Raw genomic sequence first — 372,567 nt, forward strand, 5'->3', positions numbered from 1 at the left:
CGCGGAGACCAAGGGCCGGCCGACGCTCATCTACTTCGGCTACACGCACTGCCCCGACGTCTGCCCGCTGACCATGAACAACCTCGCGGTCGCCAAGAAGTCGCTGTCCAAGGCCGACCAGGCGAAACTGCGGGTCGTGTTCGTCACCACCGACCCGGCCCGCGACACCCCGTCCGAGCTCGGCAAGTGGCTCAAGGGCATCGACCCCGCCTTCGTCGGGCTGACCGGCGACTTCGCCACCATCCAGGCCGGCGCCCGGACCCTCGGCATCTCCATCGAGCCGACCCACAAGGACAAGAAGACCGGCAAGGTCGTCTCCGTGCACGGCACCCAGGTCATCGCGTTCTCGCCGAAGACCGACGGCGGGTACGTCCTCTACGACGAGGACGCCACCGTCGACGACTACACCAAGGACCTCCCCAAGCTGATCAAGGGAGAGAACCCGTGAAGCCGGGAAAGTGCCTCGCCCTGACGGGGATAGCGATCACGGGGGCGCTGACCCTCGCGGGCTGCGGCTCCTCGGGCTCCGGCGGTTCCTCGGGCTCCGCGGGCTCCTCGCGAGCCGAGTTGTCCGTCGGCGCCTCCTACATGCCCCGGCCGGTCTCGGCCGACATGGCCGCCGGATTCCTGACGATCACCAACAGGGGCGGCACGAAGGACGAGCTGACCTCCGTCACCAGCGACTCCGCCGGTGACATCACCATGCACAGGACCGACGGCGGGGCGATGGAGGAGGTCAGCTCCTTCGAGGTGCCCGCACACGGTCAACTCGTGTTCAAAAGCGGTGGCAACCATCTGATGTTCGAGAAGCTGAAGCGCCGCCCGGATCAGGGCGACACGATCACCTTGAAACTCAAGTTCGCCGAATCCGGTCCGCTCACCGTCGAGATGCCGGTGAAGTCCGCCACGTACAACCCGTCGACCGGACACTGAGGGAGGGACCGACCTTGACGCGGACCATCACCCCCCGCCTGCGCACCCTGGTGCTGCTGTTCCTCGCCGTCACCGGCGCGCTGCTGACCGGCGCCGGGCCGGCCTCCGCGCATGCCGCGCTGACCGGCAGCGACCCCTCCCAGGGGGTGGTGGTCCCCAAGGCGCCCGACCAGGTCTCGCTCACGTTCTCCGAGAACGTGTCGATGAACGACGACTCCCTGCGGGTCCTCGACCCCAAGGGCAAGCGCGTCGACCTGCGCAAGCCGACCAACCTGAGCGGCACGACCTACGCCGTGCAGCTCAAGAGCGGGCTCGGCAAGGGCACGTACACCGTCGCCTACCAGGTCGTCTCGGCCGACAGCCACCCCGTCGGCGGCGCCTTCACCTTCTCCGTGGGCACGCCCTCCAAGACCGTCGCCTCCGTCCCGGACCAGGACGTCGGCGGCGGGGTCGTCGGCTGGCTCTACGGCTTCGGGCGGTACATGTCGTACGCCGGGTACATCGTGCTCGTCGGCGGTGCCGCCTTCGTCCTCGGCTGCTGGCAGCGCGGCTCGGGCGTGCGGGCCATGCAGCGCCTGGTCGTGGGCGGCTGGCTGACGCTCACCGCCGCCACCCTCTTTCTGCTGCTCCTGCGCGGCTCCTACACGACCTCCGGCAGTGTCGGTGACATCTTCGACCTGAACCTGCTCGGCCAGGTCCTCCAGACCAAGCCCGGCGCGGCCCTGGTCTCCAGGCTGCTGCTGCTCGCCGCGGGCGCCCTCTTCATCGCCGTCCTGTTCGGGGCGTACGACAAGAGGGAGGACCCCGACGAGAAGCGCGACCTCACCTTCGGGCTGGCCGTCGGCGGGATCGTGGTGGCCGCCGGGCTCGCGGCGAGCTGGGCCATGGCCGAACACGCCTCCACCGGACTCCAGCCCGGCATCGCGATGCCGGTCGACATCATCCACCTGCTCGCCGTCGCCGCCTGGCTCGGCGGCCTGACCGCCCTGCTGGTCGCGCTGTACCGGGCGCCCGCCGGCATCCCGGTCGACGCCACCGCCGTGCACCGCTTCTCCCGGGTCGCCTTCGGGTCGGTGCTCGCCCTGGTCGGCACCGGCATCTACCAGTCCTGGCGCCAGCTCGGCTCCTGGTCGGCGTTCACCGAGACGACGTACGGCGAGCTGCTGCTGGTCAAGATCGCGCTCGTGGCACTGCTCGTCGGCATCGCGTCCATCTCGCGACGGTGGACGGGGCGGCTCACGGCCGCGGCGGTGACGGAGGCGGAGCCGGAAGCAGAGGTCGAGGCGGCGGAGGAGAAGGAGACGGTCAAGGCGTCCGCCGGCACGAAGGAGGCGTCTGCCAAGGCAGCCACGGCAGCCAGGTCCGGCGAGTCCGGCACCGGCGTCTCCGGCACCTCCGGCACCTCCGGCGACATCGCCCCCGACGACACCCCCGAGCGCGCCGCCCAACTCGCCCGGCAGCAGACCGCCATGGACACCGCCCGGCAGAAGCGCCTCCGGGACGCCGACCCGCACCGCTTCGGCCTGCGCCGCTCGGTGCTCGCCGAGACCGGGGTCGCCGTCGTCCTGCTCGCGGTCACGACCGTGCTGACGCAGACCGAGCCCGGCCGTACCGAACAGGACGCGAAGGCCGCCACCTCGTCTTCCTCCTCCTCGTCCTCCTCGACGTCGAACTCGTCCTCGGGCGCGCTGACCCTCGACATGTCCTTCGACACCGGCGGCAAGGACGGCAAGGGCGTCGTCCGCGTCGACCTCGACCCCGCGACCGTGGGCAGCAACGAGATGCACGTCTACGTCCAGCGTCCCAACGGCCGGGCCTTCGACATCCCCGAGGTGAAGGTCGCCTTCACCCTCGCCGCCAAGAAGATCGGACCGCTTCCGGTGGCCCCCGACCACGTCACCACCGGGCACTGGGCCGCGAACGGCGTACAGATCCCCATGGCCGGCGACTGGCAGGTCTCCGTCACCGTGCGGACCTCCGACATCGACCAGGTGACCGTCTCCAAGAACGCGCAGATCGGCTGAACCGCACCATGCCCGAACAGTCCCAGTCCGTCACCGAGGCCCGCGCCGCAGCCGCCGAGGCTCCCCCGGCCGGAAGCGTGAGCCGCCGCACGCTGCTCGGCACCGCCGGGGCCACCGGGCTCGTGCTCGGCGCGGCGGGCGCGGGCGTCGGCTACGCGGCCGCCCCCGCCCAGGCCACCGCGCTCAGCTCGGTGGGCTCCGACCGCGCGATGTTTCACGGGAAACATCAACCAGGCATCACCGAGGGCCTCCAGGCGCGCGGCCATCTCGTCGCCTTCGACCTGGCGGCGGGCGCGGGCCGTACCGAGGCCGCCGCGCTGCTGCGCCGCTGGTCGACGACGGCGGCGCGGCTGATGGCGGGCGAGCCGATGACGCAGGACGACACGGACGTGGCCCGGGACGCGGGTCCTGCCTCGCTGACGGTCACCTTCGGCTTCGGCAACAGCTTCTTCGGCCGTACCGGCCTGGAGAAGCAGCGGCCGTCCGCCCTGGACCCGCTCCCCGACTTCTCCTCCGACCACCTCGACAGGACCCGCAGCAACGGCGACCTGTGGGTGCAGATCGGCGCCGACGACGCCCTGGTCGCCTTCCACGCCCTGCGCGCGATCCAGAAGGACGCGGGCGGCGCGGCGAAGGTCCGCTGGCAGATGAACGGCTTCAATCGCACCCCGGGCGCCACCGCCCACCCCATGACGGCCCGCAACCTCATGGGCCAGCTGGACGGCACCCGCAATCCCAAGCCGACGGAGTCCGACTTCGACCAGCGGATCTTCGTGCCGGCGAACGGTTCGAGCAACCCGGCGTGGATGGCGAACGGCTCCTACGCTGTCGTACGCCGGATCCGCATGCTCCTCGACGACTGGGAGAAGCTGTCGCTCACGGCCCAGGAGAACGTGATCGGGCGGAAGAAGTCGAACGGGGCGCCGCTCTCCGGGGGCACCGAGACGACCGCGATGGACCTGGAGAAGGCCAGGGCGGACGGGGAGTACGTCGTCCCGGTCAACGCCCATGCCCGGATCACCCGGCCCGACCAGAACGGGGGCGCGGCCATTCTGCGGCGCCCGTTCTCGTACCACGACGGCATCGACGCGGACGGGACGCCGGACGCGGGGCTGCTCTTCGTCTGCTGGCAGGCGGATCCACTGCGCGGGTTCGTGCCGCTGCAGCGGAAGCTGGACCGCGGGGACGCGCTGTCGCAGTACATCCGGCACGAGGCGAGCGGCCTGTTCGCGGTGCCGGGCGGCGCGGCCACCGGGGAGTACGTGGGGCAGCGGCTCCTGGAGGGCTGATTCCCGGGTGTACGCGGTCGGTGTCCGACCGGTGCTCGGTCGGTGTCCGGTTACCACAGTGGTTTCTGATCACTATTGGTGCGTTTCCGGTTTTCAAACCACCCGGTCGAGTGGATCCGACGAGACAGGCGAGCCGTGTCCCCCTGCGCCCATTAGGGTGAGGGACATGCCAGCGAGCTATGCGTATCTCGGTCCCGAAGGCACCTTCACCGAAGTCGCCCTGCGCACCCTTCCGGAGACCGCCACCCGGGAGCTGATCCCGTACGTCTCCGTGCAGTCCGCGCTGGACGCCGTACGCAACGGCGAGGCCGAGGCCGCGTTCGTGCCGATCGAGAACTCCGTCGAGGGCGGGGTCACCACGACCCTCGACGAGCTGGTCGCGGGCGAGCCGCTGATGATCTACCGCGAGGTACTGCTGTCGATCACCTTCGCGCTGCTGGTCCGCCCCGGCACCAAGCTCTCCGAGATCAAGACGGTGACCGCCCATCCGGTCGCCCAGCCGCAGGTCCGCAACTGGCTGCGGGCCCACCTCCCGGACGCCCTCTGGGAGTCCGCCGCCTCGAACGCGGACGGCGCCCGCCTGGTCCAGGAGGGCCGCTACGACGCCGCGTTCGCCGGTGAGTTCGCGGCCGAGCGGTACGGCCTGGAAGCGCTGGAGACCGGGATCCACGACGCGGAGAACGCGCAGACCCGGTTCGTCCTGGTCGGCCGCCCGGCCCGGCCCGCCGCCCGCACCGGAGCGGACAAGACCTCGGTGGTGCTCTGGCAGAACGACGACCACCCCGGCGGGCTGCGCGACCTGCTCGGCGAGTTCGCCACCCGGGGCATCAACCTCATGCTGCTCCAGTCCCGGCCGACCGGCGCCGGCATCGGCAACTACTGCTTCTGCATCGACGCCGAGGGCCACATCTCCGACCGGCGGGTGGCGGAGGCTCTGATGGGCCTGAAGCGGATCTGCCGCCAGGTGCGGTTCCTGGGCTCCTACCCGCGGGCGGACGTCAGGCAGGGCGAAGCCGTGGGGCCCACCCGGCCGGGGACGTCGGACGAGGAGTTCGTGGCCGCCTCGGACTGGGTGGCGCGCTGCCAGGACGGCCGCTTCTAGCCAGTCACACCCTCATATCTTCGTTATCCACAGAGGTTATCCACAGGCCAGCATCTCGACCTGGGGACAAGTCGACAGCGACACCTGACTCTGTCGACAAATCGCCCTACGGCCCATCGGTGCGGTCCTGCGCGCCCACATCACCCTTCGTCCACTCGTTTCCCATGGTTCATCTTTTGGGGCGATGCCTTTCCACTCGAAAGGGGGTGTTGTCCCGGTTTGAAACGGGAATTCCTCTCTTCACGCGCCGCTTGCGGAGTGATCAATTCCGGAGTCCACACCCCATCCACACAGCCTGTGGATAACTCTGGCGTGGGTGCGGATTCCTGTGGACAACCGCACCGCCAAGTCCCGTTCTCCACAAGGAAATCCGGTCAACCGCAGGCCGCGCACGTGCCCCGTCTCGGGGAGTGAGACACTTTTTATTGACAAGCTCGACAATTCCCCCATAACGGAACGTAAGCCACGATTCGGAACACATGTCCATAGTGATTCGTGGGGGGCAACCCCGCACCGGTAGCCTTGGCCCCGTGATTGACCTTCGCCTGCTCCGTGAGGACCCCGACCGTGTGCGCGCGTCCCAGCGCGCCCGTGGAGAGGACGTCGCGCTCGTCGACTCCCTCCTCGCTGCCGACGAGCGGCGCAGGTCCTCCGGCGTCCGCTTCGACGAGCTGCGCAACGAACAGAAGCAGCTCGGCAAGCTCATCCCCAAGGCGTCCGCCGACGAGAAGGCCGAGCTGCTCAAGAAGGCCGAGCAGCTGAAGGCCGACGTCAAGAGCGCCGACGCCGAGCGCGACGCCGCCGACGCCGAGGCCCACGAGCTGCTGCTCAGGCTGGGCAACCTCGTCCACCCCGACGTGCCCGTCGGCGGCGAGGAGGACTTCGTCACCCTTGAGGAGCACGGCACGATCCGTGACTTCGGCGCCGAGGGCTTCGAGCCCAAGGACCACCTGGAGCTCGGCCAGCTGCTCGGCGCGATCGACGTCGAGCGCGGCGCCAAGGTCTCCGGCTCCCGCTTCTACTTCCTGACCGGCGTCGGCGCCCTTCTTGAACTGGCGCTCGTCAACGCGGCGATCGCGCAGGCCACCGAGGCCGGCTTCACGCCGATGCTGACCCCGGCGCTGGTCCGCCCCCAGTCCATGGCCGGCACCGGCTTCCTCGGCCAGGCGGCCCAGGACGTCTACCACCTCGACAAGGACGACCTCTACCTGGTCGGCACATCGGAGGTGCCCCTCGCCGCGTACCACATGGACGAGATCATCGACGCGGAGCGCCTCCCGCTCCGTTACGCCGGTTTCTCGCCCTGCTTCCGCCGCGAGGCCGGCTCGCACGGCAAGGACACCAAGGGCATCTTCCGGGTCCACCAGTTCGACAAGGTGGAGATGTTCTCCTATGTCGCCCCCGAGGACTCGGAGGCGGAGCACCAGCGTCTGCTGGCCTGGGAGAAGCAGTGGCTGACCTCGCTGGAGCTGCCGTTCCGGGTGATCGACGTCGCCACCGGTGACCTCGGCGCCTCGGCCGCCCGCAAGTTCGACTGCGAGGCGTGGATCCCGACGCAGGGCAAGTACCGCGAGCTGACGTCGACGTCGGACTGCACCGAGTTCCAGTCCCGCCGGCTCTCGATCCGGGTCCGCGACGGCAAGCAGGTCAAGCCGCTGGCCACGCTCAACGGCACGCTGTGCGCCGTACCGCGCACGATCGTGGCGATCCTGGAGAACCACCAGCAGGCCGACGGTTCGGTGTACGTGCCCGAGGTGCTGCGCCCGTACCTGGGCGGCCGGGAGGTCCTGGAGCCGGTGTCCCGGTGACCTTCTCCTACGGGCTGATCGCCACCGACCTCGACGGGACGCTGCTGCGCTCCGACGAGTCGATCTCCCAGCGCACCCGTGAAGCGCTCGCCGCGGCCACCGCGGCGGGCGCGGCGCACATCGTCGTCACCGGCCGTGCGGCGCCCTGGACCCGGCACATCCTCGACGACCTCGGCTACGACGGCCTCGCCGTCTGCGCCCAGGGGGCGCAGGTGTACGACGCCGGGGCGCACCGCCTGCTGACGTCCGTGACGCTGGACCGGCAGCTGGCCGGGGTCGCCCTCGCGAAGATCGAGGCCGAGGTCGGCCCGCTGCACCTCGCGGCGAGCCGGGACGGCCTCGACGGCGAGGTACTGGTGGGGCCGGGGTACGCGGTGACGGGCCATCTCCCGTCGACCCCCTTCACGGACGCGTCCGACCTCTGGGCGGCACCGCTGAACAAGATCTACATACAGCACCCGGAGCTGTCCGACGACGAGCTGGCGGAAGCGGCGCGGCAGGCGGCCGGGGGCTTCGTGACGGTCGCCATGGCGGGCGCGGGGATCGTGGAGCTGCTCCCGCTCGGTCTCTCGAAGGCGACGGGTCTGTCGCTGGCCGCGCGCCGACTGGGGCTGAAGGCGGCCGACACGATCGCCTTCGGCGACATGCCGAACGATGTGCCGATGTTCGGGTGGGCCTCGTACGGGGTGGCCATGGCCAACGCGCATGAGGAGCTTCGCGCGGTGGCGGACGAGGTGACGTCTTCGAATGAGGAGGACGGCATCGCGGTGGTGCTGGAGCGCCTGCTCGGCTGAGGTCGTCAGTCGCCTGCGGGTGCGTGGGGGCTGGTCGCGCAGTTCCCCGCGCCCCTTGGGTGGGACGACTCATGCACGCTTACAAGTTCTGCGGAGGATGCACGGATCGAACGTGCGCGGGCTTTCCAGACCCGATCTCGGCTTAGCAAGCCGGTGCCTTACCACTCGGCCAATCCTCCGGGTGGGCGGCCCACGCGAGAGCGACCATCGCGTGCTCGAAGCGGCCGCCCCGGGCAGCTACCCGGCGATCCGCCGCAGGCTGCCCTGACGGGAGCGGGACGTACTGTCGTACTTGGACATCGTCCGGCTCCTCTCCCAGCTGGTGGGCTGACACAACAACTGTGCCTTCGAGCCGAGTTGGACGCCAGCGATTATTTGAGCGGCGCCCGCTGCACGCGCCCCGTCAGGGGCGCGTGGAACTGCGCGACCGGCCCCCACCGGCCCGCAGCCGAAGAACCGCCTACCGGCGCCACCACTTACGCCGGCCCTTGCTGAAGAACCACCCGGCCGGCGGCTCGTCCGACCGCCACGGCTGCGGCTCGGGTTTCTCGGCCTTCCAACGAGCTGCCAGCATCCGCGCTCGCGCGGAAGGCTCCGCCGCCCCCGCGGACCGTATGAACTCCTCGTCCAGCACCACGCCGTCCCAGTCTGCGCCGGCGTCCCGGAAACCCTCGGCCATCCCCGTTCCTCTCCACGGAACATCCCCTTTGCCCAGTGTGCCCGGACCCAGGTGAAGCCTTCGTCAGTAAAGCCGGTGTCTACTCCTCGCCCGCCAGCGTCAGCGAGCGCAGCTTCTGGCCGGCGTACCAGGTGGCCAGGACGGTCACCGCGACCAGCAGCACCGTGCCCGTCGTCAGGGACACGTCGGAGGTGACCAGGTCGCCTCCGGTCACCTTGTGGGCGACCGCCAGGGACCACTGCTGGACGCTCAGCGTCCGCGCCCCCGGCACCAGGGAGCCGAACAGGGCCTCCCAGACCAGGGCGTAGACGAGGCCGAAGACCACCGCGTGCCGGGACACCGTCCCGAGCAGCAGGAAGAGCGCGGCGTAGGCGATGGAGGCGACCAGCGCGGCGACCGTGTAGGCGACGGCGATCTGCTGGCCGTTGCCGTTCAGGATGAGGCCCGCGATCATGGTCGGCAGGGCCGAGAAGACCATCGTCACGGCGATCGCCACGATCAGCTTGGTGAGGATGATCGTCGGCCGCTTGATCGGCTTGGACAGCAGGTACACCACCGAACCGTCGTCGATCTCCGGGCCGATCGCGCCAGTGCCGGCGATGACGCCGATGATCGGCACCATGGTCGCGAGGGCGAGGCCGCCGAGCAGGTCGGAGGCGGTCTGGTCGTCGGCGCCGGCGAGGCCGCGGACGACGACGGAGATCACGATCAGCAGCAGGGGCAGCGCGCCCAGGATGAGGGCCCGGCGACGGCCGAGCAGGGCCCGGTAGGTGAGCCGGGCGACTGTGGGGTCGTACATCTTCGGCCTCCTACGCCGCGACCAGATACGAGAACACGGATTCGAGGGACTCGTCGGACGGCGAGACCGTGAGCAGCCGGATGCCGTGGTCGCGGGCGACCTTGGGCAGCAGGGTGGTGAAGCGGCCGAAGTCGACGGCCTGGATGCGCAGCGCGCCCTCGGCGAGGTCGACCTCGATGCCCGAGGTGGAGGGGTCGGCGATCAGGGCGGCCGCGAGGGCGCGGTCGTCGCTGGAGCGGACCAGGTAGCGGTGCGGGCGGTCGGTCATCAGGCGGCGGATCTTGCGGAAGTCGCCGCTGGCCGCGTGCCGGCCGGCCACCACGACCTCGATGTGCCAGGCGAGTTGCTCGACCTCTTCGAGGATGTGGGAGGAGAAGAGGACCGTGCGGCCCTCGTCGCCCATGCGCCGCAGCAGTTCCATGAGCTGCATCCGCTGGCGCGGGTCCATGCCGTTGAAGGGCTCGTCGAGCAGGAGCAGGGACGGCTCGTGGACCAGGGCGGACGCCATCTTCACGCGCTGGCGCATGCCCTTGGAGTACGTCGAGATCTTGCGGTCCTGCGCGTACTCCATCTCGACCGTGGCGAGCGCCTTCTGGGCGGCCTTGGCGCCGAGGCCGTGCAGTTCGGCGTTGGCGACGACGAACTCGCGGCCGGTGAGGAAGTCGTACATCGCCTCGCGCTCGGGGACGATGCCGATGTGCTTGTAGATGGCCTCGTTGCGCCAGGTCGGCTGTCCGTCGAGGGTGACCGTGCCGGTGGAGGGGGCGAGGAAGCCGCCCATCATGTTGATGAGGGTGGACTTTCCGGCGCCGTTGGGGCCGAGGAGGCCGGTGACGCCGGGGCCGATGGTCATGGTGACGTCGTTGACGGCGACCACGTTGCCGAACCAGCGGGAGACGTGGTCGATGGAGAGCGTGGTCACAGTCCCACCTTCTTGTAGCGGCGCAGCAGCAGGCCGTAGCAGGCGGCGACGAGGCCGACGATGACGAGCAGGTACACCGCGCCCTGGGTGTGGGAGGGCCCGTCGCCCGGGAAGGTGTTGGTGCCGCCGAGGAGACCGGAGCTCAGGCCGCCGATCAGGGTGACCGGCGAGAACAGCCCGATCCACGGGACGGCGCCGGAGCTGCCCTGGGAGTCGGCGATGGCCTGGAGGGTGGAGACCGCGCCGTAGGAGACGATCAGTACGGCGATCACGGCGGCGATGCCGAAGCCGCGGCGCGGTGTGACGGACGCGATGACCAGGCCGATGCCGGCGAAGAGGAGGGACAGCAGGGCCGCCGAGAGCAGTCCCTGGCCGAACCCCTTGGTCTGGTGGCCGAAGTCCATCTTGGCGAGCAGCGCACCCAGGTACAGCACGACCAGCGGGGCGCCGGTGAGGACGAACAACGCCGAGGCCAGGGCGGCGAACTTGGCCTGGACGTAGTCGGCGGTCTCGATGGGCCGCGAGAAGTACAGCGGGATGGTCTTGAAGCGCAGGTCGCGGGAGACGGCCTGGGGTGCCTGCGAGGCGACGTACAGGCTGATGACGGCCTGCATGATGATCGCGTAGCGCGTGTAGGGCACCGGCAGGTCGTGCGCCTTGGTGGCGACGGCGACGGCGACCATGATGGCCGCCGGCACGCAGATCACGGCGAACAGCAGCATCGGCAGCACCTTGGACTTCACCGAGCGGCCGAGGCCGTAGGAGCCGCGCAGGGTCTGCGAGTAGAGGGAGCGGCGGGCGTAGGCGCGGCCGAGGCGCGGGCCGTCGTAGCCGCGGTAGCCGATGTCGTGGATCCGGGACTGGTCACCCGCGGGGGTGGCCGGGGGATGCTCAACCGCCATGGACGGTCGCCTCCTTCCGCTGCTCGTCGCTGCTGGTGAAGACCTCGGAGATGTGGTGCCGGCGCTGCTCCATGCGCACCAGGCCGAGGCCGAGGTCGGCGACGACGTCACGGACGAGGTCGTACGTCTCCTCGCCCTGGGCGGTGAGCAGCAGGATGTGTCCGGCGCCCGGCAGGCCGCCGCCCTCGTTGTCCGTCTCCACCCCGCGCGCGTGGAGCGCGTCGCGCACCGCGCGGGTGCCGTCGGGGTGCTCGTCGCTGTCGGTGACCTCGATCGCGAGGGTGGTCGTGGTCTGGGTGAAGTCCGTGGTGGAGCTGGAGCGCAGCAGCTTGCCGCCGTCGACGACGACCACGTGGTCGCAGGTGCGTTCCAGTTCGCCGAGCAGGTGCGAGGTGACCAGGACCGAGATGCCGAAGTCGGTGTGGATGCGGCGGATCAGGCCGAGCATCTCGTCGCGGCCGACCGGGTCGAGGCCGTTGGTCGGCTCGTCGAGGAAGACCAGCTGCGGGTCGTGCACCAGGGCCTGGGCGAGCTTCACGCGCTGCTTCATGCCGGTCGAGTAGCCGCCGATGGGGCGGTACCGCTCCTCGTAGAGACCGACGTGGCGCAGGGTGTCGGCGGTGCGCTCGCGGGCGGCGGTGGGCGGCAGGCCGGACATCCGGGCCATGTGCACGACGAACTCGGTGGCCGAGACGTCGGGCGGCAGGCAGTCGTGTTCCGGCATGTAGCCCACGCGCTCGCGGATGGCGGCGCCCTTGGTCGCGACGTCGAGGCCGAGCACCTCGGCACGGCCCTCGGTCGCGGGGGACAGACCCAGCAGGATCTTGATCAGGGTGGACTTGCCGGCGCCGTTGGCCCCGACGAGTCCGGTCACACCGGGTCCGATGTCCACGGACAGCCGGTCGAGCGCGGTCACCCGGGGGAACCGCTTGCTCAGGCTTTCGGTCGCGATCACAGTCACGTCATAGAAGGTAGTGACGCGGACCACTGCGGGTCGTCAGACCCGAGAGCAGTCTTCGCGTCACTCTGGAGTATTACTGGGCCCTAGGGGATCCCCTGCTTGAGAGCTACGCAGAGTTATCCACAGGCCCCATCTCGCCTATTGACGTTCACTCTAACAACTGCCACATTCACCAGTGTCAAGTTACGGGCACGTACCGCAGTCGACGGAGACGGGGCGGATCGGGTGACGACGGCAGTGCAGGGAGAACGCGCGGCGGAGCTCCAGGGTTTCCGACGGGTGCAGCGACTCGCGTACGAGTGCGCGGAGGCGGTCGCGGCCCGGCTGGAGCCGGGGATCACCGAGCGCGAGGCGGCCCGGATGCAGCGCGAGTGGCTGCGTGCGCGAGGCGTGCGGGACTGGTTCCACCTCCCCTTCGCCTGGTTCGGCGACCGCACCGCGTTCACGGACTTCCGCATACCGCTGCAGTTCTTCCCGACCGACCGCAGGCCGGCCCCCGGCATGCCGTTCATCCTCGACCTGGCCCCGGTGTACGAGGGCTGCACGGCCTACATCGGCTACTCGGGCTCCCTCGGGCCCAACCCCGTGCAGGAGCGGCCGGCGGCCGACCTGGAGGCGCACCGGGAGCTGATCCTGCGCGAGGTGCGCGAGCGGCGCCCACTGCGCGAGATCTACCAGGACGTGGACCGCCTCATGGTCCGCCAGGGCTACGCCAACCGGCATCGCGCGTACCCCTTCGGGGTGATCGCCCACAAGGTGGACCGGGTGAAGCGGCATCGCTGGTCACCACACCTGTTCGGGTTCGGCGTCCAGTCCCTGAAGGGGCTCGCGGCCGACGCCCTGCACGGTCACCGCGAGGGCTGGTCGCCCCTGTGGTCGCCGTACCGCTTCTGCGACCACCCGCCCCGGCCGGGCCTGTGGGCGGTCGGACCGCACCTCGGGTTCCGGGGTACCGGCGCCGAGATCGAGGAGATCCTCGTGGTCACCTACTCCCGGGACCCCGAGCAGAGCGCCTTCTGGCTGGACGACGATCTGCCATGGGGGTCCCCCCGCGCGAGGTCGTTCGAGCGTGGGGGAGTGCGACGTTGGGCGGAGGACAAGTGACGGACATCGAAGGCGCGCGCGAGCGGCGGGTGCGGACGGGCGGTGTCGACCTGTGCGTGGCGGAGCTGGGCGACCCGGCCGCCCCGACGGTCGTCCTCGTCCACGGCTACCCGGACAGCAAGGAGGTCTGGTCCGCGGTCGCGGCCCGCCTGGCCGACCGCTTCCACGTCGTCCTGTACGACGTCCGCGGCCACGGCCGCTCCACCGCCCCGAAGCCCCTGCGCGGCGGCTTCACCCTCGCGAAACTCACCGACGACTTCCTGGCGGTGATCGACGAGGTGAGCCCGGACCGCCCGGTGCACCTCGTGGGCCACGACTGGGGCTCGGTGCAGTCCTGGGAGTTCGTCACGGTGGGGCGCACCGAGGGCCGGATCGCCTCCTTCACGTCGATGTCCGGGCCGTCCCTGGACCACTTCGGACACTGGATCAACACGCGCGTACGGCGCCCGACGCCCCGCCGGGTGGGCCAGCTCCTCGGCCAGGGCGCCAAGTCCTGGTACGTGTACCTGCTGCACACCCCGGCCCTGCCCGAACTGGCCTGGCGCGGCCCCCTCGGCAAGGCCTGGCCGGGAATCCTGCGACGGGCCGAGAAGCTCCCCGCGGGGGACTACCCGACCGCCTCCCTGCCCTCCGACGCGGCACACGGCGCCTGGCTGTACCGCGACAACGTACGAGCCCGGCTGCGCCACCCGCGCGAGGACGCGTACGCGCACGCGCCCGTGCAGCTCATCACGCCCCTGGGCGACGCGTTCCTCTCCGAGCGGCTCTACGACGACCTGGAGCGCTGGGTGCCCCGGCTCACCCGCCGCACCCTGCCCGACAAGCACTGGATCCCGCGCACCCGGCCGGACCAGGTGGCGTCCTGGATCGAGGAGTTCGTGCGGTCCGTCGAGGCCGGCCAGGACCCGCGGCCGACGCGCACGGACCGCCACGCCCAGCGGTTCGGGGGCCAGTTGGTCCTGGTCACCGGCGCGGGCAGCGGCATCGGGCGGGCGACGGCGTTCGCGTTCGCGGAGGCGGGCGCACGGGTGGTGGCGGTGGACCGGGACGCGGAGGCCGCCGCGCGCACGGCCGAGCTGTCCCGGCTGGCCGGCGCGGCGGACGCGTGGGCGGAGACCGCCGACGTCTCCGACGAGCAGGCCATGGAGAAGCTCGCGGAGAAGGTCCACCGCGAGTACGGGGTGCTGGACGTCCTGGTCAACAACGCCGGCATCGGCCTGTCGGGCTCCTTCTTCACGACGACGACGCAGGACTGGCGGCGGGTCCTGGACGTCAACCTCTGGGGCGTGATCCACGGGTGCCGCCTCTTCGGGGCCCGCATGGCGGAACGCGACCAGGGCGGCCACATCGTCAACGTCGCCTCGGCCGCCGCGTACCAGCCCTCCCGGGCGCTGCCGGCCTACAGCACCTCCAAGGCGGCGGTCCTGATGCTCTCCGAGTGCCTGCGCGCCGAACTCGCCTCCCGGCGCATCGGGGTGACGGCGATCTGCCCCGGCCTCATCAACACCAACATCACGTCGACGGCCCGCTTCACGGGGGTCGACGAGGCGGAGGAACGGCGCCGCAGGGAGCGCTCGGCGCGGCTGTACGGCATGCGCAACTACCCGCCGGAGAAGGTGGCTTCGGCGATCCTGGAGGCGGTGGCACACAACCGCGCGGTGGTCCCGGTGACGCCGGAGGCGAGGGGGGCGCGGTGGCTTTCGCGGCTGGCGCCCGCGGCGTTGCGGCGAATCGCGCGGGTGGAGCCGAAGCTGTAGGGGGCGCGGCTCCAACTACGGGTGTGCGAAGGCCGATCGCGCGACTCCATGGACCGAGGAGGAACCGGCGCGTCTGTCCCGCGCCGAGCCGGAAGCCGCGCAACTCGGCGTACCGGCACCGGTGGACGACGTCCCTGACCCCTTCCACGCCCCGAGTCTCCAAGAACCGTCCGTGGCAGCCGAGTTGCAGGCGTCCGACGTTCCGCGCTCCGGATCTCCTGGCACCTGGGGAAGTTGCGGGTCCGGAGCGAGCATGTCCGGGCCTGGTCAGCCGAGTTCACTGCCCCTAGGTCCGATCCGGGGGAGTGGGCGAAATCCCCGGACCGAACGCGCGCCGAGCCCCTTCCCACGGACGAGATCGGTGCTGCACGGCGCCCCGTTGGTCCCGGCCACACCGCGGAGCGCAATCGTGATCCCCTCCGAACACCAGCTCCAGGTACGGCACTTGGAGGTCCTCGCCGCACATCACAGGCCTGTTAACGATCTTGACGAAACACCGTGAAATGCCCAGTACTTGTCCACAACTCGGCCAATTTCCTTGTGGATAACCGCACTTGGTTGTGGATCAAACCTGCGGCGAAAAATATCTGCGTGATCCGCGTCTCGCCCGGCACTCTGATGGCATGAACGCAAGACACAGCGAAGGAGCACAGGACGAGCGGCGCACCGTGAAGGTGTCGAAGTACCTCTCGAAACACCTGCGCCACCAGCCCGAACGCATCGGGCTCAGCCTGGACGAGGCGGGCTGGGTGGAGATCGACACGCTGCTCGCGGCGCTGGCGGCGCACGGTTTCCTGGTCACCCGCGAGGAACTGGACCACGTCGTCGCCGCCAACGACAAGCAGCGGTTCGCCGTCGAAGGCACCCGGATCCGCGCCAGCCAGGGCCACAGCATCGACGTCGACCTCGGACTGCCCCCGGCGACCCCGCCGCCGTACCTCTACCACGGCACCGTCGCGCGGAACCTGGACGCGATCCGGAACGACGGCCTCAGGCCGATGAACAGGCACGACGTGCACCTGTCGGCCGACCGCGAGACCGCGGCACGGGTCGGCGCCCGGCGCGGGCGCCCCGTCGTGCTGTCGGTCGACGCCGGCGCGATGCACCGGGACGGCCACGTCTTCCACATCAGCGCGAACGGCGTGTGGCTGACCCAGGCCGTGCCCCCGCGCTACCTGCGCCTCCCCGATCCGCACTGACCCCGGCAACCGTCCGTACCAGGAGCGCCTCACCATGAACCCGCGCACGCCGTGGCCGGGCGGCCGCGTACGGTGACCGTTTCCTGCGTCGCCGGTGGGTCCCCTTAGTCTCGGATCCATGAGTCTGCGTCTGAGCACCGTGATCCTCCCCCACCGCCGCTGGCACGAGGGCGGCCGTTCCGCCTGGACGCGCGCGGAGGAACTGGGCTTCCACACCGCGTACACGTACGACCACCTGTCCTGGCGCACCTTCCGGGACGGCCCGTGGTTCGGGGCGGTACCGACGCTGACCGCCGCCGCCTCCGTCACCGACCGGATCCGGCTGGGCACGCTGGTCACCTCGCCGAACTTCCGGCATCCGGTGACACTCGCCAAGGAGCTGATCTCCCTCGACGACGTCTCCGGCGGCCGGGTGACGCTCGGAATCGGCGCCGGCGGCACCGGATTCGACGCCACCGCGCTGGGCCAGGAGCCGTGGACCCCACGGGAGCGGGCCGACCGGTTCGCGGAGTTCGTGGCGCTGCTCGACCGGCTGCTCACCGAGGACTCCGTGACGTCCGAGGGCGAGTTCTACTCGGCCGGCGAGGCGCGCAACATCCCGGGCTGTGTGCAGCGGCCCCGGCTGCCCTTCGCGGTGGCAGCGACCGGCCCGCGCGGGCTGAAGCTGGCCGCGCGGCACGGCCAGGCATGGGTGACCACCGGCGACCCGAAGCTCTACGAGACGGGCACGCCCGAGCAGTCGTTCGAGGCGCTGCGCGGACAGCTGGGCAAGCTCGCCGACACCTGCGCGGCGACCGGCCGGGACGCCTCGGAACTGGGCAAGGTGCTGCTCACGGGGTTCACCCCGGACCGCTCCCGGCCGCTGGAGTCCCTGGACGCGTTCGTCGACTTCGCCGGCCGGTACCAGGAGCTGGGCTTCACCGAGCTGGTGATCCACTGGCCCGTCCCCGACTCGGTGTTCGCGACCGAGGAGAAGGTCTTCGAGCGCATCGCCATGGAGGCCCCGGCCCAGCTGGGCTGAACCGCTCAGCCGCACGGGACGGCCGAACAGGACGGCGGTGGCGGCGCTCCGGAGTCGTCTGTGTCTCATCTGTGCGCCCGCTCGCACGGCCGTGCGGGCATATGCGCGAGAATGACCCGGTGACCTCAGCGACCCGACAGCCCGAGACCCCTGCCTTCGCGACCCCGCCCCGGCTGATCGCCACCGATCTCGACGGCACCCTGCTGCGCGACGACAAGTCCGTCTCCCCGAGGACCGTCGCCGCGCTGGCCGCCGCCGAGGAGGCAGGGGTCGAGGTCTTCTTCGTCACCGGCCGCCCGGCCCGCTGGATGGACGTCGTCAGCGACCACGTCCACGGCCACGGTCTGGCGATCTGCGGCAACGGCGCCGCCGTGGTCGACCTGCACGGCGGCCCCGGCGCCCACCGCTTCGTGAAGGTCCGCGACCTGGCCCGGGAGAACGCGCTGGACGCCGTGCACCTGCTGCGCGAGGCCGCACCCGGCACGGTGTACGCCATCGAGCAGACGTACGGCTTCCACCAGGAGCCGGCCTACCCCAAGCTGCACATGGAGATACCGGACCGCCTGCTGCCCGCCGAGGAGATCCTCGCGGCCGACGGTCCGAGCGCCGGCGAGCCCGTGCTCAAGATCCTCGCCTACCACCCCGACCTCGACCCCGACGCCTTCCTCACCGTCGCCCGCCTGGCCGTCGGCGACCGCGCCACCGTCACCCGGTCCAGCCCCAGCGCGCTGCTGGAGATCAGCGGTCCGGGCGTCTCCAAGGCCAGCACGCTCGCCCTGGAGTGCGCCGAACGCGGTATCTCGCCGGACGAGGTCGTGGCCTTCGGCGACATGCCCAACGACGTCGAGATGCTGACCTGGGCCGGCCGGTCCTACGCCATGGGCAACGCCCACCCCGCCGCCGTCGCCGCCGCCTCCGGCCGCACGGTCGCCAACAACGAGGACGGGGTGGCCGTCGTGATCGAGCAGCTGCTGGCCGCCCGCGCCTGAGGCCGCCCGCCGTACCGGACTACCGGACTACCGGACTACCGGACTCCCACCAGCGACTCGGCCGCCGCCTCCCGCGCCGCCATCGCGCGCAGCGGTCCGGCCACGGCGGCCAGCTCCGCGTAGGTGCCGCGCTGCGCCACCCGGCCCTCGTCGAGGACGATCACCTCGTCCACGGCCTCCAGGCCCGCCAGCCGGTGCGTGATGAGCAGCGTCGTACGGCCCTCGGTGGCGGCCAGCAGATCCGCGGTGAGCGCGTCGGCCGTGGGCAGATCGAGATGCTCGGCGGGCTCGTCCAGCACGAGCACCGGGAAGTCGGCGAGCAGCGCCCGGGCGAGCGCCAGCCGCTGCCGCTGCCCACCGGACAGCCGCGCCCCGTGCTCGCCGACCAGGGTGTCCAGCCCGTCGGGGAGCCCGTCCACCCAGTCGAGCAGCCGGGCCCGCCCCAGCACGTGCCGCAGCTGCTCCTCGGTGGCCTCCTTCCGGGCGAGCAGCAGGTTCTCCCGTACGGAACTGTCGAAGAGATGCGCGTCCTGGGCGCACAGCCCGACCAGCCGTCGTACGTCGTCGCTGTCCATGCCGAACGCGTCCACCCCGGCGAGCGTGTAGGCGCCCGCGTCCGGGTCGAGGAACCGCAGCAGGACCTGGGCGAGGGTCGACTTGCCGGCGCCGGAGGCACCGACCACGGCGATCCTGCGGCCCTCGCGCAGGGTGAGGTCGACCCCGGTGAGCGCGTCCCGGCCCTGCCCCGGGTGCCGGGCCGTCAGGCCCTTCAGTACGACGGGGAAAGGCACGGCAGGCGCCTGGCGGGGCCGCTCCGGCTCGCGCACGGGCTCAGGGGCGTCCAGCACCTCGTAGATGCGCTCGGCGCTCCTGCGCACCCGCTGGCGGTGCTGCACGGCCGTCGGCAGGCCCAGTACGGCCTCGAAGGCGGCCAGCGGTGTGAGTACGACCACCGCCATCGCCACGCCGCTCAGCCGGCCCTCGGCGACCCCCTGGGCGCCCAGCAGCGCGGCGGCCGCGACGGTCAGGCCGGTCAGCAGCGCGGTCAGCCCGTCACCGAGCGCGGTGGCCGTGGCTCCCCGCGAGGCGATCCGGGTGAGCGTGCCGTCGGCCCGCCGGGCCTCGTCGGTACGGGCGGGCAGCGCACCGGCGACGGTCAGTTCGGCGGTGCCGGTGAGCAGGTCGGTGACCCGCGTCGCCAGCAACCCGCGGGCGGGCGCCAGCCGGTGCTCGGCGCGCCGCGCCACCGCCGACGTCACCAGCGGGACCCCGGCCCCGGCCGCCAGCAGCCCCACCGCGAGGGCGACCCCGGCCCCGGGCAGCAGCCAGGCAGTGAACCCCACGGCCCCTGCGGACACGGCCACCGCGATCCCGGCGGGCAGCAGCCACCGCAGCCAGTAGTCCTGCAAGGCGTCCACATCGGCGACCAGGCGGCTGAGCAGATCGCCCCGCCTGGTCGCGCGCAGCCCGGCGGGCGCGAGCCGCTCCAGCCGCCGGTACACGGCGACCCGCGTATCGGCCAGCATCCGCAGCACGGCGTCGTGCGACACCAGCCGCTCGCCGTACCGGAACACGGCCCGCCCGATCCCGAAGGCCCGCGTGGCCGTCACGGCGACCATCAGATACAGCACCGGCGGCTGCTGAGAGGCCCGCGAGATCAACCACCCGGAGGTGGCCATCAGCCCGACAGCACTGCCCACCGCGAGAGCCCCGAGCAACAACGCGAGCAACAACCGCCCCCGCCGAGCCCGAGAAGCAGCACGAACCCGCCCGAGGACACCCCGGTGACGCCCGGACGCGGTCTCCACAGGGCCGCCTGCAAGCTGCCCGAGCACTTCCGACTGCCCACTCGCCGGCCGCCCGCCTCGCCCCGCGTCCTCACCCCTACCAAGCCGCCCTACAGCCTCACTCCCCGATCGCCCGAGCCGCTCCCCAGCTTCACTCCCCGATCGCCCGAGCCGCTCCCCAGCCTCACTCCCCGATCGCCCGAGCCGCTCCCCAGCCTCGCCTCCCAGCGCGCCGAGCCGCTCCGCGACCTCGCTCTCCGACTGACCGAGTCGGGTGGTGGGTGGGCGAAGGCTCTGGGGGTCCAGGGGGCGGAGCCTCCTGGGGACCTCGGGGCGGAGCCCCCTGGGGACCTCGCTGCCGGAGAGCCGCACGACACGGTCCGCCGCCGACAGCAGCGCCGGCCGATGCACCACCAGCAACACGGTCCGCCCCTCGGAGAGCCTCCGTACCGCCGCCACGACCTCCCCCTCGGTCGCCCCGTCCAGCGCAGCCGTCGGCTCATCCAGCAACAGCATCGGCCGGTCGGCCAGAAACGCCCGCGCCAACGCCAGCCGCTGCCGCTGTCCGGCGGAGAGACCGGCCCCGTCCTCCCCGAGCACCGTCTCCACCCCCTCCGGCAGCGCATCCACGAACTCCAGCGCCCCGGCGTCCCGCAACGCCCCCCGGACGGCGTCGTCGTCCGCGTCGGGACGCGCGAGCCGTACGTTCTCGGCGATCGTCCCGGCGTACAGATGCGGCCGCTGCGGCACCCACGCGATCCGCGACCGCCACTCCTCCGGATCGAGGCCGGCGAGGTCGGCTCCCCCGACCCGCACCCGCCCCGCCTCCGGGCGTACGAACCCCAGCAGCACGCTCAGCAGCGTCGACTTGCCCACCCCGCTGGGACCGACCAGTGCGACGGTCTCCCCGGGTTCGACGGTGAACGAGACGTCGGTGATCGCGTCCGCCGACCGCCCCGGGTACCGGACCGTCACCCCTTCGAAAGCCAGAGGCACAGCCCCCACGGGAACCGCACCCACCCCGGAGACCGGCATCGGCGTCTCCAGCACCGCGAAGATCTCCTCCGCCGCCGCCAGCCCCTCCGCCGCCGCGTGGAACTGGGCCCCCACCTGCCGCAACGGCAGATACGCCTCGGGCGCCAGCACCAGGATGACCAGTCCGGTGTACAGGTCCATGTCGCCGTGCACGAGCCGCATGCCGATGGTCACGGCGACCAGCGCCACCGACAGCGTGGCCAGCAGCTCCAGCGCGAAGGAGGAGAGAAAGGCGATCCGCAGCGTCCGCATGGTCGCCTGCCGGTACTCACCGGTGATCCGGCGGATGGACTCGGCCTGCGCCTTGGCCCGGCCGAACACCTTCAGCGTGGGCAGCCCGGCGACCACGTCCAGGAAGTGCCCGGAGAGCCGGGACAGCAGCCGCCACTGCCGGTCCGTCCGGGACTGGGTGGCCCAGCCGATCAGCACCATGAAGAGCGGTATCAACGGCAGGGTCCCGACGATGATCGCCGCGGAGACCCAGTCCTCGGTGACGATCCGCGCCAGCACCGCGACCGGCACGACCACCGCCAGCCCCAACTGCGGTAGATAACGCGAGAAGTAGTCGTCGAGGGCATCGACCCCGCGCGTGGCGAGCGTGACCAGCGACCCGGTCCGCTGGCCACCCAGCCAGCCGGGACCGAGCGCCACCGCCCGGTCGAGAAGCCGGCCCCGCAGCTCGGACTTGACCGCCGCGCTCGCCCGGTGTGCGGCCAGCTCGGTGAGCCAGGAGACCAGCGCCCGGCCGACCGCTACGGCCGCCAACAGCAGCAGGGGGGTGCGGAGTTCGGAGGCCGGGTGACTGTGCTGGAAGGCACCGACCACGACCTCGGCGATGAGCATGGCCTGAGCGATGACCAGCCCGGCACCGACGGCACCGAGGCCCACGACAGCCACCAGGAAGAGGCGGGTGGCACGGGCGTAACGCAGCAGGCGGGGATCGATTGGTTTCACGTGAAACATGCCCTTCGGCCCGGAGAGGGTGTTTCACGTGAAACGTCACAGGCCACCGCGACCATCACCATGAGACACCCTCCCCTCGGACTCAGTGCGCGGCTTCGGTCGCTATGTGCTGCGTACCGATCCGCTTGCGGAACACCCAGTAGGTCCAGCCCTGGTAGAGCAGGACCAGCGGCGTGGCGATCGCCGCCAGCCACGTCATGATCTTCAGGGTGTACGGGCTCGACGAGGCGTTGGTGACGGTGAGGCTCCAGTCCCCGTTGAGCGACGACGGCATGACGTTCGGGAAGAGCGACAGGAAGAGCATCGCCACCGCGGCCACGATGGTCACGCCGGACAGCGCGAACGCCCATCCCTCACGGCCTCGCAGGTTGGCCCCGAGGGCGGCGACCAGCGCGGCGACCGCCACGATCACGGCCACCAGACTCTTGCCGTCCCCGCTGTCGACCTGGGTCCACAGCAGGAAGGCCAGCGCCAGCACGGCGGTGAGCAGACCGACCTTGGTCGCCAGCTTCCGTGCCCGTACCCGGATGTCGCCGACGGTCTTGAGCGCGGTGAACACCGACCCGTGGAAGGTGAACAGCGTCAGCGTCACCAGTCCGCCGAGCAGGGCGTACGGGTTGAACAGGTCCCAGAGCGTGCCGACGTACTCGAAGTTCCGGTCGATCTTCACGCCGTGCACGATGTTCCCGAAGGCCACGCCCCACAGGAACGCCGGGATCAGCGAGGTCCAGAAGATCGCGGTCTCCCAGTTGCGCTGCCAGTTCTCCTCGGGCCGCTTCGCCCGGTACTCGAAGGCGACACCCCGGACGATCAGGCAGACCAGGATGACCAGCAGGGGCAGATAGAAGCCGGAGAAGAGCGTGGCGTACCACTCGGGGAAGGCGGCGAAGGTCGCGCCGCCCGCGGTGAGCAGCCACACCTCGTTGCCGTCCCAGACCGGGCCGATCGTGTTGATCAGCACCCGCTTCTCCAGGCGGTCCCGGGCGAGCAGCTTGGTGAGGATGCCGACCCCGAAGTCGAACCCCTCCAGGAAGAAGTAGCCGGTCCACAGGACGGCGATCAGGACGAACCAGACGTCGTGAAGTTCCATGACTGCGTCTCCCTCGGCCTAGTACGAGAAGGCCATCGGCTTGTCGGCGTCACGGGTCTCGCCGCCGATCTTCGTGGGCGGGTTGAGATCGTCCTCGGTGAGCTCGGGCGGGCCCGCCTTCACGTACTTCACGAGCAGCTTGACCTCGATGACGGCGAGGACGGCGTAGAGCGCGGTGAAGGTGATCATCGAGATGAGGATCTCGGTCTGGGAGACACCGGGGGAGACCGCGTCGCGGGTCTGGAGGACGCCGTAGACGACCCAGGGCTGACGGCCCATCTCGGTGAAGATCCAGCCCCAGGAGTTGGCGATCAGCGGGAAACCGAGCGTCCAGATCGCCACCAGCCAGTACAGCCGGCCGAGCTTGGGGCTGAGTGCCTTGCTCTTGAACAGGACCAGATGCGGCACCTCGTCCTCGCCGACCCTCAGGTGCTGCGGCAGCATGAACTTCTTGCGGGTCAGCCAGAGCCCGGCCAGGCCGATGGCGAAGGACGCCATGCCGAAGCCGATCATCCAGCGGAACGCCCAGAAGGTGACCGGGATGATGGGCCGGTAGTCGCCCGCGCCGTACTTCTGCTGCTCGGCCTTGTTGGTGTCGTTGATGCCGGGGACGTACGAGTTGAAGTTGTCGTCGGCCAGGAACGACAGCAGACCGGGGACGGACAGTTCGACGGTGTTGTGGCCCTTGCTGACGTCGCCGTAGGCGAAGATCGAGAAGGGTGCCGGCTTCTGGCCGTCCCACAGTGCCTCGGCGGCGGCCATCTTCATCGGCTGCTGCTTGAACATCACCTTGCCGAGGGTGTCGCCGCTGATCGCGGTGAGCATGCCTGCGATGACGACGGTGACCAGACCGAGCCGCAGTGAAGTCTTCATCACGGTGATGTGCTTCTTGCGGAACAGGTGGAAGGCGGCGATGCCGACCATGAACGCGCCGCCGGTCAGGAAGGACGCGGACAGCGTGTGGAAGGCCTGGGCCAGCGCGGTGTTCTGGGTGAGAACGGCCCAGAAGTCGGTGAGCTCGGCCCGCCCCTTCGCCTTGTCGATCTTGTAACCGACAGGGTGCTGCATCCACGAGTTGGCCGCGAGGATGAAGTACGCGGACAGGATCGTGCCGATGGAGACCATCCAGATGCAGGCCAGGTGGATCCGCTTGGGAAGCTTGTCCCAGCCGAAGATCCACAGCCCGATGAAGGTGGACTCGAAGAAGAAGGCGATCAGTGCCTCGAAGGCGAGCGGCGCGCCGAAGATGTCGCCGACGAAGCGCGAGTAGTCGGACCAGTTCATGCCGAACTGGAACTCCTGCACGATGCCGGTGACCACGCCCATCGCGATGTTGATCAGGAAGAGCTTGCCCCAGAACTTGGTCGCCCTGAGGTACTTCTCCTTCTCCGTACGCACCCAGGCGGTCTGCAGGCCGGCCGTGAGAGCGGCCAGCGAGATCGTCAGCGGGACGAACAGGAAGTGGTAGACGGTGGTGATGCCGAACTGCCAGCGCGCCAGTGTCTCCGGCGCCAGAGCCAGGTACACGTCGTCATTCTCCTTACGTCGCCGTGATACAGCGGCACATGACCTTTTTGTCGCGTACATAACGGATCAAAAGGGCCAAGCTTGTGAATGCATTCACATTCACAAGCCATTATGACGCACTGATGGTCGACCATCGAAGGGGGGTCGCACTTGAGCCGTTCGGCACCTTCCGGGAACGAGTACGGGGCCGTCCGGCCCTCATGTCGGCCGTACGACCCCGCACCCTCGGCATCCCGGGAGCCCGCGGGAAGTCCCCCACCGGCCCCGCGGGCTCTACAGCTCCTTACGGAACGCCTCCGCCACCTTCACGAAGATGTCGTTCGCCTCGGTCTCGCCGACCGTCACCCGCACCCCCTCGCCCGGGAACGGCCGGACGACCACGCCGTGCTCCTCGCAGAGCTGCGCGAAGGCGGTCGTACGCTCCCCCAGCCGCAGCCACACGAAGTTGGCCTGGGTCTCGGGCACCGTCCAGCCCTGGCCGCGCAGCGCCTCGACCACCCGCTGCCGCTCGCACACCAGCGAACCCACCCGCCCGAGCAGCTCGTCCTCGGCCCGCAGCGAGGCGATCGCCGCCTCCTGGGCGAGCTGGCTCACCCCGAAGGGAACCGCCGTCTTGCGCAGCGCCGCCGCCACCGGCTCATGCGCGATCGCGAAGCCGACGCGCAGCCCGGCGAGGCCGTACGCCTTGGAGAAGGTCCGCAGCACGCAGACGTTCGGCCGCTTCCGGTAGATCTCGACACCGTCGGGCACCTCGGGATCGCGGATGAACTCCCGGTAGGCCTCGTCCAGGACCACCAGCACGTCACCCGGCACCCGGTCCAGGAACCGCTCCAGCTCGGCCCGCCGCACGACCGTGCCCGTCGGGTTGTTCGGGTTGCAGACGAAGATCAGGCGGGTGCGGTCGGTGATCGCGTCCGCCATCGCGTCCAGGTCGTGCACGTCACCGGGCGTGAGCGGCACCTGGACCGACCGGGCGCCGCTGATCTGCGTGATGATCGGGTACGCCTCGAAGGACCGCCACGCGTAGATCACCTCGTCGCCGGGACCGCTGGTGGCCTGGATCAGCTGCTGGGCGACACCGACCGATCCGGTCCCCGTGGCCAGATGGCCGAGCGGGACGCCGAAGCGGTCCGACAGCTCGGTCATCAGCCCGGAGCACGCCATGTCCGGGTAACGGTTGAAGGCGGTGGCGGCCGCGGTGACGGACTCCATCACGCCGGGCAGCGGGGGATAAGGGTTCTCGTTGGAGGAGAGCTTGTAGGCGACCGGGCCGTCGGCCGCCGCCGGCCTGCCCGGCTTGTAGGTGGGGATACCCTCCAGCTCGGCGCGCAGCTTGGGGCTCGTCTCGCTCACCGCAGTCCTCCTCGCGACCACCGGCGGACCGTCCGCACCGCCGGCTTCCCATACTCCTCACTTTATGAGGATTCGGCGCCGCCGCGTACAGCGGAAGAACGGGAGCGGAGCCGGACCCCATCCGTCCCACCGGCATCACGGGCATCACCGTACGAAGGCGCATTTATCGGGGGCGCGCCCTACATATATCTACGCGCCGGTGGCTCACGCCGTGGCGCGCATCACCCGTGCAGGTGAGTTGAGACCTCTTCGAAACATCGGGCACTTGGCAGGCCCATCCGTGCCGACGAGTCACGTCTCACTATTGGATCGTTCAACTGACTTTCTTTCTAAGGCAGTTGACCCCGATTGACCTTGCAGAAACGTGCCTGTCAACGCGTGCATATGCGTCCGCACTACCCCACCGCATGAGCCCTACTATCGGCTCGCCATGACAGCAGCAGGGAAGCACCAGGTGAGCCGCGCGGAAACCTCTCGGCGAGGCAGCCGGCCAGGCCGGGCGGGCATCAGAGACGTGGCCGCCGCCGCCGGAGTCTCCATCACGACCGTCTCCGACGCCCTGAACGGCAAGGGGCGGCTCCCGGATGCCACCCGCCGCCACGTCAGAGAGGTCGCCGACCGGCTGGGGTACCGCCCCTCGGCCGCCGCCCGCACCCTCCGTACCGGCAAGTCGGGACTCATCGGCCTGACCGTGACGACGTACGGGGATGAACCTTTCACCTTCACCGAGTTCGCGTACTTCGCCGAGATGGCGCGGGCCGCCACCTCGGCCGCGCTCGCCCGTGGCTACGCCCTGGTGATCCTGCCGGCGACCTCACGGCACGACGTGTGGTCGAACGTCGCCCTGGACGGCACGGTCGTCATCGACCCCTCCGACCAGGACCCGGTGGTCAGCGAACTGGTCCGGCAGGGCCTGCCGGTGGTCTCCGACGGCCGCCCGGCCGGTTCGCTCCCGGTCACCGCCTGGGTGGACAACGACCACGAGGCGGCCGTCCTCGGCATCCTCGACCATCTCGCCGACGCGGGCGCCCGCCGGATCGGCCTGCTCACCGGCACCACGACGGACACGTACACGCATCTGTCGACCACCGCCTACCTGCGCTGGTGCGAGCGCGTCGGCCAGGACCCGGTCTACGAGGCCTACCCCGCGCACGACCCGTGCGCGGGCGCCGTCGCCGCCGACCGGCTGCTCGCCCGCCCGGACCGCCCCGACGCCGTCTACGGCCTCTTCGACCCCAACGGCACGGACCTGCTCGCCGCCGCCCGCCGCTACGGGCTGCGCGTTCCCGACGACCTGCTGCTGGTGTGCTGCAGCGAGTCGACCGTGTACGCCAACACCGAGCCGCCCATCACCACGCTCTCCCTGAAGCCGCGCCGGATCGGTACGGCGGTGGTGCAACTGCTCATCGACGCGATCGAGGGGGTCGAGTCGGACCAACCGGTCGAGCAGGTGATACCGACCGAACTGATCGTGCGTACCTCCTCCCAGCGACGCCAGCAGCGCACCACGGTCAGCCCGCCGCGGGCACCGGAGGAGGAGTAGCACGGACGCGCACAGAGGGGGGCGGCGCGGCTGCCGGGCGCCGTCGGACGGCGGCCGGCAGCCGAACGGTGAGGGGTCGAACCCCTGCCCAACCGGGGCGAAAGCCCCGCTGAACCGGAGTCCTGCCCGGATTCACCACCCCTGGGTCATCACACGGCGCGACGGGCATTCCTATGATGGGCCCACGACACCGCGGGCCGCTGCGACCAGGCAGGCCGAAGCGGTGCAGATGCGGCGCGATGGTGGAGGGGTCTGATGACTCAGGGGGCCGGTCAGGGACCCGAGGCGGAGCGGACGGCGACGTTGCGCGACTTCCGGGTGCCCGGGTACGTCAACGAGACCGGCCCGTACGCCCGCAGCGCACACCCTGGGGACGTCGCCCCGCCGCTCGACGGGCCGTACCCGGAGGCATACCCCGAGGGGTATCCGGACGGTTACTCGGACGAGTACCCGGAGGGGTACACACCCACCCAGCGCGACCTGCCCGTCATCCACCGCGGCGACACGCTCCAGATGCCGGTCGAACCGGCCGCCGCCCCGGCCTCGCAGCTCGCGGCCGGTCCGGGCCCGCTGTACGTCGTCGGCGACGTGCACGGCTACTTCGACGAGCTGGTCGCCGCGCTGCGGGAGCAGAGCCTGATCGACGCGGACGGGCACTGGTGCGCGGGCACCGCCCGGCTGTGGTTCCTCGGCGACTTCACCGACCGGGGTCCGGACGGCATCGGCGTCATCGACCTGGTGATGCGGCTGTCCGCCGAGGCGGCCGCGGCCGGCGGCTACTGCAAGGCCCTGATGGGCAACCACGAGCTGCTGCTGCTCGGCGCCAAGCGGTTCGGCGACACCCCCGTCAACTCCGGCGCGGGCACCGCCACCTTCCAGGCGGGCTGGCTGCTCAACGGCGGCCAGAAGACCGACATGGACCGGCTCCAGGACCACCACCTCCAGTGGATGGCACGCCTGGACGCCGTCGAGGAGGTCGACGGCTATCTGCTGGTCCACTCCGACACCACCGCCTACCTCGACTACGGCGACTCGATCGAGGCGGTCAACGACACGGTCCGCGAGACCATCACGCGTAACGACGCGGACGAGGTCTGGGACCTGTTCCGCAAGTTCACCAAGCGCTTCTCCTTCCGCGACGAGGGGGGTGCAGACGCCGTCCGTTCCCTTCTCGATACGTACGGCGGTACCCGCATCGTTCACGGACACAGCCCGATTCCCTATCTGCTGGGGGAAGTCGGCTCCGAAGAGGGCGAAGAAGGCAGCGGTCCGGTTGTGGAAGGACCGCACATCTATGCCGAAGGACTCGCCATCGCCATGGACGGCGGCGTGACCATGGCCGGAAAGCTGCTGGTGAGGCAACTTCCGCTGGATTCCTGAGCATTCGCCGGGCTCTTTGGTCCTCCCGATGTCACACGCGGTCAACCCCCAATTTCCGGCAACCCCCTGTCACCGCGTGCCGTAACGGCTCTACCATCGGTTTATCCGTAGCAGGCTCCCCTCCGTTTCTGCCCGACGGCTCGCCGGCGTGCGAGCCACCAGCCCTACGGAGCATCGGGGGATGCACATGAACAGCGTTCCGCAGCACCTGCACAGCGAGGACCGCCAGGAATACGAGCGGATCCTCGATGAGGCGCTGCGCTCCGCCCAGTACCGTCCCGAACTGGCCGGTATAGGCCAGCGTTTGAACATCGAACAGCTGCGCACCATGGCGCTCAACGCCACCGCACTCATCACGGCGGCCGCGGCGACCGAGTACCAGCACTATGTGAAGGTCCGCGAGGAACTGCGCAATCCCGCGCGGTCCACCCCGGCCGCCGTCCAGGACTCCGGCTCCGCAGAGCCGGGCCCGGGCGGCGCGATGGGGCTCGCCACCACCCTCGGCGAGGCCGCCGAGACCACCGGCGCCGGAGGCTTCGCCCTCGCCCTGGTCCTGGCGCCCGTGCTCGCCGGTACCTCAGCCGCCATCTTCCTGCTCGTCGGCTATGTCCTGAAGATGCTGGACCCGGCCCCGGCGTTCGCCCAGACCATGCTCACCGCGGGCTGGGTGTTCGGCGTCGTGACCGCGGCCACCATCCTCATGGCCGGCGCGGGGCTGCTGCTCACCGCACTGCGCAACAGCCCCTCGCTGGAGGCCGGGGCCTACGGCGAACCGGACGGGGAGGTGGCCAAGGCCCGGGAGGCCTGGCGGGACGCCCTGCTGGAGCGCGGCATCCTGCCCTTCCTGCGGGAAGCACTGGCCACCGACACCGGCACGTCCGGACTGCGCCGTACCGCTCCGTCGAGCCCGGTGGGCCGGATGCCGCGGCTCGGTTACGGCCGTCCCGGATTCAGCACCGACGACGGCGCCGCCCCCGCGCCCCGGCCGAGCTTCACCAGCCCGGATTACACCAGTCCGGACTTCGGAGGCCCGGAACACCAGCCGGAATAGCCCGGCTTGCGCCCCCGCCCAGGGGGCGCAGGCCGGACACCCGGCCCAGGCGGCCGCGCCGGGGCACCGGACGCGATGCCGAGCCCGGCGCCGACCGCCGGTGCCGTGGCTCGTCCCGTCCCCTGGGACGCACGCGCCGTGTCAGTCGGCGATCGGCAGGTACACCCGGTTCCCGCCGGCCGCGAACTCCTTCGACTTCTGGAGCATCCCCTCCACGACCTCCTCGGCTGACGCGCCTTCGGCCGCCGCGCCGCCGAACCGCTCGGTGATGCTCTGACTGATCTTCATCGAGCAGAACTTGGGCCCGCACATCGAGCAGAAGTGGGCCGTCTTCGCCGGCTCCGCCGGGAGTGTCTCGTCGTGGAACTCGCGGGCCGTGTCCGGGTCCAGGGCGAGGTTGAACTGGTCCTCCCACCGGAACTCGAAGCGGGCGTCGGACAGTGCATCGTCCCACTCCTGCGCGCCCGGGTGGCCCTTGGCGAGGTCGGCCGCGTGGGCAGCGATCTTGTAGGTGATGACGCCGGTCTTGACGTCGTCCCGGTCGGGCAGGCCCAGGTGCTCCTTGGGCGTGACGTAACAGAGCATCGCCGTACCCCACCAGGCGATCATCGCGGCACCGATGCCGGAGGTGATGTGGTCGTACGCCGGTGCGACGTCCGTGGTCAGCGGGCCGAGCGTATAGAACGGAGCTTCATCGCAGATCTCCTGCTGAAGGTCGATGTTCTCCTTGATCTTGTGCATCGGGACATGGCCCGGGCCCTCGATCATCGTCTGTACATGGAAACGCCTGGCGATCCGGTTGAGTTCCCCGAGCGTGCGCAACTCCGCGAACTGCGCCACGTCGTTGGCGTCCGCGATGGAGCCGGGGCGCAGCCCGTCGCCCAGCGAGTACGTGACGTCGTAGGCGGCGAGGATCTCGCAGAGCTCCTCGAAGTTCTCGTACAGGAACGACTCCTTGTGGTGCGCGAGGCACCAGGCCGCCATGATCGAGCCCCCGCGCGAGACGATGCCGGTCTTGCGGTTGGCGGTGAGCGGCACGTACGACAGGCGCACGCCCGCGTGGACGGTCATGTAGTCCACGCCCTGCTCGGCCTGTTCGATGACCGTGTCCTTGTAGATGTCCCAGGTCAGTTCCTCGGCCCGGCCGTCGACCTTCTCCAGGGCCTGGTAGAGCGGCACCGTGCCGATGGGGACCGGGGAGTTGCGCAGCACCCACTCGCGGGTGGTGTGGATGTTGCGGCCGGTGGAGAGGTCCATGACCGTGTCGGCGCCCCAACGGGTCGCCCAGGTCATCTTCTCGACCTCCTCCTCGATGGAGGAGGTGACCGCGGAGTTGCCGATGTTGGCGTTGACCTTCACCAGGAACCGCTTGCCGATGATCATCGGCTCGATCTCCGGGTGGTTGACGTTGGCGGGCAGCACCGCCCTGCCCGCCGCGATCTCCTCACGGACCACGTCGGGAGAAACGTTCTCGCGGATGGCCACGTACTCCATCTCGGGGGTGATCTCGCCCCGGCGGGCGTACGCGAGTTGCGTCACCGCCTCGCCGTCGCGGCCGCGGCGCGGCTGGCGCGGGCGGCCCGGGAAGACCGCGTCGAGGTTGCGGAGGCCGCCGCGCGGCGCGGTGTGCTTGATCCCGTCGTCCTCGGGACGGACAGGCCGGCCCGCGTACTCGGCGGTGTCACCGCGGGCGATGATCCAGTTCTCCCGCAGCGCCGGCAGGCCCCTGCGGACGTCGGTCCCGACGAGCGGATCGGTGTACGGGCCCGAGGTGTCGTAGAGCGTCACCGACTGCCCGTTGGTGAGGTGCACCTGTCGGACCGGCACCCGCAGATCGGGGCGGGAGCCCTCGACGTACCCCTTGTGCCAGCCGATGGACTTCCCGGCCTCCCCGGACGTTTCACCCGTGATGGGCTGTTCGTCCTGGCTGAAGGCAGGCGTGCGTACGTCCTTGTTGGTCATGAGACCTACTCCCTACGCCGGCATTACCCGGTAACAGGTTCGGCGGTCGACGCAGCGGTTTCCGTGGGGCGGCGTTTCCTGTGAAACATCACTCGTTCCACGTGAAACATCGCGAATACGGAGGTCAGCGCCCTCTCAGCCCGGTGCTCCGAGCTCCCGCGTGTGCAAAGGTGCCTCCACGCTAGCGTCAATTCGGGCGCGGTGAACAGAGGGCCCCTGCCGTTCTTGCGATGATCGGCCGGTGACCTCGACACAGCAGCACCCCTACCCGCCCCCCGACCCACGGCGCGACAACGGCGCCGTGCAGGGCGGCGGATCCGGCCACGGGGGCCGTGGTGCCGGTGACGGACACATCCACGGACAGGGCGAGCAGTACGACCACGGGCACGGCCCCGACCACGCCCACCATCACGACGACGGCCACACCCAAGGCCACCCGACCGGTCCGAGCGCCGGCCCCGGCGGCCGCTCCAGCGCCGGTCACAACGACTCCGGGCCGGGCGGCGGTCACGGCCACTCGCACGGGCACAGCCACAACCACGGCCCCGCCGCGCCCGTCTCCAAGCATCTGCGCAAGGTCATCGCGGCGATCCTCATCCCCTTCACCGCCGCGGTCGTGGTCGGCCTGGTGGTGCTGTGGCCCGGTGGCGCCCCGCCTCACGAGCGCACCGGCGTCGGCTTCGACCGCCAGACGCAGGCGGCGACGGTCACCAAGGTCGTCTCGGTCAGCTGCAAGTCGGTCAACGCCTCCGGCGGCGGCTCGACCGGAGACACCTCCACCGCCGACGGCACCTCCTCGAAGCAGGAGGAGGGCGACACCTGCAAGAAGGCCACGGTCCGGGTCGACGCCGGCAAGAACAAGGGCCGTACCTTCACCGAGATCGTGCAGCCCGACCAGTCACGGCAGTTGCACGAGGGCGAGAAGGTCGTGGCCGCGTACGAACCCTCCGCGCCGAAGGACCTCCAGTACTCCGTCACCGACGTGAACCGGAAGTTCCCGATGGCGCTGCTGGCCGGGATCTTCGCACTCGCCGTCGTGGTGGTGGGCCGGCTGCGCGGTGTGATGGCACTGGTCGCACTGGCCGTCAGTTTCCTGGTGCTGACCATGTTCATCCTGCCGGGAATCCTGCAAGGCTCGAACCCGCTGCTGATGGCGGTGGTCGGGTCGAGCGCCATCATGCTGATCGCCCTCTACATCTGCCACGGGCTGTCGGCCCGGACCTCGGTGGCCGTGCTCGGCACGCTGGTCTCGCTGTGCCTGATCGGCCTGCTCGGCTCGGAGTTCATCGACTGGGCCGCGCTCACCGGCAACACCGACGACAACACCGGTCTGATCCACGGCCTGTATCCGTCGATCGACATGAGCGGTCTGCTGCTGGCCGGTGTCATCATCGGTTCGCTGGGTGTCCTGGACGACGTGACGGTCACCCAGACCTCGGCCGTCTGGGAACTGCACGAAGCCAACCCGACGATGGGCTGGCGCGGGCTGTACCGGGCGGGCATCCGCATCGGCCGCGACCACATCGCCTCCGTCGTCAACACCCTGGTGCTGGCCTATGCGGGCGCCGCGCTGCCGCTGCTGCTGCTCTTCTCGATCGCGCAGAGCAGTGTGGGCACGGTCGCCAACAGCGAGCTGGTGGCCGAGGAGATCGTGCGCACCCTGGTCGGCTCGATCGGCCTGGTCGCCTCGGTACCGGTCACCACACTGCTCGCGGCCCTGGTGGTGTCGGCAGACCGGCCGGGCACGGAGACAGCCGTGTCCATCGAGGCTGCGCCGGCCGCGGCCCGCGGCGGGCGGGGGCGTCGCCGGAAACGGTGAGGCACGGCGGCGCGCTCGGTGAGCCGTGAGTGGTGAGCCGTGAGTGGTGAGTGCTGAGCCGTGAGCGGCCTGGAGGAAAGCCGCCCACGGGGACCTTGCGGCAGGGGCCGGGCAGAGAACCGGTCACAGACCCGCCACGGACACGCAGAAGCGTTCCTGCCCGTCCTGACACGACTCGGCGGCGCGGGGAGCAGCGCGCTGTGCCGTAACGCTTCAGCCGGCGCTCTGTTCCTCGGCGAGGATGCGGTCCAGGGCCTCGTCGAGGTGGGCGTCGAAGTCGGCGAGCGAGCCCTCCTGGCCGAGCGGCACCAGTTTGTCCGTGCGGTCGAGGAATGCCACCAACGGGGGCGCGGAGGACCGGAACACCGCCTGGTCGCCGCCGACCTGAAGCCGGATCAGCACCTCGCCCAGCACCTCGGAATCGGCGGGCGCGATGTGCACATCGCCCTCGCCGCACGGCCGCCCCACCCCGTCGATCAGCAGCTCCCGCCCGAAGGCCCAGGTCACCGGCGCGTCCCCGGGCAGATGGAAGGTGAGCCGTACGGCATAGGGATCACAGGTCTCGTAGCGCAACTCCACGGGGATGCGGAAGGAGAGCTCCTCCGAGACGAGAAAGCTCATCATGACTTCTGCTTGTACGGACTCGCGCATTGCCTACCCCGTCATATGACGCCGACTGGCCGGGATTTATCCCTTTGATGGTGGTCAAATCTTGCTGAACGTACACAGCAGATCACAAGGAGTGAGTTTTCAGATACTGATAGCGATCGCCAGGGATCCCAGATGACGGCCCACTTCGGCCTGCAACTGCCGTACGGCGGGCAGCAGCCGGTCGGCCTGGTGAAGGGGGAGGGAGACCGCGATCGTGGCGGCCGTGGTGCCGACGGTCAGCGGGATCGCCGCGCACACCGTCCCCAGCGCGTACTCCTGGCGCTCCACCACCGGCTCCATCCGCCGCGTCCGTTCCAGCCGTCGCAGCAGGGTCCGGTCGTCACGGACCGTGTACGGGGTGAGGGGGCGCACGGGATAACGGGCGAGATGGTCGCGGCGGACGTCCTCGTCCAGCTGGGAGAGGAGGCACTGGCCGATGGCGTGCGCGTGTCCGGTCTCGCGGAATCCGGCCCACTCCTCGACCGCCGGGGTACCCGGGGAGTCGGCGACGCACATGACCTCGATCTCGCCGTCCCGGTACATGGAGTAGTACACCGGGACACCGATCGCGTCCCGCCAGTGGGCGAGGGTGTCGACGACCGCGCTGCGACGTTTCTGCTGTGCTCCGCTGCTGCTCAGCCGCTCCGCCGCCTCCCCCAGGAAGAACAGCCCCTTGTCGCGGCGCAGATAGCCCTCGTGGACCAGGGTGCGCAGCAGGTGATAGGCGGTGGGCAGGGCCAGGCCGGTCTCACGGGCCAGCTGTTTGGCGGGGGCGCCGTGTGCGTGTCCGGCGACACACTCCAGCAGGCGCATCGCGCGCTGCACGGAGCCGATGAGGGTGGCCGAGTGCGGCTGTGCGGGGTCGGCCGGCCGCTGCACGGGGGGTGTGCCGGAGCGGCGTTGGGCGGGGGGTGCCGGATGTTTTGTGGGTGCGGGGGCGGCGTCAAGCGTGGCCAAGGGTCACTCCCGGAGCGCGAGGGGGTCAGCGACTCTAACCGTCAGCCACCGCTCCCGATCCGCCCGCGCGGCAAACTTCCCTCCCCCGAGGGAACCGGCGATTCCCGCTTACCGACCGCCGATTCCCACGGTGCTCACCAGTCGCTCTTCGACGAGGAGCTCGACATGAACTTCCGCACGATGTAGATCAGTCCGCCGACCAGCGCCACGAAGATCAGCAGCTTGAAGAGCAGGAAGACCACCCAGCTGATCACGGCGGTGATCAGGCCGCCGAACACCACCAGCGCGATGACCGGCACCGCGATCCACTTCACCCACCACGGCAGACCTGTGAAGATCTCTCGCATTGCCCTGTCCTCCGCCTTCTCGTGCGCTCCGGCACGTACGGTCTCGTGCGTCCCGCACGATGCGATGTCCTGCACCCGATGCTAGAGCCGCGAGGGGACCATACGGGGGCCCCGGATCCCTTGTCCTCCCCTGACCCTTCCCCTAGGGAACCCCGAGAGCCGGGGTCAGGCCTCGGGGGGAGAGAAGACCACCAGAACCCTCAGATCCTCGCTGATGTGATGGAACTTGTGGGCCACCCCGGCGGGCACGTACACCACGCTGCCCCGCGCCACCTGCGTGGTCTCCAGGCCGACGGTGATCGCGGCACGGCCGCTGGCCACGAAGTAGACCTCGTCCTGGTTGTGCGGCCGCTGCGGGTCCTGCGCGCCCGCGTCGAGGGCATAGAGACCGACCGACATGTTCCGCTCCCGCAGGAACTGCAGGTAGGCCCCGTCATTGGCGGCGCGCTCCGCCTCCAGTTCGTCCAGCCGGAATGCCTTCATCTCAGTTGCCGCCCTCGCCTCACTATTTGCATCCGATCTCTTCTGTCACGATCAGACACATGAAGAATTTCGTAGTCAAGACGATCGCCAACGCGGGCGCTCTGGCAGTCGCCGTGTGGCTGCTCGACAAGATCACCCTGACCGGCGACAGCACCCCCAAGAAGGTCTGGACGCTGATCCTGGTGGCCCTGGTCTTCGGCCTGGTGAACTTCCTGGTCAAGCCGATCGTGAAGGTCCTCACCTTTCCGCTGTTCATCCTCACCCTCGGCCTGATCACCCTGGTGGTCAACGCGCTGATGCTGCTGTTGACGTCCTGGGTGTGCGACAAGCTGGACCTGAGCTTCCATGTGGACGGGTTCTGGACCGCCGTCCTGGGCGGCCTGATCATCTCGATCGTGTCCTGGGCGCTCAACATGATCCTTCCCGACACGGACTGAGCACCCGATGACCTACCGCGTCTGCTTCGTCTGCACCGGCAACATCTGCCGTTCCCCGATGGCGGAGTCCGTCTTCCGGGCCCGCACGGCCGAGGCCGGACTCGACGACCGTGTCGAGGCCGACAGCGCCGGCACCGGGGGCTGGCACGAGGGAGACGGCGCCGACCCGCGCGCCGTCCGCGTCCTCGCGGAGCACGGCTACGACAGCGACCACACCGCACGCCAGTTCCAGGCCTCCTGGTTCGCCCGCCTCGACCTCGTGATCGCCCTCGACTCCGGCCACCTCAAGGCCCTGCGCCGGCTCGCCCCCACCGAGCAGGACGCCCGCAAGGTACGGCTGCTGCGCGCGTACGACCCGGCCGCCGGCGACGACCTCGACGTACCGGATCCGTACTACGGCGCTCTGGACGGCTTCGAGGAGTGTCTTGAGATGGTGGAGGCGGCGAGCGAGGGGCTGCTCGCCGCGGTACGGGCAGAGGTGGAGGGAACGGCGGGATGAGCGAGGCGGCCATGGGCGAGGGCACGCGCGCGGTGCGGGCGGGGCTGCCCGAGCCGGTCAAGAACGAGCCGACCCTGCCGGGGCCGGTCTTCGCCGCGCACTTCCATCTGCCGGGCGAGGTGAGCGGGCCGTACGCCTACGGCCGCGACGAGAACCCGACCTGGACCCATCTGGAGCGGGCCATCGGTGAGCTGGAGGCGCCCGGCGATCCGGACGTCGAGACGCTGGTGTTCGCCTCCGGTGTGGCGGCCGTCTCGGCGGTGCTCTTCTCCCAGCTGAGCGCCGGGGACGCGGTCGTCCTGCCGTCCGACGGCTACCAGGTGCTGCCGCTGGTCCGCGCCCAGCTGGAGGCGTACGGCATCGAGGTGCGCACCGCACCGACCGCCGGCGACGCCCAGCTCGACGTCCTCGACGGGGCGAGGCTGCTGCTGATCGAGACGCCGTGCAACCCGGGACTCGACGTCTGTGACATCCGGCGTCTCGCCGAGGCGGCACACGCGCGTGGCGCCCTGGTAGCCGTCGACAACACCCTCGCCACCCCGCTCGGCCAGCGCCCGCTGGCCCTGGGCGCCGACTTCTCCATGGCCAGCGGCACCAAACAGCTCACCGGCCATGGAGACGTGCTGTTGGGGTACGTCACCGGGCGGGACGCGGCGGCCATGGCCTCGGTACGCCGCTGGCGCAAGATCATCGGGGCGATCTCCGGGCCCATGGAGGCCTGGCTGGCCCATCGCTCCCTCGCCACCCTCCAGTTGCGGGTGGACCGGCAGAACGCGACCGCCCTGCTGCTCGCGGAGGCGCTGCGCGAGCGGTCCGAGGTGAGCGGCCTGCGCTACCCGGGGCTGTCCGGCGATCCCGCGCACAAGATCGCCTCGCAGCAGATGCGCCGCTACGGCTCGGTGATCTCCTTCACACTGCCCACGCGCGCGCGTGCCGAACGCTTCCTCCAGGCGCTGCGGCTGGTCGACGATGCGACGAGCTTCGGCGGGGTGCGTTCCACGGCCGAGCGACGGCGGCGCTGGGGTGGGGACGACGTACCGGAGGGCTTCATCCGGCTGTCGGTCGGGGCCGAGGATCCCGAAGATCTTGTGGCCGATGTGCTGCGCGCACTCGACGAGTCGGATGAGTGACCGAATTTCGGACGCTTCCACAGGTCTGGCTACGCATAACGGACGGTCCGAACCTCCCCCCTCGCGGCTCGGACCGTCCCGGTTCTCGCGCGCCAAGAACCGCGCGACCAAGGCTAGTTGACTCTGCGTCAGTGTCCAATCACTGTAGCGACAGGAACCTATCGACTTATTTATAGTTGGGGACCTGCCCGGGGGCCGGAAAAGGGGCAGGCGGAACGGGAGGGCGTGCGATGGATCTGGCCTTGCTGCGCACCTTCGTGACCGTGCACCGGGCCGGCTCCTTCACCCGCGCCGCCGCCCTGCTCGGACTCTCGCAGCCGGCGGTGACCTCCCAGATCCGGACGCTGGAACAGCAACTCGGTCGTCCGCTCTTCCTGCGCCAGGCCCGTGGGGTGACTCCCACGACCATCGGCGACGAACTCGCCCACAAGGCCGCCCCACATCTCGACGCCCTCGTGGAAATAGCGGAACGCGGCCTCGACGACGACTCCTCGGTGCGCACCCTGCACCTCGCCGGGCCACCCGAGTTCACCGCGGAACGCGCTCTTCCCGCTCTCACGGAGCTCGCCGGCGACGACGGCCAGGGCTTCGCACTGCGCGCCTCGTTCGGGAACGCCGAGGAGACCCTGGAGGGGCTGTCCGCCGGTCACCACGACCTGGCCATCAGTACCGTCCGGCCGCGCGGCGCCCTGCTCACCGCCACCGCGCTCTGCGACGAGGAGCATGTCCTGGTCGCCGCTCCACGCTGGGCCGAGGAGATCGGCACCGGTGCCGTGCGCGGCAAGGGCGCGGCCGTCCTGGAGAATCTGCCGGTCGTCGAGGTCCATGAGTCGCTGCCGTTCGTCTCGCGCTACTGGGGTTCCGTCTTCGACACGCGGCCGGCCGCCTCGGGCACGGTCGTGGTCCCTGATCTGCGCGCGGTGCTCGCCTGTGCGGTCGCGGGTGCCGGCCTCGCGGTGCTGCCCCGGTACCTGTGCACGGCCGCCCTGGAGCGCGGCGAGGTCGCGGCGCTGCACGATCCTCCGGTCCCCCCGCTGCGGACGTACTTCCTTGTGGTGCGCACCGGCACGCTCGCCATGCCGCATGTGGCACGGGCGCACGAGTGGCTCCAGCACGCGGCCGCGGACTGGAGCTGAGCGCGCGTTCTGCGGAGTTGACGCAATGCCGCCGTACGGTGGCGCTTCGCGATGTTTCACGTGGAACCAGCTGGGCCACATTTCTCCCATGACCGTCCGACCCGTGGTCAAGCGCACCGCCCGTGCCGTCCTTCTGGACGGCGATGACCTGATCCTGATCAAGCGCACCAAGCCAGGTGTCGATCCCTACTGGGTCACTCCCGGTGGCGGGGTCGAGCCCGAGGACACCACCGTCGTCGACGCCCTGCACCGTGAGGTGGACGAGGAGCTCGGCGCCAAGATCACCGACGTGGTGCCCTGCTTCGTGGACACCGTGGAGCACATCGGTGACAGCGGCAGCACGACCGGTGTGAAGGTGCAGCACTTCTTCGTCTGCCGGCTGGAGTCCATGGACCCGGCTCTGCGGCACGGCCCTGAAATCGACGAACCCGCCGGCGAGTACGAGATCGTGCGTGTCCCCTTCACTCGGGTGGGGATCGCCTCCGTGCATCTCGTGCCGCTGTCGCTGCGGCACTACCTGGACGGCAACATCGAGGGTGTGCGGGCCATGCACGCCCCGGATCTCGGATGACGGGTCAGTCGCCGACGACGACCAGTTCCTCGACCGAGTCGTGCCGGATGCGGTGTGCGGGGAAGCCGACGTCCCGCAGCGCGGTGATCCCGTTGCGGATCATGCCGGGCGGGCCGGACAGACAGGCGTCGTAATCGATCCACGGGCCGTACCCGCGGATGGCGTCGGGGAGCTGGAGGTGTGCCTGCCGGTCGACGACCGCACGGACCGCGAGCCAGGGATGGCTCTGCTGGAGCCGGAGCAGGGTGTCGATGTCGTACAGGTCGTGTTCGGTGCGGGCGCCGTAGAACACCTCGACCGGGCGGCGCGATCCGCGTTCGGCGATGTCCTCGACCATCGCCTTGATGGGTGCGATGCCGGTGCCGCCGCCCAGGCAGAGCAGTCCGTTGTCCCTGGTGTGGTCGACGGTCATCGAACCGCCGGGCGGGCCGAGGCGGATGACGTCGCCGGGGCGGGCGCGGTGCACCAGCGAGTTGGAGACCCAGCCTGCCGGGACGGCCTTCACATGGAACGTGAACAGGCCGTCCGAGCGGGGCGCCGAGGCGAAGGAGTAGTGCCGCCACACCCGCGGCCACCAGGCCGTCTCCACACTCGTGTACTGCCCGGCAAGGAAGGGGTACGGCTGGTCCGGACGGAGTGTGAGCACCGCGACGTCCGCGGTCCTGAGGTCATGGGCGACGATCTCCGCGTGCCACCACGCCGGGGCGCGCAGTTCGTCGGTGGCCGCCGCGTCGATCATCACCTGGGACATCGTCGTGTACGCGCGTACCCAGGCCGCCTCCGTCTCGGGATCCCAGATGCCCGAGGCATACCTGCTCAGCGCGCCGATGAGGCATTCGCCGACGGCCGGGTAGTGCTCGGGCCGGGTGCCGTACTTGCGGTGGCCGCGGCCCAGGTTCTGGAGGTACTCGACCAGGACGGGCGTGTTGTCGATGTGCTCGGCCGCGGTGAGCAGCGCCTTCAGCAGCCGGTCCCGCTGGGTGTCCATGGCGGCCGGGAACAGGGAACGCAGTTCGGGGTGGCGGACGAAGAGCAGTGCGTAGAAGTACGAGGTGACCTTGTCGGCGATCGGACCGACCTCGGCCATGGTGCCGCGGATACGGATCGCGTCCGGTGAGGCGTTCTGCGTCTGCTGGGCACTGCGCCGGGGCGGGACGTCCTCGAAGGCGCCCGGTGGGGGGTGCGGGGTCGTGCGCGCGTAGGGGCCGGGCGCCGCGTACTGCCCGCCGGGCGGGGCCTCAGCGGCTCCCTGAAAGCGTGCGGGCTCCGTCGGTGGCCATATTCGCTCCTGGGGCGCCGCGGCCGCGGGAGGGCGGCCCTGGGGCGTTTCCCGACCGCTCCCCGGCGCCACGACCGGAGGCTCGGTGGCAGTGTCGAACGCGGGCCTGCTGTGGGGCGCGAACCAATGGCCTCCGCCGGCCCCGTCGTTGCCCGCCGACGTGGTGGTCGGAGCGTCCATGGTGTGCCCTCGCCTCGAACATCTTGCGGTCGGTCTGCGCACTTCCCTCGGAAGGTGCTTGCTTTCCCCCGTTGACGGCTAGCTCTCCCCGGTCGGGCCCTGTGGCCGACACGACCACATTGAACCCGCGATTCTCCCGTGTACGGACAAGTAAGGCGAGAGTGTGACATGGGCCGCAATCGCTCCCGCAGAAGCGCCCCGCCCCGGACATGAACCGGAGTCGACCCTACCGGCCGTCGCCGCGCGCACAAGTCCCCCCTGTCTCCCTCGTGATTCTGGCAACGGGCGAACCATCGGTTCCCTCAATTACCGGGCGCCACGCGTCAATTCATAGGCTTCCCATAGATCCCGGCCCGTGTAGGAGTACGTCGCGAGACCGGCGAGATGTCCGTCCGCATTGACCGCCACGGATACCGGAACCGCACCGAACAAGTCCCTGTCCGACATCGAGTCGCCGTAGGCGACACAGTCCGCCCGTCCGATCCCGAACTGCTCGCACAGCCGGTCCGCGATCGTCACCTTGGCGGCTGCGGTGAGCGCTCCAGCCGGATCCATCGGTTCGACGAACGGAACCGCCGGGAATTGCGATCCGAAGGCCGCATGGGCTCCCCAGTCCAGGAGACGTTCCACGAAGAAGGAAGGCGACAGCGAGACCACCGCGCAGTAGTCCCCCGATCCCCTGATCTCGGCCCAGACATCCCGGATCCGGGCCAGCCACGGCGCACCGTCGAATGCCGCCGTCACATGCGCCTCGGTCAGCTCGGCCCAGAGCGTGTACACCCGTGTCGCGTACTCCGACGGGTCTATCCGTCCCGCCGAAATGGCCCGATCAAGCTCTACGGTCTCTTCTTCCAGACCAAGTTGTCGGGATATCTCGACGGGCGCGGAGGTGCCGTGCAGCAAAGTGCCGTCAAGATCGAATAGATGAAGTCTCGCCATGGCCCGAGGCTAACGGGAAGGCTCACAACTCCTCGGTACGGCCACGAACCGCTGCCCTGCGACGGTGTTTCACGTGAAACGTCCTGGATCTGTACAAGGGCTGTGCTGAGGGCTACGACATGGCCAAAAGCGCGTGCGTCTCCCTGGAAACAGGTGGACGCCGGGGGCGCCGGTCGGAAAGCCTGACCTGCGTGTCAACTCCTTCCGACGCCGCTCTGCCCATTCGCCGACTGACGCCACGCGATCTCAGCGCCTGCGCCGACTTGTCCGAGGATCGGGGGTGGCCCCGTGAGGAACACAAGTGGCGCCTGCTCCTCACGGCCGGGAAGGGATATGGCGTCGACGACCCCGGCGGAGGCCTGGTGGCCGCCTGTGTCGTCACGGAGTACGGCACAGGGGAACGCCCACGTCTCGGCGCGGTCGGCATGGTCCTGGTCGCCGAACGACACGCCCGCCAGGGCATCGGCCGCCGGCTGATGCGGCACATCGTCTCGGCGATGGGGACGACTCCCCTGACCCTGTACGCGACGCCGTACGGGCGTCCGCTCTACGAGGAGCTGGGGTTCAAGGCCACGGGGCGTTCGGAGATGCTGTCCGGGCCCTTCACGCCGGGCGGGTCCCAGCCTCGGGTGGCGACGCGGACGGCCACCGCTGAGGACCTCGGTTCCATCCTGCGGCTCGACGAGGAGGTGTTCGGCGTCGACCGCACCCTTCTCATCACCCGGCTGCCCGCGTTCTCGGACCTGCTGCACGTCGCTGTGGACGACGGGCGAATCGTGGGATACGCGGCCGCGTGGCCCAACATGGACACGCATGTCGTCGGGCCGCTGATCGCGCGTGACACCGAGACGGCGAAGTCCCTGATCGCCTCGCTCGCCGCCCACACCGATCGCCCGCTCCGTACGGACATCGACGTCAGACACGAGGAGCTGCTGAGCTGGGCGAAGGCGCGTGGACTGACTTCCGTCGCCATGAACTCCGTCATGACCTACGGCATCGCGGAGTCACCGGGGGACTGGACACGACGGTTCGCGCCGCTGACGGTGGCGGCGGGCTGAGAAGCCTTCGACGCGGTGAACGCCGGCTCCCGGACGGAGTCGGCGTTCACGTTGAGCGGGAGTGCCGGTCAGGCGAGTGCCTGGACGGCGGCGGTGGCGAAGCCGTGGTCCTGGCCGGGCGCACCGCCGCCGACGCCGATCGCTCCGACGAGACGGCCGTCCCGCCGTACGGGGACACCGCCCGCGATGAACAGCAGCGGCTGGTCGAGCGCCGTGGGCAGGGTGTGGAAGAGGCCACCGGGCTGCACGGCGTCGATCAGGTCGGCGGTGGCGGTGTTCAGCTGGAGCGCCGTGTAGGCCTTGCGAGTGCTGGTCTCGCCGGAGATGAGCACGGCACGGTCATCCCGGCGGAAGGCCAGCAGATGGCCTCCGGCGTCCAGGACGGTGATGGTGACGGTGACCCCCGCGGCCTCGGCGGCGCGGCCGGCCTCGGTGATCAGGAGCTCGGCGTCCTGGATGGTGAGCGGGGTGACGGTGGTGGTGCTCATGGTTCTCCTTGGATGGTGCTGACGTGCGGTGAGAAGGGCGGACGGTCAGTGGTGGACCGACGCCTGCTGTCCGGCGGTCGTGCCGCCGGTGACCACCGCACTCGGGGCGCTGTCGCGGCGTTCCAGCGCGGCCGACAGGAAGGCGAGGACGAGGGCGGCCGCGGCGAGGGCGGCGCCCACCCAGTTGGGGGAGGTGTAGCCGAAGCCGGCGGCGATCACGATGCCGCCGAGCCAGGCGGACAGGGCGTTGCCGAGGTTGAAGGCGCCGATGTTCACGGCCGAGGCCAGGGTGGGAGCACCGTGGGCCTGGTCGAGGACGCGCTTCTGGAGCGGCGGAACCGTGGCGAAGCCCAGGGCGCCGATCAGGGCGACGGTCACCGCGGCCGCGATCTTGCTGTGTGCGGTGAGCGTGAAGAGGGCGAGCACCACGGCAAGGGCGCCCAGGGACACGTAGAGCATGGGCATCAGGGCACGGTCGGCGAACCTGCCGCCGACGAGGTTGCCTGCCACCATGCCGAGGCCGAAGAGGACCAGCAGCCAGGTGACGGAGCCGTCGGCGAAGCCGGTGACCTGGGTCATCATCGGCGCGATGTAGGTGATGGCCGCGAAGACCCCGCCGAAGCCGAGGACGGTCATCGCCATAGCGAGCAGGACCTGGGTGTTCTTGAACGCGGCCAGCTCGTGCCGCAGATGCACGCCCTGCGGCTTGGGCAGTTCGGGGACCAGCTTCGCGATACCGGCCAGGCCGACGACGCCAAGGGCGGCGACGATGCCGAAGGTGACGCGCCAGCCGACGTGCTGCCCCACGAGGGTGCCGAGCGGGACGCCGATGACGTTGGCGACGGTGAGGCCGGTGAACATCAGCGCGATGGCCCCCGCCTTCTTGCTGGGGGCGACGAGTTCGGCCGCCACGACCGAGCCGATGCCGAAGAAGGCGCCGTGGGCAAGGGAGGCGACCACCCGGCCGATCAACATGACGGCGAAGACGGGAGCCACGGCGGTCAGCAGGTTGCCGGCGATGAAGAAGCCCATGAGCAGCATCAGCATCCGCTTGCGGGGAACCTTCGTGCCCAGCACGGTCATCAGCGGGGCGCCGATCACGACGCCGAGCGCGTAGCCCGTGACGAGCAGACCGGCGGTCGGGATGGAGACCCCGAAGTCACCCGCGACCTCGGGCAGCAAGCCCATGATCCCGAACTCGGTCGTGCCGATTCCGAAGGCCCCGATCGCGAGGGCCAGAAGCGCGAGAGGCATGGAGGTACGACCTTCCCAGACGATTGCAGATGCGCTTTGCGTGCGTCCACAATAGTTGCAGACGCGGGCTATACGCAAGCAAGGGATATTGCGGTCCTGCTCTATCCTGGGTTCAACGGCTCCTGGACGGAGGAATACGCCGATGACAGCGACGGACCCCGCGCTCACCGCCCTCGCCCAGGGCTGGTGCGCCCTCTCCCTGCTGCACGGGAGGATCGAGGCACACATCGAGCGCGCCCTTCAGACCAAGCACGACCTGAGCGTGCGCGAGTACTCGCTGCTCGACGTCCTCAGCCGACAGCACGACGACGAGGGGGGGCATCTCCAGATGAAGCAGGTCGCCGACGCGGTCGTCCTCAGCCAGAGCGCCACCACCCGGCTGGTCACGCGGCTGGAGGACCGCGGCCTTCTGGAGCGCTACCTCTGCCCCACCGACCGCCGGGGCATCTACACGAACGTCACCGAGGCGGGCCTGCGACTGCTGGAAGAGGCTCGCCCCACCAACGACACGGCGCTGCGCGAGGCCCTCGACGAGGCGGCCAGGAAGCCGGAACTCGCCCCCCTGGTCCAGGCCGTGGAGTCGCTGCACGTACCCGCATAGGCTGCGGGCATGGGAGACCTTGACATTCGCACCGCGGTCGCCGAGGACATCCCGGCCATCGTCGGGATGCTCGCCGACGACCCGCTCGGGGCCCAGCGGGAAGCGCCGGACGACCTTGCGCCCTACCTGGGCGCCCTGGAACGAATCAGCGCCGACCCCAACCAGCACCTGGTCGTCGCCGTCCGCGGGGGCCGCCTCGTCGGCACACTTCAGCTCACGGTCATTCCCGGACTGTCGAGACGCGGTGCCACCCGGTCGATCATCGAAGGCGTGCGTATCCACGCCGACGAACGCGGCAGCGGACTGGGCACCCTGTTCATCGAGTGGGCGATCGACGAGTCCCGCCGCCAGGGCTGCCAGTTGGTCCAGCTGACCTCGGACGCGTCCCGGATCGACGCCCATCGCTTCTACGAGCGACTCGGCTTCACCGCCTCGCACGTGGGCTTCAAGCTCGAGATCTGACCGGCAGCGACTCACAGCCGGGCGAAGCTTCCTCACGGGGGTGCTGTTTCACGTGAAACAGCACCCCCGCCCTCCCGTCCGCTAGCCGATCCCCCGCCATCCCTCGGGGTCCACCCCACCGGGCACGGGAGCCGTCTCGTCGTACGGCTGACGGGTGAACACGAACGATCCGAGGTCCAGGTGACTCACGGTGCCGTCCGGGCGCTGTACGGGCCGCAGCAGCTCTCCGGCGTAGTAGCCCTCCAGGCCGGTCCAGGTGCCGTCTCCGTTGGAACGGAAACGGGCTCGGCGGCCGGCGCCCGTCAACGGCCCCAGGGAGACGAACCCGTCGGCCGTCACCCGCAGCACGAAGGCATGTGTACCCCAGTACCACGGACCGGCCAACTCCAACACAGACGGCTCGACTTGGGCCAGTGGACGCCATGGCTCGGGAATCCGTGGCTCGGCCTCAGCGACGATACGGACGAGGTCGGCCCCGGTGGCGGACAGCAGGGGGCCGGAGGTGCAGTTGGCCAGCACCACGGCCGCCACGTCGTCGGCCACGCTGAAGGTGAGGTTGGCCAGGAAGCCGGGCAGCGAGCCGGAGTGCCCGGCGAGCAGCCTGCCGTCACGGCGCTGGACCTGCAGTCCGAGGCCGTAGGTGGCGCCGTCCAGTACGTCGGCGGGCTCGGCCGGGGCGGCCGGGGTGCGCATCTCCCGCACCGACTCCGCACTCAGCACCCGGTCGTCCCCGGCCGCCAGGAACACGGCGAAGCGGGCCAGGTCGCCGGTGGTCGACCAGAGCTGTCCGGCCGGAGCCATCCGGCCGAGATCCTCCAGCGGCTCGGGGAGCATGGCGTCGGCCCAGGGGTGCACCGCCCAGCCACAGGCGTGCGGTGCCTGCGGCTGGGCGCTCGTGCGGCCGAGGCCCAGCGGTTCGAGCACCTCTCGCCGCAGCACCTCCTCCCAGGGGGCATCGCGGAGTTCCTCGACCAGCGCGCCGAGCAGCGTGTAGCCGGGGTTGGAGTAGTGGTGACGGCGGCCGACGGGGTGCAGCAGGGGCTGCGCACCGAGGACATCGCTCAACTCCGGCCGCAGCGAGCCCGGGGTGCGTTCCCACCAGGGAGCCGGCGACTCGGCCGCCAGCCCGCCCGTGTGCGCGAGGAGTTCGGCGATGGTCGCCTCCCCCGCACCGGTGCCCGGCAGGTGCTTCTCCAGTGGATCACCGAGGTCGAGCAGCCCTTCGTCACGGAGCCTGAGCACCAGAATGGCCGTGAACGTCTTGGTGATCGAACCGATCCGGTACTGCACGTTCTCGTCCGGTCCATGCCCGTCCACCGAGGTCCGCGCCCCGTGCCAGACGGCCCGCCCGCCTCGCACGACCGCCGCCACCAGCGACGGCGCCCGGCCTTCGGCCTGGGCCACGGCGATCCGATGCAGCAGCGCCCGCCGGGTGGCGGGGAGCAACTCTTCCTGGAATGTCGTCATGCGCCCAGTCCACCCGTTGGGCGGACCGGCGTCGAGTTCATTTCGGTGGCGCCTGCCAGGGCCGCACCGTTCCCTGGCAGGGCTCAGGTCTGAGCCATGTCCACGAAGCGGGAGTAGTGGCCCTGGAAAGCCACGGTGATCGTCGCCGTAGGGCCGTTTCGGTGCTTGCCGACGATGATGTCCGCCTCGCCCGCGCGCGGCGACTCCTTCTCGTAGGCGTCCTCGCGGTGGAGCAGGATCACCATGTCGGCGTCCTGCTCGATGGAGCCGGACTCACGCAGGTCGGACACCATGGGCTTCTTGTCCGTGCGCTGCTCGGGACCACGGTTCAGCTGGGAGAGCGCGATCACCGGGACCTCCAGCTCCTTCGCCAGCAGCTTGAGGTTTCGCGACATGTCCGACACCTCCTGCTGACGGCTCTCGGACCGCTTGCCGCCGGACTGCATCAGCTGCAGGTAGTCGATGATCACGAGCTTGATGTCGTTGCGCTGCTTGAGCCGACGGCACTTGGCGCGGATCTCCATCATCGACAGGTTCGGGGAGTCGTCGATGTAGAGCGGCGCTGCCGAGACGTCCGGCATCCGGCGGGCCAGCCGGGTCCAGTCGTCGTCGGTCATCGTGCCGGAGCGCATGTGATGCAGGGCGACCCGGGCCTCGGCGGACAGCAGACGCATCGCGATCTCGTTGCGGCCCATTTCGAGGGAGAAGATGACACTGGGCAGGTTGTTCTTGATGGACGCGGCACGGGCGAAGTCCAGGGCGAGGGTCGACTTGCCCATGGCGGGACGGGCGGCGATGACGATCATCTGGCCCGGGTGCAGGCCGTTGGTGAGCGAATCCAGGTCGGTGAAGCCGGTGGGCACACCGGTCATCTCGCCGGTACGGGAGCCGATCGCTTCGATCTCGTCGAGGGCACCCTCCATGATGTCGCCGAGCGGCAGGTAGTCCTCGCTGGTCCGCTGCTCGGTGACGGCATAGATCTCGGCCTGGGCACTGTTGACGATCTCGTCGATGTCCCCGTCGGCCGCGTATCCCATCTGCGTGATGCGCGTGCCCGCCTCGACCAGCCGGCGCAGCACCGCCCGCTCGTGGACGATCTCCGCGTAGTACTCGGCGTTCGCCGCCGTCGGCACCGTCTGGACGAGGGTGTGCAGATAGGAGGCACCGCCCACCTTGTTGATCTCGCCGCGTTTGGTGAGCTCCGCGGCGATGGTGATGGGGTCGGCCGGCTCGCCCTTCGCGTAGACGTCGAGGATCGCCTGATAGATCGTCTCGTGCGCGGGCTTGTAGAAGTCGTGGCCCTTGAGGATCTCGACGACGTCGGCGATGGCGTCCTTGGAGAGCAGCATGCCGCCGAGCACGGACTGCTCGGCGTCCAGGTCCTGCGGGGGAACCCGCTCGAAAGTGGCGCCTCCGCCGTCCCAGTCCCCACTGTCCCGGCCCCGGTCGTGCCGGTCGTCCCGGCCACGGCCACCCTCGCCCCGTCGGCGTGAGGCGGGCAGACGATCACTGGGACCGGCGTCGGCCCACGGATCGTCCAAGGGCTCGGAAATGCTCACCGAGCCACCTCCTCCCCGTCCGCACCGCGGACCTCGCCACGCCCTCTTTTGTACGGCACGGCACTGACAACCAGGACGCCCCATTCCGGTTCTGGACGCGTCGGTTTTGTGAGGTTTCCGAGGCGGTGACAAGGAGCGGGTGCCGGACCACGGTAGGCCCGCGGGCACCGTCAGCCAATCTGGTTATCCACAGGCCATGTGGACGACGGCCCGTATGCTGTGGAGAACCCCCCAAAACCTGTGCACGACGCGGTGGACAGTGCTGTGAACAAGACCTCGATCTACGCCGGCAAACGCGCTTGACCTGCAATTTTCCCATCCACTGGCTGTGCAGAAGAAAAACTTCCCCAGTCGGATCAAGATCACTTCGAACAGTGCGCGACAGCGTGCGGTACACAACCATCGGTAAGGGTCACTAGGAGATTGCATCTCTTACCTGTGGACGATTAGATTAGCGCCCATGTCACAGGCTCCCGCGCTCCCCAAGGCCACCCGGCGGCGCCACGACCGAGAGATCGTCGCACTGGCCGTCCCGGCCTTCGGTGCACTCGTCGCCGAGCCGCTCTTCGTCATGGCCGACAGCGCGATCGTCGGCCATCTCGGTACCGCACAACTGGCCGGTCTCGGGGTCGCCTCGGCTCTCCTCACCACCGCCGTGAGCGTCTTCGTCTTCCTCGCCTACGCCACCACGGCCGCCGTCGCCCGCCGGGTCGGCGCCGGCGATCTCCAGGCGGCCGTCCGCCAAGGCATGGACGGCATCTGGCTGGCACTGCTGATCGGCGCCTTGGTCATCGCCATCGCTCTGCCTTTCGCCCCAGGGATCGTGGACATCTTCGGCGCCTCGGCCACCGCGGCTCCCTACGCGACCACCTATCTGAGGATCTCCTCCCTGGGCATCCCCGCCATGCTGGTCGTACTCGCCGCCACCGGCGTCCTGCGCGGCCTCCAGGACACCCGGACGCCGCTGTACGTCGCCATCGCGGGGTTCATCGCCAACGCCGGGCTCAACGTGACTCTTGTCTACGGTGCCGGACTGGGCATCGCCGGCTCCGCCTGGGGCACGGTCATCGCCCAGTGCGGGATGGCGGCGGCCTATCTGATCGTCGTTGTGCGTGGCGCCCGCAGGCATGGGGCATCGCTGCGCCCCGACGCCGCCGGGATACGAGCCTCGGCGCAGGCCGGCGCACCGCTGCTCGTCAGGACACTCTCGCTGCGGGCCATCCTCATGATCGCCACCGCCGTGGCGGCCCGGCTGGGCGATGCCGACATCGCCGCCCATCAGATCGTGCTGTCCCTCTGGAGTCTGCTGGCCTTCGCCCTGGACGCGATCGCCATCGCAGGGCAAGCCGTCATCGGTCGCTATCTCGGGGCGGATGACGCTGTAGGCGCCCGCGAGGCCTGTCGACGCATGGTCCAGTGGGGCATCGCCACCGGAGTGGTCCTGGGCGTGCTGGTGATCGCCGCCCGGCCGCTCTTCCTTCCGCTGTTCACCGGCGACCCCGCCGTGAAGAACATCGCCCTGCCTGCACTTCTCGTCGTGGCGTTCTCCCAGCCGATCTCCGGCGTGGTCTTCGTCCTGGACGGCGTACTGATGGGTGCCGGAGACGGGCCGTATCTGGCCGGAGCCATGGTCCTCACCCTCACGGTCTTCGCGCCGGTGGCGCTCCTCGTCCCCGTCCTCGGCGGTGGGCTCACGGCACTCTGGGGAGCCATGACGCTGATGATGGCCGTGCGGATGCTCACCCTCTGGCTGCGTGCCCGCTCCGGCCGGTGGGTCGTGACCGGCGCAACGCGCTGACCGATGCGGCCTGTCGGGGGTTTCACGTGAAACATCGTGAGCTGTCACGTTTCACGTGAAACACGCATGGCGCGTCACCATGGCCGGACAAGCCAAAGGGGGGCCGCACCCTTCACGGGTGCGACCCCCCTTTCCGCTACTGCTCAAACCGAGCGCAGCGTCAGGCCGCGACGACCTCGATGTTGACCGTGGCGGCAACCTCGGGGTGCAGACGCACGGACGTCGCGTGGGCGCCCAGGGTCTTGATCGCCGAAGCGACCTCGATGCGGCGCTTGTCGACCTCGGGACCACCGGCAGCCTTGATCGCCGAAGCGATGTCGGCCTGGGTGACGGAACCGAAGAGACGACCGGCGTCGCCGGCACGGACGGCCAGGCGGACCTTGACACCCTCGAGCTGGGCCTTCACCTGGTTGGCCTGCTCGATGGTCTGGATCTCGTGGATCTTGCGAGCACGACGGATCTGCTCGACGTCCTTCTCGCCACCCTTGGTCCAGCGGATCGCGAACTTCCGCGGGATCAGGTAGTTGCGGGCGTAGCCGTCCTTGACGTCGACGACGTCGCCGGCGGCACCGAGGCCAGAAACCTCGTGGGTGAGGATGATCTTCATGTTTCGGTCACCCTTCCCTTAGCGCGCAGTGGAGGTGTAGGGCAGCAGCGCCATCTCACGGCTGTTCTTGACGGCCGTGGCGACGTCACGCTGGTGCTGGGTGCAGTTGCCGGTCACGCGACGGGCACGGATCTTGCCGCGGTCGGAAATGAACTTCCGCAGCATGTTCGTGTCCTTGTAGTCCACGTACGTGACCTTGTCCTTGCAGAAAGCGCAGACCTTCTTCTTAGGCTTGCGCACAGGCGGCTTCGCCATGGTGTTTCTCCTGTGTGATCAAGAAGTGGGGATACGAGCCCTTGGCCCTTAGAAGGGGGGCTCGTCCGAGTAGCCGCCGCCACCGCTGCCGCCGGAGCCGCCGCCCCAACCGCCGCCGCCCTGGTTGCCGCCACCGGCGGGAGCGCCGGAAGCCCAGGGGTCGTCGTTGGGAGCGCCGCCCTGGTTGCCGCCGCCGGAGCCACCGCCCCAGCTGCCGCCGCCCTGGCCGCCACCGCCGCCGTAACCGCCCTGGCCTCCGCGACCGCCACCACCGGCGGTCTTGGTGACCTTGGCCGTGGCACTGCGCAGGCTGGCGCCGACTTCCTCGACGTCCAGTTCGTAGACCGTGCGCTTGACACCCTCACGGTCCTCGTAGGACCGCTGCTTCAGCCGGCCCTGCACGATGACGCGCATGCCTCGCTGGAGCGACTCGGCGACGTTCTCCGCCGCCTGACGCCAGACCGAGCAGGTGAGGAAGAGGCTTTCGCCGTCCTTCCACTCGTTCGTCTGGCGGTCGAAGGTGCGGGGAGTGGACGCGACGCGGAACTTCGCGACCGCCGCACCGGACGGGGTGAAGCGCAGCTCGGGGTCGTCGACAAGATTGCCGACGACCGTGATGACGGTCTCGCCTGCCATGGGGGAACCTCTCGGCGGGTTTGCTGCTGGCTGCTTGCTGCTACTCGATGCCCGAGATCAGCTGAGCGGGAAGCTCAGTGGGTCTCGGGGCGGAGGACCTTGGTCCGGAGGACCGACTCGTTCAGGTTCATCTGGCGGTCGAGCTCCTTCACGACCGCAGGCTCGGCCTGCAGGTCGATGACCGAGTAGATGCCCTCAGGCTTCTTCTTGATCTCGTACGAGAGACGACGACGGCCCCAGGTGTCGACCTTCTCCACCTTGCCGTTGCCCTCACGGACGACGGAGAGGAAGTTCTCGATCAGGGGGGAGACAGCGCGCTCCTCCAGATCGGGGTCGAGGATGACCATCACCTCGTAGTGACGCATGTGGAACCCACCTCCTTTGGACTCAGCGGCCACGGTCGTTCCGTGGCAGGAGGGTTGTGATGCGTACGCAACGGTATCGGCCGCCACTGACAATCGGGGCTCCCGCCGGGAGTCCCTGCCGCGGCCTGGGCAGACACCGGTGCAGAGGCTACAGACTACCCGTACACCCGCTTCCGGTTGAAATCCGGCCGCCCGGACCGTCAATCTGTACACATCGGGTGTGTACGGCGCTACGATGCGCCGCCTTCCGCAGGAGGTGCCCTATGGCACAGGCATTGCGACCCAACACCGCCGGATCCCTGTTCGCCACCGACGGCAAGACCCATCCGCTCCAGGACTCGCTGATGGCAGCGACGCTGGTGCTCGGGCTGATCGCCTTCATCACCTCGTTCTTCCACGGCCTGCATCTGCTCAGCTCCTGGACCGGACTGATCGGCCTCTTCGCCGGTCTGTACGGGCAATGGATCTCGATCACCACGCGCGAGCGCTTCGGTCTGATCCTGGGTCTCGGTGCCTCGGGCGTCGGCTTCTTCATCGGCATGGCGAACGGCGGCTTGTTCGGCTGAGTCCGGCCCTCGCACCATCCCGGAACGCCCCGGCCGGACAGGAGCCGGGGCGTAGGTGCCGTACGCCCAGTCAGGCCGTGGGCAAGGCGCAGTAGGCTTCGGCGCGAGAGCCGGAGCCCCTGTACCCATGGGGACACACCAGCCCGAGGAGCGCCCCGACATGAGCCTGACCCTGCGGACCATCAGCCGCGAACAGCATCTGGCGTACATCCAGAGCCTGCCGGCGGCCAGCCACATGCAGGTCCCGGCCTGGGCCGATGTCAAGGCGGAATGGCGTTCGGAGAACCTCGGCTGGTTCGACGACCGCACCGGCGAGATGGTCGGCGCGGGCCTGGTGCTGTACCGCCAGCTGCCCAAGATCAAGCGCTACCTGGCCTACCTTCCCGAGGGTCCGGTCATCAACTGGTTCGCGCCGAATCTGGACGAGTGGATCCAGCCGATGCTGGCGCACCTCAAGCAGCAGGGCGCGTTCTCGGTGAAGATGGGCCCGCCGGTGATCATCCGGCGCTGGGAGGCCAACTCCATCAAGCAGGGCATCCAGAACCCGGACGTGAAGCGGCTGCGCGACATCGAGCCCGACTTCATCGAGCCGCGTGCCTTCGAGGTGGCCGACAAGCTGCGCCGGATGGGCTGGCAGCAGGGCGAGGACGGCGGCGCCGGCTTCGGCGACGTGCAGCCCCGCTACGTCTTCCAGGTGCCGCTGGCCAACCGCTCCCTGGAAGAGGTCCACAAGAACTTCAACCAGCTGTGGCGGCGCAACATCAAGAAGGCCGAGAAGGCCGGCGTCGAGGTCGTCCAGGGCGGCTACCAGGACCTGGCGGAGTGGCAGCGGCTGTACGAGATCACGGCCGTGCGCGACCACTTCCGGCCGCGCCCGCTGTCGTACTTCCAGCGCATGTGGACGGCCCTCAACACCGAGGACCCCAACCGGATGCGGCTGTACTTCGCCCGGCACAACGGGGTCAACCTCTCGGCGGCGACCATGCTGATCGTCGGCGGGCACGTCTGGTACTCCTACGGCGCGTCAGACAACATCGGCCGCGAGGTGCGGCCCTCGAACGCCATGCAGTGGCGGATGCTGCGCGACGCCTACGCGCTCGGCGCCACCGCCTACGACCTGCGCGGCATCTCCGACTCGCTGGACGAGACGGATCACCTCTTCGGCCTGATCCAGTTCAAGGTGGGCACCGGCGGTGAGGCCGCCGAGTACCTCGGCGAGTGGGACTTCCCGCTGAACAAGCTGCTCCACAAGGCGCTCGACATCTACATGTCGCGCCGCTGACGTCACGCTCCGTGCTTCTATTGCCCTGACACACCGCACTCGTCTGGCACACCCCAGCCATCCAGAAAGGTTCCAGGTCCGGCCATGGCGCTCACGCTCTACGTCGACACCGCGCGCTGGCGTGCGCACCACAAGCGCGTGCAGGAGCAGTTCCCGGGCCTCGTCCCGGTCTGCAAGGGCAACGGCTACGGTTTCGGGCACGAGCGGCTGGCGGAGGAGGCCACGCGGCTCGGCTCGGACATCCTGGCCGTCGGCACGACGTACGAGGCCGCGCGCATCAAGGACTGGTTCGGCGGCGATCTGCTGGTGCTGACACCGTACCGGCGCGGCGAGGAACCGGTTCCGCTGCCCGACCGGGTCATCCGCTCGGTGTCGTCCATCGACGGCGTGTACGGCCTGGTGGGCGCCCGTGTGGTCATCGAGGTGATGTCCACGATGAAGCGGCACGGCATCAGCGAGCAGGACCTGCCCCAGCTGCACTCCGCCATCGAGAACGTCCGGCTGGAGGGCTTCGCCATCCATCTGCCGCTGGACCGCACCGACGGCTCGGACGCCGTCGAGGAGGTCATCGGCTGGATGGACCGGCTGCGGGCGGCCCGGCTGCCGCTGCACACCATGTTCGTCAGCCACCTCAAGGCCGACGAACTCGCCCGGCTGCAGCAGCAGTTCCCGCAGACCCGGTTCCGGGCGCGGATCGGCACCCGGCTGTGGCTGGGGGACCATGACGCGACCGAGTACCGCGGCGCGGTCCTGGACGTCACCCGCGTGGCCAAGGGCGACCGGTTCGGCTACCGGCAGCAGAAGGCGGCCTCAGACGGCTTCCTGGTGGTCGTGGCGGGCGGTACGTCGCACGGGGTGGGCCTGGAGGCCCCGAAGGCCCTGCACGGCGTCATGCCGCGTGCCAAGGGCGTCGCACGGGCCGGCCTGGCCACCGTGAACCGGAACCTGGCTCCGTTCGTCTGGGGCGGCAAGCAGCGCTGGTTCGCGGAGCCGCCGCACATGCAGGTGTCGATCCTCTTCGTGCCCTCGGACGCCCCGGAACCGAAGGTCGGCGAGGAGTTGGTGGCCCATCTGCGGCACACCACGACCCAGTTCGACCGTCTCGTGGACCGCTGACCGTTCCACAGGACGGAGCATCGGGCCGCTCAACCGCTCGCAGGGCATGAAAAGGGCCGCACACGAACTCCGTGTGCGGCCCTTTTCACGTCCAGGACCTGGGCTGTTCGCTCAGAGCGAACCACCCTCGGAGGATCGGCTTCCCCATTCCACCTGCGGCCCGTCGAAGTGGTCGGCGTGACGCGGGGGACGGGTCGCCGCGCCGAGCACGAAAACGTCCTCCGCGCCGTCCAGCACCCCGCCCGAGGGATCGTCCTCCCCGGTGCGGCGCACCACGTCCCGCTCAGGCATCAGGGTGTCGCGCACGACCATGCCGCACAGATAGAGCGTGCCCAGCAGGTGCACGGCGATGGCCCAGTGGTAGCCGTCGGTCGGCAGACCCTTGTGGGCGTCTCCGCTGGTCGTGTACGCGAGGTACATCCAGATCCCCAGGAAGTACGCCACCTCGCACGCCTGCCAGATCAGGAAGTCCCGCCACTTGGGCCGGGCGAGGACCGCCAGCGGCACCAGCCACAGCACGTACTGCGGGGAGTAGACCTTGTTGGTCAGGATGAAAGCCGCCACCACCAGGAAGGCCAGCTGGGCGAAGCGCGGCCGGCGCGGGGCGGTGAGGGCCAGGGCGGCGATGCCCAGGAAGCAGAGCAGTACCAGGACCGTGGCCGCGGTGTTCACGAAGTCGGTGCTGGGCGGGGTGGTCGTGTTCTGTGCCCAGATCAGCCAGAAGGACCCGAAGTCGACGCCTCGCGACTGGCTGAACGTGTAGAACTTCGACCAGCCGTCGAAGGCGAAGATCATCACCGGCAGGTTCACGACGAGCCATGCGGCCACCGCACCGCCCGTGGCGATGAAGAACTCCCGCCACTTGCCCGCGCGCCAGCACAGCAGGAAGAGCGGCCCCAGCAGGAACACCGGATACAGCTTGGCGGCCGTGGCAAGCCCCAGGAGGACGCCGAAAGCGAGGGGCCGGCTCCGGGACCACATCAGCATCGCCGCGGCCGTCAGAGCGACCGCCAGGAGGTCCCAGTTGATGGTGGCGGTCAGGGCGAAGGCGGGCGCCAGGGCGACCAGCAGACCGTCCCAGGGGCGCCGACGGTGCGTACGGACCACGCACACCGCGATGACGGCGGCGCACAGCATCAGCATGCCTGCGTTGACGAACCAGTACACCTGCTCCTGGAGCATGATGCTGCCGCTGCCCGGCGTGAGCCACGCGGCCACCTCCATGAACACGCCGGTCAGCACCGGGTATTCGAGGTAGTCCATGTCGCCGGGGAGCTTGTCGAAGTACGGCACCAGGCCGTCGGCGAAACCGCGCCCCTGGTAGAGGTGCGGAATATCCGAGTAGCAGGCGTGGGTGTACTGGGTACTGGCGCCGAAGAACCAGCCGCTGTCGTAGCAGGGCAGCTTCTGCACCATGCCGAGGGCGAACATCCCGACCGCCACGATGACGACCACCCGTAGCGGTGTCCACCAGGACGTCCCGAGCAGGGCACGCCGCCCGATGGGGCCACCGATCAGCTCACTCCCGGCTGCGGCGACCTCGTCATCCCTGGTCGGCCGCACCGGCTCCGGCTCGCGCACGCCCGCGGGCGTCGTCTCTGCACTGGGCATGGGGGCCATCCTGCCGTACCTCTCTAGGAATACGCCGAGGGCCGCCGCACCTCGCCGGGTGCGGCGGCCCATGTTTCACGTGAAACAGACTTCGGCGGGCGAAATGGTCACCAACCGGTCAGATCACGGCTAGCCGGTTGACCCACCGAAGAGGTTTCCACCGTTCTGGTTGCCTCTGGTGTTCCCCTCGCCCGTACTCTCCGTGGCTGTCGGCGAGGACGTAGTACCAGACGTGCTGCCGGTGTCACCGCCGTCGGTGGAGCAGTTGAAGGCGAACTGGCAGGTCTCCGTCGCCGTGGGGGACGGGGAGGTGAACGTCTCGCTGGGCGTGACGGTCGGCGTCTCGGTCGGCGTCTCGCTCGGCGTGATGCTGATGGTCGGCGTCGGGGAGGGAGCCCCCGACTCGTCGGCGATCTCACCGACCTTGGCGGCGTCCGGGAAGCCCGGGTCGTTCTTGCCCTTCAGCGCGGACTTCATGTACTCGGTCCACACCGAGGTCGGGATGTCACCACCGTGGATGGACGCCACGCCGGCGGTGCCGTTCATCGAGAGCAGTTCGGCGTCCTTCGGGTTCTCGCGGAACATCGCCACCGACGTCGCCAGCTGCTGGGTGTAGCCGACGAACCAGGCCGACTTGTTGCTGTCGGTGGTACCGGTCTTGCCCGCCGCCGTACGGCCCAGGGCCTTGGCGTTGGTACCCGTACCGTTCTGGATGACGTTCTCCAGGGTGTCCGTGACGTTGTTCGCGATGTCCTCGGGCATCGCCGTGCTCACCTTCGGCTTGCCGAAGCCCTGAAGATCCTGCCCGTCCTGCTTGACCTCGGTCACCGAGTACGGGTCCGCGTGCTTGCCGGACGCGGCGAACGTCGCATAGGCGTCGGCCATGCGGATCGCGCTCGGGGTCGAGGTGCCGAGGGCGAAGGACGGGTTCAGACCCTGCAGCATGCTCTCCCGCAGGATTCCGGACGCCTGGGCGACATCCCTCACCTTCGACATGCCGACATCCCAGCCGAGCTGCACGAACGGCGTGTTGATCGACTGCTCCATCGCCTTGCGCAGGGTGATGTAGCCCCAGGGGTAGCCGCTCTCGTTCCTCTGGTGGAAGACCGAGTTGTCCTTGTTGAGGACGAAGGTGCCGTCCTCGTTGCGGACCTTGAGGTTGTCGTCGCCGTTGTACTTGCTCAGCGGCGAGACCCCTTCGGGAGAGGTCTTGTACGTGCCGTACTCCATGGCGGCGGCCAGGACGAAGGGCTTCCACGTCGAACCGACGGGGACACCGGAGGTGTCGGCGTTGTTGGTGAAGTGGTTGTTCTCGTAGCCGGCACCGCCGTAGAGGGCGACGATCGCACCGTCGTTGGGCACCACCGAGGCGGCACCGAACTGGACGTACTTGTCCTTCTCACGGTTCTTCGGGTCCAGACGGGCCTTCTGGACCTTCTCCACGGCCGTGGTCAGTGCGTTGACCTTGTCCTTCTGGAAGGTCGTGTAGATCTGGAAGCCGCCCTGGTCGAACTGCGTCTCCGTGATGTTGGAGTGCGCGAGGACGTACTTCTTGGCCGTGTCGGCGAGATAGCTGATCTGGCCGGTCATGCCCTTGATCGCCTTGCGGCCCTGGGGCATCGGGTACCTCTTGATGGCCGTCTGGTACTCGGCGTCGGTGAGGTGCTGATCCTTGTGCATCTCCTCGAGGATCCAGGCCCAGCGGTCGTGCGAACGCTGGTAGTTGGCCTTCTGGGAGGCTGCGGGGTCGATGTCCGGGTTACCCGCGGGGTCGTAGTACGTCGCGCCCTTGAGCAGGGCCGCCAGGACGGCACACTGGCTCGGGGTGAGGTCCTTCGCGTCCACGCCGTAGTAGGTCTGGGCGGCGGCCTGGATGCCGTACGCACCACGACCGAAGTACGACGTGTTCAGGTAGCCCTGGAGGATCAGCGGCTTGCTGACCTTGGTGCCCACCTTGATGGAGATGAACATCTCCTTGAACTTGCGGGTGAGCGTCTGGTCCTGGCTGAGGTAGGTGTTCTTGACGAACTGCTGGGTGATCGTCGAACCACCCTGCGTCTCACCGCCCTGGGCCATGTTGACGAGCGCGCGGGCGATGCCCTTGAAGTCGACGCCCGGGTCCGAGTAGAAGCTCTTGTTCTCCGCCGAGATCACCGCGTTCTGCATGGCCTCGGGGATCTGGGCGATACCGACGTTCTGCCGGTTGACGCCGGTGCCCGTCGCGACCATCTGCTTGCCGTCGGCCCAGTAGTAGACGTTGTTCTGGGACTGCGCCGCCGTGTTCTCGTTCGGAACGCCCACCATGGCGTAGCTGACGCCTACGAGCGCCACCAGGCTGCCGAAGAAGGTGAGGCACAGCCCGGAGACGAGCTTCCAGGAGGGCACCCAGCGTCGCCAGCCGAATCTGTTCGCCCTGGGGTAGTCGATGAGGCGCTTCTTGCCGGGCGCCGTCGACGCCCGGCCTCTGCCACGTCCGGGCCCGGCAGGACCACCCGGACCGCGGCTCTCGTTGTCGGACGGTCTGCGACGACCGTTTCCCGTGCTTCTCTGCGTCGCCCGGCGTGCCTCGGCACGGCTGCCGTACGGACGCTCCTCACCTCCCGAGCCCGAATCCGACCCATAGGAACTGGACCCATAGGAGTCGGAAAGAGACCCGGTGGCGCCTCGCGGTGCCGCACGGCGGCCGGAGGACGGGCCGGACTGGCCGCGTCGGGCCGCGGCACGTCCGCCTCCCTGCGGCGGCGGCGGTTTGCGACGGTGCTCGCTCATCGAACGATTACTCCTCGGGCAGGCGCACCCGTGCGCGCCTGGAACGGCGGCTGATTTCCGGTCCCCCCAAAGTACGGATGTGGTCGGTCCTGCATTCACCCGTACTGCACCGGGAACGTGGACGCCCCCCAGGCGTCACTTGGTTCCCGGCGGTCTGCATGCCGCACAGACTACGCACCGCCAAAACCCATCCAGCCCCGAAGTTCACCCCAAATCAGGCAACTTGCCTCCTACGAATCGGTGATGTGATCCCGTTCACCGCCGCTCCTCTTGTCGCACGGGGAAGGCCGATCTATCGTCGTGATGTATCGAGTCGATACATCAGAGCGAGATAAGCGAGCCACGGACGAGAGGAGGCGACCATGAGCCGGCGCTCCGGCATCCTTGAGTTCGCCGTCCTCGGCCTGCTCCGCGAGTCCCCGATGCACGGCTATGAACTGCGGAAACGACTCAACACATCACTGGGCGTCTTCCGTGCCTTCAGCTACGGGACGCTCTACCCCTGCCTCAAGACGCTGGTCGCCAACGGCTGGTTGATCGAGGAGCCGGGGAACACTGCCGAGGACGCCCTCGCCGCACCGCTCGCCGGTCGCCGCGCCAAGATCGTCTACCGGTTGACGGCCGAAGGTAAGGAGCACTTCGAGGAGCTCCTGTCCCAGACCGGCCCCGACGCGTACGAGGACGAACACTTCGCGGCACGTTTCGCCTTCTTCGGGCAGACCTCGCGCGATGTGCGGATGCGCGTGCTGGAGGGCCGTCGCAGCCGGCTGGAGGAGCGCCTGGAGAAAATGCGCGCCTCGCTGGCACGCACCCGGGAGCGCCTCGACGACTACACGCTTGAGCTGCAGCGCCACGGAATGGAGTCCGTGGAGCGCGAAGTGCGCTGGCTGAACGAGCTCATCGAGAGCGAGCGGGCCGGACGGGACCTGCAAGGTCCCGTCTCAGGGGGGTCCGCTCAGCAGAACACCACCAATGGAGCGCCGGGCGTCCTGCCCCGGTCCGGGGACACCCTCCGGCCGGATTCGCCCGACGACACCGCCACGTGAGACCCGCTCAGGGCCTCACTCGTACACACAGGGAGCAACCGGAATGGGTTCGGTTCGCGTAGCCGTCGTCGGCGTGGGCAACTGCGCCGCTTCGCTGGTTCAGGGAGTCGAGTACTACAAGGACGCCGACCCGGCGTCCAAGGTCCCCGGACTGATGCACGTGCAGTTCGGTGAGTACCACGTCAAGGACATCGAGTTCGTCGCCGCGTTCGACGTGGACGCCAAGAAGGTCGGTCTCGACCTGGCGGACGCCATCGGCGCCTCCGAGAACAACACCATCAAGATCTGCGACGTACCCAACACCGGTGTGAAGGTGCGGCGCGGCCACACCCTCGACGGTCTCGGCAAGTACTACCGCCAGACCATCGAGGAGTCCGAGGCCGAGCCGGTCGACGTCGTCAAGATCCTCAAGAAGAAGCAGGTCGACGTCCTCGTCTGCTACCTGCCCGTCGGCTCCGAGGAAGCGGCGAAGTTCTACGCCCAGTGCGCCATCGACGCCAAGGTCGCCTTCGTCAACGCCCTCCCGGTCTTCATCGCCGGCACCAAGGAGTGGGCGGACAAGTTCACCGAGGCCGGTGTCCCGATCGTCGGTGACGACATCAAGTCGCAGGTCGGCGCCACCATCACGCACCGCGTCATGGCGAAGCTGTTCGAGGACCGGGGCGTCATCCTGGACCGCACGATGCAGCTGAACGTCGGCGGCAACATGGACTTCAAGAACATGCTCGAGCGTGAGCGCCTGGAGTCCAAGAAGATCTCCAAGACCCAGGCCGTCACCTCCCAGATCCCCGACCGGGACCTCGGCGAGAAGAACGTCCACATCGGCCCGTCCGACTACGTGGCCTGGCTCGACGACCGCAAGTGGGCGTACGTGCGCCTGGAGGGTCGCGCCTTCGGTGACGTCCCGCTGAACCTGGAGTACAAGCTGGAGGTCTGGGACTCCCCGAACTCCGCGGGTGTCATCATTGACGCCGTGCGCGCCGCGAAGATCGCCAAGGACCGCGGTATCGGCGGCCCGATCCTCTCCGCGTCCAGCTACTTCATGAAGTCCCCGCCGGTCCAGTACTTCGACGACGAGGCCCGCGAGAACGTGGAGAAGTTCATCCGCGGCGACGTCGAGCGCTGACCCGGCACACTGCCGGGCGCTGAAGCTCCACCGATCAAGCTCGTCAAAAATCGCTCCTGCCAGGGCTCAGAGGGTCCCCGGGTCATCCGATCCGGGGACCCTTCTCCTGTACACGGCCCCATATGTGAGGCTGTGTCCCATGCCCGTCGTCCGCGACCTGCGTGTCCTGCTGCGCCTGCGGAACTTCCGCCGTCTCCTCGTCATACGCCTGCTCTCCCAGGGGGCCGACGGCGTCTATCAGGTAGCCCTCGCCGCCTACGTCGTCTTCTCCCCCGAGAAGCAGACCTCGCCGGCCGCGATCGCCTCGGCCATGGCCGTCCTTCTCCTGCCGTACTCCCTCGTGGGCCCCTTCGCCGGAGTCCTGCTGGACCGCTGGCGCCGTCGCCAGATCTTCCTCTACGGCAATCTGGTGCGCGCCCTGCTGGCCGCGGCCACCGCCGTCCTCATGGTCAGCCAGGTTCCCGACTGGCTCTTCTACGCCTCCGCGCTGTGTGTCACGGCCGTCAACCGCTTCGTCCTTTCGGGCCTGTCCGCCGCACTGCCACGGGTGGTCGACAACGACCGGCTGGTGCTGGCCAACTCGCTGTCCCCGACCGCCGGCACCCTTGCCGCAACCGCCGGCGGTGGCCTCGCCTTCGCCGTACGGCTGGTGACCGCGCATTCCGATGCCGCGGTGGTGCTGCTGGGTGCCACGCTGTATCTCTGCGCGGCGCTGGCATCCCTGACCATGGCCCCCGACCTGCTCGGTCCGGACCGCCATACGGCCCCGCCGAGCCTGGGAACGGCCGTGACCACCACCGCCCGCGACCTGCTGGAGGCGATACGGCATCTCGCCGCACCGCGGCGCCGTGAGGCCGCCTGGGCGCTGCTCAGCATGACGGCGATGCGCTTCTGCTACGGCGCGCTGCTCGTCCTGGTGCTGATGCTCTGCCGGTACGCCCTCTCCTCCGATCCCGACGACGGACTCGGGCTGCTGGGGCTGGCCCTGGGGATCTCCGGGGCGGGCTTCTTCGCCGCTGCCGTGGTGACGCCGTGGGCAGTGGGGCGACTCGGCCCCGGCCCCTGGATCATCGTGTGCGCCGCATCCGCCGCCGTACTGGAGCCTGCTCTGGGTCTGGCGTTCACGACCGTCCCCATGCTCGTCGCCGCCTTCGTCCTGGGACTCATCACCCAGGGCGCGAAGATCGCCACGGACACCATCGTGCAGTCCTCCGTCGACGACGGTTTCCGCGGCCGGATCTTCTCCGTGTACGACGTGCTCTTCAACGTCGCCTTCGTCGGGGCCGCCGCCGTGGCCGCGCTGATGCTCCCACCCGACGGCCGTTCCACAGCCCTCGTCATCACGGTTGCCCTCGTCTACGCAGCGGTCGCCGCGGCCATGGCCCGCTTCGAACGCGGCCGGCGACCAGGACAGAATCACGCAACGCCGCAGTGACTCATGACGAGGGGGCGATGTTTCACGTGAAACATCGCCCCCTCACCACTCCCGGTGAGGTCATGTTTCACGTGAAACATGACCTCACCGCACCTCCTCAGCCCTGCTCGGCCCACCACTCCTTGAGTGCGGCCACCGCCGCGTCGTACTCCATGGGCCCGTTCTCCAGCCTCAGCTCCAGCAGGTGCTTGTAGGCCTGACCGACCTCCGGACCCGGGCGGATACCCAGAATCTCCATGATCTGGTTGCCGTCGAGGTCCGGGCGGATCGCGTCGAGCTCCTCCCTCTCCTGGAGTTCGGCGATGCGCCCCTCCAGGCCGTCGTAGGCACGGGAGAGCGCCAAGGCCTTCCGCTTGTTGCGGGTGGTGCAGTCGGACCGGGTGAGCTTGTGCAGTCGGTCCAGCAGCGGGCCCGCGTCACGGACGTAGCGGCGGACCGCAGAGTCCGTCCACTCCCCGGCGCCGTAGCCGTGGAAGCGCAGATGGAGTTCGACCAGCTGCGAGACGTCCTTGACCAGATCGTTGGAGTACTTCAGTGCCGTCATGCGCTTCTTGGTCATCTTCGCTCCGACCACCTCGTGGTGATGGAACGAGACCCGGCCGTCCTTCTCAAAGCGACGGGTGCGCGGCTTGCCGATGTCATGGAGCAGCGCGGCAAGGCGGAGGGTGAGGTCGGGACCGTTCTCCTCCAGTGCCATCGCCTGTTCCACGACGATCAGCGTGTGGTCGTAGACATCCTTGTGCCGGTGGTGCTCATCGCTCTCCAGGCGCAGGGCAGGGAGCTCAGGCAGGACATGGTCGGCGAGCCCCGTGTCGACGAGCAGGGTCAGCCCCTTGCGCGGGTGGGCGGAGAGGACCAGCTTGTTCAGCTCGTCCCGGACCCGCTCGGCCGACACGATCTCCAGACGGCCGGCCATGTCCTTCATCGCCGCGACGACCTCGGGGGCTACCTCGAAGTCGAGCTGCGCGGCGAAGCGGGCGGCGCGCATCATCCGCAGCGGGTCGTCCGAGAAGGAGTCCTCGGGCGTTCCCGGGGTCCGCAGCACGCCGAGCGCCAGGTCTTCGAGACCGCCGTGCGGATCGATGAACTGCTTCTCCGGCAGCGCCACCGCCATCGCGTTGACCGTGAAGTCGCGGCGGACGAGGTCCTCCTCGATGGAGTCCCCGTACGACACCTCGGGTTTGCGCGAGGTCCGGTCGTAGGCCTCGGACCGGTAGGTCGTCACCTCGATCTGGAAGGGCCTGACAGCGTCTCCGACGCGGGCTTCCTTCTGTACGCCGACCGTGCCGAACGCGATCCCGACCTCCCAGACGGCGTCCGCCCACGGCCGGACGATCTTGAGTACGTCCTCGGGGCGGGCATCCGTGGTGAAGTCCAGGTCGTTGCCGAGCCGGCCCAACAGCGCGTCCCGGACCGAGCCGCCGACCAGGGCAAGCGAGAACCCGGCCTCCTGGAATCGGCGGGCGAGGTCGTCGGCGACGGGCGCCACGCGCAGCAGTTCGCTCACCGCGCGCTGCTGCGCCTGGCTCAGGGCGGAGGAAGTGTCTTCATTGGCGTTCGGCACAACAGAACAGAGTACGTGTCCCGGACGGTACGAAGCGCCTCCATATTCCGGCAGCGCCCCCTGCAGAGCCTCCCCGTACGGAGGGTGGGACATATCACTATCTACTCAGGCAAGCGGATCCATAGCCACTTAACAGAGTGTCCTCGCGATACTGGTTATAGGGGACAGGACGATAGCCTCTTCCGATCTTGTGAAGCGGACCGTGGCACTTCCGTTCAGCGCACCTCGTTACCATGCGTGGACGCACATTCCGACGACCACTGACGACGACGAGGGACGGACGAGCGCGTGGCCGAGGCGGCAGACTTCCAGGGGACGCCCTCACCTGCCCGCCGCTGGCTGCGGCGCACCGGGGCACTGCTCGCGGGTGCGCCCCTGCTGGCCGGACTGATGCAGCTGCCCATGGCGGCGCAGGCGCAGGCAGCGGGCTCGGACACCGTGTCCGTCGCCCTGGACTCGCTGAGCCCCAGCGCCCCCGTCGACGGCGACACGCTGACGGTCTCCGGCACGGTGACCAACAACGGCAAGCAGGCCGTCACGGCCGCCCATGTGGACCTGCGGGTGGGCTCCCCGCTCAGCGCACGCTCCGAGATCGACACCGCCGCCCGGCACTCCGACGACCTCCAGTCGAGCCTGGGCACCGAGGTCGGCGGCAAGTACACCGAGGACTTCGACTCGCTGGACCCGGGGGTCGCCGAGCACTTCAGCATCTCCGTGCCGGTCGACAAGCTCGACCTCGGCCAGGACGGCGTGTACCAGTTCGGCGTCTCCCTCTCCGGCAAGACGTCCGCACAGCCCTGGGACCAGGTCCTCGGCATCCAGCGGACGTTCCTGCCGTGGCAGTCCTCCGAGGCCGACACGAAGACCAGGACGACGTTTCTGTGGCCGCTGATCTCCACCGTCCATGTGACGGCGAAGACCGGCGCCGGCGAGTTGCAGACGCCGGTCTTCCAGAACGACGACCTGGCCAAGGAGATCTCGCCCGGCGGCCGGCTGGCCCAGATGCTGGCGCTCGGCAAGGACCTGGACGTCACCTGGGTGATCGACCCGGACCTGCTGGCCTCCGTGGACGCGATGACCCGCAACTACCGGATCCAGGGCACCGGCGCCACCACCACGGCCGGCACCCATCAGGCGGTGGCCAAGCAGTTCCTGGACGACCTCCAGGACGCGGTGACGGACAGGGAAGTGGTGGCTCTTCCGTTCGCGGACCCGGACCTGGCCTCCCTCGCCCACAACGGCACCAGCGTGACCGGCTCGCTGAGCCACCTCAAGGACGCCACCGACGTCGCCGCCACCACGGTGAAGACTGTGCTCCATGTCACACCGAGCACGGACTTCGCGTGGCCCGTGGACGGCGCGGTCGACCCCTCGATCATCAAGGTCGCCACGTCGGCGGGTGCGGACAAGGTGATCGCCCGCAGCGACAGCCTCCAGGAGACCGGCGGGCTGACCTACACGCCCTCCGCGGCGCGTCCGATCGGCAGCGGCACGACGGCGGTGGTCGCCGACGCGCGGCTGTCCACGGTGTTCGAGGGCGATCTGACGAAGGCCGACTCGGCCACTCTCGCCGTGCAGCAGTTCCTCGCCCAGAGCCTGGCGCTGAACACCCAGACCGACAAGCAGCGCAGCATCGTCGTCGCTCCGCAGCGGATGCCCTCGCCGAGCCAGGCCCAGGCGATGGCGACGGCGATCACCGCGCTGCAGGACAGCGGCTGGTCGCAGTCCCAGGACCTGGAGGCGGCCGCCAAGGCCAAGCCCGACCCCGGCGCGACCACGAGGATCCCCTCGTCGTCCGCGTACCCGTCCTCGCTGCGCAAGCAGGAGCTGCCCCGGACCGCCTTCGAACAGATCGCGCGGACCCAGGACAAACTCGACAACTTCCAGGTGATCCTCACCGACGAGTCCCGGGTGGTGACCCCCTTCGGGCGGGCCATAAACCGCGAGATGTCCACGTCGTGGCGGGGCCGCGGCAGCGAGGCGGACAGCTTCCGCACGAGCGTGGAGTCCTGGCTCGACGATCTCACCGGTCAGGTCAAACTGATCGACAAGTCCGAGACCAAGCTCTCCGGACGCAGCGCCACCATCCCGGTGACTGTCCAGAACAACCTGGTCCAGGGTGTCGACCACCTTGTCCTGCGGCTCACCTCGACCATGCCGACCCGGCTGGAGATCGGCGGCAAGCCCTACTACGAGCAGCCCGTCGAGGTCTCCGGCGGCCACACCCAGTCCGTGAAGTTCTCCACCTCGGCCAATGCCAACGGCCGGGTGGAGGTCACCGCCCAGCTCTACACCGAGGACGGGCAGGAGTACGGCGCGCCCGTCCGGTTCGACGTGAAGGTCACCGAGGTCACACCGACGGTCATGCTGGTCATCGGCGGCGGCGTGCTGCTGCTGGTGCTCGCCGGCTTCCGGATGTACACCCAGCGCAAGCGGGCGGCCGCCCGGCGGGCCGAGGAGGACGACGGCCCCGAGGAAGCGAGCGAGGACACTCCGGACGCTCCCGACGCCCCGGAGCCCACCACCGCCCCGCAGACTTCCGACGCCTCGGAGACCACGCGACCAGAGGACACCGACAGGCCGGGGAACCCCGCTGCCCGTGGGGATCGTCTCCAGGAGGAGTCCGCCGCCGGGTCCCGGGCAGACGACCCGGAGCAGCCGAGTGACCTGACACCGGACACCGCACCGGAAAGCGCCGACCCGTCCGAGACGGGTGAGAGAGTGGACCGTTGAGCGATGTCGTGGCCGGTGGGCCAGGGACGATGAGGTGGGGTAACCATGAACGCGCCGTACGACGGTGAAAGCGGCCAGGGCGCGGCCGGTTCGGGCTACCCCGAGCCGCCGCCGGAGCCCGGCCAGGTCCCGCCGCAGCACGCGGCTGACATGTACCTCCAGGACGCCTACGACCAGGACCCCTACCGGGCCCGGGATCTCTCCGCCCAGGACCCGGTCGCCGAGGCGCTCTACGACCGTGCCGCGCACCCCCCGCCGGCTCCGGGCGGCTACCCGCAGCAGCCGCTGTACGGGCAGCCCGCCCAGTCGCCGTACGCCCCCGACCCGCATGTGTGGGCCCAGACCCCGGCACCCGAGCCGGACGGCCCGAGCCAGTACCTGCCGTACGGCGACAACCCGCGGACGACCCAGTTCGTGGGCGTCGACGACCTGGTCTCGCACTCCGGTGAGGAGCGCCACGAGCCGGACGCCTTCGCGCATCTCTTCCGCGACCAGCAGCAGAGCGGCTACCGGGACCCACAGCAGGGCGGCGGTCAGCTGCCGGCCGAGCCCGCGTCGGTGCCGGGTCCGGCATCCGCACCGGGCGGACCGGCGCGGATGCCGCAGTACCAGGCACCGTCGGCCCCCACTGCTCCCCCCGCCGGGGCCGACCAGACGATGAACCTCGGAGCCGTACCCGCCTCGGCCCCCGCCCCCGCCAAGAAGGGCGGGAAGGCCACGGGCCTGCTCAAGTCGAGCGCCGTGATGGCGGCGGGCACGATGGTCTCCCGCCTCACCGGCTTCGTCCGCTCCGCGCTGATCGTCTCCGCGCTCGGCGTCGGACTGCTCGGTGACACCTTCCAGGTCGCCTACCAGCTGCCGACGATGATCTACATCCTGACCGTCGGCGGCGGCCTCAACTCGGTCTTCGTACCGCAGCTGGTGCGTGCCATGAAGGAGGACGACGACGGCGGCGAGGCCTTCGCGAACCGCCTGCTGACCCTCGTCATGGTGGCGCTGGGCCTGCTCACCGCCGCCACCGTCGCAGCCGCGCCCTTCCTCATCCGCCTGCTGTCCGACTCGGTCGCCAGCGACCCGGCGGCCAACGAGGTCGGCATCACCTTCGTCCGCTACTTCCTGCCCTCGATCTTCTTCATGGGCATCCACGTGGTGATGGGTCAGATCCTCAACGCGCGGGGCAAGTTCGGCGCGATGATGTGGACCCCGGTCCTCAACAACATCGTCATCATCGTCACCCTCGGCCTGTTCATCTGGGTGTACGGCACGGCCGCGCACTCCGGTATGAAGGTCACCAGCATCCCGCCGGAGGGCCAGCGGCTCCTCGGCCTCGGCGTGCTGCTCGGCCTCATGGTCCAGTCCCTGGCGATGATCCCCTACCTGCGCGAGACCGGGTTCCGGCTGCGGCTGCGCTTCGACTGGCGGGGCCACGGCCTCGGCAAGGCCGCCACGCTCGCCAAGTGGACCGTGCTGTTCGTCCTCGCCAACCAGGCGGGTGCGCTCGTCGTCTCCCAGCTGTCGACCTCGGCGGGCAAGAGCTCCCCGGTCGACGGCACCGGCTTCGCGGCGTACGCCAACGCCCAGCTGATCTGGGGCCTGCCGCAGGCCATCATCACGGTCTCCCTGATGGCCGCCCTGCTGCCGCGGATCTCCCGCTCGGCCGCCGAGAACGACGCGGGTGCCGTCCGCGACGACATCTCCCAGGGGCTCCGGACGACCGCCGTCGCGATCGTCCCCATCGCCTTCGGATTCCTGGCCCTCGGGATTCCGATGTGCACCCTGATCTTCGGATCCTCGGGCACCAGCTCGGCTACCAACATGGGCTTCATGCTGATGGCCTTCGCCCTCGGCCTGATCCCCTACTCGGTGCAGTACGTCGTCCTGCGTGCCTTCTACGCCTACGAAGACACCCGCACGCCGTTCTACAACACGGTCATCGTCGCCGCGGTCAACGCGGGTGCCTCGATCGCCTGTTACCTGCTGCTCCCGGCCCGCTGGGCGGTGGCCGGCATGGCCGCCTCCTACGGCCTCGCCTACGCGATCGGCGTGGGTGTCGCCTGGCGGCGGCTGCGTCAGCGGCTCGGCGGCGACCTGGACGGCTCCCGGGTCACCCGCACCTACGCGAGGCTCTGCATCGCCTCCGTACCGGCCGCGCTGCTCAGTGGTGCAACCTGCTACGGCATCGGCCACACTCTGGGGCAGGGTGTGATCGGTTCCTTCGCCGCGCTGATGGCCGGCGGAGCCGTCCTGCTCGGCGTCTTCTACGTCGCCGCGCGCCGCATGCGCATCGAGGAGCTCAACTCCCTCGTGGGTATGGTGCGGGGGCGTCTGGGGCGCTGAGGCGAGGGTAAGCGCACAACCATCGTTCGCCGCCGCGTGTCGTGCATAGCGGGGGACTGTGGGCACAATTGGTTTCGGCGTCGGACAGCGTGCAACGGATGGGGAGGCAGGGAACGACGGTGGCGGAACGGAGCACGGCTGCCGTCGACGTGGCAGACAACAGCGGTGACAAGCCGCTGACCGCCAAGGCGGAGCAGTCCACGGCCGACGGGGTGGCCCAGAACCCGGAGCGGGACACGGACAGCGACCAGGCACAGGGAAGCGGCACAGCCGCGGGTGCTGAGAAGCAGACCGCACCCCCGGAACTGCACAGCGGACACAAACTGGCCAGACGCTACCGACTTGAGGAGTGCGTCACCCGTCTGGACGGATTCAGCAGTTGGCGTGCGGTGGACGAGAAACTCCGGCGTGCCGTCGGCGTCCACATCCTGCCCGCCGACCACACGCGCACCCGGGCGGTCCTGGCAGCCGCCCGTTCCGCCGCGCTGCTCGGCGATCCCAGGTTCGTACAGGTCCTGGACGCCGTCGAGGAGAACGACCTCGCCTACGTCGTGCACGAGTGGCTCCCGGACGCCACCGAACTGAGCGCACTGCTGGCGGCCGGACCGCTGGAACCGCACGACGCCTACCAGATGGTCAGTCAGATCGCCTCGGCCATGGCGGCCGCGCACCGCGAGGGGCTGGCCCATCTGCGCCTGAACCCGAACGCCGTGCTGCGTACCTCCACCGGTCAGTGGCGCATCCGCGGCCTCGCGGTGAACGCGGCGCTGCGCGGCATCAGTTCCGACACCCCGCAGCGCGCCGACACCGAGGCGATCGGCGCCCTGCTGTACGCGGCGCTGACCCAGCGCTGGCCGTACGAGAGCGACGCCTACGGTCTGGCCGGTCTGCCCAAGGACGTCGGTCTGATCGCACCCGACCAGGTCCGTGCCGGGGTCCACCGAGGTCTGTCCGAGCTCGCCATGCGGGCTCTGGTCAACGACGGCGCGACCGCCTCCCGGCACGAGTCCGCGTGCACCACTCCCGAGGAGCTGGTGAAGGCGATCGGCGAGATGCCCCGCATCCGCCCGCCGGAGCCGGCGTTCACGGCACCGCCCGAGTACCAGCGCACCACCTATCAGCAGGGCACCTACGGCCGTCCCACGCCGCCCGGCGTGACGCAGCCGATCCAGGCGCCGCCGCCCCCGCTCCAGAGCCGCACCGGCAAGGCGCTGAAGTGGGCCGTCTCGGCCCTGCTCATCGCCGCTCTGGGCCTGGGCAGCTGGCAGCTCGCGGACGCCCTGATGGAACAGGGCGACAAGTCCGGCGACACCAACAACAACCAGACGACGGACGACGGGGACAAGAGCAGCGCAAGCCCCGCGCCCGCCGCCGCGATAAAGATCCAGAACGCCCAGGAGTACGTCGCGGACGGCGGTGCCCAGCATCCGAACGACGTGAAGCTGACCTACGACGGCAGCACCTCGACGTACTGGAAGACCAAGAGCTTCACGGACGGTCCCGAGCTGGCCCCCTACAAGGCCGGTGTAGGCATCGTCTACGACCTCGGCTCCGCCAAGGAACTCGCCACGGGGACCATCTCCCTTCGCTACGCTGGCGATCACACAACGGTTGACCTGTACGCGGCCGACTCGCTGTCCCCGGGGTCGATCAGCTCGATGACGAAGATCGGCTCCATCACCACCACCGGAAACACCGCCACGGTGAAGGTCAGCAAGAAGGTGAAGAGCCAGTACGTCCTCGTGTGGCTCACCGCCGTGCCGTACTCGGGCAACGACTCCACCGCGTATGCCGGAGCCGGCTACAAGCAGGCCATCACCGAAGTGAAGTTCACAGGCTGACGTCTCACCGGCGGCACCGAAGGCGGAGGGGGCAGATGGCGGAGGGCGCCGGATACGGCGGAGTGAGCGATCAGGACCTGCTCGCCCGCCATGTGGAAGGCGACCCCGATGCCTTCGGTGAGATCGTGCGACGGCACCGGGACCGGCTCTGGGCGGTCGCCCTGCGGACCCTGGGGGACCGCGAGGAGGCCGCTGACGCCGTCCAGGACGCCCTCGTCTCCGCCTACCGGGCCGCCCACACCTTCCGGGGCCAGTCGGCCGTCACAACGTGGCTGCACCGGATCACGGTGAACGCCTGCCTCGACCGCGCCCGCAAGGCGGCCTCCCGCAAGACCGCACCCGTCGATGACACGGAGCGGCTGGAGCAGCTGTTGGAGCCGCATGAATCGGCCTCCGCTCCGGCCGAGCGGAACGATCTGCACCGCCAGCTCCTGGAAGCCCTCGGCACCCTGCCCCACGACCAGCGGGCCGCCCTCGTCCTGGTCGACATGCAGGGCTACCCGGTCGCCGAGGCGGCCCAAATCCTCGATGTCCCCACGGGGACGGTGAAGAGTCGCTGTGCTCGCGGCAGAGCCAGACTCCTGCCGCTGCTCACCCATCTACGGCCGGAAAGCACCGGTGACGAAAACTACCCGGACCGGGTACGGAACCGGGCGGAGGGGACATCCGTCCCACCCGCAACGGGGTCTCAGGACGGGGGCCCGCAGAACACCGGGCCGAGTGATTCAGCCCCAGTGAAGGGCGGAGGTGGGCGAGCGTGACTTCGACGGCAGACACGACGGGGCACCCGGACGTCACGGAGATCTCCGACCTCACCGAGGATCTGCTGCCGCCTGTCCGGACCGCGGAAGTACGACGGCACCTGGACGAGTGCGAGCTCTGCGCCGACGTCCACGCCTCGCTGGCGGAGATCCGGGGCCTGCTGGGCGCGCTGCCCGGTCCACCGCGCATGCCGGCCGATGTCGCGGGCCGGATCGACGCCGCACTCGCCGCCGAGGCACTGCTGAACGCCACGGCACCCGAGGCACATGTTTCACGTGAAACATCGCCCCACGAGACCTCGTCCCCAGGAGACCGACCCGCCGGACGGCCGAGTGCCTCCGTCGGTCCCGGCCGCAAGAAGAACGGACGCGCCCGCGGCCCACGCCGCCGGACAGTCGTTCTCGGCGCTGTCCTCACTGCCGCCGTCCTGGGTGCCGGCTCCTTCTTCCTCCAGTCACTCGGCGGGAACGGACCGACGACAGCTCAGGGCAAGCCGACGAACTCCGCCGGGACCTTCTCCAAGAGCACCCTCCAGGGCCAGGTGAAGGATCTCCTCGGCACCAAGGTGAACACGCAGCGCGGCTCTCAGAAGCCCTTCAACGTGGAGTCCCAGGACACCGGCCGACCAAGCTCGTCACAGAGCCCGAAGGTCCTGATCCAGCCCTCGGAGCAGGTGCCCTCATGCGTCCGCCAGGGCATCAGCCAGACCGGCGATGTCCTCGGTGTGAAGAAGGGGACCTACGAGGGGAAGGACGCCTACCTCGTCGTGCTCCCCGACTCCTCCGATACGTCCCGCGTGACGGCGTACGTGGTCGACGCGTCCTGTGTCGGCAAGGCATCCGCCTCCCCCGGCAAGCTTCTCCTGACGGAGTCCCTGACTCACCCCTGAGGGTTGCCCGGGAACGGCTTCGCAGAGCGAACGCGCATCGTCTCGTCCCAGCGTGGAAATCCGTACGGTGTGGGATGCCCGTGTGCCCGGACACAGCGGGAATGCGCGCCCCTTAGGATCCGTTGGGTGGGGTGTGAGCTTCTGACAGGAGCTCCCACCGGTCGAATGACGTAGACCAGAGACGAGGAATCAAGCCGTGAGCGACGTCCGTAACGTGATCATCATCGGCTCCGGGCCCGCCGGCTACACGGCGGCGCTCTACACCGCGCGCGCGTCGCTGAAGCCCCTGGTGTTCGAGGGGGCTGTCACTGCGGGCGGCGCCCTGATGAACACCACCGAGGTGGAGAACTTCCCGGGCTTCCGCGACGGCATCATGGGCCCCGACCTCATGGACAACATGCGCGCCCAGGCCGAGCGCTTCGGCGCCGAGCTGGTTCCGGACGACATCGTCTCCGTCGACCTGAGCGGTGAGATCAAGACCGTCACCGACACCGCCGGCACGGTTCACAAGGCGAAAGCCGTCATCGTCACCACCGGCTCCCAGCACCGCAAGCTCGGCCTGCCGAACGAGGACGCCCTCTCTGGACGCGGTGTCTCCTGGTGTGCCACCTGTGACGGGTTCTTCTTCAAGGACCAGGACATCGCCGTGATCGGCGGCGGCGACACCGCGATGGAGGAGGCTACCTTCCTCTCCCGGTTCGCCAAGTCCGTGACGATCGTCCACCGCCGGAACAGCCTGCGTGCCTCCAAGGCGATGCAGGAGCGTGCCTTCGCCGACCCGAAGATCAAGTTCGCCTGGGACAGCGAGATCGCCGAGGTCCAGGGCGAGCAGAAGCTGGCCGGCTTGAAGCTGCGCAACGTCAAGACCGGCGAGCTCACCGACCTCCCGGTCACCGGCCTGTTCATCGCGATCGGCCACGACCCGCGCACCGAGCTCTTCAAGGGCCAGCTGGACCTCGACGAGGAGGGCTACCTGAAGGTCGCCTCGCCCTCGACGCGCACCAACGTGACGGGTGTGTTCGCCGCCGGTGACGTGGTGGACCACACCTACCGCCAGGCGATCACCGCGGCCGGCACCGGCTGCTCCGCTGCTCTCGACGCCGAGCGTTTCCTCTCCGCCCTCGCGGACGAGGAGAAGGCGGAGCACGAGACGACCTCTGTCTGACCTTTCCCCCTTCCGCCCCACCGCACGATCAAGTAAAGGAGCCAGCCGTGGCCGGCACTCTGAAGCATGTGACCGACGCCGACTTCGAAGAGGTCGTCCTCAAGAGCGACAAGCCCGTCCTGGTGGACTTCTGGGCCGAGTGGTGCGGCCCGTGCCGCCAGATCGCCCCGTCGCTTGAGGCGATCGCCGCTGAGCACGGCGAGAAGATCGAGATCGTCAAGCTGAACATCGACGAGAACCCGAACACGGCGGCCAAGTATGGCGTCATGTCGATCCCGACCCTGAACGTCTACCAGGGTGGCGAGGTCGCCAAGACCATCGTCGGTGCCAAGCCGAAGGCCGCGCTTGTCCGCGACCTTGAGGACTTCATCGCCGAGTGATGTTTCACGTGAAACACGAATGGGCCAACCCCTCGGGGTTGGCCCATTCGCTTTGAGGCGCTCACAGCGGCCGCAGCGCCGGTTCCTTCTGTACGGCCCCCAGAAGCCGGTCGAGCGCCATCTCCACGTCTTCCTTCCAGGAGAGCGTCGTCCGCAGCTCCAGCCGCAGCCGAGGGTGTGAGGGGTGCTGCCGGACCGTCTTGAAGCCGACGGCCAGCAGATGGTCGGCGGGAAGCAGACAGGCGGGTTCCTTGTAGCGGGCGTCTCCGAACGCCTCGATCGCCTTGAAGCCCCGCCGCAGCAGATCCTTGGCGACCGTCTGCACCATCACCCGTCCGAGCCCCTGCCCCTGATAGCCGGGCATGATGAAGCTGGTCATGAGCTGCACCGCGTCCGGCGACACCGGGCTGGTGGGGAACGCCGTGGACCGCGGGACATAGGCCGGGGGAGCGTAGAGCACAAAACCCACCGGCAGGTCATCGACATAGACCACTCGGCCGCACGAGCCCCAGTCGAGCAGGACAGAGGAGATCCAGGACTCCTTCTCCAGCGCGGATCTCCCCGCTCTCACCGCTGCTTCGCCGCTGACGGGATCCAGTTCCCAGAAGACACACGAGCGACAGCGCTGGGGAAGGTCCTGAAGGTTGTCCAGCGTGAGCGGTACGAGCCGACGCCCCATGAAGGCTGTTCCTCGCTTCCTTCGCCCGCAGCATCGCGAGCGGCTGCCAGAGCGCTGCGTTCCCTGAGCAGACTGCCGAAGAATCCGACGGTCGCGCCCAGTCCCAGACCCGCGCTCACCAGTCCGGTGCGGCTCATCGATCGCATGGCCCTCGCCTCTCTCAGAGGTGCTGCCAGCTGCCAGGTGGATGCGCCATACCTTTCGCATCGTATCCACACAGCGATTCCATCGATACCGCCTGAAAGCAAAGAGCGGACCGTGTACCGATACACACCGGACACGATCCGCTCTCCAAGCGACAGGTCACCGGCCGGGCGGGAAAGACCCGGTCTCGGGACGGTCAGTCCACGAACTCCTCGGATTCTTCGGAGGCCGAGGAGTCACCGTCGTGGATCCCCTGGTGCAGAACCGGCCCCTCACCCGGGGCGAGCGTGCCGAGGATTCGCTCAAGGTCTTCCATGGAGGCGAACTCTACGGTGATCTTGCCCTTCTTCTGGCCCAGGTCGACCTTCACCCGTGTCTCGAAACGGTCCGAGAGCCGGGTCGCGAGGTCGCTCAGCGCCGGGGAGACCCGGCCGCCGGCCCGCGGTCCCTTCGCGCGCGTCGCCGTCTGGGGGCGCGAACCCATGAGGGTCACGATCTCCTCGACGGCCCGCACCGACAGTCCCTCGGCGACGATCCGGTGGGCCAGCCGGTCCTGCTCGTCCGAGTCGTCGACGGAGAGCAGCGCCCGAGCGTGCCCGGCCGACAGGACTCCGGCGGCCACCCGGCGCTGGACCGCCGGGGAGAGCTTCAGCAGCCGCAGCGTGTTGGAGACCTGTGGGCGGGACCGCCCGATACGGTCGGCCAGCTGGTCATGCGTGCAGTTGAAGTCCTTCAGCAGCTGGTCGTAGGCGGCAGCCTCTTCCAGCGGGTTCAGCTGAGCGCGGTGCAGGTTCTCCAGCAACGCGTCCAGGAGGAGCTTCTCGTCGTCCGTCGCCCGGACGATCGCCGGGATCGCGTCCAGGCCCGCCTCACGGCAGGCCCGCCAGCGCCGCTCGCCCATGATGAGCTCGTAGCGGGAAGGGCCCAACTGCCGCACGACGACAGGCTGGAGGAGGCCGACCTCCTGGATGGAGGTGACGAGTTCCTGGAGAGCGTCCTCGTCGAAGACCTCACGCGGCTGACGCGGGTTCGGCGCGATGTCGTCGAGGGGGATCTCCGCGAAGTGGGCGCCCATCGGAGGAGCGGGCGTCTCCGCACCACCTCCGACTCCGAACACCGACGGTTCCTCGGTTTCATAGGAGACAGCGGGCAACGTCGTCACCTTGGCTGCGGCGACCCCACGGTCGGTCGTCAGCACCGGAACCGTGGCAGGGGACGGCGCTGCCGGTCCCCCTACGGCCGCCTGGGCCGGGTTCTTCTCGGTCGGGGCAGCTGGGATCAGTGCACCGAGCCCACGGCCCAGTCCCCTCCGTCGCTCGCTCACTGGATCCCCTCCACCATGCTCGGGTTGGTCTGAGCGCCGATATGGGCCTGTGTCGGGTCGTAGCTGACTCCAACGCCCTTCAGCGCGATTTCTCGGGCCGCCTCAAGGTAGGAGAGGGCACCGCTCGATCCAGGATCGTAGGTCAGTACCGTCTGCCCGTAGCTCGGCGCCTCGGAGATGCGGACGGAGCGGGGAATGCTCGTCCGCAGCACCTCGTCGCCGAAGTGGCTGCGCACCTCGTCCGCGACCTGGGACGCAAGACGCGTCCGGCCGTCGTACATGGTGAGCAGGATGGTCGACACGTGCAGGTCGGGGTTGAGGTGCCCCCGTACCAGGTCGACGTTGCGAAGCAACTGACCGAGGCCCTCCAGCGCGTAGTACTCACACTGGATCGGGATGAGCACCTCGGCGCCCGCGACGAGAGCGTTGACCGTCAGCAGGCCGAGTGAGGGCGGGCAGTCGATGAGGATGTAGTCCAGCGGCTGCTCGTACGCCTGGATCGCCCGTTGCAGCCGGCTCTCCCGTGCCACCAGGGACACCAGCTCGATCTCCGCACCGGCGAGATCGATCGTGGCGGGGGCGCAGAAGAGGCCTTCGACATCCACCACCGGCTGGACGACCTCGGCCAGTGGCCTGCTGTCAACCAACACGTCATAGATGGAAGGAACTTCGGCGTGATGGTCGATACCCAGCGCAGTGGACGCATTGCCCTGTGGGTCGAGATCGATCACCAGGACGCGACCGCCGTGCAGGGCCAGGGAAGCGGCAAGGTTGACCGTCGTGGTCGTCTTGCCGACACCGCCCTTCTGGTTGGCGACCACCATGACTCTGGTCTGCTCCGGACGTGGCAGACCTTCGCCGGCGCGACCCAGAGCCTCCACAGCGAGTTGGGCAGCACGGCCGATGGGAGTGTCGTCCATCGGAGGCGGTGTTTCACGTGAAACATCCGCCCCCATCGACTCGGTACGGGGACCGGGGACCGGATCGGTCATCGGTCCCGCGATGTTGGCGTCGGACCGCAAGGATTCACTCTCCTCGACTTCAGGCTCGCAATGAACAGAGCCTCCCATGTCTTCGGGGTCGCGAACCAGTGAGGCCTGGTGTTCTGTGGAGAAATCCACCTCTGTGGACAACTCCATGCCCCGCAGGGAGGACGGAGTGTCACCAGAGGCTCCCTCTCTGAGGGAACCGAGGGGCTTTCGGTCGCGTGGTTCGGCCGCGGCTCGGCCCCGACCGATGATGCCGTGTAGCAGTGAGCGACGTTTCACGTGAAACACGATGCACAGCCAGCAGTACCGAAAAGCCGCGACACTCCGTCATGCGTAGGTTTGGCAGCTTGTGTGGAGTACGTCTGGCCGTCGGGACGGATCAGCGGCGCCTACGTGCCCTCCCCGTACGGGCCGCCTTCGCACGCTTGGCCGCGAATCGCACACCGCCGGGGCTCTCCCCGACCTCCACACGGACAACGGTCGACAGCGGATCCACCACGCCCTCACCCACATGCAGGATGGACGTGGACACCGCACCGAGCTTGGTCAGCGCGGTAGCCGCGGCCTTCAGTTCCTCCTCCGCCGTGTCCCCCTTGAGGGCGAGCATCTCGCCGTAGGGACGCAGCAGCGGGATACCCCAGGTGGCCAGCCGGTCCAGTGGAGCCACGGCACGGGCCGTCACCACATGCACCGGAGGCAGCTTGCCCATGACCTCCTCGGCGCGGCCACGGACCACGGTCACATGGTCCAGGCCGAGCAGCTCGACGACCTCGGTCAGGAAGTTGGTGCGCCGCAGCAGGGGCTCCAGCAGGGTGATGTTGAGGTCCTCCCGGACCAGCGCCAGCGGAATGCCTGGCAGGCCGGCTCCGGAACCCACGTCGCACACCGTCACCCCCTCGGGGACGGCCTCCGACAGCACCGCACAGTTCAGCAGGTGCCGCTCCCACAGGCGGGGCACTTCCCGTGGGCCGATCAGACCACGCTGCACGCCTGCCTCGGCGAGCAGCTCCGCGTAGCGGACCGCATCGGCGTAGCGCTCGCCGAACACTTCCCGCGCCTGTTCAGGCGCCGGGGGGAGCTCCGCAGCCTCCGTCACGGGGACCGTCCTTCCGTACAGCGCCGGCGCTGTACGCACCGGCCACCAGAACTACCAGGCTGACAAAGTTCGGCCCCGCCTGCTCAACAGACGGGGCCGGTAAGGCATGGGGACCACTCAGGCGGGCAGCACGACGACGAACCGCTGCGGCTCCTCGCCCTCCGACTCGCTGCGCAGTCCGGCCGACTTGACCGCGTCGTGCACGACCTTGCGCTCGAACGGGGTCATCGGCTTGAGCTTCACGGGCTCGCCGGTGTTCTTCACCTCGGCAGCGGCCTTGGCACCCAGCTCGGAGAGCTCGGCACGCTTCTTGGCCCGGTAGCCCGCGATGTCGAGCATCAGCCGACTGCGGTCACCGGTCTCCCGGTGCACGGCCAGGCGGGTCAGCTCCTGGAGCGCCTCCAGCACCTCCCCGTCGCGGCCGACCAGCTTCTGGAGGTCGCGGGTGCCCGAGTCGCTGATGATCGACACGGAGGCGCGATCGGCCTCGACATCCATGTCGATGTCGCCGTCGAGGTCGGCGATGTCCAGCAGACCTTCGAGGTAGTCCGCCGCGATCTCGCCCTCCTGCTCCAGGCGGGTCAGGGTGTCTGCACCCTCGGCAGCGGCGGAGGTGGTGCCTTCCGTCACGGGATGGGCTCCTTCTTACTTCTTGGACGGGGACTTGGGGCGCTGCGGACCGCCCTTGCGCTGACCGGACTGGGCCCTGCTACGGCCGTTGGAACCGCTCTTCGGGGCCTGCTGGGCAGCCGGCTTGGCGTCCTGCGGCTCGTCGGACTTCTCCAGCGAGGTCGGCTCCGCCGAAGCCGACGAATCCGAAACCGACGAATCCGAAGAGGCCGAGTCCGAAGAAGCCGACGTGGAGTCGCCGGCCGCCTTCGGTCCGCCGGACTGCCGCTGGGCCTTGGACTGGCGCTTCGGCTGCTGGCGCTTGGCGGCACCGGCGGCCGTGATGCCGTCCTCGGTCTGCGCGACGGCCTGGGCCTCGCCCTTCACCACGGTGCCGTCGGCCTGGGCCGTGAGGCCGGCCTTGGTCAGCGCGTTGATGAACGTGCGCTCGAACTCGTTGCGGTCCCGGCCCTTGGCGACGATCGCCTTGACGATGGTCTTCTCGCTGCGCCGACGGGTCTTGCCGTGGTGCGTGACGTGGCTGGTGAGGCGCTCCAGGTACGCGGCCTGGGCCTTGGAACCCGGGGTCGGGTTGTTGCGGATGACGTACATCTGCTGGCCCATGGTCCACACGTTGGTGGTCAGCCAGTAGACGAGGACACCGACCGGGAAGTTGATACCGAAGACGGCGAACATGACGGGGAAGACGTACATCAGCATCTTCTGCTGCTGCATGAACGGCGTCTTCACGGTGGTGTCGACGTTCTTCGTCATCAGCTGGCGCTGCGTGTAGAACTGCGACGCCGACATCAGGACGATCATGACCGCGGTCACGACCCGGACGTCCGTGAGGGAGGCACCGAGGGCCTCCACCTTCGCGGAGCCGTCCGTGAACTTGGCGGCGAGCGGGGCCCCGAAGATGTGGGCTTTACGGGCACTGTTGAGCAGCGACTCGTTGATGACACCGATCGTGGTGCCCGTCGCGATGCCGTTGAGCACGTGGTACAGGGCGAAGAAGAACGGGGACTGCGCCAGGATGGGAAGGCACGAGGAGAGCGGGTTGGTACCCGACTCCTTGTACAGCTTCATCATCTCTTCGGACTGGCGCTGCTTGTCGTTCTTGTAGCGCTCCTGGATCTTCTTCATCTCGGGCTGCAGCGTCTGCATGGCCCGGGTCGCCTTGATCTGCTTCACGAAGAGCGGGATCAGGCAGATGCGGATCAGGATCACCAGGGACACGATGGACAAGCCCCAGGCCCAGCCCGTGTCGGGACCGAAGATCTTCCCGTACACCGAGTGGAACTGGACGATGACCCATGAGACGGGTGTCGTGATGAAGCTGAACAGGCTGGCAATCGTGTCCACTAATCATGCTCCTTGGGCATGGGACGAAGTCTCTGCGGCCGGGCTCGAAGGAAGCTCGGAAGGAGGCTTCTCCTCGGTGGCCGGTTCGGCGGCGGAGGGCCCGCCCCTGCGTGCACGCCAGGCGTCACGCAGCATTTCGTGCCACCGCGGGCGCTTGCGCGGCGGGACATGGTCCACACCGCCCAGCGACCACGGATTGCACCGCAGGATGCGCCAGGCCGTGAGTGCCGTGCCCTTGATCGCACCGTGCCGGTCGATGGCCGTGTAGCCGTAGTGGGAACACGACGGGTAGTACTTGCACACCGGCCCCAGCAGTGGACTGATCGTCCACTGGTACAGCTTGATCAGAGCCAGCAGTGGGTACTTCATCGCGCGCCCCCTCCCAGCAGCCGCTCGATGGCGGCGTCCAGGTCTCGGGCCAGCTGTGCATGGTCGGCGTCGCCCGCTCCGGGCAGCGCTCGTACGACTACCAGGCTACCGGGGGGAAACAGGGTGACTCGCTCACGCATCAGATGACGCAGTCTGCGCTTCACTGTGTTGCGCACGACGGCACCACCCACGGCCTTGCTCACGACGAAACCCGCACGCGTCGGGGGAGCGCTCTCCCCAGGCGCGTGCGGGTCCGTGGCACCGCTACGAAGGTGGACGACGAGGGACGGGCGGCCGGCCCGGCGACCCCGTCGTACCGCGGTCGCGAAGTCCTCGCGCCGCCTCAGCCGATGCTCGGTAGGCAGCACGACGTCATGACCTGATCGGGATCAGGCGGACAGGCTGGCGCGACCCTTGGCACGACGGTTCGCGAGAATCGCGCGACCGGCACGGGTACGCATCCGCAGGCGGAAGCCGTGGGTCTTCGCGCGACGACGGTTGTTCGGCTGGAAGGTGCGCTTGCTCACTCGGGGGCTCCAGAAATCAAATCGGGTGTGGCGGGTGCCGTCCTGGCTGTCACCGTGCGCCCACGAGTAGCTCGCATCACGCCCGAGTGCACCGCTTCCCGATCACCTTCAGCGATCTGTGCCCATCGGAGGCAGGCGGCAGCAGCCATCGACAACTCGACCTGGTTACGGTACGCGGGGCTACGCCATTCGGTCAAACCAGCGGTGACGGAGAGACACTATCCACAGGCTGGGGACAACAACTTGAACCGCAGCCGCCACGCTGACTACCGTGGCTGAACTCCGATTCGTTCCTTTATCCCCGCCCGACCTGATTTTCATCCCGACCCGTCCTCGAACCACACGTTCGTGGGACCTGTGAGAGAGCGTGCCCTGTGGCTGACGTACCTGCCGATCTTGCCGCAGTGTGGCCACGAGTACTGGAGCAGCTCCTCGGTGAGGGCCGCGGTCAGGGTGTGGAGGCGAAGGACGAGCACTGGATCCGCCGCTGCCAGCCGCTCGCGCTGGTCGCGGACACCGCGCTGCTCGCCGTACCGAACGAATTCGCGAAGAACGTGCTGGAGGGCCGTCTCGCACCGATCGTCAGCGAGACCCTGAGCCGCGAGTGCGGGCGGCCGATCCGGATCGCGATCACCGTGGACGAGTCCGCGGGCGAGCCCCCGGCCCCGCCGGCACCGCCCGTGCAGACGCCGCGTTACGAGGAGCCCGAGCTCCCGTCGTCGCAGTACGACGGAGGGTACGGCCGGCACCGCGCCGACCAGCTGCCGGACCAGGGCGGCCATGACCAGCTCCCCACCGCCCGCCCCGCCTACCCCTCCGAGTACCAGCGCCCCGAGCCCGGCGCCTGGCCGCGCCCCGGGCAGGACGAGTACGGCTGGCAGCAGCCACGGCTCGGCTTCCCCGAGCGCGACCCCTACGCCTCGCCGTCCCAGGCCCCGTACCGCTCGGACGGCTACGGCGGCCAGGACTCGTACGCCCAGGAGTACCGCCCGCAGCAGCCGCCGGCCCGGCCGCCGTACGAGCAGCAGCGCCCGGGGTACGAACCGCAGCGCCCGGACTACGACCGTTCGGACTACGAGCGGCCCGAGTACGACCGGTCCGACTACGACCGGGACTCCGGGCGCCGGGAACTGCCCGAGCCCCCGGGCGGGCCGGGCCAGGGGCACCGGGGCGGTCCCGGACGGCCGGACCTGCAGAGCGCCGGTGGATCCGGGCCGCACGGCGGGAAGCCCACCCCGGCCGGCGGCCCCGGCGAGCCGACCGCCCGGCTGAACCCGAAGTACCTCTTCGACACGTTCGTCATCGGCGCGTCCAACCGCTTCGCGCACGCGGCCGCGGTCGCCGTCGCCGAGGCGCCCGCGAAGGCGTACAACCCCCTCTTCATCTACGGGGAGTCGGGGCTCGGCAAGACGCACCTGCTGCACGCGATCGGGCACTACGCGCGGAGCCTCTACCCGGGCACCCGCGTGCGGTACGTGAGCTCGGAGGAGTTCACCAACGAGTTCATCAACTCGATCCGCGACGGCAAGGGCGACAGCTTCCGCAAGCGCTACCGCGAGATGGACATCCTGCTCGTCGACGACATCCAGTTCCTCGCGGACAAGGAGTCGACGCAGGAGGAGTTCTTCCACACCTTCAACACGCTCCACAACGCGAACAAGCAGATCGTGCTCTCCAGCGACCGGCCGCCCAAGCAGCTGGTCACGCTGGAGGACCGGCTGCGGAACCGGTTCGAGTGGGGTCTGATCACCGACGTCCAGCCCCCGGAACTGGAGACGCGGATCGCGATCCTCCGCAAGAAGGCGGTGCAGGAGCAGCTGAACGCGCCGCCGGAGGTCCTGGAGTTCATCGCCTCCCGCATCTCGCGCAACATCCGTGAGCTGGAGGGCGCGCTGATCCGGGTGACGGCGTTCGCGTCGCTCAACCGGCAGCCGGTCGACCTGGGCCTCACCGAGATCGTGCTCAAGGACCTGATCCCCGGGGGGCAGGACTCCACACCGGAGATCAGCGCCACGGCGATCATGGCGGCGACCGCGGACTACTTCGGGCTCACGGTCGAGGACCTGTGCGGCAGCTCGCGCGGCCGGCAGCTGGTCACGGCGCGGCAGATCGCGATGTACCTGTGCCGGGAGCTGACGGACCTGTCGCTGCCGAAGATCGGGGCGCAGTTCGGGAACCGGGACCACACGACCGTCATGCACGCCGACCGGAAGATCCGGGCCCTGATGGCGGAGCGGCGGTCGATCTACAACCAGGTGACGGAGCTGACGAACCGGATCAAGAACGGGTAGCGGTCGGCGGTCCGGCCGACCGGTTCTACGCCGTTCAGGGCGCCCTCGGGAGAGATCCCGGGGCGCCCTTTTGGCGTCCTGGGGTGCTTCGGCAGTGGGTCGCCGCGGGCCGGTGGGGGCTGGTCGCGCAGTTCCCCGCGCCCTTGGAGGGGCGCTGCAGCGAGGTCCGCTGTTCGATTACCTGCCTGGTTACGGGCGTCCTCCACAGATTTGCCGACTTTCTTGCGTCCACACCCTGGGGACTGTGAAGTTGTCCCGAACGTCGTCCACAGGCTGGGGGTTGAAAGAGCATCAGGGCAGCTCAGGTGGCTGTGGAATCGTGGACAACGGATCTCCACAGCCTGTGGACCAAAAAATGATCCACAGGCTGTGTACGAAGTTGTCCACCGGTAGCCCACAGGCTGAGGGGCAGTTGTCCCCAGCGATCCCCGGCTTCTCCACACCGTTGTCCACTGTTCGGCAACGCGACGCGCCTGCTCACCGAGTCGAGTGAAAGGCGTCACATCAAGGTGCCGGGTTGGGCTGTGGGAAAGGTGGGTAAAGCTGGGGACGGTGTTGGGGAGAACTCCCCTCGGGCTGTGCACGGCGTGTGCAGAACTTTCTGTTCTCCACAGCGACACCTAGTTGTCCACCGGCTCCACCCACAGGGGCAGTGGACAAAATCTCGCCCCTGAGCTGGGCAAACGAGGTTATCCACGGTATCCACAGCCCCTACTACTACTGACAACTAGAGAGAGCTCGGAATCCGTTTCGAAGAGGGCCCTGTGCACAACTCGCTCTTCGGCCTCTGACCGCGCCTCGTCACGACTTGACCCCGAGGGGCACCAGCTGTCAGTGCGGTGCGTCAGACTGGTCCCCGGTGTTCTTCCCCTCCTCGGGGCCGACGACACCGGGACAGACGACGAAGACGCAGCAGGGCGAGAAGCCCCGGCAACAGCAGGAGGCGGGCTTACGGTGAAGATCCGGGTGGAACGCGACGTACTCGCGGAGGCAGTGGCCTGGGCGGCACGCAGCCTCCCGGCCCGTCCGCCGGCGCCGGTCCTCGCCGGCCTGCTGCTGAAGGCGGAGGACGGGCAGCTGAGCCTGTCCAGCTTCGACTACGAGGTCTCCGCGCGGGTCAGCGTCGAGACCGAGGTCGAGGAGGAGGGCACGGTCCTCGTCTCCGGCCGGCTGCTCGCCGACATCTGCCGTGCGCTCCCCAACCGGCCGGTGGAGATTTCCACAGACGGTGTACGGGCGACGGTGGTCTGTGGATCGTCCCGGTTCACGCTGCACACCCTGCCGGTGGAGGAGTACCCGTCCCTGCCGCAGATGCCGAACGCGACCGGCACGGTCCCCGGCGAGGTCTTCGCCTCCGCCGTGTCCCAGGTGGCCATCGCCGCCGGGCGGGACGACACGCTGCCGGTGCTCACCGGTGTGCGGATCGAGATCGAGGGCGACACGGTCACCCTGGCCTCCACCGACCGCTACCGCTTCGCGGTCCGCGAGTTCCTGTGGAAGCCGGAGAACCCGGAGGCCTCCGCGGTCGCCCTGGTGCCCGCCAAGACGCTCCTGGACACCGCCAAGGCCCTCACGAGCGGCGACAGCGTCATCCTGGCCCTGTCCGGCTCCGGCGCGGGCGAGGGGCTCATCGGTTTCGAGGGCGCCGGTCGGCGTACCACCACGCGGCTGCTCGAAGGCGACCTGCCCAAGTACCGCACGCTGTTCCCGACCGAGTTCAACTCCGTCGCCGTGATCGAGACCGCCCCCTTCGTGGAGGCCGTCAAGCGCGTCGCCCTGGTCGCCGAGCGGAACACCCCGGTGCGGCTCAGCTTCGAGCAGGGCGTGCTGATCCTGGAGGCCGGTTCCAGCGACGACGCACAGGCTGTGGAAAGGGTCGACGCGCAGCTGGAGGGCGACGACATCTCGATCGCCTTCAACCCGACCTTCCTGCTCGACGGCCTCAGCGCCATCGACTCGCCGGTCGCGCAGCTGTCGTTCACGACGTCCACGAAGCCGGCGCTGCTGAGCGGCAAGCCGGCCGTGGACGCCGAGGCGGACGAGGCGTACAAGTACCTGATCATGCCGGTGCGGCTCAGCGGCTGACCGTCTGTTCACAGCTGTCCACAGCTGTGCACGGTGCCGGGTACCTCCTGTGGGTGCCCGGCATGGTGACCGGCCTTGTGGTCGGCACGGTGGCCGGGTGGGTTTCCCCAGGTGAGCGGCTATGCCCACAACTGTGCACAAAGGGTCGCGATTAGGCTCGGACACGGGTACGAACGTGCCTCTCCTGCCACACCGCAACCTAAGGAACCAACTGATGGAGCTCGGTCTCGTCGGCCTCGGCAAGATGGGCGGCAACATGCGCGAGCGGATCCGCCGCGCCGGCCACACCGTCGTCGGATACGACCGCAACCCGGACCTCGCCGATGTCCACAGCCTGGAAGAGCTTGTGGGCAAGCTCAGCGGGCCGCGCGTGGTGTGGGTGATGGTCCCGGCCGGGGCGCCGACGCAGGCCACCATCGACGAGCTGGCCGAGCTCCTGGAGCCCGGTGACGTGGTCGTCGACGGCGGTAACTCGCGCTGGACGGACGACGAGAGGCACGCCGAGGAGCTGGCCGCCAAGGGGATCGGCTTCGTCGACTGCGGGGTCTCCGGCGGCGTCTGGGGCCTGGCGAACGGCTACGCGCTGATGTACGGCGGCGACGCCGAGCACGTCGAGCGGGTCCGGCCGGTCTTCGACGCACTCAGGCCCGAGGGCGACTTCGGTTCGGTGCACGCCGGCAAGGTCGGCGCGGGCCACTTCGCGAAGATGGTCCACAACGGCATCGAGTACGCGATGATGCAGGCCTACGCTGAGGGCTGGGAGCTCCTGGAGAAGGTCGACTCCGTCACGGACGTGCGCGAGGTCTTCCGCTCCTGGCAGGAAGGGACGGTCATCCGCTCCTGGCTGCTCGACCTCGCGGTGAACGCCCTCCACGAGGACGAGCACCTGGACCGGCTGAAGGGTTATGCACAGGACTCCGGCGAGGGCCGGTGGACTGTGGAGGCGGCCATAGACAACGCGGTGCCGCTGCCCGCGATCACCGCCTCGCTGTTCGCGCGGTTCACCTCCCGCCAGGAGGACTCGCCGCAGATGAAGATGATCGCCGCGCTGCGCAACCAGTTCGGCGGCCACGCCGTCGAGGCGAAGTAGCCGGGCAAGAGCAAAAAGAGCGACGAAACAGCAGGTCACGGGGAGGTCGGCGAAACACCCATGCACGTCACGCATCTGTCGCTGGCCGACTTCCGCTCCTACGCCCGGGTCGAGGTCCCGCTCGATCCGGGCGTCACCGCCTTCGTCGGCCCCAACGGCCAGGGCAAGACCAACCTCGTCGAGGCCGTCGGCTATCTGGCCACCCTCGGCAGCCACCGGGTCGCCTCCGACGCTCCGCTGGTCCGCATGGGCGCCGACCGGGCGATCGTCCGGGCCCAGGTCCGGCAGGGCGACCGGCAGCAACTGGTCGAGCTGGAGCTCAACCCCGGCAAGGCCAACCGCGCCCGCATCAACAGGTCCTCGCAGGTCAGACCGCGTGACGTGCTGGGGATCGTAAGGACCGTGCTGTTCGCGCCCGAGGATCTCGCGCTGGTGAAGGGCGATCCCGGTGAGCGGCGGCGTTTCCTGGACGAGCTGATCACCGCGCGCTCGCCCCGGATGGCCGGCGTGCGGTCCGACTACGAGCGGGTGCTGAAGCAGCGGAACACCCTGCTGAAGACCGCGGCCCTCGCCCGGCGGCACGGCGGCCGCTCCATGGACCTGTCCACGCTCGACGTGTGGGACCAGCACCTCGCACGGGTCGGTGCCGAGCTGCTCGCCCAGCGGCTCGACCTGGTCGCCGCGATCCAGCCCCTCGCGGACAAGGCGTACGAGCAGCTGGCGCCGGGCGGCGGACCGCTCGCCCTGGAGTACAAGCCGTCCGCACCAGGCGAGGCCCACACCCGCGAGGACCTGTACGCCCAGCTGACGGCGGCCCTGGCGGACGCCCGCAAGCAGGAGATCGAGCGGGGCGTGACCCTGGTCGGTCCGCACCGGGACGACCTGGTGCTCAAGCTCGGGCAGCTGCCCGCCAAGGGGTACGCCTCGCACGGCGAGTCCTGGTCGTACGCGCTGGCGCTGCGGCTCGCGTCGTACGACCTGCTGCGGGCCGAGGGGAACGAGCCGGTGCTGGTGCTCGACGACGTGTTCGCCGAGCTGGACTCCCGGCGCCGGGAGCGGCTGGCGGAGCTGGTCGCGCCCGGGGAGCAGGTGCTGGTCACCGCCGCCGTGGACGACGACGTACCGCACATCCTCACGGGTACGCGCTACACGGTGGCCGACGGGACGGTGGAGCGGGCATGAGCGGCGACGGACCCGGACCCGCGGCCAAGGGCGAACCCTCCGGGGTCGACCTCGCGCGCGTGGCGTTGCGTGCGGCGAAGGAGGCGGCACGCGCGCGTGGGGACGCGGCGCAGCAGAAGAAGCAGGCGCGGCGCGGCGGCCTGCGCTCCGGCGCGCGTGCCGACGGCCGTGACCCCATGGCGCTGGGTTCCGCGATCAACCGGCTGATCACCGAGCGCGGCTGGGAGACGCCGGCCGCGGTGGGCGGGGTGATGGGCCGCTGGCCGGAGATCGTCGGCGAGGATCTCGCCAAGCACTGTGTGCCGCAGCGGTACGACGAGGACGAGCGGGTGCTGGTCGTGCAGTGCGACTCGACGGCCTGGGCGACGCAGCTGCGTCACCTCGCCCCCGCGCTGGTCGCACGTCTGAACGAGGATCTGGGGCATGGCACCGTTCGCCTGATCAAGGTGCTCAACCCGGGGGGTCCGGCCCGGCGCTACGGCCCGTTGCGGGCTCCCGGGAGCACCGGGCCCGGCGATACCTACGGGTGACTTACGTCACGCCGTGAGGCATGCCATGAGCCGGGTGCGGAGCCGTCGTACGGGGCCCTCGGCCGGTCTTCGTGTGCCCGCACGCGGTTGCGAATCGCGACCTGACCCCTGAGTAGCCAAGGGTTGACAGCTGGAAGCGCTGAGTGCCTCCGTGAGCCTCTTGGAGCCCCCATCTACATATCGGGAGTCGGCAGAGGCAGGTTCAGGGCGGCACATGCGGACTCAGGTACCGGCAAACCCCCATCACTGTCGGCGCTACCGGTAGACTGGAAGACAATCCCGCCCCGACCGTGGGGACCGCCCGGGAAAAGCTGAGCAACGCTGATCAAGGCTTACCAACGCAACATGCCGCAGCCGCTCCGGCAACCCGCCGACGAGCCTGGCTCGTGCTGTGCCAGAAAGGGCGCTTCGTGGCCGATTCCGGCAACCCCAACGAGAACATCCCGTCCACCGACGCCGGCGCGAACGGTGAGGTCACCGCCTCTTACGACGCCAGCGCCATCACCGTCCTCGAAGGGCTGGACGCGGTCCGCAAGCGACCCGGTATGTACATCGGCTCGACCGGTGAGCGCGGTCTGCACCACCTTGTGTACGAGGTCGTGGACAACTCCGTCGACGAGGCTCTGGCGGGCCACGCGGACACCATCGACGTGACGATCCTGGCCGACGGCGGGGTGCGCGTCGTCGACAACGGCCGTGGCATCCCGGTCGGCATCGTGGCGTCCGAGGGCAAGCCGGCCGTCGAGGTCGTGCTGACCGTGCTGCACGCGGGCGGCAAGTTCGGCGGCGGCGGTTACGCGGTCTCCGGTGGTCTGCACGGCGTCGGCGTCTCCGTCGTGAACGCCCTTTCCTCCCGGGTCTCGGTCGAGATCAGGACCGACGGCCACCGCTGGACGCAGGACTACAAGCTGGGCGTTCCGACGGCTCCGCTGGCCAAGCACGAGGAGACCGACGAGACCGGTACCTCGGTCACGTTCTGGGCCGACCCGGACATCTTCGAGACCACCGAGTACTCCTTCGAGACGCTGTCGCGGCGCTTCCAGGAGATGGCGTTCCTCAACAAGGGCCTGACGATCAAGCTCACCGACGAGCGTGAGTCGGCGAAGGCGGTGGCCGGCGCGGACGAGGCCGGTGCCGACGAGAAGGCCGAGGTCAAGACCGTCACGTACCACTACGAGGGCGGCATCGTCGACTTCGTGAAGTACCTCAACTCCCGCAAGGGCGACGTGGTGCACCCGACGGTGATCGACCTGGAGGCCGAGGACAAGGACAAGAGCCTGTCCCTCGAGGTCGCCATGCAGTGGAACAGCGGCTACAGCGAGGGTGTGTACTCGTTCGCCAACATCATCCACACGCATGAGGGCGGCACCCACGAGGAGGGCTTCCGCGCGGCGCTCACCTCGCTGATCAACAAGTACGCGCGCGACAAGAAGCTGCTCCGCGAGAAGGACGACAACCTCACCGGTGACGACATCCGCGAGGGTCTGACCGCGATCATCTCGGTCAAGCTGAGCGAGCCGCAGTTCGAGGGCCAGACGAAGACCAAGCTGGGCAACACGGAGGCCAAGACCTTCGTCCAGAAGGCGGTCTACGAGCACCTGAACGACTGGCTGGACCGCAACCCGGTCGAGGCCGCGGACATCATCCGCAAGGGCATCCAGGCGGCCACCGCGCGCGTGGCGGCCCGCAAGGCGCGTGACCTGACCCGCCGCAAGGGTCTGCTGGAGTCGGCGTCCCTGCCGGGCAAGCTCTCCGACTGCCAGTCGAACGATCCCACCAAGTGCGAGATCTTCATCGTCGAGGGCGACTCCGCCGGCGGCTCGGCCAAGTCCGGCCGCAACCCGCAGTACCAGGCGATCCTCCCGATCCGCGGCAAGATCCTCAACGTGGAGAAGGCGCGGATCGACAAGATCCTGCAGAACCAGGAGATCCAGGCGCTGATCTCCGCCTTCGGTACCGGTGTGCACGAGGACTTCGACATCGAGAAGCTCCGCTATCACAAGATCATCCTGATGGCGGACGCCGACGTCGACGGCCAGCACATCTCCACCCTGCTGCTGACCTTCCTGTTCCGCTTCATGCGGCCGCTGGTCGAGGCCGGGCACGTGTACCTCTCCCGTCCGCCGCTCTACAAGATCAAGTGGGGTCGGGACGACGTCGAGTACGCGTACTCGGACCGTGAGCGCGACGCGCTCATCGAGATGGGCCGCCAGCGCGGCAAGCGGGTCCGCGAGGACTCGATCCAGCGCTTCAAGGGTCTTGGCGAGATGAACGCCGAGGAGCTGCGTGTGACCACCATGGACCAGGAGCACCGGGTCCTCGGCCAGGTCACCCTCGACGACGCCGCCCAGGCCGACGACCTGTTCTCGGTCCTGATGGGCGAGGACGTCGAGGCCCGTCGCGCGTTCATCCAGCGCAACGCCAAGGACGTCCGCTTCCTCGACATCTGAGTCGGTCTCAGCTGACCGCACCAGGAAGGATCTTGACCAGCCATGACCGACGAGAACACTCCCGCCACCCCTGAAGAGGGCGGCGAACTCGCGATGCGCGTCGAGCCCGTCGGGCTCGAGACGGAGATGCAGCGCTCGTACCTGGACTACGCGATGTCCGTCATCGTGTCCCGTGCGCTGCCCGACGTCCGCGACGGCCTCAAGCCCGTGCACCGCCGCGTCCTGTACGCGATGTACGACGGCGGCTACCGCCCCGAGCGCGGCTTCTACAAGTGCGCCCGTGTCGTCGGCGACGTCATGGGCAACTACCACCCGCACGGCGACTCCTCCATCTACGACGCCCTGGTGCGCCTCGCCCAGCCGTGGTCGATGCGGATGCCGCTGGTGGACTCCAACGGCAACTTCGGCTCCCCGGGCAACGACCCGGCGGCCGCCATGCGGTACACCGAGTGCAAGCTCGCGCCGCTGTCGATGGAGATGGTCCGCGACATCGACGAGGAGACCGTCGACTTCACGGACAACTACGACGGCCGCTCCCAGGAGCCGACCGTCCTGCCGGCCCGCTTCCCGAACCTGCTGATCAACGGCTCCGCCGGTATCGCGGTCGGCATGGCGACCAACATCCCGCCGCACAACCTGCGCGAGGTCGCCTCCGGTGCCCAGTGGTACCTGGAGAACCCGGAGGCCTCGCACGAGGAGCTCCTGGACGCGCTGATCGAGCGCATCAAGGGCCCCGACTTCCCGACCGGCGCGCTGGTCGTCGGCCGCAAGGGCATCGAGGAGGCGTACCGCACGGGCCGCGGCTCGATCACCATGCGGGCGGTCGTCGAGGTCGAGGAGATCCAGAACCGCCAGTGCCTGGTGGTCACGGAGCTGCCGTACCAGACCAACCCCGACAACCTCGCGCAGAAGATCGCCGACCTGGTGAAGGACGGCAAGGTCGGCGGTATCGCCGACGTCCGCGACGAGACCTCCTCGCGCACCGGCCAGCGGCTGGTCATCGTGCTGAAGCGGGACGCGGTCGCCAAGGTCGTCCTGAACAACCTGTACAAGCACACCGACCTCCAGTCCAACTTCGGCGCCAACATGCTGGCGCTGGTCGACGGGGTGCCGCGCACGCTGTCCCTGGACGCGTTCATCCGGCACTGGGTGACGCACCAGATCGAGGTCATCGTCCGGCGGACGAAGTTCCGGCTGCGCAAGGCCGAGGAGCGGGCGCACATCCTGCGCGGTCTGCTCAAGGCGCTGGACGCGATCGACGAGGTCATCGCGCTGATCCGGGCCAGCGACACGGTCGAGATCGCGCGCACGGGCCTGATGGACCTCCTGGAGATCGACGAGATCCAGGCCAACGCCATCCTGGAGATGCAGCTGCGGCGGCTGGCCGCCCTGGAGCGTCAGAAGATCATCCAGGAGCACGACGAACTCCAGGCGAAGATCACCGAGTACAACGAGATCCTCGCCTCGCCGGTCCGGCAGCGCGGCATCGTCAGCGCCGAGCTCGCCGCGATCGTGGAGAAGTTCGGCGACGACCGCAAGACCATGCTGGTGCCCTACGACGGTGACATGTCCATCGAGGACCTGATCGCCGAGGAGGACATCGTCGTCACGGTCTCGCGCGGCGGCTACGTCAAGCGGACCAAGACCGTCGACTACCGGGCGCAGAAGCGCGGCGGCAAGGGCGTGCGCGGTACGAAGCTCAAGGAAGACGACATCGTCGACCACTTCTTCGTCTCCACCACGCACCACTGGCTGCTGTTCTTCACCAACAAGGGCCGGGTGTACCGGGCGAAGGCGTACGAGCTGCCGGACGCCGGCCGGGACGCGCGCGGACAGCACGTGGCGAACCTGCTGGCCTTCCAGCCGGACGAGGCGATCGCCGAGATCCTCGCGATCCGGGACTACGACGCGGCGGACTACCTGGTGCTGGCCACCAAGGCCGGTCTGGTCAAGAAGACGCCTCTGAAGGATTACGATTCGCCCCGTTCCGGCGGTGTCATCGCGATCAACCTGCGGGAGCGGGAGGACGGTTCCGATGACGAACTGATCGGTGCCGAGCTGGTTTCGGCGGACGACGATCTGCTTCTGATCAGCAAGAAGGCACAGTCGATCCGGTTCACCGCCTCCGACGACACCCTGCGTCCCATGGGCCGGGCCACCTCCGGTGTCAAGGGCATGAGTTTCCGTGCGGACGATGAACTTCTGTCGATGAATGTTGTTCGACCCGGTACGTTCGTGTTCACTGCCACCGACGGGGGGTACGCGAAGCGGACCCGTGTCGACGAGTACCGCGTCCAGGGGCGCGGCGGCCTCGGTATCAAGGCCGCCAAGATCGTGGAGGACCGCGGTTCGCTGGTCGGCGCGCTGATCGTCGAGGAGAACGACGAGATCCTCGCCATCACCCTGTCCGGCGGTGTGATTCGTACGCGAGTCAGCGGGGTCAGGGAGACGGGCCGTGACACCATGGGCGTCCAACTGATCAACCTGGGCAAGCGCGATGCCGTCGTCGGTATCGCACGTAACGCCGAGGCCGGCAGCGAGGCGGAGGAAGTCGACGGCGAGGACGCCGTGGACGAGACCGCCGAGGGTGTCGCGACCAGCGGCACGGACGAGGGTGAGGCGCCCTCGGCCGAGTAGGCACGAGGAGAGAGTCATCGTGAGCGGAGCCACGGGCGCCGGATCGGCCGGTACCTCGACGGGTACGGAGGCGGACGGCGGCGGCCGTGGCTCCGCCGCGTCCGACGGGGGCGGTGCGGCGCCGCAGCAGGCGGACACGCACACGACCCAGCTGAAGGCGATCAAGGCGCCCGTGAAGGCGCCTGTGCCGGACGCACAGGGATCGCAGGGGGGATCTGTGACCGACACCCGACGACCGGCCGGGGCGGGCGACCGGCCGGCGCCCGCGCAGCCGCCGCAGCAGGGGGCTTCCCCGCTGCCCGGGGAACGGCGGGCCGAGCAGCCCACCGAGCCCTACCACCCGCCGCAGGCCTACCCGGCGGCACCGGCCGCACCGGCCGCCCAGGCGCCCTCGGGAGCCGTACGACGGCCGCGCGGCGGTGCCCCCGCGCGCACCGCCCCGCGCACCCGTAAGGCCCGGCTGCGGGTCGCCAAGGCCGACCCCTGGTCGGTGATGAAGGTCAGCTTCCTGCTCTCCATCGCGCTGGGCATCTGCTCGGTCGTGGCGGCGGCGGTGCTGTGGATGGTCCTGGACGCGATGGGCGTGTTCTCGACGGTCGGCGGCACCATCTCGGAGGCGACCGGTTCCAACGAGTCGAACGGCTTCGATCTCCAGTCGTTCCTCTCCCTGCCGCACGTCCTGACGTTCACTGCGGTCATCGCGGTCATCGACGTCGTCCTCGCGACGGCGCTGGCAACCCTCGGCGCGTTCATCTACAACCTCTCCGCGGGCTTCGTCGGCGGCATCGAGCTGACCTTGGCCGAGGACGAGTAACCGGAGTTCAAACCTCTCCTGACGCTCCCCCGACAACCGATTTTGGGACTGCCCCGGTCGTGCGCTAATCTTCAGGAGTCAGCGCGCGGGACACACACCGCAGAGCGCGGCGGGGCTATAGCTCAGTTGGTTAGAGCGCATCCCTGATAAGGATGAGGCCACAGGTTCAAATCCTGTTAGCCCCACCAGCATGAAGACCCCCGGTCCGGATGGATCGGGGGTCTTCGGCGTTCATGGGGTGTGGTTCCCGTTCGAGGGCATGAAAAGGCCCGATCGCTGGCGACGGGGGATGCACCAGCGACCGGGCTGCGGCCAGCCTAACAAGGTGGCCTGTGCGGTGGGAGTCAACTTCTCAGCCGTCGTGAGCAGTTGTGATCGGGATCACTCAGATGCGGTCATCGGTGGGGGTGGATCAGGTGTCGCAGGGCGGGTCGTAGGTGAGGCGGGGGAGGTACTCGCGCCACCTGGCGGGCGTCAGGACGTTGCGGGTGACCGAGCAGATGCGGGTGACCGCGCGGTCGACGTCCAGGCTCCAGAGCCGGACCGTGTCGGCGCCGCTGGAGACGCCCAGCATGTTGCTCCGCGGGCTGAAGGAGAGGAAGTTGCCCGTCTTGGCGTTGGGGCTCATGGACTGGCCGATGGGGTGGGCCGAGGCCGGGGACGACACGTTCCAGAGGCGGACCGTGTTGTCGTTGCCGCCGCTGGCCAGGGTTCCGCCGTTCCGGCTGAAGGTCAGGGAGACGACGGCCTCGGTGTGACCGGTGAGGACCCCGCCGAGCAGGGTCGCGTGCGCGGGATCGGAGACGTTCCACAGCCGGACCGTGTCGTCGTCGCTGCCGCTGGCCAGGGTATGTCCGTCGGGACTGTAGGCGAGGGTGTTGATGGGGCCCAGATGGCCCTTGAGAGGCTCGCCCAGGGCCCTGGCGCGGGTCCGGTCGGAGACGTTCCACAGGCGGACCGTGCCGTCCGCGCTGCCGCTGGCCAGGGTTCTGCCGTCCGGGCTGAAGACGAGCGCGTTGACGTAACCGGTGTGGCCCCTGAGGGGCTCGCCGAGGCGCTCGGGGTGGGCCGGGTCGCTGATGTCCAGGAGCTGGACCGTGCGGTCGTCGTAGTCGGCGGCCACGGTGCGTCCGTCGGGGCTCAGCGCCAGCGCCTCGGCGCCCGCGTACCGGGTGTTCAGCCGGACCGGCGCGCCGTACTGGGCGGGGTGCGCGGGGTCGGAGACGTTCCACAACTGCACCCAGTTGACGTTGTTCTCGCCGGTCAGGACGACCAGCGTGCGGCCGTCGCGGGTGAACACCATCGAGCGCAGGTCCCGCCACCCCGTCCGGAACGGTGTGCCGAGCGCGGTGGGCCGGGCCGGGTCCGTGATGTTCCACAGCCGCATCCTGCTGTCGCCGCCCCCGGTGGCCAGGACGCGGCCGTCCGGGCTGAACGCCCCCGCGGCGCCGATCATGTCCGAACCCGGGATCGACCACAGCCGTACCTTGCCGTCCCCGCTGCCGGTGGCGAGGGTGTGTCCGTCGGGACTCCAGCCGACGGCGTACATCTCGCCGCTGCTGCCCGCGAGCGGCTCGCCCACCTGGGAGGGGAAGGCCGGGTTGTCGACGTTCCACAGGCTGGCCGTGGAGTCCGCGCTGCCCGCGGCGAGCATGGAACCGTCGGGGCTGAAGGCCACCGACCAGACGGGCCCGGTATGGCCGGTGAGCGGCCCGCCGAGGGCCTTGGCGTGTGCCCGGTCCGCGACGTCCCACAGCCGTACGGTGTCGTCCGAGCTGCCGCTCGCGAGGGTACGGCCGTCCGGGCTGAAGGCCACCGAGTGCACGGTCCCGGTGTGGCCGGTCAGCTGAGCACCGATACGCTCGGGGCGCCGGGGGTCGGAGACGTCGTACAGGAGGATCGAGCTGTCGTCGCTGCCGGCCGCGAGGGTGCGGCCGTCGGGGCTGAACGCGATGGAGCGCACGGCCCCGGAGTGGCCGTTGAGGGTGCCCAGCGAAGCGGGGTGGCGCGGGTCGTGCACGTCCCACAGCCGGACGGTGCGGTCCTCGTCGGCGGTGGCCAGGGTACGGCCGTCCGGGCTGAAGGCGACCAGGTAGACGGTGCCGTCGTGGCCGGTCAGCGGGGAGCCCAGGGAGGTGGGGTGCCGCGGGTCGGAGACGTCCCACAGGCGTACGGTGCCGTCGTCGCCGGCGCTGGCCAGCGTCCTGCCGTCCGGGCTGAAGACCGCGCTGGAGACCCAGCTCGTGTGGCCGGGCAGGGGCTTGCCCAGGGCCTTCGGCCGGGTCGGGTCGCTGACGTCCCACAGCCGGACCGTGCGGTCGTAGGAGGCGGTGGCCAGGACCTTGCCGTCGGGGCTGAAGGTGGTGAGGTAGACGGCGCCGGTGTGACCGAGCAGCGGGGTGGCCAGCGGGGCGTTGACGATCGATATCAGACGGTTGTTGGAGCCCTCGTCGTCCGGACGCAGACCGTGGGCCACCAGGTCGAGCTGGGCGGACAGCGACGGGTCCGAGTACTGGAAACGGTCCGCCTCCGCGACCACCTGCTCGAACACCGCGTCGTCCCGCTGCTGCCGGGCGATCACGGCGGAGCCGGCGGCCAGTACCGCGAGCACGACCAGCGCCGACACGGCGGCCCGGCTGAGCCACACCGTGCGCCGGCGCAGCCGTACCGAGGCCGCCAGGAACTCCACCGCGCTACGGGTCAGGAAGGTGTCACCGGCCGACTTCGTCCAGGTGTGGGCCTGTTCGAGCCGTGAACCGCGGTAGAGCAGCGCGGAGTCGTGGCCCGACTCGTCCCAGGCCCGGCCGTCCTCTTCCAGGCGCTGGCGCAGCAGATTGCCGTTGCGGTCCTCGTCGAGCCACTCGCGCAGCCGGGGCCAGGCATGCAGCAGCGCCTCGTGGGTGATCTCCACGGTGTCGGCGTCCAGGGTCACCAGGCGGGCCCGGACCAGGGCTTCGAGGGACTCCTCCGTCTTGTTCGGGTCGCTGGACTCCGCGGCCAACTGGCGCCGGGTACCGCGTCTGCGGGTCGCCTGGGTGTCCTCGCCGAGCCGTACCAGGCGGAGCAGCAGCAGCCGCGCGGCGGTGCGGGCGGCCGGGTCCAGGCTGGACCAGGCGCGCTCGGCGGTCGCGGCGACCGCGCCCTGGATGCCGCCGGCGGCCCGGTATCCGGCCAGGGTCAGCCGGCCCCCCTTGCGGCGCTGCCAAGTGGCGAGCAGGGCATGGGAGAGGAGCGGGAGGACACCGGCGTCATGGGCGCCCCGAGGGCCGTCCGCGCTCACCTCCCGGACGATCAGCTCGGCGAGGCCGGGTTCCAGCTCCAGCCCCACCGCCTTCGCCGGGGAGGTCACGGCCTCACGCAGCTCTGCGGTGGTCAGCGGGCCGAGCACCATGTGCCGGTGCTGGAGCGCGTCGGCCAGCTCGGGGTAGCCGAGGCACTGTTCGTAGAAGTCGGCGCGGATACCGAGGACGACCAGGGCGGGGGCCGGTTCGCCGGTGGCGGAGGGGGTGCTGGCCGCGTGCAGGAGCTGGACGAAGGTGTGCCGGTCCGCCTCGTCGGTGCAGAGGGTGAAGGTCTCCTCGAACTGGTCGACGATCACGACAGGGCGGACCGGACCGGGGTCTGAAGGCTGCCATGTTTCACGTGAAACACCGACTGCCGTCCTGGCCACGGTCGGCACAGGCTCGGCTTCGCGTCGGGTCCAGGTCCTGATCGCCTTGCGTACGGCGTCCGGGGCGTCCGTCAGTCGGGGCAGGTCGGCCAGCTCCGGTATTCGACGGGTGAGCTCCTTCACCGGGTCGGCACCCGGGACGAGTTGGAGGATGTGATGCGGGTGGCCCTCCTCGTCGGCCAGGGCGCCGTTCTGCAATGCGGTGACCAGGCCGGCGTTCAGCAGTGAGGACTTTCCCGCCCCCGAGGCGCCGACCAGCATCACCAGACCGCCCCCCGTCTCCGCGGAACGGAGCTGGGCGACGAGCGCATCGGTGCTGCGTTCCCGGCCGAAGAACCAGCGGGCGTCTTCAAGGCGGTAGGAGGCCAGCCCCCGGTAGGGGCAGACGCTGTCGACCGGTGGTGGCTGTTCCGTCTCCTCGGCAGCCTCCGGCGCGGGCAGCTCGCCGACCGGGTCGGCCACGGCCCGCTCCCACAGCTTCTGCCACTGGGTCATGTCGTAGAGCCCGCCGGACACCGGCACCGGCTGGGCGCGGCGCGCCTGCGGGATCAGGACCTGGAGGACGGCGGAGAGGGCGACGAACTGGGCGGGTACGTTCTTGGCCCGGCGCCAGTCGCTGATCCGCTGGGCGGAGACCCGTACGGGGCGGCCTCGCTCGTCGACGCGATGCAGGCGGTCGACCGCTTCGGCGACCCGTTTGAGCGGAGGATTACCGGCCTCCCTGTACAGCAGCGCGAGGCGTTCCGCGAAGGCTGTGCGTGCCCCTGCATCGGGACCCAAGGCTCTCCACCCCTTACTTCCTCCGCTGCCGGACATCCGGACCGGAAAACTCACTTTATACGGCTGACCTGCGACGAAGCCCTGGACCGGGCGTCCCGCCCTCCTCATACGGGCTCCTTGACTGGCAGGATTTCGTCGCAGCAACGCGGTGATCGGGTGTCGCCCCGACCGGCCGACCAGCTCAGCAATCGCAGAGACAGCTCACGGCACCGCACGTTCTCGGTCACCTTCGACCGGCGTCCCTTTGCCGGAGTGGCCGTACGACATGAGCTGCTTCCGCGCACTGGGCAGGCCTCCGGCCTCGGTGCGCGGTCCGATACCACCCGCGCCGTTCGGCACCGGTCCCCACGTGGGGAGGGACCAGTGCCGAACGGCACGGGTTCACGTCCAGCCCGCGGTGCGCGCCGCCTCGACCGCGCGTTCTTCCGTGTCGTCGGCCTTCGCGTTCAGCGCCGTGTCCTGTCCCGCCGCCGTGCCGCCGGCCGCCCTCGCGGCCGCCTGGGACGCTGCGAGGGCGGCGCGCAGGGCCGCCGTTGTCCTGGCACGGTCGTCCGGGAAGTCGGCCGCCTGCGCGACTATCTGGGTGGCCACCTGGGCGGCCAGCGCCGCGGTGGCGGCGGCGTTACGGGCGCAGCGGGCGTCCGCCGCCGGGTCGGGTGCGGTGTCGGCCAGGGCGGCAAGTGACTGGGCCGACAGCCGAAGCGCGTTCGCGGCCCGGCCCATCGGGCTCGTCGGCACGGTCTGCGCTGCTTCGGGGGCGATCCCCGCGTGACGGCAGGCGGCGACCGCGCGCTCGTAGGCGCTGTGGGCGCGGGCCGCGTGCAGCTTTCTCAGGGTGCCCGCGGAGGGGGAAGCGTCGGGGGACTTCGAAAGGTCGGTCATGTGGCTTTGCCTCCTCGGTGGGAGTGCCGTGCTGCGGTGGTGGGTCGCTGCGGGTGCGTGGGGGCTGGTCGCACAGTTCCCCGCGCCCCCAGAGCGGCGCCTGCGCCCCCGGAGCGGCGGCTGCGCCGCCGATCAGAGGGCACCTCGGCTAGCCGAACAGGCCCAGTGCCGCGTCCACCGACCAGCTCTGCCAGCTCATCGCGAACAGGCCGACCGCCGAGATCAGGGCCATCATCAGGTTCTGCCCCTGTTCCGCCCAGTCGTGGATCATGAGGACCAGGTAGACCAGGTTGAGCAGGAACCCGGCCACCAGCGCGATCGGGGTGAGGAAGCCGGAGACCAGGCCGAGGCCCAGGGCGAGCTCCGCGTACGCCACGACGTAGGCCATCAGCCGGGGGCGGGGTGCCACCACGGTGTCGAAGCCCCGCCGGACCACCGGCCAGCGATGCTTCTCCGCGACACCGGCCGCCCACCGGATGCCCCCGCCGCCGAACCACTGCTTCTTGTCCTTGTGCCGCCAGCTCTCCAGCCACCACAGACCGAGTCCGATGCGGAGCACCGCGAACCATTCGGCACCGCTCAGCAAGGCTGATCGCATCCCGCACCCTCCCCGGATTCCCGAACACACCTGACGGACCGTCAGTTCAGCGGAAGGCGGCACGCGTCGCAAGAGGGTGGGGGGAGTGAACTCCGAGCGGCCCAGGGGAATCCCTGGAGCTCCGGGGAGCGCCGGGGAGCGCCGGGCGGCTCCGGGCGGCTCTGAGGGAGCGCGGAGGTTCTCGGTGGGGGCGCGTGCGGGGAGGTGGGGCGGGGTCGCGCATCGAGGGAGGGGCGGGTGGTGCGGGTGGTGTGCGCGGTGCGGTGGGCCTTGCTGGTGCAGGCTCCTGGGCCTAGCCTGAATGCCGACGGCTTATCTGATGGACCGTCAGATAAATTCGGAACTCCGCAGGCAGCAGGGGGTAGGCATGGCAGAGAACGCGACCGGTACCCAGGATCTGCCGAGGGTGATCAGCGTGGACGACCACGTGATCGAGCCCGCGCACCTCTTCGAGCGGTGGCTGCCGGCCAAGTACCGCGACAAGGGGCCCAAGCCCTTCACGGCCGGCATCGGTGAACTCGCCTACGTCGGCGGCAAGTACCGCTTCACCACCGACCCCGAGGGCCAGACCACCGACTGGTGGGAGTACGAGGGCCTGCTCTTCCCGTACAAGCGCATCATCGCGGCCGTCGGCTTCTCCCGGGACGAGATGACCCTCGACGGCATCACCCGGGAACAGATGCGGCGCGGCTGCTGGGACCCCAAGGCCCGCCTGGAGGACATGGACATGAACCATGTCGAGGCCTCCCTCTGCTTCCCCACCTTCCCGCGCTTCTGCGGGCAGACCTTCGCCGAGGCCGAGGACAAGGAGGTCGCGCTGGCCTGCGTCCGCGCCTACAACGACTGGATGGTCGAGGAGTGGTGCGGGGACAGCGGCGGCCGGCTGATCCCGCTGTGCCTGATCCCGCTCTGGGACATCGACCTGGCCGTCGCCGAGATCCGGCGCAACGCCGAGCGGGGCGTCCGGGCGGTCACCTTCAGCGAGATCCCCACCTACCTGGGCCTGCCGTCCATCCACTCCGGCTACTGGGACCCGTTCTTCGCGGCCTGCGAGGAGACCGGGACGGTCGTCAACATGCACATCGGCAGCAGTTCGCAGATGCCGGCCGCCTCCCCGGACGCCCCGCCCGCCGTCCAGGCCTCGCTCAGCTTCAACAACGCCATGGCCTCGATGATGGACTTCCTCTTCTCCGGGGTCCTGGTGAAGTTCCCCCGGCTGAAACTCGCGTACAGCGAGGGCCAGATGGGCTGGATCCCGTACGCCCTGGAGCGCGCCGACGACGTCTGGGAGGAGCACCGCGCCTGGGGCGGGGTGAAGGACCTGATCCCGGAGCCGCCCTCGACGTACTACTACCGGCAGATCTTCTGCTGCTTCTTCCGCGACCGGCACGGCATCGAGGCGATCGAGACCATCGGAGTGGACAACGCGACGTTCGAGACGGACTACCCGCACGTCGACTCGACCTGGCCGGAGACCAAGCGGGTGGCCCAGGAGCACGTGGGCGGCCTGGCCCCGGAGATCGCCTACAAGCTGCTGCGCGGCAACGCGATCCGGATGCTGGAGCTGCCCTTCAAGTAGCCGGTTCAGCGGGCCGCCCGGTGGGCAGGGGACCTTCCATGGAGGTCTCCGTCGATGCCGATGTCTGTTACGGGTCGGGTGAGTGTGCCTTCCGGGCACCCGCTGTGTTCGGCTTCGAGGACGGGTACGGTTTCGTCCTGCCCGGACGGGAGGCGTCCGGGGACGACGACGAACTGGTCCGGGACATCGCCGAGCGCTGCCCGTCGCAGGCGATCCGGATCGACGGCCGAAGGGTCACCGACTAGCGGATGAGCACCGCCCGCACCGAACCCAGAGAACTCATCGAACTCACCGAACTGACCGAACTCCTGGCCACCCTCGGCCGCCGCTACGTCCGCGACTTCCCGGGCCCCTGGGGCAAGACCTTCGTGGCCCGCGCGCTCAACGCCTACCTGCGCGACCACCCCCGGCGGCGTGTCGTCGAGACGCTCTCCGGCGCCCGGTTCGCGGTCGACACCCAGGACCTCATCCAGCGCTACCTCTACCTCTTCGGGGTGTGGGAACCGCACATGACCCGCTGGCTGTGCGGCCGGCTGGCGCCGGGGGACTGCTTCGTCGACGTCGGCGCCAACATCGGCGTCTTCAGCGTCCTCGCCTCCCGGCTCGTCGGGGAGCGGGGCCGGGTCGTGGCCGTCGAGGCCTCCCCCGCCTTCCACCGTCGCCTCGAACAGCAGAGCGATCTCAACGGCTGCCGGAACATCCGCGCGGTCAACGCCGCCGTCTCGGACGCCCACCGCACCCTGACCTTCGTGCTCGCCAGCTCCCGCAACATGGGCGCCAACAGCATCGTTCCGTGGGACGGCCCGGCCGAGTCGAGCTTCGACATCGAGGCCGTGCCGCTGCCCGAACTGCTCCGGCCGGAGGAGATCGAGACCGCGCGCGTCATCAAGATCGACGTGGAGGGTGCCGAGGGCGCCGTGGTGCGCGGGCTCGCCCCCCTGCTGGAGAAGCTGCGCCCGGACGCCGAGATCACCGTCGAGGTCACCCCCGACCGGATGGCCCAGCTGGGCGACTCCGCGGACGACCTGCTGCGCACCATGACCGACGCCGGCTACCACGTCTACCGGCTCGCCAACAGCTACGCGGCCGACAGCTACCCCCGTGCCCTGTACGGCGAGCCGGTGGTGCCGGTCCGCTGGGACCGCCCGGTGACCGAGGAGAGCGACCTGGTGTTCTCACGACTGGACGCGGCGACGCTGGGCCCTGCCGGGTAGGTAGCGGGGGCCGCCGGGTGGATGCCGGGCCCTGCCGGGTTGGTGGCGGGGCCCCCGGACAAGTGCCGGGCCCTGCCGCGTGGGGCCCGGCGTCGCCGGGTGGGTGCCGGGCTTCGCCGGGCAGGTCAGCCGTACCGCCAGCCGAGCTCTGCCAGTGCGCGTGCCCGGGCCGCGACGACCGCCATCCGGGCCTCCCGTTCCACCGGGTCGGTGTGTGCCGGGCGCCCGGTGACCTGGCCCTCCCACTTGCGGTAGAGCAGCCCGGCCCGCGCCGAGAACCAGCCCCGGCTCACGGCGTCGAGGGCCAGCAGCAGCCCGGTGTCCTCGGAGGCGGGCAGCGCCATCCAGCCGCCCAGGGCGAGCAGCAGCTCGCGGCGGACGAAGAGGGTGGCCGGGTGGACCTGGGCGCGGAAGCCGTTCGCCGCCCAGTGGCCGAGCACCGTCCCGCGCTCGACCGGGCCCTCCGCCGGGTCGCCCGGGAAACCCGCCGTGGAGCCGTCCGGCAGCAGGTCCAGGGCCCGTGAGGTGGCCCAGCCAAGGTCCGGGCGGCCCTCCAGCGCGGCCAGGTCACGGGCCAGCGCACCCGGCGTGAGCTGGTCGTCGGCGTCGAGGACCTTGACGTACGGGCCCTCCGCGCGGGCCAGCGCGAGGGTGCGCGCGACCCCGGGACCACCGGCGCGGCCCCGCCGGAACGACACCCGCGCGTCCTCCGGTACCCAGGCGCGGACCTCGCCGCCGGCCGCGCCCTCGCCGCCAGCTACGCCCCCGTCGCCCCCGCCGTCTCCGCCGTCTCCGTCCTCCTGGATCAGCCACCGCCACTCCCAGCCGTCCGGCAGCCGCTGTTCGCACAGCGACCTATAGGCCTCGGGCAGGAAGCGGGCCGACGGCGCGTGGACCGCGGTGACGACGGTGATGCGCCGGATCACGGCAGCGCTCACCACCTTTCCAGGCGTGTGGTGAAGAGCAGCTCGGTGCGGTCACCGGGGAGCGTGACGGTGGTGATGTCCACGATGCGGTCGTGGATGTCGTACGACGTCTTGCGCAGCAGGATCACCGAGGTGCCGGCCGGCAGGTCCAGCTCCCGGGCCTCCTCGGGCGTCGGCGGGCGGGCGGTGAAGCGCTCCTGGACGCGGTCGACCTCGATGCCGACGGTGTGGAGCTGGTTCTGGGTGCCGCCCGGCCAGGGTTCGTTGGTCTCGTCCAGGAGTTCCGGGTTGGCCGCGATCAGGCCGCGGACCAGGTAGGACGTCACCAGACTGAAGGGGGCGCGCTCGGCGGTGTGCCGGGTCCGGTAGGTGCGCTCGAGCAGCACGGTGCCCTCCGGCACCCCGAACGCGTCGGCGAGGTCGCTGGGCGCGGTCAGCTCGCGGTAGCGGGCGAAGAAGACCAGGTCGTCGATGACCAGACCGGTCTCACGCTCGGTCGCGCCGGTCTGGGCCCGGGTGGCCTCCGGCATCCGGGCACGGTCCTTCTCCCACTGGTGCCGTTCGTTGTCGCGGGTCGCGCGGGTGCGCGGGCGGCGCACGAAGGTGCCGCTGCCGTGCCGCTTGTCGATCAGACCCTCGGCGCTCAGCAGGCGCAGCGCGTTCTGGACGGTGGGGACGCTCCGGCCGTGGTACCGGGCCAGCTCCGCCTCGGAGGGCAGCCGGGCGCCGGGCTTGAGCTCGCCGCTCCGGATGGCGCGGCGGAGGTCGTCGGCGATCTCCTCGTAGGCCTTGGGCACATGATCAGCCTACGACTCCTTAAGAGGAGTTGATGAGTCGAGGGGCCGAGAGGCCGCCGAGTCATGGATGCGCCGAGTCATGGATGCGCCGGGCATGGATGCGCCGGGTCATGGATGTGCCGGTCATGGATGTGCGGAGGCCCGCGGCCGGTTCCCGGTCGCGGGTCTGTGTCGCAGTAGGCGCTGGTACGTACGCAAGTCGCCCTTGCGCCGTTGCGTCCGAGCCGTCTGTACCGGTGGGGTCAGCAGTCGAGCGGTGCCGCCGGGGGCTCGGCCGGGGTCTCCGACTCGGTGGTGTCCAGGGGGTGCTGCCGGCAGCTGGGGGTCTTGCCGTGGGCCTCGGCCCGGATCCGCTGCTTCATCGTGGGTGGCAGGGACCTGGCGTGGGACCAGAGCCAGTGGCTCTGTGCCGGAATCGTCACCCGGTCCGTGCTGTGGTCGTCGCCGGTGCTGTTGCGCGGGGTCTCGGTCTGCGGTACCGCGGCGGCGGTGGCGGCGGAGACGAATCCGAGCGCCGTGCACAGCGCGAGGAAGGCGGTGACGATGGCGGTCCACAGCTTCATGACCTTGGCGTTCCGGGCCATGGCCCCTCACTTTCGGGTTGGGCGATTTGCGTACTTTCCTCATGATGTGTATGGGGGTCGCGAAGTGGGGGACGTCAACCCGCGGCGCGTCGATGTTCTGATGAACACCACTCGGACGGGTGCATGGGGCGGGAAAAATCGCAAGAAAGGTCCATGAAGGGAGCCGAGAGGGAGCAAAGTAACCGTCCGTGGGGGTGTGATCACCCTCCGATCGGAGCGGTCCGACCCAGTGCAACGCCTTGTGGCGGACCGGAGTTGGGGTCGGATGCCAGGTCACCGATCGATATCGGTCGGTGTGTATAGTCGGGCGCCAGAGGTCCCCTACGTCAAGGAAGAGACGAGGTCGCGCGGTGAAGAAGCTTCTCCTGGTCGCACTGGCCGCCATCGGCGGGCTCCTCGTGTACCGCCAGATCCAGGCGGATCGCGCCGAGCAGGATCTGTGGACGGAGGCGACTGACTCCGTGCCCACGGGTTCGTGAGTACCGACCACAGACGACACTGAGACCCCGGCCGCCCGAGCGGTCGGGGTTTTGCGTTTCCGCGGTTTTGCGTTTCCGCGCGCGGGGCCGTGGTGCCGGTGCGATGCGGGCGTTTCGGACGGTCGTGCGGATCGCCGGGTGGCGCGGGGGCGCGCGGGGCAGTATGGGGGCCGGCCGGTCCCGGACTCCGGGTGCCCGGCGAACGACGGCTGGTGGACGACGGCGGGGGAACGACGGCTGGGGGCGCGCGTGATACGGCGGTGGTGCACGGCGGCACGACGGGGCATCGGCGTGACGGCCGCGCTCGCACTGACGGCGCTGCTGCCGGCCTCCACGGCTTCCGCGCTCTCCGCGGGTTCCGCGGGTTCCGCGGGTTCCGCGGCCGCCGCGGACGGTGGCAGCGGATACGCCTTCGCCGCCGGCGCCCGCACGGTCACCGGAGCGAAGGGCACCACGGACGCCGTACCGCTGGAGCCCGGCACGACCTACCGCAGCACCCTGCCGGAGAAAGGCAAGATCTACTTCCGCCTCGAACTCGCCGCCGACACCACGGCCTACGTCCCCGTCACGGCCGTTCCCCCCTCCGACGCCACGGTCTCCGCCAGCGACGGCATCGAGGTCTCGGTCGAGGACGACAACGGCACCGCCTGCGACTACAGCAGCGCCCGCTTCGGCGCCGGGCTCAGCCCCCTGCCGGTCACGGCGCTGGGACACCGGGACGCGGGCAAGGCGCTGTGCCAGGACGCCGGCACCTACTACGTGGTCGTCGAGCGTGTCGTGTCCGGCTCGCAGACCACCTCCCCGGGCAGCTGGGACCTGGAGATCGCCCCGGTCACCGAACCGGCCCTGGCCGGGGCCGGGGCCGACGCCACCAACGCCCCCGGGGCCTGGGACTCCGCGTCACCCGAGCCGCTCACCGGAACCGCCCGCCGCCGTACCGCGGGCGCCGGTTTCAGCACGGCCCGCACCCTGGACCAGGGCGTCTGGCAGACCGACATCACGCCCGGCCAGACCCTCTACTACGCCGTCCCGGTCGACTGGGGCCAGCGGCTCCACGCCACCGTCGACCTCGGCAGCACCAGCGGTGACGCCCATGGCTATGTCGGCGCCGCCCTCAACCTCTCGCTCTACAACCCGGTCCGCGGCTACGTCGACGACGTCTCCCTCGGCTACGACGGCACCCAGAAGTCGTCCTCCCTCACCGTCCTGCCACCGGTGACGTACGCCAACCGGTACGCCGTGCCCGGCGCGGAGAACTCCGTCCGCTTCGCCGGCGCCTACTACCTCGTCGTCCACCTCACCGGGCAGACCGCGGACACCTTCGGGCCAGGACCGTACGGCGTCACACTCCGGGTCCGCGTCGACGGCACCCCGAACTCCGGCCCCACGTACGCAGGTTCGCCGGTCCCCAAGGGTGTCTTCGACGTGTCCGCGGACCGGGGGAGCCTCGGTGCCGCGGTCGGCGGCGACGGCACGGCGATGCGGGCCCTCGCGGTCGGCGGCATCGGTACGGGCACGGCCCTGCTGCTCGTCCTGGGCGTGTGGACCCTGACCGCCCGGCGCGCTCAGATCCGGGCCAACGCCCAGAAGCCGACGGCGTAACAGGCCAGCGCGAGGAGAAGGATGGGCACGGCCGCCCTGGCGGGAGGACCGGGCCGCCGCGCCCGTCGCCGACGCCGCCCGTGGGTGCGGACCGACGGCGACGGCGGTGTCTGCGGGTCACGCGCGGTGTAGGTGGCGGTGGTACCGGTGTCCGGCTGGGCCGGGGGGAGTGGCTGGGCGGGCGGCCACGGGGTGTGGGGCTGGGGGACCTGCGCGGCGGCCCGCCGCGGCACCTGCTGCTCGGCGTGCGACGGGTACGGCGGGTACGGCGGTGTCGGCTCGGGCCGCACCGCGGCGGGGACCGGGGTGACCGGCCCCTGGGGCGGGGGGAGCCGGAAGCTGCCGGTGTCGGACATGGCGGCGGGAGCCGAGGGGGTTCCGGCACCACCGGCAGCACCGGCAGCACCGGCACCACCGGTGCTGCCGGTGCTGCCGGTGCTGCCGACAGGGAACCCGTCGATGCTCCCCGCCCCGGTTGCCGCCTCAGGACCCGTATCCGCGCTCGCGCCCGCCTCTGCCGCCGCCCCCGTCCCTGCCGCGGTACTCGGCGTCGCCGTACCGCCTTCCCGCGCCTCTGCTCCTGCCCCCGCTCCCGCTCCCGCTCCCGTTCCCGTCGCGGTCGTCGCGGCCGTACCGGCCGTACCGGCCGTTTCCGTCCCGGGCACCTTCCGTACCGGGCCTTCCGGCCCGAACCCCGCGGGCAGCGGGCCAAGTTGATCGAAGATCTCGATCAACTCGTCGTCGGCGTCCGTCTCCGGGAGGAGTTCCCTGGCCTCGGCCAGGGCTCTGCGGGCCCCGGTGGCCGTGTGGAAACGGGCCCGGGGATCGGGCTGGAGAAGGCTGGCGACGACCTGCCAGAGCGGATCCGGGATGCCCTTGGGCGCTCCCGGGGTGCCGTGCTCGGCGAAGTGCTGGACGAGCGCCTTGGCGTCGGGTTTTGCGCCCTCCAGGAGATACAGGGCGACCAGGCCGACGGCGAACAGGTCGGCCGTGAAGTCGGGCTCGGCGCCGAGGAGTTGCTCGGGAGCGATGTAACCCGGCGTACCGACAACGAGGTTGGTCTCGGTGAGCCGGGCCTCGCCCAGCCGCATGGCGATGCCGAAGTCGGACAGACGCAGCCGTGGACGGCCGGTGCCGGTCGCCTCCAGCAGGATGTTCGCGGGCTTGACGTCCCGGTGGACCACGTCCTCGGCGTGCACCGCGGCGAGCCCGGCGAGCAGTTGGTCGAGGAGGGTGCAGACGAACGCGGGGGGCAGCGGGCCGTAGTCCCCGACCAGGTGCACCAGCGAGCCGCCGGCGACCAGGTCCATCGTGAACAGGACCTTGTCGTCGTCGGCGGCCCAGCTGGCCGGAGCCAGGACATGGGGATGGTCGATGCGCAGGGCCTGTTCCCGCACGAAGCGCAGGAGCGCGTGGGCGTCGCTCTGCTGGAGCACCTTGGCCGCCACATAGCGCTTGCGCCGGTGGTCCCAGGCGCGCCAGACGGCGCCCACTCCGCCATGACCGATCGGGTCGGCCAGTTCGTACCGGCCCGCGAAGACCTCACCCATGACTGCCCGTAGCCCTCCCCCTCTGTCCCCCTGCCCACCCCCTGCCTGTTACCCCCCTTGCTTCCCCCTGATGAGCGATACGACCCCTCTCGCGTGTCCCCTGCTGCCAGGACCAGGCCCCGCCCGGTTCACCGGACCCCCTCCGGTGTGCCGGGCGGTGGCTCAGCTCTGGTGCGACTGGTAGTGCGTGACCGCGTCCGAGGTGCGGCCGGCACCGTAGACCCGGAGGAACTCCGCCAGCTCAGGGTGGCTCGGAGCGAGCGTGTCGGCCGCGTCGATGATGTCACCGGCGGCCGCGACCGAGCGCAGCAGCGACTGGATCTCGCGCACCACCCGCTTGACCGTCGGCGCCCCCGAACCGCTCGTCGTCTGTGTGGTGTTGCTGAGCACCGAGCCCCCCTGGGACTTCTTGATCTCGTCCATGCGCTCGGTCGCCTCGGCCGCGCTGACGCTGCCGTCCGCGACCTGTGCCGCCAGGTCCTGGAGCAGCTGTACCCGCTGGACCACGGCCGGGTTTCCGATCTTCGCCCGCTGGCCGCTCATCAGCTGCGACAGCATGGGCGCGGACAGTCCGAGAACCGCCGCGAGACGTGCCTGGTTGAGCCCCAGGTCGTCGATGAGCTTACGGAAGAGCGCCCCCAACGGCTCTCCGTACCAGTTCCGCTGCAGCTCCCGCGCTCTGGCGGTGGCTTCCTGCTGTGCGGCGTCCATTGCGTCTCCCCATCGCTTCCCCAAAAAAACCACGGTTCGCTACAGCGAACCCCGTCGAGCATCTTACGGAGAGTGGTCATCTGCGGGGACCCCCAATCTTTTTGCGAGGTACGGGGGGTGACCCGGTACTCTGGTGTGCGGCACCGACCCTGCGGATCTATCGCTTGGCCGGTCGCTTCCCGTACGGGGCCTTAGCTCAGTTGGTAGAGCGCCGTCTTTGCATGGCGGATGTCAGGGGTTCGACTCCCCTAGGCTCCACAAAAACCCCTCTGACCTGTGTAAACGTGGTCAGAGGGGTTCTTTTTTCGCTCTTGCGGTCAGTGCTTGAGGTCAGACGCGCGGTTTCACGTGAAACGGCGTAGGACCCGCCGGGCTCAGCGGTTCTTGTCGTCCCGGGAACGGGATCCGTGCTCCTCCGCCTCCTTGGCCTGGACCTCGGGGTCGAGGGAGGAGCTGCCGTCCACCGAGCTGAGCCGGGCCGTATCCGAGACCTCGGTGGCGGCCGGCGGCTCGACCAGCCAGTCGGGGTTGGCCTGCTTGTCCCACCACTTCCAGGCGGCGAAGGCCGCACCGGCCAGTACGCCGACCACGGCGAACGCCTTGAACGCACGGCCGCACGTCGAACGCCGCTGGTTCCGGCGAGCCAGCCTCTCGATGTCCTCGGCCGAGACATTGCCGCGCAGCGCGGCCAGCGCGGCGGCACCCCGCGCGGTGGCCTCCTCGCGGACCGGACCGGCCGCCGCCACCGCCTGCTCGATCCTCGGACGCGAGTAGTCGGCGGCCTGCCGGGCCGCCTTGCGCGTCAGGTCGGCGGCGTCGTGCGCGGCCTGGTCCACCTTCGGTGGTACATGGGTGCGGGCCAGCTCCAGGCGCGGCACGAGTCGGGCGTCGTACTGGACGCGGGCCTGCTCGGCGGCCTGCGACACCACGGGCGCGAGCCGTACGCGTGCCTCCTGCGCGTAGTACGCGGCACGCTCCTTGGCCGTGTCGGCGTAGGGCGCCACCGCTTCCGCGGCGTGCCGCACGCTGTCCTTCGCCGAACTGGTCGCGGCGCGCACGCTGTCTTTGCGGGTCACGGGTTTCCTCCTCCTCGGTGGCGTACGGTATTTCGACTTTCCACCCTTTTACGGATCATGCCTGTTCGCGGGCCGGGCGGCGCGCGAGGACGGGCATACGGGTGCAACCAGAGCTAAGAGGGGCTTGTCGACGACAATGCCACGGATCGCCGTCGCGCGCCCCCGCATCGCAGAAGGGGTTCCGCAAGTGATTGGTGAGGATCCGGGTCCGGAAACTCCGGGCGGGCGTCGGACCTGCCGTACCGTGCGAGGATCGGGGGTACTGAATCCGAGCACAAACGGAAGGCGGACCGTGGCCGAGCACCTCTACGCCACCCTGAAGACCAGCCTCGGCGACATCGAGGTCCGGCTCTTCCCGAACCACGCGCCCAAGACGGTCAGCAACTTCGTCGAACTGGCGCAGGGTGAGCGTGAGTGGACCCACCCGGACACCGGCACGGTCTCCACGGACCCGCTCTACGACGGCACGGTCTTCCACCGGGTGATCAGCGGTTTCATGATCCAGGGCGGTGACCCGGTCGGCACCGGCATCGGTGGTCCGGGCTACAAGTTCGAGGACGAGTTCCACCCCGACCTGCGCTTCGACCGCCCCTACCTGCTCGCCATGGCCAACGCCGGCCCCCGTACCAACGGCTCCCAGTTCTTCATCACGGTCAACCCCGCTCCCCACCTCAACCGGAAGCACACCATCTTCGGCGAGGTCGTCGATCCGGCCGGCCAGAAGGTCGTGGACAGCATCGCCGCGGTCCCCGTCAGCGGCCCCAACAAGCGACCGGTGAACAACGTCGTCATCGAGACCGTCGTGGTCGCCAGGCGCGCCGACTGAACGGGTTCGAAAGGGAAGCACCCGAAGGGAACCAAACGCCCCGCTCGTCCGTAAGGATGGGCGGGGCGGAACACTGCCCAGGACGAGCGAGGGGACCCCATGGAGGACCAGGCGACAGGCAACGCGCGCGACGCCCACAGCCTGCCCAAGTGCTACCGGCACCCGGACCGGGAGACCGGCGTGCGCTGCACCCGCTGCGAGCGTCCGATCTGCCCCGAGTGCATGGTCAGCGCCTCCGTGGGCTTCCAGTGCCCCGAGTGTGTCCGCGGCACCACGCCGGGCCAGAGCGGCCCGCCCCTGGCCGCCTCCCGGCCCCGCACCCTCGCCGGCGGCACGGTCACCGCCGACCCGCGGCTGCTCACCAAGATCCTGATCGGCGTCAACATCGCGGTCTTCCTGGCCCAACTGTCGGTCGGGAACAGCTTCACCAACCACTTCGAGATGATCGGCCAAGCGCAGTACTCCCAGTTCAGCCCTCTTGAGGGAGTGGCGCAGGGCCAGTACTACCGCATGCTGACCGCGATGTTCCTGCACGATCCCTCGAACTACATGCACATCGTGTTCAACATGCTGAGCCTGTGGTGGATCGGCGGCCCCCTGGAAGCCGCCCTCGGCCGTGCCCGCTACCTGACGCTCTACTTCGTCTCCGGGCTGGCCGGCAGCGCCCTCACCTATCTGCTCGCCGCCCAGAACCAGCCCTCGCTGGGCGCCTCCGGCGCGATCTTCGGGCTCTTCGGTGCGACCGCGGTGCTCATCCGCCGGCTCAACTACGACATGCGGCCGATCATCGCCCTGCTGGTGATCAACCTCATCTTCACCTTCAGCGGCGGCATCGCCTGGCAGGCCCACATCGGCGGTCTGGTCGCCGGTGTCGTCACCGGCTACGCGATGGTGCACGCCCCCCGCGAGCGGCGGAACCTGGTCCAGTACGGCACGTGTGCGCTGGTGCTGGTCCTGGCCGTGGTAATCACGGTCGTCCGCACCGCCCAGCTCACCTGAGCCCGATCACGGCGGCTCACCGCACTGATACCGAACCGTTGTCCACAGTCGGTGGCCGATCTTGTGCACAACGTGCCCGCACACCTGCGCCCCCTCCGACTCACCTGCTTATCCGCAGGTCAGGGAGGGGGCGAGTGGTTTTGTGGCAGGTGTTGTGCTAGTCGTACCGGCGTCAACACCCAACGGGTTATCCACAGATCGTCGTCTTTTCCCCAGGAGGGTGTGGACAGCAGGTCAGGCCTGTGGATAACTCAGCGAACAGCCCTGGGCAGAGCTGTCGGCCGGGTTACTTCCACTGTGTGGAGACGCCGAATCCGGCCGCGATGAAGCCGAAGCCCACGACGATGTTCCAGTTGTCGAGGCTGTCGATCGGCAGCGAACCGTCGGTCACATAGAAGACGACGATCCAGGCCAGCCCGATGAGGAACATGGCCAGCATCACCGGCGCGACCCAGCCGCGACTGTTCAGCTTGATGGCGGTCGCCTGCTTCGCCGGGGGCGGCGTGTAGTCGGCCTTCTTGCGGATACGTGACTTCGGCACGAGGGTCTCTCCTGTCGATGCGCTGCGTGGCCGCGCAGGTAACTGGGTCGGGCTCGGGGCAGCGTACAAGGGGACAGTAAGGGCACACTGAGCGCTCCCCCGGGCGTCCGTTAGCGTAGTGCTTCCGCGGCGCCGAAGGAGATAAGGGTACGTTGAGCAATTCTGCCGACTCCCAGGGGACCGGATCAACGGGTGCCGGGCCAACCCGTAAGAACGGGTTCCGTCCGGTGCGGATTCTCACCGTGGGCGTCTTCGCCCTCGCCGGTCTGCTCTTCTTCACCAGCTTCAACACGGCCAAGGGCACCGACATCCGCTCGGACGACAACCTGCTGAAGCTCTCCGACCTGATCCAGGAGCACAGCCGCAAGAACAAGGAGCTGGACGAGTCCAACGCGAGCAGCCGCGACCAGAACGAGAAGCTCGCCAAGCGCGACGACGGCTCCACCAAGGCCCAGGACGACCAGCTCAGCGGCCTGGAGAAGGACGCGGGCACCCAGAAGCTCACCGGCAGGGCGATCACCGTCACGCTCAACGACGCGCCGCCGAACGCCACCGCCAAGCTTCCCGGCTACCCCGAGCCGCAGCCCGACTACCTGGTCATCCACCAGCAGGACCTCCAGGCCGTGGTGAACGCCCTCTGGCAGGGCGGCGCCACCGGCATCAAGGTCATGGACCAGCGGCTGATCTCCACCAGCGCCGTGCGCTGCGTCGGCAACACCCTGATCCTCCAGGGCCGGGTCTACTCACCGCCGTACAAGATCCAGGCGGTCGGGGATCCGGCGAAGATGCAGAAGGCGCTCGCGGACTCCGAGGCGATCCAGAACTACATGGTGTACGTCAACGTGTACGGCCTCGGGTGGAAAGTCACCGAGGACGGCACGGTGACTCTTCCGGGCTACTCGGGCACAGTGGATCTGCACTACGCGAAGCCCGTGGGGTAAGCAGCTCGTCACTTTCTGGAGCCGCCGGTGCGCGTGATCGTCAGAACCGTCAGCGAGCTCTGCATCACCGTCGGCACGCTCATCGTGCTCTTCGTCGTGTACGTGCTGTTCTGGACCGGAGTGAAGGCCGACAGCGTGATGCACGACCAGATCGACCAGTTACAGCGGCAGTGGTCGGCCGGTGCCACGGTGCATCCGACGGCCGGGGCGTCCGCGGCCGCCGCCGCACCCGCCAAGCCCGCCGCGTACCACTACGGCAAGCCCTTCGCGATCATGTACATCCCCCGGCTCGGTTTCACGTGGAACAAGCCGGTCCTGGAGGGCACCGGCACCGATGTGCTGAAGAAGGGCCTCGCCCACTACGCCCGGACCGCCGGGCTGGGCCAGGTGGGCAACTTCGCGGTCGCCGGCCACCGGCGCACCTACGGCGACCCGTTCCTCGACTTCCCGAAGCTGCGCAAGGGCGACGCGATCGTGCTGACGGACGGGACCACCTGGTTCACGTATCGGATCGACAAAGGCCCATACAAAACAGTTCCGACGGACGTTGAAGTGATCGACCCTGTGCCACGTAAGTCGGGGTACACGCGTCCGGGGCGCTATCTCACGCTGACCACGTGCGATCCGGAATGGGGGCACAGCCATCGGCTGATCGTCTGGGCCCACTTGGACTCCACACAGCCTGTGGAGGCAGGCAGACCAAAGGCGCTGCGCCGTTAGTCTGGTGCAGTACGGCGGGATTCTGGTGCCGTGGTGGAACGGAAGGGACGGCATGTACGGCTGGATCTGGCGGCATCTGCCGGGGAACGCATGGGTGAGGGCGCTGATCTCGCTCGTGCTCGTCCTGGCCGTGGTCTACATCCTCTTCCAGTACGTCTTCCCCTGGGCCGAACCACTGCTGCCCTTCAACGATGTGACGGTGGACAACCAGTGAGCGCGCGGATTCTCGTCGTCGACAACTACGACAGCTTCGTCTTCAACCTGGTCCAGTACCTGTACCAGCTGGGTGCCGAGTGCGAGGTGCTGCGCAACGACGAGGTGTCGACGGCGCATGCCCAGGACGGCTTCGACGGCGTGCTGCTGTCGCCGGGCCCGGGTACGCCGGAAGAGGCCGGCGTCTGTGTGGACATGGTCCGGCACTGCGCCGCGACCGGTGTCCCGGTCTTCGGCGTCTGCCTCGGCATGCAGTCGATGCAGGTGGCGTACGGCGGTGTGGTGGACCGGGCGCCGGAGCTGCTGCACGGCAAGACCTCGCTGGTGGAGCACGAGGGCAAGGGGGTCTTCGCGGGCCTGCCGACGCCCTTCACCGCGACCCGCTACCACTCGCTCGCCGCCGAGCCGGCGACGGTCCCGGCCGAGCTGGAGGTGACCGCCCGCACCCACGACGGGATCATCATGGGCCTCAGGCACCGTGAACTGCTGGTCGAGGGCGTGCAGTTCCACCCCGAGTCGGTGCTGACCGAGCACGGGCACCGGATGCTGGCGAACTGGCTGGTGGAGTGCGGTGACCAGGGGGCCGTGGCGAGGTCGGTGGGGCTCGCCCCGGTGGTGGGCAGGGCCACGGCGTGACCGCGCTGCGCCCCGAGCGCGAGACCGGTGCCTCGTACGGGGAACAGCCGTACGGGGCGTCGGGTGCGCTCGGGGAGACGGCGTACCTCCAGCCGCTCCCGCCGATCGACGAGGAGACCGTCGCGCTGCGGATCCCCGATCCGCCGCCCATATCGGCCTCTGCGGGCACAGCAGCCCCATTCGGCACCGGAACCTCATCAGGCGGCCGAGCGGCCCGCAGAAAGGCCGCCAAGCGGCGTGGCGGGCGGCACGGCGGCCCGGCGGAGTCGGCATCTCAGGAGACGGCGCAGGAGTCGGACGGGACGGCGCGGCAGCAGAGCGCCGCGCAGGGCCGGCCGCTCTCCCGGGTCGAGGCCCGGCGGCGGGAGCGGCTGCGCAAGCCCAGCCCGGCCGTCATGGCGAGCCGGGCCATAGGCGAGGTGTTCATCACCACCGGCGTGCTGATGCTGCTGTTCGTCACCTACCAGCTCTGGTGGACGAACGTCCGCGCCCACGCGCAGGCCGGCCAGGAGGCCAGCAGCCTCCAGCAGGACTGGGCGAGCGGCAAGCGCGCGCCCGGTGTCTTCGCGCCGGGCCAGGGCTTCGCCATCCTGCACATCCCCAAGCTGGACGTGGTGGCGCCGATCGCCGAGGGCGTCAGCAACAAGAAGGTCCTCGACAAGGGCATGGTCGGGCACTACGGCGAGGGCGCGCTGAAGACCGCGATGCCGCAGGACAAGACCGGCAACTTCGGTCTGGCCGCGCACCGCAACACGCACGGCGAGCCGTTCCGGTACATCAACAAGCTGGTGGCCGGCGACTCGGTGGTGGTCGAGACGCAGGACGAGTACTTCGTGTACAAGGTGACCTCGATGCTGCCGGTGACGGCGCCGAGCAACGTGAGCGTGCTGGATCCGATCCCGAAGGGTTCGGGTTTCACCAAGCCGGGCCGGTACATCACACTCACCACCTGCACACCGGAGTTCACCAGCAAGTACCGGTTGATCGTGTGGGGCAAGATGGTCGAGGAACGCCCGCGCAGCAAGGGCAAGCCGGACGCGCTCGTCGAGTAAGGGCAGAGGCAGAGGAACAGTGGCAGCGACCGCCGACGACACCGAAGAGCAGACCGACGCGCCGGGTTCGGCGCCCGTGCCGGGGCGGCGGCCGATGGGCCGGATCGCGACGGCGGTCAGTGTCTTCGGGGAACTTCTCATCACGGCGGGCCTGGTACTCGGCCTGTTCGTCGTCTACTCCCTGTGGTGGACGAACGTCATAGCGGACCGCAAGGCGGACCGGGAGGGCGACAAGGTCCGGGACACCTGGGCCCAGCCGGACACCGGTCCGGGCGCCCTGGACACGAAGAACGGCATCGGCTTCCTGCACGTGCCGTCGATGAAGAACGGCGAGGTCCTGGTCGAGAAGGGCACCTCGACGGACGTCCTGAACAACGGAGTGGCCGGCTACTACACGGACCCGGTCAAGGCGACGCTCCCCACCACCGGAAAGACCGGCAACTTCGCGGTCGCCGCCCACCGCGACGGCCACGGCGCGAAGTTCCACAACATCGACAAGGTGAAGGTCGGCGACCCGGTCGTCTTCGAGACCCGTGACGACTGGTACGTCTACAAGGTCTACGACATCCTCCCGGAGACCTCGAAGTACAACGTCAAGGTCCTCTCCCAGATCCCCAAGGAGTCCGGCAGGAACAAGCCGGGCCACTACGTCACCCTGACGACCTGCACCCCGGTGTACACGAGCCGTTACCGCTACGTGGTCTGGGGCGAACTGGTCCGCGTACAGAAGGTCGACAGCAGGCGGACCCTGCCGAAGGAACTGCGCGACTGAGCGCCGAAACGGATGGGCCCCTGCCGGTGATCCCGGCAGGGGCCCATCCGTCGTCACAGGGGAATCAGCCGTCGGTGCCACCGAAGAAGTTGGTGCCGCCGTTGTTCCCGCCGTTGTTGTTGCTGTTGCCCACGCTCACCGTGGTGAGGGTGATCTGCGTGTTGCCCGGGTCGTCCACGCCGGTGTTCGCCTGCGGGTCCTGGTTGGTGACCAGGGCGTTGTCGCTGGAGTCGCCGTTGAACTGGATGTTCGTGAAGCCGGCCGCCTGCAGGGTCTGCTTGGCCTGGCTCACGGTCTGGCCCAGCACGCTCGGCACGGCCGTCTGCTGCTTGGCCTTGCCGATCTGGATGGTCACCGTGGAGCCCTTGCTGACCTGGGAACCGGCCTGCGGGTCGGTCGAGACGACCTTGCCGACCAGGCTGGAGTCGTCGGTCTCCACCTCGGTGCAGTTGCCGGTCAGGTTGTTGGCCGTCATCTGCGCCTTGGCCTCGTCGCAGCTCTTGCCGCTGACGTCGGGGACCGTGGACTTCTCCTCGGCCTTGGCGACCGTGAGGGTGATGGTGGAGCCCTTCTGGACCTCCGCGCCGAGGGCCGGGTCCTGGTCCAGGACGGTGCCCGGGTCCTCACCGGAAGTCTGCTGCTTCGTCTTGACGACGAACTTGTACTTGTCGCCCTCAAGCGTGGTCTTGGCGTCGTCGATGTTCTTGCCGACGACGCTCGGCACGACCACCTTCGGCGCCCCCGTGGAGACCACCAGGTTGATCGTGTCGCCCTTTTTGACGTCCGTGTTCGGCTTCGGGTCCTGGGAGCAGACACTGCCCTTGGGCTGGGCCTCGCAGGCCTTCTTGGTGGGTGTCCCCAGCTTGAGGCCGGAGTTCACCGCCATCTTCTGCGCGTCCGCGTAGGTGGAGCCGACGAAGTTCGGGGCGGCGAAGGACTTGTCCCCGCCCCCGCTGACCACCCACTTCCCGATCAGGACCGAGCCCACCAGCACCAGGATGCCCGCGATCACGAGCAGGATCGTGGACGTGTTCCGCTTCTTCTGCTGGCGGCGGCGGTCCGGGCGTTCGTCGTAGCCGTAGCCGCCGTCGTCCGGGTTCATCGGGGGGAGCATGGTGGTGGCGCCGGCGTCGGAGCGCAGGGCCGTGGTCGGCATGTCGTCCGGGTAGCCGCCGTAGCCGACGGAGCCCATCGCCGCGGTGGCCGCGACCGGCTGGCCGTCCAGGCAGGCCTCGATGTCGGCGCGCATCTCGTCGGCCGACTGGTATCGGTAGTTCGGGTCCTTGACCAGCGCCTTCAGGACGATGGCGTCCATCTCGGGGGTGATCTCGGGGTCGAAGACCGACGGGGGCTGCGGCTCCTCGCGGACGTGCTGGTAGGCGACCGCGACCGGGCTGTCGCCCACGAACGGCGGCCGTACCGTCAGCAGCTCGTAGAGCAGGCAGCCCGTCGAGTAGAGGTCCGAGCGGGCGTCGACCTGCTCGCCCTTCGCCTGCTCCGGCGAGAGGTACTGGGCGGTGCCGATGACGGCCGCCGTCTGCGTCATGGTCATGCCGGAGTCGCCCATGGCGCGGGCGATGCCGAAGTCCATGACCTTGACCTGGCCGTTGCGCGTCAGCATGACGTTCGCCGGCTTGATGTCCCGGTGCACGATGCCGCTGCGGTGGGCGTACTCCAGGCCCTGGAGGATGCCGATGGTCATCTCCATCGCGCGCTCGGGCAGGAGCTTGCGACCGGAGTGGAGCAGCTCGCGCAGTGTCGAGCCTTCCACGTACTCCATGACGATGTACGGGATCGAGACCCCGTCGATGTAGTCCTCGCCCGTGTCGTAGACCGCGACGATCGCGGGGTGGTTGAGCGAGGCGGCAGACTGGGCCTCCCGGCGGAACCGGGCCTGGAAGGACGGATCACGCGCGAGATCGACACGCAGCGTCTTCACCGCCACTGCGCGGCCGAGCCGGGTGTCATGCGCGAGGTATACCTCCGCCATGCCACCACGGCCGAGCACGTGGCCCAGCTCGTACCGGCCGCCGAGGCGACGCGGCTCTTCCATAGCTACCTACCAGCCCTCTCCGTCGGTCCCGGCCGGCACGGGGGTGTGCGGTCGGAGGCTGCCGTCCGGGCCTACCGTACCCGGCTGTGTTTGTGTGACCTGGCCAAGCCCGTAACCCGATACAGGACCGGTATGTCAACGTGCACCGATGTGAAGGGGACGTGAGCGGGCTCACTTCTTGGAGTTGATGACCGCCTCCATCACGCTCTTCGCGATCGGGGCCGCGAGGCCGCCGCCGGAGATGTCGTCACGGTTGGCCTGGTCGTCCTCGATCACCACGGCGACGGCGACGGGCTTGCTGCCGTCGGGGAGCTTGGCGTACGAGATGAACCAGGCGTACGGGTTCTCGCTGTTCTCCACACCGTGCTGGGCCGTACCGGTCTTGCCGCCCACGGTGACGCCGTTGATCTGGGCGTTCTTGCCGGTGCCGTCCTTGACGACCGTCTCCATCATGGACTGGAGGATCTGGGCGTTGGCGGAGGACAGCGGCTGGCTCATCTCCTCGGGCTCGGTCTGGGAGATCGTGTCGAGGTTCGACGACTGGAGCTTGTCGATCATGTACGGCTTCATCAGCTTGCCGTCGTTGGCGACCGCGGAGGCGACCATGGCCATCTGGAGCGGGGTCGCGGCGGTGTTGTACTGGCCGATCGAGGACAGCGCGGTCTGCGACTGGTTCATGTTGTCGGAGAAGACCGAGGCGCTGGAGCGGACCGGGGTGAACTGCTCGGAGTCGAAGCCGAACTTCTTCGCCTCGGCGAGCATCTTGTCGTTGCCGAGGTCGGCGCCGATCTTGCCGAAGACGGTGTTGCAGGACACCCGCAGGGCGACGCGCATGGTCGCGTTCTTGCAGGGGATGTTGCCCTCGTTCTTCAGCTCGGTCGTGGTGCCCGGCATGACGTACGGCAGCGGCGAGTTCGTGGCCTCGTCGGCCGACTTGTACAGCCCGTTCTCCAGCGCCGCCGAGGCGGTGACGACCTTGAAGGTGGAGCCCGGCGGGTAGGTCTCGCGCAGCGCCCGGTTCAGCATCGGGTCGTTCGGGTCGTATTTCTTCTGGAGCTTCTTCCAGGCGGCGGCGTCGTCGTTCGAGTTGCCCGCGAAGACCGAGGGGTCGTACGACGGGTAGGAGGCGAGGGCCAGGATCTTGCCCGTGGAGGGGTCCAGGGCGACGACCGCGCCCTTGCCGCCCTGCTTCTTCAGCCCGTTGTACGCGGCGCTCTGCGCGGCCGAGTTCAGCGTGGTGACGACGTTGCCGCCCGACTTCTGCTTGCCCGTGATCATGTCGAGGGTGTTGCGGAAGAAGAGCCGGTCGTCGTTGCCGGTGAGGATGCCGTCCTCGAGGCTCTCCAGCTGGTTGGCGCCGAAGGCCTGGGAGGCGTACCCGGTGACCGGCGCCCACATGGCGCCGTTCTTGTAGGTGCGCTTGTACTTCAGGTCGTTCAGGCCGGCCGAGCCGGATGCCGTGGAGCCGGTGACCGGGTCGCCGTCGACGATGATGTCGCCGCGCGGGGTGGAGTAGCGGGCGATCGTGACCCGGCGGTTCAGAGTGTCCTCGCGGAGGCTGTCGGCCTTGACGTACTGGAGCCAGTTGTCGCGCAGCAGCAGGGTGAGGACCAGGAGGCCGCAGAAGATCGCGATCCGGCGCAGGGGCTTGTTCATGAGGGTCGGACCACCTGGGTCATCTCGGCGTCGGGGTTGCCGGCGGGGGCCGGGGCCGGGCGGCGGGCGGTGTCGCTGATGCGGATCAGGATGCCGATGAGAGCCCAGTTGGCGAGCACGGAGGAACCACCGTAGGCCAGGAACGGCATGGTCATACCGGTCAGCGGGATGAGCCCCATGACACCGCCGGCCACCACGAAGACCTGAAGGGCGAAGGCACCGGAGAGGCCGACGGCGAGGAGCTTGCCGAAGGGGTCGCGGGCCGCGAGGGCGGTGCGCACACCGCGCTCCACGATCAGACCGTAGATCAGCAGGATCGCCATGATGCCGGCCAGGCCCATCTCCTCGCCGAAGGTGGCGAGGATGAAGTCCGAGTTGGCGGCGAACCGGATGAGGTCGGAGTGGCCCTGGCCGAGGCCGGTGCCGAGGGTGCCGCCGGAGCCGAAGGCCCACAGTGCCTGCATGGACTGCTCGGAGTGGCCGGCCACGCCCGCCTGGCTGAGCTTGTACTCCTTCAACGGGTTGAGCCAGGCCTGGACTCGCTGCTGGACGTGTGGTTCGAAGCTCGCCACACCGACGGCGCCGCCCGCGGACATCAGCAGACCGAAGACGATCCAGCTGGTCCGCTCGGTGGCCACGTACAGCATGATGACGAACATTCCGAAGAACAGCAGCGAGGTACCGAGGTCGGTCTCGAAGACCAGGATGAGGATCGACATCAGCCAGACGACCAGGATCGGGCCGAGGTCGCGGCCGCGGGGCAGGTACAGGCCCAGGAAGCGGCGGCTGGCGAGCGCCAAGGCGTCGCGCTTGACCATCAGGTAGCCGGCGAAGAAGACGGCGAGGGCGATCTTCGCGAACTCGCCGGGCTGCACGGAGCCGAGGCCCGGGACGCTGATCCAGATCTTGGCGCCGTAGATGTTGGCGCCGAGGCCGGGCACCAGCGGCAGCATGAGCAGCACCAGGGCGCCGAACATCGAGATGTACGTGTAGCGCTGCAGGACACGGTGGTCCTTGAGGAAGATCAGCACGACGACGAACATCGCGATGCCGAGCGCGGTGTACAGCAGCTGGCGGGGCGCGGCGGTGAAGTAGGTGGGCAGCGACTGCAGCAGCTTGGACTGGTCGAGTCGCCAGATGACGACGAGCCCGAGCCCGTTGAGCAGGGTGGCCAGCGGCAGCAGCAGCGGGTCCGCGTACGGGGCGAACCTGCGGACGGCGAGGTGGGCGACGCCGGCCAGCAGGCCGAGGCCCAGGCCGTAGCTCAGCAGTCCGGCCGGGACCTTGTCGTTGATGGCCAGGCCCACGTTGGCGTAGGCGAACACCGGGATGGCGACGGCGAACACCAGGAGCGCGAGCTCGGTGTTGCGCCGGCTCGGTGTGCCGATGGAGCCGATCGTGGACGTGTGGTTCGTCGACGTGTTGGTAGTACTGCTCATCGTGTGACAGGGCCTCTCACGGCTTGCCTATTGCTTACCGCACAGCGAGACGACCTTCTGCTCATCCTCCGAGAGGGTGGGGCCGGGGCTGGGGGTCGCTGAGGGGGACGGGGACGATGACGCCGAAGGAGACGCCGAGTTCGTAGGGCTTGGCGAGGCCTTGGACGTGAGAGAGGTCTTGGTGGTTCCCGTGGTGCCTCCGGCCTCGCCCTGACCGGTCTTGGAGCTGGTGCTGGACTCGGCGGCGGTGCGCTCCGACTCCTTCTTGCAGGCGGAGGCCTGTACGGCCAGCTCCTGGACCTTCGACCGGGCGTCGGTGAGACCGCCCTCGGCGATCGTGGCCTTGACCTGCTTCTGCTGGTAGGGCGGCAGGTACTTGAGTTCGATCTCGGGGTGGTCCGTCTCCACCTTCGACAGCGACACCCAGGCCAGGTCCTGGCTGATGCCCTGGTAGAGCGCGACGTGCTCGCCGTTGGCGCCGACGTAGTACTGGGTCTGCGTCCAGCGGTAGCCGCCGTACAGCCCGCCGCCGATCACGGCGAGGGCGAGGACGCCGAAGAAGGATCTCTTCAGCCACCTGCGCCCCCTGCGGGGCTTCACGAAGTCGTCGTCGGTGTAGTCGCCGAAGCCGCCGTCCGGGGCGTAGCCGGTGGTGTCGCCGGAGCCGGGCGGGCCGAACTCGCCGCCGCCACCGTGCCGGGGACCCTGGCGGCCGAGGCTGGCGGCGCGGCCCGCCGGGGTCTGCATGAAGCCGTTGTCGTGCAGGTGCTGCTGATTCTCGGCGACGGCGCCGACCACGACCGGGGTGTCGGAGAGCTGCCCGGCGAGGGTGTCGCCGGTGTCCAGGTCGAGGACGTCCGCGATGATGACCGTGATGTTGTCGGGGCCGCCGCCGCGCAGTGCGAGCTGGATCAGCTCCTGCACGGTCTCCTGCGGTCCCTGGTAGCTGGCGAGGGTCTCCTCCAGGGTCTGGTGGGAGACGACCCCGGAGAGCCCGTCGGAGCAGATGAGGTACCGGTCCCCGGCGCGCACCTCGCGGATCGACAGGTCGGGCTCGACGTGGTCGCCGCTGCCGAGCGCGCGCATGAGCAGCGAGCGCTGCGGGTGGGTGGTGGCCTCTTCCTCGGTGATCCGGCCCTCGTCGACGAGCCGCTGCACCCAGGTGTGGTCCTGGGTGATCTGCGTGAGCACCCCGTCGCGCAGGAGGTACGCGCGGGAGTCGCCGACGTGCACGAGGCCGAGCCGCTGCCCGGTCCACAGCAGGGCGGTGAGGGTGGTCCCCATGCCCTCCAGCTGCGGGTCCTCCTCCACCATGGCGCGCAGCTGGTCGTTGGCGCGCTGCACGGCGAGGCCGAGGGAGGTGAGGATGTCGGAGCCGGGCACGTCGTCGTCGAGCGTGACCAGGGTGGAGATCACCTCGGAGGAGGCGACCTCGCCGGCGGCCTGGCCGCCCATGCCGTCGGCGATGGCGAGCAGGCGGGGACCGGCGTAACCGGAGTCCTCGTTGCCCTCCCGGATCATGCCTTTGTGCGATCCGGCGGCGAAGCGCAGTGACAGACTCATGCGCACCTCGCCCGTCGGCTCCGGGTACATCCGCACGGTGCCCACCCTCCGGTCGGGAGCGCGCGAAGGACCGGCGTCCGGTCCGCCGCCGCGTGCTCGCTCCGCTCGCGCCTACTCATGATGTAGCACTACTTCCGCAGCTCGATGACGGTTTTCCCGATGCGGATCGGCGCGCCCAGCGGGATCGGCGTGGGGGTCGTCAGCCGGGACCGGTCCAGGTAGGTGCCGTTGGTCGAGCCGAGGTCCTCGACGATCCACTGGCCGTCGCGGTCCGGGTAGATCCTGGCATGACGGCTGGAGGCGTAGTCGTCGTCCAGCACGATCGTGGAGTCGTGGGCGCGGCCGAGGGTGATGGTCTGGCCCTGGAGCGCGACCGTCGTGCCGGTGAGAGTGCCCTCGGAGACGACCAGCTTGCTGGGGGCGTTGCGGCGGCGGCCACCACCGCCGGCGGCGGCGGGCTGCTGGCCACGCTGCTGCGGTGGCGCGGCCTGCTGCCGGGCGGCGGGCTGCTGCCGGCGCCCTTCTTCCCTACGCGATCCGCGCTGGGTGACGCGCGTACCGAACAGGTCGCTGCGGATGACCTGCACGGCCACGATCACGAACAGCCACAGAACGGCCAGGAAACCCAGCCGCATGACCGTGAGGGTCAGCTCTGACATTGCCCCCGCTTCACCCTTCGGCTTGCCGGTAAATGATGGTGGTGCTGCCCACGACGATCCGCGAGCCGTCGCGGAGCGTAGCGCGGGTGGTGTGCTGCCCGTCCACCACGATGCCGTTGGTGGACCCGAGATCCTGGATCGTCGAGGGCGTTCCGGTCCGGATCTCGCAGTGCCGGCGGGAGACGCCGGGGTCGTCGATCCGCACGTCGGCCTCGGTGCTGCGGCCCAGCACGAGCGTCGCGCGGGAGATCTGGTGGCGGGTGCCGTTGATCTCGATCCAGTAGCGGGTACGGGAGCCGGGTGCCGAGGCGCCGACGGGACCCGAGGGCGGGCGCTGGGCGGCCGGCTGGGTCGGCTGCGGATAGCCGTAGCCGCCGGGGCGGCCGCCGGGCGGCGGTGCGCTCGGCATCGGCGGGGCGGCGCCCTGCGGGCCGCCGTAGCCGCCCGGACGCTGCGGGGCACCGCCCGCGGGGGCGCGCTCGGGGGCCTGCTGGTTGCTGGACGAGGCGAGCGTTCGGCTGCGCACCCGGTACAGGCCGGTGTCGAGGTCGTCGGCCTTCTCCAGGGTGACCTTGATCGGCCCCATGAAGGTGTAGCGCTGCTGCTTGGCGTAGTCGCGGACCATGCCGGCGAGCTCGTCGCCGAGCTGCCCGGAGTAGGGGCTGAGCCGCTCGAAGTCGGGCGCGCTCAGTTCCACGATGAAGTCGTTGGGCACGACGGTCCGGTCGCGGTTCCAGATGGTCGCGTTGTTGTCGCACTCGCGCTGCAGCGCGCCGGCGATCTCCACGGGCTGGACCTCGGACTTGAACACCTTGGCGAAGGTGCCGTTGACCAGACCTTCGAGACGCTGCTCGAACTTCTTCAGGACTCCCACAGGGCACCTCCTCTGTCGCCTTGCCCGTACTGCCTGCCGTTGCCGTTACCGCTCACTGATCGTATCTACGCGCCCGGCAATCAGCCGGTTCCCCCAGCGGCCCCTCTTCGAACTCCTCGGCGTGCTTCTCCTGTCAGGGATCGGCGCTTCTTCTGCCATGGATCGTAGAGGTGGCCCACAACCAGTGTCCCGCACCTGACTGTGGACCCGATCCGTCTCCTGGACAGATGGCCTCGACCGGTACGAGGTTGATACGTGATGGCCGACTGCTCGGTACGTGCTCCTCAGGTGGGCGCTGCCCCCGGATAAGGGATGTGAACCCACCCTGTCCCACGTGCTAGTGTTCTCGATGTCGGAAGGCGCTGCACCGAAGGAAACAACGGGGCGGAGGCCGGAGGACACACCCAATGCGCGGGTGGCGGAATAGGCAGACGCGCTGGATTCAGGTTCCAGTGCCCGCAAGGGCGTGGGGGTTCAACTCCCCCCTCGCGCACAGAGACCGATGAGACGGGTCTCCACCGGTGACGGAAGTCACGGTGGGGGCCCGTTTCTCGTTGTCCGGCGCCTGCCCGCGATCACCCGGGGCGGTCCGTCGGTTGTGAGGCATCGCACAGCCTGTCAAGGCTGCCAAAGACCCCTGCTCGTGAGCTATCTCACGGGTGGGGCCGGCCGCCGTCGCGGGGCGGTGTCCGGGGCGGGATCGATCTGTGCCACGCGTGCCAGGTGCCGCGGCGAGGACGGCCGCGAACCCGCGCCAGGTCTCGCGCGGTCGGGCAGTGGCGGCGAGCGGCGGAGCGTGAGCGCGCCACGCGGGCTCGTGACGCCCTTTGTACCGGAGCGGTGCGAGCCGCCGACCGGGTGCGGCCCGGCAGCCGTCGAGGGCGTCGGCGACATCACGGGCCCGCGTCGGTTCCCCGGCCACGGCCTCGGCGCCCGTCGCGTGCAGCGCCTGGCCACGGTCCTGCCGACGGCCACAGCCCTCCCGACGGCCACAGCCCTGCCGACGGCCACAGCTCTGCCGACGGCCCGACGCCGCCCGCGGCACGGGTCGCCAGAATGGGCCGCACACCGGCTTCCGGGCCGTTGCCCATGAGGGCGGCCCCCACGGCCGAGGCACGACCGGGATGGCATCCATCCCCCGGACCAGCCATGGGAACCCTGCTCGGGGGCCGGATCGGCATCCAGCGTCCACCGTCGCCGCCGGACCACGGAGCGGAGGACCTGGACCGAACTCTCCGCGATCTCGCCCGGCATCGTGCTGTGTGCTGTGTGCTGTGTGCTGCGTGCTGATCAACCTGCCCGGACACATCCGCGGCCACGCGGTGACTGTCGGGTGCCGCACGCCGGTGATGCCGTTGCTCACGATCGAACGGGGCATCGCCCGTTCCGTCGTGTTGTCGGCCGGGGCGCGAACAACACCTACCGGGACGGCGGACATACGACGACGGATCCCCATCCTCCGCAAACCGCCCCGAAGTTATCCACAGGGTCTGACGTGTTTCGGCCCCCGCCTGTACCGTCTCCACGAGTTGATGTTCGTGAGCGTGCGTGCGCGGAGTACGGGGGAGGCGGTCGACGTGACCGGACGGGAAGAGTTGACGACGGCCGGCGGGCGGAAGCTGCCTGCGCCCAAGGGCTTTGCGCCGTGGCCCCCGCACGGTTCCCCCAAGGAGGAGGGCAGGGCCCTGCGTTCGGCGGTCCCGCGCCGCGGCCATGACGCCCTGGACCTGGACGCCTCCCGTCCTGACGCGGTGAGCGCGGTCGAGGAGTCCAACCGGGACCGCATCCCGGCGCTGGTCCCGATAAGGGTCGGCAGAATGGCGGCCGGCCCCTTCGCCTTCCTGCGCGGCTCGGCCGGCCTGATGGCGCACGACCTGGCCCGCACCCCGATGACCAGGATCGCCACCCAGATCTGCGGCGACGCCCACGCGGCCAACTTCGGCCTGTACGGCGACCCGCGCGGCGACCTCGTCATCGACCTGAACGACTTCGACGAGACCGTGCTCGGCCCCTGGGAGTGGGACCTCAAGCGGCTCGCCACCTCCCTGGTGCTGGCCGGCAGGGAAGCGGGCGCCGACGAGGACACCTGCCGCAAGGCCGCGGGCGACGCGGCGGGCGCCTACCGCCGCACCATGCGCCTGCTGGCCAAGCTCCCGGTGCTGGACGCGTGGAACGCGATCGCGGACGAGGAACTGGTCTCCCACTCCGACGCCCACGACATGCTCGGCACCCTGCGCCGGGTCTCGGAGAAGGCCCGCGCCAACACCAGCGGCCGGTTCGCGGCCCGCTCCACCGAGCCCACCGCGGACGGCGGCCGACGCTTCGTCGACGCCCTGCCGGTGCTGCGCCGGGTCCCGGACGCGGAGGCGGAGGCGGTCACCGCGGCCCTGGAGCACTACCTGACCACGCTCTCCGAGGACCGCCACCCGCTGCTGTCCCGGCACACCCCGCACGACGTCGCGTTCCGGATCGTCGGCACCGGCAGCGTCGGCACCCGCTCCTACGTCGTCCTCCTCCTGGACCACCGCGGCGAGCCGCTGATCCTCCAGGTCAAGGAGGCCCGCCCGTCCGCACTCGTCCCGCACCTGGCCACGGCGGGCTTCGAGACGCCGGCCGTCGGCCACGAGGGCCGCCGGGTGGTCCTCGGCCAGAAGCGGATGCAGGTGGTCAGCGACATCCTGCTCGGCTGGACCACGGTGGACGGCCGTCCCTTCCAGGTCCGCCAGTTCCGCAACCGCAAGGGCAGCGTCGACCCGGCCGCCCTGTCTCCCGACCAGATCGACGACTACGGCAGGATGACCGGCGCCCTGCTGGCCCGCGCCCACTCGCACAGCGCCGACCCGCGCCTGATCGCCGGCTACTGCGGCAAGAACGAGGAGCTGGACGAGGCGATCGCCGCGTTCGCCGTGACCTACGCCGACCGCACGGAGGCGGACCACGAGGAACTGGTGGCCGCGGTGCGGACGGGACGGATAGCGGCCGAGCTCGGGGTGTGATCCCGTGATGCCGTCGTCCCCGGCCGCCGCTCTCCGGTCTCCGGCCGGCGCTCTCCGGTCCCCGGTCCTCGGTTCTTCTCCCGCGGCCTCCGGCCCTGGGTCGGGGTGCTGAGATGAGGTACGTCGAGATCGGCACGGGCGAGGACCGGGGCGAGGCCGAGGCCGCCGTCTTCGTCGACCCCGGCCCCTACCTGGCACGGCTGCCGGAACTCGCCGACGGCCTGCCGCCCGGCGCCCGCGCCTTCGCCACCGACCCGCGCCACTACGAGCTCGGCGGCCGCCGCTGCGTACGGGACCTGCGCCCGCTGGACATGCGCCGCACGGCCCCCGCCGACATGGAGATCCGCTTCCGCCACAACAGCCTCAGCCACAACGAGGACCTGATCGTCCGCTACACGGGCGTCTCCCGTTTCCAGACGGACATCCTGGGCGCCTGCGACATCGCCTCGCTCGGAGAGGTGATCCTCGACGAGATCCTCCCGCACCCGGACGGCTGCACCCACGAGCTGGCCTGCCGCCCCGGAACCCTCGTCATGGCCTGCGCCGATCTGGTCGCCGAGTGGGTACCGGCCACCGCCGACGGCGACAGGGCCTAGGCTGGTCGGGTGACGACCCCGGAAGCTGAGCAGTCCAAGGCACCGCGGCCCGAGGAACGGCTGGAGCGCGCCGTGCGGGCCGCCGAGCAGGCGTTGATCGAGTACGAGATCGCGGTGGAGACCTTCCGCGTCGAGGTCGAGAACTTCTCTCGCCTGCACGAACAGAAACTCGGTCCGCTCTACCTCCGTATCGAGGAGCTGGACGCGCGGATCGCGGAGGCCAAGGCCGCCCGCACCGGCGACCCCGAGGACATCCGCGCCGCCGAGGAGGCCAGGGCCCGGGTCCTGCCCATCCCCGGCGTCGAGGAACTGCTGAACGGCTGGATGGACAGCGACGGCCTGTTCCCCGAGAGCGTGGCGATGCTCACCGAGCAGGAGGTCCGGCCCCCGCAGCGGGTCCGCCCCAGCGAGGAGGCCCGCCGGCTCTACCGCGAGCTGGCCCGCAAGGCCCACCCCGACCTGGTGCAGGACGAGGCCGAGCAGGAGCGGCGCGAGGAGTTCCTCAGCCGGGTCAACGCGGCCTACGCCCGCGGCGACGAGGTCCTGCTGCGCGAGCTGGCCGAGGAGTGGGCGGCCGGCCCGGTCCCGCCGGAGCGCAGGCCGAGCCGGGCCGAGGAGCTGTACGCCCGCCTGGAGTGGCTCTCCGAGCGCAAGGAACTGCTCGCCCTGGTCGCCAAGGAGCTGGAGAACGGCCCCATCGCGGGTCTGCTCCGGCTGGCCCCGGACGACCCCGACAGCCTCCTCGACGAGATCTCCGAGCGGCTCCAGAAGGACGTGACCGAACGCGAGGCGGAACTGGCGGCCCTGCTGACCCAGGAGTGACGCCCGGCTCCGGTCGGGTAGCGTCGGGGACATGAACTTCGCAGCGCGTGTGCCCACGGTCGGGGTCGCGGACCTAAAGGACGGCGACTTCCTGCTGGACGTCCGGGAGGACGACGAGTGGCAGGCGGGCCATGCGGCCGCCGCCCTGCACATCCCGATCAGCGAGTTCGTGGCCCGCTACGGCGAGCTCACCGAGGCGGCCCCCCAGGACGCCCGCGTCCACGTCATCTGCCGCTCCGGCGGCCGTTCGGCCCAGGTCACGATGTACCTGGTCCAGCAGGGCATCGACGCGGTGAACGTGGACGGCGGCATGCAGGTGTGGCAGGCGGCCGGCCGGGAGGTCGTCACGGACGAGGGCGATCCGGGCTTCGTCATCTGAGGCACCCCCGCGACGGAGGCGCCGAAGCGCCCCGAAAGGGGCGCGGGGAACTGCGCTGCCAGCCCCCCACTCGCCCGCGGTTCGCACCCGACCGAGCGCCCCCTCCTCCTCTCTCCACTACCCCAGTGGATGCGCGGCGAGCAGATCCCCCAACGCCTCCTCGTGGGCTCCGGCCCCTCCGAGCGACAGCTCGATCTGCTTCGCCCACGCGTGATACCGGTGCAGCACGTACTCGGTGTCGGCCCCGAACCCCCCGTGCAGATGCTGCGCGGTCTGCACCACCCGCCGCACCCCCTCCGCCGCCCAGATCTTCGCCACCGCCACATCCCCGGCCGCCGGCAGCGCCCCGGCCGCCCCCGACGCGATCCGCCACGCCGCCTGCCACAGCGTCGCCTCCATCGCCCGCAGGTCGATGTACCGGTCGGCGGCCTGCACGGCCACCGCCTGGAACGTGGCGATCGGATGTCCGAACTGCTCCCGCTTGCCCGCGTAGTCGGCGGTCAGCCGCAGCACCCGCTCACCCATCCCGAGCGCCAGCGCACACGTCCCGGTCGCGAGCAGCTCCCGCAGCCACTCCCAGGCCCCCTCCGCCGTCACCACGTCCCGCTCCGCGACCCGTGCCGACTCCAGCCGCAGCTCCCCGAGCCGTTCCCCGCTGGTCGACACCTGCTCAGCGACCGTGACCCCGGCCGCGGCCCCCTCGCCTCCCGGCGCCACCAGCGCCAGCACGCTCCGGTCCGCCTCCGTGTGCGCCGGTACGACGACGAGGCCGGCGTCGTACACCCACGGCACCGCCGTCTGCACCCCGTCCAGGACCCATCCCTCGCCGTCCCGTCGCGCGGTCACCGCGAGCTCCGCCGGGTCGTGCCCGGTACGCCCGCTCGCCGCGACGGTCAGCACCGGCTCGCCCCGCCCCGCCCGCGCCGCCAGCCGGTCCCGCACCTCCGCCGTCCCGTATGTCTGTACGGTCGCCAGGGCCGCGCTGTGCTCCAGCAACGGCACCCTGGCCAGCACCTTCGCCGACTCCCGCAGCACCAGGCAGAGCGCGATGGCGTCCAGACCGGCCCCGCCGTACTCCTCGCCCAGCAGCAGACTCAGCAGATCCGCGCCCGCCAGCCTGTCCCACAGTTCCCGGTCGAAGCCCTCGGCCACGGCACCGGAGGTCGACGCCGGGCTCGGCACCGCGTCCGGCGCCACCCCGGCGAACACCCCGCGCGCCGCCTCGGCCGCCGCCAACTGCTCCTCGGTGAAGGTGAAGTCCACGGTCCTGTCCTCCCGGCGGGTCTCCGCTGATCTGACGGTCCGTCAAGATAGAACAGGTTCTAGAAGAAGGGAACCGAAAACCCCTGCGATCACCAGCTCCTCTCGTCGTAGGCTGACGGCCGCTGTCCGCCGACGGGGGACGGACACACGAGGAGGACACATGGGGATCCGGAGCCTGACCCGCACCGAGGCGGAACGCCGGGCGGCACTGATCACGGTCGACCGGTACGACGTCGACATCGACCTCACCGCCCTGCCCGAGGGGCCGGAGGTCCGGTGCGTCTCCACCGTGGCCTTCACCTGTTCCGAGCCGGGCGCGGAGAGCTTCGTCGACTGCGCGGCCGAGGTCCTCGCCGCCACTCTGAACGGCACCCCCCTCACCCCCTCCGGCGACGGCCGGATCCCGCTGCCCGCTCTGGCCGCGCACAACGTGCTGCGCGTCGAGAGCGTCCAGGCCGACACCGCCACCGGCGAGGGTGTGCACAAGGCCACCGACCCCGCCGACGGCGAGGTGTACGTGTGGACGAGCTTCGAACCCGACGAGGCCCGTTTCGTGTGGGCCTGCTTCGACCAGCCCGACCTCAAGGCCCCGCACGCCTTCACCGTCACGGCCCCGGCCGCCTGGACCGTGCTCAGCAACTCCGGTGACCCGCGGATCGAGGAGCAGGGCGCGGCCCGTCGCTGGAGCTTCCCGGACACCCCGTCGCTGTCCGTGTACAACACCGTCGTCAACGCCGGCCCCTTCCACGGGATCCGCCGCGAGGCCGACGGCCACGACCTCGGCATCTACGCGCGCCGCTCGCTCGCCGAGGTCCTGGAACGCGACGCCGACGAGATCTTCACCCTCACCCGCCAGGGCCTCGCCTTCTACGCCGAGGCCTTCGCGATGCCGTTCCCGCAGCGCAGGTACGACCAGGTGTTCATGCCGGAGTTCGGCGGCGCGATGGAGAACTACGGCTGTGTGACCTGGTCGGACGTCTTCCTGCGGCGGGCCACGCCGACGCCCGCCGAGCGCGAGCTGCTCGCCGTGGTGCTGCTGCACGAGATGGCGCACATGTGGTTCGGCAACATCGTCACCATGCGCTGGTGGGACGACCTCTGGCTGAACGAGGCCTTCGCCGAGTTCGCCTGCCACTGGGCCGCCGAGGGCGCCACCCGCTACACCGACGCCTGGGCGGGCCACCTCCTCGGCGGCAAGGTCAAGGCGTACCTGTCCGACCAGGGCCCGGTCTCGCACCCGATCCACCAGCCCATCCACGATGTCGCCCAGGCCGCGTCGATCTTCGACAACATCACCTATCCCAAGGGCGCCTCCGTCCTCCTCCAGCTGATGACCTATGTCGGCGAGGACCGCTTCCGCACCGGCATGGCCGCCTACTTCGCCCGTCACGCCTGGGGCACCACCACCCTCCAGGACCTGATCGACGCCCTCGCCGAGGCCGGCGGCCGTGACCTGACCGCCTGGCGCAAGGCCTGGCTGGAGACCGCCGGCACCGACCGCTTCACCGTGGAGCACACCGGCGACACCGTCACCCTGGTCGCCGACGGCACCCCGCGCCCCCAGGTGCTGGCGGTCGGGGCGTACGACCGCGCCGGCGACGCCCTGGAACGCACCGCGCTGGTCCGCGTCGAGGTGACCGGGGCCCGTACCCCCGTCACCGGTCTTCCTGTCACGTCCGACCTCCTTCTGATCAACGACGACGACCTCACCTTCGCGACCACCCGCCCGGACCCCGCCACCCGGGACACCTTCCTCCGTGCCGCGGCCCAGCTGCCCACGGCCATCTCCCGGGGCGCGGCCGCCGCCACCGTCTGGGACATGCTCACGGCCGGCGACGCCACGGCGGCCGAGGCCGGACGCTGCCTCACCGCGGTACTCGCGGCCGAGACCTCCGACGCCGTGATCGAGCCCTACCTCACGCTCGTCACCAACATCGCCGAACTCTGGGCCCCGGCCGCGGAACGCCCGGCGCTGACGGAGGCCGTGGCCGAGACCTGCCGACGGCTCGCCGCCGACCCGGGCCGCCGTCAGGTCGCCCTGCGCGGCCTCGCCCGCACCGCGACCGGCGCCGAGGACCTGGCCTGGCTCCGCGAGCAGGCCGGCGACGACATCGACCTGCGCTGGCGTGCCCTGGCCCGCGAGGCCGAACTCGGCGGCGACGTCACCGCCGAGTCCGCCGCCCTGCTGGAACGCGACCCCGACCCCGACGCCTGGGTCCGCGCCCTCACCGTCCGGGCCGCCCTGCCCGACCCGGCCGCGAAGGCGGAGGTCTGGCGACGGCTGGCCGTGGACCGCGAGGTGCCCGTCGCGGCGGTCTCCTCGGTGGCGGCCGCCTTCTGGCGCCCCGGCCAGGACACCCTGCTCGCCCCCTACGCCGAGCGCTACCTGGCCGCGGTCCCCGAGCTGCACCAGGGCGGCATGATCCCGGCGATGACCTACGCCTCCCACCTCTTCCCGCCGTACGCCATCGATCCCGTGTACATCGAGAAGGCCCGGCAGGTGGCCGAGGAAGCGGCCCCCGTGGTCCGCACCACCCTCCTGGAACGCTCGGACGCGGTCCGCCGCATGCTCCACGCCCGGGTCGCGAGCGCCTGACCCCGGGCGGGGAGGTCCGAACGGTGTCCCACCTCCCTCGGGTTCCGTCGTGGACGCCGAACCGCCCGATCGTCCCGTCCGATCGTTCGGTTTCGGTCATTCCCATGGTCGCCGGGCCCCGACGAGCGATCAACCCCTGTGGAAAACCTCGGCCGCGGTCTGTGGAGAACTCGCGGAAGCATGGCCGTTGGGCGGGCCCGGACGCCGTATGACCTGCGGTGACATCCGGTCCGGGGCCTCTGTGCCCTGGGCCGGAGGGCGGATGGCCCCGCCCGGAGTGGCGATGGCCACGCCGCCGGGCTCGTCCTCGGGGCTGCGCCCGGCGGCCGGTGCTGAGTACCGTTCCGTGCGAGTGCCGGGCAGCGGCACTCCGGGCGGTCCCGGATCCGCCGCCCGGACGGCGTGGCGGGATCGGGGAACGGGGCGGCATGGACGACGCGTACGACGAGGGCGCGGACGCCCGGCACGGGCCGGACAGCCCGAGCGGGACGCTTCCCGAGCCGGCGGCGGAGTCCCCCGGCCCACCGGAGGCGCCCGCGGAGTCCCCCGGCCCACCGGACGTGCCCGCCGAGGGCCCCGGCCCACGGGAAGCGCCCGCGGAGTCCCCCGCCCTGCCCCGTACCGGTGTCGCCGCGCTCTCCCCCCGTTACCAGGTCGGCGCGGCCCTCGCCCTCGCCCTGGTGGCGGTCGCCGCCTGCGTGCACCTGGGGATGGTCTTCCTGAGCGTGGCGCCGGCGAACACGGTGACCAAGCAGCACGGCAAGGCCATCGAGGAGTGGGTGTACCCGGAGTTCGAACAGAACTGGAAGCTCTTCGCACCGAACCCGCTCCAGCAGAACATCGCCGTACAGGTGCGCGCCGACGTGCTGATGCCGGACGGCACCACGACCACCACCGGCTGGAACGACCTGTCCGCACAGGACGGCCGGGCCATCGACGGCAGTCTGCTGCCCAGCCACACCGTGCAGAACGAGCTGCGCCGGGCCTGGGACTTCTTCACGACCACGCACGGCACCGACAACCGCGCGATCGGCCTGCGCGGCTCGCTGTCCCAGCAGTACCTGCGCCGGATCGTCGTGATGCGGATGTACGCGGGGGACGCCACCAGTGGCAAGGGCACCATCGAGCGTGTCCAGGTGCGCTCCAGCACCACCAACGTGGCGCCGCCGGACTGGAGCGGCGAGAAGGTCTCCGACACGCCCGTCTACCGGGTGCTGCCCTGGTGGACGGTTCCGGCGGACGAAGCGAACGGCGGTGTGGCGTGAACCGGCTCACCCTGTGCCTGTCCCGTGCCATCGCCCGGGTCACCGAGGCGGCGCTCGGCCCGTACCAGGCAGCCGTCGTCCGCATCGGCTTCGCCGCCACCTGGCTGCTGTTCCTGCTGCGCGAGTACCCGCACCGTCTGGAGCTCTACGGCCCCGACAGCCCCTGGAGCTTCGACCTCGCCCAGCAGCTGACGGCCGACAACCACGCCTTCACCGCGCTGCTGGCCTCGGACAGCCGGGCCTTCTTCGAGGTCTGCTACTTCCTCGCCGTCCTTTCCGCCGCCCTGCTGCTGGTGGGCTGGCGCACCCGTGCCACGTCCCTGCTGTTCATGGTCGGCGTGCTGTCCCTGCAGAACCGCAGTGTCTTCGTGGGCGACGGCGGCGACAACGTGCTGCACCTGATGTCCTTCTACCTGGTGTTCACGCGCTGCGGTCAGGTGTGGTCCCTGGACGCGCGCAGGGCGGCCCGCGCGAGCACGGCCCGCGCGCGTGGCGAGCGGGCGGCCCCCGACCGGGCGGGCCCGGCGCTGTGGGCGGTGTCGGGTGTGGTCCTGCTCGTGGCGGCCCTCACCGGCCGCACCGGCGGCGGCTGGCTGGTCCCGGCCGTGCTGTGGGCGACCTGGGCGGGCGCCGGCCTGTGGTGGGCGGCCGGCCGCCGGGCGCGCACCCCCGAGCCCCGGATCCTGCTCGACGTCATCGCCAACATCCTGCACAACGGTGCCCTGTTCGTGATCATGGCCGAGGCCTGCCTGATCTACGCCACCGCCGGCTGGTACAAGATCCAGGGCTCCCGCTGGCAGGACGGCACCGCCGTCTACTACCCGCTCCACCTGGACTACTTCTCGCCCTGGCCGGCTCTCGCCGACCTGCTGTCCGCCAACGGCACGCTGGTGATGCTGGTGACCTACGGGACGGTCATCGTGCAGGTCGCCTTCCCGTTCACGCTGTTCAACCGGCGGGTCAAGAACGTGCTGCTGGCCGCGATGATGACCGAGCACGCGGTGATCGCGGTCGTCCTCGGCCTGCCCTTCTTCTCACTGGCCATGATCGCGGCGGACTCCGTCTTCCTGCCGACGTCCTTCCTGCGGCGGCTCGGCGGCTGGGCGGCACGCGCGCGTGACCGGGTGGTGCGCAGGCCCGGTCCCCGGCTGCCCGGACAGCGCTTGCCGGGGGCCGACGAACAGCCCCGCGTAGGCTTCGGGGCATGACCGACCCCCTGGACCACTGGGCGCGGCCGGCCGGCTCCGCCGTCCTCCTCGACGGCTTCCACGCCCTCAAGCACGCGCTGCGCTTCGGCGCGGAGGTGCCGGTGGCGGTCACCACGGACCGGACGGCGACGCTGGCGCTGGCGGCAGAGCTGGCGCCGGACGTGCGAGAGGCGCTGGCCGCGCTGCTGACGGAGGTGGCGTCACAGACATACGCGTCCCTCGTCCCGCGCCCGCACCCCACCGGGGTGGCCGCCCTGGCCGTACGGCCGTCCCGCGAGGCCAACCTCCGTGAGCTGGCCCGCGTCCCGCGCACGGCCCCGGTCGTGGTTCTCGACGAGCCGCGCAACCTGGGCAACGCGGGCGCCGTGATCCGGCTGGCGGCGGGCTTCGGAGCGACCGGAGTCATCACGACCGGAACCCTCGACCCCTGGCACCCGACGGTCGTCCGGGGCGGTGCGGGCCTCCACTTCGCCACGGCGGTGGAACGGCTGACGGTGCCCGAACTGCCGGAGGGCCCGCTGTACGCGCTCGACCCGGAGGGCGAGGACATCAGGGGGGCGAAACTCCCGGACGACGCGATCCTCGCCTTCGGCTCGGAGCGGATGGGACTCTCGGCCGAACTGCGCGCCCGAGCCGACAACCTGCTCCGCCTGCCGATGCACCCTCAGGTGAGCAGCTACAACCTGGCGACCAGTGTCGCCATGACGCTGTTCCACTGGAGCGCTCCGTAAGGGGCGCGGGGAACTGCGCGACCAGCCCCGACGGCGCCGCACCCGCCCGACGGTCGTCGGCCACAACGGCGGTACCGCCGGCTCGGCACCGCCGGTCAACGCCATCGTGGCCGAGCACCGTTGCGGCGGCCAGAAAAGTTGCCGAGCCGGCGACAGCCAGGCACGGGTGGCTGTCGTCGGCGTCGGCCGATTGCGCGCCCCGCGCGCCTACCCCTCCCGGCGGACCTCGATCACCCGGAACCGGTTCGCCACGAACGCGCCGTCGCACAGCGCCGCGTTCGCCGCGGGGTTGCCGCCCGAGCCGTGGAAGTCGGAGAAGGCGGCCGTCTGGTTGACGTACACCCCGCCCACCAGGTTCAGCGACAGCTGGGCCGCCTCCTCCAGGCAGACCTCCTCCACCGCGCGCTCCACGTCGGCGTCGACCGTGTACGCGCCGACCGTCATCGCGCCCTTCTCGCGGACCGTCCGCCGCAGCAGCTCCACCGCGTCGGCGGCCGAGTCGACGGCGACGGCGAAGGACACCGGGCCGAAGCACTCGCTCATGTAGGCAGCCTCGTCGTCCGGCTTGGCCCCGTCCAGCTTCACGATCACCGGCGTGCGGACGACCGCGTCCGGGAACTCCGGGTTGGCGATCTCCCGGGAGGCGAGGGCGACCTCGCCCAGCCCGGCGGCGGCCTCCAAGCGGGCCTTGACGTCCGGGTTGACGATGGCACCGAGCAGCGCGTTGGCCCGGGCGTCGTCGCCGAGCAGGCCGTCCACCGCGCGGGCGATGTCGGCGACCACCTCGTCGTACGTCTTCGGGCCCTCGTCGGTGCGGATGCCGTCGCGGGGGATCAGCAGGTTCTGCGGGGTCGTGCACATCTGGCCGCTGTAGAGGGAGAGCGAGAAGGCCAGGTTGGAGAGCATCCCCTTGTACTGGTCGGTCGACTCGACCAGGACCGTGTTGACGCCGGCCTTCTCCGTGTACACCTGCGCCTGCCGGGCGTTGGCCTCCAGCCAGTCACCGAAGGCGGTCGAGCCGGTGTAGTCGATGATCTTGATTTCCGGGCGGGTGGCGAGCGTCCTGGCGATGCCCTCGCCGGGGTGTTCCGTGGTCAGCGCCACCAGGTTCGGGTCGAAGCCGGCCTCGGCGAGCACCTGGCGGGCGACCTGGACGGTGAGGGCCAGCGGGAGCACCGCGCGCGGGTGCGGCTTCACGAGGACCGCGTTGCCGGTGGCGAGGGAGGCGAACAGGCCCGGGTAGCCGTTCCAGGTCGGGAACGTGTTGCAGCCGATGACCAGCGCGATGCCGCGCGGGACCGGCGTGAACGTCTTCGTCAGCGCGAGCGGGTCGCGCTTGCCCTGCGGCTTGGACCACTCGGCCGTGCCGGGGGTGCGGACCTGCTCCGCGTAGGCGTAGGCCACCGCCTCCAGGCCGCGGTCCTGGGCGTGCGGGCCGCCCGCCTGGAACGCCATCATGAAGGCCTGGCCGCTGGTGTGCATGACCGCGTGCGCGAACTCGTGCGTCCGGTCGCTGATCCGCTTGAGGATCTCCAGGCACACCACCGCACGCGCCTGAGCGCCGGCGTCGCGCCACGCGCGCTGCCCGGACCGCATCGCCGGCAGCAGTGTGTCGACGTCGGCATGCGGGTAGGTCACGCCCAGCTCGATGCCGTACGGGGAGACCTCGCCGCCGGTCCAGTCGTCGGTGCCGGGCTGGCCGAGGTCGATGCGGTGGCCGAGGAGGGCGTCGAAGGCGGCCTTGCCCGCCGCCGCGTCCAGGCTGGAGTGCTCGCCGTAGGCCTTGGGGTGCTCGGGGTGGGGGGACCAGTACGCGCGCGTGCGGATCGCCTCCAGCGCCTGGTCAAGCGTGGGCCGGTGCTTGGCGATCAGCTCGTGCGCGGTGAGTTCGGCGGTCATGCGGGACCAACTCCTCGTCTGATGAGCTCCCCTCGAAGCTCATGACCTGGGCGGAAACGGCCGGACAGAGTTAGAGTAACCGAACGATCGGTCGGGACAAGGGGGCCTGCCGCATCTGTGGAAAACCCCGTGCGGGAGGATCGCGCACATGACAGCACTCGACCTCAGCAGCACCGTGGGAGTCGTCGGCACCGGCACCATGGGCCAGGGCATCGCCCAGGTCGCACTCGTCGCTGGCCATCCCGTGCGGCTGTACGACACCGTCCCCGGGCGGGCCGCCGAGGCGGCCGCGGCGATCGGCGCCCGCCTCGACCGGCTCGTCGAGAAGGACCGGATGACGGCCGCCGCCCGGGACGCCGCCCGCGCCCGCCTGCTGCCCGCCGACGAGCTCGCCGGGTTCGCCGACTGCACGCTGGTCGTGGAGGCCGTCCTGGAGCGGCTGGAGGCCAAGCAGGAGCTGTTCAGGGCCCTGGAGGACATCGTCGGCGAGGACTGTCTGCTCGCCACCAACACCTCCTCCCTGTCGGTGACCGCCATCGGCGGCGCCCTGCGCAGCGCCTCCCGCCTGGTCGGCCTGCACTTCTTCAACCCGGCCCCGCTGCTGCCGCTGGTGGAGGTCGTCTCCGGGTTCGCCACCGACGTCACCTCGGCCACGCGCGCGTACGAGACCGCCCGCTCCTGGGGCAAGACGCCGGTCGCCTGCGCGGACACCCCCGGCTTCATCGTCAACCGCATCGCCCGGCCCTTCTACGCCGAGGCGTTCGCGGTCCACGAGGCACAGGCCGCCGACCCGGCCACCATCGACGCGGTGCTGCGCGAGTGCGGCGGTTTCCGGATGGGCGCCTTCGAGCTGACCGACCTGATCGGCCAGGACGTCAACGAGTCCGTCACGCACTCCGTGTGGCAGGCCTTCTTCCAGGACGTCCGCTTCACGCCCTCGCTGTCCCAGGGCCGGCTGGTCGAGTCCGGCCGGCTGGGCCGCAAGAGCGGACACGGCTGGTACGACTACGCGGACGACGCCGAGCGCGCCGAGCCGCACACCGCCGAGCCCGCCGACCGGCCCGCCTACGTCGTCGCCGAGGGCGGCCTGGGCCCCGCGGCCGAGCTGCTCGCGATGATCCGCGAGGCCGGCATCCAGGTCCGCGACGAGGACGAGGACCACGGCACCCGCCTGGTGCTGCCCAGCGGCGGCCAGCTGGTCCTCACCGACGGCCAGACCTCGGTGGAGTTCCGGGACGTCGTCTACTTCGACCTCGCCCTGGACTACCGCCGCGCCACCCGGATCGCCCTGTCCGCCGGGCACGACACCCTGCCGCAGACCCTCAGCGAGGCCATCGGCCTCTTCCAGGCGCTCGGCAAGGAGGTCAGCGTCATCGGCGACGTCCCCGGCATGATCGTCGCCCGTACGGTGGCCCGGGTCATCGACCTCGCGCACGACGCCGTCGCCAAGGGCGTCGCCACCGAGGAGGACATCGACACCGCGATGCGCCTGGGCGTCAACTACCCGCTCGGCCCCTTCGAATGGAGCCGCCGCCTCGGCCGCGACTTCGCCTACGACCTCCTCGACGACCTGCACCTGCGCGATCCGAGCGGCCGCTACGCGCCCTCCCTCGCGCTCTACCGCCACGCCTACGCCACCGAGAAGCGGGAGGGCGCCTCGTGACCACCGCCAAGCGCGACACCTACACCCCCGAGACCCTGCTCTCGGTGGCCGTCCAGGTCTTCAACGAGCGCGGTTACGACGGCACCTCCATGGAGCACCTGTCCAAGGCCGCCGGCATCTCCAAGTCGTCGATCTACCACCACGTCTCCGGCAAGGAGGAACTGCTGCGCCGCGCGGTCAGCCGGGCCCTGGACGGACTGTTCGGGATCCTCGACGAGGAGCACGCGCGCGTGGGCTCCGCCGCCGACCGCCTGGAGTACGTCGTCCGGCGCATGGTCGAGGTGCTGATCACCGAACTGCCGTACGTGACGCTGCTGCTGCGGGTGCGCGGCAACACCGACACCGAGCGGTGGGCGCTGGAGCGGCGCCGGGACTTCGACCACCGGGTGGCCGACCTGCTGAAGGCGGCCGCCGCCGAGGGGGACATACGCGGTGACGTCGAGGTACGCCTCGCGACCCGGCTGGTCTTCGGCATGGTCAACTCGATCGTGGAGTGGTACCGCCCGGACGGGCGCGGCGCGAGCGAGCGCGAGGTCGCCGACGCGGTCGTCCGGCTGGCCTTCTCGGGCCTGCGCGCCGCCTGACCTCAGGCCTCCGGCTCCAGGTCCTCCTCCTCGAACACCAGCAGGGTGCGGGTGCTGAGCACCTCGGGGATGGCCTGGAGCCTGGTCAGCACCAGCTCGCGCAGCGCCCGGTTGTCGGGCGTGTGCACCAGGAGCAGGACGTCGAAGTCCCCGCCCACCAGGGCGATGTGGGAGGCGCCGGGCAGCTGCCGCAGCTGCTCGCGGACCGTGCGCCAGCTGTTCTGGACGATCTTCAGCGTGATGTAGGCCGAGGTGCCCTGGCCGGCCCGCTCATGGTCCACGCGGGCGCGGAAGCCGCGGATCACCCCGTCCTCGATGAGCCGGTTGATCCGTGCGTAGGCGTTGGCGCGCGAGACGTGGACGCGTTCGGCGACCGACCGTATCGACGCCCGGCCGTCCGCCTGGAGGATCTGGAGGATGTCCTGATCGATGGCGTCCAGCGGGCGCGCGGGCGGCAGCGCGGCGCGGTCCTGCGGGCCCTCGGCCATTTGTTCAGGTGCCATGTCCCTCCACCTCCCTACCATGGACGTACTGCGTTCATTCCAGGTTGTGGAGAACCGTTTGTCCACAGCCTCAAGCCGCCTGTAGCCAAAATGTGCCGACGACCGAACAATCGGTAGGTGGGGCGGGTCACAGTCGACCCGTCTCCCGTAGCCACCCCCATGAGGAGGTGCCGTCATGACGGTCATGGAGCAGCGCGGCGCATACCGCCCGTCGCCGCCGCCCGCCTGGCAGCCCCGGACGGACCCCACGCCGCTGCTGCCCGACGAGCGCCCGTACCGCGTCCTCGGAACGGAGACGGCCGCCGAGGCCGACCCGGAGCTGCTGCGCCGGCTGTACACCCAGCTCGTGCGCGGCCGCAGGTACAACGCCCAGGCGACCGCCCTCACCAAACAGGGCCGTCTCGCCGTCTACCCCTCCAGCACCGGCCAGGAGGCCTGCGAGGTCGCCGCCGCGCTCGCCCTCGAAGAGCGCGACTGGCTCTTCCCCAGCTACCGGGACACCCTCGCGGTGATCGCCCGGGGCGTCGACCCCGTCGAGGCGCTGACCCTGCTGCGCGGCGACTGGCACACCGGTTACGACCCGTACGCCCACCGCGTGGCCCCCCTCTCCACCCCTCTCGCCACCCAGCTCCCGCACGCCGTCGGCCTCGCCCACGCGGCCCGCCTCAAGGGCGACGACGTGGTCGCGCTCGCCATGGTCGGCGACGGCGGCACCAGCGAGGGCGACTTCCACGAGGCCCTGAACTTCGCCGCCGTCTGGCAGGCCCCGGTCGTCTTCCTGGTCCAGAACAACGGCTTCGCCATCTCCGTCCCGCTCGCCAAGCAGACCGCGGCGCCCTCCCTGGCCCACAAGGCCGTCGGATACGGCATGCCGGGCCGCCTGGTCGACGGCAACGACGCGGCCGCCGTGCACGAGGTCCTCGCCGCCGCCGTACGGCGCGCCCGCGAGGGCGGCGGCCCGACCCTGGTCGAGGCGGTGACCTACCGGATCGACGCCCACACCAACGCCGACGACGCCACCCGCTACCGCGGTGACACCGAGGTCGACACCTGGCGCGAGCACGACCCGATCGTGCTGCTGGAGCGCGAGCTGACGCACCGTGGACTGCTCGACGAGGACTTCGCCGGGCGGGTCCGCGAGGACGCCGAGGCCATGGCCGCCGACCTGCGCGCCCGCATGAACCGCGACCCCGAGCTCGACCCCATGCACCTCTTCGACCAGGTGTACGCCGAGACCACCGGCCAGCTGCGCGAACAGCGTGCCCTGCTCCGCGCCGAGCTGGAGGCCGAGCAGCAGGACCAGGAAGGCGGACCGCGATGACGACCGTGGCCGTCAAGCCCGCCACCATGGCGCAGGCGCTCACACGCGCGCTGCGGGACGCCATGACCGCCGACCCGTCCGTGCACGTCATGGGCGAGGACGTCGGCACCCTCGGCGGGGTCTTCCGGGTCACCGACGGCCTCGCCAAGGAGTTCGGCGAGACCCGCTGCACCGACACCCCCCTCGCCGAGGCCGGCATCCTCGGCACCGCCGTCGGCATGGCCATGTACGGACTGCGCCCGGTCGTGGAGATGCAGTTCGACGCCTTCGCCTACCCCGCCTTCGAGCAGCTCATCAGCCACGTCTCCCGGATGCGCAACCGAACCCGCGGCCGGATGCCCCTCCCGATCACCGTCCGCGTCCCCTACGGCGGCGGCATCGGCGGCGTCGAGCACCACAGCGACTCCTCCGAGGCCTACTACATGGCCACCCCCGGCCTGCACGTGGTCACCCCCGCCACCGTCGCCGACGCCTACGGCCTGCTGCGCCGGGCCATCGCCTCCGACGACCCGGTGGTCTTCCTCGAACCCAAGCGCCTGTACTGGTCCAAGGACACCTGGAACCCCGAGCACCCGACGGACGTTGAACCCATCGGCCGCGCGGTGGTGCGCCGCACGGGACGCAGCGCCACACTCATCACCTACGGCCCGTCCGTACCGGTCTGCCTCGAAGCCGCCGAGGCCGCCCACGCGGAGGGCTGGGACCTGGAAGTCGTCGACCTGCGCTCCCTGGTGCCGTTCGACGACGAGACGGTCTGCGCGTCGGTACGGCGTACCGGGCGCGCGGTCGTCGTACACGAGTCGGGCGGGTTCGGCGGACCGGGAGGGGAGATCGCGGCACGCGTGACCGAGCGCTGCTTCCACCACCTGGAGGCGCCGGTGCTGCGCGTGGCCGGGTTCGACATCCCCTACCCGCCGCCGATGCTGGAGCGCCATCACCTGCCCGGCGTCGACCGCATCCTGGACGCGGTGGCGCGTCTGCAATGGGAGGCCGAGGGCTGATGGCACAGGTGCTGGAGTTCAAACTGCCCGACCTCGGGGAGGGGCTCACCGAGGCGGTGATCGTCACCTGGCTGGTCCAGGTCGGCGAGGTCGTCGCGATCGACCAGCCGGTCGTCGAGGTGGAGACGGCCAAGGCGATGGTCGAGGTCCCCTGCCCCTACGGCGGTGTGGTCACCGCACGCTTCGGCGAGGAGGGCACCGAACTGCCCGTCGGCGCCCCGCTGCTGACGGTCGCCGTCGGCGAACCGACCACCGTCCCCGAGCCGGAGGGCTCCGGCAACGTCCTGGTGGGATACGGCACGGGGACGCCGCCCGCGCGCCGCCGACGGATCCGGAACACCGCCCCCGCCCCCGAGCGGACCAACGGCACGGCCGAACGGGGCAGCTCCCCGGAACCGGCGCCGCGCGCCACCGCCGTGGAAACGGCCCCCCACACGCAGGTGCCCGCACCGCCCTTCCCGCTCGCCGAGGGCCCCGCCCCGGTGATCTCCCCGCTCGTCCGCCGCCTCGCCCGGGACAACGACCTGGACCTGCGCCGGCTGTCCGGCTCGGGCCCCGACGGCCTGATCATGCGCGCCGACGTCGAGGACGCCCTGCGGGTCAGCGCGGCCCGCGCCGCCGCCCCCAGGACCCCGGCCGCCCCGTCGAACGCCCCCGCCGGCACCCGCACCCCCCTCAAGGGCATCCGGGGCGCGGTCGCCGACAAGCTCTCCCGCAGCCGCCGGGAGATCCCCGACGCGACCTGCTGGGTGGACGCCGACGCGACCGAACTGATGCGTGCCCGGACCGCGATGAACGCGGCGGCGGGCCCGAGGATCTCCCTCCTCGCGCTCCTCGCCCGGATCTGCACCGCCGCCCTGGCCCGCCACCCCGAGCTGAACTCCTACGTCGACGTCGAGGCCCGCGAGATCGTCCAACTCGACCACGTCCACCTGGGCTTCGCCGCCCAGACCGACCGTGGTCTGGTCGTCCCGGTCGTCAGGGAGGCCCACACCCGCGACGCCGAGGCACTGACGGCGGAGTTCGCCCGCCTGACCGAGGCGGCCCACACCGGCCGCCTCACCCCCGCGGAACTCACCGGCGGCACCTTCACGTTGAACAACTACGGCGTCTTCGGCGTCGACGGCTCCACCCCGATCATCAACCACCCCGAGGCTGCGATGCTGGGCGTGGGCCGCATCGTCCCGAAGCCCTGGGTCCACGAGGGCGAACTGGCGGTCCGCCAGGTGGTCCAGCTGTCCCTCACCTTCGACCACCGGGTCTGCGACGGAGGCACGGCGGGAGGGTTCCTGCGGTACGTGGCCGACTGCGTGGAACAGCCGACGGTACTTCTCAGGACACTCTGAGCGCCCCTGCCCAAAGGGGCGCGGGGCTGTACCAATATGCGGCTCCGCCGCGTGGGCGCGAGAAACCCCCACCGGGTCCGCACGCGCACACGGCCGCCGCATCCCCGCCCCTCAGGCGCACGCAACCACACTCTGCACATCTCACGCCTCCCACCGATTCCCCGTGATCAGAACGCCCCCCATACTCGAAAGGTGACCGCCACCGACCCCCCGCCCTACGACGCGATCGTGCTGGCCGGCGGCGCCGCCCGGCGCCTCGGCGGGACCGACAAGCCCTCCGTCCGGGTAGGCGGCCGTCCCCTGCTCGACCGTGTCCTCGCGGCCTGCGCCGGCGCACGGCGGACCGTCGTCGTGGCGGTCCCCCGCCCCACCTCCCGTCCGGTCCACTGGACCCGCGAGGACCCCCCGGGCGGTGGCCCGGTCGCCGCCCTCGACGCCGGCCTGCGCCACACCACCGCCGACCACGCGGTCGTGCTCTCCGCGGACCTCCCCTTCCTCGAAGAGGCCACCGTGGGGCGCCTGTTGTCGGCCCTCCGCGCCTCCGGCGCGGACGCCGCGCTGCTCACCGACGCCGACGGCCGGGACCAGCCCCTCGTCGCGGCCTACCGGACGGCGGCGCTGCACCGGGCGCTGGCAGCCCTCGCCGAAGGCGGCAACGGCCTCACCGGCCTCCCTCTGCGGCGCCTGACCGCCACACTGAACCTCACCCGAGTCCCGGACCCCCTCGCGTCCTTCGACTGCGACACCTGGGACGACATCGCCGACGCCAGGGCACGCATCAGGGAGCATGGGCACGTGTTGGATGAATGGATCTCCGCAGTCAAGGACGAGCTGGGCATCGACCTGGACGTCGACACGGGCGTACTGCTCGACCTGGCCCGGGACGCCGCGCACGGCGTGGCCCGCCCCGCCGCGCCGCTGACCACCTTCCTCGTCGGCTACGCGGCCGCACAGGGCAAGGGCGGCGCCGAGGAAGTCGCCGCGGCGGCGCACAAGGCCGCCGCACTGGCCCTGCGCTGGGCGGAAGAGGCGAACACCGCCGGGAAACCCACCGCGGAGAACCCCGCCACCGACGGGCCGGGCTCCGACGAGCCGGGTCCCGGCAACCCCGCCCCCGGGCCCGGCCGGTGACGGCCCCTCACATCCGGGCCGGTACGCCCACCGCCGCGGACACCGACGACGATTTCGACGTCGAGGAGGCGCTCGCCCTAGTGAGAGAGCCCAGGGAGCCCCGACAGGACGCGACCCCCGCGCCCACCCCCCGCGGCGACCACGCCCACGGCGCACCGCCGGCGCACCGCCATCGCGCCACCCCCTGGCCCCAGGCCCGCGAGACGGCCGCCCGCGCCGCCCGGACCGGCGCCCGCCCTGCCCCCGTCTCCGTATCGCTGGCCGACGCCCTCGGCCTGACCCTCGCCACCCCGCTGGACGCACTCACCGACCTGCCCTCCTTCGACACCTCCGCCATGGACGGCTGGGCGGTCGCCGGCCCCGGCCCCTGGGAGGTACGCGAGGAAGGCGTGCTGGCCGGGCACGCGCAGCCCGAGCGGCTCACCGACGGCGAGGCGGTCCGTATCGCCACCGGCGCCCGGATCCCGGCGGACACCACCGCCGTACTGCGCAGCGAGCACGGCCGTCTCGACGCCCAGGGCCGGCTGCACCCCACCCGTGAGCTGGTCCACGGCCAGGACATCCGCCCGCGCGGCCAGGAATGCCGCAGAGGCGACCAGTTGCTGCCCGTCGGCACCCTGGCCACCCCGGCCGTCCTCGGCCTCGCCGCGGCCGCCGGATACGACACCGTCACCGCCGTTCCCCGCCCCCGCGCCGACGTCCTGATCCTCGGCGACGAACTGCTCACCGAAGGTCTCCCGCACGACGGGCTCATCCGGGACGCGCTCGGCCCGATGCTGCCGCCCTGGCTGCGCGCGCTCGGCGCCGAGGTCACCGCCGTCCGCCGGCTCGGCGACGACGCCAAGGCGCTGTACAAGGCGATCACCTCCTCGACCGCCGACCTCGTCGTCACCACGGGCGGCACCGCCTCCGGCCCGGTCGACCACATCCACCCCACCCTGGAACGCATCGGCGCCGAACTCCTCGTCGACGGCGTCAAGGTGCGGCCCGGCCACCCCATGCTGCTGGCCCGGACCAAGCAGAACCAGCACCTCGTAGGCCTCCCCGGCAACCCGCTCGCCGCCGTCTCCGGCCTGCTCACCCTCGCCGAACCCCTGCTGCGCACCCTCGCGGCCCGCCCGGCCCCCGAGCTGTATGCGCTGCCCCTGGCGGAAGCGGCGCACGGACATCCGTACGACACCCGGCTCGTCCCGGTCGTCCTGCGCGGGGACACCGCGATCCCGCTGCACTACAACGGCCCGGCCATGCTCCGGGGCATCGCCGCGGCCGACGCGCTCGCGGTCGTACCGCCGGGCGGGGCGCAGCGGGGTGAGGAGATGGAAATCCTTGACCTGCCGTGGGCGGCCGCCGGTATCGGGGTGTGTTTCACGTGAAACTTCCGGGCCATGACGCCATCGCCCGCCAGGCGGACGAACACCTGGTGACCCATCGGGTGAAACTCCCGACGAGAGTGGTGCAGCGCCCGATCCTCCAGGTCGCCAAACGGCTGTCGCTGGCCCTGTTGGTGCTGGTCGCCACCGCGTTGATCGTCTACGTCGACCGTGACGGCTACAACGACAACTCGGACACCTCCGTCGACCTCCTGGACGCCTTCTACTACGCGACCGTCACCCTCTCCACCACCGGCTACGGGGACATCACCCCCGTCAGCGACAGTGCCCGGCTCACCAACATCTTCGTCATCACGCCCCTGCGCGTGCTGTTCCTGATCATCCTGGTCGGCACCACGCTCGAAGTCCTCACCGAACGCACCCGGGAGGAATGGCGCCTGAACCGCTGGAGGTCCGCCTTGCGGGATCACACCGTCGTCGTCGGCTTCGGGACGAAGGGGCGGTCGGCGATCCAGACCGTCTGTGCGACCGGGCTGAAGAAGGAGCAGGTGGTCGTGGTCGACCCGAGCTCCCAGGTGATCGACGCGGCCACCGCCGACGGATACGCGGGGGTCATGGGCGATGCGACCCGCAGCGATGTGCTGAAGCGGGCCGAGGTCCAGCGGGCGCGGCAGATCATCATCGCGACCCAGCGTGACGACACGGCGGTGCTGGTGACCCTGACGGCCCGGCAGCTCAACAGGACCGCGAAGATCGTGGCCGCGGTCCGCGAGGAGGAGAACGCGCCGCTGCTCAAGCAGTCCGGTGCCGACGCCGTCATCACCAGCGCCAGCGCGGCCGGGCGGCTGCTCGGGCTGTCCGTGCTCAGCCCGGCCGCCGGCATGGTCATAGAGGACCTCATCCAGCAGGGCAGCGGCCTGGACCTCGTGGAACGCCCGGCGGTCAAGTCCGAGGTCGGCAAGACCCCGCGCGAGACGACCGACCTGGTGGTGAGCGTCCTGCGCGGACACCGGGTTCTCGGGTACGACGATCCGGCCCTCGGCACGATCGAGCCGACGGACCGGCTGATCACGATCGTGCGGGCCTCGCCGGGCAGCCAGGTCGCCCCGGACGTACGACCGATGCCCCGCGCCTGACCGGGCGAGCCGGCGGTGACGTCACCAGCGGGGTCCGGACAGCCGGGGAGTAGCGTCGGCCGTATGTATGCGATCACGATTCCCGAACCCGGTGGGCCCGAGACGCTGGTGTGGGACGAGGTTCCCGATCCGGTGCCCGGTACGGGCGAAGTACTGGTCGAGGTGGTGGCCAGCGCGGTCAACCGTGCGGACATCATGCAACGGCAGGGCTACTACGACCCGCCGCCGGGAGCCTCCCCGTACCCCGGTCTGGAGTGCTCCGGGCGGATCTCCGCCCTTGGTCCCGGTGTCTCCGGCTGGTCGGTCGGCGACGAGGTGTGCGCACTGCTCGCGGGCGGCGGCTATGCCGAGAAGGTCGCCGTGCCGGCCGGACAGCTGTTGCCGGTGCCCGAGGGCGTGGACCTGAAGCAGGCTGCCGCGCTGCCCGAGGTGGTCTGCACGGTCTGGTCGAACGTCTTCATGATCGCCCACCTGCGTCCTGGCGAGACCCTTCTCGTGCACGGCGGCTCCAGCGGCATCGGCACCATGGCGATCCAGCTCGGCAAGGCGATCGGCACCAAGGTCGCGGTCACCGCGGGCACGAAGGAGAAGCTGGACTTCTGCGCGGAGCTGGGCGCGGACATCCTCGTCAACTACCGCGAGCAGGACTTCGTCGCCGAGCTGAAGCAGGCCACCGACGGCGCGGGTGCCGACGTCATCCTCGACAACATGGGCGCCAAGTACCTGGAGCGGAACGTGCAGGCACTGGCGGCCAACGGGCGCCTCGCGATCATCGGTATGCAGGGCGGTGTCAAGGGCGAACTGAACATCGGCGCACTGCTCAGCAAGCGGGCCGCGATCAGCGCGACCTCCTTGCGGGCCCGGCCGCTCTCCGAGAAGGCGGCCATCGTCGCGGCGGCGCGGGAGCACGTCTGGCCGTTGATCGCCCAGGGCCGTGTCCGCCCGGTCGTCGACCGGGAGCTGCCGATGGCGGACGCGGCACAGGCCCATCGGGTGGTCGAGGCCAGCGAGCACATCGGCAAGGTCCTGCTGGTCACCGGCTAACACCCTGCCCCGGCCCGGCCCGGCCCGGCCCGGCCCGGCCCGGCCCAGCCCAGCCCAGCCCTGCGCCAGCGGCCTGCCGCCCTCCGCCCGCGCCCTGCCGTCCTCCGCCCGCGCCCGCCTATCCCCGCCGTACCCGCAGGCCGACGAAGGCGAGGCCGAGTCCGAGGCCGATCAGGACCAGGCCGCTGCCGAGCGGGAGGATGTGCAGCATGGGCTCGTCGTCGTCGCCGTGGTCCTGGCCGGAGCCGATGGCCTGGCCGGCGGGCTGGGGCTGGGGTGCGGTGGGGGCCAGGACGGCCTCCCGGGGCGGCTGCGAGGAGCCGACCGCCGGGCTCCCGGCCTCGTTGTCGCCGAGGTCGCTGTCCTCGACGTCACCGCCCCCGGCCATGCTGCTCCCGGTGCCGTTCCCCGCGGGCTCCGTCGCCGTCCCGTCACCGTCTGGTCCATCGGGTCCATCGGGTCCATCGGGTCCATCGGGTTCATGGGCTTCGTCTGGATCGTCCGGATCCTGGCCCTCGGTCTTCGTCGCCGGTCCCTGGGGCCGGCCCGGACGCATCCGGCCCTCGCCGGCCACCGTGCCGGCCAGCGACGGCTCGGGGGTGGCCGAGGCGCTGGCGGAGTCCGAGGGCAGCGGTTCGGGGTCGTACGCGACGGCCGTGCCGCACGGCATCAGGACCGCCGCGAGGACGAGCAGCACCCGGCCGAGCGCGAGCCGCACCCGGCCGTGCGACCGCTCACGTGGAGCGGGTGACCGGGGGGCGGCGAGCGGGAGGGGGAGTCGCAGCCTTGGAGTCACGTCGGTGACCTCCTGGAACACAGTCGTCGTCAGGGCCGACGGACACCAGACTCACATTCAGTGGTGAACCCGGCATTTCTGGTTGGGCCGATGGGTCTACGGCCGGTCCGGGGCGGGTCCGAAAGGTGGATCAGCTCCGATGGGGGGCACCACGGTGGTGAGGTGTACGGGTGCGAGAGAATGGCGGCATGGAGATGCCGAGGAACGAACGGTCGCCCGAGAATCCGCAGATCCTGGTCGTGGGCCAGGACGGGATGGCACTCGGCGGCGGCAACGGGGACGAGGACTCCCGCGAGATCCCGGTGACGGAGATGGTGGAGCAGCCGGCCAAGGTCATGCGGATCGGCAGCATGATCAAGCAGCTCCTGGAGGAGGTGCGCGCGGCTCCCCTCGACGAGGCCAGCCGGGTCCGGCTCAAGGAGATCCACGCCAGCTCCGTGAAGGAGCTGGAGGACGGTCTGGCGCCGGAGCTGGTGGAGGAACTGGAGCGTCTCTCCCTGCCGTTCAACGAGAACTCGACCCCTTCCGACGCGGAACTGCGCATTGCGCAGGCCCAGTTGGTGGGCTGGCTGGAGGGGCTGTTCCACGGGATCCAGACCACCCTGTTCGCCCAGCAGATGGCCGCTCGCGCCCAGCTGGAGTCGATGCGGCGCGCGCTGCCGCCGGGCGTCGGCCACGAGGGCGAGGAGCACGGACCGGCCGGCCGGGCGGGCGGACCGTACCTCTAGTACGCGTAGACCCTCCTGAGACGGCGAAGGGCCCGGCGGACGACCGCCGGGCCCTTCGCGTAGTGCCCCGCGTCAGCCGGTCGCCGGATTGCCGGTCGACACCTTGAGCTCGATGGTCGGCATGTCCTTCGGGTCGACGTCCGTGCCGGAGGACGGGAACTGCTCCATGACCGTGCCTTCGCCGTACGTGTTCTCGTCCACGGAGACGATCTTCATCTGCCATCCGGCGGCCTGGAAGCACTCCTTGACCGACTTGATGTACTTGAACTTGAAGTTCGGCACCTGGACCTTGGCCGGGTCGTCGTAGGACTCCTGCGGTTCGGTGCACTCGGTCGTCTCGACGGTCTTCGAGGTGTCGGGGCCGCGGTAGCCCGAGGCGTGCGAGGCCGAGGCGCTCGCCGTGCTGCCACCGCCGCTGCCGCCGGTGTCGTCACCGCTGCCGCCGTTGTTCAGCGCCAGGGCGACGACCAGGCCGATCACCGCGACCAGGGACACCGCGATCGACCCGATGACCACCGGCCGGTTGCTCTTCCCGCCGCCGCCACCGCCGCCGCCACCGCCGCTGGAAGGCGCCTGCGGCGAGATGTTGTACGTGGCCGGTGTCTGATACCCCGCCTGCTGCGGATAGCCGTACGCCGGTGCGGGCGCCGGGCCGGTGTTCCCGTACGGATGCGGGGTCGGAGCCGGGGCCGGTATCGGCTGGTACGGCGTCTGCACCGGCCCGGGAGGCGCCGGCGTCGCCTGGCCGACCGGCGGGAACACCGCGGAGCCGACCCCGGCGCCGCTCTGCGTCGGCGGGATGCCCGGGACGATGCTCGGCGCGGCCGGCTGGAGCGAGGCGGCGACCCGCAGGCACTCGTCGCGCATGGACTCGGCGGTCGGGAAGCGCTCGTTCGGGTTCTTCCGCAGCGCGCGGGCTACCAGTGCGTCCACGGCCGGGGGAAGGGCACGGTTGATCGAGGAGGGAGCGACCGGCTCCTCCTGGACGTGTGCGTAGGCGATGGCCAGCGGCGAGTCCGCGTCGAACGGCAGCCGTCCGGTGACCAGCTGGAACAGCATGATGCCGACCGAGTAGAGGTCGGAGCGGGCGTCCACGCCCCGGCCGAGGGCCTGCTCCGGCGAAAGATACTGCGGGGTGCCGACGACCATGCCCGTCTGGGTCATCGAGGTGACCCCGGACTGCATGGCGCGGGCGATGCCGAAGTCCATCACCTTGACGACCCCGCGCTTGGTCGTCATCACGTTGCCGGGCTTGATGTCGCGGTGGACCAGCCCCATCTCGTGGCTGATCTCCAGCGCGGCCAGCACGTCGGCGGTGATCTTCAGCGCCTTGTCGGCGGGCATCGCGCCGTGCTGCCGTACGTCTTCGTCCAGTACCGAACCGAGCGGGCGGCCCTCGACGTACTCCATGACGATGTACGGCATCGTGGCGCCGTCCAGCTCGTCCTCGCCGGTGTCGAAGACGGAGACGATGTTGGTGTGCGTGAGCTTGGCCACTGCCTGGGCCTCGCGCCGGAAGCGCTCCCGGAACGCCTGTTCCCGGCCGAGCTCGGTGTGCAGGGTCTTGATCGCGACATGGCGGTCCAGGACCGTGTCGTACGCCAGGTGCACGGAGGCCATGCCGCCCTCGCCGAGCAGGTCGCGCAGCTGGTAGCGGCCACCGGCCAGAGCCCGCCCCGTGTAACGGCCGCGTGTGCCGTCCTGGCTCATCTTCCCCGTCCCCCGCCCGGCACTCGGGCACCCTTGTTGATCGAATGTCTCATTCCCGGCCAAGTCTGCCCGAGGGCACCGGGACGTCAAGCGCGGTGCCCGTTCCGTGACCGTACGAGAGGGAAGAGTCGCGGAAGCGTTACAGCGGCCGTACGCCCGGTACACAGAATTTGCACGACAGCGCGTGGTACGGGTTGGATGGCCGGTCCGTCCACGGGCCGGATCCCGGACCTGCGGGTTGCTCCGAGGCTGTAGCGTGGCCGACGGAGACCGTGACAACACCGCGCGCACCGCGGGCAGAAACGACGGCGAGGACCGATGGCACAGACGCACAGCGCCCAGGGCCCGTCCGACCCCGAGGCGACTGGCGGCGGTATGTCGGACGCGCCTGAGCTGTGGGGCAACGGAGGTCTGGTCGGCGACGGCCGATACCGGCTGACCCACCGCCTCGGGCGGGGCGGCATGGCCGAGGTGTTCGCGGCCGAGGACGTACGGCTGGGCCGCACCGTGGCGGTGAAGCTGCTCCGCGCCGACCTGGCCGAGGACCCGGTCTCCAAGGCCCGCTTCACCCGTGAGGCACAGTCGGTCGCCGGGCTCAACCACCACGCGATCGTGGCGGTGTACGACTCCGGCGAGGACATGGTCGGCGGCCAGTCCGTGCCGTACATCGTGATGGAGCTGGTCGAGGGCCGCACCATCCGCGACCTGCTGATCAACGCCGAGGCGCCGGGCCCCGAGCAGGCCCTGATCATCACCTCCGGGGTGCTGGAGGCGCTGGCCTACTCGCACCAGCACGGCATCGTGCACCGCGACATCAAGCCCGCCAACGTGATCATCACGAACAACGGCGCCGTCAAGGTGATGGACTTCGGCATCGCCCGCGCCCTGCACGGTGCGTCCACGACGATGACGCAGACCGGCATGGTCATGGGCACGCCCCAGTACCTCTCCCCGGAGCAGGCGCTCGGCAAGGCCGTCGACCACCGCTCCGACCTGTACGCCACCGGCTGCCTGCTCTACGAACTCCTCGCCCTGCGGCCCCCGTTCATCGGCGAGACCCCGCTGTCGGTGGTCTACCAGCACGTTCAGGACATCCCGATGCCACCGTCCCAGACCTCCGAGGGCGCCGCCCCGCCGGAGCTGGACGGCCTGGTCATGCGCTCGCTCGCCAAGGAGCCCGACGACCGCTTCCAGACCGCCGAGGAGATGCGCGGCCTGGTCTAGTACGGCCTGCAGATGCTGTACGACCAGGGCAGCCATACCGGCACCTGGAACACCGGCCCGGTCACCGTGCACGACGGCCGGCATGCCGCGGCGGGCGGTTTCGCCGGTACGACGGTGATGCCGCACCCGGCGGCCGCCGGGACCACGCAGATCCCGCAGCCGATCCTGCCGGGCGGCTACGGCAACGGTGACGACGGCGGTTTCGAGGGGCACGGCAACCGGGGCAGCGGCCGCGGCAAGCTGTGGATCCTGGCCGTCCTCGCGGTGATCGCCATCGCGGCGGGCGTCGCGCTGGCGGTGAACAAGGGCGGTGGCGGCGGCGACGGCGGCACGGGTACCACGCAGTCGCCGACCACTTCGCAGACCACCAAGGACGCGACCGCCAGCGCCAGCCCGTCCGACGAGGCCAGCGACACGGCCACGGACACCGAGACCGACACGAGCGGCTCGGACACCGGCAACAACAACGGGTACACGCCGTCGTCGACCCCGTCGTACACCCAGTCGCAGACGCAGAGCAGCGAGCCGAGCGACGAGCCGAGCGACACGGCGAGCGCCTCGCAGCCGACGGACACCGCGAGCTCGCCGGAGGGGCAGCCCTCCGACACGACGGGCACAGGCGACAACGGCGGCGACGACGGCGGCAACACGATCTCCGGCGCCGGCCTGGGCGGCGGTTGAAGGACACCGACGCCCTTCGGCGGCTGACCGGCCCCTGGCTGACCGGCCCCTGGCCGTGGCCGGCCTCTAGCTGTGGCCGGCCCCTGGCTGTGGCCCGGCCCCTACTGGACGAACGCGTCGCACACCGCGTCGTACTTCCTGGTCCACCACACGGCGAGTGCCGAGGCGGCCGGGAACTGGGGGTCGGCCCGGGTGTCGCCGCGCTCGTAGTGCCAGCGCAGCATCCAGAAGTCGTTGAGCCGCTCCCACCACACGCGGTGCACGGCCGCCGCGAGCTCCGAGGGCGTGGCCCCGGCCGCGCGCCGGTACGCGCGCGCGTACGCGCGCACCTTCCGCAGGTCGAGCGCGCCCGCCGGGCGGACGAAGAAGATCACGGCGGCACGTACCGCCTCCTCCGCGCGGGGCTGCACGCCGAGCCGGTCCCAGTCGACGATCGCGGCGGGCGCGTCGTCCTTGTAGAGCAGGTTGAACGGGTGGAAGTCGCCGTGCACCCAGCCCACCGAGGCGCCGCGCGGCGGGCGCCGGCCGGCGTGCTGCTCCAGGAGCGCACGGCGTTCGAGCAGCCGGTGGCGGGCGAGTTCGTCGAAGGCGTCGGCGGGCCGGTGCCGGCTGACCTGGGCGAGCAGGTCGTCGATGAGCGCGTAGGTGTCGGCGGGGTCGGCGCTCTCGACGGGATGGGGGCTGGTGGCCGGGCGGGTGCGCCCCTTGGGGGGCATCACGCGCTCCAGGCAGGCGTGCACGGCGCCGAGCAGCGCGCCGAGCCTCGTGCACTCCCCGCGCGTGAGCTGGCCGCCGTGCCGGTGCCTGCCGTCGATCCAGGGGTGCAGTGCGTAGGCGTGGCCGCCGACGACGGCGACCGTACGGCCGTCGCGGTGGGCGAGGGGCGGCGCGACCGGGACGCCGAGGGCGGCCAGCCGCAGGGTGGCCAGATGACGTCGCTCGATGGCGGCCGGGTCGGCGGTGTCGGGGTCGAAGTGGTGCTTCAGGAAGTAGCGGCCGCGGGTGGTGCGGAGGCGGTAACCACGGTTGAGCAGGCCTTGTTCGACGGGCTCGCAGGTGAGCGCGGAACCGGCGGCGTACAGCCGGAGCAGGGCGCCCAGAGGGGGCGCGTGGGGCACGAGGGGGGGTAAGCATGAGCGCGGCACGCGCCAGATGCTAGGGCAAGCTTCAGCCCTGTGAGCTGGGCGTTGTCACAGACAGTCGCTGATGATCGCTTTCGGTCACGTGGTGAGCCATGGCGAATACAAGTGCGAAAGTTGAGCCCTGGAGACACGCCGTGAGGCGTAGGGTCGCGGCGCCGCGCTCGGCGCCCGGCGAGCAGACCGGACACCTCGATGTCTTCCCGTGGCCCCGGGTGGCGGGATAACGTGCCGTTGCTCCGGCCTCCTGCAAGGCTCTGACCAGCGACCTTCCGGCCCGCGTCGATTTACTAGGAAACCCAAGCAAAAAGTACTTGGATTTCCAAGCAAAAACGCAGGTCAGGAGGGGTTTCACAGAAATGTGAGGCACTGGGTAACGTGCTAGTTGCAGGGCGCTCGCCGGGGCACCTGTCACGCCTGTTCCCGGCCGAGTGGCACCCACCCCGTGCCACGGGTGTCGGAAGCAGGTGAGCCGCACTGGTTCACCCGGCAACCCCGGGGGCCGGACCGACGGAGGAGCACACGTGACCGTGGACAGCAGTGCCGCGAGCGAACCGCGACGCAGCGCCGCAGGCGAAGCCGGTACCACCGGCAGCAAGACCGGCACCAAGCGCACCACTCGCACCACCAGCCGCACCACCACGCGTACCACCACGCGCAGCACCACGAAGAAGAGCGCCGATCCCGAGCTCGTCCAGTTGCTGACCCCCGAGGGCAAGCGGGTCAAGAACGCCGAGTACGACGCGTACGTCGCCGGGATCACCCCCGAGGAGCTGCGCGGCCTGTACCGCGACATGGTGCTCACCCGCCGCTTCGACGCCGAGGCCACCGCCCTCCAGCGCCAGGGCGAGCTGGGCCTGTGGGCGTCCCTGCTCGGCCAGGAGGCCGCCCAGATCGGCTCCGGACGGGCCACCCGCGAGGACGACTACGTCTTCCCGACCTACCGCGAGCACGGCGTCGCCTGGTGCCGCGGGGTCGACCCGACCAACCTGCTGGGCATGTTCCGCGGCGTCAACCACGGCGGCTGGGACCCCAACACCAACAACTTCCACCTCTACACGATCGTCATCGGCTCCCAGACGCTGCACGCCACCGGCTACGCGATGGGCGTCGCCAAGGACGGCGCGGACAGCGCGGTGATCGCCTACTTCGGCGACGGCGCCTCCAGCCAGGGCGACGTCGCCGAGTCGTTCACCTTCTCCGCGGTCTACAACGCCCCGGTCGTGTTCTTCTGCCAGAACAACCAGTGGGCGATCTCCGAGCCCACCGAGAAGCAGACCCGCGTGCCGCTCTACCAGCGCGCCCGGGGCTTCGGCTTCCCCGGCGTCCGGGTCGACGGCAACGACGTGCTGGCCTGCCTCGCGGTCACCAAGTGGGCGCTGGAGCGCGCCCGCAGCGGCGAGGGCCCGACGCTGGTCGAGGCGTACACCTACCGGATGGGCGCCCACACCACCTCCGACGACCCGACCAAGTACCGGGCCGACGAGGAGCGCGAGGCCTGGGAGGCGAAGGACCCGATCCTGCGCCTGCGCCGGTACCTGGAGGCCGCAAACCACGCGGACGAGGGATTTTTCGCGGAACTCGAAGCCGAGTCCGAGGCGTTGGGCAGGCGAGTGCGCGAAGCGGTACGGGCCATGCCGGACCCGGACAACTTCGCCGTCTTCGAGAACGTGTACGCGGACGGGCACGCGCTCGTCGACGAGGAGCGAGCCCAGTTCGCCGCCTACCAGGCGTCGTTCGCGGACGTGGAGGGGGTCTGACCATGGCAGCGGAGAAGATGGCTCTGGCCAAGGCGATCAACGAGTCGCTGCGCCGCGCCCTGGAGTCGGACCCCAAGGTCCTCGTCATGGGCGAGGACGTCGGCAAGCTCGGCGGTGTCTTCCGGGTCACCGACGGCCTCCAGAAGGACTTCGGCGACAGCCGCGTCATCGACACCCCCCTCGCCGAGTCCGGCATCGTCGGCACCGCGATCGGCCTGGCGCTGCGCGGCTACCGCCCGGTGGTGGAGATCCAGTTCGACGGCTTCGTCTTCCCGGCGTACGACCAGATCGTCACCCAGCTCGCGAAGATGCACGCCCGCTCGCTGGGCAAGGTCAAGATGCCGGTCGTCGTCCGCATCCCCTACGGCGGCGGCATCGGCGCGGTCGAGCACCACTCCGAGTCCCCCGAAGCGCTCTTCGCGCACGTGGCGGGCCTGAAGATCGTCTCCCCGTCCAACCCCTCGGACGCCTACTGGATGATGCAGCAGGCCATCCAGAGCGACGACCCGGTGATCTTCTTCGAGCCCAAGCGGCGCTACTGGGACAAGGGCGAGGTCAACACCGAGGCCATCCCCGGCCCGCTGCACAAGGCCCGCGTGGTCCGCGAGGGCACCGACCTCACCCTCGCCGCCTACGGCCCGATGGTGAAGCTCTGCCAGGAGGCCGCCGACGCGGCCGCCGAGGAGGGCAAGTCGCTGGAGATCCTGGACCTGCGCTCGGTCTCCCCGATGGACTTCGACTCGATCCAGGCCTCGGTCGAGAAGACCCGCCGGCTGGTCGTGGTCCACGAGGCGCCGGTGTTCTTCGGTTCGGGCGCGGAGATCGCCGCCCGCATCACCGAGCGCTGCTTCTACCACCTGGAGGCCCCGGTCCTCAGGGTCGGCGGCTACCACGCCCCCTACCCGCCGGCCCGCCTGGAGGAGGAGTACCTACCGGGCCTTGACCGGGTGCTCGACGCCGTCGACCGTGCCCTGGCGTACTGAGGAGAGGGTCGTGACGACGATGACGGAAGCGTCCGTACGCGAGTTCAGGATGCCGGACGTGGGCGAGGGGCTCACCGAGGCCGAGATCCTCAAGTGGTACGTCCAGCCCGGCGACACGGTGACCGACGGCCAGGTGGTGTGCGAGGTCGAGACGGCGAAGGCGGCCGTCGAACTCCCCATCCCCTACGACGGCGTGGTCCGCGAGCTGCGCTTCGCCGAGGGCACCACGGTGGACGTGGGCACGGCGATCATCGCGGTGGACGTGGCGGGCGGGACGGCGGCCGACGAGCCCGCGGCGACCCCGGCTCCGGCCCCCGCTCCGGAGCCCGAGAAGAAGCCGGAGGGCCGCCAGCCGGTTCTCGTCGGCTACGGCGTGGCGGCCTCCTCCACCAAGCGCCGCCCGCGCAAGGGCCCGGAGGTCACGGTCGCCGAGGTGGCGGTGCGGTCCGTGGTCCAGCAGGAGCTGAACGGCCACGGCCCTGCTCCGGTTCCGACTTCGGTTCCCGCTCCGGCCCCGGTCCCGGCCGCGGAGGACCGCTCCCGCCCGCTGGCCAAGCCGCCGGTGCGCAAGCTGGCGAAGGATCTGGGCGTCGACCTGGCCACGGTGACCCCGTCCGGCCCGGACGGCGTCATCACCCGCGAGGACGTGCACGCGGCGGTGACGGCGGCGACCGCCGTTGCGACGACGGAGGTGCCGCAGCCGGCGGCCCCCGAGACCGCCGTGACCCCCGCCGTCGTCCCGCACGACACCGCCCGCGAGACGCGCGTCCCCGTCAAGGGCGTCCGCAAGGCGACGGCGGCGGCGATGGTCGGCTCGGCCTTCACGGCACCCCACGTCACGGAGTTCGTGACGGTGGACGTGACGCGCACGATGAAGCTGGTGGAGGAGCTGAAGCAGGACAAGGACCTGCAAGGCCTCCGGGTGAACCCGCTGCTCCTCATCGCCAAGGCGCTGCTGGTCGCCATCAGACGCAACCCGGACATCAACGCGTCCTGGGACGAGGCGAACCAGGAGATCGTGCTCAAGCACTACGTCAACCTGGGCATCGCCGCGGCCACCCCGCGCGGCCTGATCGTGCCGAACATCAAGGACGCCCACGCGAAGACGCTCCCGCAGCTGGCGGAGGCGCTCGGCGAACTGGTCGGCACGGCCAGGGACGGCAGGACGTCACCGACTGCGATGCAGGGCGGCACGGTGACCATCACCAACGTCGGCGTCTTCGGCATCGACACGGGCACGCCGATCCTCAACCCGGGCGAGGCGGCGATCCTCGCCGTCGGCGCGATCAAGCTCCAGCCCTGGGTCCACAAGGGCAAGGTGAAGCCCCGCCAGGTCACCACGCTGGCGCTCTCCTTCGACCACCGGTTGGTGGACGGCGAGCTGGGCTCGAAGGTGCTGGCGGACATCGCGGCGGTTCTGGAGCAGCCGAAGAGGTTGATCACCTGGGGGTGAGACCCCGGAGAATTGAGAGAAGGGCGAGAGAGCGACCTCCAGTCACTCTCTTGCCCTTCTCTGACCTGCGGTAATGCTGAGAGTGTAACTTCTGCTTACGGTCTCACGGACACTCTCGGCTTGAGGGGATAGCCTGAGACCGGGCGGCCGCAACTTCGTCTTGCGACCGCCCACTCACTGTCAGAGCTGGTTCAGCACGTAGACCGGCGCCCCTTCCTCCGTCCCACCCCGCGGGTGGATGCAGGCGTGCTTGCGCAGCAGCCGGAGACACTCGTTCACGCGGTGCACCGTCAGGCCGGTACGGGCGGCGATCGCTTCGAGCGGCTCGCGCAGCTCACCCTGCTCGACGAGGACCGGGGCGATGACGACGGCCACCGTCCATACGTCCTCGGTCACCGACAACCGCCGTCGCCAGTCGGCGAGTACGGACTCGGTGGTCGGCAGGGCCAGGGGCGGGCCGTACGGCCTACGCCGTTCGAGGACGAGTTCGTCGAGCCGATCGGCGATCCGTTCCATGGCCCGGACCATGGCCTGCTGCACGGCGAGCGTGCTCCTCTGCAACTCGATCAGTTCGCGCTGCCCGTTCGCCAGCTGCTCGTCCACCTGAAGGTTGTGCGCCTCAAGCCGGACGATGGCCTCGGCCACTTGCTCGGGCATGGCGTACGCGACGGGCGCGCCCGGTTCGGTCGGCTGCACCTCGGCCTCTTCGAGAGAGTAAGAACCCTCTCGCTGGACTGTCGCGATGACCTCCGCGACCCACTCTTTGAACGGCGCGCACGCGGGCTTCGTGCAGCCGTTGACGAGGATGATCAGGCCTTGGAGATCGATGAGATTCATGTCTCGACGCCAGTCCCGACCTGCGGGAACGCTGAGAGCGTAACCTCCAGTTACGCTCTCAATACACTCTCGGTGTTCTTCTGGAACGTGGTCGGCGAGAGCCTTCCGAGAGTTGGCGTACCCCAGTTCCTTGCACACATCCACAGCCGGAAACCAGTGCGTCCCGTCCGGCATGGTGAGCCGTCGTACCCGGGCCCCGGTCGCCGCGTACACGAAGTCGCTGATGTCGATGGCCTCGTGGCTGCCGGCGGGTTTCGCCTTCTTGCTGGGTTCGTTCATGTGAACCACCTCCGCTGCGGAAGCTAGGGCGGAGAAAATCGAATATGCCAGTCAAATGCCTTGATGTTCACGAATGCGAGGGAAGAACGGGAGTTCTGCTGCGTGCGGTCGCCGGGGTATGGCAAAAGGCCCGCCGCATGGGGTGCGGCGGGCCTTCTCGGTGCGAGGTGTGTCAGCTCGTCGCGAAGCCGTAGTTGAGGAGCTTCGTGGCGTCCGTCGCGCGCTGGGTGATGGAGGTGGAGGCGAGGACGGTGCCGATGACCGTCTTGCCGTTGCGGGTCGCGGCGAAGACCAGGCAGTACTTGGCCTCGGGGCCGGAACCGGTCTTGATGCCGATGGCACCGCTGTAGCTGGAGAGCAGCGTGTTGGTGTTGGTCCAGGCCGCCATGGTGCGGGTGGAGCCGGTCTTGGTGACCGTCTTCGCCGTGTAGCTCTTGGTCTTGACGACCGTGCGGAACGTGGCGTTCTTCATCGCGCTGCTGGCGATTTTCGTCAGGTCGCGCGGCGTCGAGTAGTTGTTGCCGTTGCCGATGCCGTCGAAGGAGTCGAAGTGCGTGTGGGTCAGGCCCAGGCTCTTCGCGGCGGTGTTCATCTTGGCGATGAAGTTGGCGACCCGCTTGGCGCGGGTGGTGCCGGTGCCGTACGTGTCGGCGAGCGCGTAGGCGGCATCGCAGCCGGAGGGCAGCATCAGCCCGTACATCAGCTGGCGGACGGTGACCTTGTCGCCGACGATCAGGTGCGCCTGGGAGGCGTTGTTGGCGACCACGTAGTCGCTGTACGCCTTCTGGATCGTCACCTTCTTGTCGAGGTTCAGGTTGGACTGCGCGAGCACGACCTTGGCGGTCATGATCTTCGTCGTGGAGCCGGTGGACAGCTCGGTGTCCGCCTTCTTCGTGTACAGCGTCTTGGCGGTCGCGTTGTTCATCACGTAGCCGCCCTTGGCCACGATCGTGGGCGCGGTGACGGCCTGCGCGGGAGCCGCGGTGAGGGCGCCGGTGGCGAGCATCGCGCCGGACGTGACGGCGACGGCGACGGCCCTGCGGAGGTTGGTGCCCTTAATACCGGTAATCAACTGAAATACCCCGAGTCGAGTCGAGTCGTAATGCCCCTGGCATGCGGCCGAGTTGGGGTTGCCAAAGCGGGTGGGGCCGCACGTGTGTGACACGTAAGTAGCACAGATGGTTGTGCGGTTGCTGAGAGCGATTTACATCACGTCCGGATGGTGGACGAACCGGCTCCTTGCGTACGTGTTGTATCTAAGCTGTAGGCATGAGCCTGGCCGTCAAACAGCCCCCCGCCGCCGACCGTGTCTACTCCCATGTCAAGCAGGGCGTCCTGGACCGCCACTACGAAGGCGGCACGCTTCTCACCGAGGGCGAACTGGCCGAGGCCGTCGGGGTGTCCCGCACCCCCGTCCGCGAGGCGCTGCTGCGCCTGGAGGTCGAGGGCCTGATCAGGCTCTACCCGAAGAAGGGCGCCATGGTGCTGCCGGTCTCCGCGCAGGAGATCGCGGACGTGGTGGAGACCCGGATGCTGGTGGAGGAGCACGCGGTGCGCAAGGCAGTGCCGGCCTCGGCGGGACTGGTGGCCCGGCTCCAGGAACTGCTCGACCGGCAGAAGGCCGAGGCCGCCGCCGGTGACCTGGCCGCGGCCGCCGTCACGGACCGCTGCTTCCACGCCGCGATCGTCCGCGACGGCGGCAACGAGATCCTCGCCCGCCTCTACGACCAGCTGCGCGACCGCCAGTTGCGGATGGGCGTCGCCATCATGCACGCGCACCCCGACCGCATCGCCAAGTCGCTGACCGAGCACGAGGAGATCCTGGACGCGCTGCGCGCCGGGGACGCCGACCGCGCGGTCGAGCTGGTGCACCGGCACGTCGACTGGTTCGCGCACCTGGCGCGGGGTGAGGTCCGATGAGCCGGGGCAGCGCGTCGTTGCCCGGTGATCCGCCGGGCGGCCGCCGGGCCGTCGCGGTCTGGGGCATCGGCGTCTCGGTCTACTTCGTCGCCGTCATCTTCCGTACGTCCCTCGGGGTCGCCGGCCTCGACGCCGCCGACCGCTTCCACGTGGGCGCCTCGGCGCTGTCCACGTTCTCGATCCTCCAGCTGCTGGTCTACGCCGGCATGCAGATACCTGTCGGCCTGCTGGTCGACCGACTCGGCACGAAGAAGATGCTGACCATCGGCGCGGTGCTGTTCACCGTCGGACAGGTGGGTTTCGCCTTCTCCCCGTCGTACGGCACCGCGCTCGCCTCGCGCGCGCTGCTCGGCTGCGGTGACGCGATGACGTTCATCAGCGTGCTGCGGCTCGGCACCCGCTGGTTCCCGGCCCGGCGCGGACCGCTCGTCGCCCAACTCGCCGGTCTGGTCGGCATGGCGGGCAACCTCGTCTCCACGCTGGTCCTGGCGCGGCTGCTGCACGGCATCGGCTGGACCCCGGCGTTCGCGGGCAGCGCGCTGGCCGGTGCGGTCGTCCTGGTCCTGGTGTCCCTGTTCCTGAAGGACCACCCCGAGGGGTACGAGCCGGCGCCCTTCCCGCACCAGGGGGCGGCGTACGTACGGAAGCAGATCGCCGCGTCCTGGCGGGAGCCGGGGACCCGGCTGGGCCTGTGGGTGCACTTCACCACCCAGTTCCCGGCGATGGTGTTCCTGCTGCTGTGGGGGCTGCCGTTCCTGGTCCGGGCGCAGGGGCTGTCCCGTGCCACGGCCGGGGAACTGCTGACCCTGGTCGTCCTCTCCAACATGGTGATCGGGCTCGTCTACGGCCAGATCGTCGCCCGGCACCACACGGCGCGGCTGCCGCTGGCGCTGGGCACGGTCGGGGCGACGGCCGTGGTGTGGGCGGCGACGCTGGCGTATCCGGCGGACCATGCGCCGATGTGGCTGCTGGTGGTGTTGTGCGCGGTGCTGGGGGCGTGCGGGCCGGCGTCGATGATCGGCTTCGACTTCGCGCGTCCCGCCAATCCGCCGGAGCGGCAGGGGACCGCGTCCGGGATCACCAACATGGGTGGTTTCGTGGCCTCGATGACGACGTTGTTCGTGGTGGGTGTGCTGCTGGATGCCACCGGCGACGACTACTCGGTGGCCTTCTCGTGCGTGTTCGTGCTCCAGGCGCTGGGGGTCAGTCAGATTCTGCGGTTGCGGGGGCGGGCGGTGCGGCGGGAGCGGGAGCGGTTGGTGGCGAGCCGGGTGGAGACGGTGCACGTGCCCGCGTGACTTCTTCGCCCACCCACGCACCACCCGTTCACCGTCGGCAGAGAAGCCGGGCGACCTGCGGGGGCGATCCCCGTCGGCGGCTTTCCGAGCGTACGAAGCACCCCGCCGGCCGACCGGGGCAGCGCCCTGCCGACCGACCGGGGCAGCGGTCCGCCCGGGTAGCGGTCCGCGAGCGAGCTGTCGAGACAGTGGCTGGCAGCGAGTCGTCGGGGCAGCGGACCGTCGGCGAGTTGGCGGGGCAGCGGACCGTCGGCGAGCCATTGGGGCAGCGAACCGTCGGCGAGCCGTCCGGGCAGTGGGTCGTCGAGACAGTGACTGGCAGCGAGGCCTCGGGGCAGCCGAGCGTCAGTGGGACGTCGGGGCCAGGGTCAGGTAGGTCAGGCCCAGGGTGCCTCGGTAGGTCAGCCAGGATGCGCGGTGGGTGTCGAGGCTTTCGCGGGTCTCCGGGGCCAGGGGGTGTCCGGGGTTGGCGGCCAGCCACAGCTCCCTGTCGGCCTGGTATGCCGACTCGAACTCCTCCCACTCGTCCGGGTTCGCCGTCTCGATCCACTCCGGGCGGAAGCCGGCGGCCACCGTCAGGTCGACCAGAGCGGCCAGGTCGTGGTGGTCGGTGACCGAGGCGCCCGGCCACATCCCGGCCAACTCCGCCTCCGTCGGGGTGCGCTGCCAGAAGCCCTCGCCGAGCAGGACGCGCCCGCCGTCGGCCACCAGCCGCCGCAGCTCCCGCAGGGCCGTCACCAGGTCGTCGCCCAGCGCCTGGCTCGCGCCGAGACACAGCACCACGTCGGCCGGGCCCCGCCCGGTGCCCACCGCGGACTCCTCCGCGAACTCCACCCGGTCGGCCAGTCCCCGCGCCCCGGCGGCACACCGTCCCCGTTCCAGGTCCACCGCGTTCACGTCCACCCCGACGCCACGTGCCTGCGGTACCGCCGCCAGCAGCCGGAGCATCAGCTCACCCCAGCCGCAGCCGATGTCCAGCACGCTGCCGGGACGCGTGGCCGCCAGCCGCCGTACCATCGCGGCCGCGCGGGCCTCGGAGAGCGGGCCGTGGAAGGTGAGCCGGCTGAGCCGGGGCGGCGTGGTCATGATGGGCAAGGTAGGCCGCGGCCACAGCCGTGGTACACCGAATGTGCGGCGCACCCTTTTCTTTCCCGATTTTTACTGCGTGACCGCGAAGTTCCGCAGGATCGCCGCCGTCAGTTCCTGGTCGCCCTCCGCCTTCACCCGGTCCGCGACCGCGTCCGGGGTGGTGCGGCCGCAGGCCAGGCGGACGTAGGTCTCCCAGTCGAGGGTGAAGATGGCGGCGGGGCCGAGCGCGGGGGTCGCCTCCAGGGTGCCGCGGCCCTGGATGTCGATGCGGATCGTGCGCAGGAACTCGACCGGACCGTGCACGTCGAAGATGACGGCCGAACTGCGCGGCGCGTTCGAGTCCTCCGCGACCACCCGGGGCAGTTCGCCGAGCAGTACGTCCCGGACGACCTGCGAGCCCGGCGAGTCGAGGTTGCCCGGCCGCCCGAGCGCCGCCCGCAGGTCCTGCTCGTGCACCCACACGTCGAACGCGCGGTTGCGCATGGCCGTTTCGAGGGTGATCTCCTTGCCCATCGGCCCCCGCACCAGGTGCCCCGGCTCCCGCGACTCGTTGCGCAGCTGGCGGTTGCGGCGGATGACCGTGTACTCCAGCTCCGAGGTCATCTCGGGCGCCGTGTGGTGGCGGCGGGCGTCGACCTGCATCTCCATGTAGCGCTGGTGCTCGTTGGTGATGTGGAAGAGGTCGCGCGGCAGGGAGTGGATGGGGCGCGGGTCGCCGAGCATCTCGGTGTCCAGGCCGATGACATGGGAGACCACGTCCCGCACCGACCAGCCCGGGCACGGTGTCCGCCGGTTCCACTCGCCCTCGACAAGCGGCGTCACCAGCTCGGATATCGCTTCGATGGAGTGGGTCCAAGCGTCGGCGTAGGGCTGGAGGGTGGGATGCAGACTCACGGAACGGGACCCCTCGGCGGTCGGTACTCGGGCAGGTGATGGCGGCGCTGCCAGTGGGCGATGGCTGCTGTCGGCGGGTGTCTTGAGACGCTAAGTTACGCTGCTGTGAGGCACCCCGGCAGTGCTTTCGTGTGACGATCGTAGGCCCGTGTGGACGGCTCGAATGCCAGGACGGTGGTAGTGTGCGCGCCTCGCTCATCCAGATCGATGTAAATGACGACGAATCGGTCGAATCTCGTCGGCAACGCGTGACCGCTCTGGTGCGCGAGCAGACGGATGCCGATCTCGTCGTACTGCCCGAACTGTGGACGACGGGCGCGTTCGCCTACGAGCGGTTCGCGACGGAGGCCGAGCCGCTCGAAGGCTCGACGTACGAGGCGATGGCGAAGGCGGCGAGCGACGCGGGCGTCTGGCTGCACGCCGGCTCGATCCCCGAGCGCGACCCGGAGGGTTCCCTCTACAACACGGCTCTCGTCTTCTCCCCCTCCGGTGAGCTGGCCGCGGCCTACCGCAAGATCCACCGCTTCGGCTTCGACCAGGGCGAGGCGGTACTGATGGGCGCGGGACGGGAACTGGTGACGGTCCGGCTGCCCGAGACCACGCTCGGCGTGGCCACCTGCTACGACCTCCGGTTCCCCGAGCTCTTCCGCGGACTCGTCGACGCCGGCGCCGAGACGCTGGTGCTCTCGGCGGGCTGGCCCGAGCGGCGACGCGCGCACTGGACGCTGCTGGCCCAGGCGCGGGCGGTCGAGAACCAGGCGTTCGTGCTCGCGTGTGGAACGGCCGGGACGCATGCCGGAGTTCCGCAGGCGGGTCACTCGATCGTGGTCGATCCGTGGGGCGAGGTGCTGGCCGAGGCGGGCGCCGACGAGGAGATCCTCACCGTCGACCTCGACCCGGCCAAGGTCGCCGCGACCCGCGAACAGTTCCCGGCTCTCAAGGACCGCCTCCTGGGCCTGGACCCCCCGCCGCACCGCTGACGCTCGTCCCCTGCTCGCTTCTCGCCCTCACCGCTCGCCACTACTCGTCCTCCTCCCGCTCCTTGTCGGCGAGGTGGATCACGCACACGGCCACCGCGATCAGCAGCGCCGGGTCCGCGTCGTCGCGGAGGACGTCGACGCCGTAGGTCTCCCGCACGTGCAGCCAGCGCCGGGAGATCACGGCCAGCAGTTCGCCGTCGTACTCGACGGCGAACTCCCGGTCGAGGATCTTGCCGCTGACGTCGAGTTCGGTGCCGTCGACCAGGCGGACCCGGTAGTGGTTGCGCAGGAGTGACAGCCGCTTGCGCCTGATGGTCGCCAGGGGTTCGCCCTCGCGTTCGAGCACCATCGTGTCGCGCAGGGCGAACATCTTCTGGTGGATGTCGACGAGCACCCGCCCGTGCCGGTCCTTCAGCTCGAACGTGTCGCGCACCCGCATGGCCTTGCCGTCGACGAGGAACACCTTGTCGCCGTGCTCGTCCTCGATCCAGTAGTCCTCGCCGAAGCCGAGGAGCCGGTCGCGTACCAGGAATCTCATGGGCTTAACGTTCCCCGGCGCGGCGGGATCATCACTGGACCGCGCAGGTGGCCGCGCGCACGAACCGCGTCCCCGGTCGGCCGGGCACTGGAATGCGGCGGACCGAAAGGCGTCCCGCAGGTGAACTCCCCATGTCTTCGGACAAGTTGCCCAACCCTTCGGGTGGGTGACGAGTCGGACGTTGGGCAAGGCGCACTGCTGTGAACGTCCCTTTCGGAGGTTTCGTCATGCTCTCTCGCCCTGACCGCCACCGGGTGATCCGAGCCGCCTCGGCGGCGGCGCTGGCCCTCGGCACGGCCCTGGCCCTGCCGCTCACCCTGGCCGGTACCGCCGGCGCCGCCACGGCGCCGGCCACCGCCTCGGTCAACCGGTACGACTGGCAGCTCACGTACCAGGCAGCCGCCGGGCAGACCAACAAGGCCACCATCACCGCGTCGCTCACCGCGGACCGCACGGGCATCACCTATGTGATCGAGGACGCCGTGTCCATCACCGCGGGCCATGACTGCGTCTACCCCGACACTTCGGACCACACGACGGTCTCCTGCACGGTCACCTTCGTCGACAGCCAGGACCCGTACGCCGCGCTCGTCGTGAACCTCGGCGACGGCAACGACATGATCGCCTACAGGAACTCCACCGACCAGATCTACTCCTACGCCCAGATCTCCCTGGGCCCCGGCAACGACCGGTCGGCCGACTACGGACGCCTCGACGGCGCCTACGTCTCCGGCGGCACGGGCAACGACACCATCACCGTGGGCAAGGAGGGTCTGGCCTGGGGCGACGACGGCAACGACACGATCAACGCGAGCGGCGGCGACAACATCGTCCAGGGCGGCAGGGGCAACGACGTGCTGCGCGGCGGAGCCGCGGGCCAGTACCTGTCCGGCGACGACGGCAACGACACCATCTACGGCGGAACCGGCAACGACTCGCTGTACGGCGGCAAGGGCAACGACGTCCTGTACGGCAACAGCGGGAACGACCACCTCTACGGCAACAGCGGCAACGACAGGCTGTACGGCGGCCCCGGCCGGGACACGCTCTCCGGCGGCCCCGGGACCGATGTGATCCACCAGGACTGACGGTCGGCCGCCCCTGGACGACCGGCGCGGGAGCGCCGCGGGGCTTGTCGGTCGGGGATGGCACTCTTGATTCATGAGCGAGTCATCCCCGGCCCCCACCCCGCGCCGTGCCCGTGTCCGTGCCCCCGAGCTGATCGGCAAGGGCGGCTGGCTGAACACGGGTGACAAGCAGTACACCCTCGCGGACCTGCGCGGACGCATCGTCATCCTGGACTTCTGGACGTTCTGCTGCATCAACTGCCTGCACGTCCTGGACGAGCTGCGTGAGCTGGAGGAGCGGCACCGGGACACGGTGGTGATCATCGGGGTGCACTCGCCGAAGTTCGTGCACGAGGCGGAGCATCAGGCGGTCGTCGACGCCGTGGAGCGGTACGGCGTCGGACACCCGGTGCTGGACGACCCGGAGCTCGCCACCTGGAAGCAGTACGCGGTCCGGGCCTGGCCGACGCTGGTCGTCGTCGACCCCGAGGGGTACGTCGTCGCCCAGCACGCCGGCGAGGGCCACGCGCACGCCATCGCGCGGCTGGTCGAGGAGCTGGAGGCGGAGCACGAGGCGAAGGGCACCCTGCGCCGCGGCGACGGCCCGTACGTGCCGCCGGAGCCGGAGCCGACCGCGCTGCGCTTCCCCGGCAAGGCCCTGCTGCTGCCCTCGGGGCACTTCCTGGTCAGCGACACCACCCGGCACCAGCTGGTGGAGCTGGCCGAGGACGCGGAGACGGTCGTACGGCGGATCGGCTCGGGCGCGCGCGGCTTCACCGACGGCACGGCGGACACCGCCTCCTTCAGCGAACCGCAGGGCCTCACGCTCCTCGGCGACGGCTCGGTGGCCGTCGCCGACACCGTCAACCACGCCCTGCGCCGCCTCGACCTCGCCACCGGTGAGGTCGGCACCCTCGCCGGCACCGGCCGCCAGTGGTGGCAGGGTTCCCCGACCTCAGGTCCGGCCCGCGAGATCGATCTCTCCTCGCCCTGGGACGTGGCCGTCTTCGGCGGCAAGGTGTGGATCGCCATGGCCGGCGTGCACCAGCTGTGGACGTACGACCCGGAGACCGCGAGGGTCGCCGTCGCCGCCGGCACCACCAACGAGGGACTGGTCGACGGGCCGGCGGCCGAGGCCTGGTTCGCGCAGCCGTCCGGCCTCGCGGCCACCGCCGACCGGCTCTGGCTCGCGGACTCCGAGACGAGCGCCCTGCGCTGGGTCGACCCGGACGGAGAGGTCCACACGGCCGTCGGCACCGGCCTCTTCGACTTCGGCCACCGGGACGGCGCGGCCGGCCAGGCCCTGTTCCAGCACCCGCTGGGCGTGACGGCCCTGCCCGACGGCTCGGTCGCGGTGTCCGACACCTACAACCACGCGCTGCGCCGCTACGACCCGGCGACCGGCGAGGTCACCACGCTGGCGACGGACCTGCGGGAGCCGAGCGACGCGGTGCTGGTCGGCGACGACATCGTGGTGGTCGAGTCGGCCCGCCACCGGCTGACCCGGCTGCGGCTGCCCGAGGAGGCGGTCCGGGTGGAGTCGGTCGCCCACCGCACCCGGCGCGCGGCGACCGAGGTGGCTCCGGGCAGACTCCGGCTGGACGTGGTCTTCCAGGCCCCGGCCGGCCAGAAGCTGGACACCCGCTACGGCCCGTCCACCCGCCTGCTGGTCTCGTCGACCCCGCCGGAGCTGCTGCTCAAGGGCGACGGCGCCGACACCGACCTGTCCAGGGAACTGGACCTGAACCCGGCGGTCCAGGAGGGCGTCCTGCACGTCTCGGCGATGGCCGCGTCCTGCGACGACGACGAGGCCAACGAGTACCCGGCCTGCCATGTGCACCAGCAGGACTGGGGAGTTCCGGTGCGACTTGTGGGGGGTGGGGCGAACCGACTTCCCCTGGTCCTGGCCGGGATGGATCAGGACGCCTAGCAACGGCGTCCCGTGAGGGGCGCGGGGCTACCGCCGTCGCGGAGCCAGCTTGAACACCGCCACCCCGGCCGCCACCAGCGTCGTGGCCGCCACCACCATCGCCATGCTGTTGATCCAGAGTCCGGTGGCGGCCAGGGTCGCCCCGCCCGCGCCGGTCGTGCCCACGCCGATCACTCTGCCGTACATCGTTCTTCTCCTATGAGGGTTGAGGGAAACTCACGTCGCCACCCACTTCTCCTCGCTGCGGCGCACCAGCCCCCACAGCGAGGTGAAGTAGACGGCGTGCTGGAAGAGGTCGTAGAGCATCTCCGGGATCATCACCGCGGCGACCAGGACGGCCTTGGGCCCGGCCCGCCGTACCGAGACGGTCTTCTCGACGACGAAGATCAGGCCGATCGCCGTCCAGAACGGCGACAGGCCCGGCCAGCCGTACAGCGAGGTGTACGTGGTCATGAAGGTCAGGTAGATCAGGAAGGAGAGCGCGCCGAAGCCCATCAGGAACTGCTGGAGGAAGTAGCGGGCGGTGACCCGGGTCCAGCCGTAGTCGCGGAGGTTCTCCAGCGCGCCGCGCTGCCACCGCAGCCGTTGGTGCCACAGCTTGGGCAGGGTGGGCATGACCTCGGTGGTGACCGCGCAGCCCGCCGGGGACATGGCCCGGTAGCCGAGGGTCTTGACCGCCTTGGTCATCTCGTCGTCCTCGGTGAGCGAGGCGAGGCTGTAGTAGCCGGTGCCGCCGCCGAGTTCGCCGGCGCGGCGGGCGGCACGCACCTCGCGCAGCACACGGGCGCGGAACATGGTGCCGGTGCCGGTGAGGACCTGGGCCCGGCCGCCGGTGCGCTCCAGCTCCCAGGCGTAGCGGTGGAACTCCATGCGCTGGAGCAGGCCGAGCAGGCCGCCGCCGTCCTCGCCGTAGAAGACCCCGCCGACCGCGCCGACCTTGCGGTTGAAGGTGGCGAGCGCGGTCTCCACGAACCAGGGGTTGAGGACGGTGTCGGCGTCCTGGACGAGCAGCAGGTCCCGGTCGTCCAGATGCGGCAGCACCCAGGCGATGGCCTGGTTGAGGGCACCGGCCTTCTTGTGGGTGTTGTCCTGGGTGGGGAAGACCTGGGCACCGTGGGCGACGGCGACGCCGGCCGTGTCGTCGGTGCAGTTGTCGGTGACGACGACGATCAGGTCGGGGCGCCGGGTCTGTTCCCAGAGGCCGTCGATCGCGTCGGCGATACGTTCCTGCTCGTTGTGGGCAGGGATCAGCACGGCCAGTCTGGGTCTGTCGCCCGGCTCCTCGCGGGCGGCGTGGGCACGGCGCGTGGCGTGACGGCGCACGGCTCGGTACCCCCTGTCGTGAAGACCGCGATGGATCCGGAAGTCGATATTCCGGACCTGCTGGCGATCCACAGTCTTCACGAAATCCGTACAACTCCGGTAGTTGAACGCTGTAACGGATTGCTCACGGTTGCCTGTGATGACCCTGTGGGTACCGCTCTGGCCCCTCTGGCCGCTCTGTCCGTTACATGCCGTACCCGTCGCCGTATCCGTCACGGCCGTGACGGTGCCGTTCCTCCTCGACCACGGCCGTCGGCGGCATGACGACCCGGCGGCGCCGGGCGATGCTGCTGAACGTGGCGACTCCGATGATGCCGACGGCCATCAGGATCAGGCCGACGACGTCGAGGTTGACGCCCTGCATGTGCCAGTCGGTCGCGAACGTGAGGATGGCCCCCACGGCGATGAGGATGATGCACCCGCCGAGCCCCATGAGCGTTGCCTCCCCTTCAGGTCCGGTGGTGTTACCGGTCCGGACCGGGTACCCAGGGGCGGGCGGGCCATGTCGACTCCCCCTGCCGCTATCCCTCCAGGAACCCCACCAGTGCGTTGGCCAGCAGGAACGGGTCGTCGGCGCCGCACAGTTCGCGGGCGCTGTGCATGGAGAGGATGGCCGCGCCGATGTCGACGGTCCGGATGCCGTGCCGGGCCGCGGTGATCGGGCCGATCGTGGTGCCGCAGGGCATGGAGTTGTTCGAGACGAAGGTCTGGAAGGGAACCCCGGCCCGCTCGCAGGCGGCGGCGAAGACCGCGCGGCCCGAACCGTCGGTCGCGTAGCGGTTGTTGACGTTGACCTTGAGGATCGGGCCGCCGTTGAGGCGGGGGTGGTGCGTCGGGTCGTGCCGCTCCGCGTAGTTGGGGTGCACGGCGTGACCGGTGTCGGAGGAGAGACAGACGGTGCCCGCGAAGGCTCTCGCCCGGTCCTCGTACGACCCGCCGCGCGCCAGCACCGAGCGCTCCAGCACGCTGCCGAGCAGGGGTCCGTCCGCGCCGGTGTCGGACTGCGAGCCGGTCTCCTCGTGGTCGAAGGCGGCGAGGACGGGGATGCCGGGCAGCTCCGGACCGGTGTTCGTCGCGACGGCCGCCAGGGCCGCCGTACCGGCGTGCACGGACAGCAGGTTGTCCATCCGGGGGCCGGCCAGCAGCTCCTGGTCGCGGCCCAGGTAGGCGGGCGCCTCGACGGCGTAGGTCATCAGGTCCCAGCCGGTCACCGAGCCGGCCGGCAGGCCCGACTCCTGCTCCAGGAAGGCGATCAGGTCGCCGTCGCGGACATCGTCGCCCAGGCCCCAGACCGGCTGGAGGTGGCGCTGCTTGTCGAGCTTGAGGCCCTCGCTGCTGACCGAACGGTCCAGGTGGATGGCGAGCTGGGGGACCCGCAGCAGCGGCCGGTTCACGTCGACGAGCCGGGTGGAGCCGTCACGCAGGCTGAGCCGGCCGGCCAGGCCCAGGTCCCGGTCGAGCCAGGAGTTCATGAGCGGTCCGCCGTAGATCTCCACGGCGACCTGGCGGAAGCCGTGCGCCCCGCTGTCCGGGCGGGGCTTGACCCGCAGGTTCGGGGAGTCGGTGTGGGCGCCGACGATCCGGAACGGCGTGTGGGGCGCGGCGCCCTCCGGGACGTACCAGGCGATGATCGCGCCGCCGCGCAGCACGTACTTGCCACCGGACGTGCCGTCCCAGGTGTCCGTCTCGGCGACCTGCCGGAAACCGGCCTTCTCCAGCCGCTCGCCGGCGTTCGCCACGGCGTGGTACGGCGTGGGGCTCGCCGCGAGGAAGGACGTCAGGTCGTCGGTGTGGCCGCGATCGAAGCGGACGGGTTCGCTCATGTTGTTCACCTTAACGACGTACGGTGGCCCGCCCCCCGAAGAGGGAGCGGGCCACCGTGGGCGACCGGAAGGGCCGGAACGGTCAGAAAGCGGCCTCGTCCAGCTCCATCAGGTCGAGGTCGACGTCGGCCGCGATCCTGCGGGCCAGGGTGACGCCCGGCAGCACGTTGGCCGCGAAGAACTTCGCAGCCGCGATCTTGCCGGTGTAGAAGGGCACGTCCTTGGAAGACGCAGCCTTGCCGGACGCCGTCTCCAGCTTCTCGGCGGCGATCGCGGCGCCCTTGAGCAGCAGGTAGCCGACGATCACGTCACCGGAGGCGAGCAGCAGGCGGGAGGTGTTGAGGCCCACCTTGTAGATGTTCTTGACGTCCTGCTCGGTGGCCGCGAGGTCGGTCAGCATCAGGCCGACGATCGCCTCCAGCTCGACGGCCGCCTTCGCGAGGTGCTCGCGGGCGCCCGCCAGGTCCTCGCCGCCGGTGCCCAGCGCCAGGAACTTCTTGATGTCCTCGGCGAGGGAGTTCAGCGCCGCGCCCTGGTTGCGGACGATCTTCCGGAAGAAGAAGTCCTGGCCCTGGATCGCCGTGGTGCCCTCGTACAGGGTGTCGATCTTGGCGTCCCGGATGTACTGCTCGATCGGGTACTCCTGGAGGAAGCCCGAGCCGCCGAAGGTCTGCAGCGACTGGGCGAGCTGCTCGTAGCCCTTCTCGGAGCCGTAGCCCTTGACGATCGGCAGGAGCAGGTCGTTCAGCGCGTGCTCGGCCTTCGGGTCCTCGCCGTTCGCCTCCTTGACGGCGATCGCGTCCTGGACGGAGGCGGTGTAGAGGACCAGGGCGCGCATGCCCTCGGCGTACGCCTTCTGCGTGATCAGCGAGCGGCGGACGTCCGGGTGGTGGGTGATGGTGACCTTGGGCGCGGTCTTGTCCAGGAAGTTCGCGAGGTCCGGACCCTGGACGCGCTCCTTGGCGTACTCCAGGGCGTTCAGGTAGCCGGTCGAGAGCGTCGAGATGGCCTTCGTGCCGACCATCATCCGGGCGAACTCGATGATCCGGAACATCTGGCGGATGCCCTCGTGCTTGTCGCCGATCAGCCAGCCCTTGGCCGGGTGACGGTCGCCGAAGGTCATCTCGCAGGTGTTGGAGGCCTTCAGGCCCATCTTGTGCTCGACGTTGGTGGCGTAGACGCCGTTGCGCTGGCCCAGCTCGCCGGACTCCCCGTCGAACAGGTACTTGGGCACGAGGAAGAGGGAGAGGCCCTTGGTGCCGGGGCCGGCACCCTCCGGCCGCGCCAGCACGTAGTGGAGGATGTTCTCCTCCATGTCGTGCTCACCGGAGGTGATGAAGCGCTTCACGCCCTCGATGTGCCAGGAACCGTCCTCCTGCCGGACCGCCCTGGTACGGCCGGCGCCGACGTCCGAACCCGCGTCGGGCTCGGTGAGCACCATGGTCGAACCCCAGGTCCGGTCCACCGCGAGCTGCGCCCACTTCTTCTGCTCCTCGGTGCCCTCCTCGAAGAGGATGCGGGCGAACGCCGGGCCGGAGGAGTACATCCACACGGCCGGGTTGGCGCCGAGCACCAGCTCCGCGTACGCCCAGATCAGCGACGGCGGGGCGGTGGTGCCGCCGATCTCCTCGGGCAGGCCGAGACGCCAGTACTCGGAGTCCATGAAGGCCTTGTAGCTCTTCTTGAAGGACGCCGGGACCGGGGCGGTGTTGGTCTCCGGGTCGAAGACCGGCGGGTTGCGGTCGGCGTCGGCGAAGGACTCCGCCAGCTCGTTCTCGGCGAGGCGGGTCAGCTCGGCCAGGACGCTCTTCGCGGTGTCGGTGTCCATCTCGGCGAACGGGCCGGTGCCGTAGAGCTTGTCGCGCCCGAGCACTTCGAACAGGTTGAATTCGATGTCGCGGAGGTTGGACTTGTAGTGCCCCATGGTGACGACTCCGTATCCGGATCGGCGAGGCACTGGATCCTCGCGCAAGCTTTCACATACCAACGAGTGGTTCCGATGATGCTACCCGTCGGTAATAAGACGCAACCCCCCCTGGGCGAAGTGTGAGAAGGGTCTACCTTCTCGCGGACGCCGCGTGTCTCGGTAGGCTTGCGCGCATGTATGGATACGGCCAGCCCATGGACGGGAGCGCCGCTCAGCAGCAGTACGCCTCGCCGCAGCAGCAGATGGCCGGCGGACTCGGCGGATACGGCCAGCAGGCGCCGCTCTACCCCGAGCCGTCCCCGCCCTCGCTCGCCGACGCGGTGCGTGCCTTCACCACCGGTCAGGTGACCGCCGAGGACTTCCAGCAGGTCTTCGCCACGTCCAAGGTGTACTGCCCGCGCGGCGACAACCCCGGGTTCCTGGCGCTGCACAACACACAGCAGCCGGTGATCCCGATGTTCACCTCGCTGAAGGAGCTGCGCCGGTACGCGGGCAAGGAGTCCAAGTACTTCGTCATCACGGGCTCGGAGGTGATCGACCTGCTCCCGACCGGCTACGGCTTCGTCCTGGACATGGAGGGCGAGCACCGGATGGTCTTCGACGCGAAGGCGGTCGAGCAGATGGTCGAGTTCGCGATGCGCCGGATGTACGGCTAGACGCCACAGTGCGGGGCACGATCCGACGACATGCCCGTCCCGCCCCGTCTCCCCGGGACGCGTGTCCCGTACGGCTGGAAGTGTGCAGGTCCGTCAGACAGCGGACGCGGCACACCGACGGGGGCCCGGCATGGCGGCGACACGGAACGTCCTGATCACGGGCGGCTCGGCGGGGATCGGGCGGGCCTGCGTGCAGCGGTTCGCCCGTGCCGGGGACCATGTCTGGTTCACCTACCACTCGGGGCGGGACCGCGCGGCCGGCCTGGTCGCGGAGCTCGCGGACACCTGCCGCCACCCGGCGCGGGCCTTCGAGTTCCGCCAGGGCGAGTGGCCCGACCACGAGCGGCTGGTCGCGGAACTGCCCGGACCGGTCGACGTCCTCGTCAACAACGCCGCGGTCGGCTCCAAGACCGTCGAGCACTACGTCCCCGGCGCCGGCCACACCCAGGACGCGGCGTTCCTCCAGATCAACGCCGTCGGACCGCTCTGGCTCAGCGAGCAGCTGGTGCCGGGCATGCGGGCGCGCGGCGGCGGCACGATCGTCAACGTGGCCAGTGTCGGCGGGGGCGTCGCGCAGTTCCCCGGCTTCCGGATCGCGGACGGCATGAGCAAGGCCGCGCTCGCCTATCTCACCCGGCACATGGCCGCCGAACTGGTCCACGACCGCGTCGACGTGGTCGCCGTCTGCCCCGGCGCCGTCGAGACCCCCATGTTCGAGGCGAGCACCCTGGCCGGTCTCACCCCCGCCCGCCGCTCCGACCTGGAGTCCGCGCTGCCGCGCGGCCGGCTGATCCAGCCGGAGGAGATCGCGGAACTGGTGTGGTGGCTGGCCGGCCCCGGCGCGGGGCTGCTGCACGGCGCGGTGATCGACGCGTCGATGGGCCTCGGGGTACGCCCCGGACTGCTGGGCGGCCTGGCGGAGACCGCCGGAGCCGACCGGTGACCCCGGCGCCCCGCACCCCGCGGATCTCCCGTCAGGCGGCCCGGCTGGTCGCCGGTTCGCCGGCCATCGCCGAGGCGCACTTCCGGGCGGAGGCGCTGCCGTACCACCCGCGGCTGCGTCCCGACGGCTGGCTCAACCTCGGCACCGCGGAGAACCGGCTCGTCCAGGATCTGCACACCGGGCCGCCGCCCCGCCCCCTGACGGCGCGCGACACCCGTTACGCGCCCCTGTACGGCACCCCGGAGCTGCGCGGCCACCTCGCACGGCACCTCGCCGGCCTGGCCGGCGGGCCGGTCGACCCCGAGGACCTGGTCGTGGTGGCCGGGGCGACCGCGGCGCTCGACGTGGCGGCCACGGCGCTGTGCGACCCGGGCGAGGCGATCGTGGTGCCCACCCCCTGCTACGGCGCCTTCGACACGGACCTCGGGGGCCGCTCCGGCGCCCGGCTGCTGCCCGCCCCGCCGGACCCGGAGGACGGCCACGCCCTCTGCGTACGGTCCGTGGACCGGACGCTGGCCGAGGCGCGGCGCGACGGGGTGGCGGTACGGGCCGTGGCGCTGGCGTCCCCGGGCAACCCGACCGGGCAGGTCCACTCGGCCGCGGAACTGCGGGAGCTGGCCGAGGTGGCGGCCCGGCACGGCGTGGACGTCGTGGCGGACGAGATCTACGCGGGCTCGGTGTTCGGTCCGCGGCCCTTCACCAGTCTGCGGACCGTCGCCGCCGAACCCGCCCGCGTCCACACCGTGTGGGGCTTCGCCAAGGACTTCGGGCTGCCCGGGTTCAAGGCGGGCGTCCTGCACACCACGGACCCCCGGATCCGGGCCGCCGCCCGCGCGCTCGCCTACTTCGCGCCCGTCTCCACCCACACCCAGACCCACCTGACCGGCCTGCTCGCCGACCCCGCCCGGGTACGCGCCTTCCTGGCCGAGAACCGCCGCCGCCTCGGCGCCTCCCACGCCCGCGCCGCCGCCCTGCTCGACGCCTTCGGCATCCCCTACGTCCCCGCACGGGCGGGCTGCTCGGTCTGGGCGGACCTCGCGGCCTGGCTGCCCCGTCCCGGCTTCGCCGGTGAACGCGCGCTGTGGCGGGAGATCCTCGACCGCACCCACGTCAGCATCCTGCCCGGCGAGGCCTTCCACGCGCCCCGCCCCGGCTGGTTCCGCGTCTGCCACTCGCTCGACGCGGCCCTCGTGGAGGAGGCCCTGACCCGGCTCGGCCGGCTGCTCACCCCGAAGGGAGCACCCCATGTCGACGCACGACACCGCCCGGCCGCACCCGCCGGGCCCGCTCGACCGCTGGTATGAGCAGGCGGGCGTACGCACCGGGGTGCGCCGGATGTTCCACGAGGAGACCGAACGCGGCAGGGTCTTCTTCCCGGCCGCGCTCGTGCCCTGCGCCGGTCACGAGGCGGTGCGGCAGCTGGAGCCCGAGCGGGTGCGCGAGCTGACCGTGCGCCACCTCTACCAGTTCCTGCTGTCGACGACCCATCTGGAGACCCGGGTCGTCAACACCGCCGCCGAGGCGGTGGCGAACGGCAGGACCGGGCTCGACCTGCCCGCCGCCCTGCGCCCGGACGCCTTCAAGGTCTACTGCGACGAGGGCTACCACGCCCTGTACAGCCTCGACCTGGCCGAGCAGATCGCCGCCGTGACCGGTATCGCGGTACCGGACGAGGACTACGGCGGGTTCGTCGACCGTCTGCGGGCGGCGGCGCACCGCGCGCTTCCCGGCGCGCCCGTCCTCGCCGGCCTTCTGCAGGCGGTGGTCTTCGAGACGCTGATCACGGCCGTCCTGAACGAGGTGCCGGGCGACCCGTCCGTCGTCCGTGTGGTGCGCGACCTGCTGCGCGACCATGCCCGGGACGAGGGCCGGCACCACCGTTTCTTCTCGGCGCTCTTCCGGGAGCTGTGGACCCAGCTGTCCGCCGCCGACCGGAGCAGGGCCGCCCATGCCCTGCCCGAGCTGATCCGCACCGCTCTGACCTGGGATCTCGCCCCCGTCCGTGCCTCGCTACGGCTGGCGGGCCTGGACCCGGACACCGCCCGCCGGGTCGCCGGCGAGTGCTGCGCGGCCGGCCCCGACCCGCACCGCCTGAACGCCACCGCCCGCTCGACCCTCCGACTCTGCGCGGCCGTCGGCGTCTTCGAACTGCCGGGCGCACGCGAGCACTTCGCCGCCCACGGCCTCGGCGACGGCAGCGAGGAGACGGCATGAGGGCGGACGGTGCGGGGCGAGGCACCGCGCATCAGGCCACCACCCCGACCGCGGCCCTCACCTACGGCGCCTACCTGCGGCTGCCGCAGCTGCTCGGCCAGCAGGTGCCGCGGACCGCGGCCTACGACGAGCAGCTGTTCATCACCGTCCACCAGGTGCACGAACTGTGGTTCAAGCAGCTGCTGGTCGAGCTGACGGACGCCCGGGACCGGATGCTGGCCGGTGACAGCGCGACGGCGGTACGGCGGCTGCGCCGCTGCCGTGAGATCGAGCGGGCCCTGCTCTCGGCGCTGGAGCTGCTGGACACCATGGCGCCGCACGACTTCCAGGCGTTCCGCGGCGCGCTGGGGTCGGCCAGCGGTGCCCAGTCCGCGCAGTTCCACGAGGTCGAGGCGGTCTCGGCCGGCCGGGGCCGGACCCGTGCGATGGGCTGGCTGACCGACGCCGAGCGGGCCCGGCTGGACCGGAGGCTGCTGGAGCCGACGCTGTGGGACGGGTTCCTCGCGGTGCTGACGGGCATCCCGCGGGCCGGTCGGGCCGCCGCCCTTCGAGGGGAGGGGCCCTACGGCGAACTGGCGCACGCGCTGCTCGGCCACGACGAGGGGTGGGCGCTCTGGCGGGACCGGCACGTCCTCGTCGTGGAGCGGCAGATCGGCGGCGGCCGGGGCACGGCGGGCAGCTCGGGTGCCGCCTATCTGCGGGTGCGGAGCGCCGAACGGTTCTTTCCGGAGCTGTGGGAGGCTCGGGGCGCCGTGCTGTGATCCCCTGATGCGCCTGCTGTGAGCGGGGCGATGCCCGGAGGGAATGTCCTCCGGGCTTTCTCCGTTAGGGGTGGCAGAAAGTTCAACGCTCAACTAAAGTGGGCGCACAAGGAGGAGCCAACATGCCTGCAGTGACCGTCGAGAACCCGTTGACCCTGCCCCGGGTGGCCGCGTCGGCCGACGCCGTGTCCATCGACGGCATCTTCGACCACCAGGACAGCCAGGGCGGCGGCGGCACCATCACCAACGGCGACACCCAGTGGATGACGGCGGGCTCCGGCCTCCTCCACATCGAGGCCCCGCCGGAGTCCCTGGTCGTGTCCGGCGGTCTCTTCCACGGCCTCCAGCTGTGGGTGAACCTCCCGGCCAAGGACAAGATGATGGCTCCGAGGTACCAGGACATCCGCGGCGGGCAGGTGCAGCTGCTGGCCTCCCCCGACGGCGGTGCGCTGCTGCGCGTCATCGCGGGCGAGCTGGACGGCCACGCCGGCCCCGGCATCACCCACACCCCGATCACGATGATCCACGCGACGCTCGCTCCGGGCGCCGAGGTCACGCTGCCCTGGCGCGAGGACTTCAACGGCCTGGCGTACGTCCTGGCGGGCAAGGGCTCCGTCGGCACCGAGCGCCGCCCGATCCACCTCGGCCAGACGGCGGTCTTCGGCAGCGGCTCCTCCCTCACCGTCCGCGCGGACGAGAAGCAGGACTCGCACACGCCGGACCTGGAGGTCGTGCTGCTCGGCGGACAGCCGATCCGTGAGCCGATGGCCCACTACGGCCCGTTCGTCATGAACACCCAGGCCGAACTCCAGCAGGCCTTCGAGGACTTCCAGAAGGGCCGCCTGGGCACGATCCCGGCCGTCCACGGCATGACGGAAGCCGGCCCGCAGGAGTGACCGACGGCCTCTGGCCCTCGACCTCGCCTGCTCACCGACCGATTCGGGCGGTGGGTGGGCAGGGGTTTCGGGGGGGCCAGGGGGCGGAGCCCCGTGGTACGGCGCGCGGGGTGCCGGTTCACCCGGCAGGGGGTGTACGGCAGGGCATGCGTCGGCCTCGCGTGGTCCGCTGGACGCGTGCAGCTGCTGCCCGAGACCGTGCGCCGTTTCGCCGCGTGGTGTGCGGTGCTGCTGCTGGCCGCGGGGGTGGGGTACGTCGGTGTCCGGCTCTGTTCGGAGTTCCGCACCGCGGTGACCCCGGTGCTGCTCGCCCTGCTCGGCACCGCCCTGCTCGGGCCGCTGTACCGGCGCCTTGTACAGGTCGGCGTACACCGGTCCGTCGCCGCCGGACTCACCTGCGTCGCCGTCGTCGGCGTCGTCGGCGGCGCCGTCTACATCGTCGTCGCCGCGCTCGTGGACACCGGCGACGAGATCGTCTCCTCGCTCAGGGACGCGGCGAAGTCGCTGGCCCGGCACTTCGGGGCCGCCGGGACCTCCCTCGACGACCTGGCCGGCAACGCCAAGGACCTGCTCGCCAAGTTCGGCGGGACCGCCGCCTCCAACGTCATCAGCGGCGTGAGCGTCGTCGGCGAGGGCATCGCCATGGCCGTGCTCGCGCTGCTGCTCGTCTTCTTCTTCCTGCGCGACTCCCACCTGGTCGTCGACGCCCTGCGGGCCGTCGCGCCCGGCTCCAGCGCCGACATGGTCGAGGCCATGGCCCGCCGCGCCTTCGAGGGCATCGAGGGGTTCATGCGCGGCACCACCCTCATCGCGTTCATCGACGCCGTCTGCATCACCGTCGGCCTGCTGATCCTGCGGGTACCGGGAGCCGTCGGACTGGGCGCCCTCGTCCTCGTCGGCGCCTACATCCCCTACCTCGGCGCCTTCCTCTCCGGCGCCGTCGCCGTCCTGGTCGCGCTCGCCGACCGCGGCTTCGTCATCGCGCTGTGGACACTGGGCGTCGTCCTCGCCGTACAGGTGCTGGAGGGGCATGTGCTGCAGCCCATGATCCAGAGCCGCACCATGCAGATGCACCCGGCGGTGGTGATGCTGGCGATCACCGCCGGAGCCTCCGTCGCCGGCATCCTGGGCATGCTGCTGGCCGTACCGCTCACCGCCGCCGCCTTCGGCGTCGTCCACGAGCTGCGCGCCCGGTACGCCACCGACTAGGGCTTGTCAGCCTCGTACAGCTCGAACCAGATGCTCTTGCCCTGCCCGCGCGGGTCGACGCCCCAGGCGTCCGCCAGGATCTCGATCAGGACCAGGCCACGCCCGGAGGAGGCCAGTTCACCGGGGCGGCGCTTGTGCGGGAGGTCGTCGCCGCCGTCCGTGACCTCGACCCGCAGACAGCGTTCCGGGGCCTGGCCGGAGACCTCGGCGAGCAGCAGCGCGTCCGCGTCGGTGTGGACGAGGACGTTCGTGAGCATCTCGGAGACCAGCAGCACCGCCGAGTCGACCTGGTCGGGCGAACCCCAGTCGTGCAGCAGCTCGCGCACGTGCTGGCGGGCCTCGGCGACCCGCTCGGGCTCGGCCTGGGCCACCGACAGCAGCGTGCGGCGGATCCACGGTCGTACGGCCAGGGGCTCCTCGCCGCGGCCGGTGCCCGGCCGGGACAGCAGCAGGACCGCTATGTCGTCCTCGCGGCGGTCGGCCAGCGGCCCGGTGGTGTGGTGGGAGGAGGGGCCGTGCACGGCCTGGACCAGGCCGTCGGCCAGTTTCTCCAGGTCGCCGTCGTGCTCCTCCATGATCGCGCGGATCCGCTGCCAGCCGCTCTCGATGTCGTGGCCGCCGGTCTCGATCAGACCGTCGGTGCAGATCATCATGGTCTCGCCGGGTTCCAGGGCGAACCGCGTCGTCGGATAGTCGGCGTCCGGGTCGATGCCGAGCGGCAGCCCGCCCGCCGTCGGCCGCCGCAGCACCGTGCCGTCGGTCATCCGGATCGTCGGGTCGAGATGGCCCGCACGGGCGATCTCCAGTACCCCGGTCGCCGGATCCGCCTCGACGTACAGGCAGGTCGCGAAGCGCAGGTCGGTCTCGGCCGCGTCATAGGTGATCCCGTGCAGGAAGCGGGAGGCCCGGGTGAGCACCGCGTCCGGGCGGTGGCCCTCGGAGGCGTACGCGCGCAGCGCGATCCGCAGCTGGCCCATCAGGCCCGCGGCCCGTACGTCATGGCCCTGGACGTCGCCGATGACCAGGGCGTGCCGCCCGGAGGGCAGCGGGATGATGTCGTACCAGTCGCCGCCCACCTGGAGCCCGCCGCCGGTCGGTATGTACCGGGCGGCCACGTCCATGCCGGGTATCTCGGGGCCCAGCGCCGGCAGCATGGAGCGCTGGAGCCCGTCCGTCAGCTCCCGCTCCGAGTCGGCGATCCCGGCCCGGGACAGGGCCTGCGCCAGCATCCGGGCCACCGTGGTGAGCACGGACCGTTCGTCGGGGGTGAACGACACCGGGTAGGCGAAGCCCGCCATCCAGGCGCCCATGGTCCGTCCGGCCACCGTCAGCGGCAGGAAGGCCCAGGACCGCCGCCCGAAGCGCTCGGCGAGCGGCCAGGTCACCGGGTAGCGGGACTGGTACTGCTCGGCGGAGGAGAGGTAGACGGCCCGGCCGGTCCGCACCACCTCGGCCGCCGGGTAGTCGGTGTCCAGCGGCATGCTGGTGAAGGGGCTGTCCTCGTCGATCTGCTGGCCGTGGTGGCCGATCATCATCAGCCGGTCGCCCTTGACCCCGAAGACGGCCAGTCCGTCCGGGGAGAACCCGGGCATCGACAGCCCCCCGGCGACCCGCAGCACCTCCTCGGTGGACCGCGCCTCGGCCAGCGCCCGGCCCGCGTCCAGCAGGAACGCCTCCCGGGAGCGCCGCCAGTCACCGGTGACCGGGTGCTGGGCGGCGGTGCCGGGGGACGGCTCGGTGACCTCCTGGAGGGTGCCGGTCACCCGGTACACGCGCTCCTCGGAGTCGTACACCGGCCGGAAGCGGCTGCGTACGGTACGGATCAGCCGGCCCCGTTCGTCCATGACCCGCAGCCGCACCTCCGCGAGGGTGCCCTCGACCGCGGCCAGCCGGGTGATGCTGGTGTTCTCGTTCCAGTCCACGGGGTGGAAACGGGACCGGACCAGGGCCTCCGAAAGGACGGACGCCTCGGGCGGCAGCCCGAGCAGCCGGGCCGCCTCCGCGTCCGCGGTGACCAGCCCGGTGGCGGTGTCCCAGTGCCACAGCCCGGTCGCGAGGGCGACGAGCACGTCCTCCACGGCGGGCAGGGGCTCGCCAGTTCGCATTGCCCCACTTTAAGAAGATGAGATCGCAGAGTGCCACTGTTTCAGGGCCGCATTAATGGTGGGGAGCCGATCTTTGGGTGCCCGGTACCCTTGATGGGTCCGGGCACCATGACCCGGTGCCGGTCGAGGAGAGCACCTCGGCAGACCACGAAGAAGAGGAACACCCGACGATGCATCGGTACAGGTCCCACACCTGCGGCCAGCTCCGCGCCTCTGACGTCGGCACCGACGTCCGGCTGAGCGGCTGGCTGCACAATCGGCGCGACCTGGGCGGCATCCTCTTCATCGATCTGCGCGACCACTACGGCATCACGCAGCTCGTCGCCCGCCCCGGCACCGCGGCGTACGAGGCCCTGGACAAGCTCTCCAAGGAGTCCACGGTCCGTGTCGACGGCCGCGTTGTTTCACGTGGAACCGAGAACATCAACGCCGACCTGCCCACCGGCGAGGTCGAGGTCGAGGTGAGCGAGGTCGAGCTGCTCGGCGCGGCCGCCCCGCTGCCGTTCACGATCAACACCGAGGACGGGGTCAACGAGGAGCGGCGCCTGGAGTACCGCTTCCTGGACCTGCGCCGCGAGCGCATGCACCGCAACATCCTGCTGCGTACCGCCGTGGTCTCGGCCATCCGCCACAAGATGGTCGCCCTCGGCTTCAACGAGATGGCCACCCCGATCCTCACCGCGACCTCCCCCGAGGGCGCCCGTGACTTCGTGGTGCCGTCCCGCCTGAACCCGGGCAAGTTCTACGCGCTGCCGCAGGCTCCGCAGCAGTTCAAGCAGCTGCTGATGATCTCCGGCTTCGACCGCTACTTCCAGATCGCGCCCTGCTTCCGCGACGAGGACGCCCGCGCCGACCGCTCGCCCGGCGAGTTCTACCAGCTCGACGTCGAGATGAGCTTCGTCGAGCAGGAGGACGTCTTCCGGCCCATCGAGCAGCTGATGACCGAGCTCTTCGAGGAGTTCGGGGGCGGCCGTCATGTGACGTCCCCCTTCCCGCGGATCCCGTTCCGCGAGGCGATGCTGAAGTACGGCTCCGACAAGCCGGACCTCCGCGCCCAGCTGGAGCTCGTCGACATCACCGACATCTTCGAGGGCTCGGAGTTCAAGGCCTTCGCCGGCAAGCACGTGCGCGCGCTCCCGGTGCCGGACGTCTCCGCGCAGCCCCGCAAGTTCTTCGACCAGCTCGGCGACTTCGCCGTCTCGCAGGGCGCCAAGGGCCTGGCCTGGGTCCGCGTCGCCGAGGACGGTTCGCTCTCCGGCCCGATCGCCAAGTTCCTCACCGAGGAGAACGTCGCCGAGCTCACCAAGCGGCTCCAGCTGGCCGCCGGGCACGCCGTGTTCTTCGGCGCCGGTGAGTTCGACGAGGTCTCCAAGATCATGGGCGCGGTCCGGGTCGAGGCCGCCAAGCGCGCCGGGCACTTCGAGGAGAACGTCTTCCGGTTCTGCTGGATCGTCGACTTCCCGATGTTCGAGAAGGACGAGGACACCGGGAAGATCGACTTCTCGCACAACCCGTTCTCCATGCCCCAGGGCGGCATGGAGGCCCTGGAGACCCAGGACCCGCTGGACATCCTCGCCTGGCAGTACGACATCGTCTGCAACGGCGTCGAGCTGTCCTCCGGCGCCATCCGGAACCACGAGCCCGACATCATGCTCAAGGCGTTCGGCATCGCGGGCTACGACGCGGAGACCGTCGAGCGCGAGTTCGCCGGCATGCTCCGCGCGTTCCGCTTCGGCGCCCCGCCGCACGGCGGTATCGCCCCCGGCGTGGACCGCATCGTGATGCTGCTCGCCGACGAGCCCAACATCCGCGAGACCATCGCCTTCCCGCTCAACGGCAACGCCCAGGACCTGATGATGGGCGCCCCGACCGAGCTGGAGGAGACCCGCCTGCGCGAGCTGAACATCTCCATCCGCAAGCCGCAGCCGAAGTAAGGCATACAGAAGCAGCACAGTCGAAGGAAAGGCTCGAAACCGGCGTCGGTTTCGAGCCTTTCGCTTGTGCACCGCGCATTCACAGCTCGCTCCGATGTTCCCACCGGTATCGCCTTGTCTACGGTCCCTGACCATGACAGACACCCACACCCCCACCTCCGAAGACGCTCAATCGCCCGAAGAGAGAAGGAAGTTGGCCCGCCGCACGGTCCTGGCGGCGAGCAGCGTGGCCGTGACCGCGGTGGGCGTCGGCAGCGCCTTCGCCGCGACCGACGGCACCACCGTCAGCAACGAGGACACCGCGGCGGCCTCGGCGTCGGCCTCGGAGGGCGCCTGCTACACGCTCACCTCCGAACTGGTCGAGGGCCCGTACTACATCGACGCCGACAAGCTCCGCCAGGACGTCACCGAGGACCAGGAGGGCATCCCCCTGCTGCTCACCCTCAAGGTGATCGACGCGGAGACCTGCAAGCCGCTCCGGAACGCGGCCGTGGACATCTGGCACTGCAACGCGTCGGGCATCTACTCGGGGTACGAGGAGATGGGCAGCGGCGGCGGTGGCACCCCGCCGACCGGCGAACCACCCACCGACGCGCCGACCGGCACCCCCACCGGCCCTCCGCCCGGCGGTGGCGGCGGCCACCAGGAGCCGACCGACGACACCCGCTACCTGCGCGGCACCTGGCACACGGACCGGCACGGGCACGTCACCTTCAGGACCGTCTTCCCCGGCTGGTACCAGGGCCGGTGCGTCCACATCCACGTCAAGGTGCACGTGGACGGCGAGTGGACGGACGCCGGGTACGAGGGCGGCCACACCTGCCACACGGGCCAGCTGTTCTTCGACGAGAAGTCGGTCCTGCTGTCGGCCGAGGTGGAGCCGTACGCGAGCAACACCACCACCCGCACCACGCTCGACGAGGACACCATCTACCCGGACAACGGGCACGCGGGCGGCCTGCTCTACCTGAAGTACGACCGCCACCACATCGCCCGCGGCGTCCGCGGCCGTCTGACGCTGGGCGTCGAGCCGGACGAGACCAACAACGGCTGACACCGCCAACCATGACAAGGCCGCCCGGGGCTCGGCAGGGAAGGCCCCGGGCGCCCTTGGCACAGCCGGCTGTCAGGTGTCGTACCGGCCGTCCCAGGGCTCGCCGAAGCCGAGGTGGTCCGGGTAGAGCTCGGCCCACCCCCCGTCCTCGTCGTCCTTCGCCACCAGCCCGAAGAACACGCCGTCGACGGTGAGCTGGAACGGGCGTATCGCGATGTCCGTGTAGGTCCGCCGCGGCAGGCTGCGCAGCATGCCCGCCAGGTGCGCGCGGGCTCGCGCCAGCACCGACTCGGCGCCGTCCGGATCGAGTTGCTGCTCGGCCCAGCTGCCCGCGCACCAGATCTGCGAGTCGCGGTAGTGTCCCTCGGCGTCGAAGAGATGCAGCACCGCGTAGAGCCGCTTCTGCTCCTCCCAGCCCTCGTCGAGCCGGAACCCCTCGGGGAACGCGTAGGTGACCGACGCCAGGAACTGTCCGCCGGTGTAGTGACCGATGGCCTCGGTACGGCCGTGGGGCTCGTAGGCGATCGGGATGAGCTCAGGTGCCATGGCGAAACCATACGGAGGTGTTGTGGACATGCGACAACGCGGGTACTGACCCGCCGATATGTTCACCTGATTCTGGCGAAAATGCCACGGCGTCCGCCACCGCGGCGACGGCAACCTTTCCGGTCTCCGTGACCACAGAGGAGTGAGGCCCGCGAGAGCGGGCCCGTCGCCCGTACTTCGGAAGTATGTAAGGACTCCTCCGTGGCCTCTGCCTCTCATCGCCGGTCCCTGCGCAAGCGCCGTACCCTCGTCGTCTCCGCCGCTGTCGTGGCCGCCGGCGTCGGTGCCGGTGCGCTCGTGCTGAGCGCCAACGCCACGTCGGCCCCCGACCTCTACCACCAGACGCTCGCCGCCAAGGACGGCTGGGCGTCGTCCGGTTCCGGTACGACCGGTGGCACCAAGGCCGACGCCGCGCACACCTTCACCGTCGCCACCCGCGCCCAGCTGGTGAAGGCGCTGGGCTCGGCGAGCGACACCACACCGCGCATCATCAAGGTCAAGGGCACCATCGACGCCAACACCGACGACAGCGGCAAGAAGCTGGCCTGCGCCGACTACGCGGCCGGCACGGGCTACTCGCTCAGCGCCTACCTGAAGGCGTTCGACCCGTCGACGTACGGCCGGTCCAAGCTGCCCTCCGGCACCCAGGAGAGGGCACGGGCCGCCGCGCAGAAGAAGCAGGCCGCGAACATCGTCTTCAAGGTGCCCGCCAACACCACGATCGTCGGCGTCCCCGGCACCAAGGCCGGCATCACCGGCGGCATGCTCCAGATCCAGAAGGTCGACAACGTCATCGTCCGCAACCTGACGTTCTCCGACACCGAGGACTGCTTCCCGCAGTGGGACCCGACCGACGGCGACAGCGGCAACTGGAACTCCGAGTACGACGCGGTCACCCTGCGCGGCGCCACCCACGTCTGGGCCGACCACAACACGTTCACCGACGCCGGGCACTTCGACAGCACCAACCCGAAGTACTACGGCCGTGAGTACCAGGTCCACGACGGCGAACTCGACATCACCAAGAGCTCGGACCTGGTGACCGCCGAGCACAACCAGTTCACCAGCCACGACAAGACGATGCTGATCGGCAGCAGCGACAGCGAGCCGAGCGGCAAGCTCCGCGTCACCCTCCACCACAACATCTGGAAGGGCATCGTCCAGCGCGCCCCGCTCACCCGCGTCGGCCAGGTGCACATCTACAACAACGTCTACGACGTCACGCCCCTCAACGGCTACGCGCTCCAGTACAGCATCAACTCGCGCGCCAAGGCCCAGGTCGTGGCCCAGAACAACTACTGGACCGTGCCCAGCTCCATCAAGACCTCCAAGCTCCTCAGCGGCGACGGCACCGGCTCGGTCGCGGGCAGCGGCAACCTCGTCAACGGCACCACCACCGACCTCGTCGCCGCCTACAACGCCGCGAACTCCAAGAAGATCAAGACGACGGTGAACTGGACCCCGACCCTGACGGCGGGCCTGGAGACCAACGCCAGGAACCTTCCGGCCGAGCTGGCGAAGACGGCGGGCGCGGGAGTGCTCACCGCGAGCTGAGATGCCGGGTGCCGGGGGAAGCGGCGCGCGTCATGGGTGAGGACGACGCTCGGGGTGCCGGCCGGCAGGGCGGCGACAGTGCCGTGGATACGGGTGCCGTACGCGAAGTCGAAGCCGCGCAGTTCGTCGATCCAGCTGGCCGGGTCCAGCGGCATGCGGACCTTGTTCTCCTGGAGCAGGGCATGGCTGGGCTGGAGCGGGAAGGGGTCCGTGCGGCCGGCCTCGGGCGAGGTGTCGCCCCACGGCGAAGGCCCGGCAGGAGCGTCCTCCTGCCGGGCCTTCGCCGTCGATGCCGCCGGTGCTACGCGGCGCTGCTCTCGCCGCCGAAGCGCTCCTTGTACGTCTCCAGGTCCTCGTCCGTGAGCTTGGCGAACAGGACCGGGGGCACGGTGAAGGGGGTGCCGGCCGGGACGGAGACCAGCGACCTCGCCTCGTCGGCGGTGACCCAGGCAGCGGTGTCGCCGGCCAGGGCGAACGCCTCGCGCATGGTCTTCGCCGTCGCCGGGATGAAGGGCTCCGAGACCACCGAGTAGAGGTGGATCAGGTTCATCGCGGTGCGGAGGGTGAGCGCCGCGCCGTCCTTGTTCGTCTTGATCTCCAGCCAGGGGGCCTTCTCCTCCAGGTAGGAGTTGCCGGCCGACCACAGGGCGCGCAGTGCGGCCGCGGCCTTGCGGAACTGCAGGGCCTCCATCTGCGCCTCGTACTCGGCGAGGAGCTCCGCGATCTGCTCGCCCAGCCTCGCCTCCGCCGCGCCGGGCTCGCCGCCGGCCGGGACGTCGTCGCCGAAGCGCTTCTTCGAGAACGACAGGACGCGGTTGACGAAGTTGCCCAGGGTGTCGGCCAGGTCCTTGTTCACCGTCGCCGTGAAGTGCTCCCAGGTGAAGGACGAGTCGTCCGACTCGGGGGCGTTGGCGATGAGGAAGTAGCGCCAGTAGTCGGCGGGGAGGATGTCGAGGGCCTGGTCGGTGAAGACGCCGCGCTTCTGCGAGGTGGAGAACTTGCCGCCGTAGTACGTCAGCCAGTTGAAGGCCTTGACGAAGTCGACCTTCTTCCACGGTTCGCGGACGCCGAGTTCGGTGGCGGGGAACATCACCGTGTGGAAGGGGACGTTGTCCTTCGCCATGAACTCCGTGTAGCGGACGCTGTCGTCCACGTCGTACCACCAGGACTTCCAGTCCCGGTTCTCCGGGTCCTGGTCCGACCACTCCTTCGTCGCGCCGATGTACTCGATCGGGGCGTCGAACCAGACGTAGAAGACCTTGCCCTCGGCCGCCAGCTCCGGCCAGGTGTCGGCCGGGACGGGTACGCCCCAGTCCAGGTCACGGGTGATCGCACGGTCGTGCAGGCCCTCGGTCAGCCACTTGCGGGCGATGGAGGAGGCCAGCTGCGGCCAGTCCGCCTCGTGGCGGGAGACCCACGCCTCGACCTCGTTCTGGAGCTTGGACTGGAGGAGGAAGAGGTGCTTGGTCTCGCGGATCTCCAGGTCCGTGGAGCCGGAGATCGCCGAACGCGGGTTGATCAGGTCGGTCGGGTCCAGGACGCGCGTGCAGTTCTCGCACTGGTCGCCGCGGGCCTTGTCGTAGCCGCAGTGCGGGCAGGTGCCCTCGACGTACCGGTCCGGGAGGAAACGGCCGTCGACCGGGGAGTACACCTGGCGGATCGCCCGCTCCTCGATGAAGCCGTTCTCGTTGAGGCGGCGGGCGAAGTGCTGGGTGATCTCGCGGTTCTCGGGGCTGGAGCTGCGGCCGAAGTAGTCGAACGCGAGCGCGAAGCCGTCGTAGACCGCCTTCTGGGCGTCGTGCGCCTGCGCGCAGAACGCGTCGACCGGGATGCCCTGCTCCTTCGCGGCGAGCTCGGCGGGGGTGCCGTGCTCGTCGGTCGCGCAGATGTAGAGGACGTCGTGGCCGCGCTGGCGGAGGTACCGGGAGTACACGTCCGCCGGGAGCATGGACCCCACCATGTTGCCCAGGTGCTTGATCCCGTTGATGTACGGAAGGGCGCTGGTGATGAGGTGTCGAGCCATCGGGGGCTGCTCCCAGGTCGGTCTGTTGCTGCTATTGCGAACCTTGAAATCGTAGCCGACATGTGTATGCCGCCCGCTTCCCGTTTTACGGGCTGAGAAGCGGGCGGCACGAGGGGGCTGGTGCGGGCCGGGGCGAGGGGTGCCCAGGGTGCCTACGGGCGCCAGTCGATCAGGAGGCCGTCGTAGAGCTCCGCGTCGGTGAGTTCCAGGGGGGTCGGGCCCGCGTGGAAGAAGGCCGTGTTGTCGGTCTTCAGCTTGCGGAGGTAGTCGAAGGCCTTGTTCTCGTGTTCGCCGAACGCGACGAAGGAGAAGAAGACCGAGGGGTGGGACTTCGCGGCGTCCGTGAGGGACTGGGTGGCGGGGGTCTTCGCGTCCGGGGCGCCGTCGGTCTGGAAGACGACGAGGGCGGGGGCGGCGCCGGTGCCGGCGCTGTGGTGCTTGTCGTAGTGGGCGAGTACGGCTTCCACGGCGGCGTGGTAGCTGGTGCGGCCCATGCGACCGAGGCCGGCGTGTGCGTCGTCGATCGCGTTCTCGGGGGAGGCCGGGGTGAGGTCGGTGGTGCCGTCGACCTCGGTGGAGAAGAAGACGACGTGGACGGAGGGGGTGCCGCCGTCCGGGGTGAGGCGGGTGGCGAGGGCGAGGGTCTGGTCGGCGAGGGCCGCGGCGGAGCCGTCCTTGTAGTACGGGCGCATGCTCGCGGAGCGGTCGAGGACGAGGTAGGTGACGGCGTGGGTGCCGGTGAGGCCGGCCTTGGCGAGCGCGGCCTCGGCTTCGCCGTCGGCCGGGGTGTTCCCACCCGCACCACCCGTGACGGTTTCGTGGTCGGGTGCGGGTGGCCCCTGTGGGGCGGACTCGCCGTCGGCGGCCGCGGCGACGAGCACCGGGGCAACGTCCTCGGCTACCACCTCGACCGCTTCGGGAGCGGCTTCGGCGGTGGTCACGGGGGTGGCTTCGGGAGTGGTCTCGGGGGTGGCTTCGGGAGTGGTCTCGGCAGTGTTCTCGGGGGTGGCCTCGGCAGTGGGTTCCGCGACGGCTTCGGCTGTCGGCTCCGGGGCGGTCTCGACCGTGACACCCGCTTCGGCCTCCGGCTCGACAGCCGGCTCGACAGCCGGCTCGACAGCCGGCTCGACAGCCGGCTCGGCGACCGGCTCGGTGACCGGCTCCGGCTCGGCTTCGGGTTCCGGCACCAGCTTGATCACCATCTCCGGCTCGGCCTCGGCGGCCGGTTCCGTCGTGGGCTCGGCCTCGACCTCGGCGGCGGGCTCGGCCACCGGCTCCGGGGTCACTTCAGCCACCGGCTCGACCTCGGCCACCGGCTCCGAAGCCGCCTCCTCGGTCACCTGTGCTGTCGGCTCCGCCTCGGCCGCCGTCACTTCAGCCTCGGCCGCCGGCTCGGCCTCGGCCTCGGGCGCAGCCGTCGTCGCCTCGATCTCGGCCTCGGCTTCCGCCACCGGCTCCGCCGTCACCTCGGCTTCGGGCGCAACCTCAGTGTCGGCCTCGGCCTCGGCCGCAGCCGTCGTCGCCTCGGCTTCCGCCACCGGCTCCGCCGTCTCGGCTTCGGGCGCCACCTCGGTGTCGGCCTCGGCCTCAGTCGTCGCCTCAGCCGTCGACTCGGCCTCAGCTTCAGCCTCGGCGTCGGCCTCGGCCGTGACCTCGGCTGTCGGCTCGGCCTCAGCTGCCACCTCGGTCTCGGCCTCGGGCTCAGCCGTCACCTCGGCCTTGGTCCCGGTCTCGGTCGTCGGCTCAGGTGCGGCCTCTGGAGTTGGCTCCGGGGTGATGGTCACCTCAGGTTCGATCAGGCGGGTTGCCTGCTTCGGGACCGTTACGTTGTCGAAAGCGGCTGAGACCAGATCGTGTTCGTCGGTCCCCGCCGGGCGGGGCTCCGGGACCGCGGCCGGGGATTCCGGTGCCGGGGTTTCCTGGGAGCCCGCCGCGGTCGGCGTGGACTGCGAGGGGAGCTGGTCCGCACCCTCTGCCTCGGCCGGGCGCGGCTTTCGCGACCTGCCGAATGCGTTCCGCAGGAGAGTGAGAATGCCCATGTGCGCAACCCTTCGCGTGAGTTGATACCCGTCAATCGCTGGCCAGGACGGACACGTAAGGTTAGCGGCCCCAGGTTGCGATCTTGGGGAGGGTCGATGACTCCTGTCGGGCGTACGGCGGTCGAGTCCCAGTCGGTCCCCAAGTGCCTCTCGGGTGCCTGTAGTTCATCTCCCGTTCGGTCGGCGGCTCATTGCGCGCACCGCCACCCCTTGTTGCCATGATCACGTCAAGGGTTGGCAAGGAGTGGGTAAAGTGCGCAAGCTGCTGCCGATCGTCCGGACGTCGGCCCACTCGCCGAGACCGACCTCTCCTCCAGGACGTGTTCCGGGTGCCGCGCGGTGGAGGCCAAGCTGCCGCTGCACGTCCGGACGTACGCATGCGACGCCTGCCACCTGGTCGTCGACCGGGACGACAACGCCACCCGCCCCCGCCGCAGGGCGGAGGCGGGGCGGGCGGGTGGCGCAACCCTGCCGCACCAGCGGCAGACGGAAACGAGCGACCGTACTCAAGCCGAAGCCCTCACGCTCCGGGCCGAACAGCCGGCCCGACGGGCCGGGGAAGATCGTGCGGCCGGCCGTCGTCAGCGTGTGGCGGAAGGACGGCCGCGACATCGGGGTGTGAGCGGGACAGCCGGTCAGTGGGGGGAGGCGATCGCCCTGGCCGCCGCCACCTCCTGGCGCAGCGGTTCCAGGACGCTGTCCGGTGGGCCCGTGAGGTCCGTGCGGACCGCGATCAGGGTCTCCGACCGGCGGACGCCCTCCGCCAGCTCGCGCAGTTGCAGGGCCACCTGACCGACCTCGGACCGGGCCGGGGGTGCCGCTCCGTGCCGTACCCGGACCCGGGCCGCCGTCGTCGCGTCGACGATGCGTTCCACGGCGACGACGAGGGGCCACCAGGCCGCCGCCCGGCGGCCGGTGGGCGGGGGTTCGGTCAGGGCGCGCTGGAACTCGGTGCGGATCACGGACAGGTCTCGGTAGAGGCGGCGGCGCATCCGGGCCCGGGCGGCGACGTCGGCGCCCTCCCGGAAGGCCAGCTCGACATAGGCCGCGGTGTCCGCCACCGCGTCGGCCAGCCGGTCGCCGACCCGGGTGCGCCAGCTCTCCGGCCAGAGCAGGTAGCCGGCGATCAGCGCGATCGCGCAGCCCATCAGGGAGTCGAGGAGGCGGGGGAGCAGAAGCGCCGTGCCCTGGTGGTTCAGGACGTCTGAGAGGAGCAGGATGACCGGGGTGATGGCGGCGGTCTGGAAGCCGTAGCCGCGGGGGGTCAGGGCCGGGACCAGCGGGGCCAGGACCATCATCACCGGTACGTCCCACCAGCCGCGCGGTACGACGGTGAGGACCGTTGCCGCTACGACCAGCCCGGCCACCGTGCCCACCGCGCGCAGCAGCGCCCGGGAGAAGACCGAGCCGAAGTCGGGCTTGAGGACGAAGGTGATGGTGAGGGCGACCCAGTAGGAGCGCGGGACCGGGACCAGCGAGACCAGGGCCTGGGCGATGCCGATGCACAGGGCGAGGCGGATGCCGTAGCGCCAGGAGTTGGCGGAGAGGACCACGTTGCGGGCGGCCCGCGCGGTGCGGATGCCGAGGGCGGCGGGGCGGCCCAGGCGGTCGTCGATGCCGCGCGGGTCGACGTCGGGGCTGGTGGCGACCTCGGCCAGGTGCCGCAGGGCGTGGTCGACGGCGCGGCCGGTCTCGTTGACCGGCGCGGGCAGGTCCAGCCCTGTCGGGCCGGTGCGGCCGGACTCGACGGCGTCGGCGATGCGCAGGACCGCCGCCGGGACCTCGGGCGGCAGCGGCTTTCCGGCGAGGCGGGCGAGCCGGACGGCGGGGGCGGCCTCCACCACCGGGGTGATCGCGTTCAACTGGGCGATCATGCGGGTGAGTTCGCGGCTGCGGCCGTGGTACCGGGCGCGCCGGGCCAGGACCAGGTCGTACGACTGGTTCAGCGACTCGGTGACGGTGCGCCGGGCGCGGTCGTACGTCTCGTCGTCGTCGGAGTCGCTGACGGACAGCAGGTCGGCGACGGTGCGGTAGGCGGCGGCGACCGCCGAGCGTTCCGGTACGCCCGAGCGCAGCGGCCAGGCCACCAGGGCGAGGAGCAGGACCAGCAGGCCGCCGCCCGTCATCAGCACGGGGGTGAGCCACCAGGCCCCGGGCAGCGGCAGGCCCGCGCCGATCACGGAGTTGAGCAGGAGGAGGAGGCCGGAGACGGAGGACACCGCGCCGATCGTCGAGATCATCCCGGAGAGCAGCGCGATGCCGGTGATGACGGCGACGGTCAGCCAGCCCTGGCCGTAGACGAGGGAGCCGGCGGTGACGCCGACGGCACCGAACAGCTGCGGGACCGCGATGTTGAGGATCCGCATCCGGTAGGCGTCGGCGGTGTCGCCGATGACCCCGGACAGCGCGCCCATGGAGGCCAGCGCCCCGTACGCGGGCTGTCCGACCGCCAGCCCGACGGCGAGCGGGAGGGCCATGCCGAGGGCGGCGCGGGCGAGGGCGGCCCAGTTGAGGGGGGCCGCCTGCTGCGGCCGGAGGTTCCTGACCAGCCAGTCGGGAGGAGTGAGGCCGATGGGGAACTCGCGGGACATGCGTCCATTATCGGGGGACGGTGTCCGGCGGAGCGCGATGCCCACGGCGAGGTCGTGGGCCGCTTCGGGGGCTGCCGCCCCCGGACCCCCGCATCGGCCTGAACGGCCTCGTCCTCAAACGCCGGACGGGCTGGGAGAGGGGGCGCTGACCGGCTTTCGTCCTCAGGCACAACCAGGCACACCAGGCACCACGTACCAGGCACCAGGCGTCAGGGGGGCAGGCACCACGCACCAGGCGTCAGGCGTCAGGCGTCAGGGGGGGGCAGGCACCACGCACCAGGCGTCAGGCGTCAGGGGGCAGGCACCAGCCACCACGCACCAGGCGTCAGGCGTCAGGGGGCAGGCACCAGCCACCACGCACCAGGCGTCAGGCGGGCTGGAGGAGGTGTTGATCGGCGTTCGGTCTCAGGCGGTGGGTGGGTTCAGTCGTGTCAGGAACTCCGCCAGCGCCTCGTTGAACTCCTCCGGTCGTTCCAGGTTCGGGAGGTGGGCTGCTCGGTCGATGACGCGGAGGGTGGCGTCGGGGAGGAGGGCGTGCATGGCCTCGGCGGTGGAGACGGGGGTGTACGTGTCGTCGCTGCCGACCACCACCAGGGACGGGACCGTGACCTTCGTCAGCAGCGGGCGGTAGTCGGGGCGTTCGGCCCGGCCGCGCAGGGCCGCTGCCGCGCCCTTCGGGTCCGTGGCCGCCATCATGCGGTGGACGTGCGCCTTCACGTCGGGGTGGGCGTACGGGGCGACCATCTTCTCCAGGACCTCGTCGGCGTAGCCGCGCATGCCCTCGCGGAGCAGTCGGCGGGCCATGGCGTTCCGGTCCCGTCTGCCCTCCGCGGTCTCGGGGTCGGGGAAGGTGTCCGCCAGGACCAGGCCGCGGACGCGCTCGGGGCCGAGGCGGTCGTAGCACTCCATCACGATCTGGCCGCCCATGGAGAGACCGGCGAGGACGCAGGCCGGTACGTCCAGTGCGTCGAGGAGTTCCTCGATGTCCGCCGCGAAGCGGGAGAGCGGGGTGATTCCGGGGGTGACCGGGGAGGCGCCGTAGCCGCGCAGGTCGGGGGCGATGACCCGGCGGGTGCGGGCGAAGACGGTCGCCTGGGGGTGCCACATGGTGCGGTCGAAGGGGTGGCCGTGGATGAGGAGGAGAGGGAGAGGGGTGGGGAATTTTTGATGGCAAATGTCGTTGTGGTCATCGTATGTGAGGAAGGGGGGCATGTGGTCGACCCTAGAGATCCGCCGCTCCTCGGTGCAATAGAATCTTTGCCCTCGGTGCAATGAGGGCGAGGGGGACCGTGGACGACTTCCGGGGGATCGCCGACCGGATCGCGTTGGACATCGCGCGCGGGCGGCTGCGGGCCGGGCAACGGCTGCCGCCGCAGCGGGCGTTCGCGCGGCGGCACGGGATCGCCGCCTCCACCGCCGGGCGGGTCTACGCCGAACTCGTGCGGCGCGGGCTCGTGGTGGGCGAGGTCGGCCGCGGGACGTTCGTGCGGGCCGCGCCGGTCGCGCCGCAGGGGCGGGCGCTGGTGGAGGACGGTGCCGCGGCCCGGGTCAACCTGGAGCTCAACTACCCCTCCGCACCGGGGCAGTCGCAGTTGCTGGCCCCGGCCCTCGCGGCCCTGCTCCGGCCCGAGGCGCTCACCGACGCCCTGCGGCCGGCCGCCGCCGACGGCACCCCGCAGGCCCGCGAGGCCGCCGCCGAACTGCTGGCCACCGGAGACTGGCGGCCCGATCCCGGCCGGGTCCTCTTCACCGGCAACGCCCGGCAGGCCGTCGCCGCCACCCTGGGGTCCCTGGTCCGGCCGGGCGACCGGATCGGGGTGGAGCCGCTGACGTATCCGCTGGTCAAGGAGATCGCCGGGCGGCTCGGCGGCATGCTCGTCCCGGTGCGGACGGACGAACACGGGCCCGTCGTCGAGTCGCTCCTCGCCGCGCACCGGTCCGCGCCGCTCTCCGCGCTCTACCTCCAGCCGACCCTGCACAACCCGACGTCGCTGACTGTCCCGACCGAGCGTCGGCTGCAACTCGCGCGTGCGGTCAGTGACTTGGGGCTGCCGGTCGTGGAGGACCAGATCTGGTCGTTCCTGCACCGGGGCCCCGAGCCGCCGCTCGCCGCCCTCGCGCCCCGGCTGGTGCATCTCGTCGACGGGCTCTCCAAGCGGGTCGCACCCGGTCTCACCGCCGGGTTCGCCGTCGTACCGGAGGGCCGGGTGGACGCGGTGGCGGCCGCCGTGCGGTCCGGGGGGTGGAGTGCGGGGGCGTTCGCGCTGGAGGCGGCCGTGCGGTGGATCGGGGACGGGACGGTGGGCCGGCTGGTGTCGGCCAAGCGGGAGCAGGCCGCGCGGCGGCAGGGGCTGGTGCGCGAGGTGCTCGACGGATTCGCCGTACGGGGTGATCCGTCGGGGTATTTCGCCTGGTGGGAGCTGCCGGAGCGGTGGCGGGCCGACAGCTTCACGGCGGCCGCGGCGGCCCGCGGGATCGCGGTCACGCCCGGTACCGCGTTCCGCGTCGACCCGAAGCGGACGCCGGACGCGGTACGGATCGGGCTCGCGTCGGCGGCGGAGCCGGAGCTGGCGGGGGCGCTGCGGACGCTGGCGGGCCTCGCGGCACAGCACCCCTGAGGGGACGGCGGCCTCGCCGGGTCAGTCCAGCAGGCCGTCGTAGTCCGGCAGCTTGTAGGTGGTGTCGGCGTAACCGCCGCTCAGGTCCGTCGTGTTGTTGCCGATGTTGGCGACGATGTCGTAGCCGTTCGCCTCGATCGCCTTGCGCGAGGAGGTCTTGAAGTCGGCGACGGACTCGGTCAGCAGCTGGGCGACCGTGCGCGCGTACAGGCCGTCGACCGTGTAACCGACCGACGTCAGGTTGGACTTGGTCACCAGGTTGAACAGGTTGCTGCGGGCGCTGACGAAGAACACGCTGACGCCCTTGGCGTGCGCGTCCTGGGCGAGGGCGAGCACCGGCGGGGTGGCCGGGGTGCTGAAGCCGGCGCCCTCGAAGTAGGTCTCCAGCGAGGTGTTGTCGATGTCGAGGACGATCGCCAGCTTGGCGCCGGAGGTGTTGGCGGCGGCGCGGCCGTCGATGTAGGTCTGTGCGGGGCCGGTGACGGCGGCGACGTCGGACAGCCACTGGGCCTCGGTGACGGTCGAGTCGGCGGCCTGCGCGGGCAGGGCGGCGGCGAACGACAGGGCGAGTCCGGCCGTGAGGGCGACGGCGGCACGGCGCACGGTGAGACGGTTCATCGGGTGGGGGCTCCTCAGCTCACGTCGACGTCGGCCACCGGTGTTCCGTACCGGTGGCCGTCGTTCCGCCACGGTGGTCGGCCCGGACGCCCGCCGTGTGACCGCCGGAGAAGCGGCAGGTTACGTGACTGTCATGTTCTGGTCAGAAGACTGTGAATCCGCCGTGAGGGAAGCGGAACCCGGCGTGTCGGCGACCGGTTCGTGCTCCGCGGGCCGGCGCCGCCGGAGCCGGCCGCCCAGCCACGTCAGCGCGGCCACCGCCAGGCCGAGGACGAGCAGCAGCCAGGAGACCGTGCGCAGGGTGGACGTCAGGGCGTCGTAGACGGCGCCCGCGGCCGGGTGCGAGACGTCCGGCGGCAGGTCGGCCAGGGTGAGCCGGCGGCCGACCGAGAGGGCGAGGCCGAGCAGGCCGCCGCCCAGGGCCGTGCCCAGCGCGGTCGCCGTGACGGCCCGGCGGCGTCGGACGGCGAGGGCGATGCCGCCGGCCGCGAAGACGACGGCCGCGACGGGAAGCCAGAAGCCGGCGACTTCGAGCACGTGGAACCCCTTCCGGAGCTGGTCCAGTTCGGCGGCCGGGAGGACGGCGACGGCCGTGTGCTGGACCGGGATACGGGCCGCGAGCGGCACATGGTCCTGGGTGAGCTGGTCCTTGACCTGGGCGGTGACCGGGGCGAGGTCGACGGTCACCGGCTCCTCGCGCTCGTCCTGGAGCGCGCGCAGCACGGCGTCGTGGGTGGCCCGGTTGCCGGCGTCCCAGGCCAGCCGGAAGGCCCGGGTCTGGGTGAAGGAACGGACCGCCTCACGCACGAACGGCGCCACCGTGCCGCGCATCGGCAGGCCGACGTCCACCTCGCGCATGATGCCCTCGCCGACGGTGTCCGCCACCGCGTCCCGGACGTCCGGGTCGTCGGCGAGCGGTGCCATCGTGCTGACGTACTGCCCGGTGTCCGCCAGCCCGTACGCCGCCCAGGCCGCGAGCGCGCCGAACGGCAGCAGCAGGCAGGCCAGCACGATCAGCAGGGCCGACAGGGCGCCCCGGAGACGTGCGGGCGGTGCCGGCCTGGGGGGCACGGGGGGCACGTCTCCAGGCAAGCCCCTGGCGGCCGGTCAGGCGAGCGGGACGACTGCATTCGGGGGTGTCGCGGGGCGCAGGTCGAGCCGAACGGGTGGGCCCCGGCCGTGGCGGCCGGGGCCCGTCCGTCGAGGTGGGGTGCCGCTACCGGATGCGGTGTCCGGCCGCGTCCTCGTGCGTGTAAAACCGGTAGAACATCACGATGAACGTCACCGCCGCGACCGCGAGCGACATCGCGACGGACCGGAGGATCGAGTCGCCGCTCTGGCTGTACAGGAAGCCGAAGGCGACGCCCATGAACGCCGTCCACACCACCGCGTGCAGTTCCCGACTCAGGCGTGGGGCGAAGGTCAGCACGCCGAACAGCACCACCGCGAAGACGAGTGCGGTCAGGAAGCCGAACAGCAGGTTCCAGCCGGTGATGGGCCCGCCCATGCGCCGGTTGGCCGCGGCCCAGTAGCCGTAGATCAGCCCGGTCACGACCGGGATGGCCACCCGGGCCCTGGCGTGCATCTGTGCGCTGAACACGTCGGGCGTACGGCCGCTCCGGGGCATACCGCCGGACGTGGGTGCCGCTTGAGCCATGAGCGTGCTCCTCTCTCCTCGCCCCCACCCTCCAGAGCACACCTACGGGTATGGCCTGGCAAGTCGGTCGGCACGCAATTCCGCATCCCGTACGACATGCGGTGCCCGCCGGCCCGTGTTTCCCTGGCTGTCGTGACCGATCGCCTGGGCGGCGCCGCTGCCGTTGCTCGCCGGGATCACGGCGGGCGACCTCGCCACCACGGAGCGGTTCCGGATCGTCTCCTGGATCGTCCTGGTCCCCGGTATCGGCGAGTTCGGTGCCGCCGCGTGGCGGGTGTGGAGGGAAAGGCCGGCTGTGGTGTTCGCTTTGCAGGCGCAGCGGTTACCGTGCTGGCGTAAGTGGAAACGGGGAACAAAGGGGGAGGGCACGATGCCCGGAACCGTGCTGCTGCTCGCGGCCTCGCCGACCGGCAAAGCGCGTCTGGTGGACGCGGCCTCCGTGCTCCCCGTGCTCGCGGCCGTGCCCCCGGCGGTCCTCTCCGGCACCGAGACCGCCAACGTCGTCGAACTCGCCGACCCCCTGGAGCCGCAGGCCGTGCTGACCCGGCTGCGGGCCGCCGCGGCCGCCCCCGGTCCGCTGACCGTGTTCGTCACGGGCCAGCTGCACCTGGACCGCAGGCAGCGGCTGCCGCACCTGGCGCTCGCCCGGACCACCCCCGCCACCGTCCGCTACACCGCCCTGCCCTGGCACTGGGTCCGGGAGGAGCTGCGGTTGCGGCCGGCCGGGGCGACGACGCTGGTGCTCGATCTGCACGCGGATCCGGAGACCTGGGAGCTGTTGCGCACCGCGCCCCTCGACTCCGGGCGGAACAACGCCGTGCACGGGCGGATCGCGCCGCCGCCCGCCCGGCGGGAGGTCCGCCCGCCGTCGTACATGAAGGCCGTGGCGACGGTGCTGCGAAGCGGGCACCGGCCGGCGATGGCGGAGCTGCACCGGCAGGCGCTCGCCCGGCTCGGCCCGGAGCTCGCCTCCGACCTGCTGCTCAGCACGCACACCCCGGAGAGCGGCGATCCCCATGACGCCATCAGCGGGGCCGTGCGGAGCGGGCGCCACGCCGAGGCGGACGAACTCGCCGGCCGCTGGGAGGAGGCCGCCGCGCGGGCGCACGGGCCGGCCTCCGAGGACGCCCTGCACTGGTCCGAGGTACGGGCCGACCTCGCCATGTTCGCGGGGGACGCGGCACGCAGCTGCCGTACCTGGCTGACCGTGGCGCGCGCCCGGCTGGCCGCGGGGCAGCCCGCCGACGCACCGGCCGTCGAGGCGGCCGTGGACCGCGCCCACCACCAGTGGGGGGCCATCAAGGACCCGGCGCGGGCCCGTGAACTCGGACCCGCGCTGGCGGAGTTGAGACTGCGGGTGCCGGGCCGCCGGGAGGGCGCGCTGGAGAACGTCCAGCAGCACCTCCGGCAGCTGCAGACCAGCTGAGGCCCGGCACGCGGCTAGCTCGTGAAGGTGAAGTACTTCCAGGCGCCGTACGTCGTGGAGTTGACGGTGTCGCCGGACGAGCCGTTGATGTAGTCGGAGCGGACCCGGAAGCGCCAGCCCACGTCCTCCTTGTGGTTGCCGGTGAACTCGACCTGGGAGACGCCGCTGGTGGCCAGCGCGAAGTACTGCGAGGTGTCCGAGTACCACGTGCCCTGGTAGTAGACCTGGAAGTCGAACCGCTGGGCCCGGCCGCCGTAGTACGGCATCTTGGTCGTGAACAGCGGGTTCTTGGTCTTGTGGAAGTAGTAGTAGGTCTGGCCCCAGGCCTTCTTCGTCTTGTACTGGCGGCTGACCGCCATGGAGACGCTGACCTTCGCGCCCACCGTGCTGGACACCGACCGCGACTGCCAGCGGGCGTCGCCCGCGAACTTCGCGGTGACCTTGGTGTCCCGCTTGAGGTCGAGGACCACGGACAGGTTGCCGTGCGAGTCGACCTTCCCGGACTTCGCCAGCTTGTTCGGCTTGTCCGAGCCGAACGGGTCGGCCCAGATCTCCACCGTGCGGTTCTTGTACGTCGTCCCGAGATGGGCCGTGAACTTCACGTCCTTCCCGTACGAGTACACCTTGCCGTTGTTGTTCAGCGTCAGCGTCGGCTTGGCGCGCGAGACGTCCACGGTGTCCTTGGCGGAGGCGCCCGTGTGGTCGGCGTCGCCCGCGTAGGAGACCTTGTACGTCACCTTGCCGCCGGCCGGCGGGGTGTCGGCGAAGGAGTAGCTGCCGTCGGCCGCGACGGTGGCCGAGGGCAGCGCCTTGCCGTTCGGGGAGTCCAGGTCGGTACGGGTGACCGTGACCTTGGTGCCCGCGGGCAGTGCGACGGCCGAGGAGAGCTTGCCGGTGACGGTGAGCTTCTTGGCGCGCGTCGCCGACGCCGGGGCGTTCACCGTGAGGGTGGTGGCGGCCTTGGCCGGGCCGTCGTACTCGCGCAGGGAGTACACGCCCGCGTCGTTGGACGTCACCGCGAACAGCCGGGTGCCGTCCGGTGCCCAGGCCAGGCCGGCCGGGGCGAGGGTGTCCGCGCCGCTGGAGTTGCCGGTGTTCGGGAAGTCGTACGTGTGGACGGCCTCGCTGCTGCCCGGGTGGAAGATGTAGACGTCCGGGTCGTACCAGGCGAAGCTGCCGGCCGCGACCGTGCCGTCGGGCGCGATGGCGACGGAGTTCGGGTAGGCGGTGGTGGTGTACTTGCCGTCCTCGGCGAGGTCGGACGTCCGGTACACCTGGTGGTAGTACGGCGCTCCGCTCGCCACCACGACGTCCTTGCCGTCGGGGGTGACCTGGAGGTCGCTGACGTTGCTGCCGTCGGTGCGGATGTGGGCCTGCTGGGTCGCGGTGCCCGACGACACGTCGTAGCTGGTCAGCGCGGCGGGGCTGGTGTCCTCGTCGCCCGCGACCAGGACGTCGGAGCCCGGCGCGGCGTCCAGGATCGGAGCCGAGTACCAGCTGTTGTCCTGGTTGAGCGTGACCTCGTGCTGGTCGCCGGTCAGGTCGACCGAGCCGATGTTGCCCTCGGCGGCACCGCCGTAGCCGAACCAGAGCTTGCCGCCCGCGAGCGCGACGCTGCGCGGCTTGTCGCCCACCTGGTAGCGGGTGGTCTCGGTGTCCGTGCCGGTGTCGATGACGGCGATCGCGTCCAGGTCCCGCACGGCCGCGTACAGCGTGCCCGAGTCGGCGGACAGTTCGAGGCCGGTGACCCCTGAGAAGTCGGTGCTGAGCTGCTTGAGCACCTGGCCCGAGTAGTCGGTGACGACGATCTTGCCGTTGCTCGGGTCGCTGATGAAGACCTGCTGGTGGACACCGTCGACGACGATGTCACCGGTCGACCTGACCGGCAGGATCGCGGTGGTGTCCGCGAAGGCGGGCGTGGCGGCCAGGGCCGCGGAACTGAAGAGAACCGCCAGGCTGGTGGCGGCCGTGACGGTGCGCATACGCACGGTGATTCGAACCCCCCGGATCGAATGAAGTGGCACCACGGAACGCGGCCCACGCATATGAGTGTGCTGTGGGCCGCGTGTGGCGGATCTGATGAAGACTAGGTCATGCCACTGACAATCGGCATCCGGGATTCCCGGGGCGGCTCAGGCGGGCTCAGGCGTACGGGTCGAAGGTGATCGCGCTCGGCTTGGCCTTGTTGAGGTGGTCGTCGAACTTGGCGTCCTGGAGCGGGAGGTTCGCGTCGCCCCAGTCGGAGGCGTTCAGGATGTCGCGCAGGTTGGACGCCATGTTGTCCCAGGTGAGGAGGTTCTCCTGGTGCCAGGCGGCGTCGTCGTTCTCCGGGGTCTCGCCCCACTTGGCGAACCGGAAGTCATGGGTGCTCAGGCCGTCCTTGTGGTAGACGACCTGGACGCGCTGGCCGCTCATCGGCACGTCGGCGACCGCCTCGGTCTCGAAGTCGCCGTGCTGGGAGGCGGACAGGTACGACGGGTAGTCGGCGCCCTGCTTGACCCAGACGACGATGCACTCCCAGTCGTGGCGGTGCCCGATGCCCGGGGAGGCCTCGTCCTTCTCGAAGTAGCTGGCGTAGATGATCCCGCACCAGCCGTTGTTGCACTTGGCCCGCGAGTAGGTGTTGGCGTGGTCGAGATGGCCGGTGCGGCAGCTGCCGGTGATGGAACCGGTCGGCTTCAGGCCGCCGTTGAGGTTGCCGTCGGGGTCGATGGCGGCGGCGGGGTAGCAGCTGTCCGTGTCGTAGTCGTACAGCGGCTCGAAGAACTTCTGGAAGGTGGTCGCGTTCTCCGGGAGGTTCTGCAGCACGCCGGCGGAGGCGCTGAAGGGGAGGGCGAGGGTGAGCGCGGCGGCGCTGCCCGCGACGGCGGCGGCACGGCCGAGGCGGCGGGTCCTGGTTCGGGACATCGGGGGGCTCCAGTCGACGGTCCGGGGGGTGTGCGGGTGTGGTGACGCGGTCCGTTGGTACGGTCCTTTCGTCCCGGACATGACATCCGGGTGCGGGAACCAAGATTGGCAAGTTGAGCGTTCAATGGAAGGGCTTTCCGTCAAACAGGGAGCGGCAATTCGCGGAACTGATCAACGAGCGCGCACAGCGTGAAGCCCCCGGCGGGACAGGGGGAGGGTCCCGCCGGGGGCGATCAGGGGGTGAGGGCGGTGCGGGCGGTGCGAGTGACGGGGCGGCGGCCCGGTGGCGCGGGCGGGCTCCTAGCGGCCGGTGGTGTGCCGGGCGGTCGCCGCGGCGGGCGAACCGGGGGAGCCGTCCGTCGCTCTGGCCGGGCCGGCGTTGGCCGCGGTGATGAGCGCGGCCACGGCGATCACGGCTGCCGCGACACCACGGGCGACGGGGGTCCCCCCGATCGAGCGGATTCGAGACGGGGGGAGTGCGGCGGGGCTTGCGGTGGGGCGTGCGGATGTGCGTCCGGGCACGGCGACCTCGCAACGACAGGGGCGGGTTAAGCACGTTTAATTCGCGGTTTAACCTAGGGGTAGGCAGAGCTCAACGGCAAGAGGCACAGGGGGAGTTGGGGGGCATGACAAGATGCAGGAACGGGACGATCCGGAGACCATAGGCCGACGGGTGCAGCAACTGCGCACCGAACGCGGTCTGACCCAGCGGCAGTTGGCCGAACCGGCCTACACACCCGCCTACATCTCCACGCTGGAGGCCGGGCGGGTACGGGCCTCCGACGAGGCGTTGCGGCATATCGCGGGCCGGCTCGGCGTCGGCTTCGAGGAGCTGGCCAGCGGGCGACCCGCCCACCTCGCCACCGATCTGCGGCTACGGCTCACCGAGGCGCAGCGCACCCTGGCCAACGGCGAGGCCGAGGCGGCCGCCGCCCAGTACGCCGCCCTCTTCGAGGAGGCGGAGGCGCACGGGTTCGCGGTCGAGCAGGCCACCGCGCTGCTCGGGATGGGCGAGTGCGCCCTGGACACCGGAGAGCTCGGGCGGGCCAGGGAGTTCTTCGAGCGGGCCGAGCTGTGGACGGCCGGAGAACCGCTGCCGGTGCGGGTGCCCGCCATCCGCGGCCGGGCGGTCAGCCACTACCTCGCGGGTGAACTCCGGTACGCCGTCTACCTCCTGGAGACCACGCTCGACGAACTGAACCGCGGCGGCCTGCACGACCCGGACGCGCTGCTGCTCCTGTACGCCTCCGCCATCGGCCCGTACATGGACATGGGCGCCCACGCCCGCGCCGCCCAGGCCGCCGAACTCGCCCTCGCCCTCGCCCCGCAGGCCGGCGACCCCGCGCTGATCGCCCGGATGCACCGCTCCGTCGCCCGCACCCTGCTCGCCGAGGGCCGGGTCGCCGAGGCCGACGCGTCCCTGGCCAAGGCCGCCGAGCTGTACCGCCAGCTCCAGCTCCGCACCGAACTCGCCAACTGCCACTGGATGCGTGGCTACGTCTATGCCCAGAACGGCGAACTGGAGCGTGCGGAGAGGGAGTTGCGGGAGGCCCTCGCGATGCTGTCGGAGACCCGGGCCGCCCTGTACCGCAGCCAGGCGGCGGTCGAACTGGCCGACGTCCTGCACCGCCGGGGCAAGTCGGACGAGGCCGCCGAACTCCTCAACGACGTGCTCGGTGACTTCAACTCCGAGCGCGGCGCGGTCCATTCGGCCGCCGCGCACCGCCTCCTCGGCATCATCGCCGAGGACGCCCGGGACACCGAGGCGGCTGAGGAGCACTACGTACGGGCGCTGAGCCTGCTGGAGCGGGCGGGCGCGGCGGGCGACCTGGCCGACCTGTGCCGCCTGCTGGGCGACCTGCTGCGCCGTACCGGCCGGGTGGAGGCCGCACTGGACGCCTACCGCACCGGACTCGGCCACCGTACGGCCCCGGGCACGACCACCCTGGGACCGGCACCGGCACAGCCACCGCTCTAGGGCCGAGCGGGCCCGGCAGCCGTCCCGCGATCTGCCTGCCGGCCCGCACCCGGCACACAGCCTCCTCCGTGCCGACCGACAGCCCCCGTCACTACCGTCCCCGAAGTGCACAACCAACGGACGGTCGGCGACGGCCTGCGTCTCCTGACGCGGGCCGTCGTCCACGTGGTCCTCGGCGGCACCGCCCTGCTCGCGACCGCGACCGTCGTCTCCTTCCTGGGCCCGACGCTGGCCCTCGACCTCTCCACCCCGCCGGTCGCCGCCTGGTGGACCGTGTTCACCGCGGTCGCCGTCCAGGGCGTCCCCTTCCTCCTCCTGGGCACCGTCGTCTCCGCGGCGATCGGCGCCTTCGTCCCGCAGCGGGTCCTCACCCGCCTCCTCCCCCGCAACCAGGCCCTCGCCGTTCCCGCGGCGGCGGCCGCCGGCGTCGTACTGCCGGGCTGCGAGTGCGCGTCCGTCCCGGTGGCGAGCAGCCTGATGCGCCGCGGGGTCGCTCCGGCCGCGGCCCTCGCGTTCCTCCTCTCGGCCCCGGCGATCAACCCGGTCGTGCTGGTGGCGACCTCGATCGCGTTCCCCGGCCAGCCCAGGATGGTGCTGGCCCGGCTGCTCGCCTCCCTCGGCACGGCGGTGGTGATGGGCTGGCTGTGGGCCCGGTTCGGCCGCGACGACCGGCTGCGCCCGCCGCGCCCCACCGGCGACTCCCGGGCCACCGGCCCCCGCGCCTTCGTCACCGGCCTCCAGCACGACTTCCTGCACGCCGGCGGCTTCCTGGTGCTGGGCGCGGCGGCCGCGGCGACGTTCAACATCGCCGTGCCCCGATCCGTCCTCGACGTCTTCACCGGTTCGGCCTGGACCGCCGTCCCCCTGCTCGCGCTGCTCGCCGTCGTGCTGTGCGTGTGCAGTGAGGCCGACGCCTTCGTGGCCGCCTCGCTGAGCGCCTTCCCGGCCACGGCCCGGCTGGCGTTCATGGTGGTGGGCCCGATGGTCGACCTGAAGCTGATCGCCCTCCAGGCGGGCACCTTCGGCAAGAGCTTCGCGCTCCGCTTCTCCTCGGCGACCTGGCTGGTGGCCCTGTCCTCGTCCGTCCTGGTGGGCTGGTGGCTGCTGTGAGGCGCCACGGCGGCCCGGTCCTGCTCTGCCTCGTCGGCGCGGCGGCCCTGCGGATCACGCTCTTCGGCGACCTGTACCTCCGTTACGTCCAGGCCGCCCTGCGCCCGTACCTGATCGCGTCCGGCATCGCCCTGATCCTGCTGGGCGTCACGACGGCGGTGCTGCGGAGCCGTACGACGGACCCGGACGACGAGCAGGGCGAGGACGACGAGGAGGGCGAGGGCGGGCACGGGGACGAGGGCGGGCACGGCCACCACCACAACCACGGCCCCGCCGGTCCCCGGATCGCCTGGCTGCTCACCCTCCCGGCCCTCGCGCTGCTCCTCTTCCCTCCCCCGGCCCTCGGTTCCTACAGCGCGGGGCGCGAGGCGGCGCAGCGGGCCGCGCAGGGGGTCGGGGCGTTCCCGGCGCTGCCCGCCGGGAACCCGGTGGAGCTGACGCTCGCCGCGTTCAGCTCGCGGGCGATCTACGACAGCGGACGCTCGCTGACGGGCCGTACGGTCCGGATGACCGGCTTCGCGACGCACGGCTCCGGCGGCACCTGGTACCTGACCCGGCTGATGGTCACGTGCTGCGCCGCCGACGCGACCACCAGCAAGGTCGAGATCCGGGGCGAGGACGCGCCGCCCACCGGCACCTGGGTGACCGTGACCGGCACCTGGCACCCCAAGGGCGGGCTGGGCTCGGACGCGGCGTGGCCGCCGGTGCTGGACGCGGGGTCGGCGAAGACGGTGCGGCAGCCGTCGGACCCGTACGAGACCCGTTGACCCGTTGGCCCCTTGCCCCCTTGGTCCTTCAGGCCTGTGCCCGTCCCTGTTCCCTGACCTGGGCGAGCCGTTGGACGCCGATGTCGAGGGCCTGCTCGGTGGTGTCGTCGGGGAGGGTGCCGAGGGCGCCGGCGGTGAGGACGATCGCGTCGTCGCCGACCCGGACGACGGCGACGTCGAGGGTGAGGGTGGTGGGATCCTCGGCGGCGGAGGGCTGCGCGGTGAGGGTGATCCGCAGCCCCTGGCGCGCGTCGCCGAAGCCCTGGAGCCCGGCGTCGGTGACCTGGACGGCCTCGGTCCCGGCCGCGGTCGTCTGCGCGGTGAACCGCCCGCAGGTGCCGGGCAGGGTGCGCAGCCAGGCCAGGGTCCGGTCGACGTCGGCGGAGCGGCCCGCGTCGACCTGGTAGCGGAGCTGGGCCGCGTCGTCGCCGTCGTCGAGTGAGGTGACGGCCTGCGGGCCGGCCGGAGCGCCGAGCAGTTCGTCGGTGTACAGGGCTTCGAGGAGGCGCTGGCAGTCGGCCTGCCCGGTGGCGGCCTTGAGCAGCCCGTCGTGCCAGGTGGCGGTGGAGTCCGCCGCCGTCCACGGCACGCCCAGGTCGCTCTCGCCGATCAGCGCGGCCTGCGCCTGTGCGGCGGTGAGCGCCGGGGTGCCGGGTGAGGCGGCCGGGCTGGCCGGGCCGGCGGGGGCGGGCCGTTCGGCGGCGGTCCTGCCGGCGGCCGGCGCGGAGGCGGGAGCGGCGGCCTTCGGCGGCCCGGCGGCCGTACAGGCGCTGACGGTGACCGTGACGGCGGTGAGGAGGCCGGCCATCACAAGGCCGGAGGCGCTGACTCTCATGACGGGGTCTCCCCGGGAACCAGAAGCGGCGGAACACGTGCTCCCACGGCACCACCGGTCGGGCCCGGCCACCACCGCTCCGGTCCGTCCGGGTGAGCGGTGGGCCGGTCCGCCGCCTCGGCACCGCCGCGAGGTGCGGGCCGGTCAGGTGAGGGTCGTGGCCGCCCGGTGGAGTTCGGCGAGGTGGCGGTGGGCCAGGGCGGGGAAGGACCGGCTGTTCGCGGGGGTGATCCACTGGCCCCAGGCCGCGCTGAACGCGCGGATGCCCAGGTCGGCGGCGAGGCTCGCGGCCGGGTCGGGCACCCCGCGCTCGCGCAGTGCGTCGGCCAGGGCCGCCGCGAGGTCGAGCTCCTTGAAGGCCAGGCGTTCCCGCAGCTCGCCGTGGCCGGCGACGACCGTGGCGAGGCGGGGGGCGAACTCCCGCTGCTCGGGAGTGAAGGAGGCGGTCAGGGCGTCCAGGCCGGCGGTGACCGCCCCGAGCGGGGTCGCGTCGGCGGGTGCGGCCGCGACGCCCTCCGCCAGCAGGCGGCGGTGCTCCTCCTGCCCCGCGAACAGCACCTCGCGCTTGTCCGGGAAGTGCCGGAAGAAGGTCGTCTTCGTCAGCCCGGCCCGCTCGGCGATCTGGGCGACGGTGGTGCTGTCGTACCCCTGCTCGCAGAACAGGTCGATCGCGGCTTGCACGAGGCGCAGTCGTGCGTTCGGTTCCCATCGGGCCATGGGGACAGCCTAGGTGATGTGACTCGGTACCGTCACGGGGGTATGGTGACGGTACCGAGTCACATCACCTGCTTCTCGTCCCTCGGGAGAGTGCTGTCATGCGTGTTTTCGTCACCGGCGCCAGTGGTCACATCGCCTCTGCCGTCATTCCCGAACTGCTGAACGCCGGGCACGAGGTCGTCGGCCTCGCCCGGTCCGAGAACTCCGCGGCGGCCGTGAAGGCGCTGGGGGCCGAGGTCCGCCGCGGCGACCTGGCGGATCCGGACGGCCTGCGGGCGGCCGCGGCCGAGGCCGACGCCGTCGTCCATCTCGCCTTCGACCACGCTGCGATGGCCGCCGGGGACATGGCCGGGGCGGCGGCGACCGACCGGGCCGTGGTGCAGGCCTTCGGCGAGGCGCTCGCCGGGACCGGTAAGGCCTTCCTGGGAGTCGGCATGGGCCACGGCGACGGCAACGAGCACCTCGGCGCGGCGTACAGCGCCAATCCGAGGATCGCCACGGTGCGACTGTTCGGCGAGTTCACCGGACAGGGGGTGCGTACGGTGCTCGTCGGGATTCCGCCGGTCGTGCACAGTGCTCGGGACCGGGACGGGTTCCTGCCGATACTGATCCGGATCGCGCGGGCCAAGGGCGTCTCCGGCTACCCCGGGGACGGTTCCAACCGGTGGTCCGCCGTGCACACGCTGGACCTCGCCCGGCTCTACCGGCTGGCGCTGGAGAAGGCGCCGGCGGGCGCCGAGCTGCACGCGGCGGCCGACGAAGGGGTCGCGGTGCGGGACATCGCCGACGTCATCGGGCGGCGGCTGGGGATTCCGGTGCAGAGCGTTCCGGAGGACCGGCGCGACGAGCACTTCGGGTTCTTCGGGGCGTTCGTGTCGCGGGACATGCTGGTGCGCAGCGGGCGGACCCGGGAGCTGCTGGGGTGGCAGCCGGTGGAGCCGGGACTGGTGGCGGACCTTGAGCAGGGGCACTACTTCGCGGGGGAGTGAAGCGGGCGGGATGAGCCGGCGGACCGGTGCGCAGGCGTTGCGGCCGGTCGCGCCCACCCGGCGGAGCCGCACATCGGCACGGCCCGCGCCCCGCGCCCCGCGGGCCGGTGGCCGGTGGCCGTGGCGTCGGTCGAAGGACTCCGCCCGCTGAAAGGTTCGCTCGGGCGCCTAGAGTCTGAGCCGACGGAAGGAGCCCCCCGTGGCCGGTCAGCGCATCCCCGTGATCATCGACTGTGACACCGGTGTCGACGACGCCCTCGCCCTGCTGTTCGCCGTCCGCCACCCGGGGCTGGAGCTGCGGGCGGTGACCTGTGTCGCCGGGAACACGGACGTGGACGGGGTGGTCCGCAACACCCTGACCGTGCTGGAGCAGGCCGGGGCCGGGGACGTTCCCGTCGCCCGGGGCGCCGAGCGGCCGTTGATCGAGGCGGCGCGGTCGGCACGGCATGTGCACGGGGCGGACGGGATGGGGGACCTCGGGCTGCCCGCACCGAGCCGGCGCCCCGCCGACGTCGACGCCGTCACCCTGCTGCGCCGGGAGATCCTCGGCTCGCCCCGCCCGGTCACCCTCATCCCCACCGCGCCGCTCACCAACATCGCCCTGCTGCTGCGCATCCACCCGGAGGTGACCCGGAACATCGAGCGGATCGTGTTCATGGGCGGCGCGGTCGCCACCGGGAACGCCACCCCGGTCGCCGAGTTCAACGTCTGGCACGACCCCGAGGCCGCCGCCGTCCTGCTCACCGCCGGTGTGCCGATCACCATGTACGGCCTGGACGTCTTCCAGCGGGTGGTGGTGCCGGGAGAAGAGGTACGACGGCTGCGCGCGAGCGCGGAACCGGGGGCCCGGCTCGCCGGTGAGCTGCTCGCGCACCGGCCCGCCGCCCCGGACCCCGACGGCGACGGACCGGACGGTGACGACTCCGCCGGCGGGCTCGGTGACGCGGGCGCGGTCTGTGCCGTCGCCGATCCGGGCGGTCTCACCACCCGGCTCCTGCCGGTCGAGGTCTCCCTCGCCCCGGGGCCGACCCGGGGGCAGACCGTCGTCGACCGCCGCCCCCGCCCCGGCGAGGCCGAGATCCACGGCGGTGCCCGCGAACAGGCCTTGGTGGACGTGGGGTTGGACGTGGACGTCGAGCGGTACGTGGAGCTGTACCTGGAGACCGTCGGACGGCCGTAGGGCGCGCGGGACGGCCGGAGAACCCCCGGCACGGCGGCACCGCCCCCCGGCCGAGTGCCGCGCAGTGGGAGGGAGACGTCCCGGAGCGGGCCGCGGGCCCTTGCCAAGCCGGGCGCCGCCCTGTGTGTCCGGCCTCTGTGCCGGGCCGGTCTCGATCGTCAACCGTTCGTAACGGAGCGGGAGTCGGGGAACGCCGGGGCCGGGGTGGCCCTCCTGGAGTGCGAGAGAAGGACCGGCCCGACGCGCCCTGGGGGACCCCTTGAGACGGAAGACGAGAACGCGGATACGTGCCTGCCTGGCGCTGACGACCACGGCGGCGACGGTGAGCCTGGCCCTCACCCAGAGCGCCTCGGCGAACGCGCCGCACGCGTCCCCGCACGCGTCCCCGCACGCCTCCTGGGCCGGGTCCCGGCCCACCGCCGGCCACACCCTCACCCTCGTCACCGGCGACCAGGTCACCGTGGACGCCAAGGGCGGGCTGATCGGCATCCGGCGGGCCGCGGGGCGGGAGCACGTGCCCTTCCAGACCCGGACCGTCGGCGGCCACACCCTCGTCGTGCCGGCCGACGCGGCCGCCATGCTCGCCGCCGGGAAGCTGGACCAACGGCTCTTCGACGTCACCGAGTTGAACAAGGAGCGCACGGACCAGCGCAACGGCCTCAAGGTCATCGTCGGCTTCCGGGGCACGGCCGCCGCCGCCCGTGCCGACGTCCGGGACGCGGCCGCCGTGCGCCGTACTCTCCCCTCGATCGACGCGGAGGCCGTCCGGGCCCCGAAGCAGCACACCGGCAGGCTCTGGGACGCGGTCATGGACGGCGCCAGGACCGCGCCCGGTGTCGCCCACGTCTGGCTGGACGGCGTCCGCAGGGCGAGCCTCGACAAGTCCGTGCCGCAGATCGGCGCGCCGACCGCCTGGAAGGCCGGCTACACCGGCAAGGGCGTGAAGATCGCCGTACTGGACACGGGGGTGGACGCGAACCATCCGGACCTCAAGGGGCAGGTGGCCGAGTCCAGGAACTTCTCCACGTCCGCCGACACGGACGACCACTACGGGCACGGCACGCATGTCGCGTCGATCGCGGCGGGCACCGGCGCCGAGTCCCACGGCAGGTACAAGGGCGTCGCCCCCGACGCGAAGATCCTCAACGGCAAGGTGCTCGGCGACGACGGCTCCGGCGACGACTCCGCGATCCTCGCCGGCATGGAGTGGGCCGCCGACCAGGGCGCCGACATCATCAACCTCAGCCTGGGCGGCACCGACAGCCCCGAGGTCGACCCCCTGGAGGCCGAGGTGAACAAGCTGTCCGAGGAGAAGGGCGTGCTGTTCACCATCGCCGCCGGCAACGAGGGCGAGGACGGCGACGGGACCGTGGACTCACCGGGCAGCGCGGCCGACGCGCTCACCGTCGGCGCGGTCGACGGCAAGGACGAACTCGCCGACTTCTCCAGCCGGGGGCCCGCGGCCGACGGTTCCGTGAAGCCGGACGTCACCGCGCCCGGTGTGGACATCACCGCGGCCGCCGCGCCCGGCTCCGTCATCGACAAGGAGGAGGGCGAGAACCCGCCCGGGTACCTGACCATCTCCGGCACCTCGATGGCGACCCCGCACGTGGCCGGTGCCGCGGCCCTGCTCAAGCAGGAGCACCCCGACTGGAAGTACGCCCGGCTCAAGTCGGCGCTGATGGCGTCCGCGAAGGCGGGCGACCACACGCCGTTCGAGCAGGGCTCGGGGCGGATCGCCGTGGACAAGGCCATCGAGCAGACGGTGCTCGCCGAGCAGCCCTCGCTGAGCTTCGGCGTCCAGCGGTGGCCGCACACCGACGACACCCCGGTGACCAAGCAGCTGACCTACCGCAACCTGGGGACGAAGGACGTCACGCTCGCCCTCGCCGCGTCGGTGAAGAACCCCGACGGCGGCACGGCCCCGGCCGGGTTCCTCAAGCTGACCGCCACCTCCGTCACCGTCCCCGCGGGCGGTACGGCCTCCGTCGGGGTCCGGATCGACACCCGGCCGGGCGGCTCGGCCGACGGCGCCTACTCGGGGTACGTCACGGCGAGCGGCGGCGGGCAGAGCGTGCGTACCCCGATGGGCGTGCAGCGTGAGGTGCAGTCGTACGATCTGACGCTGAAGTACGTCGACCGGGCCGGGGAGAGCCCCGTCCATCTCACCACCCTGTACGGCTACTCCGGGCTCGCCGAAGGGCGGAGCTTCGACTCCGAGACCGGTGAGAACACCGTGACCCTGCGGGTGCCCAAGGGCAGGTACCTGCTCGACTCGCTCAACGTCCGGAGCCTCGGCGCCGACGGGGGCCCGGTGGACTGGCTGACGCGGCCGGTGCTGGACGTCACCCGGAACACCGCCGTCACCATCGACCTCACCAGGACCAGGGCGTCGGACATCACCGTGCCCGACCCGGCGGCCAGGCCGTCGGACGCCTACCTGCAGTACACCGTCGACGACGCGAACGTCCGGGTAGGCGTCGACGCGACCTCCTTCGCCGACCTGCGCACCGCGCACCTCGGTCCGGCCGTCCCCTCGGGGCTGTCGGAGTGCTGGCTCGGCCAGTGGAAGCGGAGCGCGAGCAGCGAGTACGACATCTTCACCGGCTCCCACGTGACCAGGTTCAAGGCGCTCACCCGGCACTACCGGGCGGCCGACCTGGCCACCGTCCGGGCGGGCCTCAGCAGCTCCGTGCCGGGGCGCACGGGCGGCGTCACCCTGTACGGCGAACTCCCCGTCGCGGGGGGCAGCAACCGCAGCCTGCCCATCACCCAGCGGCTGCCCGGCACCCGCACCCTGCACATCTCCACCGGTGACGGCGTCTACTGGGCCCTGGGCTTCGAGCAGTACGCCGCCGAACCCGATGCCGACGGCAACCCGGTCAGCCAGGCCCGGTACGGCGACGACGACGCCCGCACCTACCGGGGCGGCAGGACCTACCGGACGACGTTCGGCGGCCCCGTGATCGCCCCGCGGGTGAGCGACGAGGACGGAATCTACCGGTACGAGAACGAGATCGACGGCGAGCTGCCGCTGTTCGCCGACGCCGCCGGCCACGGGGGTTCCTCCGACTTCACCTCGGTGCGCACCACGCTCTTCCGCAACGGCACCGAGGTCGGCAGCAACACCGACCCGCTGTTCGGGCAGGCGGGCTTCAAGGTGCCGGCCGGCAAGGCGCGTTACCGGCTGTCGACCTCCGTGAAGCGCTCGGCGGGAGTCGCGAGGGACTCGTCCCGCATCGACGCGAGCTGGACCTTCACCTCCCAGAAGGGCTCCGACACGGTCCGGCTCCCGGCCTCGACCCTGCGGATCGCCGCGCGGACCGGCCTCACCGGCCACGCCCCGGCCCACCGCAGGGTCACCGTCCCGGTGACCGTGCAGGGCTCGGCGGCCGGCCGGAACCTCGGGTCCCTCGCGGTGTGGGTCTCCTACGACCATGGCCGCCACTGGAGGAAGCTCGCCGTCGGCCACGGCCGCATCAGCTACCGCGACCCGGCGGTCGGCAGGTCGGTGTCGTTCAAGTACCGGATCACCGACAGGCAGGGCAACGTCTCGGCGGTCACGGTGTACGACGCGTACTACGGCGGGTGAGCCGGCCGCTCCGCCGGAAGCGCCGGCCCAGACCGCCGGCCTCGCGGACACCCGTACGCCCCGGCCGTCGTGAACGGCCGGGGCGTACGGGGACATCCGACGGGATCAGGCGCGGGTGGCCTTCCGGCGCCGGGTCGCGACGACGATCGCGCCGCCGCCGGCCAGCAGCAGGGCCGCGCCGCCGGCGATGTAACCGGTGCTGGAGCTGGCGCCGGTGTGGGCCAGGTCGCCGCCACCGCCGGAGTCGGTGCTCGGGGCCGGCGCCGCGGAGGTCGTCGACCCGGACGGGGAGGGGGACGCGGAGGCCGTGGCGGTCGCCGAGGTCTCCGAGGGCGTCGGGGTCGGGGTCTGCGCGGACGGCGGGGTGGCCGGGGTGGACTCCGGCGCGGAGGACGAGGGCGACGGCGACGAGGACGGGGACGGCGAGGACGACTCGGTCGTCGAGCAGTCCTTCGTACCGCCGTTCCAGGACGCGATCAGCTTGTCCTTGATGACCGCGTGGTCCGGACCGGCCGGCAGGTCGCCGTGCTCGAAGCCGTCGTTGGCGTCCGTCCTGCCGTCGAACTTGGTCGCGCCCCGGTAGAGGTCGATCTGCGCGAAGCAGCCGGCGTCCGGGACCGCGATGTCCAGGGAGTCGGTCTGGCCCTGCTTGACCGTCACCGTGTCGAAGTCGACGAAGATCTGCTTGCCCGAGGTGGCGAAGGAGGGGCCGTGGGCGATGTAGGAGGCGAGCGAGGCGGTGCAGGAGGCGGCGCCGGCGGCGGCGCGGACCTTGAGGTGGACCTTGCCGTCGTCGGTGACCTTCAGGTTCTGGTCGTCGACCTTCACCGAGTCGTAGAAGTTCGAGCCGTCGATCGAGAACTGGCACTTGTCGGTGCCGGTCTCCGTGCCGGCACCGGTGCCGGGGTTGTAGTGGCCGCCGGACTTCCAGCCGTCACCGCCGGGGGCGCTGTTCGCCCAGGCGCCGGACGCGCCGGCGACGGAGGCGGCGCACAGGGCGAACGACGCGACGCCCGTCCCCAGCAGGCGGCGCGCGGTGACATGTCTGGCTATGGACATGGAGATCCCATCCGTGGGGTGCTCATCTCTCGCCGGCCCGTCGCGGCACGTCGCGAAGCGCGGACGGGCAGCGGGCGGGCGGCGGAAGGGCAGCGGAAAGCGAAGAAACACCGAGCTCATTGGTCACATGCGCCACGGTGTGCGGCCCATGGTGGTTGGCCCTGGTGAACCCTGTCAACCTGCCTTGAACCAAGGGCCGTTCGGGCACCATCACAACTCCCTCACACAGGGAACGATCCGCTCCGGCCGGGGTGAAGTTTCGCTTTCTCGGCAATAGGGACAGACTTCTTCTCGGTGTCTCTCCGCCCGATCGGTGTCTCTCAGCCCGAAAGGAACGCGCGTGGTCGACCTCTCCTCCAGGAATCCCGACTGGTGGCGTCAGGCCGTGATCTACCAGGTGTATCCGCGCAGCTTCGCCGACGCGGACGGCGACGGGCTCGGTGACCTCAAGGGCATCACGGAGCGGCTGTCCCATCTGAGCGCGCTCGGTGTGGACGCCCTGTGGCTCAGCCCGTTCTACCCGTCCGAGCTCGCCGACGGCGGCTACGACGTCGCCGACCACCGGGACGTCGATCCGCGCCTGGGGACCCTGGACGACTTCGACGCGATGGCCGCCGAGGCGCACCGGCTGGGCCTGAAGGTGATCGTCGACATCGTCCCGAACCACACCTCGCACCTGCACCCCTGGTTCCGGGAGGCCCTGCTGGCCGGCCCCGGCTCCGCGGCCCGGGACCGCTACGTGTTCCGGGCCGGCCGCGGCGCGCACGGCGAACTCCCGCCCTCCGACTGGCAGTCGGTGTTCGGCGGCAGCGCCTGGCGCCGGGTCCCGGACGGCGACTGGTACCTGCACCTGTTCGCCCCCGAGCAGCCCGACCTGAACTGGGCGCACGACGAGGTCCGCGCCGACTTCCGCACCACCCTGCGCTTCTGGTCCGACCGGGGGGTGGACGGCTTCCGGGTCGACGTGGCCCACGCCCTGGTGAAGGACCTCGCGGAACCGCTGCGGGACGTGGCGGAGTGGGGTGCGACGGGCGAGGAGGCGCTGGAGCGGGTGCCGCCCGGTACCCACCCGTACTGGGACCGCGACGAGGTGCACGAGATCTACCGGGACTGGCGCAAGATCTTCGACACCTACAGCCCGCCCCGCACGGCCGTCGCCGAGGCCTGGGTGCCCGGTGCCCGGCGGGTCCGGTACGCCCGCCCGGACGAACTCGGCCAGGCCTTCAACTTCGAGTATCTGCAGACCCCTTGGGACGCCGAGGCGCTCCGTGCCGACATCACCGGCTCGCTGGCCACGGCCCGTGCGGCCGGTGCCTCCGCCACCTGGGTGCTCTCCAACCACGACGTCGTACGGCACGCCTCCCGGCTGGTGCTCCCGCCGGGCACGGACGAGAACGCCTGGCTGCTGTCCGGCGGTCACGCGCCGCGCGTCGACGTCTCCGACGGCCTCGGGCGCGCCCGTGCCGCCACCCTCCTCATGCTCGCGCTGCCCGGCTCGTCGTACGTCTACCAGGGCGAGGAACTCGGCCTGCCGGAGGTCGCCGACCTGCCCGTGTCCGTCCTCCGGGACCCGATCTGGGAACAGACGGGCCATGCCCGCAAGGGCCGCGACGGCTGCCGGGTGCCGCTGCCGTGGACGACGGACGGACCGTCGTACGGCTTCGGGTCCGGGGGTGCCTGGCTGCCGCAGCCGGAGTGGTTCGGGCGGTACGCCGTCGAGGCGCAGGCCGGTGCCGAGGGGTCCACCCTGGAGCTCTACCGCACCGCGCTGCGACTGCGCCGCAAGCTGCTCGACGGTGAGGCGCTGACCTGGGCCGAGGCGCCCGCGGGAGTACTGCACTTCGCCCGGACGGAGGGCTGGCGGTGCGTCACGAACGTGTCGGACGCGCCGGTGCCGCTGCCGCCGGGCGAAGTACTACTGGCGAGCGTGCCGTTGCCGCATGACGGCACGCTGCCGCCCGACACCACGGTGTGGCTGGGCGCCTGACGGGACTCAGCCGGCGGTGGGGGTCGCGCCCGGAGTCACGTTCACGGCGGAGGTCTGGGTGTTGGCGGCGGCGTTGCCGTCGGCGTTGCCGGTGCCGACACCGGCGCCGCTGCCCGTGAAGCCCTTCTCGCCGGGGAGGGCCGGCGGGCTGGTCGTGCTGTTGACCGGCGGGGTGAGGACGACCTGCGGCTGGCCCGCGGCCGGGGGCGGCGGGGTCAGGTCGACGGCGGGCAGCTTCGGCGGGGTGGTCTCCTGGAAGTTGACCGACGGGAAGTCGACCAGGCCGGTCTGCTCCATCACCGTGATGTGGTCGAGGACCGTGGCGTTGGCCTGGTCGGCCAGGATCCGCACCAGGGTGTTCCGGGTGGTCGAGCGGATCTTCGCGATCGTGTTGAAGATCGACCCGTGCGTGATACGCAGGATGTTGGCGAAGTCCGTGTCGAACTTCTTGCCGGTGTCCGCGGTCAGGGTGTTGACGAACCCCTGCTGCTGCGGAGAGGGCAGATCGGGGATCGTGATGTTGAGCATCGGCGCGATCTTGCGGCAGCTGGCGTCCAGCGCGGCATGGCCGTCGATCAGGTGCTTGCTGGCCGTGATGACCGCCTGGGACTGGCCCTTCTTCAGGCCGAGCTGGCCCACGGGGTACTCCCAGAGCCCGGCCGCCCGCACCTTCACCACGAAGTCCCGGTCGCCTTCGGTCAGCGGGCCCCATTGGGTGTTGGCGATGATCCGGCTGGAGTCGCTGGACACCGTGTTCAGACCCAGCATGCTCGGGTAGGCGAGTGCCGCGAGGGTGAAGCTCAGGGCTCCGCCAACGAACAGCGTTCCCGTCGCGTTCCGCGAAAAGCGCACCGGTTGCCTCCTGCCGGTCGAGGGTCCCGCGCAGGGGCGGGGTCGGTTCGCAGAGGAATACGGATGTCCGGTCGCCGCAAACCTCTTGGTTTGGCAAAGAACTTGTGAGGAGCGGCTCTGCCCGGACCGCCACCGCCCCATGTCTTGGCCAGGAGAGAGTGATGGTTTCCCCTGGTAATAGTGGTCATGACAAAGTCGCGGGCAGGCTTCGCCGCATGCCCCCACAGTCGTTCCCCCGAGTTCCCCGGCTGCCAGGCGGAGCCGCCCCACGGGGTCCCGCCACGCGCCCGGCCCTGCCCGTACTGCCCTACCGCAAGCCCACCAGGGGCCGCGACTACTGGGTGTTCGACGACGTCCTGCCGGACGTGGACGCCGTACGGGAGCGGTGCCTGGCGAAGGACGACTGGGTCCAGGGCTATCCGTACACCTCGGAGACCTGGCCCGGACTGCGCACCATGCCCGGCCTGGAACCCGCCGAACTCGCCGTCGTGGAAGAGCTGGTGAAGAAGGCGACCGGGGCCGGGAAGCTGTGGGTGCAGCAGGCGCCCGGCGGCGGCACCCTCAACCACAACTGCGTCCAGGTGGTCGGCGAGGGCGAGAGCGAGCCGCGCCCGCACACCGACTCGCGGGCGCTGTGCCGGTACGCGGCGGTGCTGTACCTCAACCCCGGGGTGGCCAAGGACTGCGGCACCGCGTTCTACCGCCAGTCGCTGCCCGGCGGCCGGCTCGGCGGCAACATCGTCCAGGCCCCGCACAACAACCTCGTCGAGGCGCTCGGCACGCGGTTCGTGCCCGGCGACCACTTCGAGGAGGACGTGCGGGTCCCGCACAGGTACAACCGGCTGCTCCTCTACAACGCCAACCTCGTGCACAGCGCGACCGGTTACACCGGCAGGACGCTGGAGGAGAAGCGGATGACGGCGGTGTTCTTCTGGATGGCGTGAGCGGGGCACGCCTGTAACAGCGGGCGTGACACGACCACGACGGTCCCGTGACGGCGATCTTCGAACTTCCCTTCCCGGGGCCGCATCGAAAGGGGTGTCCGGCAGAGAGCCGGGGAGATCGCCACCGCCTGGGGGACCCCATGTCGAAGCTTCGCAACCGTCGCACGAACCTGCGCAGGACCGCTGTCGCGGTGACCGGCGCCGCCGCGCTGCTGGCCCTGCTGACCGCGTGCAACGGCACCGCGAGCGGTTCCGTCAGCGCCGACGGCGGCACGGCGGCCCCGGCGGCGGGCGACTCCACGACGGCGTCCGGCTCGACGGGTGGTGCGAAGGGCGGCTCCGGCACCGGTTCCGGCACCGGCAGCACCTCGGGCTCGTCGTCGGGCACCTCGGGCTCGTCCACGTCGGGCGGCTCGTCCAGCTCCGGCGGCTCGTCCGCCTCGGGCGGCTCGTCGGCCTCCGGTGGTTCGGTGCCCGCCTGCCAGGCATCCCAGCTCGGCTACTCCTGGGCCGACTCGGGCAGCGGCACCGGCCAGCAGAAGCACGCGGTCGTGGCGCTCACCAACAAGAGCGGCCACTCCTGCACGATGTACGGCTTCCCGGGCGTCGACCTGGTCAACAGCGGCCGGACGTGGTCGCTGCAGCGCACGAACGCCGCCGCGAAGCGGGTCACCCTGGCGAACGGCGCCTCCGCCGACTTCACGATCACCTTCCTGGTGTCGGACCAGAGCGACTCCACCGCGTTCACGCCGACCACGGTGGTCGTCACCGCGCCCGACCAGCGCTCGTCGTTCGACCTGCCCTGGCACGGCGGTCCGGTGGTGCTCCAGGACGGCGCGACGCACCCGGGGACGTTTGTCGGCCCCGTCGGCAGCTGACCCCGGGCCGCCCGGTTCACCCCGCGTCGCGCACGCACCGGAAGCCGGTGTGGCCGGTGGAGCTGTCGGGGGTGTTGGCGGTGCGGGCCGCTACCCGGTAGCGGTTGCAGTAGGAGGCGTGGCAGAGGTGGGAGCCGCCGCGGATGACCCGGGCGGCGCGGTGGGCGGCCTCGTCGGGACCGGTGGCGGTGACGGTGGTGGTCCAGCGGTCGGCGCACCATTCCCACACGTTGCCGGAGGTGTTGTGGAGGCCGTACCCGTTGGGCGCGAAGGCGTCGACGGGGGCGGTGCCGCGGTGGCCGTCGGCGGCGGTGTTGCGGGTGGGGAAGGTGCCGCGCCAGATGTTGCACCGGTACTCCCCGTCCGGGTCCAGCTCGTCCCCCCACGGATAACGGGCCTGTTCCAGACCGCCCCGGGCCGCGTACTCCCACTCCGCCTCGGTGGGCAGCCGCTTGCCGGCCCAGGAGGCGTAGGCGGCGGCGTCGTACCAGGAGACGTGGACGACGGGATGGTCGCCGAGCCCGTCGAGCCCGCTGCCGGGTCCGGCCGGCCGGTTCCAGGCGGCCCCCGCGACCGCACACCACCAGGGCGTCTCCGGCGGCCGCGGCGCACCCCGGCGCAGCGCGGCGGGCAGGAACCCGGCGAAGACGTAGGACCAGCCCAGCCGTTCGGCGTCGGTGACGTACCCGGTGCCGGCGACGAACGCGGCGTACTCGTCGTTGCGCACGGCGCAGGCGTCGATGCGGAACGGCGGCACGCGCACGGCCCGTATCGGCCCCTCCCCGTCCGCCGGGAAGCCGTCGGCGTCCTCGGCGCCCATCAGGAACTCACCGCCGGGCAGCGCGACCATGCCGGTGTGCTCGGGAGCGGTGCCGCCGGGGGCGGGAAGCGGCCGGGGCACCGCAGGACGTACGGCGGCGGAGGGTGCGCAGCAGGCGGACGGCGGCTGGTTGGGCTCCATGTCCGGAGTGTGCCGCAGCCACCTGTGACACCGGCCGCGGGGGCGGTCGGGCGAGGCACGGCCGTGGCGCCGGCCGCACTGCATAATCGCCCCATGGCACCCCCCTCGGCCGCCGCCGCGTGAACATCACCCACCTGCACCGCCGCCTGCTGCCCGACCTGCTGTCGGTCGGCGCCGCGTACCCCCTCGCCCTGACCGGCGACTACGCGGCCCAGGCCCACGGCCTGTTCGACCGCCCCGGCCGCAGTGTGGACGCGGCCACGCAGAACCCGCGGCCCATGCCGGCGATCGCCGAAGCGGTCGCGGCGGGCCTGCGGGAGCGCGGCTGGCATGTCGTCGCCCGCGAGACGGACCCGCTGTCCGCCCAGCTCGTCGTCACGGACCCGGTCTCGGCGGAGGAGAGCGAGGTCACCCTCGTCAAAGAGGCCTTCTGGCACCCGCCGGTGCGGACGGAACTCGGGCCGGCCCTCGCCCTCGAAGACGTGGTCGGCATGCGGGTCTGGGCCCTGACCGACCGTGGCCTGCCCCGCGACCTGCTGATCGTGCACACGGCCGCGGACCGCTGGAGCCTTCCCGACCTCGAGGACCTGGGCCGCCGGCACGCCCGCGACACCTTCGACCTCACCGACCTCCAGTCCCGGCTGACCGGCACGGACTGGATCGACGACCGGGAGTTCTCGGCACTCGGCCTCGACGCCGCCGCGGTCAGCGCCCTCCGCCGCTGGGCCCAGACCTGGGCGGACGACATCGCGGAACGCCTGATCGAGGCTCAGCCCCCGGAGGACTGACGCCCACCGGGTTCACCGCCCCGACGGCTCGCTCCGCGTGCCCCGGTCCCGCCAGAGGGCCAGAGCCTCCACCCCGAGACCGGCCACGACCAGCAGGATGCCCGGCCGGAGGAACACCGTGAGGCGCCGCTCGACGCCGCCGAACAGCATCAGGTTCGTGCCGAGCGCCAGCACCAGCAACGCCATCGCGATCCGCATGCCCGCAGTGTGCCGTGCTCCGCTGCCGCGTGGGGGACACGGTGGTGGGGGTGGTGGCGGGGCGGGAGTTTCCTGTGAGCTATGGTGACTCGCTTTTGTCGCGTACCTATGGGGGGTTTGATGCGGCGAATCACAGTGGCCGCGGGCGTCGTCACCGTACTCGGGCCGCTTCTCCTGGCAGGCGCGTCGACCGCGTCGGCCGCGACCAAGGGGTCGCTCACCGTCAGGACGCTGGACCGGAGCGGCAAGCCGGTCTACGCGCAGGTGGCGGTGTACAACACGAAGACGGGCGACTTCCGTTTCATCCAGGGCAACAAGAAGACGTCGCTGCCCAACGGCGGTTACGAGCTGGCCACGTCCTTCGCCGGCGGTGACGACGAGGACGCCTTCGTCGGCGGCCACAGCGTGCGGGTCTCGGGCGCCACGACGACCACGTTCGACGGCCGCAAGGGGCGCGCGGTCAACGTCTCGCTCAGCCCCGCCCCGGGCAGCGGATACGACCACATGGTCAGCGCGGCCGTCTGCGCCACCGACGACAGTCCGGCCGAGATGAGCATTTCGGCGTCGGCGGGCGACCTGTACGCCATCCCGAACACCAGCACGGCGTACCAGCTGGCCTACGGCACCACGTACCAGCCGCGGTCGGCCGACAGCGGCGACTTCTGGCTGGCGTCCGGCAGGCACAGCCGCGGTGTGCCGTCCGGGGTGTCGGCGAAGCTCACGAGGTCAGGGCTGACCACCCTCAAGGTGTCCGCCCGGTCCGGCCCCGACAGCGGACAGGCGCAGTTCTCGTTCGACGGCGAGCCGACGGGCGGCGACAGCTGCTCGTGGTCCACGAACATCCTCGGCTTCCAGCGCGACCTGCCCGCCTCCTTCGCCGTCCACGTCCCGGCCGGCCGGTGGGACGTGAGCCAGCAGAGCCACGACTACATCTACAACGGGTTCCACACGTACGCGGCCGGAAAGACGACCTCGCTGTCCCTCGGCCACGCGGTCTGGGGCCCCGGCGGGCGGCTGCCCTACACCTGGTACCACCAGCTCTACTTCGGGGACGACAACCTGTTCGCCGACCCCAAGCTCACGGGCGGCGGGGTGCTCGCCTCCGGCAGCGTGAAGCTCACCCACGCGGGCAGGACGCTCTACTCGCACACGTACAGCCCCTCGACGCAGCTCGACCCGCATCCGCGGATCCCCGGCTCGGGCTGGTACACGCTCACCGAGACCGGCCACCGCGGCGGCCTGCCGTCCGGCTCGCTGTCCACCTCCGCCAGTCTCTCGCTGCACTTCTACGCGGACGCGGGCAAGAACCAGCAGATCCGGAACTACATCACCCGGTTCTGGCCGGAGGCGCTGAACGGCAGGAACCAGGCGGCCGCCGGGTCGACCACCGTCGTCGACCTGGGCATGCAGCGCCTCGGCACCGACGACGGCACGATCCGTCAGCTGTCGGACGGGGTGAAGTCCGTCCGCGCCTGGTACACCACCGACAACGGCGCCCACTGGAAGGCGGCCACCGTGAAGCTGTCCGGCGGCAAGCGGACCATCGCCGTCCCCGATCCGGTCGCCGGCGGCCGGGTCGGCCTGCGCTCGACGGTCACCGACACGCACGGCGACACCTCGACGACCACGGTGTACAACGCGTACGCCGTGAACTAGCGGGACCGCCGACGGGAGGGGCGAGCCGGATTCCGGCTCGCCCCTCCCCCGTTCCCGGGCTCCGGCGTCAGGCGGGCTGCCAGAGTTCGATGCGGTTGCCCTCGGGGTCGGTGACCCAGCCGAAGCGGCCGACGCCCGCCATGTCCTGGGTCTCCCCCGCGACGTCCGCGCCCTTGGCGCGCAGTTGCGCGAGCATCGCGTCCAGGTCGCGGACCCGGAAGTTGAGCATGGTCTGCTGGGTGCGGGAGCCGAAGTAGTCGGTCCCGGACTCGAAGGCCGCGAACACCGTCGGCCCGGCCGCCGGCTGCCACAGGCCGTTGTCGTCGGCGTCCAGCCCCAGGCAGTCGCGGTACCAGGCGCTCAGGGCCACCGGGTCGGCCGACCGCAGGAAGTACCCGCCGATTCCAAGCACACGTTCCATGCCGCCATCGTGCCCCATCCCGCCCGGACCGCGACCGGGAGACGGGTACGTGTGAAGTCGGGGGGCGCGCGGTACGGACCTAGGTGCAAGGGTGCCGTGCCGGTCGTGGGGAGTCGTCGTGAGCAGTATCGCCATCGTGGGGGCCGGGCCCGGCCTCGGGGCCGCGGTCGCCCGGCGGTTCGGGCGGGAGGGGTACGCGGTCGCGCTCGTCGCCCGGGACGGGGAGCGGCTCGGGGCCCTGGCGGGGCAGCTCGCCGGTGCGGGTGTCCGGGCCCGCGGGTTCTCCGCCGACGTCAGGGATCCGCTCGCCCTCGCGGGGGCGCTGGCGCGGGCCGCCGAGGAGCTCGGGACCGTCGAGATCCTCCAGTACAGCCCGGTACCGCAGCCGGACTTCATGCGGCCCGTCCTGGAGACCACCCACGCGGACCTGCTCGGGCCGGTCGAGTTCTCGGTGTACGGGCCGGTCGCCGCCGTGCAGCAGGTGCTGCCGGGGATGAGGGAGCTGGGACGGGGGACGATCCTGCTCGTCAACGGCGGTACGGCCGTGATCCCGCACCCCGACCGGGCCGGTACCTCCATCGCCTTCGCCGCCGAGAGCGCGTACGGCCATCTGCTGCACGACCGGCTCGCGGACGAGGGGATCCACGTGGCGCAGCTGGTCATTCCGGGGGCCATCGTGGCCGGGCATCCGCGCAAGGATCCCGTCGTGCTCGCCGACGCGCTGTGGGGGATGCACCGCGACCGGCACGGGTTCCGGCACTACGCCGACGATCTGGAGAGCTGACCGGGAACGGTCGATCTGCGCGAACATCACTTGTGGGACAAAATGGTGTTCGCCTGATTGCTCCCGCAGGGAGCCAGCGATGGCTGAAGGGGGCCAGCGATGGCCGTGGAAATACCTCCTCTCCTCAAGCCCTCCCGGCTCAGAAGCCGTGGAGGCCTGCTCGGTGAGTGCCTGGCAGAGTTTCTCGGGACCTTCGTTCTCATCTCGTTCGGCTGCGGTGTCGTGGCGATGGCTGTCGCGGCGCTGCCCGGGTCCGGGCGCGCGGCGACACCGACGACCATCTTTCTCGCCGCCGGTGACTGGCTCCTGATCACCTGGGGCTGGGCCCTCGCGGTGACCTTCGGCATCTACGTGGCCGGCGGCGTCAGCGGTGCCCATCTGAACCCGGCGGTGACACTGGCGTTCGCGGTGCGCCGCAGGTTCCCCTGGGTGAAGGTGCTGCCCTACTGGATGTCGCAGGTGCTCGGCGCCCTCGCCGGGGCGGCGCTGGTCTTTCTCGTCTACCACGACGCGATCAACGCCTTCGACGCCGCGTCGCAACCGCCGAAGGTGGGCGGGCACACCGAGGCGACCTTCTCGATCTTCGCCACCTTCCCGGCGCCGTACTTCCACGGCGGGAACTGGGGGCCGCTGATCGACCAGATCGTCGGTACGGCCTTCCTCGTCATGTTCGTGGTCGCGGTCGTCGACCTGCGCAACACGGCCGTGGGGGCCAACCTGGGCCCGTTCGTCATCGGCCTCGCCGTCGCCGCGATCGGCATGTCCTACGGCGCGAACGCCGGCTACGCCATCAACCCCGCCCGTGACTTCGGGCCGCGGCTGCTCACCTGGTTCGCCGGGTGGAAGAGCTACGCGTTCCCGGGGAACGGGGAGTGGTTCAGCAACTACTTCTGGATCCCCGTCGTCGGTCCGCTGATCGGCGCGGTGATCGGGGTGCTGATCTACGACCTGTTCATCGGCGACGTCCTGCACGCCCGGCTCCAGCTGGGCGAGTTGCCGGAGCCGGGCCGGACCCGTCCGACCACGGACGAGTAGCCGGGGCCTCGACGGAGCCCGCCCCGCACACGGTCTTCCGGTGTTCGCTCGCGAAGTCCGGGTCAGGAGGCCGATCCTGATCCTTGACTCGGCAGCCGCGTGACGCACACACCCCGGGAGACGACCTCATGACCACCAGCCCCCTCCTGACCGGCCTGGGCGCAGAGCTCCCCGAGCTGCGGGCGCTCTACGAGGACCTGCACACGCATCCGGAGCTCTCCTTCGAGGAGGAGCGGACCGCGGCCGTCGTCGCGGGGCGGCTGCGGGAGCAGGGCTGGGCGGTCACCGAGGGGGTCGGCGGCACCGGGGTGGTCGGGGTGCTGGCCAACGGGGACGGGCCGGTGGTGCTGCTGCGCGCCGACATGGACGCGCTGCCGGTCCACGAGGCGACCGGGCTGCCGTACGCATCGAGGACCGACGGGGTGATGCACGCGTGCGGGCACGACATGCATGTCGCCTGGCTGCTGGGGGCCACCGGACGGCTGGCCGCCGTGCGGGACGGCTGGCGCGGGACGGTGGTCGCCGTGTTCCAGCCGGCCGAGGAGGTGGGCGGGGCCCCGAAGATGCTCGCGGACGGGTTCGCCGAGCGGTTCCCGCGGCCGGACGTGTGTCTGGCCCAGCATGTGGCGGCCGCGCCGGCCGGGCTGGTGGGGACCAGGGCGGGGGCGCTGATGGCGGGCGCGGACAGCATGCGGGTCACGCTGTTCGGGCGGGGCGGGCACGGTTCCACGCCGGAGGCCACCGTCGACCCGGTGGTGCTGGCCGCGGCCGTGGTGATGCGGCTTCAGACGGTCGTCTCCCGGGAGGTGGCCGCGGGCCAGCAGGCCGTCGTCACGGTCGGTTCGATCCACGGCGGGACCAAGGAGAACATCATCCCGGACACCGTCGAGCTGAAGATCAACATACGGACCGCCACGGCGGCGGTCCGGGAGCGGGTGCTGGCGGCGGTCGAGCGGGTGGTACGGGCCGAGGCGGCCGCCTCCGCCGCGCCCAGGGAACCGGAGTTCGTCACCATCGACTCCTTCCCGGTCACCTACAACGACCCCCGGGCGACCGAGGCCGTCCAGGCCGCGCTGTCCGGTGAATTCCCGGGCCTCACCTTCGAGTTGACCTCCCCGGTGCCCAACAGTGAGGACTTCGGGGCCTTCGGCACGGCCCTGGGGGTGCCCTCCGTCTACTGGTTCGTCGGCGGCGCCGACCACCGGCTCTACGAGGGCGTGGACCTGGAGTCCCTGGTCCGTGACGGCATCCCCCCGCAGATCCCCGCCAACCACTCCCCGCACTTCGCCCCCGTCCCGGAGCCGACGATCGAGACGGGCGTACGGGCGCTGCTCGCGGCGGCGGCCCACTGGCTCGCCCCCTGACGCCCTCCCCGGCTCAGCGCAGCGCGCTCGCCCGCCGGTGTCCCGGGATCGCCAGCCACCCCGCGGCCGCCGTCCGCGCCGTCGGCAGGAAGCCCGGGTCGGACCGGATCTCCGCCAGCAGATCGTCCCGGGCCGCCATGCCCAGGGCGTAGACCAGGCTCTCCACGGTGGCCGCGCTCACCGGGTCCCGGGTGAGCCGCCAGGCGGTGTGGTGGTGGGCGACGGCGGTGCGCAGGAACCCGGAGTCCGCGTCGTCGGCCGCCACATGGCCGAGCGCGCGCACCGCCACGTACGCCGTGCGGCGCGGCACGCCCGGCCGTACGGCGAGCGCCTTGAGCAGGGCCCGGTGCCGGCGGTCGCCGAGGATCCGCAGCGCCTCCAGCAGGGGCACCGCGAGTTCCTCGTGGCGCAGGCTCGACGGCCGGGCCAGTTCGGCGGCGACCGCGTCGGCCAGCGGTTCCCGGTAGGGGGTGGCCGCCAGCAGGAAGGCCGCGTACAGCCGGACGTCGAAGACCGGCGAGGTGAGGGTCTCGGCGACCAGGGCGTGCGCCACGGTGGTGTCCGGGACCAGGTCCGGTTCCATCGCCCGCACGGGGGCGGTGACCCGGCGGACGGCCGGGGTGAGCAGCCCGGCCGCGCTGTCCCTGGGCCGCGTCGGCGGCGGTGCCGTGCCACGGCCGCCCAGCAGGGTGCGGGCGTGCTCGGGGTGGGCGCGGGCCAGCCAGCGGCGCAGCGGGTCGACCTGGTCGGCGACCGGGCCCGTGCCGGCGGAGTCGCACAGGGCGTGGACCAGGGTGCGCAGCTGGCCGCGGTCGAAGTGCCGGTAGCCGACCTTGCGGAAACAGGCCATCACCGCGCCCCGGTGGGCCAACGGGCCGCTCGGGTCGGTGAGTTCGGCGAGGACCCGGCCGGCGGCGTCGGGATGGCCGCAGTTGTCCAGGGCGCACACGATCTCGGTCGCCGTCGCCCGGGAGCGGCCCGCGGCGAGTTCGGCGCAGGCGAGCACGACGGTACGGCCGCCGCGCGGATGGTTGAGGAGCCGGTTGAGGGTCTCGAAGCGGAGCATCCAGGGCAGGTCGTCGGCGATCACCATCTCCTCGACGAGGCGTTCGGCCAGGCCGTACCAGGTACCGGACGGCATCAGCACGACGTCCGGGCGGGCGCACAGCCCGTCGGCGATCCGGTCCCAGTCCTCGCCGGTCAGCACGGCGCCGGACAGGGCCTGTTCGAGCAGGTCCTCCAGCAGGTCCTCGCCGGTGGTGACCGGGGCGGTGTCCAGGACCGGGGCCGGGGCCAGGTAGCGCCAGACCGTGCGGGCGGTGGCGGTGAGGAGGTTGCGGGGCAGGCCGAGCAACTCCTCGTAGCGGCGGACTGCGGCCCAGGGCACGGCCGTCCGGGCGGTCTCCCAGCGGGACAGGGTGGAGACGCTGACCTCGCGGTCGTAGCAGCCGCCGTGGAAGGCGGTGGCGAAGGCAGGCAGGGAGCGGAAGGCGGGGTCCGTGCCGAGCAGGCGGTTGACGCGCAGCAGCCAGGCCACACGGGGCCGGCGGCCCGGAGCGCCGCCCGCGGTCAAGTGCGTGCTCATGACGGACAGTTTGGCAGCAGTCGTCTGACATCGTGGCAAGTGCGGCAGAGCTTTTCCGTGCCGCATACCCGAGGTGCCGGGAGCGCGGCGGGTCCGTTGCACGCGTCCACCGGATGTGCAACGCGCCCCGGGCGGCGGGCCGAACGGCGGTACCAAGAGGGGGACGGGGGAAGGCCGGCGAGGAGGACGGGGGGCGCGGATGCCCAGGGCTCGACCGCGCGAACTCCTCGCCGGCGACCACCTGCCGCCGCCGGTGGCCAACGGCAAGGCACCACCCGACGGCCCCACAACGCCTGGCAACCGGCCCGCGGGATCTCGCACCGGCCCACGGCTGCCGGCTCCGGCTCACGGGTGGGAGGTCGGCTGGTCCAGGGCCGGGCGGAGGTCCGTGCGGCGGCGGATGCCCAGCTTGCGGTAGGTGTGCGTGAGATGGGTCTCCACGGTGCGGCGGGCCAGATGGAGCAGGGCCGCGATCTCCACGTTCGTGCGGCCCTCGGCGGCGAGTTCGGCGATCCGACGCTCGCTGCCGGTGAGGGAGGCGGCGCCGGTACGGCGTCTGGGGGAGCGGGCGCCGCCTTTCCGCAGGATCACCTCGGTCAGCTCCGACAGCCGTACCGCGCCCTGCCGTTCGGCGTGCTCGGCGGCCTCCCGCAGGCAGTCCCGGGCCCGCGCCGCCTCACCGGCGGCGGTCAGCTGGCGGCCCAGCGCGATCAGGGCGAGCGCCGGCTCGGTACCGGCCGGGCCGCCGTCCCGCAGCAGCCGTACGGCGTCCTCGGTGAGTTCCAGGCCGCGGCGGCCGCCGGTCGCCGTACCGAGGACGCGCAGCGCCCGCCCCACCGTGCGCGGGGTGTCCCAGACCCGGGCCAGCCGCAGCTCCTCCTCGGCCAGCGCGATGGCCTCCAGCGGGCGGTCCAGGGCCAGCCGGCACTCGGCGGCCGCCGTCCGCCAGGGCGTGACCACCGGGCTGATCACCTCACGGGCGGTCTGGCGGCGCCCGCACTCCAGGAAGTCGTCCAGCGCGGCGGCCGGATCACCGGCGGCGGCCCGCACCACGCCCCGCGCGTACAGGAACCGGTTCAGCTCCCAGGAGTCCGGTGCCTCCCGCAGGTCGATCCCGGCCACGAGGCCCGCGGCCGCGGCGCCGCGGCCGGTCTCCACGAGCTCGATCAGCGCCTGCGCGTCGGCGTTGGTGGGCGTGACCGTGTCCGGGACGGCGGCCGGGCGGGTGTAGTCGGCGCGGGCCGCCGCGATGTCCGTACGGCTGTTGAGCAGGGCCTGGTGCATGGGGTGCAGCAGGTCGGGGCGCTGCCCGGCCAGGCCGCGGTCCACCAGCCGGTCGGCCTCGTCGAGTTCGTCGGCCCACTGGGCGACCGCGGCCGCCGTACCGACGAGGATCGGCTCGGTGAGCGGGTCGGTGGGCTCGGCGAGCAGGGCGCGCAGCTGCCGCATGGCGTCCCGGGCCGAGGCGAGGCCCGCGGAGGCCGCGTGCCGGACGAGCAGGGCCTGGCCGGCCGTGCCGACCAGCTCCGGGGAGCGGTCGGCGGTCTCGGACAGCCGCCGGTAGACCTCCTGCCGGATCTCCTGGTCCTGGTCGGACAGCAGTACGGAGGCGGTGTGCAGGGTGCGCACCAGGTCCGGACGGCCGTGGAGTTCGACGTCCACGGAGCGCAGCAGCTCGACGGCCTTGCGGGTGCGGCCCCGGCCGGTCAGCGCGGTGCCCAGGGCGACGGCCGCGCGCACCCGGTCCTGCGGGGCGGCCGGCAGCCGCACCGCCTCGGCGAGCCGGGGGATCGCGGCCGAGGAGCGGGGCGCCGCGTACTCCAGCGAGCCCAGCTCGGTCAGCAGCCGCTGCCGGTGGTCGTCGGAGAGGGGCTCCTCCAGGGCGCGTCGCAGATAGCCGACGGCGTCCTCGGCCCGGTCCTCGTAGAGGGCGACCGCGGCCGCGTCCTGGAGCAGGGGCAGCGCCCAGGGGGCGTCCACCGGGCCGGTCGCGAGCAGCTGGCGGGCCACGGCCTCGGCGGGGGCGTCCTGGTGCAGCATCGCCTCGGCGATCGCCCGGTGGGCGGTGCGGCGGCGGGCGGCCGGGACGCCGGTGAGGATCGCGTCGCGCAGCAGGGGGTGCGGGAAGTGGGGGCGGCCGTCGGCTCCCAGGGTGAGCAGGCCGAGGTTGGTCATGGCGGTGAGCCAGCCGGCCACCCGGATGGGGTCGGCGTCGGCCAGTTCGGCGAGGAGCGGGGTGATCTCGTTCTCCGGCAGGCCGGTGCCGGGCTCCTCCTCCAGGACGGCGAGGGCGCGGGCGACCTCGGTGGTGGCCGGTCCCGCACTGTCCAGCCACCACTGCACGGCGGCCGGGTAGGCGCCCGGGTAGAGGGCGGCCGTCGTCTCGGGGACGTCCGGGTGCCGGCTCTCGTCGAGGTCGTCCAGGAGGGCGCCCAGCAGCAGGGGGCTGCCGGCGGCCGCGCGGACGCAGGCGTCGGTCCAGGACCCGGACGCGGCGGGGAACCGGGCCCGTACCCGGGCGGCCGCGGCGGCCCGGGCGAGGGGGGCGAGGGTGTGGGTGCGGACCAGCGCCGGCGGGAGGGTGTGGGCGAAGCCGGGGGCGGGCGGTTCGAGGTCGTACTGGCTGCGTTCGCCGACGACCAGGAGGATGGGTAAGCGGTCTATGTGCCGGGCGGACTCCACGAGCCAGCGGCGCGAGGGGGCGTCGGCGAGGTGGACGTCGTCCACGGCCACCAGCAGGGGCGAGTCCGCGGCGTAGGCGCGCAGCACCCGCCAGAGCCGGGCGGCGGTGCCCCGCTCGTCCCCGTCCACCGCGAGGTCGGCGAACTCGGGGACCGGGCCGAGGAGTTGCAGGACGGTGCTGAAGGAGATCGCGGTGTCGCCGGGTGAGCAGCGGGCGCGGAGCACCTTCAGGCCGAGGGCGGCCGCCTGCTCGGCGGCGGCCTCCAGGACGGTGGTGCGTCCGGTCCCGGTGGCGCCCCGGAGCAGCACGAGCCGGCCGCCGCCGGCCGGCGTGCGCGCGGCTTCCTCGGCCAACAGGTCGATGGCGGCGGCGAGTTCAGGGGACGGCTGGGTCATGCCTGGCTCCTCGCGGTGCGCTGGTGGGTTCGGGGGGTTAGAGCGGGTGACGGTGGGAGAGGTTGTGGGGTGGCGGGGGCGGGGCGGGGTTTGTTGCGGGGGCGGCACATTTGATACGGGGCTGTGGATCTGGGTACGGGTGCCTTGGGTTGTGGGCGGCTGCGGGTGAGTCGTGGCTGGTCGCGCAGTTCCCCGCGCCCCCAAGAAACCTTCTTGGGGGCGCGGGGAACTGCGCGAGCAACCCCCACCGGCCCGCAGCCGCCCACAACCTCCCCCGGCCCCCGAATATCTCGTGGTTCTTCTCGTGGTGCTCCACGATTGTCGTTGCCCCTTTGGTCACAGGAGGCTGGAGTACTCCCGCCCGTCACCGTTCCCTCAGAGGCGACGGGCCCGTGGACATAGGGGAAGCGGTTGGTCAGCAACAGCTCTTTCGCGTCGGTCGGACGCACGCCCGTGGTCGTGCACGCACCCGACCCGATCTCCCGGGAGGGCGCGCTCAGCCAGTTGCGCCGGCACCCGGAGATCGAGGTGCGGGAGGAGTCCGAGACCGGTCCCGGCACGGTGGCGCTGCTCATCAGTGACAGTCTTGACGAACCGGAACTGACCCGGCTGCGCCGGGTGGTGCGCAGCGAGGGGGCGCGGGCGGTACTCGTGGTCGGGACGCTGCGCGAGACCGAGCTGCTCGATGTGATCGAGTGCGGGGTCGGAGCCATCGTATGGCGCCACGAGGCCACCGAACTCCGGCTCGTGCAGGCCGTGCTGGCGGCCGCCCGGGGCGACGGCGACCTGCCGGCCGACCTGCTCGGCCGGCTCATCAACCAGGTCGGCACCCTGCACCGCAGCGCCGCCGGGCGTCCGGGCGCCCCGGCCTCCGGGCTGTCGGCCCGCGAGGTGGACGTACTGCGGCTGGTCGCCGAGGGGCTCGACACCGCTGAGATCGCCAGCAAGCTGTCCTATTCCGAGCGCACCGTGAAGAACGTCATGCACGGGCTGACCACCCGACTGCATCTGCGCAACCGGGCCCATGCCGTGGCCCATGCCCTGCGGGAAGGCTACATCTGACCGATCGGGCAGCGGACACCGGTTCCGGGGCAGGCCGGTCTGCCCGGCCGTTCCTGCGGGGGCGGCGGGCGCGAGGGGCAGGATGGACGTGAGTGCCGAGGGGGCCGGGCGGGTCCGTGGGATGGTGAGTACGGCGTGATCCACGAGGTGGACCAGGTGCTGCGGAACCTGCTGACCGGCGGCGCTCTGGAGGGGTCCGGCATCGAGGTCTCCTTCGACGCCCCGACCCGCGACTGGGCGGCCCGCCGCAACGGCCCCGTGATCAACAGCTACCTGTACGACATCCGGGAGGACGTCAACCGGCGGCAGCGCGGGCACGTCGACCTCCGTGACCAGCGGGACGTCGTGGTCAGGCGCCGCCAGCCGCCGCGCTGGTTCCGGCTGTCGTACCTGGTGACGGCGTGGACCAAGCGGCCCGAGGACGAACACCGGCTGATCAGCGCCGTGCTCGCGACCCTGATCCCGCGGGAGCTGATCCATCCGAGCGAACTGCCGGGCTCACTCGGTGCGTTGGGCCTGACCGTGCCGCTGTCCTGCGCCGGTATCCAGACCGAGGCCCGGTCCCTCGCCGAGATCTGGTCGGCGCTCGGCGGCGAGCTCAAGCCGTCCCTGGACGTCGTGATCACCGCACCCTTCCCGGCCTACCCCGAGTACGACGCCGGTCCGCCGGTCACCGAGGGCGCGGCCGTGCGGGTGCGCGGCGGGCTGGACGACACCGCGCCGGTGCTGGAGGAGCGGGCCCACCGGCCCGGCCAGGTCGCCGAGGCCGCGGCTGCCCGGAGGGGCCGGGCGTGACCCTCGACGTCTCCCTGGAGCCGGCCGCGCCGCTCCTGGCCCGGCTGTCCGCGCTGCGCGACCGGGTCGCCGCCCTCGTCGCCCACCGCTCGGCCGACGACCCGACGGCCGCCGACCCGCTGCGTGGCCTCTACCTCTCCGAGGAAGCGGTCCGCCACCTGCTGCGCCCCGAACCGGAACCGGCCGAACTCCCGCCTCTCGAAGCCGACTTCGGCGACGGGTTCACCGACGGCGACATGGACGGATTCGCGGGCGGCGACATGGACGGGTTCGCCGACGGCTTCACGGACGGGTTCACGGACGGACCGGCCGACCCCCTGGCCGGCCTCGCCTCCCGGCTGCGCCTCACCCCGCTCGACACCACCCTCCTCCTCATCGCCCTCGCCCCCGACCTCGACCGCTCCTTCGAGCCGCTGTACGGCTACCTCAACGACGACGTCGGCCGCCGTCGCGCCACCGTCGGCCTCGCCCTCGACCTGTACGGCGCCCCCGCGCACCTCGCCGCGGCCCGCGCCCGCTTCCACCCCGCAGCCCCGCTCGGCGCGCTCGGCCTGCTCACCGTCGAGGAGCCCGAACGCCCCTTCCTCAGCCGCTCGTTGCGCGTCCCCGACCGGGTCCTGGCGCACCTCCTCGGCGACGACACCCCGGACGCGGCGCTCACCGGACACCTGCGGGCGGTGTCGTACGACGGCGAACCCGCCGACGCCGAGTTCGTCCGCCTGCTGGCCGCGCGGATCGCCGCCGGGCCGCTCCTCGCCTTCCTGCGGGAGCGCCGGGAGGGCGAGGGCCTTGGCTGTGCGACGGCCGCGCTACGGCTCGCGGAGCGGTCCGCGCTGCACTACACCGGGCCCGCGGAGCGGATCCCGGAGCTGCTGCGCGAGGCCCGGCTGAGCGGCCGCGCGGTCCTCGTCGACAGCGACCGACCCGGCCCCCTGCTGGGCGAGTTGAGCACCACTGCGGCGGACGTGACCGTGCTGTTCAGCAGCCCCCGCCCCTACGATCCCCAGTGGTGCGAGCACCGCGACCCGCTCGTCCTGGAGGTCCCCTCCCGGCGCGCCGCCGCCCCGGACGCCTGGGCGGCCGTACTGCCCGACGCGCCCGGCTTCGACCTCGCGGCCACCGTCGCCCCGTACCACCTCGGCGGCGACCGGCTCACCCGGGCGGCCCGCGCCGCGCAGGCCCTCGCCGCCTTCGACGGCACCCCGCTCACCGCCGCCCATGTGCGGCTGGGCGCCCGCCAGCAGTCCGCCTCCGGCCTGGAACAGCACGCCCGCCGGATCCGGCCCGCCGTCGACTGGCGGGACCTGGTGCTGCCCGAACGGCCGCTCGCCGAACTCCGGGAACTGGCGCTGCGCGCCCGGCACCGCGACCGGGTGCTCGGCGACTGGCGGCTGAGCGCGGGCGGCGGCCGGGGACGGGGGGTGCTCGGCCTCTTCGCGGGCGAGTCGGGCACCGGCAAGACCCTGTCGGCGGAGGTGGTGGCCGCCGAACTCGGCCTCGACCTCTACGTCGTCCAGCTCTCCTCCGTCGTGGACAAGTACGTCGGCGAGACCGAGAAGAACCTCGAACGCATCTTCACCGAGGCCGACCGCACCGACGCCGTGCTGCTCTTCGACGAGGCCGACGCCGTCTTCGGCAAGCGCTCCGAGGTCAAGGACGCCCACGACCGGTACGCCAACCTGGAGTCGGCCTACCTCCTGCAGCGCCTGGAGGCCTTCGACGGCATCGCGCTGCTCACCACCAACCTGCGCGCCAACATCGACGAGGCCTTCACCCGCCGCCTCGACCTGGTGGTGGACTTCCCGTTCCCGGACGAGGAGCAGCGCCTCGCGCTGTGGCGGCACGGCCTGGCGCACGTGCCGAGCGAGGCGGGCATCGAACTGCGTTCGCTGGCCGCGGAGTTCGAACTCGCCGGCGGTTCCATCCGGAGCGCGGTGGTGACTGCGGCCTACCTCGCCGCCGCCCATGACCGGCCCCTGACCGCGGCCGACCTGCTGGAGGGCGCCCGCCGCGAGTACCGCAAGGCGGGCCGCCTGGTGCCGGGTACCTGGGCGTGAGCGGTGCGCGGAAGCGCCGGAAGGGCGGTGCGCCCGTCTTTTTTCTTCTGCCGCGCCGTCGTGGCTGGTCGCGCCCGCGCGGCGGCAGCCGCACATCGACTACCGCCCCGCGCCCCTTTCGGGGCGCTGTTCCTGACGGGGTTGTCAGTCCCCCGACGGGTGCACGATCTGCCACTCCTGGTCGTCGGTGTTCGAGCAGTAGTACAGGGTGAGGTTGGTGTCGTTGCCGCCGGTGCTGTAGCCCGCGACGTCCAGGCAGAGGTTGTCGCTGGCGAAGTTGCGGATCCAGTAGGCGCCGCTGGGCTGCTTGTCGATCCACCACAGCTGGTTGTCGGCCTTGGTGCCGTCGCACTTGTACTCGGTGATCGGCGCGGACAGCCGGGCCGAACCGTAGGCCGGCAGGTCCATGCAGAACTGGTCCTTGACGTTGCGGATCTGGAAGAGCGCGGACGAGCCGGGGCCGTCCTTCGGGTACCGCACCTCCAGGTTCCACAGCTGGTTGTCGGCGGTGGTCTCGTTGCAGGTGTACTCCCGCACCGGGCCGTTGCTGGTGCCGTCGCCGTAGCCGGGGATGTCCGCGCACTTCTTGGTGGTGGTGTTGCGGAGCAGGATGTTCGTCGCGGGGACGACCGGCTTCGGGGTCTTCTTCTTCGTCGCCTCGGGGGACGGCTGGGACTGGCCGCCGCCTCCGCCGGCCTGGGTGTCCGAGGAGCCGCCGCCGTCGTTCTCCGGTTGCTGCTGCACCTGGGACTGTGCGGGTGCCGGAGCGGCGGCGAGCGGCGCGCTGACCGTGGGGCTGGGGGCGATGCTGCTCACCCCGGCCTCCTGGGTCTGCTCCTGGGCGAGGCTGTGGACGGGGGGTTTGTAGTTGAACCAGATCAGGGCGAAGGTGACGGCGAGGGCCAGCAGGGTGCCGAAGAGGGTGGCCAGCCAGCGGGGCAGGAAGCCGCGCTGGACGTAGGTGCCGTCCACAGGCTGTGGATGGACACCGGCCCGCTGCACGGTGAGGGCGTAGGGCCGCTGCTCCTTGGGACCGAACCAGATGATCTTCCGGGGTTTGAGGGTCGCCTTGATGAAGGCGGCGCGGCCCGGTTCGATCTGGACGTTGCTGGGGTGGAGGTCGTAGGCGAGCTGGTCGCCGTTGTCGCTGCCGCTGACCGAGGCGGTGAGCTTGGTGTTGCCGAGGTTGTCGATGGCCAGCTTGGGGCGGCCCCGGAAGCGGCCCTTGACGGTGGGCGGGACGAGTTCGGCGCGCAGTTCGGTGAACGGGGTGATGGTGAGGTTGCCCTCGGGGACGGTGACCGCCTCGGGGTGCTCGGTGGGGGTGATGCGGACCGCGTACGGGTTCGGTCCGGCGGTGGCGTCCGGGGTGCGGGGCGGTGCGAACGTCAGGTCCACCGTGCCGGTCGTGCCCGGGTAGAGCCGGAGCGTCTGCGGCTCCACGGTCGTCCAGGGGGCGACGGGTCCCACCGGTTCGAAGCGGTACTCGTCGACGACGTCGCCGGTGTTGCGAAGCCGCAGGCGTACGCGGGTCGAGGCGCCCGGGTCCACGGTCGCGGAGGCGGGTTCCAGGGAGGTCCAGAGAGTCATGGGTTCACACCGTCAGTTTGAAGGCTTCGAGCCAGAGCGTGTTGTCCCAGGTGCCCAGGGTGAGCAGGGCGGGACGGGCGTCGCTGCACGCCTGGTTGCCCCAGCCCACGTTGTGGACGTGGGCGTAGCCGCAGACCTGGCCGTTGCCGACGTTGAGGGTGAAGGTCTCCAGGTACGGATCGGCCGCCTTGGTACTGCCGATGTAGTTGTCCTTGCCGTCGGCGACGACCGCCGTCCAGGTCTGCCACTTGCCCTGCCCGTTGGTGGACTGGGAGTCGTAGACGAAGGAGTTGCCCGCGGAGCCGTCGACGCCGTACACCGCGACGTTGAGGGCCTTGATCGGCGTGTTCTTGCCGACGGTGCCGGCGATGGTGCCGTCGCAGACGGGCTTCGACCAGCCGGCGCCCTGGACGTAGGCGCGGTAGCAGATGTGCCGGCCGCCCGGGTCGGCGGCGGCGAGCCGGTTCACGGCAGTCGCGGCCGTGTCCTGCTTCGGCTTGGCGGTGACGGTGGCCGTCGCGCCGCCACCCCCGCCGCCTCCGCCGCCCCCTCCACCGCCGTTGTCCGCCGCCTCGGTGGTCGGCGCGGCGGCCGGTGCGGCGGCGGGGGTGTCGGTGGGCGCCGGGGGCGGGGTCGGGGTCGTCGAGGGGCTGGGGGCGATGCTGCTGACCCCGGCCTCCTGCGGCTGTTCCTGGGCGAGGCTCTGCACGTGGGGCCGGTAGTTGAACCAGATCAGGGCGAAGGTGATGGCGAGGGCCAGCAGGGTGCCGAAGAAGGTGGCCAGCCAGCGGGGCAGGAAGCCGCGCTGGATGTACGTCCCCTCGACGGGCTCCGGCTTCACCCCCGACCGTTGCACGGTGAGCCGGTACGGCCGCTGTTCCTTCGGTCCGAACCAGATGATCTTCCGGGGCTTCAGAGTGGCGTCGACGAAGGCGGCGCGGCCCGGTTCGATCTGGACGTTGCTGGGGTGGAGGTCGTAGGCGAGCTGGTCGCCGTTGTCGCTGCCGCTGACCGAGGCGGTGAGCTTGGTGTTGCCGAGGTTGTCGATGGCCAGCTTGGGGCGGCCCCGGAAGCGGCCCTTGACGGTGGGCGGGACGAGTTCGGCGCGCAGTTCGGTGAACGGGGTGATGGTGAGGTTGCCCTCGGGGACGGTGACCGCCTCGGGGTGCTCGGTGGGCGTGATGCGGACCGCGTACGGGTTCGGGCCGGCCGTCGCGTCCGGGGTGCGGGGCGGTGCGAACGTCAGGTCCACCGTGCCGGTTGTCCCCGGGTAGAGCCGGAGCGTCTGCGGCTCCACGGTCGTCCAGGGGGCGACGGGGCCCACCGGTTCGAAGCGGTACTCGTCGACGACGTCGCCGGTGTTGCGCAGCCGCAGGCGCACGCGCGTCGAGGCGCCCGGATCGACGGTCGCGGAGGCGGGTTCCAGGGAAGTCCACAGGCTCACGCCGTCACGCTAGGGGTGGCCGCCCGCGCCGGTCAGGAGGTTTTGGGGCACATCGTGTGACCGGCGGGGCAGAGTGGCGGCGGTCAGTCCGCCAGGTCGTCGAGGCCCGGCCGCGCGCGCGGGCCGGTCGAGTAGGGCCGCAGGGTCATGCTCTGCGAGCTGTTGCCGGCCATCGCCCGGAGCTGGTAGAGGGTCACCTTCAGCGAGACGTTCCCGTAGTTGGGGTCCTTGTAGGTGACGACCCGGGCCGAGCTGTCGTAGGAGTCGATCAGGACGGCGTGGACCGTGCTCTCCATGTCCTTCGACTTCCGGCTGGTCAGGTCGATGACCGAGGCGGACCTGTCGTCGTCCTTGTCCAGCTTGAACCGTCGCCTGATACCGGCGTAACAGGGCAGGCTCTGGTTCTCCATGGCAAGGCGCACGTCATCGAGGCTCTGGCTCGCGTCGATGTGGGCGGGGGCGGTGTCGAGGAGCTTGCTCACCTCGTCGCCCGGCGCGCCGACCTTCTGGATCAGCGTCTTGGCGCGGTCGGAGGCCTTGGCGTAGACGTCGCGGATCGAGGCGAACTGCGCGCTGCCGTTCTGGAAGACCAGCTTGTCGAGCGAGGTCTCCGCCCCCATGGACCGGCGGGCGAACAGGGCGACCTCGTCGCGGGTGATGTCCGTGACGGCCTGATCGTGGTGCGCGCGCCAGTTGTCGAGCTTGCGCACCATGGAGTCCAGCGCCTCGGCCGTCATGATGACCGCGAGCCGGCGCCCCTCGATCTTGTTCCCCTTCTGCTTCTCCTCCCGCTGGCGTTCGTCGCGGTCCGCCAAGGTGGGGTAGGCCCGCATCGCCACGGACAGTGCCTGGATGGGCAGTCCGTGATGCTCGGCGATGGCCTCCAGCACGTAGAGCCAGCAGGACGGCCCCTGCTGCACGGCCAGTTGGGTGACCCGCTGCACGGCGGTGACCCGCTGCACGGCGCCGGTGGCCGCGGGCGCGGCGGACGCCGCCGTCGCCGCGGGGATCCGCTGCACCGGGGGCACCGGACCGCTCATCACCCGCCGTGCCTTGTTCACCGCGTGCTGTTCGCCGGAGTCGTTCACGTCGGACATGCTGAACCCGTCGCCGGTGTCCGTACCGGGCACGGAACCCTTCGACTGGTCCTCGTAGTGGGTCAGTTCGTGGGCCCAGTCCTCCTTCGTCATGGTGTCGCCGACCACGATGTTGGGGCCCGTGGTGTACACCTTGGCGCCGAGTTCCCTCGCCGACTCCCGGGCCAGGGACCCCGTGTGCACCCGCACGCCGCTGAAGTCCGCGCCGTCGAAACGTGTCTCCATCTCCGACTGCAGCGTCGGGTCCATGTTCTGGCCGGGCGACTCGATCACCTTGTGGACCAGGGCCCGGCGCTGCACCGTCGGCGTGTGACCGCAGGCCGCGTCGTGTTCGTGGCGTTCCTCGCCGGCCGTCTGCCGCTGCACCGCGGGCAGATGACCGCACCCCGCGTCGTGCCGGTGGCGGGACGCCTCGACGGTGCGGGCCACCGCCGCGTTGCCCGCCGTCCGCTGGAGAGCGAGCAGCCCGGCCGCGGTGCCGGTCGCGACCGTACGGTCCGCGCCGGCGGACGTGTCCCGGGCCGCCGGGCGACGGGCGGCCTGCGGGCGGCCGGCCTGGTCGTGTTCCTCCTGTGCGTGCATGAACTACCTTTCGGCGACGGACCCTCGACCACAACTACGAGCTCCGGGCCGGGGCGGGCAAGGGGCGTTCGGGCAGTCTCGGGGGCAATGTCCTCAGGACTCTCCGTCCGCCGCGGCCAGTACGCGGTGCGGGTCGGCCGGCGCGTGCCCGCCCGGAGCGGCGGCCGCCATGCGCCGTACGGCCGGTTCGGGCATCCGGATCACCACCGGGTAGGTGAGGGTGTGGTCCTGCACGCCGACCGCCCGCGCCGGATCCCGCAGCGCCCCGCTGTGCCGGTGCCGCACCCGGGCGACGGCCCTGACCTGGAGGGTGAACTGCACCAGCGTCGACGCGGCCTTCGGCTTCTGCAGCGGCACCGTGCCGGAGGCGTTGGCCGCGGCGTCGGTGGGGCCGCCGTCGCGGCCGTACGTGCCCGGGATGCTGTTCATGCCCGAGTAGTCGGCGCGGACCGGGCCCTCTCCGCCCATGAACCGCGCGGAACGGCCGTGGTGGGAGGCGTGCTGTGCGTCGGCGGCGGCCGGGCGCCCCTCGGGTCCGCTCTGCGCGACCGTCTCGAAGGTCATCTTGTCGCCGCTGCCGAGGATCTCGCCGTCGCGCAGCCGCGCGTGCAGGGAGCAGTCGATGTCCTGGCCCTCCAGACCGGACACATGCACCGGCGGCAGCTGCGCACCGGCCGACACCAGGAGCGGCAACGCCGCCGTGAGCCACTCGGTGGACACCGCCTCCCGCTGTGCGTAGTGCGCGGCGTCACCGGCCTTCCGGAGGCCGGTGCCCGCGTGCGCCTGCGCCATGGCCCGGCCGATCAGCTCCCGTATCTGCGGTGCCCCCCGGAAGCCGTTGACCTGGGCCTCCAGGGGCAGCCGGGCGCCGTCCGCGCGCCATGCGGCCAGGGCGGCCGCGGTGGCGTCGCGCACCGGGGCCGCGCTGCCCCGGGCGGGTTCCGCGGCGCGCTCCGGCCGGGCGCGGGCCAGGGCCTTGAGGTCGTTGTCCAGCATCCGGTGCAGCAAGGACCCGTCGAGGGTCACGGACGCCAGCCGGCCGTCGGCGGAGCGCAGTTCGAGTTCCGCCTGGAAGGGGACCGTCATCTGCACCGAGTCGGCCTCGGTGTCCACGATGGTGCGCAGCCCGGTCTGCGTCCGGGTCGACGCGGCCCGCCTGCTCGACGTGGTCTTCCCGGCGCCGGGGCCCGCGACGGCGCCCGCGCTGCCGACCAGGTCGTCGTGCGGCTTGCCGGCCCCGGTCAGCGAGACGTCGACGCCGCTGGTGAGGCTCTCCTGGGTGCCGGTCGCACGCTGGCTGTAGCCGACGGTCGCGAACTCCATCTCCCGGTCGTTTCCGGACGGCCCGGCGACCGTGCCGGGCCCGGTCCGGCGGATGTGGAAGACGGCCCAGTACGACGTGGCCCGGCGGCCGGGGACGGAGCTGTTCCGCAGCAGCTCGACGGGGACGCCGCCGTCCATGGCGCCGGCGAGCAGACCCACCGAGCCGTCCTGGTCCAGCACCCGCAGCAGCCGCTGCACGTTCTCGAACCGGTCGTCCAGCACCCGGTCCGGCAGGAGGTCCGCCGCCAGCGCCCGGTCCCGTACGGCCGCCCGCAGCCGTCCGAGCAGCGGCACGAAGTCGGGCATGCCGTCGACCAGACCGGCCCCGAGCGGGAGATGCGCGGCGAGCGCCGGTACCCCGGACACGTCCCGCGACGGCACGGGCGGAGCGACCTGCCGCTCTTGCCGAGCCTGCCGCGCCTGGCGCGCCTCGCGCTCCTGCTGCTCCTGCCCACCGACATCCCGGCTCCCCGAGCCCGCCGTCCGCCCCGCGAGTTCGGCCGCCGTCGGGTCCGGGAGTTTGCCTCTTGCCTTTTCCGACATGGCCTGGCGCGGTGCGGGCTCCGGGGCCGGGTCGGCGGTGACCGCCGCCCGGTCGCTCGGCGTCGGCCGCCACCTGGCCGCGGTCTCCGCGAGCGCCTGCTCCTGCTCCCGGGCGCGTTCCTCCGGCGTCCGCAGGCCCGCCTTGCGCAGCTGCTGCTCGGTGAGCCAGAGTCCGACGGCGCCCGGCACCGTCAGCCGCTGCGACATCGCGTACGGGCCGCGGCCGTTCACCGCGACCTCGGCCACCATCCACGCGGACAGGTCGCACTGGACGAGGTAGAGCGGCCGGGAGCGCGGATGGACGGAGTTGCGTTCGATCGTGCCGCCGGTCGCCGCCGTGTCGGTCGTGGTCGTCGCCTGCCCGAAGCCGGGCGACACGCTCTGGGCCAGTGACCACCCCGAGCCGCGCTCCGACCCGGTGCCGTTGAAGGTCACCGCCTTGCTCTTCGTCGACGCGTGCTGCCCCGACGCCTGATGGCCGCCCAGGACCATGTTCTCGACGCCCGCCCCGCCCGCCCCGCTCTGCTCCGGCCTGCGGTGCAGGACCCGTGGGCCGGTGAGGGCCAGCCGGGTGCCGACGGCGCCGTTCAGCGCGGCCGCGCGCCGGGCGTGCCGCAGGTCGCCGACCACCCAGCCGGTGCGGGTCGCCTGCCGCAGGGCCGCGGTGACGGACTCCGGACCGAGCCGCTCCTCCAGCGCGAGGCGCGGGGCGAGGCCCTCCGCCTGGTACGCGGTGTCACCCGGCTTGTCCCGGTCGCCCTTGCGCGCGGCCAGGGCGAGCAGCCGGAAGGCGAGTTGCTGCAACTGCCTGCCGTCGCCGACGGTCTCCACGAAGTCCCAGTCCCGTACCTGCCGTTCGGTGTCCGCACCGGGCGGCCGGGTGAGCAGGTCGTGGATGCCGGTGGCCTGGGAGGCGAGGTGGAACCTGGCCGGCCTGGACCGCCGGGCGGCCGTCCTGCGGTGCTCGCCCTCGCCCACGGTCAGCGCGGCGGGCGTGCTCAGCTCCACGTCCTGTCCCTCCGCGGTCCCGTCGAAGTGCTGCGGTACGGCGGCGTCGAGGTCGCCCAGCGAGGCGACGGCGCGGGCCTCGGGCTGTTCGCGGCCCCGACTGCCGGGGGTGAGGGAGCGTTTCAGGGTGCGCTCCCGGGTGGTCATGGTGATCTTCGCGTCGAGCATCAGCCGGGTGCCGAACGTACTCGTCCGCACGTCACCGCTGTTGAGCGAGTCACCGCGGACCGCGGGCCCGCCCTGGACCCGGCGCGCGCTCTCCACCGCGGCGTTGGCGGTGACGCCGAAGGACAGCGCGCCCGGCAGCGGCGTGACGTTGGCGCTGCCCTGCACACCGGCCCGGCGGGCGGTGGCGCGGCCGGTCTGTCCGCCGGAGGCGACGCCCGAACTGCTGCGTACCAGCCAGTTGTCGGTGTCGCCGAGATAGCTGAGCTCGCCGATCCGCCCGCGCACCCGGACCTGCACGTCGTGGGAGCGCAGCGTGGACTTCCGGCGCAGCCGCACCGGGACGCCGGCGCCCAGCAGCTGGTTCTTCTTCGCCCGCAGGTTGGTCTCCGAGAGCACGGTGACCAGCTCGCGGTAGTTGCGCATGCGCGCCTCGGCCTCCTCCGGTTCCGGGATCCTCCCCTGCGGCCGGTCGCCGGTGTCGAAGTCCGGGAGATAGCCGGCCAGTTCGGGCTGCGAGGCGAACAGCCGCTCCAGCGCCTCGACGAGGGGGCGCACGTCCAGGTGGGTGAGGGAGACGCTGTTGCCGACGGCGCCGAACGGCAGACGGCGTTCGACCTCGCGCTCGGTCCCGTCGGGCGCGGTCTCGGTGGGCTTGCGGCGCAGCGGGTCCGCCCGGACGCCCTCCGGCAGCGGCAGCCCGATGTGCTGGGCCTCCTGGGCGCTCAGGCTGACCCAGCTGTCCAGGGTGTGCTCGGCGGTGCGCTGCGCGGGATGCAGCCGCTGCGCGGGGGACGCGGGCCCCAGGCCCTGCACGGTCAGCCGGACCCGGCCGAGGTAGAGCACCTTGTCACCGCGGATCTCGGCGCCCTTGCGGGTGGCCACGCTCTGGTCGGACGACGAGAACCGGGCGTTCTTCAGAGCCACGGAGCCCATGCCCTGGAACCGGGCGACCGGTGGTGCCCCCGGGACGCCGACGGCGACCGCGGGACCGGCCCCGAACAGACCGCTCGCGCCCTTCGACGCGGTGCGGCCCGCGCCGTGCGCGCTCTGCTGGTGGGTGCGCAGCTGGGTCTGCCCCGCACCCCAGCCGGGGGTCAGGGACACGATGTCGGCGCGCATCCGGTACGCGCTCGCCGCACTGCCGTCCTTGCCCGGCAGGTCCTCGCCGGGCACCCAGCCCGTGAGCAGCCGGGGCAGGTCCTGCAGCACGGTCGTGCCGGCGGTGGCCTGGAACAGCCGGGCCCGGCCGGGCGCGCCGGGCGCGGTCACCGACGGCGCGAGCACGGAGGCGACCGTGTCGAACAGCCCGCCTCCGCCGCCGTGCGGGCCACCGGGATCCTCCACGGCCAGCGCCGCCATGGACCCGGCCTGCCGTACGGAGGTGGCCTGCTCCTCGCTCAGCTCGGGCCCGGGGACCGGCCGTGCGGTGCCGTGCGGCACCAGGTGCTCGTGCGGGACGCGCATGACGAGGCTGCCGTCGCCGCTGGTGACCTGCCGGCCCCGGGCGCCGTGCTGTTTGATCCGCACGACATAGCTCACCCGGCGCCGGGCGGTGACCGTGCCGCCGCCGCTGCGGAAGGTCCGGGGCTCGGACACGGTGCGGTTGGAATGGCTGTCCTGGGTGGAGGTCAGGGCGGCTCCGGCGGCGAGCTGGGCACCGCCCAGGACACCGGGCGTGGGCGTGGGGACCAGGACGGTGCCGGAGGCGCTGCCGCCCCACCGGCGGGTGCGGACCGTGTCGGCGGCCACCGTGCCCGCCGAGTTGTGCAGGTGGTCGACCTTGGTGTCGGCGTCCTCGCCCTGGGCGCTGTCCGCGAACGACAGCGCGGCCGCGTCCTCCTCGTCCCGCGGCCTGATGGCGACGGTGACGTCGTACGACGCCCCGTTCGTCCCGCGTACCGCGAAGGCCCGGCCGCGGCCGTAGAAGGTCTCCGGCCGGCCCGTCAACTCCCGCTGGATCGCGTCCACTTCCTCGCCGTCCTGGCCGGTGGCCCGGGTCACCTCGGCGGCGACGAACGGGTGGCCGGTGAGCCCGGTGGCGGTGGACAGACCCGCCGAGGTCATCGCCCTCAGGTACGGGGGAAGCGTGAGCGGCCGCTGCTGCGGGGCCGCGGTGGTCTCGGGCGGCGGGGTGCGGGCCGGGGCGGGCGGCCTGGTGCCCTCGACCAGGCCGGCCACGGCGGCGTTGCCCGCCGTGCTCTGCAGGTTCTGCATCTCGACGGCGGCCGGGAGCCCGCCCAGCGCCCCCGACATCAGCGGCGGCCGGCGGGAGAGGCCGTCGCCGCCCTGGGCGGTGCGCTTCACCGCGGCTCCGCTCGCACCGCCGTCGCCCGACACCGGCTTACGTGTCCGCCGCAACCCGCGCACTCCCGTCCCGGCGGGGCCAGGGGCCCCGTCCGCGTCGTCCTGGTGGCGCGTGCGGGCGCCCGTGACGGGACGCAGCCCGCCTGGCCGTGCAGGGTAATGCCTGAACAGGAAGGGTCCACAAGGGGGCGGTTGCGGAACGGTCCGGTGAACGAACGGGGTTCGAGCCGGTCCTGGGCCGGTGACCAGCGAGGTACCGCGCCCTACTGCCCCCCGGGGCTGCCCTTGGGGGCAACAGGTGTGCCCAGGCCCGGGTACCGGTGGCCGTTTCGGCGCACACGCCCGCGCGCGAGGGTGGGAAGCGTTCCTGTCTCGTACCCCGAGGAGAGCAGAGCATGCCGTCCTACCTGTCGCCCGGCGTCTACGTCGAGGAGGTGGCCAGCGGCTCGCGCCCCATCGAGGGGGTGGGCACGTCGGTGGCGGCCTTCGTGGGCCTGGCCCCGACCGGTCCGCTGAACGAGCCGACCCTGGTGACCAACTGGACGCAGTACGTCGCGGCGTTCGGTGAGTTCACCGACGGGTACTACCTCGCGCACTCCGTCTACGGCTTCTTCAACAACGGCGGTTCGGCGGCCTACGTCGTCCGCGTCGGCGGCACCGCCGAGGGCGCCGAGGGCGAGGTCAAGTCCCCCGCCGCGCTGCGGGGTTCGGCCGCCCCGGCCGCGCTGCCGGCCGGCGAGGCCAAGCAGCTGGGCACCTTCACGGTCAGCGCCATCGCCTCCGGCGACCTGAGCGTCGAGGTCGCCGACCCGGAGGGCGAGGGCCCCGCCGAACGCTTCAAGCTGGTCGTCAAGGACGGCGGCAAGACCGCCGAGACCTTCGACGTGACCGCGAAGAAGGGCGGCCGCAACTACGTCGTCACGCAGGTCAAGGAGCGCTCCAGGCTCATCACCGTGACCGAGGCCGCGCCCGCCGCGCAGCTGGCCCGTCCGGACAACCAGACGGTGGCCCTGGTGGCCCCGACCCCGGCTCCGGCGTCCGCGCCCCCCGTCGCGGACGCCGGTTCCCACCCCGGCCCCGCCGAGTACCTCGGCGACTCGGCCGACCGCACCGGCTTCGGCGGCCTGGAGGCCGTCGACGAGGTGTCCATGGTGGCCGTGCCCGACCTGATGGCCGCCTACCAGCGCGGCGCGATCGACCTGGAGCAGGTCAAGGCGGTCCAGCTCGGCCTGATCGCGCACTGCGAGCTGATGGGCGACCGGGTCGCGGTCATCGACCCGCCGCCCAGCCTCAACGCCCGCCAGATCCGGGTCTGGCGCCAGGAGACGGCCGGCTACGACTCCAAGTACGCGGCCCTCTACTACCCCTGGATCAAGACCTTCGACCCGTCCTCCGGCCAGTCCCGGCTGATCCCGCCGTCCGGTCACGTGGCCGGCGTCTGGGCCCGCAACGACGCCGAGCGCGGGGTCCACAAGGCCCCCGCGAACGAGGTCATCCGCGGCGCGGTCGACCTGGAGCTCCAGATCACCCGCGGCGAGCAGGACCTGCTCAACCCGATCGGCGTGAACTGCATCCGCGCCTTCCCGGGCCGCGGCATCCGCATCTGGGGCGCCCGCACCCTGTCCTCCGACCCGGCCTGGCGCTACCTGAACATCCGCCGGTACTTCAACTACCTGGAGGAGTCGATCCTGATCGGCACCCAGTGGGTGGTCTTCGAGCCCAACGACCACAACCTCTGGGCCCGTATCCGGCGCAACATCTCCGCGTTCCTGGTCAACGAGTGGCGCAGCGGCGCCCTGTTCGGGCAGCGGCCCGAGGAGGCGTACTACGTCAAGTGCGACGAGGAGACCAACCCGCCGGAGTCGGTCGACGTCGGCCGCGTGATCTGCGAGATCGGCATCGCCCCGGTCAAGCCCGCCGAGTTCGTGATCTTCCGGCTGGCCCAGTTCAGCAGCGGCAGCGGCGAACTGCAGGAGTAGCGGACCCCCGGGTCCCAACCCCCTTGTTCCACAGGCATCCCGAGAAGAACGGGCAGTAACACATGAGTCTCCAGCCGGGTGACGCCCTCACATCGCACAATTTCGGCCTGCAGATCGACGGCGTGATGGTCGAGTACCTCGCCGAGGTCAGCGGCATGACGATGGAGCAGGACGTCATCACCTACCAGCAGAACACGCCGGACGGGAAGAACCACGTCCGCAACCTGCCGGGCGTGAAGAAGAACGGCACCTGCACGGTCGTCCGCGGTATGACCCAGTCCTCGTCGTTCACCCAGTGGATCAACGAGTCGATCAACGGCCAGATGGCCACGGCCCGCAAGAACGCCTCCATCATCATGATGGACTTCGAGAACAACCCGGTGAAGCGCTACAACCTGCGCAACGCCTGGTGCAGCAAGATCGACACCAGCACGGTCAAGGCGGGCGAGGCGGCCGCGCTGACCGAGACGGTGACCATCACGTTCGAAGAACTGGTCATCGAGTAATGAGGCGTTCGGCTGTCAGGGCCGGGGGAGTGGGGGCGCCGCTCGCGCCGGAGGAGCCGGCGCCCCAGGCCCCCCAGCAACCGCAGACGCCCGTCGAGGTGCTGCGCACGGAGTTCCCGTTCCAGCTCCCGCGCGGGTACGTCGACGAGCAGGGCACCGTCCACCGCGACGGCGTGATGCGCCTGTCGACGGCGCGCGACGAACTGATCCCGCTGCGGGACGTCCGCGTCCAGGAGAACCCCGCGTTCCTGTCGGTGGTGCTGCTGGGCCGGGTCATCACCCGGCTCGGCACGCTCGCCCTCGTCCACGACGGGATCGTGGAGAACATGTTCGCCTCCGACCTGGCGTTCCTCCAGGACTTCTACCGTCAGATCAACGCGGAGGGCCACACCAGGGCCGCGGTCAACTGCCCGCACTGCTCGGAGCCCTTCGAGGTGGAACTCGGCGGGAGCCGCCTGGGGGAATCGTGACGTACGCGACCGACCGGCTGCACGAGGAGATCGCGTACGTCGCCTACCACTTCCACTGGAACCTGGAGGACATCCTGGACCTGGAGCACGCCGATCGCCGCCGCTACACGGCGGAGATCGCGTCCCTGGTGACCAGGGCGACGGCCTCCGCAGGGGCGGAGGGCTGACGGGTGGGGCTGTGGGATCGGATGCGGGGGCGCGGCCGGGAGACCGAGGCCGAAGAGTCCGGGAACGCGCCTGAGGTTCCCGCGCAGGCGCCGCGTCCCGTGGTGGCGGCGGCCTGGTCCGGGCTGCCGCCGATCCAGCGTGCGCTGGGAACGGGCGGTCCGGTCGCGGACGCCGGGTTCGGTGGCCGGCTGCCGACCTGGCAGAACCCCTCGTTCACGGCCACGCGCTCGCACGCCGTCCTGGACGGCGAGTCCAGCGCCCGCCTGGCCGGCGGCGGCCTGACCGGGACACCCGGGGCGGGCGCGGGTGCCAGGTCCGGCCTCGAACGTCCCGTGCAGTCACTGCCGTTGGCGGGGCCGACGGGACCGGCGACGCAGCCGGGGCCGACGGCCGGCCGGAGGGCGTCGGTACCGGTGGTGCCGTTGCGCGCGGTGGGGGGAGGCCCGGCGGGATCGGCCGGGTCCGCCGGCGCTGCTGGGTCTGTGGCTGCGGCTGCCGCTGGGTATGTGGGATCGGCCGGATCGGTGGGACCGGTGGGATCGGTGGGATCGGCGGCCGGGACCGTGAGGTCCGCCGGGTCGGTCGGACCGGGCGGACCGGCTGGTACGGCCCGGTCGGCGGCGCCCGCGGTGCAGCGGGTGCCTTCGGCGGGACGGCGCGGTGACGGGCCGGCCGCCCGGACGCCGGGGGGTACGGCGGGAGCGGCACGGAACGGGAAGAGCGCGCCGAGCCCGGCGCTCCCGTCGGCTCCGTCGACCGCCCCGGCCGGGGGACCGGCGCCCTCCGCGCAGGGCACGGGCCAGTCGGCGATACCTGCTGTCCAGCGGGCGGTCACACGGACGGCCGCCGCCTCGACCGCGGTGCCGTTGGCGTGGGCGCCGCAGCCGACCCCGGTCGTTCCGGCGCCGGCCACCGGTCCGCGCGTCGCGCCGGCACCTCCCGTCCCGCCGCGCCGCAGCGCGCTGACGCGGGCGCCGGCGAGTACCTCGGTGACGGCCGTGCAGCGGCGCACGCTGCCGTCGGCGCCGAGGGTGACAGCCGCCCAGGGCGCGGTGCCGGCACCGCCCGAGGGCGACCGAGCCGACGGCGGCGAGACGGCGGCGGACGCGGTCGTACAGCGGGCGGTCGAGAACGGCGGCGCGGATCCGGTGCCGGTGAGCGGGGGCTGGTCGCGGCCGCGTGGCGACGGCGACGGCCGTACCTCCTCCGGCGAGACCCCGCGCGCCTCTCGGGGCGGTGCCTCCGGGAGGACGCCGGCACCTGCCGCCGTACAGCGGTCCGCGTCGTCCGGCGCCGGACCGTCAACGGCTGGGCCGAGCACGACAGTTCCGGCTGCGGCTCCGGCTCCGGTCAGGGCGTCCTCCGGCGGTGGCGGTGGCGGTGGCGGTACGGCCTCGGCGGCCGGTCTGCCCGCCGCTACGGCTCGTACGGCCTCCATGTCTCCTACGACGACACCCCCTTCTGCCCCTTCCGCGCCCCCGCGTGACGGCGGGCCTTCCGGCGTACCCGGCGCCGGGGCGCGAACCTCCGTGCCCCCCGTGCCCCCTGTGCAGCGGCGGGCGGTGAGCGGCGGCGGGGTGCCGGCCTCTGCGACCGCGCCCGGCAGCCCGGCGGCGGCCCCGGAGCAACCGCCCGGCACCCCCGTGACGCCCTCCGTGCAGCGCCGCACCGGCACGGACCACCCGGCCGCCCGGCACACCGCGTCGCCGCCGGAAAGCGGCCGTACGGCGGCGAGTCCGGCACCGGCGCCCACGACCGGCGGCACGGGGGCCGACGCCGTCACCGGCACCGAGGCCGCCACCGCCGCTTCGCCCGTCCCGCGAGCCACACCCCCTGTCCCACCCGCCCCGGCCGTCCCGCAGAGCGTGCGGCCCTCGGCCTCCCCGGCCGCGAGCGGTGGCCCCGAGACGGTCGTGCAGCGAAGGGCCACGGAGCGCACGGGTGCGACGGATGCCGTACGGGAAGCGCCCCGTCCGGCGAAGCCGGGGACCGTGCCGGTGGCGCCGGGTGAGCCAGGCCGGGACACCGTGGCCGTCACCTCGACGGCGCAGGCCACGCCCGCTGCCACGCCCGCTGCCGCTCCCGCTCCCGCGTCGGCTCCCGCGTCGGCTCCCGTGCAGCGTGCCGCGACGACCCCGGACGCCCCGCGCCCCGGCCTCGGCGCCCCGCTTTCGCGCGCGGCGGGCAGCGGTGGCCGCGAGGTGTCCGTACAGCGGCGGACGACGCAGGGCCCGCAGGCTTCCTCCGCTGCCGTGCCGGGAGCGGCGGTGCCGGATGCGCGGACGTCGCCGGGTCCACGTGAGCGGGGACCCGGCCAGGCGTCCTCCGTCCCTTCGCCCTCCGCCCCGGCCATGGAGACCGGGCCCGCGCCCGCTTCTGCCTCAGCTTCTGCCCCCTCCTCTGCCCCTGCCCCTGCCCCTGCCCCTTCCCCTTCCCCTTCCCCTTCCTCCGCGTCCGCCTCCGTACAGCGTGCCGGTGCGACCGCTCCCGGCTCACCCCGCCTCGGTCTCGGCGCCCCCTTCACGGGGCCGGCCGCGAGTGCGGCTGCCGCGAGGTCCGTCGGCCGTCAGGCGGCTGTGCCGTCCGTGCAGCGGCGGCCGGCGGCGGGCGGTTCGTCCGGTGGTCCGTCGGCGGGTCCTTCCGGGCAAGCACCGACCGCCACGTCCCGGCCGGTGCCCGCAGCGCCGCCCCTGCCGGTCCAGCGGGCATCGGCACCGAACCTGCCCACGGGCGCAGGCGCGGGCGCGGTCACGCCCACGCCCACGGCCGAGCGCGCGCAACCCGCCCCCACCGGCCCCGTACCGGCACCGCCCCCCGCTCTTCCCGGCCCCGCCACGGCGGGCCCGTCGGCGGTGGCCGCACCGCTGCCCCCCTTCGTGCAGCGGGCCGCCGTTCCCGGCCCCGGAAGCGTCCCGGCAGCCGTACAGCGCAGCGCGCGGTCGCCCCTTCCCGCGACCACGCCGCCGCCCACCCCGCCGCCCACCGGGCCGACGGCAGCCCTGCCGCTCTTCGTGCAGCGCGCCGCGACTCCGCAGGCCGCCCTGCCGGTCAAGCCGGCCGGCACCACCTCCACGGCCTCCACCTCCACTCCCGCCCGGCCCGTCCCCCTGCGCCCCACCGCGCCGATCTCCGCCACCGCCCCCCTCCCGGTCGCCCCCCTCGTCGTCCAGCGCGAGGCCCTCACCACCGCGCTCCCCGTCGGCCACCCCACGGGCTCGCTGAGGAAGGCGCCGGTCATCAGCACCACGCGTGCCGAGGCTCCCCGGACCCAGACGGCCAGGCAGCCACCGCCCCGCGACGATCCGCCGCCACCCGGGTACTCCGCCTCGGCCTCGGCAGCGGACGACCAGCCACCCGGCTACACGGCGATCGAGGGCGGCGGTTTCGACCCGCGCGCCCTCACCGAGTTCCAGGTGGACGCCCTCGTGCACCGGATCATCGACCGGATCACCCGCCACGTCCGCACCGAACTCCGCCGCGACCGCGAACGCGTGGGAAAGCTCCGCGACTTCCGATCCTGACCGCCTCCGACCACCTACGACCACCCCTGATCGCTCCCGATCACGACGACCGCGCACCGACCCCACAGAAAGGCCCCCGATGGATCGCCAGGACCCCGGAACCACAGTCTGGTTCAGCCTCTCCATCGACGGTGAGGACCTCGGTTACTTCAACGGGTGCGAGGGGCTGTCGTCGCAGGTGGAGATCGAGCAGCGGCAGGAGGGCGGCAACAACGGGTTCGTGTGGCAGCTGCCGACCCGGGTCACCTTCTCCCACATCCGGCTGACCCGCCCGCTCACCCCGGACACCTCGAAGGTCGCGAAGTGGATCTCGTCCGTGCAGACGGGGATCGAGCGGCCCACCGGGCAGATCACGGCGCTGCGCGCGGACGGCTCCGAGGTGGCCCGCTGGGGGCTGCTGGACGTACTGCCGGTGAGCTGGCAGGGGCCCTCCCTGGACGCGGGCAGTCCGTCCGTGGCCACGGAGGTACTGGAGATCGCCCACCACGGCTTCACCGACTGAGCCGACAGAGCCGACAGAGCCGACAGAGCTGACCGAGCGGACCGAGAGAGGCAGATCAGATCATGGCCAGGAGCAGCCGGGGCGCCGGCAAGAGCCTCGTGCGGGCCACCCTCGCGATTCACGAGCCGCCCGTGGGCACCAGCACCAGCCCGGGCGGCATCATCAAGACGTTCGGCTTCGAGTTCAACCCGGCGCAGCTGTCGATCGCCCGCCGGGCGGACTGGAAGTCGTCGGCGGCGCCGATCGAACGGGACGGCGCGCTGCCGGAGTTCCTCGGCACCCATCCGCGTGAGATGAGCGTGGAGATCTTCCTGGACCGGTCCGACGACCCGGACAGCAACGACGTGATGAAGAAGGTGGAGTCGCTGCTGGCCTGCTGCGAGGTCACCAGCAAGAGCATCGCGGCCAAGCAGCCGTCGCCGCCCTGGGTGGTCTTCCAGTGGGGCTCGTTCTCGACGGCCAACTTCACGGCGTACGTCGCCTCCGCCGATGTCTCCTACTCCCTCTTCGGGACCAGCGGGATGCCGATCCGGGCCAGCTGCCGGCTCCAGCTGCACGAGATCCCGAGCAAGACCGCGGGACAGAACCCGACGTCCGGCGCGCTCACCGCGCAGCGCGTGCACCGGGTCGTCGCCGGCGACTCGCTGCAGTCGCTGGCCTGGCGGGAGTACGGCAACGCGGCCGCCTGGCGGGCGATCGCGGACGCCAACGGGATCGACGACCCGGGGTGGCTGCCCACGGGGACGGAACTGGTGTTGCCGGCCGCCGAGGAGGTGCGGTCCTGATGGTGAAGCACGCTTTCTCGAACGTCATCAAGGTCGTCATCGGCGGCAAGGAGCTGACCGCGACCTCGGAGTACGGGCGCTATCTCGTCGACGCCCACGTGGACCAGGGCGTCGGGGTGCCCGCGGCCTTCCAGCTGACCTTCCGGGATCCGGACCGCAAGCTGCTGGGCAAGCTGGGCGTGCAGTTCGGCGTCCCGGTGGTGATCACGCCGGTCTCGGACGGCCAGGGCACCGGCGACCCGCTGCTCACCGGCGAGGTCACCGGGATGGAGGCCGAGTACGACGGCACCGGCAGCTACGCGGTGGTCCGGGGCTACGACTACGGCTTCCGGCTGATGCGGCAGCGCCGGGTGGTCGCCTACCGCAACCAGACCGCCTCCGACATCGCCCGCAAGCTGGCCGCGCAGGACGGGGTGCCGATCGGGCGGATCCAGGCCACGAAGACCGTCTACGAGTTCATCTCCCAGTCGAACGTCACCGACTGGGACTTCCTGGCCCGGCTCGCCGACGAGAACGAGATGGTCATGTCGGTGGACGCGGACGGCAAGTTCCAGTTCGTGAAGCAGAAGAGCGCCTCCGGGGCGCCCTCGCCGCAGACCGACGGCGACAAGAGCCCCTTCGTGCTGGAGGCCCGGCACGACATCCTGCGGCTGCGTACCGCGGTCACCGCCTCCGACCAGGTCAACAAGGTCGAGTCGCGGGGCTGGGACGTACGGACGAAGAAGACGCTCACGGCGACCGTGACCCCCGCCGACAACACCGGCTACAGCATCGGCACCACCCCGGCCGCGGCGGCCGGCGAGTTCAAGACCTCGAAGCTGGTCGAGACGCGTACCCCGTACGACAAGCAGTCCGAGGTGAAGTACGCGGCCGACGCCCTCTCCGACGACGTCACCTCGACCTTCGCCGAGGTGGAGGTGGTGGTGCGGGGCAACCCGAAGCTGCGGCCGGGAGTTCCGGTGGCGCTCGCGGACGTCGGGGACCCCTTCGAGGGGAAGTACACCGTCACCTCGGTACGGCACGTCTTCGGCGACGCCAAGCACTACGAGACCTGGGTGACGGTCAGCGGCCGGCAGTGGCGGTCGCTGTACGGCGTGGCCTCGGGCGGTGGTTCGGACGCCGGGGCCGACCGGCAGCCCAGCGTGGCGCAGGCGCTGGTCACCGACGTACAGGATCCGCTCCAGCAGGGGCGCGTGAAGATCAAGTTCCCGTGGCTGGACGACACCTACGTCAGCGACTGGACCCGGACCGTGCAGTGGGGCGGGGTGCGCGGCGGCGGGGTCTTCCCGATGGACGTCGGTGACGAGGTGCTCGTCGCCTTCGACCGGGGCGCCCTCGACCACGCGTACGTCATCGGCGGCCTCTACAACGGCAAGGACAAGCCGACCAGGGTCAAGGACGTGCCGCTGCACGACGGCATGCGCGGCCGGGCCACCCGGCACACCGTCTCCGACCGCGTCGGCAACCGTATGGACCTGCTCGACCAGCGGGGCCGCAAACAGGGCGTCCGGCTGGCCAGCGGCGACGACAAGCTGACCGTCTTCCTGGACCGGCAGCAGACCGAGATCACCGTGGACAGCAAGGGCAGCGTCTCCATCAAGGGCAGCAGGTCGGTGTCGGTCGAGGCCGGTGCCAACCTGTCACTGAAGGCGGGCGGCGCGCTCAGCATCAGGAGCGGGGGGCCGCTGTCCCTGCAGAGCGCGGAACTCGTCGACATCAAGGCCCCGGCGGGCGCGGTCTCCGTGAACGCCGCCGCCGTGAACGTGCTGGCGAACGCCGCCCTGTCGCTGCGCGGCAACGCCGCCGTCGCGATCAGCTCCCTGATCACCGTGGGGATCGAGGCCCCGCAGGTGCCGGTCCTGGGCATGATGACGATGGGCGGACTGAACGTGATGGTGATCCCGTGAGCGGGCGGCAGGCCTTCCCCGAGAGGCGGGTGCGGGGCTGATGGCAGAGCAGTTCGTCGGCTCCGGCTGGTCGTTCCCGTTGCGGATCGGGCCCACCGGAGGCATCGCCCTGGTCAGCGGCGAGAAGGAGGTGGAGGAGGCCATCCGGCTCATCCTCTCCACCGCCCCGGGCGAACGCCCGATGCGGCCGGAGTTCGGCTGCGCCATCCACGACCTGGTCTTCGCCCCCGTCAACGAGCAGACCGCCGGCCGTATCCAGCACGAGGTGCACGCCAGCCTCGACCGCTGGGAGCCGCGGATCGAGGTCGAGGACGTCGAGGTGACCACCGGGGCCGACCCGAGCGTGCTGATGATCGACGTCCGCTACTCGATCCGCGGCACCAACAACCCGCGCAGCCTGGTCTTCCCCTTCTACGTCATCCCCTCCCACGACGAGCCGGACCTGCCACCCGCCTCCCCGGACTCCTCCGAAAGCGACCGCTGATCCCGATGGCCCTGCCCTCCCCGAACCTCGACGACCGCCGCTTCCAGCAGTTCGTCGACGACGCCAAGCGTTACATCCAGCAGCGCGCCCCGGAGTGGACCGACCACAACGTCTCCGACCCCGGCATCACGCTGGTGGAGACGGTCGCGCACATGGCCGACCAGATCGTGTACCGCCTCAACCGGGTCCCGGAGAAGAACCACCTGGCCTTCCTGGACCTGGTCGGCATCACGCTGTTCCCGCCCTCCGCGGCCCGTACGGACGTGACGTTCTGGCTGTCGGCGGCCCAGGAGGAGCCGGTCCCGGTGCCGGTGGGCACCGAGGTGGCGACCCGCCGTACCGAGACGCAGGAGGCGGTGGTCTTCGCCACCGAACGCGAACTGACCATCGTCCCCAGCGAGTTGCGGCACCTGCTGCGGCAGCAGCACGGCGCGGCCGTCGTCGACCTCACCCATGAACTCGCCGAGGGCAAGGACCTGTTGTGCTTCACCGAGGCTCCGAACCCCGGTGACTGCATGCTGCTCGGCCTCTCCGCCGCCGTCCCGCACTGCGCGGTCGCCCTGGACCTGGACAGCCGGGTCGACGGTGTCGGCGTGGACCCGCGGCAGCCCCCGCTGGTGTGGGAGGCGTGGACGGAGGACGGCTGGCGGGAGTGCGAGGTCGACCGGGACGGCACGGGTGGCCTCAACCGCCCCGGCGAGGTCGTGCTGCACGTCCCCGGCGGTCACGTGCTGTCCCGCAACGGCGGCCTGGAGGCGAGCTGGCTGCGCTGCCGGGTCACCGAGCCGCACGCCGACCAGCCCTTCTACACCACCTCCCCGACGATCCGGTTCGTCGAGGCCTGCACGGTGGGCGGCACCACCGGCGCCGTGCACGCGGAGACCGTCGAGGACGAGGCGCTCGGCGAGTCGACGGGACTGCCCGGCCAGCGCCTCAGGCTCGCCCACGCCCCCGTCGTCGGCGACAGCCCGCCGCTCCTCCTGCAGACCGCCGAGCACGACGGCGAGGGCGGCTGGGCCGACTGGCAGGTCGTCCCGCACTTCGCGGCCTCCGGGCCGCACGACCGGCACATCACCCTGGACGCGACCACCGGTGACATCGCCTTCGGCCCCGCGGTCCGCGAACCGGACGGCTCGCTGCGCCAGTACGGCACGGTGGCCCCCAAGGGCGCGGTCGTCCGGGCCCGCCGCTACCGCACGGGCGGCGGCCGGGCCGGCAACGTGGCCCGGGGGGCCGTACAGATCCTGCGTTCCTCGATCCCGTACGTGGCGGAGGTCGTCAACCGGGAGGCCGCGCGGGGCGGGGTGGAGGGCGAGACGGTCGCCGAGGCGAAGGTCCGCGCGCCGATCACGCTGCGCGCCCAGGAGCGGGCGGTGACCCTGCGGGACTACGAGGAGCTGGCCCGCCGGGCCGCCCCGGAGACGGCCCGGATCACCTGCCTGGAGGGCGAGGAGGGCGAGCACGGCGCGTACGCGGTCCGGGTCCTGGTGGTGCCCCAGGCGGTCCCCGACCCGGGCGGCCGGCTCCGCTTCGAGCAACTCGTCCCCGGCGACGCCCTGCTCGACCGCATCACCCGCTACCTGGACGAACGCCGCCTGATCGGGACCCGGTTGGCGGTCGGGCCGCCCTTCTACCAGGGCATCACGGTCGTCGCCACCGTGCACGCCTTCCGTGGCGTGGACGTCGAACGGGTCCGCCACCAGGCCCACGACGCCCTCTACCGCCACCTGGACCCGCTGACCGGCGGCGCGGACGGCAAGGGCTGGCGGTTCGGGCGCCCGGTGCAGTCGGGCGAGGTCTTCGCGGTGCTGCAACGCGTCCCCGGCGTGGAACTGGTCGACGAGGTCGTCCTGCACCCCGCCGACCCGCTCACCGGCAAGCGCGGCGACCCGACCGACCGGATCGACCTGGACGCCCCGTCCCTGGTCTTCTCCTTCGACCACCGGGTCCGGGTGATCGGCGAATGACCACCGGCAACAGCTCTACCGGAGGCCCCCGTTGAGAGGTTCCATCGACGGCCTCGGCTCCTCCGTCCCCATCGCCGCGATGCTCCCGGCGGTCTTCGCCGACGACGACCTGGCGCTGCGCTTCGTGGCCGGCCTGGACGACGTGATCGCCCCGATCCCCAACGTCCTCGACTGCCTGCCCAGCTACTTCGACCCGGCCCTGGCCCCGCTGGACTTCGCGGAGTGGCTCGGCACCTGGGTCGGCGCGGAGACGGACGGCACCGAACCGGAACCCCTGCTGCGCGCGGCCGTGGCGGCAGCCGCCTACCTGCACCGCATCCGGGGCACCCGGCTCGGCCTGTCGGAGACGGTCCGCCTGGCCTTCGGCGTGACCCCGGAGATCACGGAGAGCGGCGGCGCCGACTGGAACGCCCGCCCGCTCGGCCCCTTCCCCGGCGCCCCCCGCCCCGGCCTGCACGTCCACCTCATGCTTCCCTCTCCCACCCCGGCCGACGAGGTCCGTCTGGAGCACCTCGTGGCCGCCGCCCGCCCCGCTCACATGCCCTACACGGTCCAGGTGACCGCGTCCGGCGAAAGGACCCCGCAGAGATGACGACCAACCGGAACTGCACGGAGTGCGGCACGGTCGCGGAACCGGGCCAGTCCTTCTGCGACGCGTGCGGCGCGGTCCTGAGCTGGACCGGCAACAGCGAGGAGCCCCGACCGCAGCCGGCGGCCAGCACCCCGCCCCCCGACTCCGGCACCGCCCCCGGATGGGACGCCTTCACCCGCAGAGACGGCGCCACCGGCCTCCCCCAACGCGACCCCCGCCCAACGACGACAGCCCCACAGGCAGCGGTGACGACAGCGCCCCTTCAGCCCCACGGCGACCTGCAAGGAACAGCGCCCACAGCGCCTCGTCAGCCCCACGGCGACCTGCGAGGAGCAGCGCCCACAGCGCCCCGTCAGGGGCGCGGGGAACTGCGCGACCAGCCCCCACTCACCGCCACGTCCCCCACAGCCGAAACCACCCCCATCCCCACCCCGCAACCCGCACCCGACCCCGAACCCGAACCGGAACCCACGTACGCGCCCACCCCCACGCCGCCCCCCACCCCCACCCCCACCCCCACCTCCGACCACGACCGGGCCCGCCTCCTCCTCATCCCCGTGAGCGACCCGGAACCGGCCGCCGCGCCCCCCTCCGTCGCCCCCGTCCTCCCCGGCCGCCCCACCCCCCAACGCCCCGCCTCGGTCCGCTCCCCCGGCGAGGACCTCGGCGCCCACGGCGGCACCCCCTGCCCCTGGTGCGCCACCCCCAACCGCCCCGACCGCCACTTCTGCACCCGCTGCGCCATGCCCATGGCCGGCCACCCCGGCACCGACGCCACGGCCCACCGCCCCTGGTGGCGCCGCCTCTTCGACTTCCGCAACAGAGAGACCCCGTGGGCCGGCGACCGCCCCCGCCTCCGCCGCACCTTCGACCGCGTCCTCACCTGGATCGTCGCCGCCCTCGTCCTCACCGGAGTCACCGTCCTGGCGGTCAACACGCCGAAGGCGATCAGCGCCACCCGCGACCACTTCGCCAAGCGCGCCCAGGTCGTGCCGGAGAGCTACCGCGCCTCCCGCTCGTACGCGGGCCACAAGCCGGACCTGCTCTTCGACAAGCTGAACAACACCTGGTGGGGCCCGGGGATCGTCGGCGGCGGCGAGGGCGAGTGGGTCGAGGCGCACTTCGACGAGCCGACCCGCCTGCTGAACGTCGTCGTCACGTCGGGCGAGTCGACCCACAACGACCAGTTGCGGAACTCGGCCCTGCCGCACCGGATGAAGGCGACCATCAAGACCGCCGACGGCAAGACCGAGACCCGCGAGGTGACCCTCGACCAGACGGCCGGCGGCCAGGTCCGCGACCTGCGGGCCGCGGACGTCGTCTCCGTCCGCTTCACGATCGAGTCGTCCTACCCGGCGCCGGGCCGCACCCAGGTGGCCATCGCCGAGATCGAGTTCTTCGGCCCGTCCAGCGCGAACTCCTAGCTCCTCATCAGGGACCGGTAGACGGCAGTGGACCTGGGGTTGCCCCGGCAGCCCCACACGCCGTGCGGGCAGTAGTCGGTGATCGTCTGGTACAGCGGCCGGTTCCTCGCGAACCAGTCCAGCATGCCGCGCAGATACGCCGGATCGTCCCCGTTCTCGTACAGCCCCCACTCGGGGTACGAGACCGGCTTGCCGTGGGCCCGGGCGAACTCGACCTGGGCCCGCAGCCCGTACTCCTCGGTGACCTGCTCGGCGAAGGGCATCCCGCGGGGGGCGTCGTACGCGTCCATTCCCAGCACGTCCACGTACCGGTCCCCCGGGTAGCACGCGGTCCAGGGGATGGCGTCCCGCCCCCGGTTGGGCGCGAAGTCGAACCGGAACCGGGCGCCCGGCACCGACCGCATGGCCGTCACGATCCGCCGCCAGTACGCCTGCCAGGCGACCGGGTCGGGTTCGCAGCGATGGGTGTACGTGACCCCGTTCATCTCCCAGCCGAGCACGACGACGGTGTCCGGCGCGCCGACCGCGACCAGCCGCCTGGCCAGCGCGCGGAAGTGGACGTCGTACGACCCCCGTGCCCCGATCCGGAGTCGGCGGCGCACCTCGGCGTCCGGGACGTGCGCCTCGGTGTGTTCCAGCATCGGTACGTTGAGGACGAGCAGCCGGTCGGGTTCGGCCCGCCGCCACCGGGCCCACAGCCGTACGAAGTCCGGGGCGCCCTCGATGTTCCGCCACACGTCACCGGGCAGGTAGGTGTGCCCGACCCGGGGTTCGTCGCGCAGCCAGCTGCCGAGCGCGGCCACCCGCCGTACCCCGTCCGCGCCGTACCCGACGTACGCCCCGAACGGTCCGGGCGCGGCGGGCCGCGGGGTCTCCGGCCGGGAGACCGGCAGCAGCAGGAGGGCGGCCAGCGCGGCGGCCCACAGGAACCTCAGACGTGCCATGGGAGGCAGTCTGGCCGCTGCGCGCACAGTGGCCACGCCATGTGGTCATACCGTGACCCTGTGCGCTGCCGTCGTGGTACCGGCCGGTCGGGGCCGGTCGGGGCCCGTCGGGTCCCGGGGGCCGCCGCGTGGGCCGGGTTCACCGGGTCGCCGGGTTCACCGGGTCATCGGGTTCACCGTGTCATCGGGTTCCACAGGGCCGTCGGATCCCAAGGTGCCGTCGGGAACCACGGTTTCGCCGGGGTCTGCCGGGGCGCCGGGTTCCCCGGTGTCCTCGCCGGTCGGCCGTGCCCGGCCGGCAGGTCCCTCGCAGGGGCGGCCGGCCTGCCGGGTGCGGGCGTCGGGTCCGCCGGTGCGGTGTCCGGGGTGCTCGGGGCCGGGTGCGGATGTTCCGGGGACGCCGTCTCGGGCACCTGCACGCCGTGCCGCCGCAGCCACGGCAGCGGCGGCACCGCGGAGCCCGGGTGCGGACCGGTGCGCACCTCGAAGTGGAGGTGGGGGCCGTCCGCGTTGCCGGTCGCGCCGGCGGCGCCGATCCGCTGGCCCGTCGAAACGCGCTGTCCGGCGCGGACGTTGATGACGGACAGGTGGGCGTACTGGGTGTAGTAGCCGTCGGGATGGCGTAACACGACCTGGTTGCCGAAGCCGTCGCCGCAGGACGCGGTCACGACCCGGCCGGCCCCGACGGCGTACACGGGCGTGCCGGCGTCGACGGCGAAGTCCTGGCCGGTGTGCCGGTGTTTCCAGTGGTGCCCCCTGGCGGCGTAGCCGGCGGAGAGCCGGTAGCGGACCGTGGGCGAGGTCCAGCGGGTGGCGCGGTCGGCGCGACCGGGGTGACCGGTGTGCCCGCCGCGGTCGGTGTGCCTGTCGCCGTCGCCGCGGCCGGCTTCTTCGCCGCGGTCGACGGGCGGTGGGGAGCTGGGCCGGCCGAAGGCGCAGTGCCCCGGGCGCTCGTCGGCCTTGGCGGGCGTGGTGAGGAACGCGCCGGTCAGCAGGAGCACCAGCGCGGCCGTGAAAAGTCGTAGATCATCCGTTCGCATCTTCGGATCCTCTGACGACCGGCTCGCCGGGCGGCGGCCCCACACGCCCCGGTGTCCCGACTTTCGCCTGTTCGGATGATCGGCGGCCGCGCCCCTCGGCGGGCCCGGCTCAGATCGTGGTGTGGTGGTTGACCAGCGCGCTCGCGAGCAGTGCGAGGTGGCCGCGCTGGGCCTCGGTGAGGTGTGCGGTGAGGTCCAGGATCCGCCGGGAGGCGAGCGCCTCGCACTGCCGGGCCAGCTGCTGCCCCGCCGGGGTGATCGACACCAGGAAGCTGCGCCGGTCGTGCGCTGCGGGGGTGCGGCGGACCAGGTCCCGGCGCTCGGCGCGGTCGACGAGGCCGGTCATGCTGGACTTGTCCAGGCCGAGGTGGTGGGCGAGTTCCTGCATGCCGGGCGTGCGGTCGCGCAGCACGCCGAGCAGCCGCAGCTGGACGACCGACAGCCCGTGCTCCGCCGCGACCTTCCCGAGCGCGCCCTGCACCAGGAACGAGAGCTGGGCGAGGCCGTCCACGAGTCCGAGGTCCTCGATGTCCTGGTCCGCGCCCGCCGGTTCGGCGGTTGGCTTGTTCTGCATGGTCCCCATCCTACGGTGTTAGTACGCGTCCCCAACTACTTGACTTGGTACGTGGCACCAACTAATTTAATTGGTGTCACGAACTAAGGAGTCGTCATGCATGCTGCCGTGGTCCGCTCGTTCGACCGTCCGCCGCGCTTCGAGGAGTTCGCCGTCCCCGTGCCGGGCGAGGGCAGGCTGCCGGTGGAGATGATCGCCGCCGGTCTGCACCCCCGGGTCCGCTCGGGTGCCGACGGCACCCACTACACCAGCGACGGCCGCCTCCCCCTGATCCCCGGCGTCGACGGGGTGGGCCGGCTGCCCGACGGACAGGTCGTGTACTTCGTGGCCGGTGACGGGGACCCCGGCACCATGGCCGAGCGGAGCGTCGTCGACCCGCGCCGGGCCGTCCCGCTGCCCGACGGCGCCGACCCGGTGACCATCGCCGCGGCGATGAACCCGGCCATGTCCTCCTGGGTGGCACTGCGCCGCCGGATCGCCTTCCGGCCCGGCCAGGGCGTCCTGGTCCTCGGCGCCACCGGCAACGCGGGCCGGATGGCCGTGCAGATCGCCCGGCACCTCGGCGCCGGCCGGGTGGTGGCCGCCGGCCGCGACCCCGAGCGCCTGGCACTGCTCGACGGCCTCGGCGCCACCGACGTGGTCTCCCTGGCCGGCGACCCGGACCAGGCCGACGCCCGGCTCGGCGAGGCCGCCGCGGACGTCGACGTCGTCCTCGACTACACCTGGGGCGGGCCCACCGAGCGCGCCCTCCCGGCCGTGCTGACCCGGCGCGCCGACCGCAGCGCCCCGCTGGACTGGATCGAGATCGGCTCCATGGCCGGCCGGGAGATCACCCTCCCCTCCGCCGTGCTGCGCGCGGCCGCCCTGCGGCTCATGGGCAGCGGACAGGGTTCGGTCACCGCCCGCGGCATCGTCGCCGAACTGCCCGGCCTGATGGCCGAACTGACCCGGGGCACCCTCACCGCCGACGCCCGGCCGGTGCCGCTCGCGGACGTCGAGGAGGCCTGGACCGCTCCCGTCGAGCCCGGCCGGCGCCTGGTGCTCACCGTCTCCGCCTGATCGAACGCCGTTTCGCCTGCCCGGAGCTGAACGCCCGGCCGCCGCCGGCCCGTACCTCCCGGTACCGCACGCGTCCGCAGAACGGAGTCCCCCCGTGAACGCATCCGCAGCCATCGGCGTGACCGGCCTGGGAGTGATGGGCCGCAACCTGGCCCGGAACTTCGCCCGGCACGGCTACCCGGTCGCCGTCCACAACCGCACCCCCGCACGCACCCGCGCGCTGATCGAGGAGTACGGCAGCGAGGGCGACCTCGTCGGCGCCGAGACCGCCGCCGCGTTCGTCGCCGCCCTGGAACGCCCCCGCCGCATCATGATCATGGTGCAGGCGGGCGCCGCCACCGACGCCGTCATCGACGAGTTCGTGCCGCTCCTCGAACCCGGTGACATCGTCATCGACGGCGGCAACGCCCACTTCGCCGACACCCGCCGCCGCGAGGCCGCGCTGCGCGCGAAGGGCCTGCACTTCGTGGGTGTGGGCGTCTCGGGCGGCGAGGAGGGCGCGCTCCACGGGCCGTCCATCATGCCGGGCGGCTCCGCCGAGTCGTACGCCGTGCTCGGGCCGATGTTCGAGGACATCAGCGCCAAGGTGGGCGGTGAGCCCTGCGCCACGCACGTCGGCGCGGACGGCGCCGGGCACTTCGTGAAGATGGTCCACAACGGCATCGAGTACGCCGACATGCAGCTCATCGCCGAGGCCTACGACCTGCTGCGCCAGGTCGGCGGCTACGCCCCGGCCGAGATCGCCGACATCTTCCGCGAGTGGAACACCGGCCGCCTCGGCTCCTACCTCATCGAGATCACCGCCGACGTCCTCGCCCACGTCGACGCCGCCACCGGCGCCCCCTTCGTCGACGTCGTCGCCGACGCGGCCGGGCAGAAGGGCACCGGGCGCTGGACCGTACAGACCGCGCTGGACCTGGCCTCCCCGGTCACCGCGATCGCCCAGGCGACGTTCGCCCGCGCCGCCTCCGGCCGCCGCGAACTGCGCGCCGCGTACGCCGGTCTGCCGGGCGGCACGACCCCGCCGCTCAGCGCCACCGAGGCCGACCGCTTCGCCTCCCGCGTCGAACACGCCCTGTACGCCTCGAAGGTCATCGCCTACGACCAGGGCTGGACGATGATCCAGGACGCGGCCGCCGAGTACGGCTGGAAGATCGACCTCGGCGCGGTGGCCCGGATCTGGCGGGGCGGCTGCATCATCCGCGCGTCCTTCCTGGACCGGATCCGCGCGGCGTACCGGGCCGACCCGGACCTCGTCAGCCTGCTGGCCGAGAAGGAGTTCGCGAGGGAGATCGCCGACGCGCAGGTGCCGTGGCGGGAGACGGTGGCGTCGGCGGCCCGCCGGGGCATCCCGGTCCCGGCCTTCTCCGCGGCCCTGTCCCACTACGACACCCTTCGCGCCGACCGGCTCCCGGCGGCCCTCCTCCAGGGCCAGCGCGACTACTTCGGCGCCCACACCTACGGCCGTACGGACCGGGAGGGCGCCTTCCACACCCACTGGTCGACCGAGGGCCGCCCGGAAACCCAGAGCTGAACAACGCGCCCCGTCAGGGGCGCGGGGAACTGCGCGACAAGCCACGACGGCGCCGCGGACGGCTGAGCACCGTTCGACGCATGACGGTCCGTCGTGGCCGATCGCTCAGTTCCCCGCGCCCCTCACGGGGCTCTGACGGCCTCGGCCGGCGGCACCCGCAGGGCTCTTCTCGTCGGCAGCTCGATCGTGACGTACGACGTGACGACCACCGTCACCGCGGCCGCCGGCGCCGGCCACCCCGGCCCCGCCGGCCACGGCCGGTCCAGGAAGCCCTCGCCCAGCAGCACCAGCGGCAGCGCGGACAGCGCGGCCCCCGACACCAGCGCCGCCGCCGCGATCACCCCGGCCTCCCTGCGCATCATCGCGAGGATCTGCCTCGGCGTCGTACCGACCAGCCGCAGCGCGGCGATCTCCGTGCGGCGCTGGGCCGTCGCCGCGACCAGCCGGTTGGCGATGCTGAGCAGGAGATAGCCGAGCAGGACGACGATGACGGCGAGGTTCACCCACACCTCGGGCGGGGTGTCCGCGCCCGCCTCCGGGGCGGTGTCCGAGAGGGCGAGGCCGGGCCGGGCGGCGGCCAGCGCGGTGAGCCCGCGCTCGGCGGTGGCCGTGCCGTCGGTGCGGACGAGGAGGCTCTGGTCGAGCCCGGACGTGGTGTGCCCGGCGGCCAGGTCGCGGGAGAGGACGACCGGGCCGAAGCCGAGCCCGCGGTCGTAGACGGCCACCACTCTCGCCTCGACGGGCGCGCCGTCGCCGAGGAACAGCCTGACGCGGGAGCCGAGTCCGGCGTCGCGCGGGCCCGCCACCTCGCTGCTGACGGCGACCGTGGCACCGGTCAGACCGGCGAGGCCGCCCTGGGTCACGCCGAGGTCCAGGACGTCCCGCGCGGCGGGGGTGAGGATCAGCGCGGCCGCGGACTCGGTGTCGGTGTCGCCGAACTGGCGGTACGGCCAGACGACGGTGGTCGTGCCGACCGGGGCCGCCGCCCGCACCCCGGGCAGCCGTCGTACCGCGGCGAGCGTGTCCGTCGGCAGCCCGCCGAGGGCCGCCGCGCTCAGCCGATACTGGCCGAGCGTCCCGGTGCGGGTGTCGTCCGAGGTCGCGGCCAGCACGGTGGTCTGGGCGAGGGCGTATGTCAGCACGAACACCACCGCCATGGCGAGCGGGCTGACCACCCCGGTGACGCGCTGTGCGTACGCCCGGACGTTGGACAGCGCCAGCCAGGTCGGCGCGGACACCCCCGGGCGCAGCCGTCGTACGACCGCTTCGCCCGCCGCCCGGACCAGCGCGGGGCCGGCCAGGGCCAGGCCGATCGCGGCGACGATGCCCGCGATGGAGGTGGCCGAGGCGCCGATCGCGGTGCGTTGCAGCAGCGGGGTGACGGACAGGGCGCAGGAGGCGGCGATCAGGAGCAGGCCCGCGGCCGTGCGGGGGCGGGAGGGGGCGCGGGGCTCGCTGCGGGACTCGGCGACCGCCTCCGTGGCCGGCATTTTTGAGGTGCGCCAGGCCGCGCAGCGGGCCGCGGTCCGGACGACCGCGACCAGGAGGAGGACGGTGGCCAGGGCCGGGAACGGGCTGAGCGTGAGGGGGAGTCGGTCGGGGAGGACGTCACGGTGGACGAGCAGGGTGCGGAACCGGTCGGCCAGCAGGTAGCCGAGGGCGATGCCGGGGACCAGGGCCACGGCGGCGACGGCCGTCGACTGGGCCGCCGCCAGCCGCCGGATCTGCCGCGGGGTCGCCCCGACGGCCCGCATCAGCGCGAGGTCGCGACGCTGCCCGGCGATCGCCACGCCCAGCGCGCCGGTCGTCACGAACCCGGTGATCAGCAGGACGATCCCGGCGAGCGACCCGGCGAGGAGGACGAGCAGGGAGCGAGCGGATCCCACGCCGGGGGCCACGGCCGTACCGCGGTCGGCCCCGGTGAGCACCTTGAGCCCGCTGCCGGCGACCACTCCACGAACCTCCGCCGCGACCCGCTCCCGGTCCCCGGGGAAGACCCGGAGCCCGATGAGGTCGACGGTGCCGGCGCGGGGTGCGGCGGTGTGAGCCGACGATGCGGTGCGGGCCGGGCCGCCGGTGCGGGCCGAGACGGTGCCCCGGATGGCGAGGGCCGACCCGCCTGTGACCACGGCGGACCGGGGTACGGCCACGACCGCCCCGCCTGCCACCGCGCCCGCGTCTGCGTCTGTGCCCGCGTTCGCGTTCGTGCCCACGTCTGCGTCTGCGTCTGCGTCTGTGCCCGCGTTCGCGTTCGTGCCCGCGTCTGCGTCTGTGCCCGCGTTCGCGTTCGTGCCCACGTCTGCGTCTGCGTCTGCGTCTGCGTCTGCGCCCGTGTCCGTGCCTGCGTCTGCGCCCGTGTCCGTGCCCACACCCGCGCCCGTGTCTGTGCCCACACCCGCGTTCGCGTCCGTGCCCGTGCCCACACCCGTGTCCGTGCCCGCGCCCATGCCCCCCTCCCCGCTCGCGGCGGAGGGCTTCTTCGGTGCTCGGTTCGACAGTTGTGTCGCTCTCGTGTCGGTGAAGTAGATCTCCGCGTCCGGGGAGTGGACCAGGGCCGTGACCCGGTAGGCGGTGGCCGCGTGGCCGTTCGCGGTGATGTGGACGCAGTCGCCGACGGACAGGCCGGTCGTCGCGGCCACCGCCACCTCCGTGGGGGTCGCCGGGGCCCGGCCCTCGACGCGGGCGTCGGCGAGCAGCCTCGTCGAGGACCAGCCGTGTCCGGCCGCCGCCGGGTCCTGGCCGGCGGCGGCCGGGAGCAGCCGGCCGTGCGGGTCCGTCACGGCGGCCGGGAAACCGAGGTCCCCGACCGCGAGGACGACGCCGGGCAGCCTCGCCAGGCGGGCGGTGAGGCCGGCCGGGACCGTGGCCCGTTCGGGCAGGGCGATCGGCAGGTCGCCGGCGACGTGGTACTCCTGATCGGCGGCGACCACGACGTCCGCGCCGCCGAGGCGCCCCGGGGGCAGCCGGGAGCGGAGCCCGGACTCGGCCAGCACCCCGGTGGCGGTGATCAGCGCGGCGGCGCCCAGCACCGCGCAGGCCACCGCCAGCAGCGAGGAGATCCGGTGCGCGGCCATCCGCAGGGCGAACTGGAACATGGCTAGCGGTCTCCCAACGCGGCGAGCCTGGCGGCCAGTCGGCCCGCCATCGGGTGGTGCAGGGTCTCCACGACCCGGCCGTCGGCCATCACCAGGGCGGTGTGCGCGCGGGCCGCGGCGGCCGGGTCGTGGGTGACCATCACGACCGTCTGGCCGAGGTCGTCGACCAGGGCCCGGAGCAGGTCGAGGACCTGGTGGGCGCTGCGCAGGTCGAGCGCGCCGGTCGGCTCGTCGGCGAACACCACCGCCGGGCGCGCGGCCAACGCCCGTACCAGCGCGGCACGTTGCTGCTGGCCACCGGAGAGTTCGGCGGGGCGGTGGTGCAGGCGGTCGGCCAGCCCGACCCGTTCGACCAGGGTGCGGATCCAGTCCCGGTCGGGGCGGCGGGCGGCCAGCCGCAGCGGCAGCGTGATGTTGTCCTCGACGGAGAGGGAGGGGATCAGGTTGTAGGCCTGGAAGACGAAACCGACGCGCTCCCGGCGCAGTTCGGTGCGCCTGGTCTCGTTCAGCCCGGCGATCTCCCGGCCGTCGATGCGGACGCTGCCCGACGTCGGGGCGTCCAGGCCGGCCGCGCAGTGCATCAGCGTGCTCTTGCCGGAGCCGGAGGGGCCCATCACGGCGAGGAAGGTGCCGTGTTCCACGGTGAGCGACACGTCGTCCAGGGCCCGCACCCCGCCCGGGTACGTTCTGCCGACGCCCGCGAGCGCGATGGCCGGGGCCCGCCGGGCGGTGTCGACGGCGGCCGTGCTCATCGGCGGCCGCGCAGCCGGCGCAGGACCAGGGCGCCCGCGCTGAGCAGGGTCACCGCTCCGCAGGCCACGTTGGTCCAGGGGGCCGCGCCGCCGTAGGAGGTGGCCATGTCGGCGGCCGCGCTGAGCACGAGCAGGGACCAGAGCAGGGCCCGGGTGAGGTCCACGTCGCCGGTCCGGTCGCCCCGCTGGTCGGCGGGCGGGGTGCCGGTGAGGCGGTAGGGGTCGGGGTGGGCCACGGGGAACCTCCTGCTGGGTGCCGACGTCCGGGGGTACGGGCACCGACGCTACGGACCGTGGCCTCCGCGGCCGATCCCGCACACCGCCGGACCCGGGGTACAGCAGGCTGTACCTTTCCGGACTCCGGTCCCCCTCGAACTGCCGTACGCCTTAGGGTCGTTGACGTAGAGGAGAGGGGCTGCGGATGGCTGTCACCGGCACCCGGCCGGACCGCACGGGCGGCGCCGCGGGCGGGCCGGGGGACGGCGGCGAGGGGGTGCGGGCCCTCGCCGGGCGGACGGCGCGGGCGGCCGGCGGCGCGCTCGCGGAACTCGTCGGCGGGCTCGGTACGGCCGCGACGGCCCTGCTCCTGCTCCTGCTGCTGGCGGCAGCCGCGGTGACCGCGCCGCTGGGCATCGGCCTGCTGCCGGCGTCCCCGCTGCTGCGCGCGCTGCACGCGCTGGCCGGGCGGGAACGCGAACGGCTCGGGCGGCGCGGCCCCGAGGTCCCGGCCCCGGAGCCGGTCCCGCCGACCCGGCTGCGGACCGCCCTCGGCGACCCCACCACCCGGCGGGAGCTGCGCTGGCTGGCCCGGCACGGCACCGCCGGGCTGCTGCTGGGCCTGGCCGGCTTCCTGCTGCCGCTGTCCGCCGTCCGGGACACGGCGTTCCCGCTGTACTGGCGGTTCATGCCGAGCGACACCACCGCCACCTCCGTCGGCTTCGGCGTCGCGCACTCCTGGCCGGACGCCTTCGCCGTCTGCGCGTTCGGGATCGGCTCGATCGCCGTCATCATGGGCCTGACGCCCGGCATGGCCCGGCTCCAGGCGGCCCCCGGCCGGTCGCTGCTCGCCGCCGGACCCGACCAGGACCTCTTCCTGCGGGTCGCGGAACTCACCGCCACCCGGGCCGCCGCGCTGGACGCCCACGCCACCGAACTCCGGCGCATCGAGCGGGCGTTGCACGACGGCACGCAGAACCGGCTGGTGTCGGTCACCGTGCTGCTCGGCGCCGCCCGCCGGCAGGTGGCGCGTGATCCGTCCCGCGCCGAGGAGATCCTGGAGCGCGCCCAGTCCGCCGCCGAGCAGGCGCTGGCCGAACTGCGCACGGTCTCGCGGAGCATCCTGCCGCCGGTGCTGGACGACCGAGGTCTCGCCGGGGCGCTCTCCGGCCTCGCCGCCGACTGTCCGGTGCCCTGCCGCGTCGACGTGGACGCGACCGAACGCTGTGTCGCCTCCGTCGAGGCGACCGCCTACTTCGTCGTCGCCGAGGCCCTGACCAACGTCGCCAGGCACAGCGGCGCCGGGTCGGTCACCGTGACCGTCCGGGCCCGGGGCGGACGGCTGCGCCTCACCGTCGCCGACGACGGCCGGGGCGGCGCCGAGGAGACCGCCGGCTCCGGCCTCACCGGCATCCGCCGCCGCGTCGCGGCCCACGACGGCACCCTCCGCCTGACCAGCCCACCCGACGGCCCGACAACCCTGGAAGTGGACCTGCCCAGTGGATCGTGAAACCCCGGCACCCGACGAGACACACCCCCCGCGACCCCTACCGCCGCACGACGCCACCGCACCGGCCGGCGGCGCGCGGGTGATCGGCGGCGCGCGGCCCCGCGGCGACGAGCACGCGACGCACGGCGGTGCCCGGCCGGTCGGCGGCGTGCAGGCGGGCCCTGGTGTCCGCCGCGCCCTGCGGATCGTGATCGCCGAGGACGACCCCCTGCTCCGTGCGGGGGTGGCTCTGTTGTTGCGGGCCGAGGGGATGGAGGTGGCCGCGGCCGTCGGGACTCCGGACGCGGCGCTGGATGCCGTGGAGGCGTATGCGCCTGATGTCGCCGTCCTCGATGTGCGGATGCCGCCCACCCATACCGACGAGGGCATCCGCGCGGCCGTCGAGGCCCGGCGCCGGCACCCCGGTCTCGCCGTCCTCGTGCTGTCCGCGTACGTCGAGCAGAGCTTCGCCACCCAGCTGCTCACCGGCGGGGTCGGCGGGCTCGGCTATCTGCTCAAGGAACGGGTGGGCCGGGTCGAGGAGTTCCTGGACGCCCTGCACCGGGTGGCGTCCGGCGGCACCGCGATCGACCCGGAGGTCGTCGCCCAGCTCTTCACCCGGTCCCGCCAGGACACCCGCCTGGAACGGCTGAGCCCGCGCGAGCGCGACGTACTGGCGCTGATGGCGGAGGGCCTCGGCAACTCCGCGATCGCCGAACGGCTCGTCGTCACCGACGGTGCCGTGCACAAGCACATCCGGTCCATCTTCGCGAAGCTCGACCTGTCCCCGGCCGACCGGCTGGACCGCCGGGTCGCGGCGGTCCTGCACTATTTGGAGGACCCCCGGGTGCGCCCGCGCTGAGGCACTTTCAGCGGGTCAGACCCGGACGCCGAACATGAACGGGCCGCCGATGGTGGACATCGACTCGTAGCGGACGACCGTGCCGGTGCGCGGCGCGTGCAGGATCTGTCCGTTGCCCGCGTAGAGGCCCACGTGGTGCAGGTCGTTGAAGAAGAAGACCAGGTCGCCGACCTGGAGCTCCGAGGCCGAGTAGATCTTGGTACCGATCGTCGACTGGGACTCGGAGGTGCGCGGGATGGAGACGCCGGCCTGCGCGTAGGCCCAGGAGGTCAGGCCCGAGCAGTCGAAGGAGGAGGGGCCGGTGGCGCCGTAGACGTACGGGGTGCCGAGCCTGGTCTTGGCGGCGGCGAAGGCGGCGGCGGCCCTGCCGGTTGCGGAGGTGTCGTCGCCCAGGTCCACCCGCGCGCTGGAGGAGCGGCTGGCCCGGTCCTGCTCGGCGGTGAGGGCGGCCTTCTCGGCGGCGGTCAGGCTGTTGAGCAGCTTCTGCGCCTCGGCCAGCTTGGCCTGGACTTCCTTCTTCTTCTTGGCGAGTTCGGTACGGGTGCTGGCCAGGTCCTTGAGCTTGCCGGTCGCCTCCGCCCGCTCCTGCGCCAGTTCGCGCTGCTTGGCCTGGATCTTCTTCAGCGTCTCGACCTGCTGGCTGCTCAGCTGGTCGAGGGTGGAGGCCTTGTCCAGGTAGCTGTCCGGGTCGGAGGAGAGGAACAGCTGCAGGGACGGGTCGAGGCCGCCGCTGCGGTACTGGGCGGTGGCCATGGAGCCGATGCCGTCCCGGAGTTCGTTCAGCTCGTCCTGCCCGCGTGCGACCGAGTCCTGGAGCGCGGATATCTGCTTCTGCAGCTTCTCCTGCTTCTCCTTGGCCCCGTTGAACTTCTCGGTGGCCTGCTCGGCCTCCTCGTACAGCTTGTCGACCCGGGACTTCACCTCGCTCTTGCTCGGCTTCTCGCTGGGCGCGGCGTTGGCCGCCTGAGCGCTGAGGGCCACGGCAGCGGCGGCCGCGGAGGTGAGCACAGTGACGCGGGCACGGCCCGGCTGCTTGGCACGACGATGGGACGCCACGGAGGCGAGCTCCTTCCGAGCAGAGGTTCGGGCAACAGACCCTAATGACTCTCTTACGTTCAGTTCAAATCTTCGCATGAAAATTCTTGGCCGGAACTGATCGAAGGGAACTGCTTCCTGACATCACATCGAACGGAAGGGTCTGGTGATTGTAAAGAACCTTGACAGTCAATTGGTCTAGTCCAACTATGGGCGTCCATGAGACGCACTCGTGCCCTGCACGCCCTGCCCGCAACCGCCCTGTCCGCCGCGCTCGTTGCCCTCGGGGCGGGCGCCGCACACGCGGCCCCCGGCGCCGCCCCGCATCCCGCCACGCATGCGGCGAAGCCGATGCCCGCCCACGTCGCGGCGCCCTACTTCGAGGCCTGGACCGGCGAGAGCCCCGCCGCGCTCGCCGCCGAGTCCGGCAACAAGTACCTCACCCTGGCCTTCCTCCAGACCCCGAACGCGGGCTCCTGCACCGCCGACTGGAACGGCGACGCCACCCAGCCCGTCGGCCCGGGGACCTTCGGCGCCGACATCGCCGCGCTCCAGGCCCGTGGCGGCAACGCCATCCCCTCCTTCGGCGGCTACAGCGCCGACACCACCGGCACCGAACTCGCCGACAGCTGCACCGACGTGGACGCGATCGCCGGCGTCTACGAGAAGCTCGTCACGACGTACGGCATCAGCCGTATCGACCTCGACGTCGAGGCGGACTCCCTCGCGAACACGGCCGGTATCGACCGCCGCAACAAGGCGATCGCCAAGGCCGAGCGCTGGGCCGAACGCACCGGCCGTCCGCTCCAGTTCTCCTACACCCTGCCGACCACCACCAAGGGGCTGGAGGCCGACGGACTGGCCGTCCTCCAGAACGCCGTCGCCAACCACGCGCGCGTGGACGTCGTGAACATCATGACCTTCGACTACTACGACGGCGCCGCCCACGACATGGCCGCCGACACCAGGACCGCGGCCGACGGCCTGCACACCCAACTCCAGGCCCTCTACCCGCACAAGAGCGCCAAGGACCTGTGGGGCAGCGTCGGCGTCACCGAGATGCCCGGCATCGACGACTTCGGTCCCGCGGAGACCTTCACCACCCAGAACGCCGCGACGGTCGAGCGCTGGGCCGCCGCCCGGGGCATCGACACCCTCTCGTTCTGGGCCCTCCAGCGCGACAACGGCGGCTGTGTCGGCACCGGCGGCGCCAATGCCTGCTCCGGGATCGCCCAGGACACCTGGTACTTCAGCCACACCTTCGCCCGCTTCGCCGGCCCGCGCGGGTAGGCCCGCGGCCACCGCCGCACCGGGTCCCCGCGCACGACCGGACCGTGCGCGGGGAGCGGCGCTACGGATTGACGACCGTCCCGCCGAAGGTGACGTTCAGCTTGCCGGAGGAGGCGAAGGACCAGCCGAGGGCGCCCGAGTAGGAGGCGCACCGGGAGCCGTTGGTGCCGGTCCAGAACTGGTTGGAGCTGTCGGCGTCACCGACGGTCTTGTCGTTGGAGCCGCTGACCGCGAACCGGCACGAGGTGTCGGTCCGGAACACCGAAGTGCCCTTGTCGAACGAGAAGTTGCGTTCGGCGTTGTCGATGCCCACGTTGTTCGAGACGGTCATCGTGCCGGGGTTGCTGTTGTAGGTGAACCCGTGGTGCCCGTTGGCGTAGGCGATGTCGTGCTGCACCACGTGGTTGACGGCGATGTCGTCGCCGCCCAGCTTGTAGCCGTTGCGGTCGCCGTCCCCGCTCTGACTGCCGTCGCTCAGCGTGCCGTTGCGGTAGGAGAGCGAGTACTCGATGGTGACCGGCCCGATGGCTCCCGTGTCGGTCTTGGTGTACAGGTCCCAGCCGTCGTCGATGTTGTTGTGCGAGACGTCGTACCGGAAGACGTTCCCGGTCCCGGTGGTCAGTTTGGACGCGAATCCGTCCGCGTCCTCGCCGTCGCTGTCGGCGTTGTCGTGCGACTCGGAGCTGACGACCAGGTTGTCGGCCGGCCACTGGCTGCTGGGCGTGCTGGAGGAGATCCGGCCGAGCTGGAGCCCTGTGTCGCGGTTGTACGCGGTCACGGCGCGCTCGATGACGTTGTTGCTGCCGCCGACGTAGATGCCGTTGTCGCCCGCGTGCTGGACGGTGAGGCCGTACAGGTGCCAGTAGTTCGCGTAGAGCTGGATGCCCCGGTTCGACGAACTCTCGCTCTGCGCCGAGAAGTCGAGGACCGGGGTCTCGCCCGGGTAGGCGGAGAGGGTGGTGAGCGCGCCGGAACTGCCGTTGGAACCGGCCGGGATGGTCACGGTGGAGGAGTAGGCGTACGTCCCGCCGCGCAGGTAGATCGTGCCGCCGGCGGCGATACGGCTGATCGCCGAGGTGAGCGTGGTCGGTGCGGACTGGGTGCCGGCCGCGCTGTCGGTGCCGCCCGGCGACACGTACAGCACGCTGGACGCGGCCTGCGCCGGGTTGCCGGACAGCGCGACGACCGTGCCGGCGAGCAGGCCGACGGCCGCGATGACTGGTCTCACGTGCATCGTTCGTCTCCGTTCGTCTCCGTCTGGAACCTTGCGGAAAGCGCTTTCTCTGCGAAGCTAGGAGGGTGTCGAGGGCGCGTCAATAGTCATGTATGTAATAGCAGTTCATAAATGTGATCGACGGGAGGGGTGGTGGACGATTGCGGCCTCCTGGATCGCCGACCATTACTTCGATGGTGATCGGAATAGTCGGCGGCGGTCTGCCGGTTGTCCGGGACATGGACGAGACTCCTCGCAAGATCGACCTGGGTGCCATCGGTGTGTGGCGCCACGACCCGACGGAACCCGGCCTCGCCGCCGAGCTGGAACGCCTCGGCTACGGCACGCTGTGGCTGGGCAATGTGACCGACCCCGACCTGACCGCGGCCGAGCGGCTGCTCGACGCCACCGAGACCCTGGTTCTCGCCACCGGCATCGTGAACATCTGGTCCAGCCCGGCCGACCGGATCGCCCGCGCGTACCGGCGCATCGCCGAACGCCACCCGGACCGCTTCCTGCTGGGCATCGGCGCGGGCCACCCGGAGGCGACGAAGGAGTTCGTACGGCCGTACGAAGCCCTCAACGCGTACCTGGACGTCCTCGACGCGGGCGGTGTCCCGGTCGCCCGCCGGGCACTCGCCGCCCTCGGCCCCCGCGTGCTGCGCCTGGCCGGCGACCGTACGGCGGCCGCCCACCCCTACCTCGTCACCCCCGAACACAGCCGCCGGGCCCGTGACCTGCTCGGCGCCGGCCCCCTTCTCGCCCCCGAACAGAAGGTGGTCCTGGAGACGGACCGCGCCAGGGCCCGCGCGATCGGCGACGCCACGCTCGGCTTCTACCTGGGCCTGACCAACTACGTCGGCAACCTGCGCCGCCTCGGCTTCGACGACACCGACTTCGCGGACGGCGGCAGCGACCGCCTCTTCGACGCGCTGTTCGTGCACGGCGACCCGGCGCGGGTGGCGCACGGCGTCCGGGCGCATCTGGACGCGGGCGCCGACCACGTGGCGCTCCAGGTGCTGCACGCCGCCGGCGCCGACCCGCTGCCGGCGTACCGGGAGCTGGCGGGGGCGCTGGGGCTGAAGAGCGCGTAGCCCTCCGGGTTCAGAGACCGGTGAGCAGGGCGTCGAGCGGTGCGGGTACCCGGTCGGGGTCGAGGGCCTCGACCAGTACCCGGCCGTAACGGATCTTGCGGCCGGACGTCGTACCGAGGAAGCGGCGCAGTTGCTGCTGCGGGGTGCGGCCCTGCTGGGCGGGCTGGTTCAGGAAGGTGCGCAGGGCCCGGCGGTCGCCCTCGGCATGGGCGAGTTCGGCGACCCGGGGCGGGCCGAGGGCGCGGACCAGTTCGTCCTCCAGGTCGGCCACGCAGACGAAGAAGCCGTGCCGGGCGGCACCGGCCCGCTCCAGGCCGCGGGTGTAGTAGGGGCGTTCGCGTTCGTCGCAGAGCCCGGTCAGGCGCAGGCCCAGACCGGGCGGTCCGAGGAGGCGGGCGAACCGGCCGACGTTCATCGCCCCGCCCATCGACAGCACGCAGACCCCTTCGGCCGCCAGGTCCCGGCCGCGCCGGGCGGCCAGCGCGTCGACGGCCGCGAGGTCACTGGGCCCTTCGAGCAGCACGGCGACACGGACCCCGACCCGGCCGACGAGCTCACGCACGGGCCCCTCGGGACCACCACCGACCCACGAACGGACGGCCTCACGGAAGGCGGGCATGTCCGGGGTGCCTGGTGCGCCAGAGGTGTCTGGAGTGAGTGGTGCGCGTGGTGTGGGTGGTGCGTCTGAGGTGCCTGGGGTGTGCGGCGCGCGCGGTGTGGGTGGTGCGCCCGAGGTGCTCGGAGTGCGCGGCGTGCGCGGTGTGGGCGAGGTGAGCGCCGCGCGGGGTGCGCGGGGCGTGTCCGCCGGGTCTCTCGGGCCCGCCACGGCTCCCGTCGGGGCTGCGGTGTCCGCGGTTGCCGGTGGTGTCCTCGGCGCGTTCGCCGCGTTCGCTGTACTCCCGGTACTTGCCGTGCAGCCCGCGTTGGTCGTGCCCGCCGTGTTGGTCGTGCCGGTCGTGCCGCCTGTCGTGCCCTCCGTACCCGTCGTGTTCGTCATGGGGCGAGTCTCCGCCCGGTCCGGTGGCGGGGCCACGGAATATCCGTGGCCGCGCCGTGCTCGGGGCCGGTGGTTCAGGCGATGCGGGTTCCGGTGCCGCCGACGTGGACGCGTGGGTCGCCCGCGCGCAGGGTGACCGTGAGTTCGCCGGGGCGGCCCAGGTCCTCGCCCTGGTGGAGGGTGAGGACGGTGTCCTCGGGGACCAGGCCGAACTCGCGGGCGTACGCCCCGAACGCGGCGGCCGCGGCGCCGGTCGCCGGGTCCTCGACGACCCCGCCGACGGGGAACGGGTCACGCACGTGGAAGACGGTGGCCGACTCCCGCCACACCAGCTGGACCGTGGTCAGGTCCAGACGGTGCATCAGCGCTTCGAGGCGCGCGAAGTCGTACGCCAGGGCCGCGAGACGGGCGCGGGTCGCCGCCGCGAGGACGAGATGGCGGGCGCCGGCGAACGCGACGCGGGGCGGGAAGGCGGGGTCGAGATCGGCGGCCGGCCAGTCGAGCGCGGCGAGCGCCTCCGCGAGGTCGGCGTCGGCGATCTCCTCGGTGTGCGGCTCGACGCTGGTGAGCGTGGCCCGGACCGCCCCGTCCTCCTCGGTCACCGCCACCGGCACGGTGCCGGCGCGGGTCGCGAACACCAGCTCCCCGGGGCCGGTCCGCTCGGCGAGCGCGACGGCGGTCGCGATGGTGGCGTGCCCGCAGAACGGCACCTCGGCCTTGGGGCTGAAGTAGCGGATGGTGTACGCCCGTCCGGCCCGGCCGTCGAGCCCCTCCGGGGGCGCGGTCAGGAACGCGGACTCCGAGTAGCCGAGTTCGGCGGCGATGGCGAGCATGTCCCCGTCGTCCAGTCCGCGGGCGTCCAGCACGACACCGGCGGGGTTGCCGCCCTCGGGGGAACCGGAGAAGGCGGTGTAGCGCAGGATTTCGGGCCGTTGCGCATTCGTCGTCATGGCCACGGCAACATGAGGCGGACCGGCGGCTATTCCTGGCCGTGGTGGTGGGTGGCGGTGATGCCGGCGAGGACGAGATCCACGCCGGCGAGGAACTGCTCGCGGTCGTCGTGCCCGCGCATCTGGTCCGCGACGGCCCGGGTGAACGGGTACTCGTCGGGGTCGAGTTCCCCCCACGCCCTCGACACCGTGTCGATGAAGCGGTCGCGGTCCACGCCGGGCGGCAGGCTGCGGGCGCTCGCGTTGTTCGCGGCGTTCTGGCCGGCGGCGCCGAGGATGTAGTGCACCAGGGCCGAGGTCACCGTGAACCAGCTGCTCTCGGGCACGTCGAGGGCCCGGACCCGGCGGCCGATGCTCTCGAAGATCCGTGGTGTCACCGTCCCCCAGGGGCTGCGGGAGAGCTGTGCGGCGAGCTGTGTCGCGAGCCACGGATGCCGTGCGATCGCGTCGAACAGCCCGAGCGCCACGCCTCGGATGTCGTCCTGCGGTGAGGCCGGGGGCTCGGTCGTCCCGGGCTCACCGGTCGCCGGTCGCGACCCTTCGGTGGCGGCCCCGACGGTCCCGGTGGCGGCCCCGACGGTCCCGGCGACCGTTCCGACGGTCACGGCGGCGGCGATGACCGCGTCGGTGGCGGCGCCGAGCAGCTCGTCCTTGTTCGCCACGTGCCAGTAGATCGCCCCGGGGCCGGTGGCCAGTCGTTCGGTCAGGGCCCGGAACGTCAGCCCGCTCTCGCCGGCCGTGTCGAGCAGCTCGACGGCGGCCTCGACGATGCGCTCGCGGGAGAGCGCCTCTGTACGCCGCTGTGACCGGCGCGTCCGCGTTGCCATGGCGCCATCTTGACATGGCTGGAGCGCCGTTCCAACATGGAACGACATTCCAGGTTGGAATGTCGTTCCAGAGTGTCGGCCCCGAGAGGCCGGCCCCGCCCCCGCCCGATCCGAGGAGTTCCCATGCGCACCCCCGTCACGATCATCGGAGCCGGACTCGGCGGCCTCACGCTCGCCCGCGTCCTGCACGTCCACGGCATCCCGGCCACCGTCTACGAGGCGGAGGGCTCGGCCACGGCACGCGCACAGGGCGGGATGCTCGACATCCACGAGCACAACGGCCAGCCGGCGCTCCGGGAGGCGGGCCTGTACGAGGAGTTCCGCGCCCTCGTCCTGGCGGGGCGGGAGGCGACCCGCGCCCTCGCCCCTGACGGGACCGTGCTGTTCGAGGAGGCCGACGACGGCACGGGGAGCCGCCCCGAGGTGCTCCGCGGCGAACTGCGCCGGATCCTGCTGGCCTCGCTTCCGGCCGGCACCGTCCGGTGGGGCCACAAGGCCGACGGCGTCCGCGCCCTGGGCGGGGGCCGCCACGAGGTGACGTTCGCCGACGGCACCGCCGTCACCACGGACCTGCTGGTCGGCGCGGACGGCGCGTGGTCCCGGGTGCGGCCGTCGCTCTCCGCCGCCCTGCCCGCCTACACCGGCACCTCGTTCGTCGAGACCTACCTGTTCGACGCCGACACCCGGCACCCGGCCGCCGCGAAGGCGGTCGGCGGCGGGGCGATGTTCGCGCTCGCGCCGGGGAAGGGCATCCAGGCCCACCGGGAGACTGGCGGGACCCTCCACACGTACGTGGCGCTGCGCAGGCCGCAGGAGTGGTTCGCCGCAGCGGGGTTCGCTGCAGCGGGGTTCACCGAAGCGGGGTTCGCTGCAGCGGGGTTCGCCGAAGCGGGGTTCGCCGAAGCGGGGTTCACCGGTGCCACGTCAGCTGCCGACTCCGCCGCCACGCCCGCCGGGCGGATCGCCGCGGAGTTCGCCGGATGGGCGCCCGAGCTCACCGCGCTCATCACCGACGCCGACACCGCCCCGGTGCTGCGCCCGCTGTACACGCTGCCCGCGGAGCACCGGTGGGACCGGGTGCCGGGGGTGACCCTGCTCGGTGACGCGGCCCACCTCATGATCCCGAACGGCGAGGGCGCCAACCTGGCGATGTACGACGGCGCCGAACTCGGCAAGGCGCTCGCCGCCCGGCCCGACGACACCGAGGCCGCGCTCACCGCGTACGAGCGGGCCATGTTCGCGCGCGGCGCCGCGGAGGCCGCCGACGCCGCCGACCTCCACGAGCACATGCTCGGCGACGACTCCCCGCACGGCCTGATCGCCATGTTCACCGGGGCCGGACAGGCCGGGTGAGCCTCGGTCACGACATCGCGGCGGCCCCCTCGCCCCGGACGAAGACCGGCTTGAGGTGCTTCTCCGGCAGGGCCTCGGGGAGCTGTTCCCAGTCGAGGACATGGGAGACGACCCGGCCCGGGTCGACCGTGCCGGAGCCGGCCAGGGCGAGGGCGTCGGGGATGTGGGCGCGGACGTTGTCGCGGGCGATGCGGAGGGTGACGCCCGTGAGGTACATGTCGAGGAGGGGGAGTTCGCCGGGGCGGAAGTGGTTGCCGGCGGACTCGCAGACGCCCTCCGGGGCGAGGGACCTGACCGCGAGCGCCAACTGGTCGACCCGGCCGGTCGCCTCCACCGCGATGTCGAAGCCGTGGTGGATCGGCGGGTCGAGGGTCTCGGCCGTGACGGCGCCGAAGCCCCGGGCGATCTCCCGGTGCCCGGGGTCGGGGTCGACGTGGAGGACGGTGGACGCGCCCAGCGCGCGGGCGATGTCGGCGACGTACAGCCCGATGCTGCCGCGGGCCACCACCAGGACCCGGGCACCCGGCCGGCTCCTCAGGTGCGGGGCCACCAGGCGCCACGACAGCGACCAGTTGTCGCTCGCCGAGGCCATGGCCACCGGATCGAGCCCGGCGGGGAGCGGTACGAGCATGGCGTCGGCGTACGGGACCCGGACCAGGTCGGAGAAGAGACCGCCCCAGGTACCGCCGATCGGGGCGCCGTACATCGCCATGTGCGGGACGGCCGTGCAGTGCGCGGTGCGGCCGGCCCGGCAGTGCCCGCAGCCGCCGCAGCTGACGGACCAGGGGACGACCACCAGGTCGCCGGGGCGTACGACGGTCACCGCGTCGCCGGTCGACACCACCCTGGCCACGCACTCGTGCCCGAGCGCGAACGGCGGGTCGATGAAGCTGTGTCCCGCCAGGATCGCGGTGTCCACATCGCACGAGGTCGCCGCGACGGGGGCCACGATCGCCTCGCCGTCGCCGCGCAGCTTCGGGTCCGGGGCCTCGCGCCACTCGACGGTGTTGCGGGCGACGTAGGTCAGTTCACGCATCGGCTCGCGCACCCTCCGCCAGTGCCGCCAGGTCGGCGTACCGGACGACCGAGCCGCCCGCGCCCCAGGTGCCGTCCGGCTGCTCGTGCACCAGGACCCACACGCGCAGGGCGTCGGCCGGGTCGGCCGCGGTGAGGCCGGCCGCCGTCAGCACGGTCCGGGTGGCGTCCTGGACCAGCCCGGCCCGGCGCCGCTCGGACAACGCGCCCGCGGGAACCGTGACCTCCACCAGGAAGCGGGGCGCGTCGTCCTCGGCGGTGGTCTGGGCGCCGTCCGGCAGCTCGACGAGGTGACTCCACGCCTGGGCACGGAAGAAGGGCGTGTCGGGTGCGCCCTCCCAGCGCAGCAGTACGGCGGCCAGGTCCCGCCGGACGGTCCTGCGGCCCTCGTCGGTCAGCGAGCCGGACGGGGCGGTGAGCCGGATCAGGGGCATGGGTCTCCTCCATGACGAAGCGCGGATGCCGACGACCGCGGCGGTTATGACGGTCGTTATAGAGCGAGGCCATGCTAGACTATGACGATCGTTATAACCAGTGGGTCCGGAGGGAGCGGAAGCGTGGGCAAGTCCGGTGGGCCGTCGCGGGATCGCATCGTGGCCGGAGCGGCCGACCTGATCAGCCGGCGCGGCCTGAACGCCACAAGCATCCGTGAGCTGGCCAGACACGCCGACGCGCCGCTCGGTTCGACGTACCACTACTTCCCCGACGGCAAGCAGCAGCTCGCGACGGAGGCGGTGCGGTACGCCGGCGCGTCGGTGGAACGGCTGCTGCGCAAGGAGCTGGCGGCGGGTCCGGCGGCCGGGCTGCGCGCGTTCCTCGGGCTGTGGCGCGGGATCGTCGTGGCGAGCGACTTCCGGGCCGGGTGTCCCGTCCTGGCCGTCGCGGTCGAGGAGCCGCCTCCGGGCGAGGAGATCCCGCGCGCGCTCACCGCGGCGGCCGAGGCGTTCGAGGGCTGGGAGGACCTGCTCGCCGCCTCCCTGCGGGAGCACGGCGCCGACCCCGCCCGCGCCGCCGACCTCGCGACCCTTGTCGTGGCCTCGGCGGAGGGCGCGATCGCCATGTGCCGCGCCCGGCGCGACATCGCCCCGCTGGACCGGGTGTCCCGCCACCTCGAAGCCCTGATCGCCACGGCACTCGACGGGCCGCCGACCGAGGGCTGACCTGCTGTCAGTCCCCTTCGCACGGCTGCCGGAGCGGAGCGGTCACCGGGACGCCGTTGCCCGGCACTCCGGGGCGGGCAAGGGTGCTGCAAGAACCGTGCAAGGAAAGCACCGTGGGCACCGGGAATCGCCTCGTCAACCGCTGTATGCAGCGATGAGCGATGGGGGATCGCGTGTCTGTCCGTACTACGCAACCGGCATTGATCGAACAAGGGCACTGGCTCACGGTCAGGGACTGCGCAAGAGTCCTGGTGGTCGTGCACACCGTGACGTTCGCCCAGCGACTGCGCGAGGTCTTCGGCCTGCTGGAGACCGACCTGCGCGTCCAGCTGGTCTTCACGATCGCACCGCACGCCTTCGGAGCCGGGGTCGCCCGCTTCCTGGAGGGACTGGGCATCACCACGGTGCCCTGGGAAGAGGCCCTGCGGGCTGAGTTCGACCTCGCACTGGCCGCCGGTTCCCGCGGCGTGCACCAGCTGCGGGCCCCGGTCGTACGCATCTCGCACGGAGCAGGGCAGATCAAGCTGCTCACCGATGTCACCTCGCTGGCAGCGGGAGAGCGGCGGTCGCCCGGGATGCTGAGTCGGCAACACCTTCTACATCAGGGGAGGTTGGTCCCGGCAGCGATCGTCTACGCCCATCACCGGGACCTCGTGGAACTCGAACGGTCCTGCCCGGAGGCGCTGCCGGTGGCCCATGTCGTGGGTGATCCCTGTGCCGACCGGATCGTGGCCGGTCGGCCACGGCGCGAGCACTACCGCCGGGCGCTCGGTATCGAGGACGGCCAGCGGCTCGTGGTCGTCACGTCCACCTGGGGTCCCACGTCGACGTTCGGACGGCTCGACGCCCTGCTTCCCCAGTTGCTGAGCCAGCTCCCGGGTGACGGCTACCGCCTGGCTCTGCTGGTCCATCCGAACGTGTTCGCCGGACACGGCACCCGGCAGGTGCACGCCTGGCTGTCCTGCTGCCAGGACCGGGGGGTAGCGGTCGTACCCCCCGAGGCCGACTGGCAGGCGCTGCTGATCGCGGCCGACTGGATCCTGGGCGATCACGGCTCGCTCTCCGCGTACGGCACGCTCACGGATGCGGCCGTCCTCCTGACCGCCGGAGCACGGCGCGAGGTGTCGGCCTCCTCACCGGCGGCGCTGCTGTCCGCCGTCGCGCCCGTGCTCGTGCCCGGGTACCCGCTGGCCGAGCAACTGGACTACGCGGCAGGGCTGCACCGCCCGGGGCGGTACGACGAGGTGGCCGCGTCGCTGTCGTCGGCGCCGGGCGAGTTCCACGCCCGGATGCGTTCGCTCGTCTACCGTCTGCTCGGGCTCGGAGAACCGGCCCGGCCGGTGTCCGTCGCTCCGCCCGCGACTCCGCCGTCGCTGACCCGTTGGGAGAGGTTCGCGAGTCGTGGAGCGGCCCTGTGACCGGCGGACCGCCCGCACGTCCGCTCGCTCTGCGGTGTCGGGAGCTCCGCCCGGAACCGGACGCCGGGCGGGCCACGGTGTGTTTCGAGCTGCCGGGGAGCGGTGCCGCCGCACCGGGTGCGGTGTCCCGAGGGTGCCGTGCCGTCGGGTGTGATGCCGCTGGGCGTGACGGCGTGGGTGCCGCGTGTTCGGATGTGATGGCCATGGGCGACATGGTCTTCGGAGGCTGCTTCGACGGCCGGCCCGTCCGGATGATGTGGCGGACCGGGGCGGCAGCCGGATCGGTCGTGATTCGGTGCGACCCACCGGACGCACCGGCTCCGGAGCTGTTCCGGCGGGTTCCGGGCGACGGGCGTCGGCCTCGGTGGGACGGGCCCCTGGTTTCGTGCGACACGCATCTGTGGGTGGCCGCGGACGCCACACGGCGGACGGAGCTGCGGGAACACGCCGACGTGCTCGTGGCCCGGATGCCGGTGCCGCTCTCGGCGGCCGGGCGGCGGGTGCGGGCACTGCTGGCGGCGTATCCCGGTTGTCTCGTCGCAGCGGTACCGGATGTCGGCAGGGGGTGTGTCGCTGGAGTGCGTGACCGTACGGGGGCGGTGGGTTGCCTGCGGGCGACGGTGCGGGGCCCGGCCGCCGCTTTGGTTCACCCACAACCGGTCGCCTCGGTGCTGCATGCGTGGGTGGCGTCCGGTGCATCGTGCCGCTCGCTGCGGTCGCTCGCACTGGTGCTCCGCCGTTGACCCGAGGTCCGCGAGCCGGCCGGTCGTGGCGGCGTCATGCCTGCCGCAACCGGCCGGCCACCCGCTCGGCGTCCGTGGGGTTCAGCCTGCGGAAGAGAGCGAGGGCGGCCTCGTAGCGCCGGACCGACTCCGTCCGGTCGCCGCGCGACTCGGCGGCCCGGCCGAGCCATTCCAGGCAACGTGCCTCCCAGTGCTCGGACCGGGCGTCACCCGTCCGGAAGCGTGTCAGCGCGGTCCGCAGCCGCTCTTCACCGCCCTCCTGGTCACCGAGGCGGTCCAGCACATGGCCGAGCAGCGCCAGGACCCGGGTCGCCTCGTACGTCTCGCCCAACGCGTCCAGTTCGGCGGCGGCCCGGCGCAACTGCTCGGCGGCCGCGGCCGGGTCGCCGCCCGCCAGTGCGGTCTCGCCCAGCCGCCGCCGGGTGAGCGCGGCCCCGCGCCGGTAGCCGACCGACTCCCTGAGACGCAGGGCTTCCGTGAAGTGATCGCGTGCTTCGTCGATGCGGTGGGTGAGCAGGGCGATGTGCCCGAGCCCGCTCAGTGCCTGTGCCTGCTGCCGTGGGTCCCGGTCCTCGGTGGCCGACTCCAGGGCCTGCCGGTACCAGTCGGACGCCTCCGGATAGCGGCCGGCGTTGCGCAGGCCGATCGCTCCGGAGGTGAGCATGCGGCCCTCGCCCGGCCGTGAACCGCTGCGGCGGGCGGCCTCCAGCCCGAGGCGGTGTGCCTCGACCCACATCTCGGTCGGCCGCAGCCGCAGGAACAGCGGCCACATCCGATCGGTCAAGGTCCAGCAGGCGGTGTGCCAGCCGGCCCGGGCCGCGTGCCGTACCGCGCCCATCAGGCCGTTGCGGTGCGTGTCGAGCCAGGCGAGGGCGGCCTCGGGGCCGTCGAGCGGGGTCGCTTGGGCGGTGCCGGCCGGGAGGTCGTGGCCCGGCAGCCGATGGCTGGGGGTGAGGACGGCCTCCGCGATGGCCGTGGTGGCCAGGCACCAGTCGACGAAACCGCGCAGGGTGCGCTCGCGGCGGCCGGGATCCTCCAGTTCCTCGCCGAGCCGGCGGGCGTGCGGCCGGACGAGGTCGTGAAAGCGATAGGTGCCCGGTCCGGTCTCCTCCAAGAGGTTCGCCTCCAGCAGGCCGTGCACGGCGAGGTCGGCCGCGAGCTCCGCTCTGTCGTCCGGGTGCCCCGCTTCCTCGCCCGCGAGGGAGCTCAGCATCGACAGGTCGTGCCGGTCCGTCGGCAGGAGCCCCATGCGCCGGTACAGCGCACCGCTCTCGCCCGGCAGGACGTCGTACGACAGGTCGAGCGCGGTGCGCATGACTGCCTCTCCGTCGGCGTGCAGCGTGTCCACGGCGCCGGGGCCCTGGGACAGGCTGTCGGCCAGCGCGGAGACGGACCGGTGGGGATGGATGGCGAGCTGGGCCGATGCCAGGGCCACGGTCAGCGGCAGCCGGCCGCACAGCCGGACGACTTCGCGGGCGGCGTCGGGCTCGTGTGTCACGCGGGTTCCGCCGCCGACGGCCAGCAGGGCGACGGCCGACTCGGTGGGCAGGCCGTCGAGCCGGTGGACGAAGGCCCCGTCGACCTGCAGCCCCGTCAGATTGTTCCGGCTGGTCACCACGGTGAGTCCGCCCGGTGTGCCGAGCAGCAGGGGACGTACCTGGGCGGCGGTGAACGCGCTGTCCAGAAGGACGGCCAGACGCAGGTCGGCGGTCATCGAACGCCACAGTGCGCTCCGCGGCGCGAGCCCGGCGGGTACCTCGGTTGCGCCGAGCGCGACCAGGAAGGCCTCCAGGACGACGGCGGGGGAGACGGGCCCGCGGTCCCCCTCGGCGGACGGTTCGGTCAGGTCGGCGTAGAGCTGGCCGTCGGGGAAGCTGTCCGCGTGCGTGTGCAGCCAGTGGGTGGCCAGGGCGGTCTTTCCGGCACCGGCGAGTCCACTGATGACCAGGACCTGGGGTGCGTGCGTGGGCCGTCCGGCGTGCAGCGCGTCCAGGATGCGGCGGTCTGCGTGCCGGTCGATGAACCGGGCCGGTGCCGGGGGAAGCTGACGAGGCACCGGGAGCCGGGGGGCGGGAGGGCCGGTGTGCGGATGGAAGTGGATGCCGCCGTGGATGTCACGGGCCTGCACGGTGGGCCCGTGGAGCACGGCATGACCGGCCACGGTATTGGCGGTCCCGGTGCGGGGCGTGGGGGGATGGCGATGCGTCCACTCCATCAGCGCATGCCGTGTCGCGGGGTCGCGTGCGGCCAACTCGGCCAGTCGTACAGCCAGTTCGCTCCACGCCGCGGACGCACCGGCGGGTGGCGGCCAGAGCCCGGCCACCGAGCGGTCCGCGCGGGCGGCGGTGTCCATCAGCAGGGCCAGATCGCGCCACGCAGGAGACTCCGTGTCGGTGCCATTCGCGATCAGGGCGGACAGCAGCAGATCCGCGCCGTACGGTTCGTCCGCGGAGGAAGCTCGCACGTGCGCCAACTCCTTTCACCGTCCAGGAGTGACTCCCCGTTTCGAACAAGATGTGAACTACAGCGTCTGTTTATCGGTCAATTTTGAACGCGCAGCGCTCCTTTACGGTCCATCCCGCAAAGGCCATGTCACTCTCGAATGCTCGGCACAGCGCGAGGCGCACCCTCGGTGCATCTCTCGGCACACGGTTCTCTGCTCTCGGCACGATGCTCGCTCATCGCTTGCTCATGCTCGGCCACAAAGGACCGAACGGCGGGGAGGACGCTGGTGGAGTTCGAAATCCGGCTCCTGGGATCTGTCGAAGTACGGGCTGCGGGCCGCCGCAGTGATCTCGGCTCGACGAAAACGAGGCTCACGCTCGCCGCGCTGGCCGCGGACGCGGCCCGTACCGTCAGCGTGGACACCCTCATTCACCGTGTCTGGGACGACCATCCCCCCGGTAAGGCCAGGGAGGCGCTCTACACGCACATCTCCCGGATCCGCTCCGCTCTGCGGATCGCCGGAGGCGACGCACCCGCGATCGTCAGCCGCACCAACTCCTATGTCCTGGAGGCCGACCCGGACCGGGTGGACCTGCGCCGCTACACAAGCAGCGTCGACCAGGCCTGTTCCCTCCGGGACGGCGGGGACGCGGAAGCAGCGCTGCGCCTGCTGGACGAGGCCGACGCGCTGTGGCACGGCGAACCCCTGGCCGGGATCGGCGGCTCCTGGCCCGAGCATCTGCGGGCGGCCGCCGACGAGACCGCCCTCACGGCCGCGATGACCAGGGCCGGGATCCTGCTCGGCGCCGGGAGGTTCGCTGCCGCCGTTCCTGTGCTGCTGCCCCTGGCCGAGGCACATCCCGTGGACGAGGCACTCGCCGAACGACTGGCCGTCGCCCTGTACGGCAGCAACCGCACGGCCGAGGCGACCCGGCTCCTCCAGCGCACCCGTCAGCGCGTCGTCCGCGACAGCGGCCTCGACGCCGGCCGCGGACTGCACCGCGTCCACCAGGGCATCCTGGCGGGAACCCCGGCGGCGGTCCTGCTCGGCGAGGACGCCGGCATGGGCAGGAAGCGCCCTGCCCGGTCGGCCCGGCAGGTTCCGGACAATCTGCCCCGTGACGTCCCCTGGACCGGACGGGTGGCCGAACTGCGTCGGCTCACCGCGGCGCTTCGTGAGGGCCGCGGATCGTCGGACGTGGTCACCGTGGAGGCGATCCACGGAATGGGGGGCGCCGGCAAGAGCGCGCTGGCCATCCATCTGGCACACCGATTACGCGACGACTTCCCGGCCGGGGTGATCTTCCTGCACCTGGGCGGACGCGCTGCCGACCGTACGCCGCCGACCCCGACCCGGGCGCTGCGCGAACTGCTGCGCCTGCTCGGCCTGGATGCCAAACAACTCCCCTACGACCTGGACGAATTGGTCGCGCTGTGGCGCTCGCTCGCGCGTGACCGGCGCATGCTGGTGCTTCTCGACGACGCGACATCCTCCGCACAGATCGGCCCACTGCTCCCGGGTGCCTCGCCGACAGCGGTCCTGGTGACCAGTCGACGCCGGTTGCCCGGGCTGCCCGGCGTACGGCCGGTGTCCCTCGACGTACTGCCTCCTGAGGACGCGGCGGCTCTCTTCATCCAACGTCTCGGAGCGCGCCGCGGAGCGGAAGCGGCAGAGGATCTGCTGGAAGTAGTCCGTTTCTGCGGTCATCTGCCCCTGGCCATCGAGATCGCCGCCGCCAGGCTACTGGCCCGCCCCTCCTGGACCGTTTCGGACCTGCTGCGTCAACTGCGGGGCGGGGGTGGCCTGCTGTCCCAACTCCGCGACACGGAGCGGACGCTGGAGCACGTGTTCGAGTGGTCGTATCAGGAGCTGAGTGCCGATCAACAGTTGGCGTTCCGTCGCATCAGCCTGCATGTCGGGGTGGAATTCGGCGCTCCGGCGGTAGCGGCCCTCACCGGATTCCCGGCAGGGAAGGCCGAGCGCGTCCTTGAGGAACTCCTGGCCCACAGCCTTGTCTCCGAGCTCGTGCCGCATCGTTTCACGATGCACGACCTGCTGCGGGACTACGCCCGAACCCTGGTGGAGTCCGGTGATTTCGAATCGGAAGGCGATGTCCGACAGGCCGTGCGACGACTGGTGGATCATTACGTTCGCACGGCGGACCAGGCCGACCGGCTGGCTTATCCCTTCCGCTCGCGCATGAATGCCGACGCCCCGGATCCGGCCATTCCGGCTGGTCCGGAAATCGCCGACGCACACGCGGCCGAACAGTGGCTGATCGCTGAGTCCGCCAATCTTCTAGACATTCTCAACTGGCTTGTAAACCACGGCACGGAAAGTCAACTCGCCGTGTGTGTCCATGTGCTGGCGGGGTTCCTGGACATGGAGGGACACCTCGCCGCGGCGGAACCGCTGCTACGGCGAGCCGTCGCGTACTGGAGCGCGGCGGGTGACGACGCAGGCCGAGCACGGGCCCTCCTCGACCTCTGCGCCGTACACACCCACGGCTCACGCTACGGCGAGGCCATCGCGGTGGCCCACGAGGCACTGGACATCGCACGCTCCCTCGCCGACCGGGAACTGGAGATCGAGTGCATTCACCAGCTTTCCATCGCGCTGTGGCAGACGGGTGAGTACACCTTGGTCCGTTCGCTCCAGAAAGAATCCCTACGTTTCCTGCTGCAAACAAATGATCTGCTTCGCATCGGGCGCAGTCGGAACATGCTGGGGATAGTTCATCTGCATATGGCGGAGAATGATAAGGCTCTGGATCATTTCACCGCGGCGCTCGCTGATTTCGCAAAAATCGGGGACGAGCGGGGCAGGTACAGTGCATTGAACAATCTTGCCGAGTACTGGCGAAAAAACGGAAACCCCGAAGCCGCCGAGCGTGCTTATCGAGAAGCTGTCATCATCTCCGAAGGGCTGGGAAACAGAAGGGACAAGGCCACCCTTCACATGAATTTGGCTTCCGTTCTGGACGAGCTCGGGAAGACCGAAGAGGCTCTCGTGCTCTACGGCCGGGTTCTGCCCGTGCTGCGAGGCGTCGGCGACCGGCGGGGAGAGGCGATCGCGCTGCACAGGATCGGGCGGGCGTACCGCACGGCAGGTCGTGCCGAGGAGGCCCTCCGTCAGCATGTTGCCGCGCTGGAGTTGACGCGGCTCATCCAGGCGGCCGGGGAAGAGGTCGACGTTCTCTACGACTTGGCCCTGGCTGAGCGGGATCTCGGCCGAACGGCGCAGGCGTTCGCGCATTTGGAGCAGAGTCTGGGCGTCAGCAGACGTATCGGGGCTCTGGTCGAGGAGGCGCGTGCCGCAGGTGCGCTGACCGAATGGGGGCGGGAACGGCGCGGCGACCGGGATGCGTCAATACGGTCCGACCCTCGCTGAAATGTTACTCGTCGGGTAGTCAAGGTCGTGTCGGCGGGATGTCGACCGAGTGCTGATGGATCTACGCGCATATGTGTGCGCGGGGTCCCCCCTGAGGAGCTAACCTACCCCTCATGAGGCTTCGTCCCCGAGTTGGGGACGGAGCTCCGTCTTGTCTGCACGCTCTAGTTCTCGTCGGCTCTTCATGAAAAGCGCGAGGTAAAGTAAGACGTGAAAGAAAAGATCACCAGGACCGCCCGCAAGGCAGTAGTGTCGGTAATGGCAGTGTCGGCAATAACCCTCACGTGTATTGCTTATGCAATCACGATCCATTCCGGCCTGCTCGCTACCGGAGCGTAAACAATCCGGCGTCCGGTCCCTGTCGCATCCTCGCACCCTCGCGGCCCGTACCGGACACCGACACCCCCGGCACCTGGCCGACGGCGATCGCTCGGCCGACGCAGGCCGGTCGGCCCCTCCCTGAAGAACCGGCGGCTCTGGGACGATGGCACTCAGAGCCGTTCGGCTCCGGTGGGCTCCGTTGCGCGACTGGGGGGTACTGCGGTGGATCCGATCTCGGCGAGTCTGCTCGTGGCCGTGGCGACCGGTGCGGCCGGCGAGGCCGGGCGCCAACTGTGGGACTCACTGTGCCGGTTGGTACGAAGGAACCCGGCTCGGGACGCTCCCGGAGGCCTGGGCCCGGAGGTCGGCGAACTGGAACTCGCCTCCTTGTCCGAGGCGCCCCATGACCTGGTGCGAGCACGGGTGCTCGGTGAGGCGCTCGGTCGCCGTGCCGCGAACGACCCCGCTTTTCGAACCGAGTTGGCGCAGTGGCACCAGCAGGCACAGGTGGTGCGCACCGGCGACGGGGACACCGCCAACACCGTGAGCGGCGGAACCCAGAACGCCCCCGTCCTCCAGGGCCGTGACTTCTCCGGAATCACCTTCAACGAACCCGGCCGGAACTAGCTCCCGCCTGCACGCTCCGGTTCCTGCCTCGGCCCGTCACCGCAATCCCGCGATCAGGAACCCGACCAGGCGCCGGGCGTCGTAGCCGGGGTCGTGCTCCGCGCCGATGCAGAGGTTGCCGACGCCGCGCATCAGCTCGTACGCCGTCGGGCGGGCATGGATCTCGCCGGCCTCGGAGGCCGCGTCGAGGAGCCGGGTGCAGACGGGGACGAGGCGGTCCAGGAAATAGGTGTGCAGGGTGTCGAAGCCCGCCTGGTCGGAGTGCAGGGCGGCGGCGAGGCCGTGCTTGGTGGTCAGGAAGTCCACGAAGAGGTCGATCCACTCGCGCAGCGCGTCGTACGGGGTCGGGGCGCTGGTCGACAGGGCCGGGCCGGCCTCGGCGCAGGCCTCCACCTGGTGCCGGTAGACCGCGATGATCAGGTCGGCGCGGGTGGGGAAGTGCCGGTAGATCGTCGCGGTGCCGACGCCTGCCCGGGCCGCGATGTCGCGCACCGGCGCCTCCACGCCCGACGCGACGAACGCCGCCGCGGCCGCCTCCAGCAACGTCATCTCATTGCGCCGGGCATCGGCCCGCCGAGGCCGGGCGGTCTGCCTGTCGTCCGCGGGCGGGGCGGCTTGTCCGCCGTCCGTGGGGCGGGCGGCCGGTCCGTCATCCGTGGGGCGGGCCGTGGTCGTGGCTGCGGCCGCCTGGTTCTTGACCGCAGGCCGGGACCTGGGTCGGGACCCGGGCCGGGGGCCGGCCTGCCGCTCCTCATCCTTCATCGTCGTGATCCTTCATCGTCGCGCTCTCTCGTCGTTGCGCTCTCTCCGGCCGTCACCCTATCGGGGCGTTGCGAAACGGGACAGTGTTCCGTATGGTCGAAGACGTGAAGCGGGACATGGTCCCGCTTCTCCTGCTCGGCCTTCCGGCCCTGTCACGTTCTTGCTACTTCCGCCATGTGAGGAGACTCAGTCATGCAGTACCGCACCTTGGGCCGTACCGGTGTACAGGTAAGTGCGCTCGGGCTCGGCGCGATGAACTTCGGCGCGATCGGGCGGACCACCCAGGAGGAGGCGACCGCGATCGTCGACGCCGCCCTGGACGCCGGGATCAACCTGATCGACACCGCCGACATGTACGGGCAGGGCGAGTCGGAGGAGATGGTCGGCAAGGCCATCGCCGGCCGTCGCGACGACATCGTGCTGGCCACGAAGGCCGGCATGCCGATGGGGGAGGAGCGCAACCACAAGGGCGGTTCGCGCCGGTGGCTGGTCACCGCGCTGGAGGACAGTCTGCGGCGGCTCGGCGTCGACCACGTCGACCTCTATCAGGTACATCGCTGGGACCCGGCCACGAGCGACGAGGAGACCCTGTCGGCGCTGACCGATCTGCAACGCGCGGGGAAGATCCGCCACTTCGGCTCCTCGACCTACCCGGCGTACCGGATCGTGCAGGCCCAGTGGGCCGCCCGCGAGCACCGCCTGAGCCGGTACGTCACCGAACAGCCCAGCTACTCCCTGCTCCAGCGGGGCGTCGAATCCCATGTCCTGCCCGTGACCGAGGAGTACGGGATGGGCGTGCTGGTGTGGAGCCCGCTGTCCTCCGGCTGGCTCTCCGGCGCCGTGCGCAGGGGCCGGGACATCACCACCAGCCGCGCCGAGACGCTGCCCGACCGCTTCGACCTCACCGTGCCGGCCAACCAGGCCCGGCTCGACGCCGTGGAGCGGCTGGCGGCCGTCGCCGACGGGGCCGGGCTGACCCTGATCCAGCTCGCCCTCGGCTTCGTGACCGCGCACCCCGGTGTCACCAGCGCCCTCATAGGGCCCCGCACCCCGGACCACCTGAGCTCTCAGCTGGCCGCCGCCGACACCGTGCTCTCCGCCGACGTGCTGGACGCGATCGACGCGATCGTCGCCCCCGGCACCGACCTGGCCGCCCACGAGAAGTACGACACTCCGCCCGCCCTTCTCGACCCGGCCCTGCGCCGCCGTGGCCCGGGTGCTCAGGGCAGGTCGGTCTAGTCCCGGCCCCGGTCAACCTCTTTCGCCGAAGCGTGTGATCGCCGCCAGGGTCGTCCACCCGTGAAGGCCCGGGGCGGCGCCGGCCCGGGCCTTCGCCGGAGACGTCAGGAGAAGAGGAGGCGCCAGGTCAGCGGGCCGGGGGTGCCGTCGGCGTCGCCGCGGAGTTCCTTGCGGGACTTCTGGAAGTCCCGCACGTTCAGCCGGTCGGCGTCGCCCCAGGTCCGGCTCGGGCCGACCTTGTAGTGATCGCCGAAGCCGCGCTTGACCAGCTGCGTGCCGAGCTTGAGGACGTAGGAGCTGGAGGCCCCGGTCACGAAGTACTTGCGGCCGGGGAAGGCGGGGATCTTCGGCTTGGTGGTGGTCTTCGGCTCCGGGGCGTCGTCCACGTCCAGGTCGGCCTTCGCGTACTTGACGATCCGGGCGAAGTCGATGGCACCGGGGTCGCCGTGGACGTTCTCGGGGACGTGCGTGTGCCCGCACACACCCCTGAAGTCCGTCCACTGCGCGCCCGTCATCCGCTGACCCGAGCCGTCGCCGTACGACGCGGGGTAGGCGGGCCAGGACTTCGGGCCGGACAGCGCGACGCCGTGCTGCTCGTGCATCCAGGCCAGGAAGTCGGCGACCCCCTTCAGGGCCCAGTCCGGCGCGTCCGGCCAGTAGACGTGGGCGTGGCCGGCGGACGTCCACTGGGCATGGGTCTTCGGGTCGCAGGTGCCGGTCAGTTCGACCTGGCACACGTTCATGGTGTTGGTCTCGACACCGCCCTTCAGATTGACCAGCGCCCGGGAGGAGGTCTCTATGTCGAAGTGCTGGTACCACTTCAGCTTCCTGGCGGCGAGGTCGGGCACCGCCGTCAGGTTGGGGGCGGTCGCCCCGCCGTCGTAGGTGGGCAGGGTGTAGCCCTCCGTGGTGTGCAGGACGACGACGTTGACCTCCATCGGGTCGCCGCCGAAGTCGTCCTGGTACCAGTTGGCGCGGCTGGCGCCCGGGTAGCGCTGGGGTCCCGTCTTCGTGCTCATCACGACTCCTGAGGTGAATGTGTTGCCGGGGATCTGCTGATCCGCCGGAGAGAGGAGAGCTGTGGAGGGGGCAGGAGTGGCAGGGGGAGTGCCCCGGTCAGGGAGGCGTCGGTGCCGTCGGGCCGGCCGCCCGGCGGTGCCGGTCGAGGCGGGCGGGGTCGTAGTCGTCGCGGCCCGCGAGCGTGCGGGCGAGGGCGGCGTGCCGAAGCTGCCGGGCCGACGGGGTCTGGGTGCTCAGCACCACGTCGCGGGGCAGCTCGGGCAGCCGGTAGCGGCCGGTGCCGGGCGTGCCGGGATCGGCGTCCCAGACCAGGATCCGGGCGGTCACCGCGGCGTCGATCAGGTGCAGGAGCTCGTCCGGGGCGACGCCCTGGACCGAGGCGAGCAGGTCGAGGTCGAGCCGGTCGCCGTCGGCGGCCGCATAGGTGAGCATGGTCCGCGCCGGTTCGGGGAGCCCGACCAGGCGGGCGTGGACGATGTTGCGGACGGCGGCCGGTACCTGGGCCTCCGGTCCGATGCGCCGGACGGACGGGAGCTTGAGCAACTCGGCCAGGGCGAACGGGTGTCCCTCGGCGCGCCGGTGCAACGCGACCGCCGCCCCGGGCGGGGCCTCCTCACCGAGCGCCGTGAGCATGGCGGCCACGTCGCCGGCGGTCAGCGGCTCCAGGGTCAGCCAGGCCGCGCCGAGCAGGGCCAGTTCGGCGAGCAGTGTGCTGGACACGGGGGCGTCCGGGTTGCGCAGGGTGCACACGAACAGGACCGGGGCTTCCCGCAGCACCTGGGCGAGCCGCCGCAGCAGACGGTGGAAGCCCTGCGGCGCCCGGTCGAGGTCGTCGACGACGACGAGCGTGGGAGCCCGGGTGAGTTCGCGGACGACCGTGGCGAGGGGGTCCTTCTGCGCGACCTCGTCCTCGGCGGAGTCCTTGCCGTCCTGCCGCAGCGCGTCCAGGAGCTGGACGGTGGGACAGGTCTGGACGATCCCGCGGTTGCCGCTGAGCGCCTGACCGGCCCGGGTGCGGGCGACGGTGAAACCGGCGGCCTCGGCACGGGCGGCGGCCTCCTCCACCAGCCGGGTCTTGCCCGCCCCCTGCTCGCCGCCGATCACCGCCCAGCGGGGGCGGTTCGCGGTCGCCTCCGACAGCAGGGCGGTCAGCTGCGCCATCTGTTCGCCGCGGCCCACGAAGGGCGCGGCGGTGGCGGCCGGTCGCGGGTGGACGCAGGCGGCGGTGAATTCGGGCCCCGGGGGCGGGGACTGCGGCCCGGCGGCGCCGAGGGCGACGACGTCGTGCCGCAGGATCGCGGTGTGCAGGTCCTGTAGCCGGGGGCTGGGGTCCAGTCCGAGTTCCGTGGCGAGCATGTCGCGGAACCGCTCGTACCGTTTCAGCGCCTCGACCGGCCGTCCGGCCGTGTAGAGGGCGCGCATCAGCAGTGCCCAGGAGGTCTCCCGGAGCGGGGCCTTGAGGACGAGGCTCTCGGCGACGTCGATCGCCTGCTCGGTCTCGCCCTGCTGGACGAGGAGCGCGGCCCGCAGCTCCCTGGCGTCGTGGAGGGCGCCGTCGAGCCGGGTGCGCTCGCGGATCGCGAAGGCGTGTTCGCCGGCCTCGGCCAGGACCTCGCCGCGCCACAGCCCGAGCGCCGTGTCGATCTCCTGCCGGGCGAAGGAGAGCTGACGGTTCCTCATCGCCTCGCGGGCCCGGCCCACCCCGTCCTCGAAGAGGGCGGTGTCCCGGGCCTCGCGGGGCACCTTGAGGGCATACCCGGCGGTGCCGCTGACCAGCATGGCGGACCTGCCCTGCCGTACCGGGTCCAGGACCGAGCGCAGCCTGCTGATGTGGGCACGCACCGAGGACGCGGCGCCGGTCGGCCGGTCCGTCGGCCACAGGTCGCGCAGGATCGTGTCCTGCGAGACCGGCCGGCCGTCCTCGACCAGCAGCCGCAGAAGCAGCAACCGGCGCTGCCGGGGCCCCAGGTCGAGGGGCACGCGGTCCCGATGGACTTCCACGGGGCCGAGCACGCCGAACCGCATCTCCTGTCCTGTCCGGGGGTTCATCGGGTGGCTCTCCTGGCGGTACGGGGTGCGAAGCGCTTCGCCGGACGCTGCCTCGGGGCACGGGGGGCCCGCAGATGCGTCACCGCTTCGTGTGACGGTTCGGCGAGGCAGTCAACCAATGGTTCGTTGCCCGGGTGTTGTCGGATTGTTGTCCGCCGCGTTGTTCGTGGTGCGGGCGGTGGTGCGGGCGGTGGCGCGGGGGCCGGGCTCGTACTCAGGTCGCCCCCGAGGCCGCTGGACGACCGATCTGAGTACCCGCACTCTGTCCGGTGACCGGCCCGGCCGGAACGCTGGGGCCATGCGACTTGACAAGCCCGAGTTCCGGGCGGCGATACCGGCGTGTGTCCTCGCCGGCGTTTCGGTGGCGGCCTGGGCCGCCTGGCTGGGCTGGGACCAGCGGTACGACGTGCGGCCCGACGGCTCGACCAGCGGACCGTACGCGGTGTGGCAGGTCGTCGGGCTGGTGCTCACCCTGCTCGTGCCCGTCTGCTGGGCGGCGGCCCGCGGACACAGCACGGCGGCCGTGGGCGGTACGACCGCGGGGCTGACCCTGGCCGCCTGGGTCGACTGGTCGGACGATGCCAGTGGGCTCTTCATGGTCGGCGTGGTGCTGGTCATGGCCGGGACGTTCGTCACCACCGCCGTCGTCTCGGCCGTGACCGACACCCTGCGCCGGGACCTGCCGCTGCCCCGGTGACCGCTGGCCGCTGGCCGCCGCGTCGCGCCGACGCACCGCTCTGTCACCGCCCCGCCGCCCCGCCGCCGAGCAAGCCCAGCGCCCCACCCCCTCGGTCACGTGGACAGCGGCTGTTCCGCCCAGATCGTCTTGCCTGTCGGGGTCTGGCGGCTGCCCCAGCGTTCCGAGATCTGGGCGACCAGGAGCAGGCCCCGGCCGCCCTCGTCGTACACGCGGGCCCGGCGCAGGTGGGGCGCGGTGCTGCTGCCGTCGGAGACCTCGCAGATGAGGGAGGCGTCGCGGATCAGGCGGAGGGCTATCGGGCCGGTGCCGTAGCGGACCGCGTTCGTGACCAGTTCGCTGACGATGAGTTCGGTGGCGAACACGGTGTCCGTCAGCCCCCAGGCCTCCAACTGCTCGCAGGCCATCTTGCGGGCCCCGGAGACGGCGGCCGGGTGCCGGGGCAGCTGCCAGGTGCGGACCTGTGCGGTGTCCAGGGCGGAGGTGCGGGCGAGCAGGAGGACGATGTCGTCGGCCGGACGGTCCGTCAGGACCGTACGCAGGACGTGGTCGCAGATCTGCTCCAGGGGCGCGGCCGGGTCGGCGAGGGCCCGGCGGAGCAGGCCGAGGCCCACCTCGATGTCGTGGTCGGCGGTCTCCACCAGGCCGTCGGTGTAGAGGGCGAGGAGGCTGCCCTCGGCCAGTTCCACCTCGGCGGATTCGAAGGGCAGGCCGCCGAGGCCGAGCGGCGGGCCGGCCGGGAGGTCGAGGAAGCGGACGTCGCCGTCGGGGGTGACCAGGGCCGGCGGCGGATGGCCGGCGCGGGCCATGGTGCAGCGGCGGGTCACCGGGTCGTACACGGCGTACAGACAGGTCGCGCCGACCTCGCCGGAGGAGGCCGCCTCCGCACGGCCGGGCACCTCCGGGCCCTCCTCGCGGTCGAGCCGGATGACCAGGTCGTCCAGCTGGGTGAGGAGTTCGTCGGGAGCGAGGTCGACGTCCGCCAGCGTCCGTACCGCCGTCCGCAGGCGGCCCATCGTGGCCGACGCGTGGATGCCGTGGCCGACGACGTCGCCGACGACCAGGGCGACCCGGGCGCCGGAGAGCGGGATCACGTCGAACCAGTCACCGCCGACGTCCGCGCCGGACCCGGTGGGCAGGTAGCGGTAGGCCACCTCGGTCGCCGCCAGGCCCGGTGGCCGGCCGGGGAGCAGGCTGCGCTGCAGGGCGAGGGCGGTGCGGCGCTCACGGGTGTAGCGGCGGGCGTTGTCCACGCTCACCGCGGCCCTGGCGACGATCTCCTCGGCGAGCCGCTGGTCGTCCTCGGTGAAGGACTCGGGCGTGCGGTGCCGCAGGAAGTGGACCAGGCCGAGGGTGACGCCGCGGGCCCGCAGCGGAACCATCAGCACCGAGTGGATCAGGTGCCGGGCGACGGCGTCGGCGCGGGCCTGGGAGGTCCTGAGCCACTCCTGCATGCCGGGGTCGCCGGGCCGGTGGCGGGTGCCGTGGCCGGCGAGCAGGGTCCGCATCGGGGGCGTGCCGACCGGGTAGCGGAACGCCTCGCCCGAGTCGACCACCGACTCGGGGCAGCCGGCCAGCACCGACCGCTGCGCCGTACGGCGGACGGTGACCGGTTCGCCCGGTGTCAGCGGCTCCGGCTCGTCGCCGAGGGCGACGGACTCCAGCAGGTCGACGGTGACGAAGTCCGCGAAGCCGGTCACGGCGACCTCGGCCAGTTCCTCGGCGGTGCGGGTCACGTCGAGGGTGGTGCCGATGCGCATGCTCGCGTCGTTGAGGACGGCGAGGTGGCGGCGGGCCCAGTACTGCTCCGTGGTGTCGAAGACGACCGCGGACAGGCCCTGGACCCCGCCGTGCTCGTCCTTCAGCGGGGAGAAGTACATCGACCAGGAGTGCTCCCGGGTCTCGCCGGGCGCCTGGGCGTGCTGTTCGTGGAAGACGGTCCGCCCGGTGCGCAGGACCTGCCGCTGCAGGCGGTCGTACTCGTCGAAGGGCCAGCTGGACTCGATCTCCACCAGGGTCTTGCCGCGCATCTCCGCGACGGGCAGGCCCATGATCCGGGTCATGCTCTCGTTGGCGGCGACGAACCGGGCCTCCCGGTCGTAGATCGCGACCGGCATCGGCAGCTGGGCGAGGGTGAGGTCCCACAGGGTGCCCGCCCCGGGCTGTTCGCTTCCGGACAGGGGGGTCCGGACGGCACCGGTCACCAGCCACAGCGGCCGGCCGGTGCCGGCGTCCAGCGGGTTTCCCTGGAGGTGGACGACGACCCGGTCGCCGTTGCGGTGCCGCAGCGCGACCTCGGTGGACCACCGCCGGCCGTCGGCGAGGTGCCGGCGCGCGGACACGGGCAGGTCGGCGGCGAGCAGCAGCCGGGTGGAGCGGCCGATGATCTCGGCGGGCTCGTACCCGAGCAGCCGCCGGGCACCCGCGCTCCACACCAGGACCGCCCCGTCGGCGTCGACGACGACCGCCAGGTCCTCCGGTACGCGTCCCTCCATGGTGCCTCCGGACGTGCGGGTTCCTTGCCCCGTTACCAGGATCCCGCCAGGCCGTGCTCCGCTCAACCGCCGCCTGCCGCCTGCCGCCTGCCGCCTGCCGCCTGCCGCCTGCCGCCTGCCGCCTGCCGCCCGCCGCCCGCCGCCCGCCGCCCGCCGCCGCACCGGCGCCCGCCCGGCACATCGCGACACCGCTGGGGCCTGTCGTTCGGATCATCCCGGTGTCGCGTGTCGCGTGTCGCGTGTCGCGGGGCCCGGCCCGCTCGGGTCCGCCGAAAATGCCGCACCTGGTGGCCGGGCCGATCCGAACGACAGGCCCCGGCTAGGCCCGTACCCGTCCCGCCGCCGCTCGTCGGGTCAGGGCGTCGAAGACCACCGCGATCAGCAGCACCCCGCCAGTGATCATGAACTGGACCGCCGGCTGGACCCCCAGCAGGGCCATGCCCGAGGCGATCGACTGGATGATGAGCACCCCGAGCAGCGCGGACCAGGTCGAGCCGCGGCCGCCGAAGAGGCTGGTGCCGCCGATGACGGCGGCGGCGATCGCGTTGATCAGCAGCATGCCGGAGCCCGGCACCGTGGTCGCCGCCGTCAGCCGGGAGGCCACGAACAGGCCGCCGACCGCGGCCAGCGCGCCCGAGACGAGGAAGACGGCGATCCGTACCCGGGCCACCTCGACGCCCGCGCGCAGGGCCGCCTCCGTGCCGCCGCCCAGGGCGAGGACCTCCCGGCCGCAGGTCGTGCGGCGCAGCAGCAGGTCGGAGGCGACGAGGACCGCGAGGAAGATCAGGAGGGCCAGGGGCAGGCCCTCGAAACGGTCCAGGACGTACGCGGCGGCGAAGGCGGTGACGGCGAGCGGAGCGGTGCGCACCCAGATCTCGGCGGCCGGCCGGCGCGGCAGACCGGCGGTGGCGCGGCGGCCCCGGTCGTGGAAGGAGACGGCGAGGTGGGCGGCCGTACCGAGCGCCGCCAGGCCGTAGGTGGCGACGGCGGCCGCGAAGTGGCGGGCGGTGAGCATGGCGACCAGTCCGTCCCCGCTGAAGTTGATGGATCCCTCCGGGCCCAGCAGGTAGAGCATCAGGCCGTTCCAGGTCAGCAGCCCCGCGAGGGTCACCACGAAGGCGGGCAGCCCGGTCTTGGTGAACACGAATCCGTGGAAGGCCCCGGCGCCCGCGCCCGCCGCGACCGCGACGAGCACGGCGAGCCACTCCGGCATCCCGTGGTTCACGTTCAGCGCCGCGAACAGCGCGCCCGACAGACCGGCCAGCGAGCCCACCGACAGGTCGATCTCGCCGATCAGCAGGACGAAGACGACACCGACGGCGACCATCCCGGTCCCGACGATGTCCACGCTGAGCACGGACAGGTTGCGCGGCGAGAGGAAGTTCGCGTTGAGGCTCTGGAAGACCGCCCAGATCACGGCGAGGGCGAGCAGTACCGGGGCGGGGCCGAGGCCCCCTTCGTGCAGCCGGCGGCGCGCGGCCTCCGCGAACCGCCGGAAGCGGCCGGTGGCAGGCGCCGTCACGACCATCTCTCCCCGGGGTCGGTGGAGGGCCGGTGCCGGCCGGAGTGGTCCACCGCACCCGTGACGGAGGCGATGATCTGCTCCTGCGAGGTGGTGCCCACGTCGAACAGGCCGTTGTTGCGGCCCAGGCGCAGTACGGCGACCCGGTCGGCTACGGCCTTGATGTCTCCCATGTTGTGGCTGATGAGGAGGATTCCGGTGCCTCGGTCGCGGAGTTCCTCGATGAGGTCGAGGAACTGGTTGGTCTGTTCGATGCCCAGCGAGGCGGTGGGTTCGTCGAGGAGGAGCAGCCGCGGCCCGCTGAGGAACGACCGGGTGATCGCGACCACCTGCCGCTGGCCTCCGGAGAGCGTGGCGAGCGGCGCCCGCACGTCCGGGATGTCGATGGGCAGGGTCCGCAGCAGCTCACGGGCGCGGCGCTCCATCTCGACCTCGTCGAGGACACCGTGGCGGTGGATCTCCCGGCCGAGGAAGAGGTTGCCGACGACGTCGAGGTTCCCGCACATCGCGAGGTCCTGGTAGACGGTGGCGATGCCGAGGGCCCGGGCGTCGTGGGGGCGTCTGATCTGGACCGGTCGGCCCTCCCACGCGATGACGCCCCGGTCCGCGGGACCGACCCCGGAGATCACCTTGACCAGCGTGGACTTGCCGGCCGCGTTGCCGCCGACCAGGGCGACCACCTCCCCGGCCCGGATCTCCAGGTCGACGTCCACCAGCGCCTGGACGGCGGCGAAGCGCTTGGAGACACCGCGCAGTGCCAGCAGGGGCTGGACCACGGGGCCACCACCTCCTTCCCGGCGTGGGCAGGCTCATAAGGCTGACGGGACTCACAGGACTCATGAGATTCATGAGGTGAGTCCGGCCTTGGCGCAGGCGGACCGCAGCTTGGGGGTGCATATCTGGGCAATGGTGTAGATACCGTCCTTCACCACAGTGTCCTTGATCGTGCCGGCCGTCACCGGGTACGACGGCAGCAGCACCGAGGGGATGTTCCTGGTGGTCGCGCTGTCGACGGTGGTGGTGGCGACGGATCCGACCGGCTCGCCCCGCCCCAGCGCGACGGCCATCCGGACGGCGGCGTCGGCCTCGGCCCGGTAGGACTTGTAGACGGTCATGTACTGCCGGCCCGCGACGATCCGCTGCACCGCCACCAGGTCGGCGTCCTGGCCGGTCACCGGGGGCAGCGGCCGGACCGCGCCGGCGTCGAGGGCGGCGATCGCGGCCCCGGCGAGGCTGTCGTTGGCGGCCAGGACGCCGTCGACACGGTCCGCGCCCAGGGCGGCGATCGCGCCGGCCATCTCGGTGTAGGCGTTGTCCGGACGCCAGCCGGGGGTGTCGTACGACTTGCCGATCCGCACCCTGTCCCGCAGGACGGAGAGTGCGCCCCGCTCGAACCAGCCGGCGTTGGGGTCGGCCGCGGGACCGTTCAGCATGACGATCCGGCCGCCGTCCGCCTTCGCCCCCATGCCCTTCAGCAGCCCCTCGCCCTGGAGCCTGCCGATCGCCGCGCCGTCGAAGGTAACGTAACCGGAGATCGGACCCTGCGCGAGCCGGTCGTAGGCGACCACCGGGATGCCGGCCCGGTGCGCGGCCTCCACCGACGAGCGCAGCGACCTGGGGTCGATGGCGGAGAGGATCAGTACGTCCACGCCCCGGGTGATCATGGCGTCGAGCTGCTGCTGCTGGACCTCCGGCTCGGGGGTGGCCACCACGGCCGGTGCCGGGCAGTGCGGGCACAGCTGCTTCAGCCTCCGCTCGATGAGCGGCCGGTCGAACTGCCCGAACCGCGAGGCGCCGCCGCCCGGCAGCAGCACGCCGACGCTGAGCCCCGCGTCCCGCCCGTGCCCGCCCGCGCCCCCGCTTCCGCCGCAGGCCCCGGTCAGTGCGAACCCGGCACCGACGGCGACCGCGACGGCCACCCGGGCGAGGGACCTGCGCTTCCCACCCATGACCGGTTCCCCAGGTGATGTGACCCGACTTACCCTTTATCGGGTGTTCGGTATCAGGGTAGTGATGCCGTCACCCGGTGTCCTCGCGGAGTGCCCGGTCGATCGCGGCCAGTGCACCGGTCAGCCGCGTGTAGTCGTCGGCCGTCAGCGGCCCGACGAAGAACTCCTCCACGACCCGGGCGTGCACCGCGGCCGCGCCCAGCAGCGCCGTGTGCCCCGCGGCGGTCGGTTCCACCAGGGCCACCCGCCGGTCCCCGGGGGACGGCACCCGCCGGACCAGCCCGGCCTCCTCCATGCGGTCGACCAGGCGGGTGGTGCCGCTGCTGGTGAGCGTGAGGCCGTCGGCCAGCAGCCGCTGGGAGATCTCCTCGCCGGACCGGCGGCAGAGCAGGATCAGCACTTCCAGCATGGTGTGGCTGATCCCGCACTCCCGCCGCAACGCGCTGTCGATGCGCTGCTCCAGGCGGGTGGCGGACGTGATCAGGAGCCCGAAGTCCCGGACGAGCGGGCTGTTGGCGGCGCGGGCGGCGGCTTCGGCCGCGGTGTCCTGCTGGGGCGTGGAGTTCATCCCGACCGACCCTACTGCGACCGCACTCACCGCGACCGCACTCACCGCGACCGTACCCACCGCGGCCGCACCTGCTGCCGAGGCGATAGCTGATTACTCAATTGCTGATCGGGCGATTGCTGACCAGTCAATTAAATCGTACGGTGGGGGCACCGCGAGCGAGAGGAAGATCCGTGGATCTGCAGCACTGGCTCGGCCGAGCCACCGACGCGATACAGGAGTGGGCCGACACCTTCGGCCCCTACCGGCGCCACCCGTCCCTCGACGTCGCCGACGACCGCTTCGCGCCGGTCTTCGCGGAGTTCACGGACCGGCTCAAGGACAACTACCCCTTCTTCCACCCGCACTACGCGGGCCAGATGCTCAAGCCCCCGCACCCCGCCGCGGTGGTCGGCCACCTCACCGCGATGCTGATCAACCCCAACAACCACGCCCTGGACGGCGGCCCCGCCACGGCGGCGATGGAACGCGAGGCGGTCGCGCAGCTCGCCGCGATGTTCGGGTACGACACCCACCTCGGCCACCTCACCACCAGCGGCACCATCGCCAACCTCGAAGCCCTCTTCGTCGCCCGCGAACTCCACCCCGGCCGGGGCGTCGCGCACAGCGCCGACGCCCACTACACCCACGGCCGCATGTGCCACGTCCTGGGCCTGACCAGCCATCCCGTCCGCACCGACGACCAGGGCCGGATGGACCTCGACGCGCTGGCGGACGTGCTGGGGACCGGGCAGGTGGGCACCGTCGTCGTCACCGCGGGGACCACCGGGCTCGGCGCCGTCGACCCGGTGCACGAGATCCTCCCGCTCGCCGCGCGGCACGGCGTCCGCGTACACGTCGACGCGGCCTACGGCGGCTTCTTCACGCTCCTCGCCGGCGCCGCCGGGCCCGAGGGGCTGCCGCCCGAGCCCTGGCGGGCCCTCGGCCGGGCCGACTCGATCGTCGTCGACCCGCACAAGCACGGGCTCCAGCCTTACGGCTGCGGGGCCGTCCTCTTCCGGGACCCCGACGTCGGCCGCTTCTACCTGCACGACTCGCCGTACACCTACTTCACCTCGGGCGAGCTCCACCTGGGCGAGATCAGCCTGGAGTGCTCCCGTGCCGGTGCCGCGGCGGCGGCCCTGTGGCTCACCTTCCGGCTCCTGCCGCCCACGCCCGACGGCCTCGGCGAGGTGCTGGCTGCCGGGCGCCGGGCCGCCCTGCGTTGGGCGGACCTGATCGAGGCGTCGGACGTCCTGGAGCTCTACCAGCGCCCCCAGCTGGACATCGTCACCTACTTCCCGGCCACCGACCCGGCCGCCCTCAGCGCGATCGACGCCGCCTCCGCCCGCGTCCTGACCGACGGCATGGCCGCCCCCGACCCGGTCTTCCTCAGCACCCTCAAGGCCGACCGCGACGCCTTCGGCGCCCGCCACCCGAAGATCACGGCGGACGCGGACGGCGCCCGGATCCTGCGCAGCGTCCTCATGAAGCCGGAGTCGGAGGACCACGTCGAGTACCTGCACGACCGGGTGGAGCGGCTGGCCAGGGGGACGACACCCGCCACCTGACCACCGCCGGACGGAGGCCCGCCGGACGGAGGCCGGACCAGCCGACCGTCCCGGTGACCGGCGTGACGTCCGTACGGCCTGCCCCCGCCGCAGACGCGGCACCGCCGGGAGTCACGGGCGGTCGGTCCGCAGCAGGAGTACGGCGAGGTCGTCGGTGTGGCCGCCGGCCGGCCAGGCCCGGTGGAGGAGGCTGTCCACGAGGCGTTCCAGGTCGTCGACGTCGGCGTGCGCGAGGTACTCGGCGAGGTCGGCGGTGGCGCGGCCGACGTCGGCGCCGGGGCCGGGGCGTTCGACGAGGCCGTCGGTGTAGAGGGCGAGGACGGCACCCGGCGGGAGCGGGCCGCGGGTGACGGGGTAGCGGGCGCGGGCGTCGACCCCCAGCGGCGGCCCGGGGTCCAGACAGAGGGGGTGGGCCCGGCCGGCGGCCGGACGCAGCAGCGGCGGTGCGTGGCCGGCGCCGGCCAGGGTCAGCTCCTGACGGGCCAGGTCGAGGTGGACGTAGAGGCAGGTCACCAGGAGGTCGGGGGTCAGGTCGGCGAGCAGCCGGTTGGTGCGGGAGATGACCTGGTCCGGGGTGGCTCCGGAGGTGGCGTGGGCGTGGATGGCGGTGCGGACCTGGCCCATCAGGGCGGCCGCGGCCATGCTGTGGCCCTCCACGTCGCCGATCACGGCGGCCGCACAGGTGTCGTCCAGGCGCAGCAGGTCGTAGAAGTCGCCGCCGACGTCGATGCCGTGCCCGGCCGGCAGGTAGCGGGCGGCCACGTCGAGGCCGGGCAGGGCGGGGAGGCTGCGCGGCAGGAGCGCCTGCTGGAGCTGGTGGACGAGGTGGTGCTGGGTGTCGTAGAGGCGGGCCCGGTCCAGCGCCTGGGCGAGCAGACCGGCCAGCGGGGTGAGTACGGCGCGCTCGTCGGCGGTGAAGATGTGGGGGCGTTCGTAGGAGAGGACGCAGCAGCCCACCGCACGCCCCGAGATGACCAGGGGGAGGAAGGCCCACGCCTGTTTCCCGGTGACCAGGGGCGCCCGGGGGTAGCTCGCGGTCAGCTCGGCGGGGCTGCCGAAGAAGGCGGGCACACCGCCGGCCAGGACCTGGCCGGCCGGGGTGGCGCCGGAGTCGACGGGGATGGCGTCGAGGCGTTCGACGGCGTCGGCGGAGTAGCCGTGGTGCCCGGCGACCCGGAGACGGCCCGCCTCGGCGATGCTGAGCACCAGTCCCTGGGCGCCGAACGCGGGCAGGACCTGGTCCGCCATGAATGCGACGAGATCCCGGGTGGTCACCGTCTCGGTGAGCGCGGCCGCCAGGTGGACCAGCTGGTAGAGCCGTCCGGGCGTGCTCGGCGCCGGCTCGGCCCGCCCAACGGCTCCGCCCGCCGCCTCCGCCTCCGCCGCCCCTGCCGTCGTCCCCGTCCCGCCCGCGCCCGCCCCCGCTCCCACCCCCACCCCCGCTCCCACCCCCGCCGCTGTCTCCGCCCCGGCGGTGATGCGCACGCTGATACCGCTGGCGTCCGGGTGCAGGTGGAAGGCCAGCCAACGGTCCGGCGGACGGAGGGCGCTGAAGGACACCGGGGTCCGGCTGACGACCGCCAGCCGGTACCGCTCCTCGTACCTCAGGTCGTCCAGCCAGGGGAGCGACTGCCAGGGCCGGGTGCCGAGCATCCGGTCGGCGTCCCGGCCGAGCAGCCGGGCGGCCGGGGCGGACATGAACGTGATCCTTCCCTCCAGGTCCAGGGCCAGGGCGCCGTCGGGAAGCCGGTCGAGGTAGTCGACGGCGGCCAGCGCGGTCTGGGCCGGGTGGCGCTGCGAGTCCACAGCCACGACGCGCGGCCGGTCGGGAAGCGAGGGCGGCACCGGCGAGTCGTCCAGGAGCCGGGCCAGCCGGCGGGCGCTCGCGGTGATGTGGTGGCGTTCGCGGGTGGTGGCCCGGGGCGGGTGATCGGCGGGCCACATCAGCACCACCCCGCCCCAGCGGCGCCGCACCCCGGGCAACGGGGCCGCGGCGAGCGCGAAGGGGTACGGCAGGACGGTCGCCGTCCGCGGGTAGCGGCGCGCCATCTCGTCCTGCGAGCCGATCCAGACCAGGCGGTCCTCCGCGATCGCGTCGGCCACCGGGACGGGGGCGGTCAGCGGCAGCCGCCGCCAGGGCGCGGTGAAGTCGACGGGCAGTCCGCACAGGGCCACCAGGTGCAGCAGCGCGGCCGGTTCCTCGATGAGATACACGCCGCCGATCGCCGCCCCGGTCCGGCGGACCATGCCGGCCAGCGCCCTGCCCAGGGCGTCGTCGACCGACAGGTCGTCCCAGGGCCGGGCACGGAGCCGCATGACGTTCGCCCTCCGGTCGTGTGCGCACCGGGCGGCGCCCGCCGCCCGCGTCCTCTCCGGTCCCACCTAGGCAACCCACACCGCTTATTCACGACAATATGCGCATATTTTCTTACGGCAACAGTGGTCGTGCCGGGTCTCCCGCGCCTTCTCGCGCGCCTCACCCGCGCCCCCCAGGGGCGCGGGGAACTGCGCGAGTGCCCCCCCATGCACCAGCAGCCGCCCGCCGGGGCCGGGCTAGGATCCGGGGCATGGCCCTGACCATGACCGACGTGGACCGGTTCGAGGCGGCCAGGCCGCGCCTGGCGGCCATCGCCTACCGCCTGCTCGGTTCCGCGAGCGAGGCCGAGGACGCGGTGCAGGAGACGTATCTGCGCTGGCAGGCCGCCGACACCGGCCGCATCGAGGTCCCCGAGGCCTGGCTGACGAAGGTGCTCACCAACCTCTGCCTCAACCAGCTCACCTCGGCCCGCGCCCGCCGCGAGACCTACGTGGGCCAGTGGCTCCCCGAACCGCTGCTCGCCGGCGACCCGCTGCTCGGCCCCGCCGACACCGCGGAACGGCGCGAGTCGGTGTCGTACGCGGTCATGGTCCTGCTCGAGCGCCTCACCCCTGCCGAGCGCGCGGTCTACGTGCTGCGGGAGGCCTTCGACTACCCGCACCGGGAGATCGCCCGGATCCTCGACCTCACCGAGGCCGCCAGCCAGCAGATCCTGCACCGGGCCAGGAAGCACGTCGCGGACGGCCGGACTCGTACCGAGGTCGACGAGGCCGCCGCCCGGCGGATCATCGAGGAGTTCCTCGCGGCCGCCGGGACCGGCCGGACCGAGCCGCTCGTCCGGCTGCTCACCGAGGACGCCGTCGCGATCGGCGACGGCGGAGGGAAGGTACCGGCCGCCGCCAGGGCGTTCGAGGGTGCCCTCGCGGTCGCGAAGTTCATGCGGGGCCTGTTCAAACAGGGCCCGGCCCAGCGCGCCCTGGCCGGCGGCTCCGTCGAGCTGTACGACACGACCGTCAACGGCGGCCCCGCCCTGGTGGCGGTCGTCGGCGGCCGGATCTTCGGCGTGATGTGCCTGGAGATCACCACCGAGGGCATCGCCGCGTTCCGCAACCAGCTCAACCCCGACAAGCTGGAGCGCGCCACCAGGAGGTGGGCGGCGACCACGCACGGCGATCCGCTGCTCCGCCTCTTCTGACCTCCTCGTCCGTCGGTCCGTCCGCCCGCTCCGTCCGTCCGCTCCGTCCGCGCCGCCTCCTCTGACCGCCCCCTGGTGTGAGGTGCTTCACACCGTCCTCCTGTCAGGAAACGGCGGGCCGCCCGGTTCAGGGGGCGACCCGCTGAAGAGCTGGATGACTGGATGACAGGAGCAGGGACATGCAGCATCGCATCGTCGTCCTCGGTGCCGGATACGCCGGAGCCGTCGCCGCCGGCCGCCTCGCCCGGCGGCTGCACCGCGAGGACGTCGCCATCACCCTCGTCAACGCCGAGCCCGACTTCGTCGAGCGCGTCCGGATGCATCAGCTCGCGACCGGACAGGAGCTCAGGCCCCGGCCGTTCGCCGAGATGTTCACGGGGACCGGCGTGGAGCTGAGGCTCGCGAGGGTCACCGCCGTGGACGTCGACCGGAGGACGGTCACCGCGGACGGCCCCGGCGAGCAGGGTGCGGCGGAGCTGGAGTACGACACCCTCGTGTACGCCCTCGGCAGCGACTGGGACGACCAGGGTGTCCCCGGTGCCGCCGAGCACGCCGACCGGATCGCGAACCGCCCCGGGGCGCTGCGGCTGCGCGAGCGGCTCGCCGCGCTGGCGGCCGGGGCGCCCGTGGTCGTGGTCGGCGGCGGACTCACCGGTCTGGAGGCCGTGACCGAGATCGCCGAGGCCCGTCCGGACCTCGACGTCGCCCTCGCCGCCCGCGGCGCCCTCGGCGACTGGCTCTCCCCGAAGGGCCGCCGGCACCTGCGCAAGGTCCTCGACGGACTCGGAGTCACCGTGCACGAGCACACCGCCGTCACCGCCGTGACGCCCGGCCACGTGACCACGGCCGAGGGCACGGCCGTCCCGGCCGCCGTCACCCTGTGGACCACCGGCTTCGCCGTCCACCCGATCTCCCGGGCCACCGCCCTGGAGGTCACCGGCACCGGCCGGATCGTCGTCGACCGGACCATGCGCTCGGTCTCGCACCCGGACGTCTACGCGATCGGCGACGCCGCGATGGCGACGGGCCCGGCGGGAAACCCGCTCCGCATGTCCTGCGCCTCCGGCCTCCCGATGGCCTGGCAGGCCGCGGACGCCATCGCGGCCCGCCTGACCGGAGGAAAGCTCCCCGACACCCCGCTCCGCTATGTCAACCAGTGCGTCTCGCTGGGCCGCAGGGAGGGGCTGATCCAGTACGTCACGGCCGACGACCGCGCCGTACGGGCGGCGCTGACGGGCCGGGCCGCCGCCCTCTACAAGGAGCTGATCTGCAAGGGCGCGGCCTGGGCCGTGGCCCACCCGCTGCTGGGCCTCCCGGCCCGGCGCCGCCGCGTCGTACCGCAACCGGCGCCCCGGACGGACACCCCGCACACGACGGACACCCCGCGCACGACGACCACGACACCGGCCTGACCACACAGGGGGCCGGCCCCTTCCAGGCGACCGGCCCCCCTTCTCGACCCTCCGGCTCTCAGCCCTTCGGCCCCGCCGACTGCACCACCTCGAAGGACCACAGGGTCGAATCGGAGGCCGCCGGCTTCGGCCGTTCACCCTCCGCACCCCCCTGGTGCGCGCTCTTCATCGGCCCCTCCATCCACGCCTGGAAGGACTCCTCGTCCTTCCAGCGCGTGTACACGAGGTAGCTGTCGGTCCCTTCGACCGGCCGCAGCAGCTCGAACCACTCGAACCCGTCCGAGTTCTCCACGGCGTGCGCCCGCGAGGCGAACCGCTTCTCCAGGGTCTCCCGCTGCTCGGCGGGGACGGTCAGCACGTTGATCTTCACTACGCTCATGGGCCCATCCTGCACCAGCCGGTACCAAGGCTCCCGTAAGTAACAGCGGCCTCGGACATTCACCGAACTCCTGTACAACCCTTACTCCCAGGTGCGGGTCTCCTGATCGCTGGACACCATCTGACTCCGGCCGCCCGCCGGGAGGCGGACGGCCCCCGCATGCCGCAGGAGACGACCCGCATGCACACCTTCCCGCGACTCGCCCTCGCGACGGCCACCGCGGCCGCGCTGACCGGCGGTCTGCTCACCTTCTCGGCCGCCTCGGCGTCGGCCGCCGACCCCCTCAAGGCCGCCCGCGCCGACTTCAACGGCGACGGCATCGGCGACATCGCCACCTCCGCGACCACCGCCTACGTCAACGGTCACAAGGGCGCCGGTCAGGTCGTCGCCCTCTACGGCTCCGCCTCCGGCATCTCCACCGCCAAGCGCACCACCCTGAGCCAGAACAGCACCGGCGTCCCCGGCACCGCCGAGGCCGGCGACCAGTTCGGCTACGACCTGGCGTACGCCGACTTCAACGGCGACGGCTACGACGACCTCGCCGTCGGCTCGCCGACCGAGAAGGTCGGCACCGACACCGACGGCGGCACGGTCACCCTCCTGTGGGGCTCCGAGAACGGGCTCACCGGCAAGGGCGTCGACATCAAGGACCCGTCCCCGTCGTCCCACGACTACTGGGGGCAGACCCTTGCCGCCGCTGACTTCGACGGCGACGGCAAGCCCGATCTCGCCGTCGGCAGCTCCGCCGCCACCGTGTGGGTGTTCAAGGGCGGCATCGCGAGCAACGGCACGCCCGGCGGCCGGTACACCGTCAAGCCGCCGATCCAGTCGGGCACCGCCTCCTGGCCGTACGGCCCGCTGAAGCTCACCGCAGGCGATGTCAACGGCGACGGCCGCAGCGACCTGATCGTCGACGGGTACGAGACCAGGACCTCGAACCACTGGAACACCAACTACTGGCTCCCCGGCTCCGCCAACGGTCTGACCGCCACCGGTGCCAAGGCGCTCAAGAACGGCGTCGTCACCGGCATCGGCGACATCAACGGCGACGGCTTCGGCGACATCGTCAGCGGCGCCTCCTGGGACACCACCCTCAGCGACGGCAGCACCGTCCCGGACTCCGCCAAGGGCGGCCGGGTGGCCGTCACCTACGGCAGCGCCACGGGCCCGGCCAAGGCCGTCATGTTCAACCAGAACTCGTCCAACGTCCCCGGCACCTCCGAGAAGGGCGACGGCTTCGGCTGGGACCTCGACCTCGGCGACGTCAACGGCGACGGCTACGCCGACCTGGTCGTCTCCACGCCCAACGAGGACATCGGCAGCAAGACCAACACCGGTCAGGTCACCGTCCTGTACGGCTCGGCGAGCGGGATCGACCTCGCCTCCGGCGCCCAGTCCTTCGCGCAGAGCACGGCCGGCGTCCCCGGCGACGACGAGAAGAACGACCTCTTCGGCGCCGACGTCAAGCTCGACGACGTCACCGGCGACGGCCGGGCCGACCTGATCATCGGCTCGTACGAGAACGGCGGCGACGGCGCGGTGACCTACCTGCCGTCCAACGGCTCGAAGATCACCACGACCGGTTCGCGGGCCCTGGCCGCGAGCAAGGTGGGCGTGTCCACCAGCGGCGTCCCGCAGTTCGGCGCGGTCTTCGCCGACTGATCTCGTCCCACCCGGGAGCCCCGCAGGAGCCCTCTCAGGAGCCCTCTCAAGAGCCCCTCAGAGGCTTCCAGAAGCCCCCGGAACCCCCTAGGGGATGTCACATAGGGGATGTCACAGCTCTGCCGCAATGGCGGGCTCGGACCGCCGAGCCCGCCACGCGGCCGTCCCGGACCAGGTACGTTCGAGGACGTGGCTGGATTCAGGATCGGACGCGGCGGCCGGGACGACCGTGCCCCGCAAACGCGACCGCAACAACCCGCGTACGGGCAGCAGGCGCCGCCCCAGAGCTACGGGGGGCAGCCGGGGCCGTCGTACGGACACCCGTCGGCCCCGCAGCCGTCGTACCCGCACAGCGGCGGCGGGTCCGGCTGGCCGCAGGCGCGTGGCGGCCACCCGGGCCAGGCAGGCGGCGACGGCCCGGAGTACTTCGGCGACGACAACGGTTACGGCGGCGGACAGGGCGGCGGCTACGGCGCCGGCTACGGCGGACACGGCGCCGGCGCCCCCGACCCGTACGCGGCGAACAACCCGGGCAGCACCCAGGCCTTCTCGGTCGACGAGGCCGGTGCATACACCCAGGGCGCGACCTACCACGCCGGCTCGGCGGCGCCGTCCGGCCCGATCGGCCCGCGCCTGCACTGGAAGGACCTGCTGAAGGGGATCGTCCTCGCCCCGAACCAGACGTTCCTCCAGATGCGGGACTACGCGATGTGGGGCCCCGCCCTCGTCGTGACCTTCCTCTACGGCCTGCTCGCCGTCTTCGGCTTCGACGGTGCCCGCGCGGACGCGATAAACGCCACCCTCACCAACGCGATCCCGATCGTCCTGGTGACGGCGGTGGCGATGGTGATCTCGTTCTTCGTGCTGGGCGTGGTGACCCACACCCTGGCCCGTCAGCTGGGCGGCGACGGCGCCTGGCAGCCGACGGTGGGCCTGTCGATGCTGATCACGTCGGTGACCGACGCACCCCGGCTCCTCTTCGCCATGTTCTTCGGCGGCAACGCCGGCTTCGTCCAGCTCCTCGGCTGGGCGACCTGGGTCGCGGCGGGCGTCCTGCTCACGCTGATGGTCGGCAAGTCCCACGACCTGCCGTGGCCGAAGGCCCTGGGCGCATCGGCGATCCAGCTGATCGCCCTGCTGTCGATCGTGAAGCTGGGCACGTTCTGACGCACCTACGAGAAGGGCCCCCGGCGACTCCCGCCGGGGGCCCTTCTCACGCCGCCGCGCGCCTCACGCGTCCAGAACCTGCCCGGCGCGCCGCACCACGGGCGATTCGACACTCCACGGGAAGTTGATCCAGGCGTCGGTCCGCTTCCACACGTACTCGCACTTCACGAGGGACTGGGACTTCTCGTAGATCACGGCGGACCGGACCTCGGCCACGTGGTCGAGGCAGAAGTCGCGGACCAGCTTCAGCGTCTTGCCGGTGTCCGCGACGTCGTCCGTGATCAGGACCTTCTTGGCGCTGAAGTCGATGACGTTGGGGACCGGGGCGAGCATGACCGGCATCTCCAGAGTGGTCCCCACCCCCGTGTAGAACTCCACGTTCACCAGGTGCAGGTTCTTGCAGTCGAGGGCGTAGGCGAGCCCGCCGGCGACGAACACCCCGCCGCGGGCGATGGAGAGCACTATGTCCGGCTGGTACCCGTCGTCGGCGATGGTCTGGGCGAGTTCACGGACGGCGACGCCGAACCGCTCGTAGCTCAGGTTCTCCCGCACCCCGCTGTCGTCACCGCTCATATCCGGTCCCTCCTGGCCTCTCGCGCGTCCGTCACACCTGGGTCCGGTGGAAGTTCAGGTAGGAGCGGGAGGCGGTGGGTCCGCGCTGCCCCTGGTAGCGGGAGCCGTAGCGCTCGCTGCCGTAGGAGTGCTCCGCGGGGGAGGTGAGCCGGAACATGCAGAGCTGGCCGATCTTCATGCCGGGCCACAGCTTGATGGGGAGGGTCGCGAGATTGGACAGTTCGAGGGTCACGTGCCCGCTGAACCCGGGGTCGATGAACCCGGCGGTGGAGTGCGTGACCAGCCCGAGCCGCCCGAGCGAGGACTTGCCCTCCAGCCGGGACGCGAGATCGTCGGGGAGCGTGATGACCTCGTACGTCGAGGCGAGCACGAACTCACCGGGGTGGAGGATGAAGGGCTCGTCGCCCTCGGGCTCCACGAGCCGGGTGAGGTCCGGTTGCTCGACGGAGGGGTCGATGTGCGGGTACCGGTGGTTCTCGAACACCCGGAAGAAACGGTCCAGCCGTACGTCGATGCTCGACGGCTGCACCATGGATTCGTCGTAGGGATCGATCCGTACCCGCCCGGCGTCGATCTCGGCCCGGATGTCCTTGTCTGAGAGAAGCACGCCCCGAGGATACGCAAGGCGCGCGGACCGACGAAAACCATGACGAGTCCACGCGCCTCTGTTACGGCTGTTTTCTCCTGCTCTCTACTGCTGCTGCTTCTCCAGCGCGACCGGCACGACACTGCGCAGCCGGGCGCACTTGGGACACCGCACGAGCCGGCCGGGGCCGAGCCGCTCGGCCTGCTGCATCGGGAACGAAGCGGTGCTGAACACGTGCCCTTCGGCACAGCGGACGACGGTGCGTTCCATCAAGTCCCTTAAGTCCCTTCCCCAGGAGCCGCGTCGGGCTTAATGCCGTGACGACGGAAAGCCACATTACGGGATCAAAGGGACGGCTCTCCAGGCGGCACTCCGGCCCACCGGGCCCCTCTCCCGCGCCTCCACCGTACGCCCCAACTCCGTTCCCCCGCAGCCCGATCCCACCCCCTGAAACGCACACGAACCCCACGGTCCGAGCACCGGGGGTCCGCCATGAGGTACAGTAAGCAAGCGTTCGGACACCGACTCGTTCGGCGTCTTACGCGGGTGTAGTTTAATGGTAGAACATCAGCTTCCCAAGCTGAGAGCGCGAGTTCGATTCTCGTCACCCGCTCCACGGAGAAGGCCCAGGTCAGAGACCCGGGCCTTTTTGCTGTCCATCGTGATCAGTTGTCGCGTGCCAGATTCGTGCCAGAAGGCTTGTCGGGCGCTCTCTGCACGGCAGCGGCCCGTGCCTTACGGACCGTAGCGTCCAGCCTGGCGGCGACCTCCTCCTGCCGCTCGTCGTCGGAATGCTGATAGATCAGCGCCGCCTTCTCGGAGGACTGTCCGGCCCGGACCATCGTGTCCTTGAGCGTGGCCCCGGAGCGCGTGGACAGCGTGTGCCCCGTGTGCCGGAGATCGTAGAACCGGAAGCCCTCAGGCATACCGACGACCTCCCGCGCCTTCCGCCACCTCCGCCCGAAGGTGCTGCGCCGGAAGGGAGCACCTTTCTCACCCACGAAGAGCAGTCCATCGGGCCCCTGCTCGGCGTAGCTCTCCAGATGCCAGCGGAGCTCCCGGCGGAGGAACGCGGGAAGAATCACAGTCCGGGTGCCGGCCTCGGACTTGGTGTCGCCCTGTACCCGCCGCCCGTTCATCCGCTCCGGCTCGGCGAGGCGCACCCGGACGCGCAGGTTGTCGAGGTCGACGTCCCGGCGGCGCAGGCCGGCCAGCTCTTCCGGCCGCATCGGACCGTACGCACCGAGGTAGACCATGAGCCGCCAGCGCATCCCGACTGCGTTGGCGAGTGCGTCAACCTGGGCGACGGTGGCGATGCGCCGCTCAGCAGCCTTCTCCTTACCGGCACCCTTGATCCGACACGGATTGCGAGTGATCAACTCGTCGTCCACGGCCGTCTCCATGATGGCCTTGAGGAGCCGGTACGCCTTGGCCGTCATCGTCCTGGCGTTGGCGGTCCGCAGCCGATCGGCCCGCCATTCACGCACGCGTGGAGCGGTGATCTCGTCCAAGTCCGACTCGGCGAAGGCGAACAGGTGCTTGTCGAGGAGGTAGCGGTAGAGGTCGTGCGTCAGAGGCGCGAGCTCCCGTTCGTTGACCCACTTGTCGGCGTAGGCCCGGAAGCTCACCGCGCCCGCCTCGGGATCACGCCACTCACCCCGTCGGATCTCCGTCTGCTTCTCGGCAAGCCAGTCGTCCGCGTCCGCCGTCGTCTCGAAGGTGATCGGAGCCGGACGCATCACGCCGTCAGGGCCCGGATAGCGCGCCTGGATTCGGCCGGAAGGAAGCCGTCTGATCGCGCCGAAGCGGCGGCGCCTGCCCTTGCTGTTGGCCATCAGGCGGCCCTCCTGAAGCCAGTGCGGGGACGCCTCAGCGGCTCCACCGTGCGGGACTGGACGAACTCATCGACGGCGCTCTCCGGGATGCGTACGTGCCGACCGACCTTCACGTACCGGATGCGCCGCTCTTCGATCAGCCGCCGGGGGAAGCGGGCGGTCGTGCCGAGCAGCTCGGCGACCTGGTCGACGGACAGGTATCGGTCGGTCATGCGGTGGGTTCTCCTTCCGTTCCGGGGGCTGGTTCGAGGGATGCGGCAAGCCAGGTCTCGGCGGCGCTGAGGCCGGTGCCGGCGAAGACCCAGTGGGCGAGGACGTATGTGGTGTCCGGCTGGGGGTTGGTGGCTGCTGCCGCTTGTGCTCGGCGCCATTCGGCGCGGGCGTCGCGGAGGGCGCCGAGGGTGGTGGAGTAGCGGCGGGATTTGGTGGAGAAGTGGCCGCGGAAGCCGAGCATGTGGGCCCAGGCGCGCAGGCGGAGGTGTTCGAGGCTCTTGCGTGCGCCGAGGGTCCAGACGGTTCGGATGAGTTGGCGGGCGTGGTCGCTGATGTCGAGCTGGGCGAGTTCGGCGGCGAACTTCAGCGGCCGGTCGAGAGCTCCCGTGGCTGTCTCGGCGCCCTTGGTGGCGTACTTCGCGATGTACGCGGCTACGGCCCGTTCGGTCAGCTCCTGGCCGTCGTTGAAGTCGGCGGATCGGATGGTGCGGACGTCGAGTTGGCGGCCGAAGGTGAAAGTGTGGGTGCGGCCGTCGAGGGTCGGGCCGTCGACGCGGACCTTGGTGGCGGCGGCTTCGATGGCGTCGGTGAGGAGATCGGCGGTGGCCCAGGCCGGGGGCGGGGTGTCGCCGCCAGCGGGGCCGTCGAGGCGGATGACAGCATGGAAGTGGACGGCGCCGCGCTTCTGGTACTCGGCGACCTTGGCGAAGGAGACGCGGGCGTGATCGCGTAGACGGCGCTGTGACAGCCCCGCGCGCTTGGCGACCTCCCGGCGGAGGTAGATCGAGAAGCGACGCCAGAGGGCGCCTGCGTGGGCGTTCCAGAGCACGGCTGCTTCGTAGTCGTAGGTGTCCGGGTCGAGCGGGGTGCCAAGGGCGTCGTCGTCCTGGGCGTGGTGGACGCCGCAGCGGCAGGCGCGGCCATCGGTGCGACGGTTGTGGACCGGGCCGAAGCCGGGGGCGGTGAAGGTGGCGAAGACGCGGGGGTGAGCGGCGACCTGTTCCGGGGTGCCCTTGCCGCCGCGCAGGCCTGCGGTGATCAGGTGGAAGGTGTCGCGGCGGTAGACCTCGGCGCAGGCGGGGCAGCGGGTGGTGCGGCGGTTGTTGCAGCGGACGAGGAGTTGGCCGGCGGGCAGGTCGGTGGAGTCGAGGTGCTGGAGGATGCGGCCGATCTCGCCGGTGGTGGTGTCGAGGTCGTATTCGGTGCGGTGGCCGTCGAGGCGGATGGGGTTGGTGCAGCCGCCGAGGCCGGAGAGTTGGCGGAGGATACCGGGCAGGGTGCCGCCTGCGGCGAGGTTGGTGAGTTCGTGGAGCGGGGGCGGGGTGGTGCGGGTGAAGATGGCTGGCTCCTTCTGGCTGGCTCGGTCAGGAGTGACGGGCCCCGGGGCGGCCGGATGCTTGGCGGTGTCGTGGCCGCCCCAGGGGTCGGGCAGCGGGATCAGCGCCGGTTGTGCTCGCGCAGCAGGGAGCGCAGGACCACGGCGGCGATGGCCACGGAGATGGCCGAGACGGCGACGGCGGCCAGGAGCGCGGTGAGGACCACGCCACCCGTGAGCACGGCCACGACGGCGCCGGTGCTGACGGACACGGCCGGGAGCGCGGAGCGCCGGGCGGGGGCCGGGTCGGTCGGGGCGTGCGTGTGCACGGGTGGCGGGGTGGGGCTGTCGGGGTACTTGGGCAGGAACACAGCAGGGGTCTCCTTATCTACTCGTCTAGGCATGTGAGCCGTTTATGACGGTCACGCCGGAGCGCGTGCCGGATTCGATGGCGGGGGCGAGGAAGGTGTGGGAGAGCCAGAAGCCGAAGAGGGCGACCAGGACGACGATCCAGGTGCGGACGCCGAGGTATTTGACGGCCGCCCAGGCGAAGAAGCCGAGGACGACGACGAGCGGGAGGTTGAGGGTCACGGGGTGCGGGGTCCTTTCAGCGGACGGGGCAGCGGTGGGTGCGGGCGGCGAGTTCGGCGGCGGCGCGGCTGTCGTAGTCGGCGGAGAAGCCGCAGCGTGGGGCGGTGCAGGCGGCGGTGTGCTTCTCGCGGCCCCGGTCGTCGTAGGCGGTGCCGACCTGGATGGGGCCGGTGCGGGTGACGTTGCGGAAGCGGCGGTTGGTGGTCATGGTCAGTCCTCCTGTCGCAGGCTGGAGCCGGGGAATTCGTTCAAGATCCGGGCAGCCTCGGCAGCGTCCGACACGCGATCGGCGGCCTCTTCGGCGAGGAGTCGGGCCAGTGTCGGGCGCCCGGTGTCGGCCATCTGGCGAGCTGCGTCGAGGTAGTCGGCGGCTGTGTTGAAGCAGAAGAGCGGCATGGTGCCTCCTGTTCAGACGAGTTGGGCGGCGATGGCTTCGGCCATGGGCGTCGGGACGCCGAGGCGGGCCCGGAGGGTCGGTGTGTCGATCGGGGTACCGGTGCGGGTGTGGTGTTCGGCGGCGACCTTTCGGGCGTGGTCGACCAGGGCGGCCGGCACCGGGACGGGCGGGTGTTCAGGCAGCGCCTCGATGGCGGCTTGGCCGGGCGGCGGGGCCGGTGTGGCTTCGGGCTCGTGTTCCTGGTCCTCGATGACGTCGGCGCCGATCTCCTCGGTGGCCGCTTTCGGCGCTGAGTGGGCGAGGAGGGTGCCGCCGAGGAAGGCGACGGCGGGCCATCCGGCGACGAGGATCCGTAGCCAGGCGGGGACGTCGTCCAGGTCGAGGAGGCCGGCGGTGGCGATGTTCGCTCCGAGGGACGCGACGAGGGCGATGACGAACCAGCACCAGGCCGCCGCTTTGGCCGTCCCGGAGCGGAGTCGACGCCAGGCGGCGACAAGCAGCAGGTCAACGCTGATCGGGTAGGCCCAGGCTTTCCACCCGTCCTGCCCGGCCGCCATGGCTACGTCATGGAGGTGGGCGAAGGACAGCGCGGCAGCAATGAGCGCCTGGACCAACACCGCGTCGACACGGCCGAGGTGGACGCGCACGGTCCGACTCCTTTCGGTTTCGGGCATGGGAGGGGTAGGGACTTGGCGCGAGGCGGTCACGCAGGCCGATGAGGGGAAGGGACGACGGTCAGTCGGTCACCGGACGCGGCCGGACGACCGGGGCCGAAGTCTCGACCGGGTGTACGGGCACGTGAGGCCGGAAGGGCTTGAGCGAAGGCAGGTCGGGCACGAGGTGCGCCGCCTCCCGGCAGATCTCGGCGGCGTCGCCGAGGGAGAGGTACGGGGTGCGGATGCGGGACCAGCCGCCAGAGGTGTCGCCCGCGACAGCGAGCCCCGGCATCTCAGGAGCGACGGCGCAAGCGGCGTAGACGGCTTCGGGGGCGATGTCACCGAGCGCCATCTTGGCGGAGGCTTCGTCGTTGACGCGGTGGCACACGCGGCCGGTGAGCTGAGCCCGGAGCATGGTGGCGCCCTTGCCGAGTTCGGCGCCGAAGCGCTGCCCGCACACCTCCAGGTAGATGCCGGCCGCGCGGCCGAGCTGGGCGAGGCGGATGAGCTGGGTGACCATCTCGTCCCGCCGTTCCTCGTCCTTGCGGGTGGCGACGAGGAAGAGTTCCGCGACCTCGTCGACGAACAGCACGACGGGCACGGGCCGTTCACTCTCGGGCAGTCCCCAGATGTCCGAGGTGATCTCCTCGTCGGGGGTGCCGGGCGCGATGCCCTGCCGTTCCTTGATCAGGTCGTATCGGTCCTCCATTTCCTTGACCAGGACGGGCAGCAACTCGGCGGCTTCGTCCGGGTCGGTGGCGAGCGCCGAGAGCCGCGCCGCGAACGGCGCCAGTTCGACGCCCCGCTTGCAGTCGATTCCGACGAGGGCGACGGGCTGAGGGGCGAGTCCGGTGATGAGGTGCCGGAGGTACATGGACTTGCCGGACAGGGTTGCGCCGAGGGTCAGTTGGTGAGGAACGGTGCGGTAGTCGCGCACGAAGGGCATGGCGTCCTCGCGCAGCGCCACCGGAACCTTGAGGAACCCGCCGCCGACCTTGCGGGGCATGCGCACCCGCCGCAGGACGTCGTAGCCGACGAGCCGCAGTTCCACGACACCCGGCTTCACCGTGGTGACGTAGACGGCATGGACGCCCCAGGCATGCCGCAGCCGTTCGGCCGAAGCGGCGACGTCAGCGGGTTCCTGCCCCGGAGCGAGCCGGAGGCGAAGCCGCATCCCGGTCGAGGTGGGACGGAGGATGCCCCGGCGGGGCGGGACCGCCCGGACCTCCCGCCGGGTGGTGGCCTTGACGGCGAGGACCCGCAGCCGGGAGGGCACGACGGTCAGGCCGCAGGCTTCCATGACGGAGCCGTACGAGCTGAGCAGACGGACCGTGGACATCGGGCCACCGACGGCCGACCAGTAGGCCGCCGGATGCTTGGCCCGGGTGTAGGCGGTCCCGCCGCCGAGCGCGGCGACAGGTCCACCCACCTCCAGGAGCGTTGTCAGGTCGGTCATCAGGCGGTGGCCCCCATGGCGGCCGGGAACGCGGCCGGGGTGACGGCGGCGGCCCGGTAGGCGATGCCGTGGCGCTGCTGCCCGTTGAACACGGACTCCCACGGCCGGGCCACGAGGCCGGGGAGCGAGACCGGCGCACCGAGGTTCAGCCCCTCGGAAACGCCGCCCTCCGGCACGGTGACCTTGATCAGGGAGGACTCCCCGTCCTCGATGTAGACGACTCCGATGGTCATCAGCGCCTCACCGCTCGTGGCGTCCTTGGCGATCTCGCCGGTCTGGCGGTCGCGGACCTTGGGCTCAGGAGCCTCGGTGAGGAGGATCGTGGCGGCGGTGGTCTCAACACGGATGGTGCGCAAGGCACACACTCCTATCTACTCGTCTATACATGTGGCGATCTGTGAACCCAATCTCCCGGGCTCATGACGATCACCCTGCCACACAACTTGCCCACTCGTCTATACGAGTATGCATGCTGGGATGTACGAGTTCGGAGAGCTGCGCCCGCGCACCACCGCAAACTGTGACGATCAGGTCGCCGGAAGCTGATACGACAGGACGTAGGCATCCGCCGCCATGACCGTGTCGCAGACTTCGACGGGCCGCCCCTCGGTGTCGAAGGCGGTACGGATCAGGTGAATCACCGGCACGCCGGAGGCCAGCCGGAGCGTCTTCACCTCGTCGGGCGAAGGCATCCGCGCACGGATCTCCTCCTCGAAGTGGTCGAGGCGATGGCCCAGCTCCTCCAACCGGGCGTAGATGCCGCCGGGGCCCGGGTTGGGTTCGGCGATCTGGGTGCCGCGGGCGATGTCGAGCGGGAGGTACGAGGTAGCGAACTCGACCGGCCGGCCGTCGAGGAGATACCGGCGCCGCCGGGCGAGCACCCGCCGCACGGACCCGAGCCGCGTGGAGACGTCCTGACTGGCCTTCTCTTCCTTCACTTCAAGGCTGTCGACCTGGGGGTGACTGCCGGCCGCATCCGCCTCCACGATGAACGCGGACTTCCCCTGCTCCCGATGCCGCCGGGCGAACCGGTCGGAGGCGAGCCGCCGCACGGGAGGCCGGGGCCGCACGAACACACCCTTCCCGTGCTCGGCATGTACCAGCCCTTCCCCCTGGAGGATGGAGAAGGAGTTCCGGACCGTCATCCGGGAGACTCCGTAGTGCTCGACAAGCTCAGCCTCTGAGGGCAGCTTCTCGCCCTCGCCGAATCGCCCACGGTCGATGGCTTCGCGCAGCTGGTCGGCGATCTGCCGGAAGACCGCACGATCGCTCGTGGGGTCGAGATCTCCGAGGAGGCCCGAAGGAAGTGCAGGGCTCACTTGTACTCCTTTAGGTATCTAGACGAGTGGGCGAGTGTTGTTGCTACGGTGGAGAGCCTAGCCAGCCGAGAGGGCCGAGGAACGTGAGCACAGAACGCCCGCACTCCGTGAGCGTCGCCGGGGTCGTCATAGACACCCGCGGCCGTGCCCTCCTGATCCAGCGCCGGGACAACGGCAAGTGGGAACCGCCGGGCGGTGTCCTCGAACGCGAGGAGATCATCCCCGAGGCCCTGCAACGCGAAGTCCTCGAAGAGACCGGCATCAAGATCGCCCTTCCGGCGACCCTGACCGGTGTCTACAAGAACATGACGGGCCTGATCGTCTCCCTGGTCTTCCGCTGCGAGGCCGCCGACGGCACGCCCACCACTGGCGACGAGACCCGCGCACTGCGCTGGGCCACCCGCGAAGAAGTCTCCGAGCTTGCCGACGAGGCATACGCCATCCGCGTCCTGGACGCGATGGATGCGGCGTCTCCACCTGCGATCCGCGCCCACGATGGCGTGAAACTCGTCTAGCCCGAACCCGCTGCACATGGCGGCCTACCAGCACGAAGGAACTTGTATGCACGAGTATACGAGTACAGCCCGGGTCTGGGGGCTCAGTTGCCCAGGTTTCCCGGAAGAGGTCAGCCGGGCCCGCCGCTGGACCCGTGACATCCTGCGAGGCTCCCCTTTAGCCGAAGACGCCGAGCTGATCGTGAGCGAGCTGAGCGCGAACGCGATCCTCCACACGGCCAGCGGGCAAGAGTCGGGCAGTTTCCATCTGGCCCTTGCGGTGTCAGCGCAGGTGATCGCGTTGTCGGTCACCGACGACGGGGCCGCTGGCACAGCACCGAAGATCAAGCGCCAGGACCAGGAGGCCGAGCACGGCCGGGGCTTGGGCATGGTCAGCGCGATCGCTCATCGCGTCGTCGTCCACGAGAGCGACGGGGGTTACACGGTCACCGCCGAGCTGTTCGCGGGCCGATCGACCGGAGGTCACCCGTGCTGATGGACAAGCCGCAGCGCGGCTACTGGTGCGAGTGCTGGACCGAGGACCTCACCGACGGGACGGGGTGGCCGGCGCTCCGGGCATCCTTCGACGCCTACTCCGCGCCCCAGGCAGACAGATGGGTCGCCATCGCACTCCGCACCATCTCACCGGCACTCGACCCCGACGCGTCTCAGGAAGCGTGGGAGTGGCTTTACGACGGCCGCATAACGACGAGGAAAGCCCTCCTGCGAGCCGAGCCCTGCACGGTGACAGTCACCCAGGCCAGCACCCGCATCACATGGACGATCCGACCCGTGATCTTCCTACCGCTGGCTCATCGCCAAGGCGGCGAACTCCCATCCTGCACACAGGACTTCAAACCGCACGCAGCGCCTCAGGCGCCCCACAGGCCCGACTGAGTTACAACCTTCCTTACAGGTTCAAGGCGGCTCGCTCCGCTCCCCGCGCGCGGCCCGGCCCCCGGCCGGGCCTGCGCTCCTGTCTCCGCCCCGCTCCAGCCCGGCCGGCGCCCGTGCCGCGCTCACTGCAATCAGCTACCTGAGCCAGAGAATGCGTACACCGTGGCAAGGCAGCCAACTTCACGGCTTTACGCAGTCATTTTGACGTAAGCCTCAAATATCATGGCCGGCGCCACACTTGTCCGGACGGGTCCCCTATCCGTTCCACCGGCCGGAATTCCCGAGAGATTCGCCTATGCGGCTACCAGTGAGCCGTGCGCCCCAAGGTCGGGATAGAAAGGGGAACCAGGCGCTCGTATTCCCGCACGGGCATTTTCGCCAATGTTGCGAAAATGCACGGATCGAGCTTGATCTGCGCATTTTTCAGGAGATTTCTCGAAGCGTGACGCCATTCGCGCCAGATTGCCCGGTCCTTATTTTCTAGGCGTGTCTCTTCGAAAACGACTACCTGCACAGCGCGAGGCTGGAGGCGGTCACCTACGATATTCAGAGCGACTCGCTCGACATCTGTAAAGGCCCCGGATCCGACGGCGCGAATATCTCTTTCTTTTCGCTTGACCCAGTCGTTAATCGAGGAAACCACTAGATTATGCAAATCCTCATGCAAAGCGGCTCGCGCCACACGTCGCGCCAAACGCGCAGCAAAGGCTATGCGGTCTCCTTCCGTCAGGAAGGCATCGATGGGCATGCGTCCAACCAGTGCACCTTTTTCCACCGGAATTGACACACGAAGATCTGCAACCCAGACACCTTCAGGCTGCGGCTGCTGTGTCAGGTAGACGAAATCGCCGAGCCGCCCTTCCTTGATCTGCTTTTCCTGTCCGGACCTCAGATCGCCCGCAATGTCAAAGACAGGCGCTACCTGAAAAAATGGGTTCTTGTGATCTCCCGCTTCTGCGAGATCACACGTCGCCGAGGTGATAATCCCGTACCTGTAGGCCAAATTCTGCGGCAGAATCAATGGGCGAAGGGCCCGCTCGCTGTCCGATGCCGTGTTGCGGCTGGTGAACGATGTCGCAGGAGACTGCGGGCTGCTCATGTAAAGCAGTCGTATGTCTTCTACGAGGTGCCCCTGATGAAACTTGTCTGCAGCCGCAGAGATTTCCCTTGGCCACGGATCGATAAGCAGCGATTCAAGGTTCACTCGGGCGGCTCCACGATTTCGTCAGCGTCTAACGCGCCCCCACTCAAGGGGGTAACGTTCAATTGGATCCGATCCTCGACCTCAGCGGCACCAAAAAGCAGAGTGGGAGCATTCCGTTCAGCCCTAGAAAGGGAGGCAGTTGCCATCAGGTCGTCAAACTGCCCCTGACGCAGCATCTTGGCACGCTGAGAATCTGCAGCGATCCACTGCCGTACCCATGCAGGCCCATTAAGCTCTCTCAGTTCACACGCCAGCGTGTGCAGTTCCCACAAGCGTCCGACACTTGACGGCCTAATCCGCTTAGAGGTTCCCTTGCGCCAATTCTGGAATGTTCGCTTACTTACTCCCGCAGCTTGCAGCACTTGCTGTTGAGTGAATCCCAGAATCGCTCGAATCTCACCGACAGCAGTCACATGCAACACGGCTTCGGCCGATGGGTGAATGCCTGCTGCAGCGTCGTTCACCGACGCGCCATGCACGAGCCACCCCGCACCTCCGGTCGACTGCGCCAGCGCGACGGGAAGTTCATGCACCATGGCTATTACAACGGCGCTAAGCGGCCAAGACGAGCGGCTGGACGGAACAGGCAGAGGCGGATTTACGGGACTTAGCGACGCTTCGAATCTGATGAGGGTGTCTCTCACGACGGGGTTCGCCACGTGCGTGATTTCGACATCTGTTCGTGGCGAGACCGACTCCAAGCCAGGGAGCAGACCAGCGCCCCTCTCCGCTGCCGGCGGCATCGCCACAGTCATGTCTTGTCCCCCCTCAAGACCGCCAGGTAGTCAGACGTCAGCGATGCCTGGAACACCGACAGTGCCCGCAGGTGTAGTGCATCCGCTACGCTGAGTACCCTCCCAGTGTCGAATGTACCGCTTCCCGCGTCTGAGATGTCAATGTCCAGTAAATAACTAAGTGAACCCCCCAGTGATCCATCTTTGAAGGGGCCGTGCCGTAGCACCCCTCTCTCGGTGGGCGACCACGCTAGATCAACTTGCTGCTGAGCACTGACCAGCGCATCGCCTAGCTCTTCATGCAGAACCGGTCCCAGGAGCGGGGTGCTCACACGCCCTTGCCAAGCGCGAGGTTTGTCCGCTGCCCGATCCATGAGGCGGTTGACGTATCGGAGACCAACCCGCTGCACCGCGGACGGATCCAAGATCTTCGCTAGTCCATCGAGAAGGACCGCCAGGCCTGGTGCCAACGACTGCCCCCACGACTTGTAGTTGTTTACCTGTGCAGTGACGGCTGTCGGGAACACTGAGACCGTTACAGAGCCATCGGCGGCGATCAAGGCCCAGCCGTCAGCGTCCTCTCCGATGATGACTTCTGGTTCTCCGTCCACCATCTTGAGACCCAGGTTGCGACGCTGCGCCGGCTCAACTCGTTCGGCATGCCACCCCACTGCTTGCAGCATGTTCTTGAGGGCAAGCGCATCCTTGCTGGTAACCGCCAGAGTGTCGCCAAGTAGCAACAGCTCAAAGATCACCAGCTCAATCGGCGGCTGTTCAAGCGGTCGCCGGTCCGGAGAGGGCAGGCGCGGTGGCGGTTCGCTTCGCACTTCACTTGGCATCGGAAACTGATCCCCCCGTGGGTGCTCGACGGTGGCCGTACTGGCACTTTAAAGGCACCATGCCCATTCTGCGAGGTGCAGGAACTGTGCGTTCACTCTGATGAGACAGATCTGGTACTTGCGACGTAGTGACCAACTCGTCACCCAGTGTCACCTTCATCGTGCTTCGTGTCCTCCGGGGAGCTGCCATGCCCTCAACACGCAGGAACCTCAGTGATTCACTCAAACCACAGCCTCGCAGTGAGGTGAGCAATGACCTGCTCCTAGAAGCGCGCGTGGCATCAGGCGACGTGGCACGTGCCTTGCGAGCCGCCTTCACGGGCTGGCCGTCGCGGCTTGCTCTGGTGGACGGCACAAGCCAATAGCGTGGCTAGGGCCGGTAGGGGTAGAACGAGGCACACGCGCGCGTGGCCGGTCGGCTCACCCACCGTCGTGGTTGACTGTCGTCGGCTAGGGTTCGTGCCGCAAACGTGCCGGATGCAGCGGTCAGCCACGGTCAATGAGGGTGGTCCACGGTCAAGTTTTCAGCCACCTCAGTTAGCGAAGCCCTAGGTCACCTGCGCGGTCTACTAGTCGCTCTTCTGGAGCGGGTGTCGCAGGTTCGAATCCTGCCGAGGGCACAGACAGAAGAACCCGCTCGGGAGGGGTTTCCTCCCAGGCTGGCGCTTCGGGTCATGTCCGTGGGCATGCCACACGCACACTAACCAGCCGCTCAAAGGCCCACGTGCTGGCGGCCAATCTCGCTGAGTCCTTGGTCGGCAAGGGACAGAATTAGCGGAGTGGCCGAGGACGGGAAGTACTCACGTCCTCTCACAGGCTTCAAACCTTCGTCGGCAAGGGCTAGCCGAATGCTGGCTTCCAAGTCGGGCGCGAAATCGCCCGGAAGCTCCCGCATGATGCGAAGCTCGACAGCGAAGCCATCCTTCGCATGAGTCCGCAGCCTGGGACGAGGATCTCCGGAAGTGATCCCGAACTTAACGTGGTCCGCGCTCTCTACGACGTAGAACACGTCCCACGTTTTGCCCGCACAACGTCGACAGATTCCTTGTCCTTGCTTGACGCCGCTGGGGATGGTTTTGGTCCGATGACCTTCGCGGCAGATCAGTCGATGCGCGGTTCCGTCGCCCAGCCATGCCGACTCAATGACGGTTCCACCGAGTTCCTCCACCCGAGCCTTGAACCACTCCCAACATGCGGCGGGGTCGATGCCGACGCACCTAAGGCATCGGCCTGAACCGGTGCGGATATTGTTCGGAGTGGGACTAAATGGATGGCCATTTCTACAGATGATGCGGTGGGGCTTTGCCTTCCCCAGCCACTCCGGCTCAACGACGGTTCCACCGAGCTCCTTCACCCGGGTCTTGAACGCCGCCCAGGCTGTAGCCGGATCATTGGCGGAGCACACAGAGCAGATGCCCCCACCGCTACGTACGTAGCCAGGCCGAGGGTTGCACGGGTGTCCCTCCGGGCAGATCACCCGGTGACGCTCGTCCTTCCCGAGCCACTCCAGCTCGACTACGGTTCCGCCGAGCTCCTTCACTCGGGCCCTGAATCCTGCCCAGGCTGTAGCCGGATCACTGCCGGAACAAGGTCGGCACATGCCCTGCCCCTGTTGGACTCTGTTCGGGATTGCTACTGTCTCGTGCCCTTTCGGGCATTGAACTCGGTGCTTGGCGGCGCTGCCGAGCCATTTCGGCTCGAGCACCTCGCCGCCCAGTTCCTCCACACGGGCTTTGAATTGCGCCCAGGCCCTCGTCGGTGATCCCCCCATGCAGTCAGTCTGCCATCCCTGTTGTGACGGCGGCTGCGAGGTAGCCGAGCCTCATCTGGACTCAACGCTCACTAAAGAGACAGAGTCCGGCAGGCAACGTTTGGGAGGGGGCGGTCGTGCCAGACGCGTGCCAGATCCTGCAGGGAACCACGGGGAACCGCGGAGAATGAAGGAACTTGCCCGTCATACTCCCACGGCGCTCCGCCGCTGGTCATGACCGTAGCAAGCCCTAGATCACCTTAGCTTCCCAAGCTGAGAGCGCGAGTTCGATTCTCGTCACCCGCTCCATGGAGAAGGCCCAGGTCGGAAACCTGGGCCTTGTTGATTGACGAGAGCTTTGGCGTGCGCATCAGGCGACGGTGTACTCCGCGTCCCCGAAGTCTGCGACTACGCGCAGTCGACCGCCGAGCGCTTCCACGTAGGCTCGGAGGGTCGCGACCTCCGCGCGATCCAGCTCACCGTGCTCGATCGCGGAGACCCGAGGCGCTGAGACCCCCATCGACTCGGCAACTTGGCGCTGAGTCAACGCCTGTTCACGCCTGACCTCCGCAAGTTTGTGGGCGCGCACTTCGGCGGTCAGCCGGTCCATGGCCGCTTGCTTCTCCTGAGGCGACCGCACCGGCAGCCCCGAGGCAGCACGCCGCTCGCGCGCCTTGCGCTTGGTCTCCTCCCAGCTCACGGTGTTCATTCGTACTCCCTGGTTTCAAGATCGGCCAGATGTGCTCGGTACCGCTCCTCGGCAAGCGGAATGTTGCCGTCATACCAGCGCTGCCAGTTGCCGGCCTTGTCGCCAGCCACCAGCAACACTGCCCGACGCACCGGATCGAAGGCGAAGAGAATGCGGATCTCGCTGCTCCCGGATGAGCCCGGTCTCAACTCCTTCAGGTGGTGGTTCTCGGCACCATTGATCCGGTCGACCAGCGGACGGCCGAGCGTCGGCCCTGTGACCGCCAGCATGTCGATAGCGTCTTCTACCTGTTCAGCGCTGTCCCAGTCGTCTTCGGCCAGGGCCTCGAACCACGCCGCGACCTCCCCGACAAGGACCACTTCCCATTGAGCCACGAGCCTCATGTTAATGCAAGTGTTAACCTCGCTGTGGTGACCAGACGGCGTGCGGCACACCTGGGTAGGCCACACAGCAGGCATAGGCGTTCACCGGGAGGGGCATCGGTTGCGGTCGTGTGTCGACGGGTCCCGAGGGGGCGCACCACAACCGCACCAGAACGAGGGGGGAACCGCGGGGAACCACGGTGAAAGCAGCCGAGCGCGCAAGGACCGCTCACCGGCCGTTCGCGCAGGTCAGCGCGCGAACCCGCTCCAAATGCCCGCAGCTTCCCAAGCTGAGAGCGCGAGTTCGATTCTCGTCACCCGCTCCAGATTGAAACCCCAGGTCAGTGGCCCGGGGTTGCTGTTTTTTCGAGGGCTCTCCGGTGGATTTCGCCCCGTTGAGCGTACGAAGATCGGGCAGGCGAGGGCGCGAGTGCTCGACGGGCGCTGTGCAGTGGCTGCTCTCCTGCACTGAAAGATGTCGCTGGTCGGCTGTTTCATCGCATCTGTCGACGGTGTCCGTGTCCGAACCCTCAGCCTGTCGTTCCCCCGGCGGTGGCGCCGGAGCGCTTACGAAATCCTGACCAGGCGCGCGGATCCCGGGAAACCCGCCGCGGAGCGTGCCACTCTCCTTCTGCTCGTCTCCCAACAGGTGAGCGGCTCCGTGGTGTTGGGAAGCGGCCGCCACGGAGGGGAGCCCCGGGCCACCCGGGGCTCCCTGCGCCGCATCCACGGTACGTTCTGATCCGACAGCCCCGGAGCCTTCCGGCCGGCAACGGTCAACGGCGGTGCGACCCCGTCCGGCCGACTTCTGGTACCAGGGCGCTTGAGGCCAGGCCGGCGAGCAGCAGCCCTTTGCCGACTCACCGGTGTACGCGGTCGTGGTCAAGGATCTCCGGATCTGGCTGCTCGCCCCGGGCCGACCCAGGGCCGCTACGCCGGCGCACGACACGAGTAGGCGTGTCAGGAGGTGAGGATGGAGATGCCGTCCCCGAGCAGTTTCAGCCCGAGGACGAAGAACAGGACCGCCATCACGGCGACGTTGTGCTGAGCCGCCCAGTCTTTCCAGTTGCCGAGCGTGGTCCTGGCCCGCTCTCCTCCGAGCAGGAAAACTCCCAGTGGGACCAGCAAGCCGAGAGTGGCGATCACGACGAAGATCGCCAAGGATGCGATCTGCTGCCCTACCGGGAGGCCGGCCGAGCCGATCGATGCCCCCGCGGCGATGGTCAGCGGTGCGTTCTTGGCGTTGAGCGCAGCCAGGGCCAGTCCGAGCGCGAAGATCTTGACCGGTGTGAGGCGGTCGATCGCGCTCATCCACTTCGGGAGCTGGGCTTGCGAGGGATCCTTCGGGCGCCGGTGCCACTGTCGGGCGCCGAACAGGACGAGGAACAGGCCCAGGGCGAGCTTGAGGGCTCCCACCCAGGTGGCCGGGTGGTTGTGGGCGGAGGCGCCTGCGGGGGAGGCGATCGCCAACATCGCCGCGCCCAGCGCGGAGAGTCCCACGATCCAGCCGATGGTGAAGAGGACTCCGTTGAGGCGTCCCCGGGGCGTGGCGAGGATGAGGATGACGGCGATGATCGGGAGCGGGCTGACGGCGACCGCGGCCGCGAAACCCAGCACGTCACCGAGAACGTGGCCCATGGTTGCCTCCGGGTGGCGATCCAGTGGAGCAGGGGGGCCGGAAGCGGGTGCCCCGGCCGTCCGGGCGGCGCAACGGGGTGGTGTGCAGTGGGCAGCGACACTTGCTTCCTTCACGGCCGCGCGGAAGTGGCTGCCGGACGACGGTGATGACGACGTACTCGGCACGTCTCACCCAACTCCATCCTCCTGCGCCCGGCCGGATCTGTCTTCGGGAGCTTCCCGGGACGTGAGGACCCCGGCTTCGGCCTGCCGGACCGGCAGGCGAACCCGCTTGCCGGAGCTTCTCGAGGTACCACCCCAGGCGACCACTACGCCCAGGGGTCGAGATGCGAGGGAGCTCAGCCGCGGTGAGGATTGAAGACGTGAGGGCGATGGCGCCTCATGTCCGAGCGCTTGGCGACTCTCGCGCCGATCCGCGACAGGAGAGCTTCGCGATGACCGCGACAGGTGCAACCCCGTCGGCTCACCCTGAGCACCCGGGCAGGACGGATGGGGTCTCCAACGAGTTCACCGTTTTCACCAAGATCAAGCCGGGCGAGGCCGATGCATTGCGCGCGGATCTCACCTGGCTCGGCGACGCGGCGAATGACGAGAACGTCCATGCGGCGCTGCGCCAGATCGGCACACTGCATGACGCACGGCACGTCATTTTCGACAACGACACCAGGTTCATGTTCGCCAGCGTCTTCGACGGCTCCTGGGACACCTACATCGACGACTTCGCCAAGACGGTGGTCGGGGAACGCTTCGACAAGGTCTTCGCGCACAGCGAAGGGTTCCCCGGCATCAAGGATCCAGGGGTCAAGGACTGGTTCCTCGCCCACCAGGAGCCCGCAGGGGTCTTCGTCAGCGCCTACCCCGACCTGACCGTTCAGCAGATCTACAAGGACCACCGCGTGGACGACGCGTTCCAGGAGGTGCTGGACACCCCCCAGTTCCGGGCGGCACTGGACAACCCCGCGAACGCCGAGCTGCTGGCCACGCCGGCCTTCCAGAAGCTGCTGGAGGAAGCCTCGGCCTAGAACCCGGACACAGCCAACCCCCGGACCCCCACCCACCATGGGTGGACCGCGTCGACAGGCGCGCACCAGCCGCTGCCGGGCTGTCCAGGCAGAGACCGACGCGGAGGCACAAGCGACCATGAACACAGCGGACAGCGACAGCGCGGCCGGCACGAGCGTCGAGATCGACGACGTCCAGAGCGGGGCCCTGCGGCCGAGGCCCGTTCCGTACGAGGGAAAGTTCGTCTTCCTGCGCGTCGAGGACCGCCACGCCGGGCGCGCCCTGATGCGGCGGCTCCTACCGGTGACCTCGGGTGGTCTGCCAGGTGCGGACAGGAGCCGGGATGCCTGGGTCTCTGTGGCCTTCACCTATCAGGGGCTGAGGGCCCTGGGCGTGCCGCAGGAGTCGCTGGACACCTTTCCGCAGGCGTTCCGTGAGGGCATGGCCGCCCGGGCGGAGCGGATCGGCGACGTGGGTGAGAGTGCGCCGGCCCACTGGGAGGCACCGTTCGGAACCGGTGACATCCACATCGCCTTGAGCGCCCTGTCCTCCGATACGGGACAGCTCGACAAGGAACTGGAGCGGGCCCGGGTCGCCTACGAGGACACCCCCGGTGTCCAGGTGATCTGGCAGCAGGACGTCCACCAGCTACCGACCGGGCGTACCACCTTCGGCTTCCGCGACGGCATCAGCCACCCGAACATCGAGGGCGTCGGGCTACCCGGCTCCAACCCACAGGAAGCCCCGATCAAAGCCGGCGAGTTCATCCTCGGCTACCCCGACGAAACCGGCAGCCTGCCGCCCATGCCCAGCCCCGACGTGCTGGGGCGCAACGGCACCTACGCGGCCGTTCGCAAGATCCACACCAACGTGGCGGCATGGCGCCGGTACCTGCGCGCGAACAGCTCCGGCGCCGAGGAGGAGGCGCTCCTGGCAGCGAAGATGGTCGGGCGCTGGCCCAGCGGCGCGCCGCTGGCGCTGGCGCCGGAGCACGACGATCCCGAGCTGGCAGCCGATCCGCACCGCGTCAACAACTTCCTCTACCGGGAGAACGACGACCGCGGCTACCGGTGCCCCGCCGGTGCGCACATCCGGCGCACCAACCCTCGCGATTCCACCATCATCGGCGATGCGCGGATGCACCGGCTAATCCGCCGCGGCACCACCTACGGCCCGCCGCTGCCCGAGGGCGTGCTGGAGGACGACGGCGCCGACCGTGGCTTGGTCGGAGTCTTCCTCGGAGCCCACCTGGAGCGGCAGTTCGAGTTCATCAAGGCCGAATGGGTCAACGACGGCAACTTCATCGGCTACCCCGGCGAGCAGGACCCGGTGGCCGGGCACCACGGCGGCACCGGCAGCCTCACCATCCCGGAGAAACCGGTCCGGCGCCGTCTCCAGAACCTGCCCAGCTTCGTGGTCACCCGCGGCGGCGAGTACTGCTTCGTTCCGGGGCTGCGCGCTTTGCGCTGGCTCGCCGAACTGGAGGGCTGAGGGCAGTTCCAGGCTCCTGGAGTGCGATCACGGTCTCTGAGAGGAGAGGTCGGAGTCATGGCAGCAGAGTTCGTCCGCTACACGCCCGACGTCGAGGACGCCGACCCGGACTTCGAACGCAACGTGCAGACGGTGATCGAGAAGACCAAGAACTACATCGCCGAGTCGGTCGAGGCCGGCGGCACCGGACAGGCCCTCCGCGACGCCCACGCCAAGGGCTACGGGCTGGTCCGCGGGGAAGTGGAGATCCTGGCCGGTCTGCCCCCCGAGTACGCCCAGGGGATCTACGCCACCCCGGGAACCCACGACGCGCTCATCCGCTTCTCCAACGGCTCGCCCCACGCCGGAGCCGACGCGCGCCTGGGCGCCGCCACCGGACTGGCCCTGAAGATGTTCGACATCCCCGGCCCGACCCTGTTGGACGACGAACCGGACACGGGCACCTTCGACTACGCCAACATCAACGGACCGATCTTCTTCTGCAACACGGTCGAGCACTACCTGTTCATCCAGGAACTGTTCCTGAACGCGCCGGCCTACTTCTCCCAGGGCCGTCCCGGCGCACATCGCTTCTACACCGATTTCGTGACCGGAAAGGGAACCCTGGACCAGGGCGACTGGGCGTGGGACGAGTTCCTGGCCTTCCTGCGCCTGGCGAAGACTCCTCCGGCGAACGTGCTGCTGTCGAGCTACTGGACCATGGGCGCGGTCCGCCACGGTGACTACATCGCCAAAGTGCGCTTCACGCCCGACCCGTCTGCCGCTGCCGCGGTGGTCCGGCGCACCATCGACCCGACCTCGGCAGCGGAGGTCTTCCGGCCGGCCCTGGAAGGCGAGTTGCAGGAACGGCCCTACGTCTTCGACATCCAGGTCCAGCTCTGCACCGACCTGCGACGCATGCCGGTGGAGGACACCACCGTGGAGTGGCCCGAACAGCTCTCGCCGTCCGTCACCGTGGCCAGGCTGCGGCTGCCGCAGCAGGACATCTCCGGCCCGGAGAACCTGGAGAAGATGGACGCGCTGTCCTTCACCCCCTGGCGGGTCACCGCCGAGCACGCGCCCCTGGGCAACATCATGCGGACCCGCAAGGAGGTCTACCGGCAATCCTCCATCGCGCGCCACAAGCTCAACCAACAGCCACGCACCGAGCCGCGCAGCGCCGACGAAGTACTGGGCCCGGCCGAAGAGAAGCTGCCCTCTGGTGAAACGGCCCAAGGGCACATCCAGGGCACATGAGCCCAGGAGACGGCGTTGACCCGCGAGAACCCCGCCCATCCATTCACTGCACGAGCGGCAGGATGCCGACCTCCACCAGGGATTCCTCCAACTCGCCTGCGTCATCATCTGCTTGAGGCGACTACACATCGCATTCTGAAACGATCAGTAAGAGCGGACAATCACGGTCACCAGCGGTGCGATCTCGCGCTATCGGGTGTTGTTCAGAGCCGCATACGCGCAGGTCACTGACCATCCCGCTCCTCAAGCGCCGTCGCTTCCCAAGCTGAGAGCGCGAGTTCGATTCTCGTCACCCGCTCCATGGAGAAGGCCCAGGTCACAAACCCGGGCCTTTTTGCTGTTCATCGTGATCAGTTGTCGTGTGCCGGATCCGTGCCGGCGTGTTGATCGTCCGGGTCGACGGTGCTGTCTTCTGGCGTGGCCACAGGCTCCTGGTGGGCCCGTCCGCTCCGGGAGCCGGTGGACTTCCGGAGCCAGGGTCGATGCCCGCGAGGGGGTTTCCGGCACTGTGCGGTCAGCTGTCGGAGAGCCAGTCCGCCAAGTCGTAGACGGTATGGCAGTAGGGGTCGTGGACGTCCTTGCGCATGCGTTCCAGTTCGCCGAGAAGGAGGACCGGGAGCGCGGTGTGCACCGCTGTCAGGCCGACCGTGACGGCCCCTTTCTTGTCCTGGAGGGGGAGGTCGAGGCCGAACGGCGGTGCGTCCTGTGACTCGGGGGTGTCCAGGTAGAGGCGGCACGTTGCCTGGTCCAGGAGGAGGAAGCCGCGTAGGCGCAGTTCTGGGGGGTCTTCCGGTTCTGGAGAGAGGGAGAACGCGGCCGCTGCGGCGTGCAGTGCGTCCGGGACCCTGAATCGCGGCTCGGCGACGAAGGCGTGCACGCGGGCGGATGCGTCGATCACGGGGATCCCGAAGGCGTCGCGCGGTGCCTTCTCGGTCTCGTGTTCCGGCCCGTCGGACGCCACGCCGCGCAGCGCGGCCGCGATGTCGCCCGCGGGGATGTTTCCGCCCTGGGGGTCCGTGAGTGGCACGTCGTAGGCGACGGAGTTGTCGAGGTGCCGGCCGTCCCAGAGGACGACGCGGCCGGCGTCGGGTCGGTCCGGGGAGGTCATCACACCTCGGACGAGCCGGACGTCCGGTCCGAACGTGAAGGCTGTGACACGGCTCAGCATTTCGTGCGCCAGCTGCGCCTGCAGACCGGACAGGCCCGTCTCGTCCCATGCCATGGAGTGCTCCGTCATACTCGGTTCAACGCGTCCGGGCATGTGCTGACGCCCTGGCAGAACGTCGTGATCACGCCGATCTCGTCGTCGGTGTCGGCGAGCTTGTACCTGTGGTCGCTGGTCTCCCAGTGGTACTGCGCGATGACCTTGCCCTTGACCTTGGCGAGGGTGATCCCGAGGGTGTCGTACAGTACAGCGCCGTACACCTTGCGGGTCTTCGTGCTCCCTCGCTCAGGATGCTCGTTCACCGCTGCCTTGATGACTTTCTCGCTGTGGATGTCGGGCGGTCCGGAGAAATGGACCCAGCCGATAGACCGGTTCCCCTGACGGGTTGGGGTGTAGCGCCCGTCCTTGTCGTGGGTCACGAACTTCACCACGCTCCAGTGGCTGCTCGCGGCATCATCGTCTGCCGCTGTGTCACCTTCGCTGGTATCGGAGTCGGCCACGGCGACGGCCTTGTCCGTGTCGTCCGCCGCCGTGGAATCCGATACGGAGTCCGCATCGACTACGGCTTCGTAAGTGAGCCCCTGCTGGGTTGCTTTGGCGGCTCCGAAGGTCCGGAGCAGGTACGGGTCGGTCAGCCGCAGCACCTCGGCGCCGACGATCCGGCAGTGTTGACACAACAGGAAAAGGATCTGCCGAGCAATGGTCTCGCTCAGCGCATGTCCGCCGACGACCCGCAGCGGTGGCACTTGAAGCTGCTGCTCCCTGTCCTCCCCCATGGCAGTAGGTGGCGAAGATTGTTGTCGTCTGTACCCAGGCCGAACCTGTTTGATGGCGGCAGCCCCGGCTGTGATGCCCCGGCTGAGGGCTGTCGCCGGAGGGCTCAACGCAGCCGGCGACGGCATCACATGCACGCTGCGGTCCGATGCTCTCACCGCATGACGGCGGGTGCGGTGTCTACGGCGGATCGACGACGAGCGCTTCCCTGTCCCCGGTCGACGCCCCCGGTGATCGGTCGCGTACGTGCATGCCTGGCCACCTTTCAAAGGACCGTCACGACCCTGCAACCGCGTGATCTACTGCTGGAAGCGATCACGTGCGGGTATGGGCTCGGGAGCTTTCGGGTCCCTCTGCGGACAGCCTGCCCCCGACCCGACAACCGAGCACCTCACGCTGCCCGCCCATGCACGGAGGGGAGACGGGACGCGCGGCGCGACCGCGACCGGTCCGACTGCAGCGTGACCACGGCCAGCGGCAATGGAAGGCCCACAGGACTACAGATGGATCAGCTGTTCGGCCGCGACAAAGAGCGCGGCCGCCTCCAGTCACTGCTCAAGCGCGGCCGAACTGGCATGAGCAGCACAGTCGTGCTCCGCGGTGCACCAGGCGTCGGAAAGTCCGCCCTGCTCGATCACGTTCAGGCCGCAGCCGAGGAAAGCCATCAGGTCCTGCGATTTGATGCCGTCGATTCCGAGGCAGAACTCGGATACGCAGCCCTCCACCAGCTGCTGGCTCCTCATCTCTTTCGTCTGCCCGAGCTACCGCTCCCACAACGCAACGCGCTCGGGCGCATTTTCGGCCTTCAAGACCACACTTCTCCACCGGATCGCCTCCTCGTCGGGGTGGCCGCCCTGGGACTGCTCACAGCGGCTGCCGCGGACCGGCCGCTCTTGTGCCTGGTGGACGATGCGCAGTGGCTGGATCAGGAGTCGGCCGTTGCCCTGGGCTTCATCGCGCGGCGCATGTACGCCGAGTCCCTCACCATGATCTTCGCAGTTCGTGAGGGCACCGAATCAGCATCCACTCTCCAGGGACTGCCCTCACTGGTGGTCGAAACTCTTACGGAGAGGCACGCCGCTGAGTTACTGGAGGCGGCTGTCGACGGAGTACTCGACAGCGAGGTACGCGACCGGATCGTATCCGCCACTACAGGCAACCCGCTGGCCCTGATCGAAGCAGCCAGAGAACTCAGCCCCGCCCAACTGAGCGGTGCCTCACCGCTTCCCGACCCCGTTCCACTGGGCCAGGCCACCGAGAAACTCTACGTACGAGAGACTCTGGCGCTGCCGACCGCCACCCGGGCCCTGCTGCTTGCCGCCGCCGCCGACCCCACCTGCGATCCCCAGGTCCTCTGGCGCGCCGGAGCCGTTCTGGACTACGACGCCGATGCCGCCGCGCCGGCGGAGGAGCAGAATCTCCTGACCATCCGGGACCGTGTCACCTTCCGCCACCCTCTCATTCGCGCAGCCGTGTATCACGCCGCACCCACCGCCCTCCGCGTCCGAACCCACGCGGTCCTCGCCGATGTGGCCGGTGAGCTCGGCGACACGGACCTTCGAGCGTGGCATCTCGCGTCGGCAGCCACGAACCCGGACGACGCCGTGGCCATGGAACTCGAAACCGCAGCGCAGCGTGCCGTCGGCCGTGGAGGGTGGGCGGCGGCCTCCACCATCCTCGCCCGCTCCGCCGCGCTGACCAACGACCTGCCCTCCCGGGCACGCCGACTGCTCACCGCGGCCGAGGCGAGCGTGGTCGCCGGATCGTCCGGGCGAGGGCAGGCGCTTCTCGACGAAGCAGCGGCCTACCGAGCGGACCCGCACTACAACGGGCAGGCCCAGCGTGTCCAAGCGCGAATCCATCGACTTGTCGGAGACACGGGCGCTGCTGCGGGCGCACTGCTCTCCGCGGCCCGGCAACTCGCGCCCGTTGACATCCGCATGGCCCGTGACGTCCTGGTGGAGGCGGTGGTGCAGGCGCAGATCGGTGGGTCTCTGGCCCCCGCCGTCAGCACCCGGCGTGCGGTGGCCCGGTTGGTACGGGACCTGCCGCTGCCCCCGGAGTTGGACCGTACCCCCGGTGACGCTCTCCTGGACGCCGATGCCACGTTGCATCTCGAAGGACTCGCCGAAGCGGCGGCCCGACTTCACCGCGCCACCGACGAAGTACGTCAGGCTCCGGCGACGGCACCCGAACTGTTCCAGTGGCTCGCCGCAGCATGTGCCCACGCGACCCTGCTGGGTGACGATATCGCCCTCAACACCCTGGCGTTGCGCATGGAAAGGGAGGCCCGCGCACAGGGAGCGGCCATTCCTCTGGCTCTCGCGCTCAGTCACACGGCGGTTTCCGAACTCGTTGCCGGACGCGTCCGGGAGGCGGAAATCCTTTTCGACAAGCGGTCCGCGTGGGAAGAGGCGCGCGGCAACGAGCAGCACATCGGAGCACTCCTCATCGCGGCCTGGCGTGGTCAACATGTCACCGCTCGGGAACTGGATGAAATCGTTACACAGCAAGCATCTCGCAACGGCCAGGGCTACCAGTTGGTATTCCGTGACTATGCGCGAAGTGTCGTCGCGCTGAGCCAGGGCCGCTATGCCGAGGCCCTCACTGACCTGGAGGGATGTCTCGCGGAGAGCTCGCAACTAAAATTCGCGATTTGCGACATGGTGGAAGCGGCTGTCCGCTGCGACGAATCGAGGCGGGCACTTTCCATACGGGATTATCTGCGTGACCTGGTCGAATTGACTCCGGTGCCCGCCCTCCTGGGTGATCTGGCGCGCGCCGACGCACTTGTTCTCGGCGACGACGCGTCGGCCGAACCGCGTTACCTTGCGGCGATTCAGCATCACGAGAACACACGAGGCCCCGGGCGGCGCGCCCGCAGCCATCAGCTCTACGGAGAGTGGCTGCGCCGGGTGCGTCGTACCAAGGAAGCGCGCCATCACCTCCGATCCGCCCGCGACCTGTTCGCGCATATGGGTGCGGAGGGATATGCGATGCGTGCGGCCATGGAGCTCTCCGCAGCCGGCGCTCCCTCGGAGGCCCAACATCCCGTTCCTGCGACCGGCAGTGAAAGTCGCCTCACCACGCAGGAAGCCAGAGTCGCGAGACTTGCGGCCGATGGCGCAACGAACGCCGAGATCGCCGAGCAACTCTTCCTGAGTGTGCATACCGTCGACTATCACCTGCGCAAAGTGTTCAGGAAACTAGGAGTGCGTTCCCGTCGAGAACTGCAGGAGAACCGGAAATTCCGCAGTCCATGAACCCTTGCATGACGGTGTGAACCGGGCGGATTCCGGTCCTGCGCCACGGGTTCGTAGTCACCTGGCCACGCGGACTACGAACCGCACGTGATGGCTGCGGGCCCGTCCTGATTCACCATGGGAAGCGGCCCCGCGACATCGGGTACGGCAGAGCACGGCAGTGGGGATGAAACCGCGCGAATGTGACGCCCGTGGTCGGCTCGCTGCACATGGGCCAGTCCATTGAACCATTTTCAAGCGAGCTCTGTCGTCGGCGAGTTCTGCAGGAACGCTGACATGGAACAGGTCGACCGGCGGGACACGCCGGCGGAAAGGTGAGTCGATCATGGCAGTCTTCACCACTTCTGACGGCACCCAGATCTTCTACAAGGACTGGGGAAGTGGTCGCCCCGTGGTGTTCAGCCACGGCTGGCCGCTCAACGCCGACGCCTGGGACGACCAGGCTCGTCTGGTGGCAGAGAGCGGCTACCGGGCCATCCTGCACGACCGCCGCGGTCACGGCCGGTCGAGCCAGCCGTGGAGCGGAAACGATCTCAGCACCTACGCGGACGACCTCGCGCAACTGCTTGAGCACCTCGACCTGCACGACGTTGCGCTCGTCGGGCACTCCACCGGCGGCGGCGAGGTGACGCGCGTCGCTGCAGGGCGGGCCGCACCCCGGGTTTCCAAGCTCCTGCTCCTCGGCGCGATCCCGCCGCTGATGCTGAAGACGGAGAGCAATCCCGAAGGCTCACCGATCGAAGTGTTCGACGAGATCCGCCAGGGTGTGCTCGCGGACCGCTCACAGTTCTACTGGGAGCTCAGCGCACCGTTCTACGGTGCCGACCGAGAGGGCTCGCAGGTGTCCCTGGGGCTGCGCGAAGCCTTCCGGCTGTGGAGCATGCAGGTCGGCCTGAAGGGCGCGTACGACTGCATCAAGGCTTTCTCGGAGACGGACCTGACCGAGGATCTGAAGCGGATCGACGTCCCGACCCTCATCATCCACGGAGATGACGACCAGATCGTCCCCATCGTGGCATCCGCGGAGAAGTCGGTGAAGCTCATCAAGGACGCCGAACTGAAGGTCTATCAGGGGGCGCCGCACGGGCTCATGTCGGTCGCTCCTTTCAGGGAGCAGTTCAACAAGGATCTGCTCGGCTTCCTCGCCGACTGACCTGCGGGAGCATGTGCCTCCCCAGTCGACCCACCCTCCGCTACAGGCACTTCTCCAGAAACGGAGAGTCACCGTCATGCAACGCAATCTTCTGGTGGTCGGGGCCACCGGCAGGACGGGGGGATACACCACCGGGCTGCTGCTTGAGCGCGGTCATCGTGTCCGCGCGCTGGTCCGGGGCCTGGACGGGCGTGCCGAGCGGCTGGCCGCCCTCGGGGCGGACGTCGTGGAGGGCGACGTCCTCGACCTGGACTCCCTGGCGGAGGTGACGAAGGGGATCGATGCCTTGTACTTCACCTATCCGATCCGCCCCGGCCTGATGGACGCCACCGCGAACGTGGGCCAGGCGGCGGAGGAGAACGGGGTCCAGGCGATCGTGAACATGTCGCAGATCTCCGCGCGCCGCGACACCGCGAGCAATGCGGCACGTCAGCACTGGGTCGCCGAGCGCGTCCTGGACCGCTCCCCGGTCCCGGTCACTCACCTCCGCCCGACCTTCTTCGCCGAGTGGCTGATCAACATGTGGGACGGGAGCGGCACGTTGCGCTTCCCCTTCGCGGGCGGGCGCCATGCCCCGATCGCCGCCAGCGACCAGGCCAAGGTGATCGCGGCCGTCCTGGAGGACCCCGCCCCGCACGCCGGCCAGATCTATCCGCTGTACGGAGCCGAGGAACTCGACCACTACGAGATCGCCGAGAAGATGTCACGGGCGCTGGACCGGAAGGTCACCTACGTGCCGATCGAACTGGACGAGTTCAAAGCGATCCTGGAGCAGCGAGGAACCTCGCCCCACATGATCCAGCATCTCCTCGCTGTCGCGATCGACTACCGCAACGGCGTCTTCTCCGGCATGAACGACCTGGTCAAGACGATCGGCGGCGTCGCTCCGCTTGATGTCCAGGGCTTCGTCGCCCAGAACAGGTCCTTCTACGACAACTACTCAGCCTGAAGAGGAGGCAGCGGTGAGCGTCTGGTTCGTCACCGGATCGTCCCGGGGTTTCGGTCTGGAGATCACTCGTGCCGCCCTCGCGGCCGGCCACCAGGTGGTCGCCACCGCCAGGAAGCCGGACACCGTCCGGGAGCAGTTTTCCGACGTCGGCGACAAGCTGCTTGCCGTGGCGCTGGACGTGACCGACCCGCAGAGCATCGCAGCGGCCGTCGACGCAGCGGTGGAGCGGTTCGGCCGGATCGACGTCCTGGTCAACAACGCCGGCACCGGCCTGCTCGCCGCCGTCGAGGAGTCCGACGACGCCGCGGTCCGGGCGGCGTTCGAGACCAACGTGTTCGGCCCGCTCGCCGTCCAGCGCGCCGCACTGCCGGTACTGCGCCGCCAGCGCTCCGGCCACGTCATCAACATCAGTTCCATCGTGGGCTTCGCCACCGCGCCGGGCTGGGGCATCTACGCCTCCACGAAGTTCGCCGTCGAAGGCTTCACCGAGACCCTCCACACCGAACTCGCGCCCCTCGGCATCCACGTCACCCTCGTGGAACCCGGTTTCTTCCGCACCGACTTCCTCGACCCCGCCAACCTGCACACCGGCCCCGACACCATCGACGACTACGCGCCCACCGTCGGCGCGATGCGCACGGCCGCCGCGAGCCTGCACCACGCCCAGCCCGGCGATCCGGCCAAGGCCGCGCGCGCCATCGTCGAGATGGCCGGCACTGCCGAGCCGCCCCTGCGTCTCCCGCTCGGCGCCGACACCCTGCAAGCCTTCGACGCCAAACTGGACACCTTCCGCAAGGACATGGACGCCGCCCGGCACATCGCCCTCTCCACCGACCACGAATAGGTCTGTGCCCTCTAGGGCGCCGAGGACGAGTCGTCGGGAACAGCGGACCGACGGCAAGCACCCAAAATGCCAAGTGGCCGGGGACGGCACTCAAAGCTGGAGAGGACGGTATGTCCACACCTGATGACGAGTATGCGAGCAGACTGGTCGAAACACCCTACGGACGTCTGCACGTCCGAGACATCGGAGGCACTGGCTTACCCATAGTCGCCATGCATGGCTTTCCGGACGATTCGCGGATCTATGACCGCATCATCCCTCTCGTAACTCCACGACGCGTGGTGGCTCTGGACTTCTCCGGCTTCGGAAAGTCCGAGCGGGGCCAGGAGACCACCCTCCGGCCCGGACAGCGCGAGGCCGAACTCAGTGCGGTACTCACTGAGCTGGGAATCGATCGCTGCGTTCTGGTCGGCCACGACGCCTCGGGTGCCGTTGCGGTCAATTTCACCCTGGACCACGCCGAGTCGGTGGACAGACTCGTCCTCCTCAACTGCTACTACGGGGACGCCCCTTCCCTGCAGTTCCCGGAGTTGATCCGCTTGCTGGGAGATCCCGACTTCAAACCGCTCGCCGATGCCCTCATGGACGACCCGAAGATGCGGGAATGGATCCTGGCGCACACCCAGGCGCGGTTCGGCTACGCAGTCGGGGACCCGGACGGTGTGGTGGCCGCCTCCGTAGTGCCGCAATGGTTCGGCGAAGGCACGCGGTCGGACGCGTTGGTAGCGATACGCGCGTGGACTGCCGCTCTCTTCCCCGACCTGGAGGTCCAGAACCGCCGAATCGCGGATGGCGATCTGGCCACGCTGACCGTGCCGGTCACGGTGGCGTTCGGTGAGGACGACCCCTACCTCAACCCCGAAGTCGCCCGTCACATCGCCCATCAGTTCCCCCATGCCGCGCTGCACCTGATCAAGAACGCTTCCCACTGGCCCCAGTGGGAACAGCCCGAGCAGACGGCCCGACTCATCCTCGGAGACGAGGACTGAACCTGCTTCACAGCATGCCAGGCACCGCCTGTTCACGAGCAGGCGATGCCTGGCTCGGCCCTTCGCGATGTGGCCGTCCCACGTGATTTCCGTTGATGCCTCACCGGGCGACCGGCCTCCCCTGAAAAGGCGCGCCCAAGCCCCCCGGAGCCTTCCCGCCCCATGAGCAGCACCTCCCGCATCCGCGAACTCAATCTCTACCGCCAGTACTTCGACCTGGTCGCGGCAGGCGCCAAGACCATCGAGGTCCGGGTCGAAAACCCGCACTTGGCCGACCTGGCAGTCGGCGCCGTGATCCGCTTTTGCATCAAGGGAACTGACGACACGTGCGAGGTCGAGGCGAGGCGAGTCACCGAATACCCCGACGTCGAAGCCCTCCTCGACGGCGAAGGTCCCTTCAACATCAACCCCACGGCCACCCGTGACGAGCAGCTCGCCAGGATCCGGGCCATCTACCCACCCGAGAAAGAAGGACTGGGCGCTCTGGCCATCGAAATCGGGCTTCTCGGCTGACGCGCCGGTGTGGGTCGGGACGACCGCATCCTCGACGGGGTCTGAGTCCGGCTCGCACCCACTGCTGCCAGGCACCTCGCGCCCCCGACATGAGTACGGTGGTGAGGCCGCGGAGCCGAGTGCCTGTGTGATGTGCAGAGATCAGGGTCGGCGGCGGAGACGTAAGGAGTCCTGGGCCGCTGGACGACGCCGACCGGAGCCGACGGCGGGATTCGAACCCGCGTTACCCGCTTGGAAGGCGAAGTATCCGCTGCCTGCGCACCTGCACGACGAGGATGGTAGCCGCCCCGGCTGGTGCCCGGCATCTCGTTTCGGACCTTGAGTGCCCGGTGGCCAAGCGGAGTACAGCTGTCGGCACGGGGCGTCGCCCTGGCAGGCGCAGGCGCAGGCGCAGGCGCAGGCGCAGGCGCAGGCGCTCCGGGGCGTAGAGGTTCCGGGCCACGTGCACCTCCGGGCCGCCGAAGCCGACGATGTCGACGTGGCCGTCACCACCACTGGCGCCGACGAGGAAGCGGAGGTGCTCCTTGCCCGTCCATACCGGAGCGGTCCGAGCGCGAGATTCCGCAATGCGGGCACTCGGACATGACGAGCCGCTTGTGAACGCGGCGCTTGTGCGTCGCGGTCCTGTAAGAGGACGAGGTCAGCGCTGAGAGAACGGGACGGCTCCCGCAGGCATCGGGCCCGCGGGAGCCGTCGGTTGTACCGTCTGCGGCTGCGAGTCCTGCACCGTCCGGGGCGGCAGCAGAGAGTCAATGCCAGTGCCTGTACAGCGGTGAGGAAGGCCAAGACACGGCCGCCGGAAGCCCCGCGTCGGTCAAATGGGCGTCCCGCTCGCGGAGTTGATCAGCGCACGGAGTCGGCGGCGGCGACGATGGCACGGTCGACCGCTCCCGGGCTGATCGACGGAACATCGTGGCCAGAGCGGGTGTAGCTGATGTGGGCGCCCACCCGCTTGGCCTCGAACTTCTGGGCGGCCGTCGGTACGGCGTGGTCCTCGGTCGAGATGACCGCCCACTTCGGCGTCCTCGCCGGCGGATTCACCGTGGCCTTGTCGGTGAAGGCCGAGAGGGCGACCGGCTCCTGAGTCACCGAGGCGACCTGGATGTCCGACGTCGACAGCCCGTTGCCGTACACGGTCCCGAACTTGTCGGCCTTGAGGTACACGTCGGTGTCACCGCCGGGCAGCGGAACGGTGCGGAAGTTCTCCGATACGAGCTGCGACCCGGGGAACTGTCCGATCAGGGAGCCGGCGGTCTCTCCCGCCTTGGGGATGAGAGCCGCCACGTACACGAGGGCCTTGACCTTCGACGTCTTCGCGGCGACCTGGCTGACGACCTCTCCGGCGTAGGAGTGGCCGACCAGCACGACAGGGCCCTTGACGGTCTTGAGCTGTGCCTCGACGTAGGCGCTGTCGAAGGCCAGGCCGCGCAGCGGGGTGTCGATCGCGAGGACCGGGTAGCCGTGGCGTCGCAGGTAGCCGATCTCGCTGTTCCAGCTGGAGGAATCGGCGAACGCCCCGTGGACCAGGACCACCGTCGGCTTCGCTCGGTGCGCCGCCTGCGAGGCGACGGCGTGGTCGTTCGCCTGGGTCGTGACGGCGCTCGCGTTCGTCACGGCCAGCGAGGCCACGACCGCGCCACTCACAATTCCGGCGGTCGCCAGCGCTTTGATTCGAGCGGTGGACTTCATGTGGTGTTGTTCCTCTCGGGTTGTCGAGCCTGATCGGCAGAGGAAGCGGCACGGTCCGCAAGGGCAGGGAAACCGCATTTGTTACGGCCGGCGGCGCTTCGCAGAATCGACTATGGCGGCCGCATCGGCGGAAGGCTAATGCCAATCCTGTTTCTTTCCATGTCGATCCGGCATGAGCCAGTGGGCTCTCCCGCCGTTCTTCGATATTTTCAGCGCCGAATTTCCCTCGCTTAAAGCGGGCAGAGCTGCTGGCAATTGGGCGGCATCCGTGCTGTCCGGCGCGCTTGATTGCCGGTATCTGTTTCGCCTGCGCGGTGGTGTGGGCACTGCGACGGGTACGAACGGGCACGGTCGCCCGGGGGCGGCCGGCATCGCCGTGACCGGACGACGACCATGTGAGGACGGTGGCGTCGTCAGCATGCCCGCCGGCCAAGTCGGCGGTGTGTCCGTCACGGTCGGCAGGTTTTCTCTTCCGGTTCAGCCCAGGTCGTGGACGCGGATCGAGGCCATGAACGGCATGCACGAGCACTGAGCCGCCGACGGCCCGTGTCTTCCCACGTCGCGACGACGGTGCGTGGGCGTCGGCGACCGCCCGGGCCGCCCGGTCCGCGTCGGACACAACGGCCACCCCACAGCCCGTTCTCGGGCACCGCCATGTGTACATCCAGTTAGGACAAGTAGTGCGTATACACAAGCTGAGCTCTGCCCTGGTGGGGGTCGTCGCCGTGCTGGCGATGACCACCGGGACACCTGCTTCCGAAGCGGCGGCCCCCGCCCGGCCTTCCGGAGCGGCAGCCTCCGCCCAGCCGGACTCCGACTCACCCGCGCCTGATGCCCGGCACAGCGAGCGCGTGATCCCCGGCACCTCGGGGGCGGCGGCTCGGAGGGGACTGCCCGCCGAGGTCTCCCGGCGGTTCTACGAGCTCAACGCCTCCCGGCACCAGGGCCCGGTCGGCGTCTACGAGGACGCGCCGTCCGCCACGGATACCACCACCGACGCCTTGTCCTCCTGGACCGGAAAGTACCACGCCTACTGGGGTGTCTTTCCCACCGGCGCCACCCTGCGCGGCGCGCAGGCCACTCACAGCGTCAACCTTTCGACCCCGGTCACCGGCGACGACACCGTCTATGCGCCGACCCTCGACCCGAGCAACGCCACCTGCATCGAGATGACCACGATCTACTCCGGGGGCACGATCTGGGTCGGCGCGTGGGACTGGTGTGCGGCGATCCCGGGCTGGGCGAAGTACGTGGTCGTCGACTCCGCTTTCCTGGACACCTACACAAAGAAGGTGAACGGCCGGCCGTCGTACTCGGTCCAGGACGTTCAGACCAATGCGGCGACCAACGAGTGGACTTCGTACCTCTACAACTACGACACGCACGAATGGGAGACCTTCTTCAAGAGCGCGAACACCAGCAAGCTGGGCAGTTCCGGCGGCGGCTGGGACATGATGGAGGTCTACACGCACTACGACCCCACGACCGGCCAGGGCCAGTACTGCGCGGAGACCAAGGGCGCGGTGTTCCAGACCACGGGGCTCAAGTACCAGACCTCCTACGGCGGCGGCTGGACGGCCGCCACGGAGGCCAATTCGAGCGTGGCGACCACGGTGAAGTCGTCCGACCTCGGTTGCTCGGATCTGTCCTACGCGGTGCTGACGCCGAACAGCGGGTTCTCCCTGACCAACGAGAAGAACCCGACGGGCCCCATCAGCAACTCCGCCGGGATGTGTGTGGACAACCGCGTGGGAGACACCACGAACGGCAACCCGGTCCAGCTGTACTGGTGCAACGACACGAACTCGCAGCAGTGGACGCTGAACCTCAACGGCACGATCACGGCTGAGAGCAAGTGCATGGCCGTCAAGGACGGGGGCACGGCGAACGGCACCGTCGTCGAGCTGTACGACTGCGACGGCTCCGGCGGCCAGAACTGGCAGACGCGCGCCGACGGCACGATCTACAACCCGCAGTCCGGCAAGTGTCTCGACGGCACCGCCAACTACACCATCGCTCTCACCCAGCTCCAGATCACGAGCTGTACCAGCGCCGTCAACCAGCGGTGGAACATGCCCACCTGATCCCTCATCGGGGAGGGGGGCGGCCTGCCGAGGGCGTGCTCAGGTACCTGGTAAGCCACCCTGCGAGGGGATGCCACGAAGTCTCCGGTGGGGGCCGGCCTCACGCGGACCAGGACGCGTGCCGGCCCATGACGCCGGACGCGACGAGGCTCCCGCCGCATCTCCGTCCCTTCCTCCACCCCCTGTCGTCCAGCCCGCTGTCCAAGCGTTCAGGAGCGCGGCCCTCACGGCCTCCTCCGATTCCGCCTCTTCGCCCGGTTCCGTCGCTCGTTCGTCCATGTTCATTTCTCCGTCGGTCCGTTCATCTCCGGGGCACGAAGCCGCAGTTCAGTGGGGGGCGACGCATCCATCCTCGACGAGGCCCAGGAACGTCGTGCGCCCCCATTGGGTCGTGCAGTCGACCGCAAGCCCGTCACGCGCAAGCCGCTCGTTGAGCCGCACGATTCTGCCCTGCAACGCTCGGCGGCTCATCGGTTCCCCGGCTGTGCCGAGCAGGAGGCACAGATCGTGACAGCACCACGGCCGCGAGGCGGAACAGAGAATGTCCAACAGCACCTGCTGGGAATGCTGCTGGGGGCGGGCAGCGCGAAACGGCGGTGAATCAGCGACCCGCCGCCGCGGTGAGCGCCGCATGTCCAGCCATCGGCGCTCTGCGGCGATTCTGCTGGCGAGTTCCCTGGGCGGCGAGTCGCGGGGGAGGACATTGGCGGCCCCCGCCAGCAGAAGCCGCACGGAATCCGTGTGATCCGGTACGAGTACGACCACGGACGCGATGTTGCTGAGCGCGCGCACGCGTCGCTCAAGACCGTCGCTCCACTGCGAACCGGGTACGTCCAGGACGGTGAGGTGGGGGCCGGCCTCGTGCAGCAGGGCGCCGTAAGCCCGTTCGGAGCCCCAGGTGTGCGTCTGGGCGGGCAGTACCCGCTGACTGCGCATGGCGCGGAGCAGCGACGCCGTCCGCTCGCGCTGCAGCGTGAGCACGATGCTCACCGGATAGGTGACGTCCTCCTCTTCCGCGAGCTCTTCCACGCGCTCTTCCACGGGACCGACGGGACCGACGGGACCGTGGGCGATGCTGAGGGCAGTCATGTTCGGTGTTCGTCCTCCGGGGTTGCAGCGCCCGGACGTGGGCCTGGAGGCGTTGGCGAAGGCCGGCCTGCTCGGGCGTCGGCGGGTCGCCGGGCGGCAGAGGCAGACCTGACCCGCCCGCCGATTCTCGGTCAGGTCCAGCCGATACCGCCCATACCGACCGGGGTCGTTCCGATGCCGGATCGGCATGCCACCAGCCCGCCGCCGCCTCGTCCGCCGCACCTGCCGCGCCGAAGTGTCCGTTCGGTCCCTGTCGAGGTCCCGTCGGTACCCGATGGGCTACGGCAGCCGTGAGCACGTCACCCGGAGCCCTACGTTGGTCCCCGTCGGCCTCCCCCGGTCCCCCTCGGCGGGAGGCCGCCCTGATGCCCGTCGAGTCGCCCGCGGCGTCGGAGTCATGGAGAGCACGGCCCGCCGAAAGGCCAGGTGACGTGCGCCCTTTGGGCTGCCGCTCGCGTGTCCCGCTCCGCCCTTCCCGTACAGAGAGCCGAACAACGATGCTCGAAGAGCTTCATGCCAAGTCCGAGGCAAGGGCCAGGCCGCCCGGCGGGTGGGCCGACGACGACGCGGTTGTCCGCCGCAGGTCGGCTGTCTTCTTGTCGACCGTCCTCACCACGTTCCTCGTCGCCTCCAGTGCGCCCACCCCGCTCTACCGCGTCTACCAGGCGAGTTGGCACCTCTCCTCCGGCACGGTCACCGTGGTCTACGGCGTGTACTGCCTGAGCGTCCTGGTCGCGCTCCTGACCGTCGGCGCGCTTTCCGACCATGTCGGCCGACGGCCGGTCATCGGTGCAGCTCTCGCCCTCGAAGCACTGTCCATGCTGCTTTTCCTGCAGGCCGGCGGCGTGACCTGGCTGATCCTCGCCCGGACGCTCCAGGGACTGGCCACAGGTGCCGCGACGAGTGCACTGGGCGCTGCCCTGCTCGACGTGACCAGGCGGTGGGGACCTCTGTTCGTCAGCATCGCACCGCTCATCGGCATGGCGTTGGGGACGATCGGCACGAGCCTGCTCATGGACCTGATTCCGGCTCACCTCGGCAGCGTGTACGCGCTGCTGTTCGGCGCGCTGGCCGCGCAGATGCTGGGCCTGGCCTTCCTGCCGGAGTCGAGGTCGCCGAGGCCGGGCGCCTGGCTTTCACTCCGACCACGCATCCGCGCTCCCCGGTCCGGTCGCCGAGCCCTCCTCGTCACCGCACCCGTGTTCGTGGCCGTCTGGGCTCTGGGCGGTTTCTATCTGTCCCTCGGGCCCGATCTGGTGCAGGGCATCACAGGATCGGCGTCGTCGGCCGCCGACGGGCTGGTCGTGTCCCTGCTGACCGCCAGCGCGGTACCCGCTGTGCTGCTGACCCGGCATGCCGACGCCGGCCGAACGGCTCTGGTCGGCTCGCTGTTTCTGACGACGGGGGTGGCCGTCACGCTGCTGGCCGCGCACCGCGACTCCGCCGCAGCCCTGTACGTGGGGACCGCGGTGGCCGGTGCGGGATTCGGCCCCGCGTTCCAGGGCGGCGTCCGTCTGGTGACGGCGAACGTCCTCGCGACGGAACGGGCGGGCCTGATGGCCGCCATCTACACCATCACCTATACGTCGATGTGCGTTCCGGTACTGGTCACGGGTTTACTCGTCGGCGAATACGGCCTCCTGCACTGCACCTTGTTCTTCGGCGTTTTCGTCATGGCGCTCTCGTTGACACCGTTCGCGGGTCTGGGGAAATTCTGCGCCCGTATATCAAGCCCATATATCAAGTAGAAGGTACGGCATAGTGATGATCAACAATGTGCGCATGCGCGTCCCCATGCTGCTGGCACTTCTGGCGGCCGCCCTTGTCACGGTGACGAGCGCCTCGGTCACCGCGCAGGCCGCCGACACGGAAGACAAGGCACCCGCCGATTTCGTGGCGCTCCACGACGTGGCCCCCGCGATTCTGCAGGAGATCCGCTACGCCACGCCTCACAACTTCATCGGCACGCCGATCAACGGCTACGCCGAACCGCTGTGCATCGTCACCGCCCCGACGGCACAGGCCCTGGCGAAGGCCGAGCGCTACTTCCTGACGCAGGGCTACACGCTGAAGGTGTACGACTGCTACCGGCCGCAGCGTGCGGTGGACCAGTTCGTCGACTGGGCCCAGGATCTGACCGACCTGAAGATGAAGGACGAGTTCTACCCGCAGGTGGACAAGGCCGACCTCTTCGCCGACGGGTACATCGCGGCGAAGTCGGGGCACAGCCGTGGCAGCACGATCGACCTCACGCTCGTGAAGCTGCCGGTCCACCCGACGCGTTCCTACGTTCCCGGGGAAAAGCTCGAGCCGTGCTACGCGCCGGCGGCGCAGAGGTTCCCGGACAACTCGATCGACATGGGCACCGGCTACGACTGCTTCGACACGCTCGCGCACACCCTCGACCCGCGCATCGTGGGAGTCCAGCACAGCAACAGACTGCTGCTCAAGAACGAGCTCGAGTCTCTCGGATTCGTGAATCTCGCCGAGGAATGGTGGCACTTCACCTTCGCCGCCGAGCCCTACCCGTCCACCTATTTCGACTTCCCTGTCTCCCGGTCCTCGCTGACCAGCTGACCGGACAACCGAGGACTCCGGTCCACCAGTGTGCGGCGCCGGCCTTCCGACCGGAAGGCCGGCGCCGCACAGCGAAGGAAGCAGGGCAGAGACCATGACCGAACAATCCACCTCCCCTCCGTCCGGATCGCGCCGCAGGCCGCTGGTGGTGCTCCTCTTCGGCGGCCGGAGCTCGGAGCACGGCATTTCCGTCGTGACCGCGGGGGCCGTACTGCGAGCCATCGACCGGACGAAGTACGACGTCCTGCCGGTGGGCATCACCCAGGACGGGCGCTGGGTCCTGACGGCGGACGATCCCGAGCGCATGGCGATGGCAGGCCGGCGGCAGCCCAGGGTCGAGCAGCTCACGGATTCCGACCGGGGCAACATCGTCATCTCCGTCGACCCGACCGACCGGACCGTCGTCCGCGGTGAACGCGGCGCGGAGGCCAAGGTGCTCGGCGAAGTGGACGTGGTCTTCCCCGTACTGCACGGACCGTACGGCGAGGACGGCACCGTGCAGGGCCTGCTGGAGCTGTCCGGCATCCCCTACGTCGGCGCGGGCGTTCTCGCCTCGGCGGTCGGCCAGGACAAGGAGTACATGAAGAGGGTGTTCAGCTCGTTCGGCCTGGCGGTCGGACCGTACCTGGTGGTCAGACCCCGTGAGTGGCAGTCCGACGCGGTGGGTGCCCGCGAGAGAATCGGCCGCTTCGCCGACGGGTACGGCTGGCCGCTGTTCGTGAAACCGGCACGCGCCGGCTCTTCGATCGGTATCACCAGGGTCGACGGGCCGCCGGGGCTGGAGGACGCGATCGCGGAGGCGCACCGGCATGACGCGAAGATCGTCGTGGAGGCCCTGGTGCAGGGCCGCGAGATCGAGTGCGGAGTGCTTGAGTTCCCCGAGGGACCGCGAGCCAGCGTGCCGGCCGAGATCCCGGCGCCCGACGCGCGTGCGTACTACGACTTCGAGGCGAAGTACCTCGAATCCACTCCCGGAGTGGTCCCCGCGGCGCTGACCGACAGCCAGACCAGTGAGGTGCGCCGACTGGCCGTCAAGGCGTTCGAGGCGGCCTCTTGCGAGGGGCTGGTCCGTGCGGACTTCTTCCTCACCGAGGAGGGACGATTCGTGATCAACGAGATCAACACCATGCCCGGCTTCACCCCCGTCTCGATGTACCCGCAGATGTGGGCGGCCAGTGGCATCGGATACGCAGACCTGGTGGATCGTCTGATCCAGGCGGCGCTGCGACGGACCACCGGGCTCAGGTGATCCGAGCCGGATCGCGCCCGGCCGCAGGGCTATAAAACTCGGGGATTTGCCGAGTACTGAACACCGTGAAGTCTTCAACCGTTGCCGCACCGAGACAGAGCGGAATTATTTCACATCGGCACCGTCGGTGACCGGCGGCAAATGTGGGCAGAGTCGCGGGCATGGCATGGCAGGGCAACCAGCCACCGCCGGAGGCCACTTTACGCCAGTCAATCATGGTCATGGATGCCCGTCGGCGCCAATGCCGATTCGCGTAGAAGTCATGCCGGTTGGGCATTGCCAAAGCCCAAGACGCCTTTCCGGATCGCAGTTCGACAGGAAAAGCGGCGTGGTTAACATGGCGTCATGGATATCGACCTCCGGCGTCTCCGCTATTTCGTGACGGTTGCCGAAGAGCTCAGCTTTGTGCGTGGTGCCGAACGGCTGAAGATGACCCAGCCCGCACTGAGCCGACAGATCCGAGCTCTTGAGGACGATCTCGGAGCGTCGCTGCTTCAGCGTGGCCCGCTGGGTACGGCGCTCACTCGGGCCGGCGGTCAGCTGCTGGAGGACGCACGGCCGCTGCTCGCAGCATCGCTGGCCTTGCAGCGGCGAGTCCGGCTCGCCGGCCGTGAGGGGCACCACTTCACCATCGGCTTCATGCCAGGTGTCATAGTCACCCCGATCGTCAGGCAGTTCCGGGCACTGGCGCCTGAGGTCAACGTGCAGGTCCTGCACACGACGCCCACCGACCAGGTCGACTATCTGCTCGACGGTCGTGTCGATGTCTGCTTCGTCCGGCTGCCCCTGCCGGTCGACACCTTCGAGATCGTCCCGCTGTTCCCCGAGCCGCGGATTGCGGCTCTCTCCGACGAACATCCGCTGGCAGGGGCGCAGACCGTCCACATCACGGAACTGACGCCGTACCGCTTGCTCCAGGACTCCGCGGACGTACCGGAGTGGCGCGGCACCGACGTCGACGCGGCAGTGGCGCGCAACCCTCCGGAAGCCGAACGGCCCACCTCGATCGAGGAGAGCCTGGAAGCCGTCGCGTCCGGCACCGGGTTCATCGTCGTCCCGGCCGGCCTCGCCGATTTCTACCGTCGCCCCGATATCCGTTACGTCCAGCTCGCAGGGGTTGCCCCGCGCATGGTGGCGCTGGCGTACGCCAGGAACCGGAAGATGCCGTCCATCGACCAGTTCGCCAAGATCGTGATTGCGGCGCTCGGTTCGGCATAGAGGTGCGCGGGTGGGCGAGCAGAACCACCCTGTCCTGTCGTCATGTCCGATCGGCATTACGGTTCCGGGAATCGGCATTGGCGTGATGAGCCTTGGCCCGCAAAGCTCTGTGTCAGAAGGAACTTGAACTGACAGAAAAGGTTTGGACGATGCGTCAACTCGGCTTACTCGTGCAGATTGCCGGGACAGATGTCCATGCATCTCAGTCCTGCGCCGCAGCGCGACAAAGCCGGAGCGCTCTCGGGCCGATCGGCCCTCGGGCGGGACAGAGATGACTGCCTATGACTATGTGGTCGTCGGTGGCGGAACAGCCGGCTGTGTTCTCGCGGCGCGCCTGTCCGAGGACGCGGCGGCGGAGGTGCTTCTCGTGGAGACCGGCTCGGCGCTCGGGCCGCCGGCCATGCACCTTCCGGTCGGGTTCCCGCTCATCCCGGCCAAGGAGATCCTCTGGTCACGCTGGACGACACCACAGCCCGGGACACTGTCGCGCAGCCACCACTGGCCCAGCGGACGGGTCCTCGGAGGATCGAGCTCGATCAACGCGATGATGCACGTCCGCGGGCACCGCGCCGTCTACGACGGATGGGCGGACAGCGGTGCGAAGGGCTGGAGCTACCCCGAGCTGCTGCCGTACTTCCGCCGGACGGAGACGGCGATGGGCCGCAACCCCGCCCTGCGCGGTGTCATCGGGCCGGTGTGGGCGGCACCGACGACCCAGCTCGACGACGGGTCGCTGACGTTCCTCGGCGCGCTCACCGAGGCCGGTCACGATCTCACCGACGACATCAACGGGGAACGGCAGCACGGCGCCTTCTGGTGCGACCTGGCGGGGGCGGGTGGCCGTAGGCAGAGCGCCGCGGACGCCTATCTGGTCCCGGTGCTGGACCGCCCCAATCTGCACCTGGCCACGGAGGCGGACGTCAGCCGCCTGGTGATCGAGCACGGACGCTGCACCGGCGTGGAATACACCTCCTTCGGCACGGTGGAACGCGCCGAGGCGCGCGGCGAGCTGATACTGGCGGCCGGGACGGTGGGCTCCGCTCACCTGCTGCTCCTCTCCGGTGTCGGCCCTGCGGCACATCTGCGTGATGTCGGGATTCCGGTGCTGGCCGACCTCCCCGGAGTCGGCGCCAATCTGCACGACCACCTGCAGTGCCCTGTGGTCTTCGAGGCAGGGCGGCAACTGACCACCAGCCATGGCTTCAGTACGGTCGGTGCCCTGGTGCACAGCGGCGCGACAGCCGTTCCGGACGTCCAGCTGATGCTGCTCGACGCTCCGGCGGACATCGCGGACGTCGGGACGCCCGAGTGCGGACACACGGTTGCCTTCGCTCACACGGCGCCGGCGAGCCGGGGAACGGTCCGGCTCAGGAGCCCGAACCCGGGCCGGCTGCCGTTGATCGACCCGAACTACCTCGCCGACAGCGCCGACGTGTCGGCCATGCTCGTGGCCCTCGGCATCGCGCGAGAGATCGGCCGCATGCCCGCCTGGGGGCAATGGGGTGCCCGGGAGACCGCTCCGGGAAAGGGCGACGACCTCGTCGCCTACATCCGCAGGAACGCGGCGACCTTCCACAACCCCGTCGGCACGTGCCGGATCGGGATGGACGCCCTCGCTGTCGTCGACCCGGACCTCAGAGTGCACGGCGTCGACGGTCTGCGTGTCGCGGACGCCTCGGTGATGCCGTCCATCCCCAACACCGGAGTGAACGCGACTGTCCTGGCCGTCGCCGAACGGGCTGCCGAGACCATCCGACGCGATGCGAAACGGCCCTGAGAGCACCTGCCGGACGTCCGGAGCAAGGCCGCACGGCGGCCCCTGAACACGAAGGAACGGTAACGGTGAAGTTCTTGTGGCGCATGGTGGACGAAACGCTCGTCGGCGCGGTGATCTACGCACTCACGTGCAAGCTGCCCCGCAGCTTGCCTCGTACGGACGTCACGCGTGCGGACGCACAACCACCCCGCACGTCCGCACGGCGGGGCTGAACGAGCAGCGGCACGGTCCCGTGTGATCCATCCCGAATTCGCGAACCTCGTCAGACACCTCACGTGTACGCAAGTGGACTGATGCCGAACCGGCATGCAGGACCAGCGGATAGGCATTGGCGACGCATGACCGCCCCGGGTCAGGATGTTCGACGTGACCCACTTCGACCTCGGAGTGCCCGGCGCAGCGGCACAACACACCGCTTGGCGACGGTCTTGAGCGCCTGAGCGCGCTGGTCCCGCAGCAGCTTCCTCGGGTTCGCAGAACCGAACCCCCTGATTGCTGTGCACACAACAACTGTCTACTCGGCAAGGCATCGCCGTGCCCTGCCCTGCTCTGCCCTTACGGAAGGCCGATCGATGTCCCACCACCAGGATTCAGCTGCCGCGAAACAGGACCCTCGCCTGGACATCAGCGATGTCTACCTGTTCAAGGGACGGACCGGCACCGTCTTCGTCATGAACACCAACCCGGTGTCGGCCGACAAGGGCTTCCACCCCGAGGCGCTGTACGAGTTCCACATCGACGCCGACGACGACGCGGTGCAGGATCTGACGTTCCGGTTCAGATTCCTCGCGACGGAACCGGACGGCCGGCAGGCTTGGGTGCTCGACCGGCTCACCGGTTACGAGGCCATCGACCGCAACGCCTCGGGAGCCCTGGTGGCAACGGGCAGGACACAGGAGATCGTCACCACGGCGGACGGCGTCAACGTCTTCGTCGGCCGAGCCGGGGACCCGTTCTACCTCGACGGCACCGTCATCACGTCGGTCGTGACCGCGCTCCGCAACGGCGCGGCGGTGGACCTCTCCGCGTTCGACCCGCAGCGGGCCTCGAACCTGTTCGCGGGCACCAACGTCACCGCCATCGTCCTCGAAGTACCGGACGAGCTCATCGGATCGGGGACGATCAGCCTGTGGGCCACCACCGCGCTGGACGACCACCACGGCGGCTGGCTGCAGATCAACCGGTGCGCGAATCCGCTCGTCAGCACGTTGTTCGACGTCACCGAGGCCGGCTTCGACGACTACAACGCCACTGATCCACATGCCGACCTCGACAACTACGGCGACCTTGTACGCCGGAAGGTCGCGGGTCTCGTGGCCGCGAACGCCACGCACTCCGACCCGCAGGGCTACGGCGCTGCGATACGGGACGTCATCTTCCCGGACGTCCTGCGCTACCAGGTGGGCACCGAAGCCGACTTCGGCGCGGTGACCCGCAACGGCAGAGGGCTCACCGAGTCCGCTCCCGAGGCGATGTTCGAGATCGTGCTGAACGCTCCCGTCCCCATGGGCCTGGACGCCGGCCACGCCACCGGGACGCTGCGCGCCGTGTTCCCGTATCTGAGCGCACCGGCCTGACGTCGCCAGGGGATCGGCCAGACGCCAAAGCCGCACCTCACAACACCCGGCCCGGCGGCCTTCCCCAGGTCGACCGCCGGGCCGGCAGTCCCACCCCTATGTCCTCAGGTCCGTGCAGCGAAGCCCGCTCCGTACCCGTCCCGTCCGGAACCAGGAGATTTCCACCATGTCCCGCCGAATCCTGACCGTCTGCGCGAGCTTCGGTTACCTGTTCATCGGATTGTTCTTCGCCGCCCTGCTGATCGCCCACTGGATACCGCCGATGGCGCCGAGCTGGTCGGCGGAGCGGGTGGCGGCCTTTTATACGGACCACGCCAACTCGATCCGTGCCGGACTCGTGGTCATGCTCGTCGGCGCCGTGGCGACCGCACCTTTCGTCGCGGCGCTGTCGAGCCTGATCCGGCGTATCGACTCACGGCTGGAGCCGCTGGCTGCCATCCAACTCGTCTGTGGTGCCGCGAACGTGGCCGCGATCTTCGTACCGGTCCTGATCTTCACCGCGACGGCCTACCGGCCGGACCGCTCGCCCGACATCACGATGGCGCTCAACGACACGGCCTGGATCATGCTGGTCATGAACGCCTTCCCGGCCGTCGGGCAGGCCATCGTGGTCGGCGTGGCGATCCTGGCCGACAAGCGCCCCACGCCGCTCCTGCCCCGCTGGGCCGCGTACCTGAACTTCTGGATGGCCTTCCTCTTCCTGCCGAGCATCCTGCTGACCTTCTTCAAGACCGGCCCCTTCGCCTGGAACGGCATCCTCTCGTTCTGGGTCGCGGCCGGCGCCTTCGGCGTCTGGTTCCTCGTCATGACGCCCCTGATGATGCGGGCCGCGAAGCGGGTGGACGACGACCGGGCCCCGGCCGTCCTGGAACCCGTGGCATGACCGCCACGGCAGCCCGGACCGAGCACTCGGCGCCCCAGCGCCACCGCCACATCCCGGGCGAGCCCGGACTCTGGGTCTTCCTCCTCGGCGACATGATCATGTTCTCGGTGTTCTTCGGGTTCGTCGCGGTACTGCACGGCCGACACCCGAGGATGTTCCGGACTTCTCAGCAGGCCCTCCATCCGGACCTGGGACTCCTGAACACACTGCTCCTGCTGACCGCGTCGGCGCTGGTGGCTCGTGGGCTGCGGCAGCTGCGATCCGGCAGACCCGCGCGGACACTGCCATGGGCGCTCCTGTGCGCGCTCGGGTTCGCCGCCGTCAAGGCATGCGAATACGCGTTGGTGATTCGCGGTGGACATACACCGAGCAGCAACGACTTCTTCATGTACTACTTCGTGTTCACCGGAATCCACCTGGCCCACCTGGCCATCGGGATTGGCGCGCTGACCGTCCTCATCGTCCTGTCGCGACGGCCGGCCCTGAGCCGGGGCCAACTGCTGGCCGCCGAGGGAGCGGCCGCCTACTGGCACATGGTGGACCTGCTCTGGCTCGTCCTCTTCCCGCTCTTCTACCTGGTGGCGTGACACATGTGGGTCTTTCCGGTCCTCGTCCTGGCCACGCTGTCGAGCTGGCTGCTGGGCATCGAAGGCAGCACGTCGACCCTGATCGGCTGCGCGGTCGTGGTGATCGCGCTGATCAAGGTACGCCTGGTCGGCCTGCACTTCATGGAGCTGCGCAACGCCCCGGCGGCCCTTCGCGGCGCCTTCGAGGTCTACGTCGTGGCCACGGGCGCCACGCTGCTCACGCTCTACCTGGTTCTCTGAATTCCCGGTACCGGTCCGTCGATGCCGATCCGGTATGGGGGGCGACGATATCGGCATTAGCGATACGCGGCGAATTCCTCGATAATTTTTCCAGCGACTCCCTTATGGAAGGGAGTTCATGAGCAGCGGAGGTGAGAGATGAAGAAGCAGCACTCCTGGTGAATTCATCGGCCGCTCCGGTGATCTGTTCGGGGCCGGAGCGGCCGCATATTCCGCGCCATATCCGTCATCGCGAGAAACAGGATCCATCGCCTTGTGGGCCCCTCGTCCTTCGGTGCCGGCGCCGTTGCGCCATTCCGCGTTCAGAAAGCTCTGGTCCGCCACCACTCTGGCCGCCCTGGGCGATGCCATCTCCTCGGTGGCCCTGCCGCTGGCCGCGATCGAGGTCCTGGGTGCCGACGCCGTCCAAAGTGCCGTCCTGTCGGCCGTGATCTGGCTCCCGAGCCTGTTCCTTGCCATACCGGCGGGCTCCTTCGCAGACCGTACGGGCTACCACCGCAGGCTCCTGGCCGGTGCCAACCTGCTGCGGGTCGCCGCCCTGAGCAGCGTCCCGATCGCAACAGCCTTCGGCCTGCTCTCGCTCATGCAGCTGGCCGTCATCCTGGCCGTCATCGGCCTGTGTTCGGTGCTGTCGAATGTCAGCGAGAGCGGCCTGTTCGCCACCACCCTGCCGTCCGAGCTCTACGTGGCCGGGCAGGCGGCCTCCTACACGGGCCAGACCGCCGCGGTCCTGGCCGGACCTTCCGTCGGTGGACTCCTGGTCCAACTCGCCGGTGTGCCGGCGGCGATCGGGGTGGACGCGGCCACCGCCGTCACGGCCGCCCTGTTCCTCCTCCGGCTGCGCCCGGTGGAGTACCGCCGCGAACCCGGCTCCCCGGAGAGCCGCGACCGTCGTCCGGGCTTGGCCTTCATCCGACGAAATCCGTTGATCAGGACGGCCCTGGCGGTCACCGCCACCGGCAACTTCTTCAACATGCTCTTCTTGTCGGTGCTCGTCTGGTACTACGTCCACAAGCTGTCCCTGACCAGTGCCCAGATCGGGTTCGTGTTCAGTGTGCAGGCCATCGGCGGACTCGCCGGCGCGGCCCTGGCATCCCGGCTCGCCCGCCGCATCGGTCTGGGGCGGATGCTCCTGGTCGGTTGCGTGCTGTCGCACGCTCCGCTCCTCGTGATCCCCGCCATCGGCGCCACCGGAAGCCTCGTCTTCGCCCTGGTCCTGGCCTCGACACTGCTGGGCGGCGTCGGTGAGTCCGTTCAGGACATCTCGGTCGGCTCGGTGTTCGCGCTGGTGGTGCCCCCTCATCTCCGCTCACAGACCCGGGGCGCGTACCAGACCGTGAGCTTCGGCCTCCGGCCGCTGGGCTCGGTCGCCGGCGCCCTCATCGCCGCGACAGCGGGAATCCCCGTGGCTCTGTGGGTCGGCGCGATCGGCGGAACCCTCGCCTGCCTCTGGCTTCTTCCCTCACGCCTGCTGTCGTTCCGCGGCCAGGACGACCTGCCCGAGCAGCCGGAAGGCGCCCCCGCTCTCGCGCAATGAGGCGGAGACCCCCAGGACGGGCGGCACGCCTGACCTGAGTGGGTAAGGTCCCGGCGAGCCGAACGGAGCCGGGGGCGGTATGAGCAGCTCGATCAGCCAGATAATGGTCGTGATTCTGGGTATTGGTGGCACCCTCGCATCCGCCTTGCTCACCCAGCGCAGCGCCAACCGTGCCAGGGATCGTGAGCTGCGGCATGCGAGACAACTCCAGGCAGATGAGCGCGAATACGTCACTCGCCAGGCTCAGCTCGAAGCGCGGCGCACCTGCTACGCGGCTCTCAACGCCGGTACTCGCGACTTCGTCAACGTGATGACGAAGCTCGTCCACGCTCTCGACAGGGACGAGGTGACCGAGGAACTGCGCGCAGAACTGGACCGATCACGCCGGGACCATCGCCTGCGTCACGCGGAGGCCCAGATGGTGCTGCCTGACGCCGTCATGGCGGCAGCCAGCACCGCCAACCGTCATTTTGGAGATCTTTACGGCCTGCTGATGCGGCTCGACAGAGGTATCGCCGAACCGGGAGAGAGCGTCGAAGCCGCCCGGGAGGGCATGAATCGGCTGTGGGACTCCCTCTGGAAAATGCGCCACACCATGCGCGTCGACCTCGGGATCACGCCACCCGATCAGAGCTCGTAGGCCCGTTCCCGCGGGCCATCACGGCCCACCGGGCCGGCTCATATGAGTTTGTTGCGGATGGCGTAGGACACGGCGTGGACGCGGTTGCGCAGTCCGAGGCGGTTGATGACTCCGTAGAGGATCTTCTTGATGTTGCGTTCGGAGTAGCACATGGTGTCGGCTATCTCGGCGAGGTCCAGGCCCTGCGCCACCAGCCGGAGCACGTCGATCTCGCGTGTGTTCAGGCCGGACGGCGTCAGGCCCTTGGGTACCAGCACGTTGCGCTGGAGACGGTCCGCCTGGTCGAGCAGTTCGCCCTGTACCGCGGACGGCAGCAGCGCTTCGCCGGCGGCGACCGCCAGCACGGCGCGGATCAGGGACTGCGGCTGTGCCTCGGCCCGCCAGAGCACGGCCCGGATGCCGCTGTGGGCCGCGACCGTCAGGTCGGCGTACCAGCCGTCACTGACGACGAGCACGATCCGGGCCGGCGGCGGCATGGGCAGACCGCTCAGCTCTTCCAACGTGGAGTTGTCGGCGGTCTGGACCGCGGCCACCACGACGTCCGCCTCCCTCACCGCGGTGAGCGCCACTTTCGGTCCGCGGCTCAGCCCGGCCGCCAGCCCGGCGTGCGTCACCGGGTCCGCGGCGTCCACGGCCACCGATATCGAGGCCCTGGGGAGCCGTCTTATGACGTCGGCGTGCGGTCGTGGGAGGCCCGGTCTGGCCGCATGGTACGGACGCTTGCTACGCGGCGAATCGGTGGCTGCCGGACTGATCGCAAGACGCGGGTCCGATTCGCCCCGGCGCTGCATCGGCACCGGCCCTGCCGGAGCCTCCGTCGAACGGCTTCTCATGGCTGCTCGCTTTCCGAGGTGAACGTGCCTGTTGGGTCAGCGCCGTTGGACGCGGCCGACAGTCGGTGGTTCCGCGCGGATCGTGATCCGACCGGTCGGGAGGAGACCTGCGCCCAGATGACCGCGAGCCACACCAGCGCGCGGTCGCCGTGCCTCTGCAGGTCGAGGCCGGTGAGCTTCTCGATCTGCTTGAGCCGGTACAGCAGGGTGTTGCGGTGCAGGTGAAGGGCGGCCGTGGTGGAGGCACCGTCGAACTGGTTCTCGGCCAGGCAGGCGAGGGTCGCCGCCAGTTCGCCGTGGTCCCCGCCTGCCAGCGGGCCGAAGACACGGCGGGTCACCGCGTCGGCGAGTTCGGGAGAGCGCGCCAGGAGCAGCTGAGGCAGGAAGTCCTCGGCCCGGACATGCCCACGCCGGTGGGACCGCGATGCGACAGCGATCAGCAGACGCAGGTTGTCGACGGCGGTCTGGAGCCCGGTCCGCCCGGTCGCCGGGTCCTGTGCCAGGAGCAGACGTCGGTCGGCCATGAACGCGGACCAGTCGAACGCGGGTCCGGTGAGTCCGGTGACGCGGACGTCCTCGACGAAGGCCAGGGCTCCGGCGGTGCGCAGGCGGGCCGCCAGCTCGGTGCGCTCGGCAGGGGCGGACCTGTCGAGCAGCGCGACGAATGGCACGTACGGAGGTGTCGGATCGAAGCCGAGCCGAGCGGCGCGCTCCTGGTCCTCCACCGTGAGGGGAAGGTGGGCGCAGAGGCGGTCGAAGAGGGTGCGCGCCCGGCGGTCGCCCTGCGCGGACGGCAGGTCGGCCTGGTCCGCGTATGCCTGCGTGAAAGTCCGGGTGACCACGTCGAGGTAGCTGTCGATGTGACGCCGCCCCTGGTCGGTCCAGTCCGCCAGCTGTCCGCGTTCCTCTTCGGCCGCCAGGCCGAGCACGGCGTCCCAGAAGGCGCCCGCGGCCCGGTGATGGAGGAGCAGGCCGCTGTCCAACGGCTGTCCGGTGGCGGCGCACTCCCGCGCCTGCTCGTACAGCTCGGACAGGGCGTACGAGTCCGGAGGCGTGCCCCGCACCATCCAGTGCAGGAGCAGGCCGGCGTTCCGGCGCAGTGAGGCACGAAGAGCGGAGGTCCCGCAATCGCGCGCCGAGCGCACGTATTCGGGCGTGTGGCGAAGTACGGATTCCACACGCTGGGCCACGGCATCGGCGTCGACGTGTTCCAGGACGCCGCGCAGAGCCGCTGCCGCGGCGGCGGCGCGCTCGGATCTGCCGGTCATGACGGACGGGTACGAACCAGGGGGAGAACCGGCCGCCGCGCCGTGCCGTCGTATGCCGCGGCGCTCCGGGTGCGTCCGGTGGACGGCGTGGCCCTGCCCCGGTGCGGGTGTGATCCCATGGTGATTCCTTTCGTGGGGCGCATCTGCCCCGCGGGCCGGACGCGGGGCAGATGCCCGAAGGCGCGGGCGTACTCCCGCGGGGGGACGGTCGTGTGACCGCGTCCACGCTTGACGGACGAAGGGCCCATCGCTTCGGGCTGCTCCCGTTCGACGGTGTGTGTACCCCGGCCCACGACGGTGGCCGGCCGTCCTCGCGAGCCCGACGTCCAACTGCTTTGACAGCGAAGGACGTTGTGGCTTCTCCCCGCGGTCCGACCATGGTGGACCGGTCGAGGGGAACCGCGCCAATGCCTATCTGTTCGATTCTGAAGCCGTTTCGGCATATGCCGTGATGGGCGTGGCTACGATGAACCGCATGGACCTCGACATACGCCGGATGCGCTACTTCGTGGCCGTGGCCGAGGAGTGCAGCTTCGTGCGGGCGGCGAGCCGCCTCTACATGACGCAGCCGGCGCTCAGCCGCCAGATCCGTGCGCTGGAGGAGGATCTGGACGTGGTCCTCTTCCTGCGCGACCGGCAGGGCACGGTACTGACCCGGGCGGGGCACCAGTTGCTGGAGGACGCCCGGCCGATGCTGGCGATGGCACAGGCGGTGCAGCAGCGGGTGCGGACGGCGAACCGGGAGGTGAACCAGTTCACCATCGGCTTCATGCCGGGTGTCATCGTCACCCCCATCGTGCGGGAGTTCGCCCGGATGGCGCCGCAACTGGACATCGATGTCGTGCACACCTCGGTCACCGACCAGGTCGACTTCCTGCTCGACGGGCGGGTCGACGTCTGCTATGTCCGACTGCCCCTGCCCGAGGGGATGTTCGAGGTGGTCCCGCTCTTCCCGGAGCCCCGGGTGGTGGCGCTGTCCAGTGAGCATCCGTTCGCGGAACTCAAGGCGGTGCACGTCGAGGACCTGCGGGACATGACCCTGCTGCAGGATCCGCGGGACGTACCGGAGTGGCGCGGACGTGTCCCGCTCGATCCGGTCGCGCCGCCGGGGGATGCCGGACGCTTCCCGGCGACGATCGAGGAATGCCTGCAGACCGTCGCCCTCGGGTCCGGGTGCTATGTCATGCCGGCCGGGATGGCCGGCTTCTACCGCCGTGACGACGTCGTCTACCTGACGCTGGAGGGCGTCGCACCACGCATGGTCGCCCTGGCCTACTCCAAGCACCGGACCATGCCCGAACTGCTCCAGTTCGCCGAGCTCTCCCGCCGCATGCTCGGCCCGGGCCCGGACTGACGCCCGGCAGCGGTGCCTGGGCCTGACCGGCATCCGTACGGGCAGCCGGTTGTGATGCGCGGCCTCCCCCGCACGTAGGGCCCGTGATCGGAGATCGCACTCCCGGCAGGGCCGTTGTGCCGGTGCCCAAAACGTGCAGATTATGTTGGTCCTGTGCACGTTGCGCACGGCTGCCTCACGCGTCGACACTGACACGCAGGCAGCTGCGGTCTCAGGACCGGGCATGCCGGAGGGGCGCCCCGCAAGGTGCCCCCACCGTCTCCGCGGTGCGAGGAGGAGACCGGCACCGGACGTCGCTCAAGGGTGGCGCGGCGGCCGGGCGCCGAGCCCGCCACCCCTCGGTCCGGTCGAATGTCGAACGGCAACTGCGCTGGAGTTCCGCCCTCATGTCAACACTCGTCACCGTCGGACGCCACCGCCTGCAGCGCCTTTTGGGCTGCGGAGGTTTCGGCATGGTCTGGCTCGCCTACGACGACCTGCTCGAAGCCCCGGTCGCGGTGAAGGTCATGGCGGAGAAGTGGGTGCACCGGCCGGACCTCCGGGAGCGCTTCCTGGACGAGGCCCGGCTGCTGCGCCAGGCCGCGTCGGACCGGGTGGTGCAGGTGTACGACATCGGTGAACTGCCGGACGGGCGGCCGTACTTCGTCATGACCTACGCCGACAGCGGCACGTTGGCCGACCGGGTGGCCCAGGGGCCCCTGGCCGTCGACCAGGCGCTGCGGTTCGCCGTACAGGCCGCCCGAGGCGTGGCCGACCTGCACGCGGTCGGCATCGTGCACCGTGACATCAAGCCGTCCAACATCCTGCTCCAGACGGTGTCGGGCGGCCGTGAACGGCTGCTGGTGGCCGATCTCGGCCTGGCCAAGAGCCTGGCGCACGCCTCGGGACTGACGCAGGGCGTGGGATCACCCGGCTACATGGCTCCGGAGCAGGTCCCGGAGGACCGACTGGTCGATGTCGACGAGCGGGCCGACGTCTACGGCCTGGGCGTACTCACCTACGAGCTGCTGACCGGGAGCCTGCCGGGCTCGACGGAACAACTCGACTGGCCAGGGCCGCCGCGCCCCCAGGTGCCGGCGGCAGTCCGGCGCGTGACGCGACGCGCCCTCGAACCCGAGCGGGAGGGGCGCTGGGCCGATGCCGCCGCGTTCGCGGACGCGCTCGAAGCCGCCGGTGCCACGACCCTCCGCGGCCGCCTGTTCCGAACCGTCGCAACCGGCAAGGGCACCGGCGTCCGGAGAGCGGGAGCCGTACTCGCCGGAACCGCCGTCCTCGTGACCGCGGGGTTGGCCACGCACGCGGCCTTCGAAGCGGACTCGGCCGTCGACACGAAGCCCCGCGCGGGGGCCGGCAGTACAGCGATCGCCGAGCCGTACGCGTCCTCCGCGGCCTCGACATCAGCGTCCCCGCACCGAGCACCCGCCGCAGCGGATCCTTCGTCTGCACCCACAAGGTCCGCCGTGCTGCCGTCATCAACCTCCTCGGCCGGAGTCGGCGCCGAAGTGACGAAGACGACGAGGACGACGGTCCCTACGGGCAAGGCGGCGCACCCGGACCCGAGCGAGACGGCATCGGCCTCGCCCGAATGGACGACGTTGACCGTGCGACATGACCAGCAGCTGATGCCGGGGGAGTCCTGGCAGACCAACCGGACGACCATGACGATGCAGACCGACGGCAACCTCGTCATCTACGACGAGAACCACCACCGGCGCTGGTCCTCGGGCACCTCGGGCACCGGATACCGCGCCATCATGCAGGCCGACGGCAACCTCGTCGTCTACGACAAGGACACCTGGGGCGTCTGGAGCTCCGTCACCTCCGGGCACGACGGCGCCTACCTGTATTTCGGTACCGACGGCGACGTCAGCGTGGTCTACCAGGGCACTACCCTCTGGTCGGCCGGTACCCAGCACTGAGCCGTCGCCGGTCGTCATGCGCCGATGTCGACGGTCTCGAAGTGCTTCCGCATCTGGTCATCGATGGCGCGTACGCCGCGCAGTTTCTCCTCGGCCGCAGGATCCGTCCCAGGGCTGCTCCCCGGCGCCTTCCGCGGCGGTCGACCCGAATCAGTATCCTCGGCCCGCTCGTGCCGGGGACGTCATTGTTGCCGGATGCACCTATCGCGGCCAGTAGCGAGGCGGTTCCTTGGCGGGGTCAACCAGGTCGAAGCGCTGCTTACTGCCGGGGTTCAGCCCTTTGATATGAACGAGCTGTTGACCTTCCAGCGTTTCGAGATCACGGACGATCAGGGGCATGGCGGCGATCACAGCACCCATGGCCAGACCCAGGCCCACCATGCCCTTGTGAGTGTGGCTGAACCGAATATGGTGCATGCCGGATTTCTTGATGGCAGCGGTCTCCGAAGGGTCCTCCAGCCCGGGTTCCGCAGTTGATGTAGCGGGATAGTCCGTGGATTCGGGGGTTGACGTGCGGAAACGCG

At 70.8% G+C, this 372,567-nt stretch carries 314 protein-coding genes, 6 tRNA genes and 4 pseudogenes (1 of these 324 only partly in view); 178 read left to right on the top strand and 146 right to left on the bottom strand.

What is annotated here, in order from left to right; genetic code table 11:
- The 7 genes from IEZ11_RS12650 to IEZ11_RS12680 form a co-directional block, all read left to right on the top strand.
- Positions 1 to 448: the 3' portion of an SCO family protein gene (locus IEZ11_RS12650; protein ID WP_189262789.1), read on the top strand. Its footprint begins 206 nt before the window's first position; 448 of the gene's 654 nt are visible here — the last part of the coding sequence; the start codon falls outside the window, past its left edge; its stop codon occupies positions 446 to 448.
- Positions 445 to 933 carry a copper chaperone PCu(A)C gene (locus IEZ11_RS12655; RefSeq protein WP_229712982.1) on the top strand — a complete coding sequence of 163 codons (489 nt, stop codon included), beginning with the start codon at positions 445 to 447 and terminating at the stop codon, positions 931 to 933. The genes IEZ11_RS12650 and IEZ11_RS12655 overlap by 4 nt, the downstream gene beginning before the upstream one ends.
- A gap of 14 nt (positions 934 to 947) precedes the next feature.
- On the top strand, positions 948 to 2,957 hold the full coding sequence (locus IEZ11_RS12660; protein ID WP_189262790.1) for a copper resistance CopC/CopD family protein: 2,010 nt from the start codon (positions 948 to 950) through the stop codon (positions 2,955 to 2,957).
- 8 nt (positions 2,958 to 2,965) lie between these two features.
- The gene (efeB, locus tag IEZ11_RS12665; protein ID WP_189262791.1) at positions 2,966 to 4,246 is read left to right on the top strand and encodes an iron uptake transporter deferrochelatase/peroxidase subunit; all 1,281 of its coding nucleotides are present in this window, start codon (positions 2,966 to 2,968) and stop codon (positions 4,244 to 4,246) included.
- Between the two features lie 166 nt (positions 4,247 to 4,412).
- Positions 4,413 to 5,348, top strand: coding sequence for a prephenate dehydratase (gene pheA, locus IEZ11_RS12670; RefSeq protein WP_189262792.1), 936 nt, complete (start codon positions 4,413 to 4,415; stop codon positions 5,346 to 5,348).
- A gap of 530 nt (positions 5,349 to 5,878) precedes the next feature.
- The gene (gene serS, locus IEZ11_RS12675) at positions 5,879 to 7,156 is read left to right on the top strand and encodes a serine--tRNA ligase (RefSeq protein WP_189262793.1); all 1,278 of its coding nucleotides are present in this window, start codon (positions 5,879 to 5,881) and stop codon (positions 7,154 to 7,156) included.
- On the top strand, positions 7,153 to 7,950 hold the full coding sequence (locus IEZ11_RS12680) for an HAD family hydrolase (RefSeq protein ID WP_189262794.1): 798 nt from the start codon (positions 7,153 to 7,155) through the stop codon (positions 7,948 to 7,950). Before serS ends, IEZ11_RS12680 begins: the two co-directional genes overlap by 4 nt.
- 91 nt (positions 7,951 to 8,041) lie before the next feature.
- Here the strand turns inward: IEZ11_RS12680 and IEZ11_RS12685 are convergent.
- The 6 genes from IEZ11_RS12685 to IEZ11_RS12710 form a co-directional block, all read right to left on the bottom strand.
- Positions 8,042 to 8,129: transfer RNA gene (locus IEZ11_RS12685), tRNA-Ser, on the bottom strand.
- A gap of 281 nt (positions 8,130 to 8,410) precedes the next feature.
- The gene (locus IEZ11_RS12690; protein ID WP_189262795.1) at positions 8,411 to 8,629 is read right to left on the bottom strand and encodes an SGM_3592 family protein; all 219 of its coding nucleotides are present in this window, start codon (positions 8,627 to 8,629) and stop codon (positions 8,411 to 8,413) included.
- A 79-nt stretch (positions 8,630 to 8,708) separates the two neighbouring features.
- The gene (locus IEZ11_RS12695) at positions 8,709 to 9,428 is read right to left on the bottom strand and encodes an ABC transporter permease subunit (protein ID WP_189262796.1); all 720 of its coding nucleotides are present in this window, start codon (positions 9,426 to 9,428) and stop codon (positions 8,709 to 8,711) included.
- A gap of 10 nt (positions 9,429 to 9,438) precedes the next feature.
- Positions 9,439 to 10,350, bottom strand: coding sequence for an ABC transporter ATP-binding protein (locus IEZ11_RS12700; RefSeq protein ID WP_189262797.1), 912 nt, complete (start codon positions 10,348 to 10,350; stop codon positions 9,439 to 9,441).
- A complete protein-coding gene (locus tag IEZ11_RS12705; RefSeq protein ID WP_189262798.1) occupies positions 10,347 to 11,252 on the bottom strand; it encodes an ABC transporter permease subunit in 906 nt (301 codons plus the stop codon). The genes IEZ11_RS12700 and IEZ11_RS12705 overlap by 4 nt, the downstream gene beginning before the upstream one ends.
- Positions 11,242 to 12,207 (bottom strand): ABC transporter ATP-binding protein, encoded by a 966-nt coding sequence (locus IEZ11_RS12710; RefSeq protein ID WP_189263075.1) that lies wholly within the window; start codon positions 12,205 to 12,207, stop codon positions 11,242 to 11,244. Before IEZ11_RS12710 ends, IEZ11_RS12705 begins: the two co-directional genes overlap by 11 nt.
- A gap of 231 nt (positions 12,208 to 12,438) precedes the next feature.
- Between IEZ11_RS12710 and IEZ11_RS12715 the strand changes: the two genes are divergently transcribed.
- The 5 genes from IEZ11_RS12715 (at position 12,439) to IEZ11_RS12735 (ending at position 18,283) form a co-directional block, all read left to right on the top strand.
- Positions 12,439 to 13,317, top strand: a complete 879-nt coding sequence (locus IEZ11_RS12715; RefSeq protein ID WP_189262799.1) for a M24 family metallopeptidase — start codon at positions 12,439 to 12,441, stop codon at positions 13,315 to 13,317.
- Positions 13,314 to 15,074 carry an SDR family oxidoreductase gene (locus IEZ11_RS12720; protein WP_229712983.1) on the top strand — a complete coding sequence of 587 codons (1,761 nt, stop codon included), beginning with the start codon at positions 13,314 to 13,316 and terminating at the stop codon, positions 15,072 to 15,074. The genes IEZ11_RS12715 and IEZ11_RS12720 overlap by 4 nt, the downstream gene beginning before the upstream one ends.
- 623 nt (positions 15,075 to 15,697) lie before the next feature.
- Complete coding sequence (locus tag IEZ11_RS12725) at positions 15,698 to 16,273, top strand: RNA 2'-phosphotransferase (RefSeq protein WP_189262801.1); 576 nt, start codon at positions 15,698 to 15,700, stop codon at positions 16,271 to 16,273.
- Positions 16,274 to 16,391: 118 nt separating this feature from the next.
- A complete protein-coding gene (locus IEZ11_RS12730) occupies positions 16,392 to 17,294 on the top strand; it encodes an LLM class flavin-dependent oxidoreductase (RefSeq protein WP_189262802.1) in 903 nt (300 codons plus the stop codon).
- Between the two features lie 101 nt (positions 17,295 to 17,395).
- A complete protein-coding gene (locus IEZ11_RS12735) occupies positions 17,396 to 18,283 on the top strand; it encodes an HAD-IIB family hydrolase (RefSeq protein ID WP_189262803.1) in 888 nt (295 codons plus the stop codon).
- 35 nt (positions 18,284 to 18,318) lie between these two features.
- On the opposite strand, the gene cydD is transcribed toward IEZ11_RS12735, so the two are convergent.
- The 4 genes from cydD to hisC all read right to left on the bottom strand — a co-directional run bounded on the left by cydD (position 18,319) and on the right by hisC (position 26,038).
- The gene (cydD, locus tag IEZ11_RS12740) at positions 18,319 to 22,068 is read right to left on the bottom strand and encodes a thiol reductant ABC exporter subunit CydD (protein WP_189262804.1); all 3,750 of its coding nucleotides are present in this window, start codon (positions 22,066 to 22,068) and stop codon (positions 18,319 to 18,321) included.
- Between the two features lie 82 nt (positions 22,069 to 22,150).
- Positions 22,151 to 23,158 carry a cytochrome d ubiquinol oxidase subunit II gene (gene cydB, locus IEZ11_RS12745; RefSeq protein ID WP_189262805.1) on the bottom strand — a complete coding sequence of 336 codons (1,008 nt, stop codon included), beginning with the start codon at positions 23,156 to 23,158 and terminating at the stop codon, positions 22,151 to 22,153.
- 18 nt (positions 23,159 to 23,176) lie between these two features.
- Positions 23,177 to 24,685, bottom strand: a complete 1,509-nt coding sequence (locus IEZ11_RS12750) for a cytochrome ubiquinol oxidase subunit I (protein ID WP_189262806.1) — start codon at positions 24,683 to 24,685, stop codon at positions 23,177 to 23,179.
- A 273-nt stretch (positions 24,686 to 24,958) separates the two neighbouring features.
- Positions 24,959 to 26,038: a histidinol-phosphate transaminase gene (gene hisC / locus IEZ11_RS12755; RefSeq protein ID WP_189262807.1), complete on the bottom strand. Its 1,080-nt coding sequence runs from the start codon at positions 26,036 to 26,038 to the stop codon at positions 24,959 to 24,961.
- Between the two features lie 430 nt (positions 26,039 to 26,468).
- Between hisC and IEZ11_RS12760 the strand changes: the two genes are divergently transcribed.
- The 3 genes from IEZ11_RS12760 (at position 26,469) to IEZ11_RS12770 (ending at position 30,012) form a co-directional block, all read left to right on the top strand.
- Entirely contained in the window at positions 26,469 to 27,581 is a 1,113-nt protein-coding gene (locus tag IEZ11_RS12760) for a LacI family DNA-binding transcriptional regulator (protein ID WP_189262808.1), read from the top strand.
- A gap of 255 nt (positions 27,582 to 27,836) precedes the next feature.
- The gene (locus tag IEZ11_RS12765; RefSeq protein ID WP_189262809.1) at positions 27,837 to 28,961 is read left to right on the top strand and encodes a metallophosphoesterase; all 1,125 of its coding nucleotides are present in this window, start codon (positions 27,837 to 27,839) and stop codon (positions 28,959 to 28,961) included.
- 181 nt (positions 28,962 to 29,142) lie between these two features.
- The gene (locus IEZ11_RS12770; protein ID WP_189262810.1) at positions 29,143 to 30,012 is read left to right on the top strand and encodes a hypothetical protein; all 870 of its coding nucleotides are present in this window, start codon (positions 29,143 to 29,145) and stop codon (positions 30,010 to 30,012) included.
- A 141-nt stretch (positions 30,013 to 30,153) separates the two neighbouring features.
- Here the strand turns inward: IEZ11_RS12770 and thiC are convergent, their stop codons facing one another.
- The gene (gene thiC / locus IEZ11_RS12775; RefSeq protein WP_229712984.1) at positions 30,154 to 31,974 is read right to left on the bottom strand and encodes a phosphomethylpyrimidine synthase ThiC; all 1,821 of its coding nucleotides are present in this window, start codon (positions 31,972 to 31,974) and stop codon (positions 30,154 to 30,156) included.
- Between the two features lie 241 nt (positions 31,975 to 32,215).
- Between thiC and IEZ11_RS12780 the strand changes: the two genes are divergently transcribed.
- Positions 32,216 to 33,793, top strand: a complete 1,578-nt coding sequence (locus tag IEZ11_RS12780) for a YibE/F family protein (RefSeq protein ID WP_229712985.1) — start codon at positions 32,216 to 32,218, stop codon at positions 33,791 to 33,793.
- Between the two features lie 213 nt (positions 33,794 to 34,006).
- On the opposite strand, the gene IEZ11_RS12785 is transcribed toward IEZ11_RS12780, so the two are convergent.
- The 4 genes from IEZ11_RS12785 to IEZ11_RS12800 all read right to left on the bottom strand — a co-directional run bounded on the left by IEZ11_RS12785 (position 34,007) and on the right by IEZ11_RS12800 (position 36,231).
- Positions 34,007 to 34,444, bottom strand: coding sequence for an SsgA family sporulation/cell division regulator (locus IEZ11_RS12785; protein WP_189262811.1), 438 nt, complete (start codon positions 34,442 to 34,444; stop codon positions 34,007 to 34,009).
- A gap of 99 nt (positions 34,445 to 34,543) precedes the next feature.
- Positions 34,544 to 35,269: an IclR family transcriptional regulator gene (locus IEZ11_RS12790; RefSeq protein ID WP_308426472.1), complete on the bottom strand. Its 726-nt coding sequence runs from the start codon at positions 35,267 to 35,269 to the stop codon at positions 34,544 to 34,546.
- A 266-nt stretch (positions 35,270 to 35,535) separates the two neighbouring features.
- Positions 35,536 to 35,748 (bottom strand): DUF5326 family protein, encoded by a 213-nt coding sequence (locus IEZ11_RS12795; protein ID WP_189262812.1) that lies wholly within the window; start codon positions 35,746 to 35,748, stop codon positions 35,536 to 35,538.
- Positions 35,749 to 35,913: 165 nt separating this feature from the next.
- Positions 35,914 to 36,231: a cupin domain-containing protein gene (locus IEZ11_RS12800; RefSeq protein WP_189262813.1), complete on the bottom strand. Its 318-nt coding sequence runs from the start codon at positions 36,229 to 36,231 to the stop codon at positions 35,914 to 35,916.
- Between the two features lie 59 nt (positions 36,232 to 36,290).
- Here IEZ11_RS12800 and IEZ11_RS12805 point away from each other — a divergent pair, with 59 nt between their 5' ends.
- From IEZ11_RS12805 to IEZ11_RS12825, 5 genes are all read left to right on the top strand, one after another.
- On the top strand, positions 36,291 to 36,668 hold the full coding sequence (locus IEZ11_RS12805) for a phage holin family protein (protein WP_189262814.1): 378 nt from the start codon (positions 36,291 to 36,293) through the stop codon (positions 36,666 to 36,668).
- 7 nt (positions 36,669 to 36,675) lie between these two features.
- Positions 36,676 to 37,167, top strand: a complete 492-nt coding sequence (locus tag IEZ11_RS12810; RefSeq protein ID WP_189262815.1) for a low molecular weight protein-tyrosine-phosphatase — start codon at positions 36,676 to 36,678, stop codon at positions 37,165 to 37,167.
- Entirely contained in the window at positions 37,164 to 38,297 is a 1,134-nt protein-coding gene (locus tag IEZ11_RS12815) for a cystathionine gamma-lyase (protein ID WP_189262816.1), read from the top strand. The genes IEZ11_RS12810 and IEZ11_RS12815 overlap by 4 nt, the downstream gene beginning before the upstream one ends.
- 230 nt (positions 38,298 to 38,527) lie before the next feature.
- Positions 38,528 to 39,433: a LysR family transcriptional regulator gene (locus IEZ11_RS12820; RefSeq protein ID WP_189262817.1), complete on the top strand. Its 906-nt coding sequence runs from the start codon at positions 38,528 to 38,530 to the stop codon at positions 39,431 to 39,433.
- A gap of 88 nt (positions 39,434 to 39,521) precedes the next feature.
- Entirely contained in the window at positions 39,522 to 40,004 is a 483-nt protein-coding gene (locus IEZ11_RS12825; protein ID WP_189262818.1) for an NUDIX hydrolase, read from the top strand.
- Positions 40,005 to 40,008: 4 nt separating this feature from the next.
- On the opposite strand, the gene IEZ11_RS12830 is transcribed toward IEZ11_RS12825, so the two are convergent.
- Both IEZ11_RS12830 and IEZ11_RS12835 read right to left on the bottom strand, forming a co-directional pair.
- Positions 40,009 to 41,463: a globin domain-containing protein gene (locus IEZ11_RS12830; protein ID WP_189262819.1), complete on the bottom strand. Its 1,455-nt coding sequence runs from the start codon at positions 41,461 to 41,463 to the stop codon at positions 40,009 to 40,011.
- 306 nt (positions 41,464 to 41,769) lie between these two features.
- On the bottom strand, positions 41,770 to 42,402 hold the full coding sequence (locus tag IEZ11_RS12835; protein ID WP_189262820.1) for an HAD family hydrolase: 633 nt from the start codon (positions 42,400 to 42,402) through the stop codon (positions 41,770 to 41,772).
- Positions 42,403 to 42,593: 191 nt separating this feature from the next.
- Between IEZ11_RS12835 and IEZ11_RS12840 the strand changes: the two genes are divergently transcribed.
- Positions 42,594 to 43,460 (top strand): GNAT family N-acetyltransferase, encoded by an 867-nt coding sequence (locus IEZ11_RS12840; protein ID WP_189262821.1) that lies wholly within the window; start codon positions 42,594 to 42,596, stop codon positions 43,458 to 43,460.
- Positions 43,461 to 43,528: 68 nt separating this feature from the next.
- On the opposite strand, the gene IEZ11_RS12845 is transcribed toward IEZ11_RS12840, so the two are convergent.
- On the bottom strand, positions 43,529 to 43,948 hold the full coding sequence (locus IEZ11_RS12845; protein ID WP_189262822.1) for a GlcG/HbpS family heme-binding protein: 420 nt from the start codon (positions 43,946 to 43,948) through the stop codon (positions 43,529 to 43,531).
- A 45-nt stretch (positions 43,949 to 43,993) separates the two neighbouring features.
- On the bottom strand, positions 43,994 to 45,202 hold the full coding sequence (locus IEZ11_RS12850; protein WP_189262823.1) for an MFS transporter: 1,209 nt from the start codon (positions 45,200 to 45,202) through the stop codon (positions 43,994 to 43,996).
- Positions 45,203 to 45,344: 142 nt separating this feature from the next.
- Between IEZ11_RS12850 and IEZ11_RS12855 the strand changes: the two genes are divergently transcribed.
- Positions 45,345 to 45,803: a MarR family winged helix-turn-helix transcriptional regulator gene (locus tag IEZ11_RS12855; protein WP_189262824.1), complete on the top strand. Its 459-nt coding sequence runs from the start codon at positions 45,345 to 45,347 to the stop codon at positions 45,801 to 45,803.
- 9 nt (positions 45,804 to 45,812) lie between these two features.
- On the top strand, positions 45,813 to 46,265 hold the full coding sequence (locus tag IEZ11_RS12860; protein ID WP_189262825.1) for a GNAT family N-acetyltransferase: 453 nt from the start codon (positions 45,813 to 45,815) through the stop codon (positions 46,263 to 46,265).
- A gap of 81 nt (positions 46,266 to 46,346) precedes the next feature.
- Here the strand turns inward: IEZ11_RS12860 and IEZ11_RS12865 are convergent, their stop codons facing one another.
- Together IEZ11_RS12865 and dnaB are read right to left on the bottom strand one after the other, a co-directional pair.
- Positions 46,347 to 47,732, bottom strand: coding sequence for a serine hydrolase domain-containing protein (locus IEZ11_RS12865; RefSeq protein WP_189262826.1), 1,386 nt, complete (start codon positions 47,730 to 47,732; stop codon positions 46,347 to 46,349).
- A gap of 83 nt (positions 47,733 to 47,815) precedes the next feature.
- A complete protein-coding gene (gene dnaB, locus IEZ11_RS12870) occupies positions 47,816 to 49,291 on the bottom strand; it encodes a replicative DNA helicase (RefSeq protein ID WP_189262827.1) in 1,476 nt (491 codons plus the stop codon).
- A gap of 460 nt (positions 49,292 to 49,751) precedes the next feature.
- Here dnaB and IEZ11_RS12875 point away from each other — a divergent pair, with 460 nt between their 5' ends.
- Positions 49,752 to 51,089 carry an MATE family efflux transporter gene (locus IEZ11_RS12875; RefSeq protein ID WP_189262828.1) on the top strand — a complete coding sequence of 446 codons (1,338 nt, stop codon included), beginning with the start codon at positions 49,752 to 49,754 and terminating at the stop codon, positions 51,087 to 51,089.
- A 160-nt stretch (positions 51,090 to 51,249) separates the two neighbouring features.
- Here the strand turns inward: IEZ11_RS12875 and rplI are convergent, their stop codons facing one another.
- The 4 genes from rplI to rpsF form a co-directional block, all read right to left on the bottom strand.
- Positions 51,250 to 51,696, bottom strand: coding sequence for a 50S ribosomal protein L9 (gene rplI, locus IEZ11_RS12880; RefSeq protein ID WP_123975742.1), 447 nt, complete (start codon positions 51,694 to 51,696; stop codon positions 51,250 to 51,252).
- An 18-nt stretch (positions 51,697 to 51,714) separates the two neighbouring features.
- Entirely contained in the window at positions 51,715 to 51,951 is a 237-nt protein-coding gene (gene rpsR, locus IEZ11_RS12885; protein ID WP_003949403.1) for a 30S ribosomal protein S18, read from the bottom strand.
- 48 nt (positions 51,952 to 51,999) lie between these two features.
- Positions 52,000 to 52,587, bottom strand: coding sequence for a single-stranded DNA-binding protein (locus IEZ11_RS12890; protein ID WP_189262829.1), 588 nt, complete (start codon positions 52,585 to 52,587; stop codon positions 52,000 to 52,002).
- Between the two features lie 74 nt (positions 52,588 to 52,661).
- A complete protein-coding gene (gene rpsF / locus IEZ11_RS12895) occupies positions 52,662 to 52,952 on the bottom strand; it encodes a 30S ribosomal protein S6 (RefSeq protein WP_006604399.1) in 291 nt (96 codons plus the stop codon).
- Positions 52,953 to 53,215: 263 nt separating this feature from the next.
- Here rpsF and IEZ11_RS12900 point away from each other — a divergent pair, with 263 nt between their 5' ends.
- From IEZ11_RS12900 to IEZ11_RS12910, 3 genes are all read left to right on the top strand, one after another.
- Positions 53,216 to 53,518 carry a hypothetical protein gene (locus tag IEZ11_RS12900; RefSeq protein WP_189262830.1) on the top strand — a complete coding sequence of 101 codons (303 nt, stop codon included), beginning with the start codon at positions 53,216 to 53,218 and terminating at the stop codon, positions 53,516 to 53,518.
- Positions 53,519 to 53,678: 160 nt separating this feature from the next.
- The gene (femX, locus tag IEZ11_RS12905; protein ID WP_189262831.1) at positions 53,679 to 54,800 is read left to right on the top strand and encodes a peptidoglycan bridge formation glycyltransferase FemX; all 1,122 of its coding nucleotides are present in this window, start codon (positions 53,679 to 53,681) and stop codon (positions 54,798 to 54,800) included.
- An 84-nt stretch (positions 54,801 to 54,884) separates the two neighbouring features.
- Positions 54,885 to 55,916: an alanine racemase gene (locus tag IEZ11_RS12910; protein ID WP_089100475.1), complete on the top strand. Its 1,032-nt coding sequence runs from the start codon at positions 54,885 to 54,887 to the stop codon at positions 55,914 to 55,916.
- A 111-nt stretch (positions 55,917 to 56,027) separates the two neighbouring features.
- On the opposite strand, the gene IEZ11_RS12915 is transcribed toward IEZ11_RS12910, so the two are convergent.
- Together IEZ11_RS12915 and IEZ11_RS12920 are read right to left on the bottom strand one after the other, a co-directional pair.
- Positions 56,028 to 57,527, bottom strand: coding sequence for a glycosyltransferase family 87 protein (locus IEZ11_RS12915; protein WP_189262832.1), 1,500 nt, complete (start codon positions 57,525 to 57,527; stop codon positions 56,028 to 56,030).
- A 129-nt stretch (positions 57,528 to 57,656) separates the two neighbouring features.
- Positions 57,657 to 59,912: a transglycosylase domain-containing protein gene (locus IEZ11_RS12920; RefSeq protein ID WP_229712987.1), complete on the bottom strand. Its 2,256-nt coding sequence runs from the start codon at positions 59,910 to 59,912 to the stop codon at positions 57,657 to 57,659.
- Between the two features lie 746 nt (positions 59,913 to 60,658).
- On the opposite strand from IEZ11_RS12920, the gene IEZ11_RS12925 reads away from it, so the two are divergent.
- The 3 genes from IEZ11_RS12925 to IEZ11_RS12935 all read left to right on the top strand — a co-directional run bounded on the left by IEZ11_RS12925 (position 60,659) and on the right by IEZ11_RS12935 (position 63,903).
- Positions 60,659 to 61,342, top strand: coding sequence for a PadR family transcriptional regulator (locus IEZ11_RS12925; protein ID WP_189262834.1), 684 nt, complete (start codon positions 60,659 to 60,661; stop codon positions 61,340 to 61,342).
- A gap of 43 nt (positions 61,343 to 61,385) precedes the next feature.
- The gene (locus tag IEZ11_RS12930; RefSeq protein WP_189262835.1) at positions 61,386 to 62,468 is read left to right on the top strand and encodes an inositol-3-phosphate synthase; all 1,083 of its coding nucleotides are present in this window, start codon (positions 61,386 to 61,388) and stop codon (positions 62,466 to 62,468) included.
- Between the two features lie 139 nt (positions 62,469 to 62,607).
- Positions 62,608 to 63,903, top strand: coding sequence for an MFS transporter (locus IEZ11_RS12935; protein ID WP_189262836.1), 1,296 nt, complete (start codon positions 62,608 to 62,610; stop codon positions 63,901 to 63,903).
- Positions 63,904 to 64,000: 97 nt separating this feature from the next.
- Here IEZ11_RS12935 and IEZ11_RS12940 read toward each other — a convergent pair whose 3' ends face one another.
- Positions 64,001 to 65,467: a CCA tRNA nucleotidyltransferase gene (locus IEZ11_RS12940; RefSeq protein ID WP_189262837.1), complete on the bottom strand. Its 1,467-nt coding sequence runs from the start codon at positions 65,465 to 65,467 to the stop codon at positions 64,001 to 64,003.
- Between the two features lie 288 nt (positions 65,468 to 65,755).
- Here IEZ11_RS12940 and IEZ11_RS12945 point away from each other — a divergent pair, with 288 nt between their 5' ends.
- From IEZ11_RS12945 to trxA, 7 genes are all read left to right on the top strand, one after another.
- Complete coding sequence (locus IEZ11_RS12945) at positions 65,756 to 68,200, top strand: DUF6049 family protein (RefSeq protein ID WP_189262838.1); 2,445 nt, start codon at positions 65,756 to 65,758, stop codon at positions 68,198 to 68,200.
- Positions 68,201 to 68,245: 45 nt separating this feature from the next.
- Positions 68,246 to 70,537 (top strand): murein biosynthesis integral membrane protein MurJ, encoded by a 2,292-nt coding sequence (gene murJ, locus IEZ11_RS12950; RefSeq protein WP_189262839.1) that lies wholly within the window; start codon positions 68,246 to 68,248, stop codon positions 70,535 to 70,537.
- 119 nt (positions 70,538 to 70,656) lie between these two features.
- Complete coding sequence (locus IEZ11_RS12955) at positions 70,657 to 72,378, top strand: protein kinase family protein (RefSeq protein WP_189262840.1); 1,722 nt, start codon at positions 70,657 to 70,659, stop codon at positions 72,376 to 72,378.
- Between the two features lie 35 nt (positions 72,379 to 72,413).
- Positions 72,414 to 73,139, top strand: a complete 726-nt coding sequence (gene sigM, locus IEZ11_RS12960; protein ID WP_189262841.1) for an RNA polymerase sigma factor SigM — start codon at positions 72,414 to 72,416, stop codon at positions 73,137 to 73,139.
- Positions 73,136 to 74,029, top strand: coding sequence for an anti-sigma factor family protein (locus IEZ11_RS12965; RefSeq protein WP_189262842.1), 894 nt, complete (start codon positions 73,136 to 73,138; stop codon positions 74,027 to 74,029). Before sigM ends, IEZ11_RS12965 begins: the two co-directional genes overlap by 4 nt.
- Positions 74,030 to 74,225: 196 nt before the next feature.
- The gene (gene trxB, locus IEZ11_RS12970; protein ID WP_189262843.1) at positions 74,226 to 75,194 is read left to right on the top strand and encodes a thioredoxin-disulfide reductase; all 969 of its coding nucleotides are present in this window, start codon (positions 74,226 to 74,228) and stop codon (positions 75,192 to 75,194) included.
- Between the two features lie 47 nt (positions 75,195 to 75,241).
- The gene (trxA, locus tag IEZ11_RS12975) at positions 75,242 to 75,574 is read left to right on the top strand and encodes a thioredoxin (protein WP_089100462.1); all 333 of its coding nucleotides are present in this window, start codon (positions 75,242 to 75,244) and stop codon (positions 75,572 to 75,574) included.
- 61 nt (positions 75,575 to 75,635) lie between these two features.
- Here trxA and IEZ11_RS12980 read toward each other — a convergent pair whose 3' ends face one another.
- The 9 genes from IEZ11_RS12980 to rpmH all read right to left on the bottom strand — a co-directional run bounded on the left by IEZ11_RS12980 (position 75,636) and on the right by rpmH (position 82,676).
- On the bottom strand, positions 75,636 to 76,253 hold the full coding sequence (locus tag IEZ11_RS12980) for a GNAT family N-acetyltransferase (protein WP_189262844.1): 618 nt from the start codon (positions 76,251 to 76,253) through the stop codon (positions 75,636 to 75,638).
- A 340-nt stretch (positions 76,254 to 76,593) separates the two neighbouring features.
- A complete protein-coding gene (locus tag IEZ11_RS12985; protein WP_189262845.1) occupies positions 76,594 to 77,721 on the bottom strand; it encodes a ParB/RepB/Spo0J family partition protein in 1,128 nt (375 codons plus the stop codon).
- A complete protein-coding gene (locus IEZ11_RS12990) occupies positions 77,718 to 78,791 on the bottom strand; it encodes a ParA family protein (RefSeq protein WP_189263079.1) in 1,074 nt (357 codons plus the stop codon). The genes IEZ11_RS12985 and IEZ11_RS12990 overlap by 4 nt, the downstream gene beginning before the upstream one ends.
- A gap of 298 nt (positions 78,792 to 79,089) precedes the next feature.
- Entirely contained in the window at positions 79,090 to 79,806 is a 717-nt protein-coding gene (gene rsmG, locus IEZ11_RS12995; RefSeq protein ID WP_189262846.1) for a 16S rRNA (guanine(527)-N(7))-methyltransferase RsmG, read from the bottom strand.
- 117 nt (positions 79,807 to 79,923) lie between these two features.
- Positions 79,924 to 80,436 (bottom strand): Jag family protein, encoded by a 513-nt coding sequence (locus IEZ11_RS13000; protein WP_189262847.1) that lies wholly within the window; start codon positions 80,434 to 80,436, stop codon positions 79,924 to 79,926.
- A 15-nt stretch (positions 80,437 to 80,451) separates the two neighbouring features.
- Entirely contained in the window at positions 80,452 to 81,780 is a 1,329-nt protein-coding gene (gene yidC / locus IEZ11_RS13005) for a membrane protein insertase YidC (RefSeq protein ID WP_189262848.1), read from the bottom strand.
- 3 nt (positions 81,781 to 81,783) lie between these two features.
- Positions 81,784 to 82,149: a membrane protein insertion efficiency factor YidD gene (yidD, locus tag IEZ11_RS13010; RefSeq protein WP_093500828.1), complete on the bottom strand. Its 366-nt coding sequence runs from the start codon at positions 82,147 to 82,149 to the stop codon at positions 81,784 to 81,786.
- Entirely contained in the window at positions 82,146 to 82,517 is a 372-nt protein-coding gene (gene rnpA, locus IEZ11_RS13015) for a ribonuclease P protein component (RefSeq protein ID WP_189262849.1), read from the bottom strand. Before rnpA ends, yidD begins: the two co-directional genes overlap by 4 nt.
- A 21-nt stretch (positions 82,518 to 82,538) precedes the next feature.
- Positions 82,539 to 82,676: a 50S ribosomal protein L34 gene (gene rpmH, locus IEZ11_RS13020; protein ID WP_015659252.1), complete on the bottom strand. Its 138-nt coding sequence runs from the start codon at positions 82,674 to 82,676 to the stop codon at positions 82,539 to 82,541.
- 374 nt (positions 82,677 to 83,050) lie between these two features.
- Here rpmH and dnaA point away from each other — a divergent pair, with 374 nt between their 5' ends.
- From dnaA to IEZ11_RS13065, 9 genes are all read left to right on the top strand, one after another.
- Positions 83,051 to 84,967: a chromosomal replication initiator protein DnaA gene (gene dnaA, locus IEZ11_RS13025; protein WP_189262850.1), complete on the top strand. Its 1,917-nt coding sequence runs from the start codon at positions 83,051 to 83,053 to the stop codon at positions 84,965 to 84,967.
- Between the two features lie 954 nt (positions 84,968 to 85,921).
- Entirely contained in the window at positions 85,922 to 87,052 is a 1,131-nt protein-coding gene (gene dnaN / locus IEZ11_RS13030; protein WP_189262851.1) for a DNA polymerase III subunit beta, read from the top strand.
- A gap of 214 nt (positions 87,053 to 87,266) precedes the next feature.
- Complete coding sequence (gnd, locus tag IEZ11_RS13035; RefSeq protein WP_189262852.1) at positions 87,267 to 88,142, top strand: phosphogluconate dehydrogenase (NAD(+)-dependent, decarboxylating); 876 nt, start codon at positions 87,267 to 87,269, stop codon at positions 88,140 to 88,142.
- A 60-nt stretch (positions 88,143 to 88,202) separates the two neighbouring features.
- Complete coding sequence (gene recF, locus IEZ11_RS13040) at positions 88,203 to 89,324, top strand: DNA replication/repair protein RecF (protein ID WP_189262853.1); 1,122 nt, start codon at positions 88,203 to 88,205, stop codon at positions 89,322 to 89,324.
- Positions 89,321 to 89,854 carry a DciA family protein gene (locus IEZ11_RS13045; RefSeq protein ID WP_189262854.1) on the top strand — a complete coding sequence of 178 codons (534 nt, stop codon included), beginning with the start codon at positions 89,321 to 89,323 and terminating at the stop codon, positions 89,852 to 89,854. The genes recF and IEZ11_RS13045 overlap by 4 nt, the downstream gene beginning before the upstream one ends.
- Positions 89,855 to 90,240: 386 nt before the next feature.
- Positions 90,241 to 92,304: a DNA topoisomerase (ATP-hydrolyzing) subunit B gene (gyrB, locus tag IEZ11_RS13050; RefSeq protein WP_308426469.1), complete on the top strand. Its 2,064-nt coding sequence runs from the start codon at positions 90,241 to 90,243 to the stop codon at positions 92,302 to 92,304.
- 42 nt (positions 92,305 to 92,346) lie between these two features.
- Complete coding sequence (gene gyrA / locus IEZ11_RS13055) at positions 92,347 to 94,941, top strand: DNA gyrase subunit A (RefSeq protein ID WP_189262856.1); 2,595 nt, start codon at positions 92,347 to 92,349, stop codon at positions 94,939 to 94,941.
- A 19-nt stretch (positions 94,942 to 94,960) separates the two neighbouring features.
- Positions 94,961 to 95,755: a DUF3566 domain-containing protein gene (locus tag IEZ11_RS13060; RefSeq protein ID WP_189262857.1), complete on the top strand. Its 795-nt coding sequence runs from the start codon at positions 94,961 to 94,963 to the stop codon at positions 95,753 to 95,755.
- Positions 95,756 to 95,866: 111 nt separating this feature from the next.
- Positions 95,867 to 95,943: transfer RNA gene (locus IEZ11_RS13065), tRNA-Ile, on the top strand.
- 224 nt (positions 95,944 to 96,167) lie between these two features.
- Here the strand turns inward: IEZ11_RS13065 and IEZ11_RS13070 are convergent.
- The 3 genes from IEZ11_RS13070 to IEZ11_RS13080 all read right to left on the bottom strand — a co-directional run bounded on the left by IEZ11_RS13070 (position 96,168) and on the right by IEZ11_RS13080 (position 101,685).
- Positions 96,168 to 100,241 (bottom strand): nSTAND1 domain-containing NTPase, encoded by a 4,074-nt coding sequence (locus IEZ11_RS13070; RefSeq protein WP_189263080.1) that lies wholly within the window; start codon positions 100,239 to 100,241, stop codon positions 96,168 to 96,170.
- Between the two features lie 345 nt (positions 100,242 to 100,586).
- Positions 100,587 to 101,087 carry a hypothetical protein gene (locus IEZ11_RS13075; protein ID WP_189262858.1) on the bottom strand — a complete coding sequence of 167 codons (501 nt, stop codon included), beginning with the start codon at positions 101,085 to 101,087 and terminating at the stop codon, positions 100,587 to 100,589.
- A 148-nt stretch (positions 101,088 to 101,235) separates the two neighbouring features.
- Positions 101,236 to 101,685 (bottom strand): DoxX family membrane protein, encoded by a 450-nt coding sequence (locus IEZ11_RS13080; protein WP_189262859.1) that lies wholly within the window; start codon positions 101,683 to 101,685, stop codon positions 101,236 to 101,238.
- A gap of 367 nt (positions 101,686 to 102,052) precedes the next feature.
- Between IEZ11_RS13080 and IEZ11_RS13085 the strand changes: the two genes are divergently transcribed.
- The 3 genes from IEZ11_RS13085 to IEZ11_RS13095 are packed head-to-tail and all read left to right on the top strand — an operon-like array spanning position 102,053 to position 104,478.
- The gene (locus tag IEZ11_RS13085; RefSeq protein WP_189262860.1) at positions 102,053 to 103,264 is read left to right on the top strand and encodes an amidohydrolase family protein; all 1,212 of its coding nucleotides are present in this window, start codon (positions 102,053 to 102,055) and stop codon (positions 103,262 to 103,264) included.
- Positions 103,265 to 103,302: 38 nt separating this feature from the next.
- Positions 103,303 to 103,509 carry a ferredoxin gene (locus tag IEZ11_RS13090; RefSeq protein WP_189262861.1) on the top strand — a complete coding sequence of 69 codons (207 nt, stop codon included), beginning with the start codon at positions 103,303 to 103,305 and terminating at the stop codon, positions 103,507 to 103,509.
- Between the two features lie 3 nt (positions 103,510 to 103,512).
- Positions 103,513 to 104,478 carry an FkbM family methyltransferase gene (locus tag IEZ11_RS13095; protein ID WP_189262862.1) on the top strand — a complete coding sequence of 322 codons (966 nt, stop codon included), beginning with the start codon at positions 103,513 to 103,515 and terminating at the stop codon, positions 104,476 to 104,478.
- 125 nt (positions 104,479 to 104,603) lie between these two features.
- On the opposite strand, the gene IEZ11_RS13100 is transcribed toward IEZ11_RS13095, so the two are convergent.
- From IEZ11_RS13100 to IEZ11_RS13110, 3 genes are all read right to left on the bottom strand, one after another.
- Positions 104,604 to 105,416 (bottom strand): glycosyltransferase, encoded by an 813-nt coding sequence (locus tag IEZ11_RS13100; protein WP_373294900.1) that lies wholly within the window; start codon positions 105,414 to 105,416, stop codon positions 104,604 to 104,606.
- Positions 105,413 to 106,201, bottom strand: coding sequence for a GntR family transcriptional regulator (locus tag IEZ11_RS13105; protein WP_189262863.1), 789 nt, complete (start codon positions 106,199 to 106,201; stop codon positions 105,413 to 105,415). Before IEZ11_RS13105 ends, IEZ11_RS13100 begins: the two co-directional genes overlap by 4 nt.
- A 242-nt stretch (positions 106,202 to 106,443) precedes the next feature.
- Positions 106,444 to 106,785 carry a DUF6344 domain-containing protein gene (locus tag IEZ11_RS13110; RefSeq protein ID WP_189262864.1) on the bottom strand — a complete coding sequence of 114 codons (342 nt, stop codon included), beginning with the start codon at positions 106,783 to 106,785 and terminating at the stop codon, positions 106,444 to 106,446.
- 350 nt (positions 106,786 to 107,135) lie between these two features.
- On the opposite strand from IEZ11_RS13110, the gene IEZ11_RS50750 reads away from it, so the two are divergent.
- Positions 107,136 to 107,264 carry a DLW-39 family protein gene (locus tag IEZ11_RS50750; protein WP_003999697.1) on the top strand — a complete coding sequence of 43 codons (129 nt, stop codon included), beginning with the start codon at positions 107,136 to 107,138 and terminating at the stop codon, positions 107,262 to 107,264.
- 291 nt (positions 107,265 to 107,555) lie between these two features.
- A complete protein-coding gene (locus IEZ11_RS13120) occupies positions 107,556 to 108,866 on the top strand; it encodes a hypothetical protein (RefSeq protein ID WP_229712990.1) in 1,311 nt (436 codons plus the stop codon).
- Here the strand turns inward: IEZ11_RS13120 and IEZ11_RS13125 are convergent.
- Both IEZ11_RS13125 and IEZ11_RS13130 read right to left on the bottom strand, forming a co-directional pair.
- On the bottom strand, positions 108,830 to 110,416 hold the full coding sequence (locus IEZ11_RS13125) for a serine/threonine-protein kinase (RefSeq protein WP_189262865.1): 1,587 nt from the start codon (positions 110,414 to 110,416) through the stop codon (positions 108,830 to 108,832). The genes IEZ11_RS13120 and IEZ11_RS13125 overlap by 37 nt on opposite strands.
- Positions 110,417 to 110,578: 162 nt before the next feature.
- Positions 110,579 to 111,127 (bottom strand): helix-turn-helix domain-containing protein, encoded by a 549-nt coding sequence (locus tag IEZ11_RS13130; protein ID WP_189262866.1) that lies wholly within the window; start codon positions 111,125 to 111,127, stop codon positions 110,579 to 110,581.
- Positions 111,128 to 111,312: 185 nt separating this feature from the next.
- On the opposite strand from IEZ11_RS13130, the gene IEZ11_RS13135 reads away from it, so the two are divergent.
- Positions 111,313 to 111,385, top strand: a tRNA-Ala gene (locus IEZ11_RS13135).
- A gap of 116 nt (positions 111,386 to 111,501) precedes the next feature.
- Here the strand turns inward: IEZ11_RS13135 and IEZ11_RS13140 are convergent.
- On the bottom strand, positions 111,502 to 112,203 hold the full coding sequence (locus tag IEZ11_RS13140) for a DUF5324 family protein (protein WP_189262867.1): 702 nt from the start codon (positions 112,201 to 112,203) through the stop codon (positions 111,502 to 111,504).
- Positions 112,204 to 112,495: 292 nt separating this feature from the next.
- Here IEZ11_RS13140 and IEZ11_RS13145 point away from each other — a divergent pair, with 292 nt between their 5' ends.
- Together IEZ11_RS13145 and IEZ11_RS13150 are read left to right on the top strand one after the other, a co-directional pair.
- Positions 112,496 to 113,029, top strand: coding sequence for a peptidylprolyl isomerase (locus tag IEZ11_RS13145; RefSeq protein WP_229712991.1), 534 nt, complete (start codon positions 112,496 to 112,498; stop codon positions 113,027 to 113,029).
- 99 nt (positions 113,030 to 113,128) lie between these two features.
- Positions 113,129 to 114,028 carry a rhomboid family intramembrane serine protease gene (locus IEZ11_RS13150; protein ID WP_189262868.1) on the top strand — a complete coding sequence of 300 codons (900 nt, stop codon included), beginning with the start codon at positions 113,129 to 113,131 and terminating at the stop codon, positions 114,026 to 114,028.
- Positions 114,029 to 114,314: 286 nt separating this feature from the next.
- On the opposite strand, the gene crgA is transcribed toward IEZ11_RS13150, so the two are convergent.
- Positions 114,315 to 114,569, bottom strand: a complete 255-nt coding sequence (gene crgA, locus IEZ11_RS13155) for a cell division protein CrgA (protein ID WP_089100431.1) — start codon at positions 114,567 to 114,569, stop codon at positions 114,315 to 114,317.
- 152 nt (positions 114,570 to 114,721) lie between these two features.
- Here crgA and IEZ11_RS13160 point away from each other — a divergent pair, with 152 nt between their 5' ends.
- From IEZ11_RS13160 to IEZ11_RS13185, 6 genes are read left to right on the top strand one after another with little or no spacing between them, the layout of a single operon-like run.
- Positions 114,722 to 115,510, top strand: a complete 789-nt coding sequence (locus IEZ11_RS13160; protein ID WP_189262869.1) for a DUF881 domain-containing protein — start codon at positions 114,722 to 114,724, stop codon at positions 115,508 to 115,510.
- Between the two features lie 27 nt (positions 115,511 to 115,537).
- Complete coding sequence (locus tag IEZ11_RS13165) at positions 115,538 to 116,230, top strand: class E sortase (protein WP_189262870.1); 693 nt, start codon at positions 115,538 to 115,540, stop codon at positions 116,228 to 116,230.
- Positions 116,231 to 116,282: 52 nt separating this feature from the next.
- Entirely contained in the window at positions 116,283 to 116,444 is a 162-nt protein-coding gene (locus IEZ11_RS13170; RefSeq protein WP_189262871.1) for a hypothetical protein, read from the top strand.
- Positions 116,441 to 117,079, top strand: a complete 639-nt coding sequence (locus IEZ11_RS13175) for an aminodeoxychorismate/anthranilate synthase component II (RefSeq protein ID WP_189262872.1) — start codon at positions 116,441 to 116,443, stop codon at positions 117,077 to 117,079. Before IEZ11_RS13170 ends, IEZ11_RS13175 begins: the two co-directional genes overlap by 4 nt.
- Positions 117,076 to 118,131, top strand: coding sequence for a class E sortase (locus tag IEZ11_RS13180; protein WP_189262873.1), 1,056 nt, complete (start codon positions 117,076 to 117,078; stop codon positions 118,129 to 118,131). The genes IEZ11_RS13175 and IEZ11_RS13180 overlap by 4 nt, the downstream gene beginning before the upstream one ends.
- A gap of 19 nt (positions 118,132 to 118,150) precedes the next feature.
- Positions 118,151 to 118,903, top strand: coding sequence for a class E sortase (locus tag IEZ11_RS13185; protein ID WP_189262874.1), 753 nt, complete (start codon positions 118,151 to 118,153; stop codon positions 118,901 to 118,903).
- A gap of 64 nt (positions 118,904 to 118,967) precedes the next feature.
- Here IEZ11_RS13185 and pknB read toward each other — a convergent pair whose 3' ends face one another.
- The 6 genes from pknB to IEZ11_RS13215 all read right to left on the bottom strand — a co-directional run bounded on the left by pknB (position 118,968) and on the right by IEZ11_RS13215 (position 127,147).
- Positions 118,968 to 120,956 (bottom strand): Stk1 family PASTA domain-containing Ser/Thr kinase, encoded by a 1,989-nt coding sequence (pknB, locus tag IEZ11_RS13190; RefSeq protein WP_189262875.1) that lies wholly within the window; start codon positions 120,954 to 120,956, stop codon positions 118,968 to 118,970.
- Positions 120,957 to 121,127: 171 nt separating this feature from the next.
- Positions 121,128 to 122,612 (bottom strand): peptidoglycan D,D-transpeptidase FtsI family protein, encoded by a 1,485-nt coding sequence (locus tag IEZ11_RS13195; RefSeq protein ID WP_189262876.1) that lies wholly within the window; start codon positions 122,610 to 122,612, stop codon positions 121,128 to 121,130.
- Positions 122,609 to 124,051 carry an FtsW/RodA/SpoVE family cell cycle protein gene (locus tag IEZ11_RS13200; RefSeq protein WP_189262877.1) on the bottom strand — a complete coding sequence of 481 codons (1,443 nt, stop codon included), beginning with the start codon at positions 124,049 to 124,051 and terminating at the stop codon, positions 122,609 to 122,611. Before IEZ11_RS13200 ends, IEZ11_RS13195 begins: the two co-directional genes overlap by 4 nt.
- 27 nt (positions 124,052 to 124,078) lie before the next feature.
- Positions 124,079 to 125,644 (bottom strand): Stp1/IreP family PP2C-type Ser/Thr phosphatase, encoded by a 1,566-nt coding sequence (locus tag IEZ11_RS13205; protein WP_189263084.1) that lies wholly within the window; start codon positions 125,642 to 125,644, stop codon positions 124,079 to 124,081.
- Positions 125,645 to 125,742: 98 nt separating this feature from the next.
- Positions 125,743 to 126,273: an FHA domain-containing protein FhaB/FipA gene (locus IEZ11_RS13210; protein ID WP_189262878.1), complete on the bottom strand. Its 531-nt coding sequence runs from the start codon at positions 126,271 to 126,273 to the stop codon at positions 125,743 to 125,745.
- 10 nt (positions 126,274 to 126,283) lie between these two features.
- Entirely contained in the window at positions 126,284 to 127,147 is an 864-nt protein-coding gene (locus tag IEZ11_RS13215; RefSeq protein ID WP_189262879.1) for an FHA domain-containing protein, read from the bottom strand.
- A gap of 409 nt (positions 127,148 to 127,556) precedes the next feature.
- Here IEZ11_RS13215 and IEZ11_RS13220 point away from each other — a divergent pair.
- The 5 genes from IEZ11_RS13220 to IEZ11_RS13240 all read left to right on the top strand — a co-directional run bounded on the left by IEZ11_RS13220 (position 127,557) and on the right by IEZ11_RS13240 (position 131,940).
- A tRNA-Leu gene (locus IEZ11_RS13220) sits at positions 127,557 to 127,640 on the top strand.
- Positions 127,641 to 128,679: 1,039 nt separating this feature from the next.
- Entirely contained in the window at positions 128,680 to 130,143 is a 1,464-nt protein-coding gene (locus IEZ11_RS13225) for a DUF2252 domain-containing protein (protein WP_189262880.1), read from the top strand.
- Positions 130,144 to 130,256: 113 nt separating this feature from the next.
- A complete protein-coding gene (locus tag IEZ11_RS13230) occupies positions 130,257 to 130,739 on the top strand; it encodes a hypothetical protein (protein WP_189262881.1) in 483 nt (160 codons plus the stop codon).
- A 9-nt stretch (positions 130,740 to 130,748) separates the two neighbouring features.
- On the top strand, positions 130,749 to 131,561 hold the full coding sequence (locus IEZ11_RS13235) for a hypothetical protein (RefSeq protein ID WP_189262882.1): 813 nt from the start codon (positions 130,749 to 130,751) through the stop codon (positions 131,559 to 131,561).
- A 49-nt stretch (positions 131,562 to 131,610) separates the two neighbouring features.
- Positions 131,611 to 131,940 carry a rhodanese-like domain-containing protein gene (locus IEZ11_RS13240; protein ID WP_189263085.1) on the top strand — a complete coding sequence of 110 codons (330 nt, stop codon included), beginning with the start codon at positions 131,611 to 131,613 and terminating at the stop codon, positions 131,938 to 131,940.
- Between the two features lie 117 nt (positions 131,941 to 132,057).
- On the opposite strand, the gene IEZ11_RS13245 is transcribed toward IEZ11_RS13240, so the two are convergent.
- Positions 132,058 to 133,203 (bottom strand): acyl-CoA dehydrogenase family protein, encoded by a 1,146-nt coding sequence (locus tag IEZ11_RS13245; RefSeq protein WP_189262883.1) that lies wholly within the window; start codon positions 133,201 to 133,203, stop codon positions 132,058 to 132,060.
- Positions 133,204 to 133,363: 160 nt separating this feature from the next.
- Here IEZ11_RS13245 and pepN point away from each other — a divergent pair, with 160 nt between their 5' ends.
- From pepN to IEZ11_RS13265, 4 genes are all read left to right on the top strand, one after another.
- Positions 133,364 to 135,799, top strand: a complete 2,436-nt coding sequence (gene pepN / locus IEZ11_RS13250; protein ID WP_189262884.1) for an aminopeptidase N — start codon at positions 133,364 to 133,366, stop codon at positions 135,797 to 135,799.
- A gap of 428 nt (positions 135,800 to 136,227) precedes the next feature.
- Positions 136,228 to 137,064: a DUF5819 family protein gene (locus IEZ11_RS13255; protein WP_189262885.1), complete on the top strand. Its 837-nt coding sequence runs from the start codon at positions 136,228 to 136,230 to the stop codon at positions 137,062 to 137,064.
- A complete protein-coding gene (locus IEZ11_RS13260) occupies positions 137,061 to 138,272 on the top strand; it encodes an HTTM domain-containing protein (RefSeq protein WP_189262886.1) in 1,212 nt (403 codons plus the stop codon). The genes IEZ11_RS13255 and IEZ11_RS13260 overlap by 4 nt, the downstream gene beginning before the upstream one ends.
- Positions 138,269 to 139,003, top strand: coding sequence for a TrmH family RNA methyltransferase (locus IEZ11_RS13265; RefSeq protein ID WP_189262887.1), 735 nt, complete (start codon positions 138,269 to 138,271; stop codon positions 139,001 to 139,003). Before IEZ11_RS13260 ends, IEZ11_RS13265 begins: the two co-directional genes overlap by 4 nt.
- 207 nt (positions 139,004 to 139,210) lie before the next feature.
- Here the strand turns inward: IEZ11_RS13265 and paaN are convergent, their stop codons facing one another.
- A complete protein-coding gene (gene paaN / locus IEZ11_RS13270) occupies positions 139,211 to 140,902 on the bottom strand; it encodes a phenylacetic acid degradation protein PaaN (protein WP_189262888.1) in 1,692 nt (563 codons plus the stop codon).
- 148 nt (positions 140,903 to 141,050) lie between these two features.
- On the opposite strand from paaN, the gene IEZ11_RS13275 reads away from it, so the two are divergent.
- A complete protein-coding gene (locus IEZ11_RS13275; RefSeq protein WP_189262889.1) occupies positions 141,051 to 142,565 on the top strand; it encodes a 3-hydroxyacyl-CoA dehydrogenase in 1,515 nt (504 codons plus the stop codon).
- Positions 142,562 to 143,149 (top strand): TetR/AcrR family transcriptional regulator, encoded by a 588-nt coding sequence (locus IEZ11_RS13280; protein ID WP_189262890.1) that lies wholly within the window; start codon positions 142,562 to 142,564, stop codon positions 143,147 to 143,149. The genes IEZ11_RS13275 and IEZ11_RS13280 overlap by 4 nt, the downstream gene beginning before the upstream one ends.
- Positions 143,150 to 143,151: 2 nt before the next feature.
- Here IEZ11_RS13280 and IEZ11_RS13285 read toward each other — a convergent pair whose 3' ends face one another.
- Positions 143,152 to 143,652 carry an Lrp/AsnC family transcriptional regulator gene (locus IEZ11_RS13285; RefSeq protein WP_373294901.1) on the bottom strand — a complete coding sequence of 167 codons (501 nt, stop codon included), beginning with the start codon at positions 143,650 to 143,652 and terminating at the stop codon, positions 143,152 to 143,154.
- 175 nt (positions 143,653 to 143,827) lie between these two features.
- Between IEZ11_RS13285 and pdhA (IEZ11_RS13290) the strand changes: the two genes are divergently transcribed.
- From pdhA (IEZ11_RS13290) to IEZ11_RS13320, 7 genes are all read left to right on the top strand, one after another.
- Positions 143,828 to 144,973, top strand: a complete 1,146-nt coding sequence (gene pdhA / locus IEZ11_RS13290; protein ID WP_189262891.1) for a pyruvate dehydrogenase (acetyl-transferring) E1 component subunit alpha — start codon at positions 143,828 to 143,830, stop codon at positions 144,971 to 144,973.
- Positions 144,970 to 145,974 (top strand): alpha-ketoacid dehydrogenase subunit beta, encoded by a 1,005-nt coding sequence (locus IEZ11_RS13295; RefSeq protein ID WP_189262892.1) that lies wholly within the window; start codon positions 144,970 to 144,972, stop codon positions 145,972 to 145,974. Before pdhA (IEZ11_RS13290) ends, IEZ11_RS13295 begins: the two co-directional genes overlap by 4 nt.
- The gene (locus IEZ11_RS13300; RefSeq protein ID WP_189262893.1) at positions 145,974 to 147,320 is read left to right on the top strand and encodes a dihydrolipoamide acetyltransferase family protein; all 1,347 of its coding nucleotides are present in this window, start codon (positions 145,974 to 145,976) and stop codon (positions 147,318 to 147,320) included. Before IEZ11_RS13295 ends, IEZ11_RS13300 begins: the two co-directional genes overlap by 1 nt.
- A gap of 192 nt (positions 147,321 to 147,512) precedes the next feature.
- Complete coding sequence (locus IEZ11_RS13305) at positions 147,513 to 148,451, top strand: NTP transferase domain-containing protein (RefSeq protein ID WP_229712992.1); 939 nt, start codon at positions 147,513 to 147,515, stop codon at positions 148,449 to 148,451.
- The gene (locus tag IEZ11_RS13310) at positions 148,448 to 149,824 is read left to right on the top strand and encodes a molybdopterin molybdotransferase MoeA (protein WP_189262895.1); all 1,377 of its coding nucleotides are present in this window, start codon (positions 148,448 to 148,450) and stop codon (positions 149,822 to 149,824) included. The genes IEZ11_RS13305 and IEZ11_RS13310 overlap by 4 nt, the downstream gene beginning before the upstream one ends.
- Positions 149,821 to 150,918, top strand: coding sequence for a potassium channel family protein (locus IEZ11_RS13315; protein WP_189262896.1), 1,098 nt, complete (start codon positions 149,821 to 149,823; stop codon positions 150,916 to 150,918). The genes IEZ11_RS13310 and IEZ11_RS13315 overlap by 4 nt, the downstream gene beginning before the upstream one ends.
- A gap of 63 nt (positions 150,919 to 150,981) precedes the next feature.
- Positions 150,982 to 151,962, top strand: coding sequence for an NAD(P)H-quinone oxidoreductase (locus IEZ11_RS13320; RefSeq protein ID WP_189262897.1), 981 nt, complete (start codon positions 150,982 to 150,984; stop codon positions 151,960 to 151,962).
- Positions 151,963 to 152,080: 118 nt separating this feature from the next.
- On the opposite strand, the gene IEZ11_RS13325 is transcribed toward IEZ11_RS13320, so the two are convergent.
- A complete protein-coding gene (locus IEZ11_RS13325) occupies positions 152,081 to 152,758 on the bottom strand; it encodes a hypothetical protein (protein ID WP_189262898.1) in 678 nt (225 codons plus the stop codon).
- 188 nt (positions 152,759 to 152,946) lie between these two features.
- On the opposite strand from IEZ11_RS13325, the gene IEZ11_RS13330 reads away from it, so the two are divergent.
- A complete protein-coding gene (locus IEZ11_RS13330) occupies positions 152,947 to 153,486 on the top strand; it encodes a bacterial proteasome activator family protein (protein ID WP_189262899.1) in 540 nt (179 codons plus the stop codon).
- Between the two features lie 72 nt (positions 153,487 to 153,558).
- On the opposite strand, the gene IEZ11_RS13335 is transcribed toward IEZ11_RS13330, so the two are convergent.
- Positions 153,559 to 155,196, bottom strand: coding sequence for a protein kinase domain-containing protein (locus IEZ11_RS13335; RefSeq protein WP_189262900.1), 1,638 nt, complete (start codon positions 155,194 to 155,196; stop codon positions 153,559 to 153,561).
- Between the two features lie 318 nt (positions 155,197 to 155,514).
- Between IEZ11_RS13335 and IEZ11_RS13340 the strand changes: the two are divergent.
- A pseudogene (locus IEZ11_RS13340) lies at positions 155,515 to 157,101 on the top strand (protein kinase domain-containing protein).
- 101 nt (positions 157,102 to 157,202) lie between these two features.
- Here the strand turns inward: IEZ11_RS13340 and IEZ11_RS13345 are convergent.
- Positions 157,203 to 158,219, bottom strand: coding sequence for a phosphotransferase (locus IEZ11_RS13345; RefSeq protein ID WP_189262901.1), 1,017 nt, complete (start codon positions 158,217 to 158,219; stop codon positions 157,203 to 157,205).
- A 545-nt stretch (positions 158,220 to 158,764) separates the two neighbouring features.
- On the opposite strand from IEZ11_RS13345, the gene pdhA (IEZ11_RS13350) reads away from it, so the two are divergent.
- From pdhA (IEZ11_RS13350) to IEZ11_RS13360, 3 genes are read left to right on the top strand one after another with little or no spacing between them, the layout of a single operon-like run.
- Positions 158,765 to 160,000, top strand: coding sequence for a pyruvate dehydrogenase (acetyl-transferring) E1 component subunit alpha (gene pdhA, locus IEZ11_RS13350; protein ID WP_189262902.1), 1,236 nt, complete (start codon positions 158,765 to 158,767; stop codon positions 159,998 to 160,000).
- A 2-nt stretch (positions 160,001 to 160,002) separates the two neighbouring features.
- Positions 160,003 to 160,983 carry an alpha-ketoacid dehydrogenase subunit beta gene (locus tag IEZ11_RS13355; RefSeq protein ID WP_189262903.1) on the top strand — a complete coding sequence of 327 codons (981 nt, stop codon included), beginning with the start codon at positions 160,003 to 160,005 and terminating at the stop codon, positions 160,981 to 160,983.
- 10 nt (positions 160,984 to 160,993) lie between these two features.
- A complete protein-coding gene (locus tag IEZ11_RS13360; protein ID WP_189262904.1) occupies positions 160,994 to 162,436 on the top strand; it encodes a dihydrolipoamide acetyltransferase family protein in 1,443 nt (480 codons plus the stop codon).
- Between the two features lie 180 nt (positions 162,437 to 162,616).
- Here the strand turns inward: IEZ11_RS13360 and IEZ11_RS13365 are convergent, their stop codons facing one another.
- Both IEZ11_RS13365 and IEZ11_RS13370 read right to left on the bottom strand, forming a co-directional pair.
- The gene (locus IEZ11_RS13365; protein WP_189262905.1) at positions 162,617 to 163,552 is read right to left on the bottom strand and encodes a BRO-N domain-containing protein; all 936 of its coding nucleotides are present in this window, start codon (positions 163,550 to 163,552) and stop codon (positions 162,617 to 162,619) included.
- Between the two features lie 172 nt (positions 163,553 to 163,724).
- The gene (locus IEZ11_RS13370; protein WP_189262906.1) at positions 163,725 to 164,624 is read right to left on the bottom strand and encodes a D-alanyl-D-alanine carboxypeptidase family protein; all 900 of its coding nucleotides are present in this window, start codon (positions 164,622 to 164,624) and stop codon (positions 163,725 to 163,727) included.
- 197 nt (positions 164,625 to 164,821) lie between these two features.
- Here IEZ11_RS13370 and IEZ11_RS13375 point away from each other — a divergent pair, with 197 nt between their 5' ends.
- Complete coding sequence (locus IEZ11_RS13375; RefSeq protein ID WP_189262907.1) at positions 164,822 to 165,472, top strand: GntR family transcriptional regulator; 651 nt, start codon at positions 164,822 to 164,824, stop codon at positions 165,470 to 165,472.
- Entirely contained in the window at positions 165,469 to 166,770 is a 1,302-nt protein-coding gene (locus tag IEZ11_RS13380; protein ID WP_189262908.1) for an MFS transporter, read from the top strand. The genes IEZ11_RS13375 and IEZ11_RS13380 overlap by 4 nt, the downstream gene beginning before the upstream one ends.
- Before the next feature lie 345 nt (positions 166,771 to 167,115).
- On the opposite strand, the gene IEZ11_RS13385 is transcribed toward IEZ11_RS13380, so the two are convergent.
- Both IEZ11_RS13385 and IEZ11_RS13390 read right to left on the bottom strand, forming a co-directional pair.
- Positions 167,116 to 167,856: an SAM-dependent methyltransferase gene (locus IEZ11_RS13385; protein ID WP_189262909.1), complete on the bottom strand. Its 741-nt coding sequence runs from the start codon at positions 167,854 to 167,856 to the stop codon at positions 167,116 to 167,118.
- A gap of 72 nt (positions 167,857 to 167,928) precedes the next feature.
- Positions 167,929 to 168,753, bottom strand: coding sequence for a maleylpyruvate isomerase family mycothiol-dependent enzyme (locus tag IEZ11_RS13390; RefSeq protein ID WP_189262910.1), 825 nt, complete (start codon positions 168,751 to 168,753; stop codon positions 167,929 to 167,931).
- 182 nt (positions 168,754 to 168,935) lie between these two features.
- Between IEZ11_RS13390 and IEZ11_RS13395 the strand changes: the two genes are divergently transcribed.
- The gene (locus IEZ11_RS13395; RefSeq protein ID WP_189262911.1) at positions 168,936 to 169,733 is read left to right on the top strand and encodes a carbon-nitrogen family hydrolase; all 798 of its coding nucleotides are present in this window, start codon (positions 168,936 to 168,938) and stop codon (positions 169,731 to 169,733) included.
- 40 nt (positions 169,734 to 169,773) lie between these two features.
- Here IEZ11_RS13395 and IEZ11_RS13400 read toward each other — a convergent pair whose 3' ends face one another.
- Positions 169,774 to 170,271: an LURP-one-related/scramblase family protein gene (locus IEZ11_RS13400; RefSeq protein ID WP_189262912.1), complete on the bottom strand. Its 498-nt coding sequence runs from the start codon at positions 170,269 to 170,271 to the stop codon at positions 169,774 to 169,776.
- 227 nt (positions 170,272 to 170,498) lie between these two features.
- Between IEZ11_RS13400 and IEZ11_RS13405 the strand changes: the two genes are divergently transcribed.
- Both IEZ11_RS13405 and IEZ11_RS13410 read left to right on the top strand, forming a co-directional pair.
- On the top strand, positions 170,499 to 171,359 hold the full coding sequence (locus tag IEZ11_RS13405) for a calcium-binding protein (protein ID WP_189262913.1): 861 nt from the start codon (positions 170,499 to 170,501) through the stop codon (positions 171,357 to 171,359).
- Positions 171,360 to 171,432: 73 nt separating this feature from the next.
- The gene (locus IEZ11_RS13410) at positions 171,433 to 173,268 is read left to right on the top strand and encodes a thioredoxin-like domain-containing protein (RefSeq protein ID WP_189262914.1); all 1,836 of its coding nucleotides are present in this window, start codon (positions 171,433 to 171,435) and stop codon (positions 173,266 to 173,268) included.
- A gap of 27 nt (positions 173,269 to 173,295) precedes the next feature.
- On the opposite strand, the gene IEZ11_RS13415 is transcribed toward IEZ11_RS13410, so the two are convergent.
- The 5 genes from IEZ11_RS13415 to IEZ11_RS13435 all read right to left on the bottom strand — a co-directional run bounded on the left by IEZ11_RS13415 (position 173,296) and on the right by IEZ11_RS13435 (position 178,338).
- Positions 173,296 to 173,454, bottom strand: coding sequence for a hypothetical protein (locus IEZ11_RS13415; protein WP_189262915.1), 159 nt, complete (start codon positions 173,452 to 173,454; stop codon positions 173,296 to 173,298).
- A 30-nt stretch (positions 173,455 to 173,484) separates the two neighbouring features.
- Positions 173,485 to 174,591 carry a glycosyltransferase family 2 protein gene (locus IEZ11_RS13420; protein WP_229712993.1) on the bottom strand — a complete coding sequence of 369 codons (1,107 nt, stop codon included), beginning with the start codon at positions 174,589 to 174,591 and terminating at the stop codon, positions 173,485 to 173,487.
- Positions 174,592 to 174,775: 184 nt separating this feature from the next.
- Positions 174,776 to 175,024 (bottom strand): DUF6458 family protein, encoded by a 249-nt coding sequence (locus tag IEZ11_RS13425; protein WP_189262916.1) that lies wholly within the window; start codon positions 175,022 to 175,024, stop codon positions 174,776 to 174,778.
- 88 nt (positions 175,025 to 175,112) lie between these two features.
- Positions 175,113 to 176,414 carry a M18 family aminopeptidase gene (locus IEZ11_RS13430; protein WP_189262917.1) on the bottom strand — a complete coding sequence of 434 codons (1,302 nt, stop codon included), beginning with the start codon at positions 176,412 to 176,414 and terminating at the stop codon, positions 175,113 to 175,115.
- 82 nt (positions 176,415 to 176,496) lie between these two features.
- Positions 176,497 to 178,338, bottom strand: coding sequence for an acyl-CoA dehydrogenase (locus tag IEZ11_RS13435; RefSeq protein WP_189262918.1), 1,842 nt, complete (start codon positions 178,336 to 178,338; stop codon positions 176,497 to 176,499).
- A 176-nt stretch (positions 178,339 to 178,514) separates the two neighbouring features.
- Here IEZ11_RS13435 and IEZ11_RS13440 point away from each other — a divergent pair, with 176 nt between their 5' ends.
- From IEZ11_RS13440 to IEZ11_RS13470, 7 genes are all read left to right on the top strand, one after another.
- Positions 178,515 to 178,997 carry an SseB family protein gene (locus tag IEZ11_RS13440; RefSeq protein WP_189262919.1) on the top strand — a complete coding sequence of 161 codons (483 nt, stop codon included), beginning with the start codon at positions 178,515 to 178,517 and terminating at the stop codon, positions 178,995 to 178,997.
- Positions 178,998 to 179,127: 130 nt separating this feature from the next.
- Positions 179,128 to 179,940, top strand: a complete 813-nt coding sequence (locus tag IEZ11_RS13445; RefSeq protein WP_189262920.1) for an SDR family NAD(P)-dependent oxidoreductase — start codon at positions 179,128 to 179,130, stop codon at positions 179,938 to 179,940.
- Positions 179,937 to 181,244, top strand: a complete 1,308-nt coding sequence (locus tag IEZ11_RS13450; protein ID WP_189262921.1) for an aminotransferase class I/II-fold pyridoxal phosphate-dependent enzyme — start codon at positions 179,937 to 179,939, stop codon at positions 181,242 to 181,244. Before IEZ11_RS13445 ends, IEZ11_RS13450 begins: the two co-directional genes overlap by 4 nt.
- Positions 181,186 to 182,154, top strand: a complete 969-nt coding sequence (locus tag IEZ11_RS13455; RefSeq protein WP_189262922.1) for a diiron oxygenase — start codon at positions 181,186 to 181,188, stop codon at positions 182,152 to 182,154. Before IEZ11_RS13450 ends, IEZ11_RS13455 begins: the two co-directional genes overlap by 59 nt.
- Positions 182,151 to 182,915 carry a tryptophan 2,3-dioxygenase family protein gene (locus tag IEZ11_RS13460; protein WP_189262923.1) on the top strand — a complete coding sequence of 255 codons (765 nt, stop codon included), beginning with the start codon at positions 182,151 to 182,153 and terminating at the stop codon, positions 182,913 to 182,915. The genes IEZ11_RS13455 and IEZ11_RS13460 overlap by 4 nt, the downstream gene beginning before the upstream one ends.
- Positions 182,916 to 183,037: 122 nt before the next feature.
- Positions 183,038 to 183,811: a pirin family protein gene (locus tag IEZ11_RS13465; protein WP_189262924.1), complete on the top strand. Its 774-nt coding sequence runs from the start codon at positions 183,038 to 183,040 to the stop codon at positions 183,809 to 183,811.
- Between the two features lie 177 nt (positions 183,812 to 183,988).
- Complete coding sequence (locus IEZ11_RS13470) at positions 183,989 to 185,020, top strand: AI-2E family transporter (RefSeq protein ID WP_189262925.1); 1,032 nt, start codon at positions 183,989 to 183,991, stop codon at positions 185,018 to 185,020.
- Here IEZ11_RS13470 and IEZ11_RS13475 read toward each other — a convergent pair.
- Positions 185,017 to 187,125 (bottom strand): SpoIIE family protein phosphatase, encoded by a 2,109-nt coding sequence (locus IEZ11_RS13475; protein ID WP_189262926.1) that lies wholly within the window; start codon positions 187,123 to 187,125, stop codon positions 185,017 to 185,019. The two genes, IEZ11_RS13470 and IEZ11_RS13475, sit on opposite strands and share 4 nt — an antisense overlap.
- A 170-nt stretch (positions 187,126 to 187,295) precedes the next feature.
- Between IEZ11_RS13475 and aspS the strand changes: the two genes are divergently transcribed.
- Positions 187,296 to 189,059, top strand: coding sequence for an aspartate--tRNA ligase (gene aspS, locus IEZ11_RS13480; RefSeq protein WP_189262927.1), 1,764 nt, complete (start codon positions 187,296 to 187,298; stop codon positions 189,057 to 189,059).
- A 133-nt stretch (positions 189,060 to 189,192) separates the two neighbouring features.
- On the top strand, positions 189,193 to 190,113 hold the full coding sequence (locus IEZ11_RS13485; protein ID WP_189262928.1) for an intradiol ring-cleavage dioxygenase: 921 nt from the start codon (positions 189,193 to 189,195) through the stop codon (positions 190,111 to 190,113).
- 72 nt (positions 190,114 to 190,185) lie between these two features.
- Here the strand turns inward: IEZ11_RS13485 and IEZ11_RS13490 are convergent, their stop codons facing one another.
- Positions 190,186 to 190,659: a hypothetical protein gene (locus IEZ11_RS13490; protein WP_189262929.1), complete on the bottom strand. Its 474-nt coding sequence runs from the start codon at positions 190,657 to 190,659 to the stop codon at positions 190,186 to 190,188.
- Between the two features lie 201 nt (positions 190,660 to 190,860).
- Here IEZ11_RS13490 and IEZ11_RS13495 point away from each other — a divergent pair, with 201 nt between their 5' ends.
- Entirely contained in the window at positions 190,861 to 192,213 is a 1,353-nt protein-coding gene (locus IEZ11_RS13495; RefSeq protein WP_189262930.1) for a pectate lyase family protein, read from the top strand.
- A 41-nt stretch (positions 192,214 to 192,254) separates the two neighbouring features.
- On the opposite strand, the pseudogene IEZ11_RS51930 reads toward IEZ11_RS13495, so the two are convergent.
- The 3 genes and pseudogenes from IEZ11_RS51930 to IEZ11_RS13510 all read right to left on the bottom strand — a co-directional run.
- Positions 192,255 to 192,368 (bottom strand): annotated as a pseudogene (locus IEZ11_RS51930) (polysaccharide pyruvyl transferase family protein); the annotation flags it as partial.
- Positions 192,369 to 192,514: 146 nt separating this feature from the next.
- Complete coding sequence (gene metG, locus IEZ11_RS13505; protein ID WP_189262931.1) at positions 192,515 to 194,236, bottom strand: methionine--tRNA ligase; 1,722 nt, start codon at positions 194,234 to 194,236, stop codon at positions 192,515 to 192,517.
- 152 nt (positions 194,237 to 194,388) lie between these two features.
- Positions 194,389 to 196,275, bottom strand: a complete 1,887-nt coding sequence (locus IEZ11_RS13510; RefSeq protein ID WP_189262932.1) for a VWA domain-containing protein — start codon at positions 196,273 to 196,275, stop codon at positions 194,389 to 194,391.
- Positions 196,276 to 196,596: 321 nt separating this feature from the next.
- On the opposite strand from IEZ11_RS13510, the pseudogene IEZ11_RS51935 reads away from it, so the two are divergent.
- Positions 196,597 to 196,686: pseudogene (locus IEZ11_RS51935) on the top strand (hypothetical protein); the annotation flags it as partial.
- Between the two features lie 224 nt (positions 196,687 to 196,910).
- Here IEZ11_RS51935 and IEZ11_RS13520 read toward each other — a convergent pair.
- Together IEZ11_RS13520 and IEZ11_RS13525 are read right to left on the bottom strand one after the other, a co-directional pair.
- Complete coding sequence (locus IEZ11_RS13520) at positions 196,911 to 198,866, bottom strand: FUSC family protein (RefSeq protein ID WP_189262933.1); 1,956 nt, start codon at positions 198,864 to 198,866, stop codon at positions 196,911 to 196,913.
- Between the two features lie 405 nt (positions 198,867 to 199,271).
- Positions 199,272 to 200,078 carry an alpha/beta fold hydrolase gene (locus IEZ11_RS13525; RefSeq protein ID WP_189262934.1) on the bottom strand — a complete coding sequence of 269 codons (807 nt, stop codon included), beginning with the start codon at positions 200,076 to 200,078 and terminating at the stop codon, positions 199,272 to 199,274.
- 77 nt (positions 200,079 to 200,155) lie between these two features.
- Here IEZ11_RS13525 and IEZ11_RS13530 point away from each other — a divergent pair, with 77 nt between their 5' ends.
- Positions 200,156 to 201,484, top strand: coding sequence for an aminotransferase-like domain-containing protein (locus IEZ11_RS13530; RefSeq protein ID WP_189262935.1), 1,329 nt, complete (start codon positions 200,156 to 200,158; stop codon positions 201,482 to 201,484).
- Positions 201,485 to 201,505: 21 nt separating this feature from the next.
- Here IEZ11_RS13530 and IEZ11_RS13535 read toward each other — a convergent pair whose 3' ends face one another.
- The 3 genes from IEZ11_RS13535 to IEZ11_RS13545 all read right to left on the bottom strand — a co-directional run bounded on the left by IEZ11_RS13535 (position 201,506) and on the right by IEZ11_RS13545 (position 203,759).
- Positions 201,506 to 202,102 carry an HAD family acid phosphatase gene (locus tag IEZ11_RS13535; protein WP_189262936.1) on the bottom strand — a complete coding sequence of 199 codons (597 nt, stop codon included), beginning with the start codon at positions 202,100 to 202,102 and terminating at the stop codon, positions 201,506 to 201,508.
- 120 nt (positions 202,103 to 202,222) lie between these two features.
- Complete coding sequence (locus IEZ11_RS13540) at positions 202,223 to 203,173, bottom strand: hypothetical protein (RefSeq protein WP_229712994.1); 951 nt, start codon at positions 203,171 to 203,173, stop codon at positions 202,223 to 202,225.
- 145 nt (positions 203,174 to 203,318) lie between these two features.
- Positions 203,319 to 203,759 carry a hypothetical protein gene (locus IEZ11_RS13545; protein WP_189262937.1) on the bottom strand — a complete coding sequence of 147 codons (441 nt, stop codon included), beginning with the start codon at positions 203,757 to 203,759 and terminating at the stop codon, positions 203,319 to 203,321.
- Between the two features lie 370 nt (positions 203,760 to 204,129).
- Between IEZ11_RS13545 and IEZ11_RS13550 the strand changes: the two genes are divergently transcribed.
- Complete coding sequence (locus tag IEZ11_RS13550) at positions 204,130 to 205,185, top strand: hypothetical protein (RefSeq protein WP_189262938.1); 1,056 nt, start codon at positions 204,130 to 204,132, stop codon at positions 205,183 to 205,185.
- A gap of 14 nt (positions 205,186 to 205,199) precedes the next feature.
- Here the strand turns inward: IEZ11_RS13550 and IEZ11_RS13555 are convergent, their stop codons facing one another.
- On the bottom strand, positions 205,200 to 207,167 hold the full coding sequence (locus tag IEZ11_RS13555; protein WP_373294902.1) for a WD40 repeat domain-containing protein: 1,968 nt from the start codon (positions 207,165 to 207,167) through the stop codon (positions 205,200 to 205,202).
- A gap of 160 nt (positions 207,168 to 207,327) precedes the next feature.
- The gene (locus IEZ11_RS13560) at positions 207,328 to 208,092 is read right to left on the bottom strand and encodes an NPP1 family protein (protein ID WP_189262940.1); all 765 of its coding nucleotides are present in this window, start codon (positions 208,090 to 208,092) and stop codon (positions 207,328 to 207,330) included.
- Positions 208,093 to 208,726: 634 nt separating this feature from the next.
- On the opposite strand from IEZ11_RS13560, the gene IEZ11_RS13565 reads away from it, so the two are divergent.
- The 3 genes from IEZ11_RS13565 (at position 208,727) to IEZ11_RS13575 (ending at position 211,947) form a co-directional block, all read left to right on the top strand.
- Positions 208,727 to 210,070, top strand: a complete 1,344-nt coding sequence (locus IEZ11_RS13565) for a helix-turn-helix domain-containing protein (protein WP_189262941.1) — start codon at positions 208,727 to 208,729, stop codon at positions 210,068 to 210,070.
- Positions 210,071 to 210,175: 105 nt separating this feature from the next.
- Complete coding sequence (locus tag IEZ11_RS13570) at positions 210,176 to 211,180, top strand: permease (RefSeq protein ID WP_189262942.1); 1,005 nt, start codon at positions 210,176 to 210,178, stop codon at positions 211,178 to 211,180.
- On the top strand, positions 211,177 to 211,947 hold the full coding sequence (locus IEZ11_RS13575) for a TIGR03943 family putative permease subunit (protein ID WP_189263088.1): 771 nt from the start codon (positions 211,177 to 211,179) through the stop codon (positions 211,945 to 211,947). The genes IEZ11_RS13570 and IEZ11_RS13575 overlap by 4 nt, the downstream gene beginning before the upstream one ends.
- Positions 211,948 to 211,975: 28 nt before the next feature.
- Here the strand turns inward: IEZ11_RS13575 and IEZ11_RS13580 are convergent, their stop codons facing one another.
- Positions 211,976 to 212,782, bottom strand: a complete 807-nt coding sequence (locus IEZ11_RS13580) for a hypothetical protein (protein WP_189262943.1) — start codon at positions 212,780 to 212,782, stop codon at positions 211,976 to 211,978.
- A 144-nt stretch (positions 212,783 to 212,926) separates the two neighbouring features.
- The gene (locus IEZ11_RS13585; protein ID WP_189262944.1) at positions 212,927 to 213,499 is read right to left on the bottom strand and encodes a TetR/AcrR family transcriptional regulator; all 573 of its coding nucleotides are present in this window, start codon (positions 213,497 to 213,499) and stop codon (positions 212,927 to 212,929) included.
- Between the two features lie 98 nt (positions 213,500 to 213,597).
- On the opposite strand from IEZ11_RS13585, the gene IEZ11_RS13590 reads away from it, so the two are divergent.
- The 3 genes from IEZ11_RS13590 to IEZ11_RS13600 all read left to right on the top strand — a co-directional run bounded on the left by IEZ11_RS13590 (position 213,598) and on the right by IEZ11_RS13600 (position 219,260).
- A complete protein-coding gene (locus IEZ11_RS13590; RefSeq protein ID WP_189262945.1) occupies positions 213,598 to 214,488 on the top strand; it encodes an SDR family oxidoreductase in 891 nt (296 codons plus the stop codon).
- Positions 214,489 to 214,687: 199 nt separating this feature from the next.
- Entirely contained in the window at positions 214,688 to 215,668 is a 981-nt protein-coding gene (locus IEZ11_RS13595; protein WP_189262946.1) for a nucleoside hydrolase, read from the top strand.
- 259 nt (positions 215,669 to 215,927) lie between these two features.
- Positions 215,928 to 219,260, top strand: a complete 3,333-nt coding sequence (locus IEZ11_RS13600; RefSeq protein WP_189262947.1) for a S8 family peptidase — start codon at positions 215,928 to 215,930, stop codon at positions 219,258 to 219,260.
- Between the two features lie 105 nt (positions 219,261 to 219,365).
- Here the strand turns inward: IEZ11_RS13600 and IEZ11_RS13605 are convergent, their stop codons facing one another.
- Entirely contained in the window at positions 219,366 to 220,319 is a 954-nt protein-coding gene (locus tag IEZ11_RS13605; protein ID WP_189262948.1) for an LAETG motif-containing sortase-dependent surface protein, read from the bottom strand.
- 340 nt (positions 220,320 to 220,659) lie between these two features.
- Between IEZ11_RS13605 and IEZ11_RS13610 the strand changes: the two genes are divergently transcribed.
- The gene (locus IEZ11_RS13610) at positions 220,660 to 222,306 is read left to right on the top strand and encodes a glycoside hydrolase family 13 protein (RefSeq protein ID WP_189262949.1); all 1,647 of its coding nucleotides are present in this window, start codon (positions 220,660 to 220,662) and stop codon (positions 222,304 to 222,306) included.
- Positions 222,307 to 222,312: 6 nt separating this feature from the next.
- Here the strand turns inward: IEZ11_RS13610 and IEZ11_RS13615 are convergent, their stop codons facing one another.
- Positions 222,313 to 223,158: a DUF4142 domain-containing protein gene (locus IEZ11_RS13615; RefSeq protein ID WP_229712995.1), complete on the bottom strand. Its 846-nt coding sequence runs from the start codon at positions 223,156 to 223,158 to the stop codon at positions 222,313 to 222,315.
- Positions 223,159 to 223,373: 215 nt separating this feature from the next.
- Between IEZ11_RS13615 and IEZ11_RS13620 the strand changes: the two genes are divergently transcribed.
- Both IEZ11_RS13620 and IEZ11_RS13625 read left to right on the top strand, forming a co-directional pair.
- Positions 223,374 to 224,102 carry a DUF6445 family protein gene (locus IEZ11_RS13620; protein WP_229712996.1) on the top strand — a complete coding sequence of 243 codons (729 nt, stop codon included), beginning with the start codon at positions 223,374 to 223,376 and terminating at the stop codon, positions 224,100 to 224,102.
- Between the two features lie 140 nt (positions 224,103 to 224,242).
- A complete protein-coding gene (locus tag IEZ11_RS13625; RefSeq protein WP_189262951.1) occupies positions 224,243 to 224,980 on the top strand; it encodes a DUF4232 domain-containing protein in 738 nt (245 codons plus the stop codon).
- A gap of 16 nt (positions 224,981 to 224,996) precedes the next feature.
- Here IEZ11_RS13625 and IEZ11_RS13630 read toward each other — a convergent pair whose 3' ends face one another.
- Entirely contained in the window at positions 224,997 to 225,941 is a 945-nt protein-coding gene (locus IEZ11_RS13630; RefSeq protein WP_189262952.1) for a formylglycine-generating enzyme family protein, read from the bottom strand.
- 119 nt (positions 225,942 to 226,060) lie between these two features.
- Here IEZ11_RS13630 and IEZ11_RS13635 point away from each other — a divergent pair, with 119 nt between their 5' ends.
- Positions 226,061 to 226,729 (top strand): hypothetical protein, encoded by a 669-nt coding sequence (locus IEZ11_RS13635; RefSeq protein ID WP_189262953.1) that lies wholly within the window; start codon positions 226,061 to 226,063, stop codon positions 226,727 to 226,729.
- A gap of 12 nt (positions 226,730 to 226,741) precedes the next feature.
- On the opposite strand, the gene IEZ11_RS13640 is transcribed toward IEZ11_RS13635, so the two are convergent.
- Positions 226,742 to 226,927, bottom strand: a complete 186-nt coding sequence (locus tag IEZ11_RS13640) for a hypothetical protein (protein ID WP_189262954.1) — start codon at positions 226,925 to 226,927, stop codon at positions 226,742 to 226,744.
- Positions 226,928 to 227,047: 120 nt separating this feature from the next.
- On the opposite strand from IEZ11_RS13640, the gene IEZ11_RS13645 reads away from it, so the two are divergent.
- Positions 227,048 to 228,583, top strand: a complete 1,536-nt coding sequence (locus tag IEZ11_RS13645; protein ID WP_189262955.1) for a hypothetical protein — start codon at positions 227,048 to 227,050, stop codon at positions 228,581 to 228,583.
- Between the two features lie 67 nt (positions 228,584 to 228,650).
- On the opposite strand, the gene IEZ11_RS13650 is transcribed toward IEZ11_RS13645, so the two are convergent.
- A complete protein-coding gene (locus IEZ11_RS13650; RefSeq protein WP_189262956.1) occupies positions 228,651 to 229,004 on the bottom strand; it encodes a VOC family protein in 354 nt (117 codons plus the stop codon).
- Between the two features lie 118 nt (positions 229,005 to 229,122).
- Between IEZ11_RS13650 and IEZ11_RS13655 the strand changes: the two genes are divergently transcribed.
- From IEZ11_RS13655 to IEZ11_RS13665, 3 genes are all read left to right on the top strand, one after another.
- Positions 229,123 to 229,788 carry an SDR family NAD(P)-dependent oxidoreductase gene (locus IEZ11_RS13655; RefSeq protein ID WP_189262957.1) on the top strand — a complete coding sequence of 222 codons (666 nt, stop codon included), beginning with the start codon at positions 229,123 to 229,125 and terminating at the stop codon, positions 229,786 to 229,788.
- Between the two features lie 99 nt (positions 229,789 to 229,887).
- Complete coding sequence (locus IEZ11_RS13660; RefSeq protein WP_189262958.1) at positions 229,888 to 230,823, top strand: MIP/aquaporin family protein; 936 nt, start codon at positions 229,888 to 229,890, stop codon at positions 230,821 to 230,823.
- Between the two features lie 128 nt (positions 230,824 to 230,951).
- Positions 230,952 to 232,187: an amidohydrolase gene (locus IEZ11_RS13665; RefSeq protein WP_189262959.1), complete on the top strand. Its 1,236-nt coding sequence runs from the start codon at positions 230,952 to 230,954 to the stop codon at positions 232,185 to 232,187.
- Between the two features lie 13 nt (positions 232,188 to 232,200).
- Here IEZ11_RS13665 and IEZ11_RS13670 read toward each other — a convergent pair whose 3' ends face one another.
- A complete protein-coding gene (locus tag IEZ11_RS13670; protein ID WP_189262960.1) occupies positions 232,201 to 233,772 on the bottom strand; it encodes an XRE family transcriptional regulator in 1,572 nt (523 codons plus the stop codon).
- 345 nt (positions 233,773 to 234,117) lie between these two features.
- Positions 234,118 to 236,850, bottom strand: coding sequence for a helix-turn-helix transcriptional regulator (locus IEZ11_RS13675; RefSeq protein ID WP_189262961.1), 2,733 nt, complete (start codon positions 236,848 to 236,850; stop codon positions 234,118 to 234,120).
- Positions 236,851 to 237,261: 411 nt separating this feature from the next.
- Here IEZ11_RS13675 and IEZ11_RS13680 point away from each other — a divergent pair, with 411 nt between their 5' ends.
- The 3 genes from IEZ11_RS13680 (at position 237,262) to IEZ11_RS13690 (ending at position 240,764) form a co-directional block, all read left to right on the top strand.
- Positions 237,262 to 237,912, top strand: a complete 651-nt coding sequence (locus IEZ11_RS13680) for a helix-turn-helix transcriptional regulator (RefSeq protein ID WP_308426470.1) — start codon at positions 237,262 to 237,264, stop codon at positions 237,910 to 237,912.
- A 135-nt stretch (positions 237,913 to 238,047) separates the two neighbouring features.
- Complete coding sequence (locus IEZ11_RS13685) at positions 238,048 to 238,707, top strand: Pvc16 family protein (protein ID WP_189262963.1); 660 nt, start codon at positions 238,048 to 238,050, stop codon at positions 238,705 to 238,707.
- Positions 238,704 to 240,764 carry an ATP-binding protein gene (locus tag IEZ11_RS13690; RefSeq protein WP_189262964.1) on the top strand — a complete coding sequence of 687 codons (2,061 nt, stop codon included), beginning with the start codon at positions 238,704 to 238,706 and terminating at the stop codon, positions 240,762 to 240,764. Before IEZ11_RS13685 ends, IEZ11_RS13690 begins: the two co-directional genes overlap by 4 nt.
- A 144-nt stretch (positions 240,765 to 240,908) precedes the next feature.
- Here IEZ11_RS13690 and IEZ11_RS13695 read toward each other — a convergent pair whose 3' ends face one another.
- The 4 genes from IEZ11_RS13695 to IEZ11_RS13710 all read right to left on the bottom strand — a co-directional run bounded on the left by IEZ11_RS13695 (position 240,909) and on the right by IEZ11_RS13710 (position 250,823).
- Positions 240,909 to 242,354: an RICIN domain-containing protein gene (locus IEZ11_RS13695; RefSeq protein ID WP_189262965.1), complete on the bottom strand. Its 1,446-nt coding sequence runs from the start codon at positions 242,352 to 242,354 to the stop codon at positions 240,909 to 240,911.
- A 4-nt stretch (positions 242,355 to 242,358) separates the two neighbouring features.
- A complete protein-coding gene (locus tag IEZ11_RS13700) occupies positions 242,359 to 243,798 on the bottom strand; it encodes a hydrolase (RefSeq protein WP_189262966.1) in 1,440 nt (479 codons plus the stop codon).
- Positions 243,799 to 243,881: 83 nt separating this feature from the next.
- Positions 243,882 to 245,477, bottom strand: coding sequence for an eCIS core domain-containing protein (locus IEZ11_RS13705; protein ID WP_189262967.1), 1,596 nt, complete (start codon positions 245,475 to 245,477; stop codon positions 243,882 to 243,884).
- A 93-nt stretch (positions 245,478 to 245,570) separates the two neighbouring features.
- Entirely contained in the window at positions 245,571 to 250,823 is a 5,253-nt protein-coding gene (locus tag IEZ11_RS13710; RefSeq protein ID WP_189262968.1) for a hypothetical protein, read from the bottom strand.
- 395 nt (positions 250,824 to 251,218) lie between these two features.
- Here IEZ11_RS13710 and IEZ11_RS13715 point away from each other — a divergent pair, with 395 nt between their 5' ends.
- From IEZ11_RS13715 to IEZ11_RS13730, 4 genes are all read left to right on the top strand, one after another.
- Positions 251,219 to 252,802, top strand: a complete 1,584-nt coding sequence (locus IEZ11_RS13715) for a phage tail sheath subtilisin-like domain-containing protein (protein WP_189262969.1) — start codon at positions 251,219 to 251,221, stop codon at positions 252,800 to 252,802.
- Positions 252,803 to 252,864: 62 nt separating this feature from the next.
- Positions 252,865 to 253,308 (top strand): phage tail protein, encoded by a 444-nt coding sequence (locus IEZ11_RS13720; protein ID WP_189262970.1) that lies wholly within the window; start codon positions 252,865 to 252,867, stop codon positions 253,306 to 253,308.
- On the top strand, positions 253,308 to 253,778 hold the full coding sequence (locus IEZ11_RS13725) for a hypothetical protein (RefSeq protein WP_189262971.1): 471 nt from the start codon (positions 253,308 to 253,310) through the stop codon (positions 253,776 to 253,778). Before IEZ11_RS13720 ends, IEZ11_RS13725 begins: the two co-directional genes overlap by 1 nt.
- On the top strand, positions 253,775 to 253,945 hold the full coding sequence (locus tag IEZ11_RS13730; protein WP_181808453.1) for a DUF6760 family protein: 171 nt from the start codon (positions 253,775 to 253,777) through the stop codon (positions 253,943 to 253,945). The genes IEZ11_RS13725 and IEZ11_RS13730 overlap by 4 nt, the downstream gene beginning before the upstream one ends.
- On the opposite strand, the gene IEZ11_RS13735 is transcribed toward IEZ11_RS13730, so the two are convergent.
- The gene (locus IEZ11_RS13735; protein ID WP_189262972.1) at positions 253,882 to 256,014 is read right to left on the bottom strand and encodes a hypothetical protein; all 2,133 of its coding nucleotides are present in this window, start codon (positions 256,012 to 256,014) and stop codon (positions 253,882 to 253,884) included. The two genes, IEZ11_RS13730 and IEZ11_RS13735, sit on opposite strands and share 64 nt — an antisense overlap.
- A 604-nt stretch (positions 256,015 to 256,618) precedes the next feature.
- Here IEZ11_RS13735 and IEZ11_RS13740 point away from each other — a divergent pair.
- The 8 genes from IEZ11_RS13740 to IEZ11_RS13775 all read left to right on the top strand — a co-directional run bounded on the left by IEZ11_RS13740 (position 256,619) and on the right by IEZ11_RS13775 (position 265,128).
- Positions 256,619 to 257,467: a hypothetical protein gene (locus IEZ11_RS13740; RefSeq protein WP_189262973.1), complete on the top strand. Its 849-nt coding sequence runs from the start codon at positions 256,619 to 256,621 to the stop codon at positions 257,465 to 257,467.
- 79 nt (positions 257,468 to 257,546) lie between these two features.
- Entirely contained in the window at positions 257,547 to 257,969 is a 423-nt protein-coding gene (locus tag IEZ11_RS13745; protein WP_089100302.1) for a phage tail protein, read from the top strand.
- Between the two features lie 62 nt (positions 257,970 to 258,031).
- The gene (locus IEZ11_RS13750; RefSeq protein ID WP_189262974.1) at positions 258,032 to 258,754 is read left to right on the top strand and encodes a CIS tube protein; all 723 of its coding nucleotides are present in this window, start codon (positions 258,032 to 258,034) and stop codon (positions 258,752 to 258,754) included.
- Positions 258,754 to 260,661, top strand: coding sequence for a VgrG-related protein (locus IEZ11_RS13755; RefSeq protein ID WP_189262975.1), 1,908 nt, complete (start codon positions 258,754 to 258,756; stop codon positions 260,659 to 260,661). Before IEZ11_RS13750 ends, IEZ11_RS13755 begins: the two co-directional genes overlap by 1 nt.
- Positions 260,662 to 260,701: 40 nt before the next feature.
- Positions 260,702 to 261,145, top strand: coding sequence for a GPW/gp25 family protein (locus IEZ11_RS13760; RefSeq protein WP_181806072.1), 444 nt, complete (start codon positions 260,702 to 260,704; stop codon positions 261,143 to 261,145).
- 5 nt (positions 261,146 to 261,150) lie between these two features.
- Entirely contained in the window at positions 261,151 to 263,112 is a 1,962-nt protein-coding gene (locus tag IEZ11_RS13765) for a putative baseplate assembly protein (protein WP_189262976.1), read from the top strand.
- 31 nt (positions 263,113 to 263,143) lie between these two features.
- Positions 263,144 to 263,704, top strand: coding sequence for a phage tail protein (locus IEZ11_RS13770; RefSeq protein ID WP_229712997.1), 561 nt, complete (start codon positions 263,144 to 263,146; stop codon positions 263,702 to 263,704).
- A complete protein-coding gene (locus IEZ11_RS13775) occupies positions 263,701 to 265,128 on the top strand; it encodes a zinc ribbon domain-containing protein (protein ID WP_189262977.1) in 1,428 nt (475 codons plus the stop codon). The genes IEZ11_RS13770 and IEZ11_RS13775 overlap by 4 nt, the downstream gene beginning before the upstream one ends.
- Here the strand turns inward: IEZ11_RS13775 and IEZ11_RS13780 are convergent.
- From IEZ11_RS13780 to IEZ11_RS13790, 3 genes are all read right to left on the bottom strand, one after another.
- Entirely contained in the window at positions 265,125 to 266,072 is a 948-nt protein-coding gene (locus IEZ11_RS13780; RefSeq protein ID WP_189262978.1) for a glycoside hydrolase family 26 protein, read from the bottom strand. The two genes, IEZ11_RS13775 and IEZ11_RS13780, sit on opposite strands and share 4 nt — an antisense overlap.
- Positions 266,073 to 266,245: 173 nt before the next feature.
- Complete coding sequence (locus tag IEZ11_RS52415; protein WP_189262979.1) at positions 266,246 to 267,112, bottom strand: M23 family metallopeptidase; 867 nt, start codon at positions 267,110 to 267,112, stop codon at positions 266,246 to 266,248.
- 109 nt (positions 267,113 to 267,221) lie between these two features.
- A complete protein-coding gene (locus IEZ11_RS13790) occupies positions 267,222 to 267,686 on the bottom strand; it encodes a MarR family winged helix-turn-helix transcriptional regulator (RefSeq protein WP_189262980.1) in 465 nt (154 codons plus the stop codon).
- A 96-nt stretch (positions 267,687 to 267,782) separates the two neighbouring features.
- Here IEZ11_RS13790 and IEZ11_RS13795 point away from each other — a divergent pair, with 96 nt between their 5' ends.
- Positions 267,783 to 268,745, top strand: coding sequence for a quinone oxidoreductase family protein (locus IEZ11_RS13795; protein ID WP_189262981.1), 963 nt, complete (start codon positions 267,783 to 267,785; stop codon positions 268,743 to 268,745).
- Positions 268,746 to 268,839: 94 nt separating this feature from the next.
- Complete coding sequence (gnd, locus tag IEZ11_RS13800; RefSeq protein WP_189262982.1) at positions 268,840 to 270,279, top strand: NADP-dependent phosphogluconate dehydrogenase; 1,440 nt, start codon at positions 268,840 to 268,842, stop codon at positions 270,277 to 270,279.
- A gap of 122 nt (positions 270,280 to 270,401) precedes the next feature.
- Here gnd (IEZ11_RS13800) and IEZ11_RS13805 read toward each other — a convergent pair whose 3' ends face one another.
- The 3 genes from IEZ11_RS13805 to IEZ11_RS13815 are packed head-to-tail and all read right to left on the bottom strand — an operon-like array spanning position 270,402 to position 274,362.
- Positions 270,402 to 273,374, bottom strand: coding sequence for an FtsX-like permease family protein (locus IEZ11_RS13805; RefSeq protein ID WP_229712998.1), 2,973 nt, complete (start codon positions 273,372 to 273,374; stop codon positions 270,402 to 270,404).
- Between the two features lie 2 nt (positions 273,375 to 273,376).
- Positions 273,377 to 274,126 (bottom strand): ABC transporter ATP-binding protein, encoded by a 750-nt coding sequence (locus tag IEZ11_RS13810; RefSeq protein WP_189262983.1) that lies wholly within the window; start codon positions 274,124 to 274,126, stop codon positions 273,377 to 273,379.
- Positions 274,123 to 274,362, bottom strand: a complete 240-nt coding sequence (locus IEZ11_RS13815; RefSeq protein ID WP_189262984.1) for a hypothetical protein — start codon at positions 274,360 to 274,362, stop codon at positions 274,123 to 274,125. The genes IEZ11_RS13810 and IEZ11_RS13815 overlap by 4 nt, the downstream gene beginning before the upstream one ends.
- Before the next feature lie 185 nt (positions 274,363 to 274,547).
- Here IEZ11_RS13815 and IEZ11_RS13820 point away from each other — a divergent pair, with 185 nt between their 5' ends.
- Positions 274,548 to 275,852, top strand: a complete 1,305-nt coding sequence (locus tag IEZ11_RS13820; RefSeq protein WP_189262985.1) for a sensor histidine kinase — start codon at positions 274,548 to 274,550, stop codon at positions 275,850 to 275,852.
- Positions 275,853 to 276,030: 178 nt separating this feature from the next.
- Complete coding sequence (locus tag IEZ11_RS13825; protein ID WP_189263092.1) at positions 276,031 to 276,693, top strand: response regulator transcription factor; 663 nt, start codon at positions 276,031 to 276,033, stop codon at positions 276,691 to 276,693.
- Positions 276,694 to 276,708: 15 nt separating this feature from the next.
- Here the strand turns inward: IEZ11_RS13825 and IEZ11_RS13830 are convergent, their stop codons facing one another.
- Positions 276,709 to 277,749 carry a C40 family peptidase gene (locus tag IEZ11_RS13830; RefSeq protein ID WP_189262986.1) on the bottom strand — a complete coding sequence of 347 codons (1,041 nt, stop codon included), beginning with the start codon at positions 277,747 to 277,749 and terminating at the stop codon, positions 276,709 to 276,711.
- Between the two features lie 198 nt (positions 277,750 to 277,947).
- Here IEZ11_RS13830 and IEZ11_RS13835 point away from each other — a divergent pair, with 198 nt between their 5' ends.
- The gene (locus IEZ11_RS13835) at positions 277,948 to 279,018 is read left to right on the top strand and encodes a chitinase (protein ID WP_189262987.1); all 1,071 of its coding nucleotides are present in this window, start codon (positions 277,948 to 277,950) and stop codon (positions 279,016 to 279,018) included.
- A gap of 61 nt (positions 279,019 to 279,079) precedes the next feature.
- Here the strand turns inward: IEZ11_RS13835 and IEZ11_RS13840 are convergent, their stop codons facing one another.
- Positions 279,080 to 280,252 carry a right-handed parallel beta-helix repeat-containing protein gene (locus IEZ11_RS13840; RefSeq protein ID WP_189262988.1) on the bottom strand — a complete coding sequence of 391 codons (1,173 nt, stop codon included), beginning with the start codon at positions 280,250 to 280,252 and terminating at the stop codon, positions 279,080 to 279,082.
- A 173-nt stretch (positions 280,253 to 280,425) separates the two neighbouring features.
- Between IEZ11_RS13840 and IEZ11_RS13845 the strand changes: the two genes are divergently transcribed.
- Positions 280,426 to 281,325 carry an LLM class F420-dependent oxidoreductase gene (locus IEZ11_RS13845; protein WP_229712999.1) on the top strand — a complete coding sequence of 300 codons (900 nt, stop codon included), beginning with the start codon at positions 280,426 to 280,428 and terminating at the stop codon, positions 281,323 to 281,325.
- A gap of 10 nt (positions 281,326 to 281,335) precedes the next feature.
- Here IEZ11_RS13845 and IEZ11_RS13850 read toward each other — a convergent pair whose 3' ends face one another.
- From IEZ11_RS13850 to IEZ11_RS13860, 3 genes are all read right to left on the bottom strand, one after another.
- Positions 281,336 to 281,944 (bottom strand): TOPRIM nucleotidyl transferase/hydrolase domain-containing protein, encoded by a 609-nt coding sequence (locus IEZ11_RS13850; protein WP_189262989.1) that lies wholly within the window; start codon positions 281,942 to 281,944, stop codon positions 281,336 to 281,338.
- A gap of 452 nt (positions 281,945 to 282,396) precedes the next feature.
- A complete protein-coding gene (locus tag IEZ11_RS13855) occupies positions 282,397 to 283,272 on the bottom strand; it encodes a PhzF family phenazine biosynthesis protein (protein WP_189262990.1) in 876 nt (291 codons plus the stop codon).
- 29 nt (positions 283,273 to 283,301) lie between these two features.
- Positions 283,302 to 284,099, bottom strand: a complete 798-nt coding sequence (locus IEZ11_RS13860; protein WP_189262991.1) for a TetR/AcrR family transcriptional regulator — start codon at positions 284,097 to 284,099, stop codon at positions 283,302 to 283,304.
- Between the two features lie 123 nt (positions 284,100 to 284,222).
- Between IEZ11_RS13860 and IEZ11_RS13865 the strand changes: the two genes are divergently transcribed.
- Entirely contained in the window at positions 284,223 to 285,452 is a 1,230-nt protein-coding gene (locus IEZ11_RS13865) for an FAD-dependent oxidoreductase (RefSeq protein WP_189262992.1), read from the top strand.
- A gap of 7 nt (positions 285,453 to 285,459) precedes the next feature.
- Here the strand turns inward: IEZ11_RS13865 and IEZ11_RS13870 are convergent, their stop codons facing one another.
- Entirely contained in the window at positions 285,460 to 286,488 is a 1,029-nt protein-coding gene (locus tag IEZ11_RS13870; RefSeq protein WP_189262993.1) for a zinc-dependent alcohol dehydrogenase, read from the bottom strand.
- A complete protein-coding gene (locus IEZ11_RS13875; RefSeq protein WP_189262994.1) occupies positions 286,481 to 286,921 on the bottom strand; it encodes a tautomerase family protein in 441 nt (146 codons plus the stop codon). Before IEZ11_RS13875 ends, IEZ11_RS13870 begins: the two co-directional genes overlap by 8 nt.
- 123 nt (positions 286,922 to 287,044) lie before the next feature.
- Between IEZ11_RS13875 and IEZ11_RS13880 the strand changes: the two genes are divergently transcribed.
- Positions 287,045 to 287,647 (top strand): TetR/AcrR family transcriptional regulator, encoded by a 603-nt coding sequence (locus IEZ11_RS13880; protein WP_229713000.1) that lies wholly within the window; start codon positions 287,045 to 287,047, stop codon positions 287,645 to 287,647.
- 251 nt (positions 287,648 to 287,898) lie between these two features.
- On the top strand, positions 287,899 to 289,065 hold the full coding sequence (locus IEZ11_RS13885; RefSeq protein WP_229713001.1) for a hypothetical protein: 1,167 nt from the start codon (positions 287,899 to 287,901) through the stop codon (positions 289,063 to 289,065).
- Between the two features lie 777 nt (positions 289,066 to 289,842).
- On the opposite strand, the gene IEZ11_RS13890 is transcribed toward IEZ11_RS13885, so the two are convergent.
- Complete coding sequence (locus tag IEZ11_RS13890) at positions 289,843 to 292,272, bottom strand: tetratricopeptide repeat protein (RefSeq protein ID WP_189262997.1); 2,430 nt, start codon at positions 292,270 to 292,272, stop codon at positions 289,843 to 289,845.
- 267 nt (positions 292,273 to 292,539) lie between these two features.
- Between IEZ11_RS13890 and IEZ11_RS13895 the strand changes: the two genes are divergently transcribed.
- Together IEZ11_RS13895 and IEZ11_RS13900 are read left to right on the top strand one after the other, a co-directional pair.
- The gene (locus IEZ11_RS13895; RefSeq protein ID WP_189262998.1) at positions 292,540 to 295,644 is read left to right on the top strand and encodes an AfsR/SARP family transcriptional regulator; all 3,105 of its coding nucleotides are present in this window, start codon (positions 292,540 to 292,542) and stop codon (positions 295,642 to 295,644) included.
- Positions 295,645 to 296,187: 543 nt separating this feature from the next.
- On the top strand, positions 296,188 to 296,592 hold the full coding sequence (locus tag IEZ11_RS13900) for a hypothetical protein (RefSeq protein WP_189262999.1): 405 nt from the start codon (positions 296,188 to 296,190) through the stop codon (positions 296,590 to 296,592).
- A gap of 36 nt (positions 296,593 to 296,628) precedes the next feature.
- Here IEZ11_RS13900 and IEZ11_RS13905 read toward each other — a convergent pair whose 3' ends face one another.
- On the bottom strand, positions 296,629 to 297,141 hold the full coding sequence (locus tag IEZ11_RS13905; RefSeq protein ID WP_189263000.1) for a TetR/AcrR family transcriptional regulator: 513 nt from the start codon (positions 297,139 to 297,141) through the stop codon (positions 296,629 to 296,631).
- A gap of 405 nt (positions 297,142 to 297,546) precedes the next feature.
- Between IEZ11_RS13905 and IEZ11_RS13910 the strand changes: the two genes are divergently transcribed.
- The gene (locus tag IEZ11_RS13910) at positions 297,547 to 298,593 is read left to right on the top strand and encodes an aldo/keto reductase (RefSeq protein WP_189263001.1); all 1,047 of its coding nucleotides are present in this window, start codon (positions 297,547 to 297,549) and stop codon (positions 298,591 to 298,593) included.
- A 104-nt stretch (positions 298,594 to 298,697) separates the two neighbouring features.
- Here IEZ11_RS13910 and IEZ11_RS13915 read toward each other — a convergent pair whose 3' ends face one another.
- Positions 298,698 to 299,612, bottom strand: coding sequence for a peptidoglycan-binding protein (locus tag IEZ11_RS13915; RefSeq protein ID WP_189263002.1), 915 nt, complete (start codon positions 299,610 to 299,612; stop codon positions 298,698 to 298,700).
- A 97-nt stretch (positions 299,613 to 299,709) separates the two neighbouring features.
- Entirely contained in the window at positions 299,710 to 301,662 is a 1,953-nt protein-coding gene (locus tag IEZ11_RS13920; RefSeq protein ID WP_189263003.1) for an ATP-binding protein, read from the bottom strand.
- Positions 301,663 to 301,960: 298 nt separating this feature from the next.
- Here IEZ11_RS13920 and IEZ11_RS13925 point away from each other — a divergent pair, with 298 nt between their 5' ends.
- Positions 301,961 to 302,359, top strand: a complete 399-nt coding sequence (locus IEZ11_RS13925) for a hypothetical protein (RefSeq protein WP_189263004.1) — start codon at positions 301,961 to 301,963, stop codon at positions 302,357 to 302,359.
- Positions 302,360 to 302,454: 95 nt separating this feature from the next.
- Here the strand turns inward: IEZ11_RS13925 and IEZ11_RS13930 are convergent, their stop codons facing one another.
- The 5 genes from IEZ11_RS13930 to IEZ11_RS13950 form a co-directional block, all read right to left on the bottom strand.
- On the bottom strand, positions 302,455 to 304,854 hold the full coding sequence (locus IEZ11_RS13930) for a SpoIIE family protein phosphatase (protein ID WP_189263005.1): 2,400 nt from the start codon (positions 304,852 to 304,854) through the stop codon (positions 302,455 to 302,457).
- 319 nt (positions 304,855 to 305,173) lie between these two features.
- On the bottom strand, positions 305,174 to 306,382 hold the full coding sequence (locus IEZ11_RS13935) for a sugar ABC transporter permease (RefSeq protein WP_189263006.1): 1,209 nt from the start codon (positions 306,380 to 306,382) through the stop codon (positions 305,174 to 305,176).
- Complete coding sequence (locus tag IEZ11_RS13940) at positions 306,373 to 307,152, bottom strand: ATP-binding cassette domain-containing protein (protein WP_229713002.1); 780 nt, start codon at positions 307,150 to 307,152, stop codon at positions 306,373 to 306,375. Before IEZ11_RS13940 ends, IEZ11_RS13935 begins: the two co-directional genes overlap by 10 nt.
- Before the next feature lie 69 nt (positions 307,153 to 307,221).
- Positions 307,222 to 308,325, bottom strand: coding sequence for a sugar ABC transporter substrate-binding protein (locus IEZ11_RS13945; RefSeq protein ID WP_189263007.1), 1,104 nt, complete (start codon positions 308,323 to 308,325; stop codon positions 307,222 to 307,224).
- A 70-nt stretch (positions 308,326 to 308,395) separates the two neighbouring features.
- Positions 308,396 to 308,893 (bottom strand): MarR family winged helix-turn-helix transcriptional regulator, encoded by a 498-nt coding sequence (locus IEZ11_RS13950; RefSeq protein ID WP_189263008.1) that lies wholly within the window; start codon positions 308,891 to 308,893, stop codon positions 308,396 to 308,398.
- A gap of 173 nt (positions 308,894 to 309,066) precedes the next feature.
- On the opposite strand from IEZ11_RS13950, the gene IEZ11_RS13955 reads away from it, so the two are divergent.
- A complete protein-coding gene (locus IEZ11_RS13955) occupies positions 309,067 to 310,443 on the top strand; it encodes a pyridoxal phosphate-dependent decarboxylase family protein (protein WP_189263009.1) in 1,377 nt (458 codons plus the stop codon).
- Positions 310,444 to 310,554: 111 nt separating this feature from the next.
- Here the strand turns inward: IEZ11_RS13955 and IEZ11_RS13960 are convergent, their stop codons facing one another.
- Positions 310,555 to 312,759, bottom strand: coding sequence for a SpoIIE family protein phosphatase (locus tag IEZ11_RS13960; RefSeq protein ID WP_189263010.1), 2,205 nt, complete (start codon positions 312,757 to 312,759; stop codon positions 310,555 to 310,557).
- A 251-nt stretch (positions 312,760 to 313,010) separates the two neighbouring features.
- Between IEZ11_RS13960 and IEZ11_RS13965 the strand changes: the two genes are divergently transcribed.
- Together IEZ11_RS13965 and IEZ11_RS13970 are read left to right on the top strand one after the other, a co-directional pair.
- Positions 313,011 to 313,955 carry an RNA polymerase sigma-70 factor gene (locus IEZ11_RS13965; RefSeq protein WP_189263011.1) on the top strand — a complete coding sequence of 315 codons (945 nt, stop codon included), beginning with the start codon at positions 313,011 to 313,013 and terminating at the stop codon, positions 313,953 to 313,955.
- 179 nt (positions 313,956 to 314,134) lie between these two features.
- Entirely contained in the window at positions 314,135 to 315,367 is a 1,233-nt protein-coding gene (locus tag IEZ11_RS13970; protein WP_189263012.1) for an NAD(P)/FAD-dependent oxidoreductase, read from the top strand.
- A 58-nt stretch (positions 315,368 to 315,425) separates the two neighbouring features.
- On the opposite strand, the gene IEZ11_RS13975 is transcribed toward IEZ11_RS13970, so the two are convergent.
- Positions 315,426 to 315,746 carry an antibiotic biosynthesis monooxygenase family protein gene (locus IEZ11_RS13975; protein ID WP_189263013.1) on the bottom strand — a complete coding sequence of 107 codons (321 nt, stop codon included), beginning with the start codon at positions 315,744 to 315,746 and terminating at the stop codon, positions 315,426 to 315,428.
- 180 nt (positions 315,747 to 315,926) lie between these two features.
- Between IEZ11_RS13975 and IEZ11_RS13980 the strand changes: the two genes are divergently transcribed.
- The gene (locus IEZ11_RS13980; protein ID WP_189263095.1) at positions 315,927 to 317,408 is read left to right on the top strand and encodes an FG-GAP and VCBS repeat-containing protein; all 1,482 of its coding nucleotides are present in this window, start codon (positions 315,927 to 315,929) and stop codon (positions 317,406 to 317,408) included.
- A gap of 108 nt (positions 317,409 to 317,516) precedes the next feature.
- On the top strand, positions 317,517 to 318,575 hold the full coding sequence (locus IEZ11_RS13985) for a YIP1 family protein (RefSeq protein ID WP_189263014.1): 1,059 nt from the start codon (positions 317,517 to 317,519) through the stop codon (positions 318,573 to 318,575).
- Positions 318,576 to 318,638: 63 nt separating this feature from the next.
- Here the strand turns inward: IEZ11_RS13985 and IEZ11_RS13990 are convergent, their stop codons facing one another.
- From IEZ11_RS13990 to IEZ11_RS14000, 3 genes are all read right to left on the bottom strand, one after another.
- Positions 318,639 to 319,148 (bottom strand): phosphoribosyltransferase, encoded by a 510-nt coding sequence (locus IEZ11_RS13990; RefSeq protein ID WP_189263015.1) that lies wholly within the window; start codon positions 319,146 to 319,148, stop codon positions 318,639 to 318,641.
- 31 nt (positions 319,149 to 319,179) lie between these two features.
- Positions 319,180 to 319,755 (bottom strand): dCTP deaminase, encoded by a 576-nt coding sequence (dcd, locus tag IEZ11_RS13995; RefSeq protein ID WP_189263016.1) that lies wholly within the window; start codon positions 319,753 to 319,755, stop codon positions 319,180 to 319,182.
- Between the two features lie 84 nt (positions 319,756 to 319,839).
- The gene (locus IEZ11_RS14000; protein ID WP_189263017.1) at positions 319,840 to 320,004 is read right to left on the bottom strand and encodes a hypothetical protein; all 165 of its coding nucleotides are present in this window, start codon (positions 320,002 to 320,004) and stop codon (positions 319,840 to 319,842) included.
- Between the two features lie 272 nt (positions 320,005 to 320,276).
- Here IEZ11_RS14000 and IEZ11_RS14005 point away from each other — a divergent pair.
- A tRNA-Gly gene (locus tag IEZ11_RS14005) sits at positions 320,277 to 320,350 on the top strand.
- 49 nt (positions 320,351 to 320,399) lie between these two features.
- Here the strand turns inward: IEZ11_RS14005 and IEZ11_RS14010 are convergent.
- From IEZ11_RS14010 to IEZ11_RS14060, 11 genes are all read right to left on the bottom strand, one after another.
- Complete coding sequence (locus IEZ11_RS14010; RefSeq protein WP_189263018.1) at positions 320,400 to 321,569, bottom strand: tyrosine-type recombinase/integrase; 1,170 nt, start codon at positions 321,567 to 321,569, stop codon at positions 320,400 to 320,402.
- The gene (locus tag IEZ11_RS14015) at positions 321,569 to 321,781 is read right to left on the bottom strand and encodes an excisionase family DNA-binding protein (RefSeq protein WP_189263019.1); all 213 of its coding nucleotides are present in this window, start codon (positions 321,779 to 321,781) and stop codon (positions 321,569 to 321,571) included. The genes IEZ11_RS14010 and IEZ11_RS14015 overlap by 1 nt, the downstream gene beginning before the upstream one ends.
- Complete coding sequence (locus IEZ11_RS14020) at positions 321,778 to 323,058, bottom strand: replication initiator (RefSeq protein ID WP_189263096.1); 1,281 nt, start codon at positions 323,056 to 323,058, stop codon at positions 321,778 to 321,780. Before IEZ11_RS14020 ends, IEZ11_RS14015 begins: the two co-directional genes overlap by 4 nt.
- Before the next feature lie 161 nt (positions 323,059 to 323,219).
- Complete coding sequence (locus IEZ11_RS14025) at positions 323,220 to 323,468, bottom strand: SpdD protein (protein WP_189263020.1); 249 nt, start codon at positions 323,466 to 323,468, stop codon at positions 323,220 to 323,222.
- A 25-nt stretch (positions 323,469 to 323,493) separates the two neighbouring features.
- Positions 323,494 to 323,688 carry a hypothetical protein gene (locus IEZ11_RS14030; protein WP_132888888.1) on the bottom strand — a complete coding sequence of 65 codons (195 nt, stop codon included), beginning with the start codon at positions 323,686 to 323,688 and terminating at the stop codon, positions 323,494 to 323,496.
- A 16-nt stretch (positions 323,689 to 323,704) separates the two neighbouring features.
- On the bottom strand, positions 323,705 to 323,896 hold the full coding sequence (locus IEZ11_RS14035; RefSeq protein WP_189263021.1) for a mobile element transfer protein: 192 nt from the start codon (positions 323,894 to 323,896) through the stop codon (positions 323,705 to 323,707).
- Between the two features lie 2 nt (positions 323,897 to 323,898).
- Entirely contained in the window at positions 323,899 to 324,084 is a 186-nt protein-coding gene (locus IEZ11_RS14040) for a hypothetical protein (protein ID WP_089100243.1), read from the bottom strand.
- 12 nt (positions 324,085 to 324,096) lie between these two features.
- Positions 324,097 to 324,732: a DUF2637 domain-containing protein gene (locus tag IEZ11_RS14045; RefSeq protein ID WP_189263022.1), complete on the bottom strand. Its 636-nt coding sequence runs from the start codon at positions 324,730 to 324,732 to the stop codon at positions 324,097 to 324,099.
- An 88-nt stretch (positions 324,733 to 324,820) separates the two neighbouring features.
- Positions 324,821 to 326,197, bottom strand: a complete 1,377-nt coding sequence (locus IEZ11_RS14050; protein WP_189263023.1) for an FtsK/SpoIIIE domain-containing protein — start codon at positions 326,195 to 326,197, stop codon at positions 324,821 to 324,823.
- A complete protein-coding gene (locus tag IEZ11_RS14055) occupies positions 326,197 to 326,553 on the bottom strand; it encodes an SCO3933 family regulatory protein (protein WP_189263024.1) in 357 nt (118 codons plus the stop codon). Before IEZ11_RS14055 ends, IEZ11_RS14050 begins: the two co-directional genes overlap by 1 nt.
- Positions 326,554 to 326,724: 171 nt before the next feature.
- Positions 326,725 to 327,516 (bottom strand): GntR family transcriptional regulator, encoded by a 792-nt coding sequence (locus IEZ11_RS14060; protein ID WP_089100239.1) that lies wholly within the window; start codon positions 327,514 to 327,516, stop codon positions 326,725 to 326,727.
- A gap of 107 nt (positions 327,517 to 327,623) precedes the next feature.
- On the opposite strand from IEZ11_RS14060, the gene IEZ11_RS14065 reads away from it, so the two are divergent.
- Genes IEZ11_RS14065 through IEZ11_RS14075 form a run of 3 tightly spaced genes read left to right on the top strand, consistent with a single transcriptional unit; the run spans position 327,624 to position 328,907 of the window.
- Positions 327,624 to 328,031: an NUDIX hydrolase gene (locus tag IEZ11_RS14065; protein ID WP_189263097.1), complete on the top strand. Its 408-nt coding sequence runs from the start codon at positions 327,624 to 327,626 to the stop codon at positions 328,029 to 328,031.
- Positions 328,032 to 328,077: 46 nt separating this feature from the next.
- Positions 328,078 to 328,506, top strand: a complete 429-nt coding sequence (locus IEZ11_RS14070; RefSeq protein ID WP_189263025.1) for an ATP-binding protein — start codon at positions 328,078 to 328,080, stop codon at positions 328,504 to 328,506.
- A complete protein-coding gene (locus tag IEZ11_RS14075) occupies positions 328,506 to 328,907 on the top strand; it encodes a hypothetical protein (RefSeq protein WP_189263098.1) in 402 nt (133 codons plus the stop codon). The genes IEZ11_RS14070 and IEZ11_RS14075 overlap by 1 nt, the downstream gene beginning before the upstream one ends.
- Before the next feature lie 301 nt (positions 328,908 to 329,208).
- On the opposite strand, the gene IEZ11_RS14080 is transcribed toward IEZ11_RS14075, so the two are convergent.
- The 3 genes from IEZ11_RS14080 to IEZ11_RS14090 form a co-directional block, all read right to left on the bottom strand.
- The gene (locus tag IEZ11_RS14080; RefSeq protein WP_189263026.1) at positions 329,209 to 330,111 is read right to left on the bottom strand and encodes a hypothetical protein; all 903 of its coding nucleotides are present in this window, start codon (positions 330,109 to 330,111) and stop codon (positions 329,209 to 329,211) included.
- Entirely contained in the window at positions 330,108 to 330,647 is a 540-nt protein-coding gene (locus IEZ11_RS14085) for a hypothetical protein (protein WP_189263027.1), read from the bottom strand. The genes IEZ11_RS14080 and IEZ11_RS14085 overlap by 4 nt, the downstream gene beginning before the upstream one ends.
- 215 nt (positions 330,648 to 330,862) lie before the next feature.
- The gene (locus IEZ11_RS14090; protein ID WP_189263028.1) at positions 330,863 to 331,684 is read right to left on the bottom strand and encodes a TIGR04255 family protein; all 822 of its coding nucleotides are present in this window, start codon (positions 331,682 to 331,684) and stop codon (positions 330,863 to 330,865) included.
- A 545-nt stretch (positions 331,685 to 332,229) separates the two neighbouring features.
- Between IEZ11_RS14090 and IEZ11_RS14095 the strand changes: the two genes are divergently transcribed.
- Positions 332,230 to 332,304, top strand: a tRNA-Ser gene (locus IEZ11_RS14095).
- Between the two features lie 1,500 nt (positions 332,305 to 333,804).
- On the opposite strand, the gene IEZ11_RS14105 is transcribed toward IEZ11_RS14095, so the two are convergent.
- The 3 genes from IEZ11_RS14105 to IEZ11_RS14115 all read right to left on the bottom strand — a co-directional run bounded on the left by IEZ11_RS14105 (position 333,805) and on the right by IEZ11_RS14115 (position 336,143).
- Positions 333,805 to 334,143 carry an XRE family transcriptional regulator gene (locus IEZ11_RS14105; RefSeq protein ID WP_189263030.1) on the bottom strand — a complete coding sequence of 113 codons (339 nt, stop codon included), beginning with the start codon at positions 334,141 to 334,143 and terminating at the stop codon, positions 333,805 to 333,807.
- Entirely contained in the window at positions 334,140 to 334,517 is a 378-nt protein-coding gene (locus tag IEZ11_RS14110) for a type II toxin-antitoxin system RelE/ParE family toxin (protein ID WP_444544930.1), read from the bottom strand. The genes IEZ11_RS14105 and IEZ11_RS14110 overlap by 4 nt, the downstream gene beginning before the upstream one ends.
- A 948-nt stretch (positions 334,518 to 335,465) precedes the next feature.
- Positions 335,466 to 336,143, bottom strand: a complete 678-nt coding sequence (locus IEZ11_RS14115; RefSeq protein ID WP_189263032.1) for a GAP family protein — start codon at positions 336,141 to 336,143, stop codon at positions 335,466 to 335,468.
- 434 nt (positions 336,144 to 336,577) lie between these two features.
- On the opposite strand from IEZ11_RS14115, the gene IEZ11_RS14120 reads away from it, so the two are divergent.
- From IEZ11_RS14120 to IEZ11_RS14130, 3 genes are all read left to right on the top strand, one after another.
- Positions 336,578 to 337,165, top strand: a complete 588-nt coding sequence (locus IEZ11_RS14120) for a hypothetical protein (RefSeq protein ID WP_229713003.1) — start codon at positions 336,578 to 336,580, stop codon at positions 337,163 to 337,165.
- 118 nt (positions 337,166 to 337,283) lie between these two features.
- Positions 337,284 to 338,636, top strand: coding sequence for a Dyp-type peroxidase (locus IEZ11_RS14125; RefSeq protein ID WP_189263034.1), 1,353 nt, complete (start codon positions 337,284 to 337,286; stop codon positions 338,634 to 338,636).
- Between the two features lie 57 nt (positions 338,637 to 338,693).
- Positions 338,694 to 339,872 (top strand): catalase family protein, encoded by a 1,179-nt coding sequence (locus tag IEZ11_RS14130; RefSeq protein ID WP_189263035.1) that lies wholly within the window; start codon positions 338,694 to 338,696, stop codon positions 339,870 to 339,872.
- Between the two features lie 514 nt (positions 339,873 to 340,386).
- On the opposite strand, the gene IEZ11_RS14135 is transcribed toward IEZ11_RS14130, so the two are convergent.
- Positions 340,387 to 341,094, bottom strand: coding sequence for a hypothetical protein (locus IEZ11_RS14135; RefSeq protein ID WP_189263036.1), 708 nt, complete (start codon positions 341,092 to 341,094; stop codon positions 340,387 to 340,389).
- Positions 341,095 to 341,105: 11 nt separating this feature from the next.
- The gene (locus IEZ11_RS14140) at positions 341,106 to 341,813 is read right to left on the bottom strand and encodes a hypothetical protein (RefSeq protein ID WP_189263037.1); all 708 of its coding nucleotides are present in this window, start codon (positions 341,811 to 341,813) and stop codon (positions 341,106 to 341,108) included.
- A 501-nt stretch (positions 341,814 to 342,314) separates the two neighbouring features.
- On the opposite strand from IEZ11_RS14140, the gene IEZ11_RS14145 reads away from it, so the two are divergent.
- From IEZ11_RS14145 to IEZ11_RS14170, 6 genes are all read left to right on the top strand, one after another.
- A complete protein-coding gene (locus IEZ11_RS14145; protein WP_189263038.1) occupies positions 342,315 to 345,074 on the top strand; it encodes a helix-turn-helix transcriptional regulator in 2,760 nt (919 codons plus the stop codon).
- Between the two features lie 325 nt (positions 345,075 to 345,399).
- Positions 345,400 to 346,227, top strand: coding sequence for an alpha/beta fold hydrolase (locus IEZ11_RS14150; RefSeq protein WP_189263039.1), 828 nt, complete (start codon positions 345,400 to 345,402; stop codon positions 346,225 to 346,227).
- 76 nt (positions 346,228 to 346,303) lie between these two features.
- Entirely contained in the window at positions 346,304 to 347,176 is an 873-nt protein-coding gene (locus tag IEZ11_RS14155) for an NmrA family NAD(P)-binding protein (RefSeq protein WP_189263040.1), read from the top strand.
- Between the two features lie 13 nt (positions 347,177 to 347,189).
- Entirely contained in the window at positions 347,190 to 348,020 is an 831-nt protein-coding gene (locus IEZ11_RS14160; RefSeq protein ID WP_189263041.1) for an oxidoreductase, read from the top strand.
- Positions 348,021 to 348,130: 110 nt separating this feature from the next.
- Positions 348,131 to 349,009, top strand: coding sequence for an alpha/beta fold hydrolase (locus tag IEZ11_RS14165; RefSeq protein ID WP_189263042.1), 879 nt, complete (start codon positions 348,131 to 348,133; stop codon positions 349,007 to 349,009).
- A gap of 162 nt (positions 349,010 to 349,171) precedes the next feature.
- On the top strand, positions 349,172 to 349,522 hold the full coding sequence (locus IEZ11_RS14170; RefSeq protein ID WP_189263043.1) for an ASCH domain-containing protein: 351 nt from the start codon (positions 349,172 to 349,174) through the stop codon (positions 349,520 to 349,522).
- Between the two features lie 843 nt (positions 349,523 to 350,365).
- On the opposite strand, the gene IEZ11_RS14175 is transcribed toward IEZ11_RS14170, so the two are convergent.
- Positions 350,366 to 351,211: an alpha/beta hydrolase gene (locus tag IEZ11_RS14175; RefSeq protein ID WP_189263044.1), complete on the bottom strand. Its 846-nt coding sequence runs from the start codon at positions 351,209 to 351,211 to the stop codon at positions 350,366 to 350,368.
- Positions 351,212 to 351,383: 172 nt separating this feature from the next.
- Between IEZ11_RS14175 and IEZ11_RS14180 the strand changes: the two genes are divergently transcribed.
- The gene (locus tag IEZ11_RS14180) at positions 351,384 to 351,743 is read left to right on the top strand and encodes a hypothetical protein (protein WP_189263045.1); all 360 of its coding nucleotides are present in this window, start codon (positions 351,384 to 351,386) and stop codon (positions 351,741 to 351,743) included.
- Positions 351,744 to 351,891: 148 nt separating this feature from the next.
- On the top strand, positions 351,892 to 353,295 hold the full coding sequence (locus tag IEZ11_RS14185) for a ricin-type beta-trefoil lectin domain protein (RefSeq protein WP_189263046.1): 1,404 nt from the start codon (positions 351,892 to 351,894) through the stop codon (positions 353,293 to 353,295).
- Between the two features lie 327 nt (positions 353,296 to 353,622).
- On the opposite strand, the gene IEZ11_RS14190 is transcribed toward IEZ11_RS14185, so the two are convergent.
- Entirely contained in the window at positions 353,623 to 354,336 is a 714-nt protein-coding gene (locus IEZ11_RS14190) for a response regulator (RefSeq protein WP_189263047.1), read from the bottom strand.
- Positions 354,337 to 354,980: 644 nt separating this feature from the next.
- On the opposite strand from IEZ11_RS14190, the gene IEZ11_RS14195 reads away from it, so the two are divergent.
- The 11 genes from IEZ11_RS14195 (at position 354,981) to IEZ11_RS14245 (ending at position 366,669) form a co-directional block, all read left to right on the top strand.
- On the top strand, positions 354,981 to 356,132 hold the full coding sequence (locus IEZ11_RS14195; protein WP_229713004.1) for an MFS transporter: 1,152 nt from the start codon (positions 354,981 to 354,983) through the stop codon (positions 356,130 to 356,132).
- Between the two features lie 34 nt (positions 356,133 to 356,166).
- The gene (locus tag IEZ11_RS14200) at positions 356,167 to 356,961 is read left to right on the top strand and encodes a M15 family metallopeptidase (protein WP_229713005.1); all 795 of its coding nucleotides are present in this window, start codon (positions 356,167 to 356,169) and stop codon (positions 356,959 to 356,961) included.
- Positions 356,962 to 357,055: 94 nt separating this feature from the next.
- Positions 357,056 to 358,210 (top strand): D-alanine--D-alanine ligase family protein, encoded by a 1,155-nt coding sequence (locus tag IEZ11_RS14205; protein ID WP_189263049.1) that lies wholly within the window; start codon positions 357,056 to 357,058, stop codon positions 358,208 to 358,210.
- Positions 358,211 to 358,555: 345 nt separating this feature from the next.
- Positions 358,556 to 359,428 carry a LysR family transcriptional regulator gene (locus IEZ11_RS14210; RefSeq protein ID WP_189263050.1) on the top strand — a complete coding sequence of 291 codons (873 nt, stop codon included), beginning with the start codon at positions 358,556 to 358,558 and terminating at the stop codon, positions 359,426 to 359,428.
- 271 nt (positions 359,429 to 359,699) lie between these two features.
- Positions 359,700 to 361,205: a GMC family oxidoreductase gene (locus IEZ11_RS14215; RefSeq protein ID WP_189263051.1), complete on the top strand. Its 1,506-nt coding sequence runs from the start codon at positions 359,700 to 359,702 to the stop codon at positions 361,203 to 361,205.
- Positions 361,206 to 361,777: 572 nt separating this feature from the next.
- Entirely contained in the window at positions 361,778 to 362,782 is a 1,005-nt protein-coding gene (locus IEZ11_RS14220) for a DUF4331 family protein (RefSeq protein WP_189263052.1), read from the top strand.
- Between the two features lie 166 nt (positions 362,783 to 362,948).
- Complete coding sequence (locus tag IEZ11_RS14225; protein WP_189263053.1) at positions 362,949 to 363,665, top strand: hypothetical protein; 717 nt, start codon at positions 362,949 to 362,951, stop codon at positions 363,663 to 363,665.
- The gene (locus tag IEZ11_RS14230; protein ID WP_189263054.1) at positions 363,662 to 364,252 is read left to right on the top strand and encodes a cytochrome c oxidase subunit 3; all 591 of its coding nucleotides are present in this window, start codon (positions 363,662 to 363,664) and stop codon (positions 364,250 to 364,252) included. The genes IEZ11_RS14225 and IEZ11_RS14230 overlap by 4 nt, the downstream gene beginning before the upstream one ends.
- Before the next feature lie 3 nt (positions 364,253 to 364,255).
- Positions 364,256 to 364,492: a cytochrome C oxidase subunit IV family protein gene (locus IEZ11_RS14235; RefSeq protein WP_189263055.1), complete on the top strand. Its 237-nt coding sequence runs from the start codon at positions 364,256 to 364,258 to the stop codon at positions 364,490 to 364,492.
- 286 nt (positions 364,493 to 364,778) lie between these two features.
- A complete protein-coding gene (locus IEZ11_RS14240; protein ID WP_189263056.1) occupies positions 364,779 to 366,029 on the top strand; it encodes an MFS transporter in 1,251 nt (416 codons plus the stop codon).
- A gap of 79 nt (positions 366,030 to 366,108) precedes the next feature.
- Positions 366,109 to 366,669: a hypothetical protein gene (locus tag IEZ11_RS14245; protein WP_189263057.1), complete on the top strand. Its 561-nt coding sequence runs from the start codon at positions 366,109 to 366,111 to the stop codon at positions 366,667 to 366,669.
- 38 nt (positions 366,670 to 366,707) lie between these two features.
- On the opposite strand, the gene IEZ11_RS14250 is transcribed toward IEZ11_RS14245, so the two are convergent.
- Together IEZ11_RS14250 and IEZ11_RS14255 are read right to left on the bottom strand one after the other, a co-directional pair.
- The gene (locus tag IEZ11_RS14250; protein ID WP_189263058.1) at positions 366,708 to 367,301 is read right to left on the bottom strand and encodes a response regulator transcription factor; all 594 of its coding nucleotides are present in this window, start codon (positions 367,299 to 367,301) and stop codon (positions 366,708 to 366,710) included.
- A 197-nt stretch (positions 367,302 to 367,498) separates the two neighbouring features.
- Complete coding sequence (locus IEZ11_RS14255; RefSeq protein ID WP_189263059.1) at positions 367,499 to 368,770, bottom strand: PucR family transcriptional regulator; 1,272 nt, start codon at positions 368,768 to 368,770, stop codon at positions 367,499 to 367,501.
- A gap of 475 nt (positions 368,771 to 369,245) precedes the next feature.
- On the opposite strand from IEZ11_RS14255, the gene IEZ11_RS14260 reads away from it, so the two are divergent.
- Both IEZ11_RS14260 and IEZ11_RS14265 read left to right on the top strand, forming a co-directional pair.
- A complete protein-coding gene (locus tag IEZ11_RS14260) occupies positions 369,246 to 370,124 on the top strand; it encodes a LysR family transcriptional regulator (protein ID WP_189263060.1) in 879 nt (292 codons plus the stop codon).
- Between the two features lie 386 nt (positions 370,125 to 370,510).
- Complete coding sequence (locus IEZ11_RS14265; protein ID WP_189263061.1) at positions 370,511 to 372,043, top strand: protein kinase domain-containing protein; 1,533 nt, start codon at positions 370,511 to 370,513, stop codon at positions 372,041 to 372,043.
- Between the two features lie 201 nt (positions 372,044 to 372,244).
- Here IEZ11_RS14265 and IEZ11_RS14270 read toward each other — a convergent pair.
- Positions 372,245 to 372,567, bottom strand: a pseudogene (locus tag IEZ11_RS14270) (hypothetical protein); the annotation flags it as partial.

Source organism: Streptomyces fuscichromogenes, assembly GCF_014645815.1.
GTDB lineage: Bacteria > Actinomycetota > Actinomycetes > Streptomycetales > Streptomycetaceae > Streptomyces > Streptomyces fuscichromogenes.

Bases quoted from the DNA above. Each gene is read 5' to 3' on its own strand.
- efeB (WP_189262791.1), top strand. From the start codon at position 2,966: ATGCCCGAACAGTCCCAGTCCGTCACCGAGGCCCGCGCCGCAGCCGCC.
- pheA (WP_189262792.1), top strand. From the start codon at position 4,413: ATGCCAGCGAGCTATGCGTATCTCGGTCCCGAAGGCACCTTCACCGAA.
- IEZ11_RS12690 (WP_189262795.1), bottom strand. From the start codon at position 8,629: ATGGCCGAGGGTTTCCGGGACGCCGGCGCAGACTGGGACGGCGTGGTG.
- IEZ11_RS12695 (WP_189262796.1), bottom strand. From the start codon at position 9,428: ATGTACGACCCCACAGTCGCCCGGCTCACCTACCGGGCCCTGCTCGGC.
- IEZ11_RS12705 (WP_189262798.1), bottom strand. From the start codon at position 11,252: ATGGCGGTTGAGCATCCCCCGGCCACCCCCGCGGGTGACCAGTCCCGG.
- IEZ11_RS12725 (WP_189262801.1), top strand. From the start codon at position 15,698: ATGAACGCAAGACACAGCGAAGGAGCACAGGACGAGCGGCGCACCGTG.
- IEZ11_RS12730 (WP_189262802.1), top strand. From the start codon at position 16,392: ATGAGTCTGCGTCTGAGCACCGTGATCCTCCCCCACCGCCGCTGGCAC.
- IEZ11_RS12735 (WP_189262803.1), top strand. From the start codon at position 17,396: ATGCGCGAGAATGACCCGGTGACCTCAGCGACCCGACAGCCCGAGACC.
- cydD (WP_189262804.1), bottom strand. From the start codon at position 22,068: ATGTTTCACGTGAAACCAATCGATCCCCGCCTGCTGCGTTACGCCCGT.
- cydB (WP_189262805.1), bottom strand. From the start codon at position 23,158: ATGGAACTTCACGACGTCTGGTTCGTCCTGATCGCCGTCCTGTGGACC.
- IEZ11_RS12760 (WP_189262808.1), top strand. From the start codon at position 26,469: ATGACAGCAGCAGGGAAGCACCAGGTGAGCCGCGCGGAAACCTCTCGG.
- IEZ11_RS12765 (WP_189262809.1), top strand. From the start codon at position 27,837: ATGACTCAGGGGGCCGGTCAGGGACCCGAGGCGGAGCGGACGGCGACG.
- IEZ11_RS12770 (WP_189262810.1), top strand. From the start codon at position 29,143: ATGCACATGAACAGCGTTCCGCAGCACCTGCACAGCGAGGACCGCCAG.
- thiC (WP_229712984.1), bottom strand. From the start codon at position 31,974: ATGACCAACAAGGACGTACGCACGCCTGCCTTCAGCCAGGACGAACAG.
- IEZ11_RS12785 (WP_189262811.1), bottom strand. From the start codon at position 34,444: ATGCGCGAGTCCGTACAAGCAGAAGTCATGATGAGCTTTCTCGTCTCG.
- IEZ11_RS12795 (WP_189262812.1), bottom strand. From the start codon at position 35,748: ATGCGAGAGATCTTCACAGGTCTGCCGTGGTGGGTGAAGTGGATCGCG.
- IEZ11_RS12800 (WP_189262813.1), bottom strand. From the start codon at position 36,231: ATGAAGGCATTCCGGCTGGACGAACTGGAGGCGGAGCGCGCCGCCAAT.
- IEZ11_RS12805 (WP_189262814.1), top strand. From the start codon at position 36,291: ATGAAGAATTTCGTAGTCAAGACGATCGCCAACGCGGGCGCTCTGGCA.
- IEZ11_RS12810 (WP_189262815.1), top strand. From the start codon at position 36,676: ATGACCTACCGCGTCTGCTTCGTCTGCACCGGCAACATCTGCCGTTCC.
- IEZ11_RS12815 (WP_189262816.1), top strand. From the start codon at position 37,164: ATGAGCGAGGCGGCCATGGGCGAGGGCACGCGCGCGGTGCGGGCGGGG.
- IEZ11_RS12820 (WP_189262817.1), top strand. From the start codon at position 38,528: ATGGATCTGGCCTTGCTGCGCACCTTCGTGACCGTGCACCGGGCCGGC.
- IEZ11_RS12825 (WP_189262818.1), top strand. From the start codon at position 39,522: ATGACCGTCCGACCCGTGGTCAAGCGCACCGCCCGTGCCGTCCTTCTG.
- IEZ11_RS12830 (WP_189262819.1), bottom strand. From the start codon at position 41,463: ATGGACGCTCCGACCACCACGTCGGCGGGCAACGACGGGGCCGGCGGA.
- IEZ11_RS12835 (WP_189262820.1), bottom strand. From the start codon at position 42,402: ATGGCGAGACTTCATCTATTCGATCTTGACGGCACTTTGCTGCACGGC.
- IEZ11_RS12845 (WP_189262822.1), bottom strand. From the start codon at position 43,948: ATGAGCACCACCACCGTCACCCCGCTCACCATCCAGGACGCCGAGCTC.
- IEZ11_RS12850 (WP_189262823.1), bottom strand. From the start codon at position 45,202: ATGCCTCTCGCGCTTCTGGCCCTCGCGATCGGGGCCTTCGGAATCGGC.
- IEZ11_RS12855 (WP_189262824.1), top strand. From the start codon at position 45,345: ATGACAGCGACGGACCCCGCGCTCACCGCCCTCGCCCAGGGCTGGTGC.
- IEZ11_RS12860 (WP_189262825.1), top strand. From the start codon at position 45,813: ATGGGAGACCTTGACATTCGCACCGCGGTCGCCGAGGACATCCCGGCC.
- IEZ11_RS12865 (WP_189262826.1), bottom strand. From the start codon at position 47,732: ATGACGACATTCCAGGAAGAGTTGCTCCCCGCCACCCGGCGGGCGCTG.
- IEZ11_RS12875 (WP_189262828.1), top strand. From the start codon at position 49,752: ATGTCACAGGCTCCCGCGCTCCCCAAGGCCACCCGGCGGCGCCACGAC.
- rplI (WP_123975742.1), bottom strand. From the start codon at position 51,696: ATGAAGATCATCCTCACCCACGAGGTTTCTGGCCTCGGTGCCGCCGGC.
- rpsR (WP_003949403.1), bottom strand. From the start codon at position 51,951: ATGGCGAAGCCGCCTGTGCGCAAGCCTAAGAAGAAGGTCTGCGCTTTC.
- IEZ11_RS12890 (WP_189262829.1), bottom strand. From the start codon at position 52,587: ATGGCAGGCGAGACCGTCATCACGGTCGTCGGCAATCTTGTCGACGAC.
- rpsF (WP_006604399.1), bottom strand. From the start codon at position 52,952: ATGCGTCACTACGAGGTGATGGTCATCCTCGACCCCGATCTGGAGGAG.
- IEZ11_RS12900 (WP_189262830.1), top strand. From the start codon at position 53,216: ATGGCACAGGCATTGCGACCCAACACCGCCGGATCCCTGTTCGCCACC.
- femX (WP_189262831.1), top strand. From the start codon at position 53,679: ATGAGCCTGACCCTGCGGACCATCAGCCGCGAACAGCATCTGGCGTAC.
- IEZ11_RS12910 (WP_089100475.1), top strand. From the start codon at position 54,885: ATGGCGCTCACGCTCTACGTCGACACCGCGCGCTGGCGTGCGCACCAC.
- IEZ11_RS12915 (WP_189262832.1), bottom strand. From the start codon at position 57,527: ATGCCCAGTGCAGAGACGACGCCCGCGGGCGTGCGCGAGCCGGAGCCG.
- IEZ11_RS12925 (WP_189262834.1), top strand. From the start codon at position 60,659: ATGAGCCGGCGCTCCGGCATCCTTGAGTTCGCCGTCCTCGGCCTGCTC.
- IEZ11_RS12930 (WP_189262835.1), top strand. From the start codon at position 61,386: ATGGGTTCGGTTCGCGTAGCCGTCGTCGGCGTGGGCAACTGCGCCGCT.
- IEZ11_RS12935 (WP_189262836.1), top strand. From the start codon at position 62,608: ATGCCCGTCGTCCGCGACCTGCGTGTCCTGCTGCGCCTGCGGAACTTC.
- murJ (WP_189262839.1), top strand. From the start codon at position 68,246: ATGAACGCGCCGTACGACGGTGAAAGCGGCCAGGGCGCGGCCGGTTCG.
- sigM (WP_189262841.1), top strand. From the start codon at position 72,414: ATGGCGGAGGGCGCCGGATACGGCGGAGTGAGCGATCAGGACCTGCTC.
- IEZ11_RS12980 (WP_189262844.1), bottom strand. From the start codon at position 76,253: ATGGGGCGTCGGCTCGTACCGCTCACGCTGGACAACCTTCAGGACCTT.
- IEZ11_RS12990 (WP_189263079.1), bottom strand. From the start codon at position 78,791: ATGGGAGGCTCTGTTCATTGCGAGCCTGAAGTCGAGGAGAGTGAATCC.
- yidD (WP_093500828.1), bottom strand. From the start codon at position 82,149: ATGAAGTACCCACTGCTGGCTCTGATCAAGCTGTACCAGTGGACGATC.
- gnd (WP_189262852.1), top strand. From the start codon at position 87,267: ATGGAGCTCGGTCTCGTCGGCCTCGGCAAGATGGGCGGCAACATGCGC.
- recF (WP_189262853.1), top strand. From the start codon at position 88,203: ATGCACGTCACGCATCTGTCGCTGGCCGACTTCCGCTCCTACGCCCGG.
- IEZ11_RS13045 (WP_189262854.1), top strand. From the start codon at position 89,321: ATGAGCGGCGACGGACCCGGACCCGCGGCCAAGGGCGAACCCTCCGGG.
- gyrA (WP_189262856.1), top strand. From the start codon at position 92,347: ATGACCGACGAGAACACTCCCGCCACCCCTGAAGAGGGCGGCGAACTC.
- IEZ11_RS13070 (WP_189263080.1), bottom strand. From the start codon at position 100,241: ATGTCCGGCAGCGGAGGAAGTAAGGGGTGGAGAGCCTTGGGTCCCGAT.
- IEZ11_RS13075 (WP_189262858.1), bottom strand. From the start codon at position 101,087: ATGACCGACCTTTCGAAGTCCCCCGACGCTTCCCCCTCCGCGGGCACC.
- IEZ11_RS13080 (WP_189262859.1), bottom strand. From the start codon at position 101,685: ATGCGATCAGCCTTGCTGAGCGGTGCCGAATGGTTCGCGGTGCTCCGC.
- IEZ11_RS13085 (WP_189262860.1), top strand. From the start codon at position 102,053: ATGGCAGAGAACGCGACCGGTACCCAGGATCTGCCGAGGGTGATCAGC.
- IEZ11_RS13090 (WP_189262861.1), top strand. From the start codon at position 103,303: ATGGAGGTCTCCGTCGATGCCGATGTCTGTTACGGGTCGGGTGAGTGT.
- IEZ11_RS13095 (WP_189262862.1), top strand. From the start codon at position 103,513: ATGAGCACCGCCCGCACCGAACCCAGAGAACTCATCGAACTCACCGAA.
- IEZ11_RS13110 (WP_189262864.1), bottom strand. From the start codon at position 106,785: ATGGCCCGGAACGCCAAGGTCATGAAGCTGTGGACCGCCATCGTCACC.
- IEZ11_RS13125 (WP_189262865.1), bottom strand. From the start codon at position 110,416: ATGGGTGAGGTCTTCGCGGGCCGGTACGAACTGGCCGACCCGATCGGT.
- IEZ11_RS13130 (WP_189262866.1), bottom strand. From the start codon at position 111,127: ATGGACGCCGCACAGCAGGAAGCCACCGCCAGAGCGCGGGAGCTGCAG.
- IEZ11_RS13150 (WP_189262868.1), top strand. From the start codon at position 113,129: ATGGAGGACCAGGCGACAGGCAACGCGCGCGACGCCCACAGCCTGCCC.
- IEZ11_RS13170 (WP_189262871.1), top strand. From the start codon at position 116,283: ATGTACGGCTGGATCTGGCGGCATCTGCCGGGGAACGCATGGGTGAGG.
- pknB (WP_189262875.1), bottom strand. From the start codon at position 120,956: ATGGAAGAGCCGCGTCGCCTCGGCGGCCGGTACGAGCTGGGCCACGTG.
- IEZ11_RS13195 (WP_189262876.1), bottom strand. From the start codon at position 122,612: ATGAACAAGCCCCTGCGCCGGATCGCGATCTTCTGCGGCCTCCTGGTC.
- IEZ11_RS13200 (WP_189262877.1), bottom strand. From the start codon at position 124,051: ATGAGCAGTACTACCAACACGTCGACGAACCACACGTCCACGATCGGC.
- IEZ11_RS13205 (WP_189263084.1), bottom strand. From the start codon at position 125,644: ATGTACCCGGAGCCGACGGGCGAGGTGCGCATGAGTCTGTCACTGCGC.
- IEZ11_RS13210 (WP_189262878.1), bottom strand. From the start codon at position 126,273: ATGTCAGAGCTGACCCTCACGGTCATGCGGCTGGGTTTCCTGGCCGTT.
- IEZ11_RS13225 (WP_189262880.1), top strand. From the start codon at position 128,680: ATGTTCGTGAGCGTGCGTGCGCGGAGTACGGGGGAGGCGGTCGACGTG.
- IEZ11_RS13230 (WP_189262881.1), top strand. From the start codon at position 130,257: ATGAGGTACGTCGAGATCGGCACGGGCGAGGACCGGGGCGAGGCCGAG.
- pepN (WP_189262884.1), top strand. From the start codon at position 133,364: ATGGGGATCCGGAGCCTGACCCGCACCGAGGCGGAACGCCGGGCGGCA.
- IEZ11_RS13255 (WP_189262885.1), top strand. From the start codon at position 136,228: ATGGACGACGCGTACGACGAGGGCGCGGACGCCCGGCACGGGCCGGAC.
- IEZ11_RS13265 (WP_189262887.1), top strand. From the start codon at position 138,269: ATGACCGACCCCCTGGACCACTGGGCGCGGCCGGCCGGCTCCGCCGTC.
- paaN (WP_189262888.1), bottom strand. From the start codon at position 140,902: ATGACCGCCGAACTCACCGCGCACGAGCTGATCGCCAAGCACCGGCCC.
- IEZ11_RS13275 (WP_189262889.1), top strand. From the start codon at position 141,051: ATGACAGCACTCGACCTCAGCAGCACCGTGGGAGTCGTCGGCACCGGC.
- IEZ11_RS13285 (WP_373294901.1), bottom strand. From the start codon at position 143,652: ATGGCACCTGAACAAATGGCCGAGGGCCCGCAGGACCGCGCCGCGCTG.
- pdhA (WP_189262891.1), top strand. From the start codon at position 143,828: ATGACGGTCATGGAGCAGCGCGGCGCATACCGCCCGTCGCCGCCGCCC.
- IEZ11_RS13295 (WP_189262892.1), top strand. From the start codon at position 144,970: ATGACGACCGTGGCCGTCAAGCCCGCCACCATGGCGCAGGCGCTCACA.
- IEZ11_RS13300 (WP_189262893.1), top strand. From the start codon at position 145,974: ATGGCACAGGTGCTGGAGTTCAAACTGCCCGACCTCGGGGAGGGGCTC.
- IEZ11_RS13320 (WP_189262897.1), top strand. From the start codon at position 150,982: ATGTATGCGATCACGATTCCCGAACCCGGTGGGCCCGAGACGCTGGTG.
- IEZ11_RS13330 (WP_189262899.1), top strand. From the start codon at position 152,947: ATGGAGATGCCGAGGAACGAACGGTCGCCCGAGAATCCGCAGATCCTG.
- IEZ11_RS13335 (WP_189262900.1), bottom strand. From the start codon at position 155,196: ATGAGCCAGGACGGCACACGCGGCCGTTACACGGGGCGGGCTCTGGCC.
- IEZ11_RS13355 (WP_189262903.1), top strand. From the start codon at position 160,003: ATGGCAGCGGAGAAGATGGCTCTGGCCAAGGCGATCAACGAGTCGCTG.
- IEZ11_RS13365 (WP_189262905.1), bottom strand. From the start codon at position 163,552: ATGAACGAACCCAGCAAGAAGGCGAAACCCGCCGGCAGCCACGAGGCC.
- IEZ11_RS13375 (WP_189262907.1), top strand. From the start codon at position 164,822: ATGAGCCTGGCCGTCAAACAGCCCCCCGCCGCCGACCGTGTCTACTCC.
- IEZ11_RS13380 (WP_189262908.1), top strand. From the start codon at position 165,469: ATGAGCCGGGGCAGCGCGTCGTTGCCCGGTGATCCGCCGGGCGGCCGC.
- IEZ11_RS13385 (WP_189262909.1), bottom strand. From the start codon at position 167,856: ATGACCACGCCGCCCCGGCTCAGCCGGCTCACCTTCCACGGCCCGCTC.
- IEZ11_RS13400 (WP_189262912.1), bottom strand. From the start codon at position 170,271: ATGAGATTCCTGGTACGCGACCGGCTCCTCGGCTTCGGCGAGGACTAC.
- IEZ11_RS13405 (WP_189262913.1), top strand. From the start codon at position 170,499: ATGCTCTCTCGCCCTGACCGCCACCGGGTGATCCGAGCCGCCTCGGCG.
- IEZ11_RS13410 (WP_189262914.1), top strand. From the start codon at position 171,433: ATGAGCGAGTCATCCCCGGCCCCCACCCCGCGCCGTGCCCGTGTCCGT.
- IEZ11_RS13415 (WP_189262915.1), bottom strand. From the start codon at position 173,454: ATGTACGGCAGAGTGATCGGCGTGGGCACGACCGGCGCGGGCGGGGCG.
- IEZ11_RS13425 (WP_189262916.1), bottom strand. From the start codon at position 175,024: ATGGGGCTCGGCGGGTGCATCATCCTCATCGCCGTGGGGGCCATCCTC.
- IEZ11_RS13430 (WP_189262917.1), bottom strand. From the start codon at position 176,414: ATGAGCGAACCCGTCCGCTTCGATCGCGGCCACACCGACGACCTGACG.
- IEZ11_RS13435 (WP_189262918.1), bottom strand. From the start codon at position 178,338: ATGGGGCACTACAAGTCCAACCTCCGCGACATCGAATTCAACCTGTTC.
- IEZ11_RS13440 (WP_189262919.1), top strand. From the start codon at position 178,515: ATGTATGGATACGGCCAGCCCATGGACGGGAGCGCCGCTCAGCAGCAG.
- IEZ11_RS13445 (WP_189262920.1), top strand. From the start codon at position 179,128: ATGGCGGCGACACGGAACGTCCTGATCACGGGCGGCTCGGCGGGGATC.
- IEZ11_RS13455 (WP_189262922.1), top strand. From the start codon at position 181,186: ATGTCGACGCACGACACCGCCCGGCCGCACCCGCCGGGCCCGCTCGAC.
- IEZ11_RS13460 (WP_189262923.1), top strand. From the start codon at position 182,151: ATGAGGGCGGACGGTGCGGGGCGAGGCACCGCGCATCAGGCCACCACC.
- IEZ11_RS13465 (WP_189262924.1), top strand. From the start codon at position 183,038: ATGCCTGCAGTGACCGTCGAGAACCCGTTGACCCTGCCCCGGGTGGCC.
- IEZ11_RS13475 (WP_189262926.1), bottom strand. From the start codon at position 187,125: ATGCGAACTGGCGAGCCCCTGCCCGCCGTGGAGGACGTGCTCGTCGCC.
- aspS (WP_189262927.1), top strand. From the start codon at position 187,296: ATGCATCGGTACAGGTCCCACACCTGCGGCCAGCTCCGCGCCTCTGAC.
- IEZ11_RS13485 (WP_189262928.1), top strand. From the start codon at position 189,193: ATGACAGACACCCACACCCCCACCTCCGAAGACGCTCAATCGCCCGAA.
- IEZ11_RS13490 (WP_189262929.1), bottom strand. From the start codon at position 190,659: ATGGCACCTGAGCTCATCCCGATCGCCTACGAGCCCCACGGCCGTACC.
- metG (WP_189262931.1), bottom strand. From the start codon at position 194,236: ATGGCTCGACACCTCATCACCAGCGCCCTTCCGTACATCAACGGGATC.
- IEZ11_RS13510 (WP_189262932.1), bottom strand. From the start codon at position 196,275: ATGGGCATTCTCACTCTCCTGCGGAACGCATTCGGCAGGTCGCGAAAG.
- IEZ11_RS13520 (WP_189262933.1), bottom strand. From the start codon at position 198,866: ATGTCCCGCGAGTTCCCCATCGGCCTCACTCCTCCCGACTGGCTGGTC.
- IEZ11_RS13525 (WP_189262934.1), bottom strand. From the start codon at position 200,078: ATGCCCCCCTTCCTCACATACGATGACCACAACGACATTTGCCATCAA.
- IEZ11_RS13535 (WP_189262936.1), bottom strand. From the start codon at position 202,102: ATGAACCGTCTCACCGTGCGCCGTGCCGCCGTCGCCCTCACGGCCGGA.
- IEZ11_RS13545 (WP_189262937.1), bottom strand. From the start codon at position 203,759: ATGGCTCAAGCGGCACCCACGTCCGGCGGTATGCCCCGGAGCGGCCGT.
- IEZ11_RS13550 (WP_189262938.1), top strand. From the start codon at position 204,130: ATGCCCGGAACCGTGCTGCTGCTCGCGGCCTCGCCGACCGGCAAAGCG.
- IEZ11_RS13555 (WP_373294902.1), bottom strand. From the start codon at position 207,167: ATGCGCACCGTCACGGCCGCCACCAGCCTGGCGGTTCTCTTCAGTTCC.
- IEZ11_RS13560 (WP_189262940.1), bottom strand. From the start codon at position 208,092: ATGTCCCGAACCAGGACCCGCCGCCTCGGCCGTGCCGCCGCCGTCGCG.
- IEZ11_RS13565 (WP_189262941.1), top strand. From the start codon at position 208,727: ATGCAGGAACGGGACGATCCGGAGACCATAGGCCGACGGGTGCAGCAA.
- IEZ11_RS13580 (WP_189262943.1), bottom strand. From the start codon at position 212,782: ATGAGAGTCAGCGCCTCCGGCCTTGTGATGGCCGGCCTCCTCACCGCC.
- IEZ11_RS13585 (WP_189262944.1), bottom strand. From the start codon at position 213,499: ATGGCCCGATGGGAACCGAACGCACGACTGCGCCTCGTGCAAGCCGCG.
- IEZ11_RS13590 (WP_189262945.1), top strand. From the start codon at position 213,598: ATGCGTGTTTTCGTCACCGGCGCCAGTGGTCACATCGCCTCTGCCGTC.
- IEZ11_RS13605 (WP_189262948.1), bottom strand. From the start codon at position 220,319: ATGTCCATAGCCAGACATGTCACCGCGCGCCGCCTGCTGGGGACGGGC.
- IEZ11_RS13620 (WP_229712996.1), top strand. From the start codon at position 223,374: ATGCCCCCACAGTCGTTCCCCCGAGTTCCCCGGCTGCCAGGCGGAGCC.
- IEZ11_RS13625 (WP_189262951.1), top strand. From the start codon at position 224,243: ATGTCGAAGCTTCGCAACCGTCGCACGAACCTGCGCAGGACCGCTGTC.
- IEZ11_RS13630 (WP_189262952.1), bottom strand. From the start codon at position 225,941: ATGGAGCCCAACCAGCCGCCGTCCGCCTGCTGCGCACCCTCCGCCGCC.
- IEZ11_RS13640 (WP_189262954.1), bottom strand. From the start codon at position 226,927: ATGCGGATCGCGATGGCGTTGCTGGTGCTGGCGCTCGGCACGAACCTG.
- IEZ11_RS13645 (WP_189262955.1), top strand. From the start codon at position 227,048: ATGCGGCGAATCACAGTGGCCGCGGGCGTCGTCACCGTACTCGGGCCG.
- IEZ11_RS13650 (WP_189262956.1), bottom strand. From the start codon at position 229,004: ATGGAACGTGTGCTTGGAATCGGCGGGTACTTCCTGCGGTCGGCCGAC.
- IEZ11_RS13660 (WP_189262958.1), top strand. From the start codon at position 229,888: ATGGCCGTGGAAATACCTCCTCTCCTCAAGCCCTCCCGGCTCAGAAGC.
- IEZ11_RS13665 (WP_189262959.1), top strand. From the start codon at position 230,952: ATGACCACCAGCCCCCTCCTGACCGGCCTGGGCGCAGAGCTCCCCGAG.
- IEZ11_RS13670 (WP_189262960.1), bottom strand. From the start codon at position 233,772: ATGAGCACGCACTTGACCGCGGGCGGCGCTCCGGGCCGCCGGCCCCGT.
- IEZ11_RS13675 (WP_189262961.1), bottom strand. From the start codon at position 236,850: ATGACCCAGCCGTCCCCTGAACTCGCCGCCGCCATCGACCTGTTGGCC.
- IEZ11_RS13695 (WP_189262965.1), bottom strand. From the start codon at position 242,354: ATGACTCTCTGGACCTCCCTGGAACCCGCCTCCGCGACCGTGGACCCG.
- IEZ11_RS13705 (WP_189262967.1), bottom strand. From the start codon at position 245,477: ATGCACGCACAGGAGGAACACGACCAGGCCGGCCGCCCGCAGGCCGCC.
- IEZ11_RS13715 (WP_189262969.1), top strand. From the start codon at position 251,219: ATGCCGTCCTACCTGTCGCCCGGCGTCTACGTCGAGGAGGTGGCCAGC.
- IEZ11_RS13720 (WP_189262970.1), top strand. From the start codon at position 252,865: ATGAGTCTCCAGCCGGGTGACGCCCTCACATCGCACAATTTCGGCCTG.
- IEZ11_RS13725 (WP_189262971.1), top strand. From the start codon at position 253,308: ATGAGGCGTTCGGCTGTCAGGGCCGGGGGAGTGGGGGCGCCGCTCGCG.
- IEZ11_RS13745 (WP_089100302.1), top strand. From the start codon at position 257,547: ATGGATCGCCAGGACCCCGGAACCACAGTCTGGTTCAGCCTCTCCATC.
- IEZ11_RS13750 (WP_189262974.1), top strand. From the start codon at position 258,032: ATGGCCAGGAGCAGCCGGGGCGCCGGCAAGAGCCTCGTGCGGGCCACC.
- IEZ11_RS13755 (WP_189262975.1), top strand. From the start codon at position 258,754: ATGGTGAAGCACGCTTTCTCGAACGTCATCAAGGTCGTCATCGGCGGC.
- IEZ11_RS13760 (WP_181806072.1), top strand. From the start codon at position 260,702: ATGGCAGAGCAGTTCGTCGGCTCCGGCTGGTCGTTCCCGTTGCGGATC.
- IEZ11_RS13765 (WP_189262976.1), top strand. From the start codon at position 261,151: ATGGCCCTGCCCTCCCCGAACCTCGACGACCGCCGCTTCCAGCAGTTC.
- IEZ11_RS13775 (WP_189262977.1), top strand. From the start codon at position 263,701: ATGACGACCAACCGGAACTGCACGGAGTGCGGCACGGTCGCGGAACCG.
- IEZ11_RS13780 (WP_189262978.1), bottom strand. From the start codon at position 266,072: ATGGCACGTCTGAGGTTCCTGTGGGCCGCCGCGCTGGCCGCCCTCCTG.
- IEZ11_RS52415 (WP_189262979.1), bottom strand. From the start codon at position 267,112: ATGCGAACGGATGATCTACGACTTTTCACGGCCGCGCTGGTGCTCCTG.
- IEZ11_RS13790 (WP_189262980.1), bottom strand. From the start codon at position 267,686: ATGCAGAACAAGCCAACCGCCGAACCGGCGGGCGCGGACCAGGACATC.
- IEZ11_RS13795 (WP_189262981.1), top strand. From the start codon at position 267,783: ATGCATGCTGCCGTGGTCCGCTCGTTCGACCGTCCGCCGCGCTTCGAG.
- IEZ11_RS13805 (WP_229712998.1), bottom strand. From the start codon at position 273,374: ATGTTCCAGTTCGCCCTGCGGATGGCCGCGCACCGGATCTCCTCGCTG.
- IEZ11_RS13810 (WP_189262983.1), bottom strand. From the start codon at position 274,126: ATGAGCACGGCCGCCGTCGACACCGCCCGGCGGGCCCCGGCCATCGCG.
- IEZ11_RS13820 (WP_189262985.1), top strand. From the start codon at position 274,548: ATGGCTGTCACCGGCACCCGGCCGGACCGCACGGGCGGCGCCGCGGGC.
- IEZ11_RS13835 (WP_189262987.1), top strand. From the start codon at position 277,948: ATGAGACGCACTCGTGCCCTGCACGCCCTGCCCGCAACCGCCCTGTCC.
- IEZ11_RS13840 (WP_189262988.1), bottom strand. From the start codon at position 280,252: ATGCACGTGAGACCAGTCATCGCGGCCGTCGGCCTGCTCGCCGGCACG.
- IEZ11_RS13845 (WP_229712999.1), top strand. From the start codon at position 280,426: ATGGTGATCGGAATAGTCGGCGGCGGTCTGCCGGTTGTCCGGGACATG.
- IEZ11_RS13850 (WP_189262989.1), bottom strand. From the start codon at position 281,944: ATGCCCGCCTTCCGTGAGGCCGTCCGTTCGTGGGTCGGTGGTGGTCCC.
- IEZ11_RS13855 (WP_189262990.1), bottom strand. From the start codon at position 283,272: ATGACGACGAATGCGCAACGGCCCGAAATCCTGCGCTACACCGCCTTC.
- IEZ11_RS13860 (WP_189262991.1), bottom strand. From the start codon at position 284,099: ATGGCAACGCGGACGCGCCGGTCACAGCGGCGTACAGAGGCGCTCTCC.
- IEZ11_RS13865 (WP_189262992.1), top strand. From the start codon at position 284,223: ATGCGCACCCCCGTCACGATCATCGGAGCCGGACTCGGCGGCCTCACG.
- IEZ11_RS13870 (WP_189262993.1), bottom strand. From the start codon at position 286,488: ATGCGTGAACTGACCTACGTCGCCCGCAACACCGTCGAGTGGCGCGAG.
- IEZ11_RS13875 (WP_189262994.1), bottom strand. From the start codon at position 286,921: ATGCCCCTGATCCGGCTCACCGCCCCGTCCGGCTCGCTGACCGACGAG.
- IEZ11_RS13905 (WP_189263000.1), bottom strand. From the start codon at position 297,141: ATGACGTTGCTGGAGGCGGCCGCGGCGGCGTTCGTCGCGTCGGGCGTG.
- IEZ11_RS13910 (WP_189263001.1), top strand. From the start codon at position 297,547: ATGCAGTACCGCACCTTGGGCCGTACCGGTGTACAGGTAAGTGCGCTC.
- IEZ11_RS13915 (WP_189263002.1), bottom strand. From the start codon at position 299,612: ATGAGCACGAAGACGGGACCCCAGCGCTACCCGGGCGCCAGCCGCGCC.
- IEZ11_RS13920 (WP_189263003.1), bottom strand. From the start codon at position 301,662: ATGAACCCCCGGACAGGACAGGAGATGCGGTTCGGCGTGCTCGGCCCC.
- IEZ11_RS13925 (WP_189263004.1), top strand. From the start codon at position 301,961: ATGCGACTTGACAAGCCCGAGTTCCGGGCGGCGATACCGGCGTGTGTC.
- IEZ11_RS13930 (WP_189263005.1), bottom strand. From the start codon at position 304,854: ATGGAGGGACGCGTACCGGAGGACCTGGCGGTCGTCGTCGACGCCGAC.
- IEZ11_RS13935 (WP_189263006.1), bottom strand. From the start codon at position 306,382: ATGGTCGTGACGGCGCCTGCCACCGGCCGCTTCCGGCGGTTCGCGGAG.
- IEZ11_RS13945 (WP_189263007.1), bottom strand. From the start codon at position 308,325: ATGGGTGGGAAGCGCAGGTCCCTCGCCCGGGTGGCCGTCGCGGTCGCC.
- IEZ11_RS13950 (WP_189263008.1), bottom strand. From the start codon at position 308,893: ATGAACTCCACGCCCCAGCAGGACACCGCGGCCGAAGCCGCCGCCCGC.
- IEZ11_RS13960 (WP_189263010.1), bottom strand. From the start codon at position 312,759: ATGCGGCTCCGTGCCCGGCCCTGGGACGACCTGTCGGTCGACGACGCC.
- IEZ11_RS13965 (WP_189263011.1), top strand. From the start codon at position 313,011: ATGGCCCTGACCATGACCGACGTGGACCGGTTCGAGGCGGCCAGGCCG.
- IEZ11_RS13970 (WP_189263012.1), top strand. From the start codon at position 314,135: ATGCAGCATCGCATCGTCGTCCTCGGTGCCGGATACGCCGGAGCCGTC.
- IEZ11_RS13975 (WP_189263013.1), bottom strand. From the start codon at position 315,746: ATGAGCGTAGTGAAGATCAACGTGCTGACCGTCCCCGCCGAGCAGCGG.
- IEZ11_RS13980 (WP_189263095.1), top strand. From the start codon at position 315,927: ATGCACACCTTCCCGCGACTCGCCCTCGCGACGGCCACCGCGGCCGCG.
- IEZ11_RS13985 (WP_189263014.1), top strand. From the start codon at position 317,517: ATGTCACAGCTCTGCCGCAATGGCGGGCTCGGACCGCCGAGCCCGCCA.
- IEZ11_RS13990 (WP_189263015.1), bottom strand. From the start codon at position 319,148: ATGAGCGGTGACGACAGCGGGGTGCGGGAGAACCTGAGCTACGAGCGG.
- IEZ11_RS14000 (WP_189263017.1), bottom strand. From the start codon at position 320,004: ATGGAACGCACCGTCGTCCGCTGTGCCGAAGGGCACGTGTTCAGCACC.
- IEZ11_RS14010 (WP_189263018.1), bottom strand. From the start codon at position 321,569: ATGGCCAACAGCAAGGGCAGGCGCCGCCGCTTCGGCGCGATCAGACGG.
- IEZ11_RS14015 (WP_189263019.1), bottom strand. From the start codon at position 321,781: ATGACCGACCGATACCTGTCCGTCGACCAGGTCGCCGAGCTGCTCGGC.
- IEZ11_RS14035 (WP_189263021.1), bottom strand. From the start codon at position 323,896: ATGACCACCAACCGCCGCTTCCGCAACGTCACCCGCACCGGCCCCATC.
- IEZ11_RS14040 (WP_089100243.1), bottom strand. From the start codon at position 324,084: ATGCCGCTCTTCTGCTTCAACACAGCCGCCGACTACCTCGACGCAGCT.
- IEZ11_RS14050 (WP_189263023.1), bottom strand. From the start codon at position 326,197: ATGACCGACCTGACAACGCTCCTGGAGGTGGGTGGACCTGTCGCCGCG.
- IEZ11_RS14070 (WP_189263025.1), top strand. From the start codon at position 328,078: ATGCACGAGTATACGAGTACAGCCCGGGTCTGGGGGCTCAGTTGCCCA.
- IEZ11_RS14075 (WP_189263098.1), top strand. From the start codon at position 328,506: ATGGACAAGCCGCAGCGCGGCTACTGGTGCGAGTGCTGGACCGAGGAC.
- IEZ11_RS14085 (WP_189263027.1), bottom strand. From the start codon at position 330,647: ATGGTGCATGAACTTCCCGTCGCGCTGGCGCAGTCGACCGGAGGTGCG.
- IEZ11_RS14090 (WP_189263028.1), bottom strand. From the start codon at position 331,684: ATGCCAAGTGAAGTGCGAAGCGAACCGCCACCGCGCCTGCCCTCTCCG.
- IEZ11_RS14105 (WP_189263030.1), bottom strand. From the start codon at position 334,143: ATGAACACCGTGAGCTGGGAGGAGACCAAGCGCAAGGCGCGCGAGCGG.
- IEZ11_RS14115 (WP_189263032.1), bottom strand. From the start codon at position 336,143: ATGGGCCACGTTCTCGGTGACGTGCTGGGTTTCGCGGCCGCGGTCGCC.
- IEZ11_RS14120 (WP_229713003.1), top strand. From the start codon at position 336,578: ATGACCGCGACAGGTGCAACCCCGTCGGCTCACCCTGAGCACCCGGGC.
- IEZ11_RS14125 (WP_189263034.1), top strand. From the start codon at position 337,284: ATGAACACAGCGGACAGCGACAGCGCGGCCGGCACGAGCGTCGAGATC.
- IEZ11_RS14130 (WP_189263035.1), top strand. From the start codon at position 338,694: ATGGCAGCAGAGTTCGTCCGCTACACGCCCGACGTCGAGGACGCCGAC.
- IEZ11_RS14135 (WP_189263036.1), bottom strand. From the start codon at position 341,094: ATGGCATGGGACGAGACGGGCCTGTCCGGTCTGCAGGCGCAGCTGGCG.
- IEZ11_RS14140 (WP_189263037.1), bottom strand. From the start codon at position 341,813: ATGGGGGAGGACAGGGAGCAGCAGCTTCAAGTGCCACCGCTGCGGGTC.
- IEZ11_RS14145 (WP_189263038.1), top strand. From the start codon at position 342,315: ATGGATCAGCTGTTCGGCCGCGACAAAGAGCGCGGCCGCCTCCAGTCA.
- IEZ11_RS14150 (WP_189263039.1), top strand. From the start codon at position 345,400: ATGGCAGTCTTCACCACTTCTGACGGCACCCAGATCTTCTACAAGGAC.
- IEZ11_RS14155 (WP_189263040.1), top strand. From the start codon at position 346,304: ATGCAACGCAATCTTCTGGTGGTCGGGGCCACCGGCAGGACGGGGGGA.
- IEZ11_RS14165 (WP_189263042.1), top strand. From the start codon at position 348,131: ATGTCCACACCTGATGACGAGTATGCGAGCAGACTGGTCGAAACACCC.
- IEZ11_RS14170 (WP_189263043.1), top strand. From the start codon at position 349,172: ATGAGCAGCACCTCCCGCATCCGCGAACTCAATCTCTACCGCCAGTAC.
- IEZ11_RS14175 (WP_189263044.1), bottom strand. From the start codon at position 351,211: ATGAAGTCCACCGCTCGAATCAAAGCGCTGGCGACCGCCGGAATTGTG.
- IEZ11_RS14180 (WP_189263045.1), top strand. From the start codon at position 351,384: ATGAGCCAGTGGGCTCTCCCGCCGTTCTTCGATATTTTCAGCGCCGAA.
- IEZ11_RS14200 (WP_229713005.1), top strand. From the start codon at position 356,167: ATGCGCGTCCCCATGCTGCTGGCACTTCTGGCGGCCGCCCTTGTCACG.
- IEZ11_RS14205 (WP_189263049.1), top strand. From the start codon at position 357,056: ATGACCGAACAATCCACCTCCCCTCCGTCCGGATCGCGCCGCAGGCCG.
- IEZ11_RS14210 (WP_189263050.1), top strand. From the start codon at position 358,556: ATGGATATCGACCTCCGGCGTCTCCGCTATTTCGTGACGGTTGCCGAA.
- IEZ11_RS14215 (WP_189263051.1), top strand. From the start codon at position 359,700: ATGACTGCCTATGACTATGTGGTCGTCGGTGGCGGAACAGCCGGCTGT.
- IEZ11_RS14220 (WP_189263052.1), top strand. From the start codon at position 361,778: ATGTCCCACCACCAGGATTCAGCTGCCGCGAAACAGGACCCTCGCCTG.
- IEZ11_RS14225 (WP_189263053.1), top strand. From the start codon at position 362,949: ATGTCCCGCCGAATCCTGACCGTCTGCGCGAGCTTCGGTTACCTGTTC.
- IEZ11_RS14230 (WP_189263054.1), top strand. From the start codon at position 363,662: ATGACCGCCACGGCAGCCCGGACCGAGCACTCGGCGCCCCAGCGCCAC.
- IEZ11_RS14235 (WP_189263055.1), top strand. From the start codon at position 364,256: ATGTGGGTCTTTCCGGTCCTCGTCCTGGCCACGCTGTCGAGCTGGCTG.
- IEZ11_RS14245 (WP_189263057.1), top strand. From the start codon at position 366,109: ATGAGCAGCTCGATCAGCCAGATAATGGTCGTGATTCTGGGTATTGGT.
- IEZ11_RS14255 (WP_189263059.1), bottom strand. From the start codon at position 368,770: ATGACCGGCAGATCCGAGCGCGCCGCCGCCGCGGCAGCGGCTCTGCGC.
- IEZ11_RS14260 (WP_189263060.1), top strand. From the start codon at position 369,246: ATGGACCTCGACATACGCCGGATGCGCTACTTCGTGGCCGTGGCCGAG.
- IEZ11_RS14265 (WP_189263061.1), top strand. From the start codon at position 370,511: ATGTCAACACTCGTCACCGTCGGACGCCACCGCCTGCAGCGCCTTTTG.